The sequence below is a fragment of the Kribbella sp. NPDC059898 genome (assembly GCF_042730855.1).
In the GTDB taxonomy this organism is placed as follows: Bacteria; Actinomycetota; Actinomycetes; order Propionibacteriales; family Kribbellaceae; genus Kribbella.
The window spans coordinates 508,273-960,982 of record NZ_JBHWKR010000001.1; the positions used below are offsets into that span (position 1 = coordinate 508,273).

The 452,710-nt window shown below is 69.4% G+C and carries 435 protein-coding genes, 6 tRNA genes, 1 other RNA gene, 1 pseudogene and 1 riboswitch (2 of these 444 running past the window's edge); of the genes and pseudogenes, 235 read left to right on the plus strand and 208 right to left on the minus strand.

Annotation, left to right across the window (positions count from 1 at the left end; translation table 11 throughout):
* The 3 genes in view from ACFV9C_RS02550 to ACFV9C_RS02560 are tightly spaced (at most 50 nt apart) and all read right to left on the minus strand, a layout consistent with a single transcriptional unit that may run on beyond the window.
* Nucleotides 1–1,782: the 5' portion of an ABC transporter ATP-binding protein gene (locus ACFV9C_RS02550; protein WP_380190243.1), read on the minus strand. It extends 6 nt beyond the left edge of the window; 1,782 of the gene's 1,788 nt are visible here — the first part of the coding sequence; the start codon lies at nt 1,780–1,782; its stop codon lies off the left edge, out of view.
* Nucleotides 1,769–3,565 carry an ABC transporter ATP-binding protein gene (locus ACFV9C_RS02555; protein WP_380190246.1) on the minus strand — a complete coding sequence of 599 codons (1,797 nt, stop codon included), beginning with the start codon at nt 3,563–3,565 and terminating at the stop codon, nt 1,769–1,771. The genes ACFV9C_RS02550 and ACFV9C_RS02555 overlap by 14 nt, the downstream gene beginning before the upstream one ends.
* Before the next feature lie 50 nt (nt 3,566–3,615).
* Nucleotides 3,616–4,674, minus strand: coding sequence for a YhcG family protein (locus ACFV9C_RS02560; RefSeq protein WP_380190248.1), 1,059 nt, complete (start codon nt 4,672–4,674; stop codon nt 3,616–3,618).
* Nucleotides 4,675–4,810: 136 nt separating this feature from the next.
* On the opposite strand from ACFV9C_RS02560, the gene ACFV9C_RS02565 reads away from it, so the two are divergent.
* Complete coding sequence (locus ACFV9C_RS02565; protein ID WP_380190250.1) at nt 4,811–5,869, plus strand: adenosine deaminase; 1,059 nt, start codon at nt 4,811–4,813, stop codon at nt 5,867–5,869.
* On the opposite strand, the gene ACFV9C_RS02570 is transcribed toward ACFV9C_RS02565, so the two are convergent.
* From ACFV9C_RS02570 to ACFV9C_RS02590, 5 genes are all read right to left on the minus strand, one after another.
* Nucleotides 5,861–6,628 (minus strand): ABC transporter permease, encoded by a 768-nt coding sequence (locus ACFV9C_RS02570; protein WP_380190253.1) that lies wholly within the window; start codon nt 6,626–6,628, stop codon nt 5,861–5,863. The two genes, ACFV9C_RS02565 and ACFV9C_RS02570, sit on opposite strands and share 9 nt — an antisense overlap.
* Nucleotides 6,625–7,599, minus strand: coding sequence for an ATP-binding cassette domain-containing protein (locus tag ACFV9C_RS02575; RefSeq protein WP_380190255.1), 975 nt, complete (start codon nt 7,597–7,599; stop codon nt 6,625–6,627). The genes ACFV9C_RS02570 and ACFV9C_RS02575 overlap by 4 nt, the downstream gene beginning before the upstream one ends.
* Before the next feature lie 147 nt (nt 7,600–7,746).
* On the minus strand, nt 7,747–8,442 hold the full coding sequence (locus ACFV9C_RS02580) for a PadR family transcriptional regulator (protein ID WP_380190257.1): 696 nt from the start codon (nt 8,440–8,442) through the stop codon (nt 7,747–7,749).
* A gap of 57 nt (nt 8,443–8,499) precedes the next feature.
* Nucleotides 8,500–9,513: an acyltransferase family protein gene (locus ACFV9C_RS02585; RefSeq protein ID WP_380190259.1), complete on the minus strand. Its 1,014-nt coding sequence runs from the start codon at nt 9,511–9,513 to the stop codon at nt 8,500–8,502.
* A gap of 152 nt (nt 9,514–9,665) precedes the next feature.
* On the minus strand, nt 9,666–10,619 hold the full coding sequence (locus ACFV9C_RS02590) for a GlxA family transcriptional regulator (RefSeq protein WP_380190261.1): 954 nt from the start codon (nt 10,617–10,619) through the stop codon (nt 9,666–9,668).
* A 71-nt stretch (nt 10,620–10,690) separates the two neighbouring features.
* Between ACFV9C_RS02590 and ACFV9C_RS02595 the strand changes: the two genes are divergently transcribed.
* On the plus strand, nt 10,691–10,954 hold the full coding sequence (locus ACFV9C_RS02595) for a hypothetical protein (RefSeq protein ID WP_380190263.1): 264 nt from the start codon (nt 10,691–10,693) through the stop codon (nt 10,952–10,954).
* Here ACFV9C_RS02595 and ACFV9C_RS02600 read toward each other — a convergent pair.
* A complete protein-coding gene (locus ACFV9C_RS02600; RefSeq protein ID WP_380190265.1) occupies nt 10,942–12,111 on the minus strand; it encodes a DUF418 domain-containing protein in 1,170 nt (389 codons plus the stop codon). The two genes, ACFV9C_RS02595 and ACFV9C_RS02600, sit on opposite strands and share 13 nt — an antisense overlap.
* A gap of 139 nt (nt 12,112–12,250) precedes the next feature.
* Between ACFV9C_RS02600 and ACFV9C_RS02605 the strand changes: the two genes are divergently transcribed.
* Nucleotides 12,251–12,583: a hypothetical protein gene (locus tag ACFV9C_RS02605; protein ID WP_380190267.1), complete on the plus strand. Its 333-nt coding sequence runs from the start codon at nt 12,251–12,253 to the stop codon at nt 12,581–12,583.
* Here the strand turns inward: ACFV9C_RS02605 and ACFV9C_RS02610 are convergent.
* On the minus strand, nt 12,540–12,680 hold the full coding sequence (locus tag ACFV9C_RS02610) for a hypothetical protein (RefSeq protein ID WP_380190269.1): 141 nt from the start codon (nt 12,678–12,680) through the stop codon (nt 12,540–12,542). The genes ACFV9C_RS02605 and ACFV9C_RS02610 overlap by 44 nt on opposite strands.
* A 102-nt stretch (nt 12,681–12,782) precedes the next feature.
* Here ACFV9C_RS02610 and ACFV9C_RS02615 point away from each other — a divergent pair, with 102 nt between their 5' ends.
* A complete protein-coding gene (locus ACFV9C_RS02615; protein ID WP_380190271.1) occupies nt 12,783–13,640 on the plus strand; it encodes a DNA-formamidopyrimidine glycosylase family protein in 858 nt (285 codons plus the stop codon).
* A gap of 11 nt (nt 13,641–13,651) precedes the next feature.
* Nucleotides 13,652–14,101 carry a DUF2871 domain-containing protein gene (locus ACFV9C_RS02620; RefSeq protein ID WP_380190273.1) on the plus strand — a complete coding sequence of 150 codons (450 nt, stop codon included), beginning with the start codon at nt 13,652–13,654 and terminating at the stop codon, nt 14,099–14,101.
* Here ACFV9C_RS02620 and ACFV9C_RS02625 read toward each other — a convergent pair.
* Nucleotides 14,070–15,014 (minus strand): trypsin-like serine peptidase, encoded by a 945-nt coding sequence (locus ACFV9C_RS02625; protein WP_380190275.1) that lies wholly within the window; start codon nt 15,012–15,014, stop codon nt 14,070–14,072. The two genes, ACFV9C_RS02620 and ACFV9C_RS02625, sit on opposite strands and share 32 nt — an antisense overlap.
* 72 nt (nt 15,015–15,086) lie before the next feature.
* A complete protein-coding gene (locus ACFV9C_RS02630) occupies nt 15,087–15,920 on the minus strand; it encodes a hypothetical protein (protein WP_380190277.1) in 834 nt (277 codons plus the stop codon).
* Nucleotides 15,921–16,050: 130 nt separating this feature from the next.
* On the opposite strand from ACFV9C_RS02630, the gene ACFV9C_RS02635 reads away from it, so the two are divergent.
* The 3 genes from ACFV9C_RS02635 (at nt 16,051) to ACFV9C_RS02645 (ending at nt 20,766) form a co-directional block, all read left to right on the plus strand.
* Nucleotides 16,051–16,374 (plus strand): rhodanese-like domain-containing protein, encoded by a 324-nt coding sequence (locus ACFV9C_RS02635; protein WP_344188880.1) that lies wholly within the window; start codon nt 16,051–16,053, stop codon nt 16,372–16,374.
* A gap of 135 nt (nt 16,375–16,509) precedes the next feature.
* Nucleotides 16,510–19,767: a phosphodiester glycosidase family protein gene (locus tag ACFV9C_RS02640; RefSeq protein WP_380190279.1), complete on the plus strand. Its 3,258-nt coding sequence runs from the start codon at nt 16,510–16,512 to the stop codon at nt 19,765–19,767.
* Between the two features lie 93 nt (nt 19,768–19,860).
* Nucleotides 19,861–20,766 carry an LD-carboxypeptidase gene (locus ACFV9C_RS02645; RefSeq protein ID WP_380190281.1) on the plus strand — a complete coding sequence of 302 codons (906 nt, stop codon included), beginning with the start codon at nt 19,861–19,863 and terminating at the stop codon, nt 20,764–20,766.
* Here the strand turns inward: ACFV9C_RS02645 and ACFV9C_RS02650 are convergent.
* The 4 genes from ACFV9C_RS02650 to ACFV9C_RS02665 all read right to left on the minus strand — a co-directional run bounded on the left by ACFV9C_RS02650 (nt 20,738) and on the right by ACFV9C_RS02665 (nt 27,181).
* A complete protein-coding gene (locus ACFV9C_RS02650; RefSeq protein ID WP_380190283.1) occupies nt 20,738–22,516 on the minus strand; it encodes a S9 family peptidase in 1,779 nt (592 codons plus the stop codon). The genes ACFV9C_RS02645 and ACFV9C_RS02650 overlap by 29 nt on opposite strands.
* A gap of 56 nt (nt 22,517–22,572) precedes the next feature.
* On the minus strand, nt 22,573–24,351 hold the full coding sequence (locus tag ACFV9C_RS02655; RefSeq protein WP_380190285.1) for an ABC transporter ATP-binding protein: 1,779 nt from the start codon (nt 24,349–24,351) through the stop codon (nt 22,573–22,575).
* Complete coding sequence (locus ACFV9C_RS02660) at nt 24,348–26,108, minus strand: ABC transporter transmembrane domain-containing protein (RefSeq protein WP_380190287.1); 1,761 nt, start codon at nt 26,106–26,108, stop codon at nt 24,348–24,350. Before ACFV9C_RS02660 ends, ACFV9C_RS02655 begins: the two co-directional genes overlap by 4 nt.
* A 125-nt stretch (nt 26,109–26,233) precedes the next feature.
* Nucleotides 26,234–27,181, minus strand: coding sequence for a helix-turn-helix domain-containing protein (locus ACFV9C_RS02665; RefSeq protein ID WP_380190289.1), 948 nt, complete (start codon nt 27,179–27,181; stop codon nt 26,234–26,236).
* Between the two features lie 116 nt (nt 27,182–27,297).
* On the opposite strand from ACFV9C_RS02665, the gene ACFV9C_RS02670 reads away from it, so the two are divergent.
* Together ACFV9C_RS02670 and ACFV9C_RS02675 are read left to right on the plus strand one after the other, a co-directional pair.
* Nucleotides 27,298–31,221, plus strand: a complete 3,924-nt coding sequence (locus ACFV9C_RS02670) for a S8 family serine peptidase (RefSeq protein ID WP_380190291.1) — start codon at nt 27,298–27,300, stop codon at nt 31,219–31,221.
* A 55-nt stretch (nt 31,222–31,276) separates the two neighbouring features.
* The gene (locus ACFV9C_RS02675) at nt 31,277–32,707 is read left to right on the plus strand and encodes a DHA2 family efflux MFS transporter permease subunit (RefSeq protein WP_380190293.1); all 1,431 of its coding nucleotides are present in this window, start codon (nt 31,277–31,279) and stop codon (nt 32,705–32,707) included.
* On the opposite strand, the gene ACFV9C_RS02680 is transcribed toward ACFV9C_RS02675, so the two are convergent.
* The gene (locus ACFV9C_RS02680; protein ID WP_380190295.1) at nt 32,704–33,417 is read right to left on the minus strand and encodes a hypothetical protein; all 714 of its coding nucleotides are present in this window, start codon (nt 33,415–33,417) and stop codon (nt 32,704–32,706) included. The genes ACFV9C_RS02675 and ACFV9C_RS02680 overlap by 4 nt on opposite strands.
* An 88-nt stretch (nt 33,418–33,505) precedes the next feature.
* Nucleotides 33,506–34,519: a GTP pyrophosphokinase family protein gene (locus ACFV9C_RS02685; RefSeq protein ID WP_380190297.1), complete on the minus strand. Its 1,014-nt coding sequence runs from the start codon at nt 34,517–34,519 to the stop codon at nt 33,506–33,508.
* Nucleotides 34,520–34,669: 150 nt separating this feature from the next.
* On the opposite strand from ACFV9C_RS02685, the gene ACFV9C_RS02690 reads away from it, so the two are divergent.
* The 5 genes from ACFV9C_RS02690 (at nt 34,670) to ACFV9C_RS02710 (ending at nt 39,671) form a co-directional block, all read left to right on the plus strand.
* Nucleotides 34,670–35,863 carry an ATP-binding protein gene (locus ACFV9C_RS02690; protein WP_380190299.1) on the plus strand — a complete coding sequence of 398 codons (1,194 nt, stop codon included), beginning with the start codon at nt 34,670–34,672 and terminating at the stop codon, nt 35,861–35,863.
* A gap of 48 nt (nt 35,864–35,911) precedes the next feature.
* Nucleotides 35,912–36,715, plus strand: a complete 804-nt coding sequence (locus tag ACFV9C_RS02695) for a DUF3152 domain-containing protein (protein WP_380190301.1) — start codon at nt 35,912–35,914, stop codon at nt 36,713–36,715.
* Between the two features lie 30 nt (nt 36,716–36,745).
* Nucleotides 36,746–37,558, plus strand: coding sequence for a hypothetical protein (locus tag ACFV9C_RS02700; protein WP_380190303.1), 813 nt, complete (start codon nt 36,746–36,748; stop codon nt 37,556–37,558).
* On the plus strand, nt 37,555–38,217 hold the full coding sequence (locus tag ACFV9C_RS02705) for an alpha/beta fold hydrolase (protein WP_380190305.1): 663 nt from the start codon (nt 37,555–37,557) through the stop codon (nt 38,215–38,217). Before ACFV9C_RS02700 ends, ACFV9C_RS02705 begins: the two co-directional genes overlap by 4 nt.
* A 19-nt stretch (nt 38,218–38,236) precedes the next feature.
* Nucleotides 38,237–38,353, plus strand: a riboswitch (TPP riboswitch).
* Nucleotides 38,349–39,671, plus strand: a complete 1,323-nt coding sequence (locus tag ACFV9C_RS02710) for a purine-cytosine permease family protein (protein WP_380190307.1) — start codon at nt 38,349–38,351, stop codon at nt 39,669–39,671. (Overlaps the previous riboswitch by 5 nt.)
* On the opposite strand, the gene ACFV9C_RS02715 is transcribed toward ACFV9C_RS02710, so the two are convergent.
* Nucleotides 39,668–40,372, minus strand: coding sequence for a flavodoxin family protein (locus ACFV9C_RS02715; RefSeq protein ID WP_380190309.1), 705 nt, complete (start codon nt 40,370–40,372; stop codon nt 39,668–39,670). The genes ACFV9C_RS02710 and ACFV9C_RS02715 overlap by 4 nt on opposite strands.
* A 356-nt stretch (nt 40,373–40,728) precedes the next feature.
* On the opposite strand from ACFV9C_RS02715, the gene ACFV9C_RS02720 reads away from it, so the two are divergent.
* Nucleotides 40,729–41,412 (plus strand): class I SAM-dependent methyltransferase, encoded by a 684-nt coding sequence (locus ACFV9C_RS02720; protein ID WP_380190311.1) that lies wholly within the window; start codon nt 40,729–40,731, stop codon nt 41,410–41,412.
* An 87-nt stretch (nt 41,413–41,499) separates the two neighbouring features.
* On the opposite strand, the gene ACFV9C_RS02725 is transcribed toward ACFV9C_RS02720, so the two are convergent.
* Together ACFV9C_RS02725 and ACFV9C_RS02730 are read right to left on the minus strand one after the other, a co-directional pair.
* Entirely contained in the window at nt 41,500–42,066 is a 567-nt protein-coding gene (locus ACFV9C_RS02725) for a methylated-DNA--[protein]-cysteine S-methyltransferase (protein ID WP_380190313.1), read from the minus strand.
* Entirely contained in the window at nt 42,059–42,541 is a 483-nt protein-coding gene (locus ACFV9C_RS02730) for an RNA polymerase sigma factor (protein WP_380190315.1), read from the minus strand. The genes ACFV9C_RS02725 and ACFV9C_RS02730 overlap by 8 nt, the downstream gene beginning before the upstream one ends.
* Nucleotides 42,542–42,634: 93 nt before the next feature.
* On the opposite strand from ACFV9C_RS02730, the gene ACFV9C_RS02735 reads away from it, so the two are divergent.
* The 6 genes from ACFV9C_RS02735 (at nt 42,635) to ACFV9C_RS02760 (ending at nt 47,202) form a co-directional block, all read left to right on the plus strand.
* Nucleotides 42,635–42,706 (plus strand): putative leader peptide, encoded by a 72-nt coding sequence (locus ACFV9C_RS02735; RefSeq protein ID WP_350281628.1) that lies wholly within the window; start codon nt 42,635–42,637, stop codon nt 42,704–42,706.
* Between the two features lie 61 nt (nt 42,707–42,767).
* Entirely contained in the window at nt 42,768–43,313 is a 546-nt protein-coding gene (locus ACFV9C_RS02740; protein WP_380190317.1) for a flavin reductase family protein, read from the plus strand.
* Entirely contained in the window at nt 43,303–44,346 is a 1,044-nt protein-coding gene (locus tag ACFV9C_RS02745; RefSeq protein WP_380190319.1) for an ABC transporter substrate-binding protein, read from the plus strand. The genes ACFV9C_RS02740 and ACFV9C_RS02745 overlap by 11 nt, the downstream gene beginning before the upstream one ends.
* Nucleotides 44,343–45,179, plus strand: coding sequence for an ABC transporter permease (locus tag ACFV9C_RS02750; protein WP_380190322.1), 837 nt, complete (start codon nt 44,343–44,345; stop codon nt 45,177–45,179). The genes ACFV9C_RS02745 and ACFV9C_RS02750 overlap by 4 nt, the downstream gene beginning before the upstream one ends.
* A complete protein-coding gene (locus ACFV9C_RS02755; RefSeq protein ID WP_380190324.1) occupies nt 45,155–45,868 on the plus strand; it encodes an ABC transporter ATP-binding protein in 714 nt (237 codons plus the stop codon). The genes ACFV9C_RS02750 and ACFV9C_RS02755 overlap by 25 nt, the downstream gene beginning before the upstream one ends.
* Complete coding sequence (locus tag ACFV9C_RS02760; protein ID WP_380190326.1) at nt 45,865–47,202, plus strand: LLM class flavin-dependent oxidoreductase; 1,338 nt, start codon at nt 45,865–45,867, stop codon at nt 47,200–47,202. The genes ACFV9C_RS02755 and ACFV9C_RS02760 overlap by 4 nt, the downstream gene beginning before the upstream one ends.
* Before the next feature lie 112 nt (nt 47,203–47,314).
* Here the strand turns inward: ACFV9C_RS02760 and ACFV9C_RS02765 are convergent, their stop codons facing one another.
* Nucleotides 47,315–48,304 carry a zinc-binding alcohol dehydrogenase family protein gene (locus ACFV9C_RS02765; protein ID WP_380190329.1) on the minus strand — a complete coding sequence of 330 codons (990 nt, stop codon included), beginning with the start codon at nt 48,302–48,304 and terminating at the stop codon, nt 47,315–47,317.
* Nucleotides 48,305–48,321: 17 nt separating this feature from the next.
* Between ACFV9C_RS02765 and ACFV9C_RS02770 the strand changes: the two genes are divergently transcribed.
* The 3 genes from ACFV9C_RS02770 (at nt 48,322) to ACFV9C_RS02780 (ending at nt 50,779) form a co-directional block, all read left to right on the plus strand.
* A complete protein-coding gene (locus ACFV9C_RS02770; protein ID WP_380190331.1) occupies nt 48,322–49,098 on the plus strand; it encodes a glycerophosphodiester phosphodiesterase in 777 nt (258 codons plus the stop codon).
* Nucleotides 49,099–49,339: 241 nt separating this feature from the next.
* Nucleotides 49,340–49,756: an ATP-binding protein gene (locus ACFV9C_RS02775; RefSeq protein ID WP_380190333.1), complete on the plus strand. Its 417-nt coding sequence runs from the start codon at nt 49,340–49,342 to the stop codon at nt 49,754–49,756.
* Between the two features lie 51 nt (nt 49,757–49,807).
* Nucleotides 49,808–50,779, plus strand: a complete 972-nt coding sequence (locus ACFV9C_RS02780) for a DUF5926 family protein (RefSeq protein WP_380190335.1) — start codon at nt 49,808–49,810, stop codon at nt 50,777–50,779.
* Between the two features lie 218 nt (nt 50,780–50,997).
* On the opposite strand, the gene ACFV9C_RS02785 is transcribed toward ACFV9C_RS02780, so the two are convergent.
* A complete protein-coding gene (locus tag ACFV9C_RS02785) occupies nt 50,998–52,197 on the minus strand; it encodes an arginine deiminase (RefSeq protein ID WP_380190336.1) in 1,200 nt (399 codons plus the stop codon).
* A gap of 44 nt (nt 52,198–52,241) precedes the next feature.
* Nucleotides 52,242–52,832 (minus strand): dihydrofolate reductase family protein, encoded by a 591-nt coding sequence (locus tag ACFV9C_RS02790; protein ID WP_380190338.1) that lies wholly within the window; start codon nt 52,830–52,832, stop codon nt 52,242–52,244.
* A gap of 172 nt (nt 52,833–53,004) precedes the next feature.
* Here ACFV9C_RS02790 and ACFV9C_RS02795 point away from each other — a divergent pair, with 172 nt between their 5' ends.
* Nucleotides 53,005–53,805: a glycosyltransferase family 2 protein gene (locus tag ACFV9C_RS02795; protein WP_380190339.1), complete on the plus strand. Its 801-nt coding sequence runs from the start codon at nt 53,005–53,007 to the stop codon at nt 53,803–53,805.
* Nucleotides 53,802–55,340, plus strand: coding sequence for a DUF2029 domain-containing protein (locus tag ACFV9C_RS02800; protein WP_380190340.1), 1,539 nt, complete (start codon nt 53,802–53,804; stop codon nt 55,338–55,340). The genes ACFV9C_RS02795 and ACFV9C_RS02800 overlap by 4 nt, the downstream gene beginning before the upstream one ends.
* Here the strand turns inward: ACFV9C_RS02800 and larC are convergent.
* Entirely contained in the window at nt 55,337–56,617 is a 1,281-nt protein-coding gene (gene larC / locus ACFV9C_RS02805; RefSeq protein WP_380190341.1) for a nickel pincer cofactor biosynthesis protein LarC, read from the minus strand. The genes ACFV9C_RS02800 and larC overlap by 4 nt on opposite strands.
* Nucleotides 56,617–57,324 (minus strand): nickel pincer cofactor biosynthesis protein LarB, encoded by a 708-nt coding sequence (larB, locus tag ACFV9C_RS02810; protein ID WP_380190876.1) that lies wholly within the window; start codon nt 57,322–57,324, stop codon nt 56,617–56,619. Before larB ends, larC begins: the two co-directional genes overlap by 1 nt.
* A gap of 121 nt (nt 57,325–57,445) precedes the next feature.
* Between larB and ACFV9C_RS02815 the strand changes: the two genes are divergently transcribed.
* From ACFV9C_RS02815 to ACFV9C_RS02830, 4 genes are all read left to right on the plus strand, one after another.
* Entirely contained in the window at nt 57,446–57,925 is a 480-nt protein-coding gene (locus ACFV9C_RS02815; RefSeq protein WP_380190342.1) for a DUF4446 family protein, read from the plus strand.
* 184 nt (nt 57,926–58,109) lie between these two features.
* The gene (locus ACFV9C_RS02820) at nt 58,110–58,361 is read left to right on the plus strand and encodes a hypothetical protein (RefSeq protein ID WP_380190343.1); all 252 of its coding nucleotides are present in this window, start codon (nt 58,110–58,112) and stop codon (nt 58,359–58,361) included.
* Between the two features lie 91 nt (nt 58,362–58,452).
* Entirely contained in the window at nt 58,453–60,681 is a 2,229-nt protein-coding gene (locus ACFV9C_RS02825) for a BTAD domain-containing putative transcriptional regulator (protein ID WP_380190344.1), read from the plus strand.
* Nucleotides 60,567–61,424: a hypothetical protein gene (locus ACFV9C_RS02830; RefSeq protein ID WP_380190345.1), complete on the plus strand. Its 858-nt coding sequence runs from the start codon at nt 60,567–60,569 to the stop codon at nt 61,422–61,424. The genes ACFV9C_RS02825 and ACFV9C_RS02830 overlap by 115 nt, the downstream gene beginning before the upstream one ends.
* 97 nt (nt 61,425–61,521) lie before the next feature.
* Here ACFV9C_RS02830 and ACFV9C_RS02835 read toward each other — a convergent pair whose 3' ends face one another.
* Nucleotides 61,522–63,117: a diacylglycerol kinase family protein gene (locus ACFV9C_RS02835; RefSeq protein WP_380190346.1), complete on the minus strand. Its 1,596-nt coding sequence runs from the start codon at nt 63,115–63,117 to the stop codon at nt 61,522–61,524.
* A gap of 92 nt (nt 63,118–63,209) precedes the next feature.
* Here ACFV9C_RS02835 and serS point away from each other — a divergent pair, with 92 nt between their 5' ends.
* Both serS and ACFV9C_RS02845 read left to right on the plus strand, forming a co-directional pair.
* Nucleotides 63,210–64,484, plus strand: a complete 1,275-nt coding sequence (gene serS, locus ACFV9C_RS02840; RefSeq protein WP_380190347.1) for a serine--tRNA ligase — start codon at nt 63,210–63,212, stop codon at nt 64,482–64,484.
* A complete protein-coding gene (locus ACFV9C_RS02845) occupies nt 64,481–65,269 on the plus strand; it encodes an HAD family hydrolase (RefSeq protein ID WP_380190348.1) in 789 nt (262 codons plus the stop codon). Before serS ends, ACFV9C_RS02845 begins: the two co-directional genes overlap by 4 nt.
* 121 nt (nt 65,270–65,390) lie before the next feature.
* On the opposite strand, the gene ACFV9C_RS02850 is transcribed toward ACFV9C_RS02845, so the two are convergent.
* Nucleotides 65,391–65,897, minus strand: a complete 507-nt coding sequence (locus tag ACFV9C_RS02850; RefSeq protein WP_380190349.1) for a WhiB family transcriptional regulator — start codon at nt 65,895–65,897, stop codon at nt 65,391–65,393.
* A gap of 621 nt (nt 65,898–66,518) precedes the next feature.
* Between ACFV9C_RS02850 and ACFV9C_RS02855 the strand changes: the two genes are divergently transcribed.
* Nucleotides 66,519–67,319 carry an HAD family hydrolase gene (locus ACFV9C_RS02855; protein ID WP_380190350.1) on the plus strand — a complete coding sequence of 267 codons (801 nt, stop codon included), beginning with the start codon at nt 66,519–66,521 and terminating at the stop codon, nt 67,317–67,319.
* A 5-nt stretch (nt 67,320–67,324) separates the two neighbouring features.
* Here the strand turns inward: ACFV9C_RS02855 and ACFV9C_RS02860 are convergent, their stop codons facing one another.
* The 6 genes from ACFV9C_RS02860 to ACFV9C_RS02885 form a co-directional block, all read right to left on the minus strand.
* Nucleotides 67,325–67,930 (minus strand): bacterial proteasome activator family protein, encoded by a 606-nt coding sequence (locus ACFV9C_RS02860; protein WP_380190351.1) that lies wholly within the window; start codon nt 67,928–67,930, stop codon nt 67,325–67,327.
* A gap of 9 nt (nt 67,931–67,939) precedes the next feature.
* Complete coding sequence (locus ACFV9C_RS02865) at nt 67,940–68,476, minus strand: CGNR zinc finger domain-containing protein (RefSeq protein ID WP_380190352.1); 537 nt, start codon at nt 68,474–68,476, stop codon at nt 67,940–67,942.
* 169 nt (nt 68,477–68,645) lie between these two features.
* Complete coding sequence (locus ACFV9C_RS02870; RefSeq protein ID WP_380190353.1) at nt 68,646–71,255, minus strand: FtsX-like permease family protein; 2,610 nt, start codon at nt 71,253–71,255, stop codon at nt 68,646–68,648.
* Nucleotides 71,255–71,971, minus strand: a complete 717-nt coding sequence (locus ACFV9C_RS02875; protein WP_380190354.1) for an ABC transporter ATP-binding protein — start codon at nt 71,969–71,971, stop codon at nt 71,255–71,257. The genes ACFV9C_RS02870 and ACFV9C_RS02875 overlap by 1 nt, the downstream gene beginning before the upstream one ends.
* Complete coding sequence (locus ACFV9C_RS02880) at nt 71,968–72,540, minus strand: PadR family transcriptional regulator (protein ID WP_380190355.1); 573 nt, start codon at nt 72,538–72,540, stop codon at nt 71,968–71,970. The genes ACFV9C_RS02875 and ACFV9C_RS02880 overlap by 4 nt, the downstream gene beginning before the upstream one ends.
* 34 nt (nt 72,541–72,574) lie before the next feature.
* Nucleotides 72,575–73,147, minus strand: coding sequence for a TetR/AcrR family transcriptional regulator (locus ACFV9C_RS02885; protein ID WP_380190356.1), 573 nt, complete (start codon nt 73,145–73,147; stop codon nt 72,575–72,577).
* Between the two features lie 73 nt (nt 73,148–73,220).
* On the opposite strand from ACFV9C_RS02885, the gene ACFV9C_RS02890 reads away from it, so the two are divergent.
* Complete coding sequence (locus tag ACFV9C_RS02890) at nt 73,221–73,640, plus strand: VOC family protein (RefSeq protein WP_380190357.1); 420 nt, start codon at nt 73,221–73,223, stop codon at nt 73,638–73,640.
* A 13-nt stretch (nt 73,641–73,653) separates the two neighbouring features.
* Here ACFV9C_RS02890 and ACFV9C_RS02895 read toward each other — a convergent pair whose 3' ends face one another.
* The 4 genes from ACFV9C_RS02895 to ACFV9C_RS02910 are packed head-to-tail and all read right to left on the minus strand — an operon-like array spanning nt 73,654 to nt 76,732.
* Complete coding sequence (locus tag ACFV9C_RS02895) at nt 73,654–74,631, minus strand: NAD(P)H-quinone oxidoreductase (protein ID WP_380190358.1); 978 nt, start codon at nt 74,629–74,631, stop codon at nt 73,654–73,656.
* Between the two features lie 16 nt (nt 74,632–74,647).
* Nucleotides 74,648–75,508, minus strand: coding sequence for a phosphotransferase family protein (locus ACFV9C_RS02900; protein WP_380190359.1), 861 nt, complete (start codon nt 75,506–75,508; stop codon nt 74,648–74,650).
* Nucleotides 75,509–75,541: 33 nt separating this feature from the next.
* A complete protein-coding gene (locus ACFV9C_RS02905; RefSeq protein WP_380190360.1) occupies nt 75,542–76,117 on the minus strand; it encodes a molybdenum cofactor guanylyltransferase in 576 nt (191 codons plus the stop codon).
* Nucleotides 76,118–76,144: 27 nt separating this feature from the next.
* Complete coding sequence (locus ACFV9C_RS02910) at nt 76,145–76,732, minus strand: MerR family transcriptional regulator (protein WP_380190361.1); 588 nt, start codon at nt 76,730–76,732, stop codon at nt 76,145–76,147.
* Nucleotides 76,733–76,798: 66 nt separating this feature from the next.
* On the opposite strand from ACFV9C_RS02910, the gene ACFV9C_RS02915 reads away from it, so the two are divergent.
* From ACFV9C_RS02915 to ACFV9C_RS02930, 4 genes are all read left to right on the plus strand, one after another.
* A complete protein-coding gene (locus ACFV9C_RS02915; RefSeq protein ID WP_380190362.1) occupies nt 76,799–77,590 on the plus strand; it encodes a carbon-nitrogen hydrolase family protein in 792 nt (263 codons plus the stop codon).
* Nucleotides 77,591–77,645: 55 nt separating this feature from the next.
* Nucleotides 77,646–78,674 carry an Rv2231c family pyridoxal phosphate-dependent protein CobC gene (cobC, locus tag ACFV9C_RS02920; protein WP_380190363.1) on the plus strand — a complete coding sequence of 343 codons (1,029 nt, stop codon included), beginning with the start codon at nt 77,646–77,648 and terminating at the stop codon, nt 78,672–78,674.
* A gap of 137 nt (nt 78,675–78,811) precedes the next feature.
* Nucleotides 78,812–79,597, plus strand: a complete 786-nt coding sequence (locus ACFV9C_RS02925) for a hypothetical protein (protein ID WP_380190364.1) — start codon at nt 78,812–78,814, stop codon at nt 79,595–79,597.
* Nucleotides 79,594–80,841, plus strand: coding sequence for a cupin domain-containing protein (locus tag ACFV9C_RS02930; RefSeq protein ID WP_380190365.1), 1,248 nt, complete (start codon nt 79,594–79,596; stop codon nt 80,839–80,841). The genes ACFV9C_RS02925 and ACFV9C_RS02930 overlap by 4 nt, the downstream gene beginning before the upstream one ends.
* A 92-nt stretch (nt 80,842–80,933) precedes the next feature.
* Here ACFV9C_RS02930 and ACFV9C_RS02935 read toward each other — a convergent pair whose 3' ends face one another.
* The 3 genes from ACFV9C_RS02935 to ACFV9C_RS02945 all read right to left on the minus strand — a co-directional run bounded on the left by ACFV9C_RS02935 (nt 80,934) and on the right by ACFV9C_RS02945 (nt 84,296).
* The gene (locus ACFV9C_RS02935; RefSeq protein WP_380190366.1) at nt 80,934–81,533 is read right to left on the minus strand and encodes a gamma carbonic anhydrase family protein; all 600 of its coding nucleotides are present in this window, start codon (nt 81,531–81,533) and stop codon (nt 80,934–80,936) included.
* A 230-nt stretch (nt 81,534–81,763) separates the two neighbouring features.
* Entirely contained in the window at nt 81,764–82,981 is a 1,218-nt protein-coding gene (locus ACFV9C_RS02940; RefSeq protein WP_380190367.1) for an MFS transporter, read from the minus strand.
* 76 nt (nt 82,982–83,057) lie between these two features.
* Nucleotides 83,058–84,296 (minus strand): MFS transporter, encoded by a 1,239-nt coding sequence (locus ACFV9C_RS02945; RefSeq protein WP_380190368.1) that lies wholly within the window; start codon nt 84,294–84,296, stop codon nt 83,058–83,060.
* 253 nt (nt 84,297–84,549) lie between these two features.
* Between ACFV9C_RS02945 and ACFV9C_RS02950 the strand changes: the two genes are divergently transcribed.
* A tRNA-Ser gene (locus ACFV9C_RS02950) sits at nt 84,550–84,638 on the plus strand.
* 1 nt (nt 84,639) lies between these two features.
* On the opposite strand, the gene ACFV9C_RS02955 is transcribed toward ACFV9C_RS02950, so the two are convergent.
* Both ACFV9C_RS02955 and ACFV9C_RS02960 read right to left on the minus strand, forming a co-directional pair.
* Nucleotides 84,640–85,080, minus strand: a complete 441-nt coding sequence (locus ACFV9C_RS02955) for a GNAT family N-acetyltransferase (RefSeq protein ID WP_380190369.1) — start codon at nt 85,078–85,080, stop codon at nt 84,640–84,642.
* Nucleotides 85,081–85,101: 21 nt separating this feature from the next.
* A complete protein-coding gene (locus tag ACFV9C_RS02960; protein WP_380190370.1) occupies nt 85,102–85,821 on the minus strand; it encodes a DinB family protein in 720 nt (239 codons plus the stop codon).
* Nucleotides 85,822–85,915: 94 nt separating this feature from the next.
* On the opposite strand from ACFV9C_RS02960, the gene ACFV9C_RS02965 reads away from it, so the two are divergent.
* Nucleotides 85,916–86,824: an acyltransferase domain-containing protein gene (locus tag ACFV9C_RS02965; protein ID WP_380190371.1), complete on the plus strand. Its 909-nt coding sequence runs from the start codon at nt 85,916–85,918 to the stop codon at nt 86,822–86,824.
* Nucleotides 86,815–87,588, plus strand: a complete 774-nt coding sequence (locus tag ACFV9C_RS02970) for an alpha/beta fold hydrolase (protein WP_380190372.1) — start codon at nt 86,815–86,817, stop codon at nt 87,586–87,588. Before ACFV9C_RS02965 ends, ACFV9C_RS02970 begins: the two co-directional genes overlap by 10 nt.
* 4 nt (nt 87,589–87,592) lie before the next feature.
* On the opposite strand, the gene ACFV9C_RS02975 is transcribed toward ACFV9C_RS02970, so the two are convergent.
* The 3 genes from ACFV9C_RS02975 to trpD are packed head-to-tail and all read right to left on the minus strand — an operon-like array spanning nt 87,593 to nt 90,328.
* A complete protein-coding gene (locus tag ACFV9C_RS02975) occupies nt 87,593–88,345 on the minus strand; it encodes a YybH family protein (RefSeq protein WP_380190373.1) in 753 nt (250 codons plus the stop codon).
* A 55-nt stretch (nt 88,346–88,400) separates the two neighbouring features.
* The gene (locus tag ACFV9C_RS02980; RefSeq protein WP_380190374.1) at nt 88,401–89,288 is read right to left on the minus strand and encodes an RNA polymerase subunit sigma-70; all 888 of its coding nucleotides are present in this window, start codon (nt 89,286–89,288) and stop codon (nt 88,401–88,403) included.
* Complete coding sequence (trpD, locus tag ACFV9C_RS02985) at nt 89,288–90,328, minus strand: anthranilate phosphoribosyltransferase (RefSeq protein WP_380190375.1); 1,041 nt, start codon at nt 90,326–90,328, stop codon at nt 89,288–89,290. The genes ACFV9C_RS02980 and trpD overlap by 1 nt, the downstream gene beginning before the upstream one ends.
* A gap of 202 nt (nt 90,329–90,530) precedes the next feature.
* Here trpD and ACFV9C_RS02990 point away from each other — a divergent pair, with 202 nt between their 5' ends.
* Complete coding sequence (locus ACFV9C_RS02990; RefSeq protein ID WP_380190376.1) at nt 90,531–91,409, plus strand: sigma-70 family RNA polymerase sigma factor; 879 nt, start codon at nt 90,531–90,533, stop codon at nt 91,407–91,409.
* Here ACFV9C_RS02990 and ACFV9C_RS02995 read toward each other — a convergent pair.
* Nucleotides 91,390–92,130: a phosphotransferase family protein gene (locus ACFV9C_RS02995; RefSeq protein WP_380190377.1), complete on the minus strand. Its 741-nt coding sequence runs from the start codon at nt 92,128–92,130 to the stop codon at nt 91,390–91,392. The two genes, ACFV9C_RS02990 and ACFV9C_RS02995, sit on opposite strands and share 20 nt — an antisense overlap.
* A gap of 64 nt (nt 92,131–92,194) precedes the next feature.
* Here ACFV9C_RS02995 and ACFV9C_RS03000 point away from each other — a divergent pair, with 64 nt between their 5' ends.
* A complete protein-coding gene (locus tag ACFV9C_RS03000; RefSeq protein ID WP_380190378.1) occupies nt 92,195–93,463 on the plus strand; it encodes an FAD-binding oxidoreductase in 1,269 nt (422 codons plus the stop codon).
* On the opposite strand, the gene ACFV9C_RS03005 is transcribed toward ACFV9C_RS03000, so the two are convergent.
* The gene (locus ACFV9C_RS03005) at nt 93,460–94,365 is read right to left on the minus strand and encodes an SH3 domain-containing protein (protein WP_380190379.1); all 906 of its coding nucleotides are present in this window, start codon (nt 94,363–94,365) and stop codon (nt 93,460–93,462) included. The two genes, ACFV9C_RS03000 and ACFV9C_RS03005, sit on opposite strands and share 4 nt — an antisense overlap.
* A 229-nt stretch (nt 94,366–94,594) precedes the next feature.
* Complete coding sequence (locus ACFV9C_RS03010) at nt 94,595–95,242, minus strand: TetR/AcrR family transcriptional regulator (RefSeq protein WP_380190380.1); 648 nt, start codon at nt 95,240–95,242, stop codon at nt 94,595–94,597.
* 56 nt (nt 95,243–95,298) lie between these two features.
* Between ACFV9C_RS03010 and ACFV9C_RS03015 the strand changes: the two genes are divergently transcribed.
* Nucleotides 95,299–95,817, plus strand: coding sequence for an ester cyclase (locus ACFV9C_RS03015; protein WP_380190381.1), 519 nt, complete (start codon nt 95,299–95,301; stop codon nt 95,815–95,817).
* 144 nt (nt 95,818–95,961) lie between these two features.
* Complete coding sequence (locus ACFV9C_RS03020; RefSeq protein ID WP_380190382.1) at nt 95,962–96,717, plus strand: enoyl-CoA hydratase/isomerase family protein; 756 nt, start codon at nt 95,962–95,964, stop codon at nt 96,715–96,717.
* Here the strand turns inward: ACFV9C_RS03020 and ACFV9C_RS03025 are convergent.
* From ACFV9C_RS03025 to ACFV9C_RS03035, 3 genes are read right to left on the minus strand one after another with little or no spacing between them, the layout of a single operon-like run.
* Nucleotides 96,710–97,045 (minus strand): YciI family protein, encoded by a 336-nt coding sequence (locus ACFV9C_RS03025; protein ID WP_380190383.1) that lies wholly within the window; start codon nt 97,043–97,045, stop codon nt 96,710–96,712. The two genes, ACFV9C_RS03020 and ACFV9C_RS03025, sit on opposite strands and share 8 nt — an antisense overlap.
* A gap of 47 nt (nt 97,046–97,092) precedes the next feature.
* The gene (locus ACFV9C_RS03030; protein ID WP_380190384.1) at nt 97,093–97,248 is read right to left on the minus strand and encodes a DUF6131 family protein; all 156 of its coding nucleotides are present in this window, start codon (nt 97,246–97,248) and stop codon (nt 97,093–97,095) included.
* Entirely contained in the window at nt 97,230–98,681 is a 1,452-nt protein-coding gene (locus ACFV9C_RS03035; RefSeq protein ID WP_380190385.1) for an MFS transporter, read from the minus strand. Before ACFV9C_RS03035 ends, ACFV9C_RS03030 begins: the two co-directional genes overlap by 19 nt.
* Before the next feature lie 182 nt (nt 98,682–98,863).
* On the opposite strand from ACFV9C_RS03035, the gene ACFV9C_RS03040 reads away from it, so the two are divergent.
* From ACFV9C_RS03040 to ACFV9C_RS03050, 3 genes are read left to right on the plus strand one after another with little or no spacing between them, the layout of a single operon-like run.
* The gene (locus ACFV9C_RS03040) at nt 98,864–99,217 is read left to right on the plus strand and encodes a YciI family protein (protein WP_380190877.1); all 354 of its coding nucleotides are present in this window, start codon (nt 98,864–98,866) and stop codon (nt 99,215–99,217) included.
* Complete coding sequence (locus ACFV9C_RS03045) at nt 99,214–100,440, plus strand: RNA polymerase sigma factor (RefSeq protein WP_380190386.1); 1,227 nt, start codon at nt 99,214–99,216, stop codon at nt 100,438–100,440. The genes ACFV9C_RS03040 and ACFV9C_RS03045 overlap by 4 nt, the downstream gene beginning before the upstream one ends.
* A gap of 12 nt (nt 100,441–100,452) precedes the next feature.
* Nucleotides 100,453–101,085 (plus strand): hypothetical protein, encoded by a 633-nt coding sequence (locus ACFV9C_RS03050; protein WP_380190387.1) that lies wholly within the window; start codon nt 100,453–100,455, stop codon nt 101,083–101,085.
* Here the strand turns inward: ACFV9C_RS03050 and ACFV9C_RS03055 are convergent.
* From ACFV9C_RS03055 to ACFV9C_RS03065, 3 genes are read right to left on the minus strand one after another with little or no spacing between them, the layout of a single operon-like run.
* Nucleotides 101,082–101,627: a DUF4240 domain-containing protein gene (locus ACFV9C_RS03055; RefSeq protein WP_380190388.1), complete on the minus strand. Its 546-nt coding sequence runs from the start codon at nt 101,625–101,627 to the stop codon at nt 101,082–101,084. The two genes, ACFV9C_RS03050 and ACFV9C_RS03055, sit on opposite strands and share 4 nt — an antisense overlap.
* A 44-nt stretch (nt 101,628–101,671) precedes the next feature.
* Nucleotides 101,672–102,616, minus strand: coding sequence for an aldo/keto reductase (locus ACFV9C_RS03060; RefSeq protein ID WP_380190389.1), 945 nt, complete (start codon nt 102,614–102,616; stop codon nt 101,672–101,674).
* Between the two features lie 29 nt (nt 102,617–102,645).
* A complete protein-coding gene (locus ACFV9C_RS03065; RefSeq protein ID WP_380190390.1) occupies nt 102,646–103,446 on the minus strand; it encodes an alpha/beta fold hydrolase in 801 nt (266 codons plus the stop codon).
* A gap of 78 nt (nt 103,447–103,524) precedes the next feature.
* On the opposite strand from ACFV9C_RS03065, the gene ACFV9C_RS03070 reads away from it, so the two are divergent.
* Entirely contained in the window at nt 103,525–104,172 is a 648-nt protein-coding gene (locus tag ACFV9C_RS03070; protein ID WP_380190391.1) for a TetR/AcrR family transcriptional regulator, read from the plus strand.
* Here ACFV9C_RS03070 and ACFV9C_RS03075 read toward each other — a convergent pair.
* Nucleotides 104,152–105,222: a LacI family DNA-binding transcriptional regulator gene (locus ACFV9C_RS03075; RefSeq protein WP_380190392.1), complete on the minus strand. Its 1,071-nt coding sequence runs from the start codon at nt 105,220–105,222 to the stop codon at nt 104,152–104,154. The two genes, ACFV9C_RS03070 and ACFV9C_RS03075, sit on opposite strands and share 21 nt — an antisense overlap.
* Nucleotides 105,223–105,416: 194 nt before the next feature.
* On the opposite strand from ACFV9C_RS03075, the gene ACFV9C_RS03080 reads away from it, so the two are divergent.
* The 6 genes from ACFV9C_RS03080 to ACFV9C_RS03105 are packed head-to-tail and all read left to right on the plus strand — an operon-like array spanning nt 105,417 to nt 112,054.
* Nucleotides 105,417–105,758, plus strand: coding sequence for an L-rhamnose mutarotase (locus ACFV9C_RS03080; RefSeq protein ID WP_380190393.1), 342 nt, complete (start codon nt 105,417–105,419; stop codon nt 105,756–105,758).
* Between the two features lie 3 nt (nt 105,759–105,761).
* A complete protein-coding gene (rhaI, locus tag ACFV9C_RS03085; RefSeq protein ID WP_380190394.1) occupies nt 105,762–106,925 on the plus strand; it encodes an L-rhamnose isomerase in 1,164 nt (387 codons plus the stop codon).
* On the plus strand, nt 106,926–108,953 hold the full coding sequence (locus tag ACFV9C_RS03090; protein WP_380190395.1) for a bifunctional aldolase/short-chain dehydrogenase: 2,028 nt from the start codon (nt 106,926–106,928) through the stop codon (nt 108,951–108,953).
* 10 nt (nt 108,954–108,963) lie between these two features.
* The gene (locus tag ACFV9C_RS03095; RefSeq protein ID WP_380190396.1) at nt 108,964–110,388 is read left to right on the plus strand and encodes an arabinose isomerase; all 1,425 of its coding nucleotides are present in this window, start codon (nt 108,964–108,966) and stop codon (nt 110,386–110,388) included.
* Nucleotides 110,385–111,806 (plus strand): rhamnulokinase family protein, encoded by a 1,422-nt coding sequence (locus tag ACFV9C_RS03100; RefSeq protein WP_380190397.1) that lies wholly within the window; start codon nt 110,385–110,387, stop codon nt 111,804–111,806. The genes ACFV9C_RS03095 and ACFV9C_RS03100 overlap by 4 nt, the downstream gene beginning before the upstream one ends.
* 5 nt (nt 111,807–111,811) lie before the next feature.
* A complete protein-coding gene (locus ACFV9C_RS03105; protein ID WP_325036210.1) occupies nt 111,812–112,054 on the plus strand; it encodes a LuxR C-terminal-related transcriptional regulator in 243 nt (80 codons plus the stop codon).
* 19 nt (nt 112,055–112,073) lie between these two features.
* On the opposite strand, the gene ilvA is transcribed toward ACFV9C_RS03105, so the two are convergent.
* Nucleotides 112,074–113,345 carry a threonine ammonia-lyase IlvA gene (gene ilvA, locus ACFV9C_RS03110; RefSeq protein WP_380190398.1) on the minus strand — a complete coding sequence of 424 codons (1,272 nt, stop codon included), beginning with the start codon at nt 113,343–113,345 and terminating at the stop codon, nt 112,074–112,076.
* A 232-nt stretch (nt 113,346–113,577) separates the two neighbouring features.
* On the opposite strand from ilvA, the gene ACFV9C_RS03115 reads away from it, so the two are divergent.
* Nucleotides 113,578–114,444 (plus strand): HIRAN domain-containing protein, encoded by an 867-nt coding sequence (locus ACFV9C_RS03115; RefSeq protein WP_380190399.1) that lies wholly within the window; start codon nt 113,578–113,580, stop codon nt 114,442–114,444.
* A gap of 202 nt (nt 114,445–114,646) precedes the next feature.
* Here ACFV9C_RS03115 and ACFV9C_RS03120 read toward each other — a convergent pair whose 3' ends face one another.
* Complete coding sequence (locus ACFV9C_RS03120; protein ID WP_380190400.1) at nt 114,647–115,486, minus strand: NAD(P)H-binding protein; 840 nt, start codon at nt 115,484–115,486, stop codon at nt 114,647–114,649.
* Nucleotides 115,487–115,562: 76 nt separating this feature from the next.
* On the opposite strand from ACFV9C_RS03120, the gene ACFV9C_RS03125 reads away from it, so the two are divergent.
* Nucleotides 115,563–115,991 (plus strand): MarR family winged helix-turn-helix transcriptional regulator, encoded by a 429-nt coding sequence (locus tag ACFV9C_RS03125; protein ID WP_380190401.1) that lies wholly within the window; start codon nt 115,563–115,565, stop codon nt 115,989–115,991.
* Here the strand turns inward: ACFV9C_RS03125 and ACFV9C_RS03130 are convergent.
* Together ACFV9C_RS03130 and ACFV9C_RS03135 are read right to left on the minus strand one after the other, a co-directional pair.
* Nucleotides 115,978–117,381: an FAD-binding oxidoreductase gene (locus ACFV9C_RS03130; RefSeq protein WP_380190402.1), complete on the minus strand. Its 1,404-nt coding sequence runs from the start codon at nt 117,379–117,381 to the stop codon at nt 115,978–115,980. The genes ACFV9C_RS03125 and ACFV9C_RS03130 overlap by 14 nt on opposite strands.
* 87 nt (nt 117,382–117,468) lie before the next feature.
* Nucleotides 117,469–120,645, minus strand: a complete 3,177-nt coding sequence (locus ACFV9C_RS03135; protein WP_380190403.1) for a BTAD domain-containing putative transcriptional regulator — start codon at nt 120,643–120,645, stop codon at nt 117,469–117,471.
* 98 nt (nt 120,646–120,743) lie between these two features.
* Between ACFV9C_RS03135 and ACFV9C_RS03140 the strand changes: the two genes are divergently transcribed.
* Nucleotides 120,744–121,157 carry a GNAT family N-acetyltransferase gene (locus tag ACFV9C_RS03140; RefSeq protein ID WP_380190404.1) on the plus strand — a complete coding sequence of 138 codons (414 nt, stop codon included), beginning with the start codon at nt 120,744–120,746 and terminating at the stop codon, nt 121,155–121,157.
* On the opposite strand, the gene ACFV9C_RS03145 is transcribed toward ACFV9C_RS03140, so the two are convergent.
* Genes ACFV9C_RS03145 through ACFV9C_RS03160 form a run of 4 tightly spaced genes read right to left on the minus strand, consistent with a single transcriptional unit; the run spans nt 121,154 to nt 125,210 of the window.
* Complete coding sequence (locus ACFV9C_RS03145; protein ID WP_380190405.1) at nt 121,154–122,113, minus strand: acetylxylan esterase; 960 nt, start codon at nt 122,111–122,113, stop codon at nt 121,154–121,156. The two genes, ACFV9C_RS03140 and ACFV9C_RS03145, sit on opposite strands and share 4 nt — an antisense overlap.
* Nucleotides 122,114–122,117: 4 nt before the next feature.
* Nucleotides 122,118–122,576 carry a hypothetical protein gene (locus ACFV9C_RS03150; protein ID WP_380190406.1) on the minus strand — a complete coding sequence of 153 codons (459 nt, stop codon included), beginning with the start codon at nt 122,574–122,576 and terminating at the stop codon, nt 122,118–122,120.
* A gap of 34 nt (nt 122,577–122,610) precedes the next feature.
* Entirely contained in the window at nt 122,611–123,582 is a 972-nt protein-coding gene (locus ACFV9C_RS03155) for a hypothetical protein (RefSeq protein ID WP_380190407.1), read from the minus strand.
* Nucleotides 123,583–123,638: 56 nt separating this feature from the next.
* Nucleotides 123,639–125,210, minus strand: coding sequence for an LCP family protein (locus tag ACFV9C_RS03160; protein ID WP_380190408.1), 1,572 nt, complete (start codon nt 125,208–125,210; stop codon nt 123,639–123,641).
* Nucleotides 125,211–125,517: 307 nt separating this feature from the next.
* Here ACFV9C_RS03160 and ACFV9C_RS03165 point away from each other — a divergent pair.
* A tRNA-Ser gene (locus tag ACFV9C_RS03165) sits at nt 125,518–125,607 on the plus strand.
* Nucleotides 125,608–125,819: 212 nt separating this feature from the next.
* Here ACFV9C_RS03165 and ACFV9C_RS03170 read toward each other — a convergent pair.
* A complete protein-coding gene (locus ACFV9C_RS03170; protein ID WP_380190409.1) occupies nt 125,820–126,683 on the minus strand; it encodes an LLM class flavin-dependent oxidoreductase in 864 nt (287 codons plus the stop codon).
* An 11-nt stretch (nt 126,684–126,694) separates the two neighbouring features.
* Nucleotides 126,695–127,108, minus strand: coding sequence for a PPOX class F420-dependent oxidoreductase (locus tag ACFV9C_RS03175; RefSeq protein WP_380190410.1), 414 nt, complete (start codon nt 127,106–127,108; stop codon nt 126,695–126,697).
* A 28-nt stretch (nt 127,109–127,136) separates the two neighbouring features.
* Here ACFV9C_RS03175 and ACFV9C_RS03180 point away from each other — a divergent pair, with 28 nt between their 5' ends.
* Nucleotides 127,137–127,787, plus strand: coding sequence for a phosphoribosyltransferase (locus tag ACFV9C_RS03180; protein WP_380190411.1), 651 nt, complete (start codon nt 127,137–127,139; stop codon nt 127,785–127,787).
* Between the two features lie 57 nt (nt 127,788–127,844).
* Here ACFV9C_RS03180 and ACFV9C_RS03185 read toward each other — a convergent pair whose 3' ends face one another.
* From ACFV9C_RS03185 to ACFV9C_RS03200, 4 genes are all read right to left on the minus strand, one after another.
* The gene (locus tag ACFV9C_RS03185; RefSeq protein WP_380190412.1) at nt 127,845–129,731 is read right to left on the minus strand and encodes a phosphoenolpyruvate carboxykinase (GTP); all 1,887 of its coding nucleotides are present in this window, start codon (nt 129,729–129,731) and stop codon (nt 127,845–127,847) included.
* 327 nt (nt 129,732–130,058) lie between these two features.
* Entirely contained in the window at nt 130,059–131,252 is a 1,194-nt protein-coding gene (locus ACFV9C_RS03190; RefSeq protein ID WP_380190413.1) for a hypothetical protein, read from the minus strand.
* Nucleotides 131,249–131,839 (minus strand): hypothetical protein, encoded by a 591-nt coding sequence (locus ACFV9C_RS03195; protein WP_380190414.1) that lies wholly within the window; start codon nt 131,837–131,839, stop codon nt 131,249–131,251. Before ACFV9C_RS03195 ends, ACFV9C_RS03190 begins: the two co-directional genes overlap by 4 nt.
* A 158-nt stretch (nt 131,840–131,997) precedes the next feature.
* Entirely contained in the window at nt 131,998–132,552 is a 555-nt protein-coding gene (locus tag ACFV9C_RS03200) for a hypothetical protein (protein ID WP_380190415.1), read from the minus strand.
* Nucleotides 132,553–132,632: 80 nt separating this feature from the next.
* On the opposite strand from ACFV9C_RS03200, the gene ACFV9C_RS03205 reads away from it, so the two are divergent.
* A tRNA-Arg gene (locus tag ACFV9C_RS03205) sits at nt 132,633–132,705 on the plus strand.
* A 313-nt stretch (nt 132,706–133,018) separates the two neighbouring features.
* Here ACFV9C_RS03205 and ACFV9C_RS03210 read toward each other — a convergent pair.
* Complete coding sequence (locus tag ACFV9C_RS03210; protein WP_380190416.1) at nt 133,019–133,597, minus strand: DinB family protein; 579 nt, start codon at nt 133,595–133,597, stop codon at nt 133,019–133,021.
* 124 nt (nt 133,598–133,721) lie between these two features.
* Here ACFV9C_RS03210 and ACFV9C_RS03215 point away from each other — a divergent pair, with 124 nt between their 5' ends.
* From ACFV9C_RS03215 to ACFV9C_RS03225, 3 genes are read left to right on the plus strand one after another with little or no spacing between them, the layout of a single operon-like run.
* Nucleotides 133,722–134,012, plus strand: a complete 291-nt coding sequence (locus ACFV9C_RS03215) for a hypothetical protein (RefSeq protein WP_380190417.1) — start codon at nt 133,722–133,724, stop codon at nt 134,010–134,012.
* Between the two features lie 23 nt (nt 134,013–134,035).
* The gene (locus ACFV9C_RS03220) at nt 134,036–134,416 is read left to right on the plus strand and encodes a VOC family protein (RefSeq protein ID WP_380190418.1); all 381 of its coding nucleotides are present in this window, start codon (nt 134,036–134,038) and stop codon (nt 134,414–134,416) included.
* A gap of 2 nt (nt 134,417–134,418) precedes the next feature.
* Nucleotides 134,419–134,946 (plus strand): nucleotidyltransferase domain-containing protein, encoded by a 528-nt coding sequence (locus tag ACFV9C_RS03225; protein WP_380190419.1) that lies wholly within the window; start codon nt 134,419–134,421, stop codon nt 134,944–134,946.
* On the opposite strand, the gene ACFV9C_RS03230 is transcribed toward ACFV9C_RS03225, so the two are convergent.
* Complete coding sequence (locus ACFV9C_RS03230; protein WP_380190420.1) at nt 134,924–135,334, minus strand: hypothetical protein; 411 nt, start codon at nt 135,332–135,334, stop codon at nt 134,924–134,926. The two genes, ACFV9C_RS03225 and ACFV9C_RS03230, sit on opposite strands and share 23 nt — an antisense overlap.
* A 334-nt stretch (nt 135,335–135,668) precedes the next feature.
* On the opposite strand from ACFV9C_RS03230, the gene ACFV9C_RS03235 reads away from it, so the two are divergent.
* A complete protein-coding gene (locus ACFV9C_RS03235) occupies nt 135,669–136,808 on the plus strand; it encodes a DUF4241 domain-containing protein (protein ID WP_380190421.1) in 1,140 nt (379 codons plus the stop codon).
* Nucleotides 136,809–136,917: 109 nt separating this feature from the next.
* Here the strand turns inward: ACFV9C_RS03235 and ACFV9C_RS03240 are convergent, their stop codons facing one another.
* From ACFV9C_RS03240 to ACFV9C_RS03255, 4 genes are all read right to left on the minus strand, one after another.
* Nucleotides 136,918–137,877, minus strand: a complete 960-nt coding sequence (locus ACFV9C_RS03240) for a hypothetical protein (protein WP_380190422.1) — start codon at nt 137,875–137,877, stop codon at nt 136,918–136,920.
* 97 nt (nt 137,878–137,974) lie between these two features.
* Nucleotides 137,975–138,361 carry a hypothetical protein gene (locus ACFV9C_RS03245; protein ID WP_380190423.1) on the minus strand — a complete coding sequence of 129 codons (387 nt, stop codon included), beginning with the start codon at nt 138,359–138,361 and terminating at the stop codon, nt 137,975–137,977.
* Nucleotides 138,362–138,535: 174 nt separating this feature from the next.
* Nucleotides 138,536–139,117, minus strand: a complete 582-nt coding sequence (locus ACFV9C_RS03250) for a helix-turn-helix domain-containing protein (RefSeq protein ID WP_380190424.1) — start codon at nt 139,115–139,117, stop codon at nt 138,536–138,538.
* 107 nt (nt 139,118–139,224) lie between these two features.
* Nucleotides 139,225–139,659 (minus strand): VOC family protein, encoded by a 435-nt coding sequence (locus ACFV9C_RS03255; RefSeq protein WP_380190425.1) that lies wholly within the window; start codon nt 139,657–139,659, stop codon nt 139,225–139,227.
* Nucleotides 139,660–139,741: 82 nt separating this feature from the next.
* Here ACFV9C_RS03255 and ACFV9C_RS03260 point away from each other — a divergent pair, with 82 nt between their 5' ends.
* The 3 genes from ACFV9C_RS03260 to ACFV9C_RS03270 all read left to right on the plus strand — a co-directional run bounded on the left by ACFV9C_RS03260 (nt 139,742) and on the right by ACFV9C_RS03270 (nt 142,618).
* Nucleotides 139,742–140,494, plus strand: a complete 753-nt coding sequence (locus ACFV9C_RS03260; RefSeq protein ID WP_380190426.1) for a phosphotransferase enzyme family protein — start codon at nt 139,742–139,744, stop codon at nt 140,492–140,494.
* A gap of 84 nt (nt 140,495–140,578) precedes the next feature.
* Entirely contained in the window at nt 140,579–141,370 is a 792-nt protein-coding gene (locus tag ACFV9C_RS03265) for a class I SAM-dependent methyltransferase (protein WP_380190427.1), read from the plus strand.
* Between the two features lie 27 nt (nt 141,371–141,397).
* On the plus strand, nt 141,398–142,618 hold the full coding sequence (locus ACFV9C_RS03270; RefSeq protein ID WP_380190428.1) for a hypothetical protein: 1,221 nt from the start codon (nt 141,398–141,400) through the stop codon (nt 142,616–142,618).
* An 88-nt stretch (nt 142,619–142,706) separates the two neighbouring features.
* Here ACFV9C_RS03270 and ACFV9C_RS03275 read toward each other — a convergent pair whose 3' ends face one another.
* From ACFV9C_RS03275 to ACFV9C_RS03285, 3 genes are all read right to left on the minus strand, one after another.
* Nucleotides 142,707–143,258 (minus strand): histidine phosphatase family protein, encoded by a 552-nt coding sequence (locus tag ACFV9C_RS03275; protein ID WP_380190429.1) that lies wholly within the window; start codon nt 143,256–143,258, stop codon nt 142,707–142,709.
* Nucleotides 143,258–143,602: a ClpX C4-type zinc finger protein gene (locus tag ACFV9C_RS03280; RefSeq protein ID WP_380190430.1), complete on the minus strand. Its 345-nt coding sequence runs from the start codon at nt 143,600–143,602 to the stop codon at nt 143,258–143,260. The genes ACFV9C_RS03275 and ACFV9C_RS03280 overlap by 1 nt, the downstream gene beginning before the upstream one ends.
* Before the next feature lie 73 nt (nt 143,603–143,675).
* Nucleotides 143,676–144,308: a class I SAM-dependent methyltransferase gene (locus ACFV9C_RS03285; RefSeq protein ID WP_380190431.1), complete on the minus strand. Its 633-nt coding sequence runs from the start codon at nt 144,306–144,308 to the stop codon at nt 143,676–143,678.
* Nucleotides 144,309–144,360: 52 nt separating this feature from the next.
* On the opposite strand from ACFV9C_RS03285, the gene ACFV9C_RS03290 reads away from it, so the two are divergent.
* From ACFV9C_RS03290 to ACFV9C_RS03310, 5 genes are all read left to right on the plus strand, one after another.
* Nucleotides 144,361–144,771, plus strand: a complete 411-nt coding sequence (locus tag ACFV9C_RS03290) for a hypothetical protein (RefSeq protein ID WP_380190432.1) — start codon at nt 144,361–144,363, stop codon at nt 144,769–144,771.
* Nucleotides 144,771–145,760: an AAA family ATPase gene (locus tag ACFV9C_RS03295; RefSeq protein WP_380190433.1), complete on the plus strand. Its 990-nt coding sequence runs from the start codon at nt 144,771–144,773 to the stop codon at nt 145,758–145,760. Before ACFV9C_RS03290 ends, ACFV9C_RS03295 begins: the two co-directional genes overlap by 1 nt.
* Before the next feature lie 41 nt (nt 145,761–145,801).
* Nucleotides 145,802–146,176, plus strand: a complete 375-nt coding sequence (locus tag ACFV9C_RS03300; RefSeq protein ID WP_380190434.1) for a hypothetical protein — start codon at nt 145,802–145,804, stop codon at nt 146,174–146,176.
* Between the two features lie 73 nt (nt 146,177–146,249).
* Entirely contained in the window at nt 146,250–147,089 is an 840-nt protein-coding gene (locus ACFV9C_RS03305) for a DUF72 domain-containing protein (RefSeq protein WP_380190435.1), read from the plus strand.
* Between the two features lie 19 nt (nt 147,090–147,108).
* The gene (locus ACFV9C_RS03310) at nt 147,109–147,558 is read left to right on the plus strand and encodes a hypothetical protein (RefSeq protein ID WP_380190436.1); all 450 of its coding nucleotides are present in this window, start codon (nt 147,109–147,111) and stop codon (nt 147,556–147,558) included.
* On the opposite strand, the gene ACFV9C_RS03315 is transcribed toward ACFV9C_RS03310, so the two are convergent.
* From ACFV9C_RS03315 to ACFV9C_RS03325, 3 genes are all read right to left on the minus strand, one after another.
* Nucleotides 147,555–148,055 carry a methylated-DNA--[protein]-cysteine S-methyltransferase gene (locus ACFV9C_RS03315; protein ID WP_380190437.1) on the minus strand — a complete coding sequence of 167 codons (501 nt, stop codon included), beginning with the start codon at nt 148,053–148,055 and terminating at the stop codon, nt 147,555–147,557. The genes ACFV9C_RS03310 and ACFV9C_RS03315 overlap by 4 nt on opposite strands.
* A gap of 36 nt (nt 148,056–148,091) precedes the next feature.
* A complete protein-coding gene (locus ACFV9C_RS03320; RefSeq protein ID WP_380190438.1) occupies nt 148,092–148,931 on the minus strand; it encodes a carbon-nitrogen hydrolase family protein in 840 nt (279 codons plus the stop codon).
* A gap of 297 nt (nt 148,932–149,228) precedes the next feature.
* Nucleotides 149,229–149,552 (minus strand): hypothetical protein, encoded by a 324-nt coding sequence (locus ACFV9C_RS03325; protein ID WP_380190439.1) that lies wholly within the window; start codon nt 149,550–149,552, stop codon nt 149,229–149,231.
* Nucleotides 149,553–149,642: 90 nt separating this feature from the next.
* On the opposite strand from ACFV9C_RS03325, the gene fgd reads away from it, so the two are divergent.
* The 4 genes from fgd to ACFV9C_RS03345 all read left to right on the plus strand — a co-directional run bounded on the left by fgd (nt 149,643) and on the right by ACFV9C_RS03345 (nt 152,582).
* Nucleotides 149,643–150,647 carry a glucose-6-phosphate dehydrogenase (coenzyme-F420) gene (gene fgd, locus ACFV9C_RS03330; RefSeq protein WP_380190440.1) on the plus strand — a complete coding sequence of 335 codons (1,005 nt, stop codon included), beginning with the start codon at nt 149,643–149,645 and terminating at the stop codon, nt 150,645–150,647.
* 10 nt (nt 150,648–150,657) lie between these two features.
* The gene (locus ACFV9C_RS03335; protein WP_380190442.1) at nt 150,658–151,233 is read left to right on the plus strand and encodes a GNAT family N-acetyltransferase; all 576 of its coding nucleotides are present in this window, start codon (nt 150,658–150,660) and stop codon (nt 151,231–151,233) included.
* On the plus strand, nt 151,230–151,595 hold the full coding sequence (locus ACFV9C_RS03340; RefSeq protein ID WP_380190443.1) for a VOC family protein: 366 nt from the start codon (nt 151,230–151,232) through the stop codon (nt 151,593–151,595). The genes ACFV9C_RS03335 and ACFV9C_RS03340 overlap by 4 nt, the downstream gene beginning before the upstream one ends.
* A 111-nt stretch (nt 151,596–151,706) precedes the next feature.
* Nucleotides 151,707–152,582 (plus strand): NAD-dependent epimerase/dehydratase family protein, encoded by an 876-nt coding sequence (locus ACFV9C_RS03345; RefSeq protein WP_380190444.1) that lies wholly within the window; start codon nt 151,707–151,709, stop codon nt 152,580–152,582.
* Nucleotides 152,583–152,614: 32 nt separating this feature from the next.
* Here ACFV9C_RS03345 and ACFV9C_RS03350 read toward each other — a convergent pair whose 3' ends face one another.
* Nucleotides 152,615–153,376 (minus strand): IclR family transcriptional regulator, encoded by a 762-nt coding sequence (locus ACFV9C_RS03350; RefSeq protein ID WP_380190445.1) that lies wholly within the window; start codon nt 153,374–153,376, stop codon nt 152,615–152,617.
* Between the two features lie 114 nt (nt 153,377–153,490).
* Here ACFV9C_RS03350 and ACFV9C_RS03355 point away from each other — a divergent pair, with 114 nt between their 5' ends.
* From ACFV9C_RS03355 to ACFV9C_RS03390, 8 genes are all read left to right on the plus strand, one after another.
* Nucleotides 153,491–154,645, plus strand: coding sequence for a DUF6986 family protein (locus ACFV9C_RS03355; RefSeq protein ID WP_380190446.1), 1,155 nt, complete (start codon nt 153,491–153,493; stop codon nt 154,643–154,645).
* Between the two features lie 9 nt (nt 154,646–154,654).
* On the plus strand, nt 154,655–154,894 hold the full coding sequence (locus ACFV9C_RS03360; RefSeq protein ID WP_380190447.1) for a thiamine-binding protein: 240 nt from the start codon (nt 154,655–154,657) through the stop codon (nt 154,892–154,894).
* Nucleotides 154,887–155,312, plus strand: coding sequence for a helix-turn-helix domain-containing protein (locus tag ACFV9C_RS03365; RefSeq protein ID WP_380190448.1), 426 nt, complete (start codon nt 154,887–154,889; stop codon nt 155,310–155,312). The genes ACFV9C_RS03360 and ACFV9C_RS03365 overlap by 8 nt, the downstream gene beginning before the upstream one ends.
* 88 nt (nt 155,313–155,400) lie before the next feature.
* Entirely contained in the window at nt 155,401–155,895 is a 495-nt protein-coding gene (gene uraD, locus ACFV9C_RS03370; RefSeq protein ID WP_380190449.1) for a 2-oxo-4-hydroxy-4-carboxy-5-ureidoimidazoline decarboxylase, read from the plus strand.
* A complete protein-coding gene (uraH, locus tag ACFV9C_RS03375; RefSeq protein ID WP_380190450.1) occupies nt 155,892–156,206 on the plus strand; it encodes a hydroxyisourate hydrolase in 315 nt (104 codons plus the stop codon). The genes uraD (ACFV9C_RS03370) and uraH overlap by 4 nt, the downstream gene beginning before the upstream one ends.
* A gap of 6 nt (nt 156,207–156,212) precedes the next feature.
* The gene (gene pucL / locus ACFV9C_RS03380) at nt 156,213–157,133 is read left to right on the plus strand and encodes a factor-independent urate hydroxylase (protein WP_380190451.1); all 921 of its coding nucleotides are present in this window, start codon (nt 156,213–156,215) and stop codon (nt 157,131–157,133) included.
* Nucleotides 157,133–158,470, plus strand: coding sequence for an 8-oxoguanine deaminase (locus ACFV9C_RS03385; protein WP_380190452.1), 1,338 nt, complete (start codon nt 157,133–157,135; stop codon nt 158,468–158,470). The genes pucL and ACFV9C_RS03385 overlap by 1 nt, the downstream gene beginning before the upstream one ends.
* A gap of 117 nt (nt 158,471–158,587) precedes the next feature.
* A complete protein-coding gene (locus ACFV9C_RS03390) occupies nt 158,588–159,541 on the plus strand; it encodes a type IV toxin-antitoxin system AbiEi family antitoxin domain-containing protein (RefSeq protein WP_380190453.1) in 954 nt (317 codons plus the stop codon).
* Nucleotides 159,542–159,568: 27 nt separating this feature from the next.
* Here the strand turns inward: ACFV9C_RS03390 and guaD are convergent, their stop codons facing one another.
* From guaD to ACFV9C_RS03420, 6 genes are all read right to left on the minus strand, one after another.
* Entirely contained in the window at nt 159,569–160,846 is a 1,278-nt protein-coding gene (gene guaD, locus ACFV9C_RS03395) for a guanine deaminase (RefSeq protein WP_380190454.1), read from the minus strand.
* The gene (xdhC, locus tag ACFV9C_RS03400; RefSeq protein ID WP_380190455.1) at nt 160,843–161,721 is read right to left on the minus strand and encodes a xanthine dehydrogenase accessory protein XdhC; all 879 of its coding nucleotides are present in this window, start codon (nt 161,719–161,721) and stop codon (nt 160,843–160,845) included. Before xdhC ends, guaD begins: the two co-directional genes overlap by 4 nt.
* Nucleotides 161,709–164,036 (minus strand): xanthine dehydrogenase molybdopterin binding subunit, encoded by a 2,328-nt coding sequence (xdhB, locus tag ACFV9C_RS03405; protein ID WP_380190456.1) that lies wholly within the window; start codon nt 164,034–164,036, stop codon nt 161,709–161,711. Before xdhB ends, xdhC begins: the two co-directional genes overlap by 13 nt.
* Entirely contained in the window at nt 164,033–165,616 is a 1,584-nt protein-coding gene (locus ACFV9C_RS03410; RefSeq protein ID WP_380190457.1) for a xanthine dehydrogenase small subunit, read from the minus strand. The genes xdhB and ACFV9C_RS03410 overlap by 4 nt, the downstream gene beginning before the upstream one ends.
* The gene (gene uraD, locus ACFV9C_RS03415) at nt 165,613–167,526 is read right to left on the minus strand and encodes a 2-oxo-4-hydroxy-4-carboxy-5-ureidoimidazoline decarboxylase (protein WP_380190458.1); all 1,914 of its coding nucleotides are present in this window, start codon (nt 167,524–167,526) and stop codon (nt 165,613–165,615) included. Before uraD (ACFV9C_RS03415) ends, ACFV9C_RS03410 begins: the two co-directional genes overlap by 4 nt.
* Before the next feature lie 128 nt (nt 167,527–167,654).
* Nucleotides 167,655–169,373: a PucR family transcriptional regulator gene (locus ACFV9C_RS03420; RefSeq protein ID WP_380190459.1), complete on the minus strand. Its 1,719-nt coding sequence runs from the start codon at nt 169,371–169,373 to the stop codon at nt 167,655–167,657.
* Nucleotides 169,374–169,527: 154 nt separating this feature from the next.
* On the opposite strand from ACFV9C_RS03420, the gene ACFV9C_RS03425 reads away from it, so the two are divergent.
* Genes ACFV9C_RS03425 through ACFV9C_RS03450 form a run of 6 tightly spaced genes read left to right on the plus strand, consistent with a single transcriptional unit; the run spans nt 169,528 to nt 176,340 of the window.
* Entirely contained in the window at nt 169,528–170,328 is an 801-nt protein-coding gene (locus ACFV9C_RS03425) for a hydroxypyruvate isomerase family protein (protein WP_380190460.1), read from the plus strand.
* A 17-nt stretch (nt 170,329–170,345) separates the two neighbouring features.
* Nucleotides 170,346–171,230, plus strand: coding sequence for a 2-hydroxy-3-oxopropionate reductase (locus ACFV9C_RS03430; protein ID WP_380190461.1), 885 nt, complete (start codon nt 170,346–170,348; stop codon nt 171,228–171,230).
* Nucleotides 171,230–172,999, plus strand: a complete 1,770-nt coding sequence (gene gcl, locus ACFV9C_RS03435; protein WP_380190462.1) for a glyoxylate carboligase — start codon at nt 171,230–171,232, stop codon at nt 172,997–172,999. Before ACFV9C_RS03430 ends, gcl begins: the two co-directional genes overlap by 1 nt.
* Before the next feature lies 1 nt (nt 173,000).
* Nucleotides 173,001–174,191 (plus strand): glycerate kinase, encoded by a 1,191-nt coding sequence (locus ACFV9C_RS03440; RefSeq protein WP_380190463.1) that lies wholly within the window; start codon nt 173,001–173,003, stop codon nt 174,189–174,191.
* On the plus strand, nt 174,188–175,528 hold the full coding sequence (gene allB / locus ACFV9C_RS03445) for an allantoinase AllB (RefSeq protein ID WP_380190464.1): 1,341 nt from the start codon (nt 174,188–174,190) through the stop codon (nt 175,526–175,528). Before ACFV9C_RS03440 ends, allB begins: the two co-directional genes overlap by 4 nt.
* Complete coding sequence (locus ACFV9C_RS03450; RefSeq protein ID WP_380190465.1) at nt 175,525–176,340, plus strand: bifunctional allantoicase/(S)-ureidoglycine aminohydrolase; 816 nt, start codon at nt 175,525–175,527, stop codon at nt 176,338–176,340. Before allB ends, ACFV9C_RS03450 begins: the two co-directional genes overlap by 4 nt.
* 210 nt (nt 176,341–176,550) lie before the next feature.
* On the opposite strand, the gene ACFV9C_RS03455 is transcribed toward ACFV9C_RS03450, so the two are convergent.
* On the minus strand, nt 176,551–177,090 hold the full coding sequence (locus ACFV9C_RS03455; RefSeq protein ID WP_380190466.1) for a GNAT family N-acetyltransferase: 540 nt from the start codon (nt 177,088–177,090) through the stop codon (nt 176,551–176,553).
* Nucleotides 177,091–177,151: 61 nt separating this feature from the next.
* Nucleotides 177,152–177,349 (minus strand): hypothetical protein, encoded by a 198-nt coding sequence (locus ACFV9C_RS03460; RefSeq protein WP_380190467.1) that lies wholly within the window; start codon nt 177,347–177,349, stop codon nt 177,152–177,154.
* 18 nt (nt 177,350–177,367) lie between these two features.
* Here ACFV9C_RS03460 and ACFV9C_RS03465 point away from each other — a divergent pair, with 18 nt between their 5' ends.
* Complete coding sequence (locus tag ACFV9C_RS03465; protein WP_380190468.1) at nt 177,368–178,135, plus strand: SDR family NAD(P)-dependent oxidoreductase; 768 nt, start codon at nt 177,368–177,370, stop codon at nt 178,133–178,135.
* A gap of 90 nt (nt 178,136–178,225) precedes the next feature.
* Here ACFV9C_RS03465 and ACFV9C_RS03470 read toward each other — a convergent pair whose 3' ends face one another.
* Both ACFV9C_RS03470 and ACFV9C_RS03475 read right to left on the minus strand, forming a co-directional pair.
* Nucleotides 178,226–179,005, minus strand: coding sequence for an ABC transporter permease (locus ACFV9C_RS03470; RefSeq protein WP_380190469.1), 780 nt, complete (start codon nt 179,003–179,005; stop codon nt 178,226–178,228).
* Nucleotides 179,002–179,949 (minus strand): ATP-binding cassette domain-containing protein, encoded by a 948-nt coding sequence (locus ACFV9C_RS03475; protein WP_380190470.1) that lies wholly within the window; start codon nt 179,947–179,949, stop codon nt 179,002–179,004. Before ACFV9C_RS03475 ends, ACFV9C_RS03470 begins: the two co-directional genes overlap by 4 nt.
* A 96-nt stretch (nt 179,950–180,045) precedes the next feature.
* Between ACFV9C_RS03475 and ACFV9C_RS03480 the strand changes: the two genes are divergently transcribed.
* Entirely contained in the window at nt 180,046–180,834 is a 789-nt protein-coding gene (locus ACFV9C_RS03480) for a TetR/AcrR family transcriptional regulator (RefSeq protein WP_380190471.1), read from the plus strand.
* A gap of 139 nt (nt 180,835–180,973) precedes the next feature.
* Here ACFV9C_RS03480 and ACFV9C_RS03485 read toward each other — a convergent pair whose 3' ends face one another.
* The 5 genes from ACFV9C_RS03485 to ACFV9C_RS03505 form a co-directional block, all read right to left on the minus strand.
* On the minus strand, nt 180,974–181,576 hold the full coding sequence (locus tag ACFV9C_RS03485) for an FMN reductase (protein ID WP_380190472.1): 603 nt from the start codon (nt 181,574–181,576) through the stop codon (nt 180,974–180,976).
* Entirely contained in the window at nt 181,573–182,712 is a 1,140-nt protein-coding gene (locus tag ACFV9C_RS03490; protein ID WP_380190473.1) for an LLM class flavin-dependent oxidoreductase, read from the minus strand. The genes ACFV9C_RS03485 and ACFV9C_RS03490 overlap by 4 nt, the downstream gene beginning before the upstream one ends.
* Before the next feature lie 117 nt (nt 182,713–182,829).
* The gene (locus ACFV9C_RS03495; protein ID WP_380190474.1) at nt 182,830–183,174 is read right to left on the minus strand and encodes a tetratricopeptide repeat protein; all 345 of its coding nucleotides are present in this window, start codon (nt 183,172–183,174) and stop codon (nt 182,830–182,832) included.
* Nucleotides 183,175–183,213: 39 nt separating this feature from the next.
* Entirely contained in the window at nt 183,214–184,089 is an 876-nt protein-coding gene (locus tag ACFV9C_RS03500; protein WP_380190475.1) for an aldo/keto reductase, read from the minus strand.
* A gap of 75 nt (nt 184,090–184,164) precedes the next feature.
* Entirely contained in the window at nt 184,165–185,004 is an 840-nt protein-coding gene (locus tag ACFV9C_RS03505) for a helix-turn-helix transcriptional regulator (protein ID WP_380190476.1), read from the minus strand.
* Between the two features lie 86 nt (nt 185,005–185,090).
* Between ACFV9C_RS03505 and ACFV9C_RS03510 the strand changes: the two genes are divergently transcribed.
* The 4 genes from ACFV9C_RS03510 (at nt 185,091) to ACFV9C_RS03525 (ending at nt 189,006) form a co-directional block, all read left to right on the plus strand.
* Nucleotides 185,091–185,837, plus strand: coding sequence for an SDR family NAD(P)-dependent oxidoreductase (locus tag ACFV9C_RS03510; protein ID WP_380190477.1), 747 nt, complete (start codon nt 185,091–185,093; stop codon nt 185,835–185,837).
* A 24-nt stretch (nt 185,838–185,861) separates the two neighbouring features.
* Nucleotides 185,862–186,344 carry a GNAT family N-acetyltransferase gene (locus tag ACFV9C_RS03515; protein WP_380190478.1) on the plus strand — a complete coding sequence of 161 codons (483 nt, stop codon included), beginning with the start codon at nt 185,862–185,864 and terminating at the stop codon, nt 186,342–186,344.
* A gap of 71 nt (nt 186,345–186,415) precedes the next feature.
* Nucleotides 186,416–188,071, plus strand: coding sequence for a hypothetical protein (locus ACFV9C_RS03520; RefSeq protein ID WP_380190479.1), 1,656 nt, complete (start codon nt 186,416–186,418; stop codon nt 188,069–188,071).
* Complete coding sequence (locus ACFV9C_RS03525) at nt 188,068–189,006, plus strand: hypothetical protein (protein ID WP_380190480.1); 939 nt, start codon at nt 188,068–188,070, stop codon at nt 189,004–189,006. The genes ACFV9C_RS03520 and ACFV9C_RS03525 overlap by 4 nt, the downstream gene beginning before the upstream one ends.
* A 14-nt stretch (nt 189,007–189,020) precedes the next feature.
* Here ACFV9C_RS03525 and ACFV9C_RS03530 read toward each other — a convergent pair whose 3' ends face one another.
* The 6 genes from ACFV9C_RS03530 to ACFV9C_RS03555 all read right to left on the minus strand — a co-directional run bounded on the left by ACFV9C_RS03530 (nt 189,021) and on the right by ACFV9C_RS03555 (nt 195,333).
* The gene (locus tag ACFV9C_RS03530; RefSeq protein WP_380190481.1) at nt 189,021–190,460 is read right to left on the minus strand and encodes a diguanylate cyclase domain-containing protein; all 1,440 of its coding nucleotides are present in this window, start codon (nt 190,458–190,460) and stop codon (nt 189,021–189,023) included.
* Nucleotides 190,461–190,541: 81 nt separating this feature from the next.
* Nucleotides 190,542–191,297, minus strand: coding sequence for a sugar phosphate isomerase/epimerase family protein (locus tag ACFV9C_RS03535; RefSeq protein WP_380190482.1), 756 nt, complete (start codon nt 191,295–191,297; stop codon nt 190,542–190,544).
* 15 nt (nt 191,298–191,312) lie between these two features.
* The gene (locus tag ACFV9C_RS03540) at nt 191,313–192,128 is read right to left on the minus strand and encodes a sugar phosphate isomerase/epimerase family protein (RefSeq protein WP_380190483.1); all 816 of its coding nucleotides are present in this window, start codon (nt 192,126–192,128) and stop codon (nt 191,313–191,315) included.
* Complete coding sequence (locus tag ACFV9C_RS03545) at nt 192,125–193,522, minus strand: dihydrodipicolinate synthase family protein (RefSeq protein WP_380190484.1); 1,398 nt, start codon at nt 193,520–193,522, stop codon at nt 192,125–192,127. The genes ACFV9C_RS03540 and ACFV9C_RS03545 overlap by 4 nt, the downstream gene beginning before the upstream one ends.
* Nucleotides 193,522–194,697, minus strand: a complete 1,176-nt coding sequence (locus ACFV9C_RS03550) for a Gfo/Idh/MocA family protein (protein ID WP_380190485.1) — start codon at nt 194,695–194,697, stop codon at nt 193,522–193,524. Before ACFV9C_RS03550 ends, ACFV9C_RS03545 begins: the two co-directional genes overlap by 1 nt.
* A 216-nt stretch (nt 194,698–194,913) precedes the next feature.
* Nucleotides 194,914–195,333 (minus strand): FGGY-family carbohydrate kinase, encoded by a 420-nt coding sequence (locus ACFV9C_RS03555; RefSeq protein WP_380190486.1) that lies wholly within the window; start codon nt 195,331–195,333, stop codon nt 194,914–194,916.
* Between ACFV9C_RS03555 and ACFV9C_RS03560 the strand changes: the two genes are divergently transcribed.
* From ACFV9C_RS03560 to ACFV9C_RS03570, 3 genes are all read left to right on the plus strand, one after another.
* Nucleotides 195,310–196,005: a DUF4038 domain-containing protein gene (locus ACFV9C_RS03560; protein WP_380190487.1), complete on the plus strand. Its 696-nt coding sequence runs from the start codon at nt 195,310–195,312 to the stop codon at nt 196,003–196,005. The two genes, ACFV9C_RS03555 and ACFV9C_RS03560, sit on opposite strands and share 24 nt — an antisense overlap.
* 108 nt (nt 196,006–196,113) lie before the next feature.
* Complete coding sequence (locus ACFV9C_RS03565; protein WP_380190488.1) at nt 196,114–197,091, plus strand: sugar-binding transcriptional regulator; 978 nt, start codon at nt 196,114–196,116, stop codon at nt 197,089–197,091.
* Nucleotides 197,081–198,421: a threonine/serine exporter ThrE family protein gene (locus tag ACFV9C_RS03570; RefSeq protein WP_380190489.1), complete on the plus strand. Its 1,341-nt coding sequence runs from the start codon at nt 197,081–197,083 to the stop codon at nt 198,419–198,421. The genes ACFV9C_RS03565 and ACFV9C_RS03570 overlap by 11 nt, the downstream gene beginning before the upstream one ends.
* On the opposite strand, the gene ACFV9C_RS03575 is transcribed toward ACFV9C_RS03570, so the two are convergent.
* The gene (locus ACFV9C_RS03575; protein ID WP_380190490.1) at nt 198,418–199,944 is read right to left on the minus strand and encodes a DUF4185 domain-containing protein; all 1,527 of its coding nucleotides are present in this window, start codon (nt 199,942–199,944) and stop codon (nt 198,418–198,420) included. The two genes, ACFV9C_RS03570 and ACFV9C_RS03575, sit on opposite strands and share 4 nt — an antisense overlap.
* A gap of 128 nt (nt 199,945–200,072) precedes the next feature.
* Between ACFV9C_RS03575 and ACFV9C_RS03580 the strand changes: the two genes are divergently transcribed.
* The 6 genes from ACFV9C_RS03580 to ACFV9C_RS03605 all read left to right on the plus strand — a co-directional run bounded on the left by ACFV9C_RS03580 (nt 200,073) and on the right by ACFV9C_RS03605 (nt 205,341).
* Entirely contained in the window at nt 200,073–200,666 is a 594-nt protein-coding gene (locus ACFV9C_RS03580; RefSeq protein WP_380190491.1) for a TetR/AcrR family transcriptional regulator, read from the plus strand.
* A gap of 506 nt (nt 200,667–201,172) precedes the next feature.
* Nucleotides 201,173–201,757 (plus strand): VC0807 family protein, encoded by a 585-nt coding sequence (locus ACFV9C_RS03585; RefSeq protein WP_380190492.1) that lies wholly within the window; start codon nt 201,173–201,175, stop codon nt 201,755–201,757.
* Nucleotides 201,754–203,097 (plus strand): FAD-dependent monooxygenase, encoded by a 1,344-nt coding sequence (locus ACFV9C_RS03590; RefSeq protein WP_380190493.1) that lies wholly within the window; start codon nt 201,754–201,756, stop codon nt 203,095–203,097. Before ACFV9C_RS03585 ends, ACFV9C_RS03590 begins: the two co-directional genes overlap by 4 nt.
* 41 nt (nt 203,098–203,138) lie before the next feature.
* Nucleotides 203,139–203,537, plus strand: a complete 399-nt coding sequence (locus tag ACFV9C_RS03595) for a cyclic nucleotide-binding domain-containing protein (protein WP_380190494.1) — start codon at nt 203,139–203,141, stop codon at nt 203,535–203,537.
* Nucleotides 203,527–204,495 (plus strand): adenylate/guanylate cyclase domain-containing protein, encoded by a 969-nt coding sequence (locus ACFV9C_RS03600; protein ID WP_380190495.1) that lies wholly within the window; start codon nt 203,527–203,529, stop codon nt 204,493–204,495. The genes ACFV9C_RS03595 and ACFV9C_RS03600 overlap by 11 nt, the downstream gene beginning before the upstream one ends.
* A gap of 123 nt (nt 204,496–204,618) precedes the next feature.
* Nucleotides 204,619–205,341 carry a GNAT family N-acetyltransferase gene (locus tag ACFV9C_RS03605; protein WP_380190496.1) on the plus strand — a complete coding sequence of 241 codons (723 nt, stop codon included), beginning with the start codon at nt 204,619–204,621 and terminating at the stop codon, nt 205,339–205,341.
* Here the strand turns inward: ACFV9C_RS03605 and ACFV9C_RS03610 are convergent.
* Together ACFV9C_RS03610 and ACFV9C_RS03615 are read right to left on the minus strand one after the other, a co-directional pair.
* Complete coding sequence (locus ACFV9C_RS03610) at nt 205,331–206,497, minus strand: HAAS signaling domain-containing protein (protein WP_380190497.1); 1,167 nt, start codon at nt 206,495–206,497, stop codon at nt 205,331–205,333. The two genes, ACFV9C_RS03605 and ACFV9C_RS03610, sit on opposite strands and share 11 nt — an antisense overlap.
* Entirely contained in the window at nt 206,494–206,823 is a 330-nt protein-coding gene (locus ACFV9C_RS03615; protein WP_380190498.1) for a PadR family transcriptional regulator, read from the minus strand. The genes ACFV9C_RS03610 and ACFV9C_RS03615 overlap by 4 nt, the downstream gene beginning before the upstream one ends.
* A gap of 92 nt (nt 206,824–206,915) precedes the next feature.
* Between ACFV9C_RS03615 and ACFV9C_RS03620 the strand changes: the two genes are divergently transcribed.
* Entirely contained in the window at nt 206,916–207,842 is a 927-nt protein-coding gene (locus tag ACFV9C_RS03620) for a helix-turn-helix domain-containing protein (protein ID WP_380190499.1), read from the plus strand.
* A gap of 91 nt (nt 207,843–207,933) precedes the next feature.
* Here ACFV9C_RS03620 and ACFV9C_RS03625 read toward each other — a convergent pair whose 3' ends face one another.
* Together ACFV9C_RS03625 and ACFV9C_RS03630 are read right to left on the minus strand one after the other, a co-directional pair.
* Complete coding sequence (locus tag ACFV9C_RS03625) at nt 207,934–208,794, minus strand: DUF559 domain-containing protein (protein WP_380190500.1); 861 nt, start codon at nt 208,792–208,794, stop codon at nt 207,934–207,936.
* A 179-nt stretch (nt 208,795–208,973) separates the two neighbouring features.
* Entirely contained in the window at nt 208,974–210,905 is a 1,932-nt protein-coding gene (locus tag ACFV9C_RS03630; protein ID WP_380190501.1) for a Xaa-Pro dipeptidyl-peptidase, read from the minus strand.
* Nucleotides 210,906–211,061: 156 nt separating this feature from the next.
* Here ACFV9C_RS03630 and ACFV9C_RS03635 point away from each other — a divergent pair, with 156 nt between their 5' ends.
* Both ACFV9C_RS03635 and ACFV9C_RS03640 read left to right on the plus strand, forming a co-directional pair.
* The gene (locus ACFV9C_RS03635) at nt 211,062–212,081 is read left to right on the plus strand and encodes a LacI family DNA-binding transcriptional regulator (protein ID WP_380190502.1); all 1,020 of its coding nucleotides are present in this window, start codon (nt 211,062–211,064) and stop codon (nt 212,079–212,081) included.
* Entirely contained in the window at nt 212,078–212,980 is a 903-nt protein-coding gene (locus tag ACFV9C_RS03640; RefSeq protein WP_380190503.1) for a 1,4-dihydroxy-2-naphthoyl-CoA synthase, read from the plus strand. The genes ACFV9C_RS03635 and ACFV9C_RS03640 overlap by 4 nt, the downstream gene beginning before the upstream one ends.
* Here ACFV9C_RS03640 and ACFV9C_RS03645 read toward each other — a convergent pair.
* The gene (locus tag ACFV9C_RS03645; RefSeq protein ID WP_380190504.1) at nt 212,977–213,936 is read right to left on the minus strand and encodes a ricin-type beta-trefoil lectin domain protein; all 960 of its coding nucleotides are present in this window, start codon (nt 213,934–213,936) and stop codon (nt 212,977–212,979) included. The two genes, ACFV9C_RS03640 and ACFV9C_RS03645, sit on opposite strands and share 4 nt — an antisense overlap.
* Nucleotides 213,937–214,161: 225 nt before the next feature.
* Here ACFV9C_RS03645 and ACFV9C_RS03650 point away from each other — a divergent pair, with 225 nt between their 5' ends.
* The 4 genes from ACFV9C_RS03650 to ACFV9C_RS03665 all read left to right on the plus strand — a co-directional run bounded on the left by ACFV9C_RS03650 (nt 214,162) and on the right by ACFV9C_RS03665 (nt 220,682).
* Nucleotides 214,162–214,695, plus strand: coding sequence for a sigma-70 family RNA polymerase sigma factor (locus tag ACFV9C_RS03650; RefSeq protein ID WP_380190505.1), 534 nt, complete (start codon nt 214,162–214,164; stop codon nt 214,693–214,695).
* On the plus strand, nt 214,692–215,729 hold the full coding sequence (locus tag ACFV9C_RS03655) for a hypothetical protein (RefSeq protein ID WP_380190506.1): 1,038 nt from the start codon (nt 214,692–214,694) through the stop codon (nt 215,727–215,729). The genes ACFV9C_RS03650 and ACFV9C_RS03655 overlap by 4 nt, the downstream gene beginning before the upstream one ends.
* Nucleotides 215,720–220,219 carry an FtsK/SpoIIIE domain-containing protein gene (locus ACFV9C_RS03660; protein WP_380190507.1) on the plus strand — a complete coding sequence of 1,500 codons (4,500 nt, stop codon included), beginning with the start codon at nt 215,720–215,722 and terminating at the stop codon, nt 220,217–220,219. Before ACFV9C_RS03655 ends, ACFV9C_RS03660 begins: the two co-directional genes overlap by 10 nt.
* 196 nt (nt 220,220–220,415) lie before the next feature.
* A complete protein-coding gene (locus ACFV9C_RS03665; protein ID WP_380190508.1) occupies nt 220,416–220,682 on the plus strand; it encodes a hypothetical protein in 267 nt (88 codons plus the stop codon).
* Between the two features lie 148 nt (nt 220,683–220,830).
* On the opposite strand, the gene ACFV9C_RS03670 is transcribed toward ACFV9C_RS03665, so the two are convergent.
* Together ACFV9C_RS03670 and ACFV9C_RS03675 are read right to left on the minus strand one after the other, a co-directional pair.
* Complete coding sequence (locus tag ACFV9C_RS03670; protein ID WP_137255555.1) at nt 220,831–221,139, minus strand: hypothetical protein; 309 nt, start codon at nt 221,137–221,139, stop codon at nt 220,831–220,833.
* A 14-nt stretch (nt 221,140–221,153) separates the two neighbouring features.
* On the minus strand, nt 221,154–222,056 hold the full coding sequence (locus ACFV9C_RS03675) for a hypothetical protein (RefSeq protein ID WP_380190509.1): 903 nt from the start codon (nt 222,054–222,056) through the stop codon (nt 221,154–221,156).
* A 129-nt stretch (nt 222,057–222,185) separates the two neighbouring features.
* Here ACFV9C_RS03675 and ACFV9C_RS03680 point away from each other — a divergent pair, with 129 nt between their 5' ends.
* Both ACFV9C_RS03680 and ACFV9C_RS03685 read left to right on the plus strand, forming a co-directional pair.
* Nucleotides 222,186–232,928 carry an actin cross-linking domain-containing toxin gene (locus ACFV9C_RS03680; RefSeq protein WP_380190510.1) on the plus strand — a complete coding sequence of 3,581 codons (10,743 nt, stop codon included), beginning with the start codon at nt 222,186–222,188 and terminating at the stop codon, nt 232,926–232,928.
* Nucleotides 232,925–235,423: a right-handed parallel beta-helix repeat-containing protein gene (locus ACFV9C_RS03685; RefSeq protein WP_380190511.1), complete on the plus strand. Its 2,499-nt coding sequence runs from the start codon at nt 232,925–232,927 to the stop codon at nt 235,421–235,423. Before ACFV9C_RS03680 ends, ACFV9C_RS03685 begins: the two co-directional genes overlap by 4 nt.
* 6 nt (nt 235,424–235,429) lie before the next feature.
* On the opposite strand, the gene upp is transcribed toward ACFV9C_RS03685, so the two are convergent.
* Complete coding sequence (gene upp, locus ACFV9C_RS03690; RefSeq protein ID WP_380190512.1) at nt 235,430–236,071, minus strand: uracil phosphoribosyltransferase; 642 nt, start codon at nt 236,069–236,071, stop codon at nt 235,430–235,432.
* A gap of 104 nt (nt 236,072–236,175) precedes the next feature.
* On the opposite strand from upp, the gene ACFV9C_RS03695 reads away from it, so the two are divergent.
* The 5 genes from ACFV9C_RS03695 to ACFV9C_RS03715 all read left to right on the plus strand — a co-directional run bounded on the left by ACFV9C_RS03695 (nt 236,176) and on the right by ACFV9C_RS03715 (nt 239,142).
* A complete protein-coding gene (locus ACFV9C_RS03695; protein WP_380190513.1) occupies nt 236,176–236,337 on the plus strand; it encodes a hypothetical protein in 162 nt (53 codons plus the stop codon).
* 139 nt (nt 236,338–236,476) lie between these two features.
* Nucleotides 236,477–236,959, plus strand: a complete 483-nt coding sequence (locus tag ACFV9C_RS03700) for a tRNA adenosine deaminase-associated protein (RefSeq protein WP_380190514.1) — start codon at nt 236,477–236,479, stop codon at nt 236,957–236,959.
* 31 nt (nt 236,960–236,990) lie between these two features.
* Nucleotides 236,991–237,419: a nucleoside deaminase gene (locus tag ACFV9C_RS03705; RefSeq protein ID WP_380190878.1), complete on the plus strand. Its 429-nt coding sequence runs from the start codon at nt 236,991–236,993 to the stop codon at nt 237,417–237,419.
* A gap of 13 nt (nt 237,420–237,432) precedes the next feature.
* A tRNA-Ser gene (locus ACFV9C_RS03710) sits at nt 237,433–237,523 on the plus strand.
* 107 nt (nt 237,524–237,630) lie between these two features.
* The gene (locus ACFV9C_RS03715; protein ID WP_380190515.1) at nt 237,631–239,142 is read left to right on the plus strand and encodes a potassium/proton antiporter; all 1,512 of its coding nucleotides are present in this window, start codon (nt 237,631–237,633) and stop codon (nt 239,140–239,142) included.
* Between the two features lie 12 nt (nt 239,143–239,154).
* Here the strand turns inward: ACFV9C_RS03715 and ACFV9C_RS03720 are convergent, their stop codons facing one another.
* Nucleotides 239,155–239,718, minus strand: coding sequence for a LytR C-terminal domain-containing protein (locus ACFV9C_RS03720; RefSeq protein WP_380190516.1), 564 nt, complete (start codon nt 239,716–239,718; stop codon nt 239,155–239,157).
* A 32-nt stretch (nt 239,719–239,750) separates the two neighbouring features.
* Complete coding sequence (locus tag ACFV9C_RS03725; RefSeq protein ID WP_209697067.1) at nt 239,751–240,044, minus strand: type II toxin-antitoxin system VapB family antitoxin; 294 nt, start codon at nt 240,042–240,044, stop codon at nt 239,751–239,753.
* Between the two features lie 157 nt (nt 240,045–240,201).
* On the opposite strand from ACFV9C_RS03725, the gene ACFV9C_RS03730 reads away from it, so the two are divergent.
* The 5 genes from ACFV9C_RS03730 (at nt 240,202) to ACFV9C_RS03750 (ending at nt 245,202) form a co-directional block, all read left to right on the plus strand.
* A complete protein-coding gene (locus ACFV9C_RS03730) occupies nt 240,202–240,906 on the plus strand; it encodes a peptidoglycan-binding protein (protein ID WP_380190517.1) in 705 nt (234 codons plus the stop codon).
* Nucleotides 240,907–240,958: 52 nt separating this feature from the next.
* On the plus strand, nt 240,959–242,491 hold the full coding sequence (locus ACFV9C_RS03735; RefSeq protein ID WP_380190518.1) for a helicase HerA-like domain-containing protein: 1,533 nt from the start codon (nt 240,959–240,961) through the stop codon (nt 242,489–242,491).
* A 163-nt stretch (nt 242,492–242,654) separates the two neighbouring features.
* A complete protein-coding gene (locus ACFV9C_RS03740; protein ID WP_380190519.1) occupies nt 242,655–243,977 on the plus strand; it encodes a diguanylate cyclase in 1,323 nt (440 codons plus the stop codon).
* 21 nt (nt 243,978–243,998) lie between these two features.
* Nucleotides 243,999–244,523 (plus strand): SigE family RNA polymerase sigma factor, encoded by a 525-nt coding sequence (locus ACFV9C_RS03745; protein ID WP_380190520.1) that lies wholly within the window; start codon nt 243,999–244,001, stop codon nt 244,521–244,523.
* Between the two features lie 145 nt (nt 244,524–244,668).
* Nucleotides 244,669–245,202: a hypothetical protein gene (locus ACFV9C_RS03750; RefSeq protein WP_380190521.1), complete on the plus strand. Its 534-nt coding sequence runs from the start codon at nt 244,669–244,671 to the stop codon at nt 245,200–245,202.
* Nucleotides 245,203–247,157: 1,955 nt separating this feature from the next.
* Here the strand turns inward: ACFV9C_RS03750 and ACFV9C_RS03755 are convergent.
* The gene (locus ACFV9C_RS03755) at nt 247,158–248,366 is read right to left on the minus strand and encodes a hypothetical protein (RefSeq protein ID WP_380190522.1); all 1,209 of its coding nucleotides are present in this window, start codon (nt 248,364–248,366) and stop codon (nt 247,158–247,160) included.
* A 174-nt stretch (nt 248,367–248,540) separates the two neighbouring features.
* Here ACFV9C_RS03755 and ACFV9C_RS03760 point away from each other — a divergent pair, with 174 nt between their 5' ends.
* On the plus strand, nt 248,541–249,056 hold the full coding sequence (locus tag ACFV9C_RS03760) for a SigE family RNA polymerase sigma factor (RefSeq protein ID WP_380190523.1): 516 nt from the start codon (nt 248,541–248,543) through the stop codon (nt 249,054–249,056).
* Complete coding sequence (locus ACFV9C_RS03765) at nt 249,056–250,111, plus strand: hypothetical protein (RefSeq protein WP_380190524.1); 1,056 nt, start codon at nt 249,056–249,058, stop codon at nt 250,109–250,111. Before ACFV9C_RS03760 ends, ACFV9C_RS03765 begins: the two co-directional genes overlap by 1 nt.
* A 38-nt stretch (nt 250,112–250,149) precedes the next feature.
* Here the strand turns inward: ACFV9C_RS03765 and ACFV9C_RS03770 are convergent, their stop codons facing one another.
* Nucleotides 250,150–250,653, minus strand: a complete 504-nt coding sequence (locus ACFV9C_RS03770; protein WP_380190525.1) for a DinB family protein — start codon at nt 250,651–250,653, stop codon at nt 250,150–250,152.
* Nucleotides 250,650–251,444: a helix-turn-helix domain-containing protein gene (locus ACFV9C_RS03775; protein WP_380190526.1), complete on the minus strand. Its 795-nt coding sequence runs from the start codon at nt 251,442–251,444 to the stop codon at nt 250,650–250,652. The genes ACFV9C_RS03770 and ACFV9C_RS03775 overlap by 4 nt, the downstream gene beginning before the upstream one ends.
* 125 nt (nt 251,445–251,569) lie before the next feature.
* Between ACFV9C_RS03775 and ACFV9C_RS03780 the strand changes: the two genes are divergently transcribed.
* The 3 genes from ACFV9C_RS03780 to ACFV9C_RS03790 all read left to right on the plus strand — a co-directional run bounded on the left by ACFV9C_RS03780 (nt 251,570) and on the right by ACFV9C_RS03790 (nt 254,215).
* On the plus strand, nt 251,570–251,932 hold the full coding sequence (locus tag ACFV9C_RS03780) for a nuclear transport factor 2 family protein (RefSeq protein WP_380190527.1): 363 nt from the start codon (nt 251,570–251,572) through the stop codon (nt 251,930–251,932).
* An 85-nt stretch (nt 251,933–252,017) separates the two neighbouring features.
* A complete protein-coding gene (locus tag ACFV9C_RS03785) occupies nt 252,018–253,436 on the plus strand; it encodes an alpha/beta hydrolase (protein ID WP_380190528.1) in 1,419 nt (472 codons plus the stop codon).
* Between the two features lie 41 nt (nt 253,437–253,477).
* Nucleotides 253,478–254,215 (plus strand): phytanoyl-CoA dioxygenase family protein, encoded by a 738-nt coding sequence (locus ACFV9C_RS03790; RefSeq protein ID WP_380190529.1) that lies wholly within the window; start codon nt 253,478–253,480, stop codon nt 254,213–254,215.
* On the opposite strand, the gene ACFV9C_RS03795 is transcribed toward ACFV9C_RS03790, so the two are convergent.
* Nucleotides 254,196–255,053 carry an aminoglycoside phosphotransferase family protein gene (locus ACFV9C_RS03795; RefSeq protein ID WP_380190530.1) on the minus strand — a complete coding sequence of 286 codons (858 nt, stop codon included), beginning with the start codon at nt 255,051–255,053 and terminating at the stop codon, nt 254,196–254,198. The genes ACFV9C_RS03790 and ACFV9C_RS03795 overlap by 20 nt on opposite strands.
* An 88-nt stretch (nt 255,054–255,141) precedes the next feature.
* On the opposite strand from ACFV9C_RS03795, the gene ACFV9C_RS03800 reads away from it, so the two are divergent.
* Nucleotides 255,142–255,933 (plus strand): methyltransferase domain-containing protein, encoded by a 792-nt coding sequence (locus ACFV9C_RS03800; RefSeq protein WP_380190531.1) that lies wholly within the window; start codon nt 255,142–255,144, stop codon nt 255,931–255,933.
* 405 nt (nt 255,934–256,338) lie between these two features.
* Nucleotides 256,339–257,091: a hypothetical protein gene (locus ACFV9C_RS03805; RefSeq protein ID WP_380190532.1), complete on the plus strand. Its 753-nt coding sequence runs from the start codon at nt 256,339–256,341 to the stop codon at nt 257,089–257,091.
* Between the two features lie 240 nt (nt 257,092–257,331).
* Here ACFV9C_RS03805 and ACFV9C_RS03810 read toward each other — a convergent pair whose 3' ends face one another.
* The 3 genes from ACFV9C_RS03810 to ACFV9C_RS03820 form a co-directional block, all read right to left on the minus strand.
* Nucleotides 257,332–257,655 carry a hypothetical protein gene (locus ACFV9C_RS03810; protein WP_380190533.1) on the minus strand — a complete coding sequence of 108 codons (324 nt, stop codon included), beginning with the start codon at nt 257,653–257,655 and terminating at the stop codon, nt 257,332–257,334.
* The gene (locus ACFV9C_RS03815; protein WP_380190534.1) at nt 257,652–257,831 is read right to left on the minus strand and encodes a hypothetical protein; all 180 of its coding nucleotides are present in this window, start codon (nt 257,829–257,831) and stop codon (nt 257,652–257,654) included. The genes ACFV9C_RS03810 and ACFV9C_RS03815 overlap by 4 nt, the downstream gene beginning before the upstream one ends.
* A gap of 278 nt (nt 257,832–258,109) precedes the next feature.
* Nucleotides 258,110–259,480 (minus strand): MFS transporter, encoded by a 1,371-nt coding sequence (locus tag ACFV9C_RS03820; RefSeq protein ID WP_380190535.1) that lies wholly within the window; start codon nt 259,478–259,480, stop codon nt 258,110–258,112.
* 64 nt (nt 259,481–259,544) lie between these two features.
* Between ACFV9C_RS03820 and ACFV9C_RS03825 the strand changes: the two genes are divergently transcribed.
* Nucleotides 259,545–259,952: a winged helix-turn-helix transcriptional regulator gene (locus ACFV9C_RS03825; protein WP_380190536.1), complete on the plus strand. Its 408-nt coding sequence runs from the start codon at nt 259,545–259,547 to the stop codon at nt 259,950–259,952.
* Here the strand turns inward: ACFV9C_RS03825 and ACFV9C_RS03830 are convergent.
* On the minus strand, nt 259,918–261,117 hold the full coding sequence (locus ACFV9C_RS03830) for an MFS transporter (protein WP_380190537.1): 1,200 nt from the start codon (nt 261,115–261,117) through the stop codon (nt 259,918–259,920). The genes ACFV9C_RS03825 and ACFV9C_RS03830 overlap by 35 nt on opposite strands.
* Before the next feature lie 62 nt (nt 261,118–261,179).
* On the opposite strand from ACFV9C_RS03830, the gene ACFV9C_RS03835 reads away from it, so the two are divergent.
* From ACFV9C_RS03835 to ACFV9C_RS03850, 4 genes are all read left to right on the plus strand, one after another.
* The gene (locus ACFV9C_RS03835) at nt 261,180–261,581 is read left to right on the plus strand and encodes a helix-turn-helix domain-containing protein (protein ID WP_380190538.1); all 402 of its coding nucleotides are present in this window, start codon (nt 261,180–261,182) and stop codon (nt 261,579–261,581) included.
* A 335-nt stretch (nt 261,582–261,916) separates the two neighbouring features.
* Nucleotides 261,917–262,693 carry a GNAT family N-acetyltransferase gene (locus tag ACFV9C_RS03840; protein WP_380190539.1) on the plus strand — a complete coding sequence of 259 codons (777 nt, stop codon included), beginning with the start codon at nt 261,917–261,919 and terminating at the stop codon, nt 262,691–262,693.
* A gap of 72 nt (nt 262,694–262,765) precedes the next feature.
* Nucleotides 262,766–263,278 (plus strand): SigE family RNA polymerase sigma factor, encoded by a 513-nt coding sequence (locus tag ACFV9C_RS03845; protein ID WP_380190540.1) that lies wholly within the window; start codon nt 262,766–262,768, stop codon nt 263,276–263,278.
* A gap of 11 nt (nt 263,279–263,289) precedes the next feature.
* Nucleotides 263,290–264,294 (plus strand): hypothetical protein, encoded by a 1,005-nt coding sequence (locus ACFV9C_RS03850; RefSeq protein WP_380190541.1) that lies wholly within the window; start codon nt 263,290–263,292, stop codon nt 264,292–264,294.
* Here the strand turns inward: ACFV9C_RS03850 and ACFV9C_RS03855 are convergent.
* Genes ACFV9C_RS03855 through ACFV9C_RS03865 form a run of 3 tightly spaced genes read right to left on the minus strand, consistent with a single transcriptional unit; the run spans nt 264,291 to nt 268,033 of the window.
* Nucleotides 264,291–264,845 (minus strand): TetR/AcrR family transcriptional regulator, encoded by a 555-nt coding sequence (locus tag ACFV9C_RS03855; RefSeq protein ID WP_380190542.1) that lies wholly within the window; start codon nt 264,843–264,845, stop codon nt 264,291–264,293. The genes ACFV9C_RS03850 and ACFV9C_RS03855 overlap by 4 nt on opposite strands.
* A 10-nt stretch (nt 264,846–264,855) precedes the next feature.
* Nucleotides 264,856–265,386, minus strand: a complete 531-nt coding sequence (locus ACFV9C_RS03860) for a dihydrofolate reductase family protein (RefSeq protein ID WP_380190543.1) — start codon at nt 265,384–265,386, stop codon at nt 264,856–264,858.
* 58 nt (nt 265,387–265,444) lie between these two features.
* The gene (locus tag ACFV9C_RS03865) at nt 265,445–268,033 is read right to left on the minus strand and encodes a Tex family protein (protein ID WP_380190544.1); all 2,589 of its coding nucleotides are present in this window, start codon (nt 268,031–268,033) and stop codon (nt 265,445–265,447) included.
* Nucleotides 268,034–268,184: 151 nt separating this feature from the next.
* Here ACFV9C_RS03865 and ACFV9C_RS03870 point away from each other — a divergent pair, with 151 nt between their 5' ends.
* From ACFV9C_RS03870 to ACFV9C_RS03885, 4 genes are all read left to right on the plus strand, one after another.
* Nucleotides 268,185–268,583 (plus strand): hypothetical protein, encoded by a 399-nt coding sequence (locus tag ACFV9C_RS03870; RefSeq protein WP_380190545.1) that lies wholly within the window; start codon nt 268,185–268,187, stop codon nt 268,581–268,583.
* A 185-nt stretch (nt 268,584–268,768) separates the two neighbouring features.
* Nucleotides 268,769–268,915 (plus strand): hypothetical protein, encoded by a 147-nt coding sequence (locus ACFV9C_RS03875; RefSeq protein WP_380190546.1) that lies wholly within the window; start codon nt 268,769–268,771, stop codon nt 268,913–268,915.
* Nucleotides 268,916–268,924: 9 nt separating this feature from the next.
* Nucleotides 268,925–269,293, plus strand: a complete 369-nt coding sequence (locus ACFV9C_RS03880) for a hypothetical protein (RefSeq protein WP_380190547.1) — start codon at nt 268,925–268,927, stop codon at nt 269,291–269,293.
* 145 nt (nt 269,294–269,438) lie between these two features.
* Complete coding sequence (locus ACFV9C_RS03885) at nt 269,439–269,624, plus strand: hypothetical protein (protein WP_380190548.1); 186 nt, start codon at nt 269,439–269,441, stop codon at nt 269,622–269,624.
* A 31-nt stretch (nt 269,625–269,655) separates the two neighbouring features.
* On the opposite strand, the gene ACFV9C_RS03890 is transcribed toward ACFV9C_RS03885, so the two are convergent.
* On the minus strand, nt 269,656–271,137 hold the full coding sequence (locus ACFV9C_RS03890) for a DHA2 family efflux MFS transporter permease subunit (protein ID WP_380190549.1): 1,482 nt from the start codon (nt 271,135–271,137) through the stop codon (nt 269,656–269,658).
* Nucleotides 271,138–271,197: 60 nt separating this feature from the next.
* Nucleotides 271,198–271,815, minus strand: coding sequence for a DUF624 domain-containing protein (locus ACFV9C_RS03895; protein ID WP_380190550.1), 618 nt, complete (start codon nt 271,813–271,815; stop codon nt 271,198–271,200).
* A gap of 76 nt (nt 271,816–271,891) precedes the next feature.
* On the opposite strand from ACFV9C_RS03895, the gene ACFV9C_RS03900 reads away from it, so the two are divergent.
* From ACFV9C_RS03900 to ACFV9C_RS03930, 7 genes are all read left to right on the plus strand, one after another.
* Nucleotides 271,892–272,959, plus strand: coding sequence for a substrate-binding domain-containing protein (locus ACFV9C_RS03900; RefSeq protein ID WP_380190551.1), 1,068 nt, complete (start codon nt 271,892–271,894; stop codon nt 272,957–272,959).
* A 38-nt stretch (nt 272,960–272,997) separates the two neighbouring features.
* Nucleotides 272,998–273,438: a hypothetical protein gene (locus tag ACFV9C_RS03905; protein WP_380190552.1), complete on the plus strand. Its 441-nt coding sequence runs from the start codon at nt 272,998–273,000 to the stop codon at nt 273,436–273,438.
* Nucleotides 273,438–274,166, plus strand: a complete 729-nt coding sequence (locus ACFV9C_RS03910) for a hypothetical protein (RefSeq protein WP_380190553.1) — start codon at nt 273,438–273,440, stop codon at nt 274,164–274,166. The genes ACFV9C_RS03905 and ACFV9C_RS03910 overlap by 1 nt, the downstream gene beginning before the upstream one ends.
* Before the next feature lie 515 nt (nt 274,167–274,681).
* Nucleotides 274,682–275,956, plus strand: coding sequence for an extracellular solute-binding protein (locus ACFV9C_RS03915; RefSeq protein ID WP_380190554.1), 1,275 nt, complete (start codon nt 274,682–274,684; stop codon nt 275,954–275,956).
* Entirely contained in the window at nt 275,953–276,891 is a 939-nt protein-coding gene (locus tag ACFV9C_RS03920) for a carbohydrate ABC transporter permease (RefSeq protein ID WP_380190555.1), read from the plus strand. The genes ACFV9C_RS03915 and ACFV9C_RS03920 overlap by 4 nt, the downstream gene beginning before the upstream one ends.
* Complete coding sequence (locus tag ACFV9C_RS03925; RefSeq protein ID WP_380190556.1) at nt 276,884–277,786, plus strand: carbohydrate ABC transporter permease; 903 nt, start codon at nt 276,884–276,886, stop codon at nt 277,784–277,786. Before ACFV9C_RS03920 ends, ACFV9C_RS03925 begins: the two co-directional genes overlap by 8 nt.
* The gene (locus tag ACFV9C_RS03930) at nt 277,786–278,346 is read left to right on the plus strand and encodes a hypothetical protein (protein ID WP_380190557.1); all 561 of its coding nucleotides are present in this window, start codon (nt 277,786–277,788) and stop codon (nt 278,344–278,346) included. The genes ACFV9C_RS03925 and ACFV9C_RS03930 overlap by 1 nt, the downstream gene beginning before the upstream one ends.
* Nucleotides 278,347–278,572: 226 nt before the next feature.
* On the opposite strand, the gene ACFV9C_RS03935 is transcribed toward ACFV9C_RS03930, so the two are convergent.
* Nucleotides 278,573–278,707, minus strand: a complete 135-nt coding sequence (locus ACFV9C_RS03935) for a hypothetical protein (RefSeq protein ID WP_380190558.1) — start codon at nt 278,705–278,707, stop codon at nt 278,573–278,575.
* Between the two features lie 197 nt (nt 278,708–278,904).
* Between ACFV9C_RS03935 and ACFV9C_RS03940 the strand changes: the two genes are divergently transcribed.
* Complete coding sequence (locus tag ACFV9C_RS03940; RefSeq protein WP_380190879.1) at nt 278,905–279,669, plus strand: nitroreductase/quinone reductase family protein; 765 nt, start codon at nt 278,905–278,907, stop codon at nt 279,667–279,669.
* Here ACFV9C_RS03940 and ACFV9C_RS03945 read toward each other — a convergent pair.
* From ACFV9C_RS03945 to ACFV9C_RS03955, 3 genes are read right to left on the minus strand one after another with little or no spacing between them, the layout of a single operon-like run.
* Nucleotides 279,664–280,404 (minus strand): class I SAM-dependent methyltransferase, encoded by a 741-nt coding sequence (locus ACFV9C_RS03945; RefSeq protein ID WP_380190559.1) that lies wholly within the window; start codon nt 280,402–280,404, stop codon nt 279,664–279,666. The genes ACFV9C_RS03940 and ACFV9C_RS03945 overlap by 6 nt on opposite strands.
* Nucleotides 280,405–280,449: 45 nt before the next feature.
* Entirely contained in the window at nt 280,450–282,780 is a 2,331-nt protein-coding gene (locus tag ACFV9C_RS03950; protein ID WP_380190560.1) for an FtsX-like permease family protein, read from the minus strand.
* Entirely contained in the window at nt 282,777–283,472 is a 696-nt protein-coding gene (locus ACFV9C_RS03955; protein ID WP_380190561.1) for an ABC transporter ATP-binding protein, read from the minus strand. The genes ACFV9C_RS03950 and ACFV9C_RS03955 overlap by 4 nt, the downstream gene beginning before the upstream one ends.
* Before the next feature lie 142 nt (nt 283,473–283,614).
* Here ACFV9C_RS03955 and ACFV9C_RS03960 point away from each other — a divergent pair, with 142 nt between their 5' ends.
* From ACFV9C_RS03960 to ACFV9C_RS03975, 4 genes are all read left to right on the plus strand, one after another.
* On the plus strand, nt 283,615–284,391 hold the full coding sequence (locus ACFV9C_RS03960; protein WP_380190880.1) for a sensor histidine kinase: 777 nt from the start codon (nt 283,615–283,617) through the stop codon (nt 284,389–284,391).
* A complete protein-coding gene (locus tag ACFV9C_RS03965) occupies nt 284,388–285,038 on the plus strand; it encodes a response regulator (protein ID WP_380190562.1) in 651 nt (216 codons plus the stop codon). Before ACFV9C_RS03960 ends, ACFV9C_RS03965 begins: the two co-directional genes overlap by 4 nt.
* Nucleotides 285,039–285,046: 8 nt before the next feature.
* Nucleotides 285,047–285,733 carry a phosphotransferase gene (locus ACFV9C_RS03970; protein WP_380190563.1) on the plus strand — a complete coding sequence of 229 codons (687 nt, stop codon included), beginning with the start codon at nt 285,047–285,049 and terminating at the stop codon, nt 285,731–285,733.
* A 469-nt stretch (nt 285,734–286,202) separates the two neighbouring features.
* A complete protein-coding gene (locus ACFV9C_RS03975; protein ID WP_380190564.1) occupies nt 286,203–286,931 on the plus strand; it encodes a hypothetical protein in 729 nt (242 codons plus the stop codon).
* A gap of 507 nt (nt 286,932–287,438) precedes the next feature.
* Here ACFV9C_RS03975 and ACFV9C_RS03980 read toward each other — a convergent pair.
* The 3 genes from ACFV9C_RS03980 to ACFV9C_RS03990 all read right to left on the minus strand — a co-directional run bounded on the left by ACFV9C_RS03980 (nt 287,439) and on the right by ACFV9C_RS03990 (nt 288,957).
* Nucleotides 287,439–287,526, minus strand: a tRNA-Ser gene (locus ACFV9C_RS03980).
* 90 nt (nt 287,527–287,616) lie between these two features.
* Nucleotides 287,617–288,432, minus strand: a complete 816-nt coding sequence (locus tag ACFV9C_RS03985) for a TIGR03620 family F420-dependent LLM class oxidoreductase (RefSeq protein ID WP_380190565.1) — start codon at nt 288,430–288,432, stop codon at nt 287,617–287,619.
* 45 nt (nt 288,433–288,477) lie between these two features.
* On the minus strand, nt 288,478–288,957 hold the full coding sequence (locus tag ACFV9C_RS03990) for a VOC family protein (protein WP_380190566.1): 480 nt from the start codon (nt 288,955–288,957) through the stop codon (nt 288,478–288,480).
* Nucleotides 288,958–289,013: 56 nt separating this feature from the next.
* Here ACFV9C_RS03990 and ffs point away from each other — a divergent pair.
* Together ffs and nadE are read left to right on the plus strand one after the other, a co-directional pair.
* Nucleotides 289,014–289,110: signal recognition particle sRNA small type (gene ffs, locus ACFV9C_RS03995), an RNA gene on the plus strand.
* A 36-nt stretch (nt 289,111–289,146) separates the two neighbouring features.
* Nucleotides 289,147–289,965: an ammonia-dependent NAD(+) synthetase gene (gene nadE / locus ACFV9C_RS04000; RefSeq protein WP_380190567.1), complete on the plus strand. Its 819-nt coding sequence runs from the start codon at nt 289,147–289,149 to the stop codon at nt 289,963–289,965.
* Here the strand turns inward: nadE and ACFV9C_RS04005 are convergent.
* Genes ACFV9C_RS04005 through ACFV9C_RS04015 form a run of 3 tightly spaced genes read right to left on the minus strand, consistent with a single transcriptional unit; the run spans nt 289,958 to nt 291,715 of the window.
* Complete coding sequence (locus ACFV9C_RS04005; protein ID WP_380190568.1) at nt 289,958–290,806, minus strand: alpha/beta fold hydrolase; 849 nt, start codon at nt 290,804–290,806, stop codon at nt 289,958–289,960. The two genes, nadE and ACFV9C_RS04005, sit on opposite strands and share 8 nt — an antisense overlap.
* 25 nt (nt 290,807–290,831) lie before the next feature.
* Nucleotides 290,832–291,236: a hypothetical protein gene (locus ACFV9C_RS04010; protein ID WP_380190569.1), complete on the minus strand. Its 405-nt coding sequence runs from the start codon at nt 291,234–291,236 to the stop codon at nt 290,832–290,834.
* A gap of 2 nt (nt 291,237–291,238) precedes the next feature.
* Nucleotides 291,239–291,715 (minus strand): MarR family winged helix-turn-helix transcriptional regulator, encoded by a 477-nt coding sequence (locus ACFV9C_RS04015; protein ID WP_380190570.1) that lies wholly within the window; start codon nt 291,713–291,715, stop codon nt 291,239–291,241.
* 154 nt (nt 291,716–291,869) lie between these two features.
* On the opposite strand from ACFV9C_RS04015, the gene ACFV9C_RS04020 reads away from it, so the two are divergent.
* Nucleotides 291,870–293,498, plus strand: coding sequence for a long-chain fatty acid--CoA ligase (locus ACFV9C_RS04020; RefSeq protein WP_380190571.1), 1,629 nt, complete (start codon nt 291,870–291,872; stop codon nt 293,496–293,498).
* Between the two features lie 3 nt (nt 293,499–293,501).
* Here the strand turns inward: ACFV9C_RS04020 and ACFV9C_RS04025 are convergent, their stop codons facing one another.
* Nucleotides 293,502–294,317, minus strand: a complete 816-nt coding sequence (locus ACFV9C_RS04025) for an aminoglycoside 6-adenylyltransferase (RefSeq protein WP_380190572.1) — start codon at nt 294,315–294,317, stop codon at nt 293,502–293,504.
* 186 nt (nt 294,318–294,503) lie between these two features.
* Between ACFV9C_RS04025 and ACFV9C_RS04030 the strand changes: the two are divergent.
* From ACFV9C_RS04030 to ACFV9C_RS04065, 8 genes and pseudogenes are all read left to right on the plus strand, one after another.
* Nucleotides 294,504–296,012 (plus strand): annotated as a pseudogene (locus ACFV9C_RS04030) (DNA polymerase III subunit gamma and tau); the annotation flags it as partial.
* Nucleotides 296,013–297,150: 1,138 nt separating this feature from the next.
* Nucleotides 297,151–297,303, plus strand: a complete 153-nt coding sequence (locus ACFV9C_RS04035) for a hypothetical protein (RefSeq protein WP_380190888.1) — start codon at nt 297,151–297,153, stop codon at nt 297,301–297,303.
* A 24-nt stretch (nt 297,304–297,327) separates the two neighbouring features.
* On the plus strand, nt 297,328–297,618 hold the full coding sequence (locus tag ACFV9C_RS04040; protein ID WP_380190889.1) for a hypothetical protein: 291 nt from the start codon (nt 297,328–297,330) through the stop codon (nt 297,616–297,618).
* 134 nt (nt 297,619–297,752) lie between these two features.
* Complete coding sequence (locus tag ACFV9C_RS04045; protein ID WP_380190890.1) at nt 297,753–298,193, plus strand: hypothetical protein; 441 nt, start codon at nt 297,753–297,755, stop codon at nt 298,191–298,193.
* Nucleotides 298,194–298,441: 248 nt separating this feature from the next.
* Nucleotides 298,442–298,969 (plus strand): YbaB/EbfC family nucleoid-associated protein, encoded by a 528-nt coding sequence (locus ACFV9C_RS04050; RefSeq protein WP_380190573.1) that lies wholly within the window; start codon nt 298,442–298,444, stop codon nt 298,967–298,969.
* 1 nt (nt 298,970) lies between these two features.
* Nucleotides 298,971–299,570, plus strand: a complete 600-nt coding sequence (gene recR / locus ACFV9C_RS04055) for a recombination mediator RecR (protein ID WP_380190574.1) — start codon at nt 298,971–298,973, stop codon at nt 299,568–299,570.
* On the plus strand, nt 299,563–300,207 hold the full coding sequence (locus tag ACFV9C_RS04060) for a DUF5063 domain-containing protein (RefSeq protein ID WP_380190575.1): 645 nt from the start codon (nt 299,563–299,565) through the stop codon (nt 300,205–300,207). Before recR ends, ACFV9C_RS04060 begins: the two co-directional genes overlap by 8 nt.
* A gap of 2 nt (nt 300,208–300,209) precedes the next feature.
* The gene (locus ACFV9C_RS04065; RefSeq protein WP_380190576.1) at nt 300,210–300,860 is read left to right on the plus strand and encodes a hypothetical protein; all 651 of its coding nucleotides are present in this window, start codon (nt 300,210–300,212) and stop codon (nt 300,858–300,860) included.
* Here the strand turns inward: ACFV9C_RS04065 and dinB are convergent.
* Nucleotides 300,857–302,059: a DNA polymerase IV gene (gene dinB, locus ACFV9C_RS04070; RefSeq protein WP_380190577.1), complete on the minus strand. Its 1,203-nt coding sequence runs from the start codon at nt 302,057–302,059 to the stop codon at nt 300,857–300,859. The genes ACFV9C_RS04065 and dinB overlap by 4 nt on opposite strands.
* A gap of 95 nt (nt 302,060–302,154) precedes the next feature.
* Between dinB and ACFV9C_RS04075 the strand changes: the two genes are divergently transcribed.
* Complete coding sequence (locus ACFV9C_RS04075) at nt 302,155–303,366, plus strand: MFS transporter (RefSeq protein ID WP_380190578.1); 1,212 nt, start codon at nt 302,155–302,157, stop codon at nt 303,364–303,366.
* Here the strand turns inward: ACFV9C_RS04075 and ACFV9C_RS04080 are convergent.
* Together ACFV9C_RS04080 and ACFV9C_RS04085 are read right to left on the minus strand one after the other, a co-directional pair.
* Nucleotides 303,249–303,809 (minus strand): dihydrofolate reductase family protein, encoded by a 561-nt coding sequence (locus tag ACFV9C_RS04080; protein WP_380190579.1) that lies wholly within the window; start codon nt 303,807–303,809, stop codon nt 303,249–303,251. The genes ACFV9C_RS04075 and ACFV9C_RS04080 overlap by 118 nt on opposite strands.
* Nucleotides 303,810–303,866: 57 nt before the next feature.
* Nucleotides 303,867–304,187, minus strand: coding sequence for an ArsR/SmtB family transcription factor (locus ACFV9C_RS04085; protein ID WP_380190580.1), 321 nt, complete (start codon nt 304,185–304,187; stop codon nt 303,867–303,869).
* 217 nt (nt 304,188–304,404) lie between these two features.
* Between ACFV9C_RS04085 and ACFV9C_RS04090 the strand changes: the two genes are divergently transcribed.
* Both ACFV9C_RS04090 and ACFV9C_RS04095 read left to right on the plus strand, forming a co-directional pair.
* Nucleotides 304,405–305,676 carry an aspartate kinase gene (locus ACFV9C_RS04090; RefSeq protein ID WP_380190581.1) on the plus strand — a complete coding sequence of 424 codons (1,272 nt, stop codon included), beginning with the start codon at nt 304,405–304,407 and terminating at the stop codon, nt 305,674–305,676.
* 5 nt (nt 305,677–305,681) lie between these two features.
* A complete protein-coding gene (locus ACFV9C_RS04095) occupies nt 305,682–306,779 on the plus strand; it encodes an aspartate-semialdehyde dehydrogenase (RefSeq protein WP_380190582.1) in 1,098 nt (365 codons plus the stop codon).
* 188 nt (nt 306,780–306,967) lie between these two features.
* On the opposite strand, the gene ACFV9C_RS04100 is transcribed toward ACFV9C_RS04095, so the two are convergent.
* The gene (locus ACFV9C_RS04100; RefSeq protein WP_380190583.1) at nt 306,968–307,957 is read right to left on the minus strand and encodes a helix-turn-helix domain-containing protein; all 990 of its coding nucleotides are present in this window, start codon (nt 307,955–307,957) and stop codon (nt 306,968–306,970) included.
* 1,090 nt (nt 307,958–309,047) lie between these two features.
* On the opposite strand from ACFV9C_RS04100, the gene ACFV9C_RS04105 reads away from it, so the two are divergent.
* From ACFV9C_RS04105 to ACFV9C_RS04180, 16 genes are all read left to right on the plus strand, one after another.
* Entirely contained in the window at nt 309,048–309,914 is an 867-nt protein-coding gene (locus ACFV9C_RS04105) for an ABC transporter permease (RefSeq protein ID WP_380190584.1), read from the plus strand.
* Complete coding sequence (locus ACFV9C_RS04110; RefSeq protein ID WP_380190585.1) at nt 309,901–310,719, plus strand: ABC transporter ATP-binding protein; 819 nt, start codon at nt 309,901–309,903, stop codon at nt 310,717–310,719. Before ACFV9C_RS04105 ends, ACFV9C_RS04110 begins: the two co-directional genes overlap by 14 nt.
* 4 nt (nt 310,720–310,723) lie before the next feature.
* Nucleotides 310,724–311,818 (plus strand): glycosyltransferase, encoded by a 1,095-nt coding sequence (locus ACFV9C_RS04115; RefSeq protein WP_380190586.1) that lies wholly within the window; start codon nt 310,724–310,726, stop codon nt 311,816–311,818.
* On the plus strand, nt 311,815–313,137 hold the full coding sequence (locus ACFV9C_RS04120) for a glycosyltransferase (protein ID WP_380190587.1): 1,323 nt from the start codon (nt 311,815–311,817) through the stop codon (nt 313,135–313,137). The genes ACFV9C_RS04115 and ACFV9C_RS04120 overlap by 4 nt, the downstream gene beginning before the upstream one ends.
* Complete coding sequence (locus tag ACFV9C_RS04125; RefSeq protein WP_380190588.1) at nt 313,134–313,778, plus strand: hypothetical protein; 645 nt, start codon at nt 313,134–313,136, stop codon at nt 313,776–313,778. Before ACFV9C_RS04120 ends, ACFV9C_RS04125 begins: the two co-directional genes overlap by 4 nt.
* Before the next feature lie 4 nt (nt 313,779–313,782).
* Entirely contained in the window at nt 313,783–314,967 is a 1,185-nt protein-coding gene (locus tag ACFV9C_RS04130) for a hypothetical protein (RefSeq protein ID WP_380190589.1), read from the plus strand.
* Nucleotides 314,964–315,575 (plus strand): acyltransferase, encoded by a 612-nt coding sequence (locus ACFV9C_RS04135; protein ID WP_380190590.1) that lies wholly within the window; start codon nt 314,964–314,966, stop codon nt 315,573–315,575. The genes ACFV9C_RS04130 and ACFV9C_RS04135 overlap by 4 nt, the downstream gene beginning before the upstream one ends.
* Nucleotides 315,572–316,663 carry a DegT/DnrJ/EryC1/StrS family aminotransferase gene (locus ACFV9C_RS04140; RefSeq protein ID WP_380190881.1) on the plus strand — a complete coding sequence of 364 codons (1,092 nt, stop codon included), beginning with the start codon at nt 315,572–315,574 and terminating at the stop codon, nt 316,661–316,663. The genes ACFV9C_RS04135 and ACFV9C_RS04140 overlap by 4 nt, the downstream gene beginning before the upstream one ends.
* 3 nt (nt 316,664–316,666) lie before the next feature.
* Nucleotides 316,667–317,674 carry a Gfo/Idh/MocA family protein gene (locus ACFV9C_RS04145; protein ID WP_380190591.1) on the plus strand — a complete coding sequence of 336 codons (1,008 nt, stop codon included), beginning with the start codon at nt 316,667–316,669 and terminating at the stop codon, nt 317,672–317,674.
* A gap of 5 nt (nt 317,675–317,679) precedes the next feature.
* Complete coding sequence (wecB, locus tag ACFV9C_RS04150; protein ID WP_380190592.1) at nt 317,680–318,732, plus strand: non-hydrolyzing UDP-N-acetylglucosamine 2-epimerase; 1,053 nt, start codon at nt 317,680–317,682, stop codon at nt 318,730–318,732.
* Nucleotides 318,733–318,736: 4 nt separating this feature from the next.
* The gene (locus ACFV9C_RS04155; RefSeq protein ID WP_380190593.1) at nt 318,737–319,936 is read left to right on the plus strand and encodes an acyltransferase family protein; all 1,200 of its coding nucleotides are present in this window, start codon (nt 318,737–318,739) and stop codon (nt 319,934–319,936) included.
* 25 nt (nt 319,937–319,961) lie between these two features.
* Complete coding sequence (locus ACFV9C_RS04160) at nt 319,962–321,263, plus strand: nucleotide sugar dehydrogenase (RefSeq protein ID WP_380190594.1); 1,302 nt, start codon at nt 319,962–319,964, stop codon at nt 321,261–321,263.
* A complete protein-coding gene (locus ACFV9C_RS04165) occupies nt 321,260–323,890 on the plus strand; it encodes a glycosyltransferase family 4 protein (RefSeq protein ID WP_380190595.1) in 2,631 nt (876 codons plus the stop codon). The genes ACFV9C_RS04160 and ACFV9C_RS04165 overlap by 4 nt, the downstream gene beginning before the upstream one ends.
* The gene (locus ACFV9C_RS04170; RefSeq protein WP_380190596.1) at nt 323,891–325,048 is read left to right on the plus strand and encodes a glycosyltransferase; all 1,158 of its coding nucleotides are present in this window, start codon (nt 323,891–323,893) and stop codon (nt 325,046–325,048) included.
* Between the two features lie 69 nt (nt 325,049–325,117).
* Nucleotides 325,118–326,029 (plus strand): hypothetical protein, encoded by a 912-nt coding sequence (locus ACFV9C_RS04175; RefSeq protein ID WP_380190597.1) that lies wholly within the window; start codon nt 325,118–325,120, stop codon nt 326,027–326,029.
* 670 nt (nt 326,030–326,699) lie between these two features.
* A complete protein-coding gene (locus ACFV9C_RS04180; RefSeq protein WP_380190598.1) occupies nt 326,700–327,749 on the plus strand; it encodes a hypothetical protein in 1,050 nt (349 codons plus the stop codon).
* Here the strand turns inward: ACFV9C_RS04180 and ACFV9C_RS04185 are convergent.
* Nucleotides 327,698–328,573: a hypothetical protein gene (locus tag ACFV9C_RS04185; RefSeq protein WP_380190599.1), complete on the minus strand. Its 876-nt coding sequence runs from the start codon at nt 328,571–328,573 to the stop codon at nt 327,698–327,700. The genes ACFV9C_RS04180 and ACFV9C_RS04185 overlap by 52 nt on opposite strands.
* The gene (locus tag ACFV9C_RS04190) at nt 328,570–329,562 is read right to left on the minus strand and encodes an SPFH domain-containing protein (protein WP_380190600.1); all 993 of its coding nucleotides are present in this window, start codon (nt 329,560–329,562) and stop codon (nt 328,570–328,572) included. The genes ACFV9C_RS04185 and ACFV9C_RS04190 overlap by 4 nt, the downstream gene beginning before the upstream one ends.
* Before the next feature lie 78 nt (nt 329,563–329,640).
* On the opposite strand from ACFV9C_RS04190, the gene ACFV9C_RS04195 reads away from it, so the two are divergent.
* Complete coding sequence (locus tag ACFV9C_RS04195; RefSeq protein WP_380190601.1) at nt 329,641–330,312, plus strand: NUDIX domain-containing protein; 672 nt, start codon at nt 329,641–329,643, stop codon at nt 330,310–330,312.
* Between the two features lie 33 nt (nt 330,313–330,345).
* Here the strand turns inward: ACFV9C_RS04195 and ACFV9C_RS04200 are convergent, their stop codons facing one another.
* The 10 genes from ACFV9C_RS04200 to ACFV9C_RS04245 form a co-directional block, all read right to left on the minus strand.
* Nucleotides 330,346–331,248 carry a carbohydrate kinase family protein gene (locus ACFV9C_RS04200; protein ID WP_380190602.1) on the minus strand — a complete coding sequence of 301 codons (903 nt, stop codon included), beginning with the start codon at nt 331,246–331,248 and terminating at the stop codon, nt 330,346–330,348.
* Between the two features lie 82 nt (nt 331,249–331,330).
* Nucleotides 331,331–331,960 carry a CoA transferase subunit B gene (locus ACFV9C_RS04205; protein WP_380190603.1) on the minus strand — a complete coding sequence of 210 codons (630 nt, stop codon included), beginning with the start codon at nt 331,958–331,960 and terminating at the stop codon, nt 331,331–331,333.
* Between the two features lies 1 nt (nt 331,961).
* Nucleotides 331,962–332,723: a CoA transferase subunit A gene (locus ACFV9C_RS04210; protein ID WP_380190604.1), complete on the minus strand. Its 762-nt coding sequence runs from the start codon at nt 332,721–332,723 to the stop codon at nt 331,962–331,964.
* Between the two features lie 110 nt (nt 332,724–332,833).
* Nucleotides 332,834–333,769, minus strand: a complete 936-nt coding sequence (locus tag ACFV9C_RS04215) for a tetratricopeptide repeat protein (protein ID WP_380190606.1) — start codon at nt 333,767–333,769, stop codon at nt 332,834–332,836.
* A 45-nt stretch (nt 333,770–333,814) separates the two neighbouring features.
* Nucleotides 333,815–334,513 carry a carbohydrate-binding family 9-like protein gene (locus ACFV9C_RS04220; RefSeq protein ID WP_380190607.1) on the minus strand — a complete coding sequence of 233 codons (699 nt, stop codon included), beginning with the start codon at nt 334,511–334,513 and terminating at the stop codon, nt 333,815–333,817.
* Complete coding sequence (locus ACFV9C_RS04225; protein WP_380190608.1) at nt 334,506–334,949, minus strand: hypothetical protein; 444 nt, start codon at nt 334,947–334,949, stop codon at nt 334,506–334,508. Before ACFV9C_RS04225 ends, ACFV9C_RS04220 begins: the two co-directional genes overlap by 8 nt.
* 9 nt (nt 334,950–334,958) lie before the next feature.
* Entirely contained in the window at nt 334,959–335,588 is a 630-nt protein-coding gene (gene lipB / locus ACFV9C_RS04230) for a lipoyl(octanoyl) transferase LipB (RefSeq protein WP_380190609.1), read from the minus strand.
* A 4-nt stretch (nt 335,589–335,592) separates the two neighbouring features.
* Nucleotides 335,593–336,885 carry a J domain-containing protein gene (locus ACFV9C_RS04235; RefSeq protein ID WP_380190610.1) on the minus strand — a complete coding sequence of 431 codons (1,293 nt, stop codon included), beginning with the start codon at nt 336,883–336,885 and terminating at the stop codon, nt 335,593–335,595.
* A gap of 68 nt (nt 336,886–336,953) precedes the next feature.
* Nucleotides 336,954–337,030, minus strand: a tRNA-Pro gene (locus tag ACFV9C_RS04240).
* A gap of 24 nt (nt 337,031–337,054) precedes the next feature.
* A complete protein-coding gene (locus ACFV9C_RS04245; protein WP_380190611.1) occupies nt 337,055–337,990 on the minus strand; it encodes a metallophosphoesterase in 936 nt (311 codons plus the stop codon).
* A 26-nt stretch (nt 337,991–338,016) separates the two neighbouring features.
* Here ACFV9C_RS04245 and ACFV9C_RS04250 point away from each other — a divergent pair, with 26 nt between their 5' ends.
* Nucleotides 338,017–338,484 (plus strand): GatB/YqeY domain-containing protein, encoded by a 468-nt coding sequence (locus ACFV9C_RS04250; RefSeq protein ID WP_380190612.1) that lies wholly within the window; start codon nt 338,017–338,019, stop codon nt 338,482–338,484.
* Nucleotides 338,485–338,557: 73 nt separating this feature from the next.
* On the opposite strand, the gene ACFV9C_RS04255 is transcribed toward ACFV9C_RS04250, so the two are convergent.
* Complete coding sequence (locus tag ACFV9C_RS04255; RefSeq protein ID WP_380190613.1) at nt 338,558–340,975, minus strand: transglycosylase domain-containing protein; 2,418 nt, start codon at nt 340,973–340,975, stop codon at nt 338,558–338,560.
* 133 nt (nt 340,976–341,108) lie between these two features.
* Nucleotides 341,109–343,460 (minus strand): endopeptidase La, encoded by a 2,352-nt coding sequence (gene lon, locus ACFV9C_RS04260; protein WP_380190614.1) that lies wholly within the window; start codon nt 343,458–343,460, stop codon nt 341,109–341,111.
* A gap of 183 nt (nt 343,461–343,643) precedes the next feature.
* Here lon and ACFV9C_RS04265 point away from each other — a divergent pair, with 183 nt between their 5' ends.
* Entirely contained in the window at nt 343,644–343,985 is a 342-nt protein-coding gene (locus ACFV9C_RS04265; RefSeq protein ID WP_380190615.1) for a YciI family protein, read from the plus strand.
* A 43-nt stretch (nt 343,986–344,028) separates the two neighbouring features.
* On the opposite strand, the gene ACFV9C_RS04270 is transcribed toward ACFV9C_RS04265, so the two are convergent.
* Both ACFV9C_RS04270 and ACFV9C_RS04275 read right to left on the minus strand, forming a co-directional pair.
* Nucleotides 344,029–345,189 (minus strand): ArsA family ATPase, encoded by a 1,161-nt coding sequence (locus ACFV9C_RS04270; RefSeq protein WP_380190616.1) that lies wholly within the window; start codon nt 345,187–345,189, stop codon nt 344,029–344,031.
* Nucleotides 345,182–346,132 (minus strand): ArsA-related P-loop ATPase, encoded by a 951-nt coding sequence (locus ACFV9C_RS04275; RefSeq protein ID WP_380190617.1) that lies wholly within the window; start codon nt 346,130–346,132, stop codon nt 345,182–345,184. The genes ACFV9C_RS04270 and ACFV9C_RS04275 overlap by 8 nt, the downstream gene beginning before the upstream one ends.
* Before the next feature lie 50 nt (nt 346,133–346,182).
* On the opposite strand from ACFV9C_RS04275, the gene ACFV9C_RS04280 reads away from it, so the two are divergent.
* The 5 genes from ACFV9C_RS04280 (at nt 346,183) to ACFV9C_RS04300 (ending at nt 349,532) form a co-directional block, all read left to right on the plus strand.
* Nucleotides 346,183–346,344, plus strand: coding sequence for a DUF4177 domain-containing protein (locus tag ACFV9C_RS04280; protein ID WP_130386959.1), 162 nt, complete (start codon nt 346,183–346,185; stop codon nt 346,342–346,344).
* Nucleotides 346,341–346,802: a RidA family protein gene (locus ACFV9C_RS04285; RefSeq protein ID WP_380190618.1), complete on the plus strand. Its 462-nt coding sequence runs from the start codon at nt 346,341–346,343 to the stop codon at nt 346,800–346,802. Before ACFV9C_RS04280 ends, ACFV9C_RS04285 begins: the two co-directional genes overlap by 4 nt.
* A 6-nt stretch (nt 346,803–346,808) precedes the next feature.
* Nucleotides 346,809–347,681: an NUDIX hydrolase gene (locus tag ACFV9C_RS04290; protein ID WP_380190619.1), complete on the plus strand. Its 873-nt coding sequence runs from the start codon at nt 346,809–346,811 to the stop codon at nt 347,679–347,681.
* Nucleotides 347,678–348,442, plus strand: coding sequence for an MBL fold metallo-hydrolase (locus tag ACFV9C_RS04295; protein WP_380190620.1), 765 nt, complete (start codon nt 347,678–347,680; stop codon nt 348,440–348,442). Before ACFV9C_RS04290 ends, ACFV9C_RS04295 begins: the two co-directional genes overlap by 4 nt.
* Nucleotides 348,443–348,596: 154 nt before the next feature.
* Complete coding sequence (locus ACFV9C_RS04300) at nt 348,597–349,532, plus strand: type IV toxin-antitoxin system AbiEi family antitoxin domain-containing protein (RefSeq protein WP_380190621.1); 936 nt, start codon at nt 348,597–348,599, stop codon at nt 349,530–349,532.
* Between the two features lie 147 nt (nt 349,533–349,679).
* On the opposite strand, the gene ACFV9C_RS04305 is transcribed toward ACFV9C_RS04300, so the two are convergent.
* A complete protein-coding gene (locus ACFV9C_RS04305) occupies nt 349,680–350,357 on the minus strand; it encodes a Crp/Fnr family transcriptional regulator (protein ID WP_141857382.1) in 678 nt (225 codons plus the stop codon).
* Nucleotides 350,358–350,491: 134 nt separating this feature from the next.
* Here ACFV9C_RS04305 and nth point away from each other — a divergent pair, with 134 nt between their 5' ends.
* The 6 genes from nth (at nt 350,492) to ACFV9C_RS04335 (ending at nt 355,385) form a co-directional block, all read left to right on the plus strand.
* Nucleotides 350,492–351,292 (plus strand): endonuclease III, encoded by an 801-nt coding sequence (nth, locus tag ACFV9C_RS04310; protein ID WP_380190622.1) that lies wholly within the window; start codon nt 350,492–350,494, stop codon nt 351,290–351,292.
* Nucleotides 351,293–351,708: 416 nt separating this feature from the next.
* On the plus strand, nt 351,709–352,197 hold the full coding sequence (locus ACFV9C_RS04315; protein WP_380190623.1) for a TlpA family protein disulfide reductase: 489 nt from the start codon (nt 351,709–351,711) through the stop codon (nt 352,195–352,197).
* Nucleotides 352,194–352,955, plus strand: coding sequence for an NUDIX hydrolase (locus ACFV9C_RS04320; protein WP_380190624.1), 762 nt, complete (start codon nt 352,194–352,196; stop codon nt 352,953–352,955). The genes ACFV9C_RS04315 and ACFV9C_RS04320 overlap by 4 nt, the downstream gene beginning before the upstream one ends.
* Nucleotides 352,952–354,124, plus strand: a complete 1,173-nt coding sequence (locus tag ACFV9C_RS04325) for a MarP family serine protease (protein WP_380190625.1) — start codon at nt 352,952–352,954, stop codon at nt 354,122–354,124. Before ACFV9C_RS04320 ends, ACFV9C_RS04325 begins: the two co-directional genes overlap by 4 nt.
* 51 nt (nt 354,125–354,175) lie before the next feature.
* Nucleotides 354,176–354,679 (plus strand): SigE family RNA polymerase sigma factor, encoded by a 504-nt coding sequence (locus ACFV9C_RS04330; RefSeq protein WP_380190626.1) that lies wholly within the window; start codon nt 354,176–354,178, stop codon nt 354,677–354,679.
* Nucleotide 354,680: 1 nt separating this feature from the next.
* Nucleotides 354,681–355,385, plus strand: a complete 705-nt coding sequence (locus ACFV9C_RS04335; RefSeq protein ID WP_380190627.1) for a hypothetical protein — start codon at nt 354,681–354,683, stop codon at nt 355,383–355,385.
* Here ACFV9C_RS04335 and ACFV9C_RS04340 read toward each other — a convergent pair whose 3' ends face one another.
* The 4 genes from ACFV9C_RS04340 to ACFV9C_RS04355 all read right to left on the minus strand — a co-directional run bounded on the left by ACFV9C_RS04340 (nt 355,386) and on the right by ACFV9C_RS04355 (nt 359,032).
* A complete protein-coding gene (locus ACFV9C_RS04340) occupies nt 355,386–356,291 on the minus strand; it encodes an alpha/beta fold hydrolase (protein ID WP_380190882.1) in 906 nt (301 codons plus the stop codon).
* Entirely contained in the window at nt 356,288–356,734 is a 447-nt protein-coding gene (locus ACFV9C_RS04345; protein WP_380190628.1) for a phage holin family protein, read from the minus strand. Before ACFV9C_RS04345 ends, ACFV9C_RS04340 begins: the two co-directional genes overlap by 4 nt.
* 46 nt (nt 356,735–356,780) lie before the next feature.
* The gene (nhaA, locus tag ACFV9C_RS04350; protein WP_380190629.1) at nt 356,781–357,992 is read right to left on the minus strand and encodes a Na+/H+ antiporter NhaA; all 1,212 of its coding nucleotides are present in this window, start codon (nt 357,990–357,992) and stop codon (nt 356,781–356,783) included.
* A gap of 92 nt (nt 357,993–358,084) precedes the next feature.
* Entirely contained in the window at nt 358,085–359,032 is a 948-nt protein-coding gene (locus ACFV9C_RS04355; protein WP_380190630.1) for a glutathione S-transferase family protein, read from the minus strand.
* Nucleotides 359,033–359,232: 200 nt separating this feature from the next.
* On the opposite strand from ACFV9C_RS04355, the gene ACFV9C_RS04360 reads away from it, so the two are divergent.
* Nucleotides 359,233–359,991, plus strand: coding sequence for a GntR family transcriptional regulator (locus tag ACFV9C_RS04360; RefSeq protein ID WP_380190631.1), 759 nt, complete (start codon nt 359,233–359,235; stop codon nt 359,989–359,991).
* Between the two features lie 48 nt (nt 359,992–360,039).
* Here ACFV9C_RS04360 and ACFV9C_RS04365 read toward each other — a convergent pair whose 3' ends face one another.
* The gene (locus tag ACFV9C_RS04365; protein ID WP_380190632.1) at nt 360,040–360,714 is read right to left on the minus strand and encodes a sugar isomerase domain-containing protein; all 675 of its coding nucleotides are present in this window, start codon (nt 360,712–360,714) and stop codon (nt 360,040–360,042) included.
* Nucleotides 360,715–360,759: 45 nt separating this feature from the next.
* Nucleotides 360,760–361,425 carry an NAD(P)-dependent oxidoreductase gene (locus ACFV9C_RS04370; protein ID WP_380190633.1) on the minus strand — a complete coding sequence of 222 codons (666 nt, stop codon included), beginning with the start codon at nt 361,423–361,425 and terminating at the stop codon, nt 360,760–360,762.
* A 73-nt stretch (nt 361,426–361,498) separates the two neighbouring features.
* Between ACFV9C_RS04370 and ACFV9C_RS04375 the strand changes: the two genes are divergently transcribed.
* Nucleotides 361,499–361,843, plus strand: coding sequence for a winged helix-turn-helix transcriptional regulator (locus ACFV9C_RS04375; RefSeq protein ID WP_380190634.1), 345 nt, complete (start codon nt 361,499–361,501; stop codon nt 361,841–361,843).
* Nucleotides 361,844–361,895: 52 nt separating this feature from the next.
* Nucleotides 361,896–362,336, plus strand: a complete 441-nt coding sequence (locus ACFV9C_RS04380; RefSeq protein WP_380190635.1) for a MarR family winged helix-turn-helix transcriptional regulator — start codon at nt 361,896–361,898, stop codon at nt 362,334–362,336.
* Between the two features lie 3 nt (nt 362,337–362,339).
* Here ACFV9C_RS04380 and ACFV9C_RS04385 read toward each other — a convergent pair whose 3' ends face one another.
* On the minus strand, nt 362,340–362,489 hold the full coding sequence (locus ACFV9C_RS04385) for a hypothetical protein (protein ID WP_380190636.1): 150 nt from the start codon (nt 362,487–362,489) through the stop codon (nt 362,340–362,342).
* Between the two features lie 78 nt (nt 362,490–362,567).
* Between ACFV9C_RS04385 and ACFV9C_RS04390 the strand changes: the two genes are divergently transcribed.
* Both ACFV9C_RS04390 and acs read left to right on the plus strand, forming a co-directional pair.
* Complete coding sequence (locus ACFV9C_RS04390) at nt 362,568–363,182, plus strand: hypothetical protein (RefSeq protein WP_380190637.1); 615 nt, start codon at nt 362,568–362,570, stop codon at nt 363,180–363,182.
* A gap of 178 nt (nt 363,183–363,360) precedes the next feature.
* The gene (acs, locus tag ACFV9C_RS04395; RefSeq protein ID WP_380190883.1) at nt 363,361–365,295 is read left to right on the plus strand and encodes an acetate--CoA ligase; all 1,935 of its coding nucleotides are present in this window, start codon (nt 363,361–363,363) and stop codon (nt 365,293–365,295) included.
* 166 nt (nt 365,296–365,461) lie between these two features.
* On the opposite strand, the gene ACFV9C_RS04400 is transcribed toward acs, so the two are convergent.
* Together ACFV9C_RS04400 and ACFV9C_RS04405 are read right to left on the minus strand one after the other, a co-directional pair.
* Nucleotides 365,462–365,980, minus strand: coding sequence for a DUF402 domain-containing protein (locus tag ACFV9C_RS04400; RefSeq protein ID WP_380190638.1), 519 nt, complete (start codon nt 365,978–365,980; stop codon nt 365,462–365,464).
* Nucleotides 365,977–366,687: a class I SAM-dependent methyltransferase gene (locus ACFV9C_RS04405; protein ID WP_380190639.1), complete on the minus strand. Its 711-nt coding sequence runs from the start codon at nt 366,685–366,687 to the stop codon at nt 365,977–365,979. The genes ACFV9C_RS04400 and ACFV9C_RS04405 overlap by 4 nt, the downstream gene beginning before the upstream one ends.
* Before the next feature lie 55 nt (nt 366,688–366,742).
* On the opposite strand from ACFV9C_RS04405, the gene ACFV9C_RS04410 reads away from it, so the two are divergent.
* From ACFV9C_RS04410 to ACFV9C_RS04420, 3 genes are all read left to right on the plus strand, one after another.
* Nucleotides 366,743–367,180, plus strand: coding sequence for a hypothetical protein (locus ACFV9C_RS04410; protein WP_380190884.1), 438 nt, complete (start codon nt 366,743–366,745; stop codon nt 367,178–367,180).
* An 89-nt stretch (nt 367,181–367,269) separates the two neighbouring features.
* Nucleotides 367,270–369,099: an asparagine synthase (glutamine-hydrolyzing) gene (asnB, locus tag ACFV9C_RS04415; RefSeq protein WP_380190640.1), complete on the plus strand. Its 1,830-nt coding sequence runs from the start codon at nt 367,270–367,272 to the stop codon at nt 369,097–369,099.
* An 11-nt stretch (nt 369,100–369,110) separates the two neighbouring features.
* Nucleotides 369,111–369,569, plus strand: a complete 459-nt coding sequence (locus ACFV9C_RS04420; protein ID WP_380190641.1) for a MarR family winged helix-turn-helix transcriptional regulator — start codon at nt 369,111–369,113, stop codon at nt 369,567–369,569.
* Here the strand turns inward: ACFV9C_RS04420 and ACFV9C_RS04425 are convergent.
* The gene (locus ACFV9C_RS04425; RefSeq protein ID WP_380190642.1) at nt 369,566–370,474 is read right to left on the minus strand and encodes a superoxide dismutase; all 909 of its coding nucleotides are present in this window, start codon (nt 370,472–370,474) and stop codon (nt 369,566–369,568) included. The two genes, ACFV9C_RS04420 and ACFV9C_RS04425, sit on opposite strands and share 4 nt — an antisense overlap.
* A 98-nt stretch (nt 370,475–370,572) precedes the next feature.
* Here ACFV9C_RS04425 and ACFV9C_RS04430 point away from each other — a divergent pair, with 98 nt between their 5' ends.
* Both ACFV9C_RS04430 and ACFV9C_RS04435 read left to right on the plus strand, forming a co-directional pair.
* Entirely contained in the window at nt 370,573–371,556 is a 984-nt protein-coding gene (locus tag ACFV9C_RS04430; RefSeq protein ID WP_380190643.1) for an ArsR/SmtB family transcription factor, read from the plus strand.
* Nucleotides 371,557–371,689: 133 nt separating this feature from the next.
* Nucleotides 371,690–373,504 (plus strand): DUF222 domain-containing protein, encoded by a 1,815-nt coding sequence (locus ACFV9C_RS04435; protein ID WP_380190644.1) that lies wholly within the window; start codon nt 371,690–371,692, stop codon nt 373,502–373,504.
* 776 nt (nt 373,505–374,280) lie between these two features.
* Here ACFV9C_RS04435 and ACFV9C_RS04440 read toward each other — a convergent pair.
* From ACFV9C_RS04440 to ACFV9C_RS04490, 11 genes are all read right to left on the minus strand, one after another.
* Nucleotides 374,281–377,841, minus strand: a complete 3,561-nt coding sequence (locus ACFV9C_RS04440) for a discoidin domain-containing protein (RefSeq protein WP_380190645.1) — start codon at nt 377,839–377,841, stop codon at nt 374,281–374,283.
* Nucleotides 377,842–378,008: 167 nt separating this feature from the next.
* Nucleotides 378,009–379,649: a cation acetate symporter gene (locus ACFV9C_RS04445; RefSeq protein WP_380190646.1), complete on the minus strand. Its 1,641-nt coding sequence runs from the start codon at nt 379,647–379,649 to the stop codon at nt 378,009–378,011.
* Nucleotides 379,646–379,987 (minus strand): DUF485 domain-containing protein, encoded by a 342-nt coding sequence (locus ACFV9C_RS04450; protein ID WP_307863702.1) that lies wholly within the window; start codon nt 379,985–379,987, stop codon nt 379,646–379,648. The genes ACFV9C_RS04445 and ACFV9C_RS04450 overlap by 4 nt, the downstream gene beginning before the upstream one ends.
* A 42-nt stretch (nt 379,988–380,029) precedes the next feature.
* On the minus strand, nt 380,030–380,854 hold the full coding sequence (locus ACFV9C_RS04455; RefSeq protein ID WP_380190647.1) for a class I SAM-dependent methyltransferase: 825 nt from the start codon (nt 380,852–380,854) through the stop codon (nt 380,030–380,032).
* Nucleotides 380,855–380,891: 37 nt separating this feature from the next.
* Nucleotides 380,892–381,629 (minus strand): cytidylyltransferase domain-containing protein, encoded by a 738-nt coding sequence (locus tag ACFV9C_RS04460; protein ID WP_380190648.1) that lies wholly within the window; start codon nt 381,627–381,629, stop codon nt 380,892–380,894.
* Nucleotides 381,617–382,432 carry a hypothetical protein gene (locus tag ACFV9C_RS04465; protein ID WP_380190649.1) on the minus strand — a complete coding sequence of 272 codons (816 nt, stop codon included), beginning with the start codon at nt 382,430–382,432 and terminating at the stop codon, nt 381,617–381,619. Before ACFV9C_RS04465 ends, ACFV9C_RS04460 begins: the two co-directional genes overlap by 13 nt.
* Nucleotides 382,432–383,832 carry a hypothetical protein gene (locus tag ACFV9C_RS04470; RefSeq protein WP_380190650.1) on the minus strand — a complete coding sequence of 467 codons (1,401 nt, stop codon included), beginning with the start codon at nt 383,830–383,832 and terminating at the stop codon, nt 382,432–382,434. Before ACFV9C_RS04470 ends, ACFV9C_RS04465 begins: the two co-directional genes overlap by 1 nt.
* Nucleotides 383,833–383,842: 10 nt before the next feature.
* The gene (locus tag ACFV9C_RS04475; protein ID WP_380190651.1) at nt 383,843–384,973 is read right to left on the minus strand and encodes a DegT/DnrJ/EryC1/StrS family aminotransferase; all 1,131 of its coding nucleotides are present in this window, start codon (nt 384,971–384,973) and stop codon (nt 383,843–383,845) included.
* Entirely contained in the window at nt 384,970–385,953 is a 984-nt protein-coding gene (pseB, locus tag ACFV9C_RS04480; RefSeq protein WP_380190652.1) for a UDP-N-acetylglucosamine 4,6-dehydratase (inverting), read from the minus strand. The genes ACFV9C_RS04475 and pseB overlap by 4 nt, the downstream gene beginning before the upstream one ends.
* A gap of 100 nt (nt 385,954–386,053) precedes the next feature.
* Nucleotides 386,054–386,494, minus strand: a complete 441-nt coding sequence (locus ACFV9C_RS04485; RefSeq protein WP_380190653.1) for a type II toxin-antitoxin system VapC family toxin — start codon at nt 386,492–386,494, stop codon at nt 386,054–386,056.
* Nucleotides 386,484–386,711, minus strand: coding sequence for an AbrB/MazE/SpoVT family DNA-binding domain-containing protein (locus tag ACFV9C_RS04490; protein ID WP_380190654.1), 228 nt, complete (start codon nt 386,709–386,711; stop codon nt 386,484–386,486). Before ACFV9C_RS04490 ends, ACFV9C_RS04485 begins: the two co-directional genes overlap by 11 nt.
* 114 nt (nt 386,712–386,825) lie before the next feature.
* Between ACFV9C_RS04490 and ACFV9C_RS04495 the strand changes: the two genes are divergently transcribed.
* On the plus strand, nt 386,826–387,848 hold the full coding sequence (locus tag ACFV9C_RS04495) for a PseG/SpsG family protein (RefSeq protein WP_380190655.1): 1,023 nt from the start codon (nt 386,826–386,828) through the stop codon (nt 387,846–387,848).
* On the opposite strand, the gene ACFV9C_RS04500 is transcribed toward ACFV9C_RS04495, so the two are convergent.
* Complete coding sequence (locus ACFV9C_RS04500) at nt 387,841–390,069, minus strand: hypothetical protein (RefSeq protein ID WP_380190656.1); 2,229 nt, start codon at nt 390,067–390,069, stop codon at nt 387,841–387,843. The genes ACFV9C_RS04495 and ACFV9C_RS04500 overlap by 8 nt on opposite strands.
* A gap of 70 nt (nt 390,070–390,139) precedes the next feature.
* Between ACFV9C_RS04500 and ACFV9C_RS04505 the strand changes: the two genes are divergently transcribed.
* From ACFV9C_RS04505 to ACFV9C_RS04525, 5 genes are read left to right on the plus strand one after another with little or no spacing between them, the layout of a single operon-like run.
* Nucleotides 390,140–390,892, plus strand: a complete 753-nt coding sequence (locus tag ACFV9C_RS04505) for an N-acetyltransferase (protein WP_380190657.1) — start codon at nt 390,140–390,142, stop codon at nt 390,890–390,892.
* A 33-nt stretch (nt 390,893–390,925) separates the two neighbouring features.
* Nucleotides 390,926–393,199 (plus strand): glycosyltransferase family 2 protein, encoded by a 2,274-nt coding sequence (locus tag ACFV9C_RS04510; RefSeq protein ID WP_380190658.1) that lies wholly within the window; start codon nt 390,926–390,928, stop codon nt 393,197–393,199.
* Nucleotides 393,199–394,023 (plus strand): hypothetical protein, encoded by an 825-nt coding sequence (locus ACFV9C_RS04515; RefSeq protein ID WP_380190659.1) that lies wholly within the window; start codon nt 393,199–393,201, stop codon nt 394,021–394,023. Before ACFV9C_RS04510 ends, ACFV9C_RS04515 begins: the two co-directional genes overlap by 1 nt.
* Nucleotides 394,016–395,680, plus strand: a complete 1,665-nt coding sequence (locus tag ACFV9C_RS04520) for a hypothetical protein (RefSeq protein WP_380190660.1) — start codon at nt 394,016–394,018, stop codon at nt 395,678–395,680. Before ACFV9C_RS04515 ends, ACFV9C_RS04520 begins: the two co-directional genes overlap by 8 nt.
* Entirely contained in the window at nt 395,677–397,824 is a 2,148-nt protein-coding gene (locus ACFV9C_RS04525; protein WP_380190661.1) for a glycosyltransferase family 2 protein, read from the plus strand. The genes ACFV9C_RS04520 and ACFV9C_RS04525 overlap by 4 nt, the downstream gene beginning before the upstream one ends.
* 120 nt (nt 397,825–397,944) lie before the next feature.
* On the opposite strand, the gene ACFV9C_RS04530 is transcribed toward ACFV9C_RS04525, so the two are convergent.
* The gene (locus tag ACFV9C_RS04530; RefSeq protein ID WP_380190662.1) at nt 397,945–399,336 is read right to left on the minus strand and encodes a class I SAM-dependent methyltransferase; all 1,392 of its coding nucleotides are present in this window, start codon (nt 399,334–399,336) and stop codon (nt 397,945–397,947) included.
* 162 nt (nt 399,337–399,498) lie between these two features.
* Here ACFV9C_RS04530 and ACFV9C_RS04535 point away from each other — a divergent pair, with 162 nt between their 5' ends.
* Nucleotides 399,499–400,257: a hypothetical protein gene (locus ACFV9C_RS04535; RefSeq protein WP_380190663.1), complete on the plus strand. Its 759-nt coding sequence runs from the start codon at nt 399,499–399,501 to the stop codon at nt 400,255–400,257.
* On the opposite strand, the gene pseI is transcribed toward ACFV9C_RS04535, so the two are convergent.
* Nucleotides 400,254–401,303: a pseudaminic acid synthase gene (gene pseI / locus ACFV9C_RS04540; protein WP_380190664.1), complete on the minus strand. Its 1,050-nt coding sequence runs from the start codon at nt 401,301–401,303 to the stop codon at nt 400,254–400,256. The genes ACFV9C_RS04535 and pseI overlap by 4 nt on opposite strands.
* Nucleotides 401,300–401,806, minus strand: coding sequence for a GNAT family N-acetyltransferase (locus ACFV9C_RS04545; protein ID WP_380190665.1), 507 nt, complete (start codon nt 401,804–401,806; stop codon nt 401,300–401,302). Before ACFV9C_RS04545 ends, pseI begins: the two co-directional genes overlap by 4 nt.
* Before the next feature lie 83 nt (nt 401,807–401,889).
* Between ACFV9C_RS04545 and ACFV9C_RS04550 the strand changes: the two genes are divergently transcribed.
* Complete coding sequence (locus tag ACFV9C_RS04550; protein WP_380190666.1) at nt 401,890–403,455, plus strand: glycoside hydrolase family 10 protein; 1,566 nt, start codon at nt 401,890–401,892, stop codon at nt 403,453–403,455.
* On the opposite strand, the gene ACFV9C_RS04555 is transcribed toward ACFV9C_RS04550, so the two are convergent.
* Nucleotides 403,415–405,886 (minus strand): hypothetical protein, encoded by a 2,472-nt coding sequence (locus ACFV9C_RS04555; protein ID WP_380190667.1) that lies wholly within the window; start codon nt 405,884–405,886, stop codon nt 403,415–403,417. The two genes, ACFV9C_RS04550 and ACFV9C_RS04555, sit on opposite strands and share 41 nt — an antisense overlap.
* A 68-nt stretch (nt 405,887–405,954) precedes the next feature.
* On the opposite strand from ACFV9C_RS04555, the gene ACFV9C_RS04560 reads away from it, so the two are divergent.
* The 3 genes from ACFV9C_RS04560 to ACFV9C_RS04570 are packed head-to-tail and all read left to right on the plus strand — an operon-like array spanning nt 405,955 to nt 408,180.
* On the plus strand, nt 405,955–406,206 hold the full coding sequence (locus ACFV9C_RS04560) for a phosphopantetheine-binding protein (protein WP_380190668.1): 252 nt from the start codon (nt 405,955–405,957) through the stop codon (nt 406,204–406,206).
* A complete protein-coding gene (locus ACFV9C_RS04565; RefSeq protein WP_380190669.1) occupies nt 406,203–407,444 on the plus strand; it encodes an AMP-binding protein in 1,242 nt (413 codons plus the stop codon). Before ACFV9C_RS04560 ends, ACFV9C_RS04565 begins: the two co-directional genes overlap by 4 nt.
* Complete coding sequence (locus ACFV9C_RS04570) at nt 407,437–408,180, plus strand: SDR family NAD(P)-dependent oxidoreductase (RefSeq protein WP_380190670.1); 744 nt, start codon at nt 407,437–407,439, stop codon at nt 408,178–408,180. Before ACFV9C_RS04565 ends, ACFV9C_RS04570 begins: the two co-directional genes overlap by 8 nt.
* On the opposite strand, the gene ACFV9C_RS04575 is transcribed toward ACFV9C_RS04570, so the two are convergent.
* Nucleotides 408,177–408,920, minus strand: coding sequence for a class I SAM-dependent methyltransferase (locus ACFV9C_RS04575; RefSeq protein ID WP_380190671.1), 744 nt, complete (start codon nt 408,918–408,920; stop codon nt 408,177–408,179). The genes ACFV9C_RS04570 and ACFV9C_RS04575 overlap by 4 nt on opposite strands.
* 42 nt (nt 408,921–408,962) lie before the next feature.
* Nucleotides 408,963–410,426 (minus strand): MFS transporter, encoded by a 1,464-nt coding sequence (locus ACFV9C_RS04580; protein ID WP_380190672.1) that lies wholly within the window; start codon nt 410,424–410,426, stop codon nt 408,963–408,965.
* Between the two features lie 122 nt (nt 410,427–410,548).
* Here ACFV9C_RS04580 and ACFV9C_RS04585 point away from each other — a divergent pair, with 122 nt between their 5' ends.
* Nucleotides 410,549–411,139: a TetR/AcrR family transcriptional regulator gene (locus ACFV9C_RS04585; protein WP_380190673.1), complete on the plus strand. Its 591-nt coding sequence runs from the start codon at nt 410,549–410,551 to the stop codon at nt 411,137–411,139.
* Here the strand turns inward: ACFV9C_RS04585 and ACFV9C_RS04590 are convergent.
* Complete coding sequence (locus ACFV9C_RS04590) at nt 411,108–411,617, minus strand: dTDP-4-dehydrorhamnose 3,5-epimerase family protein (protein WP_380190674.1); 510 nt, start codon at nt 411,615–411,617, stop codon at nt 411,108–411,110. The two genes, ACFV9C_RS04585 and ACFV9C_RS04590, sit on opposite strands and share 32 nt — an antisense overlap.
* On the minus strand, nt 411,614–412,807 hold the full coding sequence (locus ACFV9C_RS04595) for a DUF2786 domain-containing protein (protein WP_380190675.1): 1,194 nt from the start codon (nt 412,805–412,807) through the stop codon (nt 411,614–411,616). Before ACFV9C_RS04595 ends, ACFV9C_RS04590 begins: the two co-directional genes overlap by 4 nt.
* A gap of 109 nt (nt 412,808–412,916) precedes the next feature.
* Here ACFV9C_RS04595 and ACFV9C_RS04600 point away from each other — a divergent pair, with 109 nt between their 5' ends.
* Nucleotides 412,917–414,323, plus strand: a complete 1,407-nt coding sequence (locus ACFV9C_RS04600; protein ID WP_380190676.1) for an FAD-binding oxidoreductase — start codon at nt 412,917–412,919, stop codon at nt 414,321–414,323.
* Here the strand turns inward: ACFV9C_RS04600 and ACFV9C_RS04605 are convergent.
* The 4 genes from ACFV9C_RS04605 to ACFV9C_RS04620 form a co-directional block, all read right to left on the minus strand.
* Nucleotides 414,298–415,269, minus strand: coding sequence for a GNAT family N-acetyltransferase (locus ACFV9C_RS04605; protein WP_380190677.1), 972 nt, complete (start codon nt 415,267–415,269; stop codon nt 414,298–414,300). The two genes, ACFV9C_RS04600 and ACFV9C_RS04605, sit on opposite strands and share 26 nt — an antisense overlap.
* Nucleotides 415,270–415,309: 40 nt before the next feature.
* Nucleotides 415,310–416,338, minus strand: a complete 1,029-nt coding sequence (locus ACFV9C_RS04610; protein WP_380190678.1) for an alpha/beta hydrolase — start codon at nt 416,336–416,338, stop codon at nt 415,310–415,312.
* A 10-nt stretch (nt 416,339–416,348) separates the two neighbouring features.
* The gene (argS, locus tag ACFV9C_RS04615; protein ID WP_380190679.1) at nt 416,349–417,992 is read right to left on the minus strand and encodes an arginine--tRNA ligase; all 1,644 of its coding nucleotides are present in this window, start codon (nt 417,990–417,992) and stop codon (nt 416,349–416,351) included.
* 118 nt (nt 417,993–418,110) lie between these two features.
* Nucleotides 418,111–420,159 (minus strand): CDP-glycerol glycerophosphotransferase family protein, encoded by a 2,049-nt coding sequence (locus ACFV9C_RS04620; RefSeq protein WP_380190680.1) that lies wholly within the window; start codon nt 420,157–420,159, stop codon nt 418,111–418,113.
* Nucleotides 420,160–420,183: 24 nt separating this feature from the next.
* Here ACFV9C_RS04620 and ACFV9C_RS04625 point away from each other — a divergent pair, with 24 nt between their 5' ends.
* Nucleotides 420,184–420,960: a cell filamentation protein Fic gene (locus tag ACFV9C_RS04625; protein WP_380190681.1), complete on the plus strand. Its 777-nt coding sequence runs from the start codon at nt 420,184–420,186 to the stop codon at nt 420,958–420,960.
* A 268-nt stretch (nt 420,961–421,228) separates the two neighbouring features.
* Here the strand turns inward: ACFV9C_RS04625 and ACFV9C_RS04630 are convergent, their stop codons facing one another.
* Nucleotides 421,229–422,014, minus strand: coding sequence for an HAD family hydrolase (locus ACFV9C_RS04630; protein WP_380190682.1), 786 nt, complete (start codon nt 422,012–422,014; stop codon nt 421,229–421,231).
* A gap of 418 nt (nt 422,015–422,432) precedes the next feature.
* Here ACFV9C_RS04630 and ACFV9C_RS04635 point away from each other — a divergent pair, with 418 nt between their 5' ends.
* Nucleotides 422,433–424,121, plus strand: a complete 1,689-nt coding sequence (locus ACFV9C_RS04635; protein WP_380190683.1) for a chitinase — start codon at nt 422,433–422,435, stop codon at nt 424,119–424,121.
* 2 nt (nt 424,122–424,123) lie between these two features.
* Nucleotides 424,124–425,020: a helix-turn-helix domain-containing protein gene (locus ACFV9C_RS04640; RefSeq protein ID WP_380190684.1), complete on the plus strand. Its 897-nt coding sequence runs from the start codon at nt 424,124–424,126 to the stop codon at nt 425,018–425,020.
* Here the strand turns inward: ACFV9C_RS04640 and ACFV9C_RS04645 are convergent.
* Nucleotides 425,017–425,466, minus strand: coding sequence for an aminoacyl-tRNA deacylase (locus tag ACFV9C_RS04645; protein WP_380190685.1), 450 nt, complete (start codon nt 425,464–425,466; stop codon nt 425,017–425,019). The genes ACFV9C_RS04640 and ACFV9C_RS04645 overlap by 4 nt on opposite strands.
* Nucleotides 425,467–425,497: 31 nt before the next feature.
* On the minus strand, nt 425,498–426,709 hold the full coding sequence (locus tag ACFV9C_RS04650; protein WP_380190686.1) for an MFS transporter: 1,212 nt from the start codon (nt 426,707–426,709) through the stop codon (nt 425,498–425,500).
* Nucleotides 426,710–426,780: 71 nt separating this feature from the next.
* Here ACFV9C_RS04650 and ACFV9C_RS04655 point away from each other — a divergent pair, with 71 nt between their 5' ends.
* Together ACFV9C_RS04655 and ACFV9C_RS04660 are read left to right on the plus strand one after the other, a co-directional pair.
* Complete coding sequence (locus ACFV9C_RS04655) at nt 426,781–427,668, plus strand: LysR family transcriptional regulator (protein ID WP_380190687.1); 888 nt, start codon at nt 426,781–426,783, stop codon at nt 427,666–427,668.
* Between the two features lie 88 nt (nt 427,669–427,756).
* Nucleotides 427,757–428,506, plus strand: a complete 750-nt coding sequence (locus tag ACFV9C_RS04660; RefSeq protein ID WP_380190688.1) for a hypothetical protein — start codon at nt 427,757–427,759, stop codon at nt 428,504–428,506.
* A 19-nt stretch (nt 428,507–428,525) separates the two neighbouring features.
* Here the strand turns inward: ACFV9C_RS04660 and ACFV9C_RS04665 are convergent, their stop codons facing one another.
* Both ACFV9C_RS04665 and ACFV9C_RS04670 read right to left on the minus strand, forming a co-directional pair.
* The gene (locus ACFV9C_RS04665) at nt 428,526–430,067 is read right to left on the minus strand and encodes a cellulose binding domain-containing protein (RefSeq protein ID WP_380190689.1); all 1,542 of its coding nucleotides are present in this window, start codon (nt 430,065–430,067) and stop codon (nt 428,526–428,528) included.
* A 257-nt stretch (nt 430,068–430,324) separates the two neighbouring features.
* Nucleotides 430,325–432,052: a glycosyl hydrolase family 18 protein gene (locus tag ACFV9C_RS04670; protein ID WP_380190690.1), complete on the minus strand. Its 1,728-nt coding sequence runs from the start codon at nt 432,050–432,052 to the stop codon at nt 430,325–430,327.
* Between the two features lie 203 nt (nt 432,053–432,255).
* Here ACFV9C_RS04670 and ssd point away from each other — a divergent pair, with 203 nt between their 5' ends.
* The 7 genes from ssd (at nt 432,256) to ACFV9C_RS04705 (ending at nt 440,527) form a co-directional block, all read left to right on the plus strand.
* Nucleotides 432,256–433,428 carry a septum site-determining protein Ssd gene (ssd, locus tag ACFV9C_RS04675; protein ID WP_380190691.1) on the plus strand — a complete coding sequence of 391 codons (1,173 nt, stop codon included), beginning with the start codon at nt 432,256–432,258 and terminating at the stop codon, nt 433,426–433,428.
* Between the two features lie 393 nt (nt 433,429–433,821).
* A complete protein-coding gene (locus tag ACFV9C_RS04680; RefSeq protein ID WP_380190692.1) occupies nt 433,822–434,985 on the plus strand; it encodes a TadA family conjugal transfer-associated ATPase in 1,164 nt (387 codons plus the stop codon).
* 74 nt (nt 434,986–435,059) lie between these two features.
* Complete coding sequence (locus ACFV9C_RS04685) at nt 435,060–436,052, plus strand: type II secretion system F family protein (protein ID WP_380190693.1); 993 nt, start codon at nt 435,060–435,062, stop codon at nt 436,050–436,052.
* A gap of 502 nt (nt 436,053–436,554) precedes the next feature.
* Entirely contained in the window at nt 436,555–437,271 is a 717-nt protein-coding gene (locus ACFV9C_RS04690) for a type II secretion system F family protein (RefSeq protein WP_380190694.1), read from the plus strand.
* Between the two features lie 95 nt (nt 437,272–437,366).
* Nucleotides 437,367–437,846, plus strand: coding sequence for a DUF4244 domain-containing protein (locus tag ACFV9C_RS04695; protein WP_380190695.1), 480 nt, complete (start codon nt 437,367–437,369; stop codon nt 437,844–437,846).
* 541 nt (nt 437,847–438,387) lie between these two features.
* Nucleotides 438,388–438,795: a TadE family type IV pilus minor pilin gene (locus tag ACFV9C_RS04700; protein ID WP_380190696.1), complete on the plus strand. Its 408-nt coding sequence runs from the start codon at nt 438,388–438,390 to the stop codon at nt 438,793–438,795.
* A 1,111-nt stretch (nt 438,796–439,906) separates the two neighbouring features.
* Nucleotides 439,907–440,527: a response regulator gene (locus ACFV9C_RS04705; protein ID WP_380190697.1), complete on the plus strand. Its 621-nt coding sequence runs from the start codon at nt 439,907–439,909 to the stop codon at nt 440,525–440,527.
* A gap of 121 nt (nt 440,528–440,648) precedes the next feature.
* On the opposite strand, the gene ACFV9C_RS04710 is transcribed toward ACFV9C_RS04705, so the two are convergent.
* The 9 genes from ACFV9C_RS04710 to ACFV9C_RS04750 all read right to left on the minus strand — a co-directional run bounded on the left by ACFV9C_RS04710 (nt 440,649) and on the right by ACFV9C_RS04750 (nt 451,359).
* Nucleotides 440,649–441,071, minus strand: a complete 423-nt coding sequence (locus ACFV9C_RS04710) for an NYN domain-containing protein (RefSeq protein ID WP_380190698.1) — start codon at nt 441,069–441,071, stop codon at nt 440,649–440,651.
* A gap of 528 nt (nt 441,072–441,599) precedes the next feature.
* Nucleotides 441,600–442,847 (minus strand): CehA/McbA family metallohydrolase, encoded by a 1,248-nt coding sequence (locus tag ACFV9C_RS04715; RefSeq protein WP_380190699.1) that lies wholly within the window; start codon nt 442,845–442,847, stop codon nt 441,600–441,602.
* 22 nt (nt 442,848–442,869) lie between these two features.
* Nucleotides 442,870–443,967 carry an ABC transporter ATP-binding protein gene (locus ACFV9C_RS04720; RefSeq protein ID WP_380190700.1) on the minus strand — a complete coding sequence of 366 codons (1,098 nt, stop codon included), beginning with the start codon at nt 443,965–443,967 and terminating at the stop codon, nt 442,870–442,872.
* Nucleotides 443,967–444,809: a carbohydrate ABC transporter permease gene (locus tag ACFV9C_RS04725; protein WP_380190701.1), complete on the minus strand. Its 843-nt coding sequence runs from the start codon at nt 444,807–444,809 to the stop codon at nt 443,967–443,969. Before ACFV9C_RS04725 ends, ACFV9C_RS04720 begins: the two co-directional genes overlap by 1 nt.
* Entirely contained in the window at nt 444,806–445,714 is a 909-nt protein-coding gene (locus tag ACFV9C_RS04730; RefSeq protein WP_380190702.1) for a carbohydrate ABC transporter permease, read from the minus strand. The genes ACFV9C_RS04725 and ACFV9C_RS04730 overlap by 4 nt, the downstream gene beginning before the upstream one ends.
* Nucleotides 445,714–447,147, minus strand: a complete 1,434-nt coding sequence (locus ACFV9C_RS04735; protein WP_380190703.1) for an extracellular solute-binding protein — start codon at nt 447,145–447,147, stop codon at nt 445,714–445,716. The genes ACFV9C_RS04730 and ACFV9C_RS04735 overlap by 1 nt, the downstream gene beginning before the upstream one ends.
* A 489-nt stretch (nt 447,148–447,636) precedes the next feature.
* Nucleotides 447,637–448,404: a hypothetical protein gene (locus ACFV9C_RS04740; RefSeq protein ID WP_380190704.1), complete on the minus strand. Its 768-nt coding sequence runs from the start codon at nt 448,402–448,404 to the stop codon at nt 447,637–447,639.
* A gap of 285 nt (nt 448,405–448,689) precedes the next feature.
* Nucleotides 448,690–449,037 (minus strand): hypothetical protein, encoded by a 348-nt coding sequence (locus ACFV9C_RS04745; protein WP_380190705.1) that lies wholly within the window; start codon nt 449,035–449,037, stop codon nt 448,690–448,692.
* Between the two features lie 12 nt (nt 449,038–449,049).
* A complete protein-coding gene (locus ACFV9C_RS04750; RefSeq protein ID WP_380190706.1) occupies nt 449,050–451,359 on the minus strand; it encodes a DEAD/DEAH box helicase in 2,310 nt (769 codons plus the stop codon).
* A 235-nt stretch (nt 451,360–451,594) separates the two neighbouring features.
* Here ACFV9C_RS04750 and ACFV9C_RS04755 point away from each other — a divergent pair, with 235 nt between their 5' ends.
* Both ACFV9C_RS04755 and ACFV9C_RS04760 read left to right on the plus strand, forming a co-directional pair.
* On the plus strand, nt 451,595–451,924 hold the full coding sequence (locus ACFV9C_RS04755; RefSeq protein WP_380190707.1) for an STAS domain-containing protein: 330 nt from the start codon (nt 451,595–451,597) through the stop codon (nt 451,922–451,924).
* 237 nt (nt 451,925–452,161) lie between these two features.
* Nucleotides 452,162–452,710, plus strand: the start of a protein-coding gene (locus ACFV9C_RS04760) for a sodium-translocating pyrophosphatase (protein WP_380190708.1). It continues 1,758 nt past the right edge of the window; 549 of the gene's 2,307 nt are visible here — the first part of the coding sequence; its start codon is at nt 452,162–452,164; its stop codon lies off the right edge, out of view.

Consider the following 452,710-nt stretch of genomic DNA (forward strand, 5'->3'; position numbering starts at 1 on the left):
GTACGCCGCCGCCTGGATCCGGTACAGCTCGGCGTAGTGCCCGTTGCGGGCCATCAGCTCCTCGTGGGTCCCGGTCTCGACGACCTGAGCGCCGTCCAGTACGACGATCAGGTCGGCCATCCGGACCGTCGAGAACCGGTGCGACACGAGGATCGTGATCCGCCCGTCGGCACCGCCCCGCGCGGCAGCGGCGTACCGCTCGAAGAGGGCGTGCTCCGTCTCCGCGTCCAGCGCCGCGGTCGGCTCGTCGAGCACCAGCAGCAACGGCCGGTCCCGCATGAACCCGCGCGCCAGCGCCAGCTTCTGCCACTGGCCGAAGCTGATCTCCGCACCGTCCGGCCAGGTCGCGCCGAGCTGCGTGTCCAGCCCCGACTCCAGCCGGGCCAGCACGTCCTCCGCCCCGGCCCGCCCGACGGCGGTCGTCACCGCCGGTACGTCGTCCAGCCGCGGCAGGTCGCCCAGCCCGACGCTGTGCGCCGCGCGGAACTCGAACCGGAAGAAGTCCTGGAACGCGCCCGCGATCTTCGCCCGCCACGCCTCCGCCGGGATCCGGTCGAGGGGCTGATCGTCGAGGAACACCCGTCCCCCGGCCGGCTCGTACAGCTTGCAGATCAGCTTCACCAGCGTGGACTTGCCCGCGCCGTTCTCGCCGACGACCGCGATCACCTTGCCGGCCGGCAGCCGCAGGTCGACGTTCTCCAGCGCCGGCCGATCGGCACCGGCGTACGCGAACGACACGTTCTCCAACCGGATCCCGTCGACGAGCCGCTCCGGGGCGGGCTGGTCCGCCGACCTGTCGAACGAGGCGGCGTAGTTCTCCAGCCAGACCAGCCGCCGCGACCCGTCCAGCCAGATGCCGCGCAGGAACCCGATCTCCCCGACCGTCGCACCGATGTACGACGACAGCCGCGCACCGGCGGCGAGAATCAGCAACACGTTGCCGACCGACCCGTGCAGCCCCACCGCGACGAACAGCACCGCGCCGACGTACGCCGCGCCGAAGATCGCCCAGGCGATCCCGTGCCAGACCGCGCTCGCCCAGCGCGCCGCGGCCATCGGCCGGTACCACTGCTCCCACTCGCGGCGTCGACCCGCGATCAGGTCAGGCCCGATGCCGATCACCCGGACCTCCTTGCCCGGTGCGGGTGTGGTCGCGGTCTTGAACAGGTGCTCCGCCAGGCGGAAGTGAGCGGCGTACCGCTCCTCGACCTCACGCTCGACGCCGGGGCGCCAGCTGGAGCTGAGGACGGTCGGTAGCGCGAAGAGCAGCAGCAGTGCGAGCGCCGGGTGGATCGACACGAGCAGCGCGACCGTCACGCCGAGGCGCAGGATCCAGCCGCAGGTGGAGAACAGTGACATGTACATGTGGTCCAGCACGAACACCTGCTTGCGCAGCACCGACAGCCGGTCCAGATAGTCGCGCCGTTCGTGGTGCTCGACCGTGGCGACCGACGCCTGCAGCCGGGCGACATGCGCCTCGAGCATGATCGTCACCCGGTCCCGGAACCGCCGGGAGATCCGCGTCGACAGCGTCCGCAGGAACCACGTCGCGGTCACCGACAACGCCAGCCCGCCGGCGGCCAGCAGTGCAGCGCGACGGTCGTCGTGCAGCACGCCGTCCGCGAGGATCTTGAGCCACAAAGCCAACAAGGCGTCCGGTATGGCGGCCAGTAGCGTCATCGCGAAGGCCGCGACCAACAGCCACGGCTCATGCTGATAGCCGAGCTTGCAGAGCCGCCACATCGCGGGGATCGCCTTCGGCAGATCGTCAGAGCGTGTCATAGCTGAGCCCCTCCTCGTCCACCTCGGCCGTGAAGCGCTGCGCCTGGAGGTCGAACATGGTGCGGTAACGGCCGCCCAGCGCCATCAGCTCGTCGTGGCTGCCGAGCTCGACGACCCGGCCGTGTTCGAGTACGCAGATCCGGTCGGCGTGCCGGACCGTCGAGAACCTGTGCGAGATGAGGATCGTGGTGACGTCCCTGGTCGCGGTCAGGATCCGGTCGAAGATCGCCGCCTCGCCGCGGACGTCGAGCTGTGCGGTCGGCTCGTCGAGCAGCACGAGCCCGGCGCCTTGGGGTACGGCGCACAACGCGCGCGCCAGGGCGACCCGCTGCCACTGACCGCCGGACAGGTCGGTGCCGTCGCCGTACCCGGTGGCCAGCCGGGTGTCGAGATCGACGAGGTCCGCGGCGCCGGCGTCCGCGAGCGCGGCCCGGATGTCGTCCTCGGGTGCACCGGCCGGCGCGACATTGTCCCGCAGCGGCAGCTCGAGCTTGAGGAAGTCCTGGAAGACGGCGGTCACCCGGGTCCGCCAGGCGTCGACGTCGAGGTCGCGGAGGTCGGCGCCGTCGACGCGGATCGTGCCCGCGTCGGGGTCGTACAGGCGGCACAACAGCTTGGCCAACGTGGTCTTCCCGGCACCGTTCTGCCCGACGACCGCCAGCGACGAACCGGCCGGAATGGTCAGGTCCAGCCCGTCGAACACCTGCCGATCACCCTGTGGATAACCGAACCGCACACCTCGAAGCACAACCTCCACTGCTCCCTGCCCTGCCGCACTGGTACCGGATGACAGCGCTCCGGCGGGGGCCATCGCCGGTTCGAGTCGGCGTACGGCGGCGACCGGGGCGGCGGCGCCGTCGAGGGCCCAGTTCAGGCCGCCGAAGGCGATCATCCCGACGCCGATCGCCACCTGCGCGAACACCACCAGCCGATCCAGCGGCAGGCTCCCGCCGAGCGCGGCCGCACCCAGCGACCAGAACACCAGACCGTTGGCCACCACAATGATCAGCAGACTCCAGATCATTGGCCGTTCCCGCAGTCGCGTCGCGGCGTACTGCAGCTCGAACAACCGCCGGCGCCGTTCCGTGAACCGCTGCACCGTCCAGTCCGCCAGCCCGAACAACCGCAGCTCCTTCGCCGCACCGGGCTCCACAGCCAGCTCGTACGCGTACGTCGCATGCCGCTGCGCGGAACGGACCTCGGCCGTGTTCCGGTCCTTCCAGACACCGCTCTCGCGCAGCAGCCAATGCGTCGCGACCCACCCGACGACGAGCACCAACGGCGCCCACCAGGTGAACCCGAACAGCACGATCGCCGACGCGACCCCGCCCACCAGCTCCACCAGACTGCCCGCGACGAAGTCGACGTTCAGGTACATCGGCGGCCCGGTCTGCCCGCGGTCGAACTCCCGCGCCACGGTGAGGTCCTCGCTCAGCCCCGGGTCCTCCAGATGCCCGATCCCCGGCGGCCCGACACACGCCTTCGCCAACGCGTCGTTCAGGTATGCCGACACCCGATTGCCGAGGTTGGCGCTGACCGCCTGATGCACCGGGGTCAGCACCTGCAACAGCACGAACGTGACCCCCATCAACACCAACGGCCGCGCCAACCCCTCGCGATGCTGCACCGCCCCCACCAGCCAGCCCATCGCCACCGCAAACACCGCCGGCAACGCACCTGGCGCCAGCAGCAACACCCACCAAGCAGCAGCCAGCCCACGATCGGCCCGCGGCAACACCCCAAAGAACTGCCACTCAGCACGCGCCCGCAGCCGACTCACCATCTCCTCACGATGACACCCCCCACCGACAGAAGTCTTGAACGTTTGCCGGATCAGTCCTCAGTGGTCAGCTCAGCCTCCAACTCCTCGACACTCGGCAGCACGGACCGGAACTCCGCGGGGAGCGAGCTGTTGATCGCGTTCGTCCACTCCGCCACTCCGATCGGCGCCTTGAACCCCTTCAGGGCGTACTCGGCAACGACCTGGTTCTTGTTCCGGCAGAGCAGCAGCCCGATGGTCGGTTTGTCGCCGTCCTTGGCGAGTACGTCGTCCACGACCGCCATGTACAGCCCGAGCTGACCGAGGAACGCGGCGTTGAACTTCACCGCTTTCAGCTCGACCACCACGTAGCAGCGCAGTTCGAGGTGGTAGAAGAGCAGGTCGCAGAAGAACTCCTCGCCGTCCAGCTCGAGCCGCACCTGCTGACCGATGAAGGCGAAACCTTGGCCGAGCTCGAGCAGGAACTTCCCGACGTGCTCGACGAGCTTCTGTTCCAGTTCACGCTCGTGCCAGCCGTCGGTCGAACCGAGGAAGTCGAACAGGTACGGATCCCGCGTCGCCTGCTGCGCGAGATCGGACTCCGCCGGCGGCATCGCGGTGGCGAAGTTGGTCACAGCCTTGCCGGCACGCTCGTGAAACCGGCCGTCGATGTGCAACGCGAGCACGTCCCGGCTCCACCCGCGCTCGACCGCCGCCGCGGCGTACCACGATCGCAGCCCGGCGCCGTCGAGCTTCAGCAGCGCCAGGTGGTGGTACCAGGGCAATTGTGCAAGCGGCGCTTGCACAATTGCTTCACTCGGCCAGGCGGACGCGAAGGCGCGCATGTACTTCAGGTTGCGGGGTGAGTAGCCGGTCGCCCCGGGAAAGCGCGACTTGAGGTCGGTCGACAGCCGGTCGATGACCTTGCTGCCCCAGCCTTCTTCGTGCTGCCGATCCAGGATCTCCTGCCCGATCGCCCAGTAACTCCTGAGAGTCTCCTGGTTGGCCGCGGTGACGGCCCGCCGGTGGCCGGTGGTGATGTGGTTGGAGACGCTGTCGAGCAGCTCGGGGTACCAGTCGGGGAGGGAGGATCGGGCAGGGGCGCTTTCGAAGCGCGGTGTCTTGTTGTTCATGGGACCAGGCTTTCGCCGGTGACACGCGCGACACGAAGGGATTCTCGGGGCATCCTGGGGCAGATCGACGTGTTTTTGGACGGAATCCGGGGCAGATCGGGGCAGATTCCCCGCAACTGACTGCGAAGATGGCCGCATGATCACTGCCGGGCAGTTGGGTGCGGCGCCGAAGGTTTTGTTGCATGACCATTTGGATGGGGGGCTGCGGCCGGGGACGGTCGTGGAGCTGGCGCGGGAGATCGGGCATGGGTTGCCGCGGAGTGATGCCGCCGAGTTGGGGGCCTGGTTCGTCGAGTCGGCGGATTCCGGGTCGTTGGAGCGGTATCTGGAGACGTTCGACCACACCGTCGCGGTGATGCAGACCGTGGAGGCGATCAAGCGGGTCGCGAGCGAGTGTGTGCAGGACCTGGCGGCGGACGGGGTGGTGTACGCCGAGGTCCGGTATGCGCCGGAGCAGCACCTGCATCGGGGGCTGACGCTCGAGCAGGTCGTGGACGCGGTACGGGAAGGGTTCGAGCACGGGATGGCGGTGGCGGAGCGGCCGATCGTCGTACGGCAGCTGCTGACCGCGATGCGGCACATGGCACGCTCCATGGAGATCGCCGAGCTGGCGGTCGCGTACCGGGACGCCGGCGTGGTCGGGTTCGACATCGCCGGCGCCGAGGCGGGGTTCCCGCCCACCCGGCACCTCGACGCGTTCGAGTACCTGCAGCGGGAGAACGCGCACTTCACCATCCACGCCGGCGAGGCGTTCGGGTTGCCGTCGATCTGGCAGGCGATCCAGTGGTGCGGCGCAGACCGGCTCGGGCACGGTGTACGGATCATCGACGACATCACCCACGACGGCGACAAGGTCGAGCTCGGGCGGCTCGCGGCGTACGTCCGGGACCGCCGGATCCCGCTGGAGATGTGCCCGAGCTCGAACCTGCAGACCGGCGCGGCCGCGTCGATCGCCGAGCACCCGATCGGCCTGCTCACCAAGCTCCGGTTCCGGGTCACGGTGAACACCGACAACCGGTTGATGAGCGGTACGTCGATGAGCCGCGAGCTCGCCCTGCTCGCCGAGGCCTTCGACTACGACCTCGCCGACCTGCGCTGGTTCGCGATCAACGCGATGAAGTCCGCCTTCATCCCCTTCGACGAACGACTGGCGATCATCGACAACGTCATCAAGCCCTGGTACGACTCACACTGACCGCTGGTAGGTCCGGAACGCGCGAGTGGAAAGCCATCCGACGATCAAGGTGAAAGCCAGCAAGTAACCGCAGTGCCGCCAGACGGACGACCAGTCGGGTGACGCGGCCAGGGACTGGCGGGCGGCGATGGTGGCCCAGTCGACCGGGTTGAAACGGGCCGCGACGTTCACCCAGTGCGGCGCGACGTGCGGGTCGATCATGATCGACGACATGAACGTGAGCGGCAGCGAGACGAACTGCGAGATCCCGATCAGCGCCTCCTGCTGCCGGGTGAGCAGCGCGACCGCGTTCGACAGCGACCCGAACCCGAGGCCGACCAGCACCGACGCCAGGATCGTGATCAGGTAACCCCCGATCCCGCCGTCGTACCGCGCACCCGCGGCGAACCCGATCGCGAACACCAGGATCGTCTGGATCAACGTCGTCGACGCGTTGCTGAGCAGCTGCCCCGCCATCAGCCCGCCGCGGCTGATCGGGGACGCGAGCATCCGGTCCATCACGCCGCGCTCCATGTCCTGCACGAACGACGTACCGCTCCAGCCGCTCGTCATCAGCGCCGTCATCATCACGATCCCCGGCGTCAGGAACGCGATGTACGTCGCGTTCCCGAACCCCGGGAGGTGTACGACGCCCTGGAACAGCTGCCCGAACAGCAGCAGCCAGATCGCCGGCTGGATCAGCGTGAACGCGATCAACGCCGGCTGCCGGTACGACGCCCGCGTCCAGCGCCCGAGGATCAGACCCGTGTGCGTGATCATGCCGCCGCCTCCGCAACCTTGAACGACCGCCCGGTGTGCTGCAGGTACACGTCGTCGAGCGACGGCCGCGACACGGTCACCGCGACCACCGGGATCGCCTTGTCCTCAAGGACTCCCAGCACGGCCGGTACGGCGGTCGCGCCTCGGTCGACCCGTGCCCGCAAGGTGTTGCCCTCGACAACGATCTCGCCGATGCCCGGCAGCTGCCGCAACAGCGCGCGGATCGTACCGTCGGTGTCGGGATCGACCAGCTCGATCTGCACAGAGTCACCGCGCAACGCGGCCTTCAACGACTCCGGGGTGCCCTCGGCAACGATCTTGCCGTGGTCGACGATCGCCAGCTGCCCGGCCAGCCGGTCGGCCTCCTCCAGGTAGTGCGTGGTGAGCAGGACGGTCAGCCCTTCCTGCCCGGACAAGCGCAGTACTTCGTTCCACAGATCGGCGCGGGCCTCCGGGTCGAGACCCGTCGTCGGCTCGTCCAGGAACAGCACGCGTGGCCGGTGGACGAGTCCGAGCGCGACGTCCAGCTTCCGCTGCATGCCGCCTGAGTACGTCTTCACCGTGCGAGACCCGTCCAGGTCGAAGCCGGCCAGCAGGTCGCGCGCACGCTGCACGGCCTGCGCGCGGGACAGGCCGAAGATGCGCCCGCTCAGCACGAGGTTCTCCAGGCCGGTCGCCATCGGGTCCGAGCTGGACTTCTGCGGCACGTACCCGATCGCGTGCCGGACCTTGTCCTGCTCGCGGCTCACGTCGTACCCGGCGACCCTGGCGCTGCCCGAGTCGGCCCGGGACAGTGTCGTGAGGATCTTCACGGTGGTGGACTTGCCGGCGCCGTTCGGCCCGAGCAGGCCGAGGACCATGCCCTCGGGGACGCTCACGGACAGGCCGTCGAGCGCGCGCAGTGGTGGATTCTTCCGGCCGGCCGGGTACGTCTTGACCAGGTCGACCGCTTCGACGGCATGCGTAGCCATCAGATGACTCCCTTGTGGGTGCGGGAGCCGGTCGTCGGGCTGGCTATCCTGATGGGTGCGCCTTGGGTGCCAGGTCTTCGGACCGACTCGAGGAACTGCGGCCCTTGGTCCCGGTGTTGCCGCACCGTGGAGCGAGGGCCGCGCTGTTTATCGCGATTCGGGCGGCATCGCCTGCATCCAGGCGAACTCCTCCCCGAAGTACTTCACCGGATCCTTCAGCTGATCGCCCGGGGCGATGCCGTCCTCCAGATAGCGTTTCCAGGCCATCCGCCAGAACTTCGACCCGCCGAGCTCGTCGGTGCGGATCTCCTCGGCGAGCTGGTGGACGTACGCCGACTCCGCGCGCAGCAGCGCCAGCCGGAACTCCGACTCGACCCAGAAGATCCGCGGGAAGCTGACCGTCTCCATCTGCTCGTGCGCCGTGACCGCGTCGGCGATCTCCGCGTCGACCACCGCCAGCCGCTGCTCGAGCAGCTCGACGGCCCGGTCCGGTTGCAGGCCGGGCAGGTACGCCAGGCCCGCTTCGAGCGGATGGAACTCGCGGGACGGCGTACCGACCAGCTCGCTGAGCCAGTCCTCGAACTCGGCCTGGCCGGCGGCGGTGATCCGGTACACCGTCCGCTCCGGCCGATTCCCCTCGCGGACCGTCTCCAGCGCCTCGATGAAGCCGTGCTTCTCCAGGCTGGACACGATCGAGTAGAGCGAGCCGTAGTTCACCTTGATGCTCTGGTCCTTGCCACGGGACCGGAGCGTCGTGGAGATCTCGTACGGGTGCATCGGCCGCTCGCTCAGACTGCCGAGCACGGCGAACGCCAGCGGATTGCCGACCTTGCGTCTGGCCATGCCGCCTCCTCGATCTCGATTACTCGAAATCGAGTATTAGCTCACGGGTATCCGATGTCAAGTATTCAGCCAGGCGAACGCCCGCGCCCCGAGCCCGCGCACCGGAAGGCCGGCGAGGGCGCGGTACGTCGGCTCCTCGACGTACTTCGTGAGCAGCCAGGCGAGACCGACGACGCCGGCCGTCGCGCCGGCGATCTGGGTCAGCCGGCCCGCGCCGAGCTCCATCAGCCGGTACGCGATCAGGTAGCCGATCACCTGGTTGAGCAGGTAGAGCGCGAACGAGATCCGCGCCAGGAACTGGATCGGCCGCCTGAACCGCGCGAACACCGTCCAGTCCGGGCCGCGGGCGGCCAGTGCGACGAGCAGCAGCAGTACGCCGATGCCGAGCGAGGACGGCAGGTCCGACGTGTGCGCGTGCTGCGCGAAGACCGTCGCCACGATCAGCGCGCCGAGGTGCAGGACGCCGATCCGGTGCTTCGACCAGAGCCAGATCGCGATGCCGATCGCGAAGAGTTGCAGGCGGTGGATGCCGAGCCCGTTCCACAGCTGGATCACCCAGACCGGGCTGTGGTCGATCCGCCCGTTCCACTGCAGCGCGACCGGCGCGAGGATCATGATCCAGAGCATGGTGGTGATCCGCGGCCCGATGCCGCGCGGCCAGAGCAGGGCGGCCGCGGCAAACGCCATCAGCTGCAGCGGCAACGTCCAGTACGAGCCGTCGATGAGTTGCACGGTCGGGTCGAACGACGCGGCCAGCGTCAGGTTGCCCCACAGGTCGTGCCGGGTCGGCAAGGTCCAGTTCCGCGGCCCGAAGAAGAGCAGCAGTGTGTACGTGAACAGGACGGCAGCCAGGTACGGCGGGAGCACCCGGCAGGCGCGCCTCCACAGCCAGCGCTGCGTCGAGCCCTTCCGGATCGTCACGCAGACGAAGTACGCGCTGATCACCAGCAGGATGCTGGCACCGGCCTGGAAGGGGTACTTTCCCAACGGTGCGCCGAGCTCAGGGTGCAGGAACGGACCCATGTAGGTCGTGTGGGTGAACATCACGGCGAGCACGGACAGGATGCGCACCACGTCCCAGCTCAACCTGCGTGCCGTTCTTCCCGGAGGGCGGTCCGGCGTCGTCACAACCACTCCATCTACGCGTCGCTCGTTACCCCCTTGTGACCCTAGGCAGACGTGGGGGTGCCGACGCAAATCGACCCGGTGATGCCTTCCTCACATCAGCCGGCGGTTTGGAACGTCCGCCGATAGTCCTGCGGTGGCACGCCCACCACCCTGCGGAAGTGGTGGCGGAGCAGGGCGGCCGTTCCGAATCCTGATTCGCCGGCGATCTGCTCGATGCCCATCCGGGTCTGTTCGAGCAGGGTGCGGGCGCGGAGGACGCGTTGAGTGGTGACCCACTTGAGCGGGGTGGTGCCGGTCTCGGCGACGAAGCGGCGGGCGAAGGTGCGTTCGGACATCTGCGCGCGCCGGGCCAGCGCGGGCACGGTGTGGTCGGTGGTCAGGTTGTCGATCATCCAGTTCAGCACCGGCTGCAGGCTCTCCGCGGAGCACTCCGGCACCGGTACGTCGACGTACTGGCGCTGGCCGCCGTCGCGCTGCGGTGGGACCACCATCCGGCGGGCGATCCGGGTCGCGACCGCGCTGCCGAGCTCGCGCCGGACCAGGTGCAGGCAGGCGTCGATGCCGGCCGCCGTACCGGCGCTGGTGATGATGTTGCCGTCGTCGACGAACAGCACGTCCGGGTCGATCTTCGCGGTCGGGAACTCCGCCATGAACCTGTCGACGTAGCGCCAGTGCGTAGTGCACCCGCGCCCTTCCAGCAGCCCGGCGGCGCCGAGCACGAACGCCCCCGAGCAGACGCTGAGCATGATCGCGCCGCGCGCCTCCGCCTTCCGGAGTGCGTCCAGGATCCGTTCGTCGTAGCCGTGCCGCCAGTTGGTGGCTGGGACGGCGACCAGGTCGGCCTCCTCGAGCTCCTCCAGACCGTACGGCGCGATCACCTGGGAATGGCTGCTCGTCCGCATCGGGACGCCCGGCGTGGTCGAGCACACCTTGAAGTCGAACGGCGGCACACCGTCGTCGGTGCGGTCCAGCCCGAAGACCTCGGCGAGTACGCCGAACTCGAACAGGGCGATGTCCTCCATCAGTACGACCGCGATCTTCCGGAGCATGGCAGAATCTTATCGGACTATGTCAATAGCGCCACTGGTGGCAGGATCTGGAACATAGAATCATTACTGCCATGACCGGATACGTAGTTCTCGTACTTCTCGTACTGGCCGTGATCGCGGCCCTGGAGATCAGCAACCGGCGCAACGCGACCGGTCCGGCGGCCGGGCCGCGGGGCTCCTGGATCGCCGACGACCGCGACGTGGCCCGGACCAAGCTCGACCTGCTCGCGCTCGGCGCGACGGCCAAGCCCTTCACCGCCAAGCCCGCCTCGACCACCGGAACGGTGCACACCATCCGCGCCGCCCGGATCACCCACGGCCGTCACGCGGCCTGAGTACGCCAGCTGGGGGCGGTCGCGTTGGTGACCGCTCGCAGCACCCCTTCGACCGGGCCGTAGCGGAAGCTGCTCAGCCATGCGTGGCTCAACATCACCTGCAGCACGAAGATCCCGACCGCGAAGCCCAGTGTCTCCAACGGCGACACCTGTCCCACCAGCCCGAAGCCGACACCGGTGAAGATCAGTAGGGTCGCCAGTGACTGGCCCAGGTAGTTCGACAGCGCCATCCGCCCGGCCGGGGCGAGCAGTCGGCGGACGTCCTCGCCGCGGTCGGAGTGCATGATCCGCAGCAGCGACGCGACGTACGCCGCGGTCAGGAACGGCGCGGTCATCACGCTCATCAGCACGGACCTGGTGTCGCCGTTGCCGCCGGACGCGTAGACGAGTCCGCCGGTGATACCGATGGCGAAACCGACCAGCTGGATCAGCCGGAGCAGGGCGTCGGATCCTTCGACGTTCTGCAGCAGCCGGCGCCGGCCGGCCACCATGCCGACCAGGAACGCGGCCAGGGTGGTCGGGCCTTGCACGGTGAGCAGTGAGAGACCGTACGTCGGCAGGGCGCGGATGTGCTCGCCGATGACGTCGCTGAACGAGCCCGCCAGGTTCGCGGCCGTCCCCTGTGCGGCCGTTACTGCTGTGGTCGGGTCTAGGACCGCTGACGTGTCCAGGAAGAGCGCTGCGACCGCCAGGGTGATGAACAGGTACGCGTAGATCGCTCCGGCGACCAGGAGCGCCGTACGGTCCTTCACGCGCCGCATGGCGACCAGGAGCAGGCCGATGATCGCGTAGACGCTCAAGATGTCGCCCGTGATCAGGAAGACACCGTGCAGTACGCCGAGCACGAACAGCCCACCCAACCGCCGCAACATCCGCGGCCGGAACGCGGCACCGGCGCGTTGAGCGGCCTGCATCTGCAACTGAAAGCTGTACCCGAACAGGAACGAGAACAGCAGGTAGAACTTCATGTCCACGAACACCGACGACAGCCACCGCACCGAGTGATCCAGCCAGGAGCCGTACGCCGGATCCTCCGCGACGTGGATCGGATACCCGGACGCCGCGAACGTGATGTTCACAACCAGAATCCCCAACAGCGCGAACCCCCGCAGCGCATCAACATCCTGAATCCGCGCCCGCTCAAGTACCTGGCCCATACGTCCCAGCACACCAGCGCTCACCGTGAAAAGCAGTCACGCTGAATCCTCCCCAGTGGTAGACCTACCTCTACCCCTGCGCATTTCCGTCGTACCTGACTGACGTGATGCGGTTCGACCTACCGCGGCTGGGGCGCGGATGAGTGCGTTGGACTTCTCGGCACCGGCGGTTGAGCATGTGCGGTCGCTGGCGGAGCGGCTCGGGGTGTCGGTGGACGCGCACATCGGTGATGTGTACGACGCCGGGCTCGCTCAGGTGATCAGCGCCGTACAGGGGGCCGGGCTGACGTTCGACTCACTCACCGAGCACGACAGTGCGCCGTGGAACGCGCTCCCTGGGCTGATGACCGAGGACGTGACCGGTGAGTGGCGTCTGACGGAGAAGCCGCACCGCCTGGCCGCCACCTACACCCTGGAGGCGCACCGGCCTACGACGCCCGGCGCTGTTGCACCTTCTGGAACGCCTGCTTGATCTTCGCCTGGTTCTCCGGCTTGCTCAGTTCGCGCTGCGCGACCTGAACCAGCTTGGCGACCACGGCGCCCTTCATCAACGTCTTCACGAACCCCATCAGGGCCTCCCTACTCTGTTGCCCCCGACGCTACCGCCTGTAACAACCCCCCTCCATGGGTGATCCACCGGAACTGTCCCTGGCGTCGGGCACACTAGGGGTATGCCTGAGTTGCCGGAGGTCGAGTCGCTGGCGGTGTTCTTGCGCGAGCGCGCGGTGGGGCATGCGTTCGTGCGGGCGGACATCACCGCGATCAGTGCGTTGAAGACGTACGACCCGCCGATCTCGGCGATGGTCGGGTTGCTGATCGACGACGTACGGCGGCACGGGAAGTTCCTGGACATCTCGGCGCAGGGCGTGCACCTGGTGATCCACCTGGCGCGGGCCGGCTGGCTGCGCTGGAAGGAAGAGCAGAACACCGGGCTCGTCCGCCCCGGCAAGGGCCCGATCGCGCTCCGGACGGTGCTGGACGACGGCGCCGGGTTCGACCTGACCGAGGCCGGCACCCAGAAGAAGCTCGCGGTGTACGTCGTGCGCGACGTCAACGAGGTCCCGGGCATCTCCCGTCTCGGCCCGGACCCGTTCACGCTGTCGCTCGACGACTTCGGCGCGATCCTCAAGCGCGAGGGCCGCGTCCAGCTCAAGGGCGTCCTGCGGAACCAGTCCGTGATCGCCGGCATCGGCAACGCGTACTCCGACGAGATCCTCCACGTCGCCAAGATGAGCCCGTTCAAACCGGCCTCGAACCTCTCCGACGACGAGCTCAAGACGCTGTACGACGCGATGCGCGAGACCCTCCAGGACGCCGTCGACCGGTCCGCCGGGCTGGCCGTCCAGGACCTGAAGTCGGAGAAGAAGTCCGGGCTGAGGGTGCACGGCCGGAAGGGCCAGAAGTGCCCGGTCTGCGGTGACATCGTCCGCGAGGTGAGCTTCGCCGACTCCTCCCTGCAGTACTGCGCGACCTGTCAGACCGGCGGCAAACCGCTGGCCGACCGGAGGCTGTCGAAGCTGCTGAAGTAGGTTCCCGCCTTATGCGGAAGATCTACGTGGCAGCACACGTCTACATGATTCTGGGGCTCATCAGCGGGCTGTACTACCGCGAGCTGACCAAGGCCAAGGACTTCACCGGCGACTCGCAGCTCGGCGTCGTCCACACCCACATCCTCGCGCTGGGCATGCTGTTCTTCCTGATCGTGCTGGCGCTGGAGAAGCTCTTCACGCTGTCCGACGGGAAGCTGTTCAACGCGTTCTTCTGGGTCTACAACGCGGGCCTCGCGCTCACCGTCGGGATGATGCTGCTCCGCGGCACGATGGTCGTGCTCGGCCACCAGCCCGGCGCCGCGCTCGACGGCATCTCCGGGCTGGGGCACGTCACGATCACCCTCGGCCTGATCTTCTTCTTCATCAACCTCGGCAAGCGCCTGCCCGAAACCAAGAAGGCCGAAGCACCTACGTTGTCATCTGATCGAACATCGTCTTGACGTCGGCCGTGTTCGGGGTCGACAGCAGCGTCGGCGTACCGCTCGTCGTCCGGCGTGAGGTCACCGCGAACACGTACCCGAGGTTCGCGTCGATCCGGTCCTTCAGCCACGGCCCGCCGCTCGCGCCGCCGTTCATCGAACAGGTCAGCGCCGCGTCCGAGCCGCCCCACGCGTACGTGGTGCCGTCGCAGTAGTACGGCACCTCACCGTTGTACGGCGCCTCGGCCGGCCAGCCCCAGATCCGGGTACCGGCCTGGCTCTGGCCGTTCCCCCAGACCAGGCCGTTCCCGCCGACGGCGTCGATCAGGTTCGCGCCGTTGCGCTGCTGCAGCGTGACGAACGCCTGGTCGTGGGTGAAGTCGCTGCTGCTGATCCACGAGTTGAACGTCCGCGCCTGGCTCCAGTTCCACAGGCCGTACCCGGACTGGCCGTTGTAGTACGCCGGGGCGAACACGATGTTCGAGTGCCAGCCGCCGCCCTGGCCGCTGTGCACACAGTGGCCCGCGGTGATGATCAGGTTCTTGTAGCTGTTGTTGATCGTCGATGCCGAGCACACGTAGTTGAGCCCGTTGTCGGTGAAGAACAGCTTGCCCGCCGTACTCGGTACGACGTCGTTGGCGAGCTTGTACCCGGCGCGCGGCGCGACCGGCCTGGACGCGACACCGCTCGAAGTCCCTTGTTTCGCGGGGGTTCCGGCGGTTCCGGTGGGTAGATCGGCCGGGATCGCGTTCCGCATCTTCTCGGCGGTCCAGTAGCCGGTCGCGTCGAGCGCGCCGGCCGGGGCCTTGGTGCGTACGGCGGGCGCGCGTACGGCGGTGGTCCCGTCGTCCACGCTGTACGCCGGGGTGACGGTGGCGCCGGTGACCAGCAGGATCCCGGCAGCGAGCAGGCGGACGGATGTTCTTCTACGCATGCGTGACTCCTCGATCGGGGCGGTAGATCGATCACTGCCAGTAGAGGGGAAGCGCTCTCAGAATGCAAGCGGTCACAGGTGAACGACGTACGGTGAGGACGCCGATCGCCGTCCCGCGTCCAGCCGGGCGCGAAGTTCGCCCGGGCCGACACCCGCAATCCGGGTGACCCAGCCGATCGACCGTCCCGGTTCGAGGCCGTCGAACGTCCACGTCTGCTCGGCAGCGGTCCAGCCGGCCGGCAGCGGCAGGTCGACCTCGCCGCGGGCCGCCGTACGGCCGAAGTTCGTCACGACGACGGTCAGTTCGCCGCGGCCCGGGTGGATCGACGCCAGCACCGTACCGACCGGCGCCACCAGGATCCGCCGTACGCCGGTCGGCACCGCCAGCGGGACGACGCGGCGCTCCGGCATCGGGAACGGGCCGATCGTCCGCCGGGTGAGTTCGTGCCCGGTGACGCCGTACCGGCGGCCGGCGAGCCGGAGCTGGTGATGGCTCTCCGGCTCGACCATGCCGACGAACCGGACCGCGACGTCGGCCGCGCGCCGGGCCACCAGGTGCGCGGTCGGGCCGGCCGGAGTCAGGTCCCAGACGCCGTCGGCGTTCGCGGTGACGGTGTCCTCCGGGACGATCCGCAGCTTTCCGGCCAGCGCGACCCGGACGACCGGCGGATCGCCGGCCTCGGGCAGCCGGACGACCAGGTCGTCACCGTCCCGGCGCCAGGTCAGCGCCCGCCCGCTGTGGTCCTCGACGACGTGCCGCGGCGTGGTCGCCAGCCCCGGCAGCCGTACTTCGTGGTCCGCGGGACGGCGCGCGATCCGGAGCAGGAGCAACTCGCGGCTCCGCAGGATCGCCTCACCCCACGGTTGCGGTTCGAACTCCCCCGGGATCCCCTGAATCAGCGCCACCGCGACCTCCTCCGCCTACGGTCCTGGATCCCCCTCCCGGGGTCAACGTCTTTATCCGGTCCAGGCCGAAAACCGCCGTCCGGAACCGGGCGTGACGCGGTGCCTACCGGGTGTCTGACATGCTTGGTGCATGTTCCGGAACCAGGAGATTCCCTCGGTCGTGGTGAGCGAGCTCGACGACGCGCTGCTGGCGGAGGCCTTCGTCCTCGACGTCCGCGAGCCGGACGAGTGGGACCGCGGCCACATCGAGGGCGCCACCCACATCCCGCTCGGCGAGCTCCAGGAGCGGGTCGGCGAGGTGCCGCTGGACCAGAAGGTGCTCTGCGTCTGCGCGGTCGGCGGCCGTTCGGGGATGGCGACGCAGTTTCTGAACCAGGTCGGCCGGGAGGCGATCAACCTCGACGGCGGCATGCACGCCTGGGAGATCTCCGGTCGTCCGGTCAGTACTGACTGAGAAGAAAACCTTCCACACGGTGACCGCAGGCGTTACTTTGTCACCGGTCGGTCGACCGGCGTACACCTGCGGCTCATGAGGCGGTAGCGCGCGCGGCGTCGGATGACCGCGTCCGTCCACCGTGGGGAGGCTCCTGTGTCGCTCATCCGTCCCTTGACCACAGCGATCGGCGTGGGTGGCCTGTTGGCCGGCGTGCTGGTCAGTCCCGCGGTCGGGCAGACCACCGGGATCACCGACGCCGCGATCGCGGAGAACGGCGTACTGACGTCGCGGTCCGACAGCCCGGTCGCGCCCGGGGTGAACTACACGTCGTTCGAGCGGCTGGACCCGAAGGGCTGGCAGCGCGGCGACATCCTCGACACCGACCTGAGCAAGCACGGCGTGACGGTCGACCTGGTCCACGCCGGGAAGGTCTCCGGCGCACAGCCGCTCAGCCAGCAGCTGGCGAGCCGGGGCGCGATCGCCGGGGTGAACGGCGACTTCTTCGACATCAACGACACCAACGCGCCGCTCGGCGTCGGGGTCGAGTCCGGCAAGCTGACGAACGCGCCGGCCGCCGGGCACAACGACACCGCGGTGATCGGCAAGGACGGGCTCGGCCGGATCGCCCAGCTGTTCCTGCAGGGCACCGCTGTCGACGTCAAGGCGGACGGGCCGACCAAGCTCGAGCTGACCAACCTGAACTCGCCGGCCGTGAACGCCGGCGGGATCGGCCTCTACACCCCGGAGTGGGGCGACGCGGCCCGGACCCGGACCGTCGACGGCCTGCCGACCGTCCGCGAGGTGATCCTTCGCGACGGAGTGGTCGTCTCTTCCGCCACCGCTCCGGCCACCACTCCGCTGGCGGCGAACGAGCAGGCGCTGATCGGCCGCGAGGCCGGCGCCGACGCGCTGACCGCGCTCCTGGTCGGCGACAAGGTCGACATCGCGTACGGCCTGCGCCCGGACGCCGCCGACGTCGCGGCCGCGGTCAGCGGCAACTACCAGCTCGCGAAGGACGGCCAGGTCCCGGCCGACGTACCAGACGCCGACCTGGCGCCGCGGACCGCGGTCGGGTTCGACGCCGACGGCAGCCGGATGATCCTGCTGACCGTCGACGGCCGGGCGACCGGTTCGCGCGGCCTGTCGCTGAAGGAAATGGGCCGGCTGATGATCAGCCTCGGCGCCGACGACGCGCTGAACCTGGACGGAGGCGGCTCCTCGACGATGCTCGCCCGAACGCCGGGCAAGGCCGCGCCGGACGTCGTCAACGACCCGTCCGACGGCAACGAGCGGCTCATCCCGAACGGCCTCGGCCTGCTGCCGGTCCAGGGCAGCGGCCGGCTGAACGGCTTCCGCGTCGAGTCCGTCGGCACCTCCGCCGAAGGCCCCGACACCGACCTCTCCCGCAGCTCCCGCGTCCTCACCGGCCTCAGCCGGGTCCTGAAGGCGACCGGGTACGACGAGACCTACGCCCCCGCCTCCGGTACGCCGTCCTGGTACGCCGGCAGCAACGTCCGCGTCGACCAGCAGGGCGTGGTGACCGGCCGCCGCGCGGGCGACGTGGTCGTCACCGCGACCCGCGGTACGGCGAACGGAAGGTTCCCGATGACCGTCCTCGGCACCCCGGCCCGCCTCGCCCCGAGCACCCGCCAGGTGTCGCTCGCGGACTCGAACGCCAAGGGCTTCTTCGAGGTCGACGGGTACGACGCCGACGGGTTCTCCACCTGGATCGAGCCGCGCGACGTCAAGCTCAGCTACGACGGCACGAAGGTCAAGGTGGTTGCGAAGGGCAACGGATTCGAAGTGAACGCGCTGGGCAACGACGCCGTGGCCACGGTGGTGACCGCGACCGTCGGCACGCTGAGCACGCAGCTCAGCATCACGGCCGGCCTCGCCAGTACCGTCGTCGACAGCCTCGACGACGTGACCAAGTGGGCCGCGAACGCCGTACCGGTAGGGGCCGCGACCGCGTCCCGGTCCGCCGCGGAAGGGCATGACGGCGGGCAGGCGATCGCGCTCGACTACTCGCTGACCGGCAGCACAGCCACGCGGGCGGCGTACCTCTCGCAGACCCCGCAGCAGACGCTGCCCGGCCAGCCGCAGAAGCTCGGCGCCTGGGTGTACGGCGACGGCAAGGGCGCCTGGCTGCGCGCGAACGCGTACGACGCCGCGGGAGGTACGGCGCAGACGCTCAACCTCGCGGCCGCCGTCGACTGGACCGGCTGGAAGTACGTCGAGGCGGACATCCCGCCCGGGCTCACGTACCCGCTGCGGTTCTGGCGGATCTACGTCGTGGAGACCTCGCCGACCCGCCAGTACTCGGGCCGGATCGTGATCGACGACCTGACCGTGCGGAGCGCGCCGCCGGTGACTCTCCAGCCGGCGCCGAAGGTGATCGACCCGATGGTGGTCACCGACGGGACCGTGACGACGAGCGGCCGCTGGCGGTTCGCGGTGATGTCGGACGCGCAGTTCACCGCCGACGACCCGAACTCGGACTATGTGAAGCAGGCCCGGCGGACGATCCGCGAGGCGCTCGCGCAGCACCCGGACTTCCTGGTGATCAACGGCGACTTCGTCGACCGCGCGTTCGGGCCGGACATCGCGCTGGCCAAGCAGATCATCGACGAGGAGGTGGCCGGCAAGGTGCCGGTGCACTACGTGCCGGGCAACCACGAGACGTACGGCCCGGGCGACCTGTCCGAGTGGAAGAAGGTGTTCGGCAACCCGACCAGCACGTTCGACCACAAGGGCACCCGGTTCGTACTGCGGGACTCGTCGCTCGGCTCGCTCCGCGCCGGCGGGTTCGACCAGATCGCCGATCTGCGCAAGCAACTCGACGAGGCGGCGCGGGACAAGGCGATCCGGAACGTCGTGGTGTTCGCGCACCACCCGATCGACGACCCGTCGCCGACGCAGAACTCGCAGCTCGGCGACCGCAAGGAAGCCGCCATGATCGTGAAGTGGCTCGCCGACTTCCGCAAGGCCACCGGCAAGGGCGCCGCCTACATGGCCGGGCACGCGGGCACGTTCGCCGCGACCCGGACCGACGGCGTACTGCTCCCGCTGACCGGCAACTCGGGCAAGAGCCCCGCGGCCGCCCGGACGCCGGCGGCTTCACGGGCTGGGCGTTGGTCGGCATCGCCACCTCGGCCAGCTCGTCCAGCCGGCCGTGGTTCCAGGTCGAGATGCGCCCGCACGTCGACGCCCTCGAGCTGGCCGCGCCGGCCACGATGCGCCGCAACCAGACCGCCACGGCGGCCGCGACTGTCATCCAGGACAGCCGGCGCGTACCGGTGTCGTTCCCGGTCTCGGCCGACTGGTGGGGCTCGGCGACGATGTACATCGGCCCGGCCAAGAGCGCGCCGTTCTGGGCGGTTGCGGCGTACGACCCCGCCACCGGCCAGCTGAGCGCCTTGCGTCCGGGGAGCACGGAGCTGGGTGTGACCGTGAACGGCGTCTCCAAGAGCGCGACCATCCAGATCGATTGGTAGCGTCAGCGGAATGAACGACGTGGTGCTGCCGCAGCGGCTGCAGAGCGGTGACCGGGTTGCTGTGGTGGCGCCGTCGGGGCGCGTGGATGCGGCGCGGCTCGCGACCGGGGTGGAGTACATCCGGTCGTGGGGGCTCGACGTGGATGTGATGCCGTCGGTGCTGGCCGGGCACGAGCGGTTCAAGTACCTGGCCGCCGACGACAAGGCACGTGCTTTCGACCTACAGACTGCGTGGCTGGACTCCCAGTACGCCGCAGTCTTCTGCGCGCGTGGTGGCTACGGCGTACAGCGGATGCTCGAGTACCTCGACTTCGACGAGCTGGTCGCCGTACCGAAGTGGTTCGTCGGGTTCAGCGACATCACCGCGCTGCACGAGCCGTTGAACGCGCGGGGGCTCGTAACAGTGCACGGGCCGATGGCTGCCGCGGTGGAGCAGCTGGCCGACGACACGGGACGTGAACGGCTGCGGGCGTTGCTGTTCGAGCCGGAGACCGTCACGGACCTCCTGCTGGGTGCCCGTACCGTCGTCGACGGTGTAGCGGAGGGCCTGTTGCGCGGCGGGAACCTGGCGATGCTGGCGTCGAGCGTCGGTACGCCGACGTACGCGCCGCCGGCCGGGGTCGTCGTACTCGAGGAGGTCAACGAGGAGGCGTACCAGGCGGACCGGCTGCTGACGCAGCTCCTGCGCGCGGGGTGGTTCGACCAGGTGACCGGGCTGGTGGTCGGTGACTTCAGCGACGGCGGGGAGGGCCTCGACGACACCATCCGGGAGCGGCTCGAGCCGCTCGGCGTACCGATGGTGGAGGGCGCGGCGATCGGGCACGAGCCGCTGAACCTCGCCGTACCGCTGGGCCTTCCGGTACGCCTCGACGCGACCGCCGGGACCCTTACGCCAGGTGGTCTCGCAGGAAGCTGAACGCCTGCGGGTAGGCGTCCAAGCGGTTCGTGAGCTTCGCCAGACCGTGGCCTTCGTCCGGGTACACCAGGAGCTCGCACGGTACGCCGCGACGCGTCAGCGCCTCCGTGATCTGCTCGGCCTCCGACAACGGTACGCGCGGGTCGTTGGCGCCGTGGATGACGAACAGCGGCGCCCGGATGTCGTCGACCCGGCTGAGCGGGCTCGCGGACTCCAGGAACTCCCGGTCGGTGGCCAGGTACCCGTACTCGCGCTCCCGCATCGCCCGGCGGTAGTCCGACGTGTTCTCCAGGAACGTCACCAGCGAGGCGATTCCGACGATGTCCACACCGACCGCCCACAGCTCCGGCTGGAACGCGACGCCGGCCAGCACCATGTACCCGCCGTACGAGCCGCCCCAGAGCGCGGCCCGCCGCGGGTCGGCGTCGATCGTCGGCAGCCACGCGTTGATCGCGGCCAGGTCCCGCACCGAATCCAGCCGCAGCTCACGGTCGTCCAGCGAGTACCAGCGCTTGCCGTAGCCGGCCGAGCCGCGGACGTTCGGGACCACGACCGTGTGCCCCTCGCCGGCCAACGACGAGATGATCGGGCTCCAGATCCGCATCGCGGCACCCTCGGGACCGCCGTGCACGTGGACCACCGTGGAACCCAGGTCCGGAGCGGTCGGCCGGAACACGAGGACCGGGACCTGCTCGCCGTCGAACGACGGCACCCGCAGGCTCTCCGGGTGCTCGAGGGCGACCGGGACCTCCACCTCGCCGATCGCGGTCAGCTCGCCGTTCGGCACGTACCGATACACGGTCGGCGGCCTGACCGGGGAGTTGTAGGTGATCGCCGCGAACGCGCCGTCCGCCGACCAGATCGGGTCCGGCGTCGTCATCGTCAGCGCCGCACACCCGCCCGCGGGCAGCCCGACCGGTGCGATCAGCTCGCCATCCTCGGCGCGGTGCAGCGCCAGCGCGACCTCGCCGTCCTCGAGTACGCCGACCAACTGGTGGATGCCGTCCGGCGACGGCCACGCGGCCAGGTCCCGCGCGTCGTCCACCAGTACGTCGGTCCACGCCGCGTCGGCCACGTCGTACCGGCGGACCGCCTTGCGGTCGCGGTCCGCGTCCGTGGACACCAGGAACGCGGACGAGTCGGGCAGCCAGGCGACCGGGCCCTGGTCGTTGTGCGCGTCCGCAGGCGTCAGTTCGGTGACCGACCGGCTCGACGTGTCGACGAGCAGCAGCTGAATAGAGTTCGCCGGGCTGCTCGCCTTGGAGAGGACGACCCACTTGTCGTCCGGGGACGGGTTCACGCCCATCACCCAGCCGCCCGCGTCGTACAGCACGGTCTCGGTGCCGCTCGCCAAGTCACGGGCGACCAGGTCGAAGTCGACGCCGTTGCGACGGTTCGTGGTGTAGAGGATCCGGCCGGCGCGGGCCGCGACCAGATGGTGGATGTACTCAGTGTCGTGCACCAGCGGAGTCAGCGCCGGGAGACCGTCGTCGGTCAGGTCGAGCAGCGAGAGCTGGCCGCGCTCGTCGCCGCCGGTGTCGTGCTCGACGACGACCAGGTTGCTGCCGAGGACGAATCGCGCGCCACGGCAGGTGTCGCCCAGATCGGTCAGTGCGCGCCAGGTCCCGTCCGGGGCGACTGCGTTGACCTGGCGAGTGCCGGTGCCGTCGTACAGCACCAGCATCCGGCCCGCGTCGTCGATGTCGAGGGCCAGGGTGGTGGGCACAGAGAACAGCGTCGTCAGCAGCACGCTGTCATCCTCACACGATGTGGAGGGCGTCCGAGTACGGCCGCCCTCCACGTGTGTCAGCGGTCGCCGTGCCAGGAGTGCCAGAGGGCGGCGTACGCACCCTGGGCGTCCACGAGCTCGTCGTGGGCGCCCAGCTCGACGATCTTGCCGTCCTCGACGACCGCGATCACGTCGGCGTCGTGGGCGGTGTGCAGCCGGTGCGCGATCGCGACCACGGTCCGGCCCTCCAGCACGGTCGCCAGCGACCGCTCCAGGTGCCGGGCCGCCCGCGGGTCCATCAACGAGGTCGCCTCGTCCAGGACCAGCGTGTGCGGGTCGGCCAGCACCAGCCGGGCCAGTGCGACCTGCTGCGCCTGGGCCGGCGTGAGCGAGACCCCGCCGGACCCCACCTCGGTGTCCAGCCCGTCGTCGAACCCGGCGACCCAGCCGTCGGCGTCCACCGACCGCAGCGCCGCCCACAGGTCCGCGTCGGACGCGTTCTGCCGAGCCAGCCGCAGGTTGTCCCGCACGCTGCCCACGAACACGTGGTGCTCTTGGTTGACCAGGGCAACATGACTGCGCACCTGCTCCGCGGACATCCGGTCCAGCGCCGCGCCACCCAACGTGATGTCGCCGACGCGCGGCGAGTAGATGCCGGCCAGCAATCGGCCCAGCGTCGACTTGCCCGCACCGGACGGTCCGACGAGCGCCACCCGGGCGCCCGGCTCGACCGTCAGCGTCACACCGTGCAGTACGTCGCGACCCTCGAGGTACCCGAACCGCACGTCGTCCGCCAGCACGGTCCGCCCGTCCGGCTCGTCCTCGCTGGTCGTGACCTCCGTCTCGACCTCACGGACGCCGACCAGCCGCGCCAGCGACACCTGCGCCACCTGCAACTCGTCGTACCAGCGGATCATCATGTTGACCGGCTCGACGAGCTGCTGGATGTAGAGCGCGCCGGTGGTCAGCGCACCGACCGTCAGCCAGCCCTGGATCGCGAACCCGCCACCGATGACCAGAACCGCGGCCAGCGCGACCGTGTGGGTCATGTTGATGATCGGGAACAGGATCATCCGCAGGACCAGCGTGTACCGCTCCCAGGCGACCCACTGGCCGATCCGGGTGTCGCCGAACTGGATCCGCCGGTGCCCGAGCCGGTGCGACTCGACGGTCCGGCCCGCGTCGACCGTCTCGGCCAGCGCCGAGGCGACCGCGGCGTACCCGGCCGCCTCCGACCGGTACGCCGAGGGCGCGCGGCGGAAGTACCACCGGCCGCCGACGATCAGGATCGGCGCCGCGATCACGATCGCCACGGCCAGCGCCGGCGCGGTCACGATCAGCGCCCCGATCAGCAGCGACGCCCAGATGATCGCGATCGTCAGCTGCGGTACGGCGTCCCGCATCGCGTGCGAGAGCCGGTCGATGTCGGTGGTGATCCGGGACAGCAGATCGCCCGTACCGGCCCGCTCCAGCACACCCGGCGGCAGGCCGACCGCGCGGACCAGGAAGTCCTCGCGGAGGTCCGCGAGCATCTCCTCACCGAGCACCGCACCGCGCAGCCGGGTGAGCCGGGTGAACACCGTCTGCACCGCGAGCGCGATCACGAACCCGATCACGACGGACGGCAGCTGCACGTCGGTGCGGCCCTCGGACAGCTTCTGCACGACGTTGCCGAGCAGCCACGGACCGACCATGCCGCTGAGCGCCGCCACCGTGTTCACCACGGTCAGCCACAGGAACTGCCGCCGATGCCGCCGGAACAGTGACTTGATGTACGCGCGGACCGTCGTGCCCTGCGCCACCGGGAGCCGCACTACCTCCTGCGGGGCTGCCGGGTCGTACTCAGGGCGCTTCACACCGACTCCTCGAACGTTGCTTCTTCTTCACGGGTCACAACCGCGCGGTACCGCGGGTTGCTGTGCAGGAGCTCGTGGTGCGTACCGACCGCGGCCACCTGGCCGTCCGGCACGAACACCACCCGCTCCGCGCGGTCCAGCATCAGCGGGCTCGACGTGAACACCACCGTGGTCCGGCCACGGCGCAGCAGCTGCAGGCCGTCGGCGATCCGGGCCTCGGTGTGCGCGTCGACCGCACTGGTCGGCTCGTCGAGCACCAGCACCTGCGGGTCGACGTACAGCGACCGCGCCAGTGCCACCCGCTGCCGCTGACCGCCGGACAGGGACCTGCCCCGCTCGGTCAGTACGGCGTTCATCGCGTCGGACTCGCCGGCCGGCAGCGACTGCCGCAGTACGTCGAGGATGTCCTCGCACTGCGCCGCGTCCAGCGCCGTCTCCGCGGAGACCGCACCACTGGCCGGCACGTCGAACAGGTCGCGCACCGTCCCCGACAACAGCACCGGGTCCTTGTCCTGCACCAGCACGACCGTGCGCGCCGAGTCCAGCGGGAGGTCGTCCAGCGCGACACCGTCGAGCTGCACGGAGGCCTCGTCGGTCGCCGTCGGGCTGTGACCGCCCAGCCGGTCGGCCAGCAGACCGCCGGCGTCCGGGTCGCCGCTGACGACCGCGGTGAAGCTTCCCGCCGGGACATGCAGCCCAGTGACTGGGTCGAGCAGGTCACCCGCCGGCAGCTGCGCCTCGGCTGTGGCCTTTGTCTCGTCGGTCCGCTGCAGCGACAGCACTCGCGCCGCCCGGCGGGCCGACACCTTCGAGAAGATGAACGCGCTCGCGGTCTCCTCGAACGTGTGCAGCGGCACCAGCATGAACGTGATGAAGCCGTACGTCGTGACCAGCTCGCCGACCGAGATGTGACCGGACAGCACCAGCCGGACGCCCATCCACACCACGACGACCAGGAACAGCCCGAAGAACAGCACCTGCAGCGCGGCGATCAGCGACCACATCCGGGCGCTCCGCACCGCGCTCGTGCGGTACTCCTGCGAGGCCGCGCGGTACCGCTCCAGGAACAGCTGCTCACCGCCGATGCCGCGCAGCACGCGCAGCCCGGCGACGGTGTCGGCGGCGAGCTCGGTCGCCCGGCCGCCCTTGGCCCGCTGCTCGTCCGCGCGGCGCTCCGCGGGACCCATCAGCGGGACGATCGAGAACGCCAGCACCGGGACGGCGACGGCGACCACCAGCCCGAGCCGGGGTTCGTACAGCAGCAGGCCGATCACGACCGCGAAGCAGGTCAGCAGCGCGGCCACGAACCGGCCGAGCACCTCGACGAACCAGCCGATCTTCTCGACGTCGCCGCTGCTCACCTGCACGACCTCGCCGGCGGCGATCCGCCGGGTGAGCAGCGAGCCGAGCTCCGCGGCCTTGCGGAACAGCAGCTGCTGGAGCCGGGCCGCCGTACTGATCCAGTTGGTCACGACGGCCCGGTGGAAGAACGAGTCGGCAGCGGCCTTGGCCGCACCGAAGGCGAGCAGCAGCCCGCCGGACAGGATCAGCTTGGGCCACGACAGGTCGATGGCCGCCTGTACGGCGAGCCCGACCGCGACCGGAGCGGCGGCGATCCCGCCGAAGTACACCAGCCCCCAGAACACCGCGAGCAACTGCCCACGGAACTGCTGGTGCTCCAGCCAGAGAATGAGTCGGAGGCCGGACCGGGTGTCGGGCACACCCGGATCGGCGAACGGAATGAGGCGCAACGACATGACGTCTCGCAATGAGGCATAGAAGGGTTGAGAAAGAGGGGCCTGACCAGGCGAATAGATCAAGCCTAGGTGCCGCCGCCGACAACCCGTCAAACCCTTTTCAGCCAGTGGTCACCGGGCTCGCCTCAGTTGTCCGAGCGGCTCAGTCCGAGGGCCAGACCGGCCTGGAACCGGGTCGCTGCATTCAGTGTGCTCTGCACTCGTTGAACTCGCCGGCCGACCGTCCGCAGGCTGATTCCCAGCTGGCGGGCGATGGCCTGGTCGCCCATCCCGGCGGCGAGCAGAGCGATCAATGTGCGGTCGTCGTCGGGGTCCAGTTGGTCGCCGCGGGGTGCGGTGTCCAGGGTCAGTGGTGGAGCGCTCGCCCACACTCGCTCGAAGAGTGCGATCAGGCCGTCCAGCAGCGAGCTCGGCCGGATGACCAGCAGCCCTTCGGTCACCGGGCGTCCGGTGACCGCCGGCATGGTCGCCACCTTGTCGTCGTAGATCGCGAGCCGGACCGGTACGTCGCCGACCACCCGAGCCTGTTCGCCGACCGTCAGCGTCTCACGCAGCATGTCCAGTCCCTGCTCGTCCACGGCGTCCCGGCTGTAGACGATCCGGTGTCGGACACCGCGGTGGATGGCTGCCGTGACCGGCTTGGTGTCCGCCGGCACCAGTCGCTTGCCGTACGGCGGTGTCTCGAAGGCGCGGATCTCGGAGCGAGTGGCACTGTGCAGGGCGAGGCCATAGGCAGGCGCCTGGTCCCCGGGGACGACCTCCACCGGTGCCTGCCGGAGCGGATCCGGGGTTGCCCGGTGCAACCGCTCCAGCTGCTGCACTCTGGCCGCTGCCCGATCCAGCTCCAGCTGACGTGTGTCGAGCATTCCCTGCAGTGCGAGCTCAGGTGGCACGGCTGTGTACCGCCCGTCGGTTACGCGGAGGAAGTGTCTGGCCACGAGATCGGCGAGGGTGTCCACGACGGGTGTGTCCGGATGGGCGTGGACCAGCTCTACCGCCGTTAAGCCCGGATGCGTCAGTACGTGCTCGTAGAGCTGCTCTTGCGTGGCGTCGATCCCCAGGCCTTCCAGCACTCGCACAGGCTATGGCCGATCTCAGTCAATGGCCTAGTCCGGTCCTCCGGATGGCTTTACAGCGCTGGCGAGGCTCGGTGACGCTCCAGGTATCCGCCTGTAGCTCAGGAGCCGCCATGTCCCGCCCAGCTCTGTCTGTCCTGCTCGGAACCGCATTGGTCGCCGGTTTGCTGTCCGCGGCCGACGCCCACGCTGCGTCCCCGCAGCCCGCTGCGCCGCCGGCTTCCCGGAGCACCGCCGACCCCGGTCTGCCGCAGGTCACCGCCCCGACCACCGTCACCCTCGTGACCGGCGACAAGATCACCCTGATCCCCGATCCGGACGGCACCCAGGTGTCGATGGAGCCGGTCGTGCGCCCGAACGGCTACCGTCCCGTGATCCGGCTGAGTGAACTCAACGGTCACCGGGTAGCCGTCCCCGAGGACGCTGGACCGCTGATCGCGTCGGGAGTGCTCGACCAGACCCTGTTCGACCTCAACTACCTGGTCGCCAATGGCTACGCCGACAACGCGACCAAGCAGTTGCCGTTGATCACCCAGATGACCTCCGCGGTCCCGGCCGCGAAGCTACGGCACCAAGCTGACGCGGTCCCGGGGGTCACGCCGACCGTGCAGCTCGACAGTTTGCACGCCACGGCGGCCGACGTACCGAAGTCGCGGGCCGGTGCGTTCTGGGCCTCGATCACCGGCGGTACGGCGCCCAGGCCGGGCAAGGCCGCCGCCAGGACCTTCGGGCAGGGCATCGCGAAGGTGTGGCTCGATCGGAAGGTGAAGGCCACGCTGGACCAGAGTGTGCCGATGATCGGCGCACCACAGGCCTGGGCCGCCGGGTACACCGGCAAGGGAGTGAAGGTCGCGGTGCTGGACACCGGCATCGATCCGAACCACCCCGACCTCAAGGGCCGGGTGACCGAGTCGCGGAACTTCACCCCGGACGCCGACATCACCGACGGCTTCGGCCACGGCACCCACGTCGCCTCGATCATCACCGGATCCGGTGCCGCGTCCGGAGGCAGGTACAAAGGTGTCGCGCCCGACGTGGACCTGCTGGTCGGCAAGGTGCTCGACCACACCGGGACCGGTGAGGAGTCCGACGTGATCGCCGGAATGGAGTGGGCGGCCGCGCAGGGCGCGAAGGTGATCAACCTCAGTCTCGGTGGCGACCCCTACGGTGACGAGTCGCAGGACCCCGGTTCACTCGCCGTGAACCGGCTGACGGAGTCCACCGGCGCCCTGTTCGTCATCGCGGCCGGAAACAACGGCCAGTACGGCGATTCCACCGTCGGTAGCCCTGGGGTCGCGAAGGACGCCCTGACCGTGGCTTCGGTCGACAAGAGTGACCAGCTGGCCTACTACTCCAGCCGTGGACCGCTGCTGTACCCGGACCGGGTGAGCAAGCCGGACATCGCGGGTCCTGGATCAGCCATCGTCGCCGCCCGGGCCGCCGGCACGTCGATGGGCGACCCGGTCGACGACAACTACACCTCCGCGTCCGGTACGTCGATGGCGACGCCGCACGTCGCTGGTGCCGCGGCGATCCTGGCGCAGGAACACCCGGACTGGTCGGGCCTCCAGCTCAAGGCCGCCCTGATGAGCACCAGCAAGGATGACCACTACTCCGTCTTCCAGCAGGGCGCCGGCCGGGTCGATGTGGCTCGCGCGGTCACCCAACAGGTGGTCGGTGTGACCGCGGGCATCGACTACGGGCGCATTCTGGACACCGAGCAGGGCGATGTGGTCCGGCCGGTCACCTATCGCAACGACGGCGCGTCGGACGTGACCTTGAGCCTGACCGGCTCGCTCCGGACTACCAGTGGCACCGATACGAGTGCCGCGGTGTCCGTGCCCGGTCAGGTTGTCGTACCGGCGCATGGGACCGCGAGCGTGGACGTCACGGTGCATGCCGCGCAGCTCGCGGCCGGGTTCTCCTCCGGAGCGGTCGTGGCGACCGCGGACGGCGTGCAGGTGCGTATGGCGCTCGCGCTGCGGAAGTCCCGCCAGACCTTCCCCGTCCAGGTGACCGTGAAGTCGTCGGCGCCGATGTACTCCGGTGCGAACGTGTCCGCGTTCGACGTGGAGGACTCGACGGTGCCGAGGATCGACACGTACGCCGCGATGTCGCCGGACCGGATGACCGCCACGATCACGCTCGACCTGCCGCCGGGCCGCTGGTGGATCCGCGTCGCGCACGACCGGCTCCATCCGTCCCAGCGTGCCGAGCGGGTGGTGTTCTCCGAGCCCGATGTGACCGTGTCCGGGCCGGCCCAGCTCAGCTTCGACGACAAGGACGCCGTTCCGCTCAGCGTGACCACGGACACGCCCAGCCATCCGATCTCCGGTGGGTTGACCGAGCGGCGCGACAGTGCGGACGGCAGCAACGGCCTCATTCTGGTGGAGAACTTCACCTGGTTCGGCGACGGTGACTTCCTGGCCGCCCCGAACAAGCCGGTCACCGACGGGAAGTACACCGTCAACCTCGAGTCGACCCGAGGTCAGCCGCAACTCCGGCTCACGGTCGACTCCGCCAACGGCCGCGGCCTCGCCCTGCTGCCGAGCTATCCCTACAACGCCGCCGGTCCGCACCTCGACGGAACCTGGAAGAAGCTGCCGCTGGTCGACGTCGGGTGGTCGATCGAGCCGGAGGAACTGGCCAAGGTCCGCGGCAAGCTCGTCCTGATGTCCTTCACGTGGGGTCACGGCGGCACCGAGTGCGTGCTCTCGGGCGACGATGTCGCGAAACTGAAGGCGGCCGGCGCGATCGGCGTACTCCAGGAGTCCGGTTCGTGCGATCTCTACCCGGGCCGGCTCGAGACCGATGCCCTGCCGGTCGCGGGTGTCGACGGCACCGAAGGGGCCGAGCTGCGGGCCTTGCTGGCCAAGGGCCGTGTCACCGTCACGCTGGTCGGTGTGCCGGATTCGCCGGTGGTTCGCCACGTGTCCGAGACCCTGGACAACTACCCGCAGTCGCTGGCGCTCCGGGTGCGCGACCGCGACATGGCGCGAATCCGTACCAGTTACACCCCGGAGTGGCAGCCCGGTGTGTACGGCGGCAAGGAGGACGTCGGCCAGCGCCGGGTCGCGGACGCGGCCCAGTCCTTGTTCAGCTGGCCGAACTACCTCAACAAGTACCCGCAGACTCGGGAGGAGCTGTTCGGTCCGATCACACCGGGTGTGCAGTGGATCCGGTCCGTGGGCGTCGACGCGAACCTGGTCTCGGTCGAGGAACGCCGCACCATCCTGCGGCCCGGCCGGATGCCGGACGAGCGCTGGCTCGGTGCCCCGCGCGGTATCGGGCCGTCCGATGTCCCGCCGTCCGCGACGAACCTCACCCACATGGGATTCTGCAGTGCCTGCCGGGACGGCGACCGGCTGGTCCTCGTGCCGCAGTACGCGAATCCGGACCCGCTCGTGGTGCCGTCGTTCGGCGTGATCGGGGCCCGCGCCACGTTGTACTCGGGCGATCGGGAGATCCCCGGCACGACGTACCACGGTGCCTTCCCGGCCTTCACACTGCCCGCCGCCGAGGGACGGTACAAGCTGGTCCTCGACACCGACCTGACGTCCGGGGCGATGGCCGGCTACGACCTCTACAAGTACAGCGCAAAGGTGCACTCGGAGTGGACGTTCGGCTCGCAGCACGTCGGTACTCCGGACACCGGCAACACCACGTGCTACCAGGCTTGGGCGGAACCGGCCGCGAAGCTGGCCTGCGCGCCGCAGCAACTCCTCTACCTGCGGTACTCGGCGCCGACGGACTCGACGAACAAGGTCGGGCACGGTGTGGTTCCGCTGCAGCTCGAGCCGTACTACGAACGCACGGCGAAGTCGCAGACCGCAGCGTTCAAGTCGGTCAAGGTCACCGCGAGCTATGACGGTGGCAAGAGCTGGCGGCCGGTGGCCGGCGCGAACCTGCGGACGACGTACCAGGCGCTGCTCGTGCCGCCGCGCGGCGCGACCTCGGTGTCGGTGCACGTCCAGGCGACCGACCTGAACGGGAACACCGTCGACCAGACGATCGAGTCGATTTTCGGCGTCCGCTGAGACGATCCGCCGCCCGTGGCCGGTCAAGTCGTTCAACGTTGTACATTCGTGGACGATGAACAACGAGACCAGTCGCGGGCGGCGGCTGCTGGTGCTGGCGATCTGTTGTTCCAGTCTGTTCATCGTCGGGCTGGACTCGACGATCGTGAACCTGGCGTTGCCGTCGATCCGGGCCGAGTTCGGGGCGTCGGTGGCGAAGCTGCAGTGGACGATCGACGCGTACACGCTCGTGCTCGCCAGTCTGCTGATGGTGTCCGGGTCGACCGCCGACCGGGTCGGGCGGCGGCGGACGTTCCAGGCGGGGCTGGTGCTGTTCGGGATCGGGTCGTTGCTGTGCGGAGTGGCGCCGACGATCGACCTGCTGATCCTGTTCCGGGTGCTGCAGGCGGTCGGCGGGTCGATGCTGAACCCGGTGGCGATGTCGATCATCACGAACACGTTCACCGACCCGCGGGAGCGCGCCCAGGCGATCGGGATCTGGGGCGGCGTGGTCGGGCTGAGCATGGCGGTCGGGCCGGTCGTCGGCGGGACCCTGGTGGACGCGGTCGGCTGGCGGTTCATCTTCTGGATCAACGTGCCGGTCGCGGTGGCCGCCGTACTCATGACGGCGTTCTTCGTCCCGGAGTCACGGGCCGCCGTGCCGCGGCGGATCGACCCGGTCGGGCAGGTGCTCGTCGTACTGCTGCTCGGCGGGCTGACGTACGGGATCATCGAGGGGCGGTCGGCCGGGTGGGGGTCGCCGCTGATCATCGGGTGCTTCGTGGTGTGCGTGACGGCGTTGGTGTCGCTCGTGTACTACGAGGGTCGCCGGGAGGAGCCGCTGCTGGATCCGCGGTTCTTCCGGAGCGCGCCGTTCTCTGGGGCCACGCTGATCGCGGTGTGCGGGTTCTCGGCGCTGTCCGGGTTCTTGTTCCTGAACTCGCTCTATCTGCAGTCCGTGCGCGGGTTTACCGCCCTGCACGCCGGTCTGCTGACGTTGCCGATGGCGGCGATGACCGTGGTGTTCGCACCGATCTCCGGGTGGCTGGTGGGTCACCGTGGTCCGCGCGTACCGCTGGTGGTCGCCGGGACGATGCTGACGATCTCCGGGCTGATCCTGTCGCAGCTGAGCACAACCACGGCCACACTGCATTTGCTTGTGGCCTACCTGGTCTTCGGGCTCGGTTTTGGCATGTTGAACGCACCTATTACCAACGCAGCCGTCTCCGGAATGCCCCGCGCCCAGGCTGGCGTCGCCGCAGCCATAGCCTCAACCAGCCGCCAGGTAGGCGCCTCCCTGGGCGTCGCCGTCGCCGGCACAGTCCTGACCGCCCGCCTGGTGGGCCCCTTCGAGAAGGGCTTCGTGAACGCCGCCCAACTCTGCTGGTTCATCATCGCGGGCTGCGGCGTCCTCGTGCTGCTGCTCGGACTGATCAGCACGGGCCGTTGGGCCCGGCGTACGGCGGAGTCGGTCGCCAAGAGCCTGGCCACAACTCGCAACGCCTAGTGGTTCAGTAGTGGTTGGGCTTCGGCGTAGCTGCGTTGCCAGAGGGTCGCGATGCCCTTCTTGTCGAACTTGCGTCGTACCCGGCGTTGGCCGATGACGAACAGGATCAGCAGGAGCAGCCAGAGCAGGAACGGCACCCCGGCTCCGCCGAACACGGACAGGAACGCGATCGGTAGCACGAGCCCGACCAGATACAGCACGAAGATGATCTGGAGCGGCTGCGAGAGCATGATCCTGAAGACCTGCTGGTCGTTCACGTTCTGCTGGTTGGTGGAGTGGTTGAGCACCGCGAACGTGAACCGCTTGTGACCCTTGTGCGCGGTCCAGAAGCTCACCACCTGCCCGGGCCAGGCGCTGACGTTGAAGTTGACCACCTCCACGTTGGCCTGCCGGCCGTCCGCCAGCTGCAGCGCAAGCTGGTCGTAGACATCGGTCCTGGTCGTTGACGTCCCAACAACGCCCGAATAGCCGCCGTACTCGGTTGTGGTCGTCGTTTGGGTGTGCCGCCGCGAAGCGAGCACTCTCCCGGTGACGTGGACCAGGTGCCACCCCCCGTACTTCCCGGTGAATCTGGTCGCGCCCGCGTTCACCCGGAGTGGAAGCCAGACCAGCACGATGTAGCCGATCAGCGGCAGCGAGATGACCAGCGCGAGGAAGGTGAACGCGATGATCTTGACCGAAGCACTCGTGTCTGAAGACGACGGATCCATCTCTGTACTCCCCCCACGTGGCGAGACCGCCGCGCGTGTGTCCCCTTGAGCTCAGTATCGCCCTATCGGGCCAGGTGACAAGCTCTGGTCACCGTGCAGTGATGCCTGCGCGGGTGAGGGCCTTCAGACGGCCTTTCAAGATCTTCTGGCGGCGTTCTTCTTCCGGGAACAAGTCCAGGTAGGCGGGTCCCTTGGCGGCCAGGAGGTCGTCGTCGAGGCGGCGTACGGTGCCGGCCGGGGCGCGGTGGGTCATGGCGGCCTGGACTGCTTCGCTGTCGATGCCTGTGAGTAGGTCGGTGAGCTGTTCCTCGGTGGTCACGCCGAGGCGGTGCAGGATGCCGAGGATCCAGGCGTAGTGCGTGGTCTTCGCATGCGGCGCGTCCGGGTAGCGGCGGTTCAGGTACGTCGTCAGCGTCGCGCTCGTGAGGTCCACCGGGGCCTTGTCCGACGCGGTCGCGGCCAGCTCGCGGTACAGCCGGTCGATCTCGGTGAACTCGTTGTCGGCCAGCTCCATCAACGCCGCCGCCAGCAGGAACCGCCGGTCGAACTCGGGCTTCCGGTTCGGCGGGATGTCCAGCTTGTACCGGATGTCGTGCTCGAACTCCGCCCACGCGTGCTGAACCGCCGTACGGACCTGGATCTCCATCACCAGGTTCTTCAGTACGGCGTACTCCGGAAGCTCCCGGCGGTGCTCGTTCAGCCGGACCAGGTAGTGCTTGCTGGCGTACCCGAAGACGCCCTGCGCCCGGGTGTGCGCGCCCATGTCGGTGTGCTCGACGATCTCGAACTCTTCCTCGATCACCTCGCACACCCGGTCCACTGCCTCCACCAGGAACGTGATCACCCGGGCCGCGACCAGGTCGGTGATCTGGTTCAGCGGGTCGTCGTACTTCGGCCGCGCGGGGTCGTCCGGGTGCGGCTTCGACGCCTTCACGAGGAACGACTCCGGGTCCTTCGCCCGGGCCGTCGCGCTCAGGTAGTTGATGCCTTCCTCTTCGCCGATCAGCTCGTTGATCAGCGCCTCGAGCTTGCGCGCACCGCCGACGTACTGCTGGTGCACCCGCTCGTACAACGCCCCTGCCTGCGGAGCCCACTCCACCATGGGCGGAACCCTAGTGGTCTTGCGGTCGCTGGGGGTGTCTATCGATGTCTACTCATTTCACTAGAAAGTCGTAGAAAGCCGGAGCGACACGCTCTCGTCGTTGATCGGTCAATCTACGGAAAACGCTAGACGGCCTCATACAGTGAAAGCATGGATCCGATCCGGAATCCCTATGCGCCCGGCGCCGGTCAGCGGCCGCCTGAGCTGGCCGGACGCGACACCGAGGTGCGGCAGTTCGAGGTGGTGCTCGAACGGGTCGCGGCAGGCAGACCGGAGCGGAGCCTCGTGCTCAGCGGACTCCGGGGCGTGGGCAAGACGGTCCTCCTCAACACCCTCCGCTCCCAGGCAATCAAGCGCGCCTGGGGCACCGGGAAGATCGAGGCCCGGCCGGACCAGAGCATCCGGTTGCCGATCGCGCAGGCGCTGCACACCGCGATGCGCGAGCTCGGCCACCGGCACCGCGACGACGAGAAGGTCGACCAGTTCAGCGCCGTACTCAAGGCCTTCGCGCTGCGTACGGCGGCCGACGACCGGAAGGGGATCCGCTGGCATCCGCCGGTCGACGTGGCCGCGGCGAAGGGCCGGGCCGACTCCGGTGACCTGGAGATGGACCTGATCGAGCTGTTCGCCGACGCGGCCGACCTGGCCGGCGACCTGACCGTCGGGGTCGGGCTGTTCATCGACGAGATGCAGGACATCAGCACGGACGACCTGTCCGCGCTGTGCGCCGCCTGCCACGAGATCTCCCAGCAGAGCGCCCCGCTGGTCGTCGTCGGAGCGGGGCTGCCGCACCTGCCCGCCGTACTGTCCGCCAGCAAGTCGTACTCCGAGCGCCTGTTTCGCTACATCCGCGTCGACCGCCTGGCCCGGGACGCGTGCGACCGCGCGCTGATGATCCCGGCGGAGAGCGAGGGCGTGCAGTACGACGAGGAGGCCCTGGACGAGCTGTACGCGCAGACCGACGGCTACCCGTACTTCGTGCAGGCGTTCGCGCACTCCACCTGGGACCACGCGCCGACCTCCCCGATCACGATCAAGGACGTCGCCGTCGCCGCCCCCGAGGCCTCGGCCGAACTGACCGTCGGCTTCTTCGGCTCCCGCTACGAACGCGCCACGCCCGCCGAACGCGAGTACATGCGCGCGATGGCCGAGCTCGGCATCGGCGTCGACGACGGCTCGGTCCCCACCTCCGAGGTCGCCTCCACCCTCAACCGCAAACCCCAGTCCCTCTCCCCGGCCCGCGACGGCCTGATCAAAAAAGGCCTCGTCTTCTCCGCCGAACGCGGCATCGTCGCCTTCACCGTCCCCCACTTCGGAAAGTTCCTCCGCACCCGAACGGCTTAACACAACGCGACTTTCATGCCTCCGCAGCAATCGGTAGGGTCGACTGTCATGAGCTCCCGGCGGCGCGGCCAGCACAGTCGACGGAAGTCCTATCGAGGGCAATGGCTGGTGGTGACCGCCTTGGCGGTGCTGGCGACTGTCGTGGTGGCGCATCCGGACATAACCCACCGCAGCAGCCTCGCGGCGCAGGCTGTTGCGGGGGTCAACGATGTGGCGGACGAGGAGCAGGTCGTCTCGGTGACGCCTACGCCGGTGCCTACGCCGACGCAGAAGTTCACGACGCCGTTGCGGCCGGCGCCTTCGTTGACGAAGAAGCCGAAGGTCTTCGTGTCCAGCGGCAAGCTCGCCGTCGTGCCGGGCGTCAGCAAGGCGAACGGCGTCCGCGACAAGCTCACCTACCGGGTCGAGATCGAGCAGGGTGTCACGGTGAACGGCGCCGAGGTCGCGGCGAAGATCCACAAGACGCTGACGGATCCGCGCGGCTGGCAGGCGCTGCACCCGGTGAGCTTCGAGCGTACCGACAAGCCGGACGCCGACCTGCGGATCATCCTGGCGACGCCGTCGCTGACCGACAAGCTCTGCCTCCCGCTCGACACCGGCGGCGAGGTGTCCTGCCGGGTCGAGGACCGCGTCGTACTGAACGCGAAGCGCTGGATCTACGCGATCCCGGCGTACAACGGCAACATCGAGCTGTACCGCAGCTACCTGGTGAACCACGAGGTCGGGCACGCGCTCGGCCACGGGCACTCGACGTGCACCACCCCGAAGACCCCCGCGCCGGTGATGATGCAGCAGACGAAGGGCCTGGCCGGCTGCCTGCCGAACGCCTGGCCGACGGTCAGGGCCACCTGAGACACTGGGTACGGACGGGAGGAGCAGCCGATGTCGTCACAGGACTTCCCGACGTACGGCCGGGACCACGGGCCCGACAAGCAGCAACCGCCCGCTGAGGAGCACCAGTACGCTCCGCCTACGCCGTACGGCGATGGCTCTTACGGCCCTGGTCACCAGCCGCCGCAAGAGCAGTTCCCGTACGCACAACCTCAGCCGTACGGCGGTCAGCAACCGGAGCAGCAGACCAACCCGGCGTACGTGCAGCCTCCGGTCTACCGCCCCGGCGCTCCGTACGGCCAGCCGGCGAACCCGCAGCCGCACGAGCTCCCGACGTACGGGCGGGCCGGCGCGACGGGCGATCCCCGCGTCTCCCGCGTACTCGGGCTGGCGGCCTTCATCGCCGCGATCTACGGCCTGCTCGTCCTGACGGTCCAACGCGTCGCGCTCCGCGAGATCTCCCAGGCGCCGGGCTCACCGCTCAACCACCCGCTCCGCACCGACGTACTGGACGCGATCGGCCAGCTGCTGCTCGTGGTCGTCGGTGTCGCCGGGCTGGTGATGTGGGTCCGCGACCTGCTCGCCCGCCGGAAGACCGGCATCAACCCGAAGCCGCCCGAGCTGGTCGGTCTGCTGGCCGTCGCGGTGTCCGCGATCCCGATCCTGGTCTGGCTGATCATCGTGCTGTCCACCGGCCTCGGCGGGAACGACGGCGCGGTCCACCGGCTGCCCGCGGCGTACGGCTGGGGCGGCTTCGGGCTGCTGCTCCTCGCCGTCGGGTTCTTCCTCGGGTACCGCGAACTGCGCCCCGACCTACCGAACCCGGTCGTCAAGGCGCCGCCGGCCAAGGCTCCCTGGGAGTGAGCGCACCCGTCGTCCTCGTCCCCGGTCTGGGCCTCGGCCCCGAGTCGTACGCGCGGACAGTCGAACACCTCACCACGCCGTACCACGTGGTCACACTTCCCGGGTACGGCGAACCGGCGGGCTCGCGGGAGGACCTGCACCCGCGGGCGCTCGCGGTCGCGCTGGCGGACAAGATCCGCGAGCGGGCGGTCCTGGTCGGTCACTCGGCCAGCTGCCAGATCGTCGTCGAGACCGCGGTCCGCTACCCGGAACTGATGCACGCCGTGGTGCTGATCGCCCCGGCCGGTGACGCCCGGATGTCCAGCTGGGTCGACCGGGCCGTCCGCTGGCTGGGCTCCGCCGTACCCGACTCGCCCAAGCTCATCCGTACGGTGACCCCGCAGTACGCCCGTACGACGCTGCCGTCGATCGCGAGAGCTGCCGAGGCGGCCCGCCACCACGACCTGGCGGAGGTCATCTCCCGGGTCAAGGCGCCCGTACTGGTCGTCCGTGGCAGGCATGACCTGCTCTCCACCGCGGAGTGGGTCGACCGGCTCGCTGAGCTCAGCCACGGCGAGGCCCGCACGCTGGACACCGGCGCCCACATGCCGGTCGTGACGAACGGCCCGGAGCTGGCCGCTCTCATAGAACGAGCGGCCGCTCTTCCCTCAGGTAGCTGACGAGTTAAACTCAGCGGCACAAACCTTATGCGGGAGCTCGCACCGAGAAGCGCGGGCTGAGAGGGCGACAGCTGGGTCGCCGACCGCCTGAACCTGACCGGGTAATGCCGGCGTAGGGAGTGGGGTCACTCATGACCGATACGACTGTTCGTCCTGCCGGCACGATCGAGGCGCCGCTGGTCCTGACCACCGACGCGCCGCGCACGCTCGGGTTCTTCCCGCAGTTCACCCTCTGGGCGAACCTCGGGATCTCGCTGTTCGGACCGGTCACCGGTGCACTGGTGGCGGCGTACACCGGGTCATTGGCCCAGGGGCTGCTCGCGATCGTCGTGGGCTGCGGGCTCGGCGCTCTCGTACTCGGCGGCTCGGCCGTGTTCGGCTCGCACACCGGCGCGCCCGCGATGGCCGCACTCCGGGGCATCTTCGGACGGCGCGGATCGATGGCACCGACCGTACTGAACATCGCGCAGAACATCGGCTGGGCGACGATGGAGATCATCGTGATCTCGCAGGCCGCGGTCGCGGTGACAGGTCCGAAATGGCGCTGGCTGTTCGTCCTGCTGGCCGGGTTGGTCGCCACCTCGATGGCCGTTCGCCCGCTCGGCAGCGTGAAGCTGCTGCGGAAGTTCATGGTCTGGCTGGTGCTGCTCGCCTCGGCGTACCTCTTCGTCCAGGTACTCACCAGGCCGGTGCACGCTCTGCCGCAGGACAACGTGTACGGCTTCTGGCCCGCGGTCGACCTGGCCGCAGCCGGCGTGGTGTCGTTCGCCCCGCTGGCCGCCGACTACACCCGGCACTCGCGTACGAACAAGGCGGCGTTCAGCAGCTCCGCGCTCGGCTACGGCCTGGCCGCGATCATCTACTACGCGCTCGGCGTGTTCGCGGTGGCGACCCTGCAGACGAACACGGACAACGTGATCACCGCCCTCGTCACCCTGCCGGCCGGCGCGATCGCGCTCTTCGTCCTGCTGGTGGACGAGGTCGACGAGGCCTACGCGAACGTCTACTCGACGACCATGTCCCTGCACAACCTGATCGGGCACATCGACCGCCGCTGGATCTCGGTCGCCATCGGAGCCGTTGCCACCGGCATCGCGATGTTCATCGACCTAGGCAACTACACCCAGTTCCTCTACCTGATTGGGTCGGTCTTCATTCCGTTGTTCGCGGTCGCGATCGCCGACTTCTTCCTGGTGAGCAAGATGAAGTGGGATGTCTCGAGTACGGCGAAGTTCCGCTGGCAACCCGCCGTCGCCTGGCTGATCGGCTTCATCGCCTACCAGCTGGTGAACCCGGGCACCGTAGCCGGATGGTCCCCGTTCTGGACCAAGATCCAGCAGGCCCTCTTCAACCACCACCCGGTCCCGGGCTGGCTCGGCGCGACGTACACCTCGATCCTCGTCTCGATGCTCGCCGCCGTCCTGCTCGGCCGGATCCGGCGGCCGGTCGCCTAGCGGTACTCGGGGTTCTCGAAGTCGAAGCGGCAGCCGGCGTCCCACTCGGACCGCTGGTTGCCGTGCGCCGGGAGGCCGCCGGCGTCCTTGAGCATCCTTGCCAGGTGCAACAAGTTCCAGGTCATGAACGTGGTGTTCCGGTTCGTGAAGTCGTTCTCCGGTCCGCCGGATCCCTCATCCAGGTACGACGGTCCCGGCCCGGCCGCACCGATCCACCCGGCATCGGCCTGCGGCGGGATCGTGTACCCGAGGTGCTGCAGCGAGTAGAGGACGTTCATCGCGCAATGCTTCACCCCGTCCTCGTTCCCGGTGATCAGACAGCCGCCGACACGCCCGTAGTACGCGTACTGCCCGTGCTCGTTGAGGATCGACGAGTTGCCGTACAGGCGCTCGATCACCCGCTTGGTCACCGAACTGTTGTCACCGAGCCAGATCGGTCCCGCGATCACCAGGATGTCGGCCGCCATCACCTTCGCCTGAATCGCAGGCCAGGCGTCGCTCGCCCACCCATGCTCGGTCATATCCGGCCAGACCCCGGTCGCGATGTCATGGTCCACGGCCCGCACCACCTCGGTCGCGACCCCCTGCTTGTCCATGATCCGCCGGCTCACCTCCACCAACCCCTCGGTATTGCTACGCTCCGGGGACCGCTTCAACGTGCAGTTGATGAAAAGCGCGCTCAGATCGTCGTACGTCGTCATCTCGGCTCCTCCCCGCACCAAGTGTGCGCGCCGAGCCGAAGGTTCGACATTACGTGGCGAGAAACATCTGACCTGAACGCGTCCCCCAAGTACGCCGTCCGCCGCGGCCTGCGTCCGGCGTGCGTGGTCGTCAAGGTGGTTCGGCTGGCCGCTCGTGAGGTGAGTGGTCGAGCTGTGCGGCGGGTGCCGCCGGGTTTGCGCGGCCGCCCGTAGTACGGAGGCTGAGCCCGGGGTGGGTGGGAGCGGGGCGTAGCGCGGCGACGGAGGAGCCGGGCGGAGCACCGCGGGCCGTAGAACCTTCGTCTTACTGATGGGCGCTGGACAACTGACCCGGGCGGAACGGGATACTGGCGCTCATGCTGAACTCCGCACTGCGTAGCCGGGCCGAGTACGCGGAACTAGGGGCCGATGGGTTGGCCGCGCGTACGTCGCCTGAGCGGGACGCGGTGATCGTCAAGGCGGTCGAGGAGCTGCTGGTCGGGCGGGAGACCGTGCTGGACCTGTGTTGTGGGTACGGGCGGATCTCGCTGCCGCTGCGACGCGCCGGGAAGGTGGTTCGCGCGCTGGACATCTCGCCGAACCTGCTCGAGGCCGGGCGGGCGCAGGCTGCCGAGGAGGAGCTCGCGATCGACTGGGCGATCGGGTCGATGACGGACCTGCCGTACAGGTGGGACTCGTTCGACGCGGTGATCTGCTTGTGGACGGCGTTCCATGAGCTGTTCGCCGAGGATGAGCAGATCTCCACGATCTGCGAGATCTCCCGGGTGCTGAAGCCGGGCGGGATCGCGATCATCGAGGGGCCGGTGTGGGGGCCGGCGACCGCGGGTGAGATCGCCAACGGGATGCGCCAGGGGCCGGAGCACCGGATCGTCACCACCGAGCACGACGACAACCGCAGCAGCGTGCACTTCATCCACGACGAGATCAGCTACGGCCGGCTGTGCGCGGCCGCCGGGATCGACGACTACAAGGTCTACAAGCGCGACTGGGGCGGCCGGCGCCGGCTGATCCTCGAGATCCACGCCCCCGCAGCTAGCTGACGTGTAAAGAAGCAGATCCCCACTCCACACTGGGGATCTGCTCCTTGTCGGTCGAGTCTAGATCCATTCCGGACGACTCCGGAAATGTCAGCTTTTTGCTTCCAGGTTCAGCAAGAAGCGTTTCGCGTCCAGCCCGCCCGCGTATCCGGTGAGCGCGCCGTTCGCGCCGATCACTCGGTGGCACGGCAGTACGACGCACACCGGGTTCGCGCCCAGCGCCGTACCGACCGCGCGGGCCGCCTTCGGCTTGTCGATGCCGACGGCAACGGCACCGTACGTCGTGGTCCGCCCGTAGCTGGTGTGCTCGGGCAGGTCCTCGAGCACGAGCCGCTGGAACGGCGACGCGAGCACCAGGTCCACGTCCAGCTCGAACGCGTGCCGCCGCCCGTCCAGGTACTCGTCGAGCTGCCGCCGTACGTCGTCCAGCGGCCGCGGCTGGCGCAGTACCCGCGGGGACACCGCGCGGGCGAGCCGGGCGGTCATCGTCTCCTCGTCGCCGAACGAGCTCGCGACGACCTTGCCGTGCGCGACCGCGAGCAGCATCGTCCCGATCGGCGTGTCGTGCAGGGTGTAGGCGACGTCGGCGTCGGCGAACGTGGGCGGTTTCAGGTCAGGGGTGGTCAGCCGGGTCAGCCGACTCTCGAGATCAGTCATCGTGTACTCCGAGTTTCGTGCGCAAGGTCGCCAGCGCGTCGCTGACCAGTCGGCGCGACGCGGCGGGCGTGGTGTCCAGAGCGGCGGCCACACCGTGGTGGTCCAGGTCGCCGACGTACTTCAGCGTGATCGCGAAGCGTTGCCGCTCCGGCAGTTCGTTCACCGCCCGCCAGAGGTCCGGGTCCGGCCAGGCGGCGGCCTCCGGGCCGTCGACCGCGACCGGTGGCGCCTCCTCCAGTGGGCGCTGCGGTTTCCGCGCCCGGTGGACGTCGGTCGCGCACCGGGCGGTGATGGTGAGCAGCCAGCCGCGCAGGTTCTTCGCCGACTTCAGCGCCGGGTACGCTGCGTACGCCTTCTCCCAGGCGCGCTGCGCGACGTCGTCGCCGTCCTGCCCGGCCATCGCCCGCGCCAGCCGGGCGACGTCCCGCCAGTGCTCGTCGACCAACGCCTGGAACGGTGGAAGCCCCGTAGTCATCACGTAAGTAGAACGCACACCGGCTCCGGCGTGTGAGTCCGGATCACGAGATTGTCTAGTTAGCCGATAGACAATGGTGCGAAGATAGCTGACATGACGACGACACACCTCACCCGCCGTCGCGTCATCGATCTGCTGCGGACGGCGAGCGCCACCTGTCGGTGACGCGCTTCCCCATCTTCTCCGGCGAACTCTCGCCTCGCACTTTCCTTCCCAAGGGAGAGACATGTCCGTTCCCGCCTTGCACCGTCCTGCCCTGTCCGTGGTCCCCGACCGTTCCGAGGAGCGGATCGTGGACGCCGACGTCTACAAGTCCGTGTTCCGTCGCCACGCCGCCGGCGTCGTGGTGATCACCGCGGACGCCGGCCACGGCCCGGTCGGCTTCACCGCGACCTCGCTGGTGTCGGTGAGCCTGCTGCCGCCGCTGGTCTCGTTCGCGATCGCCACCAGTGCCTCCAGCTGGCCGACCGTGAGTACGGCGACCAGCCTGGTGATCAACTTTCTGTCCGCCGACCAGCACGCGATCGCGGGCCGGTTCGCGACCAGCGGGATCGACCGGTTCGCCGAACCGACCCGCTGGTCCAGGCTGGCCACCGGCGAACCCGCCCTCGACGACGCCCCGAGCTTCCTGCGCGCGCAGGTCGAGCACCGTTTCGCGGTCGGCGACCACTACCTGGTCGTCGCCCGCCTCGCCACCCACACCGAACGCCGTGAGCACGAGCCGCTGCTCTACCACGACGGCGCCTACGCGAAAGCCCACCATGTCCAGTAAACGTCTCCTGTCCGTCCTCGCCCTCCTCGCCGTCGCGGTCACCGGCTGCGGCGCCAAGGCCGACGACGGTGCCGGCAAGCTCTCGCTCGACGCCGCGCTCCCGACCACGGTCCCCGACGGCGCCAAGATCGTCGTCGGCGATCCCGCGACCGAGGTCGCGCTGAAGCTCTCGGGCCAGTACGACAAGGTCTCGAAGTACGTACAGTTCGCGAACCTGAGCGGCGGCCCGCAGACCACCGAGGCGTTCCGGGCGCACGCACTCGACCTCGGCTCGGTCGCCGAGATCCCGGCGATCAACGCGACCTGGACCGGTCTGAAGGTGAAGATCGTCGCCTCCAAGTTCCGCCAGGACCCGATCGCGCACCCGATCTACAAGCTCGGCATCGCACCCGGGGTGTCGGTGAAGACGCTCGGCGACCTGCGCGGCAAGAAGATCGCCTACAGCCCCGGTCAGGCGCAGGGCGCGCTGATCCTCAAGGTGCTGAAGAAGGCAGGGCTGACCAAGGAGGACGTGAAGCTGGTCGAGATCCCGAGCACCGGTGATGTCTACGTGCAGGCCCTTGCGGGCAAGCAGGTCGACGTCGCTCCGATCGGCGGCGTCCAGATCAAGCGGTACCTGGCCAAGTACGGGAAGGACGGCGCGACCACGATCGACCACGGTCTGCGCGACGACGCCGGCCACCTGTACGGGCCGGTCGAGTCGCTCGAGGATCCCGGGAAGGCGGCGGCGATCCGTGCGTACGTCGCGGCCTGGGGGGTCGCGCAGGACTGGATCGACAAGCACCCCAAGGAATGGATCGAGGGGTACTACGTGAAGGACCAGGGCCTCAGCGAGGCCGACGGGCAGTGGCTGGTCGACAACGCCGGGCACCCGGACATCCCGGCCGACTGGAGCGACGCCATCCAGCGTCAGCAGCAGACCATCGAGCTGCTCGCCAAGGAGACCGGCAACCCGGTGATCCAGGCGAAGGACCTGTACGACCTGCGGTTCCAGACCGTCGCCGCGGACGCGATCAAGGCAGGTGCCAAATGAGTGCGACCACGCTGCCCGGTCTCCGCACCCGGGCCGCGGCGAGTCCCGTCGTACGGCGTCGCCGGCTCGGGCCGGGGAAGCCGATCAGGTTCGGTGCCGCGATCGGACCGGTACTCCTGCTGGTGATCTGGAGCGTCGGCTCGGCCGCTGGTTGGATCGACCAACGGATCCTGTCCGCGCCCTGGACGGTGGTCAGCACGGCCGCCGAGTTGATCGCGGACGGCCGGCTGCAGTCGAACCTGTGGACGTCCGCCCAGCGGGCCCTGATCGGACTCGCGCTCGGTATCGTCGCGGGCGTCGTACTCGCGCTGATCTCCGGCCTGTCCCGGATCGGCGAGGCGGTGCTCGACGGCCCGATCCAGATCAAGCGGGCGATCCCGTCACTGGCGTTGCTGCCTTTGCTGATCCTCTGGCTCGGGATCGGTGAGTCGATGAAGGTCGTCACCATCCTGCTCGGGGTGTTCGTGCCGATCTACATCCACACCCACAACGGCCTCCGCACGATCGACAGCCGGTACGTCGAACTCGCGCAGACCGTCGGGCTCTCGCACTGGGACTTCATCCGCCGCGTCGTCCTCCCGGGCGCGCTGCCCGGGTTCCTGCTCGGCCTGCGGTTCGCGGTCACCGGCGCGTGGCTGTCGCTGGTCGTCGTCGAGCAGATCAACTCCACCAGCGGCATCGGCTACATGATGGAGCTGGCCCGCACGTACGGGCAGACCGACATCATCATCGTCGGCCTGGTCGTGTACGGCGTCCTGGGCCTGCTCTCCGACGCGGTCGTCCGCCTGATCCAGAGGAGGGCGCTGTCATGGCGTCGAACGCTAGCCTCGTAAGAACGGTCCAGGTCCGCGACCTGGTCCGGCGGTACGACGACCGCGCTGTCCTCGACGGTGTGGACCTCGATATCGAACCGGGTGAGTTCGTCGCGCTGCTCGGTAAGAGCGGTTCCGGCAAGAGCACGTTGCTGCGGGCGCTCGCCGGACTGGACTTCGACGTCGACGGATCGGGTGACGTGGCGGTCCCGGAGAACGTCTCGGTGGTCTTCCAGGACTCCCGGTTGTTGCCATGGGCAAGGGTGCTCGAAAACGTGGTGCTCGGGCTGAACGGCGCGGGCGAGCGTGGCCGGAAGAGTCTGGAGGAGGTCGGGCTGGCCGGTCGCGAGCAGGCCTGGCCGAACGAGCTGTCCGGTGGTGAGCAGCAGCGGGTCGCACTGGCGCGGTCGCTGGTGCGTGAGCCCGAGCTGTTGCTCGCGGACGAGCCGTTCGGCGCGCTGGACGCGTTGACCCGGTTGAAGATGCACGCGCTGCTGCGGCAGTTGTGCGCCGCGCACCAACCCGCCGTACTGCTCGTGACGCACGACGTCGACGAGGCGATCGTGCTGGCCGACCGGGTGATCGTCCTCGACGCCGGCCGGATCGTCGCCACCGAAGTCATCGAACTGAGTGCGCCGCGGAGTGCGGCCGATCCAGGATTCGCCGCGGTGCGTTCGCGGCTTCTCGACGCCTTGGGAGTTTCGGTATGAGCAGGCAGTTGCACCTGAACGCGTTCCTGATGAGCACCGGGCACCACGAGGCGTCCTGGCGGCTCCCGGAGAGCGACCCGTTCGCGAACACCTCGGTCGAGCACTACCAGAAGCTCGCGCGGTTGGCCGAGCGCGGGCTGTTCGACTCGATCTTCTTCGCGGACTCGCCGGTGCTGTTCGGGAACGTCGGACGGCGGCCCGCCGGTTCGCTGGAGCCGACCGTACTGCTGACCGCGATCGCGGCCGTGACCTCGCGGATCGGGCTGATCGCGACCGCCTCCACGACGTACAACGAGCCGTACAACCTGGCCCGGCGGTTCGCCAGCGTCGACCATGTGAGCGGCGGGCGCGCGGGATGGAACGTCGTGACCACAGCCGGCCCGGAGGCGGCGCGGAACTTCAACCTCGCCGACCAGCCGGCGCATGCGGAGCGGTACGAGCGGGCGGCCGAGTTCCTCGAGGTCGCGTACCAGCTGTGGGACTCGTGGCAGGACGACGCGGCGATCGCGGACAAGGCCGAAGGTGTGTGGGCAGTCCAGGAGCGAGTGCAGCCCATCGATCACGTCGGTCGGCACTTCCAGGTACGGGGGCCGCTCAACGTGCCGCGGTCTCCCCAGGGGCATCCGCTGATCGTTCAAGCGGGTTCTTCCGAGGACGGGAAGGGCTTGGCGGCGCGGTACGCCGAGGCGGTGTTCACGGCGCAGCAGACGCTGGAGGATGCGCAGGACTTCTACCAGGACCTCAAGGCGCGGACGGCCGCGCTCGGACGGGATCCGTCGACGATCAAGATCCTGCCTGGGATCGTGCCGGTGATCGGGTCCACGGTCGAGGAAGCGGAACGGCTGGAGCATCAGCTGGACTCGCTGATCCGGCCCGAGTACGCGCGGCTGCAACTGGCGCGGACGCTCCGGGTGGCGCCGGAGGACCTGCCGCTCGACCAGCAGCTGCCCGCGGAGCTCCCGGACGAGGACGAGATCGAGGGCGCGAAGAGCCGGTACACGCTGATCGTCACGCTCGCCCGCCGGGAGAAGCTGACCGTCCGCGAGCTGATCGGCCGGCTCGGCGGCGGACGCGGGCACCGGACGTTCACGGGTACGCCGGACCAGGTCGCGGACGCGATCCAGCAGTGGTTCGAGGCGGGCGCCGCGGACGGGTTCAACGTGATGCCGCCGGTGCTCCCGTCCGGTCTGGAGACCTTCGTCGACGAGGTCATCCCGATCCTGCAGGCCCGCGGCCTCTTCCGCACGGAGTACACCGGCACCACCCTGCGCGACCACTACGGCCTCGCCCGCCCCGCCGGTCGTACGCCGTCGCTGCAGGAGGCAACCGCCTGAGCCGCTGGTGCTGGGCCCGTCAGGTGGCCGGCCCAGCACCAGCCCCGGATCTCCAGGCCATCACAATCGCCCCGCTACGCCGGGGCGCCCGCTCAGCAGACCGTTCGGGCGCTCATTGTGATGGCCTGGAGATCCGCACCACCAGCTTCCCGACCGCGGCGCCGTCCTGCATGATGCGGTGCGCCTCGCCGATCTCGTCCATCGTGAAAACGCGGTCGATGCGGATCGGCAGCGTGCCGGCCGCGACCAGGTCGACGTACCGCTGGAACGCTTCGGCGGGCAGGTCCGAGCTCTCGCCGCCGTACGCGGTCAGCCGGACGCCGTTCGGGAGGTAGTCCATCGGGTAGAAGTCGGGGATTGTCCAGGTGTCGCTGAGCATTCCGGTGAAACACACCGTGCCGTGCACTGCCGTCGCTTCGAGGGTGTCCGGGAGAACATTCGTGCCGACGAGTTCGAGGGCCGCGTGCACACCGCCCGGGAGAATGGCCCGGACCTTTTCCGCAACGTTGCCGTCGTCAACGATCGGATAATCGACCCCGAGCTCGCGGAGCACCCGCACGCGCTCCGGATTCCGGGTCGTGGACAACACAGTCAGCCCGTGTTCCTTCGCGAGTACGGCGGCCGCGACGCCAACGGACGACGTACCGCCGCGAACGAGCAGCGACTGCCCCGGCTCGATCGCCAGGCCGGTGTAGAGCGAGCCGTGGGCGGTCTGCAGCATCTCCGGCAGCGCACCGAGCGTCGCCCAGTCCAGGTCGGTCCGCACCGGGATCACCGACGCGGCCGGTACGACGGTGTACTCGGCGTACCCGCCGTCGTACGCGCGCCCCATCCCGCCCATCATCGCGACCACCTGCTGCCCCGGGGCGAACTCGCCGCCCGGCGCGAGATCGACCGTGCCGGCCGCCTCGATCCCGGGGATCACCGGGAACTTCGCGTGCGTCGCGAGCCCGGCGCGGAGGTGGTACTCCGACCGGTTCAGCCCGAACGCCTCGACCTTGATCCGCACCCACCCGGCGCGCGGCTCGGGCACCGGGACCCGCCGTACCCGCAGTTCCTCCGGCGTCACCGGACCGTCCAGCACGATCGCCCGCATGTCCATGTGACAGAGTTTCTCCCATGCGGAGCATCCCGCGCGTCGTCGCCCATCGCGGAGCCAGTGCGGTCGAGCCGGAGCACACGCTCGCGGCGTACCGGCGAGCCATCGAGTACGGCGCCGACGGCCTCGAGTGCGACGTCCGGCTGACCGCGGACGGGCACCTGGTGTGCATCCACGACCGGACCATCGAACGTACCTCGAACGGCACCGGGGTCGTCTCGAAGCTGAGCCTCGCCGAGCTGGAACGGTACGACTGGGGCTCCTGGAAGAACGGCGACCTCCAGCCCGTCCTCACCCTCGAGACGCTGCTCGCGACCGTCCGGGACGCCGGCCGACCGGTCGAGCTGGCGGTCGAGACCAAGCACCCGACCCGGTACGCCGGCCTCGTCGAACGCCGGCTGGTCGACGCGCTGGACCGCTTCGGCTGGGCCCGGCCGCGGCTCGGAACGGAGTCGCCGGTCCGGGTGATGAGCTTCTCCTGGCTCTCGCTCCGCCGGATGCGCTCCCTGGCCCCCGGCCTGCGCACCGTCCTGCTGATGGACAAGGTCCCGCTGCGCTTCCGCGACGGCACCCTCCCGGCCGGGGTCTCGTACGCCGGTCCGGGCCTGGCGATCGTCACCGCTGATCCGGAGTACGTCGACCGCGTGCACAAACACGGGCATCAGGTGCATGTCTGGACCGTGAATGCCGAGAACGACGTCCGGCACTGCCGCGACATCGGCGTCGACGCGGTGATCAGCGACCGCCCGGACATGGCCTTGCGGGTCCTGGGGGAAGATGTAGGACGTCGTAGCTGACCTGCGGGTTTGTGACACGCCGGGACGAAATTGTGTGGTTTGCGTCACGCCGGTGTGGATACGTAGCGGGGTGAATGCGGCGGGTTATTGCAACGTTCAATTCCGTCGATTTCGTTACGGTTTCCGGGTGTTTAGGCGGGGCGTCGCAGAGGCTGTGTAACGGAATAATTGCAGGTGTTTTCGGGGCCGAGTTCGTGGGCAGAACTCCCAGTGGCTGTACCGATCATCGAGGAGACCCTGCTTGTCCTCTGCGACTCTGCCCGCCGACGTCAGCGTCGTGGACGTCGTACTGCCGCACGAAGTGTCCGCGGTAGCGGACGCCCGGCGCCGTCTGGGCGCCTACCTGAAGCGCTACCGGGTGGCCCGGGCCGCCTCCGACGACGCGCAGCTCGTGCTGTCCGAGCTGCTCTCGAACGCGATCCGGTACGCCCCGCCACTGCCCACCGGCGACGTCCGCGCCGCCTGGTGGATCGACAAGGCCGGTATCCACGTGGAGGTCACCGACGGCCGCGGTGACACCGAGCCGCGGCGCGTCACCGACCCGCACCCCGAGTCCGTCGGCGGCCGCGGGCTGGCGATCGTCGACGTACTGACCACCGGCTGGGACGTCCGGACGGCCGCCACGCACCGCACCGTGCACGCCACGATCCCCAACTGAGCCCGCCGCCGGTTGGCTCTGCGGTGCCGAGGGCTGTAAGACTGCGGGGTTATGGGAAAGAAGTCGCGTCAGCGCGCGAAGAACACCACTCCGACCGTCACGCTCGACCCGGCCGACCTGGTCGACGTCGGCCCGCGGGAACCCTGCCCGTGCGGCTCGGGCAAGCGGTTCAAGCAGTGCCACGGCAAGGACCGCGCCCAGGCGGCGGACGCCTTCGTGGTCCGGCCGTTCGAGGGGCTGCCGTCGGAGTGTGACCTGATCGCGTTCCGCGAGATCGTCCCGTCCGGCAGCGTCCAGGTCGAGCTGGCCGGCGACAACGCCGGCAAGACCGTCAACCTGGTGACCCTGCTCCCGATGGCGATGCCGGGCCTGGTCCGCGACGACGAGACGATCTGGATCGGCCTTCAGACGCACGCGTCCTCGGGCGACCCGAGCCGCGACCTCGGGCACGCGATCACCGCCGCGCTGCACACCGAGCCCGGCAACCCGATCCAGCTCGGCGACCTGATGAAGGACGGCCCGCGGCTGCAGGACCTGATCGACACCGGCAAGCCGCTGGACATCAAGGTCCACGAGGGCTTCGACTTCTGGGTCGGCGAGAACGTCGAGGACCCGACCGGCGAGGTGGCCGCCGGCCTGGAGCGGGCGAACGCGGCCGCGGCTCCGACCGTCCGGCTCGAGTCGGTCGACGCGGCGTACTGGACCCAGATCGGCGACCGCATCTACCTGCGCTGGGTCATGCCGCACACGGAGGACACCCTCCTCGACGCGCTGGCCCGCCTGCACGCCGCCGGCTCGTCCGCCCTGGTCGACGGGAGCCGCCTGATCGGCTCGTTCCGCGCCCTCGGCGTACTGGCCCCGGTCTGGGAGCTGCCTGCGGGGACCGAGGCCGCCGACGTGGAGAAGCCCGCCGCGGACTTCGCCACCGCCCTGGAGAAGGCGCTGGCGACCGAGGCGCCGCTGACCACCGAGGAGCGGGCTGCCAAGGCGGGCCTGGCCAGCCGCCAGCTCACCATCCGCTGACGCGAGAACGCCCCCTCAGCCGCGGCTGAGGGGGCGTTTCCGCTGACTTACAGTGGTCTAGGCCATGATCGTTCAAATTGGCCCAGAAACGTGGACGGCCCAGGTCCTGCTGACGGGGGAGCAACAGGGCCTGGGCCTAGGCATGAAGATTACCCAGGAAGACCCTCCGCCACAACCCCCGATTTCACTCCGCGTGTCGCAGGCCTCACGGGCGTGCGTCAGGAGGTCAGCGGAGCCCGCAGTACCGGGCAGGACATGCAGCGCGGGCCGCCGCGTCCGGAGCCCAGTTCGGAGCCGGAGATCCGGACGACCTCGATACCGGACTCCTCGAGGCGGGCGTTGGTCTCGACGGTGCGCTCGTACGCGATGCACACCCGGGGGGCGACCGCGAGGGTGTTGTTCCCGTCGTCCCACTGCTCGCGTTCGGCGGTGACCGGGTCCAGGCCGGTGTCGATCCGGCGGAGCGTGTCGATGCCGAGCGCCTTCGCGGCCGCGACCAGGAACGGCTCAGGCGCCGCGATGTGCAGCTCCTCGCCGTCGGCGGTGACCGCCAGTGCGCGCATCTCCTCCGCCATGTTCGGGTACATCAGCACCGCGTCGGTGTCGACCATCGTGCACACCGTGTCGAGGTGCATCGTCGCCCGCTGCTGCGCGATCGGTACGGCGAGCACCGTGTGCGCCAGGCCCTTCGCGAACACCCGCCGGGCCAGCCGCTCCACCCCGGCCGGTGTGGTCCGCTCCCCGACCCCGACGGCGAGTACGCCGGGACCGAGCGCGAGCACGTCGCCGCCCTCGACATGCTCCAACTGGTGGTCGTACACCTTGTCCGCGCCCGCGAACCGCGGGTGGAACGTGTAGATCAGCTCGGTCAGCTGCGTCTCGCGCATCCGGGCCGGCATCGCCAGCGAGGTGACCGCGACCGAGTCCCGGATCCAGACGCTGGAGTCGCGGGTGAACAGCAGGTTCGGCAGCGGATCGATGAGGAAGTCCTCGTGCGCCAGCAGCGACGTCACGAGTCCGCCCGAGTGCACCTCGTCGTTCCGTACGCCGGCCATCAGCGCCTCGGCCAACGCTGCCGGGTCGAGGTCGCCGAGGGAGGCCTGCAGGTAGTCGCGCAGGGTGTCGCCGAGCCGCAGGTCCTCCGTCGCGCCCGCGACCGCCTGCGCGCGGGCCTCCGGGTGGTTGAGGGACTCGGTGAGCAGCTCGCCGAGGTACAGCACCTCGACGTCGCGGTCGCGGAGGGCCTGGGCGAAGGCGTCGTGCTCGTCCTGCGCCCGGCCGACCCACGGGATGCCGTCGAACAGCAGCTTGTCGTTGTTCCGCGGGGTGAGCCGCCGGAGCTCGTTGCCGGGCCGGTGCAGCATCACCGTTCGCAGCCGGCCGACCTCACTGTCGACGCCGTACGTACTCACAGCCATCTGTCCACCCTACTCCCGACAATGTGTCTGATTGTCCGACAATATCAGTCGCGGATCCGGTCGTAGAACAGGCAGAGGGCGCCGGACTCGGTGGGGGTGCTGGCGGTGAGCTTCCAGGACGTGGCCGGCAGGCCGTCCTCGAACAGACGGGCGCCGCCGCCGACCAGCTCGGGGTCGAGGCTGATGCTGAGGCGGTCGATCTCGTCGGCCGCGAGCAGGGCGCGGATCACGCTGGAGCTGGCCAGCACGATGATGTCGCCGCCGTCCTGGGTGCGGAGTTCCTTCACCACGTCCGCGGGCTCGCCGTCGGCGATCCGGGAGTTCTGCCACGACGCCTCGGTCAGGGTCGAGGAGAAGACGACCTTCTCGGTCTCGTTCAGCCAGCGGGAGAACGTCCGGTCCTGCGGTGCGGCGTTCTCGTCGTCGGCGACCGACGGCCAGAAGCTGCCGAAGCCTTCGTAGTTCTTCCGGCCGAGCAGTGCGGTGGTGGCCGGGCCGGTGACGCGGAGCATGTGCTCCCGGGCGCCCTCGGTGATCGCGTGCGGAACGATCCAGCTCATGTCGTAGTCGCCGCCGGCGCCGTTGGTCCGGCCGTCGAGGGAGAGTGAGAAGTTCGCAACCACGGTGCGGGTCATGTCGGGTACCTCTTCCGGTTGGGTTCTGCTGATGCCTCACATCCTGCTGCCGGCGCCGCGGCGGAACATCTGCCAGCCGGCCGATATCGCCGATCGTTCGAAAGAACGAATATCCACAGGTGGCCGATACTGAGGAGATCGATCGCCTGCCGAGGAACTAGGCTGCGGTGCTGTGCCCGGTGATGCTGTGCCCAACGACAAGCCCGACGACAAGGAACCGTTCGAGCGCGCCGTCGCCTGCGTGATCCCGGCCAAGGACGAGGCCGACCGGATCGCGGCGACCGTCGACGCGGTGCACAAGATCATCGGCGTCGACCTGGTCGTGGTCGTCGACGACGGCTCCACGGACCGGACCGCCGAGGTGGCCGAGCAGGCCGGCGCGGTCGTCGTCCGGCACGAGCGCAACCGCGGGAAGGCCGCAGCGATGGAGACCGGCGCGGCGGCGGTCGCCGAGCGCGACGGGGCCCGCCCGCGGCACCTGCTGTTCCTGGACGCCGACCTGACCGACACCGCGACCGCGGCCGGGCCGTTGATCGAGCCGGTGCAGACGGGCCGCGCGGACATGACCATCGGGACGCTGCCGGCCCAGGTGCGCGCGGACGGGTCGAAGGCCGGCGGGCACGGCTTCGTCGTGCGGCTCGCGCGGTCCGGGATCGAGGAGGCCACCGGCTGGGCGCCGGAGCAGCCGTTGTCGGGGCAGCGGTGCCTGACCCGCGCCGCGTTCGACTCCGCCGTACCGCTGGCCGCCGGGTTCGGCGTGGAGACCGCGTTGACGATCGACCTGGGGCGGAAGGGCTTCCGGATCGTGGAGGTGCCGATCGAGGTCCGGCACCGCGCGACCGGGACCGATCTGCGCGGGCAGCTGCACCGCGCGAAGCAGTACCTGCACGTCCGGCGTGCGCTCGCCGCCCGCAGTGCGCTGCCCGCGGACGCTGGGGGGAGCAGCCGGTTCCGGTGGAAGTCCGCGCAATGAGCACCGATCTCGAGCTCGGGAACAAGTACGGCCGCCGGGCAGTCGCTCTCTACCTCGCGTGTACGGCGCTGATCGTCGCGGTCGGCCTGCTCGGACCGTCCGTCGTCGTCCTGACGCTGACCAACCGGCACCCGTGGCTCCCGTCGTACTGGTTCGACGCGAAGCCGAACGACTGGCTCGTGTCGGTGATGATCTACGTCGCGATCCTGCTCGGCGGGTACGGCGTCTTCCTTGCCACCAAGGCGTTACGGCACGGCTGGGCGCCGCGCGTCGACCGGTTGATTGCCTTGGGCATCGGTACGACGGCGGCCGTCACGCTGGTGCCCCCGATGGCGTCCGGCGACGTGCTGATCTACGCGGCGTACGGCCGGATCATGGCGCTCGGCGGCGACCCGTACACGGCCTCGCCGGCGGACACCATCCGGCTCGGGTACGACCCGGTGATCACCGCGACCGAACGGCCCTGGCAGGGCGCGCGCAGTGTGTACGGGCCGATCGCGACCTGGGTGCAATGGCTGTCCTCGCTGATCGGCGGCGACTCCGCGCAGCTCACGGTGTGGATGCTGCAGCTGTCGGTCGCGATCAGCCTGGTCGTCACCGGGCTGCTGCTGGTCAAGCTGGTCGGCAAGGACCTGCCGGCCAAGCGACGCGTGATCATGCTCAGCCTGGCGAACCCGCTGCTTCTGTGGGCGGTGCTGGCCGGCGCGCACAACGACTCGATCGCGGTGATGTTCGCGGTGATCGCGCTGGTGCTGTTCCGGCGGCACGTGTTCCTGGCCGGCCTGATGCTCGGCGTCGCGGGCTGCACGAAGCTGTCGATCGGCCTGGTCGGCATCGCGATGCTGTGGGCGCTGCGAGCCGACCGGCGCAAGTGCGTGTACTTCTGCGGCGGCGGCGCGATCGCGATGGGCGGGCTGTACGCGATCGTCGGCCTGCAGGCGTTCCAGCAGGCGCGGTCGCAGACGTCGTTCATCTCCACCGGCACGCCGCACAAGGTGCTGCTCAGCCTTCTCACGCTGTTCCTGCCCAACGGTCTGGTCAGGACGGTGATCGCGATCCTGGCGTGGGTCGGCCTGATCGTGGTCGCGATCCTGCTCTGCCAGGTGTTCCCGAAGTCGCTGGTGCCGCAAACACATCCGGACGACCCGACCCCGGCCGCGATCCGGTACACCGCGATCTACGCGATCGCCTGGTCGCTGACCGCGATGTACTCGCTGCCCTGGTACGACGTGATCGCCTGGGCCGCCCTGGCCGCGGTCGCCGCGTCGAAGGTCGACGGGTTGATGGTCGTCCGTACGACGATGCTCGCGATCGCGTACGTCCCCGGCCGGGACCCGCACGCGCGGCAGGTCGCCGCGAGCCTGTCGGACTCGCTGGAGTTCTTCAGCTCCCGCCTCCGCGACACCCTCTGCCCCGCGATCGAGCTGGCCGTCCTGATCGGCCTGATCGTCTGGGCCCGCCGCAACGGGGCCCAGTGGTGGCCGTACGAGTGGCCCCGTCGTAAACAGGTCGCGGAGAAGGCCGCCGCCGGCTAGTTCCAGAGCGCCTCGGCGGCGGCGATTGCGCGGGCGAGGACGTGTTTGACCGGTTGGTCCAGTTCGGCGGCGGCCGCGACCACGTCGTCGTACTCCGGTTGCACGTTGACGACCTGACCGTCGTACCGGGCGATCTTCACGCTGATGGCGTGGCCGTCGAGCTTGATCGTGCTGAACTCGCGCTCGGCGGCGTGCTTGCGGATCGGGTACTCGCGGAGCCCGATCGCGGAGGTCTCGGTGAGCACGACCCGTCGTACCGCGTCCGCGTTCGCGCTGGTGACGAGCACCGAGAGGGTGTGCGCGGGGCGGCCCTTCTTCATCAGGATCGGCGTCAACCACGCATCCGCGGCCCCCGCAGCCAGCAACTTCGCCAGCACCTGCGGCCAGAGCCGCGGATCGAGGTCGTCGACATTCGTCTCGTACACGAGCTCGGTCGCCGGGCGGTCAGTTGAGTCGCCGAGGATCACGCGCAGGATGTTCGGCACCTCGACCGGGTCGCGTCCGCCCGCGCCGACGCCCGTCGTGGTGACGCGCATCGGCGGCATCGCGCCGTACTCGTCGGCCAGCGTGGCGAGCAGCGCCGCACCCGTCGGGGTGGTCATCTCGTACGGCGCGGTCCCGCCGAGAACCGGCGCACCCGCCTCGGACACCAGATGCAGCACCGCCGGCCCAGGGATCGGAACACCCCCGTGCTGCCCACGCACCTGCTTCCCACTCCCGAGCGCGATCGGCGACACCACCACCCGCTCCACCCCAAGACTCACCGCCGCCGCGGCCACCCCCACGATGTCCGCGATCGCATCCAACGCCCCGACCTCGTGAAAGTGCACCGTCTCCGGCTCCACCCCATGCGCGGCCCCCTCAGCCCGAGCCAACCGCGAGAACGTCTCAAGCGCCCGCTCCCGCACCCCCCCATCAAGCGCCGCCCTCTCAAGCAACCGCCGCACCTCAGCCCAAGCCCGAGTAGGCCCAGAGTGCGTGTGTTGCCCCTCGGAACCACCGCCATGCCCGTGGCCGTGCCCATGTCCGTGACCATGACCATGACCATGACCTGCGTCCGGGAGGTTTTCCGGGTGGGGTGTGCCGTTCACCTCGACGGTTGCCTTGGTGGCGGCTATCTGGTGGCGGGACGTGGTGGCCACCGTCACCGACAACGACGGGTCGACGGCGGCGACAGCCGCGTTCACGTACTCCAGGTCGGCCCCCGCCGAGAGCAGCGCGCCGAGAAGCATGTCGCCGGACGCACCGGCGGAGCAGTCGAGCCAGGCTGTGCGCATCAGGCGTCCTTCGTCTCGCGCGGGCCGGACTGCCGGGCGACCCGGGCCGCGAACACCCCGGCCCCGAACCCGTTGTCGATGTTCACGACCGTCACCCCGGGCGCACACGAGTTCAGCATCCCGAGCAGCGCCGCCAGCCCACCGAACGAGGCGCCGTACCCGACAGAAGTCGGCACAGCCACCAGCGGTACGCCGACCAGCCCGCCGACGACGCTCGGCAGCGCCCCCTCCATCCCGGCGACCACGATCAGGCAGTCCGCGTTCGCGAGCCGCTCGCGGACCCCGAGGATCCGGTGCAGCCCGGCCACGCCGACATCCGTGATCACGTCCACCCCGGCCCCGAACACCCGGGCCGTCGTCGCCGCCTCGGCCGCGACCGGCGCGTCCGACGTACCGGCCGCCACCACCGCCACCGTCCCGGACTGCCGCGGCGGCTCGCCGAGGACCGCCGTACGACCGACCGGGTCGATCACCGCCTCCGGCAGTGCGGCCGCCACCGCCTCCTGCGCCTCGTCCGTCAACCGGGTCGCGAGTACGGCGTGTCCCGGGTGGGTGGCGTGCAGGGTGCGGAGCAGTTCCACGACCTGAGACGGCGTCTTGCCCGCGCCGTACACCACCTCGGCGTCGCCGGTACGCTCGAGCCGGTCGGTGTCGAGCCGGGCGTACCCGAGGTCGTGAACGCCCGGTTGTGGGCCCTGATCAGGCATATGTGTCACGCCGCGAATCTACGTTGCCGCGGCCCGAGGTGCCGCATCCGTCCCGGCCCCGCACGCTGTGCGATCACCTGAATACTCAGGCAGAGCAGGCGATGCCTTAGGCTCTAGTCCTGTGTCTTCGACGTTAGCCGGTGCCTTCGGGGTCGCCGCCCTCTTTGTGGCGGTGCTTGCCCTGGTGTTCGCGATCCAGGCCCTGCGGGCCCGGACGGTCCCGGCTGACCAGCCCAGCACCCAGCCCGAGCCGGAACCGCAGCCCGCCCAGCCCGAGGCCAAGCCCGGCACCGTCAAGTCCGAACTCCGCCGCCTCGGCAAGGAACTCGACGTCACCCGCGGCGAACTGAAGGAAACCCTCCAGCACCTCGCAATCGTCCGGTACGACGCCTTCGGCGACACCGGCGGCAAGCTCTCCTGGTCGATGGCACTCCTCGACGACCACGGCGACGGCGTCGTCCTCACCTCGATCAACAGCCGCGCCGACGCCCGCACGTACGCGAAGGAAATCAAGTCCTTCACCAGCGAGTCGAAGCTCTCCCCCGAAGAGGAAGAAGCCATCGACACCCTCCACAAAGAAGCCGGCCCCACCGTCAACTGAGGAAACCCCCGGCGCGCTCCGCGGCTGACTGTACAAGCGGAGGTGGTGCCTGAGGCTGCCGGTGGTGAGCGGACAGTAGTGCGTCGTGAGCGAGTGGTTAGCGGATGGTGAGTGGGCTCGGCGAGCCTGTGCGCGTCATCCCGTTCGGTCCGTCGGGTGCGGCGGGCCTCAGGAAGGAGCCACGATGTCCACTTTCCGTAAGTCTGCTGTGCTGACCGGTGCGCTCGCCACCGGTGTCATGGCGGTGTCCTTCGCCACCGCCGGCATCGCGTCGGCCAGCACGGTGAGCGGCGGCTGGTACAGCACCAGCGGTGCCTGCAACCAGTCCGGCAAGAACATCACCGGCAACCCGTCGAGCCCGTACGAGGGCTGGTCCTGGAGCTGCACCTACGTCGGCTCGCACAGCCCGCACTGGCACCTGGTCCTCAGCAGCTGAGCAGTACCCGATGACCTCAACGCCCCCGATCGCAGTCGACGGCCGGGGGCGTTGAGCTACGCGTGCGCCCGATCGTGACCGAGAATGTGCCGTGCACTTTCGCGTTCTCGGGCCGGTCGAGGTGGCAGGCGAACCCGTCGCCCTCGGCGGCCGGGAGCGGCTCGTCCTGTCGATGCTGCTGATCAACGCCGACCGGGTCACGTCGTCCGACCGGCTGATCGACACCGTGTGGCCGTCACCGCCGCAGTCCGCCCGGCAGCAGTTGCACAACATCATCGCCCGGCTGCGCCGCAAGCTGGACGCGACCGGGGCACTCATCGTGACCCGTCCGCTGGGCTATCAGCTCGCTCTCACCGACCACGGGCTCGACCTGCACGAGTTCCGGCTGCAGGTCGCCCGCGGGCGGGAGTACCTGCGTGACGAGCAGTACGACGACGCCCGGAGCGAGCTGGACGCAGCGTTGGCACTGTGGCACGGGGACGCGCTCGCCGACCTGTCCGGTGACTGGGCCGCGGCGACCCGCGAGTCCCTGCACCGTGAGCGGGTCGCGGCCGGCGAAACGCTCGCCCAAGCGCAGCTCGCCAGGCATGATCACGCCGGTGTCCTCGAGACGGTGCACGCCCTGCTGGCCGCCGATCCACTCCACGAAGGTCTGCACGACCTTCGGTTGCGCGCCCTGGCCCGGAGCGGTCGGCGTACCGAGGCGCTGAGCGCCTACCAGGACCTGCGACGCCAGTTGGTCGCCGAGTTCGGTGTCGAGCCCGGGCAGGATCTCCAGGAAACCCACTCCAGCCTCCTGCGCGACGGCGACCCACCGTCGGCGTCTCCTCGGCACGTGCCCCGTCAGCTGCCCCGCCCCGTCGCTCTGGTCGGACGGGACGACCTCCTCGCGCAGCTGACCGAGGTCTTGCGGGCGCCTGAACCCAGTCCAGGCACGGTCCTCCTTGTCGGCGCAGGCGGCATCGGCAAGACCTCACTAGCCGTCGCTCTCGCCGACCGCGTGCAGAACGCGTACCCCGACGGCACCTTGTACGCCGAGCTGGACGGCACCTCGCCCGACCCGCGGGACCCCGACGAAATCATCGACAGATTCCTGCGAGCTCTCGGTGCCACCGCTCCGCCCGCCCACGTGGCGCGTGACGAGCGGCTGGCGCTCTATCGCAGTACGATCGCCAACCGCCGGGTGCTGGTGGTCCTGGACGACGCCCTCGACGAACGACAGGTCCGCGATCTGCTCCCGCCGTCGCCGCGTTCGGCCGCGATCGTCACCTCACGCCACCGGCTCGCCGGGCTCGCCGGAGTGCTCCGCCGCAACGTGCCGACCCTGTCGACCGAGGTGGCTGTCGAGTTGCTGCACGCCGGTCGCGACGCGGGCGAGTTGGAGCCCCGGCTGGCCCGGTCCGCCGTACAACTGTGCGGGCGGCTCCCGCTCGCCTTGATGGTCGTTGCGGCCCGGCTTGCGTCCGGCGTCGTCGGTCTGTCCGAAGTGGTCGACCATCTCAGCGAGGAGCACATCCGCCTGGACGAGCTCGCGATCGGGGACGCCGACGTACGGGCCAGCATCGCGTTGTCGTACGACGGACACCTGTCCGGACCGGCTCAGCGACTGCTCCGACGCGTAGCTGTCGCCTCGGTGACGACCTGGCCGGCGTGGTTCGCCGGCGTACTGCTGGAGGACGACGTACCGCTGGGATCGAGATCGCTGGACGAGCTCGTCGACGTCCATCTCGTCGAGCCGGTCGGTCGGGATGCCGCGGGACAGCTCCGGTTCACCCTGCACCCGCTGGTCGCCGCATTCGCCGGCGAGCGAGCTGCCCTGGAGGAGGACCCGAGCAGGGTGACTTGGTGCCGGCGGACCGCCGCCATGGCCTGGTTGGGGCTGGCGTCGCAGGCCGACGACGGCTTCGGTCACGGCATGCGCCCGGTGATCGGCCCGGACGGCGCTACGGTTCCGGCGGGTGTCCCGCCCCGCCGGGTGACCGTCGCCGCCGAGCAACCCTCGGCTTGGTTCGACGCTGAGATCGACAGCATCCGTGACCTCGTCCACACGCTGAGCGCGATGGTGAGGTCGATCTGGCGGCCGCGCTCGCGCTGCGTTCGGACGGGTACCTCGTCGTCTGCGGCGAGGAGCACGTCCGAGCGGGTCTGCTGCGTCGGGTCGTCGACTGTTCGGACCCGGTACTGCGTTGGGGGGTCCTGCGGTCGTTGTTCCACACGGCCGCCGAGGCCGGACGGTACTCCGAGCTGGCCGAGCTGGCACAGTCGCAGCTCGCCGTCGCGCGCGAACTCGAGGCCGGGTCGATGGAGCAGATCGCGCTGATACAGCTCGGCTGCGCACTGCGCGAGCTCGGTTGCTTCGAGGAGGCGGCGGCCCGCTTCGAAGAAGCCGCGGCCCTCGCGCACGACGACACCATGGTCCAGGCCATGGCCCACGGACACCTCGGGACGATGCTGGCCCGCACCGGACACCCCGCCCGGGGCGCGGCCCTGGTCGCCGAGAACGTGCAGGCCGAACGGCTGCGCGGGCCGTCCCGCCGACTGAGCATCTGGCTGATCACGTACGCCGATTGCCTCGCGCTGACCGGCGACGTCGCGGCGGCCGAGCAGTCGCTGGACGAGGCCGAACAGCTCGCACTGAGCCTGGAGGACCGCAACGTCCTTCTCGACCTCGCCGAAACCCGAGCGGCGATCGCGCTGCGGGCCGATGACGTCGATCGCGCCGAGCGCATCCTCGACGACAGCACGGCGTCGTACGGCCCGAGCGCCCCAGAACCGGAGCCGACAGACGGGGAGCTGCGCATACGTGCCGACCTGCTGCTCGCCCGCGGGCGAGCCACTGAGGCCGCCCCGCTGCTCGAGCGAGCCCTGCGTCGCCACCGGCGCGAGGGCGTACGACTGGAGGTCGCCCATGACCTTGTCCGGCTCGCGGTGGTCTACGCGGCTCTCGGCGAACAGGATCGAGCCCAGCAACAGCACTCCGAACTCGTCACCCTGCTGCGAGACCTCGGCATCGGCGTCGCCGACCTGCGGCTTCCCCCGGTCGTCGCAGCTCACACCCCCTGACGCAACCAACCCGTCCGCGCGCTCCGTGTGGAGTCGGTAAGCCTCCGCTCTCGAGTCGGGCGGGGCTGCGAGGGCGGATGTCAGTCCCTGTCAGCTTTTACCGGCGTTTGGGGACGCGGGCGGTCAATGCGCCGGGTTCGATTTCGGTGACGAGGTAGCGGCCGGGGCCGATGGGGTCGCCGTCGAGTTGGCGTTGGACGTCGACGGCGGCGTGGATTTCGACCTTGCGGCCGGTGAAGCGCTCGAGGTACATGTCGGTGCGCTTGGTGCGGGTCATCATCCCCCACAGGACGATCGGCCACTGGGTCACCCGCCGCGGGGCGATCACCACGACGTCGAGGAGGCCGTCGTCGGGGCGGGCGTCGGGGAGGAGCGGGATGTTCGCCTGGAGCATGCCGACGTTCCCGACCACCACGGTGCGGACGCGGCGCTCGATCGGTTCGGCGTCGTCGATGGTGATCTGGACCCGGACGGACGGGTGGTTCACGTTCTTCGCCGCCGACACCAGGTACGCCGTCCACCCGATCTGCTTCTTCAGGTGCGGTGGCGCGTCGGACATGATCGCGGCGTCCAGCCCGAGGCCGGCCATCACGGCGTACCGGTCGTTGTCCAGCTCGTCGCCGTGGACGGCGACCAGGTCGATCCGCCGGTCGCGGCCCTCGAGGATGCGCTCCAGCGCGTCGTCCAGGTCGAGCGGGATGTGCAGGTTCCGGGCCAGTAGGTTCCCGGTGCCGGCCGGGATCACGCCGACCGGGATGCCGGTGTGCGCGAGCGCCGAGCAGACCACCCGGACCGTACCGTCGCCACCCGCGACCAGCACCAGGTCCGACTCGTACTCGATCGCCTGCTTCGCCATCGCGTTGCCCGCGTCGTCCTCGCGGGTCTCCAGCCACAGCGGGTCGTCGTACCCGCGGACCGCGAGCGCCCGCGTCACCTTCCGGCGGAACGCGACGCCGTCGCCGACCTTGATCGGGTTCACGATCACGGCCGCCCGCGGCGGGGCCGTCGTACCGTCGACCTCGGAGGCCGTCCGTCGCCTGCGCCGCCGCAGCCCGGGCCGCAGGCCGAAGCCGATCGACGTCGCGGTCAGGATCGCCAGCCCGAGCGCCCAGCCGCCGAGCACGTCGGACACGTAGTGCACGTCGAGCGCGATCCGGTCCGCGGACACGATCCACACCACCGCGATCACCGGCAGCAGCACCAGCAGCCGGAACCGCCGCCGCCAGCCGCGCACCGACGGCAGGACGACGCCCAGCGCCCCGGCCAGGACGAACGCCGCGGTCGCGTGCCCGGAGACGTACGAGAACCCGCTCGTCTCGACCAGCATCCCAGTCGGGCGTTCGCGCTCGAAGACCGCCTTCACGACCTGGACCAGGACCAGCTCGGCGAGAGCGGACGTGAGCAGCCAGATCGTCAGCAGCCGCGCCCGCCGCTGCCAGAGGTACGCCGCGACGACCGCGATCACCGCCCGCATCGTCCAGGGCACCGCCACCTGACTGACGACCTGCCAGAAGTCGACCAGCGACTCGTGCGCGGCGCCGTACGCCGAGGCACGCGCCGCGACCGACTGGTCCCAGCGGGCGAGCGGCGGCCAGTGCTTGAAGACGAGCAGCGTGATGACCGTGAACGGCAACACCCCCAGGACGACCGTGAGCGCACGGCCGATCGCGGTACTGGGTGGGTGGTGGTTCATCGGCCGCTCGGATCCCCCTCGACGATGGTGTTGCCAGCCCATCATCCCGAATAGACTTCGCCGGTTCAGACACGCCCCGATACCCTCAGGGTGTGATTGACGCGAAACTGCTCCGTGAGAACCCCGATGTCGTCCGCGCCGCCCTGACCAAGCGTGGCGAGAGTACCGAGGTGGTGGACCAGATCCTGGTCGCCGACAGTGCGCGTCGATCGTCCATCTCCGCCTTCGAGGCGCTCCGGGCCGAGCAGAAGTCGCTCGGCAAGCAGGTCGCCCAGGCCAAGGGCGACGAGCGGGCCGCGCTGCTGGAGCGCACCAAGACGCTGGCCGCCGAGGTGAAGGCCAACGAGGCCGTCGCGAACGAGGCCGGCAGCCGGTACGACGCGCTCGCCGCCGCGCTGCCCAACCTGGTCTCGGACGAGGCCCCGGTCGGCGGCGAGGACGACTTCGTCGTGGTGGAGGAGGTCGGCAAGCCGCGCGACTTCGCCGCCGAGGGGTTCGAGCCCCGCGACCACCTCGAGCTGGGCGAGCTGCTCGGCGCGATCGACATGGAGCGCGGCGCCAAGATCTCGGGCAGCCGGTTCTACTTCCTCAAGGGCGCCGGGATGCTGCTGCAGCTCGGCATGCTGCAGCTGGCGGTCCAGCAGGCGGTGGAGAACGGCTTCACCCCGATGATCACGCCCACGCTGGTCAAGCCCGAGGTGATGGGCGGCACCGGCTACCTGTCGGCGCACGACGACGTCTACCGCCTCGAGGACCCCGAGCTGTACCTGACCGGTACGTCGGAGGTCGCGCTGGCCGGGTACCACATGGACGAGATCCTCGACCTGTCCGACGGCCCGCTCCGGTACGCCGGCTGGTCGTCGTGCTACCGCAAGGAAGCCGGGTCGCACGGCAAGGACACCCGCGGGATCATCCGCGTCCACCAGTTCGACAAGGTCGAGATGTTCTCCTACTGCAGGCTGGAGGATGCGGCCGCCGAGCACCTGCGGCTGCTGGCCTGGGAGAAGGAGATGCTCGACAAGATGGAGCTCAGCTACCGGGTGATCGACACCGCCACCGGCGACCTCGGCATCTCGGCGTACCGGAAGTTCGACTGCGAGGCGTGGGTGCCGACGCAGGGCCGGTACCGCGAGCTGACCTCGACGTCGAACTGCACGGACTTCCAGGCCCGCCGGCTGAACATCCGGCACCGGGACGCCGACGGGAAGACGCAGCCGGTCGCGACGCTGAACGGCACGCTCGCCACCACCCGCTGGATCGTCGCGATCCTGGAGACGCACCAGCTGGCCGACGGGTCGGTCCGGGTTCCGACCGCGCTGAGGCCGTACGTCGGTGGCCGTGAGGTTCTCGAACCGGTCGCTCGATGACCCAACAGCCGACGGTCGTTGCCCTGGACATCGATGGCACGTTGATCGACCACGACGACACGATGTCGCCCGCGGTCCTCGACGCGGTACGGCGGGCCGCCGCACGGGTGCCCGTCGTACTGGCCACCGGCCGTGCCTGGTCGACGACCAGGCCGATCGCCGAGCGGCTGGGCCTGCCTGCGGGCGGATTCGTTGTCTGTAGCAACGGTGCGCGCACGATGCGCTACCCGGACGGCGCGGTCGTCGACGAGCGGACGTTCGACCCGTCGACGGTGATCGACTCGGTACGCCGGTACGCGCCGAACGCCCGGATGGCCGTCGAGGACAGCGACGGCAGCTACCTGGTCACCGCGCCGTTCCCGGACGGCGACCTCGGGGCGAACGCACAGATCCGCGTGGTCCGCGACGACGAGCTCGCACCGCAGCCGGTGACCAGGCTGATCATCCGCGACCCGGAGCAGTCCGAGAACGACTTCGTCCAACTGGCGGAACGGCTCGGCCTGCACGGGGTCAGCTACTTCGTCGGCTGGACAGCGTGGCTCGACATCGCACCGGAGGGCGTGGACAAGTCGACCGGCCTCAAGGTCGCGCTCGCACAGCTCGACCTGGATCCGTCCGGCCTGCTGGCGATCGGCGACGGCCGCAACGACATCGAGATGCTCACGTACGCCGGTCACGGCGTCGCGATGGGGTCCGCGCCCGAAGAGGTCAAGCTGGCCGCCGACGAGGTGACGAAGTCGGTCCAGGACGACGGTGTCGCCGCCGTACTCAACCGCTGGTTCTGACGCAACCCTTTCGGCGACAGCCGAAATTCTTGACAGCTGACAAGCAAAGGCCCGGAAACCCTGTGTGTACAGGATTTCCGGGCCTTCGACCTGATAGCCAGCTGGCGGGTCGGCTGTCAGGTCAGGCGACTCGGGTGCTGCCCGTCCGGCGCTGCTGGTGCTGCTCGACGACCGTGTCGAACGCGTCCAGCACCGCGCTGACCTGCGGCCGGGGCCGCGGGGTCTTGGCCGCCGGGCTCTGACCGCGACGCGCACGCCGCAGGTGCCGCTTCACCGTCGACAGCGAGCAGCCGAGGCGCATGGCCAGCGACTCGAGGCTGTCGTTCGGGTACTGGGTACGCAGCCGCAGGACCTCTTCGTGGCTCACCGGCCGGCGCGTCCCCCGCGCGCCGGCAAGCTGGTCGAAGTCGTCGGCCTGCACCTCGACGTCGAGCAGGTTCCGGATCGAACGCCGTTGTGCGGCGGTGGTTCCGGCGACGAAACCGCTCACGTCGTGCTCCGCGACCGCGCTGTACAGGCAGTCGGTGAAGAGCGGGCAGGAGGCGCACAGCGCCTTCGCTTCGCGGACGAGCTGGTCGTACCGCTCGCGGGTACGGCGGGTTGCAGAGGCAGGCGGCGGCTCTTCCATCAGGCGGTGCTGAAAAACATCAGTTCGGGCAATACAACCGGTGATTGCCCCTTCCCTGTTGGAAGATGTGTCGACAGCCGCTCGAGAGCTACTGCCCCCCGGCCCCGCTAGGTTGGCGCTGTTGACGGTCATCAAGGCTCCCCAAGTATCAGGACCCGAGTGAACGAACGGTGAACGACGTTCGTTCGCAAGGCTCCACTAGCTGGTGGACCCGCACTTTGTTGCCGGCCCACCATGTCGTCCCGGGCGTGGGACGTACCGATCCATAACTCTTGACGTCAGTGCCGCGGTTTTGGTTGCAGCCAATTCCGCAACAGTTCTTCGACGTTTGTGTGTGCTTCCGGAGGTGGGGCGGCATCAGTCGCGCTGATCCAGAACACGCATACGACGCGGCCGAACAGCCCCCGGTTCCCCACCAGACCTCCGCATGAAATCACGCGCCAACCGTGCGATGCAGGGGAACTTGCTGCCTTTGCAGCATCCTGCCGTAACGGTCTGATGACGTTGTCAAAAGCTCAACGAGATAAGTCAAAAAGACTTGAATCCCGCCGCCGACCGCTTGCGCCCAGGGTACTTGGAAGGGTAATGCGAGCTGGGGTCGTCCAAGGCTACGGTGGCCCGGTGAGTACTCCCCGCCTGATAGCCACCGACCTCGACGGAACGCTCGTCCGCAGTGACGGAACGATCTCCGACCGAACCCGTGCCGCGGTGCTCGCGGCCCAGGCCGCCGGAAGTGTTTTCGTGATGGTCACCGCCCGGCCACCTCGCTGGCTGCACGACCTCGCCTACCTGGTCGGCGAGCATGGTGTCGCGATTGTTGCCAACGGCGCCATTCTGTACGACGTCCCGCACCGTAAGGCGATCCGGACGCGGCTGATCGATCCGGCCGTCGGGCTGGAGGTCGCGCGGGCGATCCGGGCGGCGATTCCCGACGTACAGTTCGCCATCGAGCGACCGAACCGCTACGGACAGGAACCGGTCTACCTGAACCGCTGGCCGCAACCCGATGACACGTTGGTCGCGAGCGTCGAGGAACTGCTCGCCGAGCCGGCCGCGAAGCTGTTGGTGCGGCACCCGAGTCTGCACTCCGACGACCTGCTCGCACTGGTGAATCCGTTGGTGGGCCAACGAGTGACCGCCAGTCACAGCGGAGGTCACGGTTTGGTGGAGATTTCTGCCACCGGCGTCTCGAAGGCGGCGATGCTGGCCGATTTCGCCGCCACACAAGGGATCTCGGCTGCTGAGACGATCGCCTTCGGTGACTCGGTCAACGATCTGCCGATGCTCGCCTGGGCCGGTACGTCGTACGGTGTCGCGAACGCACACCCCGATGTCCTCGCGGTCGTCGACCGGACGGCCCCTTCGAACGACGAGGACGGCGTCGCCGCCGTCCTCGAAGAGTTCTTCCAGCCTTTGAACTAAGGGGTCTACAGGTACATCCCGCCGCTGCCCGGGCCGTCGGTGCCGGCCTGCGGTGCGTCGGGGAACTGCCCGTCCGGCGGCAGTTGCTGCCCGCCGGGGAGTGCACGGCGCATCTGCTCCAGCTGCTGCCGTGCGGCCATCTGCTGCGCGAACAGCGCGGTCTGGATGCCGTGGAACAGGCCCTCGAGCCAGCCCACCAGCTGCGCCTGCGCGATCCGCAGCTCGGCGTCGGTGGGCGTGCTGTCGTCGGTGAAGTCGAGGCTGAGTCGCTCCAGTTCCTCGACCAGCTCCGGCGCCAGGCCGCTCTCCAGCTCCTTGATCGACGCTTCGTGGATCGACCGCAGTCGCGCCCGGGAGGCCTCGTCGAGCGGTGCCGACTTCACCTCCTCCAGCAGCTGCCGGATCATATTGGCGACCCGCATCACCTTGGCCGGCTGTTCGACCAGCTCGGTCACCGAACGCGGCTCGTCGTCGGGTTCGTCGTGGTCCTTGTCGGAGCGCGGCGGTCCCTCGACGGCCATGCCGTCCGGCCCGACGATCAGCACCTTGCCGTCTTCGGTCCGCGCCCCGGCCATCGGAACTCCCTGGCCTTCGCTGCTGCTCTCGCTCATCTCCCCATCCTAGGCGCCGGGCGTGCGGGCACGGTGGCGGCGTACGGCGTCCCGGTTGGCGCAGGCGGGGCTGCAGTAGCGCTGGCGGCCGGTGCGGGAGAGGTCGGCGTAAACGTTGTCGCAGCCGGCTGTCGCGCACCGGCCCAGGCGGGTGATGCCGCGGCCCGCCAGGTGCAGCGCCGTACCGGTGCTGATCAGCGTCGCGACCAGCCGTCCGACGGGAACGTGGTCCGGCCGGTAGTGCACATGCCAGCCGTCGCCGGCGTGGTTGGTGAGCCGCGGGTGCTCGGTGTACTTCGCAAGCATCGCGTTCACCAGCTCGACCCGGGTCTGCTCGTCGGCCGCGTCCACGACCTGCAGCCACTCGTCGAGTGCGATCCGTACGGCGGCCAGGTCCGCGGCAGTCACCTGCCGGTCCCGCACCAGGCGGCTCTCGACCCCGCTCTCCTCGCACCGCTCCGCCAGCTCCTCCGGCGTGTGCGCCGGCCGGGTGACCAGGTTCACCGCGAGCAGCACCGCGTCGGCGCCGTAAGGGTTGAGATGCATAATGCCATTACATCACGATGGATCCATGACAGACACCCACCGGCACCGCTGGAGCGCGGTCTCCAGCCACCAGGTCAGCGAAGGCCTGGTGGTGTACCAGCAATGCGCCTGCGGCCAATGGCGCATCACCAGCACACCTCCGTACCCCGTCGCCTACCCCGAGGTCGCACTAATCGACACGACTGACCATCGGTAGCCGGGACCGCGTGAGCAACCAGGCCAGCAGACCGGCGAACAGCGGTACGACGACCACGATGCCGGCGAGCTCCGCCCACGGGACCGTGAAGCGCGGCGACCCGAACGCGGTGTGCGCGGTGTACCCGTACAGCGCGCCGACCCCCACGCCCAGCACGCAGCCCAGCTGACCGAGCACCCACGCCTGGGCCGCCGCGAGCGACCGCCGGCGCCGCGGCGGGGCGCCGATCGCGGCCAGCGTCGCGAGATCGGCCCGTCCCTCGGCGGCCGACAGCGACACCGAGATCGCGACACCGAGCAGCGTCACCACAGTGGCCGCGAGCAGGATCCCGATCAGGAACAGCCGTCCGGGATTTTGGTACCCCTTCTCCACCCGCAGGCCCTCGTCGGACCCGAGCAGCCGGCTGACCGCGGCGAGCTGGTCCTTCGACGGATCGCGGGTCAGCTCGAAGTGCACCTCGGAGACCCGGATCGTGCCGAGCTTCCGCGCCGCGTCCGGACTGATCAGCGCGGTGTCGCGGAGGAACTGCACCGCCGGCGGCTTGCCGTACGAGACAGCGTCCAGGTTCTTCAGCATCCGCTCGCTGTCATCGTTGTGCATGGCAACCTTCTGCCCCGCCTTCAACGGAACGCCCGGCAGGACGACCTTGCCTTCCCGTATCCCGGCCGCCACCTTCTCGCCGTACTCGCCGAACTTCGCGACGAACGCCGGATCCACCGCCAGCAGCGCGAACCCGTTGGTGCCCTCGAAGTTCTGCGGCGTCGCGACCGCGAGGACCGGCGTGTAGCCGTACTGGTTGACCTTCGCGTTCGGCAGCAGTACGTCGCCGAGCTGGTACTGCTGCCGTACCGGCAGGATCCCGTCCAGTCTGGTGACCAGCTCCGGCCGGTACGTCAGCGCCCCCGGAATGCCCTGGTCGAACCGCAGTACGGCGTTGCCGTGCTTGCTGACCGCGACGTAGTTCGCCGCGTCCGCCGCGATCGAGTTGGCGGCGGCGAACGCGACCGCCGCCGTACCGGCGACCGCCATCATGATCGCCGCTGTCGCAGGACCAGTCCGGTGCCGGTGCCGGGACGCGTCGCGGAGCGCCATCCGGCCGCTCAACGGCAGCATCCGGGCCAGACCGGCCGCCTTCGCGACCAGGCTCGGCAGCATCCACACCAGCGCGATGACGGCGGCCGTGATCCCGAGCAGCACCAGCGCGATCGGGCCGTTGGGAGTCGCGGTCGCCTGGTTGCCCAGCTGTGAGTTCCGCGCCGACTTCAGCGCCGATCCGAGCTGAGCGCTGCCTGCGAACACGCAGACCAGTCCGACGGCAAGCAACACGACCGCGACGATCCGGATCCGCGCAGCCTTCGCGGTCACCGTGAACCGTCCGGCCAGCGCGGCCATCGGCGCCTGCCGCCCGGCACTGATCGCCGGTACGACGGCCGCCGCGAGCCCGGCGCCGACGCCGAGGACCGCGATCCCGGCGATCGTCCCCCACGGGATCTGCCAGGCCGTGAAGATCGAATCGGTCATCGCCTCCCAGAGCGGCTTCGCGCTGAACACGGTGGCGCCCGCGATCACGAGTCCGCCGAGCACCCCGACCAGTCCGGCGAACAGCCCCTGCATCACCACGATCCGCCGCACGTCGCCCGGCGTACCACCCGCGGCCATCACCAGCCCGAGCTCCCGCGTCTGCCGGCGCGCGCCGACCGCGAACGCGGTCCCGGCGAGCAGCACGATCTCCAGGATCCCGAAGCCGATCACCAGCGCCATCGCGGCGTACGGACCGAGATCGGCCGCGGAGGTTCCGTACGGCGCCGGCGGCGGGTCGATGATGGTTGCCCGCGGCAAGAGAAAGAGCCCCTGGCCGGGGAGCTGGGCGTTGAGCTGAGCCGGGTCGACCGAGTCCGGTAGGTCGACGAGATACTCGACGGTGCGGGTAGGGTCAGGATTGGCCAGGGCGTTGTCCGGCGTACCGAAGACGGTCGGCGTGCTGTGGTTGGTGAGCATCCGGGCGATGCCGACCACGGTGTACTTCGTACCGTCGGCGCTGACCACGGTGTCGGTCGACCCGAGCTTTTTCGCCAGCGCCGGCGAGATCGCGACCTCGTCGGCCTTCGCGGGCATCCGGCCCTTGTCCACCTTGACCGTCCCGGTGGCCAGCGGATTCGCGCCGTCGCCGATGATCAGCGTGGCGGAGGTCCGTGAGTCCGCGGTCCGCAGCTCGGCCATCCCGGAGTCGACGAGCTGGCGCGCAACCTTGCTCCCGGGCGGCAGCAGCGGCAGTGGGTCGAACGTACCCGGTGTCCGGACGGCCTTCTCGTGCCCGTCGGCAGGCGGCGGCTCGCCATAGATCTCCTGCCCCGGCGTGACCTGGACCTTGTCGTACTGCGTGACGTCGAGCTGAGCGTCGGCGCGTCCGATCGTGGTGTTCGCGAGCACCTCGCCGCTCGGACTCGCGGTCTTCAGGACGATGCCCAGCCAGGTCGCAGCGAGCACGGGCAGGCCGATCAGGGCCGCGACGAGAAGCGTCCGGCCGAGCGATCTTCGCGCCGTACGGCGAGCGATCCGCAGCGGCGGCCCCCACTGACCCATCAGTTGCTCTCCTGCAGCAGCGCATCCGCGTCGAGCAGCGGACCCGACTGACCGACGAGTACGCCGTCGCGCAGGTAGACCACGCGGTCCGCCCAGGCGGCGTGGCGGGCGTCGTGCGTGACGAGTACGCCGCCGATGCCGTGCTGGTCGCAGCGGTCGCGGAGCAGTCGCAGGACGGCTTCACCGGTGTCCGAGTCGAGTGCCCCGGTCGGCTCGTCCGCGAGCAGCAGCCGGCGCTCGCCGACGATCGCGCGGGCGATCGCGACGCGTTGCCGCTGGCCGCCGGACATGTCGTCGGGGAAGCGGTCCGCGAGTTCGCCGATGCCCACCTCCTCCAGCGCGGTGACGGCGTACTTGCGGGCGCTGCGGCTGCGGGTGCCGTCCAGTTCGAGCGGCAGCGCGACGTTCTCGGCGGCGGTGAGGGCCGGGATCAGGTTGAAGTCCTGGAACACGTAGCCGATCCGGCGCCGGCGGAGCGCGGCCACGGCGTTCGTGCCGAGGGTCGCCAGGTCGTTGCCGTCGACAAGTACTTCGCCGCTGGTCGGGCGGTCGAGACCGCCGGCGCAGGTCAGCAACGTCGACTTGCCGGAACCGGACGGGCCCATGACGGCGACCAGTTCGCCGGCGGCGACGCCCAGATCCACGCCACGCAAGGCGTGCACGGCCTGCTCGCCGTCGCCGTGGGTCCTGGTCAGGTTGCGGATGTCGAGGATCATGAGCGGGTCTCCTGTTCCTCCGGCGCGTCGTACTTCTGCGGAACGGCGCGCGGTTTGCCGCGGTGGCGTAAGAGCATGGCCTCGCAGTGGTCGAGCCAGCGGATCTCGGCCTCGGCGCCGAAGATCATCGACTCGATCACGAGCTGCCAGGAGATCTCGGCCTCGGAGCTGTTCCGCTTGAGCCGGGTCAGCTCCTGCAGGGACTGCATCGTAGACATGCGCTGCTGCTGGACCACGGCGCTGACGTCGACGCCCGGTACGGCGAGCGCGAGCGCGAGCTTGATCGCCAGCTCGTCGCGCGGCCGCGACTCCCGGGTCACGGGGGTCGCGAACCACTTCGCCAGCTCGGTCCGGCCGGCGTCGGTGATCTCGTACATCGACCGTCCGTCGCCCTCGCTGGACGCGGCCCGGACCAGTCCGTCGCGCTCCAGCCGGGTGAGTGTGGTGTAGACCTGCCCGATGTTCAGCGGCCAGGTCGCCCCGGTGGCGGCTTCGAACTCACCGCGGAGCTGGTAGCCGTACTTCGGCTCGTCCTGGAGCAACGCCAGCAATCCATGCTTGATCGACATGGATACCGAGTATGCATACTGGGTATGCGAGTCGTCAATCCTCCCGGTTCAGGCGGCGGACCAGACGCTCGGTGATCGCGTTCACGTCGTACGGACGGCCGGTGCCCGGGGTCAGCTGGTCGAGCATCAGGCCGTCGATCGCGAAGTGCAGCAACCGGATCTCCTCGGCGCTGCCCGGCAGGCCGGCGTGCGCGTTGAACGCGACGTCCGCGTCGAACCCCTGCCGCAGGGTGCGGGACAGGATCTCGTGCAGTCCGGGGCGACGGGCCGCTTCGAGGCGCAGTTCGAACAGGGCGAGCGTGAGGTCCGGGCGGGCGAGCAGGCGCTCGACGATGTAGTGCACGTAGTCGATCGCGAGGTCCAGGCCGGGCTCGCGCTTCGCCAGCGGTTCGAGGATGGCCTCGTCGGGGGCGAGTCGTTCGAAGATCCGCTCGCCGAGCGCGCCGAGCAATGCGTCGCGGGACTTGAAGTAGTTGGACGCCGTACCGGCGGGAAGTCCGGCCGCGGCGTCGACGGCGCGGTGGGTCAGGCCGCGGGCGCCTTGGGCGGCCAGTACGTCGAGGCCGGCGTCGGCGAGCTGGGTACGGCGTTCCGGATTTGCGGGCATGTTGACAGCGTAGCAGGAGTTCCACTACAACTGTCGTACACAACAACAACAGCTGTAGTACTTAGGAGAACGTATGCAACCCGCAGCATTCGGCGCGACCGTGGTCACCGACCGGCCCGCGGACGTCGCCGCCTTCTACACGCAGTACCTCGACCTGCAGGTCGGGATCGACCTCGGCTGGTTCATCACCGTGCGCCGCGGAACGGCGGACTGGGAGCTCGCGATCATGGAACGCGGGCATCCGACGATCCCGGCGGCCGTGTCGGCGCTGACCGAGACCGGCAACGTGTTCGGCTTCATCGTTGACGACGCCGACAAGGTCGCGAACGTGCTCCGCGAAGGCGGCGTGACGTTGGAAGGCGACCCCGTGACGGAGCCTTTCGGCCAACGCCACTTCTTCGTCCGCGACCCCGCCGGGACGTGGATCGACGTCATCCAGTTGGTCGCGCCGGACCCGGAATGGGCCGCCGCCAACCTGCCCACTGCCCCATGAGCCGACGTGCGCCTCAGAGCGTGAGGAGGACCTTTCCCAGCTGGGTGGACTGCTCGAGCGTCTCGTGCGCCTTGGCGACCTCGGCGAGCGGGAACGTGGAGTGCACGATCGGGCGGACCTTCTTCTCCGCGATCAGCGGCCAGACGTGGCCGACCACCTCGGCGAGGATCCGGCCCTTGTCCTCCACCGACCGGAACCGCAGACCGGTCGCGATCACCGAACCGCGGCGGCTCATCAACCGGCCGAGATCCAGCTCGCCGGTCGCGCCGCCCTGCATGCCGATCACCACCAGGCGCCCGTCGAACGCGAGCGTCTTCACGTTGTCGGACAGGTACTTCGCGCCCATGATGTCCAGGATCACGTCGGCGCCCGCGCCCTTCGTGGCCTCGTTGACCACGGACGCCCACTCGGCGTCCTTGTAGTTGATCGCGACGTCCGCGCCGAGCCGGGTGCAGAACTCCATCTTCTCCCGGGTCCCGACCGTGGTCAGCACCCGCGCGCCGTGCGCCACGCCGAGCTGGATCGCCATCGTCCCGATCCCCGACGAGCCGCCGTGCACGAGCAGCGTCTCGCCCGCCTTCAGGTGCGCGGTCATGAAGATGTTCGACCAGACGGTCGCCACGACCTCCGGCAGCGCGGCCGCACTGACCAGGTCGAGCCCGTCCGGCACCGGCATCACCTGCGGCACCGGTACGACGACCTTCTCGGCGTACCCGCCGCCGGCCAGCAGCGCGCAGCACTCGTCGCCGACCGACCAGCCCTCGACCTCGGCGCCGACCGCCGCGATCCGGCCGGACACCTCGAGCCCGATCGTGCCGGGGGCGCCGGGCGGCGGCGGGTAGAAGCCCTGCCGCTGCAGCAGGTCGGCCCGGTTCACCCCGGCCGCGACGACGTCGATGACGACCTCGTCGACGGCAGGCTCCGGGTCCGGGATCTCGCCGATCCCGAGCACGTCGATTCCGCCGGCACCATCACACACGACAGCTCGCATGCCGCCCAACCTACCCTTAGCTCTCGACCAGCTTCTCCATGTCCTGGGCGATGCTGTCGAGGTAGGTGGTCTCGCCTATCGACTTGAACCAGTCCCATAGTTCGAGCGAGTGGTACAGCCGGTACAGGTCGATCCGGTCCTGCGGCACGGCGCCGTACCCGTCGTACAGGCCGGCGAGTTTGCCGGCGTCGTCGTGGGCGGAGTACTGGATCGTCTTCGCGAGGTCGACGAGCGGGTCGGCGGCGATCGCGTTCTCCACGTCGATGAAGCCGTTGATCCGCCACGTGGTCGGGTCCACGAGGATGTTGCCTTCGTGGAAGTCGTTGTGGCAGAGGACGGCGGCCTTGTTGTCCGCGAGCAGGTGCTGGTGGCGCTCGACGTGGTTCGCGATCCTCGCGTGTAGCTCCGGGTTGCCTCGGAGTTCTTCGAACTCGCGGAGCTTCTTGGTGAACTGGCGGCGCATGTACTGGTCGTTGTCCGGCAGCGGATCGAGGATCTGGTCGGTCAGATAACCGTACTCCGGTTGCCCGATGGCGTGGATCTTCCGGAGCAGCTCGCCGAGCTGCGCGTACGTCGTACGCCAGTCGGCCGGTTCCGTCTGCGAGAGCGGTACGCCGTCGAGCTTGCTGAGGATCGTGACACCGTCCCCGACATGCAGCACCTTCGGCACCTGCCCACCGACCGCGGGCTCGAGCATCCCGTAGACGTGGACCTCTTTGGCTTGTTTCCAGCGCCACTCGGGCGCGTAAACCTTCACGATGACCGGGCCGTCCGCGGTCTGCACCTCGTACACGGTGCTGAGCTGCCCGCCGGTGCGTTCCGCTACTGTGCCGGCCTTGACGTGGAGTGCGTCCTCGACCAGTCGCGCGACATCCATGCTGACGAACCTACGGGCACCGTCCACCGATTTTCAGCCGTCGAGATCCGACCAGGTGTCAACGTCGTCCCCGGCGCGAGACGGCTCGCTCCAGCCGAGGTTGAGGGCCGCAAGAGTACGCCGCACCGACTTGTCCCGCGGATCCCCTACCTGAGCAATCGCCCCGGCCAACGCACTCCGCCGATAAGCCGCCGCCAACCACTGCTCCCGCCCACTCCCATCCCGCAACCCAAACCCATCCCGCACCCCGAGCCCGTCCCGCGCTTCGTGCGAGTCGTGCTCGTCGAGCCCGTCGACCAGCGTCTGTACGTCGGCGGCGGTGATCCACGGCAGGTCACAGCTGACCACCACAACAACCGGCGCCACGCCGTACCCCAGCCCGGCAGCCAACCCCGCCACCGGCCCCCCGGAAGGCGGCTCCTCCAAGGTCCAACTGACCTCCCGGCACGCAGTACGCACCGGCCCCACCACCACAGTCGTCACCGCCCCCGCCGTCGCCATCAACACCCGATCCAGCAACGACACCCCGTCCAGCACCAGCATCGCCTTGTCCACACCCCCGAACCGCGTGGACCCACCCCCGGCCAACACCACCGCGTCAAACTCCACCCCCGCAGTCTCCCACCCCGTGCCGTTTCAGTCGTGGGGGACGAGAGCCTCGCGTGCTCGGTGCATGCGTTCGCGTTCCTCCGGCGTCAGCGCCTCCACCGCCTGTCGGCGCCGGGCCGACATCGCTTCGAGTTCCTCCGCGGAGAGGCTCTCGGTGAGTTGGCGGCGGGTCTCCGCCAACTGCTGGAATTCCTGGTGCGTCAGTGTCCGGTTCATAGCTGTTGTCACCTCAATGAGTTCGATGAGTGTTTGAGCGGACGGCTCAGGCGTCTTCTCGAGTCCGTCCAGCACGCCGAGTAACTTGTCCCGGACCTGCGTCGCCGCCGCGAGTTGCTCCTCGACGACCTCGACTTGTGTGCGGATCAGCGCGCGCGGATCCGTCAGCTCTCCGTCGAGCACCTGCCCGATCTCCGCCAGCGACAGCCCGAACCCGCGCAGCGCGACAATTCGATGCAGCCGTCGTACGTCGGCCGCGTCGTACTGCCGATGCCCGGATGTACTCCGCCACCCCGGCCGCAGTAGTCCGATCTCGTCGTAGTGGTGCAGGGTCCGGACGCTGAGCCCGGTAGCGTCGGCCAGTTCGCCGACCCGCCAGGTCCTGTTCTCGATGTCCATGTCCTCGACGGTAGGTCCTGCCGTTAGGGGAGGTTCAAGCCCTGCGTTGTGCGGCACCATGGAGAGATGAGGATCGCCGTGGTGCAGACCGCCAGCAGCTACGACAAGGCCGCGAACCGGGACCTGGTCACCCGCCTGGTCGCGGACGCGGCGCAGGGCCGGCCGGACCTCGTCGTACTGCCGGAAGCGATGATGTCCGACTTCGCCGTCGAGGGCGCGTCGGTCGCGGACGCCGCCGAGTCCCTGGACGGCGAGTTCGTCGCAACGCTCCGGAAGGCGGCCGTCGAACACAACGTGGCGATCGTGGCCGGCATGTTCGAGCTCAGCTGCGACCAGCACCGCCCGTACAACACGCTGCTCGCTGTAGGCGCCGACGGCGTACTGCTCGGCGCTTACCGCAAGATCCACCTGTACGACGCCTTCGGATACAAGGAGTCCGACCAGCTGACAGCAGGCGACGTAGCGCCGGTAGTGATCCAGGTCGGCGACCATCAGCTCGGGCTGATGACCTGCTACGACCTACGGTTCCCAGAGCTGTCCCGTGCGCTGGTAGACGCCGGCGCCGAGGTACTGGTCGTCCCAGCCGCCTGGGTCCGTGGACCGCTCAAAGAGCACCACTGGACCACCCTGCTCACGGCACGTGCTGTGGAGAACACCTGCTACGTGGCAGCAGCCGCACAAAACGGCAAGAAGTACTGCGGCCTCAGCCAGGTAGTAGACCCGCAAGGCATCGCACTGGCCGCCGTAGGCGAGTCGGACGGACTCGCGTACGCCGAGATCTCCGCCGAGCGCCTGGCCGACGTACGGAAGCGCAACCCCTCCCTGCAGAACCGCCGGTACTCCGTCACGCCGCGCTGACCACTGCGCGGACCGCCTGGTCCGGAAAACCCGCTGACACGTTAGCCTCCTGAGCGTGCTGGATGGGTTTGATCTGGAACATCACGGCGATCTCGAGGTCGGCGAGGGGCTCGTCGACCTCGCCGTCAACGTCCGCGCGGGCACCCCGCCGCCCTGGCTGCTGGCCGCGATCACCGCGAGCCTGACGGACCTGGCGGCGTACCCACGGCCTGATGCCGCGGTCGCTGCTGTCGCCGGACGTCACGGGGTCGCGCCCGACCGGGTACTGCTGACCGCGGGTGCGGCGGAGGCCTTCGTGCTGATCGCGCGGGCATTCCGGCCGCGGCATCCGGTCGTGGTTCACCCGCAGTTCACCGAGCCGGAGGCGGCGCTCCGTTCGGCCGGGCACCTGGTCGACCGGGTGATCCTGCGGCCGGAGGACGGGTTCGTGCTGGATCCGGCCGCCGTACCCCGGGATGCCGATCTGGTTGTCGTCGGCAACCCGACCAACCCGACGTCGGTGCTGCATCGCGCCGACGACCTGCGCGAGCTCGCGCGGCCCGACCGGATTCTGGTCGTCGACGAGGCGTTCATGGACGCCATACCCGGTGAGCCCGAGTCGCTCGCCGGCGCGTCGATCCCGGGGCTCGTGGTGGTTCGCAGCCTGACAAAGACGTGGGGCCTGGCCGGGCTGCGGATCGGGTACGTCCTCGCCCACGCGAGCCTGATCGAGCAGCTGGCCGCGGTGCAGCCGCACTGGCCGGTGTCCACTCCTGCGCTCGCGGCGGCGATTGCCTGCAGCAACGAGCAGGCCGTGGCCGACGCGGCGCAGGCGGCACTCGACATCGAACTGCAGCGTGTCCATTTGCTTGACAGTCTGGGTACCGTTCCCGGCATTTCGGTGTACGGCGTACCGCGGGCGCCGTTCGTTCTCGTGCACGTGCCGGGTGCTGCGGAAGTGCGGGAATCGCTGCGTACACAGGGTTTTGCGGTTCGGCGGGGTGACACGTTCCCGGGGCTGGGGCCGGACTGGTTGCGGATCGCCGTACGGCCGGAGGATGTCACCGACGGATTTGTGAAGGTGCTGTCGGATCTGGTGCGGTGACAATCGAGTCGGCGCTGTAACGCGGCGGGGGGTTTAGCCGAGGTCCACTTTGCGCACAAGATGGCCAGGTGCCCGTTCGGTTTCACTGGGCAACTTCTTTGGGCATCTTTCTGGCCGTTCGCGAAGGGAGCAGCACAATGGGTCTCAACGACGACGACATGAACACCTCCTCCGAGAACCAGGGCGGGTACGGAGGCTCGAACGACGGCGAACGGTCGGAGGGTGGCTACGGCTCGTCCGGTGAGTCGGCCTCGCCGGGTGGTGGCTACGGCGGGTCGTCCGAGGGCGGCTCCGGCGAGGGAACCGCGGACGGTGGAGCTTCGCAGGGCAGCCAGGACGGCGGCGCCGATGGTGGGGCCGGCGGGTACGGCGGTGGCGGTGATTCCGGGTCCGGTGGTGGCGGTGGTTACGGCGACGGCGGGGACTCGGGTTCGGGTGGCGGGTACGGCCAGGGTGGTGACTCCGGCTCGGGCGGTGGCTCTGGTGAGGGGCCCGCTGACGGTGGAGCCTCGCAAGGCGGCGACGACGGCGGCGCTGATGGCGGCGCGGGCGGGTATGGCGGGGGCGGTGACTCCGGCTCCGGCGGTGGCGGTGGTGGCTATGGCGACGGTGGGGACTCGGGTTCCGGCGGCGGTGGCGGCGGTTACGGCCAGGGCGGCGACTCCGGCTCCGGTGGAGGCGGCGGTGGCTACGGCGAAGGCTCCGGTGGTGGAGACCGCGGTGGCCAAGGCGGTGGCTATGGCGAGGGCTCCGGTGGTGGAGACGGCGGTGGCGAAGGCGGTGGCCAAGGTGGTGGCTACGGCGAGGGCTCCGGTGGTGGGGGCGGCGGTGGCCAGGGTGGTGGCTACGGTGCAGGGTCCGGTGGCGGCTCGGGGTCTGGTGGCTCGGGCGGCGAGGGCGGCGGGAACTCCGGAGGCTGGTGAGTCCGGTGCCGGAGGCCGGGTCGTTGCGGGATGAGCGCCCGGCACTCCGGCGCTGTGTAGCCGGCGACCTCGACGAGTTCGCCACCTCCTACTGGGGATCCCGGGCGCTGCTCTCCCACGCGCCCGGCCTCCCCGCGCCGTACGACGACCTGTTCAGCCTCGACGTGGTCGACGAACTCCTCTCCCGCCGAGGCCTGCGAACCCCGTTCCTGCGCATCGCCAAGAACGGATCGGTTGTCGGCGACAACCAGTTCACCGGCCCGGCCGGTGCGGGCGCGGAGATCGCCGACCAGGTCCGCGACGACAAGGTCGCGGCGCTGTTCGCCAACGGTCACACCGTCGTACTCCAAGCCTTGCACCGCACCTGGCCCGCACTTGTCGACTTCTCGACGCAGCTGGCCGCCGATGTCGGCCACCCGGTGCAGATCAACGCCTACATCACTCCGCCCGAGTCGCAGGGCTTCGCTGCGCACTACGACGTACACGACGTGTTCGTCCTTCAGGTCGCGGGCGAGAAGCATTGGACTGTGCACGAGCCCGTGTACGTCGACCCGCTCCGCAACCAGCCGTGGACCGACCACGCGCGCGCGGTTGAAGCGGCTGCGCGCGACACAGCTCCCGTGATCGACGAGGTACTACGACCCGGCGACGCGCTCTACGTACCGCGCGGCTTCCTCCACTCGGCCAAGGCGCTGGGCGGCGTCAGCGCGCACCTGACCGTCGGCCTGCACACCATGACGCGCTACCTACTCGTACAGGAGCTGGCCGCCCTCGCCGCCAATCAAGCATCTCTACGTACTGCGTTACCGCTCGGCTTCGACCCTGGCGATCCAGAGCAACTGGCCCGAGTACTCCCCGAAGTAGTCGAGCTCTTCACCCAACACCTCCAGTCCGCAACGACCGACGCTCTTGCCGAGCGCCTGCGCCGCCGTACCTGGTCCAGCAACCGCCCCGCACCACTCGCGCCGCTCGCCCACGCCGCGGCGATCGCATCGCTCGCCGTCGGTACGACGGTCCGCCTGCGCGCAGGCCTCCGCTGCCGCCTGGTCCCCGGCGACCCGCTCGTGCTGCAGCTCCCGGACCGAACGATCACGTTCCCGCCCAGTACCAAGGCAGCCGTCGAGCAGCTGATCTCCGGCGCCGACTGCAAGGTCGGCGAGCTGCCCGGGCTGGACGACTCCGACCAGTTGGTGCTGGTACGCCGCCTCCTCACCGAAGCTGTTCTCGTCACCGACCACCGATGACGTACCGCCCGGCGACCTACCTGTTGGAGGTTCTGGACGGCAAGGGATCCGGTCGGCCGAATACCAGGAACGGACCTGGGAGTGCGGCCGCATCAGCCCCGATCGACCTCGCGGTCCGTGACGTGCGCGCCGTAGTACTCCGACTGACGCGCCATCACCTCGCGCATCGACGTACCGCGGGGCACGCCGTACACCGTGCCTGGGAAGTCCAGCTCGCGTTGGACCTGCCACAGCTCCTCGTGCCGGTCCGGGGAGAAGAGCTGCGCCGGGTCGCCGACCGCGATCCATCCGATCGGGAGGACCGTGCCTGCTGCCAGTCGCGAGTTCACATGCAGCACGCTGTTGATCCGGAGCTCCGCGCCTGCGCCGGCGACGGAACCGGGGAACAACGCGGCGCCCGTGGCGATGAAGACCTCGTCCTCGACCGTGGCGCCGTTGACATGTGCATGGGGACCTACCAGAACCGCGTCGCCGATCACTGCGGGATGATCCGCCCGGCCGCGCACCAGGGCGTTCTCCATCACCACACTGTTCTCGCCGAGCCGGACCTCGCCGTTCTCCGCCGTCAGCACCGCACCGTGCAGGACTCTGCTGCCCTCGCTCAGGACGACGGCGCCGCAGAGCACGGCCGATGGGGCGACGTACGCGGAGGCAGGCACGACCGGTCGGCGGCCGCGATGCTCCATCAACATCTGTCGGTGTCCTCTCCTAGCCTGACCTCCTCAAGCTGTACCCGATCTGTGTGCGACTCTCCACTGCCCGGGTCCTCACAACCCGGGCGGCGGTGTCCTCCGGGCCGTCCACATCGAGGTGGGAGGCTCGGTCCGTCGGACAAATCCGGGTGGAGAACCGCGAACTGAGCCAACATTAGAACAGATGTTCGAGAGAACGCAACGCATCCTGACAGGTCAGCAAACGCCGCTCAGATCCGCCCGGCGCTGAGCCGCGGAGCGACCCGCGCGAGCACGTAGATCGTCAGGCTGGCCACCAGCGCCAGCGCCGCCAGCACGACCCACGGCAGCTCGTGGTGCACCTCGAAGAGCTGCGCGAAGAACCCCGGCGCCAGCACGCTCGAGAACGTGAACGAGTACTGCCAGTACGACAGGTACTTCCCGCGCCCGACCTCCGGCGAGATGGCAGCCGACAGCGCGTTGTTGGTCGCCGCATGCAGCACGTCGGCGAACGCGTAGCAGGCCGTTGCCAGCACGAGCACCGGTACGACCCATCCGCCCGGGATGTGCACCTGTAGCGCCATCAGCAACGCCCAGGCGGCGTACGTGATCCCGGCGACCACCATGACGTTCGTACGGCGCCGCCGCTCGGTGTGACGTACTACGAGCGTCTGGCCGGTCGCCAGCACGACGGCCGTCGCAGCGATCAGTACGCCGACCAGCCACTTGGGCACTGTCAGCGCCTCCGTGACGTACACCGGCAGACCGACGCCGAGCATCATCGTGCAGAGCGCCAGCAGCGTGTTGGCGCCGATCAGCACCAGGAACGTCCGGTCCTTCCGCAGCAGTGGCGCAGGGCCGCTGTCCTGTGTGGTGCGCTCGTGGTGCGACGGGTGCAGGCGTAGGAGCAGTAGACCGGCCAGGTAGAAGCTGACCGCGTTCACAGCCATCGCAACCAGGAACGGCCCGTTGCCACCGATAGCCAGCAGCCACCCGGCCGCCAACGCACCGATGGCCAGGCCGCCGGCCTGCATCATCCCGCCCAGCCCGAACCACTTGTCCCGCTCGCCCTCGTCGGCGACGTCCGCGAGCAGGCTGAAGATCGCCGACCAGAACACCCGCTGCCCGGTGGCCATCACCAGCGAGCAAAGGAACAGCAGCCAGATCGACCGCCCCAGGAAGAAGCCGGTGAACGCCAGCCCCTGTGCGAACTGTGCGCCGACCACGATGTTCCGCGGGCCGACGCGGTCGACGATCACGCCGACCGCGGCCGGTGCCGCGATCGAGAACAGCGTCGCGACGGTCAGCATCACGCCGGCCGTGCCGAGCGGGATGTCCGCGACCTTGTTGAAGTACAGGAGCAGCAGCGGGCCGGCGCAGCCGCCGCCGAACGAGTCGATCGCCAGACCGGCCAGTAGCGGGACCCGCCCGCGGACGTTCGGAAGGCCGAGTGACGCGGCTGCGGGCATGGCGAAGCGCTCCCATCGGGTCATCTCGGCGGCTGGCGAACACTAGCAAGCGTTCGCCAGCGCCAGCCAGCCGATTTCACTCCGTAGCGGGCACCCGCCGTACTGCAACGTGTCGCAACGGGCGCCACGCCACCAGTGTCGTCATGACCATCGCCACGAAAGCGATCGCGAACGGAGCAGCCAGCCCGAACCGCTGCGCCAGTACGCCGCCGAGCGCCGAACCAATCGCAGCACCGCCCACCGAGGCCAGCAGATACACACTGTTGACCCTGCCCATCAGCTGATCCGGTGTGGCCAGCTGACGCGTAGTAGTCGAGACAATGCCCCACACCACCGCGTGGACGCCGAACACGGCCATGGTCGCGCCGGCCACCCACGGGTTCCTGGTGAGCGCCAAGATGAGGTGAATGGTCGTCTCGATGACCAGCCCGACGCGGAGGAGCGTGACGGAGCCGACACGCGGCTCCAGGAAGTGGTACGTCGGCATTCCGAGCACACCGCCCACCGCACCGACGGACACGAGCAGACCGAACTGGGTGTCGGTCAGTCCGAGCCGCTCGCGCGCGAACAGCACCCAGGTCGCGAAGGCCGCGCAGAACGTGATGTTCATGACCAGAATCGACAGGGCCAACGTCCGTACGCCGGAGTGCTGCCAAAGCCACCGCACACCCTCACGTACTTCGTCCAAGAGAGCTGCACGTGTGGCAGCGTCGAGCAACGGCGGCCGTACGGCGACACGCGCTATCAGAGCCGCGGCCGCCGCGAAGGTGACTGCGTTGAAGACAAGCGGGATGCCGGCGCCAGCAGCGAACAGCAACGCACCCAACGGTGGTCCACCAAGTTGCTGAAGCACCGTGCCGCTGGCGAACAGCCGTGCATTCGCCTGGCCGAGATGCTCCTTGGGTACTGCGCTGACGAGAAGCGCGCCGGATGCGTTGTCAGCAAGGGTTTCTGCAGTACCGAGAAGGAACAGCGCAGCGTAGACCACCCAGAGCGGTGCGGTGTGGAACAGTACGGCGGCACCGAGTGCGGCCAGTACCAGTGCACGAAAGGTGTCAGCGGCAACGATCATCAAGCGCCGGTCGAGCCGATCGACCAGGACGCCGCTGAACAGGGCGAACAGCAGCCACGGCAGCTGCTGCACGAACGCGGCGGCGCCGACGGCCGCCGGCTGGGTGGTGATCGAGGCGACCAGCAACGGCCCGGCGGCGAGCATGGCGCCGTCGCCGAGGTTCGAGATGATCGCGGCAGGAAAGATCTTGCGGAAGTCGGCTCCGAGCTCGGCCGGAACGACGTACGCGCCAAGGGAACGCATCTGAACTCCTGAGGGCATGACGGAACGATGGGACACCGGCTTCTCCAGCCGGCGGTCCGCCCGGTCAGCCGCGTCAGCGCACCGACCGGACGGTGTGTGCCATGTCCTCGAACGATGTAGACATTGCTCCCACCTCCGTCCGTACCCGCGACGACCCCGCCGCTCCGCACACCGTACCGGCCGGTCCCCGCCCCCGCACTCCGTTTCCGCCCACGCTCCCTGCGCTATCCTCGACCTTCGGCGGAGTCCGCCTGGAGGGTTCGCATAGTGGCCGAGTGCGCTGGTCTTGAAAACCGGTATGGCGGGTGACCGTCATCGTGGGTTCGAATCCCACACCCTCCGCTCAGAGCGTGAGTTTCATCCGCGGCGCGGACGTGCGGACGAAGCCGGTCTTCGCGTAGATCGGCTCGCCTTCGGGTGTCGCGCTCAGGTCGACGCGGTCGGCGTTGATCGATCTCGCCCAGTCGACGACGTCCCCGACCAGGGCGGTCCCGTAGCCGCGGCCGCGGTGGGCGGGGTGGGTGACGACGTTCGCGAGGCGGACGGTGCGGCCGCGGGGGCAGTGCGGGTTGGGGACGCCCAGCTCGAGTGTGCCGATCGCGGTGGCGACGATCACGCCGTCGACCTCGATCACCGGGAAGCGGGCGGTGCCCGGGTCGTCGGCCGTGCGGGCGAACCACTCCTGCGCGTTCGCCCGCCACGGACCGTCCTCGTCGAACAGCATCGCCCAGAGGTCGAGGAGTTGCGGGGCGTCCTCGGGTACGGCGGTACGGATGACCGTCACGATGGCCGGCGTTTCGGCGGGTCAGCCGGCGGCGAGGGTGTCGAGGTCGCGGGTGGCGAAGCGGAGGTGTTCCCATTCTTCTTCGAGGATCACGTGGATGCAGGAGCGGGTGGTTTCCGGGCGGGGGCCGTGCGGGTTGGTGCGGGGGGTGCCGAGTTCTTCGGGGGTGATGGTGGCGAGGAGGTCGCGGACCATCGCAACCCGGCCCGCGCGGGCCTCGAGGACGTCGGCGTACGGCGCGGTGTCGGTCGGGTCGCTGCCCTCGGCGTAGCGGATGCCGAGGGGGTGGAAGTCCTCGCGTCCGAGGACGGAGCGGCCGATCCAGAGGTCGGTGGCGTGGACCAGGTGGCGCTGGGTCTTGGCGAACGACCACTCGCCGCCGACCGACGCGTCGACAGTCCCGTCGGGCATGCTCGCGGCGCGGTCGCAAGCCGCGGACCAGGCCTTTTCGGCGGCGGCCCAGGCGGCGCGGAGTCCGTCGGGGTCCTCGGCGCGGCGTTCGGACCGGCCGGGGAAGCGGCGGTCGAGCTCGGCCTGGACGTACGGCGCGACCTCGACGCCGTTCACGATCAGGCTGGCCCCGGGCTCGGCCAGCCAGGGCGCGTCGATGTCCGTGCCGCCGATGTCGACGCCGCGCATCACCACGTCGGTCAGGTCGCACTCGACGAACCGCGACCCCTTCAGGTTCGCGTCCGCGAACTCCGCCCCGCGCAAGTCGTCGGACTGCCCGAACTTCGCCATTCCTGCTCCTTCACTAGTAGTCGCGGCGAGCCTAACGGTGACCTGGGACACAAAAGTCGTGCGCGGACGCCCCGGCCCGTGGTGGGCTCGACGAATGGACCTGATGATCGAGAACGCCGAGAAGATGATGGTGTACTGCGGTGTCGCCGAGGACGACCGCCGCGCGATGCTGGCCGCGCGCCCGGACCCGGAGCGGGAGCCGGAGTGGTGGGAGTTCACGTCGGCGCTGGCCGCCGAGGTCGAGCGCGACCTGGGGCTCGCCGTACCGTCTACGGGCTTCACGAGTTGGACGACCGTACCGGAGGACGCTTCGCCGACAGGGCTGTTTGCGGCCGCGTGGGCGCTGCTGGCGAACCTGCCGCGGCTGCGCGAGCTTCACGCGGAACGCGGCGTACCCGAGCAGGTGACCGTGGCGACCGTGGCCGCGCTAGGTGGAGTGATGGGGTCGCACCGGCACATCCACGGGCGTCCGGGGGTCGGGCTGATGCCGCTGTGGAGTCCACCGCTGCGGTTCCGGGGTGCTGACTACGAGATCGGCCGGCATGCGTTCACACGTACGCAGCTGGGGATGGGCGACGGTGTGTCCGGGCACGTGCTGTCGATCCACATCCCACCGATCGGCCCGCTCGACGCGCAGGAGTCAGAGGCGTCCGTTGCCGCTGCCGTGGAGTACTTCGGGGGCTGGTACCCGGAAGAGCCGCTGGCCGGCATCGTGTGCCATTCCTGGCTCCTGGATCCGCAGTTGGCCGAGTACCTGCGTCCTGACTCCAACATCATCCGTTTCCAGTCCCGCTTCGAGCTGCTGCCGTACCTGCCGACAGACGACCCAACCGAGGACGACCGCGAGCTAATGCGCCTCGGCCTGCACCTCCCAACACCTCCTGGACCCTTGGACCTTGCGGCTGTGCCTCAAGACACCACCCTGCGGCGAGCGTTCGTCGAACACCTACGGGCCGGTCGCCACTGGCACGGGCGTACAGGCATGCTGAAGACATGGAGCTGACGATCCCGGTGGGGCAGGACACGGTCTGGACCGAGCACCTGGCGGGTGACGGCGTCCCGATCGTGCTCCTGCATCCAGGCATCGGAGACTCGCGTGCCTGGGATCCCGTGGTGCAAGGACTCGACGGACGCCGCATCCTGCGGTACGACGTCCGCGGCTACGGCCGATCGCCCGCGCCAACAGAGCAGTTCTCGCTGCTGAAGGACCTGGAGACCGTGCTCGACCAGCTCGAGCTAGAGCGAGTCCTGCTCGTCGGTTGCTCGATGGGCGGCGGTACGGCGCTCAGCTACGCCCTGGCCCACCCGGAACGCGTACACGGGCTGCTCCTGTTGTGCCCGGGCGTACCCGGCTTCCCCTGGCCGGAAGAACCCGAGCTGGACGCACGGTACGACGTACTCGCGGCAGAGCGGGACGTCGACGGTCTCGTGAAGCTAGGCCTCCGGGAGTGGGCGGCCGCGGGCTCTGACGACACCGTGGTCGCTCAGCTGCGTGCAGCGATCCCAGCGTGGTTCGACCAGGACGAGTACCTCCAGCAGGACCCGCCCGTCTACGACCGATTGCAGGAGATCAAGGCCCCGACGGTGGTCATGGTCGGCGACAAGGACCGTCCGATCCTCGCAGCCGTGGCCGGCGGTACGTCGGCGCGGATCCCCGGCTGCGAGTTCGTCTGGCTGCCCGGTGTCGACCACTTCCCGAGCCTTCGCGAGCCGCAGTTGGTCACCGAAACCATCCTGCGGCTCGCCGGCGACCAGGACGCCGGATAGGAGACTAGGACGCCGGATAGGACAGGTGCTGGTGGATCATCCGCCAGCCCGTCCCGGCCCGGCGGAACACCCGGGTGGCGCGGGAGGTCGTCTCCGTCCCGTCCGCGGTGACGTGGTCGATCGACCAGGCGACGGCGAGGTCACCGGCCGACACGATCGTCGGGTCCGGGATGCTGAACGTGATCGGCTCCCCGCTGGACGCGAGTCCGGCAGCGCACACCTCCCGGACCGCCGCCTTGCCCGTGTAGTTGCCGTCGATCTCGTAAGACACCACGTCCTCGGCGATCGGCTCCATCAACGCGTCCAGGTCGCCCGCCGCGGTGTCGGCGCCCCATTTGTCCAGCGTGGCCGTGATCTCGGGCGCCGCCGACTCGTCGTCGTGCGGGAACGAGTGGTGCTCGTGCGTCACAGTCCAGCGCCCGTCGACCTTGCGCAGCCCGATCGTCAGCCGCAGCAACTGCCGCGGATCGCCGTCGGCCTCCCGGCAGTGCAGCAGTGCGAAAGCGAACGCCACGTCCGCACCCGCGGTCACCTCCAGCGACTCCAGCTCGAACGAGGCGCCGGACCGCTGCCACTCGAAGAAGCCCGGCCAGGTCTTCGTGTACGCCGCCAACCCGCGCACACCCTCGTACGGCGGCGGCACGTCGAACATCACGATGTCCGGCGCGTGGTCTGCCAGCACCGTGTCCAGGTCGCCCGCATGCACAGCGGTGACCCAGTTCTCGATCAGGGTGCGGATCTGCTGCTCGTCAGTCATGTCTCTCCTCCGTGGGGAAGTCCTTACCCCCTACAACCCGGGAGATCGCCGAAACTCATCGCGGCAGCTCGGCCGGCAGCCCGAACGTCGGGAAGTCCGCCTCCAGGTACGACACCACCTCGACGATCTCGGACCCACGCAGTACGACGACATCCAGCCCGCCGGGGACGTACCGGTCCCCCTGGAGCAGGTACGTCCCGAACGCGAGCTGGCCGTTCGCGCGCGCCGGGAGGAACCGCCACTCGTCCCGCAACGGTCCGTCGAGCAGGAACGCCCGGATCGCCTCCCGGCCGTGGAACCAGTCCGGCAACGGCGGCATCGAGTACTTCGCGTCCGCCGCGAGCATGGCCACGATCGCGTCGACGTCACGCGCCTCCCACGCGGCCACGTACCGCCGTACCAACTCACGCTCGCCTGACTCGCCTAATGCGTGCAAGGCCTCTTGCTGACTCGGTACGGCGCTCACCACCGACCGTGCACGCTGCAGCGCACTGTTGACCGCAGCAACCGACGTATCCAACTGCTCCGCCACCTCACGAGCACTGAACGCCAGTACGTCGCGCAGTAGCAGCACTGCACGTTGTAAAGCGGACAGGTGCTGCAAAGACGCGACAAACGCGAGCTCTACCGACTCCAACGCCAGTAGCTCACCCTCTGGCGTCAGCGACGACGTCCACGCGAGCCTGCTCTCCGGGTACGGCTCCAGCGCCTCCACGTCGCGTCGTCGTTCGATCAGCGTGAGGCATCTGTTCGTGGCGATCTTGTAGAGCCACGGACGGATCGAGCCGCGGTCCTCGTACCTGCTGAGACCCTTCCACGCGCGCAACAGCGTCTCCTGTACCGCGTCCTCGGCGTCCGCGTCGGAGCCGAGCATCCGGTAGCAGTGCGCGTGCAGCTCACCGCGCCACGGTGCGACCAGTTCTGTGAAGGCGTGCTCAGTCATCACCGAAACGCTAACGAGTGGTTGGCCCAGCGATCCAGTACCGAGGCCGCTCGCCCGCTGTCCACAGCCTCCCGGCACCGCTCGAAACAGTCCGCCAACTGCTCAAGACCGGACCCCAACGTCAGCGTGGCCAGCGCGGCAGCAGCATTGAGCAGTACGACGTCCCGCACCGGCCCGCGTTCTCCGTCGACCAGCCCGCGCAGGAGCCCTGCGTTGAACGCTGCATCGCCACCACGGAGCTCCGCGAGCGACGACGGCCGCAACCCGAGCGACCGCGGGTCGAAGACCACCTCCGACGCAGACCCGTCATGTACTACCCACAGCCGCGAGTACCCAGTGGTCGTGAGCTTGTCCAACCCGTCATCACCTCGAGCGACCAGTGCCGACCTGCCTTGTGCAGCAAGTGCTTCTGCGAGCACGGGGAGCATCCGTGCGTTAGCGACACCTACGAGCTGGTGCTGCGGGTCAGCGGGGTTCAGCAACGGTGCCAGCACGTTGAGCGCGGTCGGGACGGCCAGCTCACGCCGTACGACGGCAGCTGCCCGGAGCGCCGGGTTGAACCGTGGCGCGAACAGATAGGTCAGTCCGACGTCAGCAGCCACCTGTGCGGCATCAGCAGGAGACAGGTCCAACGGAACGCCGAGGTGCTCCACCAGGTCGCCAGAGCCCGCGGCTGAGGACGAAGCCGCGCGGCCGCCGTGTTTGACCACAGTCGCGCCGGTAGCGGCAACCACGACCGAGGCCATCGTGGAGATGTTGGCCGCACCGGTACGGTCGCCGCCCGTACCGACGATGTCCACGAACGGCCCGTTGATCCGCACCGGGGTCGCGTGCGAGCGCAGCGCGGTCGCCAGGCCGTTCAGCTCGTCCGCGGTCTCGCCCTTGGCACGGAGTGCGATCAGGAACCCGGAGATCTGGGCCGGCGACGCCTCACCCAGCACCAGCTGGTCCATGGCCCAGCCCGTGTCCGCAGCCGACAGGTCAGAGCCGGCCAGGAGCGCGGAGATCAGACCGGACCACGTCCGGAGCGTTGTTGCCATCGGCATTCCTCAGGGTGCGGGGCCGCCCACGAGGAGAACATGACAACGGCCGCCTCGCAGGAGACGGCCGGGTGGGTACGCGCGGGATCAGGCCGTCTGGTCGACGGCCCACCACATACCTGCGCGCTGGAACATGCCCTCACTTTACCCTGGCTGTCACATTGTCGTGGGCCGGTCCGTCAGGGCTCTGAGGAGGGCAGTAGTGAACGAGCACGAGCAGTTGGCGCTGCGGTTCGAGGAGAACCGTGGACACCTGCGGGCAGTTGCTTACCGGATGCTCGGGTCGCTGGCGGAGGCAGAGGACGCCGCACAGGAGGCCTGGCTGCGGTTGAGCCGGACTGACGTGAGTGATGTCGGCAATCTTGGCGGCTGGCTGACCACGGTGGTGTCGCGGGTGTGCCTGGACATGCTTCGCAGTCGTAAGTCGCGGCGTGAGGACGCGCTGGACACGTATGTCCCGGACCCGGTGCTGGGCGAGCTAGGCCCGGAGGACGAGGCCGTGCAGGCGGATGCGATCGGGCTGGCGTTGCTCGTCGTACTGGAGACGCTGTCGCCGGCCGAGCGGCTGGCGTTCGTGCTGCACGACATGTTCGGGGTCGGGTTCGACGACATCGCGACGATCGTGGACAAGTCGCCGGCCGCGACGCGTCAGCTGGCCAGCCGGGCGCGACGGCGGGTCCAGGGCGCGCCGGTCAGCGACGGGGACGTCGGGCGGCAGCGGGCGATCGTCGAGGCGTTCATGGCCGCGTCGCGAGGCGGTGACTTCGAGGGCCTGCTGGCGCTGCTCGACCCGGAGGTGCTGCTGCGTGCGGACGCCGGTGCGGCCAGTGCACAGCACGCCGGTCCGGCCGTGTCGAAGCTGGTGCGCGGAGCGAAGGCCGTTGTCGAGCAGGCGCTCATGTTCAGCCGGATGGGGCCGTACTTGCAGGTGGCGCTGGTCAACGGGACGCCTGGGCTCATCACTGTGGTCAACGGGCGGCTGATGGGTGTCATGGCGGTCACCGTCACGGACGGGCTGATCACCGAGCTGGACATCCTGGCGGACGTGGAGCGGCTGGAGGTCATCCCGCTGCCAGCGTGAGTACGCGGCGGGCCTGGGCCTCGGCGGTGCCTGGCGGGTTGCGGTGGGCGCTTGGTCCGCCCGGGCCGATCAGCGTTAGCCAGAAGCCTGACCACAGCCGGCGTGCGGCGTGGAAGCGCTGCGGGTCGGGGGCGAATCGTCGTACCAGCGGCGTGGGGTCGGTGGTTCGCCAGGCGAGGTGTTCGACGAGGTTGGCGAGGTCTACGGTGCGGTCACCGCGGCCGGAGTCCTCGAAGTCGATGATGCGGACGCGGGTGCCGTCCCAGAGGTAGTTGGTGAGGTTGGGGTCGCCGTGCGCGACCACTGGGTCGTGGGTTGTGAGGGCCGGCGGTTCGTTGTCGAGCCAGGTGGTGGCGGCTTGTGCGATGACGCCTTGGGTGGTGCTGAGAGCTTGCAGGCCGGTGCGGGTGCGCTCGACGAGCGGTGTCAGGTCGATCGGGTCTAGAGCCTCGAATGGGGTTGACCAGAGGGACTCGAGTGAGTTGCCCAGTGCTGTTAGTTGGGTGGGGGTGACTGGGGGTGTCAAGGGGGAGCCGGGGGTTCGGGTCATGTGTAGCCAAGGGGGTGGGCCTGAGGAGGACGCCAGCGGGGTGGGTGTTAGGTCGGGGGCTGATTGGGAGAGGAGTGTTAGGGCTGTTCGCTCGCGGGTGGGTTCGTTGCGGGACCAGGACGTGTAGTGCTTGATGACTGTCGTCTCGGTGAATTCGATGTCGTGGGTCATGTCGATGTCAGAGCTTTCTCTTCGACGTATGGGCAAGAGCTGATACGGCGAGGGAGTGGACCGGATGTCTACGCAGGCAGTGGTGGCGGGTGCGCGGGACGTGGTGGCGGGGCTGGTGGGGGCCGGGTTCAACGGTGCTGTGCGGCTGCTGGGTGAGGTGGAGTACGACGAGCAGCGGCGGTCGGTGATCCCGTCGGTGGACTCGCGTCCGCTCGTGGTGGCCGAGGCGTACGGGCGGACCGACGTCCAGGCGGCGGTGCGGACCGCCCGGGAGTACGGCGTACCGATCGCGGTGCAGGCGACCGGGCACGGGACGCGGGTACCGGCGGACGGCGGGATCCTGCTGAAGACGACACCGATGACGACGGTGCTGATCGACCCGGAGCGGCGGATCGCGAAGGTCGCGCCGGGCGCGCGCTGGGGTGCGGTGCTGGACGCGGCCCGGCAGTTCGGGCTCGCGCCGTTGTCCGGCTCGCACCGCGACGTCGGCGTCACCGGGTACACGCTCGGCGGCGGCGTCGGGTGGCTGGCCCGCAAGTACGGGTTCGCGGCCGACAGCGTCGTACGGGCCGAGGTCGTCACCGCCGACGGCCGCCTGGTCACCGCGAGCGCCGAGCAGCACCCGGACCTGTTCTGGGCGATCCGCGGCGGCACCGGCAACTTCGGCGTGGTCACGTCGCTGGAGTTCCGGCTGTACCCGGTCCGCGAGGTGCACGCCGGCATCGTGTACTACGGCATCGACCGCGCCGCCGCGATCCTGCGCCGGTACCGCGACTGGACCGCGACGATCCCGAACGAGCTGAGCACCGCTGTCGTCCTCACCCGCGTCCCCGGCACCGAGCAGCGCGCCGTCGCGATCAAGGTCCTGTACGCCGGACCCGCCGACCTCGCCGAACACCTGCTCAAGCCGCTCTTCGACACCGCCGGCCCACGCCTGGCGGGCGAACTGACGACGATCGAGTACGCCGACGCCGCGATGGGCGGCACACCCGCGCGGCACCTGGACTTCCTGGACAAGCTGACCGACGAGGTCGTCGACGTGGTCACCGAACTCGAGGACGCGACGGTCGAGGTCCGGCACTGGGGCGGCGCGATGGCGCACCCGGGGCCGGGCGCCGGACCGGTCGGGCACCGCGCGGCGGCGTACTCGCTGATCATCGACCGCGAGGTAGCCGGCCTGCCGGACTCGGGCCGGACGTTCGTGAACTTCCTCGGCGACCCCGGCCGCGCGGACACGGCGTACGACCCGAAGGACCTGCGGCGGTTGCGTGAGGTGAAACGGGCCTACGACCCGGCGAACCTGTTCCACCTCAACGCGAACATCCGCCCCTAGACAGTGCCCGTGTTGCCGTAGACCGACACGTGCACGTGGTCCATGTGGTTGGCGGTCGCGCTGCCGCGGTCCGGCATCGCCCGCCAGCCCTCGCTGCTGCGCTGCACCGTCCAGATGTGCTGCTCCCAGATCAGCTGGCTGACGCCGAGCTTCTGGTAGTTCGCCTTCAGCCAGTCGGCGATCTCCTGGCCCTCCGACGAGCTGTTGATCATGATGTCCACCGCGTGCCCGGTCGCGTGCTCGGACCCGGTGTCGCCGGCCCGGAGACCGCCGTACGACGTGATGTCGGGGAACATCGCGCAGATCGCCCGGTGCACCCGGATCGCGTCCGGGGTCAGGCCGCTCTCCATGCCGGAGCCGGACTTGCACGCCGCCTGCGAGATCGCGCCGACGACCTGCTGGACGGGCTTGGTGGCGGACAGGTACTGCGACTTCACCCAGCGGGACTTGCCGTCGCTGACGACCTCGGCGTACAGGCCGTCGACCTTGCCGGTGACCGAGACCTTGGTGCCCTTGGGCAGCACGTCCAGCAGGAGGCCGGTGAGCGGCAGCGACCACAGGTTCACGTCGGTGGTGGTGTACTTCGTGCCGGTGGCCACCGGCGGCGGCGCCTTCACCTCTTGGCTGGCGCGGGTCTTCGCGGCCGTCGGCTTCGGGATCGGCGCCTGCTTCTTCAGGTGCTTCGCCGTCGGGCTCGACGTCGGCTTCGGCGTGTTGCTCGGCGTCGCCGTGGTCGGGTTGATCGGCGGGCGCAGGGCGTCCCGGCTGATCGTGGCGTCGCGCGACAGCCGCAGGGACGAGCTGGCGACCGACGGATCGAGCTGGACATGCTGGCTTGGGAAGGCGGCCGCCGAGCCCGTGGCCACCATCGCCACCGCCGCGCCGGGGATCGCAACCTTCACAATGCCGGGCTGGAGCACCTTCGGACGCGACTGACGGTGCCGCGCCTGACTATGTCGACCTGCCACTTTCGAAACCCAATCTGCCGAGACCAAAACGTTATCGACCGGAGGAGTCAAGCACACATCGCCGCGCCGGTTCGAATCGGCCCGCAGTCTTAACGCATTGCGAACATCCACAGGCGAGCCTCCGCCGTGACCTGCCCGCTGTCCGGAAGTAATCGGTTCGAGATCAAACGCTTGGTCGGCAGAGGGCCGCGCCGACGGCGGTCGCGAGGTGTTCCTCGTACCGTTCGAGCGACCAGCCGCGGAGCAGGACAAGCAGTTCGTAGAGCTCGACGGAGATGTACGTCCACAGCACGTCGACGACCTCGTCGAGGGTGATCCCCGGGCGTAGGTCGCCGGTCTCGAACAGGTGCCGGCCGAACATCGTCATCCCGGTCAGCCGCTCGTCGAGCAGCGTCTGCCAGGTGTCGCGCAGCGTGTCGTCGCTGTGCCGCCCGTCCCGGATCAGGATCTGAACCCGGGCCGACCGTTGCTGCCGCTCCCCGGCGCCGGTCAGGTACAGCCGGATCTTCCGCCGTACGTCGGGTTCGTCCTGGATCGCCTGGACGTGTGGGCGTTCCGCGATCGGGACCGGTTCGTCGTCGCCGGCGATGACGTAGTCGAAGACCGCCTTCGCGAGCGCGGCCTTGGTGCCGAAGCCCTTGTAGATGCTCTCCGCGGAGACGCCGGAGCGGCGGGCGACCTCGCTGATCGTGGTCGCCTGGAAGCCGTTCGCGTCGAACAGTTCCTGCGCGGCGAGGACCACGTCCAGGCGTCGCCGCCGGGCGCGCTCGCGCCGCGAGGTCGCGTCGTACGTCCGCTTGACTTCTGCCATCACCGATCCGATGCTTTGGGTACAGTTGAACTGTATCTAATAGGTTGGGGGACCTGATGAGTACGGCAGCACACGCCGGTGAGATCGCCGTCCGCGGCATCCAGCTCATGGCCGACGGGGAGCGGGCCGACTTCGACGAGCTGATCCATCCGGACGCGGTGAACCAGGAGGGCCGGGCCGAGCCGCCGGAGTGCCGGGTCGGTGGACCCGCCGGGTACTACGCGACCGCGCTGTGGCTGCGGACGGCCTTCGCGGGGCTGGCGTACGACGTCCACCAGGTTGTTGCTGATGGCAACCTGATGGCGGTGCACGTGACGATGCGCGGACGGCATGTCGCGCCGTTCGTGGTGTGGACGCCGGACGGCGAGGTGGACACCGCGTTCCCGCCGACCGGGAAGGAGTTCGCGGTCACCCAGTCGCACTGGCTGCGGGTGCGGGACGGCCAGATCGTCGAGCACTGGGCGAACCGCGACGACCTCGGCCAGGCGCAGCAACTCGGCTGGGTCCCACCGACCCCCGGCTATCTGCTGCGAATGGCCCGCGCCAAGGCGCGCGCCAGGCGTGCCGCGGCGTGAGCCGGACCGCCAGGCCACCACAATCGGCGGGTTCGCCGCGCGTCAGTCGGGGGCGGTCGCCGGCGGGGTGATTGTGATGGCCTGGCGGTACGCGGTGTGACCCACGGCGCGGCGGGTTCGTCGTCGGTGCGGTTGACTGCACCGGTGGGATTTCGGATCGAACGTGGTGCGGTGGCCCGGCTCGTGATCGACCGGGCCGCGAAGCGGAACGCGTTGACGCGGGCGATGTGGGCGGAACTGCCTGGCCTGCTCGCGGGGCTGGCGGTCGACGACGACGTACGGGTCCTGCTGGTGACGGGCGACGGGCCGAGCTTCTCGGCGGGCGCCGACATCCGCGAGCTGATCACCGGCGACGACCCGGCCGATCCGATGGCCGAACTCCGGGCGGCCAACCTGCGGGCGCAGGCCGCGTTGCGGGAGTTCCCGAAGCCGACCGTGGCGGTCGTCCGCGGGCATTGCATCGGCGGCGGGCTCGAGATCGCGGTGAACTGCGACTTCCGGTTCGCCGCGCCGGATGCGAGCTTCGGCGTAACGCCGGCCCGGATCGGCGTCGTCTACCCGCCGGACGCGATCAAGGTGCTGCTCGACCTGGTCGGTCCGGCGACCACGAAGTACCTGCTGTTCAGCGGCGAACTGCTGACCGCCGAGGAGGCCGCGCTGAAGGGCCTGGTGGACCGCGTCGCCGATGACCCGATGGCGGCGGCCGAGGTCTTCGCCGCGACGCTGGTGTCGCGGTCACAGCTGACGATTCGCTCGGCCAAGGAGTCCGTGAACGCCCTGCTCAGCGGCGGGGACGCGGACGCGGCGGCGGTACGGCGGTATCGCGAGACGATCGCGTCCGGCGAACTCGCCGAGGGCATCCAGGCCTTCACCGAGAGGCGGGCTCCGAGGTTCAGATGACCGTGCCGCGGAGCTCCACCCGGTCGCCTACCGCCGCCGACACCCGGCCGGCGAGCGCCTGCGCGTGGTCGTCGTCGGCTGCGTCGACCAGGTAGAACCCGGCCAGCTGCTCTTTCGCCTCGCCGAACGGCCCGTCCGTCACCACTTGCTGACCGTCCCGGAGCCGCACGATCCGCCCCTGCTCCGGCGGCACCAGTCCTTCCGAACTGATCAGCTCACCGGAGCTCGCCAGCTCCTGCTCGAGCGCGATCAGCCGCTTGAGTGCCGCCTCGTCCTCGGCGGTCCATTCCCGGTCGACGCTCCGGAAGATCATCACGACGTACTTCATGAAGTCACCGTAGCCACCGGGACGGACAGACCGGAGGTGTGTCCCGATCAGTACCAGTGCCGCCGGCCGCCGATCGCCCGTCCGGTCGCTCCGAGGATCCAGAACACGGCGCCGACCAGCAGCAGGATGATGCCGACCGTCCACAGGATCGAGATGTTCAGCACGAACCCCAGGATCAGCAGGATCACTCCGACGATGAGCATGGGACCTCCTTCGACTCGGCCGCCCTGGTGGCGACGGTCTTCCGGTGCCCACTGTCCGAGCCGCGAACCTCCAACAGTTGTTTGACCAGCACGCATCCGGCGACGCCGATCGCGATGAACACCCACACGGTGGCGAACGCGATCCGGTACCCGTGGGTGAGCGCGAGCGGCGTGGTTCCCGACGTACTCGCGGTGGCGACAGCCGAGACCGCGGCGACGCCGACCGCGCCGCCGATCTGGAAGCTGGCGTTCTGCAGCCCGGAGGCGACACCCGCGTCCGAGGCCGGTACGTCGCTGAGGGATGCGATCGAGCCGGCGACCGTACCGGCGCCCAGCCCGGCGCCGAAGATCGTGAGACCCCAGAAGGCCAGCTCGAAGTACCCGGACGTCACGGTCAGCCGGGCCATCAGCGTCGTACCGACTCCTGCGACCAGCAGCGATACGAACGCGACCGTGCGCGGGCCGACGCGCGTGACGAGGTGCTGGCCGACCATGGACCCGCCTACTGCTGTTGCGGCGAGTACTGCGGACATGAGGCCGTAGCGAACCGCCGACGCGCCAAGAGCGAGCTGTGCGTACTGCGTGTACACAAAGTTCAGGCCGAACGCCGCCAGGCCCCAGCTGATCGTGATGAGGTTCCCACCGACCAGGGCCCGCGAACGGAAGATCCTGAGCGGTACCAGCGGTGCAGCCGGCCGCTTCTCGACGTACACGAACAGCACGAACAAGAGGGCGGACACCAGCACCAGAAGCACCGTCCGGGTGACAGACGACGCAGGGGCTTGGATAACGGCGTACACGAGCACAACGAGCGCGGCGGTGACCGTGGCTGCGCCGGCTACGTCAAACCCGCGCCGGCCAGGTCCACGGCTGTCCTGCAGCAGCAGTGGTGCCAGTACGACGACCAACAGGCACACGGGCACGTTGATGAAGAAGATCCACTGCCAGCCGAGCCCGTCCGTGACAGGGCCGCCGATGAGCGAGCCCGCCGTACCTCCCACTCCACTCGTCGCACCCCAGATCCCCAGCGCCTTGTTGCGATCCGGCCCCGACGGGAACGTGGTCATCACGATCGACAACGCACTGGGCGCCAGTACGGCGGCCGCGGCGCCCTGCAACCCGCGGGCTAGCACCAGGGCGTCCCCGCTCCACGCGAACCCGCACAACAGCGAGGACCCGGCGAACAGCAACAGCCCGGTCATGAACACGCGCCGCCGCCCCAGCAGGTCGGAGATCCGCCCGCCGAGCAGCAACAGCCCGCCGAACATCAGCGCGTACCCGCTCGGAACCCACTGCACGCCGCCGGTCGAGAACATCAGCTCCCGCTCGATCGACGGGATCGCGACCAGCACGATCGATGCGTCCAGGATGATCATGAACCCGGTCAGACACAGCAACGCGAGCGCCAGCCAGCGCTTCGACTCCAGCACCATCAGTCAGCTCCAGTACGGCAGGGACACCCCGGCTGAGCGTCACTCGCCCGGTACGTCGGCGCCGACCTGCTGTACTTCGACATGTCGGGCGTTGTCGAAGTACGGCCTCCCTGTTTCGACGTACCCGGTAACTGGAGGTCACACAGGCCTCCGCTGGGGACAGGATGGTGTCTGTGAAGTACATGCTGCTGATCTACAGCAACGCCGAGAGCTGGGAAGGCCTGTCCGCCGAGCAGCGCGAGGGCTTGGTGCGGGCGCACGAGTCGATGGCGCAGGAGCTCACCGACCAGGGCCTGCTGGTCAGCGCGGCCGGGCTGGCGGACCCGATCACCACCCGGACCGTACGGGTGGTCGACGAGACCGCTACGACCACGGACGGGCCGTACGCAGAGGCCAAGGAGCACCTGGCCGGGTTCTACCTGGTGGAGTGCGACGACATCGACCAGGCGATCGGGTACGCCGCCAGGCTCCCGGACGCGGAGTACGTCGCCGTGGAGGTGCGACCCGTGATGGACATGTCCGGGTTGGAGATGTGACCAGTTTCGAGCTCCTGCTGCGGGAGCAGGCGCCGCAGGTGCTGAGCGCGCTCGTTCGGCACTACGGCCATTTCGACCTGGCCGAGGAGGCAGTACAGGAGGCGCTGCTCGCGGCTGCACAGCAGTGGCCGGAAGAAGGCGTGCCGGACAACCCGCGTGGCTGGCTGATCCGCGTTGGGTCGCGGCGGCTCACCGACCTGCTCCGCAGCGAGTCGGCGCGTCGGCGGCGCGAGGAGAACGCGGCGCAGCTCGCCGCGCCGGAGGAGTTCGTTGCCTCGGGCCCCGAGATCGACGACCCGGGCGGTCGGGACGACACGCTGACGTTGCTGTTCCTCTGCTGTCATCCCGCGTTGTCCGCGGCGTCGCAGATCGCGCTGACACTCCGAGCGGTCGGCGGTCTCAGTACGGCGCAGATCGCGGCGGCGTTCCTGGTGCCGGAATCCACCATGGCGCAGCGGATCAGCCGCGCGAAGCGCAGCATCAAGCAGGCCGGCAGCACGTTCGAGATGCCCCCGGAGGCGGACCGCGACGAGCGGATGGGCGCCGTACTGCATGTCCTCTACCTGATCTTCAACGAAGGCTACACGGCGTCGTCCGGTACGGCGTTGCAGAGTACGGAGCTCACGACCGAGGCGATCCGGCTGGTGCGCGGCGTACGGAAGCTGCTGCCTGACGACGGCGAGGTGGCCGGGCTGTTGGCGCTGATGCTGCTCACCGACGCGCGGCGGGCCGCCCGTGCCGGTGCGGACGGGACGTTGATCCCGCTTGCCGAGCAGGACCGGTCGGAGTGGGACCGGACAGCCATCGTCGAGGGCGAGGCCCTGGTGAGCGATGCACTGTCGCGAACCCAGCTAGGGCCGTACCAGGTGCAGGCGGCGATCGCTGCCGTCCATGACACGGCCAAGAGCGCGGACGAGACGGACTGGCGGCAGATCGTCGCGCTGTACGACGTACTCGAGCAGCTGGTCGACAACCCGATGGTGAAGCTCAACCACGCGGTAGCGGTCGGTATGGCGGTCGGCCCGAAGGAGGGGCTCGCCGTACTCGAGCCACTCGGGTCGGACGACCGCATGAACCACCGGCTGGAGGCAGTACGCGCACACCTGCTGGAGATGTCCGGGGACCTGGCTGCTGCGCGGGAGAGCTACCTGTTGGCGGCACGGCGTACGACGAGTGTGCCGGAGAGGCACTACTTGCAGTCGAAGGCGGACCGCTTGGCGTGAGATGTTGGACTGGTGGATCTCACCAGGGCCTCACTCCTCCGGGAGATGTTGAGCGGCACCGAGCTGGGTAACCGGACCACGGAGTTCGGTTACGCGCTACGGCGGTTCACCACGAGGCGTAGCGGGCTGATGCTGTTCGGACCGGTCGACGAGGAGCCCTGGCACCTCACGGCGCACCTGGACGACGAGCTGCGGATGGCCGGCGTCGAGGACATGCGGCCGTCGCTGGTTCGCTGGGCGCCGCCCGCGGACGCTCCACCGCACCTAGCGATCGGGCTGGACCGGTTACGCGACGCCGGCCGGGGCGAGTCGTTGCTGGTGGTGGCCGAGGACGCTCCCGCCGAAACGTTGCTGGAACGCATCAGCGACGTACGGAAACGCGGTACGACGATCTTCAGCATCGGCAACGGCGACAAGGAGTTGACGTCGCTCAGCCACGAGACGCTCGTACCGGAGCTGCTGGTGCCGGACGGGTTCGGCTGGACCACCCGTGAGATCGAGCCCGACGCACCGGTGATCGATGAGGGCTTCGAGACCGCCCAGCACCTCGTCAGCCTCGCGGCCGCCGACGACGAGGCCGGCCAGTCCGGCTGGCGCCGCCGCCTCCGCAACGCCATCGAGAGGCTCTCGGGAGAGCCCGCCTAGAGGTAGAGCGCGGCCAGGCGGGGGAGGTGGATCGTCAGGTCGTCCTCGTCGTCGAAGTCGATCTCCTGACCCATCGGAACGTCCGGTGTGTCCGGCGCCTCCGCGTCGACGGCCTTCCAGTACGCCGCATCGTCGCCGGTCGCGTTCTTGTACGCGTGACTGCCGACGTGCAGCATCCCTTCCCCGTCGAACCCCTCGAACCCTTCCGGCCGGTCCTCGTCCACCACGTCGGCCAGCGAGTCCGGGTCCGCGAGCGCCGCGTCCCACACCTCCCGCCCCTGCGCGATCAACCAGCCCCGGAACGAGTCGAACCCGTCCTCCGAAGCCCCCGAGTTGATCAGGTGCGCCGCCGCCCACAGGTCCCACCGGTACGACTCGACCTGCAATCGCGCGAGCTCGGTCCCGAACCCCACGATCGCCTCGACCCGCGCCGCACCCAGCACCTTGGTCAACGCATCCGCAACCCCGTCCGGATCAGCCACAGTGTCATCCACCGAGGCACGCGCATCCTCGACCAGACCCCAGAACCTGTCCCTGTCCACCTACAAACCATCTCACCGACCCCGGGTCCAACGGGAGGGTGAAATCACCACACCTCGTCGAGTTGGTGGCGGTGGTCGGTGGTTAGTTGGAGTTGGGCGCCGGTGAGGGCGGTTTCGAGGTAGGTCGGTTTGCTGATGCCGACGATGGGGGTGACGGCGGGGGTGCCGGTGGTCAGCCAGGCGAGGACTACTGCGGACGGGGTGGTGTTGAGGGAGGTTGCGACGTCGTTGAGGGCTTCGAGGCGGCGGGTGGTGCCGGGGTGGTCGAAGGCTGGGTCCAGGGGGCGGTCGGGGCGGTTTTCGTACGTGCCGGACATCAGGGGGCTGTAGGCGAACAGCTGCTGGTCCGGGTTGGTTTCGGCGTAGTCCAGGACCTCGTCGGTGATCCAGCCGAAGCGGTGGTCGTGGGAGTGGTCGCGGACGAACGGGCGGGGCTGCAGGTACGAGTAGCGCAGCTGCAGGGCGGTCGGGCCCATGACGCCCTGCTCCTGTGCGAGGCCGCGCATCCGTTCGACCCGCCAGAGGGCGTAGTTCGACAGGCCGATGCGACCAATGGTCCCGTTCTGGGCGTGCTTGCCGAACGCCGCGGTCGTCTCCTCCAGCGGGGTGGTCCGGTCGTCGCGGTGTGCCCAGTACAGGTCGATGTGGTCGACGCCCAGCCGCCGCAGTGAGGTCTCGAGGGCCGAGTCGATCGCCTTCGTGCTCAGCCCTTCCGAGTGCTCCGGGTAGCTGCCGGGCCAGAGCGGTTCGCAGCCGACCTTCGTCGCCAGCTTGAACCGGTCCCGTACGCCGGGACGCTGCGCCAGCCACCGCCCGAGCAGCTCCTCGCTCTGACCGCCCTGTCCACTCGGGTGCTGCCAGAACGCGTAGCAGTTCGCGGTGTCGATCCACTCACCGCCCGCGTCCACAAAGGCATCGAGCAACCGGAACGAGGTCGCCTCGTCGATCCGCGTCCCGTACTCCATCGCGCCCAGCGCAAGATTCACCATGCGCCAGATCCAACAAGCTAGAGCGCTGTCTAGGTCAAATCCGCGAACTCCCGCAGGACCGGCACCAGCGTCGCGGCCTCGGTCGAGTGGTTCTCGCCCGGAACGGCCTTCAGTGGCGCGTCCAGATTCGCCGCCACCGCACTGGCCCCGGCGGACAACGCCGGCCAGGTCTTGTCGCCGTACAGCACCAGCACCGGCACCTTCACGTCCGCCCAGCGGTCCGCGGGCAGCGGGTTGCCGGACATCGTGGTGCCCATGATGCGGCCGTCGTACGCGATCGTGTGCGCGATCTCCTCCAGCGGTGCCCAGTACGGCGACTGCTTCATCCCGGCGACCGCCTCCGCGGGCATCCCGGCGGCCGCGGTCATGAACAGCTCGGCGGCCTGGTCCCGGCGGCCCGCGGCGACAAACGCGTCCAACTGCTCGACGTAGTCCGGCGGCAGCGGCGGCCGTACGTCGTCCACGACGACCGGCGGCTCGAACAGTACGAGGCCCGCGACCGGCAGCCCCGCCGCCGCGGCGTCCAGCGCCAGCAGGCAGCCCGACGACCAGCCGAACAGGATGGCGGGCTGGCCAGCGTCCTCGATCAGCGCGCCGAGGTCCTCGATCTCGCGCTGGATCGCGTACGGCGCGGTGTCGGTGCTCTCGCCGCGCCCGCGCCGGTCGTACGCGTACGTCCGGAACCCGTCGCTCAGCAACTGCCCGAGCTCGCCGTTGATCGGGTTCACGGCCCGGTGTGCGGTCGCGCCGTCGATCAGGATCAGCGGCCGGCCGGCGCCGTACGCGTCGAAGCCGATCGTGGTGCCGTCGGCCGATGTCACGGTGCTCATGTTCATCTCCCCACCTGAAACGGAAACTAGACCGTACAGTACTGCGCGGAGAACTGGACTGTCTAGTATGATTTCGTCATGGAGCCGGAGACCGAGGGACGGACGCCCCGCAAACGCCGCGCGATCCTGGCCGCCGCCACCGAGGTGTTCCTCCAGCACGGGTACCTCGGCGCGAGCATGGACGAGGTCGCCGCGAAGGCCGGCGTCTCCAAACAGACCGTCTACAAGCAGTTCGAGAACAAGGAACGCCTGTTCGCCGAGATCGTGCTCGGCACCAGCGACCAGCTGCTGGACGGCCTCTTCCAGGCGTACGTCGACACGCTCGAGAACGCGGCCGACGCCCGGGAGGCCTTGCGGGCGCTGGCGCACCGGCTGTTGCAGAGCCTGACCGCGGACAGCGTGCTGCAGCTCCGGCGGCTGGTGATCGCCGAGGCTGACCGGTTCCCCGAGGTGTGCGGCGCGTGGTTCACCAGCGGGTTCGAGAAGTCCCTCGACGCGTTGGGGCAGGCGCTGACCAGGTTGAGCGATCGCGGTCTGCTGCGGGAGCTCGACGACCCGACGCTGGCGGCGTACCAGTTCGCCGGGCTGGTGATGTACAAGCCGATGAACCGCGCGATGTTCGCCGGCACGAGGCAGCGGCCGAAGGACGACGAGCTGGACAAGCTCGCCGACCGGGCGGCCGACGTGTTCCTGGCGGCGTACGGCCTAAATGGTCCCGCGCGTTGACGTACGGACGACCAGCTCCGGTGTGAACGTGACGCGCTGGTGCTCGTGGTCCGGGTTCGACGACTCGTCCAGCAGCAACTCCGCCGCGGTCCGGCCGAGCAGCTGACGCGGTTGCCGGACCGACGTCAGCGGTACGGCGGCGGCCTCGGCGAACTCGATGTCGTCGTACCCGACGATCGCGAGGTCCTCCGGGACACGCAGTCCGAGGCTCACGCACTGTTGCAGCAATCCCAGCGCCAGCAGGTCGTTCGCGCAGAACGCGGCGGTCGGCCGGCGGTCCGCGGGCAGGCCGGCAAGTCGTTGCCCTGCGCCCCTGCCTTCGGCGACCGTGAGCGCGCCGGTGGTCAGCTCGATCAGGTCGGTGATCGGCTTCCCGGCGGTCCGCAGCGCCCGCCGGGCGCCGTCGCGCCGGTCGACGACCTGACCGAGCGTGTTCGGCCCGCCGACGTACGCGATCCGTTCGTGGCCGAGCTCGAGCAGGTGCGAGATCGCCAGCTCACCGCCGAGTACGTCGTTCACCGCGACCGAGCAGTGCGTGGCCTCGTCGAGGGTCCGGTCCACGACCACGACCGGCGTACCGCGGGAAGGCAGTTTGCGGAGCCGGGACGAGTGCTGGTCGATCGGCGTGATCAGGATGCCCTGCACGCGTTGCTGTTCGAGCAGGTCCAGGTACGCCGCCTCGCGGTCGGCGTCCTCGCTGCTCGTGCAGAGGAACACCGACAGCCCGGCCGCCTGGGCCGCCTCCTCGACGCCCTTCGCGACGTCGGTGAAGAACGGATTGCCGGCGTCGAGCATCAGGTACGCGAGGATCCGGCTCGACCCGGCCCGCAGCTGGCGGGCGGACTCGTTCCGGACGAAACCGAGCGCGGCCATCGCGGCCTCGACCTTCGCGCGGGTCAGCGGGCTGACCACCTCGGGCCGGTTGAGCACGTTCGAGACGGTCCCCAGGGAGACCCCGGCGGCGGCCGCGACGGCCTTCACGCCGGCCGCGTGCGGCTTCGGCGCCGGCCGCCGGCGGGTGCGTTCGGGCAGCGCTTCCGCATCGTCCACGGACCGCGACCTCCCTGCGTACTTGAAACGTGTTAGCTGCCGAAGGATACCCGGTTTCGCCGGAATCTCCGCCCTGACGGTCCGGGATCGGACGTAAAAGCTGGGCAGGCCCTTGACGCCCACCCGTACGCCCGCTTAGCGTCAGGGCACGCTCTTGAAACCTTTCACAGACCGCCCACAGCAGAGGTGCCGCCGTGAATCGTTACTGCTTCTGCCTGCAGGTCCGGCCCGACCGCCTCGACGAGTACGTCGACCGGCACCGCAATGTCTGGCCTGACATGCAGGCCGCGCTGCGCGAGTCCGGCTGGCACAACTACTCGCTGTTCCTCCGCGCCGACGGCCTGCTGGTCGGGTACGTCGAGTCCGAGGACCTGGAGGCGGCGCAGCAGGCGATGGCGGCGACCGAGGTGAACACCCGCTGGCAGGCACAGATGACCGAGTTCTTCCACGGCATCGACGGCCGGCCCCCGGACGAGTCGTTCCTGCTGCTGCCCGAGATCTTCCACTTGACTGCATCGATTCCTGAAGGGGACTGACACATGACTCCCGATGCCGCGAAGGACGCGCTGAGCCGCCAGGAGATCGAGCTGCCCTCGTGGGCGTTCGGGAACTCCGGCACCCGGTTCAAGGTCTTCACCCAGCCCGGCGTACCGCGGTCGCCGGAGGAGAAGATCGCCGACGCGGCCGAGGTCCACAAGTACACCGGCGTCGCGCCAAGCGTCGCGCTGCACATCCCGTGGGACAAGGTCGACGACTACGCGGCGCTGTCGGCGTACGCGAAGGAGCAGGGTGTCCGGCTCGGGGCGATCAACAGCAACGTGTTCCAGGACGACGACTACAAGCTCGGCAGCGTGACGAACCCGGACCCCGCCGTACGGCGCAAGGCCACCGACCACCTGCTCGAGTGCGTCGACATCATGGACCAGACCGGGTCGCGGGACCTGAAGCTGTGGTTCTCCGACGGGACGAACTACCCGGGCCAGGACGACATCCAGGACCGGCAGGAGCGGCTGGCCGAGGCGTTGAAGGAGGTGTACGACCGGCTCGGTGACGACCAGCGGATGCTGCTGGAGTACAAGCTGTTCGAGCCGGCCTTCTACACCACGGACGTGCCGGACTGGGGTACGTCGTACGCGCACTGCCTCGAACTGGGGCCGAAGGCAACGGTGTGTATCGACACCGGGCACCACGCGCCGGGGACCAACATCGAGTTCATCGTGGCGTTCCTGCTGCGGACGAAGAAGCTCGGCGCGTTCGACTTCAACAGCCGGTTCTACGCCGACGACGACCTGATGGTCGGGGCCGCGGACCCGTTCCAGCTGTTCCGGATCATGAACGAGATCGTCCGCGGCGACGCGCTCGACCCGGCCGCCGGGATCGCGTTCATGCTCGACCAGTGCCACAACATCGAGGAGAAGATCCCCGCGATCATCCGCTCGGTGATGAACGTCCAGGAGGCCACCGCGAAGGCGCTGCTGGTGGACCGCGACGTACTGCGCAAGGCCCAGCAGAAAGGGGACGTACTCGGTGCGAACGCCGCGCTGATGGACGCGTACAACACCGACGTCCGGCCGCTGCTCGCCGAACTGCGCGAGTCGCAGGGCCTGGACGCGGACCCGATCGCGGCGTACAAGCGCAGCGGGTACTTCGACCAGATCACCAAGGACCGCGCCGACGGTCAGCAAGCGGGATGGGGAGCATAAGTGAGCGACACTGCAGCCGAGCTCGTTGCGCGTAGCAACCGACTGGGTGCCGATCCACGCAACACCAACTACGCCGGCGGCAACACGTCGGCGAAGGGCATCGAGACCGACCCGGTCACCCAGCAGCCCGTCGAGCTGCTCTGGGTGAAGGGCTCGGGTGGCGACCTGGGAACCCTGACGGACAAGGGCCTTGCGGTACTGCGGCTCGACCGGCTGACCGCCCTCGTCGACACCTATCCGGGCGTCGACCGCGAGGACGAGATGGTCGCCGCGTTCGACTACTGCCTGCACGGCAAGGGCGGCGCGGCCCCGTCGATCGACACCGCGATGCACGGGCTCGTCGACGCACCGCACGTCGACCACCTGCACCCGGACTCCGGGATCGCGCTCGCGACCGCCGCGGACGGCGAGAAGCTGACCGCGGAGTGCTTCGGCGACCGCGTGGTCTGGGTGCCGTGGCGGCGCCCCGGGTTCCAGCTCGGCCTGGACATCGCGGCCGTCAAGCGCGAGAACCCGCAGGCCATCGGCTGCATCCTCGGCGGCCACGGCGTCACCGCGTGGGGTGCGACCTCCGCGGAGTGCGAGGCGAACTCGCTTGAGATCATCCGTGCGGCGGAACAGTTCCTCGCCGACCGCGGCGTCGCCGAGCCGTTCGGCGCACTGGTCCACGAGCCCCTCGCGGCAGCAGAACGCCGTACAAAGGCAGCCGCCCTCGCGCCATTCATCCGTGGGCTTGCGTCGACAGACAAACCTCAGGTCGGCCACTTCAACGACTCCGACGCAGTACTCGAGTTCCTGTCGCGCGAGAAACTCCGTTCGCTCGCTCAGCTGGGCACCTCCTGCCCGGACCACTTTCTTCGGACCAAGGTCCGGCCCCTCGTCCTCGACCTCCCGCCGTCCGCGTCGGTGGACGAATGCATCACCCGGTTGAAGGAGTTGCACACCCAGTACCGTGCGGACTACGAGGCGTACTACAACGCGTACGCGGAGGCCGACAGTCCGGCGATGCGGGGGGCGGATCCGGCGATCGTGCTCGTGCCAGGGATGGGGATGTTCTCCTTCGGGAAGGACAAGCAGACCGCGCGGGTGGCCGGCGAGTTCTACGTGAACGCGATCAACGTGATGCGTGGCGCCGAGGCGGTGTCGACGTACGCGCCGATCGACGAGCGGGAGAAGTTCCGGATCGAGTACTGGGCGCTGGAAGAGGCGAAGCTGCAGCGGATGCCTCGTCCGAAGCCGTTGGCCACGCGGGTGGCGTTCGTGACCGGCGGCGGCTCCGGGATCGGTAAGGCGATCGCGCACCGGCTGGCGGCCGAGGGCGCGTGCGTCGTGGTCGCGGACCTCGACCAGGCCGCGGCCGAGGCGGTCGCGAAGGAGATCGGCTCGACCGACGTGGCGGTCGCGGTGGCCGCGGACGTGTCCTCGGCGGACGCGGTCGAGGCCGCACTGCGGGAGGCCGTACTGGCGTTCGGCGGTGTCGACCTGATCGTCAACAACGCCGGCCTGTCGATCTCGAAGTCGTTGCTGGAGACAACCGAACGCGACTGGGACCTGCAGCACGACGTGATGGCCAAGGGCTCGTTCCTGGTGTCGCGGGCGGCCGCGAAGGTGCTGATCGACCAGGGCCTCGGCGGCGACATCGTCTACATCTCGAGCAAGAACTCGGTGTTCGCCGGCCCGAACAACGTCGCGTACGGCGCCGCGAAGGCCGACCAGGCGCACCAGGTCCGGCTGCTCGCGGCCGAGCTCGGCGAGCATGGCATCCGGGTGAACGGCGTGAACCCCGACGGCGTCGTCCGCGGCTCCGGGATCTTCGCCGGCGGCTGGGGTGCGAAGCGGGCCGCGGTGTACGGCGTACCGGAGGAGGAGCTCGGTGCGTACTACGCGCAGCGGACCCTGCTCAAGCGTGAGGTGCTGCCGGAGAACGTCGCGGCCGCGGTGTTCGCGCTGACCGGCGGGGAGCTCACCCACACGACCGGTCTGCACGTACCTGTCGACGCCGGCGTGGCTGCCGCGTTCCTGCGTTAGGAGCCGACGGATGACCCAGCTCGAGCGGATCACGTCCCGCCGGACCAGGATCGGTCTGGTGGCCGGCGGGCTGGGTGCGTACTGGCCGCAGTTCCCAGAGCTCCTGCCGCGGTTGCAGGCCTCGGCGCGGCGGGTGTCCGATCGGTTCGCGGCGCTCGACTGCGAGGTGGTCGACGTCGGGTTCATCTCGGACGCGAAGGAGGGGGCCGTCGCCGCCGAGAAGCTGCGGGCGGCGGACTGCGATCTGATCGTCGGGTTTCTCACGACATACATGACCGCCTCGATGCTGGTTCCGGTTGCCCAGCGCAGCGGATCGCCGGTGTTGCTGCTGAACCTGCAGTCTACCGAGGCGATGGATCATGCGTCGTTCGACACCGGCGCGTGGCTCGCGTACTGCGGCGCGTGTCCGCTGCCCGAGATGGCGAACGCGTTCGAGCGCTGCGGGATCGACTTCCGGTCGGTGTCCGGCTACCTGGAGGACGAGAGGGCCTGGACCCGGATCGACCGGTGGGTCCGGGCGGCCGGCGTACGGGCGGCGCTGCGGCACGGGCGGCACGGTCTGCTCGGGCATGTGTACCCGGGGATGATGGACGTGATCACCGATCCGACGCTGGTGTCCGCGCAGCTCGGCGGGCACGTCGAGGTGCTGGAGATCGACGACCTGCGGGTGCGCGTCGAGAAGGTCACCGACGCCGAGACGACGGCGCGGATGGAGCTGGCGCGGGAGATCTTCACGCTGGACGAGTCGGTGAAGACCGAGGACTTCCGCTGGGGCGCGACGGTGTCGGTCGCGCTGGATCGGTTGGTCGAGGACTTTTCCCTTGATTCGTTGGCGTACTACCACCGTGGGCTTGATGGTGAGGCCCACGAGCGGGTCGCGGCCGGGATGATCCTCGGTGCGTCGTTGCTGACGGCAAGGGGCGTGCCGGCCGCGGGTGAGTACGAGTTGCGGACGTCGCTGGCGATGCTGGTGATGGACAGGCTCGGCGCCGGCGGGTCGTTCACCGAGCTGCAGGCGCTGAACTTCAACGACAACGTGGTCGAGATGGGCCACGACGGGCCGGCACATCTGGCGATCTCGGCGCGGAAACCCTTGCTGCGTGGGCTCGGCGTGTACCACGGCAAGCGCGGGTGGGGCGTGTCGGTCGAGTTCGACGTACAGCCGGGGCCGGTGACGGTGTGCGGGCTGGGGCAGCGGCGGGACGGGACGTTCACGCTGATCGCGTCCGAGGGGACCGTCGTACCGGGGCCGTTGCTGCAGATCGGGAACACCACGTCGCGGGTGGACTTCGGGTGCGATCCGGGTGAGTGGACCGACGCGTGGTCGGCGTCGGGGGTGGCGCATCACTGGGCGCTCGGGACCGGGCACCGGGCTGCTGATCTTGCGGCTGTTGCTGACCTTTTGAAGCTGGACCTGACGGTGGTGTCACCGTGAAGCGGGTCGCGGCGGTGGACCTCGGGGCGTCGAGCGGACGGGTGATGCTCGGCGAGGTCGGCCCCGGCGTACTGGAGCTTCGTGAGCTGAACCGCTTCTGGAACGGTCCTGTTCGGGTGCGGGGGACGCTCCACTGGGACGTCCTGCACCTCTACCGCTCAGTCTTGGACGGCCTGCAGCTGGCCGGCCCGCTGGACAGCATCGGCATAGATTCCTGGGCGGTCGACTACGGCCTGCTCGATCAGGCAGGCCGTCTGCTCGGCAATCCCGTGCACTACCGCGACTCGCGCACCGACGGCGTGATGGCGGAGGTAGTCACGCGGGTACCTGCAGCGGACTTGTACGCGGTCACCGGCCTCCAGCAGCTCCCCTTCAACACCATCTACCAACTGGTGGCCGACGGGACCGTGCGTGCGGCTGACACGTTCCTCATGATTCCGGATCTGTTGGCGTACTGGCTGACAGGTGAGATCGGGGTGGAGCGGACGAACGCATCCACTACCCAGCTGTACGACGTGTCGGCCCGGGACTGGAGTGAAGAGCTGATCGCCCGACTGGGGCTTCCTCGGCGGGTGTTTCCTGCTGTGCGTGAACCGGGGGATGTGATCGGGGACGTGCTGCCGGACGAGACTGGGTTGGCGGCAGGGGTTCCCGTGATTGCGGTGGGGTCGCATGACACGGCTTCGGCTGTGGTTGCGGTGCCGGCCAGTGGCGAGCGGTTCGCGTACATCTCGTCGGGGACCTGGTCGCTGGTCGGGCTCGAGCTCGACGCGCCGGTGCTGACCGACGAAGCGCGGGAAGCGAACTTCACCAACGAGGGTGGTGTCGACGGCCGGATCCGGTTCCTGCGGAACGTGATGGGCCTGTGGATCCTCCAGGAATGCCAACGGGTCTGGGGCGACGACCTCGACGACCTCCTCCGCGCCGCCGCCGAAGCCCCGCCGTTCGCGGTGCTGATCGACCCCGACGCCCCCGAATTCCTTGCTCCCGGCAATATGCCGGAGCGGCTCGGCGCGCACTGCGTCCGGACCGGGCAGGAACCACCACGGACCCGGGGCGCCGCGGTCCGCTGCATCCTCGAGAGCCTGGCGCTCGCGTATCGCCGTACGCTCCGCGCCGCGCAGACGATCGCCGACCGCGACGTCGACGTACTGCATGTGATCGGGGGCGGCTCGCGGAACGAGCTGCTCTGCCAACTGACCGCCGACGCGTGCGGCGTACCGGTCCTCGCCGGGCCGGTCGAGGCGTCCGCGCTCGGCAACGTACTCGTCCAGGCTCGCGCCCTCGGCGAGCCCCTCCCGGACCTGGACGCGATGCGCGCCCTGGTCCGGTCCACCCATTCTCTGCGGCGCTACGACCCGCAGGGCAAACCGGCCGACTGGGACGCCGCCGAGTCCCGGGTCTTCGGAACCAGGTGATCAGCATGACCGTCCTCCCCCAGGAACTTCGACCGGTGGCCCGCCGGGTGCCGCCGCGTGAGATCAGCCACGACGACCTGCAACTGCTCCGCCTGCTCGCCACCGGCCTACCGGTCGACGGCGTCGCCCGGCGCCTCGACCTGTCCGAGCGCACCGTCCGCCGCCGCACCCGCCTGATCTGCGACCGCCTCGGCTTCAGCACCGCGATCGAAGCCATCGTCTGGGCCGCCCGCCGCGGCCTCGTCTGAGGGTCGGGCTCCCCGGTGTTCAGATCAGGTATCTGAACTCCGGGGAGTTCGGGTTGATGCGTTCGATGTCGAGGGGGGCGGCTTCCATGCGGGTGAGGAGGCCGGGGAGGTCGTCGCGGGAGCTGATCTCGATGCCGACCAGGGCGACGCCGGTTTCGCGGTTGTTGCGTTTGACGTACTCGAACAGGGTGATGTCGTCGTCCGGGCCGAGGGTTTCGTCGAGGAACGTGCGGAGCGCGCCGGGCTCCTGCGGGAATGTCACCAGGAAGTAGTGCTTCAGCCCTTCGTACACGAGCGATCGCTCGAGGATCTCGCCGTACCGGCTGACGTCGTTGTTGCCGCCGGAGAGCAGGCAGACCACGGTCTCCCCGGGCCGTACGTCGAGACCGTTGCCGAGGGCACTTGTCGACAAAGCGCCCGCGGGCTCGGCGATCAGCCCGTCGGTCTGGTACAGCGCGAGCATCTCCGAGCAGACCAGCCCCTCGGGCACCGACATCAGCTCGACGCCGGCCTCCCGTACGAGCGGAAGCGTCACGTCGCCGACCCGTCGTACGGCGGCACCGTCCACGAAGCTGTCCAGGTGCGGCAATGTCACCGGAGCACCCGCCTCGAACGCCGCGGCCATACTCGCGGCACCACCCGGCTCGACGCCGACGATGCGGACGCCTGGATGCCGCTCCTTGATCCACGTTGCGACCCCTGCAACGAGACCGCCGCCGCCGACCGGGACCACGAGTACGTCGGGAGCGTGGCCGAGCTGCTCGACCAGCTCGATGGCCACGGTCCCCTGCCCCGCAACGGTTCTCGGGTCGTCGAACGCCGGCACCATCGTCGCGCCGGTCGCCGCACCCTCCGCGTAGGCGGCCGCCGCGGCGTCGTCGTACGTGTCGCCGGTGACGATCACCTTGATCTGCTTGCCGCCGAGCGCTGTGATCCGGTCCCGTTTCTGCCGCGGCGTCGTCCGCGGGACGTACACCTTGCCCCGGACACCGAGGATGTGGCACGAATACGCCAGCCCCTGACCGTGATTGCCCGCGCTCGCGCACACGACGCCGGCCGCCTTCGCGGCGTCGTCGAGCTGCGCGATCAGGTTGTAGGCGCCGCGGAGCTTGTACGAGCGGCCGATCTGCAGGTCCTCGCGCTTCAGCCAGACCTCGGCGCCGGTGCGCTCCGACAGGCGCAGATTGCGTTGTAACGGGGTCCGGACGGCGACGCCGTCCAAGCGCTTGACCGCGGCCTCGATCGCGTCGGCGTCAACCGTCGATCGAGCGACTGAACTGCTGCCCTGCATGACGTTCCTTCCCGTGCATCTGCACGATCTTCGCCGATTCGCTCGCTGCCCAAGACGATCCGCGTCCAGAGTCCGGACCACGGGATTCCTTTTGCGTTTCAGACTCTTGCACCATGCGTGAAACGGCCCTTCACGGGGCAGTCTAGTTTTCATACGCTCACTCGGTGTAACGACCAGGCCCCTGGAACGGATGAGCCGGGTAAAGCGGGTCAGTGAGGACTGGAGGGCACAGATGGGATTGATTCCGTTCAGTCTGTGGGGAGACGCCCTGTGGTGTGGTCAGGAGGTCGTGCGGGAGGCCCCGCACGAGCAGGCGATCCGTAGCCTGTTCCCGGACCCCATCCCGGCGCGTGGCGCAGATCTGGACACCGAGGCGGACCTCGTCCCGGAACCGCACAACCGTTTCGACCCGCGGTCGATCGCCGTCCGGGTCGAGGGCAAGGTTGTCGGCTATCTGCCGAGGGACGACGCGCACCGGTACCACCCGGTGCTGTCGGAGTTGGTGGCGCAGGGCCTGCAACCGCGGGTGCCGTGCCACCTGTGGGTCAGCGAGTGGGAACCGGCCGACTGGGAGCGCAGAGGGACCCAGGGCACCGAGTTCCATGCCAGCGTGGCGATCGCCCTCGGGCAGCCGCACATGTTGGTGCCGGTGAACCTGCCCCCGCCAGGCAGCTTTCACCTGCTACCGCCCGGCAGCGGCATCGTGGTTCCGGGCAGCGAGGTGCATCCCGACGTACTGGCACCGTTCTTCCGTCTGGAGGGCGAGTGCTGGGCGTACGCCACCATGCACGCGATCGAGGAGGAGGACGGCATCCAGGACCGGCACCGGATCGTGGTCGAGATCCGGCTCGACGACGAACCCGTCGGCCGGCTCAGCGCGCGGCTGAGCGCCGAGTTCCTGCCGGCCGTCCACTATCTGTCCGACATGCGTGCCGAGACCGCCGCCCGGGTGACCGTCCGCGGCGACCGTTCCGCATCGGAGGTGATCCTGTACGCGGCACGGAGTCACGACCTGCCGGCCACCTGGCCGGACGGCCTGGCCCGCTCCCCAGTCGCTTCCCCGCAATGGCACTACTGGGCGACGAAAGAGGCCAACTAGACAAGGCGGCTGCGCAGTACTGACCATGCCTCACCAGGCCGGCGCTGCGGAGCTACTTGGAACCAGACCGGATGGCGCCGGGCAGCTTCCCTTGGAGAGCTGCCCGGCGGCGGGGTCCGAGCGCCCCGCACCGATGAGACGGTTGCGCCGGGCAATCATGACGTGCATCGGTGAATCCTGACCGTGCCTGTGGATTGTGGATCTAGCCTGTGGACAACTTCCGGTCCAGCAGGTCTGCGTTGGCGGCGCACCACTGGGCGTACGTCCGCGGTTCCCGTCCCGCAACCCGCCGTACGACGTCCGTTCGCAGGCCGACGGTGTCCGCGCGCATCAGCTGCAGACCCTCGATGATCGCGGCCGCGAGCTCCGGTGGCGCCCCGTCGGGGTAGCGGAAACGGACCGCGTCCTCGGGAGTTTCGACCGGTCGTACTTCGAGGGTGCGGCCAATCGATGCGCCGAGGATCGCGACCTGTTCCGAGAGTGTGAGTGCCTCGGGTCCGGTGACCGTGTACGACGGTTCGTGGCCGTCCTCCAGCAGTACGGCGGCCGCGACCGCCGCGATGTCCGCCGGGTCGACCGGCGCCGCCCGCCCCGGGCCGATCGGGTCGAGGACGTAGCCGCCGGCGCGGATCGTCGGCAGCCAGTCGGCGGTGTTCGTCATGAACCCGGTCGGCCGGAGGAACGTTGCCGGGATCCCCGATCCGAGGATCAGTTGCTCGCGCTCGTGGTGCCACCGGCCCATCGCGGGCACCGGGTCGCCGAGGACGGCGTACGACGAGAGGTAGGCGATCCGCCGTACGCCGGCCGCGCGGGCCGCGGCGACGGCGTTCGTGGTGTGGGTCAGGCCGGTGCCGGGGACGAGCAGGAACAGCTTCTCGACGCCGCGGAGGTCGAGCGGCCTGTCGAGGTCGCCGAGCTGCTGTTCGGCGGGCAGATCCGGGCGCGCGGTGCGGACGAGCGCGCGGAACGCGGCGCCGCGCCGGTTGAGCTCGCCGACGAGGGCCCGGCCGACGTGTCCGGTGGCGCCGGTGACCAGTAGCATGACAGACTCCTTTACCGGTTAACGATTTCGGCAGAACGTTAACCGGTAAACGATCTAGTGGTCAAGGAGTCCGCCGGTGCCCGAGTTCCTGGAGCTGCACAGCAAGACGTCCAAGTTGCTGCGGGCCGCCGCCGACAACGCCGTACAACGCCATGGGCTGCGGCTCGGACAGGATCACCTGCTCGCGGCGCTGTGGGCGCAGGACGGCCGTACGCCCGGCGAGATCGCCGCCGCGGTGAACGTGACCACGCCCGCGGTCACCAAACTCGCCACTCGAATGGCCGAGGCAGGACTGCTCGAACGCCGTCCCGACCCGCACGACAACCGCCTCGTCCGCCTCTGGCTGACCCCGCCCGGCCGCGCCCTCCAGGCCCCCATCGAGGCCGAACGCCAACAACTCGAGGACCGCATCACCGCGACCCTCACCAAAACTGAGCGAGCCCAGTTGCTGAAGGCCCTGACCAAGATCCACCAAGCGCTGGTGGACGGCGCTAGCTGGGCTTGATGTTCTGGTTGAGGTGGAACAGGTTCGTCGGGTCGTAAGCGTTCTTGACCGCCACGAGCCGTTCGTAGGTCGCCGCCGGGTACGAGGCCCTGACGATGTCCTCATTCGTCTCACCGGTGAAGTTCACGTACGACGCCGCGCCCGGCCCGAGCGAACTACCGGACGCACGAGCCCACTCGACCGCCCCGTCGTACCCGGCCGCGTCCTCGCTCCGGGCGACTACGTTGAGGATGTACTCGCGGTCCCGGGTACCGAACGCCGTGGCGTCGGCTGGCACCCGGCCCATCGCGCCACCGAGATGGTGGACGTGGAGCTCCGACAAACCGTTCGGCACTTCGGCGTGCGCGGCGACGAGCGCGTCGACGGTGGTCGGGTCGAGCTCGCTGAAGAACGCCGAACGGAAGTAGTTCCGCAGGCCGCGCGGGAACAGCGGATCAAGCAGCGTCTGCATCGCGTTGTACGGCATCGGCCCGAACAGGTCCGCGACCACCGGCGCGAGTTCGCGGAACGGCCGGGTCGCGGCGTCGCCGGCCTCCGGCTGCCCGGACCACATGCCGAGGACGGCGACGATCGGCTTGCCGTGCACCTCTTCCGGCAGGAACGGCAACGGCGGTGCGGTGGTCAGATTGATTGCCAAGGACAACTCGTCCGGCGCCGACGCGGCCGCCGTACCGAAGCCTCGCAGTACGTCGGCTGCCCGATCGCCCGGGTAGAAGACGAGGCCCGCGAAGACGGTCGGACCGACCTCGTACGCCGTGAACTCGAACGAGGTGACGACACCGAAGTTGCCGCCGCCGCCCCGCAGGGCCCACAGCAGTTCGGGGTTCTCGGTCTCACTCGTGTGCAGGTATCGGCCGTCCGCGGTGACGACATCGGCGCCGATGAGGTTGTCGCAGGCCAGGCCTGCCTTGCGGACGAGCCAGCCGATCCCGCCGCCGAGCGTGAACCCGGCGACACCGGTCGACGACACCAGACCGCCGGTGACGGCGAGCCCGAAGGCCTGCGCCTCCGCGTCGACATCGCCCCAGGTGCAGCCGCCGTGCGCCACGATCCGGCGGCGATCCGGGTCGATCCGGACCGAGTTCATCGGCGACAGGTCGACGACGATGCCCCCGTCGGTGGTCGAGAAGCCCGGGATGCTGTGGCCGCCGCCCCGGACGGCCAGCGTCAACCCCTCGCTCCGGGCGAACTCCACGGCCCGGATGACGTCGGCCACCCCCTTGCACCGGACGATCAGCGCCGGCAACTTGTCGTGCGCGGCGTTCCAGATCGACCGTGCATCGTCGTACGACGGATCGGCCGGACGGATCAGCTCGCCACGAAGTCCTTCGGCAAGTTCACCGAGGGTGGCCTCCCCGAGTGTGTCCTGCCGTGCTTGCGTCGTTGTCATTTCCACTCCTGATTCGTCCCGGGCCAGGACGTTTCCTGGCCCGGCAACGACGTTAGGAAGGAGGCCTTCGCAACGGCTTAGCGTGACTTAGCGGCTCATCAACAGAGCATCGACACGTGCGGTCCCGATGCGGCACCCCAGCCGGGTGAAGATCTCCGCGGCGATCGGAACGTGTCTGTCCACCACCTCGCCGTCACCGTCGTCGCCGGCGAGTTCGGCAGCGAGCAGCCGCGTCCACGCCTCGAGGCGCAGATATCCCTGTGGATGGAAGGCTTCGACCGCCTGCTCGGTCAGGATTCGCGCGGTACGGCGCTCGTCGGCCAACAGCTCGACGACCGCCAGATTTAGCAGGGCGCCGCCGGCCGCGGGCGCGTCGTCGACAGCTTCGCCCCGATCCAGAGCCGCGCGGGTGAGCCGCCGTCCGGCGACGGGATCGCCTGCCGCTGCGGCCAGCAGGCCGAGGTTCGCGAGCGTCAGGCTCTCACCACGGCGATCGCCCAGCTGCTGCCGGATTCGGAGCGCTTCGCGCAGATCCCGTTCGGCCGGATCGAGCAGTCCCTGGTCGCGTTCGATGCAGCCGAGGTGGTTGAGGGCGTGGCCGAGTCCGGCCGCGTCCTCGATTCCCTTGAACGTGTCAACAGATCGTCGTACGGCGTCCTGTGCCGCGGCCAGGTCCCTCCGCAACCGGTGCGCGTCGGCCAGACCCGACAACGCGTAGCCAGTGCCTTGTACGGCGCCGACCCGTCGACCGAGCAGGAAGGTCTCCTCGAAGACCGGGACCCACCGTCCGTCGACGGGCATCAGCGGCAGGCACATCGTGACGCCGGGAAAGAACCGGCCCGCGTTCGGATCGATCTGCTGCAGCCGCCGCAGACATTCCTCGAACCGTTGTTGTGCCAGCTCGGCGTCCTCGCGGAACAGTCCGGTCATCGCGGACAACCCTTGCGCGGCCGCGGCGACCGGCGCCGCGCCGAGGGCGTCGGCCTGGACGAGCGCGTCTTCGGCGATCCGCTCGATCTCGTCGAGATCGCCGCTCCCGAGCAGCAGCGTGCCGCGCAGTACCCGAGTGGTCACGAGATCGACCGGGTCGCCGGACTGCTCGGCCACCGCGACCGCCTCGTCTCCGAGCCGGGCGAGCCGGTCGGCCAATCCGCTCCGCGCGAGCAGGATCGCCAGCGCGAAGATGGCGCGCGCCCGTTCGCGCGACGGCTCGACCGCCACCTCCAGGACGCGTTCGAGCCAGCCCGCACCTTCGGAGAAGTGACCCCGCGCCAGCCAGTACGGCGACAGGCTGAGCCCGAGCAGGAGAGCCCGCTCGTGATCGTGGCGGAGCGCCCAGCCGAGAGCGCCGCGGAGGTTGTCGTGGTCGGCGTCGAGCAGCTGGGGGTGTTCGACGACGACGCCGGACCGCTCGGGATCCTCGTCGGCCGCGAGTTCCAGGAAGTGTCTGCAATGCGCCGCCTCCATCGGGGCGGCCTCGTGCGCCGAGACCAGACGCTCGTGCGCGAACTGGCGAATGGTCTCCAGAAGCCGGTACCGGGAGCGCGGACCGTCGTGGTCCACCATCAGCAGCGATTTGTCGACCAGGCGGCCGAGCACGTCCAGAACCTCGGGAACCCGGTCGTCCACGCACACCTCTTCGGCGGACCGGAGCGAGAAGCTGCCGGAGAAGACCGCGAGCCGGCGCAACAGCACCTGCTCGTCGTCCGACAGCAAGGCGTGGCTCCACTCGAGCGTTGCTCGCAGCGTGGCGTGCCGAGTGACCTCGCCGGGGCGGCCGAGCAACGACAGCGCCTCGCCTAGACGTGCGGCGATCTCGGCGGCCTCGAGGTGCGACGCACGGGCGGCGGCCAGCTCCAGGGCGAGCGGAATGCCGTCGAGGCAACGGCAGATCTCGACGACCGCGGTGGCGTTGGTCGGGTCCAGGACGAAGCCGGGCCGGACGTCCTGGGCTCGGTCGACGAACAGCCGTACCGATGACAGCGTGCCGAGACGGTCCAGTTCCTCGGCGTCCGACGGTTCAGGAAGTTCGAGCGACGGCACCCGGAAGGTCACCTCGCCCGGTGCGTGCAGGGGCTCGCGGCTGGTCGCCAGCAGGCTGACGCCCGGGCAGCTTCGTCGTACTGCGCTCGCGAAGCCGGCGCAGGCCGCGAGCAGGTGCTCGCAGTTGTCCAGCACGAGGAGAAGATTCCTCGATGCCACGCGGGTGATCAGCGTGCGCATCGAGTCCGAGCCGGCAGCTGGGTCGAGGCCCAGCGCGGCGGCGACGGTGTCGGCGACGAGGTGCGGATCGGCGACCGGTACGAGGTCGGCGATCCAGACGCCATCGGCGTACTCATCGACCAGCCGGCGAGCGGTCTCTTCCGCCAAACGGGTCTTGCCGGCGCCTCCGACGCCGGTGAGGGTGACCAGTCGGCCCTGCTCGATCAGGCGATGGACATCCGCGATCTCCCGCTCGCGGCCGACGAAACTGGTCAACGCCGGCGCCAGGTTGTGCCTGCGTTGCGTCGTCGGGGCTTCGGCGGTGCCGGTCAGCAGTTCTTGGTAGAGGCGCTGGGTCTCCGGGTCGGGATCGGTGCCGTACGCCGTACGCAGGTCGGTTCGCAACCGTTCGTACTGCGCCAACGCCTCGGACGAGCGGCCCGTCGCGCCATGGCGCCGCATCAGGCTCCGGACAGCCTGCTCGTGCAGCGGATCCATCGCCAACGCGCGGGTCAGGGCATCGAACGCCTCCGCATCCTGTCCGGCTGCCGCGGCTGCGTCCGCGAGGTCGACGAGAAGGTTGCCGAAGGTCGCGCGGAGCGCCTCCCGCGGCCGGACAGCCCAGTCTTCGAACCGATCCTCGGGCAGGAGATCGCCCGCATACGCGGCGACCGCGGCGCGCAGGTCGGCGAGGTCACCACTGGTCCGACCGAGCGCCGCCAGCCGTTCGAACGTCCGTACGTCGACCTCGACGAGACCGGTCGCGAGCAGCACGACGAAGTCCTCGCGCAACTCCAGCAGCCCGTTGGCCGGATCGTCGCCCGCGAGCACTCTCCGTGCGACGTGCAGCGCCTGATGGAGGTTGTTGACCGCGGAGTTCGGGGCCCGATCCGGCCACAACGCCTCGACTAGTACGTCCCGGTGCAGCCGCTGCTCAGGCGCCAACGCAAGCAGCTTGACCAACGTCCGCGCCTTCCGCAGCCGCCACGCCGTCGACTCGACAGTCCGCCCGCCGCGATCGACAGCAAAACCCCCGAGCAACCGGATCCACAACTCTGCCACCTTCACCCTCCCCCCACGATCGTAGGCACCGACGAGCGGGCGCAGCTGACGAAGATTCACCAGGCCTTGCTGGACGGCGGCTGACGTAGGTTGCCGGTATGGCGAACACCCGCATGATCAGCGTCCCGGACAGTGCGTTGCTCGCCCGTGCCACCCGCACCTTCATGAACGCGGATGCGGGCCCCGACTACCTCAAAACCCCAGGAACGCTGGTGTTCGTGGCCACTGACGGCGACGAGATCACCGGCTGGTGCTGGGGTTCCCAGCTCGCCCGCCCGGACGGTACGTCGATGCTGTATCTCCACCAACTCGAAGTCGCCGAGGCCCACCGCCGGAAGGGGATCGGCCGGGACCTCACCGAAGCGTTCATCCACGCGGGTCGCGAGGCCGGCGCGACGAAGATGTTCCTCACCACCGGCGCCCACAACACCCCGGCCCGCACCCTCTACACTTCCCTGGGCGGCGGCCTCGCCACCCAGGGAGCGACCGAGAACTACTGGTTCCTGCTCTAAAGCTTCGCGCCGATCAGCTGGTAGATGTCGTCGTGCGCGCCTGGTAGGTCGTCGTGGCCGAAATCGGGGTACGTGCGGACTTCCTTCACCGACTCGAGCTTGTTGTACGCCGCGAACTGCGTCGACGGCGGACAGATCTGGTCCTCGAGCCCGACGAACAACGTCACCTCGCCGCGGATCCGTGACGCCAGGTGCTGCACGTCGATGTAGCCGAGGGTCGTGAACGCCTCCTCCTGGCGGAGATGCCGCGGGTCGCGCTTGCGGAACCAGGTGACGATCTCGTTGTACGGCGCCGTGTCGAGGTTCAGGTCCCACGTGCGCTGGTAGTCGCACAGGAACGGGTACACGCTCGCGGTGTACTTGATCGTCGGCGTGAGCGCGGCCGCTACCAGCGACAGGCCGCCGCCCTGGCTCCAGCCGGTCGTCGCGATCCGGGCCGCGTCGACATCGGGCAGCCCGCCGATCAGGTCGGCCAGCCGGCGCGTGTCCAGGAAGACGTGCTTGTACAGCAGCCCGTCCGGCCCGTCGTCGAGCCCGTGCACCAGGTGGTTGTGCAGCGCGAAGCTGTTCGGCGCCTGGGACGGCGTACGGAACGCGACCTGCTCGCGGACGTCGAGCGCCGCGACCGTGAACCCGCGGGCGGCGTACGGCAGCAGGTCGACCCACTTCGGCTGCTCGCCGCCGTACCCGTGGAACAGCAGTACGGCGGGCCCGGTCGGCGCGGCCGGGCGCACCACCTTCGCGTGCACCCGGTACCCGCCGGTGCCGTTGAAGTACAGGTGCTGGGCCACGCCGGTGGTCAGCGGGAAGTCGTCGGCGTCGACGAACTCGGCGTCGGCCGGCACCGCGTCGAGCTCGAGCAGTGCCTTGTCCCAGAACGCGTCGAAGTCCGCGGGCCGCGGGTTCGTGCCCTGGTAGGTCAGGAGTTCGTCGTACGGCAGGTCGAAGGAAAGCACCGGATCATTCTGCGCTGCCGTTGTCCTCCGCGGCAGTCCCGTCCCAGATGGTGTACCCGTGCGCCGCGTTCAGCTTGTCCCGCAGCGCGGCCTCGAGCGTGCCGACCTGCTTCGGCGGCAGCCAGGACACCGGCAGCAGGACCGGCTGGTCGGCGTGCTTGGTGCGCAGCACGATCGCCTCGCCGTGCGTGGTCTCGACCCGGCCCACCTCGGTGATGTCGGTCCAGGCGGTCCGGACGCCGCGGACGTCGATGTCGTGGTCCCGCAGCTGCGCGACCTTCGGCGGCCGGGCCAGGATCCACAGCCCGGCGAGCGCGATCAGCCCGCCGAGCGTGACGAACACCGACACCGCGACCGACGGCAGGCCGAACGCCCAGAGCAGGGCGGCCACCCCGAGAATGATCAACCCGGCGGCCAGGATCCCGAGGAATCGTCCCGCCCGCATCCGGTACGTCGTCCGCATCGACACAGGATCTCATCCGCTCCGGGCCGCCGGATCAGAAGGCGTCGGTCTCGGACGACGGCGCGTTGCCGAGCGGGGACTTGGTCAGCGTGACCGTCCACGCGTACTGGCCGCTGAAGATGTCATCGAACTTCTGATAAGCGCAGTTCTCGGTGAACCGGCGGTTCTTCGCGTCCCAGTTCGTCCCGGACTTGAAGTACACGTAGTAGTCCTGCTTCCGGAGTCCGTTAAGGGTCGCGCTCTTGTTGGCGCGGACGTAGATCGAGGCCTCCGGCGTCCGCGGGTTGCTGGTGGTGACGACGACCACCACGTCGTTCCCGGAGTTGACGATCTTCAGCGACCCCGGACCACGCGACCCGGACCGCTGGAACACGTCGCCGTTCTCGCCGCGGCCGCCGATCACCGCCGGGGCGGCTGGCTTGGCCGGTACCGACACCGCGCCGAACTTCACGCCCTTGCCGATCGACGTCTGCACGCTCTGCGCCAGCCCCGCGAACGCGGTCCGGATCCCGCTCTTCGCCTCGTACAGCCGCACGTCCGGCGCCTTCGGGAAACCGCAGCTGGTCTTCGTGTCCCCGGCCTTGCTCAGCTGCGTCGCCACGTCCCCGGCGTACGCGTCGAAAGCGTCGAGTACGGCGGGATGCGCGGTCACCAGGCCGCTCGGCGGCGTGATCTTCGCGAGCTCGTTCCGCTCGATGACCACTGCGGCGGCCAGCTGCTTGCGGCTCGCGTCGAACGCCGCGACCGTGCCGGCGTTCATCACCCGGGCGACGTTCGGCTTCAGGACCTTTTCGACGTTCGTCAGCGCCCGCTGGTACATCGGCACCGAGAGCGGGACCGCGGTCGGCGTCGGTGAAGGCTTCGGCGCGGCCGACGTGGGCGGCGGCGTACTGCTGGTCGTCGAGGACCCGGACGAGGGCGCGGCCCCGCTGTCCGGCTTACTGCTGCTGCAACCCGCAACGGTCAGGAGCGAAACCCCGACCAGAACCGCCAACGAACGCCTCACGTCACCCCCAGGTGTGACCAGATTCCATTCTGGTCCAATTCTCTCCTGAGGAAGGTTCAGTTACCGGTGCCGGTCTCGTTCGGGTTGTACGCGCACGCGTCGGCCAGGTTCTGCGCCGTACCCGGAGTCGGCGTGGTCTTCGCCGGCGTCGGCTTCTTCGTCGTACCGGTGGTCGGCTTATTGGTGGGCTTCGGGGTCGGCGTCCCCGCGACCGGGTTCAGCGAGTTCTGGATGATCTGCTGCATCGCCGTGTAGTCCGGGTTCTTGCCGGTGGGGAAGTTCTTGTTCTTGTCCAGGTCGATGTTGGTGACCTTGGCGCTCTTCACCTTCAGCGCGAGCTGGATGAACGCCGGCAGGATCTCCTGCGGGATGTCGGTGCGCAGCAGCTCCTTGCTGGCCTTCGCGATCTCCTGGTAGCTGGTCACCAGGGCCTGCGGGCTCGCGCTGTTCACCAGCGCGTGGATCGTGCAGCGCTGGCGCTCCTGCCGGGACGGGTCGCTCAGCCCGTACCGCCCGCGGGCGAACCACAGCGCGTGGTAGCCGTCGAGCTTCTGGTTCGGGCCCGGCTCGATGTAGCCGCTCGGCAACTTGTGCCCGTTCGTGCCAGGACCCTGGCCGTAGTCGCCGCCGATCGGGACCCGGTAGTTGACGTTCACCGTGATGCCGCCGAGCGCGTCGATGATCTGCCTGAAGCCGGCCAGGTTGACCTGCATGTAGTAGTCGATGTCCAGGCCGAGCGCCGCGCTCGCGGCCAGCTTGACCGCGTCCGCGCCCTCGTTGTCGGTCTGGCCGAGGATCCCCGGGTGCGCCTTCGGGACGTTGTCGTACATCGCGTCGAGGTAGTACTCCGGCTGCTCGATGCTGCCCTGGCTCGGGTCCCAGAACCCGTCCGGGTACGCCTTGTGCAGCGGCGAGTCCGCCGGGAACGGCATCCGCATCCAGTTCCGGCTGAGCGAGATCAGCGAGGTGTTACCGGTCTTGGTGTCGATGCTGGCCACGATCACCGTGTCCGTCCGGACACCCGTCCGGCCGATGCCGTCGTCGGCGCCGAGCAGCAACAGGTTCAGGCGCGGGATCTTCGCCCACGGATCGGCGTTGTTCACCTTTGGCCGAGTCGCGCTCTTCGACTTGCCCTCGGACTGGAACACGCTGCCGACCAGGTCGCGCTGCGCCATCACGGTCTGCGCCGCGACGGTCGTCGGTACGGCGATCGCGAAGCACAGCAAGCCGACCACCATCGCGCCCGCCAGCCGGCCGGTGTAGGTCATGCTGACCGGGCGGATCAGCTTGTGCGAGGCGATCACGACCCAGATCCAGCAGGCACCCAGGACGACGACGGCGCCGGTCGCGATCAGCAGCTGCCGCGGGGACACCGCCAGCGCGAGGACCGAGTCGCGGTGCGTGAGACCGACGTACGCGCCGATCAGCAGCAGGCCGATGCTGAGCGTCAGGACGAACGCGCCGAGCTTCTTGCGGCCGCCCATCAACAGCCCGGAGCCGGGGATCAAGGCGCTGACCAGGGTCAGCCCGATCGCCTTCGACGCCGTACGGGCCCGATGAGAGCGAGGCCGGGATCGGCCGGCGCGAGGCGCCGCCCTCCGGCCGGCTGCGCGAGTACTCCGCGACATAGCTCCGTTCCCTGATCGACGACGTCATAACCTGCCCGTCGGCCGCCGGAGCGACCCACGGTACTTCAGACGCCCACGGCACCCATTTGGTTGACGTGATGCTGGCGACCCCCGTCGATGTTCGCCAGCGTACACATGCACCGGCCGATACACCCAAGGTCCCACAGCCACCACTCAGCGTGGCGGACCCCGCCACCACACGCCGGGCGCCGGCCTGAGGCCCGGGGCCGAGGACCCGTTTTGGCAGCGGGCCGGTCGAGCAGATAGGCTTGGCCGTCGTCGCGTCCCCCGCGTGGGGACCGTCGGAGGAGGCGTCGCCTAGTCCGGTCGATGGCGCCCGCCTGCTAAGCGGGTTGAGGGTAAACCCCTCTCGCGAGTTCAAATCTCGCCGCCTCCGCTCTGGGAGCTCTTTGCCTGCAGAAAGCGCAGGCAAAGAGCTCCGGCTGTTTTCTGGGGGTGCAACCCCCAGACCCCGCCCGGCGCTCTGGGAGCTCCTTGCCTGCAGAAAGCGCAGGCGAGGAGCTCCGGCTGTTTTCTGGGGGTGCAACCCCCAGACCCCGCCCGGCGGGGCTTCGCCCCCCGGACCCCCCGGTTGGGTGCGTGGCTGGGTTAGTTGGTTCGCTGCTTCTTTGCTTCGGCGATGCGTTCTACGGTGCGTGGGGTCATCGGCTCCGGCGAGATGATGGCGTGGTCGATGCCGAGCTTCTGGTAGGCCGTCAGGGCAGCCGGCAGGTCCTGGACCGGGATCGCGCTCGGGTTGGGCTCGGCGACCGGTTGGTCGGGGTCGCGGGCGATGAGGCCTACGGTGCGGGTGATGGTGGGGCGGTTCGCGGTCTTCAGCGCTTCGTCCAGCGTTTGCAGGCGTTCGGTGAGTTTGTCGGATGGGGTGCCGTACCAGGCGGTGTTCCAGGCGTCGGCCCATTGGGTGATGAGCTTGAGCATGCGGGGGCGGTGGCCGGCGACCAGGAGCGGGATGCGGTGGGGCGGGGCCGGGTCGAGGTTCGCGTCGCGCACGGAGTAATAGGTGCCGTCGTACGTGACGGTTTCGCCGCGGAGGAGTCTTGCGACGATTTCCAGCCATTCGGCGAAGCGGCCGACGCGGTGGTCGGTGGGGAGGCCGAAGGCTTCGTACTCCGGGTCGTGCCAGCCGGCGCCGACGCCGAGGGTCAGCCGGCCGCCGGATACCTCGTCGAGGGTGGCGGCCATCTTCGCGGTCAGGCCCGGATCGCGGAACGAGGCGCAGAGCACCATGTTGCCGAGCTCGACCCGTTCGGTGACCGCGGCGACCGCGGACAGCAGGGTCCAGCTGTCGTGCATCCCGAAGACCTGGCCCTCGCCGTCGCGGTACAGGAAATGGTCCGCGATCCAGACCGAGTCCAACCCGCCCTGCTCGGCGGCCTCGGCGACCGCGCGGACGTCCCGCCACCCCGGCATCCCGCCATCCGGCCCGTCCCCGGCGCCGAGCGGAAGCATCACTCCGACCTTCACGCCCACGGTCCCACCCCGCCGATCTTGTCGACCGTGATGTGGGTGATGTACCCCGGCGGCGGCTCGGCGCCCGGGAAGAACTCCGCGTCCGGGCCGATGTAGGTCTTCGCGAGGTTCCGCAGTACGTCGACCGCGCCACCCTCGGTGATCCGTGCCGTCCCGGCGATCACCAGGTACTCGGCCAGCCCCATCTCGTTGACGACGTGGGTCTCCACCGTCAGCGCGACCCGGCCGTCGCGGCGGATGTTCTTCACCTTGCGGTTGTTCGGGATGTGCGCGGCGATGATCTCGTCGCCGTCCAGGCCGACCCAGACCACCGACGCCTGCGGACTGCCGTCGGGGTTGATCGTCACCAGATGGCCGAGGGCGTTCGACTCGAGCACCGCTCGTGCGCTGTCAGGGATTCGCATGCGGTCAACGTAGTTGGATCATGGGCCTATGAGGAGGCCGTACCGGGATCGGGCGGCCGCCGGCCGGGCACTGGCGGACGAGCTCGGCCCGGTCGCCGGCTCCGTGCTGGTACTCGGGCTGGCGCGCGGCGGCGTACTCGTCGCGGCCCCGGTCGCGGACGCCCTTGGCGCGGAGCTCGACGCTCTGGTCGTCCGCAAACTCGGCGTCCCGTGGCAGCCGGAGCTGGCGATGGGCGCGATCGCCGGCGTCGGCGAGGAGCTGTACCTGGTCCGCAACGAGCCGGTCGCGGCGGGCGTCGATTCGGACGCGATGGAAGCGGTACGCCGGTCCGAGGAGCGCGAGCTGCGCCGCCGCGAGCGGACGTACCGCGGCGACCGGCCGCCGATCGACGTACGGGACCGTGTCGTCGTCCTGGTCGACGACGGCCTCGCGACCGGTACGACGATGCGCGCCGCGGTGGACGCGGTACGGCGGCAACGCCCCGCGCAGGTGATCGCCGCCGTACCCATAGGCAGTACGGCCAGCTGTCGCGGACGCGGGGCGGACCGGGTGGTGTGCCCGTGGTTCCCGCAGTACTTCGCCGCGGTCGGGCAGGCGTACCGCGACTTCTCGGAGGTCAGCGACGACCAGGTACGGCGGGTACTCGCGGAAAGTACAGCGCGGCGCCCCGGGAGGTGATCCGGGGCGCCGCGCTGTCGTCCGGCCGCCGGCTTCCGACTCGGCGGCCGGTGCTCGTCAGCCCAGGCGGGCCTTGAGGTTGTCCAGCTCGACCTTCAACGACGCCGGGACGGTGTCGCCGAGCTTCGCGAACCACTCCTCGATCAGCGGGAGCTCGGCGCGCCACTCGTCGGCGTCGACGTTCAGCGCGATCTCCAGGTCGTGCGCGGTCAGGTCCAGCCCGGTGACGTCCAGCGCGCCCTCAGCCGGGACCCGGCCGATCGGCGTCTCGACCGCGTCGGCCTGACCCTCGATCCGGTCGATGACCCACTTCAGCACGCGGCTGTTCTCACCGAAGCCCGGCCAGACGAACTTGCCGGCCTCGTCCTTGCGGAACCAGTTCACGTAGAAGATCTTCGGCAGCTGCGCCGCGTCGTGCTGCTTGCCGACGGTCAGCCAGTGGTCGAAGTACTGCCCGGCGTCGTACCCGAGGAACGGCAGCATCGCCATCGGGTCCCGGCGGACGACACCTACCTGGCCGACAGCGGCCGCGGTCGTCTCCGAGGACAGCGTCGCGCCCATGAACACGCCGTGCGCCCAGTCCCGGGACTCGGTCACCAGCGGCACCGTCGTGGCGCGGCGGCCGCCGAAGATGATCGCGGAGATCGGCACGCCGTTCGGGTCGTCGTACTCGTCGGCGAGGATCGGGCACTGCGTGATCGGCGTGCAGAACCGGCTGTTCGGGTGGCTGGACAGCTCGCCCGAGTCCGGCGTCCACTCGCGGCCCTTCCAGTCGGTCAGGTGGTCCGGCGGGGTCGGCGAGTAGCCCTCCCACCAGACGTCGCCGTCGTCGGTGAGCGCGACGTTCGTGAAGACCGAGTTACCCTTCTCGATCGTGCGCATCGCGTTCGGGTTGGTCTTCCAACCGGTTCCGGGGGCAACACCGAAGAGCCCGAACTCCGGGTTCACGGCGTACAACCGGCCGTCCTTGCCGAACCGCATCCAGGCGATGTCGTCGCCGAGCGTCTCGACCTCCCAGCCCTCCAGCGTCGGGTCGAGCATCGCCAGGTTGGTCTTGCCACAGGCGCTCGGGAAGGCGGCCGCGACGTAGTGCACCTTCTTCTCCGGCGAGATCAGCTTCAGGATCAGCATGTGCTCGGCCAGCCAGCCCTCGTCGCGCGCCATCGCGGACGCGATCCGCAGCGAGTAGCACTTCTTGCCGAGCAGCGAGTTGCCGCCGTACCCCGAGCCGTACGACCAGATCGCCCGCTCCTCCGGGAACTGCACGATGTACTTCTCGTCGTTGCACGGCCACGGCACGTCCTGCTCGCCCTTGTGCAGTGGCGCGCCGACCGAGTGCAGGCAGGGGACGTACGGCGCGTCGGCGCCCATCTTCTCGAGTACCTCGGCGCCGCTGCGGCACATGATCCGCATCGAGGCGACGACGTACGCCGAGTCCGTGATCTCGACGCCGAACATCGGCTTCTCGGCGGTCAGCGGGCCCATGCAGAACGGGACGACGTACATCGTCCGGCCGCGCATCGCACCGCGGTACAAGCCGGTCAGCGTCGCCTTCATCTCGGCCGGCTCGACCCAGTTGTTGGTCGGACCCGCGTCCTTCTCGTCGACCGAGCAGATGAACGTGCGCTGCTCGACCCGCGCGACGTCCGACGGGTCGGTGCGGACCCAGAACGAGTTCGGCTTCTTCTCGTCGTTCAGCCGGACCATGGTGCCGGCCGCGATCAGCTCGTCGGTGAGCTTCGCGTACTCCGCGTCCGACCCGTCGACCCAGTGGATCCGGTCCGGCTGTGTGAGGGCGGCGACCTCGGCCACCCAGCCCAGCAGGCCGGCGTGCTGGGTCGGCGCGTCGCTCAGGTCGTACTGCCGGTCGTTCGCCGGGAGGGTGGCGGTGCTGTCGGCTCGGTGGTCGGCTTTGGTCCGGGTCGGATTGGCGATCGTCGTCATTCGCGGCTCATTCCCTCTCGGCTGCCGGGTCCGGTGACGTCCCGGCCTCTCGACGCTGAAAGGCGGGTACGGCGTCCGGCCGCCGGGGTCTCCGGCGGTTCGGTGCAGCTGGCTGGCGGTGTGATCTGTCGCATACCAGTAGTTCCAGTGGATACATACCAGTGTGCAAGTGGTTTTAACGGTACGCGACGTCGCCGGGGTCTGAGAACCCCTAGAACGTGAACCCGGTCACAAAGTTTTCGCGACAATCGCTTTCCGGTGCCGCTTGTGAAAATGAGAACGGCCCGCGCGGGATGCGCGGGCCGTTCCAGGAGATTTTGCGGTACTTCAGCTGGTCTGCCGCCAGATGTCGTTGACCAGCCGCTGCACGTCCGGCGCCTCGACGGTCTGCCCGTACGCCATCACCCCGACCAGCCACCAGTGACCGCCGCTCTGGAACGCGCGGGTCATCGTGATCGTGTACGGCGTCGCGGTCGACACCGTCAGCCAGGTCCGCGCGTCCTTCGCGGTGGCCGGCGCGGTCGTCCGGTAGATCGCGGTCCACTGCTTGTCGAAGCTCGGCCGGTCGGCCAGGCACTTCGCGAGCGTCACGCACGGGTGCAGCGCGAACTGCGCCTGCATCGCGTTCTTCAGCCCGCCCGGCGCGTAGTCGTTCTTGGTCACGACCTTCCGCAGGATCAGCTGCGACGACTCACCCAGGAACGCCACCTGTGGCGGCCGCGGCCAGCCGAACGCGAACGGGAGCTCCGCGTCCGCGACCACCTGTACGTCGGCGTTGGCCGGGTACGTCGCGCCGAAGACACCGGCCGAACCGTCAGGGTGCTTGTACGCCGCAGTGGTCGGCCGCTCGATCGGCGGGATCAGCACCCGCGCCGCGTACGGCTTCGGGCTGACCGCTGGCGCGCCGGCCGCGGGATCGGTGGGCTTGGCCTTCACCGCGCTGCCGATCGCGGTGCCGACGGAGTACGCGATCGTGAACACGATCAGCACCACGACCGCGACCACGGCGTACACCCAGGCGCCGATCTTGCGGCGGTACTGCCGGGCGATCTCGATCCTGGACGGCTGTGTTTCCTCCGCCTGCTGTGGTTCCGGCGGGCGGTCGACGTAGGACGGGATGTTGGTGGCTGGTGGTGGCGCGGCGGCGCCGTACCTGCTGAGCTGATCGCGGACCGCGCGCAGCGACTCCGCGTCGTTGCCGACGATGCCGTCCAGCGGGTCGATCAGTCGCTCGGCGCCGGTCTGGCCCGCGATCAGCTGGGTGATCGCGTACGGGCGCTCGGTGTTGAAGCTGGCCGCCCAGAGCGGCGTCTCCTGCTGGCCCGGGACCAGCGCGGCGTTGCGGCTCGCACCGGCCAGCCGGTCGACGACGGTCTGGTTCCGGGCGCCGTCCTCGCTCAGGATCAGCGCGACGATCTCCATCCCGGTGAACGTCCGCCCGTGCCACAGCTCCGCCAGCGGGTGCTGCAGGATCCGCTGGTCGAGTTGGTAGCCGGGGATCTCCGGCGTGCTGTTGTTCACTTGCTCTCCCAGATCGCACGGTCCGCGAGCGCCAGCGCAGCCTGTTGCGCGGAGTCCCCGTCGATCGGGTTGGCCGTGTACTCCACCAGGACGACCACGTCGGCGTGCTGGACGAGCGCGTGCACGTTCCACGACTCGCCCGCCAGCCCGCTCTCGGTCCGGCTCGCCTTCGTCGGGTACGGGCGGTCCTTGTCGTACGACTTCAGCGGCGATCGCGTGAACGTCCGCTTCGCGACCTGGTCCGGCGTGAACGGCGTGTTCCCCGCGCCGGCGTCCTGCCCGCCGTACGGCGTGATCGTGACCTTCACGCTCGCCGACGTGTACGCCCGGACCTTCGCCCGCGAACTGCCCGCCTGGCAGGTGATCACCGACGTACCGCCCTGGATCATCGTCACCGGCCCGGCCGATGCCTTGGGCAACAGGCTGGACACGTCGCCGATCTTCGCGCACAGGTCCTTCGGCAGGGCGCGCGGTGGCGGGATGTCCCCCTGCGTCACCGGCTCGCCGACCGCGAACCCGACCCCGCCGCCGACCAGGGCAGCCACACCGCACCCGATCGCCGTACCGCGCACCAGCCGACTAGCCATGCCCGCGACCTTAGCCACGCGGAGGTCCTCCCTCACCCGACGAACACCCCGCGTTAGACGAACGTCACCGAACTCCGGTTCCGTCGTCCGGTTTCAGCGTTCGGTCTCCGCGTTCGGTCTCCGCGTTCGGTCTCCGCGTTCGGTCTCCGCGTTCGGTCTCAGCCGAGGAGGGTCTGGACGGAGCCGCCGGACTCCGTGAGCTTGGTGCCGAGCCCGTTGAGCGCCTCCCCGACCGTCGCGAGAATCCCGGACAGGTCCTGCAGGTTCCCGGCCAGGCTCTCGATCTCCGTCGCGACCGCGCCCACCTGACCGCTGCCGTCGTTCAGCTTCTTCGCCGCCGCGTCCCCGATCCCCGGGATCTTGTCCAGCTCACCCGCGAGCCCCGACAACATCCCCGCCGCGTCGTGCAGCCGGTCCTTGGCCGTGTTCATCGTCCCCGCACTCCCGCTCAGCGCCTTCCGCGCCCCACCTTCCCCGTCCTCCCCGACAAGCGCCCCCGCCGCCTTCGCCGCCTGCTCCCCGGCCTCCGCCAGCCCCGCCCCGATCGTCTTCAGCAACTCCGGCAACTTCCCGATGAACCCCACCGCGTCGTCCGGCAACCCACGCACCAGATTCAGCACCTTCTGGAAGTCGTCCGAGTTCTCCATCACGAACCCGACCGCCTTCTTCACGTCCCCCAGATCCCGCCCACCGAACAACTCCTCAAGTCCCATGCGCGGATCGTAGAACCCCCTCCCGGAGCCCGATTGGCAAACATCCGCCCCCTCCATGTATCGTTACTCGACGTTGTCCGGCGCTCGTAGCTCAACGGATAGAGCATCTGACTACGGATCAGAAGGTTGGGGGTTCGAATCCCTCCGAGCGCGCAGCAGAAACCCCAGGTCACCAGGTGGATGACCTGGGGTTTCGCCGTTTCCTGGCCGCCCACCTGGTCAGCAGCCAGCGTGGGACCTTAGGAGGTCGACCACTTCCGCGGTGGGCCGGACGTCACCGAAGGTGCGGTAGACGGTCCCGCGCCTCAATCGTCCACTGGTGCAGCTTGGGAACCACGGTCTCCGTCATGCGAAGCACCCTGCTAGCCCACCGACATTGGCTGCGGCAGAACCCGCGGCTCCCGGATCGGGACGGACAGCGATGAACATCCGACCGGACCGAGGGACGTCGCCAGGCGCGGCTTGGTCAGCTCTTGGCGGCGTGGAGGTCGGCTGCTGCCTGGACTCTGGCGACGTACGCCTGCCACTTGTCCGGGTCGCCGAAGTCGCCGTAGTCCGAGCCTGCTCGCCCGTCGACCAGCTCCCGGACGACGTCGATGTGCCCGCCGTGGCGGCACTCCTCACCGAGCACGATCACGATCATGTCCCCGAGAGTCGTCGACCTGTGGGCCTCGTCCCAGTGCGGCACCTCGCCCGGTGCGTCCAGATCGAGCATCTGGATGGTCTGGTCGGCCTGCTCGCACGCTTCGTCGTACCAGGTCAGAATCGCCGCGCTCGATTCCGTCGACCGTACCCACATGTCGCCGTTGTGCCAGAGTTCTTCTTCCCAGTCGTCCGGCAATGGCGGTGGGGCAAGGGGACGACCGAAGGTCTCGCAGAGGTACGCATGCTCGATGCCGCCGAGATGCCGGAGAATCCCCAGCAGGTTGCTTCCCGTAGGTGTCAACGGTCGGCGCAGGTCGTACTCCGACAGTCCTTCGAGCTTGCGGAGATTGGTCTCTCTCGCTCCGCGCAGGGAATCGTGCAGCCGCGACTTCAGATCCATAGCCGAAGCCAAACACAATGCACCGACAGTGCTTGCGACGGCAGGATGGAATGCTGGTGCGATGTTCGGCTCTTGAAAGGTGCTTATGTCCAACGCGCCAGTTGTTCGCCCGAGGATCGTTTGTTTGTGCGGCTCGCTCCGGTTCAGCGAGGAGTTCGCGGCCGAGCGCATACGCTTGACGCTCGAGCTGGCGATCGTCCTGGGTCCGGAGGCTACCGACGTACCTGGGCTGGATCCTTTACTCGTGGAGGTCCTGGGCGAGTTGCACCTTCGCAGGATCGATCTCGCGGACGAGGTACGAATCGTGAACCCCGGCGGGTACATCGGCGAGACCACCCGCCGCGAGATCGCCTACGCCACAGCGTCCGGCAAGCCCATCACGTACTTCCAGTCGCCCGGTAAGAGCGCCCTCTAGCGCGTCTGGCTTAAGGTCGGGCCGTGGGATTCCAGTGGAATGCGGTGTGCATCGATTGTGCGCCCGGCGACTACGACGCCGAGGTCGCCTTCTATCGCGACTTGCTCGGCGCGGAGGTCGCCGAGCGTGAGCCGCGGTGGGCAGCATTGCAGGACCCTCGCAGCGGAATGTGGCTCAACATCCAGGCCAACGACTGGTACGTCGCCCCGGTATGGCCGGAGGAGGTGCCCGCGCAGACGAAGATGATGCACTTCGAGATCCGCGTGGACGACGTACAAACAGCGGTCACCAGCGCACTGTCGTACGGCGCTCGCGAGGCACGCCAACAGCCAACCGACCGAGACCCGAACAGACTAAGAGTGATGCTGGACCCCGCAGGCCATCCCTTCTGCCTCTGGAGCTGACCTTGCACTCGCCCGCCAATGACCTCGACTTCGTCAGGCAGGTCGTTGCCCGTCTGGAGTCGGCCGGCATCCGGACGTGGCTGTTCGGCGGGTGGGCGTCAGAGTTGCTCGGCCTGAGCCTGCCGAGACCGCACAACGACATCGACCTGCTGTACCCGGCCGACACCTTCGAAGCCGTCGACACATTCCTGGCGACCGGCCGCGTGGACGAGCTCGCCGCGAAGCGATTCCCCCACAAACGCGGTTTCGAAACCGACGGAATCATGGTCGAACTCTTCCTGGTGCAACCCTCGGAATCCGGTCCGTTCACTGACTTCTGGGGCGACATCCGCTACGAGTGGCCTTCCAACGTGTTCGACGTACAGGCAGGCGGCCTCCGCATCGCCAGCGCCCTCTCACTCCTCGCCTACCGAGCCGCATGGGACGACCTCCAGCCAACAGTGGACGGCAAACGGGCGACCTCCCAGGAATGGCTCGACCACCAGACGTACGCCGGACCAGCCGCGCTCAGCCGGCAACGAGGCGAATGACGGCCTCCCGCAACGGGGAACCGGAGCGGTCCTGCCACGATCCGGAGGAAACGAGCGCGGTTCCGTCGTCGGCGAAGGTGTACTCGCGGGCGGTGTCGGACCACTCGCGGCGGCGGATCGGTCGGCGTACCAACTGATCCAACCAGTCGGCGACGCCAACGACCTGCTCCGAGACCGGACCGTTGAACGTACGCGAAGGAACCCGTACGTCGTCGCGCTGCAGGTCGAACAGCTGGCTGTGGAGACTGCCGACCGTCGTCTCCGTGCCGTTGTAGTACGCCCCGACCGTCAGCAGCACCGAGTTGCCCGCACTCAGGTCCACCCACGCCAGGCACCGCCCGTCGGCCGCCCCGACTTCCATGCCGTCGTACCAATCGTCAGGCGCCATCGACGGAACCCACCCGCACCCCGCCACCCGATCCCGAACCAACTCGACGAACTCGGCTTCATCCCCCGTGAGCGGTGATACGGCGTTGCGCGACATGGGCAACAGAGTGAAAGGTTCGAGCCGAGCCCGCAAGTCGTCGATGTGGTTGTTAGGTAGCCTCTCGCGGGTGAGTGATGGGGCGCGGGATCGGGTTGTGGCGTTTGTTGTGGACTTTCGGGGGTGTTGGGAGCGGGCGGGGAAGGCTCCGGACGAGCGGGGGTTGGCTGCCGGGCAGGTGGATGTGTGGTTGGGGGAGCTTGCTCGGTTGGTTGACGTGCACTTTGTGCCTGGAGCGGTGACGGGGGCGGAGGGGGTGCTGTCCGGGGAGCCGGCGCATGATCCGGTGAGCGAGTCCGTCACCGAGGTTGTCGAGCAGGGTGAGCGGGCGACCGTGCGTACGGTGATGGACGGCGAAGGTCTACCCAGGTACTTCGAATACCGGCTGGAGCGTCGCGAGGGCGAGTGGCGGATCGGGCAGATCCTGTCGTTCCTCGACCCGCCCGGTACGCCGCTGGTCGACGCGGCCGAGGCCGAACGGCTGCTCGCGGCGCCGCGGTTCGACGTACCCCTCGGGGAGATCGCGGCCGACCTCGAGTTGGACATCCCGAGCCTGTTCGAGGCGGGCCGTGTGGTCGCCCCGTTCGACACGCCCGAGGCCCTCGTCGTACATCAGCTCGGTGACATCACCTGCGCATCCGGGGTCCTGACCGTCCGCGACTTCGGCTACCTGGACTTCGACCTCGAACCGCTCGCCCGGCGGATCCCGCCCGGCACCTACCCGGTCGAGGTCGCGACCGTCGCCGGGACGAACATCGCGCTGCGCCTCCGGCTCTCCGACCTCGCGGCCGTGACCTGGCATCCGGCTGCCCGTACGAACGGCTCGCACATCGTCGGCGTCGACTACGGCAACGTGGCATTCCTCGACCTCGCGAACCTCGTCCGCTGCGACGCGCAGTACGCCGATGAGCTGTTCCTCCGGCAGTCCGAGGCGGCGAACCCAGGTACGACGTTCAGCCTGCTCGGCGAGGTGATCGACGGGGCGATGGTCACCAGCGGGTACGGCGATGGCGGGTATCCGTGCTACTGGGCTGTCGCCGCCGACGGCAGCCTGGCCGCTCTGGTGGTCGACTTCCTCGTGCTTACCGAGGACCGGCAGGTGACCGTCACGGCGCCGTGGCGGCCCGGGGTGGTCGAGGTCGCCGGCCACGACGTCGAGATCGTCGAGCACGACGGCGGCTACACGGTGCAGCACCGCCGCGGACGCATCCGCAAGCTCCGGGCTCTCGGCCCGGACGGCGCCGTGCTCATGGACGGCGACAGCCTCGGTCTCTCCGTCATCGGCGACCTCCACAGCCAAACCTGGCCGACCCCCACACCAGCACCAGCCGGCTCCCTCCTCGAACTCACCGTCGACGCCGGCTACCGCCACATCTGACGTACATACTGAGGTGTGACTGACAGGCAGCCGCGGCGGCGATTGGGCCTTGGCGCCGACCAGGTCGAGGTGCTCATCGGGCTGGTGCCGATCGGTGTGCTGCTCGTCGTCACCACGGATGTGAGCACGCGGCGGTCAGGTAGCGGAGGGGGATTTGGGCGCGGGCGCGGAGTTCGGTGGGGTCGGCGTACGGGATGAGGCGTAGCCACGAGACCAGGCGGTGTACGGCGGTGAGAGGCTCCGTGGCGGCGAGGTCTTGGTGGAGTACGGCGGGGTCGGCGGCGAGGTGGTTGTGCCAAACCGTCAGGTAGGTGGTGACGAGGTCGGCGCGGTCTTCGGGGGAGAGCGGCGCGCGGGTCCACTCGGCGACCGAGTCGAGGAAGCCGTGCAGGGTGACGAACGGGTGCGCCCAGAGGGTGTTGCCGAAGTCGAAGAAGCGTGGACGGAGTACGCCGGTGGACCGGTCCGCGAAGATGTTCGCCGGGTAGACGTCGTTCACCTCCAGGTCCAGCGGTACGAGATCGCTGATGCACGCCCGGTCCAGGACGTCAGCCGCCCGTTCGGCGCGTTCGTGCAGCTCCCGGGAGATCCGCAGTGGATGTGCCGACGGCAGCGCGGCCCACTCGCGCGCCACCGCGCGTACCCGATCGCCGGCCGCGGTCGGCGCGAGCTCGATCACCCCGGGAGGCGCCTCGACGCGCCCGTGCAGAGCGCACTGCATTCGCGCCAGGGCGTCCACGACGGTACGCCGCGTCGCCTGGTCCGCGACGTCCTCGCGGGTGAGCGTCGCGCCCTGATCGTCCGTGAGCATCCAGCCGCGTTCACGATCCACCGCGACCGGCACGACGACGTACTCCGGCGCAACCTCCGCCATCGCCGCCACCAACCCGGCCTCGAACCGATGCCCCGGATTGTTCTCCTTGAACCACACGAGCCCGTCACCGGTCGGATAACACCGCACCACCGACCAGAACCGCGCCCGATACGTCACCGCCGGCCCGACAACCCGCCGCCCACCCTCACCCAGCCGCCGCCCGACCCACGCATCAACCTCCCGCTCCCACTCCACCGACCCCCACCACCGAACCCGCTGCCCATCCCCATCCGGCCCCAACCCTCGCGCCTCCGGCACCCGCGATAACATCCCGCGACCGTAGTGCCCGCGATCAGCTTCGTTCGCGAGGCGCCGGCCCGTCTCGACGTACGGCGGGCGCTCGAGTGGTCGGTACGGCGGGACGCACACCGGGCTGATGATTCGCCAGCAGACGTTCGGCGCGGACTGTCAGCAGGTGGAGCTCCCGGTCGATGTCGTTCCCGTCGAGGATGAACTCGAGTGCGTTGTCGTCGGTGTAGTAGCGGCGGACCAATTGCCCCAGGTCGGACGCTGATGCGTTCTCCAGGTGCAGGCGCTTGGCGAGTACGACGATGTCGGCGGCGTCCTTACGGCGTTGGGCGACCAGTTTGGTGGCCAGCAGGAACTCGTCGCTGGCGTAGGTGATGTGCAGGCCGGGTCTGTCGCTGTGGCGCAGCGATCCTTCGGGGAGCGGAGGCATCCACGGACCGGCGTGCGTGTTGAGCCAGTCCTCGGGAAGCTTGCGGTCCGCCGCTATCCCCCGAGCTTCTTCGAGTACGGCGTCGTCGCGGGTGATGGCGTCGATGTCCTCGGTACGACGCGGGCTGTCGTCCGACGTGACCGCGATCGCCGCACCACCGACGACGAAGACCGATTAGGCGCTCACCAGGTCACGGGCTGGGACGAAGATGTTGAGTTGGGCGAGGTGGTCCGGGGTTCGGGCGACGATCTCGTCGGGTTCGAGGAAGGGGTGCTCGGGGATCCAGGGCTCTGGGAGGGCTTGGATCTTGGTCCAGTCGGGTGGTTCCTCACCAGCCGCACGGAACTCTTCCGCGGTCAGCGCAGCCAGCAACGCGTCGAAGCCCGGCTCGCCTGTGGTCCCGGGAGCTGCCTCCCACGCGGCCTCGGACCCGTCGCGTCGGCGCAGCAGCAGGCGCAAGTGATCGCGCCCTTGGAGCAGCATCCGCCAGGCCCAGTCCTCGTCGCCCGCCTCCCGGATCGCCGTCGCGGTCGCGGGCGCAGTCATGATCCGATACTCACGTGCCGCCTGCAGCGCATGGGCGATCCGTTGCGCCCGCAGGAAGAACTGCGCCGTCGGTTTGGTCTTGCCGGACCGGTAGGTGGAGAGACGAGAGGCCGACGTGCCGAGGGCAGTGGCGAACGCCGCCTGCGACAGGCCGCTCTCGGCGAGCGCGCTGTCGAGCAGTTCGGTGACCGCCTTGCTGTCCTTGTCCATCTCCTCGCACTCCTGAGCGCTGTTATCTGATTAGATAATATCGCTGACATGGTCAGCGACGCCAGCTGAAGCGGCAGGGGTTTGCGAGGGGCGCTTGGAGGGCGGGGTCAGTCGAGGCAGAAGTCGTTGCCTTCGATGTCGTTCATCCAGATGCAGGACTCGTTGACGGCGTCGGCGCGCTGGAGCAGGATCTCGGTTGCGCCGAGTGCCATCAGGCGGTCCCGTTCGGCCATCAGGGTCGCGAGCCGCTCGTCTCCGACCAGGCCGGTGCCGACGCGTACGTCGAGGTGCAGGCGGTTCTTCACGACCTTGCCCTCCGGTACGCGCTGGAAGAACAGCCGCGGGCCCTCGCCGTTCGGGTCGGTGCAGGCGAACCAGCTTCCCGCCTCCTCCGGCGGCAGCGTGGCGTTGTAGTCGTCCCACGACGTGAACCCGTCCGGCGGTTCAGGTGCGACGTACCCGAGCACCTCGCACCAGAAGCGCGCGACCCGCTCGGGGTCCGCGCAGTCGAAGGTGATCTGGACCTTCCGTACCGTTGTCACCGGACCACGGTAAAGGTGCCGTCGGCACCGGGTCCACCGTAAATCCGTACCGCCGCGGCGACCGGCGCGCCATCATGACCGGATGGACGTCGAGGAAGAGCTGACCGGCGGGAACGTCGCGGACCGGGTCGTCCGGATCGGGGCGACCGTGCGGAAGCCGGCGCTCGCGCACACGGCCGGCGTGGAGGCGGTTCTCGAACACCTCGACGGTACGGCGTTCGCGCCGCGGACGCTGGGGCGGGACGACCAGGGGCGGCACGTGCTCGAGTACATCCCGGGCACGCTGGCGGACACGATGCCGCCGTTCTCCCTCGACGAGCTGGGCCGCCTCGGTCGGTTGATCCGTGAGCTCCACGAGGCGATGGCGACGTTCGACCCGCCGGCCGACGCGGCCTGGCATCCCGCGGTACCGGATCCGGCCGGTGGCGACCTGATCCTGCACGGCGACCTCGCCCCATGGAACCTGGTCTGCAGCGACGACCGCTGGGCGTTCATCGACTGGGACAACGCCGGCCCTTCGACGCGGCTGTGGGATCTCGCCTACGCCGCGCAGACGCTCGTACCGCTGCTGCCGACCGGCGACGTCACGGTCGACGCCCCGCGGTTGCGCGCGTTCGTCGACGGCTACGGGCTCGACCACGAGGAACGGCTGGCGTTCCCGGCGCAGCTAGCGGCGCGTACGCGCGGTTCGTACGACCTGCTCGTCCGCGGCCACGAGACCGGCGAGGAGCCGTGGGCGACGCACTACGCGACCGGCCACGGCGACTTCTGGGGACCCGCCGCGGAGTACTCCGCACGGCACCACGACGAGTGGATCGAAGCATTGATCCACTAATACCAGTGGTTTACTCAACGGACCAATGGTATGACTGGTCCTGCCGTAGGGTCGGCATCAGGAACTCACTTGCAAAGGAGCCTGATGAGCACCCTGGAACCCACCAGCGACCGGAAGGCCGACGGCAGCGCCAGCGATGCGGACTACGGCCGGATCGGCGACGGCTACACGTCGTACCGGCAACCCGAACCGGAGTTCGAGGCCGCGATCCGCGCCGCGCTCGGACCCGCCCGGACCGTCCTGAACCTCGGCGCCGGCGCCGGTTCGTACGAGCCGCGCGACCTCGACGTGACCGCGGTCGAGCCGTCCGCGAAGATGCGCGCCCAGCGCCCCGCGGACCGGGTCGCGGCGATCGACGGGACCGCGGAGAGCCTCCCGTTCGACGACGACACGTTCGACGCCGCGATGGCGACGTTCACCGTGCACCAGTGGTCCGACCTGAACGCCGGGCTGGCCGAGGTACGCCGGGTGACGCGCGGCCCGGTCGTCGTACTGACGTGTGACCCGACCGCGCTGCGGAAGTTCTGGCTGCACGAGTACGCGCCCGAGGCGATCGACACCGAGGCCCGGCGGTACCCAGCCGTCGACGCGATCCTGGCCGGCCTCGGCGGCGGTACCGCGATGTCGTTGCCGATCCCGCTGCGGTGCGTCGACGGGTTCGGCGAGGCGTACTACGGGCGGCCCGAGCGGCTGCTCGACCCGGGCGCGCGGACGGCGAACTCGGCGTGGAGTTTCGTCGCGCCCGAGGTCCACGAGCGGTTCGAGACGACGCTCGGCAACGACCTGTCCAGCGGGGCGTGGGACGCGAAGTACGGCGCGCTTCGGACCCAGGAGCACTTCGACGGCTCGCTGGTGCTGATCGTTTCGCCGGGCTGACCTGCCCGGCCGCGACAATGGGCCGTCATGGCCAAGATACTGAGCGGGATCCTCGCCGTGGGCGCGGTCGTGATGGCGATCGTTGCCCTCGGCATCGGCGTGCACTGGCCGCACCGGATCGACGGGCCAGGTGCGTTGTCGGCCGCGTTCGGCGCGTTCAGCACCTGGCTCGTGGTCTATCTGCTCGCGGCGGTGCTCGTGGTGGTCGACGCGGTCCGGCTGTCGCGGCGCCGCGACCTCGACGGGCTGCGGCGGTCGGCGAACCTGGTGAAGCTGTTCGCCGTTCCGTTCTTCGTACTGAACTTCGTCGCGTTCGCCGAGTCCGTCCTGGTCGCCGGCGCCCGCGAGGGCGACCACCTCGGCATCGACGGGTTCGTGCTGACGCTGGTCGTGGTCGTCCTCACGTACGTCGTGCTGCTGCCGACGTCGGCGTACGGCGTCGCGATCCTGGTACTGCTCCGCAAGGACGAGCGGATCGGGCGGATCTTCTTCGGCGTGAACGTGGTGCTGCATGTCCTGTTCGTGGTGGATGTGCTCAGCTCGATCGTGGTCGTCGAGGTCGCCCGATCCGTCCTCGGCCATCGCCCGACGGCGCGGCTACGGAACCTGCTGCCCGCCGTACTCGCCGCCGGCTCGGCGGTCGCGGTGGTCTGGCTGGTCCTTGTCGCGATCTTCGTGACGCTGCACTACGACGAGTACCCGGACCTGCCGAGGGACTTCCTGACGAGCTGCATCTGGTGGCTCGGGTACGGCGTGTTCGCGGAGTTCGTGCTGCTCGTCGTGGTGCCGGTCGTACCGCTGGTCGCGTTCCGTACGGCGGTGCGCCTCTTCCTGCAGGGCGACACCGACACCCTCGCCCGAACCGCGCGGACCGTGAAGCTCGTGATGATCCCGCTCTTCATCCAGAACTTCGTCCTGTGCGCCGCCGTCGTCTACGCGGTGACGATCCTCCCGATCGCACTGGTCGGCGGCCGAATCGGCCCAAGCACGGGCACCGCCGCGGCCTTCGTCGGCGCGTTCACGCTGACCGCGCTGATCCCCACGGTCATCGGCACCTACCTGATGCTTCTCCCGACCTCGATCTACCCGCTCACCTACCTCGCCCTACGCCTCCGCCAACGCACCATCACCCCCAAGTCCTTCCTCCTCCACACCCTCCTTCAGTTCCTTTTCGTCACCGACCTCATCAGCACTTTCGTCCTCACCCAACGTCCTCACGCCAACGCCCAAGCGAGCGAACCAGCTTGAGATACGCGCGGGCAGCGGCGAGGCCGGGGTGGTCTTCCGGCCGACGTTGGCCTCAGCTTGGAGGGCCGGAGATCCACGAGAGGACTGGTCATCGGGGCAGGAATACCTCATCGGTGGGGTGGGTGTCGGGGAGGGTGAAGGGGTGTATGGCGCAGTGGGCGATGTTGGGGCTGCCGGTGAAGGCTTCGATGACGACGCTGTGGCAGACGGCTATCAGGGGTGCTGGGTGGCGGCGGAGGGCGTCGAGAGCTCGGCGGCGGACGGAGCCGTGGGGCTCCCACGTGCGGGTCTCGCCTGGGGGCCACGTGCCGTTGTGGCGCGCGCAGTCATCGATGGCGGCCAAGGCTTGAGTGGATCGCCAGGTGAGGGTGTTGTCGGGGAGCCACTCGCGGAGGTCGACGTCGACGGCGGTGAGGGGGAGGTGGGTCTCGGCGGCGATCAAGGCGGCGGTTTGGAGGGCGCGCGTCATCGGTGACGCGATGATGCGTTCGGCGCCGCAGTCTCGGAGGCGGCGGCCGGCCTCCTTCGCCTGCTGGACGCCGCGCGCGGACAGCGGTGCGAAGTCGCGCGCCGGTCCCCACCAGCCTTCGGCATCCAGTTGGGTGCCGTCGGCCTCGCCGTGTCGGACCAGGAGGATCATTACTCCTCCCCGGAGTAGCGTTCCCAGGCTGACTGTCGGCTGATGCCGAGGGCTTCGCCGATTCGGGCCCAGGTGACCGAGCGCGAGCGCAGCCGCAGTACGCGGTCCTGTACGGCGGCCTCGACCTGGCCGCGGGAGGCGTCCAGGCGGGCCATGTCGGCCAGTAGTTCCTCGTCGGTCTTTCCGTCCAACGGCGGGAACGACGGCAGCGGCTGGTCGCTCATCACGCGTTCGCACAGGTCGACGCATTCGTTGCAGATGAACACGCCCGGGCCGGCGATCAGGTGCTGTACGTCGTCCCGGACCTTTCCGCAGAACGAGCATCGCAAGACGTTGTCGGGCATCTCGGCCTCCTCGGAGTCTGTCAGGTAGCGCCTGACACGGTTGTGTCAGGGTATGCCTGACAACTCGCGAAGGTCAACGGTGTGCGATGACATAAGCCCGCCGCGTCGTCTCCCCCTCGCCAGGCTCGCGAATCGTCGTCGACCAGGTACGGAAGCCGGCCGCGTGCAGCAGCTCCACGATCTCGTCCGGCTGTTGCCGGTACCACTCCAACGAGATCGGTGTGCCGTACAACTCGGTCCGCCGACTGCTCTCGCTGCCGACCTGGAACGCCAGCATCAGCACCCCGCCCGGCGCGAGCACCCGATGGAACCCGGCGAACACCTGCCCCCGCAGCTCCCACGGGGTGTGGATGATCGAGTAGAACGCGAGCACGCCGCCGAGCTCCCCGTCAGGCAGGTCGAGCGCCAGCAGCGAGCCCTCCTCGAACCGCAGGTCCGGATACGTACGCCGCGCCAGCGCGACCATCCCCGGCGACAGGTCGACCCCGAACGCGTCCAGCCCGAGCCGCGCCAGCATCGTCGTCACTCGTCCCGACCCGCACCCCACGTCCGCCACCGATCTGTTGCCGGAGGCAAGTATCAGTTCAGCGAACGCGCCCAGCAGCCCGCGCTCCAGCGGCAGGTCGTCCAGCCCCGCGCTGACCACGTCCGCATGCCGCTCCGCCAGTACGTCGTACGACTCTCGCGTCGCCGTCAGATCCACCATGACGCGCGAGCGTAGACCGCCCTACCGACAGAAACCGTGCAGAATCCCAACCATGCCGACGTACGTGCGCTACCAAAGCCCCGTCCCCGACCGCCGCGGCCGCCGGATCGGCATCTTCGGCCTCGTCAACATGCTCGCGTACCGGGGCTACCTGACCACGGACGAGGAACGGTTCCGGCGTACGACGAACGACTGGTACGACGCGGCGTACCCGAAGCCGTCCGGCGTCTACGAGGCCAACCCGCTCGCGGCCTCCTGGTTCAAGACCACGGCGACCCACCTCCTGGAGCCCATCCCGGGCTACCTGGGGATCCTCGCCGCGCACAACCTCCCGTGCGAGCGTTACACCTCCGCGGCCCCCGGTCGGGTCGTCTACGAGGACGACCACCAGCTCGTCGTGATCCCACCGCCCGACGACACCGAACCGACCACGATCATGTGGCTCCGGCCGAGGGCGGAGTGATGGCCCTCATCTACGTGACCGGCTCGTCCGGCGTGGGGAAGACCGCGGTCGGTGACGAGCTGCGGCGGCGGGGGTACGTCGTGTACGACGCCGACCGGGATCGGCTGGCTCGGTGGTTCGACGCCAGGGGTGCCGAGGTGGCGATGCCGGCCGAGCGGGACGACGCCTGGTTCGCAGACCATACCTACCGCCTTCCGCCCGAGACGCTCCGGGATCTCGCCCACGAGGACGCCCTGACGTTCGTCTGCGGGACGGTCGGGAACGACGACGAGATCTGGGACCTCTTCGACACCGTGATCAGCCTGAGCCTCGACGTGGAGACGCTCGCCCGGCGACTCACAGCACGCGGCGGATTCGGATCGAGCGCGGCAGAGCTACACCGCGTCCTCGGCTGGCACGAAGACGCTGACAACGCGAGGTACGGCGCCCTGCTGGTCGATGCGAGTGGCGCCGTACGCGAGGTCGCTGATCGCCTCCTCGGCGTATTGGATGGCCGCATGACCTGGGAAGAGTCCGACCTGCCGCGCGGGATCGTCGCCCTGCTCGCCGAGCCGCACACCTTGACCGAACTGGCCGAGGCGCTCGACGTGACCGACGCGCGCGTGCTCTGGTACCTGGAGAGGCTCCGCGACACCGGTCGCGTGGTCGAGGACGCCGGCCGCTGGCGCCGTACGGCGGCTGGTGCCGCCCTCGCCGCAAGTCCCGCCCCGGAGCCCAGGAACCGGTCGGCGATCCCGGGCGCGAGCGCGCAGGACTACGTGCAGGCGTACGCCGACGCGGCCGCCGGGATGTACGCCGCCGGCTTCGTCCAGGACAGCGGGGAACACGCCGGACGGGTCCCTGGCGAGCGGGTCGTGGAATTCCACGAGCGGCTGCTCAGCCTGGTCAACGAGTACTTCGCACCGGACAAGATCGACCGCGCCGCGAGCCCCAAGTACGGCTTCCGCTGGGTGCTCACGCCGGTCGATCTGCACCCGTTGGACGACTGACCGGGATGAAGTGACGCGGTGGATCACTTACCGTAATGCTTATGGCGTTTGCGGCGAAGGGGAGTAAGGGCGAGTCGTTCCTTACGGTGGTCGTGGGTGGCGGGGCGGCGTTCGGGCTGATCGTGCTCACATCGCGGGCGTGGAAGACGTGTCACATCGACATCGCCGGGAAGCTTCCGAACGGGCTGACGCTGCTGTTTCTCGGGGTGCCGATCGCGTTGATCGTCAACCTGGTGCTGTTCACGATCGTCTTCCGGTACGCCGGGAAGGCGTTCCTGTTCTCGCTGTTCGCCGCCTGTGTCGCGCTCGCGATCGCCGACCTCGCCCTGTTCTCCTGGCAGGGCACCCCAGCCGGCTCCCCCGGCACTTGCCCGGGCAACGTCCCGCCATGGTGGCCGAAGATGCTCCCAACCTGACCCGGCGGTCCACGCCTCGCGGTACGCGTCCTCCAACGGCGGTCGATCTGGATGCCGGGACCATAATCGACCCATGAGCTGGCCGGCCTGTAAATATCGCGTGGGGATCTCGGGCTGGCGCTACCCGCCGTGGCGTAAGACGTACTACCCGGACGGGCTCCCGCAGCGCGCCGAGCTCGAGTACGCGTCCGCCCGGCTGAACTCGATCGAGCTCAATGGCTCGTTCTACGCGTTGCAGCGCCCCGAGTCGTACCAGCGCTGGTACGACGAGACGCCCGACGGGTTCGTGTTCGCCGTCAAGGGACCGCGGTTCGTCACGCACCTCAAACGGCTCGCCGACGTGGACGCGCCGCTGGCGAACTTCTTCGCGTCCGGGGTTCTTGCGCTGGGCAACAAACTCGGCCCGGTGCTGTGGCAGCTCCCGCCCAACTTCCAGTACGACGCGGCCCGCTGCGCGGACTTCTTCGCACAGTTGCCACGCACAACGGCCGCCGCCGCCCAGGTCGCGAAAGGGCATGACGAGCGGATGGAAGGGCGGTCGCTGCTCGAAGCCCGCGTGGAGCAGCCGCTCCGGTACGCGATCGAAGTACGGCATGAGAGCTTCAAGACCGAAGGCTTCGTCGAGCTGGCCCGCGAGCACGACATCGCGGTGGTCTGCGCGGACACGGCCGGCAAGTGGCCGATGTTCGACGACGTCACGGCAGACTTCGCGTACGCCCGGTTGCACGGCGCGGAGGAGCTGTACGTGAGCGGATACGACGACGAGTCGCTCGACCGCTGGGCGCGCAAGGTCCGCTCCTGGAAGCGCGACACCTACGTGTACTTCGACAACGACGCCAAGGTGCACGCGCCGTACGACGCCGAACGCCTGGCCCAGCGCCTGGGGATCAGTTCGGCCGCCGCCGAAGTGTGACGGGCTTAGCGTCGGCGGCATGACACAGAACCCGGGAGAACTCGTCGCCGAAGCGGTCCAGCGGTCGCTGAAATTGGTCGTCACCTGGCCGGCATGGGACGGCGTACCACGGACGTCCGACGACGACCGCACGTTCACGCCGCACAAGGCGGTCCGCCGGATCGCGGACCATCTGGTCGATCACCTCGCGGAGGTCGAGGCGCTGCTGGCCGGCGTACCGACACAGCCCGACGAGTGGCACGCGAGCGCGCTGACCTCGGCCGCAGACCTCGCGCCGTTCACCGCGGAGGACGTCCGCGAGGCCGAGCAGCGGCTGACCCGGCTCGGGCGCACGTTCGTTCTCCGGTACGCCGCCCTCGACCCGGCCGAGTGGGACAAGGACCGCACCCCGAACTGGACGCTGCGCGAGATCGCCGAACACCTCACCGAACTCGACTGGTACGCCGAACAGGTCGGCGACCTCTCCTAGAACAACCGCACGCCGACCGGTTCCTCCAGGTCCAGGAGGAACTGCTTGCGCTTCAATCCGCCGGCGTACCCGGTGAGCGATCCGTTCTTCCCGATCACGCGGTGGCACGGGACCACGATCGACACCGGGTTCTGCCCGACGGCCTTCCCGACCGCCTGCGCGGCGTGTGCGGGCTCACCGAGCCGCGCGGCGATCTCGCCGTACGTCGTGGTCTCGCCGTACGGGATCTCCGCGAGCACCGCCCACACCCGGCGCTGGAACGCGTCGCCGTCCATCCGGACCGGCAGGTCGAAGGCGACCCGCGATCCGGCGAAGTACGCCTCCAACTGCTCGACCACGAGCGCGATGAGCGGGTCGGTCGACTCGACCCGCTCACCCAGCGTCTCCGCCGACGGCTTCACCCAGTGATGCGGAAAGTAGACACCGACCAGCGCCTCCTCCGACACCACCACCGCGAGCTCCCCGATCCGCGTGCTGACCACCGCATGCCTGTTCATACAAATAGAACGCGCCAGCACCCGGATCTGTGAGGACTAGGAGCTGATCCGCTCCCGGGTCCGCCGGCGGAAGTCACGGCCGATCTGCGTTGCCTCGACATGGTGCAGGTCGGCGATCGCGAGCGCCGGCAAGCCGTCCGCCGGTGCCTGCGTCACCCACTCGCCGCGCGGGTCGACCACGCCGGACGCGAGTCCGCTGTCCGGGTTCGCGGGGACCGCGAAGCTGATCCAGCTGGTGTTGTTCACCGCGCACCCACGCGCCTGCACCGCCACGTGCTCGTGGTGCGCCACGCGGTGCGTCGCGTACGAGACGAGCACCCCGTCGGCGCCGAGCTCGTCGTACTCGACGAACAGCTCGGGGAACAGCACGTCCAGGCCGAGCGCGAGCCCGAATCGGAACCCGTCGACGTCGAACGTCACCGGCTGCTTGCCCGCCGCGTACATCCAGTTCACCTTGGTGGTCGACAGTGTCCGCTCGTCGTACCGGGCGACGACCTTTCCCTGGTCGGACACCACGTACATGCTGTTGTACGGGCGACCCTCCGGCTGCTGATGGATGGACGGGATCACGACCCAGATCCCGAGTTCACCCGCGAGTACGTTGAGCTGGTCGAGTTCGGACTGCAGCACCGCCCACTGTGCCTTGGTCCAGTCCGAGGGGCCGACCTCGTCCGGGCCGAGCGACGACATCACGCTCTTGCTCGGGAAGCACAGCGCGCCTTCGGTGAAGTGCACGAGGCGGGCGCCTGCCGCAGCCGCCTGCCTGATGAAGTCACGGAGTTCGGCGCCGCCCGCGCGGAGTTCGTCGGCGTTCGTCGGATCGTGGCGCATCGTCGACTGGACGACGGCGAACCGTAGTGTGGATTGTTCCGGCATGTCTGGTTCCCCTGGTGGAGTTGGACGGAAGTGCCGGAGGGCAGTCGTGTAGGACTCGCCGGTTTTGGCGGCGCGGGCTCGGACCCGTTGTTTGAAGTTCCTGTGCGCTGTCATCTGGCCTTCCACGCACTCGCACGCGATCCCCCAGCGATCCGTCCGAGGCGGGTGACCAGGACGTGCGGCCCGAGACAGGAAGTCCCTTTGCCTTCTCGCTGTGACCGGGCTGGGGCCGGTCGACGAAGGTGAGGCGCGGGCCGCGCCGGAACCACATCCTACTGAAGGCCCGGCCGGAGTCAATCAACGACGCAGTACGTCGTCCGCCGCGTCCATCGCCACGCCGACGAGCTCGGGGCTGAGGTCGACGACGGTGTTCCCGTCGGCGTCGAGCTTCCCGCTCTCGGTGATCGAGAGCCCGATCAGCGCGAGCGCGCCGGCGCGGTGCCGTTGCAGGCGGGCGTAGGGCTCCTCGGCCGGGTCCGCGGCGGTCGTGTCGTCGTGTTCCCAGGCGGCGACGGCCCGTTCGGCGAGTGCGGCGGGTACGGTCACGCGGATCGCGGGCAGCCCGGCCGCGCGGAACGTCGTACCGATCAGACCGAGCACTCGTGCGTCATTCGCATACACGTTCTGGATCGTAGGGCTCGTGGGCGGCATAAAGTCGGACCTGGACGCGGTTGTTTCCGGAGTACGCGCAGACGACGTTGGGAGCAGAGGGTGAGCATTCGGGTCGGGTACAAGGCCTCGGCGGAGCAGTTCGGGCCGCGGGACCTGGTGGAGTACTCCGTGCGGGCCGAGCAGCTGGGACTCGACAGCGTGACCGTGTCGGACCACTTCCTGCCGTGGCGGCACGAGGGCGGGCACGCGCCGTTCGCGCTCGCCTGGCTCGCGGCGGTCGGGGAGCGTACCGAGCGGGTGCAGCTGGGTACGTCGGTGCTGACGCCGACGTTCCGGTACAACCCGGCGGTGATCGCGCAGGCGTTCGCGACGCTCGGGATGCTGTACCCGGGGCGCGTGATGCTCGGGGTGGGTACGGGCGAGGCGCTGAACGAGATCGCCGTGTCGGGGATGGAGTGGCCCGAGTTCAAGGAGCGGTTCGCCCGGCTGCGGGAGTCCGTGCAGCTGATCCGCGACCTGTGGACGAAGGACGGTGTCAGCTCCGAGGGGCCGTACTACAAGACCGTCGACGCGTTCATCTACGACCGCCCCGAGACCCCGCTGAAGGTGTACGTCGCGGCGGGCGGGCCGCTGGTCGCGAAGTACGCCGGGCGCGCCGGTGACGGGTTCATCGCGACGTCCGGCAAGGGCATGGAGCTGTACACGGACAGGCTGATCCCGGCGGTGAAGGAAGGTGCCGAGAAGGCGGGCAAGAAGTTCGAGGACCTGGACCGGATGCTCGAGGTCAAGGTGTCGTACGACCGGGACCCGGCGGCCGCGCTGGAGAACACCCGGTTCTGGGCGCCGCTGTCGCTGACACCGGAGCAGAAGCACAGCGTGACCAGTGCGACCGAGATGGAGCGGCTCGCCGACGAGTTGCCGATCGAGCAGGTCGCGAAGCGCTGGATCGTGGCGTCGGACCCGGAGGAGGTCGTGAAGCAGTTCCAGCCGTACGCCGACGCCGGCTTCAACCACTTCGTCGTCCACGGTCCGGGGAACGATCAGGAGCGGTTCCTGACCCAGTTCACCGAAGACGTCCTTCCGTTGTTGCGCAAGCTTGGCTGACAATCACCAGATGGGTGATTACGAGATCGTCCAGGACAGTGACCCGCGGTGCGCCGAGCTGGAAGCGGCCGGCTACCGCGTGGTCGCCGAGTCCTGGGCGGTCCGGCTGTACGACCCGGACCGTGAGCTGCTGGAGTCCGCGGTACGCCGGGTGACCGTGGGCGGGCTGACCGTTCGTGAGTTGGGGCCGGAGTCCGCGCTGGCGTTGCACACGCTCGAGACCACGAACCAGCCCGACTACCCCGACACGCCCGCGACGCACCGGCATGTCGGCGAGCTCGCCGACGTCCAGGCGCTCTGGCCGGCGAACCGCGTCTTCGGTGCCCTCGACGGCAGCCGCCTCGTCGGCGCCACGGTGATCCGCGAACACGAGGGGTACGGCGACACCGCCTTCACCTCGGTGCTCGCGCAGTACCGCCGCCGCGGCGTCGGCCAGGCGGTCAAGGCCGCCTCGATCCTCGCGTTCCTCGACATCGGCATCACCCGCTTCAGCACTGGCGGCGCCGCCACCAACGAGGCCAGCCTCCAGGCCAACCAGTCCCTCGGCTACGTCCTCACCGAACGCTGGCGCACGTACGCCCCGTGACCTACTCGAACGGAGAACTGGTCGTCGTGGTCGACGTCGCCGACCTCGACCGCGCCGCCGCCTTCTGGACCGCCGCCCTCGGCTATGCCCGCGCCGGCGAGTCCTCGACGTACCAGACCTTGCTCCCGGCCGGCGGCCCCGGCATCGAGATACTCCTCCAGCAGGTCCCCGACCGCAAGCAGGCGAAGAACCGCGTCCACCTCGACCTCCGGACGCCGGACCTCGACGCCGAGGTCGCCCGCCTGCTCGTCCTCGGCGCGCGACAGCTGACCGCCGACCCGCTCCACGAGGACGGGTGGACCTGGCATGTGTTGGCTGATCCGGATGGGAACGAGTTCTGTGTGCTGCAGCCGCCTGATTAGCGGGGTCTTCGGAGAAGACTTGGGTGCGGAGGGGCAGGGGACGGCGATTGCCTGGGGTGAGGCTGGGTAACGTCGCTCCGGATCTGGTTCCGAGTCGCCTGGAGGGTCAGCATGAGCACAGTCCTGGTCACGGGAGCGTCGGGAGTCGCGGGGCGGGAGGTCTCCCGTGTGCTCGCGGCCGCGGGGCATCAGGTGCGCCGTGCGGACGTCGCCCCGTCGCCGGACCCGGCGGATGCGGCGATCGGCGAGTTCGTCCGGTGCGACACCCGGACCCCGGCCGACGTACTCGCGGCGGTCGACGGCTGTGACGCGGTGGTGCACCTCGCGGCCTGGCACAACGCGTACCGGCCGGGCGTCAGCGACGCGACCATCTTCGCGGTCAACGTCGACGGCACGTTCAACGTCGTCCAGGCCTGCCGGGCGGCCGGGGTCCAGAGCGTCGTCTTCGCCTCTTCGATGGCGTACGGGTGGGGCAGCGTGTACAGCGTCACCAAGGTGCTCGGCGAGGACCTCTGGAAGATGTACCACGAGGTCACCGGCGCGTCGGTCGCACTGTTGCGCTACCACGGCTTCGTACCCGAGCCGTACCTGCGCTGGGGTGAACGGCTGCTGCGCAACGGCGTCGACGTCCGCGACATCGCCACCGCGACGGCCGCCGCGACCGAGGCCGCGCTCGGGCGCCGCTTCGACGTGTTCAGCACGATCGTGCACAGCGATCACGGGATGCCGGAGGACGTTCGCACTGACTTCGCCGCGCGGGGTGCGGAGTGGGCGGAGACCCGGCTGCCAGGCGCCGCGGCCCTGATCGAGCGCCACGGGCTCGAACTGCCGCAGAGCGTGGAGCAGCACGACCTCGGCGAGGCTGCCGACCTGCTCGGTTGGCGCCCCGAGCACGACTTCGTCGAGTTCCTCGCCGATCTGCAACGTCGTGAAACGGCGGGAGAGGACGTCGGCACGCTCTGGGCGCCGGGCCGGATCCCGGCCTGAGCGCCCGCGGGCTCACCCGGCGAGCGGGTTGCTCACTGCAGATCTGCCGACAGCGACTTCGCGGCCTGGGTGAGGAGCGGTACGGCGCGTTCGACGAGCTCCTCGGTCATCCGGCCCGCGGGGCCGGAAACGGAGATCGCGAGCGGTGACGGCCCCTCGGGGACGGCGACCGCGACGCAGCGGACGCCCAGCTCCTGTTCGCCTTCGTCCATCGCGTAGCCGTTCGTCTCGGCCTGGTGGAGTTGGGCGGTGAAGGCGTCAGGTGTCGTGATGGTGTTGTCGGTGTGCTTGGGCATGCCGGTGCGATGCAGCAGCTCGCGGACCTCGGCGTCCGGGAACTGGGCGAGGATCGCCTTGCCGACCGCGGTGCAGTGCGGCAGCACCCGGCGGCCGACCTCGGTGAACATCCGCATCGAGTGCCGCGACGGCACCTGGGCGAGGTACACGATCTGGTCGCCGTCCAGCATCGCCATGTTCGCGGACTCGCCGAGCTCGTCGACGAGCCGGGCCAGGTGCGGGCGGGCGAACACACTGAGCATGTGCGACGAACTCTCGCCGAGCCGGATCAGCTTCGGGCCCAGCACGTACTGCCGGGACGGTTCCTGCCGCAGGTAGCCGAGGTCGACGAGCGTGCGGACCAGCCGGTGGATCGTCGGCAGCGGCAGCCCGGAGGCGGCCGCGAGCTGCGACAGGCCCATCATGCCGCCGGCGTCGGCCATCGTCTCGAGCAGCCCGAAGGCGCGCTCGATCGACTGCACGCTGCCGGTGCGGCCTTTGCCGTTCGTCTCCGCCATGTCCTCCACCTTTCCGGATCACGGAAGTTTAGCGCCAGATCCCGGAAGCCCGGACCCTTGTGTCTTCCACAAGGTAGATATTAGTCTCCACAATACGGAAAAAGGAGGCCACGCGTGGATGACCTGGTGACCGAGCTCGACCGTCGGCTGGCAGCAGCCGACGCCGCCCTGACCGCCGACTACCGCGGTGACCGCGGCGTCCGGCAACCCGTCCACACCGTCTATGTCCCGGCCGACCGGTACGCACCGAACACGGTCGCGGACTGGGGTGCCCAGGCGCTGAAGGCGCTCGAGGAGCACCCCGAGTTCGTGAAGGTCCTGGACCTCCCGGACGACGTCTACGAGCGCGTCCGCGGCAAGCTCGAACGCGAGCCGATCGAGGACCTCCGGATCGACTTCGAGGACGGCTACGGCAACCGCTCCGACGACGAGGAGGACGCGGCCGCGATCGCCGCGGCCCGGGTCGCCCAGCAGTCGCCGTACTTCGGTCTCCGGATCAAGTCCCTCGAAGCCCCGACCCGGCGCCGCGGTATCCGGACCCTCGACCTGTTCCTGGAGAACCTCGGCGGCAACCGCGACGGCTTCGTCGTCACGCTCCCGAAGGTGACCTCGGTCGAGCAGGTCGAGGCGATGGTCTACGCGCTCGAGACCCTGGAGGCCAAGCACAACCTCCGGCCGCTGGACTTCGAGATCCAGGTCGAGACCCCGCAGGCGATCCTCGGCGCCGACGGTACGGCGTTGATCGCGCGGATGGTGCAAGCCGGCGGCTCCCGCGTCACCGGGCTGCACTACGGCACGTACGACTACTCCGCCTCGCTCGGCGTCGCGGCGGCGTACCAGAGCATGGAGCATCCGGTCGCGGACCACGCGAAGGACGTCATGCAGCTCGCCGCGGCCGGCACCGGCGTCTTCGTCTCCGATGGGTCGACCAACGTTCTCCCGGTCGGCGACGCGATCCACGACGCTTGGCGCCTGCACTTCCGGCTGGTACGGCGTTCGCTCGCGCGCGGGATCTACCAGGGCTGGGACATGCACCCGGCGCAGCTCCCGACCCGGTTCGCGGCGACGTACCTGTTCTACCGGGAGGGCTTCGACCAGGCCGCGCTCCGGCTGCGCGCGTACCTCGGCCACGGCGAGTCGGGGTACCTCGACGAGCCGGCCACCGCGGTCGCGCTCGCTGGTTTCGTCCTGCGCGGCATCGAGTGCGGCGCGACCGACGCGGGCGAGTTCGACGTGAAGGACCTCGCGAAACTCGCCCGCCGCGCCTAGCCTCGCGTCATGCGACTGGTAGCGGAGTTCACCACGGAACCCTTCGATGTGGAGGGTGAGCCGCCCGCGCACGCCACCGAGGCGCTGCGGGCGGCGGAGGCGGCCGGGCTGGACTGCGAGTTCGGCCCGCTCGGGACGCAGGTCAGCGGCGAGCAGCACCTGCTGCTGCCCGCGCTGCCGAAGGTGCTCGAGGCCGCGTTCGCCGGCGGCGCGAACCAGGTGACCCTGCAGGTACGGCGCGATGGCTGAGCATCCTTTGGCCAAGGCGATCATGCCGCTCGTCGAGCGGCTGAACGCCGAACTGGTCGCACCGGCCGACGCGCGCGGGGACGACATACCGCTGGAGTGGGAGGGGGAGGCGGTGGTCGCCGTCCGCCTCCCGCAAGCTCTCGGGTCCTCGGTGGGTCCGGGGGCCACGGCTCGTGCCGGGGGCGCGGAGGGCGCGGGCGCCTCGGCGGGATCCGGTGGCGTGCAGGGGCTGTTGGCCGACGTCGCCGTCGAGTTGGGCGGACCGCTCAACGAACTGTCCAGGACCGGCAAGCAGCAGGCTGTCCTGTTGCTGGAGTCCCGAGGTGCCTTCGAGTACCGGAAGTCGGCGGAGATCGTGGCCGAGGCACTCGGCGTCACGCGCTTCACCGTCTACAACTACCTGAACCGCTCCCGCTGAAATTCAACAAACTGTTGACGACGAGCCCGGCGAATGTCACGCTCTCGTCATACGGAAAGTAGATTTCGGGATTCGAGAAGGTGTGATCGTGGACCTGGAGGAGTTCAACTCCACTCCGACCGACCGCTTGCGGCCGGCGCTGACGGCCTGCTGTGACGTACCGCGGTGGGTCGACGCGATCCTCGCCAAGCGGCCGTACGGCGAGCTCGCCGCCCTGACCGCGCTCGCCGACCAGGTACTGCGGGAGCTCGACGACGACGAGGTCGACCGGGCATTGCAGGCGCATCCGCGGATCGGTGACCGGCCGCGGGGCGCGAGTACCGAGGCGGCCTGGTCGCGCTCGGAGCAGTCCGGGGTCGGCGACGGCACCGGCGTCCGGCGAGAGCTTGCCGAGGGCAACCGTCAGTACGAGGACCGGTTCGGCCGGGTGTTCCTGATCTGCGCCACCGGGTTGTCGGCGGAGCAGATGCTGGGCAGCCTGCGGGAGCGTCTCACGCACGACGACGCGACCGAGGCGGCAGTGGTCCACGAGGAGCTGCGCAAGATCGCGCTGCTCCGGTTGAGCAAGGTGGTGACGGTATGAGCTCCTTGTCCACGCACGTTCTCGACACCGCGCTGGGACGACCCGCGGCCGGCGTACCGGTCGAGCTGTACCGCGGCGACGTACTCGAAGCGTCCGGTACGACGGACGCGGACGGGCGGGTCGCGCTCGTGCCGGCCCTCGGCCCCGGGACGTACCGCCTCCGCTTCGACGTCACGACGTACGCCGAATCCACCGGCCAGGACATCTTCTTTCCCGAGGTCTCCGTGACCTTCACGGTCGCCGACGAGCGGCACTACCACGTCCCGTTGCTGCTCAGCCCGTTCGCGTTTTCCACCTACCGAGGGAGCTGACCCGAGATGGCCATCCACCTGGGCACCAACCAGTACGGCAAAGCCGAGAACCGCGTCGTCCGCATCTACCGTGACACGCCCCGCCACCAGATCCGCGACCTGAACGTGTCGACCTCGCTCCGCGGTGACTTCGCGGCCGCGCACACCACCGGCGACCAGGCCGGCGTACTGCCGACCGACACGCAGAAGAACACCGCGTTCGCGCTCGCGAAGGAGAAGGGCGTCGGCGCGATCGAGGACTACGCGCTGACCCTCGGCGACCGGTTCCTGGAGGCGTCGCCGGCCGCGTCCGGCGCGCGGATCGCGGTCGAGGAGTACGCCTGGGAGCGGATCCTCGTCGACGGTCAGGCGCACGACCACTCGTTCGTGCGGAGCGGCGCCGGGGTGCGGAACACGGTCGTCAACATCGACGGCCGCGGCGCGGACCGGAAGGCGTACGTCGTCTCCGGGATCAGCGACCTCGTCGTACTGAAGTCCACCGGGTCCGAGTTCCACGGGTTCCTGAAGGACGAGTACACGACGCTGCCGGAGACGAACGACCGGATCCTCGCGACCTCGCTGGTCGCCCGCTGGCGGTACGACACCGGTCGAATCGGAGATGGCTCGGTCGACTGGGACAAGTCGTACGACGCGATCAAGGCGCTGCTGCTGTCGCGGTTCGCCACGATCCACAGCCTCGCGCTGCAGCAGACGCTGTACGGCATGGGTACCGCAGTACTCGAACAGCACCCGGAGGTGGCCGAGATCAAGTTCTCGGCGCCGAACAAGCACCACTTCCTGGTCGACCTGTCGCCGTTCGGGGTCGAGAACCCGGGCGAGGTCTTCATCGCCGCGGACCGCCCGTACGGCCTGATCGAGGCGTCCGTGACCCGCGACGACGCCAGTGACTCGGGCAGTGCGTGGGTCAACATCGCCGGCTTCTGCTGATGTCCCGGATCGTGATCGAGGGCGCCCACGTGGCGACCCTCGATCCGGCCCGGCGCGAGTTCACCGGCCACGTGGTTGCCGAGGGCAATCGCCTGGTAGCGGCCGGGCCGGGGCCGGCACCGGCGTACGACGACGCCCGGGTGGTCGACGGGCGCGGCTGCCTGGTCACACCGGGGTTCGTGAACACGCACCAGCACCTGTACCAGTGGGTGACGCGCGGGCTGGCCGCGGACGCGACGCTCTTCGAGTGGCTGACCACGCTGTACCCGGTCTGGGCGCGGATCACTCCGGAGACCGTGTACGTCGCGGCGCGGGCCGCGCTCGCGCAACTTGCGCTCACCGGGTGTACGACGGTCGCCGATCACCACTACGTCTTCCCTGGCGGGGATCTGCTCGCGGCGGAGATCCAGGCTGCTTCGGAGATCGGGCTGCGGTTCCATCCGGCCCGCGGGTCGATGGACCGCGGTCAGAAGGACGGCGGGCTGCCTCCGGACTCCGTGGTCGAGGACCGGGACACGATCCTGACCGCGACCGAGGATGCGATCGACCGTTGGCATGACCCATCATCCGACGCGATGCTGCAGATCGTGGTCGCGCCGTGCTCGCCGTTCAGCGTGAGCGGTGAACTGATGCGCGAGTCGGCCGAGCTCGCCCGGCGTCGCGGCGTACGGCTGCACACGCATCTGGCGGAGACGACGGACGAGACGTCGTGGTGCCGGGAGACGTACGGGTGCACGCCGCTCGAGTACGCCGACCAGCTCGGCTGGACCGGGCCGGACGTGTGGTTCGCGCACGGGATCCACTTCGACGACGCGGAGATCAAGCATCTCGGCGGCACCGGTACGGGCGTCGCGCACTGCCCCAGTTCGAATGCCCGCCTCGGCGCCGGCATCGCCCGTACCGCCGACCTCCGCGCCGCCGGCTCCCCGGTCGGCCTGGGCGTAGACGGCGCCGCCAGCAACGAATCCGGCAGCCTCGTCGAAGAACTCCGCCACGCCCTCCTGTTCGCCCGCGCCCGCGGCGGCCCCCAAGCCCTCACCGTCCGCGACACCCTCGAAATGGCCACCCTCGACGGCGCCCGCATCCTGGGCCGCTCCGACGACATCGGCTCCCTCGAACCAGGAAAGCTGGCCGACCTGGCCCTCTGGGACCTCACCGGCCTCCCCCACGCCGGCATCCCCGACCCGGTCGTAGCCCTAACCCTCTCCACACCCCCACCCCTGGCACTCCTCCTGACGAACGGCCGCCCCGTCGTAGAGCACGCCGTACTCCAAACCGCAGACCCCGCCGCCCTCGCAACGGACGTCGCGCGCACCCAGGCCGGCCTCCTGCTCTGATTGCGACAACCCCTGGGGTCGCGCGACAAGCAATAGCTTGTTCCGCGACCCCGGGGGTTATCCACAAACACGATCTGCGTGTCCGGGCGGGTGGTCAACGCCTGCACCTTCTTGGGCATGAACAGGAGATTGGAAGTGGTCGCGGCCGCCCGTGGCGGGTGGTTCACGCGCCCGGACGCCATCGCGGCCGGATACAGCGACAGCCAGGTGCGACAGCGCGTGCAGAGCGGGCAGTGGCTCAGGTTGAGTTTCAACTCGTACGTCGACCCACGCGGCTGGCCCGCCGATGAACCCCCGTGGGACCGGGCGATCCGGTTGCACCTGCTCAACGTTCGGATGGCGAGCGAGCGGCTCGGGGACGTCGTCGTGAGTCATCAGTCCGCGGCGACGCTGCACGGCTTACCCGTGTGGGGGACCGATCTGGCCAGACCACACTTCACCCGAGTGGCCTCCGGGCGTGCCCGCAGCGGTCGGGCGGTCCGGGTGCATCGCCGCGCCACCGCCGCCGACGAGATCGTGGAGCTCGGCGGCCTCCGAGTCACCAGCGTCGATCGCGCGATCGTGGAGACGACGTGTATCTCGACCTACGAGGTCGGCGTCGTTCTCGCCGATGCTGCGCTCCGGATGGACCTCACGAGCAGGGAGCGCCTGGCCGCGACCGTACGACGGCATCACCGCTGGCACGGGTCTCCCGCCGCGCGTGCGGCCGCGCAGTTTGCCAACGGCCTGAGCGAGTCCGTTGGGGAGTCGCGTTTCCGCGTGCTGATGGCGAACCACGGCCTCCCCGCACCGGAGTTGCAGGTGGAGATCGGGGACGACAACGGGCGGCCGATCGCGCGCGTCGACTTTCTGCTCGGCGGCGTGCTGGTGATCGAGTTCGACGGCGCGCTGAAGTACATCGACGGTGCGGACGCCGTACTCGCGGAGAAGTGGCGGGAGGACCGCCTCCGCGAGCGCGGGTACGGCGTCCTTCGCTTCGGCTGGGCGGACCTCAACCGCGCGCACGAGACCGCCGCGCGGATCTGGCGGGGGATCGCGAGACATCCGCCAGGGTCGCGCGACAAGCAATAGCGTGTTGCGCGACCCCAGCGGAGGTGCTCAGTGGAGGAGGTCGCCGTTGAGCCAGACGGCCTGGATGTCGGCGGGGGTGCCTAGGGTGAAGATTCGGGCGAGGGCTTCTTCGGTGTCTTCGGCGTGGGTGATGGCTACCGCGAGGGGGGAGCCTTCGGTGGGGCGGAGGAGTTGGGCGTCGAAGGCTTGGCCTACGGAGAGGTGGCCTACGTGGGGGAGGTCGAGGGCCTCGGCGCCGGCGGTGGTGGCCAGGTAGAGGAGGTGGGCGGCGGTGAGCGGGCGGCCCTGGTCGCCGAGGAGTTGCTGGCAGAAGTACGCCTGGAGGCCTTCCTTGAGGAGGGAGAAGCCGGTGCCGGCGCCGACGTCGGACCCGAGCGCGACGCGTACGCCGTGCTGCAGGTGGCGCGTCAGCGGGAACAGCCCGCTTCCGAGGGCCGCGTTGCTCGTCGGGCAGTGGGCGACCGTGGCGCCGCTGGTCGCGAGGGTCTTGAGCTCGACGTCCGTCGGGTGCACGTTGTGGGCGAGCACAGTACGCCGGTCCACCAGGCCGTGCCGGTCGTACGTTGTCACGTAGTCGCTGCCGCCGAACAGGTCGGCGACCGTCGCGATCTCGGCCTCGTTCTCGTTCACGTGCGAGGTGAACAGGGCGCCGGGGATCGCCTCCATCAGTTCGTGGCAGGTGGCGAGCAGGTCGTCGGTGCAGGACAGCGAGAAGCGGGGCGTGACGGCGTACCGGTTGCGGCCGACGTTGTGCCAGCGGTTCGCGAGGGCGAGCGATTCGGCGTACGCGCGGACCGGCGTGGTGAGCAGTTCCGGCCGCAGCAGCCGGTCGCTCAGGACCAGGCCGCTCGTCACCCGGAGCCCGACCTTGGACGCGGCGGTGAAGAGCGCGTCGACGGCATCGACGTAGTGCGCGCCGAAGACCAGCGCGGACGTCGTACCGGCCGCTGCCAACCCGCGGACGAACTCCTGCGCGACGCCGGTCGCGTACTCGACGTCGGCCATCCGCGCCTCCTCCGGGAGGGCGTACCGGTCCAGCCACTCGAGCAGCGGCAGGCCGAGGCCGCCGACCGCGCGGATCTGCGGGAAGTGCACGTGCGTGTCGACGAACCCGGGGAGTACGACGCCGTCGCGGAGGTCCACGACCTGCTCGGCGGGGTGCGCCTCGCGGATCTCCAGGTACGGGCCACGGGCAACGATCACCCCGTCCTCGACGAGCAGGCCGGCGTCGCTGTCGACCCGCAGCCCGGCGCCCGTGAACGGGTTCTCCGGGGTGTCGATGAACGTGCCACGGTAGAGAGTCATGCTTGTGCCTTACGCTGAGCCGAGGCGGGGCGACGCTCGGCAGATCGAGCCGGCACGGGAAGCCGCGCGGCAGTTGCTTGTTCGGTGAAGCGTTCGAGGAGCCAGGCGGCGACGCTGACCGCGATCACGGCCGGCTGCTTGCCGGTGATGCCCGGGGTGCCGATCGGGGTGGTGATCCGGGCGATCGCCTCGGGCGGGTTCCCGTCCTCGGCGAGCTTGCGCTGGAACCGAGTCCACTTCGCGCTCGACCCGATCAGCCCGATGGTGGCGAGCTGCTCGTTCCGGATCGCGGCGTCGCAGAGCGCGGCGTCCTCGGCGTGGTCGTGCGTCATGATCACGACGTGCGTACCGGCCGGCAGCTCCCCGACGACCAGCTCGGGAAGCACCGGAACGTTGTGCACATGGACCTGCGCGACCGCATCGTCCAGTACGCCGAGCCGTCCGCCCGTCAGCTGATCCGCGCGCGAGTCGACCAGATGCAGCTCGAGATCGTGCCGCGCGAGGATCCGCGCCAGCTCGAGCCCCACGTGCCCGACCCCGAAGATCGCCACCGACGGCACCACAGGCAACGGTTCCAGTAACAACTGCACCTCACCACCACAACACTGAACCCCGTGCTGGTACGGCGCTTTGTCGGACAACGCCGCCGTCAGCACCTCCGGAATGCTGATGCCTTGGGCAATCATCTCGCGCGAGCGAGAGATCCCCAACGCCTCCAGGTTGCCGCCGCCGACCGTCCCCCAGAGGTTGTCCATGGCAACAACCATCTTCGCGCCGGCCTCCCGAGGCGCATGCCCGCGCACGGACAAGACGGTCACCAACACCCCAGCCTCACGCCGGGCCCGCAACCGCTGAACAGCCTTCACCCACTCCATGAGGCACCTCCTCGGGCCCGATCGAGCGCCCAATAGATGGCCTCTGGTGTGGCCGGTGACGGGAGGTCGACGCTGGTGCCGGGTGGGCCGAAGGCGGCGGCTGCCTGGCGTAGGGCTTCCCGGACGGAGAAGGCGAGCATCAGTGGGGGTTCACCGACAGCCTTCGAACCGTAGACCGCGCCGTCCTCGTGGGCCTTTTCCAGGAGAGTCACGTTGAAGACTTCCGGCATCTCGGAGAAGCTCGGGAGCTTGTACGTGCTGGCGGCCTGCGTCGACAGCCGGCCGGTCTTCGTGTCCCAGCGGAGGTCCTCCAGCGTCAGCCACCCGGCGCCCTGGACAAACCCGCCCTCGATCTGGCCGATGTCGATCAGCGGGCTGAGGCTGTCGCCGACGTCGTGCACGATGTCGACCCGCCGCAGCGTGTACGAACCCGTGAACCCGTCGACCTCCACCTCCGACGCGGCCACGCCGTACGCGAAGTACTTGAACGGCTCGCCGCGCATCGCGTTCGCGTCCCAGTGCAGGCCCTCGGTCCGGTAGAACCCGGCCGCCCACAGCTGCACCCGCTGGTGATACGCGAGGTTGACCAGTTCGTTCCAGCCCACGCCGTCCCCGGACAGCCCGCGGACGAGTCCGTCGGCGAATCGCACGTCCAGCGGACTGATCCCGAGCTTCCCGCCGGCGACCTGCGCGAGCCGCTCGCGGATCTGCTCGCATGCGTGCTTGATCGCCGCCCCGTTCAGGTCGGCGCCGGACGATGCCGCGGTCGCGGACGTGTTCGGCACCTTGTCGGTCCGGGTCGGCGCCAACCGCACCCTTTCGAGTGGTACGCCGAGGGTCGTCGCCGCGACCTGCAGCATCTTCGTGTGCAGGCCCTGCCCCATCTCGGTGCCGCCGTGGTTGATCAGCACCGACCCGTCCTTGTACACGTGCACCAGCGCACCGGCCTGGTTGAACGCGGTCAGGTTGAACGAGATCCCGAACTTCACCGGCGTCATCGCCAGCCCACGCTTCACGAACGGATGCGCCGCGTTGAACTCCGCGATCTCCGCAACCCGCTCATCCACGTCACCAAGAGACAGCACCTGCGACCAGCACGACTCGAGTCGATCCGCGTGCCGTACCGGTTGCCCGTACGGCGTGGAGTCGCCCGGCTGGTAGAAGTTCCGCCGCCGCAGCTCGTTCGCGTCGTACCCGAGCAGCGGGGCGCACCGGCCGAGGATGTCCTCGATCACGAGCATCCCCTGCGGCCCGCCGAACCCGCGGAACGCGGTCTGCGACGTCTTGTTGGTCTTTGCGATCTGCCCGTCGACGCGGACGTGCGGGATCTCGTACGCGTTGTCGATGTGGCACATCGCCCGCGCCAGCACCGGCTCCGACAGGTCGAGGCTCCACCCGCCGTCCGCGGTCAACGTGGCATCGAGCGCCACCAACCGGCCGTCGTCCGAGAAGCCGACGGTCCACGACGAGTGGAACCCGTGCCGCTTGCCCGACATCGTCATGTCCTGCGTCCGGTTCAGCCGCAACCGGACCGGCCGCCCGGTCAGCGTCGCGCCGAGCGCCGCGATCGCCGCGAACCCGTGCGGCTGCATCTCCTTGCCGCCGAACCCGCCGCCCATCCGCAGGCACTGCACCGTCACCGAATGACTGGCCAGCCCGAGCACATGCGCGACGATCTCCTGCGTCTCGGACGGATGCTGCGTACTCGACTGCACGAAGATCTGCCCGTACTCGTCCACCAGCGCCAACGCCGCATGCGTCTCGAGGTAGAAGTGTTCCTGCCCCGCGAACTCGAACTCGCCGGTGTATACGTATGCAGCCTGGTCCAACGCGCCGGCGACGTCGCCCCGCTCCAAGTGCCGCCCGATCCCCTGGAAGCTCCCGGCCTCGATCGCGTCGCGGACCTCGATCAGCGCCGGCAGCGGCTCGTACTCGACCTCCACGGCCGCCGCCCCGAGCCGCGCGGCCTCCAACGTCTCCGCGAGTACCCAACACACCGCATGCCCGTTGAACATCACCTCGTCCGGGAACAGCGGCTCGTCGTGCTTCACACCGGCGTCATTGACCCCTGGTACGTCGTCCGCGGTCAGCACCCGGACGACACCCGGGACGTCGTACGCCGGCTTCACCCGGAGCGCGATGATCCGCGCGTGCGCGTGCGGGGACTGCACCGGGAAGGCGTGCAGTACGTCGCGGGTGCGCATCACCAGATCGTCTGTATATAAAGCGGTTCCGGTGACGTGGAGCGCGGCGCTCTCGTGGGGCAGGGGTACGCCGATCGCTCCGGCGGCAGGGCGTTCGGACAGCGAGCTCATGCGATCGCCTCCTGGTGGTAGAAGCGCAGTAGCGACTGGCCGAGCATCGCGGAGCGGTACGACGAGCTCGCCCGGTGGTCGTCCATCGGCGTACCCTCACCCGCGAGCACCGCGGCGGCGGTCCGTACGGTCGTCTCGTTCCACGGCCGGCCGGTCAACACTTGCTCGGTCGCGGTCGCGCGCAGCGGGGTGGCGGCGACGCCGCCGAGGCCGATCTTGGCGTCCTGTACGACGCCGTCGATGATGGTGAGCGCGTACCCGATCGCGACGCTGGAGATGTCGTCGAAGCGGCGCTTGGCGATCTTGTGGAACGCAGTGATCGGTGCCAAGGGCAACGGAAGCACGATCGTCCGGATCAGCTCGTCCGGTGCCTTGACCGTCTGCCGATACCCGGTGAAGTACTCAGCCAACGGCACCACCCGCTCTCCCCGGCTGGACGCGAGCACCAACTTCGCATCCAGGGCCAGGAGCGCGGGGGGTGTATCGCCGATAGGTGATCCGGTCCCGAGGTTCCCCCCGATCGTCGCGCCGTTCCGGATCAGCCGCGACGCGAACTGCGGGAACAGCTGCGCGAGCAACGGAACTCGCCCAGCCAGCCGCCGCTCGATCTCCGTCAATGTCAGTGCGGCGCCCAGTCGTACTTCGTCCGGGCCGAAGGCGAACTCGCGCAGCTCCTCCAGCCGGTCGATCGCGATGGTCAGCTGTGGGCGGGAGCCGAAGATGTTCACCTGTACGCCGAGGTCGGTCGAACCGGCTACTACCACCGCATCGTCCCGCTCACCCAGCACTGTGAGGGTTTCGGCGAGGCTGGTCGGCCGGATGAACTCGCCCTCGGGGGAGACCATGCCGGTCGCCGCCGGAGCGGGCGGCGGGGAGCTGCGGCGTACGGCGAACACGTCGTCCTCCGCCGGCTCGTCCAGCGCATAAGCGGCGTCCCGGATCGGCCGATACCCCGTACACCGGCAAAGATTCCCACTCAACGAATGCAGATCGAACCCATTAGCCCCATGCTCATGGTCGACACCCGCACCGGCACTCGCACCGGCACCCGCACCACCGACGGCGTCAGCCTCCGAGCCGGCGCCTGCGGCGGTCGCGCCGGTGTGAGCCGACGGCGGGATCGCGGCGGCGACCGCTCGCGCACCTCCCGCGGCTGCTCGCTCACCTTGCACGGTCGCGGCGCGGCCGGGGCGGTAGTACTCCGCTGCCATGCTGCAGATGAAGCCGGGGGTGCAGTAGCCGCACTGGGAACCGCCTCGGACGGCCATCTCCTTCTGGACCGGGTGGAGCTCGGCGGCCGACCCCAGTCCCTCGGACGTGACGAGCTCCTGGCCGTCCAGCGAGGCGACCGGGAGCAGGCAGGCGTTCACCGCGATCCACTCGGTCGCCGACGAAGTGCCGGCGCGGGCGACCAGCACCGAGCAGGCGCCGCACTCGCCCTCGGCGCAGCCCTCCTTGGCGCCGGTCAGGCCGCGGTTGCGGAGCCAGTCGAGGACGGTGGTGTGGACGGAGACGTCACCGATCGGGGTGACGTCGCCGTTCACGGTCAGCGCGGGGGTGCGCAGGGCTTGCGTGGTCATCGGTTGCTGCTCCATCGGGTACGCGCGGAGTGGATCGGGTTGGCGTCGGACACGAAGTCGTCGAACCGGTAGCCGGCGATCTTCGCGATCTCCAGCAGGGCGGCCGCGTGCTCCTGGTTCTCGCAGTTCCCGAGCCGTTCGCGGCCCTGCTCGAGGATCCGTTCGTACGACTCGGCGTCCCGCACCGAGATCACCAGCGGGAACCCGAAGCGGTCCTCGTACGCCGACGTGATCGCGGTCAGCTCGTCCCGCTCGGGGTCGCCGAGGAACGTCAGCCCCTTGTCGGACTGGTCCCGCAGCGACGCCTCGCCGCTCAGCCCGTCGGCGACGAACTGCGACCCGAGTTGCGGGTACGCCTGGATCAGTTCGACCTGCTCCTCGCGGGACCCGGAGAACAGCGCCTCCTGGAACGACCGCCGGAGCGCGTGCGTGTCGGCGTACGGGCGCATCTCCCAGGCCCGCTCGACCGCCCAGCGCGGTCCATGGAACAGGCCGCCGAACGTCTCGACGAACTCGGCCTGCGTCATCGTGTTCACCTGGTCGAGCCGGACCGTGTCGCCGGGCTGCCCCGCGACCGCCGGGCCGAAGTTCTTGCCGACGTGGTGGAACAGGATGTTCAGGAAGATCGCGGTCAGGCTGCCGAGCGTGATGCCGCTGCCGAAGATGATCTGGGCCCAGTGCGGCACCGCCTGCGCGACCTGCGGCTGCGCGGTCACGTACATCGCCAGCCCGACGCTGGTCGCGACGATCACCACGTTCCGGTGGTCGTGGAAGTCGACCTTCGCGAGCGTCTGGAACCCGACCACGGCGACCGTCGCGAACATCGCCAGGGCCGCGCCGCCGAGCACCGGATGCGGTACGCCGGCCACGATCGCGCCGGCCTTCGGCAGCAGCCCGATCAGGATCATGATCGCCCCGGCGGTGGCGACCACCCAGCGGCTACGGATCCGGGTCAGCCGGACCAGGCCGACGTTCTCCGCGAAGCAGGTGTACGGGAACGAGTTGAAGACGCCGCCGATCGTGGTCGCCAGGCCGTCGGCCCGCAGCGCCCGGGCGATGTCGTCGCGGCCGATCCGCTTCTCGACGATCTCACCGGTCGCGAACACGTCACCGGTGGTCTCGACAGCGGTGATCAGCATGACCACGATCATCGAAATGATCGCGGCGACCGAGAACTTCGGCCAGCCGAAGTAGAACGGCTGCGTCACGCCGACCCAGGCCGCGTCGTGCACCGCGCTGAAGTGCGCGTCGCCGAACGCCCAGGCCACCAGCGTCCCGACCAGCAGGCCGACGAGTACGGCGATGGTCGCCATGAAGCCCTTGAACACGCGCTGGATCAGCACGATCAGCGCCAGCGTGCCGAGCGCGTACGCCATGTTCTTGCCGCTGGTCGGTGCCGCCGTCGGTCCCGCCCCGCCGACCGCGTCCCCGGCCGCGACCGGCAGCAGCGCCAGGCCGATGATCGTGATCACCGAGCCGGTCACCACCGGCGGGAAGAACCGGATCAGCTTGCTGAAGTACGGCGCGATGAAGAACGTCGCCAGGCCGGCGACCAGGACCGAGCCGTAGATCACCAGCAGACCGTTGGTGCCGCCACCGGCCGCGAGCCCGATCGCGATCATCGGCGAGACCGCCGTGAACGTGACGCCCTGCAGCAGCGGCAGCCGGACACCGACCTTCCAGAACCCGACGGACTGGATGATCGAGGCGATCCCGCAGGTGAAGAGGTCCGCGTTGATCAGGTGGATGAGCTGCTGGGTGTTCAGGCCGATCGCGCTGGCGAGCAGGATCGGCACGATCACCGCCCCGGCGTAGAACGCCAGCACGTGCTGGGCGCCGTACACCGCGAGCTTGCCGGGCGGCAGCACCTGGTCTACGGGATGGCGACTGGGTCGCAGGTTTGCCTTCATCGGGGACGCTCCTCGGCGCGGGGGATGTGACCTGCACCTGAGCATCGGCTCAACAGACTGTGGATTGCACCCGGTGAACCTCCGAAGATGAACAGCCGGAGAACGCCCTGTTTTGTGTGATCACACAGTTACAGGGACTTGAGCGCGAGGAACACGTCCACCCGGTCCTCGAGGCTCGACAGATCGCGTCCGGTCAGTTGCTCAACGCGTTCGATCCGGTAGCGAACGGTGTTGACGTGCAGGTGCAGCGACTCGGCCGTACGCGTCCAGGAACACGAGCAGGCGAGGAACGCCTGCAGCGTCGTCAGCAGGTCGGCGTGGGTACGCCGGTCGTGGTCGATCACCGCTCCGAGGACGCGGTTGCTGTACGTACGCCGTACGTCGTCGGGCAGCGTGGCGAGCAGGAGGACGTGCGAGGCGACCTCGTCCGACGTGACCACGGAGACCGGTGCGCGGGCCGCTCCGGCCGCGCGCTGGGCGAACCGGGCCTCCTCGAGTGCGCCGGCGAGCGCGTCGATCGCCGTCTCGCCGCTGATCCCGACCGCGAGATGCGCCCGGTTCAACCCCGGAGCGAGCCGGCCGAACGCGCGCCGCAGGTGCTCCGCAAGCTCCGGCGTGAACGGCAGGAACCCGACGAGCAGGCCGTCGCGGCCGGGCGCCACGACCGCGGGGCCGACTGTCAGCGCGACGTCTTCGAGCAACGTCAGCGCGACCTCGCTCGGGCCGTGGTCGCCGTCGTCGCGGAGGCCGGCGACCGCGACGACCAGCGGTCGTTCCGAGTGTGCGCCCGCCTGCCGCAGGCGCGCGGCGACCTCAGTCTGCGGCGCGCCGGACTCCACGAGCGCGAGCGCGTCCGCGACCAACGGACGGAGCGCCCGGCGCCCCTCGTCACGCCGGGCGCGGTCGAGGGCAGCGATCGCACACAGCTCGTGCACCGCCTCCACGTGATCGTGCGACCAGGTCGTGTGATCCCCGTCGATCGCCAGAAACCACGCCGTCAACCGATTCCCGAACCCCGACCCCACCGGAAACAAGCTGTACGCGCCGGCCGCGCCGGCCGCGCCGGCCGCGCCGGCCGCGCCCGTGGCTCCTGCCGCGTCGCCCGCTGCGCCCGCCTGGCCCGCCGCGCCCGCCCTCGCCCCGACCCCGCCTGCCCCAACCCGGGCAGCCCCGGCCCCCGCCGCGGAGGCCCCGGTCGGGCCTGCCCCGGTTGGGCCGGCGACGGTCGGTGCCGTTGCGACGGTGGGCATGCGTTCGGCGGTGAGGAAGCGGCGGGCGATTGCGTCGACGGTGTCGGGGTCGAGTTCGCCCGGGCCCGGTACGACGTGTCGGCCGGTGGGTGTCAGGACCCGGCAGTCGTGTCCGATCTCGGCGGAGATGCGGGCGGCGAGTTCGTCCAGGCTGCGCCCGGCCGCGATCGACGACAACAGCTGCCGCTGCCGGACCAGGCTGGCCGACAACCGCGCGCCGGTCTCCGCCGACCCGGCCGCCGCGACGTACTCCGTGACGTCCGCGAACGCGACCTCGATCGGCACCTCGACGAGCGTCATCTGATGCTCCCGGCAGGCCGCCAGCAAATCCTCCGGTACGTCGCCCAGTTGCGCCTTGCCCGCGAGGATCGTGGTCGCCCCACGCGCCGCGACCGACGCCACGAACACCGCGCTGTCCTCCGGCTGCCGCCGCCACACAAGCCCGGTCAGCACCACCTCGCCGCCGCTCAGGTACCGCCCCGGCTCCAGCAGGTCGGTCGTCACCAGCCGCCCGATCGGGCGATCCAGTACGCCGCCCGCGGAGTACAGCAGGCGCAGCCCGAGCTCGGGCGCGTCGAGCAGTTCGGCGAGCAGCACGGCATACCTCCTTTAGAGGAACGTACAACGCGCGCGTACGCGGGGGACAGCCCTCATAGAGGACTGCCGGACGCTTGACGGCCCGCATCCGCCGACTTATGGTCTATTTCGCAGAACAGAAATCAAGTTCCACAATGCGGAAGTTGGAGACGGGATGAGTCACCAGTTGCGGTACACGGTGAACTGTTCGTTGCTCTTCACCGAGCTGCCCCTGCTCGAGCGGCCCGCGGCCGCCCAGCGGGCCGGGTTCAGCGCGGTGGAGTTCTGGTGGCCGTTCGTCGAGGCCGTCCCGCCGGACCGCCAGGTCGACGCGTTCGTGAACGCGGTCACCGACGCCGGCGTCCAGCTGACCGGCCTGAACTTCTTCGCCGGCGACATGCCCGGCGGCGACCGCGGCCTGGTCTCCTGGCCGAAGAGGTCCGGCGAGTTCCGGGACAACGTCGACGTCACGGTCGGCATCGGCGAGCGGCTCGGCACCCAGGGCTTCAACGCCCTGTACGGCAACCGGGTGGACGGCGCGACCGAGCAGGAGCAGGACGACGTCGCGGTCGAGAACCTCGGGCTGGCCGCCCAGGCCGCCGCGCGGATCGGCGCCACCGTCCTGGTCGAGCCGGTCAGCGGCGCCCCGCGGTACCCGCTCAAGCTCGCCGCCGACGCGCTCAAGGTGATCGACCGCGTGCAGGCACCGAACATCGGGCTGCTCGCGGACCTGTACCACCTCGCGGTCAACGGCGACGACGTCGACCGGGTGATCGCCGAGCACACCGACCGGGTCGCGCACGTGCAGATCGCGGACAACCCGGGCCGCAACGAGCCCGGCACCGGCACGCTCCCGCTCGACCACCAGCTCAGCGCCCTGGAGGCGAACGGCTACGCCGGCTGGGTCGGGCTCGAGTACAAGCCCTCCACCACCACCGAAACAAGCTTCGGCTGGCTGCCGTTCGAGCGCCGCTGAATTCCCTAGGAGACGAAATGACGAACATCGCCTTCATCGGCCTCGGCATCATGGGCAACCCGATGGCCGTCCACCTCGCCAACGCCGGACACAGTGTGACCGGTGTCGACCGCAGCGCCGAGCGCGCCGCCCCGCTGGTCGAGGCCGGCGGCCGGGCCGTCCCCACGATCGCCGAGGCGGTCAAGGGCGCGGACGTGATCTGCGTGATGGTGCCCGACTCGCCGGACGTCCAGGACGTCCTCGAAGGCGAGAACGGCGTCTTCCAGAACGCCGGCACCGGCGCGCTGATCATCGACTTCTCCAGCATCCGCCCGGACGTCACCCAGCAGCTCGCCGAGCAGGCCCGCGCGCTCGGCTTCCGGCTGCTCGACGCCCCGGTCTCCGGCGGCGAGGCGGGCGCCAAGAACGCCGCGCTGTCGATCATGGTCGGTGGCGAGGCGGACGACTTCGCGCAGGCCAAGTCCGTGTTCGACGCGGTCGGCAAGACCGTCGTGCACGTCGGCCCGAGCGGCTCCGGCCAGACCGTGAAGGCGGCCAACCAGCTGATCGTCGCCGCGAACATCCAGGCGGTCGCCGAGGCGGTCGTCTTCCTGGAGGCGTACGGCGTCGACACCAAGGCGGCCCTCGAGGTACTGGGCGGCGGCCTGGCGGGTTCCGCCGTACTGAACCAGAAGAAGGAGAACATGCTGTCGCGCTCCTTCGCGCCCGGGTTCCGGATCGACCTGCACCACAAGGACATGGGCATCGTCACCGCGGCCGCCCGCGAGGCCGGCGTCGTCGTACCGCTCGGTGCCCTGGTGGCGCAGCTGGTCGCGTCCGCCCGCGCGAACGGCGACGGCAAGCTCGACCATTCCGCGCTGCTCCGCGGTGTGGAGCGCCTGTCCGGGAAGGACATCGACTGATGGCACGCATGCGGGCGGTGGACGCCGCCGTACTGATCCTGGAGAAGGAAGGCTCGACGCAGGCCTTCGGGCTGCCGGGAGCCGCGATCAACCCGTTCTACAGCGCGATGCGCGCGCACGGCGGCATCAAGCACGTGCTCGCCCGGCACGTTGAGGCCGCGTCGCACATGGCCGAGGGCTACACCCGGGCGAAGGCCGGCAACATCGGCGTCTGCATCGGTACGTCGGGACCGGCCGGCACCGACATGATCACCGGGCTGTACTCCGCGGCCGCGGACTCGATCCCGATCCTGTGCATCACCGGGCAGGCGCCGGTCGCGAAGCTGCACAAGGAGGACTTCCAGGCCGTCGACATCTCCGCGATCGCCAAGCCGGTCGCGAAGTGGGCCGTCACCGTGATGGAGGCCGCGCAGGTCCCGGGCACCTTCCAGAAGGCGTTCCAGGTGATGCGCGAAGGCCGGCCGGGTCCCGTGCTGATCGACCTGCCGATCGACGTCCAGCTGGCCGAGATCGACTTCGACATCGCGACGTACGAGCCGCTTCCGGTCTCCCGTCCCGCGGCCACCCGCGCGCAGGCGGAGAAGGTGCTCGACATGCTCGCGGCCGCTGAGCATCCGCTGATCGTCGCGGGCGGCGGCACCATCAACGCCGACGCGGCCGACCTGTTGGTCGAGTTCGCCGAGCTCACCGGCGTTCCCGTCGTACCGACGTTGATGGGCTGGGGTGCGATCGCGGACGACCACCCGTTGAGCGCGGGCATGGTCGGGCTGCAGACCTCGCACCGGTACGGCAACGCGACGCTGCTCGCGTCCGACCTGGTGCTCGGGATCGGCAACCGGTGGGCGAACCGGCACACCGGCGGGCTGGACGTGTACCGCGGTTCTCGCAAGTTCATCCATGTCGACATCGAGCCGACGCAGATCGGGCGGGTGTTCGCGCCGGACTACGGCGTGGTGTCGGACGCGCGCGCCGCGCTGGAGGCCTTCGTCGAGGTCGCCCGCGAACGGGCCGGATCGCTGCCGGACCGTACGGCGTGGGCCGCGGAGTGCCGTGAGCGTAAGACGACGCTGCAGCGGAAGACGCACTTCGACGCGGTGCCGATCAAGCCGCAGCGGGTGTACGAGGAGATGAACCGCGCGTTCGGCCCGGACGTCCGGTACGTGTCGACGATCGGGCTGTCGCAGATCCAGGCAGCGCAGATGCTGCATGTGTACCGGCCGCGGCACTGGATCAACGCCGGCCAGGCCGGGCCGCTCGGCTGGACCGTGCCGGCGACGTTGGGTGTCGCTACGGCGGATCCGGACAGCACGGTCGTCGCGCTGTCGGGCGACTACGACTTCCAGTTCCTGATCGAAGAGCTGGCGGTCGGGGCGCAGTTCAACATCCCGTACATCCACGTCGTGGTGAACAACTCGTACCTCGGCCTGATCCGCCAGGCGCAGCGGAACTTCGACATGGACTACTGCGTGCAGCTGTCCTTCGAGAACATCAACAGCCCGGAGGTCGCGGGGTACGGCGTCGACCACGTGAAGGTCGTCGAAGGCCTCGGCTGCAAGGCGCTGCGGGTGTCCGAGCCGGACGGGATCCTGCCGGCGCTGGAGCAGGCGAAGAAGCTGATGGTCGAGCACCGGGTGCCGGTCGTCGTCGAGGTCATCCTGGAGCGGGTCACGAACGTGTCGATGGGTGTCGAGATCGACAACGTGATCGAGTTCGAGGACCTGGCGATCGCGCCCGAGGACGCGCCCACCGCGCTCGCGTTGCTGGACTGACATGGCAACGGCGTCGTTCGAGGGGTTCGGCCTGCGGATGGTGGTCGCCTCGGACAAGTTCAAGGGAACGCTGACGAGCGCCGAGGTCGCGGAAGCGGTCGGCGTCGGGGTACGACGAGTCTGCCCCGACGCCACCGTGACCTCGGTCCCCGTAGCCGACGGCGGCGACGGCACCCTGTCAGCCGCCGTCGCCGCCGGCTACACCCTGCACCCGGTCACCGCCTCCGGCCCGACAGGCGAACCCGTGCGTTCCGGCTACGCCCGCCTGGGCAACACCGCGGTAGTAGAACTGGCCGACGTCTCGGGCCTGGTCCACCTGCCCGGCGGCACACCGGCACCCCTCACCGCCACGTCGTACGGCACCGGCGAACTGATCGCCGCCGCCGTGGACGCCGGCTGCAACCGCATCATCCTCGGCATCGGCGGCAGCGCCTCAACGGACGGCGGCCGAGGCCTGATCGATGCGCTCGCCGGGCGCCTTTGCGGAAACAATTCGGCGCTATGCGACGAAAATGTTCCGAAGAGTGGTGGTGGCCTCGACCTGGCGGCGCTTCGGCGGCGGTTGCATGGGGTTGAGGTTGTGGTTGCCTGTGATGTGGACAATCCGTTGACCGGGCCCCGGGGAGCGGCGGCTGTCTACGGGCCGCAGAAGGGTGCTACTCCGGCGCAGGTTGTCGAGTTGGATCGGCGGCTCGGGGAGTGGGCGGATCTGGTGGCTCGGGAGACCGGCGCGGACCTGCGCGACACCCCGGGTGCGGGCGCCGCCGGTGGGGTCGGGTTCGCGGCGATCGCGCTGCTCGGGGCCGAGTTGAGGGCCGGGATCGACCTCGTGCTGGAGATGGTGCGGTTCAGCGAGAAGCTCGCCGGTGCGGACCTGGTGGTCACCGGCGAAGGTGCGCTCGACGAACAAACCCTCCACGGCAAGGCGGTCGCCGGTGTAGCGGCAGCCGTCCGTGCCCTCCGTCGACCGACGGCCACACCCGACACTCAGGTAGTAGCGGTCTGTGGCGTGAACAAGCTCGCCCCGGAGCAGCTCAAGGAGATCGGCGTTTCGGCGGCGTATGCGCTCACCGACGTCGAGCCCGACGTACGGCGCTGCATCGCCGAACCCCGTCCGCTCCTCGAAGAGCTCGGCGAACGGATCGCGGTGGAGCACCTTACGATGACACGAAGAGAGAAAGGCATCGCATGAACGCTCTGGATCTCGTGATCAGATCCCGTCGAGTGGTGCGTGGCGGCGGCGAGCAGGCGGCCGCGATCGGCGTCCGGGACGGGCGGATCGTTGCGATCTCGCCGTACGACGCCGAGCTCGACGCGGCGACCGATGTCCGGCTGGCCGACGACGAGGTACTGCTGCCAGGGCTGGTCGACTCCCACGTGCACGTGAACGACCCCGGCCGCACCGACTGGGAGGGCTTCACCTCCGCGACCAAGGCCGCCGCGGCGGGCGGTGTCACCACGATCGTCGACATGCCGCTGAACAGCATCCCGCCGACCTGCGACGTCCCCGCGCTGACGCTCAAGCGGAAGACCGCCGAGACCCAGGCGTATGTCGACGTCGGCTTCTGGGGTGGTGCGATCCCGGGCAACGTCCCCGATCTCCGCCCGCTCCACGACGCCGGCGTCTTCGGGTACAAATGCTTCCTCCTGCACTCCGGCGTCGACGAGTTCCCACCGCTCGACCCGGCCCAGCTCGGCGAGGCGATGCGCGAGATCGCGAGCTTCGACGGCCTGCTGATCGTGCACGCCGAGGACGCGCACCGGATCGACGAGGCGACCCAGCCCGACGGCGCGAGCTACGAGGCCTTCCTCAATTCCCGCCCTCGTACGGCGGAGAACGAGGCGGTGCAGCACGTCATCGACCTCGCCCGCGAGACCGGCTGCCGCGTCCACATCCTGCACGTCTCCAGCGCCGAGGTCCTCCCGCTGCTCGCGAAGGCCCGCGCGGACGGCGTACGGATCAGCGCCGAGACCTGCCCGCACTACCTCAGCTTCGACGCGGAGGACATCCCGGACGGCGCCACGCAGTACAAGTGCTGCCCGCCGATCCGCGAGGCCGCAAACCGCGAGCTGCTCTGGGACGGCCTCCGCGACGGCACCATTGACCAGATTGTGTCCGACCACTCGCCGTCCACGATCGACCTCAAGCACCTGGACACCGGCGACTTCGGCACCGCCTGGGGCGGAATCGCGTCCCTCCAGCTCGGCCTGTCCGCGATCTGGACCGAGGCCCGCGACCGCGGGTTCACCCTCGCGGACGTGATCCGCTGGATGGCCGAGGCGCCCGCCGCCCAGACGGGCCTGCGGACGAAGGGCCGGATCGAGGTCGGGTACGACGCCGACCTGTGCGTGCTCGCCCCCGACGAGACGTTCACCGTCGACGCGCACCAGCTCCAGCACAAGAACGCCATCACGCCGTACGACGGCCGCACGCTGACCGGTGTCGTCCGCGGCACCTGGCTGCACGGCGTACCCGTCGACCTCGCCGCCGACCCGCGCGGCCGCCTGCTGACCCGAGGAGAACGATGACCTTCTATGCCCCGAAGGGCGGGCTGCCCCCGCAGACCCAGCTGACCACCGACCGCGCGGTCTTCACCGAGGCGTACGCCGTGCTGCCGCGCGGCACGATGACGGACATCGTCACCAGCCGGCTGCCGTTCTGGGACGACACCCGGCTGTGGGTGATCGCGCGGCCGCTGTCCGGGTTCGCGGAGACGTTCTCGCAGTACATCGTCGAGGTCGCACCGGGCGGTGGCAGCGACAAGCCGGAGACCGACCCGGCCGCCGAGGCCGTGCTGTTTGTTGCCTCAGGCAACATTGTGCTGACGGTCGCGGGCGAGAAGCACACGCTCATCGAGGGCGGGTACGCGTACCTGCCGCCCGGCGCGGACTGGACCGTGCGGAACACCAGCGACGCTCCGACGACCTTTCACCTGGTGCGGAAGGCGTACGAGCGGGTCGAGGGGATCGACGTACCGCCCGCGCTGGTCACCAACGAGGCGGACGTCGAGGGGCGGGAGATGCCGGACACAGACGGTGCGTGGCAGACGCAGCGGTTCGTGGACCCGGACGACGTACGTCATGACATGCACGTGAACATCGTGACGTTCGAGCCCGGCGGGGTGATCCCGTTCCCGGAGACGCATGTGATGGAGCACGGCCTGTACGTCCTGGAGGGCAAGGCCATCTACCTGCTGAACAAGGATTGGGTCGAGGTCCAGGAAGGCGACTTCATGTGGCTCCGCGCCTTCTGCCCGCAGGCCTGCTACGCCGGCGGCCCCGGCCGCTTCCGCTACCTCCTCTACAAAGACGTCAACCGCCACCCCAAGCTCACACTGTGAGGTCCTTCCAGAAGTAGATCCGGCTGCCGAGCCGGCGCCGCGTACCTTCACCAGCACGGCCAACGGACGGCGGTTGTGTATGCCGGCGGCCTCGAAGTTGAACGTGTCCAGGCCGTCGGAGACCGCGGCCTCGTCGGCCTCGGTCGGTACGTCGGTCAGCAGCAGGTCGGGCGTCACATCCCGGAACGCTAGCGGGCGCCACCGACAGTTTCAGCTGACTACGCGGACCGGGCGGCTGGGCGGGTCGAGGGGGTCGGTGAGCAGGCGCGCGTGGCGTTCGACGTCGTACCGGGTGCCGTCGAAGGCGAGGCGTTGGCGTTCGACGCCCTCGGAGAGGAAGCCGGCGCCGGCGGCGACCGCGCAGGAGGCCGGGTTGTCGAGTTGGTGGCCCAGCTCGAGGCGGTACAGGCCGGCCTCGTGGTGGGCCCAGTCCGCGAGCGCGCGGAGGGCGTCCTGCGCCACGCCGTGGCCGCGGGCGTCGGCGAGCGTCCAGTACCAGGTCCAGCCGACCCGGTGCCGGTCGATGTTCGTCACCCCCACGCACCCGATCGGGTGGTCGTCCGCGTCCGCCACGGCGTACACGTGCCCGTTGTCGAGGTCCGCGACCCGGCCGATCCAGTCGACCGCGGACGCCCGGTCCACGATCCCGCCCTGGTTCACCATCGCCGGATCATCGTGCGCCGCCGCCAGCCGCAACGCATCCCCAGTCCGCCACCGCCGGAGCCCGAGCTCCCCGAGCGCGTATCCCATCCATCGAAAATACCCCCGCCCCCGAGCCACCATCCCGCCGCACGGCGCGTTCACCACCAGTTCACCGAGACCCGCCGAGCATCAGGCCCAACGGGACCGCTACGGACGACGGGGTGGCGGTCGTTGCGATCACCAGCGCGACCAGGTAGCCGACGCTGGTGAAGACCAGGCAGCGGCCACGGGTGTGTGCGGTCAGGCGGAGGAGGACGACGCCGGCCGGCCACACGACATACGCGGCGAGGAGAACGGTGTGCGGCACTGGTAGAGGATAGGGCGCATGGGATATCTGGATTTCAGGGATCAGGTTGTGGTGGTGACCGGGGCCAGCAGCGGGATCGGGGCCGCGGCGGCGGTCGGGTTCGCGGAGGCCGGGGCGACGGTCGCGCTGCATTACCACCGCAACGAGGAGGGGGCGAAGCACACCGTCGGGGCGGTGCAGACGGCGGGCGGTACGGCGTCGTTGCACCAGGCGGACCTCGCCGACCCGAAGGCGGCGGACGCGTTCGTGGACGAGGTGCTCGCGCGGCACGGGCGGATCGACGTACTCGTGAACAACGCCGGCGACCTGGTCCACCGGTCCCCGATCGCCGACGTACCGGACGAGGAGTTCCACCGGATCCTGGACGTCAACCTGACCTCGGTGTTCGCGCTCAGCCGGCGGATCGTGCCGGTGTTCAAGGGCCAGGGCAGCGGGTCGATCATCAACGTCACGTCGATCGCCGGGCGGACCGGCGGCGCGGGTGGCTCGGTGGTGTACGCCACGTCGAAGGGTGCGGTGAGTACGTTCACCCGCGGGCTGGCGAAGGAGCTGGCGCCGGACGGGATCCGGGTGAACGCGATCGCGCCGGGCGTGATCAAGACGCCGTTCCACGACCGGCACACCGGTGACGCGCAGCTGCAGGCGATGCTCGCGACGATCCCGATGGGGCGCACCGGTACGCCGCACGAATGCGTCGGCACAATCCTGTTCCTCGCCTCCGAGCGAATGTCGTCGTACGTCACTGGCCAGATAGTCGAGATCAACGGCGGGCAACTAACGCCGTAGCTCAAAGGCTCTTGTCAGTAAGGGCTGATGGTTTCGTCGGGCCGGTGGGGCCTGCAGTCGCGCAGGCCCCACCGGCGAGCGTGGTCGAGGTCAGCGGGACAGGGTGCGGTAGCGGTGGGCGGAGAGGGGGAGGAAGATTGCGGTCAGCAGCAGGGGGGCGATGACTGCGGCTGTGCCTGCGTGTTCTCCGATCCACGTTGCTGTGCTGGACGGGTCCGGATTGCCGAACAGTTCGCGGGCTGCGGTTGCCGTTGCGGACAGTGGGTTCCATTGGGCGATCGTGCCGAGCCAGTCCGGCATCGTCGATGTGGCGACGAACGTGCTGGAGAGGAACCCGATCGGCCACACCAGCACCTGGACCACCGTCACGCTCTGGGCGTTCTTCACGGAGAGGCCGATGAAGATCCCCACCCACAACAACGCGAACCGGAGCAGCAGCAACAGACCGAACGCCGCCAGCGCCGACGGCAGACCCTCATGCCACCGCCACCCCAGCACGAGCCCCGTCGCCACCAGCACCGCCAGCGTCACCACCGAGTCGAGCAGGTCCGCGATGCACCGCCCCAGCACCACCGCCGCCGAGCTCATCGGCAGCGACCGGAACCGGTCCGTCACCCCCTTCGACACATCCGTGGCAACCGCGGTCATCGTGCCTTCCAGCCCGAACAGCATCGCCAACGCGAAGATCCCCGGCACCAGCAGCTCGTAGTACGACGCGTCCGACGCCATCGCCCCGCCGAGCAACCCGCCGAACAGCAGCAGCATCAGCACCGGGAAGAACCACGTGAACACCACCAGTCCCGGCTGCATCCGCCAGTGCAGGAAGGTCCGTCGCGCGATCGTCCAGCTGTCGGCCAGCACCCACCTCACGCCGCCACCTCCGCCCCGGTCAGGTGCAGGAAGACCTCGTCCAGCGTCGGCCGCCGCAACGTGATGTCCTCCGGTTCGATCTTTGCCTCGTGCAACGAGTTCGCCATCACCACCAGCGCCTTCGTCCGATCCTTGACCGGAATGCTGATCCGTACGTCGGTCACCCGCACCTCCCCGTCCGCCAGCGGCGCCGCCAGCTCCACGACCCGCGGTACCTCGGCCGGATCCGCGAGTACCAGCTCCAGCCGGTCCGACCCGAGCCGCGTCTTCAGCTCGTCCGGCGTCCCCTCCGCGACCACCTGTCCCGCCTTCAGCATCGAGATCCGGTTCGCCAGCTGATCCGCCTCCTCCAGGTACTGCGTCGTCAGCAACACCGTCGTACCGCCGTCGACCAGTTGCCGTACGGCGTTCCACACCTCGATCCGCCCGGCCGGGTCGAGGCCGGTCGTCGGCTCGTCCACGAACAGCACCCGCGGCGCCACGATCAGGCTCGCCGCGAGGTCGAGCCGGCGCCGCATGCCGCCGGAGTACTTGCTGACCGCCTGCCCGGCCGCCTCGACCAGACCGAACCGCTCCAGCAGCTCGTCCGCCCGGCCCTTCGCGTTCTTCAGATGGTTGAGCCGCCCGAACATCACCAGGTTCTGCCGCCCGGTGAGTACCTCGTCCACGGCGGCGTACTGGCCGACCAGCCCGATCCGCCGCCGTACCTCCGCCCCTTGCCGGCGTACGTCGTACCCGGCGATCGTCGCCGTACCGGAATCCAGGTCGAGCAGCGTGGACAGGATCCGCACCGCTGTCGTCTTGCCGGCGCCGTTCGGGCCGAGCAGCCCGGTCACGGTGCCGGCCGTGACCTCCAGGTCGAAGCCGTTCAGCCCCGCACCCGCTGTGCCGCCGCGGTAGTTCTTCCGTACGCCGGCGGCCTCGATCACTCGCTCCGTCGTCACTTCCCACCTCTCGGGTCGATGAACCGTAGACTGTACCGTACATTGTACGGCTCAGGTACGATTCCTCCAACGACGAGCGGTGGAGGAAGGTTCCGAGTGGCGGGAAGAAAGGCGGCGGCGCCCGATCCGGCGCGCAGTCTGGCGCTGCTCTGGGGCAGCCACACCAAGCCCGGCCGGTCCGGCCTGACGGTCCGCGCGATCGTGGACACGGCGATCGAGCTGGCGGACGTGTCCGGGCTGGACGCGCTCTCGATGCGGATGGTCGCCGACCGGCTGAAGGTCGGCACGATGTCGCTCTACACGCACGTCCCCGGCAAGGGCGAGCTGACCGACCTGATGTTCGATCAGGCGTACGGCGACCTGTACGCCGACGACGACGAACCCACCCGGCAACCCGGCGGCTGGCGCGGCGCCCTGGAATTCATCGCCCGCCGAAACTGGGACGTCCTCACCGCCCACCCCTGGATCCACGACGTCCCGACCGTGCGGACGGCGCTGGGCCCGAACATCACCCGCAAGTACGAGATCGAACTCCGCCCACTGGACGGCCTCGGCCTGACGGACGTCGAGATGGACTCCGCCCTGGCCCTCGTCCTCACCCACGTCCAAGGCACCGCCCGAGCCGGCGCCGAACAACTCCGCACCCAACGCGACTCCGGCCTGTCGGACGAGGAGTGGTGGCGCCAGATCTCCCCCACCCTCACCACAGTCATGACCGGCACCAACTTCCCCCTAGCCGGCCGCGTAGGCACCGCAGTAGGCGAACACTTCCAGTCCGCCCTGGACCCCGCCCACGCCCTGACCTTCGGTCTAACCACCATCCTCGACGGCCTCGCGAAGCTTGTCGCGGCGCGCGCGAAGGACCAGCAGGATCACGCCGGTTAGCATCGCCACGGACCCGGCGATCGACCAGCCCCAGACCCCCGCGTGATTCGGCCCGATGCCCGCCTCCCGCGACCACACGTCCCGCCCCAGCGACGCGCGACCCACCCACTTCCACACGAGGGCGATCGTCTCGTGTGGATCAGCTGTTGAGTAGGTCCTCGAATGGGGTCGGGTTGGCGAACGGGTCTGTGGTGGTGGGTGTCTCGTGGTGGAGGGCAGCGACGAGTTCGCCGGCCGCTTGGGTGATGCGGGGGCGGAGGGTGGCGGCGTTCGGGCCCCAGTCGGTGGAGGCGGCGTACACGGCGGTGGGGACGGGGAGGGCCTTCAGGTAGGCGAACAACGGCCGCAGGGCGAACTCCAGGACCAGTGAGTGGCGCTCGGTGCCGCCGGTTGCGGCGAGGAGGACGGGCTTGCCGGCCAGGGCCTTGTCGTCGAGTACGTCGAAGAACATCTTGAACAGACCGGAGTACGACGCACTGAAGGTCGGGCTGACCACGATCAGCGCGTCGGCCGCGGCGACCGTGTCCAGGACCTCCCGCAGCTTCGCGGGCGGGAACCCGGTCAGCAGGTTGTCGGTCAGTTCGTGGGCGTGGTCGCGTACCTCGATCAGCTCCACCCGGGAGCCGATGCCGCGCCCGGACAGCTCGTCGCGAACCGCCCCCGCCAACTGGTCGGCCAGCAGCCGGGACGACGACGGCGTCGTCAACCCGGCCGTCACCACGGCAATGACCTTGTCGTTCATCGGGTCGGCTCCTCGGCCGGCGTCGTCACCGGCGGCTCCTCGATCGTCTCCAGGTCGCGGGCCCGCTCGGCGGCGGCCTTCAGCGAGGCGTGCGTCGGCGCGTCCGGTACGTGCGCCGGCTTCAGTGCCGCGAACTCCTTCCGCAGCACCGGAACGACCTCCTCGCCAAGGATGTCCAACTGCTCCAGCACGGTCTTCAACGGCAACCCGGCGTGGTCGATCAGGAACAGCTGCCGCTGGTAGTCCCCGAAGTGCTCCCGGAACGACAGCGTCCGCTCGATCACCTGCTGCGGGCTCCCGACCGTCAGCGGCGTCTCCCGGCTGAAGTCCTCCAGCGTCGGCCCGTGCCCGTACACCGGCGCGTTGTCGAAGTACGGCCGGAACTCGCGGACCGCGTCCTGCGAGTTCTTCCGCAGGAAGATCTGCCCGCCCAGCCCGACGATCGCCTGGTCCGCGGCGCCGTGCCCGTAGTGCTCGAAGCGCTGCCGGTACAGCTGGATCATCCGCGTGGTGTGCGAGATCGGCCAGAAGATGTTGTTGTGGAAGAACCCGTCCCCGTAGTACGCCGCCTGCTCGGCGATCTCCGGCGACCGGATCGACCCGTGCCAGACGAACGGCGGTACGTCGTCCAGCGGCCGCGGCGTCGCGGTGAACCCCTGCAACGGCGTACGGAACTTGCCCTCCCAGTCGACGACCTCTTCGCGCCAGAGCCGGCGCAGCAGCGCGTAGTTCTCGATCGCGAGCGCGATCCCGTTCCGGATGTCCTGCCCGAACCACGGGTAGACCGGCCCGGTGTTGCCACGCCCCATCATCAGGTCGACCCGGCCGTCGGCCAGGTGCTGCAGCATCGCGTAGTCCTCGGCGATCTTCACCGGGTCGTTGGTGGTGATCAGCGTCGTCGAGGTGGACAGCACGATCTTCGACGTCTGCGCGGCGACGTACGCCAGTTGCGTGGTCGGCGAGGACGGCACGAACGGCGGGTTGTGGTGCTCACCCTGCGCGAACACGTCCAGCCCGACCTCTTCGGCCTTGAGCGCGATCCGCACCATCGCCTTGATCCGCTCGCCCTCGGACACAGTGGTCCCCGTGGTCGGGTCCTCGGTCACGTCCCCGACGCTGAAAACGCCGAACTGCATCGGTCCTCCTCCAAGATGATTAACTATTAAACTACCAGAACGCAGGGCGGCCGCAACTCATTCCGGACACACCGAAGGCCCGCGATCAGCAGATCACGGGCCCTCGGAAGGCACAGCTCAGACCGTATGCGGCCGCAACAGCTCGTCGTCCCCGGTCAGCGCAGCGGCAATCCGCCGATGCTTCCCAGCCTCATCCGCCCGGGACTGCCGCTCCAGGGTGCGAGCCATCATCAGATGGGCGTAGTACTCGGTGGGCTCCCGTTCGATGACCGCCAGCAGCTGCTCCTCGGCAGGCTTGAGAAGCGCGGCGTGGTAATAAGCCCGCGCCAGCAACAACCGGGTCCCGACATCCTCAGGAGTCTCCTCCACCACCGGCTGCAGCGCACGGATCGCGCCGCGATAATCACGCTCCTCGAAGTACTGCTGCCCAAGGCCGTAGCTCAATGCGCGCATATCTTCCATGCGCTCCTCAACACGCGAGGTACGGCGAATATGCCCAGGTCAGGCGGCGTTCAGTACGGCGACCTGGTCCGCCGTGAGGTGGAGGTTGACGGCGGCGTAGGAGTCGCGGATGGTCTCTGGGCGGCTGGAGCCGGGGATGGGGATGACGTGGGGGGACTTGGCGAGCATCCAGGCGAGGGTTAGGCGTTGGGGGGAGACGCCGAGTTCGGCGGCGAGGGTGTGGAAGGCGGGGTGCTGGGTGCCGAGGTCGCCGGCGCGGGTGATGCCGCCGAGGGGGGACCAGGGGAGGAAGGCGATGCCGAGCTCGTCGCACAGGTCGAGTTCGGGTTCGCTGGAGCGGAAGGCGGGGGAGAACTGGTTCTGCACCGACACCAGCCGGCCGCCGAGGATCTCCTGGGCCTGCTTGATCTGGGCGGGGTTCGCGTTCGAGATGCCGGCCATCCGGATCTTGCCGGCGTCCAGCAGGTCGCGGATCGCGCCGATCGAGTCCGCGTACGGGACGCGGGGGTCCGGGCGGTGGAACTGGTACAGCCCGATCGCCTCCACGCCGAGCCGCTTCAGCGACGCCTCAGCCGCGGCGGCCAGGTACTGCGGGGAGCCGTCCTGCGTCCAGCTGCCGTCGCCGGGGCGCAGGTGGCCGCCCTTGGTGGCGACCAGGACGTTCGAGGTGTCGCCGCCGTACGACGCCAGTGCCTGGGCGATCAGGGTCTCGTTGTGGCCGTCGTCGGTCGCGGTCAGGTGGTACGCGTCGGCGGTGTCGATCAGCGTGATCCCGGCGTCCAGCGCGGCGTGGATGGTCGCGATCGACCGGGCCTCGTCGGGCCGGCCCTCGATCGACATCGGCATCCCGCCGAGCCCGATCGCGGACACCTCGACGTCACCGATCCGGCGGGTCTTGTTCGTGTCAGCTGCCATACGTCCAACCTCCCGCGCGCCCGGCGACAATTCCAACAGGAATATCCGCACACAGTGAGCAGCGGGAGTGCTTAATCATCCCGGTACGTCGAGCCGCTGGGTGCCGACGACCGACAGCAGCCGGAGCGCCTCCTCCGACGGCGAGCCGGGCGTCGCGGTGTAGATGATCACCTGCTGGTCGCGGTCCGGGATCGCGAGCGCGTCGCAGTTCACCGTCACCAGGCCGACGAGCGGATGCTGGAACGACTTGCACAGCGTCGGCTCGCCCGCGATCTCGTGCGCCTCCCACAGCGCGGTGAACTCCTCGCTCGCGGACAGGTCGGCGAGCAACGAACGCAGCTCCGGGTCGTCCGGGTATCGCGCCGCGGTCACCCGCAGGTGGTTCACCGAGCTCCGGGCGAAGCGCGCGCCGTCGACCACGGAGTACACGTGCCGGTCGCCGTCGAGGAACGCGCGCCGCAGCAGGTTCCGTTCGGCGCGGGAGCGGACCGAGAAGTCCTCCATCAGCGCGGCCGCGAGGTGGTTCCAGGCGATCACCTCGTAGTACGCCGAGAGTACGATCGCGGCCGCGTTCGGCAGCCGGTCGAGCAGGTCGAGGATGCTCTGCCGTACGTCGCGCGGCGGCCCGACCGGGCGTACCGGCGGCACGCCCGCGAGGTCGTGCAGATGGTTGCGCTCGGCATCGTTGAGCCGCAGCGCGCGGGACAGCCCGGCCAGGACTTCCGCGGACGGATGCGGTGCGCGCGCCTGCTCCAGCCGGGTGTAGTACTCCGTGGAGATGTACGCGAGCTGCGCCACCTCCTCCCGGCGAAGTCCCGGCGTACGGCGTCGGCGCCCGGCCGGCAGGCCGACGTCCGCCGGGGCGACCCGCTCTCGCCGGTTGCGCAGGAACACTGCAAGCTCCGCCTTGTCCACGTCGTCCAGTCTGCCCCTTCGCGCGGCGTTAACCAGGTACAACCGATGCCTGGTTAACGCTGCGCGGGCGGCGAAAGCTCGAAGACATGAACAAACTTCTCGACAACAAGGTCATCTTCATCACCGGCGCCGGACGTGGGATCGGTGCCGCGGCCGCCCGGCTGTTCGCCGCCGAGGGCGCGCAGGTGATGCTCGCCGCCCGCACCGAATCCGAGATCGCCGCGGTGTCCAAGGAACTCGACGCGCGGTACGTCGTCTGCGACCTGGCCGACCCGGACGCGATCCGCGCCGCCGTCGACCGGACCGTGGCGGAGTACGGCCGCCTGGACGGCGCCTTCAACAACGGCGCCGGCGGCCAGCAACCCGGCCCAATGGACGGGCTCAGCCCGGCCGAGTTCGACCAGGTGTACGCCGTGAACCTCCGCGGCGTCTGGTCCGCGATGGTCGCCGAGGTTACCGCGATCCGCGCCACCAGCGGCCACGGCAGCATCGTCAACACGTCGAGCGTCGGCAGCTTCGCGGGCAACCCGGCGCTCCCGGCGTACGGCGCCCTGAAACGGGCCGTGAACAGCCTGACCGAGTCCGCCGCGATCACGTACGGCCCGGAGAACATCCGGGTGAACGCGATCGCCCCCGGCACCACGCTGACCGAGATGCTCCAGGACTGGGACCGCGCCCAGCCCGGCGTGATCGACACGCTGATCGCGCAGGCCCCGATCGGCCGCGGCGCAGCCCCCGCGGAGGTCGCCGAGGCCGCCGCCTGGCTGCTCAGCGACCGCGCCTCGTACGTCACCGGCGCCGTACTCCGGGTGGACGGCGGTCTGGGGGTGTAAGGGCGAGACGGCAGGATAGGCACCATGCAGATCGACGAGCGGATTCGCCGGGCGCGGCCGGACGACGTACCGGCGCTGGTGGGGCTGGTGTACGCGCTGGCGGAGTACGAGCGAGCCCCCGAGGAGTGCCACCTGACCGAGGAGCAGCTGCACACCGCGCTCTTCGGCGACAACCCCGCCACCTTCTGCCACGTCGCGGAACACGAGGGTCAGGTCGTCGGTTGCGCGATCTGGTTCCTCAACTTCTCCACCTGGCGTGGCGTCCACGGCATCTACCTCGAGGACCTCTTCGTCCGCCCCGAAATCCGCGGCACCGGCCTCGGCAAGGCGCTCCTCACGGCCCTCGCCCAGGAATGCGTCCGCAACAACTACGAACGCCTCGAATGGTCCGTCCTCAACTGGAACGCCCCCGCCATCGACTTCTACAAGTCCCTCGGCGCCAAACCCCAGGACGAATGGACCGTCTACCGCCTCACCGACGAACCCCTCACCAAGCTGGGCTCGTAAGAACCGCAGTAGATGTCAAAAGCTGCAAAGGGGCAGTGGGCACGCCGGAGATCCGACAAGATGGGGTCTCTATGGACGGTGAGTTGCGCGAGACCGAGGTGGACGGTGTGCCCGTCTACTGGGTGCCCGGTGAGCGGCGGATGCGGGGGAGTCTGTGGTTCCGGGCGGGGGTGGCGGACGAGGCGATGCCGCGGCGTGGGTGGTTGCATCTGCTCGAGCATCTGGCGTTGCACGGGCGGGACTCGATCCGGGCGCCGGTCAACGGATCGGTCAGCATGCTGCACACCACGTTCGACGTCGAGGGTGAGCCCAACGCCGTCGCGGAGTTCCTGCGGCGGCTGTGTACCTGGCTGAGCGAGCCGGACTTCGCCGACCTCGAACACGAGCGCCGCGTCCTCCGCGCGGAGAGCGCGACCCGGCGTCCCGGTCAGGTCGACCTGCACGTGCTCTGGCGGTACGGCGCCCAGGGCCCGGGGGTCGCCGCGTACGACGAGTACGGGCTGCACACCGCGGACCCGGATCGCCTGCGCGCGCTCGCGGCGCAGGCCTTCGCGCGCGGGAACGCCGTACTGGCGTTGACCGGTCCGCCGCCGGCCGGGTTGCGGCTGCCGTTGAACGACGGAACGCGATGGTTGGCGCGACCCGCGGTTCCGTGCGAGCAGCCGTTGCCGGCCGGGTTCGCCGGTGTGTCCGGTGGCGTCGCCATGTCCGGCGCGCTGCCCCGCTCGATGGCGGGCCCGTCGCTCGCGCGTGCCCTGCGGCGTGCCCTGGAGACCGGGTTCCGGCACGGTACGGGCGTCGGGTACTCGGCGTGGGCGTCGTACGAACCGGTCGACCCCGGCACCGCGATGCTCACCGCGGGGATGGACATCCTCCCCGAGGCCCGCCCCACGGTGGTCGGCGAGACGATGGCCGTACTGCGGGGTCTCCGCGACCGCGGCCCCGACCCGACCGACCTCCGCGACGAGCTCGACGAGGAGGTACGGCGGCTGAAGGCGGAACCGGCCGAGACGTGGATGCCGTACCTCGCGGCCCGCGAGGTGCTGCTCGGCCGGAAGGTCCGGACCCGCGACGACCTGATCGCCGAGGCCTCCGCCACCACGGTCGAGGACGTCCGGCAGGCGGCGCTGACGATGTGGAGCAACCTGCTGCTGTCGGTCGACCCGGAGGCCGCCGGCGACCCGCAGCTGACCTGGCTCGACGGCCCGAAACCGGCGGTGGGCGTGCAGACCGGGCAGCAGTTCAAGCCGATCGGCTGGCCGGTGAGGAAGGGCCGGCTGACGGTTTGCCACAACAACGCCCGGATCGAGACCCCGGCCGGCGAGGTGTCGGCGGATTTCGACCAGCTGGCGATCGTGATCGCGTACCCGGACGGCGGCCGGCAGCTGATCCGCCGGGACGGCTACCAGGTGCCGATCGAGCCGGCGCAGTGGAAGAACGGCCGGCAGGCGACGCTGGCCGTCGACGCGGGGACCTCGCCCGCGGTGCGGGTCGCGATGCCGGCCCGCGAACCCGACACGATCCCGCACAGCACGGTGACCTGGCGCATGAAGGCGGCGTACTGGCTCAAGCGCCCCGAGCTGTGGATCCTCGCGGGACTCGTCGCCGTGGTGGTCGTCGCGCTCGCGACGTCGACGGAGATCGGCGATATCCTGCCCCGCGCGATCGGTGTCGGCATCGCCGGCGGCCTCGTGATCTTCTTCCAGCGTCGTAAGGACACTCGATGAAACTTGTCCGCCGCAAAGCCGCCCCGCCGCCGCCCGCCGACCCGTGCCTCGGCGATCCCACGGCCCGCCGGTTGTACGACGCGTTGGCGAACCGCGAGTGGCCCGAAGCGCGGGCGGTGCTGGACGCGGCGCAGCATCCGGACGACCGTACGTTCTACCTCGAGGTGTGCGGCGCGGTGCCCGGCGTACAGCACTGGATCGGGCGGCTCGCGGACGAGGACCCGCTGGCGCAGCTCGTCCGCGGCGCGCACGCGGTGCAGTGGGCGTGGGACGCGCGCGGCGGGTACCAGGCGCAGTACACGGCCCAGCAAAGCTTCGAGGTGTTCTTCGAGCGCCTGCGGCTGGCGGAGTCCTGCCTGTACGACGTGGTCGGCAAGCACCCGGACGAGGTCTCCGCCTGGGCGTTCCTGGTCCGGACCGCGCGCGGTCTGCAGCTGCCGCTGGCCGACGGCCAATTCCGGTACCGCGAGGCGGTGCAGCGCTTCCCGCAGCACTGGAAGGCGAACTTCGAGCTGCTGCAGACGCTGTGCGCGAAGTGGTTCGGCAGCCACGAGCAGATGCACGGCTTCGCCCGCGACGTCGCGACCCGGGCACCGGCCGGCAGCATGTTGCACGCGCTGGTTCCGCTCGCGCACCTGGAGACGGCGATCGAGGCGCCGGCGCAGATCGCGGCGTACATGACGCGGGCCGACGTCCGAGCCGACCTACGGACCGCGGCGAACCACTCGATCTGGCATCCGGCGGTCGAGCTGCGCCCGGGCGCGCCCAACGTCCTGAACGTGTTCGCGATGGCCTTCACCCTCAGCGAGGACCCGGCGGCGGCCGCGCCGGTCTTCCAACAGATCGGAGGTAGGCCCACACCGGTCCCGTGGGCCTACCTCCCCGGCGACTTCGCCGCGAACTTCCAGGCTGCCCGCGACCGCGTGCTCAGCTGAGGCCGTAGGCCCTGCTACGAGCGGCTCTTCTTCGCGACGTACATCGCCTGGTCGGCCTCGTGCAGGAGCGCGTCGAGGTCGCTGGTGGTGGGCGTGATCGGGACCGTGCCGACGCTGGTGGTGACCTTGATGTCGATGTCCGGCAGCGGCCGGCTGACCGCGTCCTCGAGGCGGGTGATCAGCGTGTCGAGGTCGTCCCCGGTGATGTCCTCGGCGAGTACGGCGAACTCGTCGCCGCCGAGCCGCGCCACGGTGTCGCCGTGGCGGACCGCCGTACTGAGCCGGGTGGCGATCTCGCGCAGCGCGTGGTCGCCGGCCTCGTGCCCGTAGCTGTCGTTGACCAGCTTGAAGTGGTTGAGGTCGCAGAACAGCAGCGCGCCCGGCCGGCCGGTGAACCGGGTTTGCTCCAGGACCTTCGCGAACCGCTGCTGCAGGAGCCGCCGGTTCGGCAGGCCGGTCAGCGGGTCGTGCGCGGCGTGGTGCCGGAGCTGGCGCTCGGCGTCCTTGCGGGCCGTCACGTCGTCGATCTGTACCAGCAGGATCCGCGCCTGTCCGGCGCCCTGCGCGACGAGCGACGCCGTACCGCCGAGCCAGATCGCGTTCCCGCTCGGCTGCGTGAACACCCGCTCGAACCGGTACGTGCCGTTGCTGGCGGCAACTTCCTCCAGCTCGGTCCGGGTCTGCTCCGGCTCGTCGTCGCGCAGGAAGCTGACCAGCCGCATCCCGACCAGCTGGTCCGCGGTGTAGCCGGTGATCCGGCAGAACGCGTCGTTCACCCGCAGGATCCGGCCCAGGTCCGGCCCGTCGAACGCGATCGTGGCCATCCCGTTCCCGGCGCCCTCGAAGACCAGCCGGAACGTCGCCTCGCTGGCCTCCAGCCGGGTCTTCTCGGCCAGCAGCTGATCGGTCAGCCGGGCCTTGTCGATCGCCAGGCCGGCCTGGGTCGCGAAGATCTCCAGCAGCTCCCGGTGGATCGGCCCCGGCCGCCGATGGTCCTCCGGCAGGTCGACCGACAGCATCCCGACCAGCTCGCCGCCGGGCGAATACAGCGGCGCGAAGAGCGCGTCCAGCGGGTGCCACGCGTCCGGGTCGTCGGAGACCGGTACGTCGGGCACCCACCCGACGATTTCACCTTCGCCCAAGCGCTCGTGCGGTACGAACCGGAGCCCGCCCCAGGTGTCCGCGATGGCGAAATCGGCGTCGAAGACGTCGGACGCGCTCACCCGGCCGAGCAGCGCCTCCTGTGCCTCCGGCGACCCGGCGACCGCGATCACCTCGAACTTCCCGTCCGGGTGCCGCAGGTTCAGTACGGCGATCCCGAAGCCCAGCCCGTTCACCACGCCGTCAACGACCGCCTGCAGCGTTTCGGCAAGGCTGCGCCCAGCGCCCATCCGCGTGCTCACCTCGTACAAGCGACGGACGGCAGACAGCCGGACCGCGGGCTCGTTCTGCACCTGTTGAGAATAGGCCGATTTCACCCGTGGTGAGCAGCCGTATCCACAGCTGACCCGGTTAAGCGTTTGTTGTCACAGGTGTCAGTACCGCAGTTCGGTCAGCCCCCGGTAGCTCCGCTCAGCTGATTGCCAGGCGTCGGTGGGCTTGTCGTGCTCGACCAGATACTGCTGTACGCCGCCGGACTCGGCGTGCGCGAACATCGCGCCGAAGTCCAGCTTGCCGGCGCCGACGTCCTCCCAGGAGCCGTCCTCGGCCATGTCCTTCACGTGCAGCGCGGGGAACCGGCCCGGGTGCTCCTGGAACAGCTTCGCCGGGTCGTGGCCGCCGTCCACCGCCCAGTAGAGGTCCAGCTCGAACCCGAGCAGCTCCGGGTCGACGTCCAGCAGGATGTCGTACAGCACCCGCCCGTCCACCTCGTCGAAGTCGTGCCCGTGGTTGTGGAACAGCAGCTTCAGCCCCGCGTCCCGCGCCGCCTTCCCGGCCTCCACGAACGCGGCCGCCGCGGTCTTGAACCCCTCGACCGAGTGCAGCTCCGACGGAATCGACGGTACGACGGCCCACTGCCCGCCGAGCGTCCGTACGTCGGCCAAGGCCCCCGCCCAGTCGTCGCTCATCCGCGCGTACCCGACATGCTCGAGCACGATCGCCAGCCCCGCGTCGTCCGCGAACCCCCGAATCTCCTCCGCGCTGTGCTCGAACCGCCCACTCACCCCCACGGTCCGATACCCGATCCCGGCGAGCCGCTTCAGCGTCCCCGGATAGTCCTGGGCCAGCACGTCTCGCATCGTGTACAGGTGCATCCCGATACCGTCGGCGGGGATGGTCCGGTCAGTCATACAGGTACTCTCCTTTTAGAGGACGTGTTCCTGGTACCTCGCGTACGCCAGGTCGAACACCTCTTGACCCGGCGAGTCCCACAGTTGCTGGTTGAAGATCTCGACCTCGATCGGGCCGTCGTACCCGGCGGCGTCGCAGGCCTCGCGGAGGCGGCGGAGCTCGATCGTGCCGTCGCCCATCATGCCCCGGCCGAGCAAGGTGTCGGCGGGCAGCGGTACCACCCAGTCGCTGACCTGGTACGACACGATCCGCTTGCCGGCCCGTTCGATCTGCCGGTACACGTCCGCGTCCCACCACAGGTGGTAGGCGTCCACGACGACGCCGACCTGGTCGACCGGGAACTGCTCGGCCAGGTCGAGCGCGCCGCCGAGCGACGACACCACGCAGCGGTCCGAGCAGAACATCGGGTGCAGCGCCTCGACCGCGAGCGTGACCCCGCGTTCGGCGGCGTACGGCGCCAGTTCGGCGAGCCCGTCGCGGACCATACCGCGGGCGCCGTCGAGGTCTCGCGAACCGGGCGGGAGGCCGCCGCTGACCAGGACGAGGACCGACGTACCGATGGTCGCGGCCTCGTCGATCGCGCGCCGGTTGTCCTCGATCTTCGCTTGCCGTTCGGCGGCGTCGGTCGAGGTGAAGAAGCCGCTGCGGCACAGCGAGGAGACCTTCAGCCCGGCGTCGGCGACCAGCTTGGCGGTCTTCTCCACGCCGTACTCCTGGATCGGCTCGCGCCACAGGCCGATCCACTCCAGCCCGGCCTTCGCGCTCGCGCCGACGACGTCCTCGAGCGGCCAGTACTTCGTGGTCGCCTGGTTGAGGCTGTACCGGTTCACGCGTCGACCCCGCTGACCCGGAGGAGCTGACGGAACCGGTCGACGGCGAGCTCCGGGTTCGTCAGTACGCCGGCCTGGTCCGCCAGCCGGAACGTGTCCGCCAGATGCGGCAACGACCGCCCGGTCTGCAGCCCGCCGACCATCGTGAACCCGGGCTGGAACCCGTTCAGCCAGGCGAGGAACGCGATCCCGGTCTTGTAGTAGTACGTCGGCGCCGAAAAGATCTGCCGAGCCAACGGAACCGTGGGCGCGAACACCCGCTCGTAGGTCTCCACATCACCAGAGTCCAGTGCACTCAGAGCGGCCGCTGCCGCCGGGGCGATCGCCGCGAAGATCCCGAGCAGTGCGTCACTGTGCCGCTCGCCGTCGCCGCGGATCAGCTCCGGATAGTTGAAGTCGTCGCCCGTGTACAGCCGTACGCCGTCGGGCAGGCTGTTGCGCAGAGCAACTTCCTTCGAGGCGTCGAGCAGCGAGATCTTGATCCCGTCGACCTTGTCCGCGTTGTCGTTGATCAGGTCGACGACGAATGCACACGCCGAGTCGAACGATCCGCTGCCCCAGTACCCTTCCAGGGCGGGGTCGAACATGGGGCCGAGCCAGTGCAGGATGACTGGCCTGGTGGACTGCGTCAGGAGGCGGTCGTACACCTTGCGGTAGTCGTCGGGTGACTCGGCCGCCGCGCACAGCGCGCGGCTGGCCATCATGATCGGCTGCGCGCCGGCAGCCTCCGCGACCGCGAACTGCTCTTCGTAGGCGCCGATCACGGCGTCCACCGAATGGTTGCCGGCGGCAAGCTGGTCGGTGCCGGCGCCGACCGCGATCCGCCCGTCCGGCGCTTCCGCCGCCGAGCGCCTGATCAGCTCCTGGGTGGCCGTCCAGTCCAGCCCCATCCCGCGCTGCGCGGTGTCCATCGCCTCCGCGACCGACAACCCCAGCGACCACAGGTGCCGCCGGAACTCCAGCGTGTGCTCCCAGTCCACCACCGCCGGCGCCCCCGGCGAGTTGTCCCCCACCGGATCCCCCACCACATGAGCCGCCGCAAACGCCACCCGCGACCGCGCGGGCGCGTAGTTGCCAACAGCAACCGGCCGACCAACCAGCCGATACACCTCCAGCCCACCCCCACGCACCCCGCCACCCGCGCCGTACACCCCTGCACCGTGCGAGCCCTGCGCGCCACCCGCGCCCGCACCGTGCACGCCCGCACCGGCGCCACCCGAGCCCGCACCACCCGCGCCCGCGCCACCCGCGTCACCCGCGCCCGCGCCGCCTGCGCCGCCTGCGCCCGCGCCGTGCGCGTCCGTACCACCCGCGCCTGCGCCGTGCGCGTCCGCACCGTCCGTCGAGCCGCCGGAGGCGGCGAGGCTTGTTGGGAGGCGGAGCTCGAGTGTCATCAGTTCGCCTTCAGGGCGAGGGTGGGGACCTCGAGCTTGCGGCCCTCGTGCCAGGACTTGAGGCCGAGTTCGGCCAGCTGGACGCCCTTGGCGGCCTCGACGAAGTCCCAGGTGAAGGGGGCGTCGTCGACGACGTGCCGGAGGAACATCTCCCACTGGACCTTGAACCCGTTGTCGAACTGCTCGTTGTCCGGCACCGTCGCCCACTGGTCGCGGAACTTCTCGGTGGCCGGGATGTCCGGGTTCCAGACCGGCTTCGGTGTCGCCGAGCGGTGCTGCACGCGGCAGTTCCGCAGCCCGGCGACCGCCGACCCCTCGGTCCCGTCCACGTGGAACTCGACCAGCTCGTCCCGGAACACCCGGGTCGCCCACGACGAGTTCAGCTGCGCGACGATCCCGCCCTCCAGTTCGAACACGCCGTACGCCGCGTCGTCCGCGGTCGCGGCGTACTCGTTGCCGCTCTCGTCGACCCGGGCCGGGATGTGCGTCGCGCCCTGGCAGTACACCGATTGGACCGCGCCGAACGTCTGGTCGAGCACGTACCGCCAGTGGCAGAACATGTCCAGGATGATGCCGCCGCCCTCTTCGGACTTGTAGTTCCAGGACGGCCGCTGCGCCTCCTGCCAGTCACCCTCGAAGACCCAGTAGCCGAACTCGCCCCGCACCGACAGGATCCGGCCGAAGAACCCGCCGTCGACCAGCCGCTTCAGCTTCCGCAGGCCGGGCAGCGACAGCTTGTCCATCACCACGCCGTTCTTCAGCCCGGACCCGACGACCAGCTTCGCCAGGTCGACCGCGGCGTCCAGGCTCTCGGCGATCGGCTTCTCGCAGTAGATCGCCTTGCCGGCCTCGACCGCGGCGCGGACGCCCTTCTCGCGGAGCTGGGTGAGCTGGGAGTCGAAGTAGATCTCGACGTCCGGCGCGGCCAGCGCCTCGGCGAGGTCGGTGGTCCAGCGCTCCAGCCCGTACTGCTCGGCGATCGTGCGCAGCTTCGACTCGTTCCGGCCGACCAGGATCGGCTCGGGGATGATCATCGTGCCGTCGGCGGCGGGGATGCCGCCCTGCTCGCGGATCGCCACGATGGAACGCTCGAGGTGCTGGCGCAGGCCCATCCGGCCGGTGACGCCGTTCATCACGATGCCGATGCGTCGCTCGTTCACAGTCTTGCCTCTCACGTCCCGGCCCCTTCCGCGCTTGGAAAGGGCTTTCCAAGATTCTGACCGCAACCATAGGTGGGCGTAAAGATCCAGTCAACCTGTAACGGAAAGCGATCTCCAGACGTGAGGATCTGCAGCTCGACAGGACGTGTCGACAGCGGACCTGCGGTCTGAGCGTGCGCGAGGCCGGCTACAGCGCGCAGTGGACGTATACGTCCTGTCGCTCTGCGGGCCTCAGGGGGTGCGGACGGCGGTGACGGCAGCTGACCAGCCGGCGCGCCGTTCGGCGCGGTCCGCCGGGGCGAGGTAGGGGTCGAAGCGGCGGTACGTGCGGTCCTTCGACCAGTCCGTGGTCGCGCCGAGGGTGGACCAGGCCAGTTCGGCCGCTCCGAGCGCGGAGATCTCCGGTACGTCGGCCGCTTCGACCGGGCGGCCGAGCAGATCCGCCTGAGTCTGCATGAGCAGGTCCGAGACCGTCGCGCCGCCGTCGGCGCGCACCGTGCTGAGCCCGCCCGGGATCGTGTCGGTGATGTCGGCGCCGAGACCGGCGAAGGCCGGCACGCCGGCACCGAGACCGGCGAAGGCCGGCACGCCGGCACCGAGCCGCAGATCGCGGCGGGCGGAGCGGAGGTGCAGGCCACTGATTGCTACCACCAGCCGACGGGCATCCACTACCGCCCGCACATCCGGGCCAATGCTCACCAGGACGCCGACTGGCTCGACTTCCAGTGGTGCCAGACCGGGCACACCGGCGAACACGTCCCGGAGCGGGTCGCCGACCTGTGGCGCAACCACCCGGTCAAGGCCGTCGCGAACGGCGAACCGACGTACGAGCACACCGGCCGCACCGGTGTGGCCGAGGGCTGGTGGCAGGGGCATGAGGCGTGGAGCAACCTGTGCGCGGGCGGCACGATGGGGGTCGTGTACGGCGCCGGCAGCCTCTGGCAGTGGCGTCTGCACCCGGACGAGCCGGGCCATTCCGAGTACTTCCTCGCCCCGGGCGCGGGCTGGCGGGAGGCGATCGGCTTCGAGGGTTCGACGTACGTCGGGATGCTCGGCAGGATCCTGGACGGCCTCCCGACCACCGACATGACGCCGGACTGGACCCGGGTGATCTCCGGCCGGGCGCTGAGTACCAAGGACGGCGGCCTGATCGTGTACCGCGAGAACGGCGGGCCGGTGATGGTGTTCGACGAGACCGTGCCGCTGCGGTACACGATCGTCGATCCGCGCGACGGCTCGGTGGTGGCGAGCGGCATCCGGGACACGCCGGAGAGTCCATTGCCTGATGTTGGTGGCGCACCAAGGGTCTACATCTGCCTATAGTCCAGACAACCCGCCCCGAGCGAAGCGAGGGGGTGGGTAGTCCAAACGACCCCGCCCCGAGCGAAGCGAGGGGGTGGTGGGGGGTTTGATCGTCTTGAGAGGGGTGTCGTGAACAGCAACCGCGCGGTGCGCCAGCCGGGGCTGGACGAGCTGCGGCTGCTTGCGAAGGTGGCCCGGATGTACCACGAGAAGGGCATCCGGCAACCGCAGATCGCCGCCGAGCTGAACCTGTCCCAGGCACGGGTCTCGCGGATGCTCAAGCAGGCCGTCGAGGTCGGCATCGTGCACACCGTGGTGACCATGCCGAGCGGCGTGCACAGCGACCTCGAGGACGAGCTGCAGGGCCGGTACGGGCTGCGCGACGCGGTGGTCGTGGACACGATCGGCGTCGGCGACGAGGTACTGCCCGCGCTCGGCTCGGGCGCGGCGGCGTACCTGGACATGACGCTGACCGGCGGGCACGTGGTCGGGATCTCGTCCTGGAGCGAGACGCTGATCTCCGCCGTCGACCGGATGCCGCGCAAGAGCGTGCCGGTGGTCGACAAGGTGGTGCAGATCGTCGGCGGTCTGGGCGACGCCGCCGTACAGATGCAGGCCACCCGGCTGACCGCGCGGTTCGCCGAGCTGACCGGCGGTATGCCGGTCTACCTGCCGGCGCCCGGCCTGGTCGGCACCCCCGCCGTCCGCCGGGCGATGATGAACGACGTGTCGGTCCGGGACGTTCTGGGCACCTGGGGACAACTCACCGACGCCCTGGTCGGGATCGGCAGTCTCGAGCCGTCGCCGCTGCTGCAGCGCAGTGGGAACGCGGTCGCGGAGGCCGACCAGGACGAGCTGCGCCGGCTCGGTGCCGTCGGGGACGTGTGTTTCCGGTTCTTCGACGAAGAGGGGAAGCTGGTGCGCTCGACGTTCGACCAACGGGTGATCGGGGTGACCGCGAAGGAGCTGCTGGCGGTGCCGCGCCGGATCGGCGTGGCCGGTGGTGAACGCAAGTACTCCGCGATCCGGGCCGCGCTGCTCGGCGGCTGGGTCAACATCCTGATCACCGACCTCGCGATGGCACACAAGCTGCTCGATGGAGCCTGACGAGCAGCGGGAGGTCTACGCCACCATCGACCTGGCGTTGCGGGTCGGTGAGGTGCTGCTGTCCAGCGGCGCCGGTACGGCGGACGCGACCGCGACGATTCTCGGCGTCACCGCGGCCGGCGGGTTGCGCGGGTGCGAGGTCGATATCACGTTCACCTCGATGGCCGTCTCGTATCAGGCGGCGCCCGACGTCGCGCCGGAGACCCACATCCGGCTGGTCCGGTACCGCTCGCAGGACTTCTCCCGGCTGACCGACGTCGACCGGCTGGTACGGCGGTTCGCGCGCGGCGAGCTGAACCGCGAGGACGCGTCCCGCGAGCTCGCCCGGCTGACGTCCGCGGGACCGCCGTACCCGCGGTGGACCGCGGTGCTGGCGTGGGGCGTGATGGCCGGCGGCGCGACGCTGCTGCTCGGCGGCGGCTGGCTGATCACGCTGGTGGCGGTGTTGACCGCGATCGTCATCGAGCTGAACAACCGCTGGTTCAACCGGCAGCGGCTGCCCGCGTTCTACCAGCAGGTCGCCGGTGCGTTCGTCGCGACCGCGGTCGCCCTGGTGCTGTACGCCGTCCACGCACCGGTGAAACCGTCGCTGGTCGTTGCCGCGGGCATCATCATGCTGCTGGCCGGGATCGCGCTCACCGGTGCCGTCCAGGACGCGATCACCGGGTACTACGTCACCGCGGCGGCCCGCAGCCTCGAGGCGATGCTGCTCACCGGCGGGATCATCGCGGGCGTCTCGCTCGGGCTCGCGCTGGCGCTGCGGCTCGGGCTGAAGGTCGGGATCGAGCCGCAGACGATCCAGCTGGCGAACCTCCCGGTGATGGTGATCTCCGGCGCGGTGATGGCGGTCGCGTTCGCGTACGCGTCGTACGCACCGCTGCGCGCGCTGCTGCCGGTCGCGGTGATGGGTGCGCTGGCCTCGCTGATCTTCACGTTGATGACCAGGGCGTCGTTCGGTCCGGCCTGGTCCACCGCGGCGGCGGCCTTCGTCGTCGGTCTCGGCGGGTACTCCGGCGGCCGGCGGACCGGCGTACCGCCACTGGTCGTTGTGGTCGCCGGGTCGATCCCGCTGCTGCCGGGACTGACGATCTACAAGGGCCTCTACGAACTGACCGCGGGCGGCCAGCTGATCGGCATCGTCAGCCTGACGACCGCGGTCGCGATCGGCGTCGCACTGGCCTCGGGGCTGATCCTCGGCGAGTACGTCGCGCAGCCGATCCGGCGCGAGGCCCGGCGCCTGGAGGACCGGCTGGCCGGGCCGCGGCTCGTCGGCCCCCGCCGGCCGGTCCGCCGCCGGACCTCACGGACCCGGCGCCGGCGCCGTACCTAGCCGATTTCCTCCAGCACGACGTCGTCGAGCTGCAGCCAGACGTCCTGGCTGTGCCCGAAGAAGCCGGCGTACAGCTGGATCAGCGACTCGCGGCCGGAGTCGAAGACGACGCTGACCTGGGTGTACTGCGGATGTGCGCCGCCGGTCTGCTGGGCGATCGTCCGGCCGCGCAGGGTCCGGACGCCGAGCATCGTCTCGGAGTTGTTCTCGGCGGTCCGGACCCAGGCGGACAAGCGGTACCGGTGCTTGGGTCGTACGGCGACGGTCTGCTGAAGCTGATGGGTTCCGATCGAGTCGCGGACGTACGCGTTGTTCGTGCCGCTGTGCGAGAGGCTGTTGCGGTCGATGCCGCCGGTGCCGCTCAGTTGCCAGGGCGCGGACGGCGTACCGCTGGTCTGCGCCTCGAAGCCGGGATCGCTGACCAGGTTCGTCGCCTTGCCGTCGTCGGTGAGCTTGGTGTGCATCAGGAACACGTTGTACGGATCCCACTGCGCCATCGTGAAGTACAGGTCAGGGCCTTGCGACCACGGGTGCATGAAGGATCCGTAGAGACCGGGGTAATCGGTGCCTTTGACAACGACCTGCTCGCCGCTCCACGGGCCGGTCAGGTCGGTGGCCGAACGCAGCACGATCGAGGCGCGGTGCTCGTCGAGGTACATCATCAGCCACTTGCCGGTGTACGCGTTCCACTGCACCGAGACCTCGCCGATCGGACCGGACGCGATCGGTACGGCGGCGTCCTCCTGCGGTGACCAGGTCCGGCCGTCCCAGTAGCGCCAGGCCTTCTTCTGCAGGACCTGCTGCTCGGGGACCCGGGCGAGGTGCGCGCTGCCGAAGCGGCCGTTCGGCGTACCGATCATGAATACGTATCCACCGCTCCTGGTCAGCGCGGTCATCTGGAAGTTGTCGTCCCAGGCCTTGGTGTTCTGCCAGCGGGCGCCGGCGTCCTTGGTCCAGGTCGCGCCGTTGTCGTCGGAGTACGCGAAGCCGGAGTAGTTCGTGAACCAACTGCCGGCCGGTCCCCAGTAGTTGACCGACATGTACTGCACGTACTGGCGTTTCCCGACCGAGATGCCCGCGGTCGGGATCACCGTGTGCTCGTCGCGGTCGATCTTCTTGCAGGGCAGGAACTCCTTGGCGTGACCGGGCCGGTCCTCGGCGGCCGAGTCGAACGACATCCCGTCGGCGAGGTTGTGGTCGGTACTGCGGAGCAGCAGATTGCACCGCCAGTCGATCGTGGCCTGGTCGCCGGCGCCGCCGCCCGGGCCGGTCCAGCCGCTGCCGTAGCTGTCGCCGAACGCGCTCAGGATCTGGCCGGAGCCGTTGTCCCAGAGGATGCCGAGGTCGGTCGCCTTCAACGCGAACCGCGCTTCGGTGTCGTTGATCGACTGCGGGCCGGTGAGCTTGGCGACGCGGTCGACGGGGGACGGGACGGCCGAGGCCTGGGCCGGGGCCGAGCGGTCGGCGGGAACCACCGACGCCGCGATCAGGGCAGGGACGACCAACAACCATCGCTTCCGCATCTGGGTCTCCTCGGGCGGGTGGAGCTGGGGTGAGAAATCGATTTCCGGGTCACCGTAACCGGGCGGGTCGGAGAGGTCAACGGGTCGCGTGCTTGACGGAGTTTTACTCACGTGGGTAACTTTTACTCATGCGGATAAAACAGAACACGGAGCGGAGTCGCAGTACCGCGGCCCGGCGGGACCAGATCGTCGCGGCGACGATCGGCGTGCTCGCGGAGCGGGGGTACGGCGCGACGTCGTACGACGCGATCTGCGAGGCGGCCGGGTTGAGCAGCAAGCGGCTGATCTCGTACCACTTCACGACCAAGGACGAGTTGCTCGCCGAGGTGCTGCGCCGGGTGACTGACGACGCCGCGGCCCGGATGCGTCCCGCGATCGAGGCGGCCGAGGGGCCGGACGGGAAGCTGGCGGCGTACATCCGCTCGAACGTCGAGTTCATCGCGGAGCGCCCCGATCACGTCCGCGCGGTCCAGCAGATCGCCTTCGCCGGCACTCCCGTCCCGACCGAGGAGGCAGACGCCGCGGTCGCCCGCCTGGTCGTCCTGTTCGAGCAAGGCCAGCAGGCGGGCGTCTTCCGCCCCTTCGACACCCTCCTGATGGCCCACACCCTCCGCGCCGCCATCGACTCCCTCGCCACCCGCCTGATAACCGGCGCCACCCCCACTCACGCCGCCGAAGAACTCACCAACCTCTTCCACCAGGCAACCCGGAGCGACCGATGAACCGCCCCGAGCCGAACACCACCCCGGCAACCCACGCCGCACGCGCCGCGGACCCAACGCCCCATCCCCCGGCCCCCGCCACACACGAGACGACAACAAGCTCACCAACCCCCACGCTCCGGAAGAGCACCCCGCCGCAGGCGGACGGCACCCGCCCACCAGCTCCCGCAGGGCGGGACGACGCCACGCCGCGAGCGGGGGTGGACCGCACGCCAGCCCCCGCCGGACGACAGGCGCCGCCTCACGCGCCAACCCCCGTGGAGCGGGAGAGCGTTGTACCGCCTAGGGGCGAGGACCGCCCGCCAGCTCCTGCAGGGCGGGAGGATGCCGTGCGGCAGGCAGAGGCGGGTCACAGGTCAACCCCCGTGGAGCGGGAGGGCGTTGTATCGGGTGGGGGTGTGGACCGCCCGCCAGCTCCCGCGGGGCGGGAGGATGCCGTGCTGCGAGCGGGGGTGGAGCAGTCGGGGGTTCAGCCGAAGGCTCGGTGGGGGGCTGTGTTGGCTCCGGTGGTTGTGGATCTGGTGGTGCCGCTGGTGGTGTTTTACGGGTTGCGGCGGGCCGGGGTGGGGGTTGTGGGGGCGACGGTGGTGGGGTCTGTGGTTCCGGTGGGGCGGGCTGTCTATGCCGCTGTGCGGGGGCGGCGGGTCGACTGGATGGCGGTGTTCGTGATTGTGGCGTTGGCGACGGGGACTGTTGCGTCGTTGGCGATGCACAGTCCGCGGATGTTGCTGGCCAAGGACGGGGTGATCACCGCGTTGTGCGGGCTGTGGATGCTCGGGACGGTTGCCCTCGGCAAGCCTTTGTTGCTGGCGATCGGCCGCGGGATCGCGGAAGCCAAGCGTGGCACGGGCGGCGGCGAGGTCTGGGCGAGCCGATGGGATCGCGAACCGCGCTTCCGGCACGGGATCCGGCTGGTCACGGTCGTGTGGGGCGTCGGCCTGGTGTTCGACGCGGTCGTCCGCGTGGTGATCGCGTACGCGCTCCCGCTCGACGCGGTCCCCGGTGTGACGACCGTGCAGTGGATCGTGCTGTTCGTTCTGCTGTACGGCTTCATGATGGTCTACTCCCGCAAGAACGACCTGCTCGCATGAACGTACTCGTCGTCGGCGCCGGCCCGACCGGCTTGCTGCTCGCCGCCGAGCTGACCCTCGCCGGCGCCGACGTGCAGATTGTCGACAAGGCGACGAAACGCTCCGGCCAGTCGAAAGCCCTCACCCTGCAACCGCGCTCGATCGAGATCCTGCACTCCCGCGACCTCCTGGGTGACCTGCTCGACTTCCCGCGGCTATCCGCAGGCCACTTCGCCGGCGTCCCACTCGACTACACCGCCCTCGACACCAGATTCCCTTACCAGCTTGGGATCCCACAGCTCCGCGTCGAACAACTCCTCGAAGCCGACCAGGACGTACGCCGCGGCCTCGAGCTCACCGACCTGCACCAGGACGAGGGCGGCGTCGACGCCACGTTCACCGACGGTACGACGATCCGCGCCGACTGGGTCGTCGGCTGCGACGGTGCCCACAGCGCCGTACGCACCCTCACCGGCATCGGCTTCCCCGGCCGCGACGGCCGCTTCACCGCAGTGGTCGCCGACGTGGTGATCTCCGGCGTACAGCCAAACTGGCAACTCCCGTCCCTCGTACCCCGCGACGGCGCCGTGATGACCCTCGTCCCGCTCGACGACGGCGTACACCGAGCCCTCTTCACCGGCCCCGAGCAGCAGCACCTCCCGAAGGACCAGCCCGTCACCCACGACGAGGTCGCCTCCGCGCTGCGCTCCTGGTACGGCGACGCCGTCGTACTGCGGGAACTCCGCCACGCCTCGCGCTTCACCGACGCCGCGCGCCAGGCGGAGCGGTACCGCGACGGCCGCGTGTTCCTCGCCGGGGACGCCGCGCACATCCACTCCCCGACCGGCGGCCAGGGCATGAACCTCGGCCTGCAGGACGCGTTCAACCTCGGCTGGAAGCTCGGCGCGGTCGTACGGCGGGACGCGGACGACCGCCTGCTGGACAGCTACCACGAGGAACGCCACCCGGCCGGTGCCGCCGTACTGGCGAACACCCGTGCGCAGGGCGTGCTGATGGTGCCGGACGACGACATCGCGTGTCTGCGCGAGACGTTCGTCGACCTGCTCGGCGTACCGGAGGCGAACCGCCGGCTGGCCGGCGTCATCTCCGGCATCGGCGTCGCCTACGCCGCGGGCGACCACCCGCTGATCGGCCGCCGGATGCCGGACCTGACGCTGAGCGACGGTACGACGGTCGCCGAACGGCTACGGCCCGGGCGGCACGTGCTGCTGGCGGAGCCGGGAGAGCCACGGATCCTGGTCCGTCCGGACGGATACGTGCAATGGGCAACTGATGACCCGGAGGCACCGATTCCGCCGATTTTCGGTCACCGGATGACCCCCGCCGTTCCCAGCCGTTAGAGTTACCGACTGGAAACATCGGCGCGACGAGGAGGATCGACGTGGCACTGGGTAGGACGTCCCCGCGAGACCTGCCGCTGTTCGCGGATCTGTCCGGACGCGACATCCGGGAAATCTTCCGGGCCGGCGAGGAGGTCTCGGTGCCGGCCGGCTGGTCGCTGATCCTGGAGCAGACGCCGCCGGACGCGGCGTACCTGATCCTGAGCGGCACCGCCGCGGTCCGGGAGAAGGGTGCGGAGATCGCCGAGCTCGGGCCGGGCGACATCGCCGGCGAGGTCGCGGTCCGGAAGAACACGTTGCGGACGGCAACTGTCACGGCGAAGTCGCGGCTGCAGCTGCTGCACTTCACCCGGGAGAAGTTCGACGACCTGACGCGGCGGTTGCCCGCGTTCCGGGACGCCATCGACGCCACCATTGCCGAGCGCCGCGGTGGCTCCTGACCCTGATCTCGCCGGCGTCCAGCGCGAGTTCGAGCGCACCCTGCTCGGTGGCGAGCGGAAGTTCACCCGGGTGCAGGTGTCCGAGCGGGCCGGGATCTCGACCGAGCGCGCCGAGCGGATGTGGCACGCGCTCGGGTTCGCGACCGTGCCGGACGACGAGGTGGCGTTCACCGACGACGACGTCGAGGCGTTGCGGCTGGTCGCGGCACTCGAGGACGACGGGTTCATCGAGCCCGAGATGGAGTCGTCGCTGGCCCGCAAGCTCGGCCAGACGCAGTCCCGGCTGGCATCCTGGCAGTCGGCGATGTTCCTCGAGTTCCTCGGCGGCTCGAAGCTGTCCGCGGACGAGTCGATCGAGGTCGCGGCGTTGCTGCTGCCGGCCATGGAGCGCCTGCAGACGTATGTCTGGCGCCGCCACCTGGCTGCGGCCGCCGGGCGGGCGATGGCCGGCTCGGACGAGCTTGCCCGCGGCGTCCGCGCCGTCGGGTTCGCGGACATCGTCAGCTACACGCGGCTGACCCGGCGGCTGACCGAGGTCGAGCTCGGCCAGCTGATCGAACGCTTCGAGGGCACCGCCGCGGACGTCGTCGCGCTGAACGGCGGCCGGGTGATCAAGTCGATGGGCGACGAGGTCCTGTTCGTCACCGACACCGCCGCGCAGGGTGCCGCGGTCGCGCTGGCGTTGCAGGACGCGGTCAGCGCGGACCCCGAGCTCCCCGAGCTGCGGATCGGTCTCGCGTACGGCACGATCCTGATCCGGCTCGGCGACGTGTACGGCGAGGTCGTCAACCTGGCCGCCCGTCTCACCACGGAATGCAAGCCCGGCCGGGTCCTCGCCGACCGCGAACTCGCCGCCGCGCTGGACGGCCACCCGGCGTACACGATCCACCGGCTGCGCCGGGTTGCGGTCCGCGGCTACCGCCATCTGGTCCCGTACGCCATCCAGCGTGCTGATTGAGCTGCAGCTCGACAGGAGGTATACGCCTGCCGCCGGTCGGCGGACGCCTGCGTGCGCCTGGACTCCCTGCCGATCGGCGGGCACCTCCTGTCGAGCTGCAGCTCGTGACGTAACGTTTGTTCCGTGCGGGAGATCAAGACGCCGGCCGAGCTGAAGCTGGCGAGTGGGGACGACTCGATCGTCGGATGGGCTGCCCAGGGATTCACCACCGGAGCGCGGGCGTGGCGTGCGGGTTCGGCGGTCGTCGTCGCGGCGCCGAACGTGTCGAGACATGACCGCCTCGCGGTCGTCGGGCCGGTGTCGGAAGCGGTCCGGCTGGCGGCCGCCGTACTGACCGAGGTCGGTCCGTCGTTCCGGCCGTTCGGCGACGAGGAACTGATCCGCGAAATGGCGGAACACCTGCCGGGGCTGGAGTTCGCGGCAGGGTTCGGCTGGATGGACACCGACCAGGTGCCGGACGTGACCACGACCGCGGCCTGGCTGGACGGGGACACCGGCGTGGCGGCGTTGCTCGACGCCGCGTCGCCCTCGTCGTACGCGTGGCCGGGACATCCCGGCGTACGGCGCTGGGCCGCGGTGACCGGTGACGATGGCGAGCTGCTGAGTGTGGCGGCGGACGCGTGGAGTGCGCCCGAGGTCGGGTTCCTGGCCGGGGTCGCGACGCATCCTGTTGCCCGGGGCAAGGGATTGTCCGGACAGGTGTGCGGGTTCGTGACCGCCGAGCTGGTGAAGCGGCACGGCCGGGTCGCGTTGATGGTGGACGGCGACAACGCGGCCGCGATCGCGGTGTACCGGCGGCTCGGGTACACCTACCGCCAGGTGGCCGCGGCCGGTCCTAGCGCGTAGGTTTCACCGTCGGCTTCGGCGTCGGGGTGGTGTGTGTGGGCGTCGGTGACGTGGTCGGCGGGGCGAACGGGGCCTTTGTCGTGTCCTTGCAGTTCTCCGAGTCCGTGATGACGCCGTTCTCCTCCGGCACGATCACCGCCTGCGGGAACTGGTTGCTCGTACTGCCGCGCTGCCCGTCGCCGTAGGTGGTGGCGCAGTCTTGCCGGTCCAGGTCGATCGGGGTGCCGTCCTGGTCGTACAGCCGGACGTCGACCTGCTTGCCCTGGGCATCGAACGGGTAGAGGTTCGTCACCGGCGTACCGTTCAGTCGCAGCCCGTTGTCCGGCGGGTTGTACGTCGAGCTGCCGTGGCGCGCCTGGTAGTTGTTCAGGAACCCGAACGACGTCCCCATGTACGCCGCCGCCAGGAACGCCGGCACCGCGATCGCGGCGACCACGTTCAGCGGTACGACGTACCACAGCCAGCGGCCGTCCTGCTGGGTACGCCGGCCCATCCAGATCGACACGGCCGCGCCCGCGAACGCCCCGACCACGGTCACCGCCGGGGCACCGAATAGCGCGAAGAACCCGCCGGCGCCGATCATGCCGCGGGCGACCCACCAGATCGGCTGCCCGATGGTCCGCAGCTCGTGCCGGATGTTCGGCGGGATCTGGTCGATCCAGCCGCGGACCGCGGTCGCGCCGCGGGTGCCCTGCGGGGTGTCCAGCACCACCTTCGGGTCGTTCCCGTGCAACGCCACGACCCCGAGGAACGCCGCCGCGAACAGGATGCCGAACCCGAGCAGCCCGAAGAACGACGTCTCCCGCCGCGACCACGCGAAGATCGCGACCGCGATGAAGAACGGGCCGACGGTGGCCGCGATCAGGCCCCAGCGCAGGGCGTTCCAGCCCGCGTCGAGGCGGTCCTTGTGGCTCTGCCCGGCCGGCCCGGTCCGTGGCGGGTACCCGGCCGCGGTGCGGAGCTCGTCGGCGTACTGCCGTGGCGTCCCGAGGCGGTCCTGCAGCTGGCCGATCGTCGGCTCGGTGCCGAACTCGCCGGCGACCTCGCTGAGGTGCCCGCCGACATCCTGCAGCACGTCCTCCAGCTCGCCGGGCGGCAGGTCGCTGAGCTCGGACCGCACCTGTGCCAGGTAGATCGCCGCCGCCCCGGTGTTCACGCCGCCTCCTTGTCCACCAGCAGCACGGACATGGCGCCGGCGAAGTGGTTCCAGGTCTCGGTGGAGCGGGCCAGCAGCTCTTGGCCGGTCTTGTTCAGCCCGTAGTACTTCCGGTGCGGGCCTTCCTCGCTCGGTTGCACGTACGACGTCAGTGCGCCCGCCTGGAACAGCCTCCGGAGCGTCCCGTACACGGAGGCGTCCGCGACGTCCTCCAGCCCCGCGGCCCGCAGCCGGCGCAGTACGTCGTACCCGTAGCCGTCGGCGTCCCGCAGGACCGCCAGCACGGCGAGATCGAGAACGCCTTTGAGCAACTGGCTGCTGTCCATCCCGTCACGCTACTACACATAACGGAGTACTCCGCCAACCAGCGCAATTTCGATCAAGTCGGAGCCCGCCTGGTGGGGGCACAGTGGTGCACATGGCGGATGTGTTCGAGGAGTTCGTGGCGGTGGTCGCGGCCGGGCTGAGCGGGCCGTGCGACCCGGTGAACGGTGCCGGGCTCGCGGAGCGGGTGCATCTGTCGCGGTTCCACTTCGACCGCGTGATCGGCGCGGTCGCGGGGGAGTCGCCGTTCGCGTTCCGGCGGCGCGTGCTGCTGGAGCGGGCGGCGTACCGGCTGCTGGCCGAGCCGGTCGCCGTACTGGATGTCGCTGTCGAGGCCGGGTACGGGTCGAACGAGGCGTTCACGCGCGCGTTTGCCCGGGCGTACGGGATGCCGCCGCGGGAGTGGCGGCGGGAAGCGTCGCGGGTGTTCTTCCTGCAGGCGCCGAGTGGAGTGCATTTCCAGCCGCCGGCCGGACTTCGGCTGCCGGCCCGCAGAAAGGTGAGGGGCATGGACGTACTTGTCAGGATGGTCGAGCACCACGTGTGGCTGACCGGTGAGATGATCGAACGCGGCGCCCGGCTGGACGCCGCCACGCTGGACCGGCCGATCGAGCTGTCCGTCGAGGGTATCGACGACGACATCTCGATCCGCTACCTGCTGGACCGCCTGGTCTGGCAGGAAGAGATGTGGCTGGCCTCGGTCGAGGACCGCCCGTTCCAGGTCCCCGAATGCGGCCGCCAGGTGGTCACCCCGATCCCCGAACTCCGCACGCGGCACGCCGAAGCCGGCGCCCGCTTCGTCGCCCTGGTCGCCCAACTCAACGAGGACGGCCGCTTCGACGAGAGCTTCGTCGACACCACCTGCGAACCCCCAAGGGTCTTCACCTACGGCGGCATGGTCGCCCACGTCCTAACCTTCGCAGCCCACCGCCGCTCCCTCCTGATCGGCGCCTTCCACACCGCCGGCATCACCGACCTATCCTTCGGCGACCCAATGCAATTCGTAGCCGAGAGCAACTAGTTCGCCGAGTCGTGGGAAAAGGCTTGAAAAACCAGCCGCAACTCACGACTCGGCGAAGGTGGGGCGAGCCGTTTGCCACGAGTCGGCGGGCCTACGCGGCGAGGTAGGGGTGGTGGCGAGAGCGGAGGTCCTCGTCGATGCGGGCGACGACGGTCCCGGGGCGGTGGGTGAGGTCGTGGGCGGTGAAGACGCGGACCAGCCAGCCTTCGCGTTCGAGGTTCTCGCGCCGGCGGATGTCGAGCCGCCACTGCCGCGGGTCCGCGAGGTGGTGCTTCCCGTCGTACTCGATCGCGAGCCGGACCTGTGGATAAGCCAGGTCCGGCGCGGCGAGCCAGCCGCCCGCGGAGTCGCGGACCACGTAGCCGATCTGGGGTTCGGGTAGTCCACCGCTGACGATGATCAGTCGGAGCCGGGATTCCATCGGGGAGTCGACGCCCGGCCGGACCAGCGCGGCCGCCTCGCGGGCCAGTCTGATCCCGCGTACGCCGATCGCGCCGGCCGCCGCCTCCAGCAGGTGCGCCGGCTCGATCGTGGTGCGTCGTACCAGTGAATCTCCCGCGGCGACGAGTCCGGTGAGATCGCAGTACGGCGCCAGATCGAGGAACGTCCGCACCGGCGGAGTCAACGGCAGGCCGTCGCGCAGCACCTGCTCGAGCTGCTGTACTTCGTGCACCCGCAGCCCACCCACCCGTGGCCGCGTCGCCCGGGGATCGCGCTGCACGGACACGTGTACGTCGTTGCCGGTGCGTACGTCGGCAGCCCACAGGCTCAGCGCGGTGTGATGACTGGCGACCGCTCCAGGCGTCAACAACAGCCCCGCCTCCGCCCGCACGCGGGCCGTCACGGCGGTCGACCCGTCGACGTACACAGATCCGAGCACCCGCCGATACCGCCGCCCGCGCAGCAGTCCCCGCGAGATCCCCGCCTCTCGCGCTTCCGCCGCCGTGAACACCCCACCATTCTCCGCCCTCTCCCACCCCGACCGCCCGACTTATCCACAACCCCACCGAGTCGTGGCAAACGGCTCAGACCCCCTCCGCCGAGTCGTGAGAAAAGGCGCGGAAAATCAGCCGGAATCCACGACTCGGCGAAAGGCGGGCGAGCCGTTTGCCACGACTGGGTGGGGCGGGGTCAGTTCTTTGGGTCGTGGAGGTTGGGGCGTTGGGTGGGGGTGGTGATTTCGACGTCGATCGGTTGGGGGTTGGTGGGGGCGGTGATTTTGCCGCCGGTGACTGGGATGTTGAGTTTTGTCGCGGACAGGTCGATGTCGATGGTGGCGCCGGTGTCGTTGGGGGTGGTCCACTCCGTGTCGGAGAGGGTGATGGCCAGGCCTACGACGTGGCCCTTGGGGATGATCTCGTCCTGCGCGCGGAGGGGGACGTTGACCGTGGTCCAGGTGCCGGGCTTCAGGGGGGTCGGCTTGGACAAGGACTTGCTGTGGGCGGCGTCGATCCAGCCGCGGCTGACGATGCCGTGATCGCTTTGCGTGCTGAGCTTCTGCACAGTGAAGTAGCAGCTGTCGTCGTAGTCCGTGCTCTCGCCCTCGCACGTGCTCTGGTCGGTACGGCGGATGCCGGAGTACCGCTGGCCGTCGCCGTACTCGATCAGGCGGGCCGTCACCGGCGTGGTCGTCGAGTCGGACTTCATCCGCAGCGTGACCGACGGCGTACCGCTGATCCGCAAGGGCGCGGCCAGCGGGGCGGAGAGGAACATCTGCCGGCCCGCGATCACCTCCGACGGATCGGCGACGATGTCGTCCTCGGTCAGATCAGGGTCGTCGGTGATCGTGACGGTTCCCTTGCCTGCGGCACCTAGTTTGCCGGCCGCGACCGGTACCGGCATCGGCCGGTTCACGGCCGGCCAGGTCTTGTAGTCGCGCCACACGTCCGGCGTCGTCTCGACCGAGACCATCGGCTCCTTCATCACGCCGTTCCGCAGGCCCTGCAGCCAGTAGTCGAACCACTTGTGCAGCTCGTCCACCCACTCGTCGCGGCGGAACTCGAACGGGTCCACGTGGTCCTCGAGCCCGAGCCACAGCTTGCGCGGCACGTTGTTGCGGGCCAGCGCCGACCACCACTGGGAGAAGTGGTTCGTCTGCACGTTGTAGTCGTTGAGCCCGTGCGTCATGAAGACCGACGCCGTCACCTTCGACGCGTTCTTCGTGTAGTCGCGCGCCGCCCAGAACGACGTGTAGTCGCCGGTGTCGTCGTCGTCGCTGTCGCCGAGCTTCCCGCGTACTTCGTCGCACGCCGGGCTGTCGTGGCCGACGTACCCGCCCAGCCAGGGCATGTAGTCGTCCGAGTACGGCACGCCGCCCGAGCGGGTGTAGTCGTACCACGAGGAGATCGCCGAGATCGGCACGATCGTCTTCAGGCCCTTGACCCCGGTGGCGGCGACGCCGTTCGCCAGCGTGCCGTCGTACGACTTGCCGATCATCCCGACCGCGCCGGTGGTCCAGGTCGCCTTCACCTGCTGCCCGTCGGCGGTGTGCGCGGTGTTGCGGCCGTTCAGCCAGTCGATCACGTCGACCACGGACTGGATCTCGTTCGGCCCGCCGACGTCGCCGCAGCCGGTGGAGCGCCCGGTGCCGAGCACGTCCACGCCGACCATCGCGTACCCGCGCGGCACGAAGTAGTTGTCGTAGAACAACGGCATCTTCTGGATCACGCCGTCCGCGTCGTACGTCTTCTTCTCGTTCTCGTTCCCGCGGCCGCAGCAGGTGTAGTACGGCGAGGCGTCCATGATGACCGGGATCTTGGTGCCGGTGAGCGCCGGTTCGCTCGGCCGGACGATGTCGACCGCGATCACGTCGTTCGTGCCGTCGGAGTCGGTGTCCATCGTGGTGTCGACGTACACCGACTCGCGGATCGCGTCGGAGTAGTCGTAGACCGGCTGCGTGCTCTGGGTGCGCGCGTCGACGTGCTGCGGCACACTGGGTGCTGCGGGGGCCGGCGTACCGGGCCCGTCCGGAAGCGGGGCAGCCATGGCGGGACCGGTGAGGGTTGTCAGGCTGAGCACGGCGGACGAGACCAGGATCGTCACCCTGGCGCGGACGGTCCTCATGGCTGGGAAGGCTAGTCACTCGGGCGCCACAACGCCAGGTTCTGCCGAGATTGGCAGCGACCTGCCCGATACTCAGGGTGAGAACTGGCGAGTTCGGTAGGGTGACCGCCACCGCCCACCGGGGGGACGTCAGGAAGGGCCTAGAAAGGTTACGCCATGAATCTGCGAGCACCGGTGACACTGCTGGACGTGGCGCAGCGTGCGGGCGTGTCGGTCGCGACCGCCTCCCGCGTGCTGAACGGCGGGGACCGCGTCCCGCGTCCGGAACTGCAGGAACGGGTCAAGGCCGCGGCCGACGATCTCGGCTACACGCCGAACGCGCAGGCCCAGGCGCTGGCGAAGTCGTCAACCAACGTGGTCGGCATCCTCGTCCACGACATCGAGGACCCGTACTTCGCCGCGATCGCGAACGGCGTGATGCGCGCCGCGGACGAGCGCGGGCTGCTGGTGATGATGGCCAGTACGTTCCGCGACAGCGACCGCGAGATCGCCTACCTGTCGTCGTTGCGGGCGCAGCGGGCCCGGGCCGCGGTGATGATCGGCAGCCGCCGTACCGACGCCGACAGCCTGGCGCGGACCGCGACCGAGGTGGAGAGTTTCCTCAACTCCGGCGCGGGTCTGGCGCTGGTCAGCCAGTCCGGGATGCCCGCGCACACCGTTGAGCCGGACAACAGTTCCGGGTCGGCGGACCTGGCCCGTGCGCTGGTCGGGCTCGGCTACCGGAAGTTCGCCGTACTGGGCGGACCGGTTACCCTCGCCACCGCACGCGATCGGCGCGACGGGTTCGTGGCCGGGTTGGCGGAGGCGGGGCTGGAGGCGGTTCTGGTCGAGGCCGGTGAGTTCACCCGGGACGGCGGGTACGCCGCCGCGGAACAGTTGCTCGAACGGAAGACCGACGTGGACTGCGTGTTCGCGGTGAACGACGTGATGGCGGTCGGCGCGATGTCCGCGCTCCGCGACCGCGGCGTCGACGTACCGGCGGAGCTCGGTGTCGCCGGGTTCGACGACATCGCGACGCTGCGGGACGTGTGGCCGGGGCTGACGACCGTACGGCTGCCGCTGGAGCAGATGGGCCGCCGGGCGCTGGAACTGGCGGTCGAGGGCGGCGAGCCGACCACCGAGACCTTCAAGGCCGAAGTCGTCCTGCGGGAGAGCACGGCTATTCTCCGGGGGTGACTGTCTCCGAGATCTTCGACCCGTCGGCCTGGAAACAGGTGGACGGCTTCGAGCTGACCGACATCACCTATCACCGGGCGGTCGACGCCGGTGTGGTGCGGATCGCGTTCAACCGGCCGGAGGTGCGGAACGCGTTCCGCCCGCAGACCGTGGACGAGCTGTACCGGGTGCTGGACCACGCGCGGATGTCGTCGGACGTCGGCTGCGTGCTGCTGACCGGCAACGGCCCGTCGCCGAAGGACGGCGGCTGGGCGTTCTGCTCCGGCGGCGACCAGCGGATCCGCGGCAAGGACGGGTACAAGTACGCCGAGGGCACGACGGCGGAGTCGATCGACCCGGCGCGGGCCGGCCGGCTGCACATCCTCGAGGTACAACGGCTGATCCGCTTCATGCCGAAGGTCGTGATCTGCGTCGTACCCGGCTGGGCCGCAGGCGGTGGGCACAGCCTGCATGTGGTCGCGGACCTGACGCTGGCGTCCGCCGAGCACGCGCGGTTCAAGCAGACCGACGCGGACGTGGCCTCGTTCGACGGCGGGTTCGGGTCGGCGTACCTGGCCCGGCAGGTCGGGCAGAAGTTCGCGCGGGAGATCTTCTTCCTCGGCGACGAGTACTCGGCCGAGGACGCGTACCGGATGGGCATGGTGAACAAGGCCGTCCCGCACGCCGAGCTCGAGACGGTGGCGCTCGAGTGGGGCAAGAAGATCTGCGCGAAGTCGCCGACCGCGCAGCGGATGCTGAAGTACGCGTTCAACCAGATCGACGACGGGCTGGTCGGGCAGCAGTTGTTCGCCGGCGAGGCGACCCGGCTCGCCTACGGCACCGACGAAGCCGCCGAGGGTCGCGACTCGTTCCTCGAGAAGCGCCCGGCCGACTGGTCGCCGTACCCCTACGCTTTCTAGGGTTTGTGCCATTTCTGGTTGGCGCTGCCGCTACAGCCGCGCAGCGTCAACCGGCCGCCGTTGCCGGCGGCATCGGCGGTCACGCACTTGCCGGCGCTCGGGTTGACCAGTTCGTTGTTGTTGCTCAGGGCAAATTTCTGTGCCCAGCCGCCGTTGCAGTTGACGAGTTGCACCTGAGTGCCGTCGGCGGTCGACGCCCACGCGAGGTCCATGCACAGACCCATCGAGCGGACCGTGCCGTCGGGCTGGAAGACCCACTGCTGGTTGGCCGCGTTGCCGCCGCAGTCCCAGACCTGCAAGGGCGTTCCGTCGTGACCGATGCCGTCGGCAGCGTTCGGTACGTCGATGCAGCGGTTGCTCTGGTCGCTCTGCAACGCGATCGGCGCGGCGGCCGCTGCCGGCGGCTTCCCGGTGTTCGAGTCGTTGGTCCGCGCGGGCGGCTTCGCGGTGACGGTCGTGGTCGCGGTCGTCGTTGCCGTGGTGCGGGCAGTTGCGGTCTTCGTCGCCGTCGTTGTCGCCGTGGCGGTCGTGGTGGCGGTGACGGTAGCGGTCGGCGGCGTACCGGCCAGCGGGGGTTTCGCGGTCACCGTGGCCGGCGGCAGCGTGACCGTGACGCCCGGCATGATCACGGTCTTCACGACCTGCTGCGGATCGCCCTTCACCGTCATCGTCTTCGTCGGCCCCGCCACCTGCTCGGGGTCGGGGGTGACGGTCACCGTCGGCGTCACGGTCGGCCGGCTCTGCGGCACGTAGGCGACGTCGGTGGTGTACGTCGGCCCGGAACCGCCGCCGGCGATCGACGAGGCGCCGATCGCGATGCCGCCGATCAGCGCGGCGACCACCGCGGTCGTCGACCAGGCGCGCCGGTCGGGCAGCCGGGTGATCCGGGGCAGCCCCGGACGGCTGGCGAAGGTGTCCGAGAAACGGGACGAACCGGGGGATCGGCGTGACCGCACGACGTACTCCTGGGCTCTGGGACGGAAGGGCGAAGGCGTGTCTGCTGCCGAGGATCACCCCGGCACCGCCCCGGCGTCAAACGGTGCGCCAAAACGTGACCGCGATCACTGCATGAGATCAGATTGTTGCTGAGTGTTCATCCACCGGCGTTGCCATGAGAGCGTTCTCAACTTATTTTGAGCCGAGCCAGGTTCTCCGCTGCAGCATCGCCCCGAGGGAGACCCATGATCGACGAGCGCGCGTGCCGGACCACCGTCATGGAGCTCTGTCTGGCGGAGCGGGACAGTCTCCGCCGCTACGTGACCAGCATTCTCGGCCGGGACAGTCACGCCGTCGAGGACGTCGTACAGGAGACGCTGCTGCGTGCGTGGCAGTTGGCCGACCGGATCGACTGGCAGGACCGGCCGGTGCGGATGTGGCTGTTCCGGGTCGCCCGCAACCTGGTCGTCGACCACCACCGCCGGTCCGGCCGGGCGGTCCCGGTCGGCCTCGGCGCCGGCGAACTGGAGGAGCCGGTGAGCCAGCCGGATCCGGCCGAGCAGGTGATCGACCGGCGGGTGCTGGTCGACGTACTGCGAGGGCTGTCGCCCGCGCACCGCGAAGTGGTGGCCCGGGTCCATCTGCTCGGACATGCCGGCGAGGAGGTCGCCGCGGCGCTGGGTGTCCCGATCGGGACAGTGAAGTCGCGCGCGCACAACGCGGTCCGGCAACTCCGGGCCGAACTGAGCCGGACGGACTGGGCGGGAGCCGCTGCATGAGCACTGCTTTCGGTGGTGGTGGTGTTCGTGGAGTTCTGGGCTATATCGGTGTGGTCCTGCTGGTCGTGATCCTGGTCAACCTGCTGGTCCGCAAGCTCGGCGGCTGGAAGCGGCTGCTCCGCTGGATCCGCCGTGAGACCCGGCGGACGGTCGCCGCGTTCACCGAGCCGATCGCGGCCCGCCGCCGGTACAAGCGGCGCCTCCGCCTGCTGACCTCGGTCCTGCGGGACCGCACCGCGTGGTCGGCCGCCGAGCAGGCGATCGTCGCCGCGGCCGCCGTCACCCCGGGCATGGCGCCGTACGCCGTCGCGCTGGCCAAGGAGCGGATCGGCGTACTGCTCGTGGGGATGTCCGAGCTCGAGCCGCCGGCCCCGTGGAGCGCCGACCCGCTGGACCCGCGGCTGTGGTGGATCCCGCGCGCCGCCGTCCCCGAGACCGGGTCGGTCCGCGAGCTCCCGTTGCTGGTCTGCGCCGGAATCGACTCCGAGGGTACGACGGTGATCATGCTGGACCTGCTCTCCGGCCCGCGGACCTTGTCCGTGTACGGCGTCGACCGGACGGCCCGCTCCGTCGTACAGGCGCTGGCCGCGCAGCTCGACGTACGGCTGCCGGTGGGCGCCATCGAAGTTGCCGAGGGCATCCATCCGCGGCACGACGGGATGCCGCTGGCGGAGGCCGCGCGGCGGCTCGGGGCCTGGTTCGTCGTCGGCGCCGGGCCGTTGGCCGGGCCGCTGCCGGCCGGGCGCCGGATGCTCACCCTGGGCGTCGCGCGCGGCAGCAGCCGGTTGCTGGAGGCGCTGCCCGACCAGACCCTGCGGCTGCACGGCGGCGCGACCTGGCTGCGGATCGATCCCTTGCCGTTGGCAAAGGCCGTCGCGCGGACGATCCGGCGGCTGCCACCGCACGAGTTCGAGAGCGGCGTACCGTTCAGCCCGGAGACGGTGACCACCGACGAGCTGGGCTATCTCGAAACGCCGGCCGGTTCGGTGGGTGTGTCCGCGGTGACCGACGGGAAGGCCGCCTCGTGGAGCTGAACCTGACCACGGTCGACTCGCGGTCCGGCGCCCGGGCCGACCAGCTCGTCCGGATACCCCGCGGCCTGTCCGTCGCCGGTCTCGCCGACGGACTCGGCAGACCCGGTACGACGCTGTTCCTCGGCCGCAAGCGTCTCGACCCCTCGACCACGCTCGCGAAGTCCGGGGTCCGCGAAGGCGGCGTGATCGGCCTCGGCGGGCCGGTCGACGTACCCGACCTGCTGCAGAGCGCCCCGTCCGGGCACGCGACCGCCGTCGTGGAGTTGCACGCCGTCTCCGGGCCGCGGGCCGGGCGGGTGTGGCGGGTCGGGCCGGGCAGCCACGAGATCGGCGCCGACCCGCAGTGCGCGATCCGGCTCGAGGGCGACGACGTACCCAGGCGGGGGCTGTGGATCACCGTCGGCGCCAGCGGCGAGGCGTACTGGCACCGGACCGAGGACGTCGGCGGCGCGGTCTCGAACCGGCGGATCGGGCCGCCCGAGGACGACGCGGCGACCAGCGCGATCCGGCCGCAGGACGACGAGCCGATGCCCGGACCGGAACCGGCGCAGCGGGTCGTCGACCCGGGCACGGTGCCCGTCGGGCAGGTGCGGGTGTGGCCGCCGGACGAGGACCTCGTGGTCGGTCCGATGCTGCTGCGCTGCTGCGGCGACATCGAGCCGATCGCCGCGATCCGGGTCGCCGACGACGGCTTCGGGCTCGACTACAACCGGCCGCCGCGGCTCGCGCCGCACCTCGACGAGGAGAAGCTCCGGCTGCCGCCACCGCCACCGCCGCCGCAGAACCGGCCGTTCCCGTGGCCCGTCGTACTGATGCCGCTGGTGCTCGGGCTGGTGATGGTCGGGCTGTTCAACTCGTACTACTTCCTCGTCTTCACGTTGGTCAGCCCCCTGATGATGGGGATGAACTTCTTCTCCAGCCGCAAGAGCAACCGGCTGGACCACATCAAGGCCCGCAAGCTGTACTTCGCCCGGCAGGCCGCGCTCGACGAGGAGATCGCGGTCGCGGTCGCCCGGGAGCGGGTGATCCGGAACCTGACCGCGCCGGACCCGGTCCGGATCGCGCAGCTGGCGACCCGGCCGGGCAGCCGGCTGTGGGAACGCCGCCGGCACGACCCGGACTACCTGCTGCTGCGGGTCGGTACGGCGGACCAGGAGTCGCTGAAGGAGCTCGACGACCAGGGCCGGGAGGAGAACCACCGGACGATCCGGTGGACCATCCCGGACGCGCCGATCGCCGTACCGCTGCGCAACCACGGGGTTCTCGGTATCGCGGGCGAGGCTGCTTCCGTGCGTGCGTTGGCGCGGTGGCTGACGATCCAGGCCGCCGTACTGCATTCGCCGCAGTCGCTGCGGATCGTCGTACTGGCGGAATCCGACGACGCCACGGACTGGGACTGGGTGCGGTGGCTGCCGCAGCTGCGCCCGGGCAAGGGACCCGCGGCTGTGCTGATCGCGAACGACGAGACCACGACGGCGGCGCGGGTCGGCGAGCTGGTGTCGCAGATCCAGGGACGGCACCGGCGGGCCGAGGCCTCGACCGAGCGGGAGCCGATGCTCGAGTACGAGGTCATGGTGATCGCGGACGGGTCGCGGCGGCTGCGCGACGTACCGGGGTTCGTGCAGGTGCTGACCGAGGGGCCCGCGGTCGGGGTGTACTCGGTCTGCCTGGATCGTGACGAGCGGCTGCTGCCGCAGGAGTGCAGCGGCGTGGTGCTGGCCGAGGACGACACGCTGCTCGTCCGGCGGCCGGGGATTCCGGACCAGCGGAACGTTCGCGCGGACCTGGTGACGCCGGAGTGGTGCGAGCAGATCGCCCGGTCGCTGGCGCCGGTTCGGGACGTCAGCCCGGACCACGACGCCGGTCTGCCGAAGACGGTGAAGCTGCTCGACGAACTCGACCTGGAGCCGCCGGAGCCGACCGACCTGCTGGCCCGGTGGCAGCGGCGGCCGGCGAGTACGTCGTTCGTCCTCGGCTCCGACTTCGACGGGAAGTTCGTTGTCGATCTGGTTGCCGATGGCCCCCATGGGCTGATCGCCGGTACGACGGGATCCGGCAAGTCGGAGCTCCTGCAGACGATGGTCGCGTCGCTCGCGGTCGCGAACCGTCCGGACGAGCTGACCTTCGTCCTCGTCGACTACAAGGGCGGCAGCGCGTTCAAGGAGTGCGCGGGGCTGCCGCACACGCTGGGCATGGTGACCGACCTCGACGCGCACCTGGTCGAACGGGTGCTGGAGTCGCTGGAGGCGGAGCTGCGGCGGCGGGAGCGGATCCTGGCCGCCGCCGACGCGAAGGACCTGCCGGACTACCAGTCGAAGCGGGTCGCGAATCCGGAGCTGGCGCGGTTGCCCCGCCTGCTGCTGGTGATCGACGAGTTCGCGGCGATGGTGCGGGAGATTCCGGACTTCGTCCCGGGGCTGATCGGGATCGCGCAGCGCGGTCGTTCGCTGGGGATCCACCTGATTCTGGCGACCCAGCGGCCGGCCGGTGTGGTGACCGGTGACATCCGGGCGAACACGAACCTGCGGATCGCGCTCCGCGTCACCGACCAGTCCGAGAGCCAGGACGTGGTCGACGTGAACGAAGCTGCGTCGATCAGCCCGGGCATCCCGGGGCGGGCGCTGATCCGGCGCGGTCCGCGGCTGGCGGACCTGTTCCAGACCGCGTGGGTCGGGGCCGAGCGGTCTTCCGGTACCGAAGAGCCGGAAGGGCCTGTTGATCCCGCGGCGGTGCAGGTCACGGAGCTGCCGTGGTCGGACCTCGGCCGGGCGGTCGACCGCGAGGACGACGACGTCGAGGCGAGTACGCCCACCGCGCCGGCGCCGACCGATCTGCAGGCGCTCGTGCAGGCCTTGCGTGCGGCGGCGGCCGAGTTGCCGGACTTCGCCGTACAGCCGCAGCCGTGGAAGCCCGCGCTCGGGCAGCAGATCCTGCTCGACGAACTACCCGACACCAGCGAGACGCCGATGTTCGCGCCGTACGCGCTGGAAGACATCCCGGCGTTGCAGCAGCAGCGGGTCGCCGGGCTGGACTTCGAGACGTTCGGTCATCTGTACGTGATCGGGGCGCCGCGGTCCGGGCGGACCCAGACGTTGCGGACGATGGCCGGTTCGGCGGCGAAGAACCTGAGCATCGCGGACGTCCACATCTACGGCATCGACGCCGCAGGCGGCGGACTCGCGCCGCTGGAGCGGCTGCCGCACTGTGGCGCGGTCGTTTCGCGGCACGACATGGAACGGATGACCCGGCTGCTGCGGCGCTTGAACCAGGAGCTCAGCGAGCGGCAGGAGCTGGCCGGCAAGCACAACGCGACCGGGCTGAACGAGTTGCGCAAGGCACTGCCGAAGAGCGAGCGGCCTGCGCATGTGCTGGTGTTCATCGACGGTTGGGACGCGCTGGCGGCCACGCTGGACGACAGCGACCACAACCACCTGCTGCAGGACGTCATGCGGCTGCTCCGTGAGGGTGCCGGTCTGGGGATGCACGTGATCGCCACCTCCGAACGGTCGCTGCTCGGCGGGCGGCTGGCGTCGCACAACGACCACAAACTCCTGCTCCGGCAGGCGGACCGGACCGACTACCAGGGCGTCGGCCTGCGGGTGAAGATCCCGTCGATCGTGCTGCCCGGGCGCGGCTGGCACGTACTGACCGGGACCGAGACGCAGGTCGCCGTACTCGCCGCCGGTGGCGGTGCCGAGCAGGTGGACGCGATCAGCGCGATCGCCGCCGCGGCGACGAAGCGGGACGCGAAGGTGCCGCCCGCGCGACGGCCGTTCCAGCTGGCGGAGCTGCCGTCGTCGATCGAGTTCTCCGAGGCGTACGAGCACGTCGGCGACGCGGAACGCCGGCCGCAGTGGGGCCTGATCGGCATCGGCGGCGACGAGGTCAGTGCCGTCGGGGTGGACCTCGCCGGCGTCGGTTCGTCGTACGCCGTCCTCGGCTCGCCTGGTTCTGGCCGGAGCAATGCCCTGTCCTGCTTGGCGGTTTCGCTGCTGGCCGGCGGTTCCTCGCTGGTCGTGATCACCCCCCGCGAGTCACCGCTGCGGATGCTGGCCCGGCACCCGCACGTCCTGCTGATGGACCAGGCCGACCCCGCAGACGACGTACTGCGACGTGCGCTGGATCATCTGCCGGCCGGCCCGAAGGTGGTCGTCATCGACGACGCCGACCTGATCATGACCGCCGCCGCCGACAAACTCCTGAAGGACATCGTGGTCTCCGGCCGGGACCAGGGCCTGGCCCTCATCTTCGGCGCCACCACCGACGGCTTCCAGTCCGGCATGAGCGGCTGGGCCGGCGCCGCCCGCCGAGCCCGCCGCGGACTGTTGCTGGAGGCCCGCTCCTTCAGCGACGGCGAACTCATCGGCGTCCGCCTAGGCGCCAACATCACCCGCAGCACCCCCCGCCAAGGCCGAGCCTGGACCACCGGCCCCGCCTCCACCCCCATCCCCGTGCAGGTACCTCTCACGATCCTCAAAACCCAGCAGTGAGTGTCTGAGCAGGTCGGCGTGTCAGCGACGATCTCCACGCCAGGGCACGCGACCACTAGTAACCATCCCGGTCCGGCACAGCTGCTCCGCGTCGACTGATGCGCGACACTCGTCCGGCAGGTGGTCTGCGACAGTCCGGGAGCGCGGATCGCGGCAGATGAGCGCGTTTCGTAGGTCCGCCGGACAGAATGTTCGGATGAAGTCCGACCTGGAGCGATTGTCCGAGGAGTACGCGCAGGCCGAGGGTACGTTCATGGCGGCTGTCCGTGGGCAGCTCAGCCGTGCCGAAGTTGCAGTCGCGGCGCGGAGAGCGTCGGAGGTTGCGGCTCGTTTCAATGCCGAGGCGTACCGCAAGTTCCACGCCGGCGAAGAGGACGCCTGGATGCCGTTGGATCAGCTCACCGAACGCACCGAGGTCTTGGCAGAGCTATGGGCGGACCTGGCGACCGCCTTCAGCGGGTAACCACACGACCGGGTCCGCGCGGACAGCGGAAGCCCGAACCCTCTCTCGACCACTCGTCATCGAGGCAGACCGCGGTGACTGCAGAGTTTGGCGGGCTGACTGTCGCCAGCGCGCCAAACCGGACCGCGGGCTCAGCAGATCCTTTCTCTTACTTCTTCTGGTTGAGGCTGTCGCTGATGCCCTTGTCGAAGTCTTCGGCGTTTTTCATGATGCTGTTGAACATTTCCTTGAAGTCTTCGATGCCCTTGACGGCGAGGTTCAGGCTGGTGTCGAACTGGTTGTAGGTGTTGCGGATTACCTCGCTGGACTGTTTGAAGACCAGGCCGTCCTCGACCAGGTGGTTGACCTTGTTGCGCAGGTTGACGATCAGCGGAACGATTTGTTCGTGTGCGTTGTGCAGGAGGTTGGCGACCTCGGTGATCTTGCCGTACTCGAGGTTGATGCCGTCGTACGCCATGACTGCGCTGCCTTTCAGTAGGTAACCGGGATGTAGGTGTCGTCCGGGGTGTTGCGGTCGATGCTGTCCTGGGTTTCGACCCAGTCGGCCGAGGTGCCGTCGGAGTTGTCCGGCCCGCGGGTGTAGTCGTGGACGGTGCCGTCGCTGTCGGTCGAGTGCTTCGTCCCGCTGCCGTCGCCCTTCAGCGCCACGTCGCTGGTGTCCTTCTTGCCGTCGGAGTCGGTGCTGGTCGTGGTCGTCGTACTGCTGCCGTCGTCCTTCAGGTGCGTGTCGTCGTGGACCGTGCTGCCGTCCGGATACGTGCTGTCGGTGATCACGTGGTGCTTGTCCTCGGTGTACGTCGACGTCGACGTGTACGTCTTTCCGTCGTATGTGACCGTGGTCTCCTCCTTCACCACGTTGCCCTTGTCGTCGAGGGTCAGGTGGGTGTGGATGTTGCCGCGGTCGGTCGTGATGGTCTGGTCGAGCGGCTGCTGCCCGGGATCGGTGGCGCTGCAGAAGTCCGGCGCCTTCTGACCGGCCGGGAGGTTCTCGCACTCGCTCTTGTGGGCCTGGTAGTAGTCCCAGGTGTCCTTCTGCCGCTGCCAGTTCGACAGCGCCAGGTTGCTGTTGGTCACGTTCATGCCCTGGGCGATCTCGGCGTCGAACTGCAGGAACGCCTCACCGACCGACCCGAACGAGTTGGCCAGTTCCTTCAGGCCCTTCTCGGCCTTGGTCATCGTGCCCTGCGCGTTCGTGTGCAGGTCGGTGATCGCGAGGTCGATGTCGCTGCTGCCGAGGACGCTCGAACTGTCCTGCCCGGCCAGCGTGCTGAACAGGCTGTCGTTCAGCGTCGGCTCGATGTTGTTCGCCAGGTCTTCAAGGTTTCGCTTGGCGTCGTTCAGCAGGTTGTAGTTCATCTTCAGCTTGTCCGGCACAGCGCCTCCTTGAACGCGACGGCTCCACCCTGACCACGCTCGACCCCGGGATCAGGTTCACTCGGATCTGAACCTCGGCGGGTGGTCGCGCGTGGTCAGTACGGAGGACCGGATCACCAGGGAGGGTGGATGCCACGGCCGAGCGACTGGGACGCGATCGGACTCGGTGGCGACCCGACCCCCGGTGAGCCGGAGACCATCGGCCAGCTGGCCGAGGTGCTGCAGAAGCTCGGCGGCAAGGCGCGGGACATCTTCAACGCCATCCAGTCGGTGATGAACACCAACAACGACAGCGTGTTCGTCGGTCAGGCCGCCGACGCCTTGCGCGGCAAGGTGGACGACCGGTTGCGTGGGCATGTCGAGGACGTGGCGAACGCGTTCGAGACCTCGGCGCAGGCGCTGCGGGACTGGCGGGGCGTGGTCGAGGAGCAGCAGCGCAAGGCCGACGCCGCACTGGCGGCCGGCCGCGGCCTGAAGGAGGACGACCCGGAGCGGGACGCCCAGAAGGGCATCGCCCAGCAGGCCGGGCGGGACCAGTCCGACCAGGCGTCGACGTACGCCGGGAAGATCAACGGCGTCTCCGACATTCAGCTGCCGATCTCCTCCTGCGAGGCGTTCTGGGAGGCGTTCAAGTGGCTGGCGATCATCCTGATCATCCCGGCGCTGATCTTCGGCGGCCCGATCGCGCTGCTCGCGCTCGGCGTCAACCTGGCACTGTTCATCAAGACCATCGTCGACGTCGCGAACGGTGACGCGTCGTTCCTCGACCTGTTCCTGGCCGGTCTCGGCCTGATCGCGCCGACCACCAAGGCGCTGCCGATCTTCAGCATCATCAAGGGCATCGCGAAGGGCATCAGCGCCGGCGCCAAGGGCCTCGCCAGCAGCTTCCGGACCATCTTCAGCAAGGACTTCCTGTTCAAGATGATGACCGGGCTGAAGGGGATGCCGATGCTGGTCACCCTCTCGATCCGGGAGACCGGCCTGTTCGTCGCCTCGAACATTCGCAACTTCGCGGTCTCGGTCGGCAACTTCGGCGCGAACTTCGGCTCGATCACGCTCGGGGCGCTGGGCAAGTTCGGTACGGCGTTCACGCAACTGCCGGCCACCATCGTTCGCGGGTTCAGCGCCGTCGGCAGGGGCCTCGGCACGGTCTGGAACGGCGGCAAGCAGTTCATCTCCGCGCACTTCGGCGGCCTGCAGTGGACCCGGCTGTTCCTGCCGGTGGCGGCGGACGAGATCCGGGCCTTCAAGGCGCTCGGTATGACGGACTTCCAGGCGTTCACGCAGGCGCTGAAGGTCGGCGTGTTCGGGCGGGGTCTCGCCGGGCAGCACGTGTTCGGCCTGCCGATGGTGAGTGCGCTCGGCCACACGATCAGCGCTGTACCGATCAACACGCCGAAGCTGACGTTCCTGGAGAACACGAAGGTGTTCTTCCAGGAGATGATCGCGCCGCCGCCGCTGAAGCCGGACGTGAAGATCAACCAGTTCGGGTTCGCGACCGAGTCCGGGATCACCGCCGGCAAGGCGTTCGAGGATCTGCACCTGCCGCCGATGAACACCAACCTCGGGCACGGCGTGAACCTGGAGACCGTGGTCACGCCCGGCGGCGTCCACGTGCCCTCGACCGCCGGTACCAACCTCACGAACATCCCGTCGGCGAACATCGGGCAGCCCGCCGTGAACAGTATCCACGGCGTCAACGGGGTGACCGGGAACGTGCAGATCCCGACCACCTCGACGTCGCTGACCCATCTGAACGGCGGCATGAACGTGACGCCGCCGGTCACGAACATCGGCTCGCTGCACGTGTCCACGCCGCAGTCGACGAGTATCGGCGACCTGGTCAACTCCGGCCTGCGGAACAACACCACGACCAGCATCTCGCCGCACATCACCACCTCGATCAACGAGGGCGTGTCGCACGGCTTCCAGGCGAACCACCTGCGGCTGTCGCTGGACGAGCTGACCCGGCCGCCGGCGCCGGCCGCGACGAACGGCGGTCACGTGGTCAGCCCGCCGGCCGTGGAGCGCGTGAACGCGGCACTCGACCTGGTCACCGGCGGACCGGCCGACCTGAAGATGGTCAGCCCGGCGAACCTCCGGACCGAGACGCCGACGTTCACCGGGGTCCAGAACGTCGCGACGCCGCCGACCGCCCACGTACAGCCGGTGAACGTGCCGAAGACCGACGTACCGCCGCAGCAGCAGGTCGCTCCGCACACGTTCAGCCCGGGCCGGAGCGAGATCCCGCTGAACGGACTGCCCGACCACCCCGGGATCGTGGTGAAGGTCGAGCGGTTCGAGGGCGGCGTCACCCAGTTCAACCTGCACGGCGGCGGCCCGAACGGGCGGCTCGACCCGCTGAACGGCGGCGGGCTGCGGTTCACCGACACCTCGACCGGGGTGACGACCCGCTTCGACCCGAATGGCGTCGTCGTCGATCACGGCGTACGGCTGACCAAGGCGGACGGGCTCGCGCGGATCGACGACCGCGTGCTGATCAAGCAGCCGGACGGCGGGTTCCGGATCACCAACCTGGACGGCAGCGCGATCCCGGACCAGGTCACGATCCGCGCGCTCGACACCGGCGGCGTGCACGTGCTGGGCAAGGACGGGATGTCCTGGCACTACACCGCGAACGGGAAGCTGGAGAACCAGTCGCTGAACGCGGCCTGGAACAGCGACCTCGCCGCGAAGGCCGGCGTGTTCCGCAAGCCCGGCGACACCGACGCCGCGGTGAACGCGAAGCTGGACGACTTCACCCGGGTCCAGCAGGCCCAGAACAACCTGCACATCGCGCAGGAGAACGTCGCGATCCACGGCGACCGGGTGGACGGGCCGTCGAACGCGCCGTCGGTCGGCGACCAGGTGCACCTCGACCTGCACGGCGCGCAGCACGACCTCGACCTGGCCAAGAACGCGTTCGAGGGGAAGCACGGGATCGGCGTCGACGGTCTGCAGCAGCAGCTCGACGACCTGACGAAGGAGTCGCTGAGCGTACGGCCGCGGCTGCTCGGCGGCGCGCGGACGATGACGTACGACGTACCGGGGCACGCCGGTCTGAAGTTCGACGTCAACGGTGCGCAGGTACACGTCCACGGGCCGGGGGCGGACGACTTCACCTCGACGGTGGTTGGTAAGACGCTGACGATCTCCGACGGGTCACACACCTGGACCTACAGCCTCGGGTTCGGTGGGCGGGCCAACCATGTGGGCGAGTCGTTCGCGTTGCACGGCGGGCATTTCGATGGCCGGCCGGTGTCGCTGGAGGGCAAGCTCGGGAACCTGGACAGCGGCGTTGCCGACGGCAAGTACTCCGTGAAGGTCACCGAGGACGGCCTGGTGGTGGCGTCGCCGCACGGACCGCTGCGGTACGGGCGCGACGGCTCGTTCCACGGGATCGGTACGACGGCCACCGACGACCTGGTGCGGCCCGTGCCGCCGCCGCACCTCGCGGGCGACGACCTGGCCCGCTGGAACGCGCAGGTCGACCTGTCCCGCACCCATCTCACCGAGGCGGCCGGCAACAAGGCGGTCGAGAATCTGATGAAGGACGTGATGGGCGGGTCGTTCACGTCCAAGCGCGGATTCGGTGGGTACGTGAACCCGTCCTCGCTCGCCGACGGGACGCTGGTCGCGAAGGTGAAGAACTTCGACACGGTTGCTCGCGAGTTGCAGTTCAAGGGGGCCGCGGATCACATCACCGTGTATCGCGGGGTGTCGATGGATCCGTTGAGCGCGCAGGCCGACGAGTTCGTCGAGCGGTTGCCGATCTCGACGTCCAGCACGCTGAAGTTCCAGGACGAGTGGGCGAAGAACGGGGTCGATTCGAACCGGGTCGTGTTCAAGGTCGACGTACCGCCGAACCACGGCAAGCTGGCGATGTCGTACCCGGAGGGGTACCACCCGGGTGGTGGCGAGGCGAGGGCGTGGAACCAGGACCAGTGGGAGATCACGCTCGGTCCGGCCACGTTCACGCGGACCGGGCCGGACATCGTCGAGAACGGGCACCGGATCATCCCGGTCAAGGCCGAGCCGATCCCGGCGTCGAAGTTCGACGAGGTGATCACCGCGAAGTGGCCGGGGATCTCGTCGGAGTCGGCGTTCGGGGACTTCGTGAAGTCGTTCGAGACGCCGGGGCTGCGCGGGTTCGAGGGGCTGGAGGACGTGACGACTCGGGCGACGACGAGTGTGGACGGGTTGTCGCACACCGTGCACGTCGGCAAGCCGGGGTCGGTGGACGAGCTGACGATCTCGGTACTGCGGAATCCGCAGGACGACTCGGTGCGGGTGATCTGGACCGCGGACGGGGCGAACAAGTTCGACAAGACGTGGAGTGGGCAGCAGTTCTCGAACCTGGCGACCGATCTGCGCGGGAACGTGCTGCACAACAACGACGCGTTCATGTCGATGCCGAAGCCGGCGTCGTGGGATCAGGTACCGGGCAAGGGGACGGGGATCGCGAAGGCGTGGGACGACGACTTCGCGGCGCGGTTCGAGGTGTTCCGGTCGCCCGGGGAGACCGACGCGGCGGTTGGCGCGAAGATGGACGACTTCGTGAACGTGGAGCGCGCGCAGGCGCAGGTGGACGCGGCGATTCACGACGTACGGCTGTACGGGCATCGTGCGGACGGGCCGTCGGACGGTCCGCCGGTGGGTGCGAAGAAGTTCATCAACCTGTGGAAGGCCCAGGAGAACCTCAACCAGGCGAAGACCGCCTTCGAGACCAAGCACCCCGGTATGTCGGTCGCCGACATCCAAACCCAGCTGCGCACCCTCCTCGACCAGTCCCTCAAGGACCGCCCCCGCCTGGTAGGCGGCATGACCGGCCGAACCACCCCAGACCTGGAAGACATCACCCCCACAACACCCATCACCCACACCACCCCCACACCCCAGCCCACCGCGCACGCGGCTCCGCCGCCTCCGCCGCCGCCTTTGGCGGGGCAGCTTGTGCCGCCGCCTCCTCCGCATCTGGGGTCTGGGCATGCGCCCGTTCCGCCCCCGCCGCCGGGGGTTGGTGGGGCTGGGCATGGGGCGCCGCTGCCGGTGCGGCCGCAGCGGGTGGTGGCTCCTGAGTTTGGGAAGAAGTTTGATAGTGCTTCGTTCGGGACCGAGAGTGAGCTCGGTGGGTTTGTGGTCGCGATGCCGGAGGGGTCGCATCGGGTGTTCGCGTTCGTGAAGAACGTGGAGACCGACGAGTCCCTGGTGATGGTGACCAAGGACATGAGCACCGGGATCTACCGCAACCCGGGCGACCTGCCGACCGCACGCGGCGGGAACTGGACCACGCACACGGTCGAGCTCGTCAACTACCCGTCGCGCGTGGGAGACCAGGCCGGGATCGCGCTCCGCGACGACGCGACTCAGTTCCTGCTCGACACCTTCAAGAGCCGTCTGAACACCGCGAACCACCAGGCGATGGAGTCGATCACCAGCCCGGACGGGCGGTTCCGCCTGGAGATCACCAACGGGCGGCATGCGATCGGCGGCGGCAGCGGCATGCAGCTGGACGACCTCGGCTCGGTCACGATGCCGCTCGGCGGTCAGCAGCTGACGGTGGGCGTGAAGGCCACCGAGTTCGCCACCACCGACGAGCTGAAACTGCTCCGCGAGAACCCTTGGTACAACCCCGAGTTCCGCACCGACGACGCCGTCCGGAACCTCGACCACGCCACCCTCGACAACCCCGCGGCGGTCGAGTCGGCGTACACCTATCTGAAGTCGATCATCACCTTCACCGCGAAGCAGGTCGACAAGCACGGCATCCCGATCGGCGCGCATCCGGGCGCTTCGCCGTTCCACAGCCTGACCGACCCAGTGGTCAAGAACGACTGGGCCGTCCTGCCGCGGACCCGCCCGAACGTCGTCCTCGAGGGCCTGTCCGATGTCGACAGGGCCGCGACGCTGAAGCTGCTCCGGGAGCTGCCGGAGATCGGCGACGGTACGATCTGGCGCGAGTCGAAGCTGTACATCCTGGGCGGCGGCGAGGTCGCCGGCCACGGCATCAACGACGCGGTGATCGGCGGCGAGAAGGCGCTGCTGTTCGAGTTCCGCGCCGTACCGGACGGCCTGAAACACCTCGTCCCGACGCAGAAGCTGCCGACCGCCTCGATCACCGACCTGCTGGCCGACCTCGGCCCGGGGCGGCGCGCGGCGGTGCAGCATATCAACGGCGCCGTGGGGCACACCGACAACCGGGGCGACTTCGCCGGCTGGTTCCGGGAGAAGTTCCCGGACCACGCGACCAAGACCGACCAGCGCATCGTCACCATGTCCACCGTGCAGCAGAAGGCCGAGTGGATGATGACGCGCTACCCGCACGCGTGGGACCAGGTCCTCGGCGGCCAGGAACCGGTGATCGTCCGCACGGTGCAGCTGCCGCAGATCCAGCAGCACCCGCTCGGTGGGGCGTTCGGCAACCACGTGGTGATCCGGCCGGAGGGCGGTACGCCGCACGTCACCGGCCCGAACGCGCACAACCTCACGCTCGACGACTTCGGCGACAACGGTTTCCGGCTCACCGGCCCGGACGGCCGCACCCAGCTGTACGACGGGAACGGCGTACTGCGCGGCGACGGGATCCGGCTGGACCACCCGCAGGGCAACCACTTCACCGAGAACTTCCCCGGCGGCACCCGCCTGGTCGACCAGCACGGCGTACCGATCCCGAACACCCACCTGCGGGAGATGCCCGACGGCCGGTTCGTGCTCACCGACGGCCGGCACGGGATCGGGTTCGGTGCCGACGGCAAGCAGCTCGACGTCCGGCTGCAGATCGGTGGAGGCCAGTTCGGCGACCAGTGGATCGTCCGGCCGCTCGAAGGCCGGCCGCATGTTGCGGGGAGCAACGAACTGCGCGTTTCCGACCTGCCCGACGGCAGGTTCCGGGTGCTCGGTCCGCAGGGCCGGACGGCGCGGTACGGCGCGGACGGCGGCCATCTCGGCGACGGCGTCGTACTGCGGGACCCGTTCAACCCGCAGGGGAACCTGTTCACCGAGCCGAACGGCACCGGCGGGGTGCACGCGACCGACCTGCACGGTACGCCGGTTCCGAACACCCAGGTGGAACGCCTCGGAAACGGGCATTTCCGGGTGTCCGACAACGCTTTCGGTGACGTCCGGTGGTTCGACCAGACCGGCATCCACCGCGGCAGCGGGATCCAGGTCGCGGATCCCGCGCACGCCGGCCAGACGTTCCTGTACCGCGCGCACGGCATGGATCCGGTGCTAGTCGACAACGCCGGCGCTCAGCTGCCCGGCCGGCTCACGACCCTCGAAGGTGGCGGCTTCCGGGTCGTCGAGGCGAACGGCATCGCCCGCACCTTCGACGACGCCGGAACCTACCTGGACCGGCAGATCCCGCTGGGGAACCAGCAGGTCGTCGTCCACGACGTCAACCACAACCTCACGCTGCACGACCCAGCCGGCGCCGGCCGTACGGTCGAACACATCCAGGGCGGCGGCTACCGGGTCGTTGACGGCGGCAACTACCGCGCGTACGACCCGGACGGCGGGTTCCAGGCGAACGGCCACGCCGTGAATCTCCCCGGCGAACACGGTTTCCTGGAGATCACCCCGACCGGCGCGCGACGCCTGGACGCCAACTACCAGCCGATCCCCGGCCGGACGGTCACCTTCGACGCCGCGGCCGGCGAGATCACGGTCACCCGTACCGGCGGCTTCGACGTCTTCGACCTGAACGGTGCCGTCGTCCGCGAGGTCACCGACCTCGACGGGCACGCCCTCGGCGCCGGGCTCACCCGCGTCACCCGGGACCAGAACGGCGCGGTCACCTGGACGGACCGCAACGGCGTACCGGTGCCGACCCCGCACCGCGTCACGGTCGACGCGCAGGGCGGCGTACGCCTCGAGATCAACGTACGAGGACCGCGGAACGGCGAGTTCCACGTGTTCTCCCGCGAAGGCACGCTGACCGAGCAGGGCTTCCCGGTGGTCCGCAACGGCCAGGCGACCGAGTTCACGTACGTCGTTAACCGCACCGACAACACGTGGCGCCGGGTGGACGGCGCGAACGTCGACGGGACCGGCGGCTTCCAGCACGGCAAGGTCGACGTGGTCGGCCTCGGCAACGGCCGGATCCGCCTGCAGAGCTCGACCGCCAAGGAGGTCGACGTCTTCGAACGGCGGTTCCTCCCGGACGGCACGATCCTGGACAGCTTCCGCAAGACCGACACTCTCGGGTACGGCCGGTTCGACCGGCGCACCACCTGGGCGACGTACGACGCGAACGGCGTACTGACGAACTGGGGCAAGCGGCACGTCGACACGGCCGGCAACTCGTGGCGGGACTACGACCACCACGGCAACGTCGTCCGCGACTACCAGCAAGGCCTGCAGAAGTACGCGAACCCGATCGCCGAGGAGCTGGGGCCGCTCGGCAAGGCGGAGAAGGAGATCACCGGCCACGTGCTGGCGATCAAGGCCGGCCGCCAGTGGACCTGGAACCGGTACGACGCCGACGGACTGCGGATCGGCTCCGGCGACCGGACGCTGGAGACGATCGGCGAGGGCTGGACCGACACCGTCCGGGTGCTCGACAACGGCAACGAGGTCACCCGGGTCGCCCAGCAGAAGTGGGGCACCTGGCACGGCCCGGACAAGGCCCGGCAGTACCAGGAGTTCAAGCTCGAGCCTGGCGCCACGCACCCGACCCGATCGGGCGAGTTCGAGGTCCAGTCACCGCAGCTGAAGTCGGTCGGCAAGGGCGAGCTGCTGGACGGCGGCGTACTGCTGCAGACCGTCCGGCAGGGTGACCAGCGGCCGCCGATCTGGGTCCGGCAGAACTTCCTCGACAACCCGCCGACCGCGGGCAGCGTCGCGCACATCTCCGGCGACAACCGGTTCCAGATCTTCCGCTGGGAGACCGATGGCGCCGATGCCGGCCGCGGCGTCCGGTACGTCGGCACCGACGAGTCGGTCGTCGACGTGAACGTGAACGGCGACTTCGTCCGTTCGAAGGGCAAGCTGCACGACGGTACCGAGCTCAAGGTCGGCGACCACGCGACCCCGCCGGCGAACCAGTACCTGAACGCGACGACGCCCTGGAAGGCCGGCGATCAGAGCGGGTGGCGGGTCTTCGACAACACCAACGGCTGGCGCGACTATGCCGAGTTGGACGGACACGGCTGGACGGTCGTCCGGGAGAGCCGGCCGGGCGGTGTGGTCCGCGAGTTCCAGCAGCCCGGCACCGACCGGAACATCTGGGTGGACCGGGACGCGCACGGCAATCTCGTGGGCATTTCGCACCAAACCCCAGCGCCGGTGGGCGGCAACCACCGGTACGTCGTCGCGACCGGCGCGGCCGATTCCTCGCACTGGCGCTGGCAGGAGCTCGACCACACCGGCGTACCGATCGCGGGCCGTGAGGGCGACCGGTTCCACTTCAAGGGGTCGAGCGACGAGAGCATCAGCTGGGACAACTCGTTCCGCGATTTCGATGCCGCGGGCAACCTGATCCGGGACCGGCACATGCTGGACGAGCGGCGGTTCGTCGAGTCCTGGCAGGACGGCAACCAGTGGCGGGTCGCGGAGTTCGACAAGACCGGTGTGGAGGTCGTCGGCAGTACCCGGCTGGACCGGCAGTGGCGGGCCGCGGACGGCACGTGGCAGCAGAACTGGACGCCGGGCAGCCAGCACTTCCGGGACAGCCTGCCGCAGAACGGGCAGGTGCCGCCGCAGCTCCTCCGTGAGACCCCGCCGCACATCGGCGGCGACCGGCCGATCCGGGTCCGCGAGTTCAAGCTCGACAACGGGCAGACGGACCTGCGGCAGTGGAAGGAGTTCGACTTCGACAAGGTCGTCCGGGAACGGGTTGCGTCCGGCAACAACTTCCTGGAGACCGACAAGGTGCACGGCCAGTGGAAGCTGTACGACCAGGCGGGCGCGGTGATCGGGGAGCGGTCCGACAACGGGCTCGTGTTCGAGATGGTCGACGGCCGGCTGACCCTGACCGGCAACGAGTTCGACTTCCGCGGCGCGATGACGGAGTACCGCGGCTGGAGCACCCGGATCGGTGACGCGCAGCGGCAGCCGTGGCTGATGCAGTCCGACTGGACGCTGGCGAACAAGACGCTGACGCCGGGCGGCAACCCGTTCCGCGAAGCGAACTACGCGCCGTTCTCGCGGCTGCTCACCCAGAAGGTGATGCTGCAGGTCGGGACCGAGTTCTTCCTCGACTACGCGGCCAGCCTGATGATCGCGGGCATCGTCGCGGAGGCGCAGAACAAGCCGTTCACCGGCAACGACGCGCTCAAGGCGCTGATGAACGCCGCGGTCGGCGCGACGCTGAAGTCGGTGGCCGGCGCGGCGCTGACCGAGACCAAGCTCGGCGGCTCGCTGCGGAACCTGAAGCAGAGCATGAGCAATGTCGACGGCGGCAAGTTCGTCACCAAGCGGCTGAACAACAACGACGCGACGTGGGGCGTGGAGTGGGCCGGCAACACCAGCTCGCTGCGCTGGCGCGGCGGCACGTTCGACTACAGCCTGAACATGTTGCTGCTGCCGATCACCGGCTTCGTCAACGGCGCGATGAACGCGGCGATCTTCGGCGTCCCGAACGCCGACGGCAAGACCGTCAAGCTGTCCGGCTGGCAGGCGGTCGGCGAGGGCGGGATCGCGGTCCTCACCGGGTACGCGATCGCGAACAGTGCCGGCCTGGCCAAACTGCTCGGCGGGAACTTCGCGGTCGGCCGGTTCTACCAGAAGGGCGGACTCGCGGAGATCGTCCTGACGATGCCGTTCCGGCTGTTCGAGAAGGGGATCGGCGGGGCCTTCCTGACCCCCGCGATCCGGGCCTCGATCAACCCGGTGTGGTATCAAGTTCCGCCGGATCTTGGAGGGACACCGTGACGAACCGCTACGTGACCCCGCGCGGCCGGGGCGGCTACCGCCGGATCGCCGAGGCGCTGCGGGCCGCGGCGCCCGGCGACGTGATCGTGGTCAGCGCCGGCGAGTACGCCGAGCAGCTCCGGCTGGACCGGTCCGTCGCGATCGTTGCCGAGGGCACCGTCGAGCTGGTCGGCGTACCGGGAGAACCGGCCGTGGTCGCCGAAGGGCTGGAGTGTTCGCTGCGTGGGCTGGTGATCCGGTCCGCGGGCGGTGACGCGCCGGCCGTCGGCGTCGCGCCCGGTGCCGGGCTGCTGCTCGAGGACTGCCGGGTGGTCGGCGGCCGGATCCATGCCCGGGGCAACGAAGGCGCCGCGGGCTCGTCGGATCTGACCGGGTACGGCGTGACCACGCTGATGCTGCGCGGGTCGCGGATCGAGAAGGGCCGGCTGGCGGCGCTGCACCTGTCCGGCCGGGTCCGCGCCAAGGCCGAGGACTCGGTGATCGACACGATCGACGGGATCGGCGTGGTGCTGTCCGGCAACGCGTTCCTGGACGCGTCCCGGCTGCGGATGACCGCCACCTCCGGGTACGGGTTCCGGCTGCGCGGGGCGAGCCGGCTGGAGGTCACCGACGGCGTGATCCGGCAGACCGGGATGGCCGGCGTACTGCTGGAGGACGCGGCGACGGCGACGCTCACCGACGTACGGATCGAGCAGGCGGGCGGGCCGGGGATCCACGCGGCCGGTACGGCGAAGGTGCGGCTGACGGACTGCCGCGTCCGGAACGCGCGGGCGAGCGGGCTGGTCGCGCAGGACCAGTCCGACCTGACGGCCTCCGACTGCCTGGTCGCCGACGCGGGCGCGAACGCCCTGCTGGCATCGGATTCCGCGACCGCGACGCTGACCGGCAGCCGGTTCGACCGGTCCGTCTACAGCGCCGTCCATCTCACCGGTACGGCGGTGGTGCGGCTGACGGACTGCACGGTCCGCGAGGGCGCCGAGCACGGCGTCCACGCGACCGCGTCGTCGCGAGTCGAGCTGACCCGGTGCGGGATCGCCGACGTCGGGCTGACCGGGTTGTCGGTGGTCGACGGCGCGACGGTGGAGGCGGTGGACTGCCGGGTCAGCGGCGGCGGTACCGGCGTACACCTGGAGTCGAGTGCGGCGACCGGGTTGCGCGGGTCGTCGGTGAGCGGGACGGTCGGGACCGCGATCGAGCTGGCGGGCGCGGGGCTGGCGACCGTGGACGCCGTACGGGTGAGCGGTTCGAAGGCGGCCGGGATCGTCGTCGGTACGGGCGCCGCGGCCGAGGTGTCGGGGTCCGCGATCGAGGACTGCGGTGGGTCCGGGCTGGTGGTGTGGGCGTCGGCGGCGCCCGCAGTCCGGGCGTTGCGGGTCGCGGGGGTGGCGAAGAACGGGATCTATCTCGCGGAGCAGGCGGCCGGGAAGTACGCCGACTGCGACGTGAACGGGACGAAGTACCCGGCGGTGCACCTGAGCAAGGCGGCGGCGCCGGTGTTCCAGCACCTGCGGATCCGGGACTGCGTGGACGCGGTAGGGCAGGAGGACGGCGCGAATCCGACGTTCGAGGACTGCACGGTGGACGGCGTACCGCTGCTGCCGGCTAAGCCGGTGGTCGCTGCGGCCGGTGCGCCCGCGGTGGTGACGACGGCGGGTCTCGACGAGAGTATGCCGCCGGACGACGAGACGCTCGAGGACGTGCTCGCGGAGCTGGACGAGCAGGTCGGTCTGGACCGGGTGAAGCGCGACGTCCAGTCGATGGTGAAGCTGATGCAGACCGTCCGGATGCGGCAGGAAGCCGGGCTGCCGGCACCGCCGCTGTCGCGGCACCTGGTCTTCGCGGGCAACCCCGGCACCGGCAAGACGACCGTCGCCCGGGTGTACGGGCGGGTGCTGAAGGCGCTCGGGCTGCTCCGGAAGGGCCATCTCGTCGAGGTCGACCGGACAGGGCTGGTCGGCGAGTACGTCGGTCATACCGGGCCGAAGACGACCGCGGCCGTGAACCAGGCGCTCGGCGGGGTGCTGTTCATCGACGAGGCGTACTCGCTGTCACCCGTTGGCATCGGCAACGACTTCGGCGCGGAAGCCATTGCCACGTTGGTCAAACTGATGGAGGACCACCGCGACGACCTGGTGGTGATCGTGGCCGGCTACGTGAACGACATGGGCCGCTTCATCGGCTCCAACCCCGGCCTGTCGTCCCGGTTCACCCGCACGCTGCTGTTCGAGGACTACACCGCGGCGGAGCTCGTCGCGATCGTCGAGCACCAGGCCGGCGGTCACCAGTACGAGGTCACCACCGACGCCCGGACCGCCCTCTCCGACCTCTTCGAACGGATGCCCCGCGGCGAAGGCTTCGGCAACGGCCGCTCGGCCCGCCAGATCTTCCAGGCAATGACCGAACGCCAGGCCCACCGCCTCTCCGAACTGACCGCCCCCACCCCCGACCAGCTCGTCGCGCTGGAGGCGGCTGATATTCCACTCCTGACATCCTGATCAGAGCTACTGGGCGACGCCGTACAAGCGGTCGCCCGCGTCGCCCAGGCCGGGGACGATGTAGCCCTTGTCGTTCAGGTGGGAGTCCATGCCGGCGATCACCAGGTTGCACGGTACGTCGAGGTCGGTCAGCTCGCGTTCGACCCGCGCGACGCCTTCCGGGGCGGCGAGCAGGCAGATGGCGGTGATGTGGTCCGCGCCGCGGTCGACCAGGAACTGGATCGCCGCGGCGAGCGTGCCGCCGGTGGCCAGCATCGGGTCCAGGACGTAGCACTGCCGGCCGGACAGGTCCTCGGGGAGGCGTTCGGCGTACGTCGACGCGGTCAGCGTCTCCTCGTTGCGCACCATGCCGAGGAAGCCGACCTCGGCGGTCGGCAGCAGCCGGGTCATGCCCTCGAGCATGCCGAGACCGGCACGCAGGATCGGCACCACCAGCGGCTTCGGGGCGGCCAGCTTCACGCCCTGCGCCTCCGCGACCGGCGTACGGACGGTGACCGGACCGGTACGCACGTCCCGGGTCGCCTCGTAGGCGAGCAGCGTCACGAGTTCCTCGGTCAGCCGGCGGAACGTGGGTGAGTCCGTCTGCTCGTCGCGCAGCGCGGTGAGCTTGTGGGCGACGAGTGGGTGGTCCACGACGAGGATCTGCATAAGGCCGAACGGTACCGTCGGCGATTCGGCGCGGGGAAGCGCGCTCGCTGTCACACTGGAAAGTGCATTGGATTCTGCCCTGTCGCCCTCCAGGGAGTGAGCCGATGACCGAGAAGTCGCCCGAGCAGCTCGACCGCCTGCGGCGCCGCGCGGCGTTCCTCCGGGAGCGCGAGGAGGCACGGGCCCTGCGGGACCGGATCGCGCCCCGCCGCGCCCGCGCCCGGCAGTTGCGCGAGGCCATGCGCTGGGCGACGTACCACCACTGAGCGGTGGTGCGGATCCCCAGGCCATCACCATCGGGCCGGGCGGGCCGGCGCGCGCGGGAGCGGGCGGACGAGACGCAATTGTGATGGCCTGGGGATCCGGAACCTCCCACAGGCCGCCGGACTCTGCGACGATGAGCGGGTGTCAGATACGGCTACGGACCTGGATTTCGCGGTCGCTGCCTACACCGAGGACGGGCATTGGACCGTCACGCCGCTGGTCCTGCGCGGTGAGTTGGACCTGGCCACGCTGGTCTCCGCGCTCCGCCGGTTCCCCGGTGACGCGGGGGTGCTGGGGCTGGTGTCGGTCGACGAGGACTTCTTCGTGCTGGTCCGGGTCCAGGGCGGGCGCGCCCGGCTGCTGATCTCCGACGTGACCGCCGCGACCGAGTGGCCGCTGGCCCGGCAGATCGTCGACGAGCTGGACATCCCGCTGGCCGATGACGACGACGAGCAGGTGCCGGCCGGCGACCTGGCGATCATCGCCGACCTCGGGATGACCGCGATGGACCTCGGCGCGCTCTGCGACGACGTCGACCTCTACCCGGAGGAGATGCTCGAGGAGATCGCCGAGGAGCTCGGGTTCGGCAGCCAGTTCCACGACGCGGTCGAGGCCGTTGGCTAGTCCGCTGCTGCGCCGGGAGTGGTCGCGGTTGATGGCGCTCGCGCTCGAGGAGGGCGAGCGGGCGCTGCCCGACGTACCGATCGGCGCGCTGGTGGTGACCGAGGACGGCGAGATCATCGGCCGCGGGCACAACGAACGCGAGGCGACCGGCGACCCGACGGCGCACGCCGAGGTACTGGCGATCCGCGCAGCCGCCCAGCACGTCGGCGAGTGGCGGCTGACCGGGTGCACGCTGGTCGTCACGCTGGAGCCGTGCACGATGTGCGCCGGGGCGATCGTGCTGTCCCGGCTGGAGCGGCTGATCTTCGCGGCGTACGACGAGAAGGCCGGCGCGGTCGGGTCGTTGTGGGACGTCGTACGGGACCGCAGACTGAACCACCGCCCCGAAGTGGTGGGCGGGGTGATGGCCGACGTGGCGGGTGCCCGGCTACGCGATTTCTTCATCGGCCACAGACCTTGATATTGTCCTCGGCGGTGGCGTGTCCGAGCGGCCGAAGGAGCGCGCCTCGAAAGCGCGTGACGGGCAACCCCCGTCCGAGGGTTCAAATCCCTCCGCCACCGCCAACCGCCTTCGGGCGGCAGAGAGCCGGAGACCCTGATGCTGTGTGATGCGTCAGGGTTTTCGTCTCTCTGGACCTGACTCGGGACCCGACGCTCGACGAGAGGCCCCCATGGACGTAGCTGAACTCGACCGGATCCTCCTCGGGAGCGCGGCTGTCCTGCTGGTGGCCGTGGTCGCGGTTCGGCTGTCCGCCCGGATCGGGCTCCCGTCGCTGCTCATCTACCTGGGCATGGGCCTGGTGCTCGGCGAGGCCGGGCCGGGACACATCCATTTCGAGAACGCGCAGCTCGCGCACGCGCTCGGGTTCGCGGCGCTGGTCGTGATCCTGACCGAGGGCGGCCTGACCACCCGGTGGAACGAAGTACGGCCGGTGATGCCGCTCGGGCTCGTGCTGGCGACGGTCGGGGTCGCGGTCAGCGTCGCGGTGGTGGCCTGCGTCGCGCATTTCGTCCTCGGGCTCAGCTGGCAGCTGTCTGTGCTGCTCGGGGCGGTGACGTCGCCGACAGACGCGGCGGCGGTGTTCTCGGTGCTTCGGCGGGTGCCGATCCGGCCGCGGCTGCGCGGGGCGCTGGAGGCGGAGTCCGGGCTGAACGACGCCCCGACCGTGTTGCTGGTCACACTCGTCAGCACCGGCGAGGTCGGCGAGAAGGGGCTGCTCGCGTTCAGCGGGCTAGTTCTGTACGAGCTGGTCGTGGGAGCGCTCTTCGGGCTGGCGATCGGCTGGGTGGCCGTCCGCCTGATCCGGCGGATGGCACTTGGGTCGGCCGGTCTGTACCCGGTCGCGGTGCTCGCGGTGGCGTTCCTCTCGTACGCCGGGGGCTCCGTACTGCTGCATGTGTCCGGCTTCGCCGCGGTGTACGTGACCTCGCTGGTGCTCGGGCGCGCGGAGTTGCCGCACCGGATGGCGACCCGGTCGTTCGTCGACGGGATCGCCTGGCTGGCGCAGATCGGGCTGTTTGTGATGCTCGGGCTGCTCGCGTCACCCGGCGCCTTCGGGTGGAACGACCTGCTGGTCGCGCTGGTGATCGGGATCGCGGTGACGGTCGTCGGTCGGTTCGCGTCGGTGGCGATATCGGCGGCACCGTTCCGGTTGCCGTGGGCGGAGCGGACGTTCATCTCCTGGGCGGGGCTGCGGGGCGCCGTACCGATCGTGCTGGCGACCATTCCGCTGGCCGAGGGGGTACCGCAGGCGGAGCGGATCTTCGACGTGGTGTTCGTGCTCGTGCTCGTCTTCACGCTGCTGCAGGGGCCGTCGCTGCCGTGGCTGGCGAAGCGGCTGAACGTCCTCGACGAGAACGCGGCGCACGAGGTCGACATCGATGTGGCGCCGCTGGAGTCGCTCGGCGCGGACATGCTGCAGGTGTACGTGCCGAGCAAGTCGCGGCTCGCCGGTGTCGAGATCGGCGAACTACGGCTCCCGCCCGGCGTGTCGGTCTCGCTGGTGATCCGCGCCGACCAGGCGTTCGTCCCGGACCGCCGAACCGTGCTCCGAGCCGGGGACTCGCTGCTGGTCGTCACCCCCAGCCCGGTCCGCGAACAGGCCGTACGCCGCCTCCGCGCCGTCTCCCGGGCCGGCCGCCTGGCCGGCTGGTTCGGCGAGCGCGGCCGCGAGCAGCACTAGTTCGGGTTTGGACTAGTTGGGGTTCTGGCCCGACGGGATCGGCTGTGGGGTGTGGACGACCGGGAGGCAGACCGACGTACCGGCCTTGACCGCGACCGACGGGATGCCCTTCAGCTTCACCGAGCCGAAGCCGGCGCCGATCACCAGGTCGACCGAGTGGTCGGTGCGGTTGTCGCCGATCATCTCGGCCTTCTGGTTCAACTGCCCCGCGACCAGCAGCATCTCGGGCGCCGTCGCGCTGGCACCGCGCAACGCCACCACCTGGGTCTTGTCGCCCTTCGGCTCGTTCGCGATCTTGTCGATGTTGAACCCGCGCTTCTTCAGCGCGTCCGCCACCCGGCCGGCCGACCCCGCACGGGCGCCGCCGTTGTAGACGTTCAGCACCACCTGCTTGGGCAGCAGCCGGTTGTTGGTGAGCTTCTGCTCGGTACAGGTCGGATCGGCGCTGGAACTCATCAGCGACTTCCAGCCCCACCAGCCGCCACCGGCCAGTATTCCGAGCAGGATCACCATCGTGATCGGCGTACGCCACCGGATCCGCGAGTGCGGTCTCGGTTGCGGATGGATCGCTGTCATCTGCTCCACCCCCCGTGAGCGGCAGCCATGGGTCAGTCCACTACCAGTACCCGTGCGTGGAGGACCTGACGCTGCTGCAGCGCCGCACGCAGCGCGCGGTGCAGGCCGTCCTCGAGATACATGTCGCCCTTCCACTCCACGACGTGCGCGAACAGGTCGCCGTAGAACGTCGAGTCCTCGTCCAGCAGCGCGGTCAGGTCCAAGGTGCCTTTGGTCGTGACGAGTTCGTCCAGCCGGACCTGCCGTGGAGGCAGGGCGGACCAGTCCTTGGGCCGCAGCCCGTGGTCCGGGTACGGCCGATCGTCCCCGACGCGCTTGAAGATCACCTCCCGGAGTCTAGCCGGGGATCAGGTCCCGCGAGGAGGTCATGAATGTCACCGGAACAGTCCACCGCCGTTTTTCAACCTTTTGGAGGAGTGCGGCGTCAGACCCGGACAACGACGGTGCACGTCATCGGCGGGCACCGGATCGGGGGTTAACGTCATGCGAATTCTTCCCAAACTCAGCCTCGTCACAGCGTCCGTGCTGGCGGTCGGCCTCGGCGCGGCAGTGCCTGCCGACGCCGGAACCGTCGCCCAGGTGAAGGGCGCCCAGGCCCGGCTGAACGCGCTCGGCTGTACGTCGGGACCCGTCGACGGCCAGGCGGGCGCGATGACCCAGGCGGCCACGGCGCGCTTCCAGTCCGCGAACGCGCTCGGGCAGACCGGGCTGCTCAGCGGTACGACGTACACCCGGCTGATGGGCTCGTCCGCGAAGCGCTGCGACGTGCGCGCGGTACCGGGCCGGTCCGGGAGCGGGCGCCGGATCGTGATCAGCCAGACCCAGAACTGGCTGTGGGTGATCGATGCCCAGGGCAAGGTCGTACGGCAGGGCGGGATGATCGACAACCCGCAGTACCTGAAACCCGGCAGCTACCTGAGCGGCGCCCGCTGCGGCCGGGCGGCCCGGATCCGGCAGAACACCGACGGCGCGCGGCTCTACCTGAACAACTTCGTCCGGTTCGCGCCGTGCGGAGTCGGCTTCCACCAGATCCCGACGGACAAGACGAACGGCGCGCAGATCCACCCGGACTGGTTGCTCGGCACCAACTACCGGGCCTCGCACGGCTGCATCCGGGTCTCGGCGTCGATGTCGGCGACGATCTGGACCTTCGCGGCGGCCCCGACGCGTGTGATCGTGCTGCGCTGAGGTCTAACATGCGAGCGGGTTATTTCCGTCAACCGGGGAAAGGCACGCTGAGATGGCCGAGAAAGCCGACGTCGTCGAGACCGTCAAGCAGGGATACGCGTTCGAGGGAGCCGCTCTCGAGCTGGGTGCGCTGCTGGTCGACGGCGAGCCGAAACCGGAGGCGGCGGTCCGGATCCCGCTCGGGATGATGAACCGGCACGGCCTGGTCGCGGGTGCCACCGGTACCGGTAAGACGAAGACCCTGCAGCTGATGGCGGAGCAACTGTCGGCGGCCGGGGTCGCGGTGTTCGCGGCCGACGTCAAGGGCGACCTGTCCGGCATCTCGCAGCCGGGTGCGGGCGGCGACAAGCTGCTGGCCCGGACCAAGGCGATCGGCCAGGACTGGACCGCGAGCGGCTTCCCGACCGAGTTCTACGCGCTCGGCGGGCAGGGGACCGGCATCCCGATCCGCGCGACGATCACGTCGTTCGGCCCGGTGCTGCTGTCCAAGGTGCTCGGGCTGAACGACGTCCAGGAGTCGTCGCTCGGGCTGATCTTCCACTACGCCGACAAGGCCGGGCTGACCCTGCTCGACCTGAAGGACCTGCGGTCGGTCATCCAGCACCTCACCTCGGACGAGGGCAAGGAGGACCTGAAGGAGCTCGGCGGGCTGTCCGCGGCCACCGCGGGCGTCATCCTGCGGGCGCTGATCGGGTTCGCCGACCAGGGCGCCGAGGCGTTCTTCGGCGAGCCCGAGTTCGACACCGCGGACCTGCTGCAGCAGCGCGACGGCAAGGGCGTCATCTCGCTGCTCGAGCTGCCGAACCTGCAGGACCGGCCGGCGCTGTTCTCCACCTTCCTGATGTGGCTGCTCGCGGACCTGTTCCACGACCTGCCCGAGGTCGGCGACGTGGACAAGCCGAAGCTGGTGTTCTTCTTCGACGAGGCGCACCTGCTGTTCAACGACGCGTCGAAGGCGTTCCTGGACTCGATCGCGCAGACCGTCCGGCTGATCCGGTCGAAGGGCGTCGGCGTGTTCTTCGTGACCCAGACCCCGAAGGACGTGCCGGACGCGGTGCTCGCGCAGCTCGGCTCCCGGGTGCAGCACCAGCTCCGGGCGCACACCCCGAACGACGCGAAGGCGCTGAAGGCGACGGTGTCGACGTTCCCGAGCTCGTCGTACGACCTGGGCGAGGTGCTCACCCAACTCGGGATCGGTGAGGCGATCGTGACCGTGATGAACGAGTCCGGCGCGCCGACCCCGGTCGCCTGGACCCGGCTCCGGGCGCCGCAGTCGCTGATGGCACCCGCGACCGCGGAGCAGCTGACGGCGGCGGTGCAGGCGTCGGCCAACAACGCGAAGTACGCGCAGACCGTCGACCGCGAGTCGGCGTACGAGATGCTCGCGGCGAAGGTGCAGGCCGGCGCGGCCCAGGCCGAGGCGGAGCAGCAGGAACAGGCCAAGGAGCCGGAAGCGCCGCGGCCGCAGAAGCACGAGAAGTCGATGGTCGAGCAGGTGATCGGCTCGACCGCGTTCAAACAGTTCGCCCGCTCCGCCGGTAAAGAGATCGTCCGAGGCCTGTTCGGCGCCGCCCGCCGCCGCTGACCCAGGACCGGGGTTTTCGCTGCCTCAGCAAGGGGAAACCTTCGTTTGATTGTTGATCAAACGACTGAATTCCGACGGACCGGCGATCGTTCTCAACTCGTCATCCAGCACCGCGCCGCGACCGATTGGGCCTGAGCGCCCAGTCGTCGTACCGTGTGAGGTGATGGTTGCACAGAGTAGGCAGGCGATCCGGTCCTGGGCGCTCTGGACCCTGACGGTCCCGGCGTTCCTGCTGGTCGTGCTCGTCGACCTCGGCGCCGTCGGGTACGGCGTCCACGCGTTCACCGAGCGCCCCAGCTGGCGCGGCCTGGACGTCGTGTTCGCGCTCACCGTGTCCGCGCTGATCGCCGTCGAGGGCGCCCGCCGGGTGGAGAGCCGCCGGCGCCGCGGCGGCGCGCTCCACAAGGACCTCGCCCCGGCGTGGATGATCGCCGCGGCCGTCGTCCTCCACCCCGCGCTGGCGATCCTGGTCGTCGTACTGCTCCGGATCTGGTGGCGGATCCGGGCCGGCAAGTGCATCCCGTACCGGTGGGCCTTCTCGACCGCGGTCTGCGTCCTCGCGGTCGGCGCCGCGCACGCGGTGTTCGTGTCCGCGCGGCACCTCACCGGCGGCGGCGACCTCGGCCTGGTCGTCTCGATGGCCGCCGGCGCCTTCGCGTACGTCGTCACCGACACCCTGCTCTGCGGTCTGGCGATCTCGCTGATCGTCCCGGGCAGCAACCGCCGCGAGACCGTCGGTGACCTCGACGACCTGTGCACCGACGCGACCGCGGCCACCCTCGGCTGCCTGCTCGCGGCGGCCTGCCTGGTCACGCCGTGGTTCGCGTTCGTGGCGATCCCGATCACGCTGACCGCGCAGCGCGCGCTGCTTCTCGGCCAACTGGAGACCGAGGCGCAGACCGACCCGAAGACCAGCCTGAGCCGGGTCGACTGGTGGCGTCGCCGTACCGAGCAGATGCTCCGCGCCGCGCGGAACCAGCACGAGCCGATGGCGGTCCTGCTGATCGACATCGACCACTTCAAGCTGGTCAACGACCGGCACGGCCACCTGGTCGGCGACGAGGCGCTGCGGGCGGTCGCGACGATCCTGCGCAGCGCGATCCGGGCCAAGGACGTGATCGGCCGGTTCGGCGGCGAGGAGTTCGTGATCGCGCTCCCCGATACCGGCATCGACGAGGCGACCGTGACCGCGGATCGGCTGCGCAACGCGGTCGCGAACAGCCCGCTGGCCGCGATGTGCGCCGGCGTACTGGACGACCCCGACCTGGACCCGGACACGTTCCAGCTCACCGTGAGCATCGGCGTCGCGGTGTACCCGAACGACGGGTCGACTGTCGACGACCTGCTGCTCCGCGCCGACCGGGCGATGTACGCCGCCAAGGCCGCCGGTCGGAACCGGGTCCGGCTGGCCGCGGACACGGTCCTGTTGCACCAATTCCCGGAGCCGACAGAACCTTTGGCTCCTGCCCAGCGTCCTGTGAGGTGAGGACGGCAGGACGGAGTGCGCATGGCGGCAACGGGGAGTCGTGACGACGACTTCACGGCATTCGTGCTGGCCAGATCCGCGCGGTTGGTGCACTTCGCGCGGATGCTCTGCGGCGACGCCGGCCTCGCCGAGGACCTGGTACAGACCGCGCTCGAGAAGGCGTACCTGCGCTGGGACAAGATCGAGCTGGCGGACCCGTTCGGGTACGTCCGGCAGGCCGTGGTCAACCAGCACCTGTCCTGGGTACGCCGCCGCCCGTGGCGGGAACGTCCCACCGGCGACGCGGCCGAACTCGACCTGTACCTGGAAGCAGAGGCCGACCCGAGCACCGGCGTCAACCACCAGGTCGCCGTACGAGCCGCCCTCCAGACCCTGAGCCGCCGCGAACGGGCAGTCGTCGTACTCCGCTACGTCGAAGACCTCACCGAACGCGAGACAGCGGCAACCCTCGGGGTAGCGGTCGGCACAGTCAAAAGCGCCAACGCCCGAGCCCTCCTGAAACTACGCACTTCCCCAGAACTGACCGAAGCAGGCGACCGCCCATGACCACCAACCACCCGTCGCACCAGCCCTGGATGCCACGAGCGGCGTACCAGGGATGGGGTGTGAGGGTCGGCCCGTGGTTGGGGCTCGGTGGGGTGGTGGGAGTGGTGTGTGGGGGTTTGAGGGTGATGTTGGGAAGGGGGTTGGGATGAGCGACGAGCAGGGGAATGTGGTGGAGGAGGAGCTTCGGGGTGCGTTGGCGCCCGACCATTCGATCGCGCCGCTCGATCCGTCCCGGGTGATCGCGGGGGCGCGGCGGCGGAGGTTCCGCGGGCGGGTGACGGCTGCTGCGGCGGCTTCGGTTGCTGTTGCCGGGGTGGTCGTGCTTGCAGGTGTTGTGGGCAACGGTTCGCTGCGGGGCGACGTACCGCAGCCCGCGAACCCACCGTCCACCGTGCCCGCCCACCCGACCACCCCGACCCCACCGACCACGCCCGCGCCGACGCCGACGCCGACCGTACCGCCCACCGAGCCACCATCCGTCCGCCCGACCGCCACTCGAACCGGCGCCGTACCATCAACCCCCACCAACCTCCCAACCCCAACCGGCGCCCGCACCAACACCCGCGCCCCAGCCGCCACTCCCACCGGCACCGCAACCAGCCTGCCCAGCATGACCACACCCCCCATCTCCCGCCACCGCCCCACCCCCTCAACCCGACCCACCCACACCCCGAACTAACCGCGCACCCCGCACCAAGCGCGTGCGCCAACCGAGTGAACGACGTAGTGGGCGTCGGGCGGAACCATTTCGCCCGCCGGCGGCGTCCTTCAGCCCGACCGAACATCACATAGGTGCGGAGGGCAACAATGAACGAGGTAGGCCGGAACCGGCGTACGACCCGAATCCTGCTCGGCGGACTCGCCGCCGCGGCGGTGGTCGGCGTCGCCGTCGCCGGTACGGCGATGGCCCGCAGCAACAATGCCGACGGCGACGCCGTGGTCCAGGGTGGCCCCGTAGCCACCCCAGCCCGACCAACCACCAGCCCCACTGACGCCACCCCCTCCGCCGCGCCCACCTGCTGGACACCCCCGGCGCCAACTCGGGCAATCCCCACCGCAACCACGTCCCCCACGTCGGCGACCCCAACCCGTCGAGCAATCCCGACCCCCACGGTGGCAACCCCAACCCGAGCCACCCCACCAAGCGTTCGCCCAACTCGCCGCGCCGCAACCCCAACCCCGCCTCCGATCGCGCCCCCGAGCGCTCGTCCGACCCCGGCGGAACCGCCGACGGTGAGTCCGACCCGTCGCGCTGTACCTACGCCGACAGAGCCGCCCACGGTGAGCCCGACCCGTCGCGCTGTACCTACGCCGTCGCTGCCGCCCACCGTGAGCCCGCGCCACGCTGCGACTCCGACCCAGCCGCCGAGCCTCCGCCCAACCCGCGGAACGGTGCCCGCGGCAACCGTCTCACCGAGCGCCGTCCCAAGCGCTCGCCGCGTCGCAAAGCCGACCCTCCCACCGACCGTGTCGCCGAGTGCGGTACCCAGCGCGGTGCCGAGTTGCGACCCTTCTAGTACGCCGACCGCTTCGCCCTCGGTCCCGCCGACCCGTACGCCCGCTCCGCGCCCCACCCCCACCGAACCGCCGACGCGCACCCCTGGCCCCCGCCCGACCCCAAGCGAACCGCCGACCGTCGCCCCAACCCGGGCCCCGCGGCCCACCCCCACCGAGCCCACGACCCGGACTCCCGAGCCCACCCGCCCACCAACGGCCTCCCCGCGCGGCAAGTAGCCCCCAACCACTCGCCCCCGCGCCCTGCGGACCGGCCCCAACTGAGCCACTGGCCGGCACCCCCGAGGTCACCAACAGTCTCACCGCACGGCAAGTAGTCCCCAACCACTCGCCCCGGGCCCTGCGGACCGGCCCCAACCGAGCCGCTGGCCAGCACCCCGAGCTACCAAGGGTCTCGCCGCGCGGCCGATGGTCCCTGACGGCCTGACGGCCTGACGGCCTGACGGCGAGACGGCCTGACGGCGAGACGGCCTGAGCCCGCGTGCTGCTGGCCGACTCTCACCGAGCGAGGGGCTCACAGCCGCGCCGAGTTGTCCGCCGAGGGGTTGAGGCGGTGCGGAACCCGGACCCCACCACTCACCAAGCAAGCAGCCGCAGGTCTGCTGGCAGGGCAGCTGGCGTGCGGCTGTTCTGCTGTTGTCGTCTGGTGAGTGGTGGCGGTCCGGCGGGTGCAGGAGGTTGCGCGTTGTCCGCCTTGGCGGCGTGGGTGTTTGGTGGTCAGCCGGCGCGTTCGCGGGTGTTCTCGCAGGCAGTAGGTGCCCGGACCGCCACCACTCACCAAGCACATGCCGCTCCTCCGGCTGCGAGGTCAGCAGGCGTGCGGGTACTTGTTGTCGACGGTTGGTGAGTGGTGGCAGTCCGGGGCAGGTGGTGAGTGTGTTGGGCGGAGCTGCAGGCCATCACAATCGGTGGGGCTGGGGGTGGTTGGGCGGGGGGACGCCGGGGCGGTGAGGATTGTGATGGGGTGGGCATCCGTGTCTCGGTCGCCGCGGGGCGGTCGGTGGCCGTGAAGGGGACGCTCGGCTGGGAACGTGAGGACTGCCAGCTCCTCGTGAGCCCAGTTGGGACGCGAGGCAGGCGAGTGGGCGCCCGCGGAGGTTGGCACGGGCGCCCGGTGGGTCAGCAGGTACCGAAGGTGCCGGCGCTTACCCAGGCTTTGGCGACGTACATGCCGGCGTTCACGCGGAGCCAGACGTTGCTGGTGCCCTGGGAGCCGGTGACGTTCTCTCCGGTCGTTTGGCATTCGACGGTGACTTGGGCGGACTTGCCTGCCATGCCGACGACGGCTCCGGTGGAGTTGGGTGCGTTCCGGACGTTCAGGTAGCCGGACGAGATCGACACCGTGCCGCGGCCGCCGTCGCCGGTCCACAGGTACGTGACGTCGACCCAGCCGTTGTCGGCCAGCTTCAGTGCGTCCCAGAAGACCCCGTCGGCCAGGTCGATCCCGGCCGGATTCGCGACCGTACGGCCGAACTGGTCCTTCCCGCCGTTGTATCCGTTCTGGTACGCCGCCTGTGCCTCAGGCTTGCCCTGCGGGAGGTCCTTCCACATTTCGCGGGTCGCGCTCGGGTTCCAGTAGTCGTCCTTGGTGTTCCACGGACCGACGTCCCACACGGGCTCGAACGCGCAACGCGTCGCCGTGCAGACCTTGACGGAGTACGTTCCGGATCCGTTGCCGGCCAGTCCGCGCCGCGACGGCAGCGCGACGAAGTGGTCGCGGCTAGCGATCACGTGGCCGTTGGCCGTCGTACCGCCGACCAGACCCTCGCGGGTCGCGAACACGTGCGACTTCAGCGGAGCGGCCTGGAGCGACATCCGCGGCGCGGCAGCTTTGTCGGTCGGCTGGACGGTCACGTCGCCGACCCACGGCTTCCCGCCGGCTGGCGGTGCCAGCACGATGATCCGGACCTGCACCTGATCGGTTGCTGCAGGCAACGAAGTCGGCGTACCGGACGTGACGGCGGTCCACTCGGACCACCTGTCGTTCAACCACGCGCGTACGTCGACCTCGGCCGACGAACCGGCGGGCGCGCCGCTCGTGTACCCGACGACCACCGCGGACGTCGGTGATCCGAACCGGACCGGGGTCAGTTCGGCCAGACCGGAGCGCTGCTTGATCTCGGCGGCGCCGACCGTGGCGGCCGCGTCGCCGAGAATGATCCGGTTGCCTTTGAGCTTCACGTTGCTCGAGTCAGCCGGTTGGGCGGAGACAGCGACCGGTGCGGTCCAGGCCGCGGTGCTGGGTGGGGCGAGCGTAAAGGTCGCGGCAAGGATGGCCGCGGCGGCCGTCAGACAGGCTGCGGACGTGCTTCGACGAGTGATACGCATGGGCGGAACCTCCGGGGCGGTGAAGGTGTGTGCTCACCTAATGTGACTCATGAACATCGCTTGTGGCTAGCCCGTCAATAAATTTCTTCGAAGGAGTTGGTGACGAAACAGAACCCGATCGGTCGCTCACCGGGTTTGGACCGGTGTGACAGAGGCTGAGGCTGAGGAGATTCGATGACCCGGACCGCGGACGCCGACTTCGAGCGCTTCGTGCAGGCGCAGTCGACCCCCTTGCTCCGCTTCGCGGAGATGCTGTGCGGCGATCGGCACACCGCCGAGGACCTGGTGCAGCAAGCGCTGATGCGGTCCTACCCGAAATGGCACCGGCTGGAGGGCGACCCGATGCGGTATGTCCGCCGGGTGCTGGTGAACCGCTTCCTCAGCCAGGCCCGCCGGCGCTGGAACAACGAAGTACCCAGTGATCCGGTGCTCAACGACTGGGACCAGCGAGCGGTGGCGGACTTCGCCGGGGAGGTGCAGACCAGGGAGGCCGTGCTCTCGGCCCTGGGTGGTCTGACCGTCCGGGAAAGAGCCGTGGTCGCGCTGCGCTACTCGCAGGATCTCTCCGAGGCCGAGACCGCCGAGCTGCTCGGCATGGCACCCGGGACCGTGAAGAGCACGGCCTCCCGCGGGCTGGCCAAGTTGCGCCTGGCACCCGACCTGATCGACAGCCGAGTTGGAGGAAACTGATGAGTGACGAGCAGCGAGTACGCGACGCTCTCACGTACGAGATGGAGCCCTGGCAGCCGAACGCCGGCGACCTGATGCGGCGCGGCAAGCGGCTCACCTGGCTGCGCCGCGGGCTGGCCGCGGCGGGTGTCACCGCGCTCGCCGGAACCGTCGCGACGGTGTCCGCGGCGGTGGGTGGACCGGCGCCGGTGAAGAACCTGCTGGCCGGTGGCGGCAAGCCGCCGGTGCCGGCGGTGATCCCGACCGACACCCCCAAGGTGCCGACGGTCGACCCGACCTGCCTGCCGCAGAAGCCGGCGAAGCCGCAGCTGCCGACGGTGACGGTATCGGTGAACAAGACCATCGACCCGAACACTCCGCCGTCGGTCCCGGCCAAGCCCACGCTGCCGACCGGCAAGCCGAGCCTGCCAACCAAGCCGAGTCTGCCAGCCAAGCCGAGCCTGCCGTCGAAGCCGAGTAAGCCGAGCCTCCCGATCGTGACGCCGAGCCTGCCGAGCGGGAAGCCGACCTGGCCGACGACCAAGCCGACCCTGCCGGGCAAGCCGGGTACGCCGACCCTGCCGGGCAAGCCGTCCCTCCCCGGTACGCCGACCCTCCCGGGGAAGCCGACGCTCCCGTCGACGAAGCCCACGCTGCCGAACGTGCCGACGACCAAGCCGACTGTGCCGACCAAGCCGACGCTGCCGGGTAAGCCGTCGCTGCCTCCGAAGCCCACGCTCCCGAAGCCGACCACGATCCCGTCGGAGAAGCTCCCCGACTGCGTACACGGCGTACCGACCGAGAAGCCGTCGCTTCCGGAGCCGACCGTACCGGGCAAGCCCACCGACAAGCCGTCGCTGCCGAAGCCGTCGGCCTCGGTCTCGGCCGGCGTCAAGGTGACGGTCGACCCGGGTACGCCGGCGGTCCCGACCGCGAAGCCGACCCTGCCTTCGAAGCCCACGCTTCCGGGCAAGCCGAGCAAGCCGACCATCCCGGCGCCGACCGGAAAGCCCAGCTTCCCGACCCCGAGCGTCCCGACGTCGTTCCCTACCGGCCACCCCTCCACCGGCCGCTAGGGCTCCCCGCCACCGGCGAGCAGGCCAACCCTGCAGGCCTACTCGCCGGTGGCACCATCCATGAGTTCGCGGGCCACATCCAGGTGGCCCGCGTGCCGGGCGTATTCCTGGAGTACGTGAAACAGGATCCAGTTCAGCGTCGGCCGGTCGTCGGTCCCGAAACGGCCCCCGGCCGACGCACTCTCGGCCGGATCCCGGCCGCTCACCACCCGACGCGTGAACTCCCCGCCCGCGTGCAGCTGAGTGAGCAACCCGTCGAGGGTGTCCTCCGGCGCGAGCGTCCACCGGCCGTCCGGGTCGTCGTCCGAGTCGCCCCACGGGTGCTCGACCTGCTCGGCGGTGAATCCCCAGCGCAGCCAGCGCCGTTCCATGAAGATCAGGTGCTTCAGCAGCTCCAACGGCGTCCAGCCCGACGGCAGCCGGCTGCTTCGCAGGTCGGCGTCGCTCAGGCCGGTCAGCTTCGACGAGATGATCCCGCGGTACCGGTCGAGGTACTGCAGGTGCAGCTCGATCGTGTCCGAGACCTCCCGGCCCGGCGTCACGACAGCGCCCGCAGGTACTCGGCGGTCGCGTCGTCGGCCGGGTAGAACGACTCGATCATCAGCTCCGACACGGTCACGTCCAGCGGCGTACCGAACGTCGCGATCGTGGTCAGCAACGACAGCTCCCGTCCGTCGTGGATGAGCTCGAACGGTACGACGACATCGGTCGGACCCGGCGCGGCCGGCCGATCGTGGGCGGCGTACCCGCGGAGTTCGTCGTACAGGTCCTGCAGCTCGGGGTCCGCCGTACTGGCGACCTGCCGCTGCAGGCTGGTCAGTACGGCGGCGCGGACGTCGGCGATGTTGCCGATCCGCCGGGCCAGGCCGTCCGGGTGCAGGGTCAGCCGGAGCGCGTTGACCGGTGCCTGCAGCAACTTCTCGGCGACGCCCGCGGTGAAGATCGCGATCCCGGCGTTCGCCTCGACGATGTTCCACCAGCGGTCGACGACCAGTGCCGGGTACGGTTCGTGGGCCTGCAGCAGCCGGCGCAGCGTCGTACGGATCGCGAGCATCGCCGGCGAGTGCAGCGAGGCCTCGCTGTAGATCGGTGCGAACCCGCCCGCCAGCAGCAGCTGGTTGCGATCCCGGAGCGGTACGTCGAGCTGCTCGGCCAGCCGCAGCACCATGTCGCGACTGGGCTTGGACCGCCCGGTCTCGACGAAACTCACGTGCCGCGTGGACACCTCGACGCGGTTCGCCAGCTCGAGCTGACTCAGCCGCCGGCGCTCCCGCCAGCCGCGCAGGAGCTGCCCCACCGGGCGCTGGAAGGTCTCCTCGATCGTCGCTGCCATAGCTCCGACGTTATCGGGTCGCCCCTGGATGACATAGACAGTTCCATTACCTGTGACGTCATCGACGGTACGCCGGGCGTGGCGGCAAGGTTCTGGTCAGCAGAACCGACCAAGGAGGAAACACCATGAACGCCAAGGCTCTCGCCGACCAGTACTTCACGATGTGGAACGCCGCCGCCGCCGACCGCCGGGCCGAACTGATCGCGGCGACCTGGACCGCGGACGCGACCTTCCAGGACCCGAGCTTCGAGACCACCGGCCACGACGAGCTGAACAAGCTGGTCGGCGCCGCGCAGCACATGTTCCCGGGGCTGAGCTTCGTCCGGATCGGCCACATCGACGAGCACCACAACTACCTGCGCTGGACCTGGCACCTGCAGGCCGAGGGGCAGGAGCCGGTGGCGGGCGGAACCGACATCGTCGTCCTGGACGCCGACGGCAGGATCCAGAAGCTGATCGGGTTCCACGACTTCGCGCCGGCGCACTGATACCGGGGTATGAGACCGGGGGATGATGCCGGACTAGCCGAACGGTTGATGTGATCCGTGTGACCTGGCGCATAGGTTGGCGGGCATGTGGAGATCGTTGACAGCGGCATCGATTGCGGGAGCCGTGGTGTTCGCCGTCGTACCGACAGGTACGGCGGCGGCCGCGGAATCCCTGTCCTGGAAGGAATGTAGGCCCGGCGCGGTCGAGCAATGTGCGACGCTGACCGTGCCGCTGGACTGGTCGAGACCGTCCGGTCCGACCACGAAGGTCTTCGTCGCGAAGGTGCCGGCGAAGGACCAGAGACACAAGCTCGGTGCGCTGTTCTTCAACCCAGGTGGGCCCGGTGGAGCGGGCGGGTCGATCTTCGCGGCGGGGCTCGCGGACGCGGTGCTGCCGCAGTTCCGGGACAGGTATGACCTGGTCAGCTTCGATCCGCGCGGGACCGGCAGCAGCAGTCAGCTCGACTGCGGGCCGGTGCTGCGCCGCGGCGTGCCGGTGTTCCCGAAGACGAAGGCGCAGTACGTCGCTCTTGTGGCGTCGAGCCGGGCGACGGGTGAGCAGTGCCTGAAGCAGCACGGCGACCTGATGCGGAACCTGGACACCCGGACGGTCGCGCACGACATGGACGCGATCCGCGCGGCGCTCGGCGAATCGAAGTTCAACTACATCGGGCTGTCGTACGGGTCGTATCTGGGCACGCTGTATGCGCAGCAGTTCCCGCAACGCGTCGGCCGGATGGTGGTCGACGGGATCGTCGACCACAAGCAGGATCCCGACAAGTTCATGCTCGACGAGGCGAAGGTGATGGAGGACGGCTTCAACCGGTTCGCCGCGTGGTGCGCGAAGGAGACGGCCTGCGCGCTGCACGGGCAGAACGTCGGCGCGGTCTGGGACCGGACCGTCGCGAAGGCGGACAAGGCCCCGCTGACCAGTCCGAGAGGCCCGGTGAACGGCGACGTCATCCGGATGGCGCTGCCGAGTTTGTTGCCCTTGACCTCAATGGTGTCGGACAACTGGCCGGCGCTCGCGACCGCGCTCGCGCAGGCGGCGAAGGGCGACGGCACCGACTTCGCGAACATCAGCTACGTGGGTGATCCCGAGACCGCGTACGCCGCCGTGTCCTGCATGGACCTGCCGGGCGAGCTGCGTGGGTACGCCGATGCGCGGGCCCGGCTCGCACTGGCGAAGGCGGTCGCGCCGCGGGTCGGCGCGGCGGTCGAGGGCTGGGCGATCACGGCCGCGTGTGCCGGCTGGCCCATCCCGCCGAGTAATCCGTGGCAGGCGACACCGGTGCACAGTGCGCCGCCGATCCTGATCACGTCGACGCTGCACGACCCGTCGACGCCGGTCGTCAACGCCCGCAGCCTGGCGCGGCAGATCGACAACAGCCGGCTGCTGACCGCCGACACCTTCGGGCACACGGCGTACTTCAACTCGGCGTGCGCGCGGGACCGGATCACCGACTATCTCCTGGAGGGCAAGCTGCCGACGAAGAACTGTTAATTCGGTGGCAGGCCTCGTGGGGTGGGCGCACGATGGACCGCATGCTCACCACCGAGGAGCTGGAAATCTTCGAGCGGGACGGGATCGTGAAGCTCCCGTCCGCGTTCTCCGCCGACGAGGCTGCCGGGATGCGCGACGTGCTGTGGCGCGAGCTGTCCGAGCGGCACGGGATGGACCGCGACGACCGTACGACGTGGACGGTGTTGCGGCCGACCGGGCTGAAGACCACCAAGTTCGACCGTCGGGCGCAGGCGATCCTCGGGCCGCGGGTGCGGTCCGCGCTCGACGGTCTGCTCGGCGAATGGCTCGAGCCGAAGCACCAGGGACAGGTGCTGGTCACGATGCCGGAGGGTGTGCCGTGGGCGGTGCCGCATCGGCAGTGGCATACGGACGCGGGCTTCGAGGAGCCGTTGCACGCGGTGAAGATCTGGGCGTTCTACGACTCGGTCGGTCCAGGTGGCGGTGGGACGCCGCAGGTCGCCGGTTCGCATCGGGTGTTCGAGCGGTTCCTGACCACGACCGACGAGCGCGAGTTCAAGGCAGTCCGCGATCAGCTGCTGCGGTCCGATCCGTGGTTCCGGAACCTGACGTCCGAGGACCGTACGGTCGACCCGATGAAGCCGGTCGACCTGGACGGGATCCCGGTGCGGGTCGTCGAGCTGACCGGTCAGGCCGGTGATGTGTACCTGACGCATCCGTGGATCCTGCACTCGATCGCGCCGAACGCGGCCGACGTACCGCGGATGATGCGCAGCCGGTTCATCTACACAGCGCGGTGATCAACCGCGCGCAGCGGACCGGGTCCTCGGTCAGGCCCGCTGAGAGCCCCCACAACCAGTAGTCGACGGTCCGCCACAGCACCCAGTCGCGCGCTCGGTCCCGGTCGAGCGCGGCCTCGGTGACCGCGATGTCGAAGTACCGGACGATGTCGTCCATCTTGTCGAGGTCCCACCACAGCACCCGGCCGAGGTCGTACTCGATGTCGCCGCGGAAGAGCACCGGGTCGACGGTCAGCCACTCCTCCCGCTGCCCCGCGAGCACCTGACCGGAGTGGAAGTCGCCGTTCACGGCCGCGGTGGAACTGGTCTCGGACGGCGCGACGTCGAGCGCCTCGCGCAGGATCGCGGCGTCGAACGGGCGGCCGAGGCGTTCCCACTGCGGCTCGAGTTCGGCCGACCTGGTCGTGACGATGTCCGTGGTCGAGCGTGCGTCGTCCGGCGCGGGTACGGCGAGGCGCCGCATCAGTCGCCCGAGGACGGCGACGGCCTCGTCGATCGGGCGGCTCGTCAACGGTGTGGACAACCGCTCCAGCAGCATCGCGCCCACCTCGACGTCCGCGTCGTGCAGTTGGGCCATGCCCCGGCCTGCCCACCAGTTCAGCGCCCAGACCTGCTCCGCGACCTCCGCACCCGGCGGCGACATCCGCAGGACGAACTCGTCCGCACCCCGGCTGACCGGCACCACCACCGCGTTCGACCCGTGTGAAACCGCTCCCACGACGGTCAGATCCCACCGCGAACACTGCCTGTCGACAGCCGCCGGCAGCTCCCGGAGCCAGCCCGCGCCCTCGTTCCACCACCGCGGCATCCGCAGGAACGACTCCGGCAACGTAATCATCGCGTCAACTTATCGGGGCATCTCGGGGCATTTCGTCCGATTTCGATCTGGCCTCCCCGGGGGCGGCCGTGGGGATCATGATGTGGGGATGGTTGACGTTCACGGATTGCAGTTCGACGCGCAGGTGTCCCGGCGGATCGAGGCGGTGTACACGACGCCGGACGTGGTCGAGCAGCGGCAGGCGGTGCGGGCGGCGCTGGCGTTGCGGCCCGGTGACCGGGTGCTGGACATCGGCGTCGGGCCGGGGCTGCTGGCCGCGGAGATGGCCGGCGAGGTCGGGCCGGACGGGCGGGTCTGCGGGATCGACATCAGCGACAGCATGCTCGCGATCGCGCGCACCCGCGCCGACGTACCGGGTGGTCCCCGGGTCGAACTCGAGCAGGCGTCGGTCGACCGGATCCCGTACCCGGCGGAGAGCTTCGACGTGGTGGTCTCCACCCAGGTCTTCGAGTACGTCGAGGACGTGGTCGGCGCGCTCCGCGAGGTACGGCGGGTGCTGCGGCCGGCCGGTCGCGTCGTACTGCTGGACACCGACTGGGGTTCGGTGGTGTGGCGGTCGAACGACGACGCGCGGATGGCGCGGGTGCTGACCGCGTTCGAGGACCACCTGGCGGATCCGCACCTGCCGCGGACGCTGGCCGACGTACTGGTGAAGACCGGATTCACGCCGACGCACCAGCAGGTGGTGCCGATACTGAACGCCGGGTACGACGAACGCACGTTCAGCGCCGGGCTGATCGACATCGTGTCGGACTTCGTTCCGGGGCACGGCGACGTGACGGCCGAGGAGACCACCGCCTGGGCGAACGACCTCCGTGGCCTCGGCGACAGCTACTTCTTCAGCCTCAACCGCTACCTGTTCGTCGCGTCCGCACTCTGAGAGCTTCCGGAGTCGGCGGGTGCATCCTGGGAGTGACACACCCGCCGCGCCGGTCGTTCTCCCGCCCCTCAGTGGGAGAACTCGCGGCTCGGTGAACACCACCCATGCCCGAATGGCACTGACCGAACCGCGGGACCACCTACAGGTACCCCAGATCCGGCCCGCCCACACACCCTGGCACGCGAACTCGTCGGAAAACTTGACATTCCTCAAACCTTCGAGGGTCCCTGACCCGGCAGCGGCCTACGCTGTACGCCGATTTCGCCGCACCGGGGGTCGGTGCGCGGGGAGGATCCGCCATGCCGGAAGTGTTCGACGACGAGCTGACCGAAGACCAGCTGGACGAACTGGAGGCGCGCGGCGCGGCCGACGACGCCGACGTCCTGCTCGGGTCCGGAGAATTAGATGCCTGAGGCAAGGATCAGCTGGCGCGGGTTCACCATGAACAAGCGCACCGTGGCGATGGTCGAGGCCGCCGAGCGGCTGTACCACTCGAAGTTCGCGATCCTGCAGGGCTCGTACAACGCCGGCGGCGTCGAGGCCTCCGCCGGCACCCACGACGGCGGCGGTGCGGTGGACGTCGACGTACGGACGAAGAGCGCCGCGCAGCGGGTGGCCGTGGTGAAGGCGCTCCGCGAGGTCGGGTTCGCCGCCTGGCTGCGGACGCCGGCGCAGGGCAACTGGCCGTACCACGTGCACGGGATCGCGGTCGGTGACAAGGACCTGTCGCGGGGCGCTGCCGTACAGGTGGCGGAGTACCACCGGAAGCTGAACGGGCTGGCGAACCGCGGGAAGGACGACGGGCCGCCCGGGTACTACGGGATGACCTGGGAGCTGTACCTGAAGGCCCACCCGCCGAAGGAGCCGGTGCCGGACTCGACGATCTCGCTGGCGGCGATGGCGTACGCGCGGACGCATGACGCGATGACCGGGGTGTGGGGTGCGGACCGGGCGCGGGTGGTCGCGTGGGCGGCGCATCCGCGGGTCGGGGCGATCACGAAGGCGGAGACGGTACCGGCGGCGGGGGTCCCGTGGCACCTGCACTTCCAACGGGTGATCCGAAAGGTCCAGCTGCACTTCAAGCTCGAGGTCACCGGCATCTTCAACACCGCCGTAGCCAACGAGATGAAACGCTACGGCTACAAGATCGTCGCTTAACCACATGACGGGGCCTCACCCCCTCACAACTCTTCTCTTCCCCTACCAACGACAAGGCCCCACCCCCCACATCTCTCTTTTCTTTCCTTCCGTAAACCAACGACAAGGCCCCACCGGTAGCAGCCGGTGGGGCCTTGGTGGTCCACTACCGCCCGGGCATCCCCGGTGCAGCTGTGGAGGTGGAGAGCGGAACCGACGCCGATGCAGGGGTCAAGACGTCAGCTCCGCTTGTCTGTGGAGTTATCTCGGATCCGCCGCCCACACATGCGCGTGGTGGAACTCGAGGTGCTGCTGCAGTGCGGCCGGAGAGCCGCCGGGGTTCCCGAATCCGAGATGGTTCATCGTCGGTACGACGACCGCCCGGACGTCCGAGCGTTTCACCTCGTCGAGCAGTGCGTGGAAGGCTGCGGACTCGGCCGAGTCGCGTTCGGTGTACACGGTCCCGAGGGTGAATCCCTCCGCGCTGGCGAAGGCGGCGAGGGAATCCGTCGCCGCGGCCAGTTCCTCCGCGCAACTCAGCGCGTCGGCCCGTACGTACCCGAGCAGCGTCGGCCGGGTGGTCATCGTGCCGCGTCCACCACCGGCTCGCTCGTCACCCGGAGGGAGGCGAAGCGGCGCCGCATGGCTTCCTCGTACTGCACTGCCTGCTCCGCGTCGGCGGTGTGGTCCGCGATGGGGTGCGCGCCGAACCAGACCCGCACCCGACGGTGCGTTGCGGGGGCTTCGAGCGTCTCGGTCATCGCGGTTCCTTCGGCAGTCTCGGTCTCACCCCGGACGGCTTTGTCCGGTGTTGAGATAAAGAACACCAAACCTGACAGCCCCTTCGGAACACTTCGGTAGGGACCTTTACAGAGCCTTGACGCAGAGTAGGGAAACCTTCGAACGTGCAGGTCAACGCCGTCTCCGGAGTGTCATCAACCCCTCAGGAAAGGTGTCAAGAATGTTTGCAGCTTTTGACCGATAACGATTCGGAGACGCCCCGGGTTATTCGACGGCAGGCGAAATCTATGACGTCCTGCTAACCCTTTGCGCGCACCTGCTTACGGACCGGTACGGCGGCGACCAGGATTCCGAGTACGGCGGCTGCCAACGGCACCGTGAGACCGGCGCGGAACTCGTCGACGGTCAGTTCTCCGGCCAGGACCGCGGCCACCACGGCCAGGCCGAGCGCGGACCCGAACTGGAACGACGTCGTCAGTACTCCGCTCGCCAGCCCCTGCTCGTGCTCCGCCACCCGTTCGGTCGCGGCGATCGTCAACGGGCCGTACGTCAGCGCGAACGCGATCCCGAGGAGCAGGAACGCCGGGAGCATCGCGGCGAAGGTCCGCCCCAGCGGCAGGAACGCGCCGTACGCCATCGCGGCGAGAACGAACCCGCCGAGCACCACCCGCCGGCCGCCGAACCGGTTCACCAGCCACGGTGTGAGGGTCGGCGCGAGGACCGCGTCGATGCCGATCACCATCAGCGCGAGCCCGGTCTCCAGTTCCGACCAGTTGCGGAGTTCTCGCAGGTACAGCACCGCGATGAACTGGAATCCGGTGAACGAGCCGACCAGTAGGACCGCGCCGAGGTTCGCTCGGACCAGGGCGGCGTTGCCCAGCAGTCCGAGTCTGATCAACGGTGTGGACACTCGCCGCTCGATGAGCGTGAAGGCTGCCAGCAGTACGAGGCCGCCGACGGCTGTCGTCAGGGTCTGGGCCGCCGGTGCGTCGGGTGCACGGACGACGGTTGCCACCAGCAGGAGCATCGAGCCGGTCAGGGTGAGCGCGCCGCCGAGGTCGAAGCCGCCGTGGTTCCGGACCGCGGTGTCACGAGGGATCAGCACGATCGCCCCGGCGAGGAGGACCGCCGTGACGATCACCGGCGCGAAGAACACCCATCGCCAGTCGACGGCGGAGAGTAGTCCGCCGGTCACCATCCCGAGCGAGAACCCACCGGCCGCGGTACCGGCGTACACGAGCAAGGCCTTGTTGCGTTGCGGTCCCTCTGGATAGGTCGTGGTGATGATGGACAGTCCGGCCGGAGTCAGGAACGCGGCCGCGATACCGGTGACGAAGCGGGCCAGGATCAGCACCCAGCCCTCGGTGGCGAATCCGCCGAGGCCGCTGAACAACAGGAAGACCACGAGCCAGCTGACGAACATCCGGCGCCGGCCGAGCAGGTCCGCGGCGCGGCCGCCGAGCAGTACGAAGCCGCCGTAGCTGAGCGCATAGGCGCTGACGATCCATTGCAGTTCGCCGACGGCTAGGCCGAGCTCGGCCCGGATCGAAGGCAGCGCGACGCCCATCATCGAGACGTCGATGCCTTCCAGGAAGATCGCGCCGCAGAGTACGAAGAGCACGGCCCAGGCGCGGCCGGTCAGGCGCTCCGGGGTGATGGTTGACGACACAGGAGTGCTTCCTCTCATGGTTACCTCTTGTAACTGACCCCATCATCAGGAACCATCAGGAATTGTGGAAGAAGGCACTTCAAAGGAACCGAGTCACTCCTGCTGTACCGAGGAGGCGTTCCAGTGGGACACCCGGGAGGACTGCGACGTCCGGCAGATCCTGGATCGGATCGGGGACAAGTGGTCACTGCTGGTGATCGCGTTGCTGGACAACCGGTGCATGCGGTTCACGGAGTTGAAGAAGACGATCGACGGGATCAGTCAGCGGATGCTGACGGTCACGCTCCGGCAGCTGGAACGCGACGGACTGGTCAGCCGGACCGTCCACCCGGTCGTGCCGCCACGGGTCGACTACGAGCTCACGCCGCTCGGCGTGACGCTGCATGCGACGATCCAGGCGCTCGTCACCTGGACCGAGACCCATCAGGCCGAGATCGCTACGGCTCGGGCGAGGTACGACGCGGTCTCGTGAAGCTTGCCGGGTGCCGAGGTACGACGATCAGCGTCAGCCCGGCCGCGCCGACCGCCAGCGCTGCCAGCAGGTTGAGCGTGGTCGGCAGGCCGATCGCGAGCGTGATCGCCGGCGCGACCAGCCCGCCGATCAGTAGCGCCAGCGAGTCCGCGGCGAAGAAGATCGCGCCGACGCTCGCCAGGACCTCCGACGGGGCCGCGCGCTGGATCGTCGTACCGGCGGTGATCAGCAGGATGCTGCCGGGGAAGCCGATGAGGACCGCCGCGGCGACGGCGATCGGGACGCTGGGGGCGTTGAAGAGTGCGAAGTACGCCGCGGCGCTGGCGAGTTGGGTGATCGTCAGGAGCTCGCGGATGCCCAGCAGGCGGGTGGCGCGGGTGCTGAGGGCGGCGCCGACGAGATACCCGGCGCCGAGGCCGGAGATCAGGTAGCCGACGACGTACCCGGGAGCGTGCAGGCGGTCGACGGTGAACGGGACCAGCAGCGCGGTGAGGCCGGCGTTCGCGGTCAGGAAGACGGTTTGGCCGATCAGGATGCCGCGGAGGGCGCGGTGTTCGACGGCGGCGCGGAGGCCTTCGAGGGGGCGCGGCGGTACGGCGGTGGTCGCATGGCGGCGGGTGTGGACCGTGGCGATCACGGCTGCGGACAGGAGGTAGCTGACGATGTCGAGCGCCAGTACGAACTCGATTCCGGGGCCGGCCAGGAGCAGGGCGCCGAGTGGTGGCGCGGCCAGGCGCAGGATGCTGCCGGTGACGGCGTTCAGGGCGTTGGCCGCGGCCAGTTCGTCGCCGGTGCCGACGACGGCCGGGAGGAGGGCGCGGGCGGCCGGGCGGAAGACGGTGGTCGCGGTGTTTTCCAGCACGATCGCGAGGTAGATGAGCCAGACGCGGTCGCGGTCGGCGAACAGGATCAGCGCGACCGTGGCGGCGCTGACCAGGTCGGCGATCCACATCGCGCGGGCGAGGTCCCAGCGGTCGAGGAGTACGCCCGCCCATGGGCCGACGAGCAGCGCTGGGAGCGCCTCGAGGGCCAGGGTCAGGCCGGTCGCGACGGTGGAGCCGGTGAGCGTGAAGACGTACACCGGGATCGCGACCACCAGCAGCCACGATCCGATGCCGGAGACAGCTCCGCTGAGCCAGAGCCGCCGGAAGTCTCGGTTCCTCACGGCTCGAGAATCTATCTTGAGGAGATAGACATCAGCAAGACTGTTTTGTGAGAATAAGTCCCATGGAGCTTGGCGACGTACTGCGGGACCGCCGGAAGGCCGCCGGCCGGACCATCGCGTCGGTGGCGGTCGACGCGGGGCTGTCCGTGCCGTACATCGCAAACCTGGAGAACGGCCGCGGCAACCCAACCCTCGCCGCCCTCGACCGGCTCGCAACAGCCCTCGGCGCCCGCCTCGAAATCCGCATCGACGACGAAGCACCCGCCCCGCCCCCGTCGGCCGCCGCGGATCTCGTCGCCACCTCCGACCGAGCCAACGAAGTCCTCGCCACCCTCAACCGCCCCCACGCCACCGCCCGCCGAGACCTCATCACCACCCTCGACACCCTCCAATCCCTCCTCGGCCACCCACCCACCCCCGCCGACCTCAACCGCCTCCTAGACCTCGTCCAACTAGCCGACTAACCGCCCAGCCGGGGGAATGCGGGAAGCGCACAGCCGCCCCATCCACCGGTGAGGGAGGGCTGCCGCCCTCGCCCGGACTGTGGGAGGGCCGCCCCACGGCACCGGACCCGGACCCGCCCGGACCCGCCCGGACCCGCCCGGACCCGCCCCGACCCCGCCCCGGACCCGCCCCGCGCCGCCCTGCCCCGGACCCGCCCCGCGCCGCCCTGCCCCGGACCCGCCCCGCGCCGCCCCGGACCCGCCCCCGCGGGTGATCGCCGCGCTTCTCCTCCGCCGCCGGCGGGCCGGTGGGAACTCGGCTGACGGTGGGGTGGGGGTCGCGTAGGGTCCGCGGTGTGGAGATTGGGGCGCGGGTTGCGCGGGCGCAGGTGGAGGGGTTGGGGCGGTCGCGGCGGCAGATTGTCGCGGGGCCGCTGGCGGGGATGTTGCACGACCGGGACGACTGGTACCTGTCGACGATGGTCGCCGCCGAGCCGGGGGAGCCGTTCGGCGTGGACGACCTTCCGTGGGCGCTCGAGACGATCCGCCAGGCGTTCGCTGCCGAGGGGCGCTGGCTGAGCGCGGAGCTGGTCGAGGAGGCGAACCCCGGCCTGGCCGAGGCCCTCGAGGCGAACGGCATGACGATCGTCTCCCGCCTGCCACTCCTCGTCGTCGAGCCCGCCGACCTGATCGTCCCCGAACTGTCAGGCAGCGTGACGGTGCGGGTCGTCGTGTCCGAGGCCGATCAGAAGATTGCCGATGCGGTCTCCTCGGAGGCGTACGAGATGCCCGGCTCCGGCTTCGCCTTCAAGCCCGATCCGGCTGACGGCGGGGCGGTCCTGGTGTACGTCGACGACGTACCGGTCGCCACCGCCGCCTGGACCGCGGTCGCCGACGGGGTGACCGAGATCGCCGGCGTCGGCACGATCCACAGCCACCGACGCCGCGGGTATGGCGGCATCGCGACGGCGTACGCAACCGCGAAGGCATTCGAGCTCGGCGGCGCGACTCTCGCCTGGCTGACCCCGGGTGACGACGGCGCGGACCGCGTGTACCGCCGGCTCGGCTACGCGCCCAAGGCGACCGCCGTACACCTCGGTGACCCGGGCGGGCACCTCGCCGACCTCCGCTGACCCGCCCGATGCAACGCCGCGACCTCCCCAGCTCGTATCGAGGGGGACAAGCGGAGAGCGGGAGGACGACGGGTGGACCGGGACCAGGAGTACGTCGAGTTCGTCGCAGCGGCGGGCGGTGCGTTGCGCCGTACTGCGTTCCTGGTGTGCGGGGACTGGCACCGGGCCGACGACGTCGTACAGGAATCGCTGGTCAAGCTCTACCGGTCGTGGACGAAGATCGACCGGCACGGCAATCCGCTGGCGTACGCGCGGCGGATCGTCGTCAACACGGCCCTGGACAGCGGCCGGCGCTCCTGGCGCCGGGAAGTGCCGACCGCTGACCTGCCGACCGACCAGGTCCGGCTCGGCGGCGATCACGCCGCCGAGCAGGCCGCACGCGACGAGCTGCTGACCGCACTCGGCACGCTCGCGCCCAGGCAGCGCGCCTGCGTCGTACTCCGGTACTACGAGGACCTGTCGGTCGAGCAGACCGCCGCGATCCTCGGGTGCTCAGCCGGTACGGTGCGCAGCCAGTCGGCCCGCGGCCTCGAGACTCTCCGGGACGCCATCGATCGGAACCGGCAGATCGGCCGGGCCCGGTGAAGGAGAACGAGATGGACGACATCGGCGCCGAACTCCGGCGGCTGGCGAACACCGACCCGCTGCGCCCGATCGACGGGCACGACCTGCTGGCCCGCGGCCGGCGCAGCCGTCGCCGGCGAAGGATGCTGTCGGCCGGCGGCGGCATCGCGGGCGTCGCGGCGGTCGCCGTCGCGGCCGGCCTGCTGCCGCATCTCGGCACGACCTCCGACCAACCGGCGGTCAGCGGCCCGCGTACCCCCGTGACCACGACCAAGCAGGCCGACTTCACGGCCGTACCCGGCGTCCCGCGTGGCGAGGCGGGGATCGGCCTGAAGTTGTCGAGGGCCGACGCGATGCGGCTGTGTGAGGTCAGGTATCCGCAGTACCACCAGCCGTTCCGCCTGAACTTTCCGTGGCAGACGACGATGACCGTCACACGGCAGTTGACGGCAGGCGATCCCGCCGCCGCCTCGTTGTGCACGATTCCCGGTGGCGACCGGCCGTCGGCCGCGCTGATCGCGGCCGCGCAGAAGGATCCGCTGCCGACGACGGAGGCCGAGCAGCTCCGCAACTGCTCGGTGCAGTTCTGGAGCGACCTGACCAAGTGGAAGGTGATCGCCCGGGAAACCCAGCCCGGTGCTGGGGCGTCGCTGATCGCGCAGTCGCCGTCAGGTCGGCTGGTTGCCGGGTGCGAGCTGCGCTCGAAGTGGACGCCGGCCGCCGAGCCCGGGTCGGGGATCTACAAGGTCGCGACGCTCACTCCGCAGCCGTTCGACGAGAACTTCGACCTGCCCGGCGGTCAGCAGTGCGCGACGATCAGGTCCTGCCCGGGCTGGGCGTACCTGGCCAGCGGGCGGGTGGCGTCGAGCATCGCGAGGATCCGGATCGAGCCCGTGGCCGGCGGCAAGCACGACATCACGGTCACCGACGGCTGGTACGCCGTGGCCTGGCTGAACGGTGACAAGCAAGGCCTCCCGGACGCGAAGCTGACCGCGTACGACAAGCACGGGAAGGTCCTGAAGGTCGTCAACGACTAGGGCTGCAGGACCCGGGTGAGTGTGGTGTGGAGCGTCTTGTATGCGGTCCGCGCCGTGAGGCGGCCGGCCGCGATCGAGTCGCCGGCTGTGCGGCCGAGGGAGATCAGTGTGCTGACCAGCCAGTGCACCGGCAGTTCGCGGGTGATCTCGCCTTCGCGCTGGCCGCGGCGGATCAGCTCCTCGAGGCGGTCCGCCACCGGGTCGTGGCGGCCGGCCGGTACGTGCCGCAGCAGCGGGTGCCGTTCGAACGCCCGCCAGGTCAGGTCGATCAGCCCGAGCGCGTTGCCGAACGCCGAACCGTGGTCGAGGTCCAGGTCGTCGATCGCCCGCAACGTGTCCGCGGTGAGTTCGTCGAGTACGGCGTTCAGCAGGGCGTCGCGGGACGGGAAGTGGGCGTACACGGTCTGCCGGGTGACGTGCGCGGCCTCGGCGATCCGTTCCAGACCGGCGTCCGGGTGCTCGTCGAGCAGTTCGAGCGCTGCGGCCAGAATCGCCGTACGACTGCGCTCCGCATCCGTGCGGCGGTGACGTACCGGCTGGTTCTCTGACACCTTGTCAAGGTTAGCGGTGGCGGTAGATCAGCAGGGCGACGCCGCTCGGGAACGACGTGCAGCTCTGCAAGCACAACTTTTGTGCTTCGGGGAACAGGCGGCGACCGGTCGCGACCACGGTCGGGTAGACGAACAGGCGGTACTCGTCGACGAGGCCGGCGGCGATCAGCTGGTGGGTCAGGTCGATGCTGCCGGTGCAGACGATCTCGCCGCCGGCGGCCTCCTTGAGACGGCGTACGTCGTCCAGGTCGCGCAGTACGGTCGTCGGCGCCCAGCCCGGCTCCTGCAGCGTCGAGCTCACGACGTACTTGTGGACCTTGTTGAGGTACGTCGAGATCCCGGTCGGGTCGTCCGTCTGCGTCGGCCAGAAGCCGCGCATCTGCTCGAACGTCACCCGCCCGGTGAGGAACCCGTCCGCCCGCGCCATCTGCTCGCGGAGCGCCTCGAGTACCTCCGGGCCACCGTCGGCCGGGCCGAACCAGTCACCGGCCTCGATCACCCCGTCGACGGTGATGTTCTGGGTGACGGCCAGGTCGCGCATCAGGCTCCTCCTCGCTGGATTTACCCGGTACGTCGGACCTGGCCGGCCCCCTTCGACATCAGCGGACGGTGAAGCCGGCCTTGCGGAAGGCGTCCGCGAGCGAGGTCTCGTCCATCGGGGTGTCGGCCTGCCGGCCGCCGCGGTTGCCCTGACCGCCGGACCCACCGCGCCCCTGGCCGCCACCTGTGCCCCGACCTTGACCACCTTGACCGCCGCCACCCGGGCCCCGGCCGCCTTGACTGCCACCCGACCCTCGGCCCTGGCCGCCTTGACCGCCGCCGCCCTGACCGCCGCCCTGACCGCCGCCCTGACCGCCGCTGCGCGAGCCGCGGCCGCCTTGACTGCTGCCGCCCGGTCCTTGGCCCTGACCTGCGCCGCCGCCCGGACCGCGCCCCTGCCCTTGACCACCGCGGCCGCCGCCTTGACCCCCGCCCTGGTTTCCGCGGTTCTGACCGCCGCGACCACCTGAGCCACCGGAGCCGACCTCGTCGTCGAGCCGCAGCGTGAGCGAGATCCGCTGCCGCGGGATGTCGACCTCCAGCACCTTGACCGTGACGATGTCCCCGACCTTGACGACCTCGCTCGGCTCCTTCACGAAGTTCTTCGACAACGCCGACACGTGTGCCAGCCCGTCCTGGTGCACACCGATGTCGATGAACGCGCCGAACGCCGCCACGTTCGTGACCTGGCCCTCGAGCCGCATCCCCGGCTTCAGGTCCGCGATCTTGTCCACGCCCTCCGCGAACACCGCCGTCTTGAACGCCGGCCGCGGGTCCCGCCCGGGCTTCTCCAGCTCGGCCAGGATGTCGGTGACGGTCGGCAGACCGAACATGTCGTCGACGAAGTCCGCCGCCTTCAGCCGCTTCAGTTCCGCGGACCCGATCAGCGCCTTCACGTCCGACCCGGTCGCGTCCAGGATCCGCCGTACGACGGGATACGCCTCCGGGTGCACGCTGGACGCGTCGAGCGGGTCGTCGCCGTCGGGGATCCGGAGGAAGCCGGCCGCCTGCTCGAACGCCTTCGGGCCGAGCCGCGCCACCTCGCGCAGCGCCGTACGGGACGTGAACGGGCCGTTGACGTCGCGGTGCTGGACGATGTTGTCGGCCAGGCCCGGCGTGATGCCGGAGACCCGGGTGAGCAGCGGCGCGGACGCCGTGTTCAGGTCGACGCCGACCGCGTTCACACAGTCCTCGACGACCGCGTCGAGCGAACGGGACAGCGAGTTCTCCGGGAGGTCGTGCTGGTACTGCCCGACGCCGATCGACTTCGGGTCGATCTTCACCAGCTCGGCCAGCGGGTCCTGCAGCCGGCGCGCGATCGAGACCGCGCCGCGCAGCGACACGTCCATCCCGGGCAGCTCCTGGGACGCGAACGCCGACGCCGAGTACACCGACGCGCCCGCCTCCGACACGACCGCCTTGGTGAGCTTGAGCTCCGGGTGCTTCGCGATCAGCTCGGCGGCCAGCTTGTCGGTCTCGCGCGACGCCGTACCGTTGCCGATGGCAATCAGCTCGACGTCGTGCGCGGCGGCCAGCGCGGCCAGGGTGGCGATCGACTTGTCCCACTGGTTCTGCGGGACGTGCGGGTAGATGACGCCGGTGTTCACGACCTTGCCGGTCGCGTCCACGACGGCGACCTTCACGCCGGTCCGGAAGCCCGGGTCGAGGCCCATCGTCGCGCGGGTACCGGCCGGGGCGGCCAGCAGGAGGTCACGCAGGTTCGCCGCGAACACCCGGATCGCCTCGTCCTCGGCGACCTGACGCAACCGCATCCGCAGGTCGATGCCCAGGTGCACCAGGATCTTCGTCCGCCACGCCCAGCGCACCGTCTCCACCAGCCACTTGTCGGCTGGGCGGCCCTGGTTCTCGACGCCGACCTTGCGGGCGATGGTCGTCTCGTACTCCGTCGGCCCGTCGACCTCGACGCCGGCCGGCAGCGGCTCGACGGAGACCGTCAGCACGTCCTCCTTCTCACCGCGGAACAGCGCCAGGATCCGGTGCGACGGCATCTTCGTGAACGGCTCGTCGAACTCGAAGTAGTCCGAGAACTTCGCGCCGTCGGTCTCCTTGCCCTCCCGGACGGCGGACGCCAGCCGGCCCTGGTCCCACAGCCGCTCGCGGAGCTCGCCTATCAGGTCCGCGTCCTCGGCGAACCGCTCGACCAGGATCGACCGGGCGCCGTCGAGGGCCGCCTGCGGGTCGGGTACTTCGGCGTTCACGAACACGGCCGCGGCCGCGATCGGCTCGACGTCCGGGTCCGCCATCAGCCCGTCGGCGAGCGGCTCCAGCCCGTTCTCCCGGGCGATCATCGCCTTCGTCCGGCGCTTCGGCTTGAACGGCAGGTAGATGTCCTCCAGTCGGGACTTGGTGTCCGCGGCGAGGATCTGCTCCTTCAGCACGTCGTCCAGCTTGCCCTGGCTGTCGATGGACTCCAGCACGGTCTGCCGGCGTTCCTCCAGCTCCCGCAGATACCGCAAGCGTTCCTCGAGGGTCCGCAGCCGGGCGTCGTCCAGCATCCCGGTGACCTCTTTGCGGTACCGCGCGATGAACGGGACCGTCGAGCCCTCGTCCAGCAGCGCCACCGCTGCCCGCACCTGGTTCTCCCCGACCTCCAACTCGTCGGCGATCCGCTGCTCGATCGACTGCACGACCACGTCCGTTCCCCTCTACGTCCACCAACCACCGAGCATTCTGCCCCGGCCAGACCCCATATCCTTCCCCATCCCACCCCCCACCCCGAAACCCGTCCCATTCCCCTGTGGACAACCCCATGCGATCATCCCGCTGGGGAGGGGATACATGGGCCAGTTCAGCAGGTACGTCGAGAGCGGCGATCCACCGCCGCTCCTCAGGCGCGGGTTCTTGATCATCGCGCCGTGCGCCGCAGTCGTGAACGCGATCTTCGCCCGGCAGCTCGACGAGACTCTGATCGCCGTACTGCTCATTGCGATTTGGCTGCCGGCCGGCATCGCCCCGAAGCGACACCGCGCCGTCGTCGAGGCCCTGGACCGGCGCCCTGTCGTCGGCGTCGCGGTCTTCTGCGTGCTCGGCATCGCCTGGTTCTTCGTGGTGCTCTCCCAATTCCTCGGCCGACTGACCAGCCTCTACATCGGGGTTCCAGCAGCCCTCGCCGTGACGGGATGCGCCGCCTGGGTCCGATTCCGCCGCCTGCGCTCCGCCCGGGCAGTCCGGTCGTGAGGAACGCCGTACGACGACTCGCTGACCGCTTCCTGCCCTTCGACGACGCCATCGCACGCCGCGCCGTTCAAAGGCCCGGCCGCTCACGACGGCTCTGTACGCGATCGCGCCACGCAGCGTGTACGACGGGCGGGCGGGGGCTTGGTCGGACAAGCACAAGGTTCTCGCCTGGTTGACGACCCCTGGTGTTCCTGGCCGCCGCTTCCGTTCCCGCGGTGGTCGTGATCGGCGACGACTGGCAGTTCGCCGTCACGATCCTCGGCGGAACCGTCTGCCTGATGGTCGCCCGAAGCCTGGTTGTCCTCATCAAACAACGCCGCACGACCCCCTGAAGGAGCCGAATGGGGCAGTTCACCAGGTACGTCGAGAGCTACCACCCACCACTCCTCAACCGAATCCTCGGAGTGGTGGTGCCGGTGTCGTTCATCGTGCGCGCAGTGCTTCTCCACACCTTCGAGAGCATCCTGTGGGCGGTCCTCCTGGCAGTCATCATGCTCCTGCCCGCGATTGCACCGGAGACAACCAAGAACCGCAGCATGCGCTGGGAACGCAATCACCCCGTCCAGTTCCGGGCGTTCAGCCTGCTGACGATGATCTGCGGCTTCTACCTGATTCTCAGGTGGTTCCTCGACCGTCCGCACAGCATCCTCATCGGCCTTGCCCTGAGCCTCCTGTTCTTCACCACGATGCTGCTCGTACGCCGCAAATGACGAACAACGTCGACTGGCCCGGCCGCGGGCCCACGTGGCTCGGAGTGCCGGCGCTGGTGGTCGCGACGGCTCGCAGGCGCCACGGAGCGGGACGCGCTACGCGACGCCGCTCCAGCTGGTTTACCGAGCCTCGGAGCCCTCAGTCGTGCTCGCGCGGCGCGACACGGAGCGCTGGATCGCGCAACGTGACAGGCGCCTGGCGTACGGCGCCTTGTTCGTCAGCGGCACCCTGGCGTTCCCGGCAGCGCTCGTACTGCTCACGATCGGCGCGCGCCGTCGGGGGCTTGCCTGGTGGAAGTGGTATTCCGCTGGTACGACGAACTCCCCGTGAGTGGGCACGGGGAGTTCGGTGGGGTGGAGGGTCAGGCGGCTTCGCAGAGGAGTTCGGGTTCGGGGTCTTCCGTTACGGCTGACTGCTTGGCGGGGCGCATGACGGTCACGGCGATGGCGACCGAGGCGGCCACGATGGCGGCGGCTACGGCGAAAGAGAAGTGGTAGCCGTCGGTCAGGGCGTTCAGGGGGGACTTGGTGCTGGCGGCGGTGCGGGTGGCGGACAGGGTGGCCAGGATCGCCAGGCCGAGGGCGGCGCCGACCTCGCCCATGGTGCCGATCAGGCCGGATGCCAGGCCGGCGTCCTCCGGCTTCACGTCGGACATCGACAGGCCCATCAGCGCCGGGAAGCAGATGCCGCCGCCCAGGCCGAGCAGTGCCAGCACGGGCAGTACGTGGACGAAGTAGTTGCCACCGACCGGCGCCTGCGTGAACAGGGCCAGCCCGACGACGATCAGCGACAGCCCGGCGATCAGCGGGCGGCGCGGGCCGAAGCGCATGACCAGCTTCTCGGAGTACTTCACCGACAGCAGCCCCATCACCACGGTGGTCGGCAGGAAGGCCAGGCCGATCTCCAGGGCGTCGTACCCGAGCACACGCTGCAGGTAGAGCGAGCCCAGGAAGAAGATGCCGAACATCCCGGAGCTGGACAGCGCCTGGACCAGGTTGGCGCCGGTCAGCGTGCGGGAGCGGAAGATGCGCAGCGGGACCAGAGGGTTCGCGGCAGTCGCCTCACGGACGATGAACAGCGCCAGCAGCACCAGTGTCACTCCAGCCAGGACCAGTGTCCGCGGAGCGGTCCAGCCCAGCTCGGCCGCGGGCTTCACGATCGTGAACACGCCGACCATCAGTGCACCGGTGATCAGTACAGCCCCCGGTACGTCGGTACCGCGTCCCAGCCCGAGGCCCTTGTCCTTCTCGATGAGCTTTACCGCCAGGGCGGTCGTCAGTACGCCAATGGGCAGGTTCACGAAGAAGATCCAGTGCCAGCTGATCGCCTGCGTCAGTACGCCGCCGGCCAGCAGACCAATGGACCCGCCGGCGGACGCAACGAACGCGTACATGCCGATCGCCTTAGCCTGCTCCCGCGGCTCGGGGAACAGCGTCACGATCATGCCCAGGATCACTGCGGACGTCAGTGCACCACCGACGCCCTGGATGAAGCGTGCGATAACCAGCACCTCCTGCGAGCGTGCCAGGCCGCACAGCACGGAGGCTGCGGTGAAAACGACCAGCCCGGTCGTAAAGACGTTCCGCCGGCCTAAGAGGTCACCTAGGCGACCAGCCAGCAGCAGGAGCCCGCCGAACGCGATCAGGTACGCGTTGACCACCCATGCGAGCGATGAGCTCGTGAAGCCCAGGTCGTCCTGGATGGCGGGCAGGGCTACGTTCACCACGGTCACGTCGAGGACGATCATCAACATGCCGGCGCAGAGTGTGTAGAGCGCCAGCCAGCGCGAGCGGCCGCCCTGCGCGGCCGGCGTCGTCGCCAGGGTCTCGGTCGTCGCGTACATTCCGGTTCTCCTTGCAGTTCGTCGTAGTGGCCTTACACCTCTACGTCGAACCGGGAGAGCTCAGATTGACACGTCTTCAGAAGTTTTTTGCCGCCGCGGTCGAGACAGCCAGTACGCCGTGAGCGCCGGGACCAGGCCGCTCCCGACAACGAGCAGGGTCGGCACCTGCGACGCCAGGGCGAACCAGGTGAGCAGAATGACCACACTGCCGGCCACCGGAAGCGGCCGGCGCAGCAGGAACAGGTTGGCCGACTTGAACAGTGTCTTCATCGTGGCCGTGGCAGGTGCTTCCGGGAGGATCGCCAGACCGCTCAGGTAGAGCCCCAGGATCATGCCGGTGAGCGGGATCAGGATCGCGAGCGCGACGATCCGCACCGGCCCCGCGGCGTACGCCCAGAACGAGATGCCGAACGCGAGCATCAGACCGCCGGTCCACAGGCCGAACCCGGGCAGCCAGTGCTGCTTCATCATCAGCCGGAACTCCGCCAAGAACCGCCGGAGCAACTTCGGCCGCTCCTGGCTGATCGCGTCCGGCAGCACCCGCTGCAGCGCGAACGCCGCCGGGAAGAGGGTCAGAACGCCCACGCTGATCACCAGGAACGCCAGCTGCAGCATCAGCAGATCACCGACCACCGCCAGCTTGGTCAGCGCGGCACTCGTCCGGTTGGCCTTCTGCACCGATCGTCTCCTCGTTCCGTCCGGGCGGGTCCTGATCGTATGATCACGAACAATCACTGACAGATCAGGGGGCTGCATGCTTGCACAGGAGCGCCACGAGCTGATCCTGCGCAGCCTGCGGCGGCACGGGCGGCTCCGGGTCGCCGATCTGGTCGACGAGCTCGGCGTCTCCGCGATCACAGTACGCCGGGACCTGGCCGAACTGGACTCCGCCGGCCTGCTCCGCCGCGTGCACGGCGGCGCGATCGGGACCTCCGCCGCCGACCAGGCGAGCCCCGGGAACCGGCTCACGATCGGCATCGTGGTGCCGAGCGCCACGTCGTACTACTCCGACGTGATCCGCGGCGCGGAGGCGATCGCCGACCGGTACGGCGCCCGCCTGGTGCTCGGCGTCTCCGGGTACGACGTGACCACCGAGCGTGAACGGCTGGACAAGGTGCTCGGCATCGGGGTCGCCGGCCTGCTGATCAGTACGGCGCTCGGCGACGGCGACGCGGACCGGATGGACTCCCGGCTCGACGACATCGACGTACCGGTGGTGCTGATGGAGCGGGCGTTCGGGTTCCCGGACGTGGGCCGCGAGTACGACCACGTCCGGACCGACCATGTGTACGGCGCGATGCTGGCGCTGCGGCACTTCGTCGCCCTCGGCCACCGCCGGATCGCGATCAACCTGCAGGCCACGGTCACGGCATACTGGCTCCGCCTCGGCATCGAGGCCGCCGCGAAAGCCCTCGGCGTCGAGGTCTTCCTCTCCCCGGTCGACCTCCCCGCCCGCGGCGACGACCCCGGCGCAGTCGCCCAGCTCGACGCGTTCCTCGCCGAATGCGAGTCCTTCGGCAGCCGCGCCGTCCTCGTCCACTCCGACGAACACGGCGCCAGCCTGGTAGAACGCGCCATGGACCTCGGCCTCCGCGTCCCCGAAGACCTCGCCGTCATCGCCTACAACGACGTCACCGCCTCCCTCGCCGTAGTCCCCCTGACAGCCGTCTGCCCACCCCGCCGAGCCCTCGGCGAAACCGCCTGCGACCTCCTCCTCCGCAAACTCGAGTCCCCCCAAACCCCCACCCAACACCTAAGCCTCCTCCCCACCCTCAACACCCGAACCTCCTGCGGCACAGCAGAGGCCTATACCACCAGGTAACGTGAGAGGAATTCTGAGAACGGAGCAAGGGGCGAGCAGTGGACTACGAAGCATTCAGGGCGGAGTACGAGCCGGTATTCGATGTTCTGGACGCCAAGACATTGCCGGACTGGCTCCCTGCGGCCATTGCGCATCTGAAGGGGTTGGCGGCCACCATCGACGACCCTGCTGACCGGCGGTCCGCTGAGTTTGACATCGCCGACGTCGAGAGCATCCTCGCGGAGGACTCGATCGATGAGCCGAGCTCGCCGGCGATGACGGCCGCGATGCGGGTGTACTCCGAGGCAGTGGAGGACCACGGAACGCCTGCGGAGCGGATCGCCCGCCTCGAGGCCGGGATGGCTGAGATCGGCCGGATTTCCGACGCCGTGCCGCCCACGGAGCGGGCACCAATTCTCGGGCTGAACGAATCTCTTTACATGCTCGTCCTGTCACTGCAGTCGGAGAGCAGACGAGCGTTGCCAGCTATCGGGAGTTGATGGCGGAGCAGCACCGCGCCGCCGTCCGGGTATCTGGTGCGCACCATTTGTCCTGGAACGGTCGGCTTGCAGGTGCTGCCCCCGAACGCAAAGTCAAAGGCGTCGCGAGGTGGGACCACACCATCGAGTACGCCGATGACACGGTGAACACTCCATTGAAGGACATGTTCGCCAACGCCAGGGTGTACAACCAGGATCCGGAGACTCTGCAGTCGTACCGCGAAGCGGTCAAGACGGTGCTGCACGAGAACACGCACTTGCTCGCAGCCGAAGGAAGCGAGCACGGGGATGCCGAGCAAGCCTTTCGAAACCCTTCGGTTCGCGCGCTGGAAGAGGGCATCACCGAGGTCTACAGCCACACCGAACTGGACCAGCACATCGACGATCTCGGACTTGAGGACATCGCGCCAGGAATCAGCTCAGCCGATGCGAAGCCGTCCTACAAGCAGTTCACCCCCGCTGCAGGCAGGTTCGCAGAGACGATCGGCCGGCGGTCTGGTCTGGAGTCGGGCGATGTAGTGAATCGTCTGGCTGTTGTCAACGCCGAACAGAAGTTCCGAGTCGCGGCTGAACTCGTCTATGACAACAGCAACCTGCCTGAACTGGTGCCCGATCAGGAGCGGCCAGCCGCAATTGGACGGATCGAGGCGGCGATGAAGCCTGCGTTCGCGGACGTCGACGCGATCGACAAGACGGACGACCGGAAGCTCCGGCGCGAGTCGGCCTAAGCAGGTGCCCAGGCAGCTCAGGCCGGCTACAACGAGGTGCGGGCACTGGAGCAGCAGTGGAGCATGCCTGCTCCGGAGCAGCAGGTGCAGCGTGGGCGTGCGGCAGAGCAGGGCCGCAGCGCTCAGCAGGCGCAGTCTCCGGGACAGTCGACAGGTCCGCGTGGGCAGCAGCAACCGCAGGTGCCGCATGAGCCGAATGCGTCGGCGTTGCCGCCGGATCTTGCTGCCGCGGCGCGTGCCGGGCTGACGGGTTCGAGGCCGCTCTCGTCCGCGTCGCGGCTGTCGGAGGATCGGCAGGGCTCGCGTGGGGCTGCAACCTCGGGCGTCGGGCAGCAGCGGCAGGGCCTGAGACGCAGCGCTGATCGCTCGAGTTGCCGGGCCGGCGGGCGGAACTGCGATCGGTCTGGTTCCGGTTTGATCGAATGTGATCGTTCGAGCGGTGAGGTATTGACTGGGAAAGCCCTTACCCATACCTTCGCTGCACTTGGAAGGACAGGCCGCGAAGGAGTTGCCCTGTGAGACGTGGTGTGGGACTTGCTCTGCTGGCCGCTGCGCTCAGCGTTGTGGTCAGTAGTTGTGGCAACGGGGTGATCGACAAGAGCACGGACGGGGTGCCCCCGGCGGAGGCGACCGGGACGTTGCGGGTGCTGATTCCGTCGTTCCCGCCCAGTACGAAGGGGCGGGAGGCGTTCCAGAAGGTCGTCGACGACTTCCACAAGACCTATCCGAAGATGAAGGTCGAGCCGGACTTCGCGACGTACAAGAACCTGAACGAGAAGATGTCGACGTCGATCGCGGCCGGCATCCCGTACGACGTGATGGTGACCGGGGTCGGCTGGGTGCAGCCGTTCGCGTCGAAGCGGATCTTCGAGGACCTCGGCAAGTACGGCGTGACGCCCGACTTCATCAAGGAGAAGAGCACCCCGGCGCTGATCCCCGCGGTCACGTACGACGGCAAGCTGTACGCGTACCCGCTGGTCGCCGACGCCCGCGCGGTGGCGCTCCGCAAGAGCGCGTTCATCGAGGCGGGCCTGGACCCGAACAAGCCGCCGACGTCGCTCGAGGAGATCAAGGCCGACGCCGAGAAGCTGACGAAGCGGGACAAGAACGGCAACATCACCCGCAGCGGCTTCGACCTCGCGTCGGCGACCGGCTTCCGGCAGTCGTTCACCACCTTCCTCGCGTCGACCGGTACGCCGTTGTACGTCAAGGGCGAGCCGAACTTCGACAACAAGGCGGGCCTCGACACGCTGCTGTGGATCAAGTCGATGATCAACAACGTGCAGCCGTACGGGCAGACCAACGCGGCGCAGCAACCTCTGGTGCTGACTGGTGAGGCCGCGATGGGCATCGTGAACGGCGGCGTGGACTGTTCCGCGGACGGCATCGGCCAGAAGAACTGTGACGACCTGAAGTTCTTCCGCTTCGACAGCGGCAAGGAGATCGAGTACGTCGGCGGCGACCTGGCGTCGATCGGGTCCCGCAGCCGGCACAAGGACGCGGCCTGGGCGTTCATCCAGTCGCTGACCAAGCCGTCCAGCCTGGACACCATCGCCAAGCTGAACAAGAAGGTCCCGGCCTACAAGGACGCCAGCAACTCGCCGCAGGCGAAATCGAACCCGCTGAGCCAGTTCGTCGCCGACGGTCTGGTGTACGCGGTCAACGAGAACGAAGTACCGGGCAACTGGCTCGAGATGCGCGGCAACTTCGACATCCAGCTCACCCAGGCGGTCCTTGGCGAGAAGGATCCCGCCAAGGTGCTGCACAACCTGGCAGGACAGTCCAGATGAGCACAACTCTCGAACGCCCCGCGCTCACGACGGCCGGCAGGACGGCGTCGTCGAAGGACAGCCGCGCGCTGATCCGCAACCAGGTCCGGGCCGGCTGGGCACTGCTCGCGCCGGCGCTGCTGCACTCCGGCATCTTCATCGTCCTCCCGGTGATCTCCGTCCTGGTCCTCAGCCTGACCGACTACAGCTTCGGCGAGTCCTTCGACTGGGTCGGCTTCCGCAACTACGCCGACCTGTTCCGGGACCCCAACTTCGGCGCGTCGCTGTGGCACACCGTGCTGTACGCGATCGTGGTGATCCCGATCTCGATGGCGGTCTCGCTGGCGGTCGCGATCGGCCTGAACCAGAAGATCCGCGGTCTCGGCTTCTTCCGGACCGCGTTCTACATCCCGACGGTCACCGCCACGGTCGCGGTGGCGACGATCTGGCTGTGGATCTACAGCCCGGGCTCCGGTCTGGCCAACGGGTTCCTCGGCCTGTTCGGATTCGCCCCGAATCAGTGGCTGGCCAACCCGGGAACCGCGTTGCCGTCGCTGATGGTGGTCGGGATCTGGCAGGGCCTCGGGACCAAGATCATCATCTACCTGGCGGCGCTGCAGGGCGTGTCCCGCGACCTGGTCGAGTCCGCCCAGCTGGACGGTGCGGGCCGCTGGCAACGGTTCGCCAACGTGACCTGGCCGGCCATCGGCCCGGTGCAGTTCTTCGTACTGATCACGTCGATCGTCGGCACCTTCCAGGTGTTCGACCTGGTGTACGTGATGACGCAGGGCGGCCCGGGTTCGTCGACCCGGGTGCTGGTGATGGACATCTACCAGAACGCGTTCCAGAACCTGAAACTCGGCTACGCGTCCGCCGAGACGGTGATCATGATGATCGTGATCGCGATCTTCATCGCCGCCGGACGCCTGCTCCAGAAGGCGGATACCAATGACTAGCGTTTCGTTGCCGGCCGTCGGTGCCGCGAAGCCGCCGACGGCGCGGGCCGGGCGGATCCTGCTGTACGTCGTACTCACCGCCGGCGCGCTGCTGATGATCGTGCCGTTCGTGTGGATGGTGCTGACCGCGTTCAAGAGCAACGGGGAGATCGCGAAGTTCAGCTGGTTGCCGTCCGAACTGCGCTGGCGGAACTTCGTCGAGGCGATGCAGACCGCGCCGTTCCTGCGGTACTTCCGGAACAGCCTGTTCATCGCGGTTGGCGAGACCGCGTTCACGCTGGCGGTCTGTACGACGGCCGGGTACGCGCTGGCGAAGCTCCCGTTGCGCGGCGGGAAGGCGTTGCTGAACTACTTCATCGTGCTGCTGATGGTGCCGTTCCAGATCATCCTGGTGCCGCTGTTCCTGATCGTGAAGTCGATCCCGCTGTTCGGCGGCAACAACATCCTCGGCCAGGGCGGCATCGGCTGGCTGAACTCGTGGTGGGGTCTGATCATCCCGCTCGGCGCGGCGCCGCTGTTCACGTTCCTGGCGCGGCAGTTCTACGTGTCGCTGCCGGACCAGCTGGCGCAGGCGGCGCGGGTGGACGGGCTCGGCGAGTTCGGGATCTTCTGGCGGATCATGACACCGCTGATCAAGCCGGCGCTGATCACGATCGCGGTGTTCCAGATCGAGGCCGCCTGGAACGGGTTCCTCTGGCCGCTGATGATCACCACCTCGGACGAGATGCGCCCGCTGCAGCTGGGGCTGGCGATCTTCTCCCAGAACCCGGCCGAGATCCAGTGGCCGTACCTGATGGCGGGTACGGCGCTCGCAACGCTGCCGATGATCGTGCTGTTCGTGTTCGCCCAGAAACGCTTCGTCGAAGGTATGGCGAACGTCGGGATCAAGGGCTGATGCCGATCGTCTTCGTCGACCTGGAAACCACGAGCGTCCGGGAGCCCTGGCTCCCGGACGGCCGCCAGATCTGGCAACTCGCGGTCATCCGCCGCGAGAACGACGGCCGCGAAACGGCGTACAACCGCTTCATCCAGCTGGACGAACTCGACTTGTCGACCTCGACGGAACGGGCGCTGGAGATCAGCCGTTTCCACCGCCACCCGTCGCTGAACGGCTCCGACGAGAACGTGTGCGGCGGCCGGGAGGCGGCGCAGCTGATGGCCGACCTGACCGCCGACGAGCCGGTGTGGGTCGGCGCCGCGCCGTGGATGGACGCCACCGACGTACTGCATCTGATGGATCGGCACGGCATGGTGGGTGCCGCGCCCGACGTTCCGTGGGATTTCCGGCTCGTGTGCGTGATCAGCCAGTTGCTGGGACGGACCAAGGCCGCTCCGACCGCCGAGGTCGGGGACATGGCTGCCGCGGTCGGGATCGACCAGTCGTCGTACGCGATCCACGATGCGCTGGCGGACACATACTTCGTGCGGGATGTGTACGACGCTCTGCGGCGCTAGACGAGTCCTCGAACAGGTGCTCACCCCGCCCCGGGTGAGCACCTGCGAGGCCCCCCTCACTGCGGTGATCCCGAAGAAACACCGGAGCTTCCCCTCGGCCCCCCGCTGGGTCGCTCACTCGTCTTATCGGCGTCTTGTGCGACTCGTTACAGCATTTCTGAGAATTATCTCCGGCATTTCCCGCGGTACGACGTTTCGCACGCGATCGACGACGTTCGGTACGCAATCAGCGCACGCGGCTGTGGACGACGTACCGCACGATCGGTTCGAGGCCCGTCGTACCGAGCAGCCGCGCGCTGACCACCAACTGCTCCTCGGGCGATCCCGCGGCGGTCGGCGCGAGCCGATCGGGCAGGGCCACGGCGCTCTTGTCTCCTGCCGGGACCGGTGTACTATCTCCGACGTGACTGCCGGGTCGGCTTCGAGCCATTACCGAGTTGGGTCCCCGGCTGCGTTCTGAGCGCCGCGCGGGCCCCGCCCGCCTTCTCTGATGTCTGCGTTTCCACTTCACGACACCAGAGAAAGAAGCGAATCCTGAACGATTTCACCGCACAACTCATCGCGGAGTTCACGGCGAACTCCGGCCGCGTCGGCGGCATGTTCGAAAACTCCAGGTTGTTGCTCCTGACAACCACCGGCGCACGCTCCGGCGAACCGCGCACGGCGATCCTCGGCTACTACCCGGACGGCGACCGGGTGCTGATCGTCGGCTCGGCCGGCGGCAGCCCGAAACACCCGTCCTGGTACCACAACCTGCTGGCGAATCCGCAGGTCAGCGTGGACACCGGCCTGTTCAGCTACCCCGCAACGGCCGTCGTACTGCGGGGCGCCGAACGTGACGAGGTCTTCGCCCGACTGGTCGAGGCGGACGCCGGGTGGGGCGACTACCAGGCGCGCGTGACCCGTACGATCCCGGTCGTCGCGCTCGTCCCCGGCGGACCGCCGGGTGGGCGCGGCTCGCTCGCCGACGCCTTGAAGAACGTCCACGCCGCGTTCCGTCGGGAGCTGGGTCTGATCCGCCACGAGATCGCCACTTCCGGCGCCGCCGGGCTGGGTGCCCAGCTCCGCATCAACTGCCTGACCGTCTGCCAGGGCCTGCACTACCACCACACCGGCGAGTCGACGATGCTCTTCCCCAGCCTGATGGAACAGCACCCCGAACTGACGGACGTGATCGCCGTACTGCAGAAGGAACACGACCAGATCGCAGTACTGCTCGGCGGGCTGGAACAAGCTGCCAGCCTGGAACAGGTGGACGAGCTGATTGCCCAGCTCAACACCCATCTGGACCGCGAGGAGGAGGCGCTCCTTCCTTATCTATAAGGGTTTCCGGGCCAGCAGCGCGTAGGAGTTGGGGAGCCGTCCGGACCAGGCGGCGGCGTTTGTGCCGTCCTGCGGTCGCCAGAACGGTTCGGCGTACTCCTCAAGGAACTGGAGGTGCAGGCCGGCGGTGGTGATCGCGGTGACGATCTGGCCGAGGGTCCACTGCCACTCCTGCGCGCCGTTGCCCGGGAACGTGTCGTTGACGTGGGTCTTGGCGAAGTAGCTCCGGTCCGGCCGGATGCGTGCCTCGTCCTCGTCCCACGTCCACAGCGGTACGGCCGGGTGGCCCTCGTACAAGAACAGGTGCCCACCCGGCCGTAGTACCCGCGCCACGTCGCGCGCCCACACGTCGATGTCCCGCATCCAGATCAGCGCTCCCTTACCGGTGTACACGAGGTCCGCGGCCGCGTCCTTGACCGGTACGCCGGGCACTTCCGCCACGACGTACCGGCAATCGACGCCCACGTCCCACGCCCGCCGCTGCGCTGCCCCGGTCGCCACCGAGCTGTAGTCCACGCCCAGAACTCGTCGGGCGCCAGCCTTCACCAGCCCCACGTCGTCGAGCCCGTGCCCGCTCTGCAGATGTACGACGAACGGACCGATCGCCAGCACGGGCGCCAGCAGCTCGTGCTCCCGCTCCACCAGCAGTCGGTCACCACGAGCCGCCTCCAGCAACTCGTCGTACTCCCGGACATGCTTGGTGGAAGCCTGCTCCCAGATCGCCCGATTTCCCATGAGTACAAGTCAGCCTGATCCGACGTACCCAGGGCAACCGCAATTTCACTCGTTGTGGAGAACTTGCGCGATCGTCGTCCGCGCGGCGGTCCGAGCGGGGAAGTACGCGCCGGCAGCAGCGATCGCAACACCCGCGAGTACCAGGAGAGCCAGGAGGCCGACGGGGTAGACGTGCAGCATGAAGGCGGGCAGCTCGACCTGGGCACCGTTGGCCATGGCCGGTACGACGAGGCGGTGCGCGACGATCCCCAGCGGAATGCCCAGCAGGCTCCCGACGGCGCCCAGTGCGGTCATCGACACCACGACCATCGCGGTGACCTGGGCCGGCGTCATACCGATCGACTTGAGCATCCCCAGGTCACGACGCCGTTCACGAGTGTTGAGTACGACGGTGTTGAAGACCCCGAGCGCCGCGACGGTGCCCAGCATGATCGTGAGCAGTACTACGGTCGCGATCACGATCGCGACGAAGGTGCCCGATTCCTGTCCTCCGGTCTCGACCAGTCCTGAGTCCTTGGTCTGTGCTGCCGTGATGAAGGAGTCCAGGTTCGTGCCGGGCTTGACGTTGATCTCGTACAGATTGGCCCGCGCTGTCGGAGCGATCAGCTTGAGAGTGTCCCAGTTCGACAGCAGCTCGTCGCCGGAGTTGTAGAGCGCCTTGCCGACGATCCGCACCGGGACGTTCTTGCCCTCGAACTGCAGCGTGAGCGTGTCGCCGACGGCGAGTGCCCGCTGGCGCAGGAAGCGTTCCGACACGACCACCTGTCCGGCGCCGTCGAACCAGTGACCGTCGAGGAGCCGGAAGCCGACCTGCTCGACGTCACCGCGGTAGAACGACACCCGGAGGTCCGTCTGCGTGCCGGCCAGCCGCATCCCGAGGTCGGTGCTCGGAGTCACCGACACCGCCCCGGGGATCGATCGCAGCATCGCCTCGTCGGCGGCGTCGGTCAGCTTGGCCACCGGTGGGGCGCCGGCACCCGGAGGAGGTGTCCCTCCGAGCGCGGCCGGTGCGAACATCGCCAGGTCAACGGCCCCGACGCGGCTGGCGGCGGTCTGGTACGTGGCCAGCGACTTGCCGAGCCCTACCGCGAGGGTCACGCTCGTGACACCAAGTACGACGGCCGCCAGCGTCAACGCCGTACGGGCCGGCCGTGCGAAGGGAAGCCCCAGACCCAGGCTCACAGGCCGCGGCAACCGAGTACCGCTGAGCCAACGCTGTGCGCGCAGACCTCGCCCGGCCCGCGGTGCACTGCCCGCGCTGATCGCTTCCGACGCTGACAGGCTCCGTGCTCGCAACGACGGCAGGAGAGCAGACAGGGCAACCAACGCGGGTACGCCCAGCAGCGCGGCGGCATCCACCCAGATCGGTACCGTGACGCCGTTCGCCCCATAGTTCTCGAACGCCTTTGTCAGCAAGGACTCCGCGAGCACGTTGCCAAGTGCGGTGCCGATCGCGCAGCCAGCGATCGCGGGGATCGAGATCATCGCCAAGTAGACCGCCATCACCTGTGTCGGCGTGAAGCCCAGCGCCTTGAGTACGCCGATGTGCTTGAAGCCTGCTACTACGGCACCACTGACCACGTTGGCCACGATCAGTACCGCAACAGCGAGCCCTAGCCAGCCGAAGACCATCAAGAACGGTACGAAGGTGTTCGGCTCACCAGTGGCGAGCGCCCGCAGCCCAAGGTACGACTGCGTGCCCACCAGTGCGCCGGCCGGGAGACCTGTCGTGACCGCGTGCTGGCCGGCGGACACCTGTGCGTTCGTGGCGGCGTGCGTGAAGCGGTACAGCATCTGCGTCGACGTCGGTTGGAAGGACGCCATTTGCTGAGGGGAGACCCACGCGTCGGCCGACTGGCTGACGCTGTACGCGAATCCGACAACGGTCAGCCGCGTGCCGTCGGGCGCGGGGACACTCGATCCGAGTGTCGTCTCTCCACGCCCACCGGTGTCGGTGGGGTTCCGGTTGAGGACGATCTCGCCCGCCTTGTCCGGCCAGCGTCCCTTCCACACGTTGAGCCGGTCGACCGGTCCGTTCGGGTCCGCGCGCCCCACCGTGACCAGGGAGTTCGAGTCGCCCTTCGGAGTCGAACCGAGGTCGAGCGTCGTCATCGCGTACGGCCCGGCGAAAGCCTCAGCGGCCGACGCCTTGGCTGTCAGTTCGCTGTCGCTGACCCTGCTCCGGTCGTACGACGCCACCAGGTGCGCGCCGCGCTGCCGCGAGTACGCCTGGTCGAACGGGCCGCTCGACGCAGCCAGCAGGCCAAGCGCGACCACGATCATCGTTGTGGAGAGCAGTACGACGACACTGATCACCACGGTCTGCACACGCCGCCGCCGTACCGCTGCACGGGTAACCGGCCAGACGGCGCTCACGACGTACGCTCCAGGCTGCGTTCGGCCGCGATTTGCCCGTCGACGAAGTCGATGACCCGGCTGGCGCACCGTGTCGCCAGTTGCTGGTCGTGGGTGACCAGGAGGAGCGTCTGGCCGATCTGGTTGAGGTCCAGCAACAGGTCCATCACCTGTTCGCCCGCGCGACTGTCGAGGGCTCCTGTTGGCTCGTCCGCCAGGAGGATGGCCGGCCGGTTCATCAGTGCCCGGGCGACGGCTACCCGTTGCCGTTCGCCACCGCTCAGCTGTGCCGGGTAGGTGTTGCGGCGGCTCGCGATGCCGAGTTCTTCGAACAGTTCGAGCGCACGCTTCCGCGCGGGCGCGGCCGACGTACCGGTGAGCTGCGCGGCCAGTGCGACGTTGTCGAGCGCCGACAGATCGTCCAGGAGGTTGAAGAACTGGAAGATCATCCCGATCCGCCGCCGCCGGAACAGGGCGAGTCCCTTCTCGTTCAACGTGCCCAGGTCGTCGCCGTGGACCACGACCGAGCCTGCGGTCGGCCGGTCGAGCCCGGCGACCATGCTGAGCAGTGTCGACTTGCCGCTACCGGACGGCCCCATCACGGCGACCGCCTCGCCGGCGTGGATCTCCAGCGACACTCCGTCGAGCGCGACCGATTCGCCGTACTCCTTGCGTACTCCAGTGAGCTGTACGACCGCGTTGTCCTCCGTCATGCTGCTCACGCTAGGGCTGCTTGGCACGTGCTGACGTCAGCCTGCCGGGGTAATGTCCGCGGGCTGTCATCCTGGAGATGTACGGCGTGCTCCTGCCGGATGATGCGCGATCGGGAACGGCCCTGGGACAGTAGGTCACGTGATGTGGTTGCTAGTCGCGCTGCCGGCCGTGGCTGCGGTCCTGTTCGCGTTCGCATACGTACGGGCGCGGCGGGCTCACACGCGGGCGCTGGAGGAGCGTGGGTGGCTGCTGGAGCGTGAACGCGAGACGGCTGCACAGAGCGCGGTAGACGCGGAACGGGCGCGCATAGCGCACGACTTGCACGACATCGTGAGCCACAACGTCAGCGTGATGGTCATCCAGACCGGTGCGGCCCGGCAGGTGCTGGCTACCGCCCCACAGGATGCAGAAGCGGCCCTGCTCGCTGTAGAGGCTGCAGGTCGCGACACGATGGCTGAACTACGCCATCTGCTCGGTGTACTCGCTCCTAAGGGCGACGACGACTCCCTGTCGCCGCAGCCGAGTCTGACCCGGCTGACCGAGCTGATCGACCGTATGGCCTTTGCAGGTCTGGCTGTCGACGTACGGATCTCCGGCGACCCTTGTCCGCTGCCGACCGGTGTGGACGTCACGGCGTACCGGATCATCCAGGAGGCGCTGACGAACGCGTTGCGGCACGGGGACGGCGTGAAGGCAGAGGTGACAGTACGGTACGCGTCTCACGCGCTGCGGGTCGAAGTACTCAACACAGGCCCTAGCGTGCTGACCGGTGGTCGGTCTCCTGCTCCAGAAGGGGACGGCCGCGGGCTACTGGGCCTCAAGCAACGAGTAGCTGTGTACGGCGGCCAGTTCGAGGCCAGGCGCCGTCTTGGCGGTGGCTACCGCGTCCGCGCCAAGCTGCCGCTGGAGCGCCCGTGACCCGGGTCGTGATCGCGGACGACCAGGCCCTGGTACGCACGGGCTTCCGGATGATCCTCACCGCCCGCGGCATCGAGGTCGTCGGCGAGGCCGCGGACGGCGCCGAGGCAGTGGCCGCCGTACGACGGTTGAACCCGGACGTCGTACTGATGGACATCCGCATGCCGACGATGGACGGACTCGAGGCGACCCGGCGGATCCTGGCCACGTCGACGTCGTGCCGCGTGCTGATCCTCACCACGTTCGACCTGGACAGATACGTGTACGCCGCCCTGGCCGCCGGCGCGAGCGGGTTCCTCTTGAAGGACGTGACCCCCGAACACCTGGCCGCCGCCGTACACCTGGTCACCACCGGCGACGCACTCCTGGCCCCGTCCATCACCCGCCGCCTCGTCGAACGCTTCGCCACTCCACAGCCGGCCCTCCACCGCGACCTCTCCACCCTCACCACGCGCGAACTGGAAGTCCTCACCCTCATGGGCCAAGGCCTCTCCAACGCCGAGATCGCCACCGCGCTGACCTTGAGCGAGGCCACCGTCAAAACCCACGCGGCCCGGATCTTCGCCAAACTCAACCTCCGCGACCGCTCCCAGGCCGTGGTTCTCGCCTACGAAACCGGCCTGATCACCCCCGGCGAGGGGAGGTAGCCTCTGGCATGAGGGAAGACGTACTCGCCTGGGCCACCGCGACAGTCGGCCCCGTCCTCGAAGTCCACCCACTCCACGACGACCAAGGCCCTTGGCGCCTGGTCACCCGCAACCGCTCCGTCGTACTGCGCGCCCCCACCCCGCGCATCGACGCCGCGATGATCGCGACCGCCGCCGCAGCACTCCAGCTGGCCGAGCAGTACGGCGTACCCGCACCGCGTCTCATCGCCGCGGTCCCGGCCGCCTCGCTGGAAACCGTCGTACCGGGCACGTCCGACTGGCCGCTCGGCACCCCCGAATCCCTGCGAGCCGCCGGCGCCACCCTCGCCCGGCTGCACACGATCCCGCTGGAGCCCGCCGACCATCTCCCGTTCCGCCCACGTCCCATCGCGGTCGACGACTTCGCCACCGACCGCCGTACCGGCCGCATGCCGACCACGCCCTTGCTGGAAGAGGCCGACAACGTCGTCCAGGCCCACGGCCTCCCACCCGGCCCGTCGGTCTTCCTCCACGGCGACGCCTGGCCCGGCAACCTCATCTGGTCCGGCTGGCAACAAACCAGCGGCCACGAGGCCACCCACGTCCCCTACTGGGACGCAGTAGCCGCCCTGAACACCCCCACCACCCTCCACAGCCCCACAGCAACCACCCGCCGCGACGCCTTCCTCACCCAAGCCCTCACCCAACTCCGCTGAACAACCAAAGGCCCGGACCGCCAAACAGCAGTCCGAGCCTTCAAACTGGCGGAGGATACGAGATTCGAACTCGCGAGGGGTTGCCCCCAACACCCTTTCCAAGACCGTCATCTGGACTTCGGCGGTGATCGCGTGCCTAGGCGGGGCGGGCGGATACTCGGCCCATGACGGCTGTTGCAACGATTCGCCACACGATGCGCGTCCCCTGGGCATGAGTCCCATCAGCCGCGCTGCGATGTGTCGTGCGTACCTGGTTCCTGCTGTCGTTCTCGTCCTCCTTGCGGTGGCGGCGTGTGGGAACGAAGTAGCGCCGGCGTCTGGAGCCGGTGGAGCGACGCCCAGCACTCGTTCGACGGCGCCTCGGGAGGCGGTTGCGACGCACATTCCGTCAGGTCCTGGGACTACGGCGTTTCTCGACCGGGCGCGCGCCGTCGAGCAAGCCGTCCGGGCCGCGGGAATCCCGAAGCCTGTGGAAGGGATCTTCCTGTACTCGTCCCGGACACCGGATCTGGCCTTCGACACGGTCGAGCAGAAGGTTGCCTGGGGGGCCGGGTACGTCAGCATCGCGCCGGGCGTATCAGGCGGATCAGGCGGCACCACGCGCATCGATTTCGGCGACGGATCGAGCCGCTCGGTGAGCGTGCTCGCTCCCCGGCCTGCACTGACTGAAGCGATCGGGACCCCGTACGACACCTGCGGACACATGGCGGTTCCGGCGTCGAAGTGCAAGCTCACGATCACCGGGGTTGTGTTGAAGACAGCTGACGTCGACACCAGCAACGGTCGCGCGACCGTGCCTGCGTGGTCCTTCACTGCGAAGGGCTTGTCGCGACCGATCGTCGTCTTGGCAATCTCCACCAAGGTGCTCCAGCCTCTGGTCCAGCCCGTCCCACCGCCCGGGCTCGACCAGACGCTGGAACCCAGCCTTCTGCAGGTCGTGTGGCTGACCGGGGTCGACGGCCGCACGCTCACCTTCGTCCTTGATCACGGGACGTGTGACGGCGACCTCCGAGCACATGTCCTCGAGTCCGACGACATGGTTGTCATCGGCGGGAGCCGCACTCTGGAGCGGGGCAACTGTGAGGGCGTCGGTGCCAGCACACCAACTACCGTCACGCTGGCCGAGCCGCTCGGAAACCGAGCCGTCATCAGCGCCACCACGGGCGCCCGACTCACCCTCTATCCCCACCTCAACTAGGTGGCGTCTGGTAATTCCCCGCCTCCCCGCGCGCCGAGCACCTCCTCGCTACGGCGCGGAATTTGAAATTGTCGGATATCGATCTGGACGAAGGCGTTCCGAGGGTCCGGCGCAGTCTGAACCGGCCGAGGTACAAGCACGGTTGCGAGGACGGTTCCTGCGGGCGTAGTCCGGGCCGCTGCAACGCGCGACAGCTCGCCAGGCCACAGACCTCGCCTCCAAAGTCTCGTGCCGGGCGGCGCACCATCGGACTGCCGTCAGAGCTGACTGAGATCCTTCGACAGCACTGGAAAGAACAGGCTGCCGAGCGGGTGATTGCCCGCCAGCTCTGGAAGGACGAGACGGGCCGGCAGGGCTGCGGATACCTGCCTGAGCGGGGTCGTCTCAACCTTCGTTGAGACCCTGGGACGAACGAGGGGCCGGACGCTGAGCGTCCGGCCCTCTCTTGTTCATGCCTCCAGAATCCAAAACCGGGCCTTGACCTGCGGTTTCTTCAGTCCGGGAGACTGGCGGAGGATACGAGATTCGAACTCGTGAGGGGTTGCCCCCAACACGCTTTCCAAGCGTGCGCCCTAGGCCTCTAGGCGAATCCTCCAAGCGGAGAGGATACCGGGCGGTGGTGGGGAATCCGAAATCGGGGCGGTACGACAAGCTTGAGTCGACTGCACGCCTCTGCGAGAAGCAGTTAGCCGAGTAGTACTGGCGTCAGGGCTCGCCACTGCTCTATCGGCTGCGGTCCTGTCACGCCGGTGATGACGTTGACGGCGACATGGTCGGCGCCGGCGTCTAGGTGTGCGGTGAGCTTGGCCTTGATGTCAGCAGGGCTGCCCCATGCTGCCAACGCGTCGACCATGTGGTCCGGGAGCTCCGCCAGGTCGCTCTGGCTGAACCCCTGGCGCTGCAGCGAAGCGACGTACCCAGGGATCGTTGTGAAGAAGCTGATGGTGTCCCTTGCGATCGCCCGGGCTCTGTCCGCGTCCGTTTCGAGTACGGCGAGGTGGCTGACGGCGAGGAGCTTGTCCGGCCCGAGGACCTTCCGCGCCTCGGCGGAGTACTCCGCACGGGTCAGGAACGGGTACGCGCCGGCCGTACGCTCTCCAGCCAGCTCTAGCATCCGCGGACCAAGTGCCGCGAGCACACGCCTCTCGACAGGCACGTCCAGCTCGTCCAGGTAAGCGTTCAGTCTGGCCACCGGCTTAGGGCCGTGCGCTCCACCGATACCTACGGTGAACCGACCAGGCGCTGCTGGCTCCAATGCGGCGTACGTCGCACTAACGTCGGCCGCGGCGTACGTCACCACTGCCAAGATCCCACTGACGAACTTGATGGCTGACGTAGCACCCACCAGGTCCTTGATGGTCTGCAGCCCAGGCAGTGGCCCGCCGGACAGCCAGATCACCGGCCACCCCTGCTCTTCGGCTGCCCGTGCTGCCGCCAGCGACTCCGCGCTGCTGTTCAGACCGGTCGTGATCCCGAAACGCCCGAATTGATGATCCGTCACCCACCTAGCTTGACCGCTGAAGCGGCCGACCGCACCCTTGTTCGCTCAGAGCGAGAGCGAGCGCGGTACGTCGTACACAGCCGGCCCGGCGTCCGTGAAGTCGAACCCGTGGAACCCGCCCTGCCCGATCGGGTTCCCGCACAGGAACCGGACGTGGATGCCGTCCGGATCCAGCGCGTCGATGCCGAGTCCGAACGGCCCGCTGTCCAGGATCTCGGTGTGCTCGATCCCCTGCTCGTCCCAGCGGGCCACCAGCGCGTGCAGCGAGTCCGGCGAGTCGACCTCCAGCGCGAACACGTCCAGCCCTTCGACGGACGGCGCGCCCGGTACCGCGGCCCGCTCCCGCAGCGCGACGACGTACCCGGTCTCCCGGTCCGCCAGCGCGACCCCGCGCAGTACGCCGCCCTCGTGGAACTCGGCCGCGAGCTCGAGATCCAGCGCTCGCCGGTACCAGTCCGTGCTGACCCGCAGATCGTTCACCGGCAGCTTGACCTGCCGAATCCGCGCAACCCCCAGTGCAGTCATGTGCTGAGAGTAGGAGTCCGATTCCCGGTTGGCGAGGCCCATCCCGTACACTCTGTGCTGGTTCCCCGCGTGGCGGTATCTCGCCCAATCCCCCCAGGGCCGGAAGGCAGCAAGGGTAAGTGAGCTCTTCCGGGTGCGCGGGGAATCCTCATGTCTAGGCTTAGGGCTCCCAGATCGAAGAGGAGCCAGATGAACCCCGAGAGCCGTTACCTGCAGGATCTGATCATCGCCGAGCTCGATGTGCCTGCGGCGTTCGACGTGGACAGCGAGATCGAGCGGCGGGTGGAGTTCCTGGCCGACCGGCTCCGGCGGACCGGCGCGACGGCGTACGTGCTCGGGATCAGTGGCGGCGTCGACTCCTCCACCGCGGGACGGCTCTGCCAGCTCGCCGCCGAGCGGGTGCGGGGCGAGGGCGGCCAGGCGACGTTCGTGGCGATGCGGCTGCCGTACGGCGTTCAGGCGGACGAGGCCGACGCCCAGCGCGCACTCGACTTCATCAAGCCGGACGAGACGCTCACGGTCGACGTGCAGCCGGCCACCGACGCGATGGTGGAGTCGGTGCGGCACTCCGGGCTCGGCGACCGCGAGGACTTCCACGTCGGCAACATCAAGGCCCGCCAGCGGATGGTCGCGCAGTACCTGGTGGCCGGCGCCCGCGGTGGTCTCGTGGTCGGCACGGACCACGCGGCGGAGGCCGTCATGGGGTTCTTCACGAAGTACGGCGACGGGGCGTGCGATCTGACCCCGCTGTCCGGGCTGACCAAGCGGCGCGTCCGCGCGGTCGGCGAGCGCCTCGGCGCGGGGCCGGAGATCACCGGCAAGGTCCCGACCGCGGACCTGGAGACGAACAACCCGGGCGTCCCGGACGAGGCCGTGCTGGGTGTCACGTACGACGAGATCGACGACTTCCTCGAGGGCCGTGAGGTCGACGCGAAGGCGGCGAGCACGATCATCGCGACGCACCGCCGGACGGCGCACAAGCGGGCCGTCCCGCTCGCCTTCAGCTGAGGAAGTCGGTGACGAGCCGGGCGTACACGTCGGGCTGCTCCGCATGCATGAAGTGCCCGACGCCGGCGGCGTAGTAATAGGTGCCATGCGGTACGTCGGAGCGGAACAGCTCGATCTCCTCCGCGCTGGTGGCCGGGTCGTACTCGCCCTTGATCAGCAGCGCCGGCTGTGTGAGCTGACCGAAGTACGGCAGCACCTCGTCGGCGAAGCTGGGCGAGCTGGTGATCTGCTCGGAGAAGTGGCCGGAACGCCGGTGGAACTCGTCGTCGATCTCGGTGTCCGCGGGGAGCTGGAGGTCGCGGGCATCGGGGCCGGTGTAGATCTCCATCCGGCGCTCACCGAGCCGGATCAGCAGGGCGACGCGCTCGTCCCACATCGCCTTCGTCGCCGGGCCGGTGTGCGGCGGAAACTCGGCGTCCGGGAGCAGCCGCAGCGCGGCGCGGGCGAGGGTGTCGCTGGCGAGCACCATGTCCCAGCCCGGGTTCTCGAAGACGACCTTGGTGATCGCCTGCGGGTGGGTCGCGGCGTACCTGAGCGCGATGCGGCCGCCGTACGAATGGCCGATGACCGACCACTGCGCGATGCCGAGCTGCTCGCGCAGTGCCTCGTAGTCGGCGATCAGGTCGAGCTCGCTGACCGGGCCGGTGAGCGGGTCAGACTGCTGTACGCCGCGCTGGTCGACGCCGATCAGGTGGAAGCTGCGGGCGAATCGGTCGCCCTGCAACTTCATGAAGTCGTACGACCCCGCACCGGGACCGCCGTGGACGAAGAGCACCGGCGGAGCGTCCGCGGCACCGCGCTGGTCGACGTACAGCCTGGTGTCGCGGATCTCCGTCAGCATGACGCGAGCGTAATGCGAGCGCAGCCTATGCGGTATGGGCCAGTTGCATCTGGCGGATGCGATTCGCGAGGCGGGCCAGACGGATCGCCGCGATGTTCCGGTACGCCGGGCGCAGGACGGTCGCGAGCGGTCCGGACTGCTCGAACGTGTGCGTGACCCGGCTGTCGTCGCCGATCGCCCAGGTGCCGACCTCGCGGAAGCCGGGGACCTGCCAGACGATCTCCACCCGGTCCGCCTCGACCGCCGTGTACTGCAACTCGCCGCTGAAGCCAGGGCGCACGCGGAGCGCGTACCGGGTGCCGGGGTTGGTCTCGCGCGGGCCGTCGATGGCGATGAACGCCTCGTTCCACTCCGGCAGGCCGAGGGCGTCCAGCAGCACCTGCCGGATCGCCGCCTGGCCGGCGTGGATGGTCTCGGTGGCCTGTTCCATGACTAGTTCTCCTGATGGGCGAGTTCGGGATCCCGGCGGCGGGCCAGGGCGGCCCCGGTCGGGAAGGCGTCGGCGAGCGAGCGGAGCGTGCTGATGGTCTCGTCGAGCGCCTGGCCGGCGAGACGGTCGTGCATGGTGCGGTGCAACCGGTTCTCCGCGGTGACGATGCGGCGGTGCAGTGCCCGGCCCTGCGGTGTCAGGCTGAGCGTGAGGTAGCGCCGGTCGACCTGGTCGATACCGCGTTTCACCAGTCCTTGGGCGACCAAACGATCGACGAGCCGGCTGGGGCTGTTGCCGGTCTCGCAGACCAGCAACCCGCCGAGCGCGTTCAGCGTCATCGGGCCGTGGTCGCGGAGGACCCGCAGAACCTCTGCCTGGGAAGGCGTGATGCCCAGCGGGCGCAACTCGGCGGCGAGCAGCCGATTGCCCTCGCGCTGGATCGCCAGCACGAGATAGCGAAACTCCTCGACAACCTTCATGCCAGATATATTACACGACACGTATGTCGTGTCATCTATCAGTCGTGAGTGTCGCCGGATTGTTGTTGCCTGCGGCTCCAGTTCCGGAAGAGTGCCGGAGAAAGTCCGGTTGAGGTCATGGTCAAGGGCATGCCGCGACTGGCACAGTGTCTTCATGAAGGGTCTGATGCAGAATTACCCGCTGTCGCTGGACACGATCTTCCGCCGGGCCGAGCAGTTCTACCCGGACAAGACCGTCTACACAGGCGGCCCGGCGCCGACCAAGCTGACGTACGGCGAGTGGGCCGACCGGACCAGACGCCTGGGTGGCGTGCTGGACACGCTCGGGATCACCGCCGACGGCCGCGTCGCGACGTTCGCGTGGAACTCGGGCCGGCACCTCGAGCTGTACTTCGCCGCGCCCTGCACCGGCCGGGTGCTGCACACGCTCAACATCAGACTCTTCCCGGACCAGGTCGTGTACATCGCGAACCACGCCGAGGACGAGGTGGTCTTCGTCGACCGCTCGCTGCTGGGGCTGTTCCTGCCGCTGCTCGAGCGGCTCCCGCAGCTCAGGCATGTGGTCGTGATGGACGACCTGCCGCCGGGCGCTCCGACGGCGGTGGAGATCCCGGACGATCCGCGGTTCCACGACTACGAGGAGCTGCTGGCCGCCGCGTCCCCGGTGGAGTTCCACGTCGAGGACGAGAACCAGGCCGCCGCGATGTGTTACACGAGCGGTACGACGGGCAATCCGAAGGGCGTCGTCTACTCGCATCGGTCGACCTGGCTGCACTCGATCGGCGTGCTGACGAACGCCGGGATCGGGCTGACCGAGACGGATACGGTGATGCCGGTCGTGCCGATGTTCCACGCCAACGCCTGGGGTCTGGCGCACGCGGCACCGATGGCCGGCGCGTCGCTGGTCTTCCCGGGGCCGGACATGACCCCGAAGGGCATCCTCAAGCTGCTGGTCGAGCAGGAGGTGACGCTGTCGGCCGGCGTGCCGACGATCTGGCAGGGGTTGCTGCCGTTGCTCGACGGGGTGGAGTTGCCGAAGCTGCGGCGGATTCCGTGCGGTGGTTCCGCCGTACCGGAGGCGCTGTCCGAAGCGTTCCGGAAGAAGCTCGGCCGGCCGATCCTGCAGGCGTGGGGGATGACCGAGACGAGTCCGGTCGCGACCGCGTCCCACGTGCCGGCGCGGAACAAGGACCTACCCGAGGAGGAGCAGGCGCACCTGCGGGCGCGGGCCGGGCTGCCGCTGCCGGGCGTCGAGGTGCGGATCGTCGAGCCGGGGTCGACGACGCCGCTGCCCTGGGACGACGAGGCCACCGGCGAGCTGCAGGTGCGCGGGCCGTGGATCGCCGCGGAGTACTACCGTCCCGACGACGGCGCCCAGCTGAACACCGAGGACGGCTGGATGAAGACCGGCGACGTCGCGGCGATCGACGGGTTCGGCTCGGTGCGGATCGTTGACCGGACCAAGGACCTGGTCAAGTCCGGCGGCGAGTGGATCAGCTCGGTCGAGCTGGAGAACCTGTTGATGGCGCATCCGGCGGTCAAGGAGGCGGCGGTGATCGGGGTGCCGCATCCGAGGTGGGACGAACGGCCGCTCGCCTGCATCGTGGTGCAGGAGGGGTCGACCGTGACCGGCGAGGAGATCCTCGACTACCTCCGGCCACTGGTCGCGAAGTGGTGGCTGCCGGACGCGGTCGAGTTCATCGACGAGGTTCCGAAGACGTCGGTCGGCAAGTTCTCGAAGAAAGACCTACGGACGCGGTTCGCCAACTACCACCTGCAGTGAGTTTCAGGAGAAGTCGACGCCGAAGTGGTCGTGGAGGTGGTGCAGGGTCGCGTCGACGAAGGCGGTCGGCCAGGGGTTGCCGGTGAGTTCGGCCAGTGCGGTGCCGCGGGTGATGAACTGACGGCAGATGTACTGGTTGGCCGCGACGATGTCCGCCGGGTCGGTGCCCGCGGCCGGGATGGCCTCGAGCGCTGCGCGCTGCTCGTCGGACAGCAGCGCGTTGAGGCGCTTGGCCCCGCTGGTTCGACGTACGCCGCGTTCGGCGAGCATGAGCGTGACGAGTTGGTCGCGGACGACGCCGACGCCCTGATTCGCCACCACCCGCTCGTCCCGTCCGAGCACGGTGACCAGGTTGCCGAGGAAGTAGAAGAACAGGTGCACGGCGCCGGCAGGCCAGTACGGCTCGCCGGGGCGGCCGCCGTTCGGCTCGATGTCGCCCTCCGGGAACAACGTCCCGTCCCGGTCGAACAGCACCTTCACACCGTCGTACTGGAACCGGTCGAAGCTGGCCAGTGGGTGGATGATCAGGTCCACGTGCAGCCAGTCCGACGTGATCCCGAGCCCACCGATCATCCCCGGCAGCCGGTCCGCCCAGACGGTCGGCCCGGTGAGGTCGCGCAGTACGTCCTCCCAGTGCTCCGTGTACCAGTCGGCGCTGTCGTCAGCGACCACCAGATGTACGTCGACGTCGCTGAACCGGTCGGCGGCGCCGGTGGCGTAGCTGCCGATCAGGTACACCCCCAGGATCCGCTCGTCCGCGGGCAGCAGCTCGGCCGCCCGCTTGATCACCGCCTGCTGCCGCTCGTCCCCAGCCGTCATCCCACCCACACTACGCGTCGTCACGGTCACGTCGGCCGGCGTCCGCGCGCCTCCGCTGCCGAGCTACCGGTCGGACCGGGCGTGAAGGGTGTGGGGCAGGGAAATGTCGGGGGTCGGCGCTAGGGTTGCCGGGTGGAAGCGCCCCTTGCCTTGTATCGCCGGTACCGCCCGGAAACGTTCGCGGAGGTGATCGGGCAGGACCATGTCACCGCGCCGCTGCGGAACGCGCTGAGCAACAATCGGGTGAATCACGCCTACCTGTTCTCCGGACCTCGCGGCTGTGGAAAAACCACCAGCGCGCGGATCCTCGCCCGCGCGATCAACTGCGAGAAGGGCCCGATCGCCGAGCCGTGCGGGGTGTGCAAGTCCTGCACCGACCTTGCCCGCGGCGGGCCCGGCAGCATCGACGTGATCGAGATTGACGCCGCGTCGCACGGTGGTGTCGACGACGCTCGTGACCTGCGGGAGCGGGCGTTCTTCGCGCCGGTCGAGAGCCGCTACAAGATCTACATCATCGACGAGGCGCACATGGTGACCACGCAGGGCTTCAACGCCCTGCTGAAACTGGTCGAGGAGCCGCCGCCGCACCTCAAGTTCATCTTCGCGACCACCGAGCCCGACAAGGTGATCGGGACGATCCGGTCCCGTACGCACCACTACCCGTTCCGCCTGGTGCCGCCGAAGGCGCTCGGCGACTACATGGCGACGCTGTGCGAGTCGGAGGGCGTCGCGATCGAGCCGGCCGCCTTGCCCCTCGTCGTACGGGCCGGTGCTGGGTCGGTGCGTGACTCGCTGAGCGTTCTCGACCAGCTGATCGGTGGCGCTGGACCGGAGGGCGTGACGTACAAGCTGGCCGTCGCGCTGCTCGGGTTCACGCCTGACTCGCTGCTGGATGCGTGTGTGGACGGGTTCGCGGCGCATGACAGCGCGACGGTGTTCGAGACCGTCGAGAAGGTCATCGAGGCCGGGCAGGACCCGAAGCGGTTCGCCGAGGACCTGCTGCGGCGGCTGCGGGATCTGGTGGTGCTGTCTGCGGTGCCGACCGCTATTACTTCCGGGCTGATCGAGGCTGCGGCGGACCAGGGCGAGCGGCTGCAGACACAGGCTGCCGGCATCGGCCCGGCGGAGCTGACCCGGGCCGCGGACATCGTCGCCGCCGGCCTGCTGGAGATGCGCGGGGCAACCGCCCCACGCCTCCAACTGGAACTGATCTGCGCCAAGGTGCTCCTGCCCGGCGCCGACGACTCCACCAACGGCATCCAGGCCCGCCTGGACCGCATGGAACGCCGCCTAGCCATCGGAGTCCCCGGTGACGCCGGCGGAGCCGGTCCGACGGCATACCCAGGAACCGCCGGTACGCCGCCCACTGGAGGAGCTGCCGGTACGCCGGGTTCCGCAGAAGCTGCTGGTACGTCGGCCGCCGCAGGTGCTGCCGTCGGATACACAGGAGCCGGTACGACGGGGTACGCCCAGCCGGACGCGCCAGGTGCGGGACCGGCCGCAGACGCCGCAACCAGCCGAGCCGCAGCCAGAGCAGCCGCAACCGCCGGCAACGCCGCAGGTGGTGCTGCGGGCGGAGCCGCGGGTGCCGCGGGTGGTGCGCTTGTCGGTGGTGCTGCGGGTGCTGCGGGTGCTGTGGGTGCCGCAGGTGCCGTGGGTGGTGCGCCTGCCGGTGGTGCGGCGGGCGGTGCGGCGGGCAACGCTGCAGGCCGTGCTGCGGGCGGAGCCGCTGGTGATGTGGGTGGATCCGCGGGCAACGCCGCAGCTGGTGCTGCGGGTGCTGCAGGTGGTGCTGCAGGTGGCTCGGCTGGCGGTGCCGCTCTGGGGGAGTTCTCCGGCGTGGCAGGCGGTGGCGTGTCTCAAGCTGGTGGGTCTCGGGCGGGTAGCTCGGCTGGTGCTGACGGGTCGGCGGGCGGTGGGCCGGCCGGAGTGCCGTCTGGTGCCGCGGCTGGTGGTGCTTCGGGCAGCTCTGGTGCTGTGGGGGGCGACTCCGTCGGTGGCGCTGCTGCGTCGGCGGCGGGTGCTGGCGGTGCCGCCGGTGGTCGCGGACCCGCTGGTGCGGGAGGTTCTGCGGTGCGCGGGTCGGGCGTGGGTCCGCGTACTGGTGCGTGGGGTGATGAGACGGAGGTGGCTCCTGCCGGGGCGGGGGGAGCGGCTGGTGGGTCTGCGCCGGGTGGCGGTCCGGCAAGCGGTAGCGGTCCGGCGAGCGGTGGCGTACCGGCGAGCAGTGGCGTTCCGGCGAGCGGTGGCGGTCCGGCTGCGGGTGGTGCTGCAGCAGGAAGTGCTGCTGTGGGTGGCGGTGTTGCTGCGGGTGCGCCCGTGGCGGGTGCCTCGGCGGCGAGTGCTCCTGGTGGGAGTGGGGCTCCGGCGGGTGCTGGGGCTGGGAGTGTGGGGCTGGGGGATGTTCGGCGGTTGTGGCCTGAGGTGTTGGAGGCTGTTAAGGCCAAGCGGCGGTTCGCCTGGATCATGTTGAGTCAGAACGCTCAGGTGATTGCGATCGATGAGCAGACGCTGACTCTTGGGCTGGTGAACGCCGGGGCGCGGGAGAGTTTTGCGCGGTCCGGGAGTGACGAGATCCTGCGGCAGGCGATGATCGACACGATCGGTGTGAACCGTCGGGTCGAGGCGGTCGTGGACCCGTCGACCGACCCGGGTGCCGGCGGGGGCGGCGGCTCAGCCGGTCGCCCGGGGCCGCATCCGGGCGGGCCAGGCGGTGCCGGCGGGGCGAGCGGTCCGGGCGGCGCAGGTGGCCCAGGTGGCCCAGGCGTGGGCGGTCCGGGAGGCCAAGGCGGTCCGGGCGTGGGCGGTTCGGGCGGCCCAGGTGGTGCGCTAGGTGGAGCTGCTGCGGGTGGTCCGGGGACAGGCGGACCAGGATCCGGCGGTTCGGGCACGCCAGGCGCTGGTGGGTATGGCGACGGCGGCCCGGGTGCGTCGGGTGCTGGTGGACCAGGTGCGGGTGCGCAGGGTGCGGGCGGACCAGGTGTAGGCGGACCAGGTGTAGGTGGTGCGGGTGCGCCGGGTGCAGGTGGGCCTGGTGCGGGTGGGCCGGGCGCAAGTGGGCCGGGCGCAGGTGGCTCGGGTGGTGGGCTCGGTGCAGGTGTGGCGGCGGGTGACCGGTCTGGGGTTGGAGCCTCGGGGGCTGGTGGGTCGGGTGCAGGTGCCTCGGGCGTGGGTGGATCAGGTGTCGGCGGAACGGGGACGGACGGACCAGGCGCGGGTGGGGCGGGGGCCGGTGCAGGTGGGGCCGGTGGGGCGGGTGCGGGTGGTTCTGCGTCTGGTGGATCTGGTGCTGGTGGGGTGACTGTGGGGGGACCGGGGGCTGTCGGGACCGGTGTGGGTGAGCCGGGTGTCGGCGGGGGTGGTGCGGCTGGGCCGGCGGCCTCGGTGGACGGTGGGCGGGTTGAGGCGCGGCCGGGGCAGTGGGGTGGCGGGGCGGTGGTTTTGGAGGAGCCGCCGGATTCTGAGTACGACGTACCGCCGGAGGATCCGTGGGATGCCGGACCGGTAGATCAGGGGGCGCAGGCGGGGCATGCGCCGGGCGGGCGACAGCCGTCGGCGGGACAGCACGGCGGGCAACAGCGTTCGGGCGGGCAGCAGGGTTCGGGTGGGCAACAAGGTTCGGGCGGACCGTCGGGTGTGGTGGATCGGCGGGAGCAGGCGGCCAGTAAGCGGCGGGCGGCGGAGGCGGCGGTGGCTGCTGAGCAGGCTCGGCAGGCGGCTACGGCGGCCGCCGTTCCTGAGGTGCCGTTGACGCCGGAGGAAGAGGCGGACTCGATCGGGGAGGACGACATGGTGCTCGAGGACGACTCGCGGTCGCATACGGATCTGCTGCGGGACACGCTCGGTGCCCAGATCATCACCGAAGAGCCGAACTGAGTTCATCTGCGCGCCACCCGGCGGCAAACAGGTTCGTCCACAGGACTCGCAGCATCAGCACGGTGCCTGTCCACACAATCCACAGGTCTGTGGATAAAGATGTCCACAAGGTTGTGGATAAGTGTGGGGAGAACGTGCGGTTTTCGGCCGCGAGTGGGGTTGTCGGGGCGACCGGCTAGTGTTGAGGCTCCGGCGCGGGTTGTGTCCACAGCCGGGGTCAAGGAAGCGGTTCGGACGAGGAGATCGCAGTGTTCGACGGTGGCGGTGCTGGGGGCTTCGACATGTCCAACCTGCTCGCGCAGGCGCAGGCGATGCAGAACCAGTTGATGGAGGCGCAGGCCGACCTCGAGGGGCAGGAGATCGAGGGCTCGGCGGGTGGCGGTCTGGTGACTGCCCTGGTGTCGGGTACGGGTGAGCTGCTCAGCCTGGACATCAAGAAAGAGGCCGTCGACCCGGACGACATCGAGACGCTGGCCGATCTGATCGTCGCCGCGGTGCGGGACGCCTCGGAGAACGCGAAACAGGCCGCGGCCGCCGCGATGGGACCGCTGGCCGGTGGGCTGGGCGGGGCCTTCGGTGGCGACGCCGGCGGCTTCCCCGGGTTCGGCGGTGGTGCGCCGACGGCGCCGACCGGCTTCGGGCTACCGGCCGCTACCCCGCCCGAGGTGGGGGCAGGCGACGACGAGCCGGGCGCTCAGGCAGGTTCGGATGGGCGTGGGGTCGGGTTCGTGAACCCGGGGAGCGCGGCCGGCGAGTCCGGTCAGAACCCGGGCTGACGTGTACGAGGGGGCCGTTCAGGATCTCATCGACGAGCTGGGGCGGTTGCCCGGTGTGGGGCCGAAGTCGGCGCAGCGGATCGCGTTCTACCTGCTCGCGGCCGACGAGACCGACGTACGGCGGCTCGCGCACGTGCTCGTGCAGGTGAAGGAGAAGGTCAAGTTCTGCGAAATCTGCGGCAACGTCGCGGAGGAGGTGCAGTGCCGGATCTGCCGGGACCCGCGCCGCGACCTGAGCCTGATCTGCGTGGTCGAAGAGGCCAAGGACGTGGTGGCGATCGAGCGCACCCGCGAGTTCCGTGGCCGGTACCACGTGCTCGGCGGCGCGATCTCGCCGATCGAGGGCGTCGGGCCGGACGAGCTGCGGATCAAGGAGCTGATGCAGCGGCTGGCCAGCGGCGAGGTGACCGAGATCATCCTGGCCACCGACCCGAACCTCGAGGGTGAGGCGACGGCGACGTACCTGAGCCGGCTGCTGCGGCCCATGGGCTTGCGCGTGACCCGATTGGCTAGTGGACTTCCTGTAGGCGGTGACCTCGAGTATGCCGACGAGGTCACACTCGGACGGGCGTTTGAAGGGCGACGATCGATCGATGACTGAACCAACAGATATTGCGGCACGGGCGTTGGCCACCGACAGCGAGGACCTGACGGAGTTCGCCGAGCAGATCGCCGACCAGGTCCGCAGCTTCCTGATCTCGGTGCGTGACATCGCCGCGCAGCCGGACGAGGACGGCGTCGACGAGGGCCTCGCCTCGCTGCCGTACCTGCTGCTCGAGGTGAGCCAGCTGCTGCTGGCCGGCGGGCGGCTCGGGGCGTTCGAGGACTTCGTGCCGGAGGAGCGCTTCGAGAGCGACGCCGGCCCGGACCCGGACCTGGACGCGATGCGGGACCGGCTGGCGGTGCTGTTCGAGGGCCTGGACGAGTATGCCGAGGTCTTCGACCCGTACGCCGCGCCGCCGGAGATCACGGTCAACCGGCTCTCCGACGACCTGACGGCGATCGCGACCGACCTGGTCCACGGCCTCGCGCACTACGAGGACGGCCGGGTCGTCGAGGCGCTCTGGTGGTGGCAGTTCTCGTACGTCTCCACCTGGGGTGCCGCGGCGAGCGCCGTACTGCGGGCCATCCAGTCGCTGATCGCGCACGACCGGCTGGAGCCGGCGCACGACGCGGAGACCGAGGCCACCGACCGCGAGCTCGTCGAGGTCGCCGAGGAAGTCGTTCAGCGCCGGTAGCTGTGTCCGTTCTCGAGTTGGTACGGCGGCTGCCCGAGCCGGCGGTGGTACGACGCGTGAGCCGGGCGCTCGCCGTACTCGACGTGGTGCTGAACGACGACGAGCGGACCAGGTACTACGAGTTCGACGCGCGCTGGTCCGCGACCGAGGAAGCCGCGTTGATGCGGGACGGCTCCGGGAACGAGTACTCGCTGGTGTTCGCGCCGGACGGGGTGTTCGGGTACGGGTTCGACCACGAGTCGCCGGTGTCGCCGTACGCGAACGGGATGCGCCCGTGGCCGGGGCTGCTCGACGGCGTACCCGAGGTGTTTCACGAGCAGCGTGACGACAAGGCGTTCTGCGACGACGGGGTGCCGCGCGCGACGGTGTGCTTCTGGCGTACGACGGCCGACACCGGCTGGCGCTGCGGGCCGGTGGAGAACGTCGAGGCCGACGGCGCGGACGAGTTGTTCGAGCTGCTCGCCGACGGCCGGCCCGAGGCGTACCTGACGTTCGCCGAGGAGTACTTCGAGGTCGCCCTCGACCTCGAGGCGGTCCGGCACGTGTACGCGCTGATGCCGTTGACGGAGTACGTCGTCACGTCCCTCAACCGGCAACGCCGCCTCACAGATCTCAAAGACGCCATCGCCGAGATCGGCTATCCACGTAGCTAGTCCGGGAGCATCGGCATCTCCAGGCCTTGGGACTTGCCGAGGAGGATGCCGCGGGTGATGGCGGCGGTGCCGAACTTGTCCTTGACCTTGTCGAGGGCGCTGTCGAGCTCGTTGTTCGCGGCCTTGTCGAACGGGAGCGCCAGCTGCAGGGCGGCGTCGTTCTCGAGGTTGCCGACCGAGATGCCGATCATGGTCAGGCCCTGCGCTGCGATCAGCGGCTGGGCGCCGCGGAGCAGGGCGCGCGCCGTCACCAGCAGGGCGCGCGTCTGATCGGTTGCCTGGGGCAACGTGTGGGAGCGGGTCGCGCGGCTGAAGTCGTCGAACCGCAGCCGCAGCGTGACCGTCCGGCCGGAGCGGCCCGCGGAGCGCATCCGCCGGGTGACGCGGTCCACCAGGCCGGCGAGCACCGCGTCCAGGGTGGCCGGTGACTTCGGCGACCGGCCCAGCGCCCGCTGGGATCCGATCGACCGGCGCCGCCGCCCGACCTCGATCGGCCGCGGGTCGCGGTTGTGCGCGAGCGCGTGCAGATGCCGCCCGGAGGCGCGGCCGAGCATCGCGACCAGGGCGGCCTCGGGCAGCATCGCGACGTCGCCGACCTTGGTCAGCCCGCGATTCCGGAGCTTCTCCGCGGTCACCTCGCCGACGCCCCACAGCCGCGAGACGTCCAGTGGATGCAGGAAGTCGAGCTCGCCCTCCGGCGCCACCTCGAGCAGCCCGTTCGGCTTCGCGACCCCGCTCGCCACCTTGGCCAGGAACTTCGTCCGCGCCACCCCGACGGTGATCGGCAGCCCGACCCGGGACATCACCTCGGCGCGCAACCTGGCCGCGATCTGCACCGGCGTACCGCGGATCTTCCGCAGCCCGCCGACATCGAGGAACGCCTCGTCGATCGACAACCCCTCGACCAGCGGCGACGTGTCGTCGAAGACCTTGAAGACGGCCCGGCTGGCCTCGGTGTACGCCGACATCCGCGGCTCGACCACGATCGCGCCGGGGCACCGGCGGAGCGCCTGGCCGCCGTTCATCGCGGTGCGCACGCCGTACGCCTTCGCCTCGTAGCTGCAGGCGAGCACCACGCCCGCACCGACGATCACCGGTCGCCCGCGCAGGCGCGGGTCGTCGCGCTGCTCGACCGACGCGTAGAACGCGTCCAGATCGGCATGCAGGATCGTCGCCGCGCCTGACAGAGACACGAACATATGTTCGCATAATCCCCAAGAAAAGGTAGGGACAAAAGTGAGATAGGGAGAATTCCCGACGCGGCCGACATCGATGTCAGGAAACAATGCACGTTATGGACCTGTCGGCGTACCGCGACCTCTGGAAGACCCGTGGCGTGATGTCGTTGCTCGCCTCGGCGCTGATCGCCCGGCTGCCGGTGCTGGCGACGATGGTCCCGCTGGCCTTCCTGGCCAAGGACGCGGCCGGCAACTTCGGCTGGGCCGGGGTGGTGGCCGGCGCCTACTCGGTCGGTACGGCGGTCGCCAGCGTGGTCTGGTCCCGGATGGCCGACCGGAAGGGCGCCCGCAAGGTCGTCATCGGCACCGGGATGGCCTGGGGTGCGTCGATGGCCGTCGTCGCGCTCCTCCCGTACAGCTGGTACCGCCTGCTCCCGGTGGCCGCCGCGATCGCCGGCGTCTGCGTCGCCCCGGTCACCTCGGCGCTCCGGGCGAACTGGCCGCGGATCGTGCACGGCTCACGGCTGCGGGCCGTGTACTCGCTGGACGCGACGGCGCAGGAGTTGCTGTTCGTCATCGGCCCGATGACCGGCGCGGTCATCGTGAGCTTCGCGAGCCCACGGGCCGGTCTGCTGGCCTGCGCCGTGACCGCGGCGGCAAGCATCTGGTGGTTCGGGTTGAGTCAGCAGTCCGGCTCGCACCACGACGAGAACTCCGGCCCGCGACCGACCGCCCGCGAACTGCTGTTCCATCGGCATCGTGCCCCGTTGCTCGTCGCCTGGGCGTGCCTCGTGATGGGCTTCGCGGCGATGTCGCTGGGCATGGTCGCGGTCGCCGACCAGCACGGCAACCGGCTGATCGCGGGCGTGCTCGAGATGGTCGCCGCGATCGGCAGTGTCAGCGGCGGTGTGATCAACGGCGCACTGCCCGGCCGGCGGCACTCGTACGTCTGGCGGCGGATGCTGGCGCTCGCGGTGCTGATCTCCGGCTGTGTCTTCGTGACCTCGTCGGTGGTCGCGCTGGCGGTGATGATGTTCGCCGCCGGCTGCCTGATCGCGCCGACGATCGCCGCGGTCTACGAGCGGATCGGCGAGCTCACCCCGCAGTCCGCGCACACCGAGATCTTCGGCTGGGCGCAGAGCGGCGGCATGGTCGGCTCGGCGGTCGGGTCCGCCGTGGCCGGCGCGGTGGTCGAGGCGTTCGGCGTCCGCTACGCGTGGGTCCTGGCGGCCGGTCTCGGCGTACTGGCGACCCTGTCCCTGCTGCGCGTGCCGCCCCACCGACCGTCGGACATCAGCGTCGTCGACGGTACGGCGGTCGCCGCGTAACGGACCCGGTAGTTCGCCTCGAGGACGCCGCCGTCGCGCGCGCACATCGAGATCAGCCGGAGCTGCCGGCGGTCCAGCAAAGTACCGCGGCCGGCGGCGACCGGGTGGACCAGCAGCGACACCTCGTCGACCAGGCGCCACTTGAGCAGCGAGCGGATCAGCGTGAGGCTGCCGATCACGTGCAGGTCCTCGCCCGGCACGGACTTCAGTGCGGTCAGCACCCGGCGGGTCTCGCCCTGCAGCATCTCGGTCCCCGGGCGGGCGACCACGGGGCGGGAGCCGACCACGAGGTTCCGGGTGTGTTCGGGTACGCCGAGTGAACCGGCGTACCGCTCGAATGTCCGGCGGCCGAAGAGCACGGTCCCGGCCGCGGGCATCAGCTGTCCGAGCGCGCCGCGCGGCAGCCACTGCTCCGGGCGCTCCACGATGCCGTCCTCGGACATGCACAACCTGGCCACTATGTTCCGCATACTCACCAGATGCGGGCGCGGGCGCAAAAGTTACGGTCGGCGGCCGCGGTGCAGCTCGGTCTCCAGCGCGTCCAGCCGGTTGGTCCAGAACTTCCGGTACCGGTCCAGCCAGGTATCGATCTCCCGCAGCGGCTCGGGAGCCACCGCGTACAGCCGCCGGGTGCCGTCGACGGTCACGGTCGCGAACCCGTTGTCCCGCAGCACCTTGAGATGCTGGGAGACGGCCGGCTGACTGATCCCGAACTCCGTGCCGATGGTGCCGGCGATACTGCCGGCCGGCAGCTCGCCCTCGGCGAGCAGCTCCAGGATCCGGCGCCGGACCGGGTCGCCGAGGATGTCGAACGCGTGCACCCGCCAATTATTTCAGCGATGGCTTATATGAACAAGGACCATTTCCGGCGTGAACCACGCGCGATCGGGGAACCTTCGGTGCGGACGGTGATCTGCCGGACCGGGTGCTGGTCGGCCGGTGGGCAACGGTCAGGTCACGGCTAGAATGACCCCCGAGACTACGCCTGGTGCAACGCCGCACGGCGTACCGCAACCAGTGGTTTGAGGAGACAACACTGTGGGACGCGTCGTACACAAGTACGGCGGTTCTTCGGTCGCCGACGCCGATGGCATCAAGCGCGTGGCCCAACGGATCGTCGCGACGAAGAAGGCCGGGAACGACGTGGTGGTCGTCATCTCCGCGATGGGGGACACCACCGACGAACTGATGGACCTGGCCCAGCAGGTCTCTCCGCTGCCGCCGCCGCGCGAGCTCGACATGCTGCTCACCTCGGGTGAGCGGATCTCGGCCGCGCTGCTCGCGATGGCGATCGCCAACCTGGGGTACGAAGCACGCAGCTTCACCGGCTCGCAGGCCGGCGTGATCACCACCTCCGCGCACGGCAACGCCCGGATCATCGACATCACCCCGGGCCGGATCGAGGAGGCGCTGGGCGAGGGGCACATCGCGATCGTGGCCGGGTTCCAGGGCGTCGCCCAGGACACCAAGGACATCACCACGATGGGCCGCGGCGCCTCCGACACCACCGCGGTCGCGCTGGCCGCCGCGCTGGAGGCCGACTACTGCGAGATCTACACCGACGTGGACGGCATCTTCACCGCGGACCCGCGGATCGTGCCGGCCGCGAAGCAGATCCCGAAGATCTCCTACGAGGAGATGCTCGAGATGGCGGCCTGCGGCGCGAAGGTGCTGCACCTGCGGTGTGTCGAGTACGCCCGCCGCTACAACGTCCCCGTCCATGTGCGTTCCTCCTTCTCGCAGAAGGAAGGCACCTGGGTCGTCGATGCGAAGGAACTGGATCAAACGATGGAACAGGCGATCATCTCCGGCGTGGTGCAGGACACCAAAGAGGCCAAGATCACGGTGGTCGGGGTCCCCGACAAGCCGGGTGAGGCGGCCCGGATCTTCGAGACGGTCGCCGGTGCCGACACCAACATCGACATGATCGTGCAGAACGTGTCGGCAGTGGCCACCAACCGCACCGACATCTCGTTCACGCTGCCGCGCGCCGACGGCGCCCGAGCGATGTCGGCCCTCGCCCGGATGAAGGACGAGGTGGGCTACGAGCAGTTGCTGTACGACGACCAGATCGGAAAGGTCTCGGTCGTCGGAGTCGGAATGCGCTCGCACCCGGGCGTGTCCGCGAAGTTCTTCTCCGCGCTCGCCGACGCCGGCGTGAACATCGAGATGATCTCCACCTCGGAGATCCGGATCTCGGTGGTCGTGGACGAGAACCTGGTGAACGCCGCCGTGACCGCGGCGCACACCGCATTCGACCTGGACGACGAGCACACCCAGGCTGTCGTGTACGGAGGAACGGGACGGTGACCCCTGTGAGCGCTGTGGAGAACACGATCGAGGACCGGACGGGTCTGCCCTCGCTGGCGGTGGTCGGTGCGACCGGCGCCGTTGGGACGGTGATGCTGACCCTGCTCTCGACCAGGCAGAACGTCTGGGGCGAGATCCGGCTGATCGCCTCCGAGCGCTCGGCGGGCAAGCAGCTCGTGGTCCGCGGCGAGACCGTCGAGGTGATCGCGCTCAGCGAGGACGCCTTCGACGGCATCGACGTGGCGATGTTCGACGTACCGGACGAGGTGTCCGCGCACTGGGCGCCGATCGCGGCCGCCAAGGGTGCGGTCGTGGTGGACAACTCCGGCGCGTTCCGGATGGATCCCGATGTACCGCTGGTGGTTCCGGAGGTGAACGCCGAGGCCGCGCGGAACCGGCCGAAGGGCATCATCTCGAACCCGAACTGCACGACGCTGTCGATGATCGTGGCGATGGGCGCGTTGCATCACCGGTACGAGCTCGAGCAGCTGGTGGTCGCGTCGTACCAGGCCGCGTCGGGGGCAGGGCAGTCCGGGATCGACGCGTTGTACGACCAGCTGGCGAAGGTGGCCGGCAATCGTGAGCTCGGGAGTACGCCGGGTGACGTACGCCGGGTCGTCGGGAACGATCTCGGTCCGTTCGCGGCGCCGTTGGCGTTGAACGTCGTACCGTGGGCCGGGTCGTTGAAGGATGACGGGTGGTCCTCGGAGGAGCTGAAGGTACGGAACGAGTCGCGGAAGATCCTCGGGCTGCCGGATCTGAAGGTGTCCGCGACGTGTGTGCGGGTGCCCGTGGTGACGACGCACTCGTTGTCGGTGCACGCACGGTTCGTGCAGGAAGTCGATGCCGACGGGGCTCGTGAGGTACTGCGGGACGCGCCGGGTGTGCTGCTGTTCGACAACCCCGCCGAGGGCGAGTTCCCGACGCCGGCGGACGTGGTGGGCACCGACCCGACGTGGGTCGGCCGGATCCGCAAGTCCCTCGACGACCCGAACGCGCTGGAGCTGTTCGTCTGCGGCGACAACCTGCGGAAGGGCGCGGCGCTCAACACCGCGCAGATCGCGGAGGTAGTCGCCAAGGAGTTCATCCCAGCACAAGCCTGAAAACCAAAAGCAAAAGCACCCCGCCCCTCGCTTCGCTCGGGGGCGGGGTTGTCTCTCGAGCCCGCAACCGGTGGTCGGGGGAAGGCGCCCGTTGGGCGGATGTTCTGCGGGCGGGTGAGCACGCGGCCCGGGCAGCGCCCGCGCTCGGTGGGCGGATGCCGGGCGGCCGCCCGGACGGATGCTTGGTGTCAGAGCCAGTTTTCGCGGGCTGCGTGTAGGGCTAGTTGGAAGCGGGTGCTGGCGCCGGTGCGGTTCATCAGGCGTTCCAGGTAGCGGAAGAACGTGCGGCGGCTGATGCCGAGGGTGCGGGCGATGGTGTCGTCGGCGGCGCCGGTGGCCAGCAGGGCCAGGAGACGGCGTTCGATGGGCTCCAGGCGGTCGTCCTCCGTGCCGACCGACGCGTGCAGCGGCAGGGCGTTGCGCCAGCACAGCTCGAACATCCCGATCAGCGCGGTCAGCAGGCTGCTCGGCCGGATGATCAGCAGCGAACGGTTCACCTCGGTGTCGCGCACCGACATCGACACGTACGCGATCGAGCCGTCGATGATCGTCAGCTTCGCCGGTACGTCGGGCAGCACCCGCGCCTGCTCACCCGCCTCCACGCACGGGAGGATGTTCTCGGTCAGGTACCCCGGCACCTCGACGGACTCCGGCGAGTACACGACCCGGTAGGCGACGCCGCGCTTCAGGTGGTCGATCTCCTCCTGGTTCGGGCCGCCGATGTAGTACGGCGGGGAGTCGATCGCGAGGATCTCGCGCTGCACGCTGTTCTTGATCTGGTGGATCCGCTCGACGATCGCGTTCCCGGTGACGACCTCGATCAGGTGGGTGGTCGACTCGCTGTGCACGGTCCGGCGGAACTCGTCGTACGCGTTCAGGACCTCGATCCGGGCCTGCTTCAGCTCGGACTCGCGGCGCAGCGTCATCGCCTCCAGACCGGCGTCCGGCGGCACCGGCAGGTACCGGGAGTGGTCCGAGCCGGACCGCCGCGCGAGACCGGCCTGCACCAGCCCGCTGAGCGTGCTGTCGATCGAGCCGGTCCGGTCCGGGACCGCGTCGTCCAGTTCGACGATCGACGACGGGCCGGTCCGCAGCAACTGCTGGTAGACCCGGATCTCGTCGTCGTTGAGTCCGAGCACCCGCAAATGGTCGGCACGCTCCGTGTCCGTTGTGCTCACGACTCTTCCCTCCCTGCCGATCGCCGTCACCTCCCGCTACCGTCTCTCCAGGTTAGAGGGGCCGATCCAGCCCGGAAGGCACTGTCCGTATCGGGCCAGCTGCGCGCAGCGATATTTGTTGTCCTGTCAGCATTCTTGTGCCGTGTCACCATCTGGCCACCATTTCCGCGCGGTAGTGAGCGAGAATTGAGGTCCAGCAGCCCGGCGACGGACCACCTGAGCGCCGCCGGGCTGCTGTTCCAATTCTGGCCCGTGCCGGCTGTCCCGTCAGCGATGCCGGTTTCGGTTGGATCTCGATCCGGCGCATCGGTGCCCTCGCACTTCCGTGCCATCACCCGCTGTGCCGGAGGGTGTACAAACTGTGGCATCTCCAATCGTGAGGCCGATTGAGGAGGAGTGCCCGATGCGACCGGTTCCGCCATGTGCCGCCGCCCGTCGTGTCCGGTGTGCCGTCCCCAGCGCGAAGGCATCTTTGCAGGGATCCCGCGTAGCGCTGTCCTCCACCGCCGGCCTCGGCAGGCCGATGACCGCCGCCCTGGTCATCGTGCCGGAGGATCCGGTGCCGCCGTCCGCGACCGCCCAGCGCGGAACCAGGCCCGGATCGAGGGTGGAACCCCGGGAGTTGCCGACGGGTGCTCCGTGGACGGTGAGGCTGTTCACGGCGAGTCCGGACGTGCTGTTGCGTGTCACGTCCGGCCCGTGTGGGCGGCTCTCGGGGTCCTGCCGCTGAACTGGTGTGCCGCGTCACGCCAACTTCGCGCCGGAGCGTAGCGTCGTACCTGATGATTTGACCGCGATTTGACTTGCCTGGAAGGCGTTTTGGCTGCCACTGGCTGTCAAATGTATATTCCGGATAACGATCGGCGAAGGACGACGCAGGTGTTGTGGACGCAGCGGGGAACAACGTTCGGTAGCCGTCCGTACGTCGTTGCTCACTAAGGAGGACCGCTGTGTCGTCGGCGTCCGAGCGGATCCGCTACTCTGCTTCCCGGTCTGCGTGGCTCGCCGCCGTACCCCGTGCGGTGTCCGCCGAAACCCAGGTGATCGGCCATCGTGGATCCAATTTCCGGCAGAGAGAGGCATCGCCTGCATGAACGCGACTAGCGTCGACGAGGAGTTCAACCCGTCGGTGCATGTGTACGAACCGCACAAGGTCGGACTGCCGGCTCTGCGCCCGTACTTCAAGGCGCTCTGGCAGCGACGGGAGTTCGCGGCGGAGATGTCCCGGACGAACATCCGGGGTGCGCACACGAACACCTTCTTCGGTCAGGTCTGGCTGGTGCTGAACCCGCTGCTCCTCGCCCTGGTGTACTACCTCTTGACCGACATCATCGCGGGCGGCGGCGCCCGGGTGGATGCCGGACTGCGGTTCGCTCACATGTGTGGCGGCTTGTTCGCCTTCTACTATTTCTCGGGTGCGATGACGGCCGGTGCGGCCAGCGTCGTCGGCGGCGGCAAGCTGCTGATGAACCAGTCGTTCCCACGGATGTTGCTGCCGCTGTCGGCGGTGCGGACCGCGTTCTTCCGGTTCCTGCCGACCCTGGTGGTGTACGTCGCCATCCACGTGCTGATGGGGCAGAAGCTGCGCTGGCAGATGCTGCTGGCGCCGGCGTTCCTCGCCATGCTGACGGTCTTCGCGGCCGGCATGGGGATGATCTTCGCCGCGCTGCAGGTGTACTTCCGGGACACCGCGAGCTTCCTGCCGTACTTCGTGCGGATCTGGCTCTACATGTCCCCGGTCCTGTGGTTCGCCGAGCAGGCACCGCCGAAGTTCCATGGCTTCATCCAGTACAACCCGCTCTACCCGCTGCTGGGCGGCTGGACCGACCTGCTCGTCAAGGGGCACATCCCGGTCGCCAAGATGTGGATCGGCGGCGGCTTCTGGGCGCTGCTGGCCTTCGGTGTGGGCGCGTTGTTCTTCATGTCGAGGGAGCGTGATTTCGTTGTCCGTCTCTGAGACCGAGAAGAAGCCGATGCAGAAGAGCACGTCGAACACGCCGGCCGTCAAGGTGCAGGACGTGTCGATCACCTACCGCACCACGTTCGAGCGGGTGCCGACGTTCAAGAGCGCGATCGTCCGGCTCGGCCGCGGCGAGCGCGCGGTGCGCGAGGTCAAGGCCGTCCAGAACGTGTCCTTCGACGTCAACCACGGCACCACGATCGGCATCATCGGTGCGAACGGCGCCGGCAAGTCGACGCTGATGCGCTCGATCGCCGGCATCCTGCCGCCGACCTCGGGCCGGATCGAGGTGCACGGCCGGGTCTCCACGCTGCTGTCGCTGGGCGTCGGCTTCAACGCCGCACTGTCCGGCAAGGAGAACGTGGTGCTCGGCGGTCTGGCGGCCGGTCTGAGCCGCAAGGAGATCCAGGCGCGGTACGAGGAGATCGCCGAGTTCGCTGAACTCGGTGACTTCATGGAGATGCCGATGCGGACGTACTCGTCCGGCATGTTCAGCCGGCTGGCGTTCTCCGTCGCGGTGCACATGGACCCGGACATCCTGATGATCGACGAGGCGCTGTCCGCCGGTGACGCGTCGTTCAAGACCAAGGCCGCGGCGAAGATGTCCGAGCTGGTCTCGAACAGCCGCACGATGTTCCTGGTCAGCCACGCGATGAGCAGCGTCCGCGAGATGTGCAACGACTGCATCTGGCTGCACAAGGGCAAGCTGATGATGCGCGGCGAGCCCAACGAGGTCATCCAGGCCTACACCAAGTTCCTGCAGGTCGGGGAAGAAGAAGCAGTCTCACTCGAGGACCTCTGAGGCGATGTCACGCAGTACGGCGCCGGACGTGGGGATCATCACGACCGGCCACGACGTGGCCGATGCGCGCCTGCACAAGATCACCGCGGCCCTGCAGCACCGCGACCTGAGGGTCGAGCTGTGGGGCCTCGGCGATGCGGAGGGCGGTCCGGCCGGTGCCACCGTGCACGCCGGGCCGCGCGGCAACCTGGTGCAGCGGCTGGCCCGGACCGCCGTACTGCCGTGGCGGACCAGCGCCAAGGTGGTGATGACGGTCGACCCGGACATGATCCCCTTCACCCGGTTGGTCACCGCGCTCCGGCGGCGCAAGCTGGTCGTCGACGTGCACGAGGACTACGAACGGCTGCTCGCCGACCGCGCCTGGGCGAAGGGCCCGGCCGGACTGCCGGCCCGGCTGATCGTCCGGGCGGGCTCGAAGCTGGCCGCGGGCGCCGACCTGACGGTGGTTGCCGACTCGCATCTCGCACCCCACCAGGCGAAGCACCGCCTGGTGGTGCAGAACCTGCCCGACCACGGCTTCCTGGCCCCGTCCCCGCCGACCGGCACCCCGCGCGCGGTGTACGTCGGGGACCTGCGCACCAGCCGCGGACTGTTCGACATGGTCGAGACCGTCGCCGCGGCGCCGGAGTGGTCGCTCGACCTGGTCGGCCCGGTCGCACCGTCGGACCGGGACCGGATCGAGGCCCGGATCGCCCAGCCCGACCTGGACGGCCGGGTCCGGTTGCACGGGCGCCAGCCGCCCGCCGACGCCTGGCGGATCGCCCACGGCGCCTGGGCGAGCCTCGCCATGCTGCAGCCGACCCCGGCGTTCATCGAGGCGATGCCGTCGAAGATCTACGAGTACCTCGCCAGCGGCCTTCCCGTGCTGTCCACCCGGCTGCCCCGGCAGTCGAAGGTGATCGAGGAGTCCGGTGGCGGAGTCCTGGTGGACTCGGTGGCGGAGGCGTCCGAGACCCTGCGGCGCTGGGCCGCGGACCCCGGTGAGCTGGAGAAGTTGCGCGATCACGCGCTGCAGTGGGCCAGTGAGCACCTGCCCACGACCACGCCGTACGACAACCTGGCCAACGCGATTCTCAACCTGCTAAGAGGACCTGCATGACCGACCGCCCACACCTGTTGTACGTCGCCTGGGGCTTCCCGCCCTGCCGGGGCGGCGGTGTCTACCGGGCACTGGCCACGGCCAACCGGTTCGCCGCGCTCGGCTGGAAGGTGACCGTGCTGACGGCCGACCGCGACACGTTCTTTCGGTTCACCGGTGCGGACCTGACCCTCGAGGAACGGGTCGACCCGTCCGTCGAGGTCGTCCGGGTGCCGTTCGAGTGGCCGATCCTGGAAGCCGACCTGCGCCGCTGGTCCAAGCGTCGCGCCTCGAACCCGAAGCTCTGGGCCAAGTGGCGCACCAAGCAGGACCAGATCCCGTTCCCGGAGAGCGGGTACGGGCCCTGGCGCTCGGTGATCGAGAAGGCCGCGGAGCGGATCCACAAGGCGCACAAGGTCGACCTCACCGTTGCCACGGCCAACCCGCACGTTGCGTTCACGGCGGCGTACCACCTGCACAAGAAGTTCCAGGTGCCGTACGTGATGGACTACCGCGACGCGTGGCTGCTGGACGTCTTCACCGGCGATCGCCTGCACGAGCCGGGCAGCCGGGCCGCGAAGTGGGAGAAGAAACTGGTCGAGTCCGCTCGCGAGGTCTGGTTCGTGAACGACCCGATCAAGGACTGGCACGAGAAGCTCTACCCGGCGCAGGCGTCGAAGATGCACACGGTCGCGAACGGGTTCGACCCGGACCTCGTGCCGGACACCCAGGACCGCGGCGCCGTCACCGACCGGCCGCTGGTCTTCGGGTACGTCGGGACCGTGTCGCCGAAGGTGCCGCTGAAGGAGTTCGTCGAGGGCTGGCAGCTCGCGAAGGAGCAGTCGCCGGAACTCGAGGGCGCGCGCGCGAAGATCTACGGCTACCTCGGGTACTACGCGCAGCCGCGGGCGGACATGCTCGCGACGATCAACGCGGCCGCGGACGCCGGGGTCAGCTACGAGGGCCCGGTCGGCAAGGCCGAGATCGCGAAGGCGTACGACGAGTTCGACGCGCAGCTGCTGATGCTGGGCAAGGGGCGATACGTCACCAGCGGGAAGGTGTTCGAGTACCTCGCGACCGGGCTGCCGGTGGTGTCGGTGCACGACCCGGAGAACGCGGCGTCCGACGTACTGCGCGGGCATCCGTTGTGGTTCCCGGTGAGCGACGTGACGCCGGAGGCGATCGCGGCGGCGCTGATCGAGGCGGCGCACGCGGCGCGGACCGCGGACGAGGGGATCCGGGCGAAGGCGCGCGAGTTCGGTGCGTCGTACCGGCGGGACCTGCAGCTGGATCCGCGGATCGAGTCGCTGGCCGCGTCTGTGCAGGGGGTGGCCGCATGAGCAACGTCGTACTGCTGTCCACGCGGCGGCTGCCGCCGACGTACTTCGACCAGGTCCGGGAGGACCTCGGCGACCAGAACCTCACCATCGACGTGGTCGGCTGGGTCGCCCCGTCGGCGTGGGTCGCCGACAAGGTCAACACTTTCACGCTGATCGGCCCCGGCCGGATGCCGGCCGCCCCCGCTCCCGAAGAACCGGTTGTTGTTGCTGAAAAGCCGGCGGTTGTTGCAGAGCCCGCACCAAAGCCCCAGCCCGCTGCACCTCAGCCGACCCCACCGGCGAAGCCGAAGCCGACCGGGGCCAAGCGCGTTGTGAAGGCGGTGGAGTGGCGGGCGCGGAAGGCTCGGAAGGTTGCCGGCAGGATGTTGCCGCCGGCAATCAAATCCTCGGCGCCGGTGAAGTTCCTGCGCGGCCAGCGGGCCACCAGCGATCTCGGGAAGAACTACTGGGAGCGGGTCCTCAGCCGTCGTGACGTGCTGACGACCATCGACCAGGCGGACGTCGTGATCGCACTGGACGCCGGCGCGATCTGGGCCGGCTGGAACCTCGGCCAGCGCAAGGCCAGCACCCCGGTGGTGCTCGGTCTGCCGGCGGCCCGCCGCGAGCTCGACATGATGAAGGCCCCAGTAGGTAATGGGTGACACAGTGACGGTGACGCGTGCGATCCGCGAGCACCTGCCGGCGCCACTGGCCCGGACCGCGGGAGCGGTCCGGCGGCGCCTGCGGGGCGTGCGGTACTCGTTCGCGCAGCTGCCGGCCTTCCCGCCGGTACCGGCGACGCCCGTGCGGATGCTGGTCGGACCGACCAACTCCGCCGGGCAGGGGCACGCCTGGGCACAGGCCGCGAACACCCTGCCGGACGTCGCCGCCGTCTCGTTCGCCTTTCACCGCAAGGGCCGCTTCCAGTTCGCCGACGACTACGGCGTACCGCTGGCCTGGTTCGGCCAGCCGCGCTGGCAGCGCGGCCAGCAGCAGTACGTCGCGCAGTACACGCACGTGATGGTCGAGTCGCTGCGCCCGCTGTTCGGCGCCCGCGGGTACGCCGACGCCCAGCCCGACATCGAGGAGCTGCTCGGCAAGGGCGTGCACGTCGCACTGCTCTTCCACGGCTCCGACATCCGCCTGCCCAGCCGGCACGCGAAGCGCGAGCGCTGGTCGCCGTTCGCCCCGGGCGACGACCTGACCGAGCGGCTCGAGCCGCAGGCCCGCCGGCACGCCGAGCTGGTGGAATCGTTGGGCCTCCCCGTCTTCGTCTCCACGGTCGACCTGCTGGACGACGTACCGAACGCCCACTGGCTGCCGGTCGCGATCGACCCGGCGCCGTGGCAGGCCGCCGCACGACCCCTGTTCAGTACGGCGAAACCGGTCGTCGCGCACGTCCCGTCGAACGCGAAACTCAAAGGCACGCAGGAGATCGACGAGGTCCTCACGGATCTCCAGGACCGCGGCCTGGTCGAGTACCGGCGGATCACCGGCGTCCAGCACCAGGACATGCCCGCGGTGATCGGCGACGCCGACATCGTCGTCGACCAGCTGCACATCGGCCTGTACGGCGTGGCGGCCGCGGAGGCCCTGGCCGCCGGGCGGATCGTGGTTTCGTACGTCGGTGACGAGGTCCGCCGCCGGGTGCGTAGTCTGACTGGGCGAGAGGTGCCGATCGTCGAGGCGGATCCCGACACCCTGGGTGACGTCCTCGGCGGGCTGATCGCCGACCGTGACACCGCCGCCGAGCGGGCCGCCGCCGGCCCCGGTTTCGTGACCGAGCTGCACGACGGACGCCGCTCGGCCGAAGTACTGAGAAGTTGGCTCATCCCGAAGGAGACCCTGTGACGTCCCGCATCGCGCCCTCCGCCGACGTCGACGACAGCGCCGAGATCGGCGACGGTTCGTCGGTCTGGCACCTGGCCCAGATCCGCGAGAACGCGGTCCTCGGCAAGAACTGCATCGTCGGCCGCGGTGCCTATGTCGGGACCGGGGTCCGGATGGGCGACAACTGCAAGATCCAGAACTACGCGCTGGTGTACGAGCCCGCGTCCCTCGAGGACGGCGTGTTCATCGGCCCGGCGGTGGTGCTCACCAACGACTACTTCCCGCGCGCGGTGAACCCGGACGGGTCGCCGAAGAGCGGGCACGACTGGGAACCGGTCGGGGTGACGATGAAGGAAGGCTGCTCGCTCGGTGCGCGCAGCGTGTGCGTGGCCCCGGTCACCATCGGCCGCTGGGCGACTGTCGCCGCGGGTGCGGTGGTGACCAAGGACGTGCCAGACTTCGCGCTGGTCGCCGGGGTCCCGGCGCGCCGGCTCAAGTGGGTCGGCAAGGCCGGGGTTCCGCTGCTCTCCGTCGGGGACGGCGAGTGGAAGTGCCCGAACACGGGCGAGATGTACATCGAAACCGACGGGCGGCTCCGGCCGGCCGGAGAAACTCAGGAGGAGAACTGATGGTGCAGCCGATTCCGGCCGCGAAGCCGATCATCGGGAAGGAGGAGCGCGAGGCCGTCGACCGGGTGATGCAGTCCGGCATGCTGGCCCAGGGCCCCGAGGTGGCGGCGTTCGAGCAGGAGTTCGGCGCAGCGCTGGTCTCCGGCCGGGCGTGCGTCGCGACGAACTCCGGTACGTCGGGCCTGCACCTGGGCCTGCTGGCCGCGGGTGTCGGACCGGGTGACGAGGTGATCGTCCCGTCCTTCACGTTCGCCGCGACCGCGAACAGCGTCGCGCTGACCGGGGCGACCCCGGTGTTCGTCGACATCGAGCCGACGTACTTCTGCCTGGACCCGGCCGCGGTCGAGGCCGCGATCACCGAGAAGACCAAGGCCGTCATGCCGGTGCACCTGTTCGGCCACCCGGCGAACATGACCGCGCTGCAGGCGATCGCCGACAAGCACGGCATCCAGATCTACGAGGACGCCGCGCAGGCGCACGGCGCCACCTGGAACGGCGCGCCGGTGGGCACCTTCGGCGAGTTCGCGATGTTCAGCCTGTACCCGACCAAGAACATGACGTCCGGTGAGGGCGGCATGAACTCGGTCGCGAACGCCGACCTCGAGCGCCGGATGCGGCTGTTCCGCAACCAGGGCATGCTCAAGCAGTACGAGAACGAGGTCGTCGGCCTGAACAACCGGATGACCGACCTGCACGCCGCCATCGGCCGGGTGCAGTTGACCAAGGTCGGCGGCTGGACGAAGCAGCGGCAGGAGAACGCGGCCTTCCTGGACGCGAACCTCGCCGGCGTCGGCGTCCCGGCGGTCGCCGCCGAGGCGAGCCACGTGTACCACCAGTACACGATCCGCGTCACCGAGGACCGGGACGGCTTCGCGAACGCGCTGCGGACCGAGTACGGCGTCGGCTGCGGCGTGTACTACCCGATCCCGAACCACCGGCTCCCCTCGTTCCGGCGTGAGCTGGACCTGCCGGAGACCGAGAAGGCCGCGGCCGAGGTGCTCTCGCTGCCGGTCCACCCGTCGCTGTCCGAGGACGACCTGAACCGGATCGTCTCCGCGGTGAACACCGTGGCGAAGGCGGGTGCGTGATCCATGTCGAACACAGCGAACCTGCGTGCGGGCCTGATCGGCCTGGGCATGATGGGCCGGCACCACGCCCGCGTCCTGGCGTCCCTCGAGGGCGTTGACCTGGTCGCGGTCGCCGACCCGGGCGGTGACAAGTTCAACGTGGCCGGCGGTCGTCCGGTGCACGAGAACATCGAGCAGCTGATCGCGGAGAAGCTCGACTACTGCATGGTCGCGGTGCCGACCCAGTACCACGCCGAGATCGCGAAGGCGCTGGCCGAGGCCGGCGTGCACGCGATGATCGAGAAGCCGCTGGCCGGTTCTTCGTCCGAGGCGACCGAGATCGCGAAGGCCTTCGAGGCGGCCGGCCTGGTCGGCGCCGTCGGTCACATCGAGCGGTACAACCCGGCGCTGCAGGCGCTGCGGGTGCGGCTCGAGAACGGTGAGCTGGGCGACATCTACCAGATCACCACCCGCCGCCAGGGCCCGTTCCCGGCCCGGATCGCGGACGTCGGCGTGGTGCTGGACCTGGCCACCCACGACATCGACCTGACGGCGTGGGTGACGCAGTCGCCGTTCGTCACGGTGGCCGCGCAGAGCGCCCACAAGTCCGGCCGGCAGTACGAGGACCTGATCGCGGTGACCGGCAAGCTGGCCAACGGCACCGTGACCAGCCACCTGGTCAACTGGCTGTCCCCGATGAAGGAGCGGCTCACCGTCGTCACCGGTGAGAAGGGCGCGTTCATCGCCGACACCCTGACCGCCGACCTGACGTTCCACGCCAACGGCACCGTGCAGACCGCGTGGGACGACGTCGCGCACTTCCGCGGTGTCAGCGAGGGCGACATGGTCCGGTACGCGATCAGCAAGCCGGAGCCGCTGAAGACCGAGCACGAGCAGTTCCGCGACGCGGTGCTCGGCAAGGAGGCGGACATCGTCACGCTGCAGCAGGGTCTGACCACCGTCAAGGTGGCCGAGGCCGTTCTGCAGTCGGCCTCCGAGGACCGGACCGTCACCGTCGCCGGGGAGCAGTAGTACTGATGAAGGTCCTGAGCGTTGTCGGTGCACGCCCGCAGTTCGTGAAGCTGGCGCCGGTGGCGGAGGCGTTCGCCGCCACCGACCACCAGCACGTGATCGTGCACACCGGGCAGCACTACGACAAGAACATGTCCGACGTGTTCTTCGCCGACCTGCGGATCCCGGACCCGGATGTCCACCTGGGCGTCGGGTCCGGTAGCCACGGTGTCCAGACCGGCGCGATGCTGGCCGCGATGGACGCCGTACTGGACGAGCACAAGCCGGACTGGGTGCTCGTGTACGGCGACACCAACTCGACGCTCGCCGGTGCGCTGTCCGCGGTGAAGATGCACCTGCCGGTCGCGCACCTGGAGGCCGGGCTGCGCTCCTTCAACCGGCTGATGCCGGAGGAGCACAACCGGGTGCTCACCGACCACGCGGCGGACCTGCTGCTGGCCCCGACCCAGGTGGCGATGGACCACCTGGCGAACGAGGGCCTGAAGGACAAGTCGCGGCTGGTCGGCGACGTCATGACCGACGTGTGCTTCCGGGTTCGCGACGCCATCCAGGGCAAGCCGCTGGACGGTCCGTTCAAGCAGGGCGAGTACGTCGTCTCGACGATCCACCGGGCCGAGAACACCGACGACCCGGAGCGGCTGGCCGCGATCGTCGACGGGCTCGCCGCGGCCGGTACGCCGGTGCTGCTGCTGGCCCACCCGCGACTGGTCGCGAAGTGCGCGGAACACGGCATCAAGCTGGAGCGTCCGGACGGTTCGCTGCACGTCCGGGAGCCGCTGGCGTACCCGGAGATGGTCCAGGCCGTGCTCGGCTCGGCCGGTGTGGTGACCGACTCCGGCGGTCTCCAGAAGGAGGCCTTCCTGCTCGGCCGGGTGTGCACCACGCTGCGCACCGAGACCGAATGGGTCGAGACGCTGGCGGACGGATGGAACGTGTTGACATCCGACGTGAGTAAGCTGCCCCAGTTGGCTGCACGGCCGGCTCCCACGGGGGGACGCCCAATGCCGTACGGCGACGGTCACGCTGCGGAGCGTGTCGTCGCCACTCTCGCGGAGTAACCACATGACGAAGGCCGCCGAAGAGAACCAGACAGAGCCGACCCAGGACGCCCCCGGGTCGGCTGCTGTCACGACCCCACCTCCCGGCGCGCCTGTCAGTACCACCTCCGACGCGAGCCCCCCGCGTTCCAGCGGGAGATTGCCACGAGTCGAGTCGCTCACCGGTTTGCGCTGGTGGGCGGCCTTCTTCGTGTTCTGCCATCACATGACCCAGCTGGCCCCGCTGCCGATCTACGACTTCCTGAAGTACGGCGTTTCCGGCGTCACGTTCTTCTTCGTGCTGTCCGGGTTCGTGCTGACCTGGTCGGCGCAGCCGGGGACGAAGATCCGGACCTTCTACCGGCGCCGGTTCGCGCGGATCTTCCCGCTGTACATCCTGACCCTGGTGGCGGCGTTCTTCGTCTTCTACCGGGTCGACCCGCCGGCCGGGATGCCTTGGATCAAACCGGTGTCGCTCACCGTGCTGGCGCTGTCCGTCCTGCTGGTGCACGGCTGGTCGAACAACCCGGACATCCTGTACGGCGGCAACCCGGCGGGCTGGACGCTCTCGGTCGAGGCGTTCTTCTACGCGTACTTCCCGTTCGTGTGGCGGCTGACGCGGCGGCTGAAGACCGCGGGTGGCCTGATCCTGTGCGTCGCGGTGATCGTCGTCAGCGGTGCCTACAAGCTGGCGCTGTTCCACTACAAGACCGCAATACCGATCCTGCCGCAGCCGGTGCTGCACTCGGTGGCGTTCCTGTTCGGTATCGGCCTGGCGATCGCGCTCCGGTCCGGGTGGAAGCCGCGGATCCCGGTGTGGTTCGCGTTCCTGGTCACCGGCGGCGGGCTGTACGTGCTCTGGTACTCCGGCTCGCACCCGGCCAACTTTCCGGGCGCGGTCACCATGGGACTGTGCCAGAAGGAAATCCTCACGCTGCTGTACGGCTTCCTGATCCTGGCGGTCGCGGCCCGCGACGTCCGCGGCGGCCGGTCACTGCTGCGCAGCAGGCCGCTGGTCGCGCTCGGCCAGTGGTCGTACGCGTTCTACCTGGTCCACGCGACCATCATGTACGCGATCAAGGAGTACCACGGCATCGCCGGCCCGATCGGCTGGTCGAACCTGACCTGGTACGCCGGCGTACTCGCCCTTTCGATCTTCGCCTCGGCGGTGCTCTACAAGTTCGTCGAGCACCCGATGGAGCGGCTGCTCCGAGGCAAACGATGAAGAATCACAACCTAGTGGAGTTGCTGTGCGTGTCAGTGTTGTTGCCTTAGGCAAGATCGGACTGCCGTTGGCGGTCCAGTTCGCGGCCAAGGGTCATCAGGTCGTCGGCGTCGACATCAACGAGAAGTTCGTCGAGCTGGTGAACGCCGGTCAGGAGCCGTTCCCGGGTGAGGCCCACCTGCAGGAGCTGCTCGCCGAGACCGTGGCCGACGGCCGCCTGCGGGCGACCACGGACTACGCGGACGCCATCCCGAACAGCGACGCGGTGGTCGTCGTCGTGCCGCTGTTCGTGGACGAGAAGACCGGGCAGCCCGAGTTCGGCTGGATGGAGAACGCGACCCGTTCGCTGGCCGAGCACCTCACCCCGGGGACCCTGGTCAGCTACGAGACCACCCTCCCGGTCGGTACCACCCGGAACCGCTGGAAGCCGATGATCGAGGAGATCTCCGGTCTCACCGAGGGCACCGACTTCCACCTGGTGTTCTCGCCGGAGCGGGTGCTCACCGGCCGCGTGTTCGCGGACCTGCGGAAGTACCCGAAGCTGGTCGGCGGCCTGTCCGAGGAGGGCGCCAAGCGCGCCACCGCGTTCTACGAGGCCGTGCTCGACTTCGACGAGCGTCCGGACCTGGACCGCGCGAACGGCGTCTGGGACCTGGGTTCGGCCGAGGCGGCGGAGCTGGCGAAGCTGGCGGAGACGACGTACCGGGACGTGAACATCGGCCTGGCGAACCAGTTCGCCCGGTTCGCCGGCCAGAACGGTATCGACGTACACGCCGTCATCGAGGCGTCGAACTCGCAGCCGTACAGCCACATCCACCGGCCGGGGATCGCGGTCGGCGGGCACTGCATCCCGGTGTACCCGCGGCTGTACCTGTACACCGACCCCGAGGCCACCGTCGTCCGGGCCGCCCGCGAGGCGAACGCCGGGATGCCGGACTACACGATCGGTCTGCTCGAGGGCGCGTTCGGCGACCTCAAGGGCGCCAAGGTCGTGGTGCTCGGCGCGTCGTACCGTGGAGGCGTGAAAGAGACCGCGTTCTCCGGCGTGTTCCCGGCTGTCGAGGCGCTGAAGGCGCGCGGCGCCGAGGTCTTCGTGCACGACCCGATGTACACCGACGAGGAGCTCCAGGGGCTCGGCTTCGCGCCGTACACGCTGGGCTCGCCGGTGGACGCGGCGGTGCTGCAGGCGGACCACGCGGAGTACGCGCAGCTGAGCCCGGCCGAGCTGCCGGGCGTGAAGGTACTCGTCGACGGTCGTGACCGCACCGACCCGGCCAAGTGGGCCGGCGTGCGGCGGATTGTGATCGGAAGGTCGGTCAGCCAGTGACAGATGCCGGCCTGCGGGTCGTGATGATGGTCGCCAACGACGTCACCAACGACAGCCGGGTCCGCAAGGAGGCCGCAGCACTGGCCGAGACCGGAGCAGAGGTGACTGTGCTCGGGGTCTCGGCCAACGGCCTCCCGTCGAGAGAGATGCTCGACGGTGCGCTGATCGTCCGGGTGGCGGTGCCCTACGCACTGCGTGAGGAACGGAAACGAAGCCGTACGGCGCACCGCAACTGGCGGCCGCCGTTGGTGGGCTATCGGTACCGCGCGACCTATGTGGCGCGTAGCCAGCGGATCGCGGCCGAGCTCAAGGAGCTCAAGGCCGACTCCGGGCACGCGATCGCACGGTCCAAGGCGGGCCAGGGAAACCCGATCAAGTACAAGGCCGGCGTGGCCACCCGGCTGCTCCGGCGGGCGCGCTGGAAGGCGGCCGAGCGGGCCGCCTGGGTGCGCAAGGGCGTCGGCAACAAGGCCGACGCGCCGTTCAAGTTCAGTTGGCGGGCGTACGACGGTGTCCTGCACCGGCTGCCGTGGCCGGCGCCGTGGCGCAAGCTGCACCCCGAGGCGCTGGACCTGGAGATCGCGTTCGGCGACCTGATCGACCGGATCGAGCCGGACGTGGTGCACGCCCACGACATGCACGTGATCGGCGTCGCGGCCCGCGCCGCCGGCCGGGCGAGCCTGCGCGGCCGGCAGCTGAAGGTCGTGTACGACGCGCACGAGTACGTCGCCGGACTGTCGCAGTACGGCGCCCGGACCCGGCGTTCGATCGCGGCCTGGGCGAACCACGAGCGCGAGTACATCGGCGACGCCGACCGGGTGATCACGGTCAGCCCGGCGATCGCGACGCGGCTGCAGGCCGAGCACAAGCTCGACCACCTGCCGGCCGTGGTGATGAACACGCCGAACCCCGCTGACGTGTCGGTCGAGGTGTCCGACATTCGCAGCGTGATCGGCCTCGCGTCCGACGTGCCGCTGCTCGTGTACAGCGGCGGCGTCACCCGGGCGCGCGGGATCCACACCGCCGTACAGGCACTGGTGGACCTGCCCGACGTGCACCTGGCCGTCGTGTGCGTGCCCGCGGTCGCGAACGACGCGGTCCGGGCGCTGCAGACGGAGGCCGCGCAGCTCGGGGTCGAGGACCGGCTGCACTGCGTGGACCCGGTGAAGCCGGACGAGGTGGTCGCGTTCCTGCGCACCGCCGACGTCGGGCTGATCCCGATCCTGCGGTACCCGAGCCACGAGATGGCGCTGCCGAACAAGCTGTTCGAGTACGCCTTCGCCGGGCTGCCGGTGGTGGTCAGCGACATGCCGAGCATGAAGGACTTCGTCGGGCGTACGCGGATCGGAGAGGTCTTCGTCGCGGAGGACGCGCACGACCTGGCGTCGAAGGTCCGGACCGTGCTCACCGACCTGGACAACTACCGCGAGCGGGTCGCCGATCCGGCGTACCAGCAGGAGGTGTCCTGGGCCGGGCAGGCCGCCAAGCTGCGAGAGCTGTACGGCGAACTGACCGGCAAGCAGCTCGAGGTCCGGCGGCCGGGCGGCAAGATCGAGAAGACCGGGACGCACCTGCTGCTCGGCCCGGTCAACAGCGCGGGCCAGGCCTGGCTGTGGGCGACCGCGCTCGAGCGTGCGCACCCGGACGTCAAGGCCGAGTCGCTCACCACGGGCAGCGGCGCGTTCGACTTCCGCGTGCACCGGACCGGTACGTACCAGCAGTACCGGACGGACCTGCGCTGGCAGCTGGAGCTGACGTCGTACGCGTTGCGCGAGGTCACGCACGTGCTGTTCGAGGCCGGCCGGCCGATGTTCGGGCAGCTGCCCGGCGACATGTGGACGGCCGACGTGCCGGTGCTCGACCAGGCCGGGATCAAGCACGGCCTGGTGTTCCACGGGTCCGAGATCCGGGACCCGGCGCAGCACCGCGACCAGTACCGGTTCTCGCCGTTCCGGGACCCGGAGGACGAGCTCACCCAGCGGCTGCAGTCGGCGAACAACAACGTCCGCCGGCACCTCCGCCGCTACGACGGGGCCGGTCCGGTGTTCGTCACCACCCCGGACCTGCTGGAGTTCGTGGACAACGGCATCTGGCTGCCGCTGACCGTCGACATCGACACGTTCGCCTCGTCCCAGCCGGTGCTGGAGCGGGAGATCCCGGTGGTGCTGCACGCGCCGTCGGCGAGCGCCCTCAAGGGCTCGGCGTACGTCGACCCGGTGCTGAAGGACCTGGACGCGCGCGGACTGATCACGTACCAGCGGGTGCAGGACGTTCCGCACAAGGAACTGGCCGAGCTGGTGAAGAGCGCCGACATCGTGGTCGACCAGATGCTGCTCGGCTCGTACGGCGTGTTCGCCTGCGAGGCGATGGCGGCCGGCCGGGTCACCGTCGGGCACATCGCGGACCCGGTCCGGGAGCTGCTGCCGACCGACCTGCCGATCGCCGAGGCGACGCCGGACGACCTGGCGGAGGTGATCGAGCGGCTCGTCGCCGAGCGCGACACCGCCCGGAAGCTCGCCGATGCGGGACCGTCGTTCGTCCGGGACCTGCACGACGGGCGGAAGTCGGTCGAGGTGCTGCTGCCGTTCGTCCGGAACGAGTGGGTGCGCGAGGACGAGAGCGAGTAAGTGCGGATTCTGATGATCGCGCAGTCCCCGATCGCCGGGGACTCGCGGATCCTGCGGGAGGCGACGGCGCTCGCCGCGGCCGGTCACACAGTGCATGTGATCGGCCGCGACGTACCGGAGGGCTTCGAGGTCGGGCCGGGTGTCACGGTGGAGTCCGTCTCCCGCTCCTCCGGTCTGCGGGCCGGGAGCGGCGGGCTGACCGTCGGGCACGGGCATTCCGGGCCGAAGGTGCTGGCCAAGCGGTTCGGCCGGTGGCTGCTGCTGCCGGAGCACCGGGCCCGCACGGAGAAGCAGTGGCGGATCGCGGCGGCCCCTAGGGTTGCCGCTGCCGGTCCGGTCGACGTCGTGCATGCGCATGACTTCAACACGTTGGAATTGGCCGCGGAGTACGCCGCCAAGTGGTCGGCGGCGCTGGTGTACGACAGCCACGAGCTATGGTTCGACCGGGCACTCCCTGGTCGTCCTACTCCGCTGTGGCGTGCTCGTGGGCGACGGTACGAGTTCGCGCTCGCCTCGCAGGCACGAGTTGTCTTCACGGTGTCGGACGGGATCGCCGAGCGGCTACGGTCGCGTGGGCTGACGGACGTGCGCGTCGTACGGAACACGTTCCCGCGTGCTGACGACGTACCGCCGGCGCCTTCGAGGCCGGAGGGTTTGCTGTACGCCGGGCGGGTCGGCGCGGGGCGGGACCTGTCGACCGTGGTCGGGGCCGCTCGTGAGCTGGCGCCGTTCCGGACGGTGCTGATGGGGTCGGTCGATCCCAACTACCGCTTGGACCTGGGGCCGGTGGAGACGGTGCCGGAGCGGTCCATCGACGAGGTGGACGAGACGCTGCGGACGTACGGCATTTCGCTGGTGACGCTGACGAACACCTGCGAGAACCACCGCCTCGCCCTCCCCAACAAACTCTTCCACGCGGTCCGTGCCGGTGTCCCCGTGGTGGCCGCCGACCTGCCGGAACTCCGCGCGGTGGTCACCGAACACAACCTCGGCACCCTCTACGAACCAGGTAACCCGCACTCCCTGGCCGCGGCTGTCCGGACCCTCATCGACAACTACCCCACGTACACCGAGGGCACCCGCACCGCCGCCAAGACCCTCAACTGGGAACAAGACGCCACCACACTGGTGAACGCGTACGCTGAACTGGCACGCTGACCGCAACTTCCGCTCTCCGCCCGGTATCAAGTGTTCTGAGAAGACCTACGACACGGCGGACGGAGAATCATGATCCGAACGGCAATCGGTATCGGCGCGCTCGCGCTCTCGTTGGGTACGGCGGTCCCACCGGCCGGCGCCGCCCCGGACGCGCAGACAGCCGCGACCGCGGCGTGCGCGCTCGGGCTCGGGTCGCTGGACGTCAACATCAACGGCGTGAACAGCCGGGTGCTGACATCGGCGGGCGCGGGGGCGGTCGTCAGTACGCCGAACGTGTACAACACGCCGTACAACGTGGGTCAGCCGACGTCGTTCACCGCCGTACCGGCCGGGAACGGGCGGACGACGCGCAGCGGGAAGGTCGTGTGGGGCGCCGGGTACCTGATGCAGAGCACGTACACCGTCGGGCGCGACGGGAAGGTCGTCGGGACGCCGGTGTTCCAGCGGATCGGGAACGGGTGGGGCGGGCGGTTCCTGATCCAGTCGCAGTACAAGGCGTCTGCGGGGAGCAAGCCGACGCGGACGATGCTGTACCAGCAGGACCAGTACGGGTTGTTCGGGCGCTGGACGGATGTGGGGAACGGGCTGCGGAACACCGGGTACGTGACCGGGATGAGCTCGATGAAGTCCTTCACGCTGATCGCCGCGACGCCGACGTACGACATGTTCCTGGCCAACAACCGGGCGGGCGGGCTGTACACGGTGAAGATCCCGGTCACTGTGCCGCTGAAGCCGATCATCACCCCCGTCCGCACCTCCAGTTGGCAGATCTTCGAACAGCTCGTCTCGGCCCCGTGCGGTCAGAACGGCTCGCTCCTCCTGGGCATCGACAAAGACACCAACACCGGCTACCTGTACGCCGTCGGCCACGCAGCAGGCGCCAAAACCGTCATCAAGTCCCTGGGCAAAGTCCCCACCACCTTCCCCGACTGGGTCTACTTCCCCTTCACCCCGGCCTACAACCCACTGAACGGCGGCTAAAGCACACACCCCCGGCGCGACTGTCTTGTTGGCCGACTGCGTCGGCGCGCGGGAGGTGGGCGCGGGGCGGGCGTCTCGGCGGGGCTGCTGTGGTGGGTTGTGTGGGTGGGGAGGACACGCCCGCGGCGCGGCTGCTTTGTTGGCGACTGCGTCGGCGCGCGGGAGGTGGGCGCCGGGCGGGGCGTCTCGGCGGGGCTGGTGTGGCGGGTTGTGGGTGGGATGGGCACGCCTGCAGCGCGGCTGTTTGTGGCCGACTGCGTCGGCGCGCGGGAAGTTTCCGCCGGGCGGGGCGGCCGGTGGAGGTGGGGTGATGGGCCGCCCGGTGGTGGTGGGTGATGGGCCGCCCGGTGGTGGCGTGGTGGGTTGCGCGGTGGTGGCGTGGTGGGTTGCGCGGGTTGTGTGGGTGGGGCCGGGTGAGCCTCGAGAGTGGTCGCTTGTCAGGGTGCGGGATGTGGTGGAGCCGATTGCGTTGGGGCGTGCGAGACCGGCGCCGGGCGGTCGGTAGGGCTGCCCGGGAACGTCATCAGGATGTCGGTCGCGGTGTGGTGGGGCTGAGGTCGTCGGGCTGGTGTCGTACGTCGTGGGTGCGGCGGCAACCTCTTGCGGCTGATCATCCAGTTGTCGGGAGAGGTCTAGCGCGTGTTTACCCGGGGTTCGTAGCGTCGCGCGCATGATCACGACGCGACGGACGGTTTTGAAGGCTGGGGTTCTGGGGGTTGGGCTGGCGGCGACGCCTGGGTTGGCGTTGGCGGCGCGGGCGCGGCGGACTCGGGTGCTGTTGGCAACCAATGAGCCGTGGGGGACGTACCACGCGCAGCCGTTGCTGGCTGAGGCGCGGCGGCGGGGGTGGGAGTTGGTGCAGGTGGTGCCGGACCTGAGCCAGATCAAGCCGGGTGACCCGGTGCGGGTCGCGACCCTTAGCGACGTACCGCAGGCGGACCTGCTGGTGGTGAACGGCGCCGAGGCGTGGCCTGCGGATGTTGCGGCGGCGTTGATGCGGCTCCCGATGGCGGCCAGTTCGCTCGCGTATCTGAAGCCGGTGGAAGCCCCGCGCGCCAAGGAGTTCCGGTCGAGGCTCGAGCTGGTGACGGCGGCGTCGCCCGCGGAGTCGGACGTGTTCGCGAAGTACCTCGGCTGGAAGCGTCGTGTCCGGATGGTCGGCTCGGCGCAGACCGACGACCTGCCGGCGTACGCGCCGCAGCAGGACCGGGTGCTGGTGCTCACCAGCGTCACGCACCCCGACCAGACCGGGAACGCCGCGCCCGGCACCCAGCTCCTGCTCGACGCCGCCGCGAAACTGCAGGCGGCGGGCAAGCACATCGTCGTCGGCCTGCACCCGCGCGAGGACCGGACGCTCTGGGACCGGTACGAGATCAGCGCGCTCGGCTCGGTCCCGGAGTCGGCGAGCGTGGAGTGCGCCGTCGGGATCCCGGGCACGGTGTTCCCGATCGTCGCCGCGGTCGGCGTACCGCTGGTCGGTTGCGTGGATCCGAAGCTGCAGGTGCCGGACTACATCCTCAGCGTCTGCTCGTCGACGATCGACGCGCCCGAGCAGGCGGTCGCTGCGATCGCGGACGCCAAGCCGGCCGGCCGGGGCGCGGTGTTCAACGCGGTCGGCCCGATCGGCGGCTCGGCGCGGCGGCTGTACTCCGCCTGGCACGCGACGATTCAGAGCACCAGGTGCAGCTTCACGTCGGCGACGGTGACCGAGATCCGCTGACCCCAGCCGACGCTCAAGGTGTCGGACTCCATGCCGTCACCGAACACCACCAGGTCCGACTCGGCAGTGATCGTCAGCGAGTCCGGTACCTTGAGCAACCCTTCGGTGTTGTCCGTCCCGGTCGCCGGTGACGGCCACGCTTCGCGGACGAACCAGCACAGCACGGGGTCCGTCGGCGTTGGCAGCACCAACGGACTCCGGCGTTCCTGCCAGGCGGACCGGCACCAGCCGGTCGACCCGGTACCGGTGCCGACCAGGATCCCGGACGACGACTGCCGCTCGGGCAGTCCGTCCGGTGCCGCGAGCTTGTAGCGTGCGGACTGGTGGCTGTGGTGGCCGACGTACACCTCGTTCAGGGCCAGCAGGTGCTGACCGTCATCGGTGCTCGCGGCAACCATCGTGCGTTCCACGCAGTCCAGCGAGCTGAGCAGGCCCGCGATCGCCGCGGGTTCGTGCGGGACGAGTACGCCGGGATTGCGGGCCGGCTCGGGGTTGATCCCGATCACCGGCTGGCCGTCCAGGTACTTCGCCACGTTCGCGACCAGCCCGTCCTGGCCGACCGTGATCACTACGTCCTCCGGCCCGAACCCGAACCGGTCAAGATCGTTGCGCTCGGCAACCGCACGCCGCCAGTCCAGCGGGATCGCCGCCGACACCGTGGCCAGCGCGTCCTGCTGCGCCTGGTGTCGCGCGTCGAGCTCGACCAGGTCCCGTCCACGACCAGCGAGGAAGAATCCGGCCTGCTGCCGCGTCCCGTGCCGGGCGACGAGCTCGGTCAGCTCGGTCGCCCGGTGCACGATGACGGCCCGTGGTGGAAGGCTCATCGGGACTCGGTCAGCTTGGTCAGCAGCGGGGTGATCAGGTCCGGCGTCAGGTTCAGCGTGCCGATCTCCGGCAGGGCGCCTTGCTTGATCGCCATCGCGATGATCGTGCCCTGGTCGAGTTCGGCGTACGCGTCCAGCAACGCCTTCTCGGCCGCGGCCTCCGCCGCACCGATGACCCGCTTGGCATCCGCTTCAGCCTCGGCCAGTGCGCGTTGCCGGCTGGCCGCGGCCTGGGTCTCGATCTGACCGGCGGCCGCGGCCTCGGTGGCGCGGCTACGTTCGTTCTGACCACGCTGGTTGACCAGCTGCTCCTCGCGACGGGCGAGCTCGATCTGGTTCTGCAGCTCGTTCTCCGCGATCGACCGCTCGCGTTCGACGGCGAGTGCGCGCCGTTCGTACGTCGCCTTGTCCGCCGCCTGCTGCACCATTTCGCGGGTCGGCGTCTGTAGTGCCTTCTCCACGTCCCGCTCCGCCCGTACGGCGACCACGCGGACGTCCTCGACGCCGATGCCGAGCCCGGTGAGCCGCTCGTCCGCGCGCAGCCCGGTGCCGACGGCCGCACGCAGCGCGGTCATGCCCTCGGACAGCGCCTCGGTCAACGACATCCGGGCCAGCAGGTCGAGCGCGGTCTGCTGGGCCAGCTCGGTCAGCAGGCCGCCGAGCTGCTCGAGCGGCGTCGACCGCCACTGCCCGCTGTTCGGGTCGATGCCGAAGTCCAGCCGGCTCGCGGCCAGCGCGGGGTCGGTCACCCGGTACGTGACGGTCGCCTGGACCGCGACGTCCTGGAAGTCCTGCGTCCGCCCGTGGAACAGCAGCGGCTGCTCGCGGTCGTCGATCGGGATCTCGCTCAGCGACGAGTTCAGCGCCCGGAACCAGAACGCCTGGCCGGCGCCGTCGTGCGCGAGCTTGCCGTTCCGCAGGTGCCGCACATGGGTGGTCGGGTTGGCCCGCAGGTGGCTGATGAAGCCGAACCGGGTGATGTCTGCCATCTCTTGCTCTCCTTGTCGTCACTATGACGATAAGAGGTGAGGTGACTTCTCGTCAAGGTGACGATTAGAGTGGGCGGTATGGATTTCGTGCCGCTCGGCCTGGCCACCGACCTGGTCATCCTGACCGTCCGCGACGGCCGCCTGCAGGTGTTGCTGATCCGCCGCGGCATCCCGCCGTACGTCGGGCAGTGGGCGCTGCCCGGCGGGTTCGTCCGGCCGGACGAGGACCTGGAGGCGACCGCTCGCCGGGAGCTGGCGGAGGAGACCGGTCTGTCCGCCGAGCGGATCCACCTCGAACAGGTGGCGACGTACGGCGCTCCCGACCGCGACCCGCGCGGCCGGGTCGTCAGCGTCGCGTACCTGGCGCTGGTCCCGGACCTGCCCGCGCCGGTGGCCGGCTCGGACGCCGCGTCCGCCGGCTGGATCGACGTACGGGAGGCCGGCGAGCTCGCGTTCGACCACGGGCGGATCCTCGCCGACGCGGTGGAGCGGGCCCGGGCGAAGCTGGAGTACTCGCCGCTCGCGACCGCGTTCTGCCCGCCGGAGTTCACGATCTCCGAGCTGCGCGGCGTCTACGAGGCCGTCTGGGGCGTCCCGCTCGACCCACGCAACTTCCACCGCAAGGTCACCAAGACCCCCGACTTCGTCGCGCCGGTCGGCACCACCACGACCCGGGACGGCGGTCGCCCCGCCCAGCTCTTCCACCGCGGTACGGCCACCACCCTCCACCCCCCGATGGTCCGAGCCTGACTCACCCTCGCCGAGTCGTGTGGATTGGCGCGATCAGGCGTTGCGGGTGAGGAGGGCCAGGGCTTCGGCGGTGATGAGGTTGGTGTGGGTTCCTTGGGTGGTGCAGGACCAGGAGGCGGCTAGGGTGGCGGCCTGGGCTGCTTCGGGCCAGGAGGCGCCGTCCAGGTAGCGGGCCAGGAAGGCGGCTACGTACGCGTCGCCGGCGCCGTTGGTGTCGACGATCGGCCGGTCGGGGAGGTCGATCGCGGGGAAGTGCCGGACCTTCTCGCCGCGGACGTGCAGGTAGCTGCCGTCGGCGCCGGCCATCGCGACCACCACGTCCGCGCGGCCGTTCGCGAGGATCCACTCGACGCCGTCGTCCGGCAGCGCCGCCTTCGAGACGAACACGATGTCGGACGCGGTCGCGAAGTCCTTGTGGTGGTCGTTGCGGCCGTCCCAGTCGTGCAGGTCGGTGGAGATCGAGCGGTCCGCGGCGATCGCGTCGCCGAGCGCGTCCCGGGCGAAGTCCATGATCGAGACGTGCACGTGCTCGGCGCGGCGGATCAGCGGGCGCCAGAGGTTCGGGTCGACGCGCAGGCCGGCCGGATGCCGGGCGTCGTACATCGACAGCCGGCGGCCGTCCGGGGCGACCAGGTTCACCGACCGGCGGGTACCGCTCGGGTGCAGCACGACGCGCAACGGGATGCCGAGCTCGGCGTACGTACGCCGGATCCGCGCGCCCTCCGGGTCGTCGCCGATCACGTCCACCAGCCCGGCGTTCAGCCCGAGCAGGTGGCAGCCGAGCGCGACCCCGTGCCCGGTGTGCGCCAGGTACGTCTCGATCGGTTCGACCGGAACCGTGTCCACATCCGCCAACGGCAGGCTCGGCACCCGCACGATCGTGTCGATGCCGACGCCGCCGATGACCAGCACATCCAACTCCACGGGTCCCGTCATACCCGACTTTCGCCGAGGATCACAGGTGTCTTTCGCCCGCTGACTGACAGTCCACAGTCGTGCACTGTCAGTCCCCCGAGCACTACTGCTTGATCGGTGCCCCGGTCTTCTCCTGCAGCTCGTCGAACGTGACTCCCTCGGCGAGCTCCACCAGCCGCAGCCCGTCGTCGGTCACGTCGAGCACCGCGAGGTCGGTGATGATCCTGTTGACCACCCCGCGACCCGTGTACGGCAGGTCGCACTCCGCGAGGATCTTGTGCGAGCCGTCCTTCGCGACGTGCTCCATCAGCACGATCACCTTCTTGGCACCGTGCACCAGGTCCATCGCGCCGCCCATCCCCTTGACCATCTTGCCGGGGATCATCCAGTTCGACAGGTCGCCGGTCGCGGACACCTGCATCGCGCCCAGGATCGCGGCGTCGATCGCGCCGCCGCGGATCATCCCGAAGGACAGCGCCGAGTCGAAGAACGATGCCCCGGGCAGCGTCGTGACGGTCTCCTTGCCGGCGTTGATCAGGTCCGGGTCCTCCTCGCCCTCGACCGGGTACGGCCCGACGCCGAGGATCCCGTTCTCGGACTGCAGGACGACCGTGACGCCGTCCGGGATGTAGTTCGGCACCATCGTCGGCAGCCCGATGCCGAGGTTCACGTACTGCCCGTCCTCGAGCTCGGCCGCGGCCCGGGCCGCCATCTGCTCACGCGTCAACGGCATCTCAGGCATCCTTCCGCGGTTGGACCGTACGCTTCTCGATCGGCTTCTCGATGTTCTTGCCGACGGCAACGACACGCTGGACGTAGACACCCGGCAGGTGGATCGAGTCCGGGTCCAGCTCACCAGGCTGGACCAGCTCCTCGACCTGCGCGATCGTCACCCGGCCGGCCATCGCGGCCAGCGGGTTGAAGTTCCGGGCGCTGCGGTCGAACACCAGGTTCCCGTGGGTGTCGCCCTTGAGCGCGTGCACCAGCCCGAAGTCGGTGGTGATCGACTCCTCCAGGACGTACGTCGTCCCGTTGATCTCCCGGGTCTCCTTCGGCTCCGACGCCTTCGCGACCGACCCGTCGGTGTTGTACAGCTGCGGCAGCCCACCCTCGGCGACCTGGGTGCCGACGCCGGCCAGCGTGTAGAACGCCGCGATCCCGCAGCCGCCCGCGCGGAGCTTCTCGGCCAGCGTGCCCTGCGGCGTCAGCTCGACCTCCAGCTCGCCGGACAGGAACTGCCGGGCGAACTCCTTGTTCTCCCCGACGTACGACGAGGTCATCTTGGCGATCCGCTTGTCGCCGAGCAGGATGCCGAGTCCCCAGCCGTCGACGCCGCAGTTGTTCGACACGACGCGGAGTCCGGACACCCCCTTGTCGTGCAGCGCCCTGATCAGCTCCATCGGGTTGCCGGACAACCCGAACCCGCCGACCGCGAGGCTCGCCCCGTCCTCGATGTCCGCCACCGCTTCCCGCGGCGACCCGTACGTCTTGTCCATCAGCTGCTCCGTTGCAGTCGGTCCCGATTCGCAACCGACTCTAACCAGCGCCGCACCTCGCCGCGATGTGGCTGACCCCACAGTCGCGCCGGGGGATATCCCCGGTGGTACTACGCCGACGCTTCGGACGCGTTCAGCACGGCCAGTTCGTGCAGCGCCTCGAAGTGCGCGTCAGGCAGCTCAGGAATCGTCAGTACGGCGGACAGGTGCGCCCGCGCCGCCGGGAGGTTCCCAGAACCGCGCAAGGCCCGCCCCAGCCCGATCCGGGCTGCTGCCACGGTCTCCGGGAGGTCCGCGTGCTCACCGATCGACAAAGCGCGGCTGTAGTCGTCGTGAGCGTCCTCCAGCTTGCCCAGCCGCCGGTAGAGCTCAGCGCGCTCGCACAGCAGCAGTGCGGTCTCCTCAGTGAGGCACAGGTGCTCCGCCAGCTCCAAGGCCTCGGTGGTGACATCCAAGGGCTCGTCAACGACCTGCCGGAGGGCACTGAGGGCCAGGAACATGCCCCAGCGGTCCTCCAGCATCCGGAACCGCCCCAGAGCCGTGCGCAGCGCCTGTGCGGCCTCACCGGGAGGCCCTGGCGTCGTAAGACCCGGGTACCCGCGGCACAGCTCAACGGCGGCCCGTGTCCACGCGTCGCCGCTCTCGTTCCGCTCCAGCACCTCGTCGACCACCGCGGCCGGCTCGAACGGCCCGAAGACCAATGACCACAGCAGCACGGTCACGGAGTACTGGAACGGCGCCGTGGCCGTCAGGACGATCTGCTGGGCGAGCTCGACCTGCTCCTGCTCCGCGGACGCGGCGCCGTGGATCACGGCCAGCAGGTACTCCTCGTCCAGGCCGACCGGGACGGTCCGGCCGAGCATGCTCAGTACGCGCTCGGCCGCCGCCGCGGCCTCGTCCTGGAGCCCGTGCGACCACCAGTACGCCGAATAGCGCGCGACCAGCCGGAGGGCGGTCCGCAGGTCGCTCTCGCACGCGCGTTCGATCGCGCTGACGACCTGGTCCGCCTCCAGCCCGTGTGGTTCGCCGGAGCCCCCCAAGTTCACGTGCTTCATTGTCTCCCGGTCGTGTTAACGCCGTGTCACGGGGCCCTAGAAACGGAGCACGCCCCAGGTGGCCGGCTGGTGCATGTCCTCGATTCCCTGCGGTGACCAGACCCAGAACTCGATCTCCTCACCCTTGACGTACGCGCCGTCCACGACCTCGTGCGGCCACTGGCAGCGCATCAGGTTCATCCGCCACTCGTCACCCGGGTTCGGCGGTGTCGCGCGGCCCTGGTTGTACGCGGCCAGGTCCGTCCACGGTACGGCGAGCTCCACGGTCCACCCGGTGTCGGTGTCGGACGGGTCGTTGAGCGTGCCGTCGACGTGGATCGCGGTCCGCAGGCCGGGCAGGTTCGTCGGGTCGATCGGTACGCCGCCGTCGACGTACGGCTTGGGCAGCGTGAGCTCCCAGATCGTGCCGAGCGGGTTGATCTCGAACTCGTAGTAGTTCTGCCCGTCGCCGTCCGGGTCGAGGAACAGCTCGAAGTTGTTCTCGAAGTACAGCCGGCTGTTGTGTTCGGTCATCGTCGACCAGACGTGCGGCTCCTCGAGCTCGCCGCCGACGTACAGGTACTGGTCGTCGTACAGCAGCTTCGACCGGGTCCGGAACCGCGGCGCGGGGCCGTCCGCGATCGGCACGAAGTCGGTGGTCCAGGCGGCGGACGCCCAGGCCGGGTCGGTCAGGGTGCCGTCCAGGTTCGGCGCGGTGGCGGTCCGGCGGCACTCGTAGACGGGCAGGTCAGGCATCGGCACGCTCCAGCAGTCGGGCGACGAGATTGGCGAGCAGGAAGGTGACCGCGGTCAGCACCGGTACGGCGGCGATGATCCACGGCGAGTCGAGGTGGCCGGTGAGGAACGCGACGACCAGCCCGACCATGAAGGCCACGCCGAGGAACGGGATCAGCCGCGGGTGCGGCATCGCCAGCCGGCTCAGCGCGAGCCCGCCGAGCACCATCGTCACGCCCACGATCAGCACCAGCAGCGGGAGGCCGAGCGCGCCGCAGTTCGTGGTGTCGCGGAACCGCTCGCAGCCGCGTTCGCTCAGCCAGACCCCGGCGATGGTCGCGAACCCGCTGAGCAGCCCGACCACGGCCAGAATCAGTGCCGGCGGCAACGGCGGGGCGTCGTACCGCCTCGAACGCTGCTCCGCGGCCTCGTCGCCGTCGTCCTCCTCCTGGCTCATTGCCGCAGGTTATCGGGCTCCCAGAGAGTTCGCGATGGCATCGCGCACCTCGGTTTCACTCGGTACGGCGATCCCCCGCTCGGCCGCGAGCTCCGCGAGCGAGACCATCGTCACGTCCTGCAGCCCGCAGCTCGTGAACGTGTGAAACACGGTCATGTCCGGGGCGACGTTCACCGAGAACCCGTGGCTGGTCACCCCGCGCCGGATCCGCATCCCGATCGAGCACAGCTTCCGCCCGTCCGCCGTCCACACCCCGACCAGGCTGCTCGCGCCCTTCGGCGTGTCCCGGCGTACCAGCGGGAACCCGAGCGAGCCGAGCGCCTCGATCAGGCCGTTCTCGACCCAGCGGACGATGTCGACCGGGCCGCGCTGGTGCAGGTCGACGACCAGGTACCCGACCAGCTGGCCGGGACCGTGGTACGTCGCGAAGCCGCCGCGGTCGACCTCCACCGTGGGAATCCCGGCGGCCTCCGCGGGCAGGTCGTCGAGGACCGTCCGCGGGCCGTACGTGATCACCGGCGGATGACTCAGCAGGAACAGCCGATCCTCGGCCTTCCCCTCGACACGTTCCTCGACCCAGCCGCGCATATCCTTCGCCGCGACGTCGTAGTCCACCTCGCCGAGATCAACCCGCTGCATAGCTTCACACTAGGCCGTACGGCGCGCGGTACAGGATGTCGTACAGCACCTGGCGATAGACCTTGCTGCCTTCCGGCTGCAGCCACGCGTGCAGTTCGCGTGCGGCGGACTGTGCCGGCAGACAAGTGACCTTGGCGTCGGCACGGTCCTGGGTCCGCACAGTGGCGCCTGCGTCCGGGTGAATGACCAGGAAGCCGCGTACGTCGACCTGACGCAGCCGCCCGCGCCAGGACTCGACAGCAGCCTCAAGAGCGGGCGCAGGGCTCTCCCAGGGCTGCCCGTTGAACTGGAGGCCTCCGTAGGCGTCCAGGGAGTACGTTCCGCCCGGTCCGACGATCGAGACGATCAACGCGGCACGGTGGCCGTTGAGCAGCAGGTGGTCGACGACCATCGCTCCGAGCTGCGCCCCGTTGACGAGCTTCGCACCAGGCAACGCTGTCAGCACCGGGTCCAAGAGGTTCGCCGTACGGCGGTGGAGCATCGCGTCGTACGGCGAGATCGACGCCGCGAGCGTGTCGTTGACGAGCGGCTCACCCGGCGTACCCCACAGGTTGAACTCGAACGCCGCCGGCCGGTCGATCGCCACATCGAGATCGTGGTACTTCGACCAGCGGCCCGTGACGAACCGCACCACGACCAGGCCGGCGACCAGCGCGATGATCACCGCGCGGTCCGCCCCGGTCATGTCGACGTGCGCGAACGGCAGCAGCGTCACCAGGTACGCGATCCCCATCAGGACGCCCAGGACCTTGAACAGACCACGGAGCGGCACCCGCCGGCTCCAGTGCGGCGGCAGCACCACCACGACCATCGACGCCGTCGCGACCGCGATGACGTACGCCAGGAACCCGTCGTAGTGCGTGCTGACCAGAACGATCCCGACCAGCACCACGTAGACACCCAGCGCCACCAGGGCGGGGATGCGCCACTGGCCGAACGTCGGGTAGATCAGGATCGGGCCGGCGCCGTCGGAGCGCACCGGGTCCGGGCCGGACGGGTTGCTGGACCACGGCTGCTCGGTCGACCAGGTCCACTCGGAGTCAGGCTGCGGCTGCCGTGGTGGTTCCGGCGCCGGTGGCGGCGGGGTCGCGTTGCCGTCGAGGGAGCGATCGTACGCGGCCCGCTTCGCCGGATCCGAGAGGGTGTTCCACGCCTCCTGCACGAGCCGGAACAGCGCCGCGTTGCCGCCCTGGTCCGGGTGCACCTTCAGGGCCATCTTCCGGTACGCCGACTTGATCTCCGCCGCACTCGCCGAGCGCTCGACGTTCAGCACCTCGTAGTGGTCGGCCCCGCTCAACCCCGCACCTCCGCGACACGTCCGAAACGCACTGAGGGTCAGTCACCGCAGTGACTGACCCTCGATGGTGGTCGGGCTGACAGGATTTGAACCTGCGACCTCTTCGTCCCGAACGAAGCGCGCTACCAAGCTGCGCCACAGCCCGAAGTCGCGAGTAGCTTACATGGGCTCAGCGTCCGGACGAAATCGGGTTTATCCGGGGCACCAAAGTGAGCAGTGTCGCCTCCGGCCGGCAGGCGAATCTGACCGGCGCGTACGGCGACGTACCGAGGCCGGCCGAGACGTGCAGATCGGCCTGGCGCCCGTTGTATCCCCAGGTCGAGAGGCCCTTCACGCGAGACGTGTCGAGGTCGCAGTTCGTCACCAGCGCGCCGTAGACCGGGACCGCGAGCTGACCGCCGTGCGTGTGGCCGGCGAGGACCAGCGGGTACCCGTCGCCGACGAACCCGTTCAGCACCCGCTGGTACGGCGCGTGCGTGACGCCGATCGACAGATCCGCCGACGGGTCGATCTCACCGGCGACCTCGTCGTACCGGTCGCGCTTGATGTGCGGGTCGTCGGTGCCGGCGAAGTCCAGGCGCAGGCCGTTCACCTTCAGCGTGGCCTTCGCGTTGTTCAGGTCCGTCCAGCCGGCGCCGGTGAACGAGCGGCGCATCTCCTCGAACGGGAGGTCCGGGCCGTGCGGCTTGTGCCGCTGCTTGTTCGCGGGCAGCAGGTACTTCCCGGGGTTCTTGAAGTGCGGCTTCCAGTAGTCGTTGGAGCCGAACACGAACACGCCGGGCAGGTCGAGCAGATCGCCGTACGCGCGGAGCAGCGGGCGGACCGACTCCTCGTTGGAGATGTTGTCGCCGGTGTTGACGACCAGGTCCGGCTCCAGTGCCGCGAGGTCGTTGACCCAGCGGATCTTCCGCTCCTGCGTCGGCATCAGGTGCAGGTCGGACAGATGCAGCACCTTGAGCGGCCCCGTCCCCTCCGGCAGCACCGGCACCGTGAACCGGCGCAGCGTGTACCACCGCACCTCGATACCGGCCGCATACGCGACGCAGGCGGCGCCCAGAGCTGTGACCACGCCAGTGGTCTTGAGGGCGGTCCTCGCGATACTCATTTCTCCAGCCTGCCACAATCATGGTCATGTCCAACTCCGGAATGAAGCAGCGCCTGCACGACGACATGACCGCCGCGCTGAAGGCGCGCGACGAGATCCGCAAGTCCACGCTGCGGATGGCGCTCACCGCGATCACCAAGGCGGAGGTGTCCGGCAAGGAGGCCCGCGAGCTCAGCGACGCCGAGGTCGTCGACGTACTCAGCTCCGAGGCGAAGAAGCGCCGCGAGTCCGTCACCGCCTACCGCGACGCCGGCCGCGCCGAACTCGCCGACAAGGAACAGGCCGAGGCGGACATCCTCGCCGAGTACCTCCCCGAACAACTCACCGAGGACGAGATCAAGGCCCTGGTGACCGAAACCATCGCCGCCACCGGCGCCGCCGAACTCGGCCCCCGCGGCATCGGCAAGGTCATGGGCGCCCTCCAGCCCAAGACCAAGGGCAAGGCCGACGGCGCCGTCGTCTCCGCCGAAGTAAAGCGCCAACTCGGCGCCTGAACGAGCGTGAAGCGCCGGTTCGGCGTCTGCAACGAAGAGGGCCTCGTCCGTCGCCGGACGAGGCCCTCCACGTTTAGCCGTGCCCGCGGCCGCCACCACCGCCGCCTCCGCCACCACCACAGTTGGGGTACTTCGGGTTCCACGGCGGGCAGTTCGGGTTGATGGTGGTCGTGGTCTTCGGGGGTGTCGGGGTGTTGGTCGAGCCCGGCTGGTTCTTGCCTCCGCCGTTGGAGATGTAGATGGTGACCAGAGAGCCGGCCGGGGCGCCGTCGCGCTGGCGAGGGTCCGTGTAGGCGACGGTACCGGCGGTCTCCTGGGAGTTGACCGTGCCGGAGGCGATGGTGACCTGGAAGCCCATCTGCTTGAGCTTGTTGGACGCGTCCTGCGGGTTCATCCCGTTCACGAACGGCAGGTCCGTGACGTCTCCCCGCTGAGTCTTGTCCGAAGGCGCCACGAAGTGCGTGGTCGGCGTCCCCTGGAGCGCGGCCTTCATCGCCGCCTCCCAGATCGGCCCGGCCGTGCCGGAACCGGACGCGTCGCCCATCGTCTGGCCGTTGAGAGTCTGGCCGATCAGCTTCGTGTAGGGCAGGGAGGCATCGGCCACGGTCGCGGCCGCTGCGAGCTTGGTCGAGTAGCCGGAGTACCAGACAGCCTTGGCCTCGTTGATGGTTCCGGTCTTACCGGCCAGGTCGCTGGACCCGAACTTCAGTTTGCTACCCGTGCCGCCGGTCTCCATCACCTGGTGCAGGACGGCGTTGACGCCATCGGCGACCCCAGGCTCGAGCACCTGCTTGCAGTTCGCCCCGGGGATGTTGACCGGCTTGCCCGCCGCGTCCTTGACCGAGGTGATCGACCACGGCGTGCAGTACATGCCGCGTGCGGCGAAGGTGGCGTACGCATTCGCCAACTGCAGCGGGGAGATGTAACCGACGCCGAGGGTCATCGACGCGACCTGGTCGAGCGGACCGAGACTCTGGGCGTCGTACATGCCCAACTTGCCCGCGAGCGTGGCGATCGGGCAGAGACCGACCCGTAGTGACAGCTGCAGGAAGTAGGTGTTCGTCGACTTCTGCGCGGCCTGGATCATCGTCGGGTCCGGCACGTTCTTCGTCGAGTTCTTCGGCGAGTAACCAGCCGGGATCTTCTGCGAGCCCGCACAGTTGGTGTACTTCATCCCGCCCATGTCGAGCGGGCTGGGTGAGTTGATCTTGTAGTTGAGCGGGATCTTCGCCTGGATCGCGGCGGCGATGGTGAAGGCCTTCATCGTCGAGCCGTTCTGGAAGCCGCCGTAGCCGCCCTGGTACGTCTTGGGGGCGTTGTAGTTGTAGGCGGTCTGGCCGCGTCCGCTGCCGTACTTCACGCTCTGCGCCATCGCCTTCACCAGTCCGGTGCCCGGCTCGACCATCGTGATCGCGGCGATCGCGTCGTCGGTGGGCTTGGAGTGGGTGTCGATGGAACGCTGCGCGTCGGCCTGGATCTTCGGGTCGAGCGAGGTCTTGATCGTGAGACCGGCGGTCTTGAGGTAGTTCGAGCGGTCGGTCTTCGTCTTGCCGAAGGCCGGGTTGTTCTCGAGCTCGCCGACCACATACTCGCAGTAGAACGGGTACGGGCCGTTGGCGCAGCCCAGCTTGTTCGGGCGGACCTTGTTGGGGTCGATGACCGGGGTCTTGAGGGCCGAGTTCGCCTGGGCGACCGAGATGACGTTCAGCTGGAGCATCCGGCGGATGACCACGTCACGGCGTTCCTTGGAGCGCTTCGGATAGTTGGTCGGGTCGTAGCCGGTCGGGTTCTTCACCAGGCCGGCCAGCATCGCGGCCTGCGGGAGCGTCAGGTCCTTGGCGTTCACCGAGAAGTAGTGCTGGGCGGCAGCCTGGATGCCCCAGGCGCCGTCGCCGAAGTTCGCCAGGTTGAGGTACTTCTCGAGGATCTCGTTCTTCGAGTACTGCTTCTCGACCGCGATCGCGTAGCGCAGCTCGGCGACCTTGCGCTGGTAGGAGTCGGCGGTCGCGGCGGCGACCTCCTCCGGCGTCTTCGCCTTCTCGACCAGGCTGATCTTCACGTACTGCTGCGTGATGCTCGAACCACCCTGTTGTACGGAGCCCGCGGACTGGTTCTGCAGCAAGGCGCGGAGCGTGCCCTTCGCATCGAGCGCGCCGTGCTCGTAGAACCGGTCGTCCTCGATCGCGACGATCGCCTTCTGCATGATCGGCGCGACGTCCTTGAGCTTGACCGGGACCCGGTTCTGCTCGGCCAGGGTCGCGATCACCGAGCCGTCCGCGGCCAGGATCGTGCTCTTCTGTTTCAGCGGTACTTCGTCGAACTGCTGCGGCAGGTCCTGCAGCGTCGCGGAGGTCTTCTCCGTGGTGAATCCGGCGAGGCCGGCGAACGGGACGGCGAGGCCGGCAGCCAACGCCCCCGACAGCACGCTCACCCCGAGGAACAGAACCACAGATTGGACGACTCCCCGGTCGCCCTTTTCCCTGACGCGCATGGTTATAGAGACTACGGGATGGCCCGTTTGGGTTACGGCCACGCATATGAGTTCAGTCACAGCCGCTGGACAAAGTTCATCCAAAAGGAGGAAAAGGCCCGGGCGACACGCCCGGGCCCTTCCCTGTACCGCGTTATGCGGCGTACTGGTGCGTCTGTACCTCGGCCGGCTCCAGTGCCAGCTCCAGCACCTCGCGGACGTCGCTCACCGGGTGCACGGTCAGCTCCGCGAGCACGGACGCCGGTACGTCTTCCAGGTCCGGCTCGTTCCGCTTCGGGATCAGGATCGTGGTCAGCCCGGCCCGGTGCGCGGCGAGCAGCTTCTGCTTCACCCCACCGATCGGGAGCACCCGTCCGGTCAGCGACACCTCACCGGTCATCGCGACCTCCGAACGGACCGGCCGTCCGGACAGCAGCGACGCCAGCGCCGTTGTCATCGTCACACCCGCCGACGGTCCGTCCTTCGGGACGGCACCGGCCGGTACGTGGATGTGGGCGTTCCGCTCGGCCAGGTCGCCGACCGGCAGCCCCAGCTCCGCGCCGTGCGAGCGCAGGTACGACAAGGCGATCTGCGCCGACTCCTTCATCACGTCGCCCAGTTGCCCGGTCAACGTGACTCCGGTCGGCCCGGTCTCCTTGTCGGCCAGCGACGCCTCGACGAAGAGCACGTCACCACCGGCACCCGTCACGGCCAGACCAGTTGCCACACCCGGCAGCGCCGTACGCTCCGCCGACTCCGGCGTGAACTTCGGTGAACCCAGGTACTCCTTCAGGTCACCGGAACCGATCGTCAGCCGGCCCAGGTCCTCGCCCAGGGCGAGCTTGGCCGTCACCTTCCGCAGTACGCGGGAGATGCCACGCTCCAGCTGCCGTACGCCGGCCTCCCGGGTGTACTCACCCGCGAGCACCCGCAGCGCCGAGTCCTCGACCTTCACCTCGTCCGCCGTCAGGCCCGCCCGCTCCAGCTGACGCGGGAGCAGGTGGTCACGGGCGATGATGACCTTCTCGTCCTCGGTGTACCCGTCCAGCTGCACCAGTTCCATCCGGTCCAGCAGCGGTGCCGGGATGGAGTCCAGTACGTTCGCCGTGGCCAGGAAGACCACGTCGGACAGGTCCAGCTCGACCTCCAGGTAGTGGTCCCGGAAGGTGTGGTTCTGCGCCGGGTCGAGGACCTCCAGCAGCGCGGCCGTCGGGTCACCCCGGTAGTCCGCACCCACCTTGTCGATCTCGTCCAGCAGTACGACAGGGTTCATCGAACCTGCCTCGGTGATCGCCCGGACGATCCGGCCCGGCAGCGCACCGACGTACGTACGCCGGTGACCACGGATCTCGGCCTCGTCCCGCACGCCACCCAGAGCGACCCGGACGAACTTCCGGCCCATCGCACGCGCCACGGACTCACCCAGCGAGGTCTTACCCACACCAGGAGGACCGACCAGCGCCAGTACGGCGCCACTGCGGCGACCGCCTACGACACCGAGACCACGGTCCGCACGACGACGCCGTACAGCCAGGTACTCCGTGATGCGCTGCTTCACGTCGTCCAGACCGGCGTGGTCCGCGTCCAGCACGGCCCGCGCCTCGCGCAGGTCGTAGCTGTCCTCGCTGCGCTCGTTCCACGGGACCTCGAGGACGGTGTCCAGCCAGGTCCGGATCCAGCCGACCTCGGGGGACTGGTCGGAGGTGCGCTCCAGCTTGTCGACCTCGGCGAGCGCGGCCTTGCGCACGTGCTCCGGCAGGTCGGCTGCCTCGACGCGGGCCCGGTAGTCCTCTTCCTCGGACTCGGCCTTGCCGTCGAGCTCGGCCAGCTCCTTGCGGATCGCGGCCATCTGCTGGCGCAGCAGGAACTCCCGCTGCTGCTTCTCCATGCCCTCCTGGACGTCCTTCTGGATCGTCTCGGAGACCTCGAGCTCGGCGAGGTGGTCCTTCACCCAGCCGATCAGCTTCTCCAGCCGCTCGGAGACGTTGGCGTTCTCCACCAGCCAGGACTTCTGCTCGTTGCTCAGGTACGACGCGTAGCCGGCCAGGTCGGACAGCTCCGACGGGTCGTCGACCTGCTTGATCGAATCGATGACCTGGTACGCGCCGCGACGCTGCAGCACGGAGGTCGTCAGGGTCTTGTACTCGCGGGCCAGCTCGGCGGAGCGGTCGTCGGTGATCTCGTGCATCACCGTCGCGCCCACCCAGAGCGCCGCACCCGGGCCGGTGGTCCCGGCGCCGATGCGGACCCGCTGGGTCCCGCGGATCACGGCCGCCTGGGCACCGCCCGGCAGCCGGCCGATCTGCTCGATCTCACCGAGCGTTCCGGCCTTGGCATATTTCCCGTCCAGTCGCGGCACCAGGAGCACCTGGTCCTGACCCGCGGCCTGCGCGGCATCGATCGCCGCCCGGGCCTCGCTGTCGGCGAGTCGGACCGGCACGACCATCCCCGGCAGGACCACGACGTCGTCCAGCGGCAGAACAGGAAGATTCAACGTATCGGTCACGCTGTCACACCCTTTTCAAGATTGAGTCTGACTGGCTCAACCACAGGTGTAAGCAGGTAATTCCCGGCCCCATCGGCCGTTCGCTGTGGGTGAAACCACAGTGGTCTGTCGGATCCGTCGGGTGCTGTTCGTGGAGATGGTGACGCGGGCAAAGAGTCCGCGGCTGAGACCCGAAGGACGGACATGACCCAATACATCATCTACTTCAACCAGCAGTGGGTGGGCGATCACAGCGAGGAGTGGTTCCGGGGGCGCGGCCCGCTGGCCAAGGCGGTCGTGGAGGAGATGAAGGAGGCCGGCGTCTATCTGTTCGCCGGTGGGCTGGAGGAGGACCTCGGTAAAGCCTTCAGCGCCGACGCGACCAGCGGCACGCTCGAGATCACCGACGGGCCGTACGCCGAGACCAAGGAGTACCTGGGTGGCCTGAGCGTCGTCTCCGTCCCCGACGACGACACGGCGAAGATCTGGGCAGGGAAGATCGCCGAGGCGTGCGGCTGGCCCCAGGAGGTCCGACAGATCGGCTGAGGTCTTCCGGACCGCCATCCAGCTGCCTGGATGGCGGTCCGCGCTAGGCAGTGAGGAGTTCGCCGATCGTTCTCAACCCACCCAGGTCGTGGACGTCGTCGGCCAACGCGGGCACCTCGACCGTCCGGATCGCCCGGTGGCCGCGGCGGAAGCGTTCGGCCCGCTTGTGGTCACCGACGACCTGCTGCATCTTGTCCGCGTGCAACCGAAGCACCGCGGCCGTCAACGGCGACTTGTCGGCTTCCTCGAGCTTCTCGGCTGCGGCGAGTGACCGCTCGGCCGACAGCTCCGACGCCTGCGTGGTCGTCACCCGGTTGAGCACGACGCCGGCCAGCGGCATGCCCTCGGCCCGCAGCCGCTCGGCGAAGTACGACGCCTCGCGCAGCGCGTCGTTCTGTGGCGAGGCCACCACGAGGAACGCGGTGTGCGGCTCGCGCAGCAACGCCACCGTCTGCTCGGCCCGCTGCCGGAACCCGCCGAACAGCGTGTCGAACGCCGCCACGAACGTCTGTACGTCGGTCAGCACCTGGGCGCCGAGGACCTTGTTCAGCACGGACATCGCCATGTTCACGCCCGCCGACATCAGCTTGAACGGCCCGCGCGCCGGGGCGAGGAGCAGCCGGAGGAACCGTCCTTCGAGCAGCGAGGCGAGCCGTTCCGGTGCGTCCAGGAAGTCCAGCGCGGAGCGGGACGGTGGGGTGTCGACGATGATCAGGTCCCAGTCGCCGGTCCGCTCGGCCTGGTGGTGCAACTGCCCGAGCTTCTCCATTGCCATGTACTCCTGCGTCCCCGCGAACGACGACGACAGCGCCTGGTAGAACGGGTTCGCGAGGATCTGCTCGGCCTTCTCCGGCGTCGCGTGCTGCAGTACGACGTCGTCGAACGTCCGTTTCATGTCCAGCATCATCGCGTCCAGCCGGCCGCCGTTCTTCGGGTTCGCGCCGGCCACCGCGCGCGGGACGTTGTCCAGCTCGGTCAGCCCGAGCGACTGCGCCAGCCGCCGGGCCGGGTCGATCGTCAGTACGACGACCTTCCGCCCGCGCTCGGCCGCCCGCAGCCCGAGCGCGGCCGCCGTCGTCGTCTTGCCGACCCCACCCGCGCCGCAGGTGACGATGATCCGCGTACCGGCGTCGTCGATCAGCGCGTCGAGATCAAGCTCCGTCATCGGACGACTCCTCGGCCGCTCTGCTTCTCCCTCATCCACGCAGCTCCTCGGCGAGATCGAACAGGGCGCCGTGGTCGATGCCCTCGGGCAGCAGTTCCAGCTCGACGACCTTCTTGCCCAGGGCATCGATCCGGTCGCGGTTCTCGCGTTCCAGCCCGACCCGGACGGCGTGGTCGTGGGCCTCGGCCGCGAGCGTCCGCACGAGGTCGTCGCCGATCGTCAGCCCGGCCGCCTTCAGCCCGCGGGTGAGCTCGGCGGCGGGCAGTTTCTCCTTCACCGCAAGGGCGAGCGCGTCGTCGTCGAGCGGGCTGTTGCGGACCATGTTCACCACGATCGACCCGATCGTCAGGTCCAGCTTCTCCAGTTGCTGGACCGCGTCCAGCGTCTCCTGGACCGGCATCTCCTCGAGCAGCGTGACCAGGTGGATCCGGGTGATGTCGGAGCGCAGCATGCCCATGATCGCGTCCGCCTGGTTCCGGATCGGTCCGACCTTGGCGAGGCCGGCCACCTCGGTGTTCACGTTCAGGAACGGCGCGATCCGCCCGGTCGGCGGCGCGTCCAGGACGACGGCGTCGTACGCGAGCTTCCCCTGTACCTTCCGGCGGGTCGCCTCGTACACCTTGCCGGTCAGCAGTACGTCGCGGAGCCCGGGGGCGATCGTGGTGACGAAGTCGATCGCGCCGACCTTCTCCAGCGCCTTCCCGGCGCGGCCGAGGTGGTAGTACATGTCGAGGTACTCGAGCAGGGCCGCCTCGGCGTCCACGGCCAGCGCGAACACCTCCCCGCCGCCGGGGCCCTGCGCGATCCGGCGTTCGACGTACGGCAGGGGAGGGACGTCGAAGAGCTGGGCGAGGCCCTGCCGGCCCTCCACCTCGCAGAGCAGCACCCGCTTGCCCTCTTCGGCCAGGGCCAGGGCCATGGCGGCCGCAACGGTTGTCTTCCCGGTGCCCCCCTTGCCGGTGACCACGTGCAGTCGCGCCATAGGTCCCAGGGTAGGACGTGGCGCAGCACGCACGGTTAGAGTCCCCTGTTATGAAGAAGTTCGAGTACTTCACCGCGCCGCTGCTGGTCCACTCGACCAAGGAGATCCTGGACAACTTCGGCCAGGACGGCTGGGAGCTGGTCCAGGTCGTCCCGGGGATGAACCCGGAGAACCTGGTCGCGTACTTCAAGCGGGAGATCGAGGACAAGTGAGCCACCCGGAAGAGAAGCTGGCCGAGCTCGGCCTGAAGCTGCCCGAGGTCGCGAAGCCGGTCGCCGCGTACGTCCCGGCCGTCCGAACCGGGAACCTCGTCTACACGTCCGGCCAGCTGCCGCTGCGCGAGGGCACCCTGATCGCCACCGGCAAGGTCGGCGACGCCGTCACGCCCGAGGTGGCCAGCGAGTGCGCCCAGCAGTGCGCGCTGAACGCGCTTGCCGCGGTCAAGGCGGAGATCGGCGACCTGGCCAACGTGAAGCGGATCGTCAAGGCGGTCGCGTTCATCGCCTCCACCCCCGACTTCACCGGCCAGCCCCAGGTCGCGAACGGCGCCTCGGAACTCTTCGGCCAGGTCTTCGCCGACGCCGGCGCCCACGCCCGGAGCGCCGTCGGCGTCCCGGTCCTGCCCCTCGACGCCCCCGTCGAGGTAGAACTGATCGTCGAGGTCAGCTGACCGCTCGTGCGAGATCTCAGCTCGCAGCTGCTGACCGGACGGATGGCGGAGACTGCCCTCGAGTACGCCCACGGCACCCGTACGCCGGCCGCACCCCGGCCGGCGTCCACCGTCATCCTCCTCCGCGACGCCCCTGCACCGCTGACCGCGGACCCCGCTCGGTCTGACCCGTCCGCGTGCTCCGCGGTGGAGGTGTATCTCCTGCGGCGGCAGCGGACGATGGCGTTCGCGGCCGGGATGACCGTGTTTCCGGGCGGACGGGTCGATCCGACCGACGCGACGGTGGCGGACTCGTGGTTCGGGCCCGCGCCCGGGTGGTTCGGCGAGCGGCTCGGGTGTTCGGCGGAGACGGCGGCGGCGTACGTCGCGGCAGCGGTACGCGAGACCTTCGAGGAGTCCGGCGTACTGCTGGCCGGGCCCTCGGGGGACGCCGTCGTGGAGGACACCACCGGCGCCGGCTGGGAGGCCGACCGGGTCGCGCTCGAGACCCGTGAGCTCGGCTTCTCCGAGTTCCTGCACCGGCGCCACCTGCTGCTCCGCGCCGACCTGCTCGGCCCGTGGGCGCACTGGATCACCCCGGAGTTCGAGCCCAAGCGGTACGACACCGCGTTCTTCGTCGCCGCGCTCCCCGCCGGGCAGGTGACCCGGGACGTGACGAGCGAGTCCGACCAGGTCACCTGGATCCGCCCCGCGGACGCGGTGACGGCGGTCGACGCGGGCGAGATGCTGATGCTGCCCCCGACGTACGTCTGCTGCCACGACCTCTCCCGGTACGGCGACGTACCGGCGATCCTCGCCGCTGCCGGCGACCGCGAGATCCGGGCGATCATGCCCACGGTGCGCGTCGACGGCGACCTGGCCTATCTGGAGACCACATGAAAGTCACCGACTACGCCACCCTGATCCGCGCCGCCAACCCGGGCCCGATGACGCTGGACGGCACCAACACCTGGATCCTCCGCGCCCCGGACAGCGAGCAGTCCGTCGTTGTCGACCCAGGCCCGCTGCTGGAGGACCACCTCCGCGCCGTACTGGAAGCGGCCGGCCAGGTTGCCGTCGTACTGCTCACCCACAAACACCTCGACCACTCCGAGGGCGCGGCGTGGTTCGCGAACCAGGCAGGCTGCGGCGTCCGCGCGGTGGACCCGGAGTTCCGGATCCCGACCGACCACGCGCACGGCCTCGCCGAGGGGGACGTGATCACCGCCGGCGACCTCCGTGTCGAGGTCCTCCCGACGCCCGGTCACACCCTCGACTCGGTCTGCTTCTGGCTCCCGCAGGACGGCTCGCTGCTCACCGGCGACACGGTCCTCGGCCGCGGTACGTCGGTGGTCGCGTACCCGGACGGCGCCCTCGGCCCGTACCTGGACTCCCTCGACCGCCTCCGCGCGTTCGCGAACTCGGCGGCCGACGTACAGCGCCTGCTCCCCGGCCACGGCCCCGTCGTCGACGCCCCCGCCGACGTCCTGACGTACTACGTCAAGCACCGCCAGGACCGCCTCAACCAAGTCCGCACCGCCGTCGCCGCAGGCCACACCACCCCTGAGGCGGTGGTCGAACACGTGTACGCCGACGTCGACAAGTCCCTCTGGCCCGCCGCCGAACTCTCGGTCCGCGCCCAACTCGACTACCTCGGTTAGGCGCTTGCCCACTGAACTGGAGGGTTGCCCCCTCGGATTTCGGTGGGCAACCCTGCAGTTGAGGGGTAGCCCACCGAGCTGGAGGGTTTGCGGTTATCCACAGGACCGCGGAGGACGGCGGCGGGGGACGGGTGGATCGGCTGATGCTTGGGGAGTGAACCCGAAGTTGAAGCTGCTCGCAGATCTACACGGGGGCGTGTTCACGCGTCCGCAGGCGGCGGAGTGCGGCTATACGTCCGGCCAGATACACGACCGGATCCAGGACGGGCGGTGGGAGCGGATCCGCCACGGGCAGTACGCCGAGGCGGTCGATCGGACCCACTTGCCACCGTGGGACCAGCAGACGCTGCGACACCGTCGTCTGATCCACGCCGTGATGAACTCCATGCGGCCAGGCACTGTCGCCGTGAGCCACCAGTCGGCGCTGACGGTGCACGGCGTACCGCTCTGGGGACCCGATCTCGTAGACGTCCACCTCACGCGTCTCGACCGGCACCGCGGCGGCCGGATCGCGGGCGTACGGCATCATCGCGGCAAACTCGCCGACGCGGACCTCACGACGGTCGGCGGACTACCCGTGACGACGGTGCCACGCGCGCTGTTCGAGATGGCGTGTATCTCGTCGTTCGAGTCCGCTGTGGTCAGCGCGGACGCCGTACGCCGGGAACGCCCGAGCATCACGCCCGACCTGGAGCGGCTGCGGGCGGCCACTGAGTTCTGGCCGGGAAGCGCGACCGCCCGGGCGGCTCTCGACTTCAGTGTGTTGTTGTCGGGATCAGTCGGTGAGTCGAGACTTCGAGTGCTGATGCACACCTACGGCCTTCCGCGGCCAGAGCTCCAGGTGAACTTCACCGACGCCGTCGGGTTCATCGGCCGGGTTGACTTCTTCTTCGCGGCCGAACGGACGGTGGTCGAGTTCGACGGCCTGCTCAAGTACCCGAACGGCGCGCGGGAGGCGCTGATTCAGGAGAAGCTCCGCGAGGACCGCCTGCGAGCGCTCGGCCTCCAGGTTGTCCGCATCACCTGGGCGGATCTCGCCCACCCCGAACGCGTGATCGCGGCGATCCGATCCGCCTTCGCCCGGTCCTGAACCCGAGGTTGCCCACTCAACTGGACGGTTGCCCCGTCGGATTTTCGGTGGGCAACCCTCCACCTCAGGGGATGCCCACCGAGCTGGAGGGTTCGCGCCGACCGACGGGGCGGGGCGGGGCGGGGCGGGGCGGAGCGGTGGAGGCGGTTAGCGCGCCCGGCGTTGGAGGCGGTCGACGTCCAGGAGCACGACAGAGCGCGGCTCCAGGCGGACCCAGCCGCGGGAGGCGAAGTCGGCCAGCGCCTTGTTGACGGTCTCGCGGGAGGCGCCGACCAGCTGGGCGAGCTCCTCCTGGGTGAGGTCGTGGTGGACGTGGACGCCGTCGTCGGCGGTCCGCCCGAAGCGGCTGGCGAGGTCCAGCAGCGCCTTCGCGACCCGGCCCGGTACGTCGGAGAACACCAGGTCGGCGACCACGTCGGAGACCTTGCGGAGCCGGCCGGCCAGCTGCAGCAGCAGGCCGCGGGCGACCGCCGGGCGGCCGTCCAGCCAGCGGAGCAGCTCGTCATGGGTCAGCGACATCAGCGAGGCGTCGGTGACCGCGGTGACGGTCGCGGACCGCGGGCCCGGGTCGAACAGCGACAGCTCACCGAACATCTGGCCCGGCCCGAGGACGGCGATCAGGTTCTCGCGCCCGTCGGCGGAGGTCCGGCCGAGCTTGACCTTGCCCTCGACGACGACGAAGAGCCGATCACCGGAGTCGCCCTCGTGGAACAGCACCTGACCGCGGCGCAGCCGACTCTCGGTCATCGAAGCAGCCAGTGCGTCGGCGGCTTCGTCGTCGAGCTGACTGAACAGCGGTGCCTGTCGAAGCACTGCGGCATCCACTTTTGGCCTCCTAGGACCTTCGACCACGACTCCGGACGTGGGATCCGCCACGTCCGTCGACCGATATGTGTACACCCGGTCGCCACAAAACCGTAGCCCCTCGGGTGTCGGCACCGCCACGTAGGCTTGCCTCCATGCCATCCCCGCGTGTCGCGGAGGCTGCAAAATCGGCCTCCCCCACCCCACCACCCCGGTCGGGCTCAACGGTCCCGCTGAAGCTCCCCCGCAAGGCTCCCGTGTACGCCGACGAGACCCATAGTCAGCTGGTCCGCCGGGCCCGCAAGATGCACAAGGTGCTGACCGAGACGTACCCGGACGCCCACTGCGAGCTGGACTTCACCACCCCGCTCGAGTTGCTGGTGGCCACCATCCTGTCGGCGCAGACCACCGACGTCACGGTGAACAAGGTGACCCCGACGCTGTTCGCGAAGTACCCGACCGCCCAGGCGTACGCCGAGGCCGACCGGGACGAGATGGAGACGATCCTCAAGCCGACCGGGTTCTTCCGGGCGAAGACGAACAGCGTGATCAAGCTCGGCCAGGCGCTCGTCGACGACTACGACGGCGTCGTACCGGGCAAGCTCGAGGAGCTCGTGAAGCTGCCCGGCACCGGGCGGAAGACCGCGAACGTGGTGCTCGGGAACGCGTTCGGCGTGCCCGGGATCACCGTCGACACGCACTTCGGGCGGTTGGTCCGCCGGTTCGGGTGGACGGCCGAGGACGACCCGGTCAAGGTCGAGAACATCATCGGCGAGCTGTTCCCGAAGAAGGACTGGACGATGCTGTCGCACCGCCTGATCTTCCACGGTCGCCGCCGCTGCCACGCGAAGAAGCCGGCCTGCGGCGCCTGCCCGATCGCCCAGTGGTGCCCGTCGTACGGCACCGGCCCCACCGACCCCGAAGCCGCGGCCAAACTGGTGAAGACCCCAGCATGACCCCGCACCCCCACTCGTCATCCCACCCCCTCGACGGCGCACCTACCCGCCCGTCGTCCGGCGGGGCAGCTGGTCACCTGTCGTCGCGGGGCGCCGCCGCGCGCCGGTCGTCCGGTGGGGCCGTTGGTGACGTGTGGTCGGGGGGCGCATCCCCGCGCCCGTGGCTCGGCGCGGCAGTTGGTCGCCTGCGATCGCGGGGCGCTTCCGCCCGGCAGCCGTCCGGCGGTGCTACTGCCGTCCCGTCGTCCGGGGGTGCTACCGCCCGCCTGTGGTCCCGTGGAGTGGGGCGGGTTGGCGGTGCGGGTGGGCGTGCGCGGCGGTTGGTGGTGGGCTGGGTGCCGGTGGTGGTGATGGTCGGGGTGTTGGCGGGATGTGGTTCTGAGGCTGCGGATGGGGCGGGGACGCCGTCTGCGGGGGTGACGGGGGCGGGGGAGACGGGGGCGGGGGAGCTGGCGGCTTGTCCGGCGACGCCGTCGAAGCCGGCGGTCAGCAACGGGCTGCCGGACGTCAGCCTGCCGTGTCTGGGGAACGGGCCGGACGTCCGGCTGGCGGACCTCCGCGGTCCGCTCGTGCTGAACGTCTGGGCCCAGTGGTGCGGCCCCTGCCGCGCCGAAGCGCCGTACCTGGCGAAGCTGGCGAAGTCCGGCAAGGTCAGCATGCTCGGCATCGACTACGACGACCCGCGGCCGGAGCTGGCGGTCAAGTTCGCCGGCGAGGAAGGCCTCGCCTATCCGCACGTGAAGGACCAGGACAAGTCGATCCAGCGCGCCCTGAAGGTCGGCGGCCCGCCGCTGACAGTCTTCGTCGCCAAGGACGGCTCGATCGCCTACGTGCACCGCGGCGTACTGACCTCCCAACACCAACTGGACCAGCTGGTCGAAGACAAACTCGGGGTGACGCCGTGAACGAGATCCCCGACTGGCTGCACCCGTTGGCGAAGGCGTCGGAGAACGTCGACCCGAACCTGCTCTCTCGCTTCCTCCCGCCCGACGACCCCTCGGTCCGCAAGTCCGCGGTCCTGATCTTGCTTGCTGACGGCAACGACGAGGGTCCCGAGGTGCTGCTCACCGAGCGCGCGTGGACACTCCGCAAGCACGCCGGCCAGATGGCGTTCCCGGGCGGCGGCGCGGACCCGGAGGACGGCACCGGCGACGCGGGTCTGGTCCGTACGGCGCTCCGTGAGGCCGAGGAGGAGACCGGCCTGGATCCGGCCGGCGTGGTCCCGTTCGAGATCTGGCCGGCGCTCTGGGTGCCGGTGAGCAACTTCGGCGTGTCGCCGGTGCTGGCCTGGTGGCGTACGCCGTCACCGGTCGCGGTCGTCGACCCGGCCGAGGTGGCGTCAGTGCACCAGGTGCCGCTGAGCGCGCTCGCCGACCCGGCGAACCGGATCAGCTGCCTGCACCCGAGCGGCTTCACCGGTCCGGCGTTCACTGTCGGCGACCTCTACATCTGGGGGTTCACGGCCGGTCTGCTGGACAAATTGCTGCTGCTCGGCGGCTGGTACCGAGACTGGGACCCCTCGAACGTCGTACCGTTGCCCGACCGGCTGGTCGAGGCGGCCTGGCGCAGTGAAGGGCGCCGGTCGGAGGACGTCCGCCGGATGACGGCGATCGAGCACGACCTCGGCCACGGGCAGGGGCCTGATCCGAAAGGTGTGGAGTGAGCCACCTCGACTGGGCGTTGCTGATCGTCACCGCGCTGGTGGCGATCTCGGGGTATGTCGAGGGCTTCGTGCTGGGCGCCTGCGCCACCATCGGGCTGCTGGTCGGCGCCGGGCTCGGGGTCTGGGGCGTGCCGAAGATCCTGGACAACTTCTCGCCGAGCGTGACGGTGTCGTTCGTCGCGCTGGTGCTCGTCGTGCTGCTGGGCGCGGCCGGGCGGACGGTCGGCGCGATGATCGGCACCCGGGTCCGGAACCGGCTGTCCTGGAAGCCGATCCGGTTCCTGGACGCGCTCGGCGGCGCCGCGCTGGCGGCCGCGTCGGTGCTGATCGTCGCCTGGGTGCTCGGCGTCGCGGTCAGCGGGGCGCGGATCCCGAGCGTGACGTCGGCGGTCCGCGGGTCGCACGTGCTCGCGAAGGTCGACGAAGTACTGCCGGCCAGTGCTGACCGGGCGCTGGCGTCGTTCAACAACGTGGTGAACACGGACCTGTTCCCGCGGTTCCTGGACCCGTTCGTGCCGGAGCGGATCCGCGAGACGCAGCCGCCGGACGCGGCGATCGCCCGGCAGCAGCCGGTCAAGGACGCGTACAGCCGGATCGCGAAGGTCACCGGCGTCGCGAACTGCTCCCGCGGTCTCGAGGGCAGCGGTTTCGTGTACGCCCCGCAGCGGGTGATGACGAACGCGCACGTGGTGGCCGGCGTCAGCTCCCCGCAGGTCGAGGTGAACGGGAAGAAGTACGACGCGAAGGTGGTCGTCTTCGACCCGGAGACCGACATCGCCGTGCTGTACGTGAAGAACCTGAACGCGACCCCGCTGTCCTTCGACCTGACCGGCAAGGCGGACGCGTCCGCGGTCGTCCTCGGCTACCCGGAGAACGGTCCGTTCGACGCCGAACCGGCCAGGATCCGCTCCGAGGAACGCCTCCGCGGCCCCGACATCTACGGCGACAAGACCGTCACCCGCGACGCGTTCTCGATCTGGGCCTCGGTCCGCCCCGGCAACTCCGGCGGCCCCCTGCTGTCCAACAAGGGCACCGTGTACGGCGTCGTCTTCGCCGCCTCCGTCGAGGACAACCGGACCGGCTACGTCCTCACCGCCCAGCAGGTAGCCACCGACGCCCGCACCGGCGCCACCGCCACCCAAGAGGTCTCGACACAAACCTGCACCTGATGCAGCAGGTCGCGGCGCCCGTCGCGTTGACCTGGTGTGACGGTGCTGATGATGAGTGAGGTGGAGCCGGCGCTCTCGTACGTGGAGGTAGTACGTGCGAATGAGCGCCGGCTGTTGCGGCTTGGCGTGATGCTGACCGGGAACGAGCACACCGCGGAGGACCTGGTCCAGACCGTGCTTGCCAGGGCCCATCGCAAGTGGGGACGGATCAGCCGCGTCGGCCGCCCGGAGGCCTATCTGCGGACGATGGTGGTCAACGAGTTCCTCGGCTGGCGCCGGCTGCGGAAGAACAACGAGCTACTGCTGGCCGAGCCGATCGAGCTGCCGACGCACGACGACATCGGCCTGCGGCAGGCGCAGCGGGACGCGACCTGGCGGCTGCTCGCCAAGCTCCCGCGCAAGCAGCGCGCCGTTCTGGTCCTGCGGTACTACGAGGACCTGCCGGACGCTGAGATCGCCGAATTGCTCGGTGTCGCCGCCGCGACTGTCCGATCGAACGCTGCCCGCGCGCTGGCGACCCTGCGGGAACACTTGAGTGCCGAGGAGACGAACTGACATGCCCAAGCTGACTGACGAAGAACTCGGCACCCTGCTCCGGGAGACCTTCGCGGACCGCGACGCCCGGGTCGGCGGCGCGGTCCTCGACGACCACCACATGCCGACGGCAACAAAGCGCCGTGGGGCGACGCCCGTCCTGCTTGCGGCGGCAACGGTCCTGGTCGTGCTCGCCGGAGTCCTGTACGGCGTCCAGCGCCTCCGCCCGGTCGACGACACCGACCCGGCCGCAGCGGTGACCCCGACGGCATCATCAGCCAACTACACGTCCAGGGATGCCGATGTCTGGGGCCTCGCGATCCAGGTGACGCTCCAGTCGTTGCGCCTGCCGCACAGCAAGCCCGCGGGCTTCGCCGCCGCCACCAAGGCAGTGGTGGTGGACAGCCCGAGCAACGCTCCCGGCCGGGTACGCCCCGGACCGCAATTCTCCCCGAACCAGCGCGTGATCATGTTCTCGCACACGATCCGGATCATGCCGGTGACGATTCTCGACCGGTCGCTGCCGGACGACGTGAGCTGCACCGAATATCCCAAGACGGCGATCGTTCGGCTGAGCGACGTACTCGACAAGGGCGACTATCTGGAGGTCGATGTCGCGATGGCGATGCCGGCCGGGTGCGGTGGGGCCACGTCCGCGAGGTACCGGGTCGAGCCCAGGGGCGCGCATTGGGTCATCACGCAGAACCTGGGCCCATGGAATCGCTGATCATCGGGCGGTGCTCAGCCAGTCGAGCAGGACGCGGTTGAAGAGGTCTGGGGTTTCCTCGTGGGGGAAGTGGCCGGCGGTGGTGATGAGCTCGTGGCGGAGCGGAGCCGCGACAAGGTCCGGCGGTGTGGTCGCCGTAGGGGACACGGCCGAGTCCTGGGCGCCCTGGAGTTGCAGGACGGGTACGGCGATCGGCGTACGCATCAGGTTCGAGTACTTGCGGCCGTCCGGGCGCAGTCGGGAGCGGGCGAACCAGCGGTGGTACTCCAGCGCACAGTGCGGCGCCGGCCAGACCTGGAGGGCCGCACGGTACCGGCGGGAGGCTTCGGCGTCCGGGAACGGGCCGCCCGGTGCGGCCCAGGCGCGGAGCAGGCGTTCGATGTGGATGCCGTCCTGGGCGAGCAGCCGGCGTTCGGGCAGGACCGGCAGTTGGAACCAAGCGGTCCGGGTCACCGCCTTCCGCTGCCCGGAGCGGGTCAGCAGCAACGGGTGCGGCGCGGACACCGCGGCCAGCGCGCGCACCTGACGTGGCGCCAGTGCGGCGGCCGACCACCCGATGAACCCGCCCCACCCGTGGCCGACGACGACCGCGTCCGTCGCGCCGAGCGAGCGGATCACGCCGGACACGTCCGCGGCCGCGGTGTACGGGTCGTAGCCGCGCGGCGTCTTGTCGCTGGCGCCGTACCCGCGCAGGTCCATCGCGACGGCGCGGTACCCGGCGGCCGCGACCACCGGCAGCTGGTGCCGCCAGGCCCACCAGAACTCCGGGAAACCGTGCAGGAACAGGACGAGTGGATCGTCCGCCGCGCCACACTCCGCGACGTGGAACCGGGCCCCGTTGGCCGCGACCAGTGAGTGCGACCAGGGGCCGTCGACGAGCAGGTCGACGACTCCCGCCGGGCTCAGCGCCGTACGCCCGGCTCGGGCAGCGCGAACGTGGTGCCCTCGTCGTGCCCCTTGCCGATCGCCTTCAGCGCCTCGACCGACTCCTTCGAGGTCTCGATCGTCCGCGTCGGGCCCTTCGCACCCTTCAGCGCCCGGAGCCCGATGAAGACCAGGATCGCGCCGATCAGCAGGAAGGCGCCGGCCACGATCAGGAACGCGATGGCCGGGTGCAGGCCGGCCGCGACCAGTCCGTACGCCGCGGAGATGCACAGCAGGATGACCGCGAGCAGTGCCAGGAAGGCAGCCGCCGCGAACATTCCCGCCCCGGTGCCGGCCGCGACCGCGGTCTTCTTCAGCTCGGTCTTCGCGAGTTCGACCTCGCTGCGGATCAGGCTGGACAGTTCCTTGCTGACGTTCGCGACCAGTTGGCCGACCGTGGGCTCGTCGTCCCCGTTCATCGACATCGCAACTCCTTCCGGACAGGCCTGACACTACCGTCAGTGCCCGCGGTCAATCGGCGTACGCGCGGTTACGGCGAGCCAGCAGCAGACTCGCGATCAGCGCCGCGAGCACCGACGCGACCAGTACGGCGGCCTTCGCCCGCTCGATCTGGGCGACGTCGGACCCGAACGCGAGCTGCGCGATCAGCAACGCGACCGTGAACCCGATCCCGGCCAGCACCGACACCGCGGCGACGTCCCGCCAGGCCAGGTCCGAGTTCAGCTCGGCCCGGGTGAACCGCGCGGTCAGCCACGACCCGCCGAACACCCCGATCGACTTCCCGAGCAACAGTCCGGCGGCGACCCCGATCGCGACCGGGTCGGTGAGCATCGCGCGGACGGCGCTGCCGCTCAACGTGACGCCCGCGGCGAACAGCGCGAAGACCGGTACGGCGACGCCCGCGGACCACGGCCGCAGCCGGTGCTCGATCCGCTCGGCCGGCGCCTCCTTCTCCTCCGGGTCCGCGACCACCCGGGTGACCAGGCCGAGCGCGACGCCCGCGATCGTGGCGTGGATCCCGGACTCGTGCATGAACCACCACGCGCCGAGGGCGATCGGGATGTAGAGGAACGGCGTACGGACGCGGCGTCGCTGCAGGACGTACCAGAGCGCGATCAGGGCGACGGCGGCGAGCAGCGACAGCAGGTGGAAGCCGTGTGAGAAGAACACGGCGATGATCAGGATCGCGCCGAAGTCGTCGACCACCGCGAGCGTCAACAGGAACGCCCGCAGGGCGCTCGGCAGCGACGAGCCGACGATCGCCAGCACGGCCAGCGCGAACGCGATGTCGGTCGCGGTCGGCACCGCCCAGCCGTGCGGGTTCCCGCCGGCGCTGACGTTGACGATCACGTAGATGATTGCCGGGAGCATCATTCCGGCGAGTGCCGCGACCACCGGCACGACCGCCTCGCTGAGCTTCGACAGCGACCCGACCACGAGCTCGCGCTTCAGCTCGACGCCGGCCAGGTAGAAGAACAGCGTCAGCGCGCCGTCCGACGCCCAGGCCTCGACGGTGAGCGGGCCGAGCTGCGCGTCGCGGACGTGGTGGTAGGCGTCCTGCCACGGCGAGTTCGCCCAGACGAGCGCGACGATCGTGGCCGCGAGCAACAACAACCCGCCGGTGGTCTCGGCCCGCAGCGTGTCGGCGAGGAACGCACGTTCCCGCCCGAGGACACGGGGGAACGCGCGCTTCTTCTGCCGGATCCGAGGGTGCTGGCTCATGTCGGCCCTTCGTTTTCGGGGTCGTTCGGACGGACGCCGACCAGACTTCCCGGCACACCCTGCAGCCTATTTTACTTGCTGATCTCCGCGGCCTAGGCCGTCCAGACCCGCGGGTCCGGCCCCTTCGGGACGATGCCGGTCGGGTTGATGTTGTCGTGCGTGACGTAGTAGTGCCGCTTGATCTGGTCGAAGTCGACGGTCTCGCCGAAGCCCGGCTGCTGGTACAGGCGGCGCGCGTACGCCCACAGGTTCGGGAACTCGGTCAGTTTCTGGCGGTTGCACTTGAAGTGCCCGTGGTACACCGCGTCGAAGCGGACCAGCGTCGTGAAGAGCCGGATGTCCACCTCGCGCAGCGTGTCGCCGAGCAGGTACGGACGGTCCCGCAGCCGCTCCTCGAGTACGTCGAGTCGCGCGAACAGCACGTCGTACGCCGCGTCGTACGCCTCCTGGCTGGAGGCGAAACCGCACCGGTAGACGCCGTTGTTGACGTCCCGGTAGATCTCCTCGATCAGCTGGTCCATCTCGGCGCGGTCGTCCGGGATCAGCCGCGGCGCATCGGGCCGGTGGAAGTCGACCCACTCCGTGGAGAGATCGAGCGTGATCTGCGGGTAGTCGTTCGTGACCACCTCACCGGACAGCGTGTCGACGATCGCCGGCACGGTCACGCGGCCGTCGTACGCCGGATCGGTGCGCAGGTACGCCTCGGACAGGAACGCGATGCCGAGCACCGGGTCGCGGCCGTCCGGGTCCAGGGTGAACCGCCAGCCGCGCTCGTCCCGGATGGGGTCCACGATCGCCAGGCCGATCGCGTCCTCGAGGCCGAGCAGCCGGCGAACGATGACCGAGCGATGCGCCCACGGGCAGGCCAGGCTGACGACCAGCCGGTACCGCCCCGGCTCGACCGGCCACCGGCCCTGGTCGTCCGGTCCTTCGCCGGGTGCGGAGGTCGACTCCCGGCTGATCCGGCCGGTGAACCTGTTGCCCTGCCGCTTCCACTCGCCGGTCGACGACGTCTCCTGTGCGAACTGTGCCGGGGTCATAACGCTAAAACTACCCTCGCTGGCAATTGGCTGAGGCTGTGGAACGTCACTGGCCGTGAAGTGGCAGCGGACGTTACAGTCGGACTGACATGGTCGGCCGGGACAACGTCGTCGCGGGCGGCCTGCGCGGTACGACACACCGCGGCCCGCGTTCCCCGGCAACTGGTTTGCCGGGCAGAGTCTCAGGGATACTTGACCTCATGGCCCGCCCACGGAACAACCCCGGTGATCTCGCCGAGCTCCCCACCGAGCTCCGCACCGATCGCCCGAAGGGTGACCAGATCCGCGAGATTCTGGAGAACCTCACCCGCTCGCTGGCCGTCGGCACCGTGCTGCCGTCCGAGCGCGTCCTGGCCGAACGCTTCGGCGTCGCCCGGATGACCGTCCGGCAGGAGGTCGACCGCGTCGTGGCCGAAGGCCTCGCCAACCGCCGCCCCGGCGGCGGCACCTTCGTCGCCGAGCCGCGCCCGTCCCGGATGCTCGCCTCCTCGTTCAGCCAGGACATGACGAACCGCGGCATCCACCCCGGCGCCAAGGTCCTCGAACACCGCGTCGGTGCCGCCGACGAACACCTCGCCCGCGAACTCGAGGAGCCGGTCGGTACGCCGGTCCTGCACCTGGTCCGGCTCCGTACCGCCGACGGCGACCCGATGGCGATCGAACGCACCGCGCTCTCCCTGCACCGCTACCCCGGCCTGGACGAGATCGACTTCGCCGAGAAGTCCCTCTACACCGAGCTCTCCACCCGGTACGGCGTCACCCTCGGCATGGTCTCCGCCTCCATCGTCGCCGCCCCACCCGAGCCGGCCGACGCCGAACTCCTGGAGATCGACAACTCCACCCCCTGCCTGATCATCACCTCGGCCCCCCGCACCGCCACCGACCAGGTGATCGAATTCGGCGTCTCCATCTACCGCTCCGACCGCTACGACATCACCGTCGCCTACCGCGCCACCTGACGAGTACGTAGGAAGCAGCAGCCCCCGCGGGTTCCCACCCCGGGCGGGCTACACGTTCAGGCTGCGGAGGATCTTCGGGGGTTGGCCTCGGTTGGTGAGGCGGGTTACTACCTCGACCGTTAGGGCCTGGAGGAGGAGGGCTCCTACGACGGTTGAGGTGGCGCCGGTGGGTTCTGGGGTGCCGGGGACGGTGATGAGGGCGTCGCCGGGGATGCCGCAGTTGTCGATGACGGCGTCGGCGGTTTCGAAGAGACGTTGGCCGTTGGGGGCTCGCGAGGTGGTGGCGTTCGAGTGCGCCAGGGAGGTCAGGGCGATCACCTTGACGCCGCGGGCGCGGGCGCCGAGGGCGAATTCGACCGGTACGGCGTTGCGGCCGGAGTTCGAGGCGATCAGCAGGACGTCGCCCGGTTCGAGCGGGTTGATCTCTAGGAGTACGTCGGCCAGGCCGGGGAGGCGTTCCAGGAGGGAGCTTTTCTGCAGGCCCTCGTGGAGCATCAGGCCGGGTTCGAGGATGGCGCGGACGTCGGCGAGGCCGCCGGCGCGACCGTACAGTTCCTCGGCCAGCGTATGGCTGTGCCCGGTGCCGAACACCCAGAACGTCCGGCCGTCCGCGAGCGCGTCGGCGACCAGCTCCGCCGCCAGCCGGATCGCCCCCAGTTGCGTCTCGGCCGCGCGGTGCGCGATCGCCAACGCCTTGTCCAAGTACTCCTCGGCCCCAGCCATGCCCCGAACCTATCGTCCGTACGCCGGACCCCGCGAGACCCCCGTCTAGACCAGTACGCCGTACGCCGCCCGGTGCCGCGTCGGGTGGTCTGCCTCGTCCACGAGCGCGACCGCGAAGTCGGCGTACGAGATCCGTGCGCCGGCGTCCGCCGGGCCGGCCCGGTAGCTGCCCTGCGGGGAGAGGTCCGAGAAGTCACCGGCCGGGGCGAGCGAGACCCAGTCGAGGCCGGACGCCGCGAACACGTCCAGCGCCGCCTGGTGCGCGAGAAAGAACGACCGGTACTCCCGCGGGTACCCGTCGGTGTCCATCAGCAAGGTCCCGTCCGCGGTCGGCAGGATCGACGCCAAACCGACCCACACCAACCGCCGTACGCCCGCCGCCCCCAACCCTTCCACCAACGCCCGCGCCGCCCGTGGAAAGAAGTCCGGAGCGGGGTCGTACACCCCCGCAACCACCACATCCCGCCCACTGGCCAACTCCGCAATCCGCTCCACATCCAACACATCCCCAACCACCACCGCCCCACCACCCGCAGCGCCGCCGTCCGCCGCGCCACGCGCCGGCTGACCGGTCGAGCGGTCAGCCCCACGCTCCTCCGAACCGGGTCGCCCGCGGGTGACACCGAGTACGTCGTGCCCGCGACCTCGCGCCTCCGCAACGGCCGCCGCGCCGGCTCGGCCGTGGGCGCCTATGACCAGAATCTTGCTCACCGCAACCTCCTCAAGGAATGGGTACGGCGACCGTAGAAGGAGGGGCGGTTACCGATTGGATACCTTGGAGGGCATGGAGGCGCTGCGAGCGGACATGTTCGAGGAGATCTGCCCGTCGACCGTGCTGCCGTTCCGGATCGGCACCGACAAGTGGGCGGGCATGATCCTGCGCTGCCTGGAGAACGGCCCCCGGCGGTACTCCGAGCTCCGGGTCCCGCTCGCCCGGATCAGCCCGAAGATGCTGACCCAGTCCCTGCGCGCGCTCGAGCGGGACGGTTTCGTCACGCGGACGGCGTACGAACGTGCCGTCAGCTACGAGCTGACCGCGCTCGGCCGCAGCCTGCTGGAGCCGGTCCGGGCGCTGTGCGAGTGGGCCGCGGAGCACTTCGACGAGCTCCTGGACGCGCGCGAATCGTAGGTCCGGCCAATAGATCGCCGATCGCGAACCGTTGACGACCTAGACTGCGCGGGTGGATGAGCAGACGCCGAGCGCCCTGACCCAATTGCCGAGCTGGTTGCTGACGCAGAGTGCGGCCCAGGCACAGCGGATCGTCACCGAGTCGTTCGCCGCCGGGGGTGCGCGGGCGTACCACTTCCGCCTGCTCGCGACGCTGGTGGAGTTCGGTCCCGCCAGTCAGGCGGAGCTCGGGCGACGCAGTTCGATCGACCGGAGCGATGTGGTTGCCGCGCTCAACGAGCTGGAGGCGGAGGGGTACGTCGAGCGCAGCCCGGACCCGGCCGACGGCCGCCGGAACATCATCACGATCACCACGGCCGGCAAGCGGCACCAGCGGCGGCTGACCAACCTGGTCGGCAAGGCGCAGGAGGAGATCTTCGCCCCGCTCTCGGCCACCGACCGGAACAAGCTGAGCACGATCCTCGGCAAGCTCCTCACGTACCACCAGGAGTAGCGCTCAGGCCGCCGGCAGCTGGGCCCGCAGCGCGGCCTGGGTCCGGCGGACCCGCAGCTCACGAGCGTGCACCCGGCGCCGGGCGGCGCGGGAGATCTTCCGCGGTTCCTCGGTGACGGCGGGCGTCGGCGTGGTCGGCTGTGTCGGGTTCACATCAACTCCGATGCAGGATTCGTCCGTTTGGTTCCGCCGTACGCCGAATTGACCCGATCGCCGCCCTACCCTGCGCGCATGCCGACGCCGAGGATGGTCGCGATCGTGCTGGTCCTGGCCGTCCTGGCGGGCTGCCAGGCGACGGTGGACGCGAAGTACCCGGGAACCCTGACCGCCTGCGACCTGCTGCCGCGGGACCAGGCGATCCAGGTGACGGATGTCGGCGCGAAGCTGAGTACGGCGCAGGCGAAGGAGTCGCACGTACTGGTGCCGTACAAGTACTGCCTCTGGTCCTACAAGCAGCCCCGCGCGCACTGGTACTCGGCGTACGCGCAGGGCCCGATCGAGCGGCAGCTCAAGATCTACGTCAGCGTGCACACAGCGAAGCAGCACGGCGCGAAGGGCGCGATCGCGGAGTACGACGGCCAGCGGAGCAGCATGGTTGCAAACCACGCAACGGTGGGCGACGTGCCGGGGATCGGTGAGCAGGCGTTCCTCGCGACCGACGACTTCCAGGGGCTGGTGACGTCGCGGGTCTGGTTCCGGCGGTCGAACGCGGTCGTGGAGGTGGAGCTGTGGGGCACCGACTGCTGCGCGAGCAAGACCCAGCAAACCCAGATGCAGGCCGCGAACCGGCGGCGACTGTTGCTCGCGGCCGCGACCGCCGCCGACCGGAATTTGCCGGGCCGCTGAGCCCGGGAACGGTCCTGTTCGGCGCAGATTCGGAGCGGCTGGGCGATACCCCGGTTCCTTGCAAGGGGTTGCATTGGTAGAAAGGTAGCCGGGCGCGCGGCCGCGCCGAAGCCAGCGAGGAGGAGTCGTCGACGTGACGGATCAAGAACCACCGCAGTCCGAGGCACTGTCGAACCTGATGCACGAGGAGCGTCGGTTCGAGCCGCCGGCCGAGCTCGCCGCCAACGCGAACCTGAAAGCGGACGCCTACGAGAAGGCGGCGGCGGACTTCGAGGGGTTCTGGGCGGAGCAGGCCAAGCGGTTGACCTGGGCCACCGAGCCGACCGAGGTGCTGGACTGGAGCAAGCCGCCGTTCGCCAAGTGGTACGCCGACGGCAAGCTCAACGCGGCGTACAACTGTGTCGACCGGCACGTCGAGAACGGTCTCGGCGACAAGGTCGCGTACTACTTCGAGGGTGAGCCCGGTGACACCCGCGAGATCACCTATGCGCAGCTCAAGGACGAGGTCAGCAAGGCGGCCAACGCGCTGCTCGAGCTGGGCGTGAAGGCCGGCGAGATCGTCGCGATCTACATGCCGATGATTCCCGAGACGGTCGTGGCGATGCTCGCCTGCGCCCGGATCGGCGCCCCGCACACGGTGGTCTTCGGCGGCTTCTCGTCCGACGCGTTGAAGGGCCGGATCGAGGACTGCGACGCGCGCGTGGTGATCACCTCGGACGGCGGGTACCGGCGGGGCGCCCCGGCGGCGTTGAAGCCCGCGGTGGACGCCGCGCTGGTGGACTACCCCAAGGTGCGCAACGTGCTGGTCGTGAAGCGCACCGGGCAGGACACCGCCATGGTCGAGGGGCGCGACCTGTGGTGGGACGACTTCGTCGGCAAGCAGTCGACCGAGCACACGCCGGAGGCCTTCGACGCCGAGCACCCGCTGTACGTGATGTACACGTCGGGCAGCACGGGCAAGCCGAAGGGCATCCTGCACACCACGGGCGGCTACCTGGTCGGTACGTCGTACACGCAGTGGGGTGTGTTCGACCTGAAGCCGGACACCGACGTGTACTGGACCGCCGCCGACATCGGCTGGGTCACCGGGCACAGCTACATCGTGTACGGCGCGCTCGCGAACGCGACCACCTCCGTGCTGTACGAAGGCACTCCGGACACCCCGCACCAGGGACGCTGGTGGGAGATCGTCCAGAAGTACAAGGTGTCGATCCTGTACTGCGCTCCGACGGCGATCCGCACCTTCATGAAGTGGGGCGCCGACATCCCGGCGAAGTTCGACCTGTCCTCGCTGCGGGTGATCGGGTCGGTCGGCGAACCGATCAACCCGGAGGCGTACGTCTGGTACCGCGAGCACATCGGCGGGGACAAGGCGCCGGTCGTCGACACCTGGTGGCAGACCGAGACCGGGATGCACATGATCTCGCCGCTGCCGGGCGTCACCGCCGGCAAGCCGGGCGCCGCGATGAAGGCGATCCCGGGTGTGGCGGTCGACGTGGTCGACGACGCGGGCAACTCGGTGCCGGACGGGTCCGGTGGGTACCTCGTCATCACCAAGCCGTGGCCGGCGATGCTCCGCACGCTGTGGGGCGACGACCAGCGGTTCGTCGACACGTACTGGTCGCGCTGGCCGGGCGTGTACTTCGCGGGCGACGGCGCAAAGAAGGACGAGGACGGCGACCTCTGGCTGCTCGGCCGGGTCGACGACGTGATGAACGTGTCCGGGCACCGGCTCTCGACGACCGAGATCGAATCCGCGCTGGTCTCGCACCCGAAGGTCGCCGAGGCGGCGGTCGTCGGCGCGTCCGACCCGACCACCGGTCAGGCGATCGCGGCGTTCGTGATCCTCCGCTCGGAGGCCGGCGACGGCGGTCCGGACGTGGTGCAGGAACTGCGCAACCACGTCGCGAAGGAGATCGGGCCGATCGCGAAGCCGCGCCAGATCATGGTCGTCTCGGAGCTCCCGAAGACCCGCTCCGGCAAGATCATGCGCCGCCTGCTCCGCGACGTCGCCGAGAACCGCGAGGTCGGCGACGTCACCACCCTCGCCGACTCGACCGTCATGGACCTGATCAAGACCAACCTGGACTCCGGCAAGTCCGACGAGGACTGACCCGCACCGCGCACACCCCCGGTGCCCGGGAAACCCCCGGGCACCGGACATCCCGCGGACCGCCATCCCCGCGTACCCCCCCGCGAGTCGTGGCGTTCGGCTCTCGCCTTCAGCGCCGAGTCGTGGATCGAGGCGGCGAAATCGCCCGGTATTTCGTCGCCGATTCTCACGACTCGGCGGAGCCGTCGAGCAACGAGGGGAGTTGGGCGAGGGTGGTGACGGGCTCGGGTGGGAAGTGGTGGGCGGGGCCGATCGGGCCTTCCTCCGGGCCGCGGAGGTAGCGGTTGACGAACTGCTGGGTGGCAGTGAGGGTGTCGGCGCACTGGGCCGGCGTGATCTGCCCCTCCCGCAGGGCGTCGGCCAGCTCCTCCAGGTCCAGGACCTGGTACCGCTGGGCCGCCGGCGGTATCAGCAGATCGACGTACATGTCGTGCACGACCAGCCCGCGTTCGGCGTACTCGATCTCCACGAGGTCGACGTACCACCAGCCCTCCATCGTCCCCCCGAAGACGGCCGGCCTGGTGAGCTGCACCCCCTCCCCGAGCAGCAGATAGCTCCGGTCCACCGTCGGCCGCCCGGCAACCTGGTACTGCGGGAGGATCCGTACGTCGTACGCCACGACATTCCCGAGCCGCCGGCCGTGGCACCACTGACCCGTGCGATGGAGTACCTGGACCTCGTTCATGCCGGCCGTGCCCGGAGGATGATGATGCCGACGTACTTGGACAGCCACGCCTGTTTGTGCGGGTAGCGCTGCTTCTTTTCGTCCGATAGTTGCGGTTCGAGGATCTCCTCGACGCCGAAGCCGTTGCCGGTCAGCGCGTTGTGGATGGTCGAGAACGTGTCGGTGGTGTGGGTGACAGTGATCTCCGGGTTCCACAGCGACGGGTACGAGTACGGCCCGACCGCGTGGTACGCGTCCCCGATCCCGACCCCGTCCCGCTCGGAGCGCTCGACGGCGTACCGGATCGGATGGGCCATCGAGACCACCAGTACGCCGTCCTCCGTCATCAGCGAGCGCACCGTGCGGAGTGTCCGGGCGCGGTCGCGCGCGTAGGCCAGGGTCTGGAGGAACAGGACCACGTCGAACCGGCGGCCCTCCAAGACGTCGAGTTCGTCCAGGGACGACAGGTCCGCCGTGTGGAAGGCGACCTCGGCCGGCCCGGGCAGGAACTCGGCGCCGATGTCCACCCCGACGGCCGACGCGGCGCCGTGGTGCGTGACGAGTTCGATCGCCTTCTGGCCGTTGCCGCAGCCGACGTCCAGGATCGTCCGGCCCTCGACGGAGCCGATCATCGACCGCTGGGCGTCCCATTCCATCAGCCGGTCGAGCGAGTCCTCCCGCGATCGGCGTTGCTCGTAGTCGGTGGTCAACGTCTGCCACGGATCCATGGCCGCGAGGCTACCGGGTGGTGGACTGGGGCGGGACTACCTTCTGGGGGTGACTATGGCGATCCTGGCGGTGGTGCATGCGGGGTTGGCGGCGGCTTGGGTGGGTGGGATGGCTTACTCGTTGTTCGTGGTGCAGCCGAAGGTGAAGAAGTACTTCGGGGCGGATCGTGAGGGGCGGGAGATGCTGACCGCGGTGATTGCCTCGGGCAACCGGTGGAAGGTGGTCGGGCTGGTGGCGGCGATCGCGGTGACCGGGGTGGGGATGCTGCTGATCGACCACGACCACTGGCAGATCCACGCCATCAAAGGGCTGCTGCTGCTGATCGCCACCGGGATCTTCTGGTACGTCTCTTGGCGGCACTGGCCGCAGCGGGTGTTCGCGACCGCGGCCGAGCTGCCTGTTCTGCAGCGCCGGCTGGTCAAGCTGGCCGGCGCGATGCTCGGGCTCGCGGGGCTGGCGTTCGCGCTCGGGGTCGTCGCCACGCACCTCTGAGAGGTTAGTCACTCAAGCGAGCGTTGTCGTCACTCTCCGCCAGAAATACATTGGAATGGAATGTATCTCTGGCAGAGGGGAGCAACCGGATGTGTGGCATCACCGGATGGGTGGCGTACCGGCAGGACCTCGAGGCGGAGCGGGCGGTCGTCGAAGCGATGACCGAGACGATGTGCTGCCGCGGACCGGACGCGCGCGGCACCTGGTACTCCAGACATGTGGCGCTCGGCCACCGCAGACTCGCGGTCATCGACCTGCCCGGCGGCGAACAGCCGATGACGACCGAGGCCGGGGACGTCACGCTCGGGATGGTCTACAGCGGTGAGGTCTACAACTACACCGAGCTGCGCGACGAGCTCCGCCGCCGCGGCCACCCGTTCACGACCGACTCGGACACCGAGGTGGTACTGCGGGCGTACGCCGAATGGGGCACCGCGTTCGCGGAACGGCTGAACGGCATGTATGCGCTGGCGATCTGGGACCCGCGGACCGAGACCCTGGTGATGGTCCGCGACCGGATGGGCATCAAGCCGTTCTTCTACTACCCGACCGCGGACGGCGTGCTGTTCGGCTCCGAACCGAAGGCGATCCTCGCGAACCCCGCCGTACCGGCCGTGGTCGAGGCCGACGGGTTGCGCGAGCTGCTCACGGTGTCGAAGACGCCCGGCGCCGCGCTGTGGGCCGGGATGCACGAGGTCGAGCCGGGGACTGTCGTCACGGTGGACCGGAACGGCGTTCATACCAGCGTGTACTGGCGTCTCGAGACCAAGCAGCACGTCGATGACCAGGACACCTCGGTCGCGCACATCCGGGAACTCCTCGACGACATCACCCGCCGGCAGCTCGTGGCCGACGTACCGAAGTGTGTGCTGTTGTCCGGTGGTCTCGACTCCAGTGCGATCACCGCGCTCGCCGCCGGCCAGCTGGCCGAGGAAGGGCGGAAGGTCCGCAGCTTCGCGGTCGACTTCGTCGGGCAGGAGGAGAACTTCCAGCCCGACGAGCTCCGCGGTACGCCGGACACGCCGTACGTGCACGACGTCGCGGACCTGGTGCACTCGCAGCACTCGGACATCGTGCTGGACAACGCCGCGCTGACGGATCCGGAGATCCGCCGGAAGGTTGTCCGCGCCAACGATGCCCCGCTGGGCGGCGACATCTTCGCCTCGCTGTACCTGCTGTTCTCGGCGATCCGCGAGCAGTCGACGGTCGCGCTGTCGGGCGAGTCGGCCGACGAGGTGTTCGGCGGGTACCTGTGGTTCCACGATCCCGACGTACGGAACAAGCCGATCTTCCCGTGGATCGCGTACCTGGCATCGCGGCGGCACGGAAACCAGCCGCATGTACTGCGGAAGGACGTGCTGAAGCAGCTCGATCTCGGCGGGCATCTGCGCGACCGGTACGCCGAGGCGGTCCGGGAGGTCGAACGGCTGGACGGCGAGTCCGACGACGAGTGGGCGATGCGCAAGGTCTGCTACCTGCACCTGACCCGGATGGTGCGGATCCTGCTGGACCGCAAGGACCGGATGAGCATGGCCGTCGGGCTGGAGGTCCGAGTCCCGTTCTGTGACCACCGGCTCGTTGAATACGTATACAACACTCCGTGGTCGCTGAAGACCTTCGACGGCCACGAGAAGAGCCTGCTCCGGGCCGCCACCCAGGACGTGTTGCCGCAGTCGGTGGTGGACCGGCGGAAGTCGCCGTACCCACAGACACAGGACCCGGCGTACGTCGCGACGCTGGCCGGGCAGGTCCGCGAACTCGTCGCCGAGCGTCATCCGGTGTTCGAACTGGTGGACCGGAAGAGTGTGCAGCAACTGGCGACCGCGGCCGACGGCTCGGCCCGTAGGCAGCTGGAACAGACGCTGTCGCTGGCGACCTGGCTGGATCTCTACCGGCCGGAGATCACGTTGCTGCGGTAGGAGAAATTTGGATGACTGTGCCAGGATGGCGCTTCCCGACGGAGGTGATCGCGATGGCGCAGGAAGCGTTGCAGCTGCTGGTCAGCATGCACCGGATCGTCCGGCATCTGCGTCGGAGCCGGACCACGTCCCTGATGCACCCGACGCAGTTCCTGGCCCTGATGCTGATCGCGGACGAGCAGCCGATCCGGATCGGCGAGATCGCCGCCCGGGTGCCGTGTTCGCAGCCGACCGCGACCACCACGGTCGCGGGCCTGGAGGAGGCCGGCCTGGTCCGGCGCGAACCGGACCCGGTCGACGGCCGCGCGACCGCGGTCGTGCTCACCGACGCGGGCGCCGAGACCGTGGCGGCATCCGGACAACAGGCAGCTGACGAACTCGCAAAGGTCCTCAGCCGCCTAGACGAAGCCGACCGCACGCTCGTCCTCCAGGCCGGCGCCGTGCTCGCCCGGGTGACCGACGACCTCTAACGAAGCCCCGGTACGACGCTGACGGTGTACGGCGGCGTACCGGGCGCGAGGTCGAGCTGGCTGTTCACCCACAACAGCCGGCCGCGGTCGCGGGCGATCGTCGTCGGGGTGGCACCGGCCGCGCCCGGGCCCGAGTCGGCGATCAGCGTCGCCGTCGTGAGGTCGTCGTTCAGCAGCGCGAATCTGGTCACGTACTTCCCGCCGCCGGCGTTGTAGAGGGCGTACAGGCGGTGTCCTTCGAGCAGGTAGCCGTCGCCGGAGAGGATGCCGTTCGGGACGTTCACGACGCGGACCTGCTTGGTCCGCAGGTCGACCCGGTACGTGACGTCCTGGCCCTGCTCGCCGATCAGCAGCACCTTGCCGTTGGTGACGATGCCGTTCAGGAAGTACGGCGTCGGCTGGATCTGGTCGCGGGTGATCCACGGTTCGAGCTCGCCGAGCCCGGCGCGGGTGAGCGGCGCGCGCCAGATCTGGTTGTGTGCGGAATCCGTCACGTACACGGTATCGCCGGCGATCGTGAAGTCGTTCAGGAACGAGCCGTCCGCTGCCCTGCGTACGGCGAGCAGGCGGCCGTGGGCGTCGTACAGGAAGAGCTTCGAGGTGCTCGCGCCGGCGATCAGGACCCGGCCCCAGCGGTCCACGTGGATGCCGGTGGCCGACGTACGGCCGTCGCTGCCGGGCGCGAGGAACCGGGTGAGGTGCGGCGTGCGCGTGCTGCCGCGGTACACGGCGCCGCTGCCGACGCTGGTCACGTACATCGTGCCGTCCGGTGTCACCGCGATCCCTTCGAGGGTGTCGCCGGGAGTGGTGGACACGACGTACTCCGTCGGCCGGTTGACCGTGGTCGCGCCGGCCGTCGGTGCGGTCAGGAGCAGGAGGGCGGTGAGGAGCGCCAGACGTTTCATCCGGCCAGCGTCCGAGGGTACGACGCGGCGCCGCGACCGGATTCGGTCTGAACCGAAGAGGTCTGTCGCACGGTCCTCGCGGCGTTCACAATCGGGGGATGATCAGGGTCCACTTCACCGCGGCGGACCTCGGCCGGATCACGTTCCCGGTCGAGCCACACCCGCTGTGGGAGGCCGCGCTCGCGGCCCGGGCCCTGGGCGACCGGTCGATCACCCCGACGGCACGGCGCTGGCGGCGGTCGGCCGCGCCGCGAGTACAGGGGTCGATGCGCCCACTGTTCAAGCTGATCTCGCCCGGTGGGTTGTTCCCGGACTTCCTGACGCCGGAGGTGGGTGCGCCCGGTCTGGAGCCGGCGGTCGAGGCGTTGACGGAGACGCCGTCGTCCGTCATCCGCGACGAGTTGGAACCGTGGCTGCCCGCGGAGATCGACCGCTACATGCGCGGTCTGCTGGAAGGTGGCGCCGGGTCGCGTCGCGCTCTCGGGAACGCGGTCCGGGACTTCCATCAACAGGTGCTGATGCCGTCGTCGGCCGAACTCCAGCGGCGCTACGGGGCCGACCTGGGTATCCGCTCACAAGCCTTGCTCCACGGCGGAATCGACGGACTCCTGTCGTCGCTGCATCCAGATATCGAGTGGAGTACTCCGGTCCTGACGACGTACGGCCCCACTGAGAACCGGACCGTTGACATCCACCTGAACGGCCGCGGCCTCGAACTGTACCCGTCCCCGCTGGTCACGAGCTGCCTGGCCCTGGACGCCCCCAACCGACGCCCCGTGCTCGTCTACCCCTGCGCCGACCTCGCCGAACCCGACGCCGACCCCACCACGACGGACGCCCTCGCGGACCTCCTGGGCCGCACCAGGGCCGCCGTCCTCCGCTCCCTGACTCACCCCGCCACCACAACCCAACTGTCCCGCCGCCTGGGCATCTCCCTCGCCTCCACCTCTGACCACACCCGAATCCTCCGAGCCGCCGGCCTCATCACCACCCACCGAACCCAAGGCACCGCCCTCCACGCCCTGACCCCCACCGCGCGTCCGTTGCTGACCAGAGCTACGCGGAATGAGCTCAGTGGATAACGGCACCACCAAGCGGCCTGCGGTGTTGTTTGATTGCCTGAGGCAAGATCCACAGGTGTGGACAACAAACTTCTTTATTTCCAAGGGGTTCTGGCTTTGAAAACTGTCGGAGGGTGTGTCTAGAGTCGTCGGCATGGACAAGGCGCCGGAGGTGATGAGCGAGGACGAGCTCGTGCGTGCGCTCGATCAGGCCGACGCCGACCTCGCCCATATCGAGACCCGTCGGCTGCGGCTGATCGCCGCGTTGGACAAGACCGGGTACGCCGAACGGGTGGGCGCCCGTGACACGGTCCAGTACATCGAGTACCGCTACCGCCTCGACCATTACCGCGCCCGCCGCGACGTCCAACTCGCCCATGCCTTACCCAGGTACTCCGCGGTGAGTGCCGCGCTGGCCGGTGACGAATGCTCGAAGGTGGTGCTGCGCCCCGCGCAGGCCGAGGCGATCGTGCTGGAGCTGGAGAAGGCTCCCTCGACGGTGCCGGTCGAAGACCTCGACGTCGCCGAGGCCGAACTGGTCCGCCTCGCCCGCCACCTGGCCCCCGCCGATCTGCGCAAGGCCACGATCCAGGCCCGCGACATCCTTGACACCGACGGCCTCGAACCCGAAGAACACAAAGCCGCCGCCCGTGAGTCGCTCACCTTGTCCGCTGTCGATCGCGGTGTGAAGTTCAAGGGCTACCTGGCGAACGAGAACGCCGAACTCCTCCGCACCCTGATCACCACTGGCGCCCGCCCCCACAAGACCATCGACGGCGCCCCCGACCCGCGTCCCCGCGAAAAGCGTCAGGCCGACGCCCTCACCGCCGCCCTGACCCTGGCCGCGACCGCCCTCGACGCCGGTGTCCCGTCCCCCACCATCCCCCGCCCAACAACCAGACCCGCACCACCGGACACCACAGCGCCAGGAACCGGAACCTCAGGAACCGCAATGCCGGCGACCGCAATGCCGGCGACCGCAGCGTCAGGAGCAGGCGCGTCAGGAACTGCGGCGTCAGAAACTGCGGCGCCGGGAACGGCGGGCTCGGGTGGGGGCGCGGCGGGGTCGGGTACGGGAGCGGGCGCGGCGGCGACCGACGCGACGGGTGCGGCGCCGACAACCAGTCCCGCACCTGACGGCGACTCCGCGCCCCTGGACCGCGACGGCACCGCGACGAGTAGTTCCACCCGGCAGGGCGCCGCGGCCGGCCGCGGCGTCGTACCAGGTTTCGGTGCGAAGGCGAACATCACCGTCACCATCGACTTCGAGGACCTGAAAGCCGCCACCGCGGACGGGGTCGGGCAAACCGTCTACAGCAACGGCCTGTCCGCGGCCGCGGTCCGCCGACTGGCCTGTGACGCGAACATCATCCCGATCGTCCTCGGGTCGAACTCCGAACCGTTGGACGTCGGCCGCTGCGAACGCCTGGTCACCAAGGCGATCCGCCGTGCCCTGAACACCCGCGACAGAGGCTGCGTGGTCTGCGGAGCCCCGCCGGTGATGTGCGAGGCCCATCACCTGATCCACTGGGTGGACGGCGGAACCACGGCCGTCTCGAATCTCGTTCTCCTGTGCCGCAGCGACCACACCGACCTGCACAACGGCCACTGGCAGATCACCATCACCAACGATGTCGTGCACGTCACCCGACCGATCTGGGCCGACCCACCACCCCGCCCGGGACTGCTTCCTGAGATCGCATCACCACTGTCGTGGCCACGACCCGAGGTGTCGGACGTCGGCCGATCGCCCACGGGCGACGCACCCTTCGACGATGCGCCTCGGTACCGTGCCGCCGCACGTCGATCGGTCACCAACCCGCGAAAAGCCGGCCATGACGAGGAAGCGTTGCGCGCCGCCACCTACCTCGCGATCTGGGGCGAGCACCTCCCGCCCGACAACCCATCAGCCGAAGACCTGAAACTCACCTCCACCAACCCCTGGGACCAAGCCGCCACTGCAGTCTGATCCGCCCGTTCTGGGGCTTGTTCGAGCCCGACGGGGCGACTCCACGCGCTTGCCCAGTCCGGTGTACCGATCCGGTTCCGGTGTGCTGTTCGCCGCGGCGGGTCGGCAGTCGGCGCAGGTGGGCTGTCGAGTGCCGAGTCCGTGCACAGGCGCTCGAACCACCTGATCGAATGCGCCACTGGCCAGGATCCTGCACTTCGCCCGCACCCGCTGCAGCCACCCTCGACAACCTGACGAACAGAGCCGGATCCGCGCTGCGCCCGTGCACACCCGTCCCGCGTCGCGCGTCCGGCATCCCGTGCCGGCGTCCTGCGTTCTGTGTGCTGTGCTCGCCTCCCGCGCTCCCGCGCTCCCGCGCTCCCGCGCTCCCGCGCTCCCGCGCTCCCGCGCTCCCGCGCTCCCGCGCTCCCGCGCTCCCGTGCTCCCGTGCTCCCGTGCTCCCGTGCTCCCGTGCTCCCGTGCTCCCGCGCTCCCGTGCTCCCGTGCTCCCGTGCTCCCGTGCTCCCGTGCTCCCGTGCTCCCGTGCTCCCGTGCTCCCGCGCTGCGTGCCGCGTCTTGCGTTCGGGTTCTGTGTAGTGCATTCGGCCGCCCGCTCGTTGGTCGCTGTGTCGCGTGGCTGCTGGTTCGGCGGGCGGGGCCTGCCCGGGGGCGCGGCTGTGGCGGAGTGTGCGTGTCGGTGCGAGGGACTGCCTGGCACAAGAGGGGAAGTGCGCACATCTGCCGGATGGGCGCACTCCCCGAGTTGCTGTTCCCACAGTTCAGGTTGGCTGCGGGTACTAGTTGCGGTGGATGGTGAAGGTTGTGGTGGTGTTCTGGATGTCGGTGGTGTTGTTGGCGAGGGTCAGGTTGGTGAAGGTGACCTCGCCGCGGGCGGGGCCTTGGCCGGGTTCGGGGAGTTCGTTGGCCCAGATGCCGAAGCCGGACTTGGTGTCGAAGGCGTCGCCGGACTTGTGGGCGCCGGTGATCGTCGTGTTGGTGAAGATCGTGTCGGCGACCGGGAACTGTGGACTGCCGCCGACGTAGTTGGTCTGGAACATGATTCCGGAGTACGTCGGGTCGACGATGTCGAGGTCGGACACCCGGATGCCCTGGAAGATCTTCGACGCCGAGAAGACCCAGACCGCACCGAACGCCTGGTTGCCCCAGAAGTGGCCGCCGGAGCGGACCACGGACACGTTCTGGAACTGCGTCGGCGGCGTCGCGCCGAAGCCGTTCATCGGGATGCCGAAGTCCAGCGAGCTGATCGTGATCCCCGGGTACGTGAGCATGTCCGCCGCGTACAGGTTCCGGAAGATGTTGTTCGTCCCGCCGTACACCGCGAACCCGGCGGCCCGCCAGGTCAGCGTCGCGGACAGGTTCTCGAAGACGTTGTCCCGCACCTCGCCGCCGCCGTTGTCGGTGGCGTTGAACAGCGCGAAGCTGTCGTCACCGGTCGACCGTGCCTCGTTGTTGCTGACGGTGTTCCCGGCCGACCCGTTCGTCATGTTGATGCCGTCGGCGAACGTGTCCCGGATCCGGGAGTTCTTGATCGTCGACGTGTCGGTGTTCGAACCCCAGTACAGGCAGACCATGTGCTCGACCCAGACGTTGTCGATGGTCATGTTCGCCGTACCGGAGAAGTCGAACACCTTCCCCGGCCCGTCGATCCGCGACGTGTAGTTGCCGAAGTACGCGAACCCGCTGAACGTCGACCCGTTCGCCGACGCCTCGGACCGGAAGCCGATGTCGGTGTTGTCCTGCGTGTCCGGCGCGCGGAACCGGGTGAACCACGGCCCGGCGCCGATCACCTTCACGGCCTTCCCGTACACCTGGAACTTCGACGACGTCTGGTAGTCGCCCGGCGGCAGGTATACACCTTGCAGCGTGCTGTCCTGCCGTACCTGGTCGAGCGCGTTCTGCACGTCCTGCTGGGTGAATCCGGCAGGCGTCACGAACCCGGCACCCGGGTTCCCCAGGGCCGCAGCAGCCTCGGTGTCGACGAAGTCGATCGAGTACGTCGTACCGTTCGCCGGGTCCTTCTGCAGCCGGATCTTCGTCCCGGCCGGGTACATCTGGTCGAGCATCAGGTTCGCTTCGTCGTAGATGTGCCGCGCCGGCCCCGACCCGGGCGAGTTGTTCGGCGACGCCTCCGCGCCGTACAGCCAGGCGTACTTCGAGGTGAGCGGCAACGTCTTCGCGAAGGTCCCGTTCACGTAGACGCTGAGCGTCGACGACTGCCCGCCGACGCCCGCGGAATCCGGGATCGAGAACCGCGTGACCAGCGTGTTCGTCGTGGCCCGGGTGGTGAACTCGACGTACGCGCCGTTGCTGTTCAGCGTGACCGCGCGCCGCCCGGACGCCTCGCCGGCCAGGTCGCCGATCGTCCGGTTCGGCCCGATCACGGTCGCGCCGCCGCCGACCGCGGCGTCCTCGGCCTCGAGGTGGTCATACGGCATGTTCGCGCCGCGCCCGACGAAGAACGGCCGGTCGCTGGTGTTGTTGGTCCGCTTCACCGGCAACTCGTTGGCGTCGTCCGCCAGTACGACGCGCACCGTGTAGCGCCCGTTCGCCGCCGTCCAGTTGCCCAGGGCAATGGCTGGCGTGGTCGAACCGGCCGCGATCGAACCGTTGTACGCACCGGTCAGCGTCGTCACCACGGACGACCCGTTCAGCACCGTGAGCGTGATCCCGTGCGCACCGGACCCCGAGGCGACACTGCCCTGGTTCTTCAAGGACACCGAGAAGGAAACGGTGTTGCCTGCCGACGGATTGCCCGGCGTCCAGCTCACCGCGGAGGCGACGAGGTCCGAGCTGGCCACCGGAGTCACTACTAGCGGTCCGGAGGCGTTCGCGGTGTTGTTCCCGTCGTTCTGCTCGATCACTGTGTTGGCCTCGTCGACCTTCGCGCTCAAGGTGTACGAGCCCGCGTCGCGGGTCCCGATCGACGCGCTGACGGTGGTCGAAGCGCCGGCGGCCAGCGCGCCGACGGCCGCCGTACCGACCTTGGTGTCGCCGAGGTAGAAGTTCACGTCGGTTGCGCCTGAGCCGGCGGTACCGCCGTTGTTCACCGTCGCCCGCACCGTGATCATGTCGGTCTCGACCGGCGCCGTCGGCGTCCAGGAAACGCCGGAGAGCGTGAGATCCGGATTCGGCGCCGGTACGCCGAGCACCTGCAGCTCGGCCACCTGCCCGGCCGGTGCGCCGGTGTTCCCGGTGAAGTTCAGCCGTACGTCGGCCACTCGCGCGCTGACCGGGATCGTCACCGAGTTCCCGCTCGCCGGATCGAACGAGTAGTTGGCCGAACCAACAATCGTGGTGAAGCCGGAGGCGCTCTGCTCACGGCCGAGGATCGAGAAGGTCTGCGTCCGCGCACCCCACGCCGGATCGGGGTTCAGCCGGACGACGACCGAGCTGACGTCCGCGTTCGCACCGAGCTGCGTCGTCAACGTGGCCGGGCTGGCATTCCCTTCCCAGTACGTCGTGACGTCGTCGTCGTTCGCGTTCGCCGGTACGTAGGTGAACGTGTACCCGGACGCGGTGATCGGCTTGTGCAGCGCGAGGTTGCTGCTCGGCCCGCCGCTGCCGTTCCGCGTGACGGTGTTACTGTTCGACGATTGGTTGCCTGCAGCATCCTTCGCGCGGACGTAGTACGACACCGACACGTTGGCCGGCTGGTTATCCGTGTAGGTCAGCCCGGTCACGCTCGTGCGCAGCTGCCCGTTCGCGTAGACGTCGTACCCGGTCACGCCGACGTTGTCCGTCGACGCGTTCCAGGTGAGCTTGATCTGCCCGGCGCCGGGTTCGGTGTAGGCCAGGCTGCCCGGGGCGGTGGGAGCCTGGGTGTCACCGGTCGCCGGTCCGTAGACCTCGAGCTCCGACAGCTGACCCGCGGGCCAGCCGGTGTTGGCGGTGATCCGGACCCGGACGTACCGGGTGGTCGCCGTACCGTAGTCGACCGTCACGGTGTTGCCCGGTGGGCTGAAGGTACGAGCCGCGGAGGCGGACAGGTCGGTGAAGTTCTGCCCGTCGGTGCTGCCCTGGATCGCGAGGGTCTCGTCCCGGGCGCCCCAGTCGGTGGTCGGGAGCTTGAGTACGACCTGGTCGGTCGGGACGGACGAGCCGAGGTCGACCTGCACCCACTGCGGGAACGCGTTGTTCGCGCTCTCCCAGTAGCTGCTCTGGTTGCCGTCGGTCACGTTCGACGCGACGTAGTTCTGCGTACTGCTGCTGGCCGAGGCGGGCTTGCCGGCTGCGAGATTGCCCGCGGCCTCGGCGGCCTGGGCGGGGGCCACGAGTGGTGCGGCCGCGAGACTCGCGGCCAGCAGGGCGGTCAGCAACCGCCAACGGGGTATGCGCATGAGACCTCTCCTGATGGGGCGGACAGAGAAGAGTTCAAAACTTTCGCCAGATTGCTCATTTCTTGCGCGGCGTGTGGCTCATTGTTACGGCACGGCTACACGTGCGTCAACGGCTCACGACAAAGGGCCGGCTCGCACAGTGCGAGCCGGCCCTGAGGGGTACTGCGTCAGTGCTTGGTGGCACCCTCCGCGCCCGCGCCGGTGAAGGCGCGGACGGTGAGCTCGGCGTACCGCTGCTCACTGGACTTGTCCTTGCCGAGGTACGTCCCGACGACGCCGAACAGGAAGCCCAGCGGGATCGACACGATGCCCGGGTTGGAGAGCGGGAACCAGTGGAAGTCCGTACCGGTGATCATCGACTTCTCGCCGTTGCCGGACACCACCGGCGAGAAGATCACCAGCACCACGGCGGAGATCAGGCCCCCGTAGATGCTCCACACCGCGCCCGAGGTGTTGAACCGCTTCCAGAACAGGTTGAACAGCAGCGCCGGCAGGTTCGCCGAGGCCGCGACCGCGAACGCCAGCGCGACCAGGAACGCGATGTTCAGCTTCTGCGCCGGGATCGCCAGCGCGATCGCCACCGCGCCGATCCCGATCGCCGCGAACCGCGCGACCCGCAGTTCCTGCTTCTCGGTCGGCTTCTCCTTCGAGATGACGTTCGCGTACAGGTCGTGCGCGAACGACGACGCCGACGTCAGCGTCAGCCCCGCGACCACCGCGAGGATCGTCGCGAACGCGACCGCCGCGATCAGCGCCAGCAGGATCGACCCGCCGAGCGACCCGGCGCCACCGCCGACCGACTCGGCCAGCAGCGGCGACGCCACGTTGCCCTTCGACTCCGCGACCGCCGAGCCCTTGCCGGTGTTCAGCAGCGCCGCGGCACCGAACCCGAGCGCCAGCGTCATCAGGTAGAACACGCCGATCAGGCCGATCGCCCACTGCACCGAGCGCCGCGCGGAGCGGGAGTCCGGCACCGTGTAGAAGCGGATCAGGATGTGCGGGAGGCCCGCCGTACCGAGGACGAGCGCGAGGCCGAGGGACAGGAAGTCGATCTGGCCGGTGAAGTCCTTGCCGTACAGCAGGCCCGGCTGCAGGAACGACTCGCCGTGGCCGGACTTGGCCGCCGCCGAGCCGAGCAGCGTCGAGATGTTGAAGTGGAACTTCAGCAGCACCAGGAACGTGATCACGACGGTGCCGGCCATCAGCAGTACGGCCTTCACGATCTGCACCCAGGTGGTGCCCTTCATGCCGCCGATCGTCACGTAGATGATCATCAGCGCGCCGACCAGGACGATCACCGCGGCCTTCACGCCCTCGCTCTTGACGCCGAGCAGCAGCCCGACGAGCGAGCCCGCGCCGACCATCTGGGCGAGCAGGTAGAAGATCGACACCACGATCGTCGACGTCGCGGCCGCGGTCCGGACCGGCTTCTGCCGCATCCGGAACGCGAGCTGGTCGGCCATCGTGAAGCGGCCGGAGTTCCGCAGCAGCTCGGCGACCAGCAGCAGGGCGACCAGCCAGGCCACCAGGAAGCCGATCGAGTACAGGAAACCGTCGTACCCGTAGAGGGCGATCTGGCCGGAGATGCCGAGGAACGACGCCGCGGACATGTAGTCGCCCGCGACCGCGAGGCCGTTCTGCGCGCCGCTGAACGAGCGGCCGCCGGCGTAGTAGTCGGCCGCGGTCTTGTTCTGCCGGGACGCCCACCAGGTGATGTACAGCGTCACGGCAACGACCGCGGTGAACAGCGAGATGGTCAGTGCCCGGTTGCCAGGTTCGGTGGCCAGCGGGACCAGAAGTGCGTTCACCGGCGCCGCTCCCTCTTGTACTTGGCGTTCAGGCCGTGGGCCAACGGGTCGAGCTTCCGGTTCGCGAACCGGCCGTACAGGGCCGCGATCACGAACGTCGACACGAACTGCAAGAGGCCGAAGATCAGCGCCACGTTCACATGGCCGACCACCTTGTGGCTCATGAAGCCACGGGCCCAGTTGTTGCAGGCGACGTACGCGAGGTACCACGCCATGAAGGCGATCGTCCACGGTACGACGAAGTTCTTGTAGCGCCGTTTCAGCTCGGTGAAGTCGGCCGCGTCGTGGACCGCTTCGTACGCGCGGGCGTCCCGCTCGCGCACCATCTCTTCGTCCATGAGTTCCCCTTCACTGGACCGAACAGGTGCACGTTAGCGGCTTCAGAGGTGCGGCGCCACGGGACCGGTGATCGTACGGCGGTAGTTCGCGAACTCGCTCGGGTGCGCCCGGAAGCAGTCGGTCAGGTACGGCATCCGCAGCGGCTCCGGCGGCCGGGCGGTGTGGTCGTAGATCAGGTTGACCTGTTCCAGCACCTGCTCGCGCCGGGACTCCTTGAGTACGGCGACCCGCGAGTGCGACTGGGCCAGCTGCCGCAGACCGCCGCGGTCCAGGTCGTGCCAGTGCCGGAACCGGGCCTGCTCGATCATCGTGAACAGGTTCGACTGCTCCAGGATCGGCAGCGGCTCGAACCGGTCGCTGCCCCCGAATCCGTCCCCCTGCATGACCTGCCAGATCCGGCGTACCCACGGCACCACCGTGTCCGGGTTGTTCCAGAGCAGGCCGAGTACGCCGTTCGGGCGCAGCACCCGGGCGATCTCCGGCAGCGCCCGGGCGTGGTCGAACCAGTGGAAGGCCTGCCCGACGATGACCGCGTCCACCGACGCCTGCGCGAGCGGGATCGACTCGGCCGCGCCGGCCATCGTGTCGACCCCGGGGCGGCGGCGGCAGACCTCGAGCATCTCCGGCGACGGGTCGACCGCGATCACGTGGTGCCCGAGCGCGGCGGCCACCGCGGACAGCTTGCCGGTCCCGGCGCCCAGGTCGAGCACCTGCAGCCCGCGGCCCGGGCCGAGGATCCAGGTCAGCGCCTCGAACGGGAACGTCGGCCGGCCCGCGTCGTACGCGGCCGCGACGGCGCCGAAGGACTTGGCGCGCGCCGCGTTCACGCCGTGGTCGGCGTCCCCGGCCGGATCGTTGGTGGTCATCACGGCAATTCTGCCGTAGCCGAGGGCATGAAACCTGCTACTCGCCGAGTTTCTTCTGTTCGATGTGCGCGTTCAGCGTGGCCAGCTCCGGGTGCTCGTCCAGGATTCTGACCAGGTCGGCACAGCCGAGGCGGGAAGCGTCGAAGTCCTCGATCAGGGCGTCGAGCAACTTCCAGTCGTCCGCGGTGTCCAGCGTCAGCCGGTACTGCGACCCACCGCCGGACCACGGGAGGTTCAGCAGCCGCATCTCGCCCGACCGGTTCTGGTGCAGGTACGACGTCACGTGCTCGCGGTCGGCCTTGAGCGTGGCGTTCCGCTCCGCGTCGTACAGCCGAGCCGCGGAGAAGATCTCGAAGTCCATGCCGCGCGGGTAGGTCCGCTCCAGGCAGTTCGAGATGTAGAGGTCCAGGTCGTTCTCGGCCCGCCAGCGATCGACGCCCGCGGCAACGATCTCCGGATCGATCAGCGGGCAGTCCGAGGTGACCCGGACGATCCCGTCCAGGTCGTGCTCGCGGGCCGCACCCGCGAACCGGCTCAGTACGTCGTCCTCGCTGCCGCGGAACACCGGGAACCCGTCCTCGTTGCACAGCTGCACGACGAGGTTGTCGTTGAAGTTCGTGGTGGTCGCGACGATCACCGGGAGGCCGGTGCGGCTCAGCCGGTCGAGGTGGTGTTCGAGGTACGAACGGCCGGCGACGGTCAGCAGGACCTTCGCCGGCAGCCGGGTACTCGTCACGCGAACCTGCGTGATGATCCCGATCTTCAGCTGTTCCATCGGAACATCTCCCGGATTTCTGCGGGTCCGGCGACGTGGTCGACGCCCAGTTCGGTGTCGGTGAACTCGCGGGCGACCCGCGCCGGGACGTACGGCTGGTCCATCTCCGGCCACAGCCGCTTGATCCGCGCCTGACCGCCGAACGACGGGTGCTCGTTCTCCAGCACCATGGGATCACCGTAGACCCCCGCCCGCAGACCGAGCGAGCCGCCGTACAGAACCGCCGAGCTGAGCCTGTTCGACGCGACCCGCTCGTGCTTGCGCAGTTCGCGGAGCTGGTTGAGCAGGAACTTCGCGTTCGTCCGCCGCCAGTGCAGGCCGCGGTAGCCGTGCGTGATCACCCGGAATCCGGCGTCCTTGTAGACGTCGCGGATCGCGGGCTTGTCGTACTCGTTCCAGTACAGGCAGACGGTCACCGGGCCGGTCTCGTGCTCGTTGATCGAGGCAACGATCCGGCCGTGGTCGCCGAGCACGTGCTGACCCTCCCAGCCGTGGAACGGGTAGAAGATGGTGCCTTTGGCCCGTTTGTCCGGGGTGGCGAGCTCCGGGTGGGTCTTCAGCAGGTACAGCCAGACGGAGCCGATCACCGAGTAGTTGCGCAGGCCGAGCGCGTGCCCGCGGCGCCGGACACTGTCCGACCAGACGAACTTCGGCATGCCGGGCGCGAAGTTCGTGCCGTACGCGAACCCGTCGAGGATGTTCCAGCCGTGCTGCAGGTAGCCCCAGATGCGCGGCGGTTTCGACAGGCCGGCGTACGTCGCCATGATGTTGGCGTGCCCGTAGAAGTGGTTGGCGTGGTGCATCAGCGGCGTACCTTCTTGAGTACGCGCTGGAGGCGGCGGCGGATCACGCGGGCCGGGTTCATCACCGCATGACCGACGCGGTACGGGCGGGAACGGCGGATGCCCGAGACGGTCCCTTCGAAGAGGATGGCGCGGGCGCTCGCGTGGGCGAGCTCGTCCGCGAGGCGCGCGACGGTCCGCAGTTGCTCGGCGCTGCCACGCGGCCGGATCACCTCGTCCGGGGTGAACTCCGGCTCCGGCACGGTGATGCCGGCCATCGACGCCAGCCGTCCGGTCAACTGGTGCGCGTCGGCCGCGACAGGCCACGGCACCCGGCCGCCGCCTTCCAGCACCCGAGTGGCAAACCGCCGCAGGTGCTCGACAACATCCAACTCCTGCGGCTCCCCGAACAACCGATAGGAGCCCCCGTCAACAATCACATTATCCGGCGACCCCGCGCCACCACCCGCCAGCCAGGCGACATACGTGGGGATCACCCTGCGCAGCTCCGCCTGATCATCACATCGCAGGGCCATCAGCAGGTGCTCTTCCAACAGAACACCTTCGCCCTCAGGTACGACGCCCGCCGGAAGAACCGCCGGCACCTCCGCCCCCACCACGAAGTACCAGCCCGGCGCCAACTCGAACGCAACCCCCGCGTCAGCCGCATCCAGCACCACCCGGTACGGATCCATCAACACCGGCCCGTCGTTGCGCGAAGCAACAGCCCGCGCCGCGACCACCGCCGCCAACCCGTCCACCTCGGTCAAGGCAACCTCAGCCTGGACCAAGGAGGGGAACACCGCGTACGTCTGCTCAGCCCGCAGACCGGCGCTCGCAACAGCCGCCCTCACCCGCTTGAGCCCACCAGGCGCCCGGTCCCCGACCTCCCGCCCCCACTCCTCGTCCCGCGGCAACGCCGCCGAAATATCCGGCTGCACCAACCGCTCGAACCCAAACCCGTTGGCCGCCCCCAACAACAAGGTCCCCTCAGACCGGAGCAGCCCGCCGAGCCGCGCCAGACAGTCCCCCCAGCTGAACCCAGCCGTATCCGGCCCGACCACCCGCTCCAGCCCGTCCAACGCCACAACCACGTCGTACCCGGCGTCCACCTTCTCGTCCACCGCGAAACGGTCGAGGGAGCCGCAGAAGACCTGGCCCTTGGTGGTGGCGAGGAGTTCGGCAAGTTCCTCGGCGTCGGGGGCCGAGCGGACCAGCAGGTCGACCGACGCGACCCGCGACGCGACGAACTCGACCAGCTCGGCGGCGTGCGGGCCGGCGAGCAGGACGTCGGCGTCAAGGGTCAGAGTGGCGGCCAGGAGTGCCTCGGCCGCGGGTCCGGCAGCCGCGGGGCGGGCGTCGCCCGGGTGCAGGTCCGACCAGTCGAGCATCTCTCCGCCGACCAGGTTCGATCGGGTCACATTCGTCACGCTATCCAACCAAGTTCAGAAGGGTCTCGATCACCCGGTCCGCGTCGCCGTCGGTGAGGTCCGGGTAGAGGGGGAGGGACAGTTCCTCGGCGTAGAACCGTTCGGCGTTCGGGCAGAGGCCGCGCTGGTAACCCTGGTGCGCGAACACCGGATGCCAGTACACGGGGATGTAGTTGACCTGTACGCCGATCCCGGCCGCCCGCATCCGTTCGAAGATCTCGCGCCGTCGCCCGCCGAGGACGCGGAGCGGGTACAGGTGCCACATCGGGTCGACGTCCGCGCGCTGGACCGGCGTACGGACGCCGTCCACCCCGGCGAGGGCCGCGTTGTAGCGTGCGGTGATCTCCGCACGGCGGCGCTTGAACTCGGCGAGCCGGCGGAGCTGGGACAGGCCGAGCGCCGCGCCGAGGTCGGTGAGGCGGTAGTTCACGCCGTACTCGTGGACCTCCTGGTGCCACGGACCCTCGTCGGTGAGCTCGAAGCGGGACGGGTCGCGGACGAGCCCGATGAAGTGGAACTCGTGGGCCCGCTGGGCGAGCTCGGGGTCCTTGCAGACGACGGCGCCGCCTTCGCCGGTGGTGAGGTTCTTCGTGGGGAAGAACGACATGGTGGTGAGGTCGGCGAGGTCGCCGATGGGGCGGCCGTACGCCGATCCGCCGACGGAATGGGCCGCGTCCGCGAGGGTCTTCGCGCCGACTCGGTCGGCCAGGGACTGGAGGGCTGGGTAGTCGGCAGATTGGCCGGCAAAGTCGACCGCGGTGATGACCCTGGACTGTTCGGTGAGGAGTGCGGAGACAGCCTCTGGATCGATGAGGCCGGTTTCGTAGTCGATGTCGGCGAAGGTGATGCGGGCGCCGAGGATGGCGGCGCAGGAGGCGGTGGCCACGAACGTCATGGGGGTGGTGATGACCTCGTCGCCGGGGCCGAGGCCGAGAGCGGCGTACGCGATGTGGAGGGCGGCCGTGCCCGACGTACAGCTGACGGCTCGGTGGCCGCCGGACAGCTCCGAGATCGCGTTCTCGAAGGCCGTGACCGCCGGTCCCGTGGTCAGCCAGTCGCCGCGCAGGACCGCGGTGACCGCCTCGATGTCCGCCTCGGAGATCGACTGGCGTCCGTACGGCAGCACGGTCACCCGTCGCTTTCGAGGATCTTGCGGATCTCCTCGATCGAGTACCACTGGTCGTTCGTGTCGGAGGCGTAATGGAAGCCGTCCGGGACCGGGTTGCCGTCGGACGGCGGCTGGAAACCCCAGGTGGCGAGGTCCGGCTGCAGGACGAACCGGTTGCCGAGGGACACCGCGCGGCGGCCTTCCTCGGGGCTGATCATCTCCTCGTGCAGCTTCTCGCCGGGCCGCAGGCCGACGTCGTGCATCGCCGCGCCGGGCGCGATCGCCGCGGCCAGGTCGGTGACCTTCATCGACGGGATCCGCGGCACGTACAGCTCGCCGCCGGTCATCAGGTCGAACGTGTCGACGACGAACTCGACCGCCTGCGGCAGCGTGATCAGGAACCGCGTGCAGCGCAGGTCGGTGATCGGCAGCGACTGCCCGGCGGCGTGCAGCGCGCGGAACTTCGGGATGATCGAGCCCCGGCTGCCCATCACGTTGCCGTACCGCACGACGCTGAAGCGGGTGTCGTACGCCGCCGCGTAGTGGTTGCCGTTGATGAACAGCTTGTCGGCGGTCAGCTTGGTCGCGCCGTACAGGTTGATCGGGCTCGACGCCTTGTCGGTGGACAGCGCCACGACCCGCTTCACGCCGCTGTCGATGGCCGCCTCGATGACGTTCTGCGAGCCGATCACGTTGGTCTGCACGAATTCCCACGGGTTGTACTCACCGCTGTCGACCTGCTTCAGCGCGGCCGCGTGAACGACGTAGTCGACCCGGTGCATCGCCCGCAACAGTCGCGAACGGTCGCGGACGTCGCCGAGGAAGAACCGCAGCCGCGGGTCGTCGCCGAACGACTGCCGGACCTCCCACTGCTTCAGCTCGTCGCGGCTGAAGACGATGATCCGCCGCGGATCCAGATGCTCGAGTGCATGCCGTACGAACGTCCGGCCGAACGACCCGGTACCGCCGGTGACCAGGATGTCGGAGCCGGTAAGGATTGACACGCGAGCGGGACCCCTTCTGACGGACAGTTCCGAACTGCGCACACGCGGTGCGGACCTCGAAACAATAGCTGCCCCGTGAACGACCCGTTCAATCCCCGTCTCAATTCGGCGTGATCAGACCGACCCGCGGGAAGTACGTCCGGAACCGCTTGGTGTCCCGGGTGATTACCTGATAGCGACATACTGCGGCGTGAGCGCCGATGTAGAAATCGGGCAGCGGCGAGGTCTTCGCACCACCCTGCCGCCGGTACATCACAAACGCCTGAGCGGCCACGAAGCCGGCGTCGTAGGGTAGTGGTTCCCGTCGGAAGTCGCTGACCGGAAGGGCGGCGTCGACGTCCTCGATTCGGACGAAGCCAGCCGACACTTCTGCGTAGATGATCGGGTTGATCACCAGCTCGCCCTCATCCCGCGCCTGCGCGACTGCCGTCGCGGACCACTCACCCCAGTCCCGGCTATCGGTGAGGATGTCGAGCAACACACAGGTGTCGACCAGCGCGACGGGCTGCGTGACGAGCGTGAGCGTCCGATCACTCGCCACGCAACAGCTCCATCAACTCTTCGGTGCTCATCCCGCTCGTGGCCCGACCGCGCATCTCCCGTACCAGCCGCTGACCACGGGTCTCGGCTTCGGCCATCCGGATGATCCGCAGCCCGTCCCGCCCCTCGACCACTGTCACTTCGTCCCCCTCGTGGAGATGGTGCTTGCGTCGGAGCTCGGCCGGGATCGTCACCTGGCCCTTGCTGTTCAGTCGCATCGTGGCCTCCCACGTATCACATTTCCTACGTGTCACCAGCTTACCCACAATGGCCCTTCTCACGCTCGCCCACCCACCGGAACCGGATATACAACAGCCGATACGGTTCGGGGCGTGGAGCGCGTCGGGGTGCGATGTGATGTGGGGCCGGCCCGGGGGATCGGGCATGTGATGCGGTGCCTTGCGCTCGCCGAGGAGGTACGGCGGCGTGGGGCGGAGGTGGTGTTCGTCTGCGACGCGCCGACCGTGCCGTGGGCCGCGGCGCAGATCGCCGCGCGCGGGATCGACGTATATCCGGCGGTCTGGGAGGCGAAGGAGCACGTCGAGGTGTTCCGGCGGCTCGGGCTGGACGCGGTGGTGTTCGACTCGTACGACCTGGACGCCGCCGTCTACCGGGCGGTCCGGGCGAGCGGGCTGCCCACGCTGGCGATCGTCGACGGCGACTTCCGCGGCGCCGAGGCCGACGTACTCGTGGACCAGAACCTCGCGGCCGAGCTGGACCGCCCGGCGCTGCCGCCGGACACCCGGCGGCTGGCGGGCCTGCCGTACGTGATGATCCGCGACGAGATTCTCGCGCACCGCCCGGACACCGCGCCCGCCGATCGGCAGCACGGCGTACCGAAGGTGTTCGCGTTCTTCGGTGGCACGGACGCGTTCGGTGCGGGGCCGTACGTCGCTCGGGCGCTGGCCGCGACCGGGCTGCCGTTCGAGGCCACGGTGGTCGCGCCGGGGCCTGACCTCGCGGCGCGGATCGGCGAGGTGCAGCTGCAGCCGCATCAGGAGCTGCACGTCATCGGGCCGACGGATCAGCTGGCGGCGCGGGTGCGGGAGGCCGATCTGACGATCAGTGCGTCCGGTACGTCGACGTGGGAGTTGCTGTGCCTCGGTGCGACGGCCGGGCTGGTGTGTGTGGTCGACAACCAGGTGATGGGGTACGAGCGTGCCGTCGACACGCAGGCGGCTGCTGGGCTCGGGTTGTTGAGCGCGCTGCAGGAGGATCCGGCGTCGGCGGATCAGACGTTGAAACGGCTGCTGACCGATCCCGTAGAACGCGGTCGGCTGGCCCGCGCGGGGTGGGAGTTGGTGGACGGGCGCGGTCGAGAGCGTGTCGCCGACGCGTTGCTGGGCCTTATCTGAGTTCGTAGATGGTCGCGTCCAGCGTGGCGTGCCTCAGGCGGACGTAGTTGCGCAGCGACGGCGAGACGGTCCCCGCCCGGTTGTCGGCGTACAGCCATCGCACCCCCGCCTTGCGCAGGCGTTCGATCGTCGTGGGCGACGGCGCCTTGAACACGATGTCGTTGGCGGCGAGCTGTTCGCGGTTCCAGTACGGGATCAGGCTCGGGTTGGTGTCCTCGGCGAGGGCGATCCGGTTCGCCTGGTTGGAGTACGACCAACCCTCGACGAGCACCGGTCGCTCGGACAGGGCGGCCAGCCAGAAGTGCCGGCTGTCGCAGAGCCCGTCGCGCTCGATGATGCAGTGCGCGTTGGTCGCGATCAGCTCGCCCGGCTTGCTGTTCCGCCGCAGCCACTGCGCCGCACCCGCCTCCGCGGCCGTCGCCCCGCCGCGGAACGGATGTGCGAACACCAGGTTCGACGCTGAGTCCGACACGAACGCCTGCAACGGCACCAACGCGGCCCCGATCATGCAGGCCGCCACCGCGCCGCCGAGCAGCGCCACGAAGAAGTTCCCCGGACGTCGCGCCAGCTTCCAGCCCACCGCCACAAGCACCGCCACCGCGGCGGCCACCGCGATCGTCCACAGCCACGGCCCCTTGATCCCGCGCAGGTCCGCGGACTCCGACCGCGCCACCGCGAACCCGATCAGCCCGAGCAGCCCCGCGGCTCCCACCAGTACGACGGCCTTCCGGTCGCCGAGCCGCCCGACCAGGTTCGCCAGCCCGGCGGCCGCGAGTACGGCGATCATCGGGAACGCCGTCCGCAGGAAGTACAGCTGGCTCACGCCCGACTGGGTCGTCAGCAGCGTCCCGAGCAACCCCGCGACCGCGACCCCGGCCAGGAACACCGCCCCGGCGTCCCGCCACTTCCGCCCCAGGAAGAACAGCCCGGACGCGGCCAGCGCCCAGCTCAGCAGAGTCGTTGCCCCAGACAACAACTGGGCGTGCGGATTCGAGACCAGCAGCGAGAACGGCGCCAGCTGGACGAACGTCTCGAACGGCTTGATCTGCGTCCCCCAGGTGCTGCCGCCGAAGATCGTCACGAGCGCCGCCACGAACACCGCCAGCGCCACCAGCCCGCCGAGGAACGCCGGCCGCGTCGGCCTCCGCATCAGCCCCAACTGCAAGAACGCGAACGCGAACCCCACCCCGACCACCGGCAGGATCGTCGACTTCGCCCCGGCCGCGACCAGCGCGAGCAGCACCAGCAGCACCCACCGCGCCTTCGGCTTCCCGTCGGCCCGCAGCAGGTCGACCGCCACCACGCAGAGCGCCAGCGCGATCAGTACGCCGAGATTCTGCGTCGGGCTCAGGTACGCCGCCACCGCCGTCGAGATCCCGCCCAGCCCGGCCGCGGTCAACGGCTGCACCGCCCCGCCGAGCCCGGCGACGAACACCGCGAGCGGCCCGGCCCAGGTCGCGCCGGACTCCGCCGCCGGGGTGAGCCGGGTCGCGAGCGCGAACACCAGCCCGCACCCGGCCAGGAACAGCGGCAGCCAGCTCAGCGCATGGATCAGGTCGGTCAGGTCGATCCGCGTGCCCCACTGCGTCGCGGCCGTCGCCTGGTGGAAGAAGGTGTGGTACTTCATCGGCTCGCCGCCGAGCCACAGCGTCGAGATCGGTACGTCGTACTTCGCGCTCGCGGCCAGCGCCTGCTGGAACGCGAGGTCCGGGTACGCGCGCAGCGGATCGGTGTACGCCGGGAGGAACGCCCCCGGTCCGCGCCGGTACACGATCAGCAGCACGACCGCGGTGGACGCCGCCAGCAGCCACGCCTGCAGCGGCCGCAACGGCTGCTCCACCCGGCGCCAGACCCGCGCCCGGGCGTCACGGTCCAGGAACACGACCACGAGTACGACGGGTGCCCACACCCACGACCACGCCTGCAGCCCGATCGACGCGCTGGCGAGGTACACCAGCACCTGCGCCGCCGTACCGACCGCGAAGCCGGCGGACAGGTCCTCGACCAAGTTCCGTCGGTAGCCGCCGATCAGCCGCCAGAGCGCGAGCCCGGGCAGTGTCACCACGACCACCGTGAACAGGACGAACCGGACCAACTCGAAGACCGTCGAGTGCAGCGCGAGCAGCACAACCGCCAGCATGACGACCCCCAGCCCGGCCATCAGCCCGGCCAGCGAAGGCCCCGCACTCCGCGGCCCCCGCCGCCTCGCTTTCGCGCGCATGTCGTAACACTAATGTGAAACTGATCGCGCTAGGAACGCGGCCTGTCACTCCGTGTAGGCTTTGCGGCTTATGAGCTGGTACGAGGCGCTCGAGGCTGGGGAGTTGACGGTGCGGCCGGCGGTGGAGGCGGCGAAGCGGTTCGGGGTCTCGATCGACCGGATGTCGGTGTCCGCGTCGGCCGGTACGCCGCTCGCGGAGGTGCTGGCCGCGGTGGACAAGTCGACCGCCGACGTGATCGTGCTGCGGTACCCGGCGCGTGAGAACACCTGGTTCGCGGCCCTGGCGGGTGGTCCGCGGCAGGCGCTGCTCGCCGACACCGTGGTCTGCTGGGCGCTCCCGGTTGGCAAGGGCCGGCGTCCGGCGCCGCTGGCCGGATTCAGTACCCAGGTCGAGGCCGACGTCGACGACGACCAGGTGGACGACCTGGTCGCGGACGTCTTCGGCGACTCCGGCAACCACTACTGCTCCGACCCGGTGTTCGACCGGGCCAAGGCGCTGGCCGGCCGGCAGGAGTGGGCCCGCTGGCGGATCGCCGACGCCGGTGCCGTCGTACTGCGGGGTCCGGATCGGCGGGTGCTCGCGCTGGCGGCGCTCGACCAGCAGCGCTCGTGGACCGAGATCCAGCTCGCCGGTGTGGTCCCCGCCGAGCAGGGCCGCGGGCGGTACGGCCATCTGCTCGCCGCGGTCGAGGACTCGTGTACGTCGCGCCGCCTGGTCGTCACCGCCCAGGCGCACCAGACCGGTATCCAGCGGATCTGGTCCCGGTACGGCTTCGAACCTGTGCATAACCTTGTGACGGTCCACCTCGTTGCCGCTACGTAGGCGAGTAACTACGGCGAGGGAGGGCACACCGGAGTGACGCCGCGGTTGAGCGTGGTGGTGCCCTTCTACGGGGTCGGCGAGTATCTCGGGGACTGTCTGGAGTCGATCGCCCAGCAGGCCTGGGGTGACTTCGAGGCGATCCTGGTGGACGACGGGTCGCCGGACGACAGTGCCGTCGTCGCGAAGGAGTTCTGTGCCCGGGACGAGCGGTTCCGGCTGATCCAGCAGGAGAACGCCGGCCCCGGTCCGGCCCGCGACGCCGGCATCCAGGAGGCGACGGGCGAGTACCTGGCGTTCGTCGACGGCGACGACCTGGTCTCCCGGTACGGGTTCGCCGCGCTGGTCCGGACCCTGGACCGCACCGGCTCGGACTTCGCCGGCGGCAATGCGCGCCGGTTCAACAACAGCTTCGGCGTCCGGCCGTCCTGGTTGCACAAGCAGCCGTTCGCGCGGGTCCGGCACGCCACGCACGTCACCGAGTTCCCCGACCTGGTCCTGGACCGGATGCTCTGGAACAAGGTGTACCGCCGCTCGTTCTGGACCGAGTACGGCTACACGTTCCCGCCGATCCGGTACGAGGACTACCCGGTCGCGCTCAAGGCGCACCTGGACGCGGTCACCGTGGACACGATCACGCAGGCCGTCTACTACTGGCGCGAGCGCGAGTCCGGCGAGTCGATCACCCAGCAGAAGTTCCAGCTCGGCAACATCCGCGACCGGGTGACCTCGGCCGGCATGGTCCTGGACCTGGTCGAGAACGCCGTACCGGTGGTCCGCCGGCGGGTGCACGCGCACCTGGCGCAGATCGACGTACTGACGCTGATGTCCGCGTTCGGGTCGGTGCCGGCCGACGACGAGCAGGCGCTGGTCGACCTGTCCCGTGTGCTGCTCGACCGGCTCGACGAGGACGTGCTCGCGAAGACCCACCGGTACGACCGGATCCAGCACGCCGCGCTCCGCTCCGGCGACGTCGACCTGCTCCGCCGGCTCGCGGACTTCCGCAACGCCGGCGGGCTGCGCGGCGGCGCACGGGCGGCGGCGCGCGGGCGGCGGTTGGAGTACAACTACCCCGGCCTCGGCGAGTCCGCCGTACCGCGGCGGCTGTACGGCGTCCGCGACCAGGACCTGTCGCTCGCGACCAGCGTCCGCGAGGTCGGTTGGGTGGACGGCAAGCTGTCGGTCAAGGGCACCGCGGAGATCCGCCACCTGGAGACGGACGGTACGTCGAGCCTCGACATCGCGCTCGCCGTCGACAAGACGTCGTACCCGCTGGAGGTACGCCGGTACGCCGCGCTGGACCTGCACGGGACGAAGTCGCTGGTCGGCTTCGAGGTGCTGCTCGACCCGGAGCTGCTCGGCGAATGCACGGGTGCTCCGGCGCACTTCGAGGTGCGGATGCGGTCCGGGCGGCGCGCGCGGACCGGCATGCTCGGCGGTCAGGGACCGGGGAGCCCGGGCTGGCCGCCCGGCGCCTGGATCGACGCCACGAACTGGATCCAGCCCGGCCCGGGCAAGTACGGCTGGTTCTCGCTGCGGCTGTTGACCGATCCGTGCCGGCTGACCGCGGTCGAGCAGGCCGGCGACGAGCTGGTGCTGCACGGGCAGGCGTCGTTCGACGAACCGTCGCTGTTCCTGAGCCGGCCGGTCGTCGGCGGCGAGGAGGAGGTGCCGCTGGAGGTCGACGGGCGGGACTTCACCGCCCGCCTGCCGATCCGGGACCTCATCGACGCGGCGAACCACGACGACCCGTTCGGCCGCCGGACGACCCGGGTGTTCCGGGTCCGCGGGCCCGAGGAGCAGCAGCGCGTGCTGCTGTGGACCGCGGGTGACACGGCGCTCACCCGGGTCGTGGACGATCGCATGGTCACGCTGACCCGGTCCACCGGCGGCTACGTGAACCTGCACGAGTCGCCGATCCGGACGACCGCGGTCTCGGCCGTCGTCGAGGGCGGCGAGCTGGTGGTGTGCGGCGCGGGCGGCGACGCGACCTTCAGCTGGCGGCGGTACCTGACCGACTCCGACGACCACCTCGACGTCGCGTGCCGGCGTACGACGCACGCCGACGGCCGGTGGTCCGTGGCCGCCGACGTGGCCGCGCTGGTCCCGGTGACCGCCGTACAGGTCTCCGTCGATCCGCTCGCGGCGCTGGCCGACTGGATCCTGTTCGCAACGTCCGCCGACGGTACGGCGCACGCCGTCCAGTGCGAGCCGTTCCTGTGCAGCCGGTTGCCGTTGGCAATCGATCACGGCACGCACGCACTCGCTGTCCGACCCCATGCCGGCACTCTGCACGTCGAGGTGCGCTGATGCATCACCACAACCACTACTACGGTCAGACGCACATCTTGTCCCGGTACGCCGGGTTCGACTTCGACCACCCGCCGCGGCTGCGGGGCTACCTGCAGCACGGCTGGAACATCGGCTGCGGGTGGAACCCGGTGCACGAGTTCTACGACGGCGCGTGGCGGTTCACCTGGAGCGATGCGCCCAAGCGTCGCGGGCATTCGCTCGGGCGGCGGAACTACCACAGCATCGGGGCGCCGTTCCTGTACCTGGCGGAGCTCGAGCCAGAGCCTGAGGAGCCGGTCGAGCGTGAGGGCACGCTGTGGTTCCTCTTCCACGGGTGGGAGGGCGGCAAGATCCACGGCGACCACCAGCGGCTGATCGACGAGATCCGCGAGACCGAGCCCGGCCCGGTGACGTTCAGCCTGTACTACACGGAGTACGACCGGCCCGAGGTGCGCGGGTTCTACGAGGACGCCGGGTTCCGGGTGGTGTCGTTCGGGCGGCGCGGGTTCTCCTACGAGGGCACCGAGCGGCGGTTCCTGTTCAAGCAGCTGGCCGAGCTGCGCAAGCACAAGCGGGTCGCCGCGAACCGGTTGTCGACCGCGATCTTCTACGGCGTCGCGGCCGGCTGCGAGCCCGCGGTGTACGGCGACCCGATGGAGATGGACGGGGAGAACCCGCTGTTCGGCGGGCAGCGCCGGATCGAGCGGCTGTGGCCGGAGATGCTCGGCAAGACCGTCGATCTGGAAGCTGCCCGCGCGACCACGGACCTCGAACTCGGTCGCCCCTGGATGATGCCCGCCGCGGAACTGCGGTCGCTGTTCGATTGGAGAGAGCGTGTCTGAAGTCCAGGTGGTCCGGGGCGAGATGCAGCCGTGGACCGATCGCACGACGCCGCGGCCGGCGTTGGCCGCGCTGCTGACCGACGTCGTCCCCGCGAACCGGCGAACGCTGATCCTCGGGCCGCACGCTCCGCAGCTGATCGAGTCGGTGCTCGCGCACTCGGCGGACGTGACGATCCTGGTCCGGTCGGTCGCGGACGCGCAGCAGCTGGGCGAGGAGTTCGGGCCGTGCCTGCAGGTGATCGCCGGCGCACTGGACGGGCTGCAGACTGCGCCGTACGAGGTGATCGTCGCGTCGGACGGGCTCGACCGGGTGCTCGGGTACGACAGCTTCGACCTGTCGTGGAGTGAGCGGTTGGCGGCGGTGGCCGCGCTTGCGGCGCCGGACGCGGTGGTCGTGCTCGGGCTGGAGAACGAGTTCTCGCTGCTGACCATGCTCGACAGCCGCCCCGCCGCGGAGCGCCACGGTGACGACGAGTGGCGCCCGCTCCACGACGACCCTTCGCGGCCGGTGTCGGTGGAGCAGTTGCGTACGGCGCTCCCGTGGCCGGCGGAGGTGTACGCCGACTTCGCGTCGCGCACCTACGTCCGAGCCGACGTGGCGGCGAACGCGCGTCCCGGTGAACTCCCCACCCGCTTGGCCGCGGCTGCGCTGGAGCAGACCGACGTACCGCTCCTGTCGCCCGCCCACGAGGGCGTAGACACCGCGGCCCGGGCCGGCCTCCTGGGGTCGGTCCCCACCGGTTGGCTGGCCGTCATCGGCGCCCAACCGTCCCACGACATCTACACGGAGACCGCCGGAGCGGTCCTCACCGCGGACCAGAACCTCACCGGCTGGGACACAGCGATTACCGGTGATCCCGCCGCTGCCGCGGAGCTCTCGTTCGACGTGTCCGTCGTACCCGCAACCATCTCCTCGGGTGTCTCGGTGGAGAGCGTACTGTTCCGGCTGGCGGCGGCTGAGGATGTGCCTGGGTTCCGGAAGCTGGCGGCTGACCTGGGGGACTGGGTGACGGAGTCGCCGGTGGTGCTTCGGTGGGACGACGTGGTGTACGACGGCGAATCCTTCGCGCACGGGGTCTCGGGGTGGGTGGCCCAGGACTGTGTGGACAAGGAGGATCTGCTGGCGGCTGCGTGGGTCAGGTTTCATGACCGGTTGGTGGGGCAGCAGCGGCGGCATCCTTGGCCGCCGTGGATGGTCGGCGACGATCTCGTGTCCGCGTGGCTCGGGATGTCCGGGGTCGAGGCTCCGGAGCAGGCGCAGGCGACGTCACCGGACACCCTTCCCGCGACGAGCGAACAGGTTGCTCGGGGCAAGCAGATTACTGCCGCCCTGGACGAGGTGCTCGGAGCTGTCAAGGAAGTCGTCGACGTCCGGACGGCGCTCGTCGAGGCCGAGGCGGCCAAGCATGAGCTGTTCGAGCTGAAGGGCCACGTCTACGGCCTCGAACGCACGCTCGGCTTCCGGAACAAGGCGATGAAGACCCGCGAGAACCGCATCCGCGAGCTCCGCGGCCAGCTCCAGAAGGTCACCGCCGCCCACGAACGGATCCGCGGCTCCCGCACATACGCCGTCTCCCGGGTGATCTTCCACGCCGCCCAGGTCCGCAAGCCGAAGGTCGTGGCCCGGAAACTCTCCCGCAAGATCCGCAACAGATGAGCGGACCACGCCTGAGCGTGGTAGTGCCGTTCTACAACGTGGGGGCTTACATCGGGGACTGTCTCGACTCGATCGCGCGGCAGACGTTCGCGGATTTCGAGGCGATCCTCGTCGACGACGGTTCGCCGGACGACAGTGCGGTGCTGGCGAAGGAGTTCTGCGACCGCGACTCGCGGTTCCGGATCGTGGAGCAGCCGAACGCGGGCCTCGGCCCGGCGCGCAACACCGGCGTCGAGCACGCGACGGGGGAGTACGTCACGTTCGTCGACAGCGACGACCTGGTGACGCGGCACGGGTTCGGGATGATGATCAAGGCGCTCGACCAAACCGGTTCGGACTTCGCCGCCGGTAACGCGCGGCGGTTCAACAACAGCTACGGCGTACGGCCGTCCTGGCTGCACGCGCAGGCGTTCACCGCCGACCGGCTCGCCACGCACATCTCGGAGACGCCGCAGCTGGTGCTCGACCGGATGGTGTGGAACAAGGTGTACCGGCGTTCGTTCTGGGACGAGTACGACTACCGCTTCCCGGCGATCCGGTACGAGGACTACCCGGTCACGCTGAAGGCGCACCTGGACGCGGTCACCGTCGACACGATCGCGGCGCCCGTGTACTTCTGGCGCGAGCGCGAGTCCGGCGACTCGATCACCCAGCAGAAGTTCCAGCTGGCGAACATCCGCGACCGGGTCGTCTCGGCCGGGCTGGTGCTGGACCAGGTCCAGGACGCCCTCCCGGCGATCCGGCACCGCGTGCACGCGCACTTCCGGCAGATCGACCTGCACGCGATCCTGTCGGCGTTCGGCACCGTGCCGGCCGAGGAGGAGCAGCACCTGGTCGAGCTCACCACCGAGCTGCTGGACCGGCTCGACGACGCCGTACTGGTGAACTCGCCGCGCCTCGCCCAGCTCCAGTTCGACGCGCTGCGCGCCGGTGACCTCGAGTTCCTGCACGCGGTCGCGCTCGACCCCGACACGGCCCAGGACGCGCTGCCGCGGGTGAAGACCGACTACGCCCTGGCGACCAGCGTCCGGGAGGTGGCGTGGATCGACGGCGAACTCGCGGTCCGCGGCACCGCCGAGCTGCGGCACCTGCAGGCGAAGCCGTCCAGTCTCCGAATCGGCCTGATGGTCGGCGGCTGGAACCACCGGCTGCCGGTCCGGCGGTTCCTCGCCGAGGATCTGCGCGGCGAGCGGAACCTGGTCGGCTTCGAGGTCCGGGTGAGCCCGGCGCTGCTGGCGAAGTGCCCGCCAGGGCCAGCGCACTTTGACGTCCGGCTGCGCGCGGGCGGGATCCGGCGCCGGGACAAGCTCCGCGGGCAGAAGGCCGGCAGCCCGGGGTGGCCGCCCGGTGCATGGATCGACGACACGAGCTGGATCCAACCGGGACCGGGCAAGGACGGCGCGTTCGCCGTACGACGGTTGGTGGACCCGTGCCGGCTGACGACGATCGAGCAGACCCCGGACGCGCTGGTCCTGCGCGGGACCTCGGCGTACGACGAACCGTCGTTGTTCGTGAGCCGGCCGCTGTCGGGTGGTGAGGAGCAACTGCCGCTGGAGGTGCACGGGCGGGACTTCACCGCCTGGCTGCCGATCCGGCCGATCCTCGAGGAGATCAACCCGGACGACCCGTTCAGCCAGCGGACCACGCGGGCCTTCCGGATGCGCGAACCGGGCGGCCGCGAGCAAGTGCTGCTGTGGACCGCTGGCGATCGGCTTGTGTCGCATGCGGAACGTGGACGGGTCGTGATGCTGACCCGCTCGAACGGCGGGTACGTGAACCTGCACGAGTCGCCGATCCGGACGACCGCGACCGCTGCGGTTGCTGCGGGCAACAAGCTGGTGGTGCGCGGGCCGGACTGGGGCGACGTGTCGTTCAGCTGGCGACGGTACCTGCCGGACTCCGACGACCACGTGGACCTCGAGTGCCGCCGTACCGTCTCCGACGACGGCTGGGCCGCGGTCGTAGACATGGAGGCGCTGGAACCCGCCGAGTGGATCCTGTTCGCGACGGCCCCGGACGGTACGGCGCATGCGGTCCAGTGCGAGCCCTTCCTCTCCAGCCGCCTACCGCTGACCGTCACCCGCGGCCCACACACCCTCGCCGTCCGCCCCCTGGCCGGCACCCTCCACCTAGAAGTCACCTAGCCTCCCCACCTCCCCCGCTGGGCGAACCCTCCAACTCGGCGGGCATACCCTGAGTTGGAGGGTTGCCCACTGAGAATCCGAGTAGGCAACCCCCGAACTCGACGGGCAAGCAGCCCGGGGTCAGCGGCGGGCGATCAGCAGTTGGTGGGTGGCCGGCCAGTCGACCGGGTCGCCGTCGGGGGTGGTGATGGTGGCGACCGGGGCGATGCGGTTGGTGATCACCCAGTCGTTGCGCCAGGCGTGGGACGACGGGTCGATGGTGAAGCCGGCCCGCTCCGCGACGGCGGTCCAGCCGGCGAAGTTGAGGCCGCAGAACTGTTCGTGGGTCTCGCTCAGCCAGTTGTCGACGTAGTCCTTGCGGGTCAGGAAGTCCATCGCGTCGGCCAGCCTTAGCTGGATGGCGTCGCCGTCGACGTCGTACCCGAACGGGACCTTCGCGTTCCGCCGGAAGTCGTGCGCGAACTGGAAGAACCGCGCCCGCGTCGACAGCTTGCCGACGTACGCCGCGGGGTCGTCGCGGGCCTCGAGCTCCGCCACGGCGTCCGGGTTGGCGCCGTCGCTGTCGTCCAGCCGCAGTACGACGGAACGGTCCGGCTCGTCCGGCCCGCAGACGTCGGAGTTGATCCAGACGCCGTGCGGGGCCGTGTGCGCGAACAGCGCGTCGGCGAACCGCTGCACGGTGGCGGGCCGCGACCCGTCGGCGTACGACCAGATCTCGTGGGTGAGCGCGAGCGTCAGCGTGGTGTCGATCGAGCGCGGCGGGAAGACCGCCGAGCCGAGCATGTTGCGCTGGTAGAAGTAGACGTTCGGGTTGGTGAAGAGGCCCTGCTCCTTCTTGTGCACGCATTCCGCGTACAGGTGCCGGGCGACCTCGACGCCGATCAGGTCCGACTCGTGGAACCGCGGGTCGCGGTCGACGAGCTGCAACGTGGCGCCGGTCGCGCAACCGATGTCGAGGATCCGCCCCGGCCGCACGAAGTCCTTGATCTGCAGCCATTTCCGGTCCGCGGCGGTCTCGAACGCGTCGGCGTACGTCTTGTAGTCGCGGGTCGTGGTCAGCCCGCCGTCGTCGCCGACCACCGGGTCGTTCACGCAGCGCGCGACGTGGGCGTCCAGGGCGTACCGCTCGAACACGTCCACGGTCGCCGGATGCGCGAGCTGCTTCCACGCGTCGTTGCCGTCAGCAATCATCAGCAGCACGTCCCACGGCCGCGCCGTACCCTCCGGCTCGACCCCGATCACCTGATAGCCGAGCCGCTCGTACAACTTGCTCACCTCAGGCGTCGAACACGCCACCACCGTGTTCGCCGGAGTCAACCGGACAAGATCGTCCGTCCCCGCCTCGATCGCCTTCACCGTCACCTCGGCGAACTCGTCCGTCGGCGGCGTGTCCACCACCCCCACCACCAACGACCGAATCCCCTCCGCCACACTGAACCGCTCGATCGCCGCCTCCCGCCGATCGAACGCCACCGGATTCCGCTTGGTCGTCTGATGATTGGCCGAAGTCACCGCCCACACCACGGTCCGCCCGCCGAACCCCCGCAAAAACTCCCCCTGAAACCGCGTCAACACATGATGCCGCCCAGGAAACAGCAAGTACTCGGTCATCCCCGTCCCTTCCCCGGCTACCATCCATCGACACCACATAATCCCAGGAGAAGGGGCCCCGGGATGCACCGCCTCAAGCGCCAGTCAGCTGTCGCCGCCTGCTTGGTGCTGGCCCTGTCTGCCTGCACCTCCACCTCCACCACGCCGCTGACTTCAACCCCGTCGAGCTCGCTCACGTCGGCCGAGCCAACGGTCTCCACGCCGCCGTCCTACCGATACACCGTGTTCGACTTCGAGGCACTGCCGCCGGTGCGGTTCGGGAGATCCAGCTTGGAGTGGTCGAGCACAATCTGGCCGAAGAACCAGACGTGGACGCCGAGACCCGACCCCCTGGCCGGGCGCTCAGTTGAACCCGAGGTCTGCCGGAACGTGATCCGTACGGGTGGGCTCATCTCGAGCTTCACCGAATGGGTGCCGTCGGACACGCCGGGGGCCGACGCGCAGACCGGGATGTCAACTCCGGTCGATGGCCAGTACCCGTTCACCGGCGCAACAATCGCCAACCTGACCGGGGAAGCCGCCGACAGGTATATCGATCGGTACAGCAAGACGCCCGCCGAGTGCGCGAACATCCTGGTCGGGGGCACCGAGCGTGCGGCTGTTGTCGAGCGGTCACTGCCGGGCTTCGGTGCACGGTCCCGCTATCTGACCCGCAGCTACCCGCTGGCTGGTGGGCGATGGACGGAGCGGATCCTGCTGTATCGCACCTCGACGTACCTGATGGACATCCGGCAGCTTGGTCCGGGCGGGTCGGGCGCAGGGTTTCAAGCGTTCGCACGGCAGGTTCGCGACCTTGTCCAGGCGAACCTGAAATCCACCTAGAGGAGGTCCCAGGTGAGGGGGGTGCCGGCGGGGACCTCCGTGCGGAAGGGGCGGCCGGCTACTTGGGGGTAGAGGTCGGGGGCGAGGCCGCCGGCGGGGCGGATGGAGCGGACGTTTTCGGGGGTGATGAGGTCGCCGGGGTGGACGTCCTGGGTGACGTAGAGGGAGCGGCGGAAGCGGAGGACGTTCTGTTCGGCCTGTTTGGGGCCGATGACCGGTTTGCCTAGGGAGAGTTGGGCCACTCGAGTGCTTTCGACGAGCAGTTCCAGCTCCCAGGGCTCCAGGGAGAAGGCTGAGTCGACGCCACCGTCAACCCGCTTCAGGGTGACGTGTTTCTCGATGACGGTGGCGCCCAGGGCGACGGCGGCTACGGCGGCGCCGATGCCCATCGTGTGGTCGGAGAGGCCGACCTGTACGTCGAGGGCGTCGCGGAGGACCGGGATGCCGCGGAGGTTGGACTGTTCCGGCGGCGCGGGGTAGCTCGCCGTACAGGAGAGCACGATGATCTGCTCGTTGCCGGTCGAGCGGGCGGCGCGGACGGCGGCGTCGATGTCGGTGAGTGTCGCGGAGCCGGTGGAGATGATGATCGGCTTGCCGGTCTCCGCCATTCCGCGGACCAGCGGCAGGTCGCCGATCTCGTTCGAGGCGACCTTGTACGCCGGTACGCCGAGCTTCTCCAGGAAGTCGATCGCGGTCCGGTCGAACGCGGACGAGAACGCGATCATCCCGAGCTCGGCCGCCAGTTCGAAGATCGGCTCGTGCCACGCCCAGGGCGTGTGCGCCTCCTTGTACAGGTCGTACAGCCGCGCGTCGCTCCACAGTTCGTGCTCGGACGGCAGCCGGAACGCCGGCAGGTCGAGGTCGAGCGTCATCGTGTCCGCGGTGTACGTCTGCAGCTTCAGCGCCTGCGCGCCGGTCTCGGCGACCGCCCGGACGATGTCCTTCGCGCGCTCCAGGTCGCCGTTGTGGTTCCCGGACATCTCCGCGATGACGAACGGCTGCTGGTCCGGCCCGACCGGTACGTCGCCGATCTCGATGGTCTTCACGCTTTCCCCCTTCGACGGTCCTCGGTGCGCAGGCTGATCGGTATCACGGTGAGCTCGCGTCCGTCGGCGTACCGAGTCTCCGGCGTACCCTCGGCGAACCGGAAGCGCCGATTCATCTGCCGGACCACCGTATTGTGCTCGAGCACCTCACCGGTGAGGACGTCGAGGCCGAGCTCGTCGAACGCGTACGTCGTGGCCTCGCGCATGATCTCGATCCAGGCCGGCAACGTCTCGCCGCGCTCGGCGAGCCCGTCCGCGTCCAGGAAGAACCCCCACGCGCCCGACGCACCGTCGAGGTCGAAGAAGTTCACCACGCCCGCGGTCGCGCCGTCGCGTGTGTAGATCAGCACCCGCCGCGACGGGTCGACCGACGTCTTCGCCCACCAGGCGGCGTGCTCGTCCGCGCTGATCTCGTGTGCGGTGATGCTCACGTCCCGGTTCGCCTGCTGGTTCCGCAACCGCCGGATCGTGTCGACGTCGTCGTCGGTCGCAGTCCGCAGCATGGTCCTAACCTAGCGTCTTCTCTAAAGACGGCTGGTGTGTAAACATCTTTCGACTTCACCTTGAGAGACGGTCGGAGAGTGACATGAGAGTCTGGCGAGCTATGGGTGTTCTCGGCGCGACAGCGGGGCTGTTGCTGGGCGGATTGACCGGTACGGCGTCGGCCGCGGACCCACAGGCGTGTACGCCGAGCACGTCCACGCCGCTCCGGCAGTTCCGGGCGAGCTGGATCTCGTCGGTGGTGAACATCGACTGGCCGTCGAAGACCGGGCTGAGCGCCGCGCAGCAGCAGGCCGAGCTGATCGGCTGGCTGGACGACGCGGTCCGGCAGCATCACAACGCGGTCGTCCTGCAGGTCCGCCCGACCGCGGACGCGTTCTGGCCGTCCAAGGTAGAGCCCTGGTCGCAGTACCTGACCGGCAAACAGGGCGGCGACCCCGGCTACGACCCGCTGAAGTTCGCGGTCGCCGAGGCGCACAAGCGGAACCTCGAGCTGCACGCCTGGTTCAACCCGTACCGGCTCTCGATGGGCACCGATCTCAACGCGCTCGTCCCGACGCATCCGGCGCGGCTGCACCCGGACTGGGTCGTGTCGTACGGCGGGAAGCTGTACTACAACCCCGGCATCCCCGCGGCCCGCAAGCTCGTCGAGTCCGCGATCATGGACGCGGTCAAGAACTACGACATCGACGGCGTGCACTTCGACGACTACTTCTACCCGTACCCGGTGGCCGGTCAGACGTTCGACGACGCCGCGACGTTCGCGCAGTACGCCGACGGCTACACCGACCTGCAGGCGTGGCGGCGGCACAACATCGACCTGCTGATCAGTGAGCTGAGCCGGCAGATGCACGCGATCAAGCCGTGGATCAAGTTCGGCATCTCGCCGTTCGCGGTCTGGCGGAACAAGGCGACCGACCCGGAGGGCACCGACACCACGGCCGGCGTGCAGACGTACGACGACCTCGCCGCCGACACCCGCAAGTGGGTCCGCGAGGAGTGGATCGACTACATCGTGCCGCAGGTGTACTGGGCCCGCGGGTTCGCGCCGGCCGACTACAACAAGATCGTGCCGTGGTGGGCGGACCAGGTCCGCGGTACGCACGTCCACCTCTATATCGGCGAGGCGACGTACAAGGTCGGGACGTCGACGCAGTCGCCGGGCTGGTCGGTGCCGACCGAGCTGACCGACCACCTGGCGTTCGGCAGCACGATTCCCGAGGTCAAGGGCAACATCTACTTCTCCGCGAAGGACGTCCGCGCGGACCGGCTCGGCGCGACCTCGCTGGTCAACACCAACTGGTACTCGCGGCCGGCGCTGATCCCGGCGATGCCCGCGCTCGACTCGCGCGCGCCGCTCCCGGTGCACGCGGTGCACGCGTCGCGGACCGCGGACGGCGTCCAGGTGAAGTGGTCGCGGACGTCCGCCGACACCACGTCGTACGCGATCTACCGGCGCGAGTTGAAGGGCGGCGACCACTGCCCGGACAACGACGCGCGCAACCTGATCGCGACGGTGCGCTCGACGGGTGCGGCCCAGTCGTACGTCGACACGACGGCGGTCGCGGGTACGGCGTACCTGTACTCGGTGACCGCACTGGACCGGCTGTCTAACCAGAGTGTGGCAATCCCGGCGGTGTCGATCCGCTGATCGTCCCCGGGCTGTTGGGTTGGTACGGCGGCAGCGTGGTCGGGAAGCTCCCGGTCGGGACCGGCTGGGTCCCGGTCGGGAGGCTGACGGTCGGGAACGGGACGGTCGGCTGGGTCCCGGTCGGGATGCTCGGCGTCGGGAAGCTCGAGGACGTGGTCGGGAACGGCGTGGTCGGGAACCCGGGTGAGCCGCTCGTCGACGAGGACGGGAACGGCGTCGACGGGTCCTGCGAAGGGCTCTGCGTCGGCGACTTCGACGGGTACGGGTTGGCGGGCGGCGGCGGGTAGATCTGGTAGACCCGGACGGATCCGAGCTGGAACCGGAGCTCGGTCAGTTTGTCCAGGTTCTTCGGCGGCGCCCCGACCCGTTCGTCCAGCAGCAGCCACTGCACGTCGTACTTCGTCCGCAGCGTCTCGATCGTCTGCCGGGTCGGGTTGCTGAACACCTCGTCGTTCAGCGCCAGCAGGTCCTGGTCCCGGTACGGCCCCTGGACGCCGGCGGGGTAGCTGTCGTCGACCCGCGCCTGGTACGACCAGCCTTCCACCAGCACGCGCCGTTCGGCGTACCCGGCGATCCAGTACGACCCGGTCTGGCAGTGCGACGCCCGCGCCTGGTGGCAGTGCACGTTGGTGGCGATCCGGTCGGCGGACCCGGAGTTGCGGCGGATGAAGCGGGCCGCCTCGATCCCGCCCGGGGCGATCGACTCGTACGACGTCAGCGGCGGGTTCGCGAACCGCCGTACGGACCCGACCGTCGGGGACACCGTGGTCCCGACCAGCACCGCGACCGCGATCACCGCCCAGGTACGGCGGGACCCGCGCAGCACCAGGCCGAACACGCCGATCCCGAGCGCGGCGATCGCCAGCGCGACGGCGAGCGTCTGCCCGAAACAGTTCGCCGAGGCGCACGAACGCGGCGACTGGTGCCGCCCCCAGTAGATCGCCGCGACGCCGATCGCGACCGCGACCCCGGCGATCCAGTACTGCCGCCGTTCCAGCGACCCGAGGCCCCAGGTCGCGAGCAGGACGCCGAGCACGAACCCGGTCCGGACGAAGAACAGTTGGGTGTCCCCACGATCAGCGAGGAGCACCGCGCCGAGTACGGCCGCGACGAACCCGGCGAGCAGGAACACCACCATCACGTCGCCGCGCTTGATCAGCAACGCGCCCACCAGCGGCATCACCCACCCGACCACGACGACCGCCGCGATCACGGTCACCGCGGAGCCGCCGCCCATCCGCCCCGCCAGGCTGTGGAACGTCGCCCCCGGGTCGAACCGCACGGTCGACGCCGCGCCCCGCAGTACGAAGAAGAACGTCAGTGCGTACGCCGCCGCGACGCCGACGCCCAGGACGAGGGCACGCAGGTTCAGCCGGCCGCGGCGTACGGTCAGGTAGATCCACGCCACGGCCAGACCTGTCGCGTACACGGGCAGCGTCGTCGCCTTGGTCAACGCCAGCGCTGCGACCAGCACACCGGCCGCTACGTACAGCCGGAACAGCTGCGCCCGCGTCGTCCCCGGCCGTCGACGCAACAGCAAGGTCGTCACCGCGACCAAAGGCAGCAGCAACACCGTCGAGAACGCCTGCGGCGGGTTGGTCAGCCCGCCCAGCGAGAACGGCCCGTCCGCGAACACCCGGTCCGACACGGCCCACGGCCAGGCGACCAGGTCACCGCCTGCCACCACGAGACCGGCAGCGATCGGGGCCGCGACGGCGCGACCGGTCAGCAGCATCCCGACCGCGGCCGCGCCGAGCACGGTCAGCAACATCCACGCGAACGGCGCCATCCGGTGCGTCAGGACGTCGAGCGGCACGGTGGTGATCCAGTGCGCGGACGCGATGTGCTCGTACGCCGCCCAGTGACTGGTCAGCCGGCCGCCGTCGGCGTACGGGAACCGCGGCGGGAAGTGGTGGGTCAGCTCGGCCGCGATCGCGAGGTTGTGCGGCGCGTCGGAGCTCGGCCGGAGCGCGTCCGGCCCGGTCAGCGGGACCAGGTGCGAGCCGACCCGGACGAACCAGGCGGCCGCGACCCCGACCGCGACCATCACGCCGGCCATCGACCACCACGGCGCCGGCCGCTCCGGGAGCTTGTTCCGCGGCAGCGCCCGCCACATCCCGAACGCCAGCGCCGGCATCAGCAGCGCCGCGAACGGCATGTCGAACAGCATCCCGAGCGGGTACAGCAGCGCCTCGGCGGCCATCCCGAACGCCGTACCGAGGACGACGTCCGCGGCCCGCCACCCGACGCCGCCGGTCAGCCGCCGCCAGAACATGGTGCCCGGGATCACGATCACGACCAGCAGATAGCCGAGGTACGCCGCCGGCATCCACACCGGGTGTTCCTGCAGCGCGACGAACCACGCGATCGGCAGCACCGGCAAGGTCACCATCGCCGCGGTCAGCTTGCCCCGTCCGGCCGCTCTGATCATCGGGCGATTCTAGGGGTCCCAGCTGACGGACCGGTGCGCCGGTGAGAGATGCTCTAGGCTTCTGGACTATGAGTTCGGTGGATCGGAGTCGGGTCAGGGAGTTGATGGGCGCGGTGCTGTCGGCGCAGGGCCGCACGTTGCCGGCCGACGACACGGCGGACCTCCGGGAGATCGGGTTCCGGTCGCTGGACTTCTCCGAGCTGGCCCTCCGGGTGGAGGACGAGCTCGGCGACGAGCTGAACTTCGATGCCCCCGGGCTGCGCCGGATCGCGACGGTCGGCGACGTACTGGACTTCATCGAGCAACTCCAGTCCGCGTGAACACCAAGCGCCGCACGACCGCGCTGATCGGTGACGACAACACGGTCGTCGTCGCCGGCGAGCGGCTGACTTGGCGGACGCTGCCCAAGCTCCCGCAGCTGCCGTCCCCGGCGGCCGTCCTGGTCGGCAACGGCGGGGACGCGCTCGCGGCGTTGCGGCACCACGCGGTGCACGGCACCGAACTGCTGGTCGCCACCGAGTCCCGCGTCGACGAGCTGATGCGCGAGGAACTGGCCGAGTCCGGGTTCGCGGTAGTTCTGCCCGATGGGGAAGTCACCCCGGCGAAACTGAAGCGCGTCGAGGAGTCCGGCCGCGCCTGGCTGCTCACGTCCGGCTCCACCGGCCGCCCGAAGCGCATCGGCCACACGCTCGAGACACTCACCACGGTCACCGCCGACCAGCCGCCGCGCACCTGGCTGCTGCCGTATTCACCCGGCACCTATGCCTGGTGGCAGGTGGTCACGCTCTCCCTCACCCAGGCCGACCAGGGCCTGGTCGTCATCGAGCCCCACGAGCTCGAGGACTGGCCCGCGATCGCCGCGGAACACGGCGTCACGGCAGCATCCGGTACGCCGACCTTCTGGCGGCAGGCGATCTACCGGGACGCCGACGCGCTGGCCGCCGTACCGCTGGAGCAGATCACCCTCGGCGGCGAGCCCGTCGACCAGGCGATCCTCGACCAGCTCCGGGAACTGTTCCCGAAGGCCCGGATCTCCTGGATCTACGCGTCCTCCGAGGTCGGCGCGTCGATCGTGGTGCACGACGGCAAGGCCGGCTTCCCGAAGTCCTGGCTGGACCGCGACCCGGACCCGGAGCGGCCGGTGCTGAGCGTCGAGGGCGACGAGTTGGTGATCCGCTCGCCGCACCACGGCGCCGGGCTGGTCGGCGCGGTGCACACCGGTGACCGGGTCGAGTACGACGGCGACCGGGTGCTGATCACCGGCCGGCTGGACACCGACGAGATCAACGTCGGCGGCTCCAAGGTGTCGGCCGGCGTGGTCCGGAACGTGCTGATGGGCCACCCGGGCGTCTCCTGGGCGCGGGTGTTCGCACGGAAGGCGCCGCTGGTCGGCCGGATGGTGGCGGCCGAGGTGGTCACGAACGGCTCGCTCGGCCCGATCACCGACGCCGACCTGGTCCAGTGGTGCTCGAGCCGGCTGCCGGACTACGGCGTACCGCGGCGGATCCGGTTCCTCGACGAGATCCCGCAGAAGGAAACCCTGAAGAGTGATGTCTGAAACTGTGGCGCCGCCCGCGTCGGTCGTGCTGGTCTCCGGCGGGTCCCGCGGCCTCGGCCTGGCGATCGTCACCGACCTGCTCACCGCCGGCCTGAAGGTCGCCGCCTTCGCCCGGACCGTCACGCCCGAGCTGGCGGCGCTCGGCGAGAAGTACCCCGAGCGCCTGCACTACGGCTCGGTCGACGTGAACGACAGCGCGGCCGCGCAGGCCTTCGTGCGTGCGGTGGAGGACACGCTCGGCCCGATCGATGCCCTGGTCAACAATGCCGCGATCGGCCAGGACTCGCTGCACGTCCACACGTCCGCGGAGCACCTGGCCGAGATCATCCGGACCAACCTGACCTCGCCGCTGGTGCTGACCCGCTTCGTCCTCCGCCGGATGCTCGCGAAGGGCCTGAAGGGCCGGATCGTCAACATCACCTCGATCTGTGCCCAACGCGGCTATCCGGGCCTGGTCGCGTACTCCGCCACCAAGGGCGGCATGGACGCGGCCACCCGTTCGCTCGCCCGCGAACTGGGCGGCCGGATCCTGGCCAACGCCATCGCCCCCGGCTTCTTCGCGTCGGAGATGTCGGCCGTGCTGGGTCAGACCCAGCTCGACCAGATCGTTCGCCGCACCCCGACCGGTCAGCTCACCGAGCCCGAAGACGTCCTTCCCCTCGTCCGGATGCTCCTGCTCGACAACACCAACATCAACGGCCAGGTCCTCGTCGTAGACGGCGCCGCCTCGATCTAGCGCCGTACGGTCGCGACGAAGCTGGTGGCGTCGTCGGTTGCCGATTCCTGCGTGTGCTCGTCGAGCAGCGCGACCACCTGCAGGCCGGCTTCGGCGCACAGGGCGCGGAACGAGGCCGGCGTGTGCCAGTGGATGATCCACTCCCGGTCCGCGACCTCGGTGCCGCCGGCATCGGTTCGTTCGTACCGTGCGGTGGTGATCCGGGTCCGCAGCGAGCGGTCGTAGGTCTCGGACACCGGAGTGTACCTGAGCTCGACGCCCGCGTCGTCCGTCGACCGGCTGACCCCGAGCTCGGCGGCGGGCGTCGGGCCCGGCGCCCAGAGCGGGATCAGCGCCGTACCGTCGTCGGTCAGCGCGGCGCGGATCGCGACCAGCGCCCGGAGCGCGGTCTCGTCGTCGGCCAGCAGGTTGAACGTCGGCCCGGCGAGGTAGATCGACGCGTACCGCCGGTCCGGACTCAGGTCTTCCATCCGCTGCTGGAAGACCTGAGTCGGGAGACCACGGGCGGCCGCGTTGGCGCGGCAGCGTTCGACCATGTCCCCGGACGAGTCGACGCCGTCGACGTCCAGTCCCGCGGCACACAGGTCGAGCAGCGGCTCACCGTCGCCGCAGCCGATCTCCAGCCCGGGTTGTCCGTGGGCCTTGACGAACTCCAGGTACGGCTCCGGGTCGAAGGTTTCCGACTTCAGCTTCGCGTACGCGTCGACCACGATGCCGGAATAGAAGTCCGCAGGTTCCATGGTCGGCACGGTGCCACGCTCTACTCCCCGCCCGCCAGCGGTTTACTCAGCTAGCGCTTCGGCCGGCTCCGGTTGTGTGCGGAACCAGTTCCAGGGACGGACGGTGAGCACGATCATCGTCAGGCTGAGGGCCGCGTAGACCAGCGCGCCGATGAAGGCCGCGTGTACGCCGTCCACCAGCACCTCACGCGGGATCCGGGACGTCGAGTTGCGGCTCGCCGTACCGAAGATCGTGACCAGGATGCCCAGGCCGAGCGCGCCGCCGACCTGCTGGACGACGTTCAGCATGCCCGATGCCGCGCCCGCGTCCTCCGGGGCGACGCCCGAGATCGCGCGGCCGACCAGCGGGATGAAGATCATGCCCGCGCCCGCGCCGAACAGCAGCAGCGGACCGACCACGTCGTGCAGGTACCGGCTGTTCGCGTCGAGTTGCGTCAGCCAGACCGTGCCGAGGGCGACCAGCGTCGACCCGGCCAGCAGCAGCTTGCCGGCGTCGATCCGCTGGACCAGCTTCGGTACGACGCGCGACGCGGTGAACAGCAGACCGGTCATCGGCAGGAACGCCAGCCCGGCCGCCAGCGGGTTCAGCGCCAGCACCCCCTGCAGGTACTGCGTGAGGAAGAAGAACATCCCGAACATCGTCCCGACCACGAGCAGCATGGTCAGGTACGACGCCGACCGCACCGGCGAGCGGAACAGCCGGAGCGGGACGATCGGGTGGCTCACCCGCTGCTCGACCAGGACGAACGTGACCAGCAGTACGACGCCCGCCGCGAACGCGACCAGCACCTCCGGAGACGACCAGCCCTTCTCGGCGACCCGGATGAACCCGAACACCAGCGAGGTGATGCCGAGCGTCGAGGTGAGTGCGCCGGCGAGGTCGAACCGGCCGGTCTCCCGCTCGGTCTCGGTCAGCACCCGGCGGGCCGCGAAGACCAGCGCGATCCCGATCGGAACATTGACGAACAGGCCCCAGCGCCACGACGCCCAGTCCGTGAGCATGCCGCCGAGCACCAGCCCGAGGCTGCCGCCGCCGGACGAGACGAGGCTGTAGTAGCCGAGCGCCTTCATCCGTTCGGGACCTTCGCGGTACGTGAGCATCAGCAGCGTCAGTGCCGCCGGGGCCGCGATCGCACCGCCGATGCCCTGCAGGACGCGGGCGGCGAGCAGCAGTTCGGCGTTCGGCGCGAGACCACCGAGCAGCGAGGCGAGGGTGAAGATGCTGACGCCGGTGACGAACACCCGGCGCCGGCCGAGCAGGTCGCCGGCCCGGGCGCCGAGCAGCAGCAGGCCGCCGAACGCGAGCGCGTAGGCGCTCTGCACCCAGGACAGACTGGACGGCGTGAAGTGCAGGGCCTGCTGGATGTGCGGCATCGCGATGTTCACCACGGTGCCGTCGAGGATCACCATCAGCTGGGTGACCAGGATGACTGCGAGTACTACCCCGGGACGCCGCGTGGGCGTGCCGGGATCGGCGCCCGCCGGCGCCGCGGTTGTTGCCGACATATTGCTCCTTACCCCGGAGGGGCTACAGTTGTGAAAGAAAGCGGAGACTTCCTCCGGATACAATACGGAGGCATCCTCCGCTTTGCAAGCGATATTGTGAGCTGACCTCGGGAGGAGGCTGGATGGCGCCGGAACCACTGCCTTGTACGCGGCCGACCCGCGCGGACGCGGCCCGGAACTACGACCGCCTGGTGACGGCCGCCCGGGAGACGTTCGCCGAGCACGGCACCGACACCTCGCTGGAGGAGATCGCCCGCCGGGCCGGTGTCGGGATCGGCACCCTCTACCGCCGCTTCCCGAACCGGACGGCGCTGCTGGAGGCGGTCTACGTCGACGAGATCCAGTCCGTCGTGGACCGCGCGTACGACTTCGACAAGGAACTCGAGCCGTTCGAGGCGCTGGCCGCCTGGCTGCGCAGCTTCGTCGGGTACGGGCTGTCCAAGAAGAGCCTGTCGCACGAGCTGACGCTGGCCATCGGTGCGCAGTCGCCGTTCTTCCAGGCCTGCAAGACGAACGTCCAGTCGGCCGGGAATCTCCTGCTGGAGAAGGCGAAAGCGTCCGGCGACGTCCGGCCCGAGGTGGACCTGATGGACCTGCTCCGCCTGGTCGGCGGCATCACGCATTCACCGGAGACGCCGCCGGAGCAGGCGCATCGCCTGCTCGACATCGTGCTCTGCGGACTCAGGCCCGTAGCTCAGCCAGTGCAGGGTTAGCCGCGTCCCGCTCGGTGTACCTGAGCGGCAGCTCCGGCCACGCGATCGCGAGCTCCGGGTCGAACAGGTCGACCGCGACCCGCTCCGGCGACCAGTGCTCGTTCACCAGGAAGTTGTACGTCGTGTGCGGCGCCAGCGTGCAGAACGAGTTCCCCACCCCGCGCGGGACGTAGAGCGCGTCCGCCGTACCGAGCTCGAACGTCTCCACCCGGCCGAACGCCGGACCGGGCCGCAGCTCGACGATCGCCGCGAACACCCGCCCGGACGTCGGCGACAGGTACTTGTCCCACGGCTCGGCGTGGATCCCGCGGACGATCCCGGCGTCCTCGAAGTACGCGACGTTGTGCTGGACGACGTCCATCCCGAGCCTGGCGAGCTTCTCGCGGTGGAAGTTCTCCTTGAACCAGCCGTCCGAGCCCGCTTTGAGCTCCAGCTCGATCCGCAGTACGCCGTCGATCGACGTCTCGTGCACCCTCATCGGCGGACCTGCCGGCGGGCGTCGAGCGTGGCCTGGTCCGCGGCGGTCAGCCCGGCCTCCCAGCCGGCGCCGTTGGTGATCCGGGTCCGCCGGGTCGTCGTGTTCGGGAACAGCCTGGTGAACAACGCCTCCACCCGCTCCTCGCGTTGGCTCAGCGCCGGCAGCAACCGTTGCGCGTCCGTCTCCGGTACGGCGGCCTCCGCGGCGGACGCGGTCGCCTGCAGCCGCTCGCCGATCCGCATCGCGTACGCCATCAGGAAGGACTGCCGGAACGAGCGCGTCCGGCCGGCTTGCTTGCCTGCGGCAAGCATTGCGCGATTCGCCTGCACCAGCAGGGAGGTGCTGAGGATCTCGGTGTGCTGCAGATCCAGCTCGGCGCCCACGACCGTCACCACGGCCAGCGAGTCGATCACGACCGTACGGCACCGGTTCGCGGCCGCGACCGCGCCGACCAGCTGGGCCTTCGCCGACACGTACGGCGTGTCCACCCACAACCGGCGTGCCTCCGAGTCGTCCGGCAGCTCCTGCTCCGCCTCCACCAGAGCACTGTCCAACGAGAACTTCGCCATCAGCTCCTGCGCCTTCCCGGACAGGGCTTCCGCCTCGTCCGGGAACTCGGTCGCCTCGGCCTTCGCGAGCAGCGCCCGGATCCGCGCGAGCATCTTCCCGTTCGCCGGTACGGCGGTGCCGCGCTCGGCACGGGCGGGCGTACCGGGCAGCGGGAACAGCCGGGCCATGATCGGCAACGTCTGCAGGAATCCGGCGAGCGACAACGCGTGGTGGATCACGAGATACCGGCCGACGCGGGCGTCGGCGGCCCAGGACGTGAGGTCCAGCGGCGCGAACGGCGGGGTGACACCGATGTCGGCGAGCTGGTCGAGCCACCGCGGGTCGATCGTGCCGGCGCCGTACGCCTGGTGCTCCGCGGAGATCGCGGCGAGCAGCAGCGGCTCGATCCCGGCGTCCAGCTCGCGACGCCCGTACCGGACGACGTCGGCCGGCGCCCAGCCGCGCTCCCAGGCCGCGCGGACCAGACTGCCGAGAAAGGCGTGCAGGCAACGATCGACCAGCGCCCGGTCGTGCTCGTCGTACGCCCCGAGCCGCGCCAACTGCGCATCGGCCCGGTCGTCACGCCGCGCGACACTCGCCGCCGCGATCGGTAGCAGTCGCAGCACTTCCTCGTCACTCACGCCGCAGAGTCTGACACCGGGAGTGTTTCCCGCTCAACCGGGATCTCGATCCCTTGTGGACAACCCGCCCGGCTGCTGATCCTGACAGCAGGAACAAAGGGGGAGGGAAATGTCTCAGCTTGCGGAAATGGGGGTCGACGCGCTGCGCTCGACTCTGGAAGGGCCGGTGCTGCTGCCGGGCGAGGAGGGGTACGACGAGGCCCGCCGGTTGTGGAACGCCGCGGTCGACAAGCACCCGGCCGTGATCGCCCGGTGCCGCAGTGCAGCCGATGTCAGCCACGCGGTGCTGTTCGCGCAGAACCGTGGACTGGAGGTCGCGGTCCGCGGCGGCGCACACAACCCGGGCGGCGCGAGCGGCGTCGACGACGGGTTGGTGATCGATCTCAGCCTGATGAACGAGGTGACGGTCGACCCGGTCGCGAAGCTGGCCCGCGCCGGCGGCGGTGCGCTGCTCGGGCAGCTCGACGCGGCGACCCAGGAGTACGGTCTCGCGACACCGGCCGGCATGGTCAGCCACACCGGCGTCGGCGGGCTCACCCTGGGCGGCGGCATGGGATGGCTGACCCGGAAGTACGGACTCAGCATCGACAACCTGGCGGGGGTCGAGATCGTGACCGCGGACGGGGAGATCCGCCGGGCGTCCGACGACGAGAACGCGGACCTGTTCTGGGCGGTCCGCGGCGGGGGCGGGAACTTCGGGGTGATCACCGAGTTCGAGTTCCGGCTGCACGAGGCCGGGCCGATGATCCAGTTCGGACTGGCGTTCTGGGACCTCGACCGCGGCGCCGACGTGCTCCGGATGGCCCGGACCGTGATCCCGAAGCTGCCGGACGAGGTGAACGTCGTGGTCGGCGCGATCAGCGCGCCGCCGGCACCGTTCGTGCCGGAGGCGCTGCACTTCCGGCCCGGGTACGCGTTGATCGTGATCGGCTTCGGCTCCGCCGACGAGCACGCCGGGGTGCTCGACGAGATTCGGTCAGCGGTGCCTCCGTTGTTCGAATTCGAGAGCCCGATGCCGTACGTCGCCCTGCAACAGATGCTGGACGAGGCGAACGGGTGGGGTTTCCACGCCTACGACAAGGGCTGCTACCTGGACGACTTCACCGACGAGGCCATCGCGGTGATCACCGAGCAGGTGCCGCTGAAACAGTCACCGGGCTCGGTGATGCTGTGCTACCGGCTCGATGGCGCCTACTCGAGGGTGCCCGAGGACGCCACCGCGTTCAGCGGCAGCCGGGCGCCCGGCTACGGAGTCTTCATCGTCGCGGTGTGCCCGACGCCCGAAATGCTGGCGCACGACCGGGCCTGGGTCCGGTCGTTCTGGGACGCGATGGTGCCGGTCGGCCGGGGCATCGGGAGCTACGTGAACGCGATCAGCGATCTGGATGCCGAGGACCGGGTCCGGGCGTCGTACGGCGCGAAGTACGACCGGCTCGCGGACATCAAGTGGAGGTACGACCCGGACAACGTGTTCCACCTGAACTCGAACATCACGCCAGCGCCAGTTGGTAGTTGACGTACTTCTGGTGGGTGCTGAAGCCGAGCTTCTCGTACAGGCCGAGGGCGCCTGTCGGGTTCTCGGCGTCGACGCCGAGGGCGCCCCGTCCGTACCCGGACCGGGCGGCCTCGGCCAGCACCTTCGCGAGCGCGGCGCGGGCCAGACCGCGGCCGCGGTACGGGCGCCGGGTGCCGACCTGGCCGATGTACAGCTCCCGGATCCCGGTCGCCGCGGTGTCGGCCGGGTACTCGTAGCAGTTCACGTACGCCGCGATCTTGCCGTCCGCGATCACCATGTACGACTGTGCGGCGCGGAACGCCCGCGACCCGATCGTGCGCGCCCGCCATGCCTCCGGGGTCGGACGCGACCAGCCCCAGTGCTCGGAGAACACCTCGAAGTGCGTCTCCCGCAGGTCGTCCTCGCGCGCCGCGTCGAACGGGATCAGCTGGAACCCGTCCGCCAGCTGTACGTCGGGGACCGGCTGGTCGAGCGGGCGCCGCATGTCGAAGTAGTACCGCACCGGCTCGAAGCCGAGGCCGGTCAGCAGCTCGGTCGCGCCGGCGTTGGTGGCGACCGCGCCGGCCCCGACGTACCCGGGAACCTCCGGGAACGTCGCCTCGTGCAACTCCCGCGCCCGGTCGATGATCCAGCGCGTCAGCTCGGTCCCGAGGCCGCGCCCGCGCCAGTCGGGGTGTACGACGCCGTCGGTCCGCACCCGGTCGAGGTCCGTCGCGGAGTGCGAGGCGAGCGCGAGGCCGTAGCCGACCACTTGCTCGCCGTCCCAGAACGAGATCGTGTCCCGCTCCAGTGCGAGCCCCGGCCGGCCCAGCTCCTCCGCGACGTCGTCGGCGTCGAGGTTCTCCCCGTCGTCGTCGGCCACGACCTTCGCGGCCAGCAGGACCGCCACCGCCGCGGCGTCGTCGAGCGTCAGCGGCCGGGCCTCGAGCCCCTCAGGCAGGTTCATGCGTCGAAGGTACGGCGTCAGCAGGCCGGGGGCACATCAATTAGGCGAGCTGCTCCGCGAGCCAGCGGACCGCCATCGGGTACCGGTACTCGATCCCGCCGTGGGTGCCCTCGAACAGCTCGAAGTGCATCCGCCCGTCCGGAACGCCGCCCTGCTGAGCGGCCCGGTGGAACGCGGTCGCGCCGAGGTCCAGGTAGTACTCGTCCTGCCGGCCGGCGTCGATCCAGACCGCGCGCAGCGAGCCGAGCGCGTCGGCGTACCGCTCCTGCTTCGCCATCTCGACCGGGTCGAACGACATCCACCGCGACCACACCTCCGGAACGGTCGCGCCGAGGTCGTCGAACGGCAGCAGGACGGTGCCGTCGGGCTCGGCGGAGTACGCCGACGCGTACCCGTACATCTCCAGCAGGTGCAGGTCCTCCATCGTGGTCCGCCCGGCGCGGGTCGCGAGCACCTCGAAGTACTTCTCGAAGCTCCCGTCGTACTTGTCCCGCAACGTCCGCGCCCGCTCCGGGAACTCCGGCCGGTAGCAGACGTCGAACAGCGCATCACCCGCGTGCGTCGCGAGCGCACCGAACACGTCGGGCCGCATCAGCGGCGTCACCATCGCGGTGTAGCCGCCGCTCGACTTGCCGGTGATCGCGCGGTGGTCGCGGTCCGGGATCGTCCGGTACATCGCGTCGACCCATGGCACGATCTCATCGCACAGGTACGACTGGTACTGCCCGGTCCCGGGCGAGTCGAGGCACTGGCTGCCGCCGTACCTCGTCCACGAGTCGACGAACACCACGACCGCCTTCGGTGCGCCCTCTTCGGCGAACATCGCGTCCAGCAGCTCCGGGTACGGCTGCCGGAACGGTGACCGGTTGAACCACATGCCGACGTGGCCGGTGTAGCCCATCGTCACGTAGATCGACGGGTACCGCGCGTCCTCGTCGTCGTAGCCGGGCGGCAGGTAGACCAGCACCGGCCGCTCGTGCGGATCGCCGAGCGGGTTCCCGCGCAGCAGTTCGCTGGTGTACGTCGTCTGGTCCAGGCGTCCTCGGTACTCCGCGGACCACGGCAGCATGCGGTACCTCCTACATCGCGTCGGGGGCCTCGATCCCCAGCAGGCCGAGTCCATCCTGCAACACCTTGCGGGTTGCCGCGCAGAGGGCGATCCGGCTTGCCCTGGTCTCGCCCGCACTGCTCAGCACCGGGCACTGCTCGTAGAAGACCGAGAGCGCGGACGCAACGTCGTACAGATAGGTGCAGAGTCTGTGCGGCTGGAGCGTCTCGGCGACCTGCTCGACGGTGGCGGCGAAGCCGGTGAGCAGGAGAGCCAGCCGTTGCTCCGCCGGCTCTGTCAGCTGGGTGACCTCTGTCTCTTGTGGAGCCTTGGAGAGGAGCCGCGTGAGCCGGGCGTGCGCGTACTGCAGGTACGGACCGGTGTTGCCGGTCATCGCGACCATCCGGTCCAGGTCGAACACGTAGTCGTTGCCCCGGTCGCTGGAAAGGTCGGCGTACTTCACCGCACCGATCCCGACCGCCCGTGCGGTTGACTCCCGGTCTGACGCTCGTTGCACTGCACTGTTCAGCAGGTCGACCAGCTTGACCGTGCCGCCCTCCCTTGTTTTGAAGGGCTTTCCGTTCGGTCCGAGCACGGTGCCGAACGACACATGTTCTGCCGGTACGTCCAACCAGCCCGCTGTTCTCGCGAGCGTGAAGATCATGTCGAAGTGCAGTGCCTGCCGATAGTCGACCACGTAGACGATCCGGTCGGCGTGCAACGTGCTCACCCGGTGCCGTACGGCGGCCAGGTCCGTCGCGCTGTAGCCGAACCCACCGTCGGACTTCCGAACGATCACCGGGAGCGGACTGCCGTCGCGGCCCTGGAACCCGGGGAGGAAGGCGCACAGTGCACCGTCCGACTCGGTCAGGAGGCCCTGCTCGTCCAGCTCGTTGACGACCTGCGGGAGGTCGGCGTTGTACGCACTCTCGCCAACAACATCCGTCCGCTGCAGGCCGGTCCCCAGCAGCTCGTACACCTTGTCGAACTCGTCCAGCGACACCTCGACCATGTGCCGCCACATCGCCCGCGTCTCCGGATCGCCCGATTGCAGCGCGACCACCCGCAGCCGGGCCTTGTCCGCGAAGTTGCCATCGGCATCGAAATGTTTCCGGCTCCGCTCGTACAGCTGCTGCAATCCCTCCAGATCGAGGGATTCCGCAGCGATGCCTTCCTCGAGCAGCTGCTCGATCATCATCCCGTACTGCGTGCCCCAGTCGCCGACGTGGTTCTGCCGGATCACGTCGTACCCGGCGAACGACAGTACGTTGCAGAGCGCGTCGCCGATCACCGTCGAACGCAGATGGCCGACGTGCATCTGCTTCGCGACGTTCGGCTGCGAGTAGTCGACGACGACCCGTTGACCGTTGCTGCTGAACGTCTCCGGCTCGTTGACCGCCTTCGCCAAGGTCCGTGGGAGCAGCGTCAGGTTGATGAAACCCGGCCCGGCGATCTCCGGTTCCTCACAGAGGTCGTCGAGTTGCAGGGCGTCGACGAGGCGTGCGGCGACCTCCCGCGGCGGTTGTTTGAGCTCGTTCCCGATCCGCAGTGCGAGGTTGGTCTGGTAGTGGCCGAACTCCGGTTTGGTGCTCGACCGCAGCTCGGGATCGTAGGTACCGAAGGCGGCTGCGGCAGCTTGGATTCTTTGGGACAGGACAGAAAGCAGTGCGGACATGACAGAGTCCTTCGAAGGAGACGCGACTGGAACAGGCTGAGGTGTTCAGACAGTGCGTCGTCGTCGCAGGCTGAAGCGCACGCGAAGGGCGTGGGAGGGCTTCAGGCTGATCGACATGTCAGCCATTATGCACGAAGTACGCCGACGGCGCCGGGGTCCGGTCGGCCAGCGGCACGATCGCCGGTACGTCGGTCTCGCCCAGCAGCACCCGCCGGACCACCCGTTCGGCCGCGTGCCCGTCGTCGAACTCGCAGAACTTCTCCCGGTACAGCTGCCGGTGCTTGGCCGCCTCGGGCGCGGCGAACGTCCCGTTCCGGAGTACGTCGAACAGCTCGGCCGCCGACCGCGCGACCACGCCGGGCGAGAACTCCGTGACGTCGAAGTACGTGCTCTGCCGGTCCTCGTCGTCCACGTGCAGGACGATCGGCCGGTCCAGGTTCGCGTAGTCGAAGGTGATCGACGAGTAGTCCGAGACCAGCACGTCGGCCGCGAGCATCAGTTCCTCGACCGGTGCTTTCGGCAACAGCACCCGGGCGTTCGGGCCGGCGGCGAGGGCCAGCTGGCCCGGGTCGAGGCCGTCGCCGGACGGCGCGTACAGGACGACCAGGTGCGAGTCGTCGTACCCGAGGCCGGCCCGGATCGCCCGGACCTCGTCGAGGGTCGCGGTCAGCAGCCGGTCGTTGCGCGGGTACCCGTACTCGAGCTCCTCGAAGTACGCCGGGTAGGTGCGCTCCCAGATCTCCGACGAGTACCGGTTCGAGGACAGGTTGAAGTCCCAGCGGTCGACCTCGCGCATCAGCTCCTCCTGTCCCTCGGCCGGCAGCCGCACCGTCGTCAACGGCGTACCGTGCTGGGTCTGCAGGTGGATCTGCCCCTCGCGCTTGTCCAGGTCCTTCGGCCAGTTGGTGTTGCTGACGAAGTACGTCGCCTTGCCGAGCAGCTTCTCGTACGCCGGGGAGCCCGCGACGACGTACTCGACGCCCTCCGGGATCGCGCTCAGGTGTTCGCCGTCGACGACCCAGACGCCGCGCAGGTGCGGCGCGAGCTCGGCGGCCTTCTCGTAGATCGCGCGCGGGTTCCCGGCGTACTGCTGGAACGAGTACGAGCCGTAGGCGACCAGGTTCGGGTCGAGCTTGCCGCGCCGCAGCAGCTTGCCGACCGTCTTCCGCGGGCTCGGCACCTGCAGCATCCGCGCGCTCAGCTTGAGCGTCGAGTAGGTCGCGTAGTCGTCGTGGACGACCAGCCAGCGCTTGAACCCGCGAGCCGTCCGGTCGGTGCTGTACCCCTCGGGCTTCCAGCGCTTGGCGAACGCGTGCGCGGCGTGGAAGAACTCGGCCCGGTCGTCGGCGTCGATCCGCTCGGGCTTCGCCAGTACGGCGAGGATGTGGTCGAGGGACCGGTCGAACGCGAACCGGCGCCAGCCGGTCAGCTCCGGGTCGGACTGGATGAACGCGTGCACCCGGTCGTACTGGTCGAAGATGTCCCACTGCCGGCGACCGCTGGTCGCGTGGATGTTGCCGCCGGTGCGGTGCTGCCGGTAGTGCACGACGATCCGGTCCAGGGTCGCGATCCGCTCGGCGGTCAGCATCGTCGAGTACGTCCACGGCGCGTCCTCGTAGAAGCCGGACGTGAACGCGAAGCCGTGCCGGGTGAGGAACGCCCGCCGGTACGCCTTGTTCCAGACGACCTCGAGGAAGGCCAGGAAGATCGGCCGCTCGGCCGCCGTGAACACGCCGGCGCCCTCGCGCGCGAACGCGTCGTGCCGCTGGCTGCCGAGCACCCGCCCGTCCCAGAAGGTCCGCTCGTAGTCGAACATCACGATGTCCGGCCGGTCGGTGTCGTCGATCCGGCCGGCGATCGCCGCCAGCGACCCGGCCGAGTAGGTGTCGTCGGCGTCCAGGAACAGCACGTACTCGCCGCGGCACTCCTTCAGGCCGACGTTCCGGGCCGGCCCGAGCCCCAGGTTCTCGTCCTGGTGCAGCACCCGCACCCGCGGGTCGGCCGCGGCGTACTCGTCCAGGATCCGGCCCGACCCGTCCGGATCCGCGTCGTCCACCCCGATCACCTCGAAGTCGGTGAACGACTGCCCGAGCACCGAGTCCAGGCAGGGCCGCAACCACGCCCGCGAGGCGTGACAGGGGACCACGATGCTGAACTTGGGGGCCATGCCTCGTCATCTTAAGGTCAGGGCATGAGTGTTGATGTGTTCGAGCCGTTGGCGGGGCTGGAAGGGGTCGGCTCGGCGGCCCAGGCGGCCCGGGACGCGGTCGACGTGCTGCTCCGGGACCGGGGGCTGCGGAAGGTCGGTTCGGACATGACCGCCGAGGCGCTGCTACGCGGCGCGCACGCGTCCGCGGCGCTGGCCGGCAGCACGTCGGCGGTGGACGAGGTACGGCGCGGTGCCGCGGACGGGCTCGCCGCCGGGGCGGTCCGGATGACCGGCGAACTGATGGCGCTGGCGCGGCAGGTGGACAAGGCACCGGTGCAGGTCTGGACCAGACTGCACCAGTTGGCCGCGGCCGATCTGGTCGGAGCGGACCAGTTGGGTCATCTGCGGACCAGTGCGGAACCTGTTCCCGACGACATCCCGGGGTTGCCGCCGGCGCCGGGTGCGGACGAGATGTGGGAGCGGTTGAGTGCGCTCGCGCAGAGCCTCACCCGCCCGACGAAGGCACCCGGTCTGGTCGTCGCCGCGATCGTGCACGCGGAACTCGCCGTACTGCGCCCGTTCCCGGTCGCCAACGGACTCGTTGCCCGGGCCGCCGAGCGCTGCCTGTTGGTTGCCCGAGGCATCGACCCGGTCGCGGTGACGGTACCCGAAGGTGGTCACTATGTGTTGCGGGCAACCTATGCGTCGGGTCTTTCCGACTACACAGCGCGAGGTCTGACCGGCGTTCGTGACTGGTTGCTGCGGTCCTGCGAAGTCGTGACAAAAGGTGCCGAGCTGTCCCCGCTCGCAGTGTCCTGACGTGCGAACGGCGTTCTCGAGTGAGAACGCCGTCGCTGGCACGTCACCCTGGTTACCATGCGTGCACCGGTTTGCCGCCTCAGGACGATGCCTGGGTCGCGCTGCCCCTTTGGGATGGGCTGGTCGCCGCGTGGGTGCCTGGGTTGTCGTGCAATCTCTACCGGACCCGAAGGCCCTTTGCTGATTCCTTTGTACTCCTGAAACCCCTTTCTGTGAAGGGGATGCGGCGTGTTCATGGAGTTGAGAACAATGAAGCTATCTTCAGCTTTCAGCGGGTCCGGGCACGCCGCCGGGACGCCAGCAGAAGCGCTCCGGCGGCCACCGCGGCGATCAGGCCGGCCGCTACAGCGGGTCGTCGTACGCCCTGGATCCCAGTGTGCTCCGAGGGTTCGGCGAATTCCAGGACCGGCCAGCCGCGCTCGGCCGCGACCCGGCGCAACGCCTTGTCCGGGTTGACCGCGAACGGGTGCCCGACGGCGGCCAGCAACGGTTCGTCGGTGATCGAATCGGAGTACCCGTAGGAGGTCGCGAGGTCGTACCCCTCGGTCGCGGCCAGCGCCGCCATCGCGGTCACCTTGTGCGGACCGTACGCGTACTCGGCGATCTCGCCGGTGTACTTGCCGTCGGCAACGACCATCCGGGTGGCGATCACCTTGTCGGCGCCGAGCATCGTGCCGATCGGCTCCACCACCTCGGCACCGGACGAGGACACGATCACCACGTCCCGGCCGGCCCGGTGGTGCTGCTCGATCAGGTCGACCGCCTCGGCGTGGATCATCGGCCGGACGATGTGGTCCAGGGTGTCGGCGACGATCGCCCTCACGGTCGAGACGTCCCAGCCGGTGCACATCGCCGAGATGTACTCGCGCATCCGCTCCATCTGGTCATGGTCCGCGCCGCCGAGCAGATAGACGAACTGGGCGTACGCGCTGCGCAGCACGGTCCGGCGGTTGATCAGCCCGCCCGCGTAGAACGGCCGGGAGAAGGCCAGGGTGCTGGAGCGCGCCAGAATGGTCTTGTCCAGATCGAAGAATGCTGCCGATCGCGCCGTCATGGAGTCGAGGATAGGCAGTCGCGCGAAACGCCCGAGGGACCCGGGCTTTTGCGTGGGCCGGTATCCCGTTAGACTGGTGAGCAGTGTGACAGTGACACTGGCTGCGAGCGCCTGATTGGGCAGGACCAGCGCCTGGGTGACACGTTGTCGGTTGAAATCGAATCGAGATGTGTGAGATCCGGCCTTGGGGGGTACATACCCCCTGACAGTGGCAGACTGTCGCCTCCTGAACGGCCCCCGGCTCCTCCCCCCGAGCCCGTGGCCGAAGACGGCCCCCGGTCACCCCCCCGCCGGGGGCCGTCGCCTTTCTCCCTCCAGGCCAAGAGCTTGTAAAGATTCTCGCTTTTCTGCGCGTGGGAGCGTTCTCACTTTATGCAGGGTCTTGACAATGTAATTGACTGGTCACAGGTTGTAAGGCATGAAACCGCCTGCACACCGCCCCCAGGCAGCGGTCGTCATCAGCCTGATCGCCGTAGTCATGGCCTTCCTGGTCCCCGGGTCCGCCACCGCATCCCCCCATCGCGCCGTTGAAGCCGGCAATCTCGTCACGAATGCCGGCTTCGAGTCCGGCACGCTCTCCGGCTGGAACTGCCCGGCCGGCGGCGTCACCACGTCCGCGCCGCACTCCGGCTCGTACGCCCTCTCGGCGACGCCGAGCGCGAGCGACATCGCCCAGTGCTCACAGTCGATTGCGGTCCAGCCCAATACGGCGTACACGCTGTCGGCCTGGGTCAAGGGATCGAACGTGTACCTCGGTGTCGACGGTGGCGCCTCGACGTGGACAACCAGCTCAGATTGGTCTCAGCTGACCGTCCCGTTCACGTCCACGGCTTCCACAGTCACGATCTACGTCCACAGCTGGTACGCGCTCCCGGCGTACCAGGTCGACGACGTCGTACTGGACGGCCCCGGCGGGGCGCAGGACACGACACCGCCGTCGACACCGGGCGGACTGGCTGTCGGCAGCCCGACCTCCAGTTCGCTCGCGCTGACCTGGTCGGCCGCCTCCGACGCGAACGGGATCGACCACTACGACGTCGTACAGGGGACGGGTGCCGCGCAGAGCGTCGGCAACGTCACCAGTTGGACTGCTACGGGCCTGAACGCTTCGACGACCTACTCGTTCAAGATCCGGGCGTGTGACCCGAGCGGTAACTGCTCGCCGTACGGCGCCACCGTGTCGGGTACCACGTCCGAAGGCGGGTCGAGTGGTGGCACCTTACCCGCGCACGTGTTGACCGGGTACTGGCAGAACTTCAACAACGGTGCGACCGTGCAGAAGATCTCCGACGTGCCCGCGGCCTACGACCTGATCGCGGTGGCCTTCGCGGACGCCGACGCGTCCAAGCCGGGCGGCATCACGTTCAACCTGGACAGCGCCGGGCTGGGCGGGTACACGGTCGACCAGTTCAAGGCGGATATCAAGGCGAAGCAGGCGGCCGGCAAGAAGGTCATCCTGTCGGTCGGCGGCCAGAACGGCAGCATCTCGGTCGCCGACTCGACCGCGGCCGCCAACTTCGCGTCGAGCGCGCTGTCCGTGCTGCGGACGTACGGGTTCGACGGGATCGACATCGACCTGGAGAACGGCGTCAACGCGCAGTACATGGGTCAGGCGCTGAAGAGCCTGCAGAGCCAGTTCGGCAGCGGCCTGGTGATCACCATGGCGCCGCAGACGATCGACATGCAGAGCACGTCGGCCGAGTACTTCAAGCTGGCGCTGGCGATCAAGGACATCCTGACCATCGTCAACGTGCAGTACTACAACTCCGGCTCGATGAACGGCTGCAACGGCCAGGTGTACTCGCAGGGCTCGGTGGACTTCATCACCGCGCAGGCCTGCCTCATGCTGCAAGGCGGCCTGCGTCCGGACCAGGTCGGCCTCGGCCTGCCGGCATCGTCCCGGGCAGCCGGGAGCGGGTACGTCGACCCGTCGGTCGTCAACAACGCGCTGGACTGCCTGACCAAGGCCACCGGCTGCGGCGCCTACAAGCCGAGCTCCCCGTGGCCGTCGCTGCGTGGGGCGATGACCTGGTCGACCAACTGGGACGCCGCGAACGGCAACCAGTTCGCTGGCCAGGTCGGTGGCCACGTGCACGGTCTGCCCTGATCATGCACAACTATCGACCTGCTCCGGTGCTGGAGGCGCTCGGTGTCTGCTCGGAGGACGAGCAGCTCTACCGGGTGCTTCTGGCCCGCCCGGAGGCCACCGCGACCGACCTGGCCGCTTCCGTCGACTGGCCCGCCAACCGGGTCAGCCGGCACCTGCGGTCGCTGTTGTCGCTCGGCCTGGCGTCCCGTACGCCGGGCCGGCCGGCCAGGTACGTTCCCGCCGTACCGGAGGCTGCCGTCGAGCTGCTCGCGCTGCGGAAGCAGGCCGCGATCGTAGAGGCCCGGCTGGGGGCCGCGCTGCTGACAGCCGAGTTCCGGCAGCCGGACGCGTTCACGGTGATCCGGGGGACCGAGGCGATCGCGCAGCGGTTCTACCAGGCGCACCAGTGCGCACAGGACGAAGTACTCGTGCTGGACCAGCTGCTGGTGTCCACGCGTCACGGGGTGACGTATCGGACGATCTACGACATGGACTCCCTGTCGCAGCCGGGGGACCTGGCCGCCGCCCGGTCGACCGGCCGCTGCCGGATCCTGCGCGACGTACCGCTCAAGCTGGTGGTGGTCGACCGCCGTATCGCGCTGCTGCCGACCGGTGTGGACGTGGTCGTGGAGCTCGGTCCGTCCAGTCTCTTGGACGCATTGCTCCGCCTCTTCGACCTCTTGTGGCAGCAGGCCAGCCCGCTAACCCCCGCGGTCTCCGAGGGTCCGCTCACGTCGGACGACCGGCAGCTCCTGTCGCTCGCAGCCGCAGGCCTCACTGACCAGGCCATCGCCCGCCGCCTCGGAGTCGCGCAGCGGACGGTGGAACGCCGCATGCAGCGGATCCTGCGGGCTCTGGATGCCACGACGCGCTTCCAGGCCGGACTGCGTGCCGGGCAGCAGGGGCTGCTCGTCTAGTCGGTCACGTCGGCCACGGTGGCTTTGAGCACCTTCGTGAGCGCTTGGGCGTCCACCGTGATGCCTACGCCGTGGTCTCCGCCGCCGATGGAGATGGTGCCGGTGATCCGCTCGTCCGCGATCACCGGCCAGTCGTGCGTGCTGCCGAGCGGCGTGATCGTGCCGCGCACGTACCCGGTGACGTCGTACGCCGTGTCCTTGTCCGGCATGGAGATCCGGTTGACCCCGAGCAGCGCGCGCAGCTTCGGCCACGCGATCTCGCGGTCACCAGGCACCAGGACGAACCGGTAGTCGTCGTCCGAGAGCCGCACCACGATCGTCTTGATCAGCCTGGCCGGCTCGATCCCGCGTGCGGCGGCGGCCTCCTCCAACGAGTTCACACGGCCGTGCCTGGTCACCTCGTAGCTGAGCCCCAACTGGTCCGCAGCATCCGTCGCCTTCGTCACCGGATCAGTTTCGCACCTACGGGAAGCCTGTTTACTGGTTTGGCACCCGGCTGGGAACGTTCCGCAGCAGCAGCGCGAGGATCAGTGTCACCACGAACAGTGCACCGGCCTCTGCCGCGACCCCGGTCCACTGCGCCCGGCTCCACGCCGTACCGGCGAGTCCTCCGAACACCGACGAGCCCAGGTAGAACGAGAACAGGTACATGCTCGACGCCTGCCCGGTTCCGACGCCGCTCGCGTGTGCCCGCGCCGGTACCCATCCACTGGCGACCCCGTGCACCGCGAAGAAGCCGGCTGTCATCACGGCGAGCCCCAGCACGATCAGCGGGAGCGGAGCTGCCAGGGTGATCGCCACACCGGCCAGCGTGATCAGGCAGCCGATCGGAACCACCTTGCGTCTCCCGTAGCGGTCGGCCAGCGTTCCCGCGGCTGCTGACCCGGCTGATCCGAGCAGATACACACAGAACACCAGCCCCGCTGCGCCGGCACTCAACAGGTAGGGCGAACCGGACAGCCGGAAGACCGCGCCGTTGTAGACAGCCACGAACGCACCGACCGCGGTGGCGGCGATCCCGTACAGCGCGAGCAGCGCCGGATCCCGCAGGACTTTGCTCGAGAACAGGCGCGCCCGGCTGGGCCGGAAGTTGCGCGACGCGGGCAGGAGCAGCCAGACGACGGCGGCACACAGTACGCCGACCAGCGCGATCCCACCGGTCGCGAAGCGCCAGCCGCCGATGTCGGACAACCCGCCTGCGATGAGGCGACCCGCCATACCGCCAACCGCCGTACCCGCGATATAGAGACCGCTGGCGCGGGCGTGGCTGTCCAGGTGGACCTCCTCGCGCAGGTAGGCCATGGCGACCGCTGGAAGCCCGGCCATCGCGACCCCCTGTAGAGCGCGTAGGGCCAGTAACAGGTGCCAGCTGGGCGCGAAGGCGCTGAGGAGGGCGAACAAGGACGTCGCAGCGACCGACCAGCGCATCAGGTTGGTGCGTCCGAGTACCTCCGAGGCCGGACCGGCGACCAGCAGTGCCAGACCGAGGCCGAACGTGGCGAACGACACGCTGAACGCGCTCTGGCTGGGGGAGACGTGGAAGGCAGTCACCAGCTCGGGCAGGAGCGGCTGGGTGCTGTAGAGCAGGGCGAACGTCGCGAGCCCGGCCGCGAACAGGGCGATGGAGAGCTTGCGGTACTCCGGGTCGCCGGGCAGGTACCCGGGTTGGCGCGCGACGGACTGGTGCATGTCTTCGACGGTCGCACTCTTCGACCGATACGTAAAATGTCGATCTCAGCAGAAATCGATACGCTTTCTGTATGAATGTCGAGGATCTGCGGTGGTTCGTGGTGCTGGCCGAGACCGAGCACCTCACCGAGGCGGCCGCGGCGCTCGGGACGAGCCAGCCGAACCTGACCCGGTCGCTGCAGCGCGTCGAGCGGGCGTTCGGGGTGCCGTTGTTCGAGCGGGAGCGACGCGGCGTACGGCTGAATCCGTACGGGCGGCTGGTGCTGGAGGCGGCGCGGGCCGGCACTGCCGCGGTCGACGCCGCACAGCGCCGGATCGACGCGCTGCTCGACCCGGAGTCGGGGACGGTCCGGCTCGCGTTCCTGCACTCGGTGGCGACCAGCCTGATGCCGGACCTGCTCAAGGCGTTCCGGGCGGTGGCGCCACACGTGGAGTTCGAGCTGCGGCAGGAGCCCGCGCACAACATCGTCCAGGACCTGGAGAGCGGGGAGGCCGAGATCGCGATCATCGCGCCGCGACCGGACCCCTCGCGGTTCGGCTGGCATCTGCTGGAGCGGCAACGCCTGCTTCTGCACGTACCGCCTGGTCATGCACTCGCCTCGCGGCGCCGGGTGGAGCTGGAGGCGGCGCGCGACGAGGCGTTCGTCGGGCTGCAGCCCGGGTTCGGGTTCCGGCGCGTGACGGACCGGTTGTGCCGTGAGGCGGGGTTCAGCCCGCAGTTGGCGTTCGAGGCGACGGACCTCGCGACGATCGACAGCTTGGTCGGCGCGGGGCTCGGCGTGGCGATCCTCCCGGCCGGTGCGGTCCGCGGGAACGACAGCGGCGCGGTCCCCGTTCCACTGGCCGGCGTACGGGCGCAGCGGGAGATCGGGATGGCCTGGCGGTCGAGTACGCCGTTGACGCCCGCGGCGGAGCGTTTCCGCGCGTTCGTGCGTTCCCGCCCGGTGGCGACCAGTTGACTGCCTGAGCAGTGACTTTCGTAGCGTTCGTCCGATTTTCCCGGTGTCGACTTGCAGAGAGAGGGCTTTCCGCCGCACCCTTGCCTGCGTGAGGAAGCGTCTGGGTGGGTTCCGGCCGAGTCGACGGCTGCTGTTCGCCGCGGGGACCGCGGCGGCTGCGTCGACGGTCGCGGCCGGCAGCACGGCCGAGGCGGCTCCGGCCATCTCTCCGGGCGCGTACGGCTCCGGGGTGCTCAGCGCCTGGGAGGGATTCGCCAAGGCGATCTCGAACGAGGCCCAGATCCGCCGCACACGGGAGACCGACGGCGTCTTCATGTTCGGCGACAGCATCGGCGTCCAGGACGGTCCCGCGCTGGCCCGCCAACTGTCGCAGCTCGGCATCAACATGGCTGTCCACAGCTGGGCCGGCCGTCCGGTCACCCCCGCGGTCGACGCCCTCGAGGCCTGGGCCGCGCAGTACGGCCTGCCGCACCGGATCGTGATGTCGGTCGGCTCCAACGACATCTTCGTGCCGCCCGCGGTCGCCGCCCAGATCGAGCGGACCATGCAGATCGTCGGCGACGAACGGACCGTGTACTGGGTCAACATCCAAGCGGCCCGTACGGCGGTCGGACCCGACATCAAGGTCGCGGACCAGCGCAACAGCGCCTGGATCAACCTGCAGCTCGCGGAGGGTGCGCGCCGGCACGACAACCTGCGGATCGTGCACTGGGCCGAGCACCTGGCCTCCAGCCCGAACCGGCTGTCCCGGCTGCTTCGCGACGGACTGCACCCGTCCAGGCCGCTCGGGCAGAACGCCCGCAACGGCCTGATCGTCTCAGCCATCAAGTCCGGCTGAGACGACCAAGCCGTTCCTGCTAGAAGCCCGCGGTGATGCGGGTGAAGTCCCAGTCGCCCTGGGCGATACCGCTGCAGTTCGAGACGACGCCGCCGCCGGCGCAGCCACGGTCGCGGTTCACCGACCAGAACGCCAGCCGGCCGAGCCCGTTGCTCTTCGCCCAGTTGGTGATGTTCTGCCAGGTCGCGGTGGTCGTCATCTCCTGCTGGTCGGACAGACCGTTCATCCCGGAGATGCCCTGGTGCGCGTAGGCCTGCGCGGTGGTCCAGCCGAAGGTGGACTTCAGCTTGTTGTTCAGGCCCTGCTCAGCGGCCACCGTGTCGTTGTAGATGTTCGAGCTGCCGAAGTCGAACGGCATCAGCGTGAACACGTCGATGTTCGCACCGAGCGCCTTCGACTGGTCGATCAGCCGGTTGCCGTAGTACGTCGGGCCGGTCGTCGACGTACCGAACGTGACGATCGTCCTGATCCCCGGGTTGTTCTGCTTGACGATCTTCAGCGCGGTCAGGATCCGGTCCTGCACGGCCTCGTTCTCGAACTCGTCGGAGTTCTCGATGTCGATGTCGATCGCCTTCAGGCTGTACGCGTTGATCACCTGCTGGTACGCGCCGGCGAGCGCTTCCGGCGTACTGCAGTTCGGGCCGAGCTTGTTGCCGCTCCAGCCACCGAACGACGGTACGACGTCACCGCCGGCCGCGCGGATCGCGGCGATCGCGTTGGCGTCGGCACTGCCCTGCAGCGGACGGCTGCCGTCCCAGGCCGGGTTGCAGCCGCCCGACGAGAGCACGAACGCCATGGTGAACGCCTTGATCCCGGTCGCGTTCATCACGGTCGCAGGGCTCGGCGGGTCGCCCCAGCCCATGTACAGGTACGGCGCGGCCTGCGGGGACCCGGTGTTGCCACCGCCGGTGCCGGTCGTCACGGAGACGCTGGTGCTCTTGGCGCCTTCCCCCGCACTGTTGGACGCGCTGACCTGGTAGCTGTACGACGTGTTCGCGGACAAGCCCGAGTCCGTGTACGACGTACCCGTCGGTGAACCTACCTTCGTACCGTTGCGGTAGACGTTGTAGCTGGTCGCGCCGGATGCTGCGGACCAGCTCAGGCTTACCGACGTACCTGACGCCGTACCGGACAGGCCTGTGGGTGCACCGGGGACGGTGCCGCCACCGCCGCCCGAGCACGAGCCGCTGTTCAACCGGCAGGAGGCGATGCCGGGGAAGTTGCCCGGGCTGCCGTTGAAGCCGAAGGAGACGGTCGCGCCAGGGGCGAGCGGACCGGCCCAGCTCGGCGGGGTGAACGTGTGTGTCTGGCCGCTGCTGCTGTGGGTGGCGTCCCACGTGCTGGTGACGTTGTAGCCGGACGGGAAGTCCAGTGCGACCGACCAGGTGCTGAGCGAGCTGGTGGTCCCGTTGGTGATGGTCACCTTCCCCTCGAAGCCAGTGCCCCAGTCGGACACTTTGGTGAAGCTGGCAGTGACTCCTGCCGCACTGGCCGCTTGCGCGGTCAGCAGGGCGACGACCACCGCGGCGATAGCTGCTATCGCCAGAGAGATGCGTTTCATGATCCTGCCTCAAGTTTGTCGGTTGGGTCGGATAGCGTGTTCGCTGGTTGCGATAGCCAAGCAACCGGGCACGTGCAAGATCAGCAACAATCCGCGGCCGGGCGGGCCGTGGCAGCGCGGGGAGCCTTCTTGCGCAGTTAGGCACGGCACTGAACCGCGAACCTCAACCCGGAAGGGTTGAAATCCCCCGTCTTCGGACGGCGGGAGGACGCCAAGATGCTCCGATCAGTGGTTGTGGTGCATGGGGGCGGGTCTGATCAGACCCGTCCCCAGAGTGCGGGGACGTTCGGCGGCTCCCAGCCGACCAGGGAGGTGTGCCCCTGGATGCACTTGTAGGTGACACCGTCGTACGTCACGAGCGCACCGGTCGCGTACGCCGTGTTCGGCGCCCACGGCGACGCCTGCCCCGGAGGGGTGGTCGGGGGCGTGGTCGGGGGAGTCGTGGGCGGAGTGGTCGGTGGTGTCGTCGGGGGAGTCGTCGGCGGCGTGGTGGGCGGGGTGGTGGGCGGCCCGCTGCAGCCGGCTGTGCCGGCGTTGACGGAGTCGACCACGTTGTTGAAGAGCGTGACGCCCGCGTCCAGTGCCTCGAGCGAGTACATCATCGCGCCGGCCAGCCCGTTGCAGTGCTGGTAGTCGGCCTTCGCCTTGATCGACTGGGCGTTGTCGCCGGACCAGAAGGTGCCGTTGCTGTAGAACCAGCTCGACTGTGTGGCGTCGTCGAAGTGCGTCGCCGACGGGTTGTCCACGAAGCCGGTCAGCTCCTTGTAGAACGAGACCCCAGGCACGTTCCCACTCAACGCATGCCCATCAGCCGGCCCGGTCGCTGTCTGATACTTGCCGTTGTCGGTAGCCGGCACGCCCTTCCATCCCCTGTAGTAGAAGGGATAGCCGATGCTCAGCTTGTTCGCCGGGAACCCGCCCGGGATGCCGTACGCCGAGTCGCCGGTCGTCCACGCCTTCACCGCGGAGTCGACCGAGTACTTGCCCTGTCCCGGCGGGATCGGGCTGCTCGGGTCGTTAGGCGCCGTGTACAGCGGGTCCTGGAAGTTCGTCGGCCCGGTGGCCTCCCAGCCGCCGTGCATGTCGTACGTCATGACGTTGTTGTAGTCGAGGTACTGCCCGACCTTGTTGGTCTCGATGTTCGCGATCTTGTCCTGGCCGGCCGGGGTGGCGGCGGTCAGGTAGTACTTCTTGCCGGTCTGGCCGCCGTACGCGTCGAGCTGCGCGCGGAACTCGGCCAGCAGTAGCGTGAAGTTCTGCTTGTCGGCGGCGCTGTAGTGGTTGCCCACGTGGCCGTTCGGCGAGCCCGGGTACTCCCAGTCGAGGTCGACGCCGTCGAAGATCCCGGCCGCGGAACCCGCACCGCCGAAGCCGTCGATCACCGGCAGGTCGCCCTTCAGGAACATGTTCACGCAGGAGCTCACGAACGCCTTGCGCGACGCGTCGGTGGCGGCGGCGTCGGAGAAGTACTTCGAGTACGTCCAGCCGCCGATCGAGATCAGGATCTTCAGGCTCGGGTACTTCGCCTTGAGCTTCTTGAGCTGGTTGAAGTTCCCCTGGATCGGCTGGTTCCAGACGTCGCCGACACCGTCGACGCTGATGTCCGCGCCGTACGACTTGCCGTAGTCGGCGAACGCGTCGCCGGCGCCGTCACCGGCGTTCGGGTTGCTCTCGTCCTGGGACGCGGCCTTGTTGGCCATGAAGCAGGTGTGGCTGGTCGGGTCGATGTTCGCGAAGGCGTAGTTCAGGATGTCCAGCTTGCCGGCGGCACCGGTGGTGACCAGGTTCTTCGGGTAGAAGCCGTTGGCGTAGATCCCCCACTGGGTGAAGTACGCCGTCTTGACGCCCCCGCTGGTCGCCTGGGGCGCTGCGGTGGCTGCGTTGGCCGCGGTGGCGTCCGGGGTCGCGAGAGAGACGCCGGCGGCGGTGATCAGGGCGGTTGCCGCGACGGCGGCGGTGGCTGCGAGCGTGCGCAATCGACTCATCAGGTTCCTCCGGAGCGATGGGACGGAAGCGGTCCGGTGAAATTTAGTTAAAGACGCTTCGAAAGGAACGGTAACCGTTCGGGGCGTGTTGGTCGCGGGCTCGTCGTGGCGGGTTCCCGCTGCTGACGGAAACCCGACAGCCCTTTGTCCACAGGGATCCGATGCCGTGTCCGCAACCCCTCGAACAACGGCATGTTCTAGGCATGGACATCAACCCACCACCGCCATCGGTGCTGATGGCAACGACCGACGAAGCCCTGCTCGAAGACTTCCTCCGACTCGCCGCGGCGGCCTCCGTCACGCCGCACATCGGGCACGACCTACGCACCGTCCGGCTCCACTGGCACACAGCATCCCTGATCGTCATCGGCGCCGACCTCGCCGAGCCGCTGGCCCGCGTCCAACCACCCCACCGTCACGGCGTCGTCGTAGTCACCCCCACCCCACCGACCGCCAACCTCCACCGCACCGCCAACCTCCACCGCACCGCCAACCCCCACCACACCGCCAACCCCCACCACACCGCCAACCCCCACCACGCCGACGACCTCCACCACGCCGACGACCTCCACCACGCCGCCTTCGCCATCGGCGCCGACCTGATCTGCCGCCTACCCGCCGACGAGCCGCTGCTCGCCGGCAAGCTGGCCGACGCACTCGACGGCGTCCCTCGCACCGCAGTCACATTGGCCTTCGTCGGTGGCTGCGGGGGAGCAGGCGCGACCACCCTGGCCGCCGCGGTCGCGTTACTCGGCAACCGGCGCGGCCTGCGGACGATGCTCATCGACGGCGACCCACTCGGCGGCGGCATCGAGCTCGCCCTCGGCATCGAGCGTGACCCCGGCGACCGCTGGCCCAAACTCCTGAACGCCTCCGGCCGGGTCAGCGCCGCCGCCCTCCGCTCGGCCCTCCCGTCGGTCGACGGCCTGGCAGTCCTCTCCTGGGACCAGTCCGACGTCACGGTCCTGCCCCCGGACACGATGAGCTCGGTGATCAGCGCCGCCCAGCGCAGCGCCGACCTGGTCGTCCTCGACCTACCCCGCCGAGCCGACCCCGCCGTCGAAGAAGGCTTCATCCGCGCAACGGCAACCCTCCTGGTGGTCCCCTGCGACGTCCGCTCAGTAGCCGCCGCCAAACGCCTCTCCGGCCCCCTCCGCACGGTCGCCGGCGACCTCCGCGTAGTAGCCCGCGCCTCCCGCCCCGGCCTGTCCCCCCGCGACGTAGCCACCCACCTCTCCTTGCCCCTAGCAACAAAACTCGGCCTAGACCCCAAAATCCCCACCGCCATGGACGAAGGCCACTTCACCCCCACCCGCCGAAGCCCCCTAACCCAAGCCGCCACCACCCTCCTAAACCTCTTCCCCCTCCCCACCTAACCCCCCCCGACAACCTGCCCACCCCGACAACCTGCCGTCCCACCCCCAGCCCCGCCTCCCCATCCCCACTTCCCAGTCCCGTCACCTCTCCGCCCACGCTCTCCGCCCACCCTCCGCGCCCACCTTCGTCCCCACGCCCGCCCCACCTGACCACCCACCGCACCCAGCCGACCTGCCGGTCCGCTCCTCCCTGGACCTGCCTCCACGCCCCGCCCCCCATTGCCCGACTCCCATCCCACGCCCAGGCATGCCCCCGCCCCTTCTCCCCGCACCAGCCCCAGCTGATCAACACGACCGCCCGACGACCGCCCGCCCCTCCCGCCACGCCCCGCCCAACATGACCACGGCCGCCGCCCGTGACGACCTGCCCGCCGTCGCCTCCCTGGAGCTCACATGACGATCACCACCGTCCCCGACGGACTGCTCGACCGCGTCCGAGGCACCCTCGCCATCACCGGCGCCCCACCGACCCCCGTCCACGTCGCAGCCGCACTCCGCGCCGACGGCACGATCTGCGGCGACGCGATGGTCCTCGCGGTCGTCACCGCCCTCCGCCGCGAGGCACTCGGCGCCGGCCCCCTCGACAGCCTGCTCGCCGAACCCGGCATCACCGACATCCTGGTGAACGGCCCCGACGAGGTCTACATCGACCGCGGCCAAGGCCTCGAGTTCGTCGCGATCCGCACCGGCGACGAACAGGCCCTCCGCCGCCTCGCCACCCGCCTGGCCGCCGCAGCCGGCCGCCGCCTCGACGATTCCACCCCGTACGTCGACGTCCGCCTGGCCGACGGCACCCGCTTCCACGCCGTACTAGCCCCGATCGCCGCCCCAGGAACCTGCCTCTCCCTGCGCATCCCGTCCCGCAAGGTCTTCACCCTCGACGACCTGATAGCAGCTGGCGCCCTACCCCCAGCCGGCGCCGCCATCCTCCACGACCTCCTCGACTCCCGCGTCGCTTTCCTCATCAGCGGCGGCACCGGCACCGGAAAGACAACCCTCCTCAACTCCCTGCTCTCACTGACAAACCCCGCCGAACGCCTGGTTCTGGTAGAGGACGCCAACGAACTCCGCCCCGACCACCCACACGTGGTCCGCCTGGAAGCCCGCCCACCCAACATCGAAGGCGCCGGCGAGATCTCCCTCCGTGACCTCGTCCGCCAAGCCCTCCGCATGCGCCCCGACCGCCTGGTCGTCGGCGAGGTCCGCGGCCCCGAGGTAGTGGACTTGCTGACCGCCCTCAACACCGGCCACGAAGGCGGCTGCGGCACCATCCACGCCAACTCCGCCGCCGACGTCCCCGCCCGCCTCGAAGCCCTGGGCGCCCTGGCCGGCCTCACCCAGCCCGCCATCCACAGCCAAGCAGCCTCAGCCCTCCACGCCGTAATTCACCTGACCCGTTCCCCCACCGGCCACCGCCGAATAGCCGAGATCCGCACCCTCACCAAACCCCCAAACGCCCCACTCACCACCGAACCAGCCATCACCTTCCACCCCGACAACACCCACACCCTCCACCCCGCCGCCCACCTCTTCACCACCCTCCAACCCACCCCATGACCCCGCCCCTCCTAGCAGCCCTCCTGACCCACTCCATGACCCCGCCCCTCCTAGCAGCCCTCCTAACCCACCCCATGCCCCCGCCCCTCGCAGCCGCCCTCCTAACCCTCCTAACTACCACCCTCGCCCTCCCACCCCGCTCACCCCTCCACCGCCTAACCCCCCAACAACCCCGCCCTCACCCAACCCACCCCCGCCGAGCCCGCGCCTGGCTCGCCCACCCCCAACCCCCGAGCACCAAGCCCGCCCGCCCTCAACTCCCGGGCACCGACCCCGCCCGCACAGAACCCCCGAACATCGAACCCACCCACACCCAACGCGCTGGCACCCAACGCGCTCGCACTCAACTCGCAGGCACCGAACCCACCCGCACCCAACCACCCAGCCGCCACCTCCGCAGCCGACTAGCCCGCCCCTGGCTCCTCCTCCCACCAGCAGCCGCAGCCCTCATCAGCACCCAAGCCCTCGTCTCCACCGTCGCCATCACCGCCGTCCTCCTCCTGGCCGCCAACCAACGCGCCCACCACCAACGCCAGAAGGCAATCGCCACCCGCCGCGCCACCATCATCGAAGCCCTGGACGTCCTCTCCGCCGACCTGACAGCCGGCCGCCCACCAATCGCCGCCCTGGAAGGCGCCGCCTCCATCAGCCCCGACCTCCAACCGGTCCACGCCGCCGCCAAACTCGGCGCCGACGTCCCGACCGCCCTCACCAAGGCAGCCACGACTCCTGGCGCCACCAGCCTCCGAGCCCTCGCCGCCGCCTGGCGAGTCACCGAACAATCCGGCGCGACCTTCGCCGCCCTCACCGAACGCCTCGCCAACTCCCTCCGAGCCGACGAAGCCATCCACCGCCAAACCGAAGCCAGCCTCGCGACCGCCCGCTCCACCGCCCGAATCCTCGCCACCCTCCCCGCCGCCGGCATAGCCCTCGGCTACGCCCTAGGAGCCCACCCCCTCACCTTCCTAACCACCACCCCACCCGGCTACATCTGCCTGACCACAGGCCTCCTCCTAACCACCACAGGCCTCCACTGGACCACCCGCCTCTCCACCCCGCCCCCATAACCAACCCACCCCCCGCCTGACCCACCCCACGCCTGAGCCACCCTGCGCCTGACCACGCCAACCCCTGACCCACCTCACGCCTGAGCCACCCTGCGCCTGACCACGCCAACCCCCGACCCACCGCCTGCCCCGCGGCTGACCGTCCACCGCCCGAACCACCCACGCTTGCCCCGACGCCTGCCCCACGCCTGACCACCCACCGCCCGAACTACCCACAGCGCATCAGGCATCCACTCGGCCACACACCCGCACGCCGGGTGCCTCCGGACCTCCGAGCAGCCGCGCCCACGCTCCGACCACCGAGCCACCGGCGTCGAGGCCTTCCCGCCCGCCTCGCTGCACACCCTTCACACGCAACTCGCCCTGCGCACGCCGCTCACCCATCCACCCAATGCGCCCGCGGACATCCACACCCCACCCACCTAGCGCCCGTCCAACCCGCCCACGTCGCACGCGCAGCCGTTCTACCCGGCGTCAGCCGCCGTACCCAACGAGACCTCACATGCCCCAAGCCCTCGCCGCCGCAGCAACAGTTGCCCTAAGCATCTACTTGCTCATCCCACCCCACCCCGACCTCCGCCGCCTAACCCCGCCCCGACGACGCACCAACCCCCGCCCTCCACGCACCCACCGCCTAGCCGCGACCGCCGCTGCACTGGGCGCACTCACCCTCTTCGGCTTCCCCTGGGGCCTCATCCCCGCAGCCATCGCGTACTACGCCATCCCCAAAGCCCTATCCCGCCTAGAACCCGCAGCCACCAAACAACGCAACCTACAAATCTCCCGCGACCTCCCCCTGGCCATAGACCTCCTGACCGCCTCCCTAAGAGCCGGCCGCCCACCCCAACACGCCCTATCCCTCGTAGCAGAAGCCCTCCCCGGCCCACTCACCGACATCTTCACAAAGATCGCCCACCACCTGGCCCTAGGCGCCGACCCAACCACCGCCTGGTCCCACCTCAACTCAGAACCCTCCTGCGCCCCCATGGCCCGGGCAATCTCCCGCTCCCTCCGCTCCGGAGCACCCCTCTCCAAAACCCTCGAACACCTAGCCGACGAAACTCGCCGCGCCAACCACCACGCCGCCGACCAACAAGCCCGCTCCGCCGAATCCCGAGCCACGCTCCCTCTAGGCCTCTGCTTCCTCCCTGCCTTCGTCCTCCTCTCGATAGTCCCCACCATCGCCGACGCCCTGATCCCCTTCCTCCTTCACCCCTGACTTATCCACAACTCAAAAACCCTTACAAAAAAGACGATTCAACAACGGCATGTTCTCTGTCGAGCCGCCAAACACTCCACCCAGCAGGAGGCAAAATGCCCACCCAAGCACAGGCCACCAGCACCCACGCAACCCCCACCCCAGCGCCCGCGATCAGCACCCAGCCAACGCTCGCCCCCGCGCCTTCCCACCCAACCCATGCGAGGCCGCACCCCGCCGACGCCTCCCAGACCGCACCGGTGCCCCCGACTCTCATCCTCGAGTTCGCCGCCCCCACCTCAAGCACCTCCGCGGCAACCGCACCCAACTGCACTCCGCCCCTCCCCGACACACCCATCCCAATCACGCCCACCGCCAACGCGCCCATTCCTTCTCCCACCAGGACCATCCGGCACCACAGATCCCGCTCAGACAAAGGCGCGATAACCGCCGAGTACGCCGTACTCATCGTCGGCGTCTGCGGCTTCGGCGGCGCGATGGTCGCCCTCCTGAGATCCCCCGCAATGCAGGCCGTCCTCAAAGGAATCGTCAACTTCGGCCTCAAACTTGCCGGCGTAGAAGGCGTCCACCTCTAACCCAACCGCCCACCCGCAACCGAGCCGTACGTCATCCCTCCCCGGCCCTGCCGTGCTGATGGCAGCATCCAGCAGTCACGCGCCGGGTGTCCTCGATCCGGCGGCCGGTCGGCGCTCCCCCTCCCCGACCGGCCGCCACCCAGGAGCCCCCATGCACCACCCAACCCCCGCCGCCGTCCCAGCCTCACTCTCTGTCCTCCAGGCCGCCCTCAGCCCCCACACGTCCCGACCCAGCTGCGCCCCGCGAACCGGTGGTGGTTCCCGGACCAGCGGTGCCTCCCAGACCAGCGGTGCCTCCCGAGCCAGCGGTGCCTCCCGAGCCAGCCGTGCTTCCCGGACCAGCTGGGCCCCCTGGACCAACCGGCCATCCGCAATCAGCCGTACGTCCCGAACCAGACTCGGCTCCCGGGCTGGTCACGCCTCCCGGACGAGCCGCGTCTCCCGGACGAGCCGCGTCTCCCCGACGAGCCGCGCCTACCGGACCGCTCAGTTCGACCGGCGCTCATGTTCGAACCATGCCTTCGCCGTCGCGAGCGGCACGATGGCCGACGGTGAACCTGTCGTTCGTGGACGGCAGCGCAGGAGGGCTCGGAACCGAAGAGGTGACGGAGGAGCGGTTACGGCTGAGATGGCGCTGGTGCTCCCAGTGCTCGTAGCCCTGCTGGTGTTGGGGATCTGGTCCGTCGGCCTGGTCGTAATGAACATTCGCTGCATGGACGCAGCCCGCGACGTGGCACGTGCTGTGGCACGCGGCGACTCACCTGAAGAGGCAGAAGCGATCGGTCGTCGCACAGTGCCCACGGGCACGATCACCATCACCCGCGACGACTCCGACATCCAGGTCACCGTGACAGCCGAGCCCACCCAAAACCCTCCACTCCTGACCTTCATCGCCCCCATCCAGCTCACAGCCAAAGCCACCATCCAATCCGAACCGGGCACACCGTGACCCGCTCCCGCTCCCGCACACCGCGCGCCGACACACCGCATTCCAACCCGCCAGACTCCGCCGCCCGGCGTGCCCCCGGACCGCGTCCGACAACGCCGCGCCTGGCAACGCTGCGCTCGGCAACGCCGAGCTCGAGCACGCCGTGCTCCGGCGGCCGGCGCTCGGGCATTGGATCCAGATCTCGTGCCAGCCGCGCTGGCAGCCAGGCGCCGGCGGTCCCGCCTGGTGCAGTCCGCGCTCGTGCACGCCGTGCGTGGGAGCCATCCGTGCTGGAACCCCCACGTGCTGGAACCCCACGTGCTGGAACGGCTGAGGGTGGGGCGGCTGAGGATGGAACGGCTCGAGGTGGCCCGGCGGGTGATCGTGTGAGGCGGTCTGAGTGTGGCAGTGCGACGCTGCAGGTGTTGTTTGTTGCAGTGCTGATGTTCGCTGTGTTCTCGGTGGCGATTCTCTGGGCGGCGATTTCTACGGCGCGCCACAAGTTGACTGCTGCGGCGGATCTGACTGCTCTCAGCGCAGCCCAGGCGTTGAACACTTCACCTGTCGGCCCTCCGGAGTCTCCGCGGTCCATGCCGACTCATACGTTGGGCGCGCCGCGTGTGTCGAGTACGTCGACCGCGCGCGTGTCGGCTATGTCGGATGTACCGAGCGCATTGGGCGTATGGAGGGCGTCGGGCGTAGCGAGCATGTTGGGTGTGCTGGCTGCGTTGGATGCGCGCGTGTTGAGTACGTCGGTTGTGAGGACCGCGCGTGGTGCTCCGAGTGTGGAGGCTTGTGTGGTGGCGGGGCGGGTGGCGGTTGCCAATGGGGTTCGGCTTGCGGGGTGTGAGGTTGTTGCGGATGCAGTGACCGTTGAGGTTTCGGTGGAAGTGGATCTTCGGGTGGTGCGGCCGACGCTTATGGCGCGTGCTCGGGCGGGGCCGGTGTGAGCCTGTGGTGTCAGGCAATTGTTGCGGCGGGTTCTGGTGTGGTCGCGATCTGGTCGCAATCTGGTAGAGATGCCGCGTTGATGTGGACGGCGTATGTGGCGGCGTTCCATCATCGGGAACCGAGTACTGCTCATTTCCGGACGTACTTCCCCGGCGTCCGGACGGTTACCTCGGAGGCTCGCTTGCCCGACCGGATTCGGCTGCTGCTGGTCGATGACCAGATCCTCAGCCGAGGTTTGCTTCGTAGCGGTCTGGAGCGTGAGCGCGATCTGGAGATCGTTGCCGAGCTCAACCGTTCCGACGACGTCGTGGGTGCCGCGAAACGGCATCGGGCGAACGTCGCGCTGGTCGATGCCGGCGGGCCGGGGAACGACAGCATCACGGTCACCACCAAGCTGCGTACGTCGATGCCGGAATGCCGGGTTGTCATGTTGACGACGTACGGGCGTCCGGTGCACATGCGTCGGGGGATTGATGCCGGGGCGAAGGGGTTTGCGTTGAAGGGGAGCCCGGCGCCGCAGTTGGCGGATGCGGTACGGCGGGTGCACCTGGGGCTGCGGGTGGTCGATGCGAATCTCGCGGCGGAGAACCTGCGGTACTCGGAGACTCCGCTGAACGAAGGGGAGACGGACACGCTGCGCGCGGCACGGGACGGTGGATCGGTGTCGTTGATGGCGCGGAAGCTGGACGTGTCGGAGCGTGTGGTGCGTACGCGGCTGTGGTCTGCCATTGGTAAGACGGGCGCTCGTACACGGTCTGACGCGGTGCAGGTGGCTGAACAGAACGGGTGGCTGCTCGACTAGCTGGCGGTACGCCGGCTCGACTATTGCTTGTTGCTTGTTGCTTGCTGCCGGGAGGCCGGTGCGTTGGGCCTGACGGGTTTGATGTGCGCGGTCGGACGGCTGCGGTGTTGGGTGGGCGGATTTAGGTCGGGGGTTGTTGGGGGAGGGCGTCCAGTTGGGATAGGAGCCAGTTGGGGCCGGTGGGGGTGGCGCCGGTGGGGATCAGACGGTCGCGGAGGGCTCGGTCTGCGGTTACTACCGTGATGGTGGGGTGGGTTGGGCGGGCGGCGGCTTCTTGGGTGACGGCGACGATGGTGTCGTCGCCGGAGCCGGGGGCCAGGACTACCTGGAGGTTCGTGGGGGCGGTGTCGCCTGAGGTGGCTTGGCGGGCGGCGCCTTCCAGTACGACGATCACCTTGGTATTGGGGGATACGGCCTGGAAGGCGGAGAGGCGGGTCAGGAGGCGGCGGGCTGCGCCGGCGCGGTCTCGCCACCAGCCGTCGGGGCGGGAGCCGATCACGTTCGCGGCGTCGACGACGATTACTTGGCTCGGCTCGCTGTCCATCGGTCCAGTTTGCACGTGAGTACGTGTGGGTGATGCGGCTGGTGGTCGCGTTGGTGGTGCGGTGGGTTGAGCTGTGCGGGGGTTCTGCCGTGCAGCGGGTGGTGCGGTGCGGCGGGTAGCGCGGGGATGCGGCGGGCGGTGTGGTGGTGCCGTGCGGCCGTGGTGCATGGGTGCTGCGGTGGGTGGTGTCGCGCGGCGGTGGGGCGGTGCGGCGGTGGTGCGGCCGGTGCCGCGCGGTGCGGCGGTGGGGTGGTGCGGTGCGGCGGTGGGATGCTGCGGTGCTGCGGTGGGTGGGGCCGTGCGGCGGTGCGGCGGTGCGGCGGTGCGGCGAGCGCGGCGAGCGCGGCGAGCGCGGCGAGTGCTGCGAGTGCTGCGAGTGCTGCGGGTGGTGTGGTGCCGTGCTGCGGTGGGGCGGCGGTGCCGTGCGGCGGCGGGTTGTGCGGTGCGGCGGTGCGGTGCGGCGGTGGTGCCGTGCAGCGGCGGGTGGTGCTGGGACGCGGGGTGGTGCTGTGGGGGTGGTGGGTGGGGTTAGGTGCAGGTGGAGAGGAGTTGGCCGGTGTGGGTTAGCAGGAGGTGGGGGCCGGGGGTGGCTGGTAGGTGGGTCTCGGGGGTGGGGACGGGGTGGCGGGTGCCGTCGGGGGTGATGACGAGGGTGTTGGGGGCGTCGAGGGCTATCAGTTCGTCGTTGGCTCGGACCAGGACGGGGGCGTTGTAGGACCAGGAGAGGGCGGTGCGGCCGGCTCGGAGGGCTTCGAGGGTGGCGGTGGGGAGTTCGGCGGGGCCTTCGGCGGAGGCGTCGACCGCGATCCAGGTGGTGGGGGTGCCGGGCGGGGTGAGGGAGGTGGGGTTGTGCCAGTCGCTGCCGCCGATGGGGGTGGTGGTTTCGAGGCCCCAGGCCTGCCACCAGGCGACGGGGCCGCCCCAGGTGTGGTCGAGCCAGGAAGAGTGCCAGATTTCGGCGAGGGGTGGGTGTTCGGGGAGTGGGTGGCGCCAGGAGCAGTCGCCGCCGAGCGGGTGGTTGATGGAGAGCAGGCCGCCGCGGGCGGCGACCTCCGAGACCCAGGTGGCGGCGGGACGGCGGAAGTCGATGAAGCCGATGTCGCCGAACGCGTTGGCGTGGCCGGTGTCGGTGGTGACCTCCTGGCCGGGGATCAGGCCGATGCCGAAGCGGTTGCTGAGCGCGGGGAGTTCGGCGTGGTGGGCGACGGTGTTGTGGTCGGTGACGGCGAGTACGTCGAGACCGGCCGAGACGCCGAGGGCCGCGAGGTTGGCGATCGGGGTGGAGCCGTCGGAGTGCAAGGAGTGCGCGTGGAAGTCGCCGGCGATCCACTTCAACCCGGACGAGGCAGGCAGGGTACGGCGGGGTGGACGCGGCGGTACGGCGATAGCGGCCGAGGCGTCGGCGTACTCCGCGAGACCGGGGATCACGTCGACCCGGCCGGTGACGGCTTCGACGAGGAGCTCGACGCCTTCGACGGGTAGGCGGTGGAGGCCTAGGACGATCGACCAGGTGCCGGGTTCGAGTTCGCCGGGGAGGTAGCCGGGGGTGGCGGCGTCGGGGGTGATCGCGAACGTCCGCCGGGCGCCGCCGGACCAGCCGCGCCAGCCGTCCGCGCCTTCACAGCCGAGGTCGATGACGGCGCCGTCGACCGGCGGGACGGTGAGCGTGACGAGCAGGCCGGGGCAGTCCGGCGGGATGTCGACGGGCAGCGAGTGCCAGACGGATTCGGCGCGGTCGTCGAGGGTCCAGCGCCGGCGGTACGACGTGACTGCCATAGCTAGGTCTCCAGGCGTGCGGTCAGGCGACCGTGGCGGGTTCGTGAGTGAGGAGGTCGCCGGTTTCGCGGTCGTACAGGAGGACTCGCGAGGCGGGGGCTGTGAGGTTCACCGGGGTGTCTGGGGTGGGCTCGGATTCTTCGGGGACTGTTACGCCGACCAGGGTGCCGTCGCAGTCGACGGTGACGAGGGACTGGGTGCCCAGGTTCTCGGCCACCACGACCGTGCCTCGGAGGGCGGGACCGGTGACGTCTCCCGTGGTCAGCGTCAGGTATTCCGGGCGGATGCCGACCGTTACCTCCGCTTCCGCGAGTGTGGAGGCGGGCAACGAGCCGCCGGCGACCGACACCACCGCGTCGCCTCGATCGGCAGGGGAGGTGAGCTTGCCGGGGAGGAGGTTCATGGGAGTGGAGCCGATGAAGTTCGCCACGAAGGTGTTCGCGGGGCGGGCGAAGACCTCGCGCGGCGAGCCGAGCTGGCGGAGCTTGCCGGATTCCATCACCGCGATCCGGTCGGCGAGCGCGAGTGCCTCGGCCTGGTCGTGGGTGACGAAGACGGTGGTGATGCCCAGGTCGCGTTGGAGCTTCTTCAGGAACGTGCGAGCTTCCAGACGGAGCCGGGCGTCGAGGTTCGACAGCGGTTCGTCGAGGAGGAGCACCTTGCCTTCGGAGGCGATCGCGCGAGCCAGCGCGACCCGCTGTTGCTGACCACCCGACAGTTGGCCGGGCTTCCGTTCGAGCAGGCCGTCCAGCGACAGTTCGCCGGCAGTGCGAGAGGCGACGGACGCGCGGGTGGCCGCGGCGACTCGGCGTACCTTCAGTGGGTACGTGATGTTCTCGGAGACGCTCATGTGCGGGAAGAGCGCGTAGTCCTGGAAGACCATCGCCACCCCGCGCTTGCCTGGCTCCGTCCGGGTGACGTCGGCAGCGTCGATCCGGATGCTGCCCGAGGAAGCCGTCTCCAGCCCGGCGATCGTCCGGAGCAGGGTGGTCTTGCCGCACCCGGACGGGCCGAGCAGGGCGAAGAACTCGCCGTCGGCCACCTGCAGGTCCAGCCCGTCGACGGCGCGGACGCCGTTCGGGTAGACGGTTGCGAGGCCTTCGATGTCGATGCCCGCCATCAGCTCTTGATCCCTCCGTGGAAGCGGAACCCGTAACGCGAGTTCACCAGCAGGTACAGCACGACGACCGGGATCGAGAACAGCAGCGAGAACACCGGCAGCACCTGCAGGTTCACGCTGCCGCCTTCGTCGGTGAGGGTCTGCATCAGCACCGCACCGGGCTGCTTGTCGATCGACCGGATGAGCAGGAAGGGCACCAGGAAGTTGCCCCAGGAGTTGACGAACGCCCAGACCATGATGGTGGCCAGGCCGGGACGCGCGACCGGCAGTACGACGTCCCGCAGGATCTGCAGCGTGGACGCGCCGAACACCCGGGCCGACTCCTCGTACGACTTCGGCACCGCGTCGACGAAGTCTTTCAGGATGAAGATCGCCGCGGGCAGCAGCCCGCCGGTCATCACCAGCGCGACACCGAACCGCGAGTCGATCAGTCCGAGCTGGAACATCATCACGAAGATCGGCACCATCGCCGCCGTACCGGTGACCACCGACGACAGCAGCAGCAACCCGTACAGCAAGGCGTCCCGCCCCGGGATCCGCACCCGGGACAACGCGTACGACGCCAACGCGGCGAACGCGGTCACGGCGACAGCGGTCGTCACGCAGATCAGGAGTGAGTTGACCATCGAGTGCATCGCATACGGGTGCGCGAGGGTCTTCCGGAAGTTCTCGAGTGTCCAGTCCGGCCAGTGCACGCCAAGGCCGGGCGAGGCGTCGAACGGCGCCGAGGCGATCCACAGCATCGGTACGGCGAAGAACAGTGTGACCGCGCAGATCAACACGTAGAAGCCGATGCGCCGCAGGACGAAGGCGGGGGTCGTCGGCAACAACTGCCTCCTCATGAGCGCCTCCGCAGCAGCCGCAGATAGACCAACGACACCAGCAGGTTGGCGATCAGCAGCAGGAACGAGATGGCCGACGAGTACCCGAGCTCACCGCCCTGCAGCGCGACGTTGTAGATGTAGACCGGCACCGTCTCGGACTCGTGGTTCGGCCCGCCCTTGGTGAGCAGGAACGGCGAGAAGTCGTTCGCGGTCCACAGCGAGATCAGCAGCGTGTTCGTCAGCACGTGCCCGCGGATGTGCGGGAACACCACGTCCCGCAGCGTCTGCCAGCCCGACGCGCCGACCATCCGCGCCGACTCGAGCTGCGACGGCGGGACCGCCTGCAACGCGGACGAGTAGAGCATCATCGAGAACGCCGTACCGCGCCACGTGTTGAACACCACGAGACAGGCCATCGGGTAGTCGATCAGCCAGGCAGTTCCTTGCGTGCCCAGGATCCCATTGAGAGTCCCGCCGTCGCGGTCGTAGAACGCGACCCACAGGTACGCGACCACCGTCGACGGCAGGATCCACGCCAGCAGCGTCAGGGCCTCGACGGTACGCCGGACCGCCGGGCGGGCGCGCCGCAGTACCCAGGCGAGCGTGAAGCCGAGGACGTTCTGCCCGATGATCGCGGACCCGAGGACGAACAGCATCGTCAGCCACAACGCGTTGTGGAACAGCGCGTCGTCGAGGGCGCGGGTGTAGTTCGACAGCCCGACCATGGACGGCGACACGGCCTCGACGCCGGTCAGGCGGTAGTTCGTGACGCCGATGTAGATGGTCCAGAGCGCGGGGAAGATCAGGAACGCGCCGATCAGCAGCAGTGCGGGGGCGATGAAGCCCAGCGCGCGGCCGACCCCGAGCCCCGCGACGTCCCGCGCGGGGCCTCGGCCCCGCGCGGATGCGGTCACAGACGTCATCAGTTACTGGTGACCTTGTCCTTGCCGCCGGCCGCGGCCTCGACGGCCTTCTGGTACGCCGCGGCCGCGTCGGCGGTGCTCTTGCCGCTGATCACGTCGGCGGTCGCCTGCTGCAGCGCGGCCGACACCTTCGGGTACTCCGCGCGGCCCGGACGGTACTGCGTGACCGGCAGCACCTTGTCGGCGATGAAGCTCAGCATCGGGTCGCTCTTCAGTACTTCGCTGTTCACGTCGGACCGCTGCGTGATCTTGGCGGCGCCGTCCAGCGAGGCCTTCACCATGTCTGCGGAGTTCATGAACTGCAGGAACTCCCAGGCCTGCTGCGGGAACTTCGTGTTCGGGTTGATCACGGTCGCGCCGCCGCCGGACATCGAGACGAAGTCCTGGCCCTTCACGCCGGCGCCCGGCTTCGTCGCCGGGATCATCGCCCAGCCGACCGCGGTGTCCCGGTCGGCCATCTTGGCGACGCCCTCCTTGGGCTCGACCACGCTGCGCCAGAAGTAGTCGCTCTCCAGCAGGATGCCGATCTTGTTCGCGGCGAACTCGGCGAACGACTTGTCCCGGCCCTTGGCTTCCTTCTGCAGCACCGGGTCGCCGAGCCCTGTCGAGTAGACCTGGTGGTAGAAGTCCAGCACCTGGCGCAGCTGCGAGGTGTTGCCGAGCCACTTGCCGTCGGAGTTCACCGTCGCGCCGGTGCCGACCAGCAGCGGCAGGACGCCCTGCATGGTGGTCGCCTCGCCCATCGCGGTGCCGGCGTTGATCTGGATCGGCGTGACGCCGGAGATCTTCTTCAGCGCCTGACCCGCGGAGATGATGTCGTCCCAGGACTTCGGCTGCCAGTCGGCGGGCAGCCCGGCCTGGGCGAACAGCTTCTTGTTGAAGTACAGGACCCGGCCGTCGGTGCCGCCGGGGACGCCGTACCGCTGGCCGTTGTAGCTGCCGAGGGCCTGGACCGACTCCGGGATCTGCTGCCAGCCGTCCCAGCTGTCCACCTTGGCGGCGTCGCCGACGGTGTCGGTGAGCGGCTTGATGTAGTTCGCCTGCGCGAACTCGCCGACCCAGATGCCGTCGATCTGGAACAGGTCCGGTCCGGACTTGTTCGACAGGTCGAGGGACAGCTTCTGCTTGTAGACCTCGTCGTCGGAGCCGTCGCCCTGGAACTTGACCGTGACGTCGACGCCCTTGCCCTTCTGTTCGGCGACGAACTTCGGGATCAGCACATCCTGGATGAAGGTGGCGCCGGCGCTGCTCTTGCCGCCCTTGACCGAGTTCGAGCCGAAGGTCAGCTCGACCTTCTTGGCGTCGGAGTTCCGGTTGGCGTCCTGGCCGCCGCTGTCGCTGCCGGAGCCGGACGATCCGAGACATCCGGTGAGCAGGGCGAGGGCCGCGGCGCCGAGGACGCCGGCGGTCGTGAACCGCGAGAGTGATCGCATCAGGGCTCCTAGCAAAGTGGTCCAGCGAGCGTGCCGGTCAAACATTGGCATCATCGGGCGACTATGTGAAGACTTTTTCCCAACCCCGTGGCGAACGTTTGCCAAGCGCAACCAACCGGGACCTGTCAAGCCGGGATCCCACGGGGAGGATTGCGGAAGAGTTAAAGGTCGCTCAAGGTTCTGTGGCAACAGGTAGTTGACTAGATACACAGGGTGAGCGGGCGAGCTACATTCTTGCCGATCGGAGCTTCAGGGATCGGAGGTGAAATGACGTGAGACTTCTCCACGGAGTTGCTTGCCTGGTCGACGAACTGCTGGGTTGCTGGTGCTGGTGGTGACGGCCAGGGCGGTGACGACGCCGGCCTCCCGCTGACGCGCAAGCAGCGGGCATTCCGGTCCTCATCCCCGAGCACCGCCCCCGACAGAGGAGAAGACAACAAGCGGCTGGCCCCGACGATGTCGGGGCCGGCCGTCCTCTCGTTGGTCTGGTCAGCTCTGGGCCAGTTGCATCATCTGCTTCGGTAGCGTGGTCATCTGGGACGGAATCGGCAGCTGTGGCCGGAGCAGCGACAGGAGGCTGGCAGCGGCGCCCGCGATCGGCAGCGGCAGTGCCAGGCCGAGCGATGCGAGCAGTGCGTTCACCAGCGCCAGTACGGCGCCCAGGATGTCCAGGCTCGGAACCGGGAGCCCCGCCCAGGCCTCGATCGGAGTACTGGCGACGCTCATGCTGCCGGTCGGTTGCGCCTGCTTGGCCTTCCCCTTGCCAAGCAGCGACGTCAGGGCGAGGCTACTGGCGGCGTTCACGAACGTCCCGGAGCTCTCGTCGTAGTTCCACTTCTGCCCGTCACCGTTGCGGCAGGGCAGTACCAGCAGTGGCGCTGCGGCCGGCACCTTCGCCAGGTCCGCTCCGCTGTCCAGGCAGGCGCCGGTCGTCGCAAGGGCGCCACCGACGCTCTTGCTCATCGCGACCTGCAGCTGGCCGGACTCGGTGTAGATCCACTCCTGGGTCTTGCCCTCCTTGCCCGGGGCACACGCCATCATGACCGCCATCGGGACCTTGTCGGCCGTGACGAACGTCAGGCAGTAGCGGGTGTCGGACCTGGTGGCGATCTGCTGGGCCACGCCCACCGTCACGCCCGGAGTCTTCGAACCGCTGGGTGCCGGGTTCGCGGCCTGCGCCGGTATCGCGGTGGCGATCGCGACGCTGACCGCGAGCACCACCACTCCGGTGCGGCTGAACAGCTTTCGGATGATCAAGACAACCTCCAGAGGTCGTGCTATCTCACGGCGTCAGGTCGTCGGGACCCCGTGGCGCGAGCCGGTATGCCGGCAGTGACTCAGCGCGACGTTGACGCCACAACAAGTAATGCACAGGACCGGCTGTGGAGGTTATGCCGATTTCCGGAAACTTGATGCCAATGGCAACTAACTGCCAAGGCAAAGTCGTTGCTCAAGGCATCGGAATCGATTCGCCGGATCGCCGAGCGATCATCGAGCGCAGGCTGAGATGCTACAGCAATACAAGCGGTTTCCGGTTACTTTTCATGCCTTTGGCAACGAATTGGGGTCGGCTGGTTGTTCCTCGAGCTCCGCCGTGGCGTCGTCACGCTCCGTGGACAGCTCCGGTACGTCGTCACCGTGGGTGACCTTGGCCCGGAGTTCGCGCATCTCCTTGCGGCGCCGCAGGTCGCGGCCGAGGCCCTTCTTCAGCAGCCAGAGGCCGGCCACCAGCGCCGCGCCGGTGATCGCGCCGAGGAAGTACACCGTCGTCACCGACATGCCGAAGTGGACGCCGAAGACGTCGAGCTTCGTGGCGGCACCCGACGACACCGAGACACCGAGCCCGAACAGGACCGCGAGCGCGATCAGGACGATTCCGAGAACGGCCATGATGCCTACCTTTCAGGCTTCACTGCTCAGTAATGCCGAGAGCAGCGCGACCGCGCCGCTCTTGTCGAGTGGGTTGTTCTGGTTCCCACACTTGGGCGACTGTACGCACGACGGGCATCCGTCCATGCATTCACAGTGTGCAATCGCCTCGCGTGTCGCGGTCAACCACTCGCGCGCCGCGGCGTACCCGTGTTCGGCGAAGCCGGCGCCGCCCGGGTGGCCGTCGTACACGAAGACCGTCAGCCGGCCGGTGTCGGCGTGCTTGGCCGTGGAGACGCCGCCGATGTCCCAGCGGTCGCAGGTGGCGAACAGCGGGAGCAGTCCGATCGACGCGTGCTCGGCCGCGTGCGCGGCGCCCGGTACGTCGGCCAGCCCGAGCGACTCGACGACGCCGTCGGGCATCGTCCACCAGACCGCCTTGGTCCGCAGCGTCCGCTCCGGCAGGTCCAGCGGCTGCTCGTCGAGTACGTCGCCGGTGGCGATCCGCTTGCGCTGGAACGAGATCACCTGGCTGGTCACCTGGACCCAGCCGCGCGACAGCTCCGCCGTACCCCAGTTGCAGGTCTCCTCGGTGGCGAGGACGCCGATCTCGGTCACGTCGCGGGCGAACGTCGTGTAGTCCGGCGACGCCGGCTCGACGATCGCGGCGTGCCCCTCCAGGTCCAGGGAGCGCACCAGGTAGGACTCGCCGGCATGGACGTAGACGGCGCCCTCGTGGACCGACGAGTGCGCCGAGCCGCCGTCGACCGTTCCGAGCAGCCGGCCGGTCCGGTCCTCGACGATCTGCACGGTCTTCCCGCCGGCCGAGCGGATGTCGATCGCGTCGACGGCCCGCTCGCGCCGGGTCCAGAACCACCCGTGCGGCCGCTCGCGCAGCGCGCCCTGCCGAACCAGCTGGGCGATGACAGACTCCGTCGTACTGCCGAAGACCTCGTAGTCGTCCGTCGTCAACGGGATCTCCTGCGCCGCCGCGCAGAGCTGCGGACCCAGGACGTACGGGTTCTCCGGGTTGAACACCGTTGCCTCGACGGGGCGGCCGAAGATCGCTGCCGGGTGCCGTACGAGGTACGTGTCCAACGGGTCGTCCCGGGCGATCAGCAACGCCACCGCGTCTCCGCCGGCCCGCCCTGCGCGTCCTGCCTGCTGCCAGAGGGATGCGCGCGTACCAGGCCAGCCAGAGAGCAGTACGGCGTCCAGTCCGGCAATGTCGATGCCCAACTCGAGAGCGTTGGTCGCGGCGACACCCGTCAGCTCACCGCTCTGCAGCATTCCTTCGAGCCGCCGGCGTTCTTCCGGCAGGTAGCCGGCCCGGTACGCCGACACCTGCTCGATGAGCGCCGGGTCGACCTCGGCCAGGTTCTCGCGGGCTGTCATCGCCACTGCCTCGGCTCCGCGGCGCGAGCGGACGAAGGCGACGGTACGGACGCCTGTGACGACCAGGTCCGTCAAGAGGTCCGCCACCTCGGCTGTCGCGGACCGTCGTACCGGGGCGCCGTTCTCACCATGTAAAGAAGTCAGGGGCGGCTCCCACAACCCGAACGCGACCCCACCGCGCGGAGAGCCGTCGGCCACGACCTCTTCCATCGGCAGCCCGGTCAAGCGTTCGCCTGACAGCGCGGGCTCGGCAACAGTCGCGGATGCGCAGATGAAGATCGGATGGGCGCCGTACTGCGCACAAACCCGTCGCAGTCGCCGCAGTACGCCGGCCACGTGCGCGCCGAACACCCCGCGGTAGTGGTGGCACTCGTCCACCACGACGTACTGCAGACAGCCCAGGAACCGGGCCCATCGTTGGTGGTTCGGCAGGACGGAACGGTGCAGCATGTCCGGATTGCTGAGCACGTACGTCGCCTGGTCGCGCGCCCAGTCGCGCTCGGTCCGCTCGGAGTCGCCGTCCAGCGTCGTGGCGCGCAGACCGGGCACGGTGTACGACGAGACCGCACGGAGCTGGTCGTGCGCCAGGGCCTTCGTCGGTGACAGGTAGAGCACCGACGCCGTACGGCGATGTGGTGAGGCGGCCTGCGCGATGCTCAAGGTGGCAAAGGCGGGCAGCAGATACCCGAGCGACTTGCCCGACGCCGTCCCGGTCGCCACCACCACATGTTTCCCGGCGTACGCCGCTTCGGCTGTCGCGACCTGGTGGGTCCACGGGGCCGTGATACCGGCGTCGCGCAACTGGCCGAGGACCTCGGACGGAACCCAGCGCGGCCAGTCGCACGTCTGCCCGAGCCGGGGCGGGACGGACTCGACATGGGTCAACCGGTCGTCGCGCCCGGCGGCCAGCCGTTTCAGGACGGCCGCCGCCTCACCACCTGCACGCATACAGGGAGACTAGTCGCCGCTACGGACAGCCGTTCGCCAACTGCGAGCTGAGTGTGAGCTGAGAATGCACGTTCCGATGCACGCGGCTTTTTCCCCAGCGGAATCGACTTCCCCCGGCCGAGATGAAAGAGTTTTCGGCAACGGGTCTTACTCACGGTCCGTACATGGTTGAATGCAGCAGTTCACGAGCGGATGCGAGTGAACCATGAGGCACAGGACGGGATCGGAGGCCGAAGTGGATCTGTCGCTGACCGCGCGCGCCGAGGGCGGGCGGACCGTCATCGAGGTCGCGGGGGAGATCGACGTCTACACCGCGCCGAAGCTCCGCGAGAAGATCGCGGCGCTCGTCGACGACGGGGTCTACGACCTCGTCATCGACCTGGATCGCGTGGAGTTCCTGGACTCCACCGGGCTCGGCGTCCTCGTCGGCGGGCTGAAACGGGTGCGCACCCACGACGGATCCCTGTCCCTGGTCTGCACCCAGGAACGGCTGCTGAAGATCTTCCGGATCACCGGCCTGACGAAGGTGTTCGACATCCACCCGGACGTCGCATCCGCTATCTGAACGAGTGAAAACGCAACTCCGGTACTACTTTGTGTGACGGTCCCGCCCGGGTTCCGGCACGGGGCTTGCCGTTTCGGTCTTCTATGGCGTAGACCACCCTGTCGTCAGGTCTGGTTCGGAACCCGTTAGAGTAACCCACCGCGCCAGTCCCCTGGCGCTGTGTCGTATTTCCCCAACCCTTCGGTTGCGGCAGACGGGGGCCGTCAGACCTGCATGGGTTGCCTACAAGGAGGACGGATGTCCGCGCTGCTTGCTGCACAAGCGGTGGATCTTTCGTCGAGCAACACCACACTGGTGATCGTCGTCGGAGTGATCGCGATCCTCGCGGTCGCCATTGCGATGGTCTTCCGGGGCCAGGTGCTTGCCGCGAACGATGGCACCGAGAACATGAAGACGATCGCCGCCGCGGTCCAGGAAGGCGCAGCCGCCTACCTGAACCGGCAGTTCCGGACGCTGTCGATCTTCGCCGTGGTCGCGTTTCTGTTGCTGTTCCTGCTGCCGGCGCACACCGACGGCGGCAACGAGACCACGCTGAAGATCTTCCGATCGGTCTTCTTCCTCGTCGGCGCGGGCTTCTCGGCCCTGATCGGCTACCTGGGCATGTGGCTCGCGACGCGCGCCAACGTCCGGGTCGCCGCGGCCGCCCGGGACGAGGGCCGGGACCCGGCCATGCGGGTCGCGTTCCGGACCGGCGGCACCGTGGGAATGGCGACCGTGGGCTTCGGCCTGTTCGGCGCCGCGCTCGTCGTACTGATCTTCAAGGGTGACGCCCCGACGGTGCTCGAG

Coding starts and splice junctions, on each gene's coding strand:
- ACFV9C_RS03755 (WP_380190522.1), bottom strand. CDS start 248,366: ATGCGTATCACTCGTCGAAGCACGTCCGCAGCCTGTCTGACGGCCGCC.
- ACFV9C_RS04600 (WP_380190676.1), top strand. CDS start 412,917: ATGTCTCAGCTTGCGGAAATGGGGGTCGACGCGCTGCGCTCGACTCTG.
- ACFV9C_RS03285 (WP_380190431.1), bottom strand. CDS start 144,308: ATGGTGGATCTGACGGCGACGCGAGAGTCGTACGACGTACTGGCGGAG.
- ACFV9C_RS02560 (WP_380190248.1), bottom strand. CDS start 4,674: ATGAACAACAAGACACCGCGCTTCGAAAGCGCCCCTGCCCGATCCTCC.
- ACFV9C_RS03680 (WP_380190510.1), top strand. CDS start 222,186: ATGCCACGGCCGAGCGACTGGGACGCGATCGGACTCGGTGGCGACCCG.
- ACFV9C_RS04435 (WP_380190644.1), top strand. CDS start 371,690: ATGGACAAGGCGCCGGAGGTGATGAGCGAGGACGAGCTCGTGCGTGCG.
- ACFV9C_RS03945 (WP_380190559.1), bottom strand. CDS start 280,404: ATGGGAAATCGGGCGATCTGGGAGCAGGCTTCCACCAAGCATGTCCGG.
- ACFV9C_RS04015 (WP_380190570.1), bottom strand. CDS start 291,715: ATGAAGGTTGTCGAGGAGTTTCGCTATCTCGTGCTGGCGATCCAGCGC.
- ACFV9C_RS04515 (WP_380190659.1), top strand. CDS start 393,199: ATGCATCACCACAACCACTACTACGGTCAGACGCACATCTTGTCCCGG.
- ACFV9C_RS02620 (WP_380190273.1), top strand. CDS start 13,652: ATGCGGAAGATCTACGTGGCAGCACACGTCTACATGATTCTGGGGCTC.
- ACFV9C_RS04750 (WP_380190706.1), bottom strand. CDS start 451,359: ATGCGTGCAGGTGGTGAGGCGGCGGCCGTCCTGAAACGGCTGGCCGCC.
- wecB (WP_380190592.1), top strand. CDS start 317,680: ATGAAGGTCCTGAGCGTTGTCGGTGCACGCCCGCAGTTCGTGAAGCTG.
- ACFV9C_RS03150 (WP_380190406.1), bottom strand. CDS start 122,576: ATGCGGACGACGTACCGGATGCGGGCGGGACGATTCCTCGGGATCCTG.
- larC (WP_380190341.1), bottom strand. CDS start 56,617: ATGCGCACAGCCTGGCTCGACTGCTCCGCCGGTGCGTCCGGCGACATG.
- ACFV9C_RS02860 (WP_380190351.1), bottom strand. CDS start 67,930: ATGAGCGAGAGCAGCAGCGAAGGCCAGGGAGTTCCGATGGCCGGGGCG.
- ACFV9C_RS03290 (WP_380190432.1), top strand. CDS start 144,361: ATGCCGACGTACGTGCGCTACCAAAGCCCCGTCCCCGACCGCCGCGGC.
- ACFV9C_RS03425 (WP_380190460.1), top strand. CDS start 169,528: ATGAGTCACCAGTTGCGGTACACGGTGAACTGTTCGTTGCTCTTCACC.
- ACFV9C_RS04280 (WP_130386959.1), top strand. CDS start 346,183: ATGAAGAAGTTCGAGTACTTCACCGCGCCGCTGCTGGTCCACTCGACC.
- ACFV9C_RS03065 (WP_380190390.1), bottom strand. CDS start 103,446: ATGAGCACCGTGACATCGGCCGACGGCACCACGATCGGCTTCGACGCG.
- ACFV9C_RS04425 (WP_380190642.1), bottom strand. CDS start 370,474: ATGAAACGTCTGGCGCTCCTCACCGCCCTCCTGCTCCTGACCGCACCG.
- argS (WP_380190679.1), bottom strand. CDS start 417,992: ATGTCCGCACTGCTTTCTGTCCTGTCCCAAAGAATCCAAGCTGCCGCA.
- ACFV9C_RS04345 (WP_380190628.1), bottom strand. CDS start 356,734: ATGTCGATGAACGGGGACGACGAGCCCACGGTCGGCCAACTGGTCGCG.
- ACFV9C_RS04535 (WP_380190663.1), top strand. CDS start 399,499: ATGCACCGCCTCAAGCGCCAGTCAGCTGTCGCCGCCTGCTTGGTGCTG.
- ACFV9C_RS02670 (WP_380190291.1), top strand. CDS start 27,298: ATGTCCCGCCCAGCTCTGTCTGTCCTGCTCGGAACCGCATTGGTCGCC.
- ACFV9C_RS04500 (WP_380190656.1), bottom strand. CDS start 390,069: ATGCGCGCGAAAGCGAGGCGGCGGGGGCCGCGGAGTGCGGGGCCTTCG.
- ACFV9C_RS04465 (WP_380190649.1), bottom strand. CDS start 382,432: ATGCACCACGCCAACCACTTCTACGGGCACGCCAACATCATGGCGACG.
- allB (WP_380190464.1), top strand. CDS start 174,188: ATGAACGCTCTGGATCTCGTGATCAGATCCCGTCGAGTGGTGCGTGGC.
- ACFV9C_RS04455 (WP_380190647.1), bottom strand. CDS start 380,854: ATGACCACCAACGATCCGGCCGGGGACGCCGACCACGGCGTGAACGCG.
- ACFV9C_RS03790 (WP_380190529.1), top strand. CDS start 253,478: ATGCTCACCACCGAGGAGCTGGAAATCTTCGAGCGGGACGGGATCGTG.
- ACFV9C_RS03455 (WP_380190466.1), bottom strand. CDS start 177,090: ATGGGATACGCGCTCGGGGAGCTCGGGCTCCGGCGGTGGCGGACTGGG.
- ACFV9C_RS04525 (WP_380190661.1), top strand. CDS start 395,677: ATGAGCGGACCACGCCTGAGCGTGGTAGTGCCGTTCTACAACGTGGGG.
- ACFV9C_RS04650 (WP_380190686.1), bottom strand. CDS start 426,709: ATGCACCAGTCCGTCGCGCGCCAACCCGGGTACCTGCCCGGCGACCCG.
- ACFV9C_RS04330 (WP_380190626.1), top strand. CDS start 354,176: ATGAGTGAGGTGGAGCCGGCGCTCTCGTACGTGGAGGTAGTACGTGCG.
- ACFV9C_RS03195 (WP_380190414.1), bottom strand. CDS start 131,839: ATGGCTAGTCGGCTGGTGCGCGGTACGGCGATCGGGTGCGGTGTGGCT.
- ACFV9C_RS03300 (WP_380190434.1), top strand. CDS start 145,802: ATGGCGTTTGCGGCGAAGGGGAGTAAGGGCGAGTCGTTCCTTACGGTG.
- ACFV9C_RS04225 (WP_380190608.1), bottom strand. CDS start 334,949: ATGAGCCAGGAGGAGGACGACGGCGACGAGGCCGCGGAGCAGCGTTCG.
- ACFV9C_RS04120 (WP_380190587.1), top strand. CDS start 311,815: ATGACCGACCGCCCACACCTGTTGTACGTCGCCTGGGGCTTCCCGCCC.
- ACFV9C_RS04155 (WP_380190593.1), top strand. CDS start 318,737: ATGACGAAGGCCGCCGAAGAGAACCAGACAGAGCCGACCCAGGACGCC.
- ACFV9C_RS04685 (WP_380190693.1), top strand. CDS start 435,060: ATGCCCCCGCCCCTCGCAGCCGCCCTCCTAACCCTCCTAACTACCACC.
- ACFV9C_RS04335 (WP_380190627.1), top strand. CDS start 354,681: ATGCCCAAGCTGACTGACGAAGAACTCGGCACCCTGCTCCGGGAGACC.
- ACFV9C_RS03870 (WP_380190545.1), top strand. CDS start 268,185: ATGGGCCAGTTCAGCAGGTACGTCGAGAGCGGCGATCCACCGCCGCTC.
- pucL (WP_380190451.1), top strand. CDS start 156,213: ATGGCCATCCACCTGGGCACCAACCAGTACGGCAAAGCCGAGAACCGC.
- ACFV9C_RS03175 (WP_380190410.1), bottom strand. CDS start 127,108: ATGCGAATCCCTGACAGCGCACGAGCGGTGCTCGAGTCGAACGCCCTC.
- ACFV9C_RS04200 (WP_380190602.1), bottom strand. CDS start 331,248: ATGACGGGACCCGTGGAGTTGGATGTGCTGGTCATCGGCGGCGTCGGC.
- ACFV9C_RS02750 (WP_380190322.1), top strand. CDS start 44,343: ATGAGTGCGACCACGCTGCCCGGTCTCCGCACCCGGGCCGCGGCGAGT.
- ACFV9C_RS04735 (WP_380190703.1), bottom strand. CDS start 447,147: ATGCGATCACTCTCGCGGTTCACGACCGCCGGCGTCCTCGGCGCCGCG.
- acs (WP_380190883.1), top strand. CDS start 363,361: ATGCACGAGGAGCGTCGGTTCGAGCCGCCGGCCGAGCTCGCCGCCAAC.
- rhaI (WP_380190394.1), top strand. CDS start 105,762: ATGACTCCCGATGCCGCGAAGGACGCGCTGAGCCGCCAGGAGATCGAG.
- ACFV9C_RS02835 (WP_380190346.1), bottom strand. CDS start 63,117: ATGAACCACCACCCACCCAGTACCGCGATCGGCCGTGCGCTCACGGTC.
- ACFV9C_RS02895 (WP_380190358.1), bottom strand. CDS start 74,631: ATGCGAGCTGTCGTGTGTGATGGTGCCGGCGGAATCGACGTGCTCGGG.
- ACFV9C_RS02785 (WP_380190336.1), bottom strand. CDS start 52,197: ATGGCTGTGAGTACGTACGGCGTCGACAGTGAGGTCGGCCGGCTGCGA.
- ACFV9C_RS04375 (WP_380190634.1), top strand. CDS start 361,499: ATGGAGGCGCTGCGAGCGGACATGTTCGAGGAGATCTGCCCGTCGACC.
- ACFV9C_RS04355 (WP_380190630.1), bottom strand. CDS start 359,032: ATGACCCCGGCACAGTTCGCACAGGAGACGTCGTCGACCGGCGAGTGG.
- ACFV9C_RS02765 (WP_380190329.1), bottom strand. CDS start 48,304: ATGGACATGCGGGCGATCGTGCTGGACGGTCCGGTGACGCCGGAGGAA.
- ACFV9C_RS04025 (WP_380190572.1), bottom strand. CDS start 294,317: ATGACGGCTGGGGACGAGCGGCAGCAGGCGGTGATCAAGCGGGCGGCC.
- ACFV9C_RS03620 (WP_380190499.1), top strand. CDS start 206,916: ATGGCGGATGTGTTCGAGGAGTTCGTGGCGGTGGTCGCGGCCGGGCTG.
- ACFV9C_RS03365 (WP_380190448.1), top strand. CDS start 154,887: ATGGCTGAGCATCCTTTGGCCAAGGCGATCATGCCGCTCGTCGAGCGG.
- ACFV9C_RS04680 (WP_380190692.1), top strand. CDS start 433,822: ATGACGATCACCACCGTCCCCGACGGACTGCTCGACCGCGTCCGAGGC.
- ACFV9C_RS03745 (WP_380190520.1), top strand. CDS start 243,999: ATGGCGGCAACGGGGAGTCGTGACGACGACTTCACGGCATTCGTGCTG.
- ACFV9C_RS02565 (WP_380190250.1), top strand. CDS start 4,811: ATGATCACTGCCGGGCAGTTGGGTGCGGCGCCGAAGGTTTTGTTGCAT.
- ACFV9C_RS04710 (WP_380190698.1), bottom strand. CDS start 441,071: ATGGACAGCGAGCCGAGCCAAGTAATCGTCGTCGACGCCGCGAACGTG.
- ACFV9C_RS03230 (WP_380190420.1), bottom strand. CDS start 135,334: ATGGCGCCTGACGATTGGTACGACGGCATGGAAGTCGGGGCGGCCGAC.
- uraH (WP_380190450.1), top strand. CDS start 155,892: ATGAGCTCCTTGTCCACGCACGTTCTCGACACCGCGCTGGGACGACCC.
- ACFV9C_RS04715 (WP_380190699.1), bottom strand. CDS start 442,847: ATGGCAGTCACGTCGTACCGCCGGCGCTGGACCCTCGACGACCGCGCC.
- ACFV9C_RS04115 (WP_380190586.1), top strand. CDS start 310,724: ATGTCACGCAGTACGGCGCCGGACGTGGGGATCATCACGACCGGCCAC.
- ACFV9C_RS03310 (WP_380190436.1), top strand. CDS start 147,109: ATGACACAGAACCCGGGAGAACTCGTCGCCGAAGCGGTCCAGCGGTCG.
- ACFV9C_RS02690 (WP_380190299.1), top strand. CDS start 34,670: ATGGATCCGATCCGGAATCCCTATGCGCCCGGCGCCGGTCAGCGGCCG.
- ACFV9C_RS03160 (WP_380190408.1), bottom strand. CDS start 125,210: ATGTCGCGGAGTACTCGCGCAGCCGGCCGGAGGGCGGCGCCTCGCGCC.
- ACFV9C_RS03575 (WP_380190490.1), bottom strand. CDS start 199,944: ATGCGGAAGCGATGGTTGTTGGTCGTCCCTGCCCTGATCGCGGCGTCG.
- ACFV9C_RS03275 (WP_380190429.1), bottom strand. CDS start 143,258: ATGATCCTCCTGGTCCGACACGGCGAGGCCGACGGCACCCAACTGGAT.
- ACFV9C_RS02910 (WP_380190361.1), bottom strand. CDS start 76,732: ATGGACATCGAGAACAGGACCTGGCGGGTCGGCGAACTGGCCGACGCT.
- ACFV9C_RS02675 (WP_380190293.1), top strand. CDS start 31,277: ATGAACAACGAGACCAGTCGCGGGCGGCGGCTGCTGGTGCTGGCGATC.
- ACFV9C_RS02740 (WP_380190317.1), top strand. CDS start 42,768: ATGTCCGTTCCCGCCTTGCACCGTCCTGCCCTGTCCGTGGTCCCCGAC.
- ACFV9C_RS04175 (WP_380190597.1), top strand. CDS start 325,118: ATGATCCGAACGGCAATCGGTATCGGCGCGCTCGCGCTCTCGTTGGGT.
- ACFV9C_RS03850 (WP_380190541.1), top strand. CDS start 263,290: ATGGACGACATCGGCGCCGAACTCCGGCGGCTGGCGAACACCGACCCG.
- ACFV9C_RS04390 (WP_380190637.1), top strand. CDS start 362,568: ATGCCGACGCCGAGGATGGTCGCGATCGTGCTGGTCCTGGCCGTCCTG.
- ACFV9C_RS03810 (WP_380190533.1), bottom strand. CDS start 257,655: ATGACCACCCGGCCGACGCTGCTCGGGTACGTACGGGCCGACGCGCTG.
- ACFV9C_RS03720 (WP_380190516.1), bottom strand. CDS start 239,718: ATGACAGCGATCCATCCGCAACCGAGACCGCACTCGCGGATCCGGTGG.
- nhaA (WP_380190629.1), bottom strand. CDS start 357,992: ATGAGCCAGCACCCTCGGATCCGGCAGAAGAAGCGCGCGTTCCCCCGT.
- ACFV9C_RS04665 (WP_380190689.1), bottom strand. CDS start 430,067: ATGAAACGCATCTCTCTGGCGATAGCAGCTATCGCCGCGGTGGTCGTC.
- ACFV9C_RS02720 (WP_380190311.1), top strand. CDS start 40,729: ATGCTGAACTCCGCACTGCGTAGCCGGGCCGAGTACGCGGAACTAGGG.
- ACFV9C_RS03880 (WP_380190547.1), top strand. CDS start 268,925: ATGGGGCAGTTCACCAGGTACGTCGAGAGCTACCACCCACCACTCCTC.
- ACFV9C_RS03390 (WP_380190453.1), top strand. CDS start 158,588: ATGAACAGGAGATTGGAAGTGGTCGCGGCCGCCCGTGGCGGGTGGTTC.
- asnB (WP_380190640.1), top strand. CDS start 367,270: ATGTGTGGCATCACCGGATGGGTGGCGTACCGGCAGGACCTCGAGGCG.
- ACFV9C_RS02865 (WP_380190352.1), bottom strand. CDS start 68,476: ATGCATCTCAACCCTTACGGCGCCGACGCGGTGCTGCTCGCGGTGAAC.
- ACFV9C_RS04405 (WP_380190639.1), bottom strand. CDS start 366,687: ATGGATCCGTGGCAGACGTTGACCACCGACTACGAGCAACGCCGATCG.
- ACFV9C_RS02790 (WP_380190338.1), bottom strand. CDS start 52,832: ATGACCCGCACCGTGGTTGCGAACTTCTCACTCTCCCTCGACGGCCGG.
- ACFV9C_RS03440 (WP_380190463.1), top strand. CDS start 173,001: ATGGCAACGGCGTCGTTCGAGGGGTTCGGCCTGCGGATGGTGGTCGCC.
- ACFV9C_RS03655 (WP_380190506.1), top strand. CDS start 214,692: ATGAGCACTGCTTTCGGTGGTGGTGGTGTTCGTGGAGTTCTGGGCTAT.
- ACFV9C_RS04690 (WP_380190694.1), top strand. CDS start 436,555: ATGCCCCAAGCCCTCGCCGCCGCAGCAACAGTTGCCCTAAGCATCTAC.
- ACFV9C_RS03485 (WP_380190472.1), bottom strand. CDS start 181,576: ATGAACGACAAGGTCATTGCCGTGGTGACGGCCGGGTTGACGACGCCG.
- ACFV9C_RS03120 (WP_380190400.1), bottom strand. CDS start 115,486: ATGCTACTGGTCACCGGCGCCACCGGACACGTCGGCCGGGCCCTCGTC.
- ACFV9C_RS02800 (WP_380190340.1), top strand. CDS start 53,802: ATGAGCACCGATCTCGAGCTCGGGAACAAGTACGGCCGCCGGGCAGTC.
- ACFV9C_RS03910 (WP_380190553.1), top strand. CDS start 273,438: ATGGCGGAGCAGCACCGCGCCGCCGTCCGGGTATCTGGTGCGCACCAT.
- larB (WP_380190876.1), bottom strand. CDS start 57,324: ATGCCTGATCAGGGCCCACAACCGGGCGTTCACGACCTCGGGTACGCC.
- ACFV9C_RS02680 (WP_380190295.1), bottom strand. CDS start 33,417: ATGGATCCGTCGTCTTCAGACACGAGTGCTTCGGTCAAGATCATCGCG.
- ACFV9C_RS02945 (WP_380190368.1), bottom strand. CDS start 84,296: ATGCGTTCCCTTGGCGCGTACGTCGTTCCGGCCGAGCTCGGAGCCGAC.
- ACFV9C_RS03835 (WP_380190538.1), top strand. CDS start 261,180: ATGGAGCTTGGCGACGTACTGCGGGACCGCCGGAAGGCCGCCGGCCGG.
- ACFV9C_RS03270 (WP_380190428.1), top strand. CDS start 141,398: ATGGCCAAGATACTGAGCGGGATCCTCGCCGTGGGCGCGGTCGTGATG.
- ACFV9C_RS03785 (WP_380190528.1), top strand. CDS start 252,018: ATGTGGAGATCGTTGACAGCGGCATCGATTGCGGGAGCCGTGGTGTTC.
- ACFV9C_RS04440 (WP_380190645.1), bottom strand. CDS start 377,841: ATGCGCATACCCCGTTGGCGGTTGCTGACCGCCCTGCTGGCCGCGAGT.
- trpD (WP_380190375.1), bottom strand. CDS start 90,328: ATGGCAACAACGCTCCGGACGTGGTCCGGTCTGATCTCCGCGCTCCTG.
- ACFV9C_RS03730 (WP_380190517.1), top strand. CDS start 240,202: ATGCGAATTCTTCCCAAACTCAGCCTCGTCACAGCGTCCGTGCTGGCG.
- ACFV9C_RS03350 (WP_380190445.1), bottom strand. CDS start 153,376: ATGGCGGAGACGAACGGCAAAGGCCGCACCGGCAGCGTGCAGTCGATC.
- ACFV9C_RS04295 (WP_380190620.1), top strand. CDS start 347,678: ATGAAAGTCACCGACTACGCCACCCTGATCCGCGCCGCCAACCCGGGC.
- ACFV9C_RS03430 (WP_380190461.1), top strand. CDS start 170,346: ATGACGAACATCGCCTTCATCGGCCTCGGCATCATGGGCAACCCGATG.
- ACFV9C_RS04145 (WP_380190591.1), top strand. CDS start 316,667: ATGTCGAACACAGCGAACCTGCGTGCGGGCCTGATCGGCCTGGGCATG.
- ACFV9C_RS02970 (WP_380190372.1), top strand. CDS start 86,815: ATGGAGCTGACGATCCCGGTGGGGCAGGACACGGTCTGGACCGAGCAC.
- ACFV9C_RS02730 (WP_380190315.1), bottom strand. CDS start 42,541: ATGACTACGGGGCTTCCACCGTTCCAGGCGTTGGTCGACGAGCACTGG.
- ACFV9C_RS04180 (WP_380190598.1), top strand. CDS start 326,700: ATGATCACGACGCGACGGACGGTTTTGAAGGCTGGGGTTCTGGGGGTT.
- ACFV9C_RS02625 (WP_380190275.1), bottom strand. CDS start 15,014: ATGCGTAGAAGAACATCCGTCCGCCTGCTCGCTGCCGGGATCCTGCTG.
- ACFV9C_RS03580 (WP_380190491.1), top strand. CDS start 200,073: ATGCGGATAAAACAGAACACGGAGCGGAGTCGCAGTACCGCGGCCCGG.
- ACFV9C_RS02725 (WP_380190313.1), bottom strand. CDS start 42,066: ATGACTGATCTCGAGAGTCGGCTGACCCGGCTGACCACCCCTGACCTG.
- ACFV9C_RS03750 (WP_380190521.1), top strand. CDS start 244,669: ATGAGCGACGAGCAGGGGAATGTGGTGGAGGAGGAGCTTCGGGGTGCG.
- upp (WP_380190512.1), bottom strand. CDS start 236,071: ATGCAGATCCTCGTCGTGGACCACCCACTCGTCGCCCACAAGCTCACC.
- ACFV9C_RS04410 (WP_380190884.1), top strand. CDS start 366,743: ATGGCGATCCTGGCGGTGGTGCATGCGGGGTTGGCGGCGGCTTGGGTG.
- ACFV9C_RS02600 (WP_380190265.1), bottom strand. CDS start 12,111: ATGGGCCAGGTACTTGAGCGGGCGCGGATTCAGGATGTTGATGCGCTG.
- ACFV9C_RS03095 (WP_380190396.1), top strand. CDS start 108,964: ATGACCCAGCTCGAGCGGATCACGTCCCGCCGGACCAGGATCGGTCTG.
- ACFV9C_RS03180 (WP_380190411.1), top strand. CDS start 127,137: ATGAGGAGGCCGTACCGGGATCGGGCGGCCGCCGGCCGGGCACTGGCG.
- ACFV9C_RS02935 (WP_380190366.1), bottom strand. CDS start 81,533: ATGTTGATGGAGCATCGCGGCCGCCGACCGGTCGTGCCTGCCTCCGCG.
- ACFV9C_RS03035 (WP_380190385.1), bottom strand. CDS start 98,681: ATGGTGCTGGAGTCGAAGCGCTGGCTGGCGCTCGCGTTGCTGTGTCTG.
- ACFV9C_RS03795 (WP_380190530.1), bottom strand. CDS start 255,053: ATGATTACGTTGCCGGAGTCGTTCCTGCGGATGCCGCGGTGGTGGAAC.
- ACFV9C_RS03200 (WP_380190415.1), bottom strand. CDS start 132,552: ATGGGACTTGAGGAGTTGTTCGGTGGGCGGGATCTGGGGGACGTGAAG.
- ACFV9C_RS04560 (WP_380190668.1), top strand. CDS start 405,955: ATGAGTTCGGTGGATCGGAGTCGGGTCAGGGAGTTGATGGGCGCGGTG.
- ACFV9C_RS02660 (WP_380190287.1), bottom strand. CDS start 26,108: ATGTCGTTGCGCCTCATTCCGTTCGCCGATCCGGGTGTGCCCGACACC.
- ACFV9C_RS03735 (WP_380190518.1), top strand. CDS start 240,959: ATGGCCGAGAAAGCCGACGTCGTCGAGACCGTCAAGCAGGGATACGCG.
- ACFV9C_RS04610 (WP_380190678.1), bottom strand. CDS start 416,338: ATGCTGCCGTGGTCCGCGGAGTACCGAGGACGCCTGGACCAGACGACG.
- ACFV9C_RS03030 (WP_380190384.1), bottom strand. CDS start 97,248: ATGCTCATCGTCGGAGTGATCCTGCTGATCCTGGGGTTCGTGCTGAAC.
- ACFV9C_RS03955 (WP_380190561.1), bottom strand. CDS start 283,472: ATGACGGAGGACAACGCGGTCGTACAGCTCACTGGAGTACGCAAGGAG.
- ACFV9C_RS04220 (WP_380190607.1), bottom strand. CDS start 334,513: ATGCCTGACCTGCCCGTCTACGAGTGCCGCCGGACCGCCACCGCGCCG.
- ACFV9C_RS04605 (WP_380190677.1), bottom strand. CDS start 415,269: ATGAACCTGCCTGAGGGGCTCGAGGCCCGGCCGCTGACGCTCGACGAC.
- ACFV9C_RS03510 (WP_380190477.1), top strand. CDS start 185,091: ATGAACAAACTTCTCGACAACAAGGTCATCTTCATCACCGGCGCCGGA.
- ACFV9C_RS02685 (WP_380190297.1), bottom strand. CDS start 34,519: ATGGTGGAGTGGGCTCCGCAGGCAGGGGCGTTGTACGAGCGGGTGCAC.
- dinB (WP_380190577.1), bottom strand. CDS start 302,059: ATGTTCGTGTCTCTGTCAGGCGCGGCGACGATCCTGCATGCCGATCTG.
- ACFV9C_RS03650 (WP_380190505.1), top strand. CDS start 214,162: ATGATCGACGAGCGCGCGTGCCGGACCACCGTCATGGAGCTCTGTCTG.
- ACFV9C_RS02710 (WP_380190307.1), top strand. CDS start 38,349: ATGACCGATACGACTGTTCGTCCTGCCGGCACGATCGAGGCGCCGCTG.
- ACFV9C_RS04185 (WP_380190599.1), bottom strand. CDS start 328,573: ATGAGCCTTCCACCACGGGCCGTCATCGTGCACCGGGCGACCGAGCTG.
- ACFV9C_RS04570 (WP_380190670.1), top strand. CDS start 407,437: ATGTCTGAAACTGTGGCGCCGCCCGCGTCGGTCGTGCTGGTCTCCGGC.
- ACFV9C_RS03815 (WP_380190534.1), bottom strand. CDS start 257,831: ATGACCGAGACGCTCGAAGCCCCCGCAACGCACCGTCGGGTGCGGGTC.
- ACFV9C_RS04545 (WP_380190665.1), bottom strand. CDS start 401,806: ATGCTGCGGACTGCGACCGACGACGACGTCGACACGATCCGGCGGTTG.
- ACFV9C_RS03970 (WP_380190563.1), top strand. CDS start 285,047: ATGAGGGAAGACGTACTCGCCTGGGCCACCGCGACAGTCGGCCCCGTC.
- ACFV9C_RS03900 (WP_380190551.1), top strand. CDS start 271,892: ATGCTTGCACAGGAGCGCCACGAGCTGATCCTGCGCAGCCTGCGGCGG.
- ACFV9C_RS04250 (WP_380190612.1), top strand. CDS start 338,017: ATGTCCAACTCCGGAATGAAGCAGCGCCTGCACGACGACATGACCGCC.
- ACFV9C_RS02570 (WP_380190253.1), bottom strand. CDS start 6,628: ATGATCACGCACACGGGTCTGATCCTCGGGCGCTGGACGCGGGCGTCG.
- ACFV9C_RS02760 (WP_380190326.1), top strand. CDS start 45,865: ATGAGCAGGCAGTTGCACCTGAACGCGTTCCTGATGAGCACCGGGCAC.
- ACFV9C_RS04725 (WP_380190701.1), bottom strand. CDS start 444,809: ATGAGGAGGCAGTTGTTGCCGACGACCCCCGCCTTCGTCCTGCGGCGC.
- ACFV9C_RS02925 (WP_380190364.1), top strand. CDS start 78,812: ATGGGTCTCAACGACGACGACATGAACACCTCCTCCGAGAACCAGGGC.
- ACFV9C_RS02580 (WP_380190257.1), bottom strand. CDS start 8,442: ATGGCCAGACGCAAGGTCGGCAATCCGCTGGCGTTCGCCGTGCTCGGC.
- ACFV9C_RS02590 (WP_380190261.1), bottom strand. CDS start 10,619: ATGCTCCGGAAGATCGCGGTCGTACTGATGGAGGACATCGCCCTGTTC.
- ACFV9C_RS03515 (WP_380190478.1), top strand. CDS start 185,862: ATGCAGATCGACGAGCGGATTCGCCGGGCGCGGCCGGACGACGTACCG.
- ACFV9C_RS03385 (WP_380190452.1), top strand. CDS start 157,133: ATGTCCCGGATCGTGATCGAGGGCGCCCACGTGGCGACCCTCGATCCG.
- ACFV9C_RS03105 (WP_325036210.1), top strand. CDS start 111,812: ATGACCGTCCTCCCCCAGGAACTTCGACCGGTGGCCCGCCGGGTGCCG.
- ACFV9C_RS04640 (WP_380190684.1), top strand. CDS start 424,124: ATGCACAACTATCGACCTGCTCCGGTGCTGGAGGCGCTCGGTGTCTGC.
- ACFV9C_RS04695 (WP_380190695.1), top strand. CDS start 437,367: ATGCCCACCCAAGCACAGGCCACCAGCACCCACGCAACCCCCACCCCA.
- ACFV9C_RS04245 (WP_380190611.1), bottom strand. CDS start 337,990: ATGAGTATCGCGAGGACCGCCCTCAAGACCACTGGCGTGGTCACAGCT.
- xdhB (WP_380190456.1), bottom strand. CDS start 164,036: ATGAGCTCGCTGTCCGAACGCCCTGCCGCCGGAGCGATCGGCGTACCC.
- ACFV9C_RS03140 (WP_380190404.1), top strand. CDS start 120,744: ATGGCGAACACCCGCATGATCAGCGTCCCGGACAGTGCGTTGCTCGCC.
- ACFV9C_RS03535 (WP_380190482.1), bottom strand. CDS start 191,297: ATGACTGACCGGACCATCCCCGCCGACGGTATCGGGATGCACCTGTAC.
- ACFV9C_RS03775 (WP_380190526.1), bottom strand. CDS start 251,444: ATGGCAGCGACGATCGAGGAGACCTTCCAGCGCCCGGTGGGGCAGCTC.
- ACFV9C_RS04620 (WP_380190680.1), bottom strand. CDS start 420,159: ATGGCCCCCAAGTTCAGCATCGTGGTCCCCTGTCACGCCTCGCGGGCG.
- ACFV9C_RS03890 (WP_380190549.1), bottom strand. CDS start 271,137: ATGTACGCGACGACCGAGACCCTGGCGACGACGCCGGCCGCGCAGGGC.
- ACFV9C_RS04460 (WP_380190648.1), bottom strand. CDS start 381,629: ATGGAACAGCTGAAGATCGGGATCATCACGCAGGTTCGCGTGACGAGT.
- ACFV9C_RS03990 (WP_380190566.1), bottom strand. CDS start 288,957: ATGACTGCACTGGGGGTTGCGCGGATTCGGCAGGTCAAGCTGCCGGTG.
- ACFV9C_RS02715 (WP_380190309.1), bottom strand. CDS start 40,372: ATGACGACGTACGACGATCTGAGCGCGCTTTTCATCAACTGCACGTTG.
- ACFV9C_RS04275 (WP_380190617.1), bottom strand. CDS start 346,132: ATGGCGCGACTGCACGTGGTCACCGGCAAGGGGGGCACCGGGAAGACA.
- ACFV9C_RS03920 (WP_380190555.1), top strand. CDS start 275,953: ATGAGCACAACTCTCGAACGCCCCGCGCTCACGACGGCCGGCAGGACG.
- ilvA (WP_380190398.1), bottom strand. CDS start 113,345: ATGCAGGGCAGCAGTTCAGTCGCTCGATCGACGGTTGACGCCGACGCG.
- ACFV9C_RS02615 (WP_380190271.1), top strand. CDS start 12,783: ATGCCTGAGTTGCCGGAGGTCGAGTCGCTGGCGGTGTTCTTGCGCGAG.
- ACFV9C_RS02850 (WP_380190349.1), bottom strand. CDS start 65,897: ATGGAAGAGCCGCCGCCTGCCTCTGCAACCCGCCGTACCCGCGAGCGG.
- ACFV9C_RS03040 (WP_380190877.1), top strand. CDS start 98,864: ATGCTGCTGATCTACAGCAACGCCGAGAGCTGGGAAGGCCTGTCCGCC.
- ACFV9C_RS04020 (WP_380190571.1), top strand. CDS start 291,870: ATGAAGGGTCTGATGCAGAATTACCCGCTGTCGCTGGACACGATCTTC.
- ACFV9C_RS02645 (WP_380190281.1), top strand. CDS start 19,861: ATGAACGACGTGGTGCTGCCGCAGCGGCTGCAGAGCGGTGACCGGGTT.
- ACFV9C_RS03630 (WP_380190501.1), bottom strand. CDS start 210,905: ATGAGGACCGTCCGCGCCAGGGTGACGATCCTGGTCTCGTCCGCCGTG.
- ACFV9C_RS04400 (WP_380190638.1), bottom strand. CDS start 365,980: ATGAACGAGGTCCAGGTACTCCATCGCACGGGTCAGTGGTGCCACGGC.
- ACFV9C_RS02575 (WP_380190255.1), bottom strand. CDS start 7,599: ATGGCTACGCATGCCGTCGAAGCGGTCGACCTGGTCAAGACGTACCCG.
- ACFV9C_RS03520 (WP_380190479.1), top strand. CDS start 186,416: ATGGACGGTGAGTTGCGCGAGACCGAGGTGGACGGTGTGCCCGTCTAC.
- ACFV9C_RS04365 (WP_380190632.1), bottom strand. CDS start 360,714: ATGGCTGGGGCCGAGGAGTACTTGGACAAGGCGTTGGCGATCGCGCAC.
- ACFV9C_RS02915 (WP_380190362.1), top strand. CDS start 76,799: ATGAGGATCGCCGTGGTGCAGACCGCCAGCAGCTACGACAAGGCCGCG.
- nth (WP_380190622.1), top strand. CDS start 350,492: ATGCCATCCCCGCGTGTCGCGGAGGCTGCAAAATCGGCCTCCCCCACC.
- ACFV9C_RS04555 (WP_380190667.1), bottom strand. CDS start 405,886: ATGATCAGAGCGGCCGGACGGGGCAAGCTGACCGCGGCGATGGTGACC.
- ACFV9C_RS02555 (WP_380190246.1), bottom strand. CDS start 3,565: ATGGTGAGTCGGCTGCGGGCGCGTGCTGAGTGGCAGTTCTTTGGGGTG.
- ACFV9C_RS04670 (WP_380190690.1), bottom strand. CDS start 432,052: ATGAGTCGATTGCGCACGCTCGCAGCCACCGCCGCCGTCGCGGCAACC.
- ACFV9C_RS03305 (WP_380190435.1), top strand. CDS start 146,250: ATGAGCTGGCCGGCCTGTAAATATCGCGTGGGGATCTCGGGCTGGCGC.
- ACFV9C_RS03280 (WP_380190430.1), bottom strand. CDS start 143,602: ATGCCCGACAACGTCTTGCGATGCTCGTTCTGCGGAAAGGTCCGGGAC.
- ACFV9C_RS04635 (WP_380190683.1), top strand. CDS start 422,433: ATGAAACCGCCTGCACACCGCCCCCAGGCAGCGGTCGTCATCAGCCTG.
- ACFV9C_RS03115 (WP_380190399.1), top strand. CDS start 113,578: ATGGGATTGATTCCGTTCAGTCTGTGGGGAGACGCCCTGTGGTGTGGT.
- ACFV9C_RS03410 (WP_380190457.1), bottom strand. CDS start 165,616: ATGACCACGCAAGCCCTGCGCACCCCCGCGCTGACCGTGAACGGCGAC.
- ACFV9C_RS02610 (WP_380190269.1), bottom strand. CDS start 12,680: ATGGGGTTCGTGAAGACGTTGATGAAGGGCGCCGTGGTCGCCAAGCTG.
- ACFV9C_RS03170 (WP_380190409.1), bottom strand. CDS start 126,683: ATGCTTCCGCTCGGCGCCGGGGACGGGCCGGATGGCGGGATGCCGGGG.
- uraD (WP_380190458.1), bottom strand. CDS start 167,526: ATGAAGGCAAACCTGCGACCCAGTCGCCATCCCGTAGACCAGGTGCTG.
- ACFV9C_RS03715 (WP_380190515.1), top strand. CDS start 237,631: ATGGACGTAGCTGAACTCGACCGGATCCTCCTCGGGAGCGCGGCTGTC.
- ACFV9C_RS03315 (WP_380190437.1), bottom strand. CDS start 148,055: ATGAACAGGCATGCGGTGGTCAGCACGCGGATCGGGGAGCTCGCGGTG.
- ACFV9C_RS04195 (WP_380190601.1), top strand. CDS start 329,641: ATGGATTTCGTGCCGCTCGGCCTGGCCACCGACCTGGTCATCCTGACC.
- ACFV9C_RS03800 (WP_380190531.1), top strand. CDS start 255,142: ATGGTTGACGTTCACGGATTGCAGTTCGACGCGCAGGTGTCCCGGCGG.
- ACFV9C_RS02755 (WP_380190324.1), top strand. CDS start 45,155: ATGGCGTCGAACGCTAGCCTCGTAAGAACGGTCCAGGTCCGCGACCTG.
- ACFV9C_RS04575 (WP_380190671.1), bottom strand. CDS start 408,920: ATGGAACCTGCGGACTTCTATTCCGGCATCGTGGTCGACGCGTACGCG.
- ACFV9C_RS04585 (WP_380190673.1), top strand. CDS start 410,549: ATGGCGCCGGAACCACTGCCTTGTACGCGGCCGACCCGCGCGGACGCG.
- ACFV9C_RS02980 (WP_380190374.1), bottom strand. CDS start 89,288: ATGACTGAGCACGCCTTCACAGAACTGGTCGCACCGTGGCGCGGTGAG.
- ACFV9C_RS03070 (WP_380190391.1), top strand. CDS start 103,525: ATGGAGCCGGAGACCGAGGGACGGACGCCCCGCAAACGCCGCGCGATC.
- ACFV9C_RS03060 (WP_380190389.1), bottom strand. CDS start 102,616: ATGGTGAATCTTGCGCTGGGCGCGATGGAGTACGGGACGCGGATCGAC.
- ACFV9C_RS04720 (WP_380190700.1), bottom strand. CDS start 443,967: ATGGCGGGCATCGACATCGAAGGCCTCGCAACCGTCTACCCGAACGGC.
- ACFV9C_RS03000 (WP_380190378.1), top strand. CDS start 92,195: ATGTCTACGCAGGCAGTGGTGGCGGGTGCGCGGGACGTGGTGGCGGGG.
- ACFV9C_RS03010 (WP_380190380.1), bottom strand. CDS start 95,242: ATGGCAGAAGTCAAGCGGACGTACGACGCGACCTCGCGGCGCGAGCGC.
- ACFV9C_RS03615 (WP_380190498.1), bottom strand. CDS start 206,823: ATGGACAGCAGCCAGTTGCTCAAAGGCGTTCTCGATCTCGCCGTGCTG.
- ACFV9C_RS03345 (WP_380190444.1), top strand. CDS start 151,707: ATGAGCACAGTCCTGGTCACGGGAGCGTCGGGAGTCGCGGGGCGGGAG.
- ACFV9C_RS02845 (WP_380190348.1), top strand. CDS start 64,481: ATGACCCAACAGCCGACGGTCGTTGCCCTGGACATCGATGGCACGTTG.
- ACFV9C_RS02975 (WP_380190373.1), bottom strand. CDS start 88,345: ATGACTGACGAGCAGCAGATCCGCACCCTGATCGAGAACTGGGTCACC.
- ACFV9C_RS03805 (WP_380190532.1), top strand. CDS start 256,339: ATGCCTGAGGCAAGGATCAGCTGGCGCGGGTTCACCATGAACAAGCGC.
- ACFV9C_RS03450 (WP_380190465.1), top strand. CDS start 175,525: ATGACCTTCTATGCCCCGAAGGGCGGGCTGCCCCCGCAGACCCAGCTG.
- ACFV9C_RS04420 (WP_380190641.1), top strand. CDS start 369,111: ATGACTGTGCCAGGATGGCGCTTCCCGACGGAGGTGATCGCGATGGCG.
- ACFV9C_RS04590 (WP_380190674.1), bottom strand. CDS start 411,617: ATGAGGGTGCACGAGACGTCGATCGACGGCGTACTGCGGATCGAGCTG.
- ACFV9C_RS02900 (WP_380190359.1), bottom strand. CDS start 75,508: ATGGATGTCGCGCGACTGGTCGAGGACGCACTCCACGTCAAGGCCGGC.
- ACFV9C_RS03465 (WP_380190468.1), top strand. CDS start 177,368: ATGGGATATCTGGATTTCAGGGATCAGGTTGTGGTGGTGACCGGGGCC.
- ACFV9C_RS03635 (WP_380190502.1), top strand. CDS start 211,062: ATGAATCTGCGAGCACCGGTGACACTGCTGGACGTGGCGCAGCGTGCG.
- ACFV9C_RS03495 (WP_380190474.1), bottom strand. CDS start 183,174: ATGGAAGATATGCGCGCATTGAGCTACGGCCTTGGGCAGCAGTACTTC.
- ACFV9C_RS03760 (WP_380190523.1), top strand. CDS start 248,541: ATGACCCGGACCGCGGACGCCGACTTCGAGCGCTTCGTGCAGGCGCAG.
- ACFV9C_RS03250 (WP_380190424.1), bottom strand. CDS start 139,117: ATGGACAAGGACAGCAAGGCGGTCACCGAACTGCTCGACAGCGCGCTC.
- ACFV9C_RS03490 (WP_380190473.1), bottom strand. CDS start 182,712: ATGCAGTTCGGCGTTTTCAGCGTCGGGGACGTGACCGAGGACCCGACC.
- ACFV9C_RS03260 (WP_380190426.1), top strand. CDS start 139,742: ATGGACGTCGAGGAAGAGCTGACCGGCGGGAACGTCGCGGACCGGGTC.
- ACFV9C_RS03665 (WP_380190508.1), top strand. CDS start 220,416: ATGAAGTCCGACCTGGAGCGATTGTCCGAGGAGTACGCGCAGGCCGAG.
- ACFV9C_RS04255 (WP_380190613.1), bottom strand. CDS start 340,975: ATGCGCGTCAGGGAAAAGGGCGACCGGGGAGTCGTCCAATCTGTGGTT.
- nadE (WP_380190567.1), top strand. CDS start 289,147: ATGAACCCCGAGAGCCGTTACCTGCAGGATCTGATCATCGCCGAGCTC.
- ACFV9C_RS02995 (WP_380190377.1), bottom strand. CDS start 92,130: ATGACCCACGACATCGAATTCACCGAGACGACAGTCATCAAGCACTAC.
- ACFV9C_RS03960 (WP_380190880.1), top strand. CDS start 283,615: ATGTGGTTGCTAGTCGCGCTGCCGGCCGTGGCTGCGGTCCTGTTCGCG.
- ACFV9C_RS02820 (WP_380190343.1), top strand. CDS start 58,110: ATGTCCACTTTCCGTAAGTCTGCTGTGCTGACCGGTGCGCTCGCCACC.
- ACFV9C_RS03860 (WP_380190543.1), bottom strand. CDS start 265,386: ATGCGCGACCTGGCCGTCACCCAGAACATCACCGTCGACGGGGTGATC.
- ACFV9C_RS03295 (WP_380190433.1), top strand. CDS start 144,771: ATGGCCCTCATCTACGTGACCGGCTCGTCCGGCGTGGGGAAGACCGCG.
- ACFV9C_RS02605 (WP_380190267.1), top strand. CDS start 12,251: ATGAGTGCGTTGGACTTCTCGGCACCGGCGGTTGAGCATGTGCGGTCG.
- ACFV9C_RS04655 (WP_380190687.1), top strand. CDS start 426,781: ATGAATGTCGAGGATCTGCGGTGGTTCGTGGTGCTGGCCGAGACCGAG.
- ACFV9C_RS03925 (WP_380190556.1), top strand. CDS start 276,884: ATGACTAGCGTTTCGTTGCCGGCCGTCGGTGCCGCGAAGCCGCCGACG.
- ACFV9C_RS04005 (WP_380190568.1), bottom strand. CDS start 290,806: ATGCTGACGGAGATCCGCGACACCAGGCTGTACGTCGACCAGCGCGGT.
- ACFV9C_RS04700 (WP_380190696.1), top strand. CDS start 438,388: ATGGCCGACGGTGAACCTGTCGTTCGTGGACGGCAGCGCAGGAGGGCT.
- ACFV9C_RS04360 (WP_380190631.1), top strand. CDS start 359,233: ATGGCCCGCCCACGGAACAACCCCGGTGATCTCGCCGAGCTCCCCACC.
- ssd (WP_380190691.1), top strand. CDS start 432,256: ATGGACATCAACCCACCACCGCCATCGGTGCTGATGGCAACGACCGAC.
- ACFV9C_RS04075 (WP_380190578.1), top strand. CDS start 302,155: ATGGACCTGTCGGCGTACCGCGACCTCTGGAAGACCCGTGGCGTGATG.
- ACFV9C_RS02700 (WP_380190303.1), top strand. CDS start 36,746: ATGTCGTCACAGGACTTCCCGACGTACGGCCGGGACCACGGGCCCGAC.
- ACFV9C_RS04265 (WP_380190615.1), top strand. CDS start 343,644: ATGACCCAATACATCATCTACTTCAACCAGCAGTGGGTGGGCGATCAC.
- ACFV9C_RS02890 (WP_380190357.1), top strand. CDS start 73,221: ATGCAACCCGCAGCATTCGGCGCGACCGTGGTCACCGACCGGCCCGCG.
- ACFV9C_RS03025 (WP_380190383.1), bottom strand. CDS start 97,045: ATGAAGTACGTCGTGATGATCTTCCGGAGCGTCGACCGGGAATGGACC.
- ACFV9C_RS03695 (WP_380190513.1), top strand. CDS start 236,176: ATGACCGAGAAGTCGCCCGAGCAGCTCGACCGCCTGCGGCGCCGCGCG.
- ACFV9C_RS03320 (WP_380190438.1), bottom strand. CDS start 148,931: ATGCCGGAACAATCCACACTACGGTTCGCCGTCGTCCAGTCGACGATG.
- ACFV9C_RS04190 (WP_380190600.1), bottom strand. CDS start 329,562: ATGGCAGACATCACCCGGTTCGGCTTCATCAGCCACCTGCGGGCCAAC.
- ACFV9C_RS02770 (WP_380190331.1), top strand. CDS start 48,322: ATGCGGAGCATCCCGCGCGTCGTCGCCCATCGCGGAGCCAGTGCGGTC.
- ACFV9C_RS02965 (WP_380190371.1), top strand. CDS start 85,916: ATGGACCTGATGATCGAGAACGCCGAGAAGATGATGGTGTACTGCGGT.
- ACFV9C_RS03015 (WP_380190381.1), top strand. CDS start 95,299: ATGAGTACGGCAGCACACGCCGGTGAGATCGCCGTCCGCGGCATCCAG.
- ACFV9C_RS03525 (WP_380190480.1), top strand. CDS start 188,068: ATGAAACTTGTCCGCCGCAAAGCCGCCCCGCCGCCGCCCGCCGACCCG.
- ACFV9C_RS04080 (WP_380190579.1), bottom strand. CDS start 303,809: ATGTCCGAGGACGGCATCGTGGAGCGCCCGGAGCAGTGGCTGCCGCGC.
- ACFV9C_RS04490 (WP_380190654.1), bottom strand. CDS start 386,711: ATGCGACTGAACAGCAAGGGCCAGGTGACGATCCCGGCCGAGCTCCGA.
- ACFV9C_RS03360 (WP_380190447.1), top strand. CDS start 154,655: ATGCGACTGGTAGCGGAGTTCACCACGGAACCCTTCGATGTGGAGGGT.
- gcl (WP_380190462.1), top strand. CDS start 171,230: ATGGCACGCATGCGGGCGGTGGACGCCGCCGTACTGATCCTGGAGAAG.
- ACFV9C_RS02940 (WP_380190367.1), bottom strand. CDS start 82,981: ATGCCCGCAGCCGCGTCACTCGGCCTTCCGAACGTCCGCGGGCGGGTC.
- ACFV9C_RS03780 (WP_380190527.1), top strand. CDS start 251,570: ATGAACGCCAAGGCTCTCGCCGACCAGTACTTCACGATGTGGAACGCC.
- ACFV9C_RS02960 (WP_380190370.1), bottom strand. CDS start 85,821: ATGGCGAAGTTCGGGCAGTCCGACGACTTGCGCGGGGCGGAGTTCGCG.
- ACFV9C_RS02870 (WP_380190353.1), bottom strand. CDS start 71,255: ATGGGTCAGTGGGGGCCGCCGCTGCGGATCGCTCGCCGTACGGCGCGA.
- ACFV9C_RS04105 (WP_380190584.1), top strand. CDS start 309,048: ATGAACGCGACTAGCGTCGACGAGGAGTTCAACCCGTCGGTGCATGTG.
- ACFV9C_RS03130 (WP_380190402.1), bottom strand. CDS start 117,381: ATGACAACGACGCAAGCACGGCAGGACACACTCGGGGAGGCCACCCTC.
- ACFV9C_RS04210 (WP_380190604.1), bottom strand. CDS start 332,723: ATGGACAAGACGTACGGGTCGCCGCGGGAAGCGGTGGCGGACATCGAG.
- ACFV9C_RS02880 (WP_380190355.1), bottom strand. CDS start 72,540: ATGTCGATCAAGCATGGATTGCTGGCGTTGCTCCAGGACGAGCCGAAG.
- ACFV9C_RS03210 (WP_380190416.1), bottom strand. CDS start 133,597: ATGGATCTGAAGTCGCGGCTGCACGATTCCCTGCGCGGAGCGAGAGAG.
- ACFV9C_RS02780 (WP_380190335.1), top strand. CDS start 49,808: ATGGGAAAGAAGTCGCGTCAGCGCGCGAAGAACACCACTCCGACCGTC.
- ACFV9C_RS04580 (WP_380190672.1), bottom strand. CDS start 410,426: ATGTCGGCAACAACCGCGGCGCCGGCGGGCGCCGATCCCGGCACGCCC.
- ACFV9C_RS04625 (WP_380190681.1), top strand. CDS start 420,184: ATGAGTGTTGATGTGTTCGAGCCGTTGGCGGGGCTGGAAGGGGTCGGC.
- guaD (WP_380190454.1), bottom strand. CDS start 160,846: ATGACTCTCTACCGTGGCACGTTCATCGACACCCCGGAGAACCCGTTC.
- ACFV9C_RS04505 (WP_380190657.1), top strand. CDS start 390,140: ATGAGCTGGTACGAGGCGCTCGAGGCTGGGGAGTTGACGGTGCGGCCG.
- ACFV9C_RS04745 (WP_380190705.1), bottom strand. CDS start 449,037: ATGGCCGTTCTCGGAATCGTCCTGATCGCGCTCGCGGTCCTGTTCGGG.
- lipB (WP_380190609.1), bottom strand. CDS start 335,588: ATGCAGCGGGTTGATCTCGGCGAGGTGGACTACGACGTCGCGGCGAAG.
- ACFV9C_RS03705 (WP_380190878.1), top strand. CDS start 236,991: ATGGCGCTCGCGCTCGAGGAGGGCGAGCGGGCGCTGCCCGACGTACCG.
- ACFV9C_RS04730 (WP_380190702.1), bottom strand. CDS start 445,714: ATGACGTCTGTGACCGCATCCGCGCGGGGCCGAGGCCCCGCGCGGGAC.
- xdhC (WP_380190455.1), bottom strand. CDS start 161,721: ATGGAGTGGGTGAAGGCTGTTCAGCGGTTGCGGGCCCGGCGTGAGGCT.
- ACFV9C_RS04450 (WP_307863702.1), bottom strand. CDS start 379,987: ATGGACGAAGAGATGGTGCGCGAGCGGGACGCCCGCGCGTACGAAGCG.
- ACFV9C_RS03245 (WP_380190423.1), bottom strand. CDS start 138,361: ATGCCTCCGCTCCCCGAAGGATCGCTGCGCCACAGCGACAGACCCGGC.
- ACFV9C_RS02595 (WP_380190263.1), top strand. CDS start 10,691: ATGACCGGATACGTAGTTCTCGTACTTCTCGTACTGGCCGTGATCGCG.
- ACFV9C_RS03590 (WP_380190493.1), top strand. CDS start 201,754: ATGAACGTACTCGTCGTCGGCGCCGGCCCGACCGGCTTGCTGCTCGCC.
- ACFV9C_RS03765 (WP_380190524.1), top strand. CDS start 249,056: ATGAGTGACGAGCAGCGAGTACGCGACGCTCTCACGTACGAGATGGAG.
- ACFV9C_RS02875 (WP_380190354.1), bottom strand. CDS start 71,971: ATGATCCTCGACATCCGCAACCTGACCAGGACCCACGGCGACGGCGAG.
- ACFV9C_RS03185 (WP_380190412.1), bottom strand. CDS start 129,731: ATGACGACGATCGCCAATCCGACCCGGACCAAAGCCGACCACCGAGCC.
- ACFV9C_RS03265 (WP_380190427.1), top strand. CDS start 140,579: ATGAGCACCCTGGAACCCACCAGCGACCGGAAGGCCGACGGCAGCGCC.
- ACFV9C_RS03670 (WP_137255555.1), bottom strand. CDS start 221,139: ATGGCGTACGACGGCATCAACCTCGAGTACGGCAAGATCACCGAGGTC.
- ACFV9C_RS04010 (WP_380190569.1), bottom strand. CDS start 291,236: ATGGAACAGGCCACCGAGACCATCCACGCCGGCCAGGCGGCGATCCGG.
- ACFV9C_RS02745 (WP_380190319.1), top strand. CDS start 43,303: ATGTCCAGTAAACGTCTCCTGTCCGTCCTCGCCCTCCTCGCCGTCGCG.
- ACFV9C_RS04430 (WP_380190643.1), top strand. CDS start 370,573: ATGATCAGGGTCCACTTCACCGCGGCGGACCTCGGCCGGATCACGTTC.
- ACFV9C_RS03545 (WP_380190484.1), bottom strand. CDS start 193,522: ATGACACTCGAGCTCCGCCTCCCAACAAGCCTCGCCGCCTCCGGCGGC.
- ACFV9C_RS04550 (WP_380190666.1), top strand. CDS start 401,890: ATGAGAGTCTGGCGAGCTATGGGTGTTCTCGGCGCGACAGCGGGGCTG.
- ACFV9C_RS04205 (WP_380190603.1), bottom strand. CDS start 331,960: ATGCCGTTGACGCGTGAGCAGATGGCGGCCCGGGCCGCGGCCGAGCTC.
- ACFV9C_RS04630 (WP_380190682.1), bottom strand. CDS start 422,014: ATGACGGCGCGATCGGCAGCATTCTTCGATCTGGACAAGACCATTCTG.
- ACFV9C_RS03740 (WP_380190519.1), top strand. CDS start 242,655: ATGGTTGCACAGAGTAGGCAGGCGATCCGGTCCTGGGCGCTCTGGACC.
- ACFV9C_RS03500 (WP_380190475.1), bottom strand. CDS start 184,089: ATGGCAGCTGACACGAACAAGACCCGCCGGATCGGTGACGTCGAGGTG.
- ACFV9C_RS03335 (WP_380190442.1), top strand. CDS start 150,658: ATGGGTGATTACGAGATCGTCCAGGACAGTGACCCGCGGTGCGCCGAG.
- ACFV9C_RS04125 (WP_380190588.1), top strand. CDS start 313,134: ATGAGCAACGTCGTACTGCTGTCCACGCGGCGGCTGCCGCCGACGTAC.
- ACFV9C_RS04060 (WP_380190575.1), top strand. CDS start 299,563: ATGACTGAACCAACAGATATTGCGGCACGGGCGTTGGCCACCGACAGC.
- ACFV9C_RS03570 (WP_380190489.1), top strand. CDS start 197,081: ATGGAGCCTGACGAGCAGCGGGAGGTCTACGCCACCATCGACCTGGCG.
- ACFV9C_RS02695 (WP_380190301.1), top strand. CDS start 35,912: ATGAGCTCCCGGCGGCGCGGCCAGCACAGTCGACGGAAGTCCTATCGA.
- ACFV9C_RS02635 (WP_344188880.1), top strand. CDS start 16,051: ATGTTCCGGAACCAGGAGATTCCCTCGGTCGTGGTGAGCGAGCTCGAC.
- ACFV9C_RS02885 (WP_380190356.1), bottom strand. CDS start 73,147: ATGCCCGCAAATCCGGAACGCCGTACCCAGCTCGCCGACGCCGGCCTC.
- ACFV9C_RS03930 (WP_380190557.1), top strand. CDS start 277,786: ATGCCGATCGTCTTCGTCGACCTGGAAACCACGAGCGTCCGGGAGCCC.